Origin of the sequence: Winogradskyella eximia (assembly GCF_003386165.1) — a bacterium.
In the GTDB taxonomy this organism is placed as follows: Bacteria; Bacteroidota; Bacteroidia; order Flavobacteriales; family Flavobacteriaceae; genus Winogradskyella; species Winogradskyella eximia.
On sequence record NZ_QRDV01000001.1, the window covers coordinates 671,756 to 1,010,757 of the forward strand.

General features: G+C 33.2%; 255 protein-coding genes, 2 tRNA genes, 1 pseudogene and 1 riboswitch (1 of these 259 cut by a window edge). Of the genes and pseudogenes, 153 read left to right on the forward strand and 105 right to left on the reverse strand.

Annotated elements, in window-relative coordinates; all coding sequences use genetic code 11:
- From DFQ10_RS02875 to DFQ10_RS02890, 4 genes are all read left to right on the forward strand, one after another.
- A protein-coding gene (locus DFQ10_RS02875) for a mevalonate kinase family protein (RefSeq protein WP_115815911.1) crosses the window boundary here: on the forward strand, window positions 1–450 show its end. 480 nt of this gene lie to the left of the window's left edge; 450 of the gene's 930 nt are visible here — the last part of the coding sequence; the start codon falls outside the window, past its left edge; it ends in the stop codon at window positions 448–450.
- 60 nt (window positions 451–510) lie between these two features.
- The gene (locus DFQ10_RS02880; RefSeq protein WP_115815912.1) at window positions 511–1,413 is read left to right on the forward strand and encodes a geranylgeranylglycerol-phosphate geranylgeranyltransferase; all 903 of its coding nucleotides are present in this window, start codon (window positions 511–513) and stop codon (window positions 1,411–1,413) included.
- Window positions 1,414–1,520: 107 nt separating this feature from the next.
- Window positions 1,521–2,363: a pseudouridine synthase gene (locus tag DFQ10_RS02885; RefSeq protein ID WP_115815913.1), complete on the forward strand. Its 843-nt coding sequence runs from the start codon at window positions 1,521–1,523 to the stop codon at window positions 2,361–2,363.
- Window positions 2,364–2,492: 129 nt separating this feature from the next.
- Window positions 2,493–2,873: a hypothetical protein gene (locus tag DFQ10_RS02890; RefSeq protein WP_147299166.1), complete on the forward strand. Its 381-nt coding sequence runs from the start codon at window positions 2,493–2,495 to the stop codon at window positions 2,871–2,873.
- Between the two features lie 149 nt (window positions 2,874–3,022).
- Here DFQ10_RS02890 and DFQ10_RS02895 read toward each other — a convergent pair whose 3' ends face one another.
- The 9 genes from DFQ10_RS02895 to DFQ10_RS02935 all read right to left on the reverse strand — a co-directional run bounded on the left by DFQ10_RS02895 (window position 3,023) and on the right by DFQ10_RS02935 (window position 12,715).
- The gene (locus tag DFQ10_RS02895) at window positions 3,023–3,919 is read right to left on the reverse strand and encodes a hypothetical protein (RefSeq protein WP_115815915.1); all 897 of its coding nucleotides are present in this window, start codon (window positions 3,917–3,919) and stop codon (window positions 3,023–3,025) included.
- Window positions 3,920–3,936: 17 nt separating this feature from the next.
- Window positions 3,937–4,458: a hypothetical protein gene (locus tag DFQ10_RS02900; RefSeq protein ID WP_115815916.1), complete on the reverse strand. Its 522-nt coding sequence runs from the start codon at window positions 4,456–4,458 to the stop codon at window positions 3,937–3,939.
- 48 nt (window positions 4,459–4,506) lie between these two features.
- Entirely contained in the window at window positions 4,507–5,949 is a 1,443-nt protein-coding gene (locus DFQ10_RS02905) for a hypothetical protein (protein ID WP_115815917.1), read from the reverse strand.
- 7 nt (window positions 5,950–5,956) lie between these two features.
- Complete coding sequence (locus DFQ10_RS02910; protein ID WP_115815918.1) at window positions 5,957–7,141, reverse strand: hypothetical protein; 1,185 nt, start codon at window positions 7,139–7,141, stop codon at window positions 5,957–5,959.
- 161 nt (window positions 7,142–7,302) lie between these two features.
- On the reverse strand, window positions 7,303–7,776 hold the full coding sequence (locus DFQ10_RS02915) for a hypothetical protein (protein ID WP_115815919.1): 474 nt from the start codon (window positions 7,774–7,776) through the stop codon (window positions 7,303–7,305).
- A 126-nt stretch (window positions 7,777–7,902) separates the two neighbouring features.
- Window positions 7,903–8,361, reverse strand: a complete 459-nt coding sequence (locus DFQ10_RS02920; protein ID WP_115815920.1) for a lipocalin family protein — start codon at window positions 8,359–8,361, stop codon at window positions 7,903–7,905.
- A gap of 21 nt (window positions 8,362–8,382) precedes the next feature.
- Window positions 8,383–9,687, reverse strand: a complete 1,305-nt coding sequence (locus DFQ10_RS02925) for an OmpA family protein (RefSeq protein ID WP_115815921.1) — start codon at window positions 9,685–9,687, stop codon at window positions 8,383–8,385.
- A gap of 279 nt (window positions 9,688–9,966) precedes the next feature.
- Window positions 9,967–10,716 carry a LytR/AlgR family response regulator transcription factor gene (locus DFQ10_RS02930; protein WP_115815922.1) on the reverse strand — a complete coding sequence of 250 codons (750 nt, stop codon included), beginning with the start codon at window positions 10,714–10,716 and terminating at the stop codon, window positions 9,967–9,969.
- Window positions 10,709–12,715: a tetratricopeptide repeat-containing sensor histidine kinase gene (locus DFQ10_RS02935; RefSeq protein WP_147299167.1), complete on the reverse strand. Its 2,007-nt coding sequence runs from the start codon at window positions 12,713–12,715 to the stop codon at window positions 10,709–10,711. Before DFQ10_RS02935 ends, DFQ10_RS02930 begins: the two co-directional genes overlap by 8 nt.
- Before the next feature lie 508 nt (window positions 12,716–13,223).
- Between DFQ10_RS02935 and DFQ10_RS02940 the strand changes: the two genes are divergently transcribed.
- The 9 genes and pseudogenes from DFQ10_RS02940 (at window position 13,224) to DFQ10_RS02980 (ending at window position 21,554) form a co-directional block, all read left to right on the forward strand.
- Window positions 13,224–14,627, forward strand: coding sequence for a type III PLP-dependent enzyme domain-containing protein (locus tag DFQ10_RS02940; RefSeq protein ID WP_115815924.1), 1,404 nt, complete (start codon window positions 13,224–13,226; stop codon window positions 14,625–14,627).
- Window positions 14,628–14,705: 78 nt separating this feature from the next.
- On the forward strand, window positions 14,706–15,647 hold the full coding sequence (gene speB, locus DFQ10_RS02945; RefSeq protein WP_115815925.1) for an agmatinase: 942 nt from the start codon (window positions 14,706–14,708) through the stop codon (window positions 15,645–15,647).
- A pseudogene (locus DFQ10_RS02950) lies at window positions 15,637–16,615 on the forward strand (deoxyhypusine synthase family protein). The gene speB and the pseudogene DFQ10_RS02950 overlap by 11 nt, the downstream one beginning before the upstream one ends.
- Window positions 16,615–18,144 (forward strand): bifunctional GNAT family N-acetyltransferase/carbon-nitrogen hydrolase family protein, encoded by a 1,530-nt coding sequence (locus tag DFQ10_RS02955; RefSeq protein ID WP_115815926.1) that lies wholly within the window; start codon window positions 16,615–16,617, stop codon window positions 18,142–18,144. Before DFQ10_RS02950 ends, DFQ10_RS02955 begins: the two are co-directional and overlap by 1 nt.
- 135 nt (window positions 18,145–18,279) lie before the next feature.
- Window positions 18,280–18,618, forward strand: coding sequence for a hypothetical protein (locus tag DFQ10_RS02960; RefSeq protein ID WP_115815927.1), 339 nt, complete (start codon window positions 18,280–18,282; stop codon window positions 18,616–18,618).
- Window positions 18,619–18,726: 108 nt separating this feature from the next.
- Window positions 18,727–19,140, forward strand: a complete 414-nt coding sequence (locus tag DFQ10_RS02965) for a VOC family protein (RefSeq protein ID WP_115815928.1) — start codon at window positions 18,727–18,729, stop codon at window positions 19,138–19,140.
- Between the two features lies 1 nt (window position 19,141).
- Window positions 19,142–19,918 carry an RMD1 family protein gene (locus DFQ10_RS02970; protein WP_115815929.1) on the forward strand — a complete coding sequence of 259 codons (777 nt, stop codon included), beginning with the start codon at window positions 19,142–19,144 and terminating at the stop codon, window positions 19,916–19,918.
- 139 nt (window positions 19,919–20,057) lie between these two features.
- Window positions 20,058–20,432 (forward strand): hypothetical protein, encoded by a 375-nt coding sequence (locus tag DFQ10_RS02975; protein WP_115815930.1) that lies wholly within the window; start codon window positions 20,058–20,060, stop codon window positions 20,430–20,432.
- 291 nt (window positions 20,433–20,723) lie between these two features.
- Window positions 20,724–21,554 carry a GIN domain-containing protein gene (locus DFQ10_RS02980; RefSeq protein WP_115815931.1) on the forward strand — a complete coding sequence of 277 codons (831 nt, stop codon included), beginning with the start codon at window positions 20,724–20,726 and terminating at the stop codon, window positions 21,552–21,554.
- A 47-nt stretch (window positions 21,555–21,601) separates the two neighbouring features.
- Here the strand turns inward: DFQ10_RS02980 and DFQ10_RS02985 are convergent, their stop codons facing one another.
- From DFQ10_RS02985 to DFQ10_RS03005, 5 genes are all read right to left on the reverse strand, one after another.
- Window positions 21,602–22,783: a mannosyltransferase gene (locus DFQ10_RS02985; RefSeq protein WP_317124888.1), complete on the reverse strand. Its 1,182-nt coding sequence runs from the start codon at window positions 22,781–22,783 to the stop codon at window positions 21,602–21,604.
- A 233-nt stretch (window positions 22,784–23,016) separates the two neighbouring features.
- Window positions 23,017–24,507 carry a cellulose synthase family protein gene (locus DFQ10_RS02990; protein ID WP_115815932.1) on the reverse strand — a complete coding sequence of 497 codons (1,491 nt, stop codon included), beginning with the start codon at window positions 24,505–24,507 and terminating at the stop codon, window positions 23,017–23,019.
- A complete protein-coding gene (locus DFQ10_RS02995; RefSeq protein ID WP_115815933.1) occupies window positions 24,504–25,196 on the reverse strand; it encodes a glycosyltransferase family 2 protein in 693 nt (230 codons plus the stop codon). The genes DFQ10_RS02990 and DFQ10_RS02995 overlap by 4 nt, the downstream gene beginning before the upstream one ends.
- 32 nt (window positions 25,197–25,228) lie before the next feature.
- On the reverse strand, window positions 25,229–26,818 hold the full coding sequence (locus DFQ10_RS03000; RefSeq protein WP_115815934.1) for a 4Fe-4S binding protein: 1,590 nt from the start codon (window positions 26,816–26,818) through the stop codon (window positions 25,229–25,231).
- 2 nt (window positions 26,819–26,820) lie between these two features.
- Entirely contained in the window at window positions 26,821–28,125 is a 1,305-nt protein-coding gene (locus tag DFQ10_RS03005; protein WP_115815935.1) for an NAD(P)/FAD-dependent oxidoreductase, read from the reverse strand.
- Between the two features lie 97 nt (window positions 28,126–28,222).
- On the opposite strand from DFQ10_RS03005, the gene DFQ10_RS03010 reads away from it, so the two are divergent.
- Together DFQ10_RS03010 and DFQ10_RS03015 are read left to right on the forward strand one after the other, a co-directional pair.
- Window positions 28,223–29,230 carry a glycoside hydrolase family 113 gene (locus DFQ10_RS03010; RefSeq protein ID WP_115815936.1) on the forward strand — a complete coding sequence of 336 codons (1,008 nt, stop codon included), beginning with the start codon at window positions 28,223–28,225 and terminating at the stop codon, window positions 29,228–29,230.
- A gap of 81 nt (window positions 29,231–29,311) precedes the next feature.
- Window positions 29,312–30,589, forward strand: a complete 1,278-nt coding sequence (locus DFQ10_RS03015; protein ID WP_115815937.1) for a POTRA domain-containing protein — start codon at window positions 29,312–29,314, stop codon at window positions 30,587–30,589.
- 6 nt (window positions 30,590–30,595) lie between these two features.
- Here DFQ10_RS03015 and DFQ10_RS03020 read toward each other — a convergent pair whose 3' ends face one another.
- Window positions 30,596–32,119, reverse strand: coding sequence for a carboxypeptidase-like regulatory domain-containing protein (locus DFQ10_RS03020; protein WP_115815938.1), 1,524 nt, complete (start codon window positions 32,117–32,119; stop codon window positions 30,596–30,598).
- A gap of 173 nt (window positions 32,120–32,292) precedes the next feature.
- Here DFQ10_RS03020 and DFQ10_RS03025 point away from each other — a divergent pair, with 173 nt between their 5' ends.
- Window positions 32,293–33,024, forward strand: a complete 732-nt coding sequence (locus DFQ10_RS03025) for a metallophosphoesterase family protein (RefSeq protein ID WP_115815939.1) — start codon at window positions 32,293–32,295, stop codon at window positions 33,022–33,024.
- Here the strand turns inward: DFQ10_RS03025 and DFQ10_RS03030 are convergent, their stop codons facing one another.
- The 13 genes from DFQ10_RS03030 to DFQ10_RS03090 all read right to left on the reverse strand — a co-directional run bounded on the left by DFQ10_RS03030 (window position 33,025) and on the right by DFQ10_RS03090 (window position 46,899).
- Window positions 33,025–33,777 (reverse strand): TIGR04283 family arsenosugar biosynthesis glycosyltransferase, encoded by a 753-nt coding sequence (locus DFQ10_RS03030; RefSeq protein ID WP_115815940.1) that lies wholly within the window; start codon window positions 33,775–33,777, stop codon window positions 33,025–33,027.
- 32 nt (window positions 33,778–33,809) lie between these two features.
- Complete coding sequence (locus tag DFQ10_RS03035) at window positions 33,810–34,670, reverse strand: DUF547 domain-containing protein (RefSeq protein ID WP_115815941.1); 861 nt, start codon at window positions 34,668–34,670, stop codon at window positions 33,810–33,812.
- A 27-nt stretch (window positions 34,671–34,697) separates the two neighbouring features.
- Window positions 34,698–35,606 carry a sterol desaturase family protein gene (locus DFQ10_RS03040; protein ID WP_115815942.1) on the reverse strand — a complete coding sequence of 303 codons (909 nt, stop codon included), beginning with the start codon at window positions 35,604–35,606 and terminating at the stop codon, window positions 34,698–34,700.
- Window positions 35,607–35,726: 120 nt separating this feature from the next.
- Window positions 35,727–36,539 (reverse strand): purine-nucleoside phosphorylase, encoded by an 813-nt coding sequence (locus tag DFQ10_RS03045; protein ID WP_115815943.1) that lies wholly within the window; start codon window positions 36,537–36,539, stop codon window positions 35,727–35,729.
- Complete coding sequence (locus tag DFQ10_RS03050; RefSeq protein ID WP_115815944.1) at window positions 36,532–37,161, reverse strand: TIGR04282 family arsenosugar biosynthesis glycosyltransferase; 630 nt, start codon at window positions 37,159–37,161, stop codon at window positions 36,532–36,534. The genes DFQ10_RS03045 and DFQ10_RS03050 overlap by 8 nt, the downstream gene beginning before the upstream one ends.
- On the reverse strand, window positions 37,154–37,648 hold the full coding sequence (locus tag DFQ10_RS03055; protein WP_115815945.1) for a rhodanese-like domain-containing protein: 495 nt from the start codon (window positions 37,646–37,648) through the stop codon (window positions 37,154–37,156). Before DFQ10_RS03055 ends, DFQ10_RS03050 begins: the two co-directional genes overlap by 8 nt.
- Window positions 37,649–37,678: 30 nt before the next feature.
- A complete protein-coding gene (locus DFQ10_RS03060; protein ID WP_115816426.1) occupies window positions 37,679–38,506 on the reverse strand; it encodes a metallophosphoesterase family protein in 828 nt (275 codons plus the stop codon).
- Between the two features lie 25 nt (window positions 38,507–38,531).
- A complete protein-coding gene (locus DFQ10_RS03065) occupies window positions 38,532–39,872 on the reverse strand; it encodes a sodium:solute symporter family transporter (protein WP_115815946.1) in 1,341 nt (446 codons plus the stop codon).
- Window positions 39,873–39,878: 6 nt separating this feature from the next.
- Window positions 39,879–41,321 (reverse strand): SusD/RagB family nutrient-binding outer membrane lipoprotein, encoded by a 1,443-nt coding sequence (locus DFQ10_RS03070; RefSeq protein ID WP_115816427.1) that lies wholly within the window; start codon window positions 41,319–41,321, stop codon window positions 39,879–39,881.
- Between the two features lie 82 nt (window positions 41,322–41,403).
- On the reverse strand, window positions 41,404–44,598 hold the full coding sequence (locus DFQ10_RS03075; RefSeq protein WP_115815947.1) for a SusC/RagA family TonB-linked outer membrane protein: 3,195 nt from the start codon (window positions 44,596–44,598) through the stop codon (window positions 41,404–41,406).
- Window positions 44,599–44,687: 89 nt separating this feature from the next.
- Window positions 44,688–45,368 (reverse strand): DUF2064 domain-containing protein, encoded by a 681-nt coding sequence (locus DFQ10_RS03080; protein WP_115815948.1) that lies wholly within the window; start codon window positions 45,366–45,368, stop codon window positions 44,688–44,690.
- Window positions 45,369–45,438: 70 nt separating this feature from the next.
- Window positions 45,439–46,494: an arsenosugar biosynthesis radical SAM (seleno)protein ArsS gene (gene arsS / locus DFQ10_RS03085; protein WP_115815949.1), complete on the reverse strand. Its 1,056-nt coding sequence runs from the start codon at window positions 46,492–46,494 to the stop codon at window positions 45,439–45,441.
- Window positions 46,495–46,563: 69 nt separating this feature from the next.
- Window positions 46,564–46,899 (reverse strand): arsenosugar biosynthesis-associated peroxidase-like protein, encoded by a 336-nt coding sequence (locus DFQ10_RS03090; RefSeq protein ID WP_020895861.1) that lies wholly within the window; start codon window positions 46,897–46,899, stop codon window positions 46,564–46,566.
- A gap of 176 nt (window positions 46,900–47,075) precedes the next feature.
- Here DFQ10_RS03090 and xdhC point away from each other — a divergent pair, with 176 nt between their 5' ends.
- The 6 genes from xdhC (at window position 47,076) to DFQ10_RS03120 (ending at window position 51,135) form a co-directional block, all read left to right on the forward strand.
- Entirely contained in the window at window positions 47,076–47,858 is a 783-nt protein-coding gene (gene xdhC, locus DFQ10_RS03095; RefSeq protein WP_147299168.1) for a xanthine dehydrogenase accessory protein XdhC, read from the forward strand.
- A gap of 96 nt (window positions 47,859–47,954) precedes the next feature.
- Window positions 47,955–48,962 (forward strand): hypothetical protein, encoded by a 1,008-nt coding sequence (locus DFQ10_RS03100; RefSeq protein ID WP_115815951.1) that lies wholly within the window; start codon window positions 47,955–47,957, stop codon window positions 48,960–48,962.
- Window positions 48,959–49,441, forward strand: coding sequence for a nucleoside-triphosphatase (locus DFQ10_RS03105; RefSeq protein WP_115815952.1), 483 nt, complete (start codon window positions 48,959–48,961; stop codon window positions 49,439–49,441). Before DFQ10_RS03100 ends, DFQ10_RS03105 begins: the two co-directional genes overlap by 4 nt.
- A 287-nt stretch (window positions 49,442–49,728) precedes the next feature.
- Entirely contained in the window at window positions 49,729–50,526 is a 798-nt protein-coding gene (locus tag DFQ10_RS03110) for a hypothetical protein (protein WP_115815953.1), read from the forward strand.
- Between the two features lie 59 nt (window positions 50,527–50,585).
- A complete protein-coding gene (locus DFQ10_RS03115) occupies window positions 50,586–50,786 on the forward strand; it encodes a hypothetical protein (protein WP_147299169.1) in 201 nt (66 codons plus the stop codon).
- Window positions 50,787–50,808: 22 nt separating this feature from the next.
- Window positions 50,809–51,135: a helix-turn-helix domain-containing protein gene (locus DFQ10_RS03120; RefSeq protein WP_115815955.1), complete on the forward strand. Its 327-nt coding sequence runs from the start codon at window positions 50,809–50,811 to the stop codon at window positions 51,133–51,135.
- A 373-nt stretch (window positions 51,136–51,508) separates the two neighbouring features.
- Here the strand turns inward: DFQ10_RS03120 and DFQ10_RS03125 are convergent, their stop codons facing one another.
- From DFQ10_RS03125 to DFQ10_RS03175, 11 genes are all read right to left on the reverse strand, one after another.
- The gene (locus DFQ10_RS03125) at window positions 51,509–51,883 is read right to left on the reverse strand and encodes a hypothetical protein (RefSeq protein ID WP_220352396.1); all 375 of its coding nucleotides are present in this window, start codon (window positions 51,881–51,883) and stop codon (window positions 51,509–51,511) included.
- Window positions 51,884–52,112: 229 nt separating this feature from the next.
- Window positions 52,113–54,443, reverse strand: coding sequence for a xanthine dehydrogenase molybdopterin binding subunit (locus DFQ10_RS03130; protein WP_115815957.1), 2,331 nt, complete (start codon window positions 54,441–54,443; stop codon window positions 52,113–52,115).
- Window positions 54,436–55,845 carry an FAD binding domain-containing protein gene (locus DFQ10_RS03135; RefSeq protein ID WP_115815958.1) on the reverse strand — a complete coding sequence of 470 codons (1,410 nt, stop codon included), beginning with the start codon at window positions 55,843–55,845 and terminating at the stop codon, window positions 54,436–54,438. The genes DFQ10_RS03130 and DFQ10_RS03135 overlap by 8 nt, the downstream gene beginning before the upstream one ends.
- 164 nt (window positions 55,846–56,009) lie before the next feature.
- The gene (locus DFQ10_RS03140; RefSeq protein ID WP_115815959.1) at window positions 56,010–56,483 is read right to left on the reverse strand and encodes a nucleoside deaminase; all 474 of its coding nucleotides are present in this window, start codon (window positions 56,481–56,483) and stop codon (window positions 56,010–56,012) included.
- A 106-nt stretch (window positions 56,484–56,589) separates the two neighbouring features.
- On the reverse strand, window positions 56,590–58,872 hold the full coding sequence (tamL, locus tag DFQ10_RS03145) for a translocation and assembly module lipoprotein TamL (RefSeq protein ID WP_394347237.1): 2,283 nt from the start codon (window positions 58,870–58,872) through the stop codon (window positions 56,590–56,592).
- Between the two features lie 2 nt (window positions 58,873–58,874).
- Complete coding sequence (locus tag DFQ10_RS03150) at window positions 58,875–63,851, reverse strand: translocation/assembly module TamB domain-containing protein (protein WP_245940602.1); 4,977 nt, start codon at window positions 63,849–63,851, stop codon at window positions 58,875–58,877.
- A gap of 300 nt (window positions 63,852–64,151) precedes the next feature.
- Window positions 64,152–67,106, reverse strand: coding sequence for a DUF6493 family protein (locus tag DFQ10_RS03155; protein ID WP_115815961.1), 2,955 nt, complete (start codon window positions 67,104–67,106; stop codon window positions 64,152–64,154).
- A gap of 1 nt (window position 67,107) precedes the next feature.
- Window positions 67,108–68,454, reverse strand: coding sequence for an SWIM zinc finger family protein (locus DFQ10_RS03160; protein WP_115815962.1), 1,347 nt, complete (start codon window positions 68,452–68,454; stop codon window positions 67,108–67,110).
- Between the two features lie 95 nt (window positions 68,455–68,549).
- Window positions 68,550–69,557 carry an alpha/beta fold hydrolase gene (locus DFQ10_RS03165; RefSeq protein WP_115815963.1) on the reverse strand — a complete coding sequence of 336 codons (1,008 nt, stop codon included), beginning with the start codon at window positions 69,555–69,557 and terminating at the stop codon, window positions 68,550–68,552.
- Window positions 69,558–69,628: 71 nt separating this feature from the next.
- Complete coding sequence (locus DFQ10_RS03170) at window positions 69,629–70,927, reverse strand: O-acetylhomoserine aminocarboxypropyltransferase/cysteine synthase family protein (RefSeq protein ID WP_115815964.1); 1,299 nt, start codon at window positions 70,925–70,927, stop codon at window positions 69,629–69,631.
- Between the two features lie 120 nt (window positions 70,928–71,047).
- Window positions 71,048–71,171, reverse strand: a riboswitch (SAM riboswitch).
- A 102-nt stretch (window positions 71,172–71,273) separates the two neighbouring features.
- Window positions 71,274–72,821, reverse strand: coding sequence for a hypothetical protein (locus DFQ10_RS03175; protein ID WP_181897586.1), 1,548 nt, complete (start codon window positions 72,819–72,821; stop codon window positions 71,274–71,276).
- Between the two features lie 147 nt (window positions 72,822–72,968).
- On the opposite strand from DFQ10_RS03175, the gene DFQ10_RS03180 reads away from it, so the two are divergent.
- From DFQ10_RS03180 to DFQ10_RS03200, 5 genes are all read left to right on the forward strand, one after another.
- The gene (locus DFQ10_RS03180) at window positions 72,969–74,144 is read left to right on the forward strand and encodes a 2-isopropylmalate synthase (protein ID WP_115815966.1); all 1,176 of its coding nucleotides are present in this window, start codon (window positions 72,969–72,971) and stop codon (window positions 74,142–74,144) included.
- 5 nt (window positions 74,145–74,149) lie between these two features.
- Window positions 74,150–75,532 (forward strand): 3-isopropylmalate dehydratase large subunit, encoded by a 1,383-nt coding sequence (gene leuC, locus DFQ10_RS03185; protein ID WP_115815967.1) that lies wholly within the window; start codon window positions 74,150–74,152, stop codon window positions 75,530–75,532.
- A gap of 80 nt (window positions 75,533–75,612) precedes the next feature.
- Window positions 75,613–76,203, forward strand: coding sequence for a 3-isopropylmalate dehydratase small subunit (gene leuD / locus DFQ10_RS03190; protein ID WP_115815968.1), 591 nt, complete (start codon window positions 75,613–75,615; stop codon window positions 76,201–76,203).
- A 47-nt stretch (window positions 76,204–76,250) separates the two neighbouring features.
- Complete coding sequence (leuB, locus tag DFQ10_RS03195; protein ID WP_115815969.1) at window positions 76,251–77,369, forward strand: 3-isopropylmalate dehydrogenase; 1,119 nt, start codon at window positions 76,251–76,253, stop codon at window positions 77,367–77,369.
- A gap of 11 nt (window positions 77,370–77,380) precedes the next feature.
- Complete coding sequence (locus tag DFQ10_RS03200) at window positions 77,381–79,960, forward strand: phosphoenolpyruvate carboxylase (RefSeq protein ID WP_115815970.1); 2,580 nt, start codon at window positions 77,381–77,383, stop codon at window positions 79,958–79,960.
- A gap of 153 nt (window positions 79,961–80,113) precedes the next feature.
- Here the strand turns inward: DFQ10_RS03200 and DFQ10_RS03205 are convergent, their stop codons facing one another.
- From DFQ10_RS03205 to DFQ10_RS03220, 4 genes are all read right to left on the reverse strand, one after another.
- Window positions 80,114–81,355 carry an ammonium transporter gene (locus DFQ10_RS03205; protein WP_115815971.1) on the reverse strand — a complete coding sequence of 414 codons (1,242 nt, stop codon included), beginning with the start codon at window positions 81,353–81,355 and terminating at the stop codon, window positions 80,114–80,116.
- Between the two features lie 5 nt (window positions 81,356–81,360).
- Window positions 81,361–81,699: a P-II family nitrogen regulator gene (locus tag DFQ10_RS03210; RefSeq protein ID WP_115815972.1), complete on the reverse strand. Its 339-nt coding sequence runs from the start codon at window positions 81,697–81,699 to the stop codon at window positions 81,361–81,363.
- Between the two features lie 308 nt (window positions 81,700–82,007).
- Window positions 82,008–83,207: an ammonium transporter gene (locus DFQ10_RS03215; RefSeq protein ID WP_115816429.1), complete on the reverse strand. Its 1,200-nt coding sequence runs from the start codon at window positions 83,205–83,207 to the stop codon at window positions 82,008–82,010.
- A gap of 130 nt (window positions 83,208–83,337) precedes the next feature.
- Complete coding sequence (locus tag DFQ10_RS03220; protein ID WP_115816430.1) at window positions 83,338–84,399, reverse strand: outer membrane beta-barrel protein; 1,062 nt, start codon at window positions 84,397–84,399, stop codon at window positions 83,338–83,340.
- Between the two features lie 443 nt (window positions 84,400–84,842).
- Here DFQ10_RS03220 and gltB point away from each other — a divergent pair, with 443 nt between their 5' ends.
- Window positions 84,843–89,357, forward strand: coding sequence for a glutamate synthase large subunit (gene gltB / locus DFQ10_RS03225; RefSeq protein WP_115815973.1), 4,515 nt, complete (start codon window positions 84,843–84,845; stop codon window positions 89,355–89,357).
- A 4-nt stretch (window positions 89,358–89,361) separates the two neighbouring features.
- Complete coding sequence (locus DFQ10_RS03230; protein WP_115815974.1) at window positions 89,362–90,825, forward strand: glutamate synthase subunit beta; 1,464 nt, start codon at window positions 89,362–89,364, stop codon at window positions 90,823–90,825.
- Between the two features lie 145 nt (window positions 90,826–90,970).
- Here DFQ10_RS03230 and hisIE read toward each other — a convergent pair whose 3' ends face one another.
- The 23 genes from hisIE to ilvD all read right to left on the reverse strand — a co-directional run bounded on the left by hisIE (window position 90,971) and on the right by ilvD (window position 116,220).
- Window positions 90,971–91,558 carry a bifunctional phosphoribosyl-AMP cyclohydrolase/phosphoribosyl-ATP diphosphatase HisIE gene (gene hisIE / locus DFQ10_RS03235; RefSeq protein WP_115815975.1) on the reverse strand — a complete coding sequence of 196 codons (588 nt, stop codon included), beginning with the start codon at window positions 91,556–91,558 and terminating at the stop codon, window positions 90,971–90,973.
- Window positions 91,549–92,307, reverse strand: coding sequence for an imidazole glycerol phosphate synthase subunit HisF (gene hisF, locus DFQ10_RS03240; protein WP_115815976.1), 759 nt, complete (start codon window positions 92,305–92,307; stop codon window positions 91,549–91,551). Before hisF ends, hisIE begins: the two co-directional genes overlap by 10 nt.
- Entirely contained in the window at window positions 92,301–93,014 is a 714-nt protein-coding gene (gene hisA / locus DFQ10_RS03245; RefSeq protein ID WP_115815977.1) for a 1-(5-phosphoribosyl)-5-[(5-phosphoribosylamino)methylideneamino]imidazole-4-carboxamide isomerase, read from the reverse strand. The genes hisF and hisA overlap by 7 nt, the downstream gene beginning before the upstream one ends.
- A gap of 79 nt (window positions 93,015–93,093) precedes the next feature.
- Entirely contained in the window at window positions 93,094–93,672 is a 579-nt protein-coding gene (hisH, locus tag DFQ10_RS03250; protein ID WP_115815978.1) for an imidazole glycerol phosphate synthase subunit HisH, read from the reverse strand.
- Complete coding sequence (hisB, locus tag DFQ10_RS03255) at window positions 93,669–94,760, reverse strand: bifunctional histidinol-phosphatase/imidazoleglycerol-phosphate dehydratase HisB (RefSeq protein WP_115815979.1); 1,092 nt, start codon at window positions 94,758–94,760, stop codon at window positions 93,669–93,671. The genes hisH and hisB overlap by 4 nt, the downstream gene beginning before the upstream one ends.
- Window positions 94,760–95,824, reverse strand: coding sequence for a histidinol-phosphate transaminase (hisC, locus tag DFQ10_RS03260; protein ID WP_115815980.1), 1,065 nt, complete (start codon window positions 95,822–95,824; stop codon window positions 94,760–94,762). The genes hisB and hisC overlap by 1 nt, the downstream gene beginning before the upstream one ends.
- A complete protein-coding gene (gene hisD, locus DFQ10_RS03265; protein ID WP_115815981.1) occupies window positions 95,817–97,106 on the reverse strand; it encodes a histidinol dehydrogenase in 1,290 nt (429 codons plus the stop codon). The genes hisC and hisD overlap by 8 nt, the downstream gene beginning before the upstream one ends.
- Entirely contained in the window at window positions 97,106–97,963 is an 858-nt protein-coding gene (gene hisG, locus DFQ10_RS03270) for an ATP phosphoribosyltransferase (protein ID WP_115815982.1), read from the reverse strand. The genes hisD and hisG overlap by 1 nt, the downstream gene beginning before the upstream one ends.
- A 242-nt stretch (window positions 97,964–98,205) precedes the next feature.
- Window positions 98,206–99,480 carry an argininosuccinate lyase gene (argH, locus tag DFQ10_RS03275; protein WP_115816431.1) on the reverse strand — a complete coding sequence of 425 codons (1,275 nt, stop codon included), beginning with the start codon at window positions 99,478–99,480 and terminating at the stop codon, window positions 98,206–98,208.
- Window positions 99,481–99,576: 96 nt separating this feature from the next.
- The gene (locus tag DFQ10_RS03280; protein ID WP_115815983.1) at window positions 99,577–100,638 is read right to left on the reverse strand and encodes a M20 family metallo-hydrolase; all 1,062 of its coding nucleotides are present in this window, start codon (window positions 100,636–100,638) and stop codon (window positions 99,577–99,579) included.
- Window positions 100,635–101,411, reverse strand: a complete 777-nt coding sequence (argB, locus tag DFQ10_RS03285) for an acetylglutamate kinase (protein ID WP_115815984.1) — start codon at window positions 101,409–101,411, stop codon at window positions 100,635–100,637. Before argB ends, DFQ10_RS03280 begins: the two co-directional genes overlap by 4 nt.
- Window positions 101,412–101,481: 70 nt before the next feature.
- A complete protein-coding gene (locus DFQ10_RS03290) occupies window positions 101,482–102,417 on the reverse strand; it encodes a Rossmann-fold NAD(P)-binding domain-containing protein (RefSeq protein WP_115815985.1) in 936 nt (311 codons plus the stop codon).
- 67 nt (window positions 102,418–102,484) lie between these two features.
- Window positions 102,485–103,624 carry an aspartate aminotransferase family protein gene (locus tag DFQ10_RS03295; protein ID WP_115815986.1) on the reverse strand — a complete coding sequence of 380 codons (1,140 nt, stop codon included), beginning with the start codon at window positions 103,622–103,624 and terminating at the stop codon, window positions 102,485–102,487.
- The gene (gene proC, locus DFQ10_RS03300) at window positions 103,621–104,421 is read right to left on the reverse strand and encodes a pyrroline-5-carboxylate reductase (protein ID WP_115815987.1); all 801 of its coding nucleotides are present in this window, start codon (window positions 104,419–104,421) and stop codon (window positions 103,621–103,623) included. Before proC ends, DFQ10_RS03295 begins: the two co-directional genes overlap by 4 nt.
- A 58-nt stretch (window positions 104,422–104,479) precedes the next feature.
- Window positions 104,480–105,463 carry an N-acetyl-gamma-glutamyl-phosphate reductase gene (gene argC, locus DFQ10_RS03305; RefSeq protein ID WP_115815988.1) on the reverse strand — a complete coding sequence of 328 codons (984 nt, stop codon included), beginning with the start codon at window positions 105,461–105,463 and terminating at the stop codon, window positions 104,480–104,482.
- Window positions 105,464–105,514: 51 nt separating this feature from the next.
- A complete protein-coding gene (locus DFQ10_RS03310; RefSeq protein WP_115815989.1) occupies window positions 105,515–106,696 on the reverse strand; it encodes an argininosuccinate synthase in 1,182 nt (393 codons plus the stop codon).
- Window positions 106,689–107,318: a GNAT family N-acetyltransferase gene (locus tag DFQ10_RS03315; protein WP_115815990.1), complete on the reverse strand. Its 630-nt coding sequence runs from the start codon at window positions 107,316–107,318 to the stop codon at window positions 106,689–106,691. The genes DFQ10_RS03310 and DFQ10_RS03315 overlap by 8 nt, the downstream gene beginning before the upstream one ends.
- 412 nt (window positions 107,319–107,730) lie before the next feature.
- Window positions 107,731–109,323: an NADP-dependent glyceraldehyde-3-phosphate dehydrogenase gene (locus DFQ10_RS03320; protein WP_115815991.1), complete on the reverse strand. Its 1,593-nt coding sequence runs from the start codon at window positions 109,321–109,323 to the stop codon at window positions 107,731–107,733.
- 80 nt (window positions 109,324–109,403) lie between these two features.
- Complete coding sequence (gene ilvA / locus DFQ10_RS03325; protein ID WP_115815992.1) at window positions 109,404–110,672, reverse strand: threonine ammonia-lyase IlvA; 1,269 nt, start codon at window positions 110,670–110,672, stop codon at window positions 109,404–109,406.
- Window positions 110,673–110,748: 76 nt separating this feature from the next.
- On the reverse strand, window positions 110,749–112,248 hold the full coding sequence (gene ilvC, locus DFQ10_RS03330; RefSeq protein ID WP_115815993.1) for a ketol-acid reductoisomerase: 1,500 nt from the start codon (window positions 112,246–112,248) through the stop codon (window positions 110,749–110,751).
- Window positions 112,249–112,259: 11 nt separating this feature from the next.
- On the reverse strand, window positions 112,260–112,790 hold the full coding sequence (ilvN, locus tag DFQ10_RS03335; protein ID WP_115815994.1) for an acetolactate synthase small subunit: 531 nt from the start codon (window positions 112,788–112,790) through the stop codon (window positions 112,260–112,262).
- A 2-nt stretch (window positions 112,791–112,792) separates the two neighbouring features.
- On the reverse strand, window positions 112,793–114,529 hold the full coding sequence (gene ilvB, locus DFQ10_RS03340) for a biosynthetic-type acetolactate synthase large subunit (protein WP_115815995.1): 1,737 nt from the start codon (window positions 114,527–114,529) through the stop codon (window positions 112,793–112,795).
- An 11-nt stretch (window positions 114,530–114,540) separates the two neighbouring features.
- The gene (gene ilvD / locus DFQ10_RS03345; RefSeq protein ID WP_115815996.1) at window positions 114,541–116,220 is read right to left on the reverse strand and encodes a dihydroxy-acid dehydratase; all 1,680 of its coding nucleotides are present in this window, start codon (window positions 116,218–116,220) and stop codon (window positions 114,541–114,543) included.
- Between the two features lie 713 nt (window positions 116,221–116,933).
- On the opposite strand from ilvD, the gene DFQ10_RS03350 reads away from it, so the two are divergent.
- Together DFQ10_RS03350 and DFQ10_RS03355 are read left to right on the forward strand one after the other, a co-directional pair.
- Window positions 116,934–119,582: a T9SS type A sorting domain-containing protein gene (locus DFQ10_RS03350; protein ID WP_115815997.1), complete on the forward strand. Its 2,649-nt coding sequence runs from the start codon at window positions 116,934–116,936 to the stop codon at window positions 119,580–119,582.
- 324 nt (window positions 119,583–119,906) lie between these two features.
- The gene (locus DFQ10_RS03355; RefSeq protein WP_115815998.1) at window positions 119,907–121,004 is read left to right on the forward strand and encodes a formylglycine-generating enzyme family protein; all 1,098 of its coding nucleotides are present in this window, start codon (window positions 119,907–119,909) and stop codon (window positions 121,002–121,004) included.
- A 109-nt stretch (window positions 121,005–121,113) separates the two neighbouring features.
- Here DFQ10_RS03355 and DFQ10_RS03360 read toward each other — a convergent pair whose 3' ends face one another.
- From DFQ10_RS03360 to DFQ10_RS03385, 6 genes are all read right to left on the reverse strand, one after another.
- Window positions 121,114–122,952 (reverse strand): arylsulfatase, encoded by a 1,839-nt coding sequence (locus tag DFQ10_RS03360; protein WP_181897563.1) that lies wholly within the window; start codon window positions 122,950–122,952, stop codon window positions 121,114–121,116.
- A 39-nt stretch (window positions 122,953–122,991) separates the two neighbouring features.
- Entirely contained in the window at window positions 122,992–124,392 is a 1,401-nt protein-coding gene (locus tag DFQ10_RS03365) for a sulfatase family protein (RefSeq protein WP_181897564.1), read from the reverse strand.
- 13 nt (window positions 124,393–124,405) lie between these two features.
- The gene (locus DFQ10_RS03370; RefSeq protein ID WP_115816432.1) at window positions 124,406–125,956 is read right to left on the reverse strand and encodes a sulfatase family protein; all 1,551 of its coding nucleotides are present in this window, start codon (window positions 125,954–125,956) and stop codon (window positions 124,406–124,408) included.
- 4 nt (window positions 125,957–125,960) lie between these two features.
- Window positions 125,961–127,115 carry a putative glycoside hydrolase gene (locus DFQ10_RS03375; RefSeq protein WP_115816001.1) on the reverse strand — a complete coding sequence of 385 codons (1,155 nt, stop codon included), beginning with the start codon at window positions 127,113–127,115 and terminating at the stop codon, window positions 125,961–125,963.
- 10 nt (window positions 127,116–127,125) lie between these two features.
- Window positions 127,126–128,916: an alpha-L-fucosidase gene (locus DFQ10_RS03380; protein ID WP_220352399.1), complete on the reverse strand. Its 1,791-nt coding sequence runs from the start codon at window positions 128,914–128,916 to the stop codon at window positions 127,126–127,128.
- 134 nt (window positions 128,917–129,050) lie between these two features.
- Entirely contained in the window at window positions 129,051–132,173 is a 3,123-nt protein-coding gene (locus DFQ10_RS03385) for a TonB-dependent receptor (protein WP_115816002.1), read from the reverse strand.
- Between the two features lie 216 nt (window positions 132,174–132,389).
- On the opposite strand from DFQ10_RS03385, the gene DFQ10_RS03390 reads away from it, so the two are divergent.
- From DFQ10_RS03390 to DFQ10_RS03485, 20 genes are all read left to right on the forward strand, one after another.
- Window positions 132,390–133,913 carry an alpha-L-fucosidase gene (locus tag DFQ10_RS03390; protein WP_220352401.1) on the forward strand — a complete coding sequence of 508 codons (1,524 nt, stop codon included), beginning with the start codon at window positions 132,390–132,392 and terminating at the stop codon, window positions 133,911–133,913.
- A 29-nt stretch (window positions 133,914–133,942) separates the two neighbouring features.
- Window positions 133,943–135,127 (forward strand): putative glycoside hydrolase, encoded by a 1,185-nt coding sequence (locus DFQ10_RS03395; RefSeq protein ID WP_115816004.1) that lies wholly within the window; start codon window positions 133,943–133,945, stop codon window positions 135,125–135,127.
- A gap of 29 nt (window positions 135,128–135,156) precedes the next feature.
- Entirely contained in the window at window positions 135,157–137,049 is a 1,893-nt protein-coding gene (locus tag DFQ10_RS03400) for a sulfatase (protein ID WP_115816005.1), read from the forward strand.
- Between the two features lie 71 nt (window positions 137,050–137,120).
- Window positions 137,121–139,004, forward strand: coding sequence for a sulfatase (locus tag DFQ10_RS03405; protein ID WP_115816006.1), 1,884 nt, complete (start codon window positions 137,121–137,123; stop codon window positions 139,002–139,004).
- 191 nt (window positions 139,005–139,195) lie between these two features.
- On the forward strand, window positions 139,196–140,368 hold the full coding sequence (locus tag DFQ10_RS03410; RefSeq protein WP_115816007.1) for a DUF6786 family protein: 1,173 nt from the start codon (window positions 139,196–139,198) through the stop codon (window positions 140,366–140,368).
- Window positions 140,369–140,370: 2 nt separating this feature from the next.
- Window positions 140,371–142,248 (forward strand): alpha-L-fucosidase, encoded by a 1,878-nt coding sequence (locus tag DFQ10_RS03415; RefSeq protein ID WP_115816008.1) that lies wholly within the window; start codon window positions 140,371–140,373, stop codon window positions 142,246–142,248.
- Complete coding sequence (locus DFQ10_RS03420) at window positions 142,238–143,845, forward strand: sulfatase family protein (protein WP_115816009.1); 1,608 nt, start codon at window positions 142,238–142,240, stop codon at window positions 143,843–143,845. Before DFQ10_RS03415 ends, DFQ10_RS03420 begins: the two co-directional genes overlap by 11 nt.
- A 7-nt stretch (window positions 143,846–143,852) precedes the next feature.
- Window positions 143,853–145,286, forward strand: a complete 1,434-nt coding sequence (locus tag DFQ10_RS03425; protein WP_115816010.1) for a sulfatase-like hydrolase/transferase — start codon at window positions 143,853–143,855, stop codon at window positions 145,284–145,286.
- A 9-nt stretch (window positions 145,287–145,295) separates the two neighbouring features.
- On the forward strand, window positions 145,296–146,426 hold the full coding sequence (locus tag DFQ10_RS03430; RefSeq protein WP_220352403.1) for an alpha/beta hydrolase: 1,131 nt from the start codon (window positions 145,296–145,298) through the stop codon (window positions 146,424–146,426).
- A 58-nt stretch (window positions 146,427–146,484) separates the two neighbouring features.
- The gene (locus DFQ10_RS03435; protein WP_220352405.1) at window positions 146,485–147,999 is read left to right on the forward strand and encodes a sulfatase family protein; all 1,515 of its coding nucleotides are present in this window, start codon (window positions 146,485–146,487) and stop codon (window positions 147,997–147,999) included.
- A gap of 197 nt (window positions 148,000–148,196) precedes the next feature.
- A complete protein-coding gene (locus tag DFQ10_RS03440; protein ID WP_115816012.1) occupies window positions 148,197–150,695 on the forward strand; it encodes a T9SS type A sorting domain-containing protein in 2,499 nt (832 codons plus the stop codon).
- 121 nt (window positions 150,696–150,816) lie between these two features.
- Window positions 150,817–151,680, forward strand: a complete 864-nt coding sequence (locus DFQ10_RS03445; protein WP_220352407.1) for an alpha/beta hydrolase — start codon at window positions 150,817–150,819, stop codon at window positions 151,678–151,680.
- Between the two features lie 163 nt (window positions 151,681–151,843).
- Window positions 151,844–154,162, forward strand: coding sequence for a glycosyl hydrolase family 95 catalytic domain-containing protein (locus tag DFQ10_RS03450; protein WP_115816013.1), 2,319 nt, complete (start codon window positions 151,844–151,846; stop codon window positions 154,160–154,162).
- Between the two features lie 8 nt (window positions 154,163–154,170).
- The gene (locus tag DFQ10_RS03455; RefSeq protein ID WP_115816014.1) at window positions 154,171–155,691 is read left to right on the forward strand and encodes a sulfatase-like hydrolase/transferase; all 1,521 of its coding nucleotides are present in this window, start codon (window positions 154,171–154,173) and stop codon (window positions 155,689–155,691) included.
- Between the two features lie 22 nt (window positions 155,692–155,713).
- Entirely contained in the window at window positions 155,714–156,562 is an 849-nt protein-coding gene (locus tag DFQ10_RS03460; protein WP_181897565.1) for a histidine phosphatase family protein, read from the forward strand.
- Window positions 156,563–156,880: 318 nt separating this feature from the next.
- Window positions 156,881–158,554 (forward strand): hypothetical protein, encoded by a 1,674-nt coding sequence (locus tag DFQ10_RS03465; protein WP_115816016.1) that lies wholly within the window; start codon window positions 156,881–156,883, stop codon window positions 158,552–158,554.
- Between the two features lie 313 nt (window positions 158,555–158,867).
- The gene (locus DFQ10_RS03470) at window positions 158,868–160,853 is read left to right on the forward strand and encodes a T9SS type A sorting domain-containing protein (RefSeq protein ID WP_115816017.1); all 1,986 of its coding nucleotides are present in this window, start codon (window positions 158,868–158,870) and stop codon (window positions 160,851–160,853) included.
- Between the two features lie 43 nt (window positions 160,854–160,896).
- Window positions 160,897–162,480, forward strand: coding sequence for a sulfatase family protein (locus tag DFQ10_RS03475; RefSeq protein ID WP_115816018.1), 1,584 nt, complete (start codon window positions 160,897–160,899; stop codon window positions 162,478–162,480).
- A 78-nt stretch (window positions 162,481–162,558) separates the two neighbouring features.
- Window positions 162,559–164,424 carry a sulfatase gene (locus DFQ10_RS03480; RefSeq protein ID WP_115816019.1) on the forward strand — a complete coding sequence of 622 codons (1,866 nt, stop codon included), beginning with the start codon at window positions 162,559–162,561 and terminating at the stop codon, window positions 164,422–164,424.
- 248 nt (window positions 164,425–164,672) lie between these two features.
- Window positions 164,673–167,246 (forward strand): sulfatase-like hydrolase/transferase, encoded by a 2,574-nt coding sequence (locus tag DFQ10_RS03485; RefSeq protein WP_115816020.1) that lies wholly within the window; start codon window positions 164,673–164,675, stop codon window positions 167,244–167,246.
- Between the two features lie 28 nt (window positions 167,247–167,274).
- On the opposite strand, the gene DFQ10_RS03490 is transcribed toward DFQ10_RS03485, so the two are convergent.
- The 4 genes from DFQ10_RS03490 to DFQ10_RS03505 all read right to left on the reverse strand — a co-directional run bounded on the left by DFQ10_RS03490 (window position 167,275) and on the right by DFQ10_RS03505 (window position 174,121).
- Window positions 167,275–169,989 (reverse strand): outer membrane beta-barrel protein, encoded by a 2,715-nt coding sequence (locus DFQ10_RS03490; RefSeq protein ID WP_115816021.1) that lies wholly within the window; start codon window positions 169,987–169,989, stop codon window positions 167,275–167,277.
- Window positions 169,990–170,129: 140 nt separating this feature from the next.
- Window positions 170,130–170,900, reverse strand: a complete 771-nt coding sequence (locus tag DFQ10_RS03495) for a T9SS type A sorting domain-containing protein (RefSeq protein WP_115816022.1) — start codon at window positions 170,898–170,900, stop codon at window positions 170,130–170,132.
- 318 nt (window positions 170,901–171,218) lie between these two features.
- Window positions 171,219–172,028 (reverse strand): T9SS type A sorting domain-containing protein, encoded by an 810-nt coding sequence (locus DFQ10_RS03500; RefSeq protein WP_115816023.1) that lies wholly within the window; start codon window positions 172,026–172,028, stop codon window positions 171,219–171,221.
- Between the two features lie 179 nt (window positions 172,029–172,207).
- Window positions 172,208–174,121 (reverse strand): sulfatase, encoded by a 1,914-nt coding sequence (locus DFQ10_RS03505; RefSeq protein WP_115816024.1) that lies wholly within the window; start codon window positions 174,119–174,121, stop codon window positions 172,208–172,210.
- Window positions 174,122–174,461: 340 nt separating this feature from the next.
- On the opposite strand from DFQ10_RS03505, the gene DFQ10_RS03510 reads away from it, so the two are divergent.
- Entirely contained in the window at window positions 174,462–176,387 is a 1,926-nt protein-coding gene (locus DFQ10_RS03510; protein ID WP_115816025.1) for a T9SS type A sorting domain-containing protein, read from the forward strand.
- Between the two features lie 71 nt (window positions 176,388–176,458).
- A complete protein-coding gene (locus DFQ10_RS03515; protein WP_115816026.1) occupies window positions 176,459–178,069 on the forward strand; it encodes a hypothetical protein in 1,611 nt (536 codons plus the stop codon).
- A gap of 581 nt (window positions 178,070–178,650) precedes the next feature.
- Here DFQ10_RS03515 and DFQ10_RS03520 read toward each other — a convergent pair.
- The 5 genes from DFQ10_RS03520 to rhaD all read right to left on the reverse strand — a co-directional run bounded on the left by DFQ10_RS03520 (window position 178,651) and on the right by rhaD (window position 187,558).
- Complete coding sequence (locus DFQ10_RS03520; RefSeq protein ID WP_115816027.1) at window positions 178,651–179,037, reverse strand: hypothetical protein; 387 nt, start codon at window positions 179,035–179,037, stop codon at window positions 178,651–178,653.
- Window positions 179,038–179,137: 100 nt separating this feature from the next.
- Window positions 179,138–183,262, reverse strand: coding sequence for a hybrid sensor histidine kinase/response regulator transcription factor (locus DFQ10_RS03525; protein WP_115816028.1), 4,125 nt, complete (start codon window positions 183,260–183,262; stop codon window positions 179,138–179,140).
- Between the two features lie 318 nt (window positions 183,263–183,580).
- Window positions 183,581–184,894, reverse strand: a complete 1,314-nt coding sequence (locus tag DFQ10_RS03530) for an FGGY family carbohydrate kinase (RefSeq protein WP_115816029.1) — start codon at window positions 184,892–184,894, stop codon at window positions 183,581–183,583.
- A 66-nt stretch (window positions 184,895–184,960) separates the two neighbouring features.
- Window positions 184,961–186,748 carry an L-fucose isomerase gene (locus DFQ10_RS03535; RefSeq protein ID WP_115816030.1) on the reverse strand — a complete coding sequence of 596 codons (1,788 nt, stop codon included), beginning with the start codon at window positions 186,746–186,748 and terminating at the stop codon, window positions 184,961–184,963.
- A gap of 15 nt (window positions 186,749–186,763) precedes the next feature.
- Window positions 186,764–187,558 (reverse strand): rhamnulose-1-phosphate aldolase, encoded by a 795-nt coding sequence (gene rhaD, locus DFQ10_RS03540; protein WP_181897566.1) that lies wholly within the window; start codon window positions 187,556–187,558, stop codon window positions 186,764–186,766.
- 192 nt (window positions 187,559–187,750) lie between these two features.
- Here rhaD and DFQ10_RS03545 point away from each other — a divergent pair, with 192 nt between their 5' ends.
- The 6 genes from DFQ10_RS03545 to DFQ10_RS03570 all read left to right on the forward strand — a co-directional run bounded on the left by DFQ10_RS03545 (window position 187,751) and on the right by DFQ10_RS03570 (window position 194,757).
- The gene (locus DFQ10_RS03545; protein ID WP_115816032.1) at window positions 187,751–188,650 is read left to right on the forward strand and encodes an AraC family transcriptional regulator; all 900 of its coding nucleotides are present in this window, start codon (window positions 187,751–187,753) and stop codon (window positions 188,648–188,650) included.
- A 393-nt stretch (window positions 188,651–189,043) separates the two neighbouring features.
- Window positions 189,044–190,483: an aldehyde dehydrogenase gene (aldA, locus tag DFQ10_RS03550; protein WP_115816033.1), complete on the forward strand. Its 1,440-nt coding sequence runs from the start codon at window positions 189,044–189,046 to the stop codon at window positions 190,481–190,483.
- Window positions 190,484–190,578: 95 nt separating this feature from the next.
- Complete coding sequence (gene fucP, locus DFQ10_RS03555) at window positions 190,579–191,883, forward strand: L-fucose:H+ symporter permease (RefSeq protein WP_115816034.1); 1,305 nt, start codon at window positions 190,579–190,581, stop codon at window positions 191,881–191,883.
- 176 nt (window positions 191,884–192,059) lie between these two features.
- Window positions 192,060–192,797 carry a (Fe-S)-binding protein gene (locus DFQ10_RS03560; protein WP_115816035.1) on the forward strand — a complete coding sequence of 246 codons (738 nt, stop codon included), beginning with the start codon at window positions 192,060–192,062 and terminating at the stop codon, window positions 192,795–192,797.
- Between the two features lie 12 nt (window positions 192,798–192,809).
- A complete protein-coding gene (locus tag DFQ10_RS03565; protein ID WP_115816036.1) occupies window positions 192,810–194,180 on the forward strand; it encodes a lactate utilization protein B in 1,371 nt (456 codons plus the stop codon).
- Entirely contained in the window at window positions 194,170–194,757 is a 588-nt protein-coding gene (locus tag DFQ10_RS03570) for a LutC/YkgG family protein (protein ID WP_181897567.1), read from the forward strand. Before DFQ10_RS03565 ends, DFQ10_RS03570 begins: the two co-directional genes overlap by 11 nt.
- Window positions 194,758–195,219: 462 nt before the next feature.
- On the opposite strand, the gene DFQ10_RS03575 is transcribed toward DFQ10_RS03570, so the two are convergent.
- Window positions 195,220–195,295: transfer RNA gene (locus DFQ10_RS03575), tRNA-Phe, on the reverse strand.
- 102 nt (window positions 195,296–195,397) lie between these two features.
- Here DFQ10_RS03575 and DFQ10_RS03580 point away from each other — a divergent pair.
- From DFQ10_RS03580 to DFQ10_RS03610, 7 genes are all read left to right on the forward strand, one after another.
- A complete protein-coding gene (locus DFQ10_RS03580) occupies window positions 195,398–196,126 on the forward strand; it encodes a type III pantothenate kinase (protein ID WP_115816038.1) in 729 nt (242 codons plus the stop codon).
- The gene (locus DFQ10_RS03585) at window positions 196,126–197,433 is read left to right on the forward strand and encodes a hypothetical protein (protein ID WP_115816039.1); all 1,308 of its coding nucleotides are present in this window, start codon (window positions 196,126–196,128) and stop codon (window positions 197,431–197,433) included. The genes DFQ10_RS03580 and DFQ10_RS03585 overlap by 1 nt, the downstream gene beginning before the upstream one ends.
- A 16-nt stretch (window positions 197,434–197,449) precedes the next feature.
- Window positions 197,450–198,847 carry a hypothetical protein gene (locus tag DFQ10_RS03590; RefSeq protein WP_115816040.1) on the forward strand — a complete coding sequence of 466 codons (1,398 nt, stop codon included), beginning with the start codon at window positions 197,450–197,452 and terminating at the stop codon, window positions 198,845–198,847.
- The gene (lptC, locus tag DFQ10_RS03595) at window positions 198,847–199,413 is read left to right on the forward strand and encodes an LPS export ABC transporter periplasmic protein LptC (RefSeq protein ID WP_115816041.1); all 567 of its coding nucleotides are present in this window, start codon (window positions 198,847–198,849) and stop codon (window positions 199,411–199,413) included. The genes DFQ10_RS03590 and lptC overlap by 1 nt, the downstream gene beginning before the upstream one ends.
- A 33-nt stretch (window positions 199,414–199,446) precedes the next feature.
- Window positions 199,447–199,638: a hypothetical protein gene (locus DFQ10_RS03600; RefSeq protein ID WP_115816042.1), complete on the forward strand. Its 192-nt coding sequence runs from the start codon at window positions 199,447–199,449 to the stop codon at window positions 199,636–199,638.
- A gap of 3 nt (window positions 199,639–199,641) precedes the next feature.
- Entirely contained in the window at window positions 199,642–200,931 is a 1,290-nt protein-coding gene (locus tag DFQ10_RS03605; RefSeq protein WP_115816043.1) for a hemolysin family protein, read from the forward strand.
- Between the two features lie 262 nt (window positions 200,932–201,193).
- Window positions 201,194–203,341 (forward strand): peptidylprolyl isomerase, encoded by a 2,148-nt coding sequence (locus DFQ10_RS03610; RefSeq protein ID WP_115816044.1) that lies wholly within the window; start codon window positions 201,194–201,196, stop codon window positions 203,339–203,341.
- Window positions 203,342–203,448: 107 nt separating this feature from the next.
- On the opposite strand, the gene DFQ10_RS03615 is transcribed toward DFQ10_RS03610, so the two are convergent.
- A complete protein-coding gene (locus DFQ10_RS03615; protein WP_115816045.1) occupies window positions 203,449–204,381 on the reverse strand; it encodes a GYDIA family GHMP kinase in 933 nt (310 codons plus the stop codon).
- A gap of 95 nt (window positions 204,382–204,476) precedes the next feature.
- Window positions 204,477–205,793, reverse strand: coding sequence for a hydroxymethylglutaryl-CoA reductase, degradative (locus tag DFQ10_RS03620; RefSeq protein ID WP_115816046.1), 1,317 nt, complete (start codon window positions 205,791–205,793; stop codon window positions 204,477–204,479).
- A gap of 238 nt (window positions 205,794–206,031) precedes the next feature.
- Between DFQ10_RS03620 and DFQ10_RS03625 the strand changes: the two genes are divergently transcribed.
- The 4 genes from DFQ10_RS03625 to DFQ10_RS03640 all read left to right on the forward strand — a co-directional run bounded on the left by DFQ10_RS03625 (window position 206,032) and on the right by DFQ10_RS03640 (window position 212,667).
- Window positions 206,032–208,233, forward strand: coding sequence for a S9 family peptidase (locus DFQ10_RS03625; RefSeq protein WP_115816436.1), 2,202 nt, complete (start codon window positions 206,032–206,034; stop codon window positions 208,231–208,233).
- Window positions 208,234–208,283: 50 nt separating this feature from the next.
- Window positions 208,284–209,846 (forward strand): peptide MFS transporter, encoded by a 1,563-nt coding sequence (locus DFQ10_RS03630; protein ID WP_115816047.1) that lies wholly within the window; start codon window positions 208,284–208,286, stop codon window positions 209,844–209,846.
- 65 nt (window positions 209,847–209,911) lie between these two features.
- Window positions 209,912–212,032 (forward strand): peptide MFS transporter, encoded by a 2,121-nt coding sequence (locus DFQ10_RS03635; protein WP_115816048.1) that lies wholly within the window; start codon window positions 209,912–209,914, stop codon window positions 212,030–212,032.
- Between the two features lie 86 nt (window positions 212,033–212,118).
- Window positions 212,119–212,667: a thioredoxin family protein gene (locus DFQ10_RS03640; RefSeq protein ID WP_115816049.1), complete on the forward strand. Its 549-nt coding sequence runs from the start codon at window positions 212,119–212,121 to the stop codon at window positions 212,665–212,667.
- 5 nt (window positions 212,668–212,672) lie between these two features.
- Here DFQ10_RS03640 and DFQ10_RS03645 read toward each other — a convergent pair whose 3' ends face one another.
- The 4 genes from DFQ10_RS03645 to surE are packed head-to-tail and all read right to left on the reverse strand — an operon-like array spanning window position 212,673 to window position 217,174.
- The gene (locus DFQ10_RS03645; RefSeq protein WP_115816050.1) at window positions 212,673–214,703 is read right to left on the reverse strand and encodes a ComEC/Rec2 family competence protein; all 2,031 of its coding nucleotides are present in this window, start codon (window positions 214,701–214,703) and stop codon (window positions 212,673–212,675) included.
- Window positions 214,704–214,735: 32 nt separating this feature from the next.
- Window positions 214,736–215,245: a C40 family peptidase gene (locus DFQ10_RS03650; protein ID WP_115816051.1), complete on the reverse strand. Its 510-nt coding sequence runs from the start codon at window positions 215,243–215,245 to the stop codon at window positions 214,736–214,738.
- Between the two features lie 15 nt (window positions 215,246–215,260).
- Complete coding sequence (gene lpxB / locus DFQ10_RS03655) at window positions 215,261–216,382, reverse strand: lipid-A-disaccharide synthase (protein WP_115816052.1); 1,122 nt, start codon at window positions 216,380–216,382, stop codon at window positions 215,261–215,263.
- An 18-nt stretch (window positions 216,383–216,400) separates the two neighbouring features.
- The gene (gene surE, locus DFQ10_RS03660) at window positions 216,401–217,174 is read right to left on the reverse strand and encodes a 5'/3'-nucleotidase SurE (RefSeq protein ID WP_115816053.1); all 774 of its coding nucleotides are present in this window, start codon (window positions 217,172–217,174) and stop codon (window positions 216,401–216,403) included.
- Between the two features lie 255 nt (window positions 217,175–217,429).
- Here surE and DFQ10_RS03665 point away from each other — a divergent pair, with 255 nt between their 5' ends.
- Window positions 217,430–219,574 (forward strand): carboxy terminal-processing peptidase, encoded by a 2,145-nt coding sequence (locus DFQ10_RS03665; protein ID WP_115816054.1) that lies wholly within the window; start codon window positions 217,430–217,432, stop codon window positions 219,572–219,574.
- A gap of 8 nt (window positions 219,575–219,582) precedes the next feature.
- Entirely contained in the window at window positions 219,583–220,680 is a 1,098-nt protein-coding gene (locus DFQ10_RS03670; protein WP_115816055.1) for an ABC transporter permease, read from the forward strand.
- Between the two features lie 3 nt (window positions 220,681–220,683).
- On the opposite strand, the gene yihA is transcribed toward DFQ10_RS03670, so the two are convergent.
- Together yihA and DFQ10_RS03680 are read right to left on the reverse strand one after the other, a co-directional pair.
- Complete coding sequence (gene yihA, locus DFQ10_RS03675; RefSeq protein WP_115816056.1) at window positions 220,684–221,298, reverse strand: ribosome biogenesis GTP-binding protein YihA/YsxC; 615 nt, start codon at window positions 221,296–221,298, stop codon at window positions 220,684–220,686.
- A 100-nt stretch (window positions 221,299–221,398) separates the two neighbouring features.
- The gene (locus DFQ10_RS03680) at window positions 221,399–222,163 is read right to left on the reverse strand and encodes an alpha/beta fold hydrolase (RefSeq protein WP_115816057.1); all 765 of its coding nucleotides are present in this window, start codon (window positions 222,161–222,163) and stop codon (window positions 221,399–221,401) included.
- Between the two features lie 285 nt (window positions 222,164–222,448).
- Here DFQ10_RS03680 and mraZ point away from each other — a divergent pair, with 285 nt between their 5' ends.
- From mraZ to DFQ10_RS03755, 15 genes are all read left to right on the forward strand, one after another.
- Complete coding sequence (gene mraZ, locus DFQ10_RS03685; protein ID WP_115816058.1) at window positions 222,449–222,919, forward strand: division/cell wall cluster transcriptional repressor MraZ; 471 nt, start codon at window positions 222,449–222,451, stop codon at window positions 222,917–222,919.
- Complete coding sequence (gene rsmH, locus DFQ10_RS03690) at window positions 222,906–223,802, forward strand: 16S rRNA (cytosine(1402)-N(4))-methyltransferase RsmH (RefSeq protein WP_115816059.1); 897 nt, start codon at window positions 222,906–222,908, stop codon at window positions 223,800–223,802. The genes mraZ and rsmH overlap by 14 nt, the downstream gene beginning before the upstream one ends.
- Complete coding sequence (locus tag DFQ10_RS03695; protein ID WP_115816060.1) at window positions 223,799–224,125, forward strand: FtsL-like putative cell division protein; 327 nt, start codon at window positions 223,799–223,801, stop codon at window positions 224,123–224,125. Before rsmH ends, DFQ10_RS03695 begins: the two co-directional genes overlap by 4 nt.
- Window positions 224,126–224,182: 57 nt before the next feature.
- The gene (locus DFQ10_RS03700; protein WP_115816061.1) at window positions 224,183–226,141 is read left to right on the forward strand and encodes a penicillin-binding protein; all 1,959 of its coding nucleotides are present in this window, start codon (window positions 224,183–224,185) and stop codon (window positions 226,139–226,141) included.
- Window positions 226,138–227,601 (forward strand): UDP-N-acetylmuramoyl-L-alanyl-D-glutamate--2,6-diaminopimelate ligase, encoded by a 1,464-nt coding sequence (locus tag DFQ10_RS03705; RefSeq protein ID WP_115816062.1) that lies wholly within the window; start codon window positions 226,138–226,140, stop codon window positions 227,599–227,601. The genes DFQ10_RS03700 and DFQ10_RS03705 overlap by 4 nt, the downstream gene beginning before the upstream one ends.
- A 13-nt stretch (window positions 227,602–227,614) precedes the next feature.
- Complete coding sequence (mraY, locus tag DFQ10_RS03710; protein WP_115816063.1) at window positions 227,615–228,856, forward strand: phospho-N-acetylmuramoyl-pentapeptide-transferase; 1,242 nt, start codon at window positions 227,615–227,617, stop codon at window positions 228,854–228,856.
- Window positions 228,856–230,187 (forward strand): UDP-N-acetylmuramoyl-L-alanine--D-glutamate ligase, encoded by a 1,332-nt coding sequence (gene murD, locus DFQ10_RS03715; protein WP_115816064.1) that lies wholly within the window; start codon window positions 228,856–228,858, stop codon window positions 230,185–230,187. The genes mraY and murD overlap by 1 nt, the downstream gene beginning before the upstream one ends.
- Before the next feature lie 45 nt (window positions 230,188–230,232).
- Window positions 230,233–231,420, forward strand: coding sequence for an FtsW/RodA/SpoVE family cell cycle protein (locus tag DFQ10_RS03720; RefSeq protein WP_115816065.1), 1,188 nt, complete (start codon window positions 230,233–230,235; stop codon window positions 231,418–231,420).
- The gene (gene murG / locus DFQ10_RS03725; protein WP_115816066.1) at window positions 231,420–232,514 is read left to right on the forward strand and encodes an undecaprenyldiphospho-muramoylpentapeptide beta-N-acetylglucosaminyltransferase; all 1,095 of its coding nucleotides are present in this window, start codon (window positions 231,420–231,422) and stop codon (window positions 232,512–232,514) included. Before DFQ10_RS03720 ends, murG begins: the two co-directional genes overlap by 1 nt.
- Window positions 232,515–233,867 carry a UDP-N-acetylmuramate--L-alanine ligase gene (murC, locus tag DFQ10_RS03730; RefSeq protein WP_115816067.1) on the forward strand — a complete coding sequence of 451 codons (1,353 nt, stop codon included), beginning with the start codon at window positions 232,515–232,517 and terminating at the stop codon, window positions 233,865–233,867.
- Window positions 233,857–234,576: a cell division protein FtsQ/DivIB gene (locus DFQ10_RS03735; RefSeq protein ID WP_115816068.1), complete on the forward strand. Its 720-nt coding sequence runs from the start codon at window positions 233,857–233,859 to the stop codon at window positions 234,574–234,576. The genes murC and DFQ10_RS03735 overlap by 11 nt, the downstream gene beginning before the upstream one ends.
- Before the next feature lie 3 nt (window positions 234,577–234,579).
- Window positions 234,580–235,911, forward strand: a complete 1,332-nt coding sequence (gene ftsA / locus DFQ10_RS03740) for a cell division protein FtsA (RefSeq protein ID WP_115816069.1) — start codon at window positions 234,580–234,582, stop codon at window positions 235,909–235,911.
- Window positions 235,912–235,976: 65 nt separating this feature from the next.
- A complete protein-coding gene (gene ftsZ / locus DFQ10_RS03745) occupies window positions 235,977–237,908 on the forward strand; it encodes a cell division protein FtsZ (RefSeq protein ID WP_115816070.1) in 1,932 nt (643 codons plus the stop codon).
- Window positions 237,909–238,069: 161 nt separating this feature from the next.
- The gene (locus tag DFQ10_RS03750; protein ID WP_115816071.1) at window positions 238,070–238,519 is read left to right on the forward strand and encodes a GatB/YqeY domain-containing protein; all 450 of its coding nucleotides are present in this window, start codon (window positions 238,070–238,072) and stop codon (window positions 238,517–238,519) included.
- Between the two features lie 29 nt (window positions 238,520–238,548).
- Window positions 238,549–238,622 (forward strand) — tRNA-Arg (locus tag DFQ10_RS03755).
- A gap of 100 nt (window positions 238,623–238,722) precedes the next feature.
- Here the strand turns inward: DFQ10_RS03755 and DFQ10_RS03760 are convergent.
- On the reverse strand, window positions 238,723–240,837 hold the full coding sequence (locus DFQ10_RS03760) for a helix-turn-helix domain-containing protein (RefSeq protein WP_044633950.1): 2,115 nt from the start codon (window positions 240,835–240,837) through the stop codon (window positions 238,723–238,725).
- Between the two features lie 236 nt (window positions 240,838–241,073).
- On the opposite strand from DFQ10_RS03760, the gene DFQ10_RS03765 reads away from it, so the two are divergent.
- The 24 genes from DFQ10_RS03765 (at window position 241,074) to DFQ10_RS03870 (ending at window position 261,635) form a co-directional block, all read left to right on the forward strand.
- Entirely contained in the window at window positions 241,074–241,667 is a 594-nt protein-coding gene (locus DFQ10_RS03765; protein WP_044633949.1) for an ankyrin repeat domain-containing protein, read from the forward strand.
- 12 nt (window positions 241,668–241,679) lie between these two features.
- Window positions 241,680–242,765, forward strand: a complete 1,086-nt coding sequence (locus DFQ10_RS03770) for an acyltransferase family protein (RefSeq protein WP_044633948.1) — start codon at window positions 241,680–241,682, stop codon at window positions 242,763–242,765.
- Window positions 242,766–242,986: 221 nt separating this feature from the next.
- Window positions 242,987–243,310 (forward strand): hypothetical protein, encoded by a 324-nt coding sequence (locus DFQ10_RS03775; RefSeq protein WP_044633947.1) that lies wholly within the window; start codon window positions 242,987–242,989, stop codon window positions 243,308–243,310.
- A 100-nt stretch (window positions 243,311–243,410) separates the two neighbouring features.
- Window positions 243,411–244,172 carry an NAD(P)-dependent oxidoreductase gene (locus DFQ10_RS03780; protein ID WP_044633982.1) on the forward strand — a complete coding sequence of 254 codons (762 nt, stop codon included), beginning with the start codon at window positions 243,411–243,413 and terminating at the stop codon, window positions 244,170–244,172.
- Window positions 244,173–244,224: 52 nt separating this feature from the next.
- On the forward strand, window positions 244,225–244,602 hold the full coding sequence (locus DFQ10_RS18650; protein ID WP_220352410.1) for a hypothetical protein: 378 nt from the start codon (window positions 244,225–244,227) through the stop codon (window positions 244,600–244,602).
- Window positions 244,524–245,090, forward strand: a complete 567-nt coding sequence (locus DFQ10_RS03785; protein WP_205618145.1) for a CPBP family intramembrane glutamic endopeptidase — start codon at window positions 244,524–244,526, stop codon at window positions 245,088–245,090. Before DFQ10_RS18650 ends, DFQ10_RS03785 begins: the two co-directional genes overlap by 79 nt.
- A gap of 67 nt (window positions 245,091–245,157) precedes the next feature.
- Complete coding sequence (locus DFQ10_RS03790) at window positions 245,158–245,634, forward strand: thioredoxin family protein (RefSeq protein ID WP_044633946.1); 477 nt, start codon at window positions 245,158–245,160, stop codon at window positions 245,632–245,634.
- A 301-nt stretch (window positions 245,635–245,935) separates the two neighbouring features.
- Entirely contained in the window at window positions 245,936–247,669 is a 1,734-nt protein-coding gene (locus DFQ10_RS03795; protein WP_044633945.1) for a helix-turn-helix domain-containing protein, read from the forward strand.
- 255 nt (window positions 247,670–247,924) lie between these two features.
- Window positions 247,925–248,398, forward strand: a complete 474-nt coding sequence (locus DFQ10_RS03800; RefSeq protein ID WP_240475202.1) for a hypothetical protein — start codon at window positions 247,925–247,927, stop codon at window positions 248,396–248,398.
- Between the two features lie 169 nt (window positions 248,399–248,567).
- On the forward strand, window positions 248,568–249,134 hold the full coding sequence (locus tag DFQ10_RS03805; protein ID WP_044633944.1) for a hypothetical protein: 567 nt from the start codon (window positions 248,568–248,570) through the stop codon (window positions 249,132–249,134).
- A 642-nt stretch (window positions 249,135–249,776) separates the two neighbouring features.
- Window positions 249,777–249,926, forward strand: a complete 150-nt coding sequence (locus DFQ10_RS18505; protein WP_165586786.1) for a hypothetical protein — start codon at window positions 249,777–249,779, stop codon at window positions 249,924–249,926.
- Between the two features lie 65 nt (window positions 249,927–249,991).
- Window positions 249,992–250,594, forward strand: a complete 603-nt coding sequence (locus DFQ10_RS03810; RefSeq protein WP_044633981.1) for a hypothetical protein — start codon at window positions 249,992–249,994, stop codon at window positions 250,592–250,594.
- A gap of 178 nt (window positions 250,595–250,772) precedes the next feature.
- Window positions 250,773–251,339, forward strand: a complete 567-nt coding sequence (locus DFQ10_RS03815; protein WP_115816072.1) for a hypothetical protein — start codon at window positions 250,773–250,775, stop codon at window positions 251,337–251,339.
- 46 nt (window positions 251,340–251,385) lie between these two features.
- On the forward strand, window positions 251,386–252,246 hold the full coding sequence (locus DFQ10_RS03820) for an alpha/beta hydrolase (RefSeq protein WP_044633942.1): 861 nt from the start codon (window positions 251,386–251,388) through the stop codon (window positions 252,244–252,246).
- Between the two features lies 1 nt (window position 252,247).
- A complete protein-coding gene (locus DFQ10_RS03825; RefSeq protein ID WP_044633980.1) occupies window positions 252,248–253,198 on the forward strand; it encodes an alpha/beta fold hydrolase in 951 nt (316 codons plus the stop codon).
- A gap of 148 nt (window positions 253,199–253,346) precedes the next feature.
- Window positions 253,347–253,703: a cupin domain-containing protein gene (locus tag DFQ10_RS03830; protein ID WP_044633979.1), complete on the forward strand. Its 357-nt coding sequence runs from the start codon at window positions 253,347–253,349 to the stop codon at window positions 253,701–253,703.
- Window positions 253,704–253,835: 132 nt separating this feature from the next.
- The gene (locus DFQ10_RS03835) at window positions 253,836–255,089 is read left to right on the forward strand and encodes an alpha/beta hydrolase-fold protein (RefSeq protein ID WP_044633941.1); all 1,254 of its coding nucleotides are present in this window, start codon (window positions 253,836–253,838) and stop codon (window positions 255,087–255,089) included.
- 281 nt (window positions 255,090–255,370) lie between these two features.
- Entirely contained in the window at window positions 255,371–255,946 is a 576-nt protein-coding gene (locus DFQ10_RS03840) for a hypothetical protein (protein ID WP_044633940.1), read from the forward strand.
- Window positions 255,947–256,037: 91 nt separating this feature from the next.
- Entirely contained in the window at window positions 256,038–256,910 is an 873-nt protein-coding gene (locus tag DFQ10_RS03845) for an alpha/beta hydrolase (protein ID WP_245940605.1), read from the forward strand.
- Between the two features lie 229 nt (window positions 256,911–257,139).
- Window positions 257,140–257,826, forward strand: a complete 687-nt coding sequence (locus tag DFQ10_RS03850; RefSeq protein ID WP_044634117.1) for a DUF4386 domain-containing protein — start codon at window positions 257,140–257,142, stop codon at window positions 257,824–257,826.
- A gap of 13 nt (window positions 257,827–257,839) precedes the next feature.
- Complete coding sequence (gene trpS / locus DFQ10_RS03855; protein WP_044634116.1) at window positions 257,840–258,901, forward strand: tryptophan--tRNA ligase; 1,062 nt, start codon at window positions 257,840–257,842, stop codon at window positions 258,899–258,901.
- A gap of 41 nt (window positions 258,902–258,942) precedes the next feature.
- Entirely contained in the window at window positions 258,943–259,764 is an 822-nt protein-coding gene (locus DFQ10_RS03860) for a GNAT family N-acetyltransferase (protein ID WP_044634115.1), read from the forward strand.
- 233 nt (window positions 259,765–259,997) lie between these two features.
- Window positions 259,998–260,456, forward strand: a complete 459-nt coding sequence (locus DFQ10_RS03865; RefSeq protein WP_044634122.1) for an abortive infection protein — start codon at window positions 259,998–260,000, stop codon at window positions 260,454–260,456.
- A 279-nt stretch (window positions 260,457–260,735) separates the two neighbouring features.
- Window positions 260,736–261,635, forward strand: coding sequence for an MBL fold metallo-hydrolase (locus tag DFQ10_RS03870; protein ID WP_044634114.1), 900 nt, complete (start codon window positions 260,736–260,738; stop codon window positions 261,633–261,635).
- Window positions 261,636–261,869: 234 nt separating this feature from the next.
- On the opposite strand, the gene DFQ10_RS03875 is transcribed toward DFQ10_RS03870, so the two are convergent.
- Window positions 261,870–262,499 carry a TetR/AcrR family transcriptional regulator gene (locus DFQ10_RS03875; RefSeq protein WP_044634113.1) on the reverse strand — a complete coding sequence of 210 codons (630 nt, stop codon included), beginning with the start codon at window positions 262,497–262,499 and terminating at the stop codon, window positions 261,870–261,872.
- 76 nt (window positions 262,500–262,575) lie between these two features.
- On the opposite strand from DFQ10_RS03875, the gene DFQ10_RS03880 reads away from it, so the two are divergent.
- From DFQ10_RS03880 to DFQ10_RS18510, 9 genes are all read left to right on the forward strand, one after another.
- Window positions 262,576–263,283: a CPBP family intramembrane glutamic endopeptidase gene (locus DFQ10_RS03880; RefSeq protein WP_220352412.1), complete on the forward strand. Its 708-nt coding sequence runs from the start codon at window positions 262,576–262,578 to the stop codon at window positions 263,281–263,283.
- A 448-nt stretch (window positions 263,284–263,731) separates the two neighbouring features.
- Complete coding sequence (locus DFQ10_RS03885) at window positions 263,732–264,634, forward strand: sensor histidine kinase (RefSeq protein WP_240475210.1); 903 nt, start codon at window positions 263,732–263,734, stop codon at window positions 264,632–264,634.
- A complete protein-coding gene (locus DFQ10_RS03890) occupies window positions 264,621–265,343 on the forward strand; it encodes a LytR/AlgR family response regulator transcription factor (RefSeq protein ID WP_044634111.1) in 723 nt (240 codons plus the stop codon). The genes DFQ10_RS03885 and DFQ10_RS03890 overlap by 14 nt, the downstream gene beginning before the upstream one ends.
- Before the next feature lie 119 nt (window positions 265,344–265,462).
- On the forward strand, window positions 265,463–266,083 hold the full coding sequence (locus DFQ10_RS03895; protein ID WP_044634110.1) for a hypothetical protein: 621 nt from the start codon (window positions 265,463–265,465) through the stop codon (window positions 266,081–266,083).
- Between the two features lie 32 nt (window positions 266,084–266,115).
- Window positions 266,116–268,329, forward strand: coding sequence for a CocE/NonD family hydrolase (locus DFQ10_RS03900; protein WP_205618148.1), 2,214 nt, complete (start codon window positions 266,116–266,118; stop codon window positions 268,327–268,329).
- A 161-nt stretch (window positions 268,330–268,490) separates the two neighbouring features.
- Window positions 268,491–269,870, forward strand: a complete 1,380-nt coding sequence (locus DFQ10_RS03905; protein WP_165586789.1) for a serine hydrolase — start codon at window positions 268,491–268,493, stop codon at window positions 269,868–269,870.
- 1 nt (window position 269,871) lies between these two features.
- Window positions 269,872–270,342, forward strand: coding sequence for a hypothetical protein (locus DFQ10_RS03910; protein WP_044634109.1), 471 nt, complete (start codon window positions 269,872–269,874; stop codon window positions 270,340–270,342).
- Window positions 270,335–270,910, forward strand: coding sequence for a helix-turn-helix domain-containing protein (locus tag DFQ10_RS03915; protein WP_044634108.1), 576 nt, complete (start codon window positions 270,335–270,337; stop codon window positions 270,908–270,910). Before DFQ10_RS03910 ends, DFQ10_RS03915 begins: the two co-directional genes overlap by 8 nt.
- A gap of 65 nt (window positions 270,911–270,975) precedes the next feature.
- Complete coding sequence (locus tag DFQ10_RS18510) at window positions 270,976–271,455, forward strand: zinc ribbon domain-containing protein (RefSeq protein ID WP_181897568.1); 480 nt, start codon at window positions 270,976–270,978, stop codon at window positions 271,453–271,455.
- Here DFQ10_RS18510 and DFQ10_RS03925 read toward each other — a convergent pair.
- The gene (locus DFQ10_RS03925) at window positions 271,452–272,540 is read right to left on the reverse strand and encodes a serine hydrolase domain-containing protein (RefSeq protein WP_052823526.1); all 1,089 of its coding nucleotides are present in this window, start codon (window positions 272,538–272,540) and stop codon (window positions 271,452–271,454) included. The genes DFQ10_RS18510 and DFQ10_RS03925 overlap by 4 nt on opposite strands.
- Window positions 272,541–272,770: 230 nt before the next feature.
- On the opposite strand from DFQ10_RS03925, the gene DFQ10_RS03930 reads away from it, so the two are divergent.
- The 6 genes from DFQ10_RS03930 (at window position 272,771) to DFQ10_RS03955 (ending at window position 277,691) form a co-directional block, all read left to right on the forward strand.
- Window positions 272,771–273,724 carry a sensor histidine kinase gene (locus tag DFQ10_RS03930; RefSeq protein WP_052823525.1) on the forward strand — a complete coding sequence of 318 codons (954 nt, stop codon included), beginning with the start codon at window positions 272,771–272,773 and terminating at the stop codon, window positions 273,722–273,724.
- A complete protein-coding gene (locus DFQ10_RS03935; protein ID WP_044633815.1) occupies window positions 273,721–274,419 on the forward strand; it encodes a LytR/AlgR family response regulator transcription factor in 699 nt (232 codons plus the stop codon). Before DFQ10_RS03930 ends, DFQ10_RS03935 begins: the two co-directional genes overlap by 4 nt.
- 66 nt (window positions 274,420–274,485) lie before the next feature.
- Entirely contained in the window at window positions 274,486–274,977 is a 492-nt protein-coding gene (locus DFQ10_RS03940; RefSeq protein WP_044633814.1) for an RNA polymerase sigma factor, read from the forward strand.
- On the forward strand, window positions 274,961–275,617 hold the full coding sequence (locus DFQ10_RS03945; protein WP_044633813.1) for a hypothetical protein: 657 nt from the start codon (window positions 274,961–274,963) through the stop codon (window positions 275,615–275,617). Before DFQ10_RS03940 ends, DFQ10_RS03945 begins: the two co-directional genes overlap by 17 nt.
- Window positions 275,618–275,719: 102 nt before the next feature.
- Window positions 275,720–276,172: a hypothetical protein gene (locus DFQ10_RS03950; RefSeq protein WP_044633812.1), complete on the forward strand. Its 453-nt coding sequence runs from the start codon at window positions 275,720–275,722 to the stop codon at window positions 276,170–276,172.
- Between the two features lie 121 nt (window positions 276,173–276,293).
- A complete protein-coding gene (locus DFQ10_RS03955; protein ID WP_044633811.1) occupies window positions 276,294–277,691 on the forward strand; it encodes an alpha/beta hydrolase family protein in 1,398 nt (465 codons plus the stop codon).
- Between the two features lie 114 nt (window positions 277,692–277,805).
- On the opposite strand, the gene DFQ10_RS03960 is transcribed toward DFQ10_RS03955, so the two are convergent.
- A complete protein-coding gene (locus DFQ10_RS03960; protein ID WP_044633810.1) occupies window positions 277,806–278,507 on the reverse strand; it encodes a LytR/AlgR family response regulator transcription factor in 702 nt (233 codons plus the stop codon).
- Window positions 278,504–279,298, reverse strand: coding sequence for a sensor histidine kinase (locus tag DFQ10_RS03965; RefSeq protein ID WP_044633809.1), 795 nt, complete (start codon window positions 279,296–279,298; stop codon window positions 278,504–278,506). Before DFQ10_RS03965 ends, DFQ10_RS03960 begins: the two co-directional genes overlap by 4 nt.
- 208 nt (window positions 279,299–279,506) lie before the next feature.
- On the opposite strand from DFQ10_RS03965, the gene DFQ10_RS03970 reads away from it, so the two are divergent.
- The 4 genes from DFQ10_RS03970 to DFQ10_RS03985 all read left to right on the forward strand — a co-directional run bounded on the left by DFQ10_RS03970 (window position 279,507) and on the right by DFQ10_RS03985 (window position 286,443).
- Window positions 279,507–280,394, forward strand: coding sequence for an ABC transporter ATP-binding protein (locus DFQ10_RS03970; RefSeq protein WP_044633823.1), 888 nt, complete (start codon window positions 279,507–279,509; stop codon window positions 280,392–280,394).
- A 2-nt stretch (window positions 280,395–280,396) separates the two neighbouring features.
- Window positions 280,397–283,690, forward strand: coding sequence for an ABC transporter permease/M1 family aminopeptidase (locus DFQ10_RS03975; RefSeq protein ID WP_044633808.1), 3,294 nt, complete (start codon window positions 280,397–280,399; stop codon window positions 283,688–283,690).
- 318 nt (window positions 283,691–284,008) lie between these two features.
- Window positions 284,009–285,241, forward strand: a complete 1,233-nt coding sequence (locus DFQ10_RS03980; protein WP_044633807.1) for an adenylate/guanylate cyclase domain-containing protein — start codon at window positions 284,009–284,011, stop codon at window positions 285,239–285,241.
- A 155-nt stretch (window positions 285,242–285,396) separates the two neighbouring features.
- A complete protein-coding gene (locus DFQ10_RS03985) occupies window positions 285,397–286,443 on the forward strand; it encodes a serine hydrolase domain-containing protein (RefSeq protein ID WP_115816073.1) in 1,047 nt (348 codons plus the stop codon).
- Window positions 286,444–287,186: 743 nt separating this feature from the next.
- Here the strand turns inward: DFQ10_RS03985 and DFQ10_RS03990 are convergent.
- On the reverse strand, window positions 287,187–288,065 hold the full coding sequence (locus tag DFQ10_RS03990) for an SdiA-regulated domain-containing protein (RefSeq protein WP_115816074.1): 879 nt from the start codon (window positions 288,063–288,065) through the stop codon (window positions 287,187–287,189).
- A 179-nt stretch (window positions 288,066–288,244) separates the two neighbouring features.
- Between DFQ10_RS03990 and DFQ10_RS03995 the strand changes: the two genes are divergently transcribed.
- Together DFQ10_RS03995 and DFQ10_RS04000 are read left to right on the forward strand one after the other, a co-directional pair.
- Window positions 288,245–288,616: a hypothetical protein gene (locus DFQ10_RS03995; protein ID WP_115816075.1), complete on the forward strand. Its 372-nt coding sequence runs from the start codon at window positions 288,245–288,247 to the stop codon at window positions 288,614–288,616.
- 100 nt (window positions 288,617–288,716) lie between these two features.
- Window positions 288,717–289,256 carry a hypothetical protein gene (locus tag DFQ10_RS04000; RefSeq protein WP_115816076.1) on the forward strand — a complete coding sequence of 180 codons (540 nt, stop codon included), beginning with the start codon at window positions 288,717–288,719 and terminating at the stop codon, window positions 289,254–289,256.
- Between the two features lie 116 nt (window positions 289,257–289,372).
- Here DFQ10_RS04000 and DFQ10_RS04005 read toward each other — a convergent pair whose 3' ends face one another.
- Window positions 289,373–291,625: an FUSC family protein gene (locus DFQ10_RS04005; RefSeq protein WP_245940609.1), complete on the reverse strand. Its 2,253-nt coding sequence runs from the start codon at window positions 291,623–291,625 to the stop codon at window positions 289,373–289,375.
- A 116-nt stretch (window positions 291,626–291,741) separates the two neighbouring features.
- Window positions 291,742–293,331: an FMN-binding glutamate synthase family protein gene (locus tag DFQ10_RS04010; RefSeq protein ID WP_115816077.1), complete on the reverse strand. Its 1,590-nt coding sequence runs from the start codon at window positions 293,329–293,331 to the stop codon at window positions 291,742–291,744.
- A 318-nt stretch (window positions 293,332–293,649) separates the two neighbouring features.
- On the opposite strand from DFQ10_RS04010, the gene nhaA reads away from it, so the two are divergent.
- From nhaA to DFQ10_RS04050, 9 genes are all read left to right on the forward strand, one after another.
- A complete protein-coding gene (gene nhaA, locus DFQ10_RS04015) occupies window positions 293,650–294,966 on the forward strand; it encodes a Na+/H+ antiporter NhaA (RefSeq protein WP_115816078.1) in 1,317 nt (438 codons plus the stop codon).
- 166 nt (window positions 294,967–295,132) lie between these two features.
- Window positions 295,133–296,233 (forward strand): sensor histidine kinase, encoded by a 1,101-nt coding sequence (locus DFQ10_RS04020; RefSeq protein WP_115816079.1) that lies wholly within the window; start codon window positions 295,133–295,135, stop codon window positions 296,231–296,233.
- A gap of 9 nt (window positions 296,234–296,242) precedes the next feature.
- Window positions 296,243–297,571 carry a sigma-54-dependent transcriptional regulator gene (locus DFQ10_RS04025; protein ID WP_115816080.1) on the forward strand — a complete coding sequence of 443 codons (1,329 nt, stop codon included), beginning with the start codon at window positions 296,243–296,245 and terminating at the stop codon, window positions 297,569–297,571.
- A gap of 185 nt (window positions 297,572–297,756) precedes the next feature.
- On the forward strand, window positions 297,757–297,921 hold the full coding sequence (locus DFQ10_RS18515; protein WP_181897569.1) for a hypothetical protein: 165 nt from the start codon (window positions 297,757–297,759) through the stop codon (window positions 297,919–297,921).
- Window positions 297,922–298,098: 177 nt separating this feature from the next.
- Window positions 298,099–299,403 (forward strand): Glu/Leu/Phe/Val family dehydrogenase, encoded by a 1,305-nt coding sequence (locus tag DFQ10_RS04030; protein ID WP_115816081.1) that lies wholly within the window; start codon window positions 298,099–298,101, stop codon window positions 299,401–299,403.
- 19 nt (window positions 299,404–299,422) lie between these two features.
- Window positions 299,423–299,836: a GreA/GreB family elongation factor gene (locus DFQ10_RS04035; protein ID WP_115816439.1), complete on the forward strand. Its 414-nt coding sequence runs from the start codon at window positions 299,423–299,425 to the stop codon at window positions 299,834–299,836.
- 19 nt (window positions 299,837–299,855) lie between these two features.
- Window positions 299,856–300,269, forward strand: coding sequence for a hypothetical protein (locus DFQ10_RS04040; protein WP_115816082.1), 414 nt, complete (start codon window positions 299,856–299,858; stop codon window positions 300,267–300,269).
- Between the two features lie 392 nt (window positions 300,270–300,661).
- Window positions 300,662–301,411 carry a zinc-dependent peptidase gene (locus DFQ10_RS04045; RefSeq protein ID WP_394347240.1) on the forward strand — a complete coding sequence of 250 codons (750 nt, stop codon included), beginning with the start codon at window positions 300,662–300,664 and terminating at the stop codon, window positions 301,409–301,411.
- Window positions 301,412–301,454: 43 nt separating this feature from the next.
- Window positions 301,455–302,399 (forward strand): UDP-glucuronic acid decarboxylase family protein, encoded by a 945-nt coding sequence (locus DFQ10_RS04050; protein WP_115816084.1) that lies wholly within the window; start codon window positions 301,455–301,457, stop codon window positions 302,397–302,399.
- Window positions 302,400–302,478: 79 nt separating this feature from the next.
- Here DFQ10_RS04050 and DFQ10_RS04055 read toward each other — a convergent pair whose 3' ends face one another.
- From DFQ10_RS04055 to DFQ10_RS04080, 7 genes are all read right to left on the reverse strand, one after another.
- Entirely contained in the window at window positions 302,479–303,054 is a 576-nt protein-coding gene (locus tag DFQ10_RS04055) for an outer membrane beta-barrel protein (RefSeq protein WP_115816085.1), read from the reverse strand.
- An 85-nt stretch (window positions 303,055–303,139) separates the two neighbouring features.
- Window positions 303,140–304,213 carry a nucleotidyltransferase family protein gene (locus DFQ10_RS04060; protein WP_115816086.1) on the reverse strand — a complete coding sequence of 358 codons (1,074 nt, stop codon included), beginning with the start codon at window positions 304,211–304,213 and terminating at the stop codon, window positions 303,140–303,142.
- Between the two features lie 30 nt (window positions 304,214–304,243).
- Window positions 304,244–305,380: a hypothetical protein gene (locus DFQ10_RS04065; protein WP_115816087.1), complete on the reverse strand. Its 1,137-nt coding sequence runs from the start codon at window positions 305,378–305,380 to the stop codon at window positions 304,244–304,246.
- A 15-nt stretch (window positions 305,381–305,395) separates the two neighbouring features.
- Window positions 305,396–305,557, reverse strand: a complete 162-nt coding sequence (locus tag DFQ10_RS18520; RefSeq protein ID WP_181897570.1) for a hypothetical protein — start codon at window positions 305,555–305,557, stop codon at window positions 305,396–305,398.
- 259 nt (window positions 305,558–305,816) lie between these two features.
- The gene (locus tag DFQ10_RS04070) at window positions 305,817–309,248 is read right to left on the reverse strand and encodes a beta strand repeat-containing protein (RefSeq protein WP_115816088.1); all 3,432 of its coding nucleotides are present in this window, start codon (window positions 309,246–309,248) and stop codon (window positions 305,817–305,819) included.
- 242 nt (window positions 309,249–309,490) lie between these two features.
- Window positions 309,491–321,949, reverse strand: a complete 12,459-nt coding sequence (locus DFQ10_RS04075; RefSeq protein WP_115816089.1) for a T9SS type A sorting domain-containing protein — start codon at window positions 321,947–321,949, stop codon at window positions 309,491–309,493.
- 526 nt (window positions 321,950–322,475) lie between these two features.
- Window positions 322,476–326,039 (reverse strand): T9SS type A sorting domain-containing protein, encoded by a 3,564-nt coding sequence (locus tag DFQ10_RS04080; protein ID WP_115816090.1) that lies wholly within the window; start codon window positions 326,037–326,039, stop codon window positions 322,476–322,478.
- A 544-nt stretch (window positions 326,040–326,583) separates the two neighbouring features.
- On the opposite strand from DFQ10_RS04080, the gene DFQ10_RS04085 reads away from it, so the two are divergent.
- The 12 genes from DFQ10_RS04085 to DFQ10_RS04140 all read left to right on the forward strand — a co-directional run.
- Complete coding sequence (locus tag DFQ10_RS04085; RefSeq protein WP_115816091.1) at window positions 326,584–327,015, forward strand: DUF2061 domain-containing protein; 432 nt, start codon at window positions 326,584–326,586, stop codon at window positions 327,013–327,015.
- The gene (gene cysC, locus DFQ10_RS04090; RefSeq protein WP_115816092.1) at window positions 327,012–327,602 is read left to right on the forward strand and encodes an adenylyl-sulfate kinase; all 591 of its coding nucleotides are present in this window, start codon (window positions 327,012–327,014) and stop codon (window positions 327,600–327,602) included. The genes DFQ10_RS04085 and cysC overlap by 4 nt, the downstream gene beginning before the upstream one ends.
- Window positions 327,603–327,607: 5 nt before the next feature.
- Complete coding sequence (gene cysD, locus DFQ10_RS04095; RefSeq protein ID WP_115816093.1) at window positions 327,608–328,513, forward strand: sulfate adenylyltransferase subunit CysD; 906 nt, start codon at window positions 327,608–327,610, stop codon at window positions 328,511–328,513.
- An 89-nt stretch (window positions 328,514–328,602) separates the two neighbouring features.
- Window positions 328,603–329,859: a sulfate adenylyltransferase subunit 1 gene (locus tag DFQ10_RS04100; RefSeq protein WP_115816094.1), complete on the forward strand. Its 1,257-nt coding sequence runs from the start codon at window positions 328,603–328,605 to the stop codon at window positions 329,857–329,859.
- A 9-nt stretch (window positions 329,860–329,868) separates the two neighbouring features.
- Entirely contained in the window at window positions 329,869–330,660 is a 792-nt protein-coding gene (gene cysQ / locus DFQ10_RS04105; protein ID WP_115816095.1) for a 3'(2'),5'-bisphosphate nucleotidase CysQ, read from the forward strand.
- A 131-nt stretch (window positions 330,661–330,791) separates the two neighbouring features.
- Window positions 330,792–332,231 carry a lipopolysaccharide biosynthesis protein gene (locus DFQ10_RS04110; protein WP_115816096.1) on the forward strand — a complete coding sequence of 480 codons (1,440 nt, stop codon included), beginning with the start codon at window positions 330,792–330,794 and terminating at the stop codon, window positions 332,229–332,231.
- A 19-nt stretch (window positions 332,232–332,250) separates the two neighbouring features.
- A complete protein-coding gene (locus tag DFQ10_RS04115) occupies window positions 332,251–333,240 on the forward strand; it encodes a GNAT family N-acetyltransferase (RefSeq protein WP_115816097.1) in 990 nt (329 codons plus the stop codon).
- Between the two features lie 4 nt (window positions 333,241–333,244).
- Window positions 333,245–334,228, forward strand: coding sequence for a polysaccharide deacetylase family protein (locus DFQ10_RS04120; protein ID WP_115816098.1), 984 nt, complete (start codon window positions 333,245–333,247; stop codon window positions 334,226–334,228).
- A 2-nt stretch (window positions 334,229–334,230) separates the two neighbouring features.
- Window positions 334,231–335,382, forward strand: coding sequence for a glycosyltransferase family 4 protein (locus DFQ10_RS04125; RefSeq protein ID WP_115816099.1), 1,152 nt, complete (start codon window positions 334,231–334,233; stop codon window positions 335,380–335,382).
- Window positions 335,383–335,384: 2 nt separating this feature from the next.
- Window positions 335,385–336,815 carry an MBOAT family O-acyltransferase gene (locus DFQ10_RS04130; protein WP_115816100.1) on the forward strand — a complete coding sequence of 477 codons (1,431 nt, stop codon included), beginning with the start codon at window positions 335,385–335,387 and terminating at the stop codon, window positions 336,813–336,815.
- Window positions 336,816–337,727: a hypothetical protein gene (locus tag DFQ10_RS04135; protein ID WP_115816101.1), complete on the forward strand. Its 912-nt coding sequence runs from the start codon at window positions 336,816–336,818 to the stop codon at window positions 337,725–337,727.
- Between the two features lie 105 nt (window positions 337,728–337,832).
- Window positions 337,833–339,002, forward strand: a 1,170-nt coding sequence (locus DFQ10_RS04140) for an MBOAT family O-acyltransferase (protein WP_147299180.1), incomplete at its 3' end; no start/stop codon positions are given.

Below are 339,002 nucleotides of genomic sequence, written 5' to 3' on the forward strand. Positions count from 1 at the left end.
TCTAAAGATAATATTGAGGCTACAGGTATTCCGTCTCAACAAACAGATGGAAAAGGTGCTGTGTTTTTATTAGATAGTGGTATTGTTGGCGAAACTGCACCAATGGTGAGTATTTTTATGGAAAACATGAAGAATGAAGGTTTCCGTAGCATGCTAAAAGACCAATTTATAAAACATACAGATGCTTGTGTAGATGATTTTTTAAAAGGCGATATAAAGTCCTTATTTAAAAACACAAAGCAATTATCTAAGGTGGTGCTAAATAACTTTAAACCAATGATTCCTTCTCAGTTTCATGAGCTTTGGAAAAATGGACTTGAAACTAATGATTATTATTTAAAACTTTGTGGTTCTGGAGGAGGAGGCTATATCCTAGGCTTTACTGAAAATATAGATAAAGCAAAGGAAGCTTTAAAAGGTCAGAAGTTAGAGGTTGTATATAATTTCTAAATCAATTTAGTTATACTGAACGTTTTTTAAGTGTTCTTTCAAGATTTACCTAATTAACTCATGTTATCTAGACGGCAGAAACACATTCTTCTTAAATTTTTCAGCCTATTTTCTGTTGTGAGAGGTTACAATATTCTTGTGATTGTAATTGCTCAATATTTAGCTTCGGTTTATATTTTTGCACATCACAGACCTTTAAAATCCGTTTTATTAGATGTTAATTTGTTAATGCTTGTACTAGCATCTTCAGCGACTATTGCATCGGGTTATATTATTAATAATTTTTACGATTCAGAAAAAGACTTAATCAATAAGCCAAGAAAAACGATGTTAGATCGTTTGGTGAGTCAAAACACAAAACTATCCTTTTATTTTGTACTTAATTTTGTAGCAGTTGTTTTTGCAAGTTATGTCTCATTTAAAGCGGTTAGCTTTTTTGCCGTTTATATTTTTGCGATTTGGTTTTATTCACATCGATTAAAAAAACTACCCATTATTGGAAATATGGTTTCTGCCATATTAACCGTAACCCCATTTTTTGTCATCTTTATTTATTACCAAAATTTCGAAAAAGTGGTTTTTGCACATGGTATATTTTTGTTTTTATTAATCTCTATGCGAGAACTCACCAAGGATTTAGAAAATATAAAAGGGGATTTGGCTCTAAATTATAGGACTGTTCCTGTGGTTTATGGTGAAAAAACATCTAAACGTATGCTTACTGTTGTGGCAGTTTTAACTATGATTTCGGCTGTCTTATTGATTTCATTTTTTAAAATTGGGCATATGTATTATTACTTTTATCTCAGTATAGTCTTATTGCTGGTTTATCTTATTATTTTACTAAAATCGAGTAATAAAACCCATTACCTTACGCTTCATAATATCTTAAAGTTTATAATTGTAGCAGGTGTGTTTTCTATCTTATTAATAGATGTTTCAGTTGTTTTAAACCGAATATAAATAAGGCTAAGGTTATTTTAACTGTATTGTAAGTGTCTACAACAAACAACTTTAATATTTAAGTTGAAGATGTGAACTATTGTTATACCTTTGCGAAAAATTACAATATGAGCAGAAATCAAGACAGCAAAGGAAAAGGAAAGATTACAGGAAGAGGAAATGCAAATAGCAAGACTAAAAGTTATGCTAGAGGAAACGCTCCTATAAAGAAGAAAAGTCAAGCTGTAAAAAAATCATCTAATCCAGATGAGATGCGTTTAAATAAATACATAGGTAATTCTGGTATTTGTTCGCGTCGTGAAGCCGATGAGAATATTGCTATAGGTTTAGTAACCGTTAATGGCAAGGTGGTAACCGAAATGGGCTATAAGGTAAAGCGCACTGATGAAGTGAGGTTTGATGGGCAACGTATTATGCCAGAGCCAAGCGTTTATGTCTTACTAAATAAGCCAAAAGGTTTTGCTACAACTACAGCAGAAAGCAAGGGTAAAACGGTTATGGATTTAGTAGCTAATGCAACTAGTGCTAATATAAAACCCATAGGTCGTCTTGGTAGAAACTCAGTAGGTTTATTGTTGTTTACAAATGACGACAAAGTGGTACAAAAATTCACCAATTCAAAAAATGGTGTAGCACGTTTGTTTCAAGTTGAATTGGATAAGAATTTAAAATTTGAAGATCTTAAAAAGATACAAGAAGGTTTTAAAGTCGATGGTAAATTAATTGCTGTTGAGGAGATTAGTTATATTAAAGACGAATCTAAAAACCAAGTTGGAATTAAGATTAAAAACACAGGAAATACTATTTTACATACCATCTTTGATAACCTTAACTATGATATTGTAAGAATTGATTGCGTAGCTATTGGTCATTTAACTAAGAAGGATATACCTCGTGGTCACTGGAAACACTTAACTGAGCAAGAAATAAATACTTTAAAGATGCTTTAATAGCAAAATTGAGAAGCTAATTCGATTACATATATCTTACCGTTCATCGAATAAATGATTCATTTTGACGACTAGGTGTTAATTTTTTTCTATATTGCAGCCCCAAATAGAATTGAAAATTACCTACTTATGAAAAATGTAAGACTACTCTTAGTACTTTTGCTTATAGTAAATTGTACAACAGATTTAACTGATGATAATAGTATCTCAGAAATTCCCACACCAGAAACACAAAGTTGTGTGGATGATTTACCCCAAATTAGGATAACTAATAATGGAGTGCACAGTTTCGATTTTCTAATCTACGATCTAGACGATGATTACAATACACTGTATGACCAGAGTATTTCTGTTACTTTAGATAGTGATTGGATTGAAATAACGAGCAGTAATATTGTAATTGTAGCGTCTAATGAGTACGATTACGGACAGAAAATTGAATTAAACCTACAGAATTGCGATGCTATTGAAGTTGTAATTGATGCTAACGACGATTTAACTTCATTGTAGTAAATCGGTTTAAGCAATAGTTAGCTTTTTACTACTATAATAAAAGTTAATTCGTGGAAGTTAAAAAGAATAATAAAACCTCAGATCGATAATTTGATCTGAGGCTTTATAACTAACACAGTTTATGAAAGACTGTTTTTAATTGATGTTTATCCTCTCATTTTAATCATTTTTTGAATCATGTCGTAAGTTTCGCGTAACTCAGTTTCACTCATTTCTCCCATTTCCTCATCATTTAGTGTCGCCTGTTTTTTCCATTCTTCAAAAGACATATTTTTAATTTTGTTTAAATCTTTATCTATGTCTTCAAGGTTGGCATCGAAATCAGAATCAATTTCTACATCACCAAATAAATTTTCTTGTTCTACAATAGTGTAATCTGGAAGTTTAAAATGGCTTTTGTCTACTTCAACATTTAATTCAATATTTGTAGCTTCTTTTGTTGTTTTAATTCCCATTAAAGTACCAGCCGATTTTAAAGTAACACCTTTATATATCCATTGTTTAATTCCCATTATTTCCCATATCTCACAGTCGAAATCTTTATAGGTTTCATTACTTAATTTTTTTCCTCCAAGGGCTTTTAGCATTTCTTCTCCTGCTTCTCCTACATCTGCGTTAGGTTGAAATTTTCTGGTTAATTGCATGGTAGGATCTTGTGTTTTATAGATTTTTTTCTGCTTAAAATCTACACTATAACTATCTCCATTGTCAAGTTTTTTTATGGTGTGTGTTTTCGTTGTATTTGTTGATGTATTACCAAATACATTCGTTTCCGTAGTTTGAGTAGATTGTTCTTCAACTAATTCTAACGCACCAAAATCTTTAAAATAAATATGTTCCGTACCACTGCCTGTAATTTTACTTCCCATTACGTCTCCTGTAATAGTTATTTCATATTCTATGATACCAGATTTTACTTTGTAGCGTTTTAGTTTGTTGTCTTGCTGTTCTGTATTTTCTGAAGCATCTGTAAGCGTATTGCTTTTAGTGTCATTGCAACCTAAAATAAGGAAGGCAAGAATAAATAGACTAAACTTTTTCATTTGTTTAAGTTTAAAGATTATAATGGATTAGCCGTTACTTCTAATTCTGCGGTAACCTCAATATTGAAATTCATACCAATTTCATTTGAAACAGTATTTCCAGTAATACCAACCGTTGCACTTTTGTTGCTTTTAAGCAAATCTGCCATAGCGTTTAGTTTACTAACATCTGTGACTTCGAAAATGGTGCCTGCATCATAAGCGTCTTTTACAGTAAATGATGCTACGTCTTTTAAAGTGATGTTGTCTGCATAAAAATCAACATCAACAGTCCCTTCTTCGTTTCCTGTAAAACTGATAATTCTGTAAGTTAGTTTTGTGATTTTAACACCTTTAATGTTATCTAAATAATCGTGTGTGTCATTGTTGTCTATGCTTAAAACAACATATTCATTTACTGTTTCTTGACCTTGATCAACGTTTGCAACTATGGTTGCTTTTACAGTAGTATCGAAATCTACATCTAGGAGGTCATCATCACAAGATGTAAATACGAAACAAATAAGTAATGCCGATAAAATTTTTGCTGTAGTTTTCATAATATTTTTATTTAATTGATAATTTCTGTTTTTCTAAATTCAGGTGCTTTATTTTATTTCAACTTCAACGGTTATTGTACTTAAAGCATCTTCTGCATTCATAGTTTCATTTTTTAGTAAAAAGTATTCAAAAACGTGATGGTTGCCTTCTAACGACATACCTGTTATGTCATATTTATAAGGAGAATGAAGATTATTACCAGCATAGGTTCCTGAGTCACTACCATCTCTTCGTGTTAGAATCCAACAACCTGAGGCGTTTACCACAGCTTCATCAAAACTAACTTCTATGTTTAGACCTTCACCTTTTTGTAGAGTAACTTTATTTGTAGTGGGTTGTGCAAGTTTAAATTTATAATCTACTTTAAAACTTGGATCTTTCATTTTTAATCGGATGATGCTTTCTTCAGAAATAGTAGTATATTCTATATGGTTAACCTTGTTCTTGCTATCTATTAAAACAATAAATCCCTTTAAATCGTCAAATCTTTTTTCTCTAACAAAAAACCACATATTGTCTTTTTTATAAAAGGTTTTTAGTTCTATATCAAATTTACTTACAGGTGAAAGATCATCTAATACGTATTGGAAAAGTCTGGCATCATCTTCCGTTTTTAGTGTGTATTTTTTTTGAAGACTATTTAAAAATATAGGCATTTCTAAAAGACCATCAATCGAAGTTTTTATATACTCACCATTGTTAGAAATCAACATAAATGGTATATTATTCGTAAAACTGTTACCTTCTTCTCCTTCTGTTACTTTTAAGTTGCATTTGTTGATTGAAAGCGTAGATATTGTGTTTAGCGAATAAAAATTTAAAGGTGTAATTTCAAATTCATAATTAACGTTATCTAACAAATACTGATGCATAAAGGCACTATCTTTTTTTGAAATCAGAGCTCCGGAACCTGTAAAGTCTATTGTTTCTCCAGATTGTAAAAGTGTTTCAGGCAACGTCTTTTTTAAGTCGTTTTCATAAACTATTGTAGAGATTTGTCCATTGTTAGCTGTTGTAACAACATAGGCCATAGTCTCCCCAAATCTTGTTTCTCTATTAAAATACCAGGTATTATCTTCTATAAAAAAACCTAAGCCACGTTCATTGTCTAATAATTTTAATAAGGATTGAAAAGCAACACCATCATCTTCAGTTTTTAATTTAAATTTTTTAGCATTTAAACTTTTAATAAATGCGCTCGAGGCTAGCAAATCGTTTCTGTCTTTAAAAGCGATTAGTTTATTTGCAGTTTTAATAAAATACCGTAATTGTAATATGTTATGTCCATCTTGATAACTTGTACTAAACAGTAATTCACTTTGATAGATGTCTGATGCGGTTACGTTTTGCAAAGCGTTACTAATTAGTAACGTATTCTTGTTTTGTAGAGTGCTATCTAAATAGTCTTTAATTTTTGTTTGTTCCGTTTGGTTTTGAGAAAAGACAGAAGCACTTATTACTAATGCTATGGATATAAATAAAGCTTTCATTTTGATACTATTTTTTAATTTCTTCTAATTCAATTATTGAATATTCTACCTTATCGAAAAGACCAATATCTTCACGGATTATTTTAGCATAGATGCCTGGTTTGTCTATTATCATCCAGTATTTAACTTTAGCATCACCATCGAATCCTTCAAAAATTTTGCATTTAAATTCGCCTGCTGGTACTTTTATGGTTTCGGTTGTGACTAGTTTAAAAGGGCCTAATTCTTCTTGAGGAAAAAAGTCGTTATATTGATTGTATAAATCTCCTTTAACACACTCTGAAAATTGCATGGTGTCTTTTTTAGTGATACTTAAATTGGCTAAACTGATTCTTCTTTCTTCCGAATTCACATCGATTTTAGATAGCAAAGTGTTGTAGGTAAAAGATGATGTATTTGGTATCAGTTTACTTTGCTTATATTTTAAATAGCTTACGTTTTTTAATTCGTTTAGTAAGGCATCAAAATCTTGCCAAGGTGATGTGTCGGTTGATTCTTCAGGGAAATCTTCAATATTAAAAGTTAAACGTTCTATTGGTTTTACAGTTGATTCTTTTTTACCAATAATTTCTTTGCCATTTTTTTCTAAGATGAATTTATTTTCTGTAATTGTTTTTACGGTACTAAAGCCTTTTAGTAAACTAGTTCCGCCAAGAAATAAAATGGATTTTTCTTCGGGATTATAAATCCACGTTCCTTTATAGGCTGCGGATCCTCCACCAGAATAAATTATGCTCATTAAGAAGGTGTCTGGACGTTCAATTTTTAGTAATTGCGTTTCATCTAATTCATTTTCTAAGGTCCATTCTCCTTCAATATTTAGTGAAGCATTATTTTTTTTAGAGTCTGCTAAATTAATCTTAGCATAATACAATTTAACATTACCTTGTTGTAGTTGAAGTTTTTTAGGGGTGATTAAAATGATTTTAAATTTACCATCAAACTCTTCAACCTCGGTTGATTGCATTGTGATGAGTTGATTATCTGGATGGTATTTCCAAGTGCCTAATACTTGTCCCATAACTTCCATTTTACCATCTTCTTTAAAGTTTTGAGTAAACAGTGGGTTATCAATTTTGTCTCCTTGTTCCACTTTTGTCAATAACCAATTGCCACTAATTTTTTCGTTTTGAGCATTAGTAAAACCTATAAATAAGATAAATATGGTAATTAATAGATGTGACTTTTTCATGATTTTCAAGCTTAATTTGTTGTTTTTGTTGATGCTGTATTACGTTAAAAAGCAGGAGCATATACCATTATTGATTAATAGCCCACTATAGTTTAAGCATATACTCCTGCTCGCCCTAAACAATAAACGTCATGTCTTATAATAATTAGAGCTCTAGTTTATTAATCTATTACTTCCCAAGCTGTAGATTCTACATAACCAGTTATGGTATAAACTTGTGCTTCCATTAATTTGGTACAAGTACCTTGAAATGATATTTTACTAGCAGATGTACGTGTTAATGTGCCTGAGACTGTGCCATAATAGTCTGTTCCAGAAGAGATGTTTACCCCTGGGTCACTATCGGAATCCATTGTAATGTCTTCACCAATTGCTGTTGGAAAACCTGAAACCATTATAGCTGTTTCGGTACCTACACCAATAGAAACAGTGTTTACATAGTTACCTTGTGCATCCTTAATAAGACCTACTTCTGCGTTGGTTGCTTGTTTGTAAAGGACGCCATCTAAATATATTTCAAAAGCTCCTGTGGCAAGTTGTGGTTCTGAGTTTGAGTCGTCATCACTGCTACATGAACTTAGTGTTAGACTTAAGCCACTTAATAAAATGACGAATAAAGTGATTGATTTTTTCATGATTTGTTGATAGGTTTATTAATTAAAATTTTCAGGTTTATTAATATATTTATGACTTTATCTTCAGTTTTTGGTAATCCTACTTTTGCATGATTTTATTAGTTTTAGTGTGTTAATAAATGCACGTTATTCAGTATTTAGTTCTAAAGTCCATACCCAATAACGAATATCATCGTCATCCAATCCGAGTAGTATTTGCAAAGGTTGTGTAAGAACTAGTTTATCACCACCTTGATTTAGTTGAGCTACAAAAGTCATTGCTCCTAAATTTGGGTGTATTGTTGTAATTACATTATCATCTACTACTGTATAACTGCCGTTTTCTTCATATGTACTTACACCATTCTCAGTTTGATACATAGAGTAATTGGTCTCAGTAAATGTTATGAAATAAGTGTCTTCCTCGTTGAGGTCTCTATTTGTATACATACCATTGTTATCTTCTTGGAGGTGTGTTACTATCCATTCACCAACACTTAATTGTTCTTGTAAAGTTGGTTCTGTCTGTTCATCGTCATTATTATCACATGCGTTGAATGATAATATTAAACTTGATACTATTATTAATCCTAAAAACTTTTTCATGATTTGTGGATTTAATGGTTACTAAAATTTTACAAATTCTACACGTCTGTTGTTTGCTTTACCTTCTGGTGTGCTATTGTTATCTAATGGCTTAGATTCTCCAAAACCAGTAGATTTAAGTCTACTTTCTTCAATACCCATGGTTATTAATTTATCCATAACAGCTTTTCCTCTAGCTATAGATAATTTCATGTTTGAATCGTCTCCACCATCGCTGTCGGTATGGCCTTCTACACTAAAGTTAAGGTCCTTTTGTTTTTGCATTAATTCAAAAATTTCATTAATAGGACCCATGCTTTCTGGTCGTAAGGTTGCCTTATTTACGTCGAATTTAATACCGTTTACAATTATTTTTCCTTCAGAAAGTACGCTGTCATAGTATTTTACGCCACCTTTAGCAATACGTACATTTTTAACATAAAATGGGACATTATCTTTTGCACTAGCAAAGTATGGATACATGGTAAAGCCAGTAGGATTGAATGAATAGTGAGGAATATTAACTAGTCTTGTGTCATCTAAATATACTTTTAATTTTCCTTTTGTATATGCTATAGATACATGTGTCCAGCATCCATTTTTGCAATAATCTGAATCTCTTCCTGAGTGCATTACTGCAGAGCCTTCAGGTGCATCAACTCTTATTGGTGTTACATCAAACTCTTGGGCATTATCATACACATTTTTGCCTCTTTGGTTTTTTTGATCTGTTAAATAAAAGGATAGTCGATTTCCTCCTGCAGGTTTGTAAAAATCAAATTCAATCGTAAATACTTCAGGTAAATAGTCCTCTGATGCATATTTTAAATAAGGAACTATTTCTCCACCATCTAAAAACATTAAAACTGTTTCTCCATCTACATTCGCGATTTCTACTTGGCCATTAATTAAATCCCAACGACTCGGAAACTCACCATTTTCTTCATTTAAACTCGGACTATCTTCAAAGATTACAGTATCGCCTGGGACAAAGTCAAATTTACTCCAAACTACAGTTGGGTTTTGAAGCTTTTCTTTAGGGTTAGCCGCCTTGTCGTTTTTTTTAGTAGTTGTTTTAGAATCGTTTTTCTTTGCAATACTGTCTGTGTTTTGTTTGTCTTTACCATCTATAGCATCCTCGGCTTTGTCAAATTCTTTATCAATTTTTTTATTGATACGATTTTCTGCTCTTTTCTCGGCTTCGCGTTCTATCTTATCCTCTGCTTTCTTTTTTAGGCGTTTTAAAATTTGTCCATTTGAGTATTGAGGTATTGCAATTAGCATACTTAATACTAACAGAAACTTAAATAGATGTTTAGAGCTTTTTTTTGAGTGTAAAGTTTTCATAATATCTGTTGTTAGTAACTTAAAGTTACGACAGTATTATGGTTGGTTTTTAGCTGAATTTGATTCTGCTACGGCTCAATTTGAATTCGCTAGTTCTGTAACTGTATTTGCAAATTTAATTTTGATTTTTTTGAGAATCATAGTAATTAATAACTCTAAAATTTAAGAAAAATAACAGATTGGTATAGGGTAATTAAAATTGTAAACAGTTAAGGTTTATTGGTGTAGTTGTATGTAATGCTAGTTTCGATTTCCTAATGAGAGATTAAAATTAATCTATTACAAGCGGTCTAATAAATCGATAAGATTTTTTTTTTGGCGTGTTGAAATTGGGATTTCTTTTTTGTTTTTCATAATAATAAAACCATGATCCGTTTTGTCTACTTTTTTAATGTGATTTAGGTTGACTAAATAGGACTGATGCGGTCTAAAAAATCCGTACTCTTTCAGTAAACTTTCATAATCTTTTAGGCTTTTTGAAACTAATATTTTTTCTCCATCTTTAAAATAAAACGTTGTATAACTATTATCGCTTTTACAAAAATGAATTTCACTTATATCCACTATGTGCATTGAGTTTTGAGTGCGTAAAACCAGCTTTTTGTTTTGTAATTCTTTTTTAAACGAATTCATTAAAATATTGAATTGCGATTCTGTATGCTCTTTACTTTCAATTAAATCTAGAGCACGTTGTATCGCTTCTTTAAATTCAATTTCGTTTACTGGTTTTAAAATATAGTCTATGGCACTGAATTTTATGGCTTTAATGGCATAAGAATCAAAGGCCGTTATAAAAACGACTTTAAAATCGTAAGAAGGCAATTTTTGTAACAATTGAAAACCAGACCCATCAGTTAATTCTATATCTAATAAAACCAAATCAGGATTTTCCTTTTGGATTAAGTCAATACCAGATTTAATACAGTTTGCCGTGCCAACCAGTTTAATGCTTGGGAAATACTCAGACAATAATTGGCTGTTTACTTCTTGCATAGCAGTTTCGTCGTCTATAATTATAGCTTTAATCATTGTTTAAAATTGGGATATTAATCGTTATTCTTACACCAGTTTGGTTGGGGTATTCATCATTTAAATTTAATATTTCGAACTTAAAATCTTTTTTATATTTCTGTCTTATTAGTTTTCTTCTATTTTCAAAAATGGACATTGCCATAGATTTATAACCTCCTTTTATTTTTCCTTCTGGAAATCCTTCTCCATTATCTTCAATAATAAATTCAACCCAATCTTTTTTATCTGTTATTGTAATCTCTAATATGCCTCCATTATCAATGTTTTTGAAACCATGCTTAATAGCATTTTCAATAAAGGGTTGATTAAGCATTGGCGGAATTCTTATAAAATCTAAGTCTAAATCATCATCATAATTAATTGAGTAAATAAATTTGTTCTGTTTTCGCATTTTCTCTAATGCCATATAGTTTTTTAACATACTGATTTCATCTGCTAATGATATGGTTTCGGCAGTAGAATTATTTAAAGTAGCTCGAGTTAAAGAGGCAAATTGAGATAAGTATTGCGAGGCTTTGCGAGCATCGTTTTTCAACATGAAATTTTGAATAGAACCCAAAGCATTGAATACAAAATGTGGGTTCATTTGCGTTCTTAGTACTTGCAAGCGTAAATTGTTTTGCTTTAATTCGGCCTGTTTATTTCTAATACTCACAATATATAGAATAAGAATTATTACAGTGACTAAAAAAGAAACAATGGCAATACCTGTGTTTATTCCTTGGTTTTTTAATTCGTTTTCAGCGGTAAGTAATTCTATTTGTTGCTCCTTTTTTGCAGTTTCATATTTAGTCTCTAATTCCTCAATGCCTTTACGCACTTTATCATCTCGTAGTTTGTTTTCAAGAATTCTTAAAGAATCGTTCCATTTTAAGGCGGCTTTGTAATTTAATAAATCTGCATTTAGATCAGATAGGAGGCTCAGTGTATTTTCATGCTCCATGGAGTAAAACCTAAGGTCGTTTAAGGAGGTGTTTTTCATAACCAAATCCAGCGCTTTTTGCTCTTGTCCTAACAAGCGGTAGAGTTCCGCTTTACTGTTATTGTTAGAAATGATTTCGTAAGGATCTCCAAAATATTTTTCGGACTCTAGTAATAGTTCTAAAGCTTTTTCGGGTTGGTTAAGTTCTTTATAGATGTTAGAACTATTGCCTAAAGCAGCGCTTATACCTTTATCGAAACCAGCTTGTTTGCTTAAAACTAAAAGCGAATCAAAATAGATGAGTGCTTTTTTGTGGTTTCCTTTTCGCACTGCGATAGAACCTAAATTATTATATATTTTAGCAATATCTCCAAACGAAGCACAATTTTCAACATCTTTTAATTTGTAGGCTTTTTGAATATAGTAATCCCATTTTTCAACATTATCTGTTTCTTTAAAAATTGTAGCCATAGCAACGTAATGGTAGCAGATTCGTTCCCAGTCTTTTGCCGTTTCTTTAATCTTTAGTGCATTAAGGGCATATTTTATAGCTTCGTTGTAATCACCTAAGTAATTGTAATTTGAAGCTAAATTCATGCTTATTTTTGCCATTTGGCTACTATCTTGGGTTATTGCTGCACTTTTGTAGGCTAAGATATAAGTGTCAATTGAAGATTGATAAATCCCAGCCTGCCAATAAACGTTGGCTAAATAATTGTCGAATTCTGCTATTTGTGCTTTATTACTTGTTTTATTAGCGATTTTTATGGCAAGTTTAAGGTAATCTATTGATGCTTCTTTTTCACCGCTGTTATTTAGATATTGTCCATACTCAAAATATGCTGAGGCTATTTTTAAACTGTCATTAGCCGCTTTGTCTATTTTATTTTTAAGCTCAATTTTAGCAGAGTCTTGTACAGTGCTAATGATTTTATTTTTATATAAATTAGTGCTAGCACATATTGTAAAATTGGCAACGTTGAGACTGTATGAACTTGTGAAAGCAAGAAGATAAAAGAAGAAAAGTGATATGTGTAATCTATACGTCATACTGCGTATGTCTTTCTCTCTCAAAGTTAAGATTTTTATGTCTTAAATTTTAATTTTTGTAGGAATATTATTGAATTAATAATGCTTTTTTTTAACGTGAAATAAGTAATAGTGATATGTTGGGTTTGGTCTGGTTAACTATTTGTTTATTAGTAGTTTATTTGTAAGAATATATTGGATTTAAATTTTTTTTAAAAAAATTAAAAAAAAGTTTTATGTATTAAAAAATAATTTACATTTGTAATGAAATTGGTGACTGTCTAACAAGATTTTAAAGCCAGTTTTAGCTGAACAATTGAAACATGTTTATATGTTCGGGCTTTTGAAAATTAGGAAGTCATATTCAAAAGCTGCTTACAGGTTAAGTAACCGAATTTTAGAGCTAACTTCCGCTTCTGCGATTGCTGCTAGCCAGCATATTTATGGTTTTGTACCTACTACACAAAGCCAGATTCAAGTATGATATAACGTAACCTTAACAGAGATTACGCATATATATTATTAATTTACACTTGAATATTTAATTAACAACATGAACAATAAATACATTGATCTTATCGATCAATCCTTTCACTTTCCACAAGAAGAATTTAAACTTGAGGACAAAGAGCTGCATTTCCATGATATAGACCTAATGAAATTGGTTGAAGACTATGGTGTGCCCTTAAAATTTACATATTTACCTCAAATATCTAATAATATTCAGCGCGCTAAAACTTGGTTTGCAGATGCGTTTAAAAAGCATAAATACAAAGGCAAATACAATTATTGCTACTGTACTAAAAGTTCACATTTTAAACATGTTTTAGATGAAGCTTTAACTAATGATATTCATATAGAAACGTCTTCTGCTTTTGATATTGATATTGTGAAAGCTCTTAAAAAAGAAGGTAAAATTACAGACAAGACCTTCGTTTTAAGTAATGGTTTTAAACGTGATCAGTACATTACTAATATTGCAGACCTTATTAATAGTGGTCATAAAAATTGTATTCCTATAATTGATAATTATGAGGAAATCGATTTGCTTTCTGAGGAGATTAAAGGCAAGTTTAAAGTTGGGATTAGAATTGCATCAGAAGAAGAACCAAAGTTTGAATTCTACACGTCTCGTTTAGGTATTGGTTACAAGAATATTGTTCCATTTTATAAAAATCAAATCCAAGATAATAAAAAAGTTGAACTTAAAATGTTACACTTCTTTATTAACACAGGTATTAGAGATAATGCTTATTATTGGAATGAATTACACAAATGTTTAAAGGTGTATACTGCTTTAAAAAGAATATGCCCAACTTTAGATAGTTTGAATATAGGAGGAGGATTTCCAATAAAAAACTCATTGGCATTTGATTTTGATTACGCCTATATGGTTGATGAAATTGTGAATCAGATTAAATTGGTTTGTGAAGAAGAAGAGGTAGCCGTACCAAATATTTTTACTGAATTTGGTAGCTTTACTGTAGGAGAAAGTGGTGGTGCGATTTATAAAATCTTATATCAAAAGCAACAGAACGATCGTGAAAAATGGAACATGATTAATTCATCTTTCATAACTACATTACCAGATACTTGGGCTATAAATAAGCGTTTTATTATGTTGCCAATTAACCGTTGGCAAGATAGTTACGAGCGTGTGCTTTTAGGTGGTTTAACTTGCGATAGTGATGATTATTACAATAGTGAGCAACATACCAATGCTATTTATTTACCAAAATACAACAAGGACAAACCTTTATATATTGGCTTTTTTAATACAGGAGCTTACCAAGAGACTATTGGTGGTTTTGGAGGTTTGCAACACTGTTTAATTCCAACGCCAAAGCATATTTTAATTCAACGAGATGCCGAAGGAAACCTAAATACAAAAGTGTTTTCTGAACAACAAAAGAGCGAAAATTTGTTAGGTATTTTAGGATATGAAACCGAAAAATAGTTGAGTGAACTTATAATAGTTCAATTAAAAATTTTAAAAAAATAATTAAATTTCTGATTACTTTAGAATCACTTAATAATGAAAACAAAAACTTACGCTGGTATTCCAGAAGAATTAGCAAAATTAGAAACTGCTAAAATCGTATTAATTCCTGTACCTTATGATGGTACAAGTACATGGCAAAAAGGAGCTGATAAAGGTCCTGATGCCTTTTTAGATGCTTCAGCAAATATGGAGCTTTATGATATTGAAACGGATTCTGAAGTGTATCAACAAGGAGTATTCCTAGCTGATGCTGTTACAGAAAACGCATCGCCAGAAGCGATGGTTGAAGCGGTTCATCAAGCTACAAAAAAGTATATAAAGAAGAATAAATTTGTTACCATTTTTGGTGGAGAACATTCAGTATCAATAGGAACGATTAGAGCTTTCAACGAAATGTTTGAAGATATAACAGTTTTACATATTGATGCACATGCTGATTTACGCGAAAGTTATGAAGGCACATCATGTAATCATGCTTGTGCGGTTTACGAAGCCAGCCAAACGACGAACTTAATACAAGTTGGAATTCGTTCTATGGATATCATTGAGAAGACTGTAATGGACGAAGACAAAACGTATTTCGCTCATGAAATGGCAGAAGATGATAGTTGGATGGATTCTGCAATTGACCAAATGACGGATAACGTGTTTATTACATTTGATCTAGACGTTTTTGATCCTTCAATTATGCCAAGCACAGGTACACCAGAACCAGGAGGATTATTGTACTACGAAACATTAGAATTCTTAAAGCAAGTATTTGAAGAGAAAAACGTTGTAGGTTTTGATATCGTAGAATTATGCCCTAATGAAAACGATAAATCATCAGATTTCTTAGCAGCAAAATTATATTATAAAATGTTGAGTTATAAATTTCAAGATCAAAATATAGAAGATGGTTTTGAAAGTAATTTCAACGATTCAGCAAACACAGGTAATAAAAAATCTAAATTCGATACAGAAGATGACTACTAATAAAGGCGAAATTTCAAAATTCATAGAAAAGTATTATTTACACTTTAATGCAGCAGCTTTGGTTGATGCAGCAAAGGGTTATGAAGATCAACTTAATTCTGGAGCAAAGATGTTAGTGTCTTTAGCTGGTGCAATGAGTACTGCGGAATTAGGAAAGATTTTTGCAGAAATGATTCGTAAAGATAAAGTGCAAATAGTGTCTTGTACAGGAGCAAATTTAGAAGAAGACATCATGAATTTGGTGGCACATAGTCATTATAAACGTGTGCCAAACTACAGAGATTTAACACCTCAAGACGAATGGAATTTGCTTGAAAAGGGATTAAATCGTGTAACTGATACATGTATACCTGAAGAGGAAGCGTTTAGACGTATTCAAGAGCATATTGTTAAAATATGGCAAGATGCTGAGGCTAAAAGGTGAACGTTACCTTCCGCATGAGTATATGTACAAATTATTATTATCTGGTGTTTTAGAAGAGCATTATGAAATAGATTTGAAAGATTCTTGGATGTATGCTGCAGCAGAAAAAAACCTTCCTATTGTTTGTCCTGGTTGGGAAGATAGTACAATGGGTAATATTTTTGCAAGCTACGTACTTAAAGGAGAATTGAAGGCAAGTACCATGAAATCTGGGATTGAGTATATGACATTTTTAGCAGATTGGTACACAGATAATTCTGAAAACGGTATTGGCTTTTTCCAAATTGGTGGTGGTATAGCTGGTGATTTTCCTATTTGTGTAGTGCCAATGTTATACCAAGATATGGAACGTACAGACACACCTTTCTGGAGTTATTTCTGCCAAATTAGTGACAGTACTACCAGTTATGGATCGTATTCTGGAGCTGTACCAAATGAAAAAATTACTTGGGGAAAACTAGATATTAACACACCAAAATTTATTATTGAAAGTGATGCGACCATTGTGGCGCCACTAATATTTGCTTATCTCTTAGATATGTAATGGAAGATCATAGGATTGAAAATATAGAATTAAAATACTTAACTGTTGATGATTTTGAGGAATTAAAATTAGCAACATTAGAGTCTTATGGAGGCGTTTTAGATTCCTATTGGAAAAAGCACCACATAGAACGGTTAACATCCATATTTCCGCAAGGACAAGTTGTAATTAAAATTGATGGTGTTATTGCAGGTTCTGCATTATCACTCATTGTAGATTATGATAAAATAGACGACAACCACACATATGCAGATATTATTGAAGGGGAGACGTTTAAAAATCACGATCCTTATGGAGATGTTTTGTATGGTATTGATGTTTTTATTAAGCCAGAATTTAGAGGTTTACGTTTAGGACGACGTTTATATGATTATAGAAAAGAAATCTGTGAAAACTTAAACCTAAAAGGGATTGTTTTTGGAGGTAGAATGCCAAATTTTCATAAGCATAAAAATCTAACACCTAAGGAATATATTGAAAAAGTAAAACGTAAAGAGATCCATGATCCTGTTTTAAATTTTCAGATTTCTAATGATTTTCATCCTGTTAGAGTTTTAAAAGGCTATTTAGAGGGAGATACAGCTTCAAATGAATATGCTGTGTTAATGGAGTGGGATAATATTTATTATACCAAGAAAAGGAAAAGAGCTAGCAGTGTAAAGTCTATTGTAAGGTTAGGTCTTATTCAGTGGCAAATGCGTCCGTATAATACTTTGGAGGATTTAATGCAGCAAGTAGAATTCTTTGTAGATAGTGTTTCTGCGTATCGTTCGGATTTTGCATTATTTCCAGAGTTTTTTAATGCACCTTTAATGGCTAAGTACAATCAATTACACGAGCCAGAAGCTATTAGAGAATTAGCAAAGTATACGAGTGCAATTGTAGAAAAAATGCAACAGCTGTCTATTTCTTATAATATCAATATTATTACGGGTAGTATGCCAGAACTTATTGATAATAAATTATATAATGTAGGCTATTTATGTCGAAGAGATGGGAGTTTAGAGCGTTATGAAAAACTTCATGTTACACCAGACGAAGCAAAAGTTTGGGGAATGCAACGTGGTAATAAACTGCAAACATTTCAGACTGATGCTGGTAAAATAGGGATTCTTATATGTTATGATTCTGAATTTCCTGAATTATCAAGATTATTGTCTGATGAAGGCATGGATATCTTGTTTATTCCATTTTTAACAGATACGCAAAATGGCTATTCTCGTGTGCGTTTATGCGCTCAGGCAAGAGCTGTAGAAAACGAATGTTATGTTGCAATTGCTGGTAGTGTAGGTAATTTACCTAATGTAAATAATATGGATATTCAGTATGCGCAATCAGCTGTTTTTACACCTTGCGATTTTTCATTTCCTAATAATGGCATAAAAGCAGAAGCAACAACCAATACCGAAATGATTTTAGTTGCTGATGTAGATTTGAGTCTTTTAAGAGAATTACATTCTTTTGGAGCTGTGAAAAATTTAAAAGATCGAAGAAAAGATTTTTATGATGTTATACGAGTAAACAAATAAGTATTATATTTAAAAAAAAATTAGCTTCAGAAATATTATTGAAAAATGAAATATCCATTGCTAAAAGTTTATCATGGAGAATCATTTTTAAAATGGATATAACATCTGACATATAGAAAAAATAGAATTTACCTGATGAAACCAAAAGACGCACATTTAAAACGAGTTATAGTTGATTTTAAAAAATTGACACCAGAAATTTTAGCACTTCTGGTAGAGAAATATCCTGATGGATATGACGATGATAATGTTATCTCGTTTAAAAATGCAAAAAATGAAACAGTCGAAGCAGTTGAAGTGACTACTGAAGATACCAAGTATTTGGTTAAAGTAAGTACCAAGCTAGAGCAAACGATGGAAAATTATGACGAAGAGGACTATGAAGATTTTGAAGATGATGATCCAGATGCTGTAGTTGATCCAGACTTAGAACCAGGAGCTGACGACGATGATTTTGAATTAGATACGGAATAATTATTCACGTTTTGTAATTTACTGTAAGAATTAAATTCGTCTGTTGTACAACGATATAGACGAATTGAATTCTGAATTAAAATAATATTAATTTTAAATGGTTGAATTATGGATACATCATTTCACATGTCTTTGCCATGTTTAAGTGTAAAAGAAACTAAAGACTTTTACATTAACAACATCGGAGCTTCTCTAGGAAGAACTAGCGAATATTGGTTAGATATAAATTTATTTGGTCATCAACTAACGTTTATTCAAGCCGAAAAATTTAATTTTAATAGCCCAAATTATGTTTTCGAAGGTAAAATGTTACCATCGTTTCATTTTGGAGTGATAGTAAGTGTTGCAAAATGGGAGGAACTCTATGCAAGACTTAATAGTGAAAACTTAGAAGTGGTAACTCAAACCACTTTTTTAAAAGATAAAACAGGCGAGCATTTGTCGTTTTTTATCAATGATCCTAATGATTATATGTTAGAATTTAAGAGTTTTAAAACCCCTAAGGACATGTTTAAATCTTAAAATGTTTCCCGTTGTTGCTTATCAAATAGCAAACACTATCAACATTAAAGCTAGCAAACAACAATTACAGTGGCAATTGTTGTTTCAAGATAGTGATGAACTTTTTTATTCGAGTTCAGATAATAAATACATTTACTTATTTCATTATGGAATTATTAGCTTTTTCAATATGTCTAATGTTGAAATTGACGATGCGTTAGCTTTAATTCAACCATTTTGTGATAATTACTTGTCTGAAAAAATTACTGAAGAGCTTAGTGTTGTCATTCAACCCAATACGCTCGAAGTTAATTTTGAAAGTACAGTACTGCCAGAATTAAATAGTGAAATGATTAGATTGGTTATGCTAAACACAACGCAATCAGTAGCTCTAGATAGATATTCTGAAATTACCCAAGCGTTAATAAGTGAGACCAACGAGCATACTAAGTATCTAGAAATTAATGGAAGACTAAATATTTCAGGAAATAAATTAAAGCGATTTATTGGGAAAATATTGAATATTAAAAACAAAATTTCTGAAAACTTATACATTTTTGACTCTCCAGATAGTACCTGGGAAGATGAACAGTTAAATAAATTGAATGTTGAGCTTAAAAAAACCTTCGATTTAAAAGATCGATACCACTTAATCCACAATAGAATTGAGATAATAAAAGAGAATTTAGAACTCTTTAAAGATATTTTGGATCATAGAGAAAGTAGTCGGTTAGAATGGATTATAATTATATTAATCTTAGTTGAAGTCGTAGATATGTTTATCCTAAAACTGTTCTAAAATTAGAAAAAAGAACTTAGACAATGTACCACGGAAGTTATAGCCAGGAAGGTTATAGACTAAAAGCATTTGGGCTTGAGGTGGCAAATTCCCAAAACTTAAATTAAGATTTTACTATTAATACTAATTTTTATTCAACATGAAAAATAAACAATTTATACTAGCATTTATATGTTCAGTTGTTGTGATGAGTGCAAATGCATTTTCACTTTTAAATAGCAATACTCAAAACAAGAAAAAAGTCACTACAATGGCTGTTTTTGATGGTTACGATGCAGACGATGGTTACGCTTTTGTAATTAGAGAAGATGAAAACGATGAAGATAGTGAAGAAACAATCTACTTTACAGAAATTACAGATGCAGCTTTAAAAGCCGGAAATCTAAAATCTGAAGATATGATTGGTAAGCGTTTTGAAATCACTTACGAGATTACTGAATACGAAGTAGAAGACGACAATGGTTACATAGAAACTTTTGAGAGTTTTAAAATACTCGAAGTAAAAAAAATGTAAAAATAATAGTGTCTCAAATAGGTTTTGAGATCAGAAATACAATACGATTTATATTGTTAAGAACAGGCTGCTATGTTTCTAGCAGCCTGTTTTTATGTTTTATTTCAACTAAACGATATCATCAATATGCATTAATAGTATTATTTTAGAAAATAACATCTATAAAAGAGTGACTTTTCTTTACAATTGGTGTTATATAAATATAAGTATAACCGAAAAAGGAAAAGTAGTTAGTCTAAAATATTAAGAACTGTTACTTTTGCTCGATTTTTACCCTAACACTAAGAGATTATGAAAACAATAAAATTACTTGTAGTTGCTATATTATGTTTAACAATACTTCCTGTTGCAGCACAGAAAAAGGCGAAAATTAAAGGGAGTAAAGTTGTTGTGGATGTGTTTGAAAATTTGGATGCTTTCAACGAAATTGAGATCAATGATGGTTTAGAGGTTTCTTTAATGCAAACCAATGCTAATGGCTATAGTTTAAAAATTGATTCTAACTTAGTAGATGTCGTTAAGTTTAAAGTTATGGATAGCGTACTTAAGATATATCAAACGCATAGAATTACATCTAGTAAAAAATTAGAGCTTGCCGTAACTTTTCAGAATTTAAATAAAATGACGTTAAGAAATGGTGCTAAAATTGAAGGTCAAAATAAGTTTATTCTCGATTCATTAGCCATGACGGTTTCTGATAATTCTAATTTTGAATTAGACGTAGAAACACAAGTCACAAACATCATTATAAACGGAAGCTCAAAAGGTAAAATTCAACTTAAAAGTAATGAAGCTAAGATTACTTTAAATGATAATGCATTTTTAAGGGGAAGTCTTTCTATTGAAGATTTAAATTTAACATTAAACGAACGCTCAGATATTAATGTTGAAGGTGATGTAATTAACATGAATTTAATTACTACAGGTTCTACAGATATAAAAGCGAAGAATTTAAAAACAACCAATGCTAGTTTACAGGCTTCAAATTCATCAGATATTTATTTGTATGTGAGTAAGGAATTAGGGATTTATGCAAAGGGTAAAAGTAATATTTATGTTTACGGAACACCACATATAACGGTTGATGGCTTAAATGATAAATCTCAAATTATTAAGAAATAAGTTTGTTTTCGATTTACTTATAGACCATAAACATTCTTACTATAAAATTAATTGGAAGCCAACTTACTGAGTTGGCTTTTTTTTGAGAATACTTCCCAAATAAAAACTGAAAAGACAATGGTGTATTCTAAAGCAATAATCCATAGATTTTCAGAATTTTCAGTATTAGAATACGCCAAATAACTCAGAACAATCACTATAGACCATACCAACGGATATTTGTAATTAGTAAAAACACTAAAAAATACTAAAGTTGCAATATACCATGGGTGAACAGTTGTACTTAAAAAGAGATACAACGTTAGTACTAATAACATCGAAGATATTAATTTGGCAATGCTGTCGTTTTGTTTGAAAAACGTAAACCCTAGAATAATAAGTATAGAGATTATAGGGAGAATTTTACCAATAATAGCAATTTCATTATAACCGGTTATAGCATAACCTATGGATCTAGTAAGGTAATAAATACTAGCATTAAATTCAAAATTGCCAAACCATAGGCCTACGGTTTTTGTGTAATTAGTTATAAATTCCATAGAAAAGAATGGAATAAAAAGTAGAATGGAAGTAAGGCCAGTAATAGCGTAAAATACTATTAGTTTTAATAGATTATTGACAGTTACTTTTGATTTAGAAAGCTCACCATTAATTGCATCAGGCTCCTTAAATTTGACATCTTTCTTAAAATAGCCAAAAAACAATGGTAATAACATCAACGGAATTAGTTTTACAGAAATAGAAAAAGCCATAATTACTGCTGCCCATTTCCATTTTCCAATATGCAATACATATAAAGACCAAACCAGAAAGAAAATCATTACACCTTCAAAATGAAGATTGCCAGTGAGCTCAATAATTATAAACGGGTTTAAAATGTACCAAAAGATTTTATTTGACGGTAATTTTAAACGTTCTAATAGCTTTTTTCCAAAGTAAAGCGTTCCAATGTCTGCAGCTATAATAATTAGTCTTAAACCTATTACAGAGCTCAAAATACTTGTGCCAGGAAATAGATTGGCCAAAACAAAACATAATTGGTTTATTGGAGGGTAATTGGTGAAATGCGATGCGCTTAAACTACCCATACCATTATGTAATTCAACTTGATTTGGGAAGTTGGTAAGTATCCCTTGTTCCATTTGAAAATCTGGAGTAGATAAGTAAGGATTTAAGCCAGATAAAATCATTTGACCATCCCAAATGAAGCGATAAAAATCTTGCGACAAATTAGGAATAGCAAAAAGAAATAAGAGTCTAAAAATAATTGAAAAAACGACTAGTAATCTAAAGTTGAATCCCGAAGACTTAATAATTTTATAGGCAAATACAAATAATGCAACATAGAGAATTAGCAGTTGCGCAGTTTGTAGTCGTGTTATACTATAGGCAAACCATAAATAAAGGATACAACTCGCAATAAAAAATAGAACTGGAATTTTGTGATATTTCCAAATCGCAATCACACTTTAGAACTAAGTGATTTAAAAAACACATAACCAAAGCCAATAAATAACATTAAGTGAAATGGAAACAATCCAAAGTCACCACCTTGGTCACCAACAACAAAAGCACTGTACATCCCAAAAGCGAAATAGAGCATTAAAACACCTTCAATAATCACGTGTGGAGAGACCTTTTTTATAAGGTACTTGTTGCCTTTCCATGAGTCTCTAATGGTACTTATATTAAATTTTGGAGTACGAACAAATTCACTTCGTTTACCAATATGCCCTTCTATTACAGCGATAGAATTATGGAGCGAAAAACCCATGGCTATTGAGAAGAAGGTGAAAAACATACCAACATAATTAAAGAATTTTTTAAAGCCACTGCCATAGATACTTTTGTACATAAACCAATAGCAAACAAAAAAGATGATGGTACTTGTTACAAAAAAGCTCATTACGTAAAAGTAATTTCTTAAATGAGCATATTCGTTCTTTATATATAACATCGGAATACTTAAAATAGCCACTGTAAAAATGCTTAAAAACATTGTGCTATTTAGTAAATGGAGTATACCATGTAATTTAGTTTTGTTAGAAATGTTTTCAGATTTTAAAACGCGCCAAAGCATTTTTCTAAAGTTCTCAGCTCCACCTTTATTCCAGCGAAATTGTTGAGATCGTGCTGCACTAATCACCACAGGTAATTCTGCAGGAGTTTCAACGTCTTCAAGATATTTAAATTCCCAGTTTTTCAACTGTGCTCTATAACTTAAATCTAAATCTTCAGTAAGTGTATCTCCTTCCCAATTACCAGCATCGATAATACAGGTTTTTCTCCAAACACCTGCTGTGCCATTAAAGTTGATAAAGTGGCCTTTACTATTTCTTCCAACTTGCTCTAAAGTAAAATGGGCATCTAAAGCAAACGCTTGAATTTTTGTTAATAAAGAATAATCTCTATTTATGTGTCCCCAACGTGTCTGAACAACTCCTATTTTTTCATTTTTAAAATATGGAATAGTACGTTTAAGCCAATTAGGTTGCGGTAAAAAGTCAGCATCAAAAATGGCGATAAATTCACCTTTTGCAATTTCTAAACCTTCTTTTAGTGCACCAGCTTTAAAACCACTTCGGTCTGTTCTAGTAATATGAGTAATGTCTAAACCCGTTTTTGCTAATCGATCTACATGCAACTTGGTTGACGCAACAGTTTCATCTGTAGAATCATCTAAAACTTGAATTTCTAACTTGTCTTTTGGGTATTCCAATAAAGCAATATTGTCCAATAAACGCTCCATTACATACATTTCGTTAAAAACAGGGAGCTGTATAGTAACTAAAGGGATTTCTTCAGGATTTGAAAAATCAAAGGTCTCACAATCTTGTCTTTTCTTTTTTGAAGATAAATAATTGTAGAGTAGATTTAATTGCGCCAAAGCGTACATAAATATAAGTACAATGGCGATGGTATATATAACAATAACGATTGATTCGAGAATCATTTTTTAAAACTGTATTTAAAAATCCAACCTAAGATTTTTATGCCTGCAAAGATAGCACCTTTTATCGTACCTGAAACTTTTGAGACACCAATTCTGTTTCTATAATTAACAGGAATTTCCCTATATCTTAATTTTTGTTTTAATGCTTTGAGTTGCATCTCTACCGTCCAACCATAAGTTTTGTCTTCCATATTTAAACCTAAAAGACTAGAGTATTTAATAGCTCTAAATGGACCTAAGTCTGTAAATGTAGATTTAAAAAATAGCTTCATTAGGTTTGTTGCTAGCCAGTTACCAAATATTTGAGGCGTAGTCATAGAACCTTCTTCTCTTAATTCTTTAACACGTGCACCAACAACAAAATCAATGTTTTCTTCTAATATAGGCTGTATGATTTTAGTTAACTCTTCAGGGTAATCACTATAATCTCCATCCAAAAAAACAATAATGTCTGGTGTTTTTACTTGTTTTGAAATATAATCCATGCCTTTTAAACAGGCATATCCATAACCTTTTCTGTTTTCAGTTAAAACTGTTGCTCCTGCATTTTTAGCGTTGATTTCAGTATTATCGGTTGAATTATTGCTAACTACAATAATTTCATTGACTATAGATGGTACGTCTTTTATAACAAGAGGAATTGATTCTTCTTCATTATAAGCAGGAATAATAACTTTTATATTGGGCATTGAGTGCGTTTGAAGGTGCAAAAGTAATCTTCTTATTTTTGATTTACTAAATCCATTAAGTCAACATCGTTTCCTAAAAGCACTTCTGTTGGATTGATACGTCCTTTCATAGAGTCATTTTCTAATTTTAAAACACCTCTTGGACAAACAGCAGAACAAATACCACAGCCAACACAACTAGAACGTACTATGTTTTCTCCCTTTTGAGCATAGTGTCTTACATCAATACCCATTTCACAACTGTTAGAACAGTTACCACAAGAAATACATTGACCACCATTGGTAGTAATTCTAAATTTTGAAAACAAACGCTGTTGGAATCCAAGAATCGCTGCCATAGGGCAACCAAAACGACACCAAGAACGGTTTCCTAAGATGGGATAAAACCCAGTGCCAATAACTCCAGAAAAAATGGATCCAATATAAATGCCATAAGCAGATCTTAAGGCTCCAGCTTTAATGTAGAATAAATGGTCTGTATTGCCAGTAAAATGCATAACGAGTAAAAGCGTAATCACAATAAAGTAACCAATAGCTCCATATTTAGCATCCTTTCCTAATTCTTGTCTTTTAAAAAACATAACCGCAGCAAAGACCAAGGTTAAAAATCCAATAACTAAACTGATGAACACATCTCTTGTAAGCCAAAAGTCATTTTTATCATAGCCTAAGTAGGTATACACCATGGCAACAGTCATTACAATAGAAAATACTAATACCGTATGGATTAACCAACGTTCTAATTTCCAAGCCGACATTTTTTTAGACGATAATTGTCTAAAAGAATCACCAGCAGTTTCTGCTAATCCGCCACATCCACAAACCCAAGAGCAATACCAACGTTTTCCATATTTATAGGTTAAGATTGGAGTTATAACAAAGATGGAAAGGATACCAAATATGAGTAACGCCAAGCCAATGTTTCCATTAGATAAAAATCCTTTTACAGACCATTCATCAAAAATGTAATAATTAAGAGGCCATATACTTTTAAGGTCGTAGTATGGTAAATCGTTGTTCATGACGTACATAAATTCAGGAATCAAAAAGGCAAAACCCAATTGAAAAAACATCACTGAAACGGTACGTAATTGTTGGTAACGATTATGTCTATATTTTAAAATAAATTTATATCCAAAGGCTAAAATAGCAACGGTATACAAGGTGCCGTAAACAAACCATTGGCTCGCATTTCTGCCACTTAAGAGTTGACTTAAAGGATCAAATAAACTAATTAAACCCGTATTTTCTGCTCCGTCAGTACCTAAACCTAGATATTTAGGAAAGAAATAAAGTACAATATAGAAGGTGGTTAAAATCACACCAACAATCCAACCCCAAACTCCACGAGAGGAAATAGATTTAAACCAAACACCATCATTCTTTATGCCTTCTAGTTTTGTAAGGTACGCTTCTCTAGAATACATGATAATACCACCAATTATAGATCCTAACGACAGTGTAAGAAATAAACCTTTATTGGGGAAATTAGTATTAAAAAGCGCTAAGGCTAAAATAAATAAGCCAATAACACCTATGGCAAGAGCTACTTTTTGTTTATTATTAATATCTAAAGCATCTGGTTTTGCTAAAGACATACTATGGTTTAATTTATTGCTCATTTTTATACTGGTTGTAACTGGTTAGTGTAGGCTTTTAAAATTTCGTTTTCAAATCTTGAATAAAATTCAGGATCAAAGTTGGCTTCAGAGAGGTGATTCATCACGTAATCTACATCGCGTTTTTCAGTAAGCCATTGATCAAAAACGTCATGGCGCATTCTAATTCCAAAGGTGTTAATACCTAAAAAATTATGGGTATTTTTATCGTAAGCAACAGTTATACATTTGGTGTCGTCTTCATGTTTCCAATGAAAATGTTGTTCGTATTCTGGTCGTCCGCGTTCTCCAAACACCCAACCATAGGTTTGATATTCGATATCTAAAAATTTAGCAGAATTAAACCAATGGCCTGGTTTGTATTCCATTTTATTTCCGCAAATGGTTTGTGCTAAGGTTTCACCCATCATACGACCAGTGTACCAAACGGCCTCAATTGGTCTTCGGTTTCCAATGGCTTCATGCTGTTCGGCACAATCACCAATAGCATAGACATCTGGAATGTTGGTTTCTAAAAAACGATTCACTTTAACACCACGTCCTATTTCAATATCAGAGTCTTTTAAAAAATCAATATTTGGTGTAACTCCTGCAGTTAAGCCAACCACATTACATTCTAGTTCTTCGCTGGTTTCTTCAATAATAACCGATTTTACATTGCCGTTGTCGTCTGAGTTAATAGCTTTCAGATTTGTAGAAAGTCGTAAATCGATATGATGATTTTTTATATGCCTATTAATCATTTCACTTTCTCCTTTAGGCAATACACCATTCCAAAAGCTGTCTTCCCTAACAAGAAATGTTACAGGAATACTTCGGCTATTCAACATTTCAGCCAATTCAATACCTATTAAACCACCACCAACAATAACAGCACGTTTGCATACCTCATTATTGGGTGCATGTACTTCTAGATTTTCTAAATCTTGTTTGTGGTACATGCCCATTACACCGTTTAAATCTTGTCCTGGCCAACCAAATTTATTGGGTTTACTTCCTGTTGCAATAATTAATTTATCGTAGTGAAGTGTATCTCCTTCTGCAAAATGAAGTGTTTTAGTTGCTGTTTCAACCTGTTTTACGTAACCTTTTTTGAGTTCAATTCTGTTTTTTTTCCAGAACCAATTTTCGTAAGGTTGGGTGTGCTCAAACTTCATATGTCCCATGTAAACGTACATTAATGCAGTACGAGAGAAGAAATAATCGGCTTCGGCTGAGACGATAGTTATTTTTTTGTCGGATAGTTTTCTGATGTGTCTGGCAAGTGTAACTCCAGAAATGCCGTTGCCAATAATAACGATGTGTTCCATGTAATTGTGGTTGTTGATATGGACTATAGGTCGAAGCTTTTGTTAAAACCTTAATCTATTAGTCGAATTTCTTTAAATTTAGGCATAATTTTATAGTATGCGATATCTTTTTTACTTCCTTTTAGGCGTCATTGTTATAAGTTGTGCTGCTGCAAAGTACCAACCAATTAAAATAAATGGTGTCAGTTTTGTAGCCTCTAGAGGCTTAGTGGATGCTTCACATGTAAAACCAATAGTGAACGTTAATGCTAATGCAGCTGCTGTTATGCCATTTGGTTTTATTAAGGATATGAGTCATCCTGAAATAATTCATAATACAGAGCGTCAATGGTTTGGTGAAACACGATCTGGAGCTGGCCAATATATTGAGGAGCTTCATAAGGAAGGTATTAATGTGATGGTGAAACCACAACTATGGATTTCGCATGGAGAATTTACTGGACTTTTAAAAGCGTCTTCGGAAGCCGATTGGAAATTGTTAGAAACGTCATATACAGATTTTATAATAGAATATGCTGAACTGGCTGAAGAATTAAATGTGGAAGTATTTTGTATTGGAACCGAGCTTGAAGAATTTATAAAAGGTAGACCAGAGTATTGGCATCAATTAATTAAAGAAATCAGAACGGTTTATAAAGGGAAGCTAACCTATGCTGCTAACTGGGATGAATTTTGGACCACACCTTTTTGGTCGGAATTAGATTATGTTGGGATTGATGCTTATTTTCCGGTGAGTAACATGCAAACACCAACTGTAGAAGATTGTATAAAAGGTTGGGAAAAACATAAAAAGGGATTAAAGAATTTTTCTGAAAAATTAGATCGACCAATTCTGTTTACAGAATTTGGTTATAGAAGTGTCGATTATTCAGGTAAAGAGCCTTGGCGTTACGATCGTTCTATGACCTCTGTAAATCTCACGGCACAGAATAATGCTACGCAAGCTTTGTTTGAAGCCGTATGGCAAGAAGATTGGTTTGCTGGAGGTTACTTATGGAAATGGTTTATAGATCACAATGAAGTTGGTGGTTTAGAAGACAATCAATTTACTCCGCAAAATAAGCCAGTTGAAGAAATTCTTAAAGTGCATTATGGAAAATATTAGCCATTCTAATTTATAGGTTTAGATTTTAATTTCTGTAATGATTCATAATGTTTAACGTCTAATTTTCCTAAATTAAAGCGTGTGAACCAAAAATCAGTAGTATTCATTCTTATATTTTGTTTAGGTTTTTGGGGTTATTCACAAGAAATAATTGTTTCAGAAATTATAATTAAAGGCAATAAGCGTACAAGAACTAGTTTTTTAAAACGATTAGCTTTTGTTAAAGAAGGCAGTATTCTAGATTCTGCAAGAATAGCGTCGGATGTTAGGCGTTTTAAATTATTACCGTCGGTTGCTAGTGCAAGTTCTAAATTAGAAAAAGTTGATGACGAAAACTATACTCTTATATATACGGTTGTTGAAAATTTTGCCATTATTCCGGGACTGAATGTGTCCCAAGATAATAATGATGATTTTGCTTTTAGGACATCTCTATTCGATTTTAATTTTCTTGGACAAAATCAAATATTAGGTGGGTTTTATGCTAGAAATGTCTTCGACTCCTACGGGTTTTATTGGGAAGCTCCAAATCTCTTTACGCGAAAGTTAGGTGTTGGAATAAACTATCAGAATAATGTGTTACAAGAGCCTATATTTTTTGAAGATGAACGCGATGTAAAATATAAATACACAAGTAGAGCTTTTGAGTTGCGATTGATGTACGAGCATAATTTTAAGAACAGATTAGAGTTTGGAATAAATATCGCTAACGAAGATTATAACTATTTAAGTGGTGAGCTACCTGAAGAGATTCCTGAAAATTTAGGGGTTGATAGAGTGTCTTTTATTGGTGAATATGAGTATAATAACATTACAAATGAATACCAATATGTAGATGGTTTTAGAAGTATTTTTGCCTATAGTTTTACATTGAATTCTAGTGGAGATAATGAGTTATTGCGTAACTTTTTTATTGGTAGAAATGATTTTGAATATTTTAAACGTATTGGCAACAAAGGAAATTGGGCTAATAGACTCCGTTTAGGTTATGCGACTAACGCTACTACACCATTTGCACCATTTGCATTAGATAATCAGCTTAATATAAGAGGTGTTGGTAATACCATTGATAGAGGTACTGCGTCTGTAGTTTTTAATACAGAATACAGACACACTGTTTTAGAAAAAGGATGGTTTGCAATGCAAGCTAATGCATTTGTAGATGCTGGGACATGGCAAGAGCCAGGTGGTAATCTTGGTGATTTAATAGAGGGTGAAAAAGCGACTTTATTTTCTGGTTTAGGCTTGCGTTTTATTCACAAACGAATATTTAATGCCGTTTTTCGAATAGATTACGGTATCAGTTTAGGCAAAAAAGCAAATAATGGGATCGTCTTTGGAATTGGTCAATATTTTTAGTGAGATTTACTCTAAGGATATGACTTTGAATTCTTTAATGGCTTTGTTAGGTTCAATGATATTATAACCTTTCCAAAATTCAGGGTCGTATTGATTGAGGTGTATTGGCTCAACAAGGGTTTTTTCTTTAAAATTATTATAAACAGATGCAGAAATAGTTTCTGTTTCAAAAACGATAAGTTCTGTTTTTTCAATGCTCCTTGCTATAAAGTGAATTTCGCCTTTAACTTCATTTTGTTTTCGCCTGCCTTTTACATTCTTGTTCTTTTCAACAATTTTAAGAGGTCTCTTAATGCCTATTTTTTCACCTAAAGTTTCATCTCTATATTTTAAGGTGTATTTTTTGTTATCACTCATCTGAAAAATAATAGTACCTTCTTTTAAGTATTTATTGTTTGAAATACCAAGTAATGAGAATTTGCTTAGTGGTTTTACATTTTTATAATCAACTCTTATTACAGCAAAATCTTCCGTATTTATATACATAGTACCAGAGTAATCTTCACCTCTTTTAGGTTTAAAAGTAATTACATACACAAACATATCGTTTATATAGGCGTAATCTGAGAGCTCAAATTCATAGCGTCTAGATTTATGTATAAAGTTGAGATCATTGTCTGAATCAATAAAATTATTGTTTTCAAATTGATGAATCATCATTTTTCTCCAATGTAAAAATCCAATTTTACGGATGGAGTCTTTTTTTCTTTGTTCGGCCAGTAATGTGTCTGTAACATCATTTTCCGTTGAGTCATCAAACAAAGAGGAATCTGTACCTTCTTTTACACTAAACCAACCCGATTTTATCTTAAAATAAGAATCGCGTTTCACATGTTTTTTTAAGATGCTGTTAAGTCGCTCTTCATAATTTTTTAAGTTAACCTCTGTTGATTTGTCAAATAATTTACAAGCTTTAAGAATTTCCATTTTTTGAAATTTTTCAGCTTCAATTTCACCATAAAGTTCACCTAGTATTTCAGTGTGATTGTCAATGTTTTTAGGAATGCTTTGAATTAAACTATCTATAAAATGCTGATTAATTTCTGGAATTGTTGACTTTTCTAAATCAACATATCGCTTATCCATTTTTATATAATTAGATGTTCTATAAAAGAGTTTTCTTTTAGTGTATCCAAAATCATAATTCACCAAAAGTCCTTCTTTTACTTTATCGAGAATCTCATCAATGGTGTAGTTTTTATTAGTAATTAATACTTCAGACAGATCTACAGTTTGTGGTGTTAGATAGATAGTGGAATTATTAAAGTTTAAAAGTGGAATTCGTTTTTCGTCATAACCTAAGCAGCTTATCATTAATGAATCTGTTGCTTTTACATCGCGTTTTATAGTAATGTTAAATTCGCCATTGTCATTACTAATTACACCAGTTTTTGAGTTGAATTGAATAGTAGCAAATACAACAGGCTTTTCTGTTTTAGAGTCTAGTAATATTGAAGTGAAAGTTTGCTGCCCATAAGACTGATAACAAACCAGTAATACTATTGAGAAAATGATTTTGTTGATTTGCATTATAGAGAAGGTTTTAAAGCAAAGTAAAAGTTTAAGATATGTCTAAATCTCAATTTAATGATTTATTAAGTTAGATTTATATAAAGTTTAACAACTTTAAGATTTTTTATGAATTTAGATGAAGTCGAGGCTTATTAATAATTAAACTTTAGCTTTGAAAAAATTGAATTAAAATGCGAACATTAGTAATTGGAGATATTCACGGAGGATTAAAAGGCTTAATTCAGGTGGTAGAAAGAGCCAAAGTTAATGCATCTGATGCTTTAATTTTTTTAGGTGATTATGTAGATGGTTGGAGTGAATCTGCACAGGTTATTCAATATTTAATAGAGTTATCTAAAACCAATAAATGTATTTTTATAAAAGGAAATCATGATGTATGGTGCGAACAATGGTTGGCTTCAGGTATAATAAACGATGTTTGGTATATGCATGGAGGTAAAGAAACTATTGAGAGTTATAGCGGCTTTTCAAAAGAAGAAAAATCAAACCATCTCGATTTTTTTGAAGGTATGCCTTTATATCATATAGATACTGAAAATCGATTGTTTGTACATGCAGGCTTTACGTCATTGCATGGTGTTGAAAAGGAAATTGATATAAGAAATTTCTATTTTGATAGAACGCTTTGGGAAATGGCATTAACCATGGATAAACGTATTAAGAAAGATTCAAAAATTTATCCAAATCGTTTAAAGCATTATTCTGAAATTTATATTGGTCATACACCAACCATTAATTTTGGTGAAGACCAACCAATGCATTGTGCTAATGTCTGGAATGTTGATACAGGAGCCACCTTTACAGGGAAATTATCTGCTATAGATATTGATACAAAAGCCATTTTTCAAAGTGATAAACTAATGGATTTGTATCCAAATGAAATAGGACGGAACAAGAAGTAGTTAGCAAACATACTTTTTATAATAAGCCAACAACTCATCAGCCGAGGCACCAAACCATTTCTTTACATAAATCGTCCAGAAGTGATATTGTAGTTTCCAAACTCCGTGCTTACGATAGAGTCGTGCTGAGGTTGTCAATTTTTTATTGATAACCGTAAATTCATTCCGAGCATACAATTCATTAATCAGAATATTGTCTTCGTAGATAATATAGTTCTCGTTATAACCACCAATATCGTTGAACAGTGTTTTTGTAATAAACTGACTTTGGTCGCCACCTCTACTAGCACGCCAAGAAAATTGGGTAAGCCAACTGGCTAAACGTAACCACCAATGGTTACTATCAAACTGCATTCTAAAACAACCTGCTTGATTACCTTTTTGAACTTCATTTACAATAAATTGATCAAAATCTTTAGGTGGAAAAGAATCGGCATGAAGAAAATATAAAATACTTCCAGTTGCATGCTTTGCACCCAAATTCATTTGTTTTGCTCTGCCTTTGTCTGAAGATAGTAACTTTATGTCTGGTCGAGCACAGTCGAGACCTTTTGATTGGTTTGAATTCACTTCAGACCTGTCAGGTTTTTGAAGCCTGACAGGTCTAAGTATGCCCAAAGTACCATCTGTACTACCTCCATCAACCACTATAATTTCAGAAATGTTCTTAGACGACGAATTCTCTATTAAATGTGTTAACAAACGGCTAATAGTATCAGCCTCATTTAAAACAGGAATAATAATACTAATCATACAGTACTTACGATAAATTAATGATCGTAGTTTTAATCATTTAAATTCCAATTGTAATCGGTATAGCTTTTTTTAGCAGATGCGGAAATGGTAATATTTGAGTATTGATTTAAGAAATCAATTAAGCTACCATCTTGCTCAAAATCCTTTTTAAACCACTTAAATATTTTTGAAATCTTGATGTTGTCTTTAGACAATTCGTTTTTAGACGTATCCGCTAAAAATTCTTTTGTAGCATTGGTTAATTGTGCATCTAAGTTTGAAGCTGTAAATGCTGTATTCTGAAGTTTTGGGCACGATACAGAAGCACAAACAATAGCAAAATGAATTCTAGGTTCATTCATTTTTCTTAGTATTTTATGCTCAATATCGTTTAGATTTTGCCAAGTATCACCCAATTTCCAAAGCCTTTGATCCCAAGGATCTTTAATATCTTTTATACTTTTTGTTGGGTAATTTCTGAGGATTAAATCTATGGTTAAAGCGTTGTATGCATTAATCCAGTAAGCGAGTTTGTCGTTCTTAGTCCAATCATCATTAGGTTGGTGTAATTTTAATAAATCAATATAACGCTGTAAAGTTTTTGATTCAGCTTTAAGACCTTTATAATTTACATTTCCATCTTCTGAAACATACTTTTTTAACAATGCATTAAAAATAGCATGATCAAAAGCTTCCGTATAAATAAGCTCTGTAGTTACTGAAATGCCATCATCACTTATGGTACCATCTTCCCCTAAGCTTATTTTAGTAGAATTATTGTCTTTTTTTTGTTCTGTAAAAACAAGCTCAGAAGCATTTGTTTCTATAGCTTTATCTTGAGTTGTTTGTTGCAATCCACTACACGATAACGTAAATATTAAGGTGACAATTAAGGCTGATAAATATTTCATGTATGGTGTTTTTAGGTGTTAGATTTACTATTCTGAACTCTTGATGTCCTGTTTTTTTGAAAACGCAGGATACAATTCTTGTTTTAAAAAATCTTTAGGAAAATTTTCATCACCTTCAAAACCGAGTTCAATATCTCTACCATCGTGTGGTATATAATCGGTTTTAAAAATGTAATCCCATAGACTTAACGTTAGTCCAAAGTTGACACCAAACCTTACATCTTCAGGTAATTCTTTTACATGATGCCAGATATGCATTTTAGGATTATTAAAAATGTATTTTAAAAAGCCATAATCCCAACCCAAATTAGCATGGTTAAGATGACCAATAGCAATGCTGAAGAAATAAACAATAGCCACATCTTGTGCGTCAAAACCACCAATGATAGCAATAGGAATATAAAGTATAGATTTATAAACCACAGGTTCCATCCAATGGTAACGTAAGTGTGCGGCAAAGCCCATTTCTTTTACAGAATGATGCACTTTATGGAAATTCCATAACCATTCAAAACGGTGCAAAAGCCGATGCGTATTCCATTGTACAAAGTCTGAAACAATAAAAAAGATAAATAAGCCTAACCATTTAGGAAGTTCATCAACATCAAAAAGTTGAAAGCTAGAAACAGATAGTCCAATAAGACCTAAAACATCATTAAATAGCTCTGAAACTGTATTAGATAAGGCAATGAAAACAATAAGATTCAATAAAAAGAAATTGAAAAACATGTAAAACGTATCTAGCCAAAAATCTTTTCGGAATAAGGCTTGCTCTTTTCTCCAAGGAAATGCAATTTCAAGAATCCAAACTAAAATTGAAATGAGGATAAGACCATAAAAAAAGTTGTCCCAATGATTGAGGTCAATAAGTTCGTATTTGAGGTAATTCCAATATCCTGAATAGGATTTTTTTATGAGGTCTAAGTATTTTTCCATAGTTGCTTCCTGAGTAGGCAGGAATCTTTTTTGTTATCCTGCAAGGTTTATAAAACCTAGTAGGTATTGTTTCTATATTTTTTTTGTCAATAAGGTTTTTTAAACCTAGCAGATCTTTTTTTATAAGGTCTTAATCAGCTCTTTAAATAGCGTAATCATATTTGGTTCTGCTTTTTCCGCCATAGCAATGATTTCAGAAATATCAACTGGTTTTAAATTTTCTGGATCACATTCGTCTGTTAACACAGAAACGGCTGCAACTTTTAAATTTAAGTGGTTTGCCACAATAATTTCTGGAACCGTACTCATGCCAACAGCATCAGATCCAATGATTTTTAACATGCGATATTCTGCACGTGTTTCAAGTTGAGGGCCAACCACACTAGTATAAACACCTTTGTGTAATGTTATATTGTGTGCTTTAGCAATGCTTTCAAATTTCGCATTAATTTCGGCATCATAAGGTGCACTCATATCTGCAAAACGTTCTCCTAATTCTGAAACGCCTTTAAACGCTAAAGGTGAACCTCCTTGAAGATTAATATGATCGTCAATAAGCATTAATTCTCCTTTTTTATAATTGAGATTAATGGCTCCGGAAGCATTTGAAACCAATAAAGTTTTAATACCTAATTTTTCCATAATCCGTACAGGGAAAGTCACATCTTGCAAGGTATACCCTTCATAAACATGAAAACGGCCTTGCATTACCACAACCTTTTTACCTTCAAGATTACCATAAATAAGTTTCCCTTTATGAAACTCTACGGTTGCTGTAGGAAAGTTGGGAATGTGATTATAACTTGCTTCGGCTATGATTTCAATTTCATTAACTAATTGTCCTAAACCGGTACCTAAAATGATGCCGATTTCGGGTTGATCAAAGCCTTTGCCTTGTAAATATGCTGTGCTTTCTGTTATTTGGTTAATCATTGAGTTGCTGTATTTTTTCTTGTAATTTGATGTTCGATTTATAAAAGTCTGAAGCAATTAAGTCTTCATAGGTGTCAATATCGTTTAAAGTGTCCAAGATACCAACTGAAATTTGATTACTCTGTAACTCTTGTAACGTTAACTGAAATAAATTGGGTTGACTCCATGGTTTGTTGGTGAAAATTTCGGTATTCAATTTAGACATGCCTACCAAATAATAGCCGCCATCTTCTGCTGGTCCAAAAACCACTTCACTCGTATTTAAGGCCTCTAATCCATTTTTTATATGTGTAGAATGAATGTCTGGTAAATCAGAACCAATCAATACGATGTTGTTATAGCCAGCATCAAATCCATCTTTAAAAGCGTTAAGCATGCGTTCTCCTAAATCAGCTCCATGTTGTACCGCTTTAAATTCACCTTTCCATTGGTCATCTACAATAGCATTAGAAAAATAAATGCGTTTATCTATGTCTAATTTTTGAGTTGCTTTTTCAGTAATTTTTACCAATTCGGTGTACACTTCAAACGCACCAAAATCGCCAATAGTTTTAGCGAGTCTTGTTTTTACAGTTCCTAATTTTATGTTTTTAACAAACACAATAACAAGTGATTTATTCATAGATTTTAATGCCTTTTAATAACCATTTACTCCAGTCTTTAGAGTAAGCGTGTACGTGATCTGTTTCCTTTTCTTCGGAATTATATACGGGAAAATTGTTGTTCTTCCATTCAAAAATACCACCAAATAAATTGTAAACATTGGTGTAGCCTTTCTTTTTAAGTTGTTCTGCAATGTCTTCAGATCGAATACCAACAGAACAATATACAACAATAGTTGATGTTGTATCAGGCAGTGTTTTTACAACAGTATCTAAATCGAAATTATCGTAGCCAACATGTATAGCATCCTCAAGATGACTTACATTGTATTCTTTAAGTTCTCTGGCATCCAATAAAATAGCATCCGTTTTTGGCATCGCTAATTCTTGAACAGAAATATAAGGAATACGCTCTTTATTATGAGTTTTTAATAACTCTTGAAGGGTTTCTTGGCTATTTCCAAAGCAACTTAAGAGTAAAAAAGATAAGATAAAGAGGTTTCGCATTTGTGATTAGTATAAATAATTTAATTAACCTTACAATTCTAGTGGTTTTCGTTGTTGCTGTTTTTCGGCTTCAGGTAAAATTTCCATGTTGTCCCAAATCCCTGAAACGATCGTTTTTGCATAAGATTCTGGAAGCAATCCGTTTAGCATTAATTTGTTAGTGAGCGTATGGTTATAGTCTAACTTATAAAAATTTACTTGCAAAGGTTTTGTCGAGTCATCCAAAATAGCAAACCAAACATTGGGTTTTCCATCATTAGCAGGCATACCAATCACACCAGGATTTATCCAAAGTTTATCGCTGTTTTTATGTTCGAAAGGTAGACCACAATGGCCAGCAATAATGATATCACTTTCGGTAGCTTCAAAATTAGAGTGCTTAGTCGCCCAAGCTGTCGATTTGAAAATAAATTCTGAAACATTAAAATACGAACCATGTACAACAGTCACCTTTTGATCTCCCATTGTGAATTGTATATGATCTGGAAGCGTGTCAAGATAGTCAAGTGAATCTTTTGAGAGTTTGCTCTTTGCATACGGATACCATTGTTGTGAAAAACCATCGCATCGTGAACCTTCTCTAAAATCGCAACCACAATCGTCTTCATCATCACGTAGTTGAATTTCTACATTACCAACGATGCTTCTGGCATTCCAGTTTTTAAAAGTTTGAATAGTTTCTTCGGGTTGTGCGCAATAACCAATAATATCGCCAGTGCAAATACAATTTTCTGGTGGAATGCCTTCAGATTCTGCCATAGCAATTAGTGCTTCAAGTGCTTGAAGGTTACTGTAAACACCACCAAAGAGTAATACTTTACCTGATAGTTCTCCTATGTCAACTATGTTTTTATTCATAACATTTTCCACGAAAGTGGACATCTTATTTATTTGATTTCAACCATTTTGGTATGAAATATAAAATATTACAACTTAAAATCCCCCAAATATTAACCCAAAGTAGATCTGCATACTTGCCTTCTGTAAAGATTAAGGCTTCCGGAAACACATTAAAAACCAATGTAAATCCAAATACTAACCCGGTAATAACACTCAAATAGAAACTTATTTTGGGTACTTTAATGTTCCAAAACAGAAAGATGGGGGTTAAACCAATAACCATGGTTCCTGATATGGTGGTTGCGGATAAAATTTCTGCTTCAAGAAAAACAGGTAGTGTTCCTAAAATCGCTATGGCAGCCATGGATGCTCTTCCAAAGGTTAAATCGTTAACCATACCTAAATCAATCGCTAATAATTTTGAAAAGGACGAAAACGTAGAGTCTAATGTTGAAGCGGCTGAGGTAATCATTATAAAATTAATGACTAATAAAATAACCACGCCAAAGGCTTTGCCGACTTCTACGGCTGCTTGACCTTTAAATCCTTGTGTTTGTGCATAGACGCCAATGACACTAAATAGTATAATACAAATAGCACCTAATAAACTTGCCCATAAAAAGCTTTTTCGGGTGACTTTAGGTGAACTGATAAAGGCTCTATCGGTTAAAACCGGATCGTGAAACGGATAACTAAAGGATTGGATAATGGCAGCGAAAAACAGATTTAAACCTAACTCAAAGCTCCAAGTACCTGAGGTAACTACATCAGTAACGCTAAAGGTTTCTATAGAAAAGATATTCCATAAAATTACCATGAGCAGAATACCAAACAATACCATTTGAATGACATCAGTAAAAATAGAACTGCTTAAGCCTCCTTTTATCGCATACGCTAGAGTCAAAATGGTGAAAACGATAATGGCCCAATAATAATTGGAACTGCCTGTTTCTCCAAAATAACTACCAATAACCATGGTGTTACTCCAAACTTCATTGAATAACCTGATGGCAATCAGAATCGAAAACAAAGCCATGGCTCCTTTTCCGAATTTGGTGGTCAAAAACTGATGAATACTTTTAAATCCACCAACAACGCGCATTTTGTAAATCAATAAACCAGCGACAGCAAATGATACATAATAACCAGCATACGCAACACCACCAACAATACCAAAGTCTAAACCTAAATTAGCAGCGTTGGTAATGCTCTTGGCAAAAATCCAAGAAATGATAAGACTTCCAGTAAGCACTAAACTATTAGGTGCTTTCTTTTTATGAACCGCCTTAAAAAATTCGTCTGTAGTTTTTGCTAATGGTGATAATAGAAAGAGTAGTAAACTCGATACGATTATCAATGTCCATTGCCAGTTAATTATATCCATCTCTGTTTATTCGTTCCACCAAACCGGTACGTTTATACTATTGCTGTCCGTTGCGGTTGCAGCAACACTGTAATTTTCAAAATTTAAAGCTGCTTCTTCGGCAGGATAAGGCATTCTAATCGGAATTAAATCATTGTTTAAACTTGCCGAAATGGTTTGCAGTTCGGGGAAACCTGTTCTTCGGTATTCTATCCAACCTTCATAACCATTAATGACATTAGCAATCCATTTCTGCGTTAAGATTTGTTCCATCGGATTTGCACCAATTGAATCATAAGCTGCAGGACCAGAGAGGTAATCTACAGGTAATGCTGTGTTCCAATATTCGAAAGCTAAAGTGACTCCAGAATTATAAAGGGTTTGTGCATCTGCGTTGATAATGCCTTTGGCAGCCGCTTCTGCTAAGGCAAAATGAACTTCCCAAGCGGTAATAAAATTAGCGTCTAAAGTTGAGGTGTCTTCTCTAAAAGTAGTGCTTGCTAAAGAATAATCAGACAAAGCAATAGACGTAGAGGACGCATCAATGCCGTTTAATAAACCATTAAATTCATTGGCAGTTGAATTAGAAAATGGTCGGAATAAACTTGAAAGTCGTGTATCATTTAAACCCACTAAAATCGTTTCCATTGTTTCGGATAAGACAAAATTGTTGAAATCACCAATGCGTAATTGGGCTAACCTAAAACTGTTTGGGTCTGTATTTGTAAAATTAAAAATGGCATTCTCACTGTTGGAAGTGATATAGTTGCCTTCATCAAAAAGGGATTGTAAATCATTAGAAACATCAATTTTATCAGAAATACGCACCAAATGTTTAATTTTTAAGGCATTCGCGAATTTTATCCAAGCGTCTAAATTACCATTAAATAAAATATCGCCTTCTAGCGGAATGGCATTAGCATACGCTTCAATGGCAGCAATACCTTTATCTAAGTTATCTAAAATGCCGTTTTCGTTGAGGTAAATCTCTTCTTGCAAATCATATGCTGGTGTTACTGTGCCGTTAACGCCATTAAAAGCTTCAAAATAAGGAACGTCTCCAAATAAATCGGTTAATCCAGCCGCCATATACGCTTTTAAAATTAATGCAGGACCTTCGTAAACGGCAAAGGTTTCTGTGGTTCTGGCTTGGTTGAGAATAATTTCGTTATCTCTTAAATTGGTATAAAAAATAGGCCAAGGATTGCCACCTAATTGTGGTGATTTTAGCGCATGTCTATCAAATAAATTAAAATCTAAAGCGGTTCTGTGTTGCGCTAATAAATCGCCCGCAACAAAACCTTCGTAGCTCATATTTTCGCCAAAATCATAAATAACTTGTCGCAGTAATAAACTAGGCTGAACAGAACTTGGTGCATTTGGATTGGTATTAATGTCTTCAAAATCTTTGGTACAGCTTGTGGTAAAAATCAAGCTTAAAACCGAGACGATATATATAATTTTTTTCATTGAAAATTTTATTTTCATTCCCTTAAAAAAGGGAAGTTTATTATTTTGTTCACTATTCTTGATATTCTCATTGTTGTGAGAACTAGAAATTAAATCCGGCTTTAAAACCAATACTTCGTGTGGTCGCATAACTCATATCTTCTACACCACTTACAAAACCATTCCCTTGAACCGCTAATTGTTCTGGGTCAAAATGCGGATTCTCAGTAATGGCAAATAGATTATTTCCAACTAACGAAAGGCTTAAATCAGCACCTTCTTTCAATCCTAAAAAGCCATCTTTTATATTGAACGTATAGCCAACGGAAAACTGACGTAGCTTTAAAAAGGAAGCGTCGTAAACGTTGTTTTCTTCGTGATTTCTATCGTAAAACTGTCGGTAATAACTTTCTGCCGAAACCGCTACGGTATTTGCCTGTCCTGTATTTACATTAACACCTTGCGCTACAATTCCAGCATCTGGCCTATAGCTGGTTTCGGCTAATTGACCACCAACATTTCCTAAAGCGCGTGTTCTAGAAACGACTTCGCCTCCTTGTCTCCAATCGAATAAAAAACTCATACTCCAATTTTTATAATTGAAATTGTTACTCCAGCCTAAAGTGAAATCAGGATTGTAATTTCCTAATTTTTTTAAATCATTATCTGCGATAAATCGACCTTCATCATCAATTAAAAATTCGCCATTGTCGTTTTTTTCATAACCTGTTCCATAGAAATCACCAACACGTCCTCCTTCTTCCACTTGAAACCAAACGGTTTGGTTGGCGCTATCATAAATTCTGCTGTAGGCTAGTGTTAATCTGCCATCGGCTTGCGGTAAATCTTTAATTACAGAACGATTCGTTGCGAAGTTAAAAGTGCTATTCCAATTAAAATGATCGGTTTGAATAGGTGTGATCCCTAAAATAATTTCCACACCTTGCGTATTTACGTTTCCACCATTAACCACTTGCTGATTGTAGCCCGAAGAAATAGCCACAGGTAAAGAAATAATTTGGTCTTCGGTATTGGCATTGTAATAGGTAACGTCTAATCGCAATTTATTTTCAAAAAAGCGTAGGTCTGTACCAAATTCATAAGAGGTGGTGCGTTCTGGTTTTAAGTTGGCATTTGGGATAAAATTTTGATCGCTAAATGTGGGTTGACTATTATAAGGGGTTTGCGATACAAAAGCACCTGAAGTTTGGTAAGCGCTAGTATCATTTCCAACTTGTGCCACACTTGCTCTAAGTTTTACAAACGAAAATACGTCTGGCAATTCCGTAATATTAGATAAAATAAAACTCGATGACACAGAAGGGTAGAAGAACGAAGTGCCATCCACGGAAAAAGGTGTAGCTAAAGCACTAGACCAATCATTTCTTCCCGTAATATCTAAGAATAGATAATCTTTATAACCCAGTTTTGCAATACCATAAAATGAATTAATTCGCTTTTCACTTTCAAACTGAAAAACTTCAATTGGTGATGCTGCATTGTTTAAATTGTAAATTCCGGGTTGTGCTAAATTAACCGTTTGCGATTGTTTAGTTGATGCGGTTTGGTTCAGTCTGTTTCCACCTAAAAAGACATCAAGTGAAAAGTGGTTAAACTGATTTTTATAGTTGATCAAAAAATCGGTATTCACTTCTCTAAACATTACATCATGCTCAGCATAAGCACCATTACTGAAACGATTACTACTGTATGCTCTACGTAATTGTCGAGTCTCTGTGCTATAATCCATTCCTGTTCTTAAGGATATGCTTAAGTTTTTAGTCAGTTCTTGTGTAATGGATAGATTTCCAAAAATACGATCGCGATTAAAGGAATTGGTGTTCTCATTTAAGATGAAATACGGATTGTCAAAAAACGTGTAGTTAAAAGAATATTGTTGAGTGCCTTCTAAACCAGGTTGCCAATAATTTTTAAGATTTTCAATATTTAAAGAACGTGGTCCCCAAGCTACTAAAGAGTAATTAGCATTTTCACTTCCATAACCATTAGACGGTCTATTGTCACTACTAGAATTTATGTAGCTAAAAGATGAATTGATTTCGGTATTGTCACTTGGTTGAAAGTTTAATTTAGCAGCAATGGTTTGGCGGTCTAAATTCACGCCAGGAATGATCGATTCACTTCTCAAGTCGGTGAATGATAATCTGTAGTTACCCGAATCAAATCCATTGGACACTGAAATATTATTAATGGTTGTAACACCAGTTTCATAAAAATCCTTCAAGTTATCTGGATTAGAAACAAAAGGTGTTGCTGTGATATCTAAACCATCATAAAGCGCAGTATCTCCACCTCTAACAAAAGTGCCATTTGGTAATTGCACAGGACTATCAAATTGCGGAATTAACAAACCAGTGTCTAATCTTGGTCCCCAAGAATAGGTGATATTATCATTGATGCCGCCTCCAAGTCCATCACTATATTCAAACTGACCAGAATTACCTTGACCATAAGAATTTTGAAAATCAGGTAATCTAAAAGCAGTGTCTACAAAAAGAGAGGAATTAAAACTGATGCCTAAACCTCTTTTGTTTTTGCCGTTTTTGGTTTCAATAACGATAACACCATTGGATGCTCTTGTGCCATATAATGCTGCGGCACTTGGACCTTTTAAAACAGTAACAGAGCCAATATCATCAGGATTGACTTCCATGGCGCCATTACCAAAATCAATTTCTTGAAATCCGGCTGCAGCTTCATTGGTGAAATTAAAAACCGTTTCATTATTTATAGGGACACCATCAACTACAAATAAAGGATTGTTGTTAGAAAAGGACGCTTCGCCTCTAATGGTAATTTTGGAAGAAGAACCAAGACCTGTGGCGCCTTGCGTTACGGTAACTCCGGCTAATTTACCTTGTAGGTTGTCTAGGAAGTTCACCGTTTTTACTTCCGTTAATTTTTTAGCAGAAATGGCTTGAACTGCGTAACCCAATTCTTTGGTGTCCCGTTCTAAACCTAAGGCAGTAATGACCACTTCGTCTAAAGCTGCGGAATCTTCTTCAAGTGCAATATTGATTATAGTTGTATTACCAACACTAATGGTTTGGGTTTTAAAACCTAAAAAGGAAAAAGTAAGTTGTTCGGTACTTGAGTTGACGACAATGCTATATGTGCCTTGCTCGTCTGTTGTTGTTCCATTGCCATTGTTAGATGAGATGTTTACAAACGGTAAAGGTGTGTTTGAAATGGCATCGGTGACGGTTCCAGTAATTGTAATTTGCGCATTGCCCAATAGACATAAGCATAGCAGTAAGCATGAGTAAATGTACTTCATATCACGACCACAAAACGTGGCAATTTTTTAAGATGTGAGAATCGTTAGTTGTAAAAATTCTTGGACTTTAATAGCTTTAAAATCCCTCTTTATAGATGAAGTGATATTGGTGAGCCTTTGTTGTATGGTGATTTAAAGACTGTAGCATATTGAAAAACGGAAGCAGACGTTACAATGGTCTTAATTGTTCTTCGAAGTATTAATAGCAATCGTTTTATCTTAAAATCTAAAGTTTTAAAACTTTCTAAAACGGAGTCGATATCGGAAATATCATCAATATCTGTGAGTATTTCTAAATAAGAAACACTTTCGTTTTGATGTTGTAATTCGGTATTTAAACGCTGTCTTAATTTAGCGGTTTGCCAAGGTAAATTCTGAAAACTAGTTTTATTAAAATGTGTTTTTTTGAAACCCATCAAATAAAAACCTCCATCGGTTGAAGGTCCTAAAACATAGTCTGAAGTTGCTAAGTTTTGAGTTGCTTTTAGAATATGATTGGCTCTAAGATGAGGTATGTCGTTTCCGAGAGAAATAACATGTTCAAAGCCTTTATTAAAAACGGCTTCAATGGCATTAGTAAAGCGCTCGCCAAATGAACTACCTATTTGCTCTTTTTCGGAAAAATGAAAATAAGGTAAATTCGTTTTCTTAACCGTTTTTACAGTATCAGAATCAAGCAAATTAAAGAAGTCAGAAGAAGAAATTGATTTTGAAGTCAATTCTTTTTCTGCAGAATTTGCAAAGATTAATATGGCGGTTTTGTTCTTCATTATGTATTCCTGCGAAGGCAGAAACCTTAATTGGTTTAAATCTGAGATTCCTGCCTTCGCAGGAATTTTGTTATGCTACAACACCCTGACAGCTACTTCCTGCGCCAGCAGTACAACCATAACAATGCTGCGAAATCACAATGTTTCGTCCTTCTAATAATTCTTCGTTAAATTCTGAAATATGTCTCGACTTACTATTTACGGGTAATTCTAGCATCTGATTAAAATCACAATCAAATAAATAACCATCCCAACTAATCGATAAGGTATTGGTACACATCACATTTTCTACAGCAGCCGGATTATAAGCTTCTACTAAAGAATACATATAATCTTCGTAGTTTTCTGAAGCGATTAAATAATCTAAGAATCGTGCGATAGGTAAATTTGTAATGGCAAATAGATTATGAAATTCAATTCCGAAATCGTCCATCAATGCCTTTTTGAAATCCTTTTCCATCGCAACTTGATCACCTGGTAAAAAGGCTCCAGATGGATTGTAAACCAAGTCTAATCTTAGGTCACTTCCTGGCATTCCGTAACCAACAGCATTTAATTCTTGTAAGGCTTTAATAGATTTATCAAAAACACCATCTCCACGTTGTTTATCCGTTTTTCCACGCGTCCAGTGTGGCATAGAACTTACCACGTGTACATTGTGCTTTTTAAAGAATTCTGGTAAATCGTAATATTTTTTATTGGCTCTAATAATAGTTAAATTAGAACGAACTATAAAATCTGTAATACCAACCTTTGAAGCTTCTTCTACAAACCATCTAAAATCAGGATTCATTTCTGGTGCTCCACCAGTTAAATCTAGTGTGTGTGCTCCAGAATTTTTAATCACCTCAAGACATTGTCTCATGGTGTCTCTCGTCATAATTTCTTTTCTGTCCGGACCAGCATCTACGTGGCAATGATCACAAACTTGGTTACACATGTAACCAACATTAATCTGTAGAATTTCTAGTTTTTTTGCTTTTATAGGAAATTGACTCGTTTCTGAAATCTTATCTTTAAAGGTTGGTAATTTACCACTTTTAAAGATGCCATTAGAAAGTATTTCTAATTGTTTATTGCTTTGTGCTAAGTTATTTCCGAGTTTCTTTAGGGACTTTGTTGCCATATATTATTTTAAAGTTGTCTTTTCGAGCGCAGTTGAGAGGTTTAGGTCTCAATTGTACTCGACCAGACATTATCCATCAAGTTTATTAACCTTATTCATCATTTGTACACCATGCACTAAAGTGGCACCGCTTTTTATCGCTGCTCCAACATGTATAGCTTCCATCATTTGCTCTTTGGTAATGCCACGTTGCAAGGTGTCTTTTGTATAAGCATCTATACAATACGGACACTGTTCCGTGTGCGCTACAGCTAAAGCTATGAGTGATTTTTCACGCGCTGTTAAAGCGCCTTCTTCAAATACTTTTCCGTAATAGTCAAAGAATTTAGTTCCTAATTCTTCACTCCATTCGGTAATTTTTCCAAACTTGCGTAAATCCGCAGCATCGTAATATGGTTTCGACATAAAATTATTTTTTGATTTAGAAAAATCAATATAACGATTAAGTCGAAGTTAAATCTTAAAGATTACAGAAAATTTTAAAAGATTGATTTCTATTAAAAGGTTTGGCGCTAGTTTTAAAAATAGAAGAGCATTTCAATCAAAAAACCTTACTTTTAAATTCTCTTTTTTTATTAGAAATGCAAAATTGGATTGAATTACTTTCTGAATTTAAACAAAAGCAAATACCTGTTGCCTTTATAACGGTAACGAAGTGTTTAGGGTCAACACCTTGTGTGGTGGGTTCGCGTATGCTTGTGACTGAGAACAAAGATATTCACGGAACCATAGGAGGAGGGAAGCTTGAATTTAAAGCCATAGACGAAGCTATTGTTGCTTTAAAAGCGAATAGAATTATTGAATCTACCTATACTTTAGGTCCGGAATTTGAACAATGTTGCGGCGGAAAAGTAGAATTTATCATAGAACCCATGAATCAATCACCAGAATTATTTTTATTTGGAGCAGGACATATTGGTGTTGAAATCTGCAAACTTTTAGTCGATACACCTTTTAAGGTGAACCTTATAGATTCACGTGACGATTGGTTTTCTAATTTAGAATTAGACAGCAGTGTAACGACGCATCAAGCCAATGAAACCGATTTTAAATCGTTTAAAGATGCTGTGAAATGGGGACCTAATTGTTATGTTTTAGTGCTGACACATAATCACGCCATCGATTTTGATTTGATAACCATGGCATTACAAAATGAAACTAAATTTTTAGGGTTAATAGGCAGTAAAACAAAAAAAGTACGATTTAATACTATGTTGATTAAAGAGATGGATATTCCTGAAGGGATGACAAATGTGGTTTGTCCAATAGGATTAGATATCGGAGGAGATACGCCAAAAGAAATCGCGATTAGTGTGGTCGCCCAATTACTTCAAGTGCATTATAAATGTACCATCGAAAAATAAATGTTATTTGAATAAGATTGTCCCCTTGAGGGGACTTTAGGGGTGTTTTTGAATAATGAAAAACTTAAAAAGATTCCCGTTTTCACGGGAAGTAGCATGAAAAACAACAAGTCCATCATAGAAAAACTAATAGCACTTTGGGCTTTAAACGAGTCGGGTTTAGGCGGTTTTTTGCATGTATTTAATTCGCCATTTACAGGATTGATTGTAGGTGGCGTGTCCATTTTACTTATAAGTTTAATTGCTTATTATGCCGAAAATAAATGGCAAGCCATCTTAAAGGCATTGGTCATTGTCTTAATTATAAAAATGGCAGTGAGTCCATATTCACCTTTTGGAGCTTATGTTGCTGTGAGTTTTCAAGCGGTTTTAGGAGCGATTTTATTTTCTAATTTCTCATGGAAAGGAGCTACGATAATGGTTTTAGGAATGGTGACCTTTTTAGAATCGGCCCTTCAAAAATTATTAATACTAACCATTGTTTATGGAACAAACCTCTGGGAAGCCATCGATATTTATGGCGCTTGGGTTCAGAAAAAATTAGATTTTGTTTCAGAAACCTCTACAACATCAGTTTTAGTCACCACCTATCTTTTGGTATATGGGATTTGCGGAATTTTAGCTGGGATTTTTATTAAAAACACGATTAAGATTATTTCGAATAAACCAGAAACTGATTTTTATCTTCATCTTGAAACGGATAAACTTGATAAGAAAACCAAAAAAGTAGCTTTTAGAACGAAAGTCATTTGGGTGTGGCTAGGCACAGTTGCGGTTATGGTTTTGGCCTTTTCAATATTTGGAGGTCCGCTTTTTGGGTGGCAAAAAGCCATTTATATTGTATTGAGAAGTTTCTTGATTTTAATGCTTTGGTATCTAGTAATTGGTCCTTTTTTGTTGAAATTGGTTCAGAAATATCTTCGAAAAAAAGAATCTAAATATCAAGAGGATATTGCGAATGCGATGGACTTGTTTCCGTATTTTCGTCAAATTATTGCATTCACATGGAAAGACACAAAACATTTAAAAGGCTACACGCGATTCCAGTATTTTATGGCGAATAGTATTTCTAATTGTATTCACTTTAAAGTGCCTTCAGAATGATATATATCCTCACAGGTGCTGTACGAACAGGAAAAACAACGGCTTTATTAGAGTGGTGTAAAAACCGTGATGATGTTGATGGAGTATTATGTCCGGATAATGCTGAAGGAAAGCGCTATTTTCTAGAAGTAAAGTCTAAGAATGAATTTGAACTTGAAACTGAACTTGACACTGAAGCCATCATTGAAATTGGAAACTTTAAATTTTTAAAATCGGGTTTTGAAAAGGCGAATGCTTATTTACTAGCTGTCGCTTTAGAAAACGAATCGCAATATCTTATTATTGATGAATTAGGGAAGTTAGAATTGAGGAAGGAAGGTTTGCATGATTCGGCTGAAAAATTGATTTCAAATTATGAAAGTAATGAAAACAAGCATCTCATACTTGTTGTTAGAGATTATTTATTGGATACTGTTTTGACGCATTATAGTATTTCTGAATATAAAATTCTTGAAAGGGAAGAATTAAAGAATTTATAAGGTAGTTTTTCTACGTAATTTTAACATGGTACATCAAAATGGAATTATTCAATTCCTAGCCAATACACTAACCTCAACAGTAGTACTTTATCTCAAACTTCAGATAAGTAAAAAAAATAGCTTTGTACCGATTTTAATGATGAATTAAGCCATCGTTACTTAAAAGCTATCTACTTATTAAAATTCTAAGAAACCGAGTTAAATCACTCTTAAAATTAATAATAAACACGTTTTATTAGATGAATATGTAAGTTTTACTTATATTTGTGGTATTAAATAATTGAAGGATGGAGTTTTTAAAGAAATCTACTAAAAAAATTAGCTGTAAAAAAAAGGAAGAATTACCTACGAGGCTAAAAAAATATAACTATGTCTTCAAGGGTAATGTTAGCAATCAATTGTGTGAACAAGATTTGATACAAGATCGTGTACAATATATTGATGCAACGTTAAAAGAAATAAATAAAGACCTGAATAACAGCTTTAATACTCTAGAAAGAAAAAAATTTAAAAAAGTAAATCTATCACAATATAATTATCGATTTAAATCTGATAAGAATTATTATGGAGAAAGAAAAGATGCAAGCACCTATGAATCTAAATCCATAGCACATAATATTTCTTTAAAAAATAGTATTGAAGATTCTTTAAAGAAAAGAGAAATAGTATTAAAAGAAAGGATTGAAGCACAAAAGTCTAAAACAATTATAACATCCACTGATGTTTTAAAAGAAAAGATAGACAAACTTTCTAACGTTATTTCAATTGACCATAAGCTATTTTTATTTATTGGTTCATTTATTATTTCTGTTTTTGATAAGTTATTTAAGAACATTTCTGAGCTTTTAACTGAAGATGAAATAGATGATGCTTATGAGTATAAATATATTATAGAGGAATATGAAGAGATTAAGAAAGCACGCAGACTTATTCGTTCATTGTTAAGACAGATAAGTTTCCATCTCAATTTAACAAAAAAGCTACTTCGGAACCTCAGGCATATATTTACCAAATTACACAGCTTCCACTTCAAAAATTTAGACGACTACGACTCAACAGCTTTAACCTCCGTTTTAGTAGGTTAAGGCTTGAATAAATAAATATTCAGCCTTAGCATTTTAATTTTAATTAAATGCCACAGGCGATGATAGAAAAACATAAATTATTAGAAAAAATTGATGATGCAATAAAAGATAAAAGTACATCACCAAAAAATAAAGACTTATTAAAGGAATTAAAGGGCGAGCTCGTTAGTGCTAAAAGTAAAAAAGAGTACTCCGATATTGTTCTTAAAATAATACAGATTATAGGAGCTATTGTAAAGATATTTTCAGGCTCTGGATAATCGTTGGCAACAATTATAAAATATGGAATTAGGTAAAGTTATCGGTAAACTGATTAAACAAAAAAAGTTAACTCAGGTTGAGGTAGCTGGTAAAATTGGTAAAAGTACTACTGCATTATCACAAATAATAAGGGGTACTTATAACCCAAATCCAGATACATTAGAAAAGTTATGTAAGGTATTAGAAATACCTCAACCAATACTTTATTTTTTAACCATATCAGAAGATGATATACCCGAAGATAAATTAGAACTCTATAGAATGTTAGCACCAGCATTAAGGGATTTTGTATATAGAATATTTGGTGATGAAGTAAACACTTTAGAAGAAAGTATTAATCCAAATTAAGAAGTGTAAAATCATCAAAGCCTACACGAACTTGAAAGTATCGTCCTAATTTAGAAACACTGAATTAGTCCTGTAAGGTTTTTAGAACCTGACAGGTCTGGTAAGTAGATGTTCCGCATCACACAATCTCATTTGTGTTTGTATGGTGAGGTCTTATTTGAAATAGTAGACCTTGCAGGTTTTTCAAACCTAGCAGGTCTGGTAAGCAAGAACATATAATCTATTTGTTCGGCTGTTATCTTGATATGATTTTAAAAAACTTTGCTGCTGTTAATTTGCTTTGATACCTGTCAGGTTTTAAAAACCTTACAGGATATGTACGATAGTAATTTTCTTCTCATTAATGAGATTCCTTTCTTCAAAGGAATTAGGATCAAGAAAAAATAGTCTCACTCAAAGCATAATAAATCGCCATTAAAGCAGAAAAAACGGCAGATCCAAGAAACCTCCATTTCAGTCGGAATCGATTTTGAATAATATAATTTGCCATAAAAGAAATAGGAATATTCACCAAAAACGACCAAAACGCAATCTCTAAAAGATTAAAACCAATAGCTTCAAACTGACCTGAAAATAATTTAATAAACAGTAAATGTCTGGCGACCCACAAGGGGTTAAAATAGGCTATTGCTAAAATAGTTTTGCTTAATGTGGCTTTAGCACCTTTTCTAAACTGTGTTGTTTTTACAATCCAATCAAAATAATTCGGGATTTCAAACGCATAAAAAGTAGCGCCAATACACATCATGCCTAGTAAGCGATGCCAGATGAATTCACCAAGTAAAAGAGCAGCAATAGTATCACCAGCACTGTAAATTAGTGCGCCTTTAAGGATGTTTTGTTTTTTGTAATGTAGAGCGATAAGGCGTTTATTTATTGTGATTGTTTACACCCCTAAAGTCCCCTCAAGGGGACAATAGTACCAATGTTTATTTTTTGGAATGTCCCCTTGAGGGGACTTGAGGGGTGTTCTTTGTTCATTTTTTATTTTCATACAACCCCATCAAAACCTTCTCAGGTGTCATCGGTGCATGAAATTCTAAATCATAATTAGAATTAAAAGCCTTTATCGCATTTTGAAGTGCAAAATAAGCGCCAATACCATACATTAATGGTGGCTCACCAACGGCTTTAGATTTTAAAATCGCCATGTCATTGCCTTCGGTTTCTACAGGAATCACTTCCACACGTTTTGGTACAGAAAATATATCAGGTACTTTATAAGTGGATAAAGCATTAGATAATAATCTACCGTCATCATTATAGGCGATTTCTTCCAAAGTCATCCAGCCGATACCTTGTATTAAAGCACCTTCTACCTGGCCTAAATCAATACCTTCACTCATGCTTTTTCCGTAATCGTGTACGATTTTAACGGAGTCAAATTCGTAAGTGCCACGCGTGCAATCTACAGTCACCGTTGTAATCGCTGTTCCGTATACGTGATAGGCAAAAGGATGTCCTTTTTCTTTGGTTTTATCAAAGTGAATTTCTGGTGTGGCGTAATGGGCATTTTCAGTTAAAGCGACACGTTTTAACATGGCACTATTAATAAGTTCTGTCCAGGATAATTCTGATGGTTTATCATTTATAAAGACAGATTCATCTTTTAAAGTAATATCCTTTTCTGATACATTTAAATCTTCTGAAGCTACTAGTTTTAAGCGTTCCACTAAAGCATTACAAGCCATTAAAGTTGCTTTTCCATTTAAATCTGCCGTAGAACTCGCAGCAGAAGGCGACGTATTAGCAACACGCGTCGTATTGGTGGTTTCTATTTTGATTTTATCAATAGGAATCGAAAATACATCTGCAGCAATCTGCATCATTTTAGTATTTACACCTTGACCCATTTCGACAGCCGCTGTGCTTATGCCAACACTGCCATCTAAATAAATATGAACCAAAGCACGTGCATGATTCATTGGTGTATTGGTAAACGAAATACCAAAAGTAATTGGCATAAACGAAAGCCCTTTTTTGAAGGCTGTATTATTCTTATTGAAATCAGCAACTTCTTGTTCTAAAGCGTCACTATTAAATATGTTTTTAGCAGAATGCCATGTGTTTTTGGCTTCTACTTTTTTTGCAATTTGTCCATAGGAGAACGTGTCATTTTCATCTAACAAATTCGCTTCCTGAATTTGTCTAGCTGAAACCCCAATTTCAGAAGCCGCTTTTGCAATCGCAGACTCAATTACAAACATACCTTGTGGTCCACCAAAACCTCTAAAGGCCGTATTTGGTGGTAAATTGGTTTTGCAACTCAACACTTTTGTGGTCACGTTTGGTACGTAATAACTATTGGTAGCATGAAACAAAGTACGTTCTGCAATCGCAGGTGATAAATCTGCTGCTGCTCCAGAATTTTGTAAAAATTCGGTTTGGTAAGCTAAGATTTTTAAGTCTTTAGATAATCCAATTTTATAAGTGCTTTCATAAGGATGACGCTTTCCTGTCATGCGTAAATCATCATGACGATTCAGTATCAATTTTACCGATTGATTTAAATGATAAGTCGCTAAAGCAGCCATCACAGCCCAAGGTGTGGCTTGATCTTCTTTTCCACCAAATCCTCCACCAAGACGTGTGACATCGACTTCAATTTTATGCATGGCAATGCCTAGAACTCTAGCTGTTGTGGCTTGTACAGCTGTTGGGCCTTGCGTAGATGAAGTGATTTTTATATTGCCATTTTCCATTGGTTCAGCGTAAGCTCCTTGTGCTTCAATATATAAATGTTCTTGTCCGTTGGAAAAGGTTTCCCCTTCAAAAACATAATCACATTCTGCAAATGCTTTTTCGGTATCACCTAAACTAAAAGAGCGTGGTGCGTTGATAAAACTACCTTTTGCTTTGGCTTCTTTTGCTGTGGTGATGACTGGTAAATCTTCAATTTCAATCTCGATTAAACCTCTTGCTTTTCGTGCAATAAATTCAGATTCGGCAACAATTAAGGCAATTGGCATGCCCCAAAAATGAACCTCGTCTTCCGCAAATAAAGGTTCGTCTGCGATGATGCCTCCAATTTCATTTTCACCTGGAACATCTTTGTAGGTAAAAATACGTTCGACACCTTCTAGAGCTTCAGCCTTAGAATAATCGATATGTTTTATTTTTCCGTGTGCTTTTGGTGAGTCAAAAACCACGGCATGAAAGGTACCTTGTCTAATATTAACATCATCAACATATAACGATTCACCACGAACATGCGTATAAGAATCTAAGTTTTTAATGCTTTGTTTTAATGACAGAGAAACGGCGTCTAACTTAGTGTTTAAGACTTTATTTGATTTGTTTTTATGCATGTTGAACAAAATCGTTTAAGGTGAAATTATTAGGGAACAACTCTGTAAAATGTGCGAAAAACAATTGTCTTGCAAGCAAACGTTTATAGTCGGTTGTTCCTCTAACATCGCTAATTGGACTAATTTCCTTTTGAAGTATCTCGTTAGCTTCTAATATCGTTTCTGAACTCAGTGGTTTTCCTGTTAAAAAAGCTGAGGTATTGTGTAAATACTTCGGAATTGCAGCAACACCACCAAGAGAGACATGAGCTTCTGAAATGGTGTCATTTTCAACTGATAAATGTATAGCTGAATTGACACTTGCAATATCTAAATGGGTGCGTTTACAGACTTTTTCAAAATTGAAAAAAAACTCTGCTGTAGGTAATTTAAAGCTGATTTCTTTTAGAAGTTCACCTTCCTTTAAATCGAATTTTTTATAACCTTGATAGAAGTTTTTTAGAGCAATATGTCTCTCTTTTTGATTTTGATTTGTAATAGTAATATCACTATTTAAAGCTAAAAAGAATATGGTCATATCACCAATTGGTGAGGCATTAACTAAATTTCCACCTAAGGAAGCCATGTTTCTAATTTGCTCTGAAGAGACTAGTTTTAAGTGTTTTCTTAAATTTGGTAAAATGCTGTTTAACTCTGTGTGATTCCATAAATCAGAAACGGTTGAGTTGGTTCCGATGGTACAAATTCCGTTTTCAATTGTAATTCCTTTTAAATAATCTTTCTCGGCAATTAGATGCACGTCGTTATCCGCTAAGTGATCTGCTTTTTGGACGTATAAGTCTGTTCCTCCAGAAACATATTTTCCTTTGGGTTGATTTATATATTTTCCTTCAATATCTTTTAAACGTTGTGGAATGCTTTCGAAATATTCTGGAATAAATCCATTTTCAATTAACCATTTAAAAGAATTTTTTTCTTGATGCTCTAGTTTTTCAACCACTTGATGTGCAGCTTTTTCAATGGCTTTATAACCTGTACATCTACAAATGTTTCCACTAATAGCGTCAATGGCATTGCTGTAATTGTTTTCTGAATTAGATAAGGCAAAGCCAGTTAGAGCAACGACAAAGCCTGGTGTGCAAAATCCGCATTGGGTAGCGTAATTTGCTTTCATGGCTTCTTGAGCTGTGGTGAGTTTGTGTTTTAGATTGGTGCCTTCAACCGTTACAATATGTTTGCCGTGCGCATTTCCTAAAGGTGAAATACATGAAGTAATACTTTGGTATTCCATCGTATCGTCGTTTAGTGTACCGACCAAAAGTGTGCAAGCACCACAATCGCCTTCACGACAACCAATTTTGGTTCCTGTTAAGCGTTGTTGGTAACGTACAAAATCCAGTAAAGTGGTTCCGGAATGTTCCGATGTTTTAATGGTTTTGTTATTTAGGATGAAGGTGATCATGTTAGTTATTTCAATTATAAATGAATTAAAAATGTAACGATAGCGTCACTTCGAGTGAAATTCCCTTTTCAGAATTTTCTAACGAGAAGCTTTTTTTAATGACAAAAGTTCTCGATACATTTCGACTCAAAAGTCGAAACACTCGAACTGACGTATTGGATTATTTAGTATTCCGTTTTATCTAGCTTTTTAGTCCATTCTTGAAATGGCTCTAAAGCAATCTCGCGAGCTAATTGCTCAAAAGGAATACTACGTTCTGAGTATGGTAATGGAATTTCCTTGTAAATAAATTCATCATCAAAACCAATATTTGCAGCGTCTACTTGGTTACTTCCATAATATACTTTGTCTGGTCTCGCCCAATAAATAGCGCCTAAACACATTGGACAAGGCTCGCAAGAGGTGTAAATTTCACAACCATCTAGTTGAAAAGAATCCAAGTTTTTACAAGCGTCTCTAATCGCTGTAACTTCAGCATGAGCCGTTGGGTCGTTAGTAGAGGTAACTTTGTTATTTCCGCGTCCTACAATTTTTCCGTCTTTAACAACGACACAACCAAATGGTCCTCCTTCGTTGTTGTTCATTCCTTTTAAAGCTGCGTTTACAGCTTCTTTCATGTATTGTTCTTTATCTGTCATATATAATTGTTGTCTGTTTTTGAAACCTATGTTTCAATAAAGATATTAAATTCAAATATAATAAGGTATTTGCAATTGTATAGGATTGCTTCGGTTTATCACATAATTAAAACGAATAGCCAATAGCGAAGTTAAGCACAGGTTCGTCATATTTAAAATCGAAGCGTTTTCCTGGTGCTAATGACGGATCGTGGAAAGGTGCTGCCAAATCGAAACGAATAACAAAACCTTGTACATCAATATGCAACCCAAATCCGGCACCCATACCTAATTCATTGATGAAGTTAGAGGTGAATTTATCTTCTCCGTCAAACACAGAATTGGATTTAGAGTTCCAGACATTTCCAGCATCGGCAAATACCGCTCCTTTAAAATATGAAACTATAGGAAAACGATATTCTACATTGGCTTCTAGTCTAATATTTCCGGTTTGATCCCAATAGGTTACATCGTCGTTATTGCTATCGTCATTGTAAGTTCCTGGTCCTAAAGAGCGCGTTTTAAAAGCTCTAACACTATAAGGACCACCTGAAAAATATTGCTTTACATACGGAATAACATCCGAGTTTCCATAAGGTAAGCCGTAGCCAGCAAATAATCGTGTTGCTAAGGTTTGTGCTCTATCTTTACCGAAGTTAAGATGGAATCTTAAATCCAAATCGGCTTTAGCATATTGCGCATATTGCAATCCTAAAAATTCTTTAGGTTCGCCAGAAGTGGTTTCTTTTCCTAGTAAACTAATCGAATTACCTGCAACATCTAAAGTTGTGTTTAGGTAAAACTGATTAGGATCGTTAGCATCTACCATTTCGTTATAGGTAAATGAAAAGGTCATACCTGAAATAAATTGCTGATCGAAACTTTGTTGTAAGTATGAATTTTCGTCTAAAATAGCTTCAAATTCAGCAGTGGTATTTGAAAGTCTAGTGTAGCTTACGGAAATAGGATTAAATTGATAGGTTATAAATCTATTAGCATTCCAAGAGTACCCAAACTGTCCAGTTCCTGAGAGTAAAGTGTACAATTCACTCCGATTCAAATAATTAAGTCCAATACTTGTTTTTGTTTTTGGGATGGAATATTTAAAGAAATCCGTATTAATTTTTACAGGAAATAAAACACGAGGGAAAATGAGTTCCGTTGTTAGACCTAACTCTACACTGCTAAGTCCTGTGTTGTCTCCACTGATAAATTGCGATTCGTAACCAACATTTGTACTAATGTTAAACGTTTCACCACCATTAAACACATTACGATTACTGTAGGTTAGTGCTAAATGAGGTCCTGTATAGTTATTGGATTTGGTGACGGCTTGCAATTCGGCACGGACGGCACGTTTAGTTAATGGTGATAAAAAAATATTGGTTTCAAGAATACCTAAACTGTCTGTGAGTAGCGAATCAACTTCTTTATATTGAATGTTAACATATTTATACGCACCAATTTTAGATAAACGTCTGGCGGTATTTTTAGAATTTTCAGGACTGTAGAGATCTCCTTCATTTAGTGTAATAAATTCATCGAGGAATTTAGGTTTTATAAACAGTGTATCCTGTATGTAATTCTTATTGTTGAACCGTTCTGTTTTGGCGTATGTGGAATCTTGTAAGTCGTAATTAGCAAATACATTTATCTTTGAAATACGGTAAGGAATAGTCGCTTTTTTAGGAACTTCAGCTTTCAATTTTAAAAATAAATCGAAGCGTTTATTGTCGTATTGATTTGTATCTGCTTCAAAAATGAAAAAATCGGGATTGAGGTTATAATAGCCTTTTTTCTTTAGTTGCTCATCAATACGTTGGCGTTCTAATTTCATATTAGACAAATCGAAACGCATGCTTTTTTGAAATGGGGATTTGTCGGTTTCCTTTTTTACATCTTCATAGAGTGGTGACGGCATAGAATCGATCTGAAAACGTTCCATTTTATATGGTTCCGTGATTTTTAGTTTATAATTGATGGACGCCTCAATCTCTTTTTCTTCAAAAGCGGAAGTTGCAGTGCTATAGAAAAATCCTTTATTTTCTAGGCGATTTCTTAATACGTCTTCAATCTCAAAGGGTTCTACACTAGATTGATAAACAGGTTTTTCTCCTATTTGTTTATATAGCCATCTGTTGAGAAACCCTGGGTTTTTCTTTTGCATTTTGTAATAATAATACAAGCCTAAATGCATTCCCAAGAACTTAGAATTTGGTTCAGGTCTTAAAACGGTTTCTAATTCTGTTTTTAGTTCGTCTTCATTTTTTATGATAGAATCCGATTCAATTTCAATTTTAGCACCAGTGTATAAACGTTCGCCTTCAGGAATGTGTTTTTTTATACTGCATGAGTATAAAATCATTCCTAAGAAAATAAAAGAGATACTATGTTTTAAGATTCTTTTCAAGTTTAATTCTTTTTCTGTTCCATGCTTTCGTCTGTTGCTTCTTGCTGTTTTTCTTGTGCCCTTTTCTCGGCTTCGGATTTTGCTTTCTTTTCTTTTTTAGAGCGTAAAATAGCATCCCAAAGTTCGCTAAATTGGTTGAATTCTTTTGTAAATATTAAACTAATACCACTCACTATGGTTTGGCCATCTATTACATTTTCAAATTCACTTTTTCTAAAACCTTTTAGTCGGTATCTGCCATCTTCTGTTAACGCATATTCTAAGCTTACATTACCAATTACAGGTGTTTCCTCATCAGTGCTACTGCTGCCTTGTATATCAACGTCACTACCAACACTAACCGTTAATCTGTCGTTAAACAATTTTTTCTTTGCTGCGATTTCTAACTCGGTACGGTCGGTTGGTGAATCGCCTTGATAATCGGTGTAGCTGTTAAGTCCAAAATCGAGTTCGATACCAGTACTACCTAATATTTTATCAGAAAATGTATTCAGCTGATCGGATACCGCATCATTTAAATTGTCTCTTGCAATTGTAGCAAAGCCTCCGTCACTACCATCACTACCAGAATCTGGATAAAAACGATTGAGCACTAAAAGTGAAAAGACTTGGCGATTCAATTCTCCTTCTTGCTGGTTGACTTGTTGTACTCTAGAATATACTTGTCCGCTAATGGCACCTTGGTCTTCTTCCGGCATATCTAAGCCAAATGAAATTTTAGGTTGTAATAATTCGCCATCAATATTGAGGTAGACATTAAAAGGTAAAACTTCTTGGTATTTAGTTTTTACGGATGAATCTGAACCAGAAATTTGCGAAGCCATTAGTCCGTAAGCTGAAGTATCTAAATTGTATATGGCGCGTATATCTAGTTTCGCATCAAACGGATCGCCAGACCAAGTGACACGACTGCCTTGAGCAATTAAGAATTTTCGATTCACTAAATTGTAGAGGTTGAGTTCGTAATGTCCTTCTGAAATTTCATAGGCACCAGTGAGTGTGATTCGCCCATTTGGTTTCATGGTGAACACAAAATCGCCTTCACCTGAAATTTTAAAATTATCTCCAGTTTCTTCATCTATAATTATAGTGACTGCTGCGTTTTTTCCAACGTTGAATAATGCCGAAATATCAAAACCTTTAATTGTTGCTGTTTGTTCTTCAGTTTGGGTGAGAATAGCATCTCGATTTTCACGATTAACAAATACAACAACTCCATCACGTTCCTCTACACTGGCTACTGATGAAGGTAGTACATAAGTGAGATCTGTATCGGAACCTAAAGTAAGTTTGGCGTCTAATTTTGGGATTTGTAAATCGCCAGTTAGTTTAGCATTGGCGTCAAAAGTAACTTTGCCGTAAAATTCTTCGTTATCTTCTTTAGTGGCATTTAAGACTTGAAAATTGGAGGTTTTTACACTTAAATCGAAGGTTGGATTAATAAAACTCTCGGTACCAGCCTTACCAGAAAGTACTAAGGCGTTATTGTTTTCATCACGAATGGTGAAATCTTTCATTGAAAGGCCATCATTATTTATACTTAATGTTTCCTTAGCCATACTAAATTTAGTGTTCAGTTTAGCGACATTGAAACCAGCATTATTAAATGTTATGGAGCCATCGTATTTTAAATCTGATGTTGAACCTGTAACTTTAAAAGCACCAGAAAAACTACCATCAGCATCTTTAATTTCACCCATAGATAAGGTGTTGAGTGCTTGTATTTTGAATTCGTTGATATTAAAATCGAGATCGAGATTTGCTATGTTGTTAGTGACAGTGTAATCACCGACGAGATCAAAATCAATATCACCACCTTTTAGTCCAGCATTAAAAGCATAACTATTGTCGTCCAATGAATTTCCATTCACGCTTAAAGTCCCTAAATCGGTTTTAAGCATGTTTAATTGTTCAATACTTAAATCGGCTAAAATACCAGCATTGGTAAACGGATCTTCAAGAATAAAATTACCATTCAGTTGTCCGGTTGCTAATTCGGCTTCTGGATTTAAATAATTAAAGACGGCATTGATGTCAAAATTCTCGAATTCAATGGCAATATGCTCTTTTGAAATGTCTTCTAGTTTATCTGTAATCGCAATGGATTGATTATTTTGGTTGATTTTAAAGTTATTAAATTCGAGATGCTTATCTGTTAGGATGATTTCATTGTCTTCAGGAATTAACCATTTCTCTTTATTGAGAATTAAGCTATCTGGATTTACTGTAAATCTTAAACGCTCTCTGCTGCCAGTTATTTTGGTGTTGACATTCATGAGCTGCTCTCCTTGATGATAGCCCAAAAAGTTAAGCGCTAATTCGTTGTTGGTTTGGTGACCAGTTATGATGGTTTTAGGCACATCTAACGGACCAGCAGTGATGTTTTTAAAACCTAGATTAAAATTGAAATTTTCTTTGTCTGTATCCATAGAAAAAGCAAGACTGTCCAATTTATTGCCACTATAGTTAATATGTGGCGCTGTAATATTTGCTTGTAGTTGTCGCGCTTTTTCGTTGAAATCCACAGCCACGTTAATGGTGTCTAAACCTTGAACATTAACTAAGAAGACGTCATTCAGTAAAGGGGATTGCGAAATTTTACCTTTAAGGTTTAGGTTTACAAAATCACTAATTGTGTCTGAGACATTTTCATCTCTATAAAAATAACTTAAAACGTGGCGTTTAATCGCTTTACTAAACGTTTGAGGATTGGTGTTTGACTTTAAATCAAGATCTAAAATGTTGTTTTTAACAGAAACCGAAGTCGTGTCTGTATCCACATGCGCCATGGCTTTAATATCACCTATTAAATAACTTCTATTGTCATACACAACAACACCGTTGTCAATGTTAGCGCTAGCATCGTAAGTTTCACCATTACCTTTAAAATCTACAGTGACATTCATAGCCGTTTTAATATTACGACTCATTACACCAAGGGCTTCTAGGTTGGCGCCAATAACGTTAATTTTGACTTTAGCTTCAGGTGAAATAGAATCTAAAACCACAAAAGCATCTAGGTTCGCATTGAGATTACTGTCTTTGTATTGCGACTGAATATTTCCTGTTCCGTTTTTAATATCACCATTAAGATGAAGATCTTTTATGGCATAATTATTAAGTTGAAATTCAGAAATAGTAGTATCCAAAATGGCATCGAGCGTGTTAATGGTGTTTCCACTTCCTTCAGATGTAAGAGTAAGACTTAGTGTCCCAAATTGCGGATTGTTAAGCAATTCATTTACTTTATAATCTTCAATAGCGACTGTAGCATTAAACGCAATTTTATCCGTGTTTTTATAACTACCACCAATAGTCGCAAGGCCTTGAGAGCTTGTTAGTTTTGCTTTTGCTGAAATATCTTGTGGGTTGCCTTTGAGTTGTGCTACAAATTTCACGTCATTTGGAAAGCTAATTCCTAAGTCTTCCTCATTTACAAACTGAATTAAATCAGAGCGTTTTGTAACTGCTAAAAACTGTGGAATATCAAATTGAAGTGTTTCAGGATTGGTGACGTTTTGAAGCGTTCCTTTAGTGGAGATTTTTGTTGAATTTCCCCAGTTAAGTTCTGCTTTATTCAAATTAATTGATGCTAAAGTTCCGGAAGCATTTAGTTTTCCTAAAACTAGTTTTTTGCTTAATTTATTGAGGTATTCGTTATTTTTTAAATCAGGTTGAAATTTGAAAATCTCTGTCAATGAGAGTTGAAAGGCTGGGAGGTTTAAGTTGACCTTAGTAGTTTCAGGAGCTTCTATTAATTTTGAAAGTGACTGATACTCTAAATGCGCATCACCTGAAATTGAATTGTTATTTAATTTGAATTTTAAATCCTCCAAACGCATATCTTGGTCTGTAGCGTTGAAATTAACAGCCAATTGATTAAGGTTTAATCCTGAATATTCGTTAAAATTTAGTTGTTCTAAATCTAGTGTCGCTTTTTTATCTTTTAAAGAAATATCTTTAGCTTGAAGCGTAAAATTTGAAAGTGCAATGGCATTCGGGTTGAAAATGTCTTTTGTAGGTTTTGCATTACCAACGCTATAATTAATGTGATTGTTTTCAAAATCAATGGATGAGATATTAATTGTTAGTTGTGGCCAATCAAAAGTTGTGATGTCTGTTTTGACTTCGTCTGTAACTTCCTCTATTTTTTGTGTTAAGCCATTAATTTCAGCGTCTGTGGTTAAGCTGATTTTAGAATTTTTAAGCGTGATTTTTTTAAGATTGAAATCACTAGCTGCTAAATTTATGAGTGGTGATTCTGTTGAGAATTCCGAAATGTCAACATCTGCAATAAGTCGATCTGGTTGCGATTCGTAATAAGCAACGACATTGTTTAGCGCAATAGTTTCAAAAGCTAATTTTGGTAAAGGTGTATTTGAGGTTGTGGTGTCAATTGCCACTGGTTTTTGAATAAACTTGATATTAGCATCATTAAGTTCAATAGTTGAAGCATCAAAAATCATGTCTTCAATATTGGTGGTTTTCATATTAGCTTTCAACTTGCCAATTTTAAACCTCGAATCAATGCCTGCAACCGCATCATCAAAAATAACATCAAAATTCTTGAAATTTAAGTTGCCTAAAACAAGGTTTAGTGGAGTAGAGGTGGTGTCTGTTGCAACGGTTGTAGTGTCGGTAGAAGCAAAAGCATCAATTAGAAATTGAAAGTTATAACCTTCAATGCTATCTTTTCTAATCACATTAGCACGCAAGCCATCCCAATCTAAAGCATCGACTCCGATACCATTACCACTTATAATTTTAATTAGAGGCATATTAGCTTCCAATGATTTTGAATAGACTAAGGTGTCTCCTTTTTTGTCTTCGAGATATAAACCATCGAGTTGTATATCACCGTCAAACGTTATAAAGAGTTTTTCAATGGCAACTTTTGTTCCTGTTTTATTTGAAACGAAGCTAACGACTTTGTCCACAATGATACCTTGTCCCCAAGGACTACGAACAAAAAAAATCACCAAAAATAAAAACAAAAGCAGACCTAACAGTACGCGAAGCGTTCTGCGAAACCAACGAAATTTTCGTTTTTTTTGTATATGAGGTTCTGTGTTTTCGATTTTATTCAAGACTCAAAGATATACGAGTAAAAGTATTATAATGGTCTTTAATACTAATAATATTAACGCTTTCAGATAAATTTTTAACAATAGATCAAACTTTATTCGTTGAGATTTTGTTTTAAAAAGTCATGAGCTTTAATGAAAAAAGTATGATCAATAATTTTTATAGTTAAAGTGTGACTCATTTTTAATACGTCATTAAATATCCAATAGCTTTTTAATGACGGGTTTTACTGAATTTACAGTATGCCATTTATTAAGCTTGTCTTTAGTTAGCTTGTCAATGTCACTGACGTTAGAACTGCGTTTTAGTTCTAGGAAAATTTCTAATAATTTTTTGCTTCCACGTATTGGAGTGTCTCCCATTTCCTTTATTGCTGCGTTTAAAAGTTGAAATAAAAACGCATTATGTGTTTTAGAAATGTTGAATAAATTGGAGGTTAATAAATCCGTAAATCTTTTTAATGGAGCATATTCTCCAGCTTCTAATCTACCGATGAAACTACCTAAAAAATTATTATCTAATGTGCCTTCGTAATTTGCTTTAATCCAAATTTCGGCCGCCAACTCTCGGGATATTTTATCACTACACAAAAGTCCTGTAGCTAAAAACAGATAAGCACCTTCACTATAATCTGGTCGATTCCAAATGTTATATAAACCTTTTAGCAAATTAATCATGTTCTTTTTGCTCGATTCATCCCAAAACGTTGATTCTTTTAAATTATAATGCACCACCTGACTTAACAACATACTTGGATTATTTGGTGATAAATACAAGAATTTAATATCGTCGTGAGGCTGAATTGTAGTATAGTATTTTTGTTTTTTGAAATACATAAAACTGTAAATACTTTTTATTTTGACGGTATTTTTATTGAATTTAAATATGCCTTTCAGATTATCAATAAGTGAGTCTGAATCCTTTTTTTTAGTGTCGAAATCATGAAGCTTCAACTCTTTTTTTACGATTTTCTTTTTAATTTGTTTTTTGGAAGGGTAATCGTATTCTAAATAAAAATGATCTCTTAGTTTGCAATCCCACGTATAAGTTCCTATTTCCTTTTTTAAATTGGTAGATAGCTTATTTTGAAAATAATCAAGTTCATTAGTCTTGTTTTTTATGAGCACAGATTGTATCCATAACTCAGGTTGTTTGAGTTTAACGTCTTTTAATTCTGTTAAATTAAAATGGTATTTAAAGATTTGTTTTAATTCAAAATCAGAAATTAATTCAATTTGATCTGCAATCTCTTTTGGTATGAAATTAAAAGGCAATCGGCTAATCGCAATTTGAAAATCATAAAGCATTATCGTTTCATTTTGCTTTTCAAAAGCCACAATTCTATTAATTAAAGTGGTTGGATGAATCCAGCAAGGCGCATGTGTTGGCTTTGAAAGTAAATCTAAAGTTGAATTTTTCTGAATAAACGATTTTGACTGTATAAACAACGCATGATGGATTTGATAAATATAATCTGGAATGCTTTGTTGTTCTATTACTTTTAAATTTTCTTTATGGTGTTTAGAGTAAAATTTATCTTCTTTAAGTTTCTGGATTTTAGATTGCTTTTTCTTTTTAAAACTAGCAAGTTCAACCGGAAAACGCTTCATCAAAATTTCTGCAAAATCATTGATGTAATATGCGGCTTCATGTTCTAAATTTCCGATTTGGCTATTCCAATCGTAACTCAATGCTAAATCTAGAGACCGTTTAAAAATAGGTTCTAATTTTGCAACATTAGATTGGTCTAATAGTACATTTAATTTTGGTACATAATTAAGTAGTAAATCAATGTGGTAAACCTCATTATTATCAATGGCCTGACTTACAAAAAAGATGAGTTCATCTAAGGTTTTGTAGCTTTCTATTGCATTGCTCTCATCTAAAACATCTGTTGGTTCTATAATTTCAGGTTCTTCTATCTCTGCTTCATGTTCTGTTTTAGAAATCAAGAAATCTTTCAGTATTTCCTTAGAATTATGAAATAAATTATCAGCATACATACCGATGTCATTTGTTAATTCATCATCCTTTGGTTTACCATATTTTTCAATAAGCTTCGCAGCTCTTACTTGTATTTTTTCATCTACATTTATTAAGCCTTCAGCGGCTTTTTTACAAACTTCATTTTGAGAAGATTTGTGTATTTTTGCAATTTTATCTAAAATCATTAATGTGGATGTGACCACAGATTTTGTTTCAGAATTTAATAGTATCGATGCGTTTTCTATAAAGACAGTATGCTTAAATTTCTTTTGCGAAGCTGCAACTTTAAAATATTTTAAAACGGTATTAACTACTTTGGAATGTGGTGAATTTAATGCTGAGAAAAATGCGTCTTGAAGACTTAAAACTTCGTCAATGCTAGGATTTAATTTTAATAGTAAATCAAAAAACCAACCACTAAGTGTTTTGTTAAAACCTTTAGTTGAGGTGTGAAGTGTTGCAATTAAAACTCTATTTCTATCAAGTTTTTGGGTTTCTGTTAAATTTATAAATGTGTCAATCCAAATATCATTTCCACCTTTGTAATTGTCTAAATGCAAATAATTGTAATAGTTGTTTATTCCAGAGACTTCTTCAAATAAAAGCCAAATGTGCTGCTCTAAAGTGTCTTTGTGTTTTAATAATACTTCTGGCTTATAAATACTTTTGTTGACGTTGTTTTTCCATGAACTTTCTACGATGGCATTAGGTAATCTAGCTAGTATTAAGGCTTGTGATGGTTCAAATAAATCTTTTTGGTATAAGTCCATGAGTTTCTCATAAGTTAAATCCCAAGACATTTCGTCATTTATAAAATCACCAAACCATTTGGGTTTATACCAAGGAATTATATTTTCGAGATAATCGTCACTAACAGAAAGTTTGCTCACCTGAAAAAATGCTTTTTTAGTATCTGTTTTGTTAAAACACACATAGCAAGCTTTGTCTACAATATCCATTTTAGCCTGTGAATGCAAAGGCTTTGATGAATAAGAAACTCCCCATTTTGTCTTTTCATGAATATCATAACGCTCAAAAATTCTTGTTCGCAATGTTTTGAGAAAAGGAACGAGCTCTCGTTTTTGAGTTGGTGTTAAACTTTTTAAAAGAGGAATAATATCCTCTTCTCTTTCTACAATAGCTTCAATTTGTTGGGTTAGCATATTAGTTGTCTTTTGCTTTTTTCTTTACGGCTAAAATATGTTTGCAATCACCACGTTCCCCTTGGTTTTTACTAAACCAAGTACAGGTGCATTTTTGAGTATCACCTTTAATTATAACGTAATGTTGTACGCCAGAACCTTCCACTTTGGCTTCAATGTCGTTATCGTTTTTTAAGGTGATGACGACTTTATTCTCTAATAATAATTTTTCTGCTCCTTTCAGTCTTGGATTTAAGGCCATAATTCGATCGAGTTTAAACGGTAGGCGTCTGTAAAAAAATCCATTATTTTCAAGGTCAAAGCCCAATAATCCCATAGCAGATAATTTAGTTGCCAGTTTATCTATTTTGGAAACATCAATACCTTCTTCAAGAGACATTAAGGTTGGATTAAAAGTTTGGTTGGTGTAAGAATAATTATCAAAAGCTTTAATTAAATTTTCAGGAAGATCTTCGATTAAAGATTCTAAAGCAGCTCCTTCACCAGAAAAACCGCGCCAAAAATCTCTTGAAATGGAAAAGACAAAATTTAAGTCATTAAAACATAAAATGAAAGTTACGGATTGCATATCCTTTTGAGGATAGATTTTCATTTCATTGATTAAAGGAATTAAAGGTTGTAATAATTTAAGACGATGGATACCACCAATACATACAGCAGTATTAGATTTTAAAGGACTGAATAAATATTTATTACCACGTTTAATTAGAAAATAATCGGTTTTTACTTTGCCTGAAGGAATTGTTTTAAATAATTGTAGTGCTTGAATTCTATTTAAAGTTTGAGCATAATCTGATTCCGAAAAGTAGTGCTGAACTGTTGTTAAGCCTTTTATCCATTTACTTGGTAAAGGGACTTTACGTTCAATAAAACTGTCTCCTTCTTTATGAAAACCAACTTCTTTTTCTCCAACAGAAAGAATGAGATCGTCATTTTTCTTAATTTTTCCTAATTCGGAAATTAATGGAGTATTGAAGTCGACATTGGTGGTGCCATTTTCTATAAACTCACCATCTTGTCCATTTTCTAAAACATCGACTCTGGCATATACACCAGCACAATGTGAAAACCCTTCAAATCTAATTTGATTATTTCCAGCAGTAACAATAGGATCTTTCAATAATGCCAATTGAAAAGGTGAAAGATTAAAACTTGATTGTACTGTATTTGAAAGTGTAATTAAACAGCGTGATAATTCATATGGGTTATTTAATTTTCCCCAGAAAAAACAAGGAGAATTACCTTTTTCGACTTCGTTGAACTTTGAAAGTAATAAATTTTCTTTTCCTTTTGAAGATGTAATACTAGATTGGGAATTGTATTTATAACTTAAAGTTTCTGAAGCCATGTTTTTGTTCTAAATATACTAAAAATACATGGCCTAATAAGTAAAAAAAGCCGAACTAATCGTTCGGCTTTTTTAAATGTAATATCATATATTGTTTAAGCAACGTGCTGTACTAATTTTTCCTTTGATTTCAATGCCGTCGAAAAAATAGGTTTCAAAAAACGTGCTAATTGATCAAATTCTATTAAAAAAGCATCGTGGCCGTGTACGGATTTAATTTCATGAATATGTACGTTGTCTTTCACTCCTTTTAAATCCACATAAGTATTCCAGTTTTCATCCGCTTTAAAAAACAAATCAGAGTTAATAGTAATGATATGAATGTCTCCTTCAATTTTTGAAGCGACTTCTAAAAAATCAGTTCTGTTTCTCGTAATATCAATAGTGCGCAAAATTTGATTCATCAGTTTATAAGCCGCAACCTGAAAACGATTTTCTAGTGCGTTACCATGATAACTCAGCCAAGATTCAATATTGTAAAGGGCATCGTTTTTCTTAGTACGTTCAAATTTTTGTGTTAACGATTCTGGTGTGCGATATAAGGTCATGGCGTGCATTCTAGCATCCACTAGAGGTTGTGACGAGTTATTCAATATCGCATCTTGAATATGGCAATTCGCAATGACCCAATCCGTCGATTTCCAGTCGGTCGCAATAGGAATTAAATGTTGAATTAATTGGGGTTTTAATGCAGCTAATTCCCATGCGATTCCGCCACCAACAGAACCACCTATAACGGCAAATAAATTTTTAATTTCTAATTGCTCTATCGCTAAAGCAAATAGTTTTGCGATATCTCTTGCTGTAAAATCTTTATAGTTTTCTATGATATTTTCTGCATTATCGTCATATCCATTTCCAGGAATATTAAATGCTAGAATAGTATATAAATTAGTGTCGATACATTTATTTGTTCCAATTAAATCATTCCACCAACCGTGCTCACCAATAACATTAGAATTTCCAGTAAGTGCATGATTAACCAAGACAATGGGAGCGTCATGTAACGGTTTACCAAAAGTTTGGTAAGATAGATTTACAGTTGCGTGCTTGTCTGTATCAGAGGTGTAATTAGAAATATTTATGTAACGTAAATTTTCCATTTTAAGAATTAAATATTAAATAGATGCCTTTATAAAAAAGGCATCTATTACTAAACAAAACATGTTAAAGGCTAATTTTGAAGGGTTCTTTTTTGTTTTACAACTGCAAAGGCTTCCTTTAAATCGGCTTTTAAGTCTTCAATATTTTCTATACCTACAGATAAACGAATTAGATCTTTAGTAACACCTGTGGTTTCTTGCGCTTCGTCACTTAATTGTTGATGCGTTGTACTTGCAGGATGTATTATAAGTGATTTTGTGTCTCCAATATTGGCTAATAATGAGAATAGTTTGGTTGTGTCAGCAATGGTTTTTGCGGCTTCGTAACCTCCATCCACTCCAAAAGTGACAACACCACTTTGGCCTTTTGGTAAATACTTTTTAGCGAGTTCCTTGTATTTGCTGCTTTCAAGTCCAGGGTAATTCACCCATTTGACTTCTGGTTGAGATTCTAACCATTTTGCTAATTCAAGGGCGTTTTCACTATGCTTTAAAATACGTAATTCTAAAGTCTCTAAACCTTGAATAATTTGAAAGGCATTAAACGGACTCAAGGCTCCGCCATAATCACGTAAACCCTCAATTCTAATTTTTGCTATAAATGCGGCTGCTCCAATGGCTTCGCTATACACTAACCCATGATAGCCTGCAGATGGTTCTGTGAACTCTGGAAATTTTCCGTTGGTCCAATCAAAAGTACCAGCATCAATAATAATACCTCCAAGTGATGTTCCGTTTCCAGTAATATATTTGGTTAACGAATGAATAACAATGTTAGCGCCATATTCTATTGGGTTTAATAAATAAGGTGTAGCCACTGTATTATCTACAATTAGTGGTACTTTATATGCTTTTGCTTCTTTCGAAATCGCTTCAAGATCTAAAACATCTAATTTCGGATTTCCTAAAGATTCTACAAAAAAGGCTCTTGTGTTTTCTTGTGCTGCTTTTTCAAATTCTTCCGGATTTGAAGCATCAACAAACGTTGTGGTAATACCGTGTCTTGGTAAGGTAACACTCAATAAATTGTATGTGCCTCCATACAAGCTGCTAGATGCAACGATGTGGTCTCCAGCTCTTAAAAGTGTTAAAAGTGTAGTGGAAATTGCTGCAGTACCTGATGCTGTCGCAACCGCTGCAATTCCGCCTTCTAAAGCGGCTAAACGTTGCTCTAAAATGTCGTTTGTTGGATTGTTTAGACGAGTGTAAATAAAGCCAGGAACGGAAAGGTTGAATCGTCCGGCTGCATCATCTGAATCATTAAAGACATATGATGATGTTTGGTAAATAGGAACAGCTCTTGTTCCTGAAGTTTGATTAGTGTCGTGACCTGCGTGCAACGCTTGTGTTGCGAATTTTTGTGTACTCATTTTTCTAAGTTTTTGAGTTAATAAATGATTAAACCAAAAGCCAAATAAGCCTCGTTAGAAGCATACTTAATAGAAAAATATTATAAAGAAAATGCTAATTACAGATGGGTAATTAGTCTTGAGTTATCTATCCAATTTTCCGATTAATGAATCGAATAATTAAGTAGAATTTAGCACCTTCTTAGTAAATCTAAGGGTTGCTAAGGCTTCATAGGGTCATTCCCTCCGCCTTTCTTGATAACATTTCAGTAAGTGTTTGAACTTTGTGAGCACAAATATTGCAACACAAAATCTAGAAATCCTAATAATTTGTCAATTTTGTGAGTTTTTTATGAAATTGATAAATTTAAGAGCTTTTCTTTGCTAAATACTTAGTTTGGATTATTACGCCAACAGGTTTGTTTTCAATTTTACTCTCTAACCAAGAAATAATATCGAGATATAAAAATGCGCGTCGCTCATACGGATGATCTTCAAAAGTCTTTAAAGTTTTGTGTAATTCTTTAAATGCATTTTTAAGATCATGCGGATAAATATCTTGAAGTCCTCTAATGAATTTTATCATTTCTTTTTGGACCTCATGGAGATCATTCATTTTAATTAAAAATTTATAAGTGCTTCGTAAAAGCGTCTCTAAATGATAATCTAAACCAGCTTCATAGTGTGCAACAAGATTTAAAACTCTAGAGAAACAGAGTAAATCTTCACGCATAGAAAGCGTTTTGTTTGAGATGATTTTATCTAAATATTTAATACACTCTTTGTTGTTTCCAGCACCAAAATGTAAACTCGCAAATTTGTAATAAAATATCATTTTGTGATGAGGGTCAATTCTATTACTAAATGGAATTAAGGTTTTTTCAATTTTAGGAATAAGGTGAAGTCCTTCTTCAAAACTACCATCAATAAAGTGTTTGTTTATACTATGAAAATTAGAGTAAAGGAAAACTAAAGAGGCCACATTTTCATCTGTTGGGAAATTGTTTTTTTGAACCGTAGCTTCAAATTCAGAGAATTTCTCTAAGAATTTTGGCTTGTTGCCAATAAAGAATAAGGCTTCTAAAAGATAGTTGTTACCTTTAAGAAAGAAAACAGGATTGAGGTTAATCATGCTTGGGTTTTCGTAAAATAAATTCACCCATTTTGAAGCATATTTATAACAATTCAAAAAATCTTGAAGTAAAAAACTTTGCCATAAATTTGCTTTATATAGCCACAATTTTTCTCTAAATCCTAATTTTTCGATTTTAACTTTTGGTAGACTTTTGTTGAAATAATTAATAACCATATTGGCTTCTTCTTCATTTCTAATGTAGCCTGTTTTTAGAATTGTACTATAAAGTTGAAGTGATAAATTACTTAGTTTACTAGCAATAACATTAAGTGAACTTAATTCTTTGGCTTGTATAGCTAATTCATCGGCACGTGTGCTTATGCTTCGTGTTATGTATTGTGATTCAATTACTTTTTCAAGTTCAACAATTTCAAATGCTGAATTTTTTTCTTCGTTTACAATAGCCAATTCTTTGGCTTTGTCTAAAATTTTTAAGCTTTGTTTGTATAGACCTTTGTGGTATAAAATAGATGCAAAATCGAGTTGCTCTCTAATTTGTAAACGTACATTTTGATGTGATGGATTTAGCTTTAAACTAATTAAAATTTGTTTGTATAAATGTGCTTTTACGTTGGCAAGTTGTTGCTTTTTTACGATGCCACTTTTTAAAATAAAAGCTTCATTATACGTTTTAGCTTTGTCCAAAAGATTGAATAAATTCAAGAATTTAGAATCTGAATTGACACCAAGTCTCCCTACATAAAGTTTAAATTGCCGTTTTTCAGACTTTGTAAGTGACTTTATGAGTGAAAATAAATTATCTTTTTGGTCTTTAGTTATCAATATAAAATGTTGTTACTTGTCTGTAGGTCAGTGTTTTGGTTTTTGATTTTAGTTTTGAACATCGTAAAGTTAATTGAATTGTAAACAGTTTAATCAAATTCAAAATATAAATTCGTAAGACAATACTAAACTATATTTTGATATATGTCAAATAACAATATACAAATCTTTGATACAACACTACGCGATGGAGAGCAAGTTCCAGGCTGTAAACTCAACTCAGAACAAAAAGTTGTTATTGCAGAACAGTTAGATACGCTTGGTGTTGATGTTATAGAAGCAGGGTTTCCCGTCTCGAGTCCAGGTGATTTCAAATCTGTAGAAGCAATATCAAAAATTGTTAAAAACGCTACAGTTTGTGGTTTAACAAGAGCTGTAGAAAACGATATAAAAGTAGCTGCAGAATCTTTAAGGTTTGCTAATAAACCTAGGATTCATACAGGAATAGGAACTTCTGAATCTCATATTTTGCATAAATTTAAATCGAACAGAGATGCTATTATCGAACGTGCTTTTGAAGCTGTAAAATATGCAAAGTCATTTGTTGAAGATGTTGAATTCTATGCTGAAGATGCAGGACGAACAGATAATGAATATTTAGCAAGAGTATGCGAAGCAGCAATTAAAGCTGGTGCAACAGTATTGAATATTCCTGATACAACAGGGTATTGTTTGCCAAGCGAATATGGTGCAAAAATAAAATACTTAAAAGAAAATGTAAAAGGTATTGAAAAGGCTATTCTGTCTTGTCATTGCCATAATGATTTAGGTTTAGCAACAGCTAATTCTATTGAAGGTGTAATTAACGGAGCGCGTCAAATAGAATGTACAATCAACGGTATTGGTGAGCGTGCAGGAAATACGGCTTTGGAAGAAGTGGTGATGGTCTTAAAGCAACATCCATATCTTAATTTAGATACCAATATTAATACGTCTATGCTATATGGTATGAGTCAATTGGTCAGTGATAGTATGGGTATTTATACACAACCAAACAAAGCAATTGTTGGTGCAAATGCTTTTGCGCACAGTTCAGGAATTCACCAAGATGGTGTGATAAAAAATAGAGCAACTTATGAAATTATTGATCCTAAGGATGTTGGTGTCACTGAGTCGGCTATTGTGTTAACAGCAAGAAGTGGAAGAGCAGCCTTGGCTTATAGAGCAAAAAATGTAGGTTATGAACTTACCAAATTACAGTTAGATGATGTATATGCTAATTTTTTGAGTTTTGCAGATAGAAAAAAGGAAATCAATGATAATGATATTCATCAAATTATAGAAACGAGTAATGTGTATCAACAAATAATTTCAGCATAAAATAGATGGGTAAAACATTATTTGACAAAGTTTGGGATTCGCATGTGGTCAGTACTATAGAAAATGGACCGCAAATATTATATATAGATAAACATTTAATACATGAAGTAACAAGTCCACAGGCTTTTAATGAATTAGAAGATCGTGGAATTCCTGTTTTTAGACCCAATCAAATTGTGGCCACTGCAGATCATAATACTCCAACATTACATCAAGATCAACCCATAAAAGATGAGTTGTCTAGAAAGCAATTGGAGCAATTATCTGAAAATTGTAAAAAGAATAGTATAACATTATACGAATTAGGACATAAATATAACGGTATTGTGCATGTAATGGCTCCAGAGTTAGGGGTGACACAACCAGGGATTACCATGGTCTGTGGTGATAGTCATACGTCTACACATGGTGCATTCGGAGCCATTGCATTTGGTATCGGAACCAGTCAGGTGGCTCAAGTATTTGCAAGCCAATGCTTGTTGCTTACAAAACCAAAAAGCTTAAGAGTTACAGTTAATGGTAAGTTGAGAAATGGTGTTTTACCCAAAGATGTGATTCTGTATATTATTTCAAAATTAGGAACCAATTCTGGTACAGGCTATTTCTGTGAGTATGCTGGTAATGTGTTTGAAGACATGAGTATGGAAGGTCGTATGACGGTCTGTAACATGAGTATAGAAATGGGAGCAAGAGGAGGAATGATTGCTCCGGATGAAACGACTTTTGAATACGTAAAAGGTAGAGAATTTGCACCAAAAGGGGAGGAATTTGATAAGAAAGTGGCCTATTGGAAAACATTGCCAACAGACAGCGATGCAAAATTTGATAAAGAATACAGCTTCGATGCAGAAGATATTGAGCCAATGATTACCTATGGAACGAATCCGGGAATGGGAATTAAAATTTCGGAGACGATTCCTGTAGATGAAAATCCATCGTTTAAAAAATCTTTAGCTTATATGAATTTTGAAGTTGGAGAAAGCTTGATTAATAAACCTATCAATTTTGTGTTTATAGGAAGTTGTACCAATTCTAGAATTGAAGATTTTAGAGTCGCAGCCAACTATATAAAAGGCAAGAAAAAAGCAGCTAATGTTACGGCTTGGTTAGTACCAGGAAGTAAGCAAGTAGAAACTCAAATAATTGAAGAAGGTTTAAAATCTATTTTCGATGAAGCCGGATTTGAATTGCGTCAACCTGGTTGTTCAGCGTGTTTAGCAATGAATGATGATAAAATTCCTCAAGGAGAATATTGTGTCTCAACCTCTAATAGAAACTTCGAAGGTCGCCAAGGGCAAGGTTCAAGAACGATTTTAGCAAGTCCTTTAGTCGCTGCAGCAACAGCTGTAGAAGGTAAAATTATTGATATTTCAAAGCAATTGAATTGATATTATCCTGCAATGTTTCAAAAACTTTGTAGGTAATTAAAATGAATTAAAAGAAGATACCCACTTTTGTGGGCATTACTATGGAAAAGTTTACAACATTACAATCGAGAGCCATTCCATTACATATTGAGAATGTAGATACCGATCAAATTATACCTGCTCGTTTTTTAAAAGCAACGGATAGAAAAGGATTTGGTGACAATGTATTTAGAGATTGGAGATATCACAAAGACGGAACAATTAATACGGATTTTGTATTAAATGATTCAAAATACTCAGGAAGTATTTTAGTTGCTGGAGATAATTTTGGCTGCGGATCGAGCAGAGAACATGCAGCTTGGGCCATAACAGATTTTGGATTTAAAGTTGTGGTGTCTAGTTTTTTTGCTGATATATTTAAAGGAAACGCCTTAAATAATGGTTTGTTACCAGTACAGGTTTCGCTAGCCTTTTTGAGTGACTTAATGCAGCGAGTTGTGTCCAATCCAGAGACAGAATTAGTGGTTGATCTCGAAAAACAGATCATTTCAGTAAAAGATTCAGAATTATCGGAAAATTTTGAAATCGATGCCTACAAAAAAACATGTATGATCAATGGTTATGATGATATTGATTATTTGATAAATAATAAAGAACAAATTGAAGCTTTTGAAGCTCAAAAAATATACTAATAATTAAAAGTAAGATTTTCGTTAATTCGGGAATTAATTTTTCTTCGATGAAATTAAATATAGCAATTTTACCAGGTGATGGTATTGGTCCAGAAGTAACGAATCAAGCTGTGAAAGCTTTGAAGGCGATTGCTTCAGAATTTAATCACAATTTTAAATTTACAACAGCAGATGTTGGTGCTGTTGCCATTGATAAGCATAATGATGCTTTGCCAGATGAAACATTACAACTTTGTAAAAAAAGTGATGCCATTTTATTTGGAGCTATTGGTGATCCTAAATATGATAACGATCCTTCTGCAAAAGTACGACCAGAGCAAGGTTTACTTAAATTGCGTAAAGAGTTGGGATTGTATGCTAATATTAGGCCTGTAAAAGCCTATAAAACATTATTAGATAAATCGCCATTAAAGAAACATATCATCCAGGGGACAGATATTTCTATTTATAGAGAATTGACTGGTGGTATTTATTTTGGTGAAAAACAGACGTCAGAAGATGGTGATTATGCATCAGATTTATGTAGCTATTCTCGAGAAGAGATAGAGCGTATTGCACATTTAGCATTTGTTGCTGCTGAGCATAGAAATCATAAAGTGACTTTAGTAGATAAGGCTAATGTTTTAGAAACCTCTCGACTTTGGAGACGTGTAGTTAAAGAAGTTGCAGAGCAATATCCAGATGTTACACTCGACTTTTTATTTGTAGATAATGCAGCAATGCAAATGATTTTAAATCCAAAACAGTTCGATGTGATTTTAACAGAGAATATGTTTGGTGATATTATAAGTGATGAAGCTAGTGTTATTGGAGGTTCTATTGGATTGTTAGCCTCAGCTTCAGTGGGTGATAAATATGCGATGTTTGAACCTATTCATGGTTCCTATCCTCAAGCTGCTGATAAAGGTATTGCAAATCCGATTGCGTCAATTTTATCTGCTGCTATGTTGTTGAGTCATTTTGAGTTACATAATGAAGCAGAATTAATTAGGTTAGCTGTAGAAAAATCATTAAAATTAAACATTACAACGCCAGATATAAATTCGGTGGTAAATACAGTAACAACCTCTAATGTTGGTGACTTTGTTGAAGATTTTATCTATAATCCAAAAGATACAAACCTCAACTTTAAGAATATCCATTTAGGGCAATCAACAATAATATAATTAAAAAAATAATGCCCACACAACCAAAATTAACACGCTTCAATCAAAATGTATTGTCAAAATATCAGATATACAATAGTATATTTATGACTTTGCCTTTTGACGCTGTTACAAAAACAGGAGCACTCTTACCGTTATTTCACGAGACATGTCAAAAAGGATTTGCAAATCAAGATAACCCTACGGCTATTGTTGATTCGTTCTTTAAAAAATATCAAGCCAGACGCTCTTCTGAAAGTCAGGTGAATTTGTTATTTCGATTTATTCAATATATAGAAAGGCAAGTAGTATTGTTTGATGCCATTGAAGATGCTGCATTTCCTGTGGTTAATAATATGGATGGTATTGGAACTTTAAGGAGTTTAAAAGAAACTGTTACTGCAGAGGGCAAACTAGATACGCTTAAGCAATATTTAGAAGAATTTAAAGTAAGAATTGTATTAACAGCGCATCCAACACAATTTTATCCAGGTTCGGTATTAGGTATAATAACTGATTTAACTGAGGCTATTCGTGAGAACGATTTATTAAGAATTAATGATTTATTAGCACAGCTAGGAAAAACACCATTTTTTAAGCACGAAAAACCATCACCTTTTGATGAAGCAGTGAGTTTAATCTGGTATTTAGAAAATGTATTCTATAAATCTTTTGGAGGTATATATGATTATATTCAACAGAATATATTCGATGGTGAACAAATAGAAAACAATATTATTAATATAGGTTTTTGGCCAGGAGGTGACAGAGATGGAAACCCTTTTGTAACGCCAGAAATTACGTTGAAGGTTGCTGGTAGATTACGACTTTCAATTATTAAGAATTATTATAGAAACGTAAGGCAATTAAAAAGAAAGTTAACGTTTCAAGGAGTCGAAGATCGTATGGGTAATTTGGAGCGTGAACTCTATAGTATCATAACAAATGAAGCTTCTGATTTAACGTTGGAGACTTTTGTTTCGGAACTAAAAGTGGTGAAGCAAATTATTATCGACAAGCATCAATCTTTGTATGCCGATGAGTTGAATAGTTTGATTAACAAAACACATTTATTCGGATTTCATTTTGCGAATTTAGATATCAGGCAAGACAGCCGTAAGCATGAGCAGTTTTTTAATGATATGGTGAATGCGTTACTTGAGAGTGGTAGCGATATATTTCCAAAAAATTATCATGACTTACCAGAAAGTGAACAAATTAAAATTTTATCTAAAGTTGAAGGGTCTGTAGATTTATCTCTAATAAAAGATGAAGAAACTTTAATGGCTTTAGAGACAATTAAGGCGATAAAAACCATTCAAGAAACAAATGGAGAGCAAGCTGCAAACCGTTATATAATTAGTAATAACCAATCGACTTTGCATGTAATGCAATTGTTTGCGATGTTAAAATTAGTGGCGTTTCAAGATGATTTAACTGTAGATATTGGACCATTATTTGAAACTATTACCGATTTGGAAAATGCTCCAAAAGTGATGCAGGACTTATATACGAATCCTGATTATGCGAAACATTTAAAAGCAAGAGGAAACAGGCAAACTATTATGCTTGGTTTTAGTGATGGTACTAAGGATGGTGGTTATTTAATGGCAAATTGGGCGATTTATCAAGCTAAGGAAAATTTAACTAGAGTATCTAGAGAGCATGGAATAAAAGTGATTTTCTTTGATGGACGTGGTGGGCCACCTGCGCGTGGTGGTGGAAAAACGCATAATTTTTATGCGTCTTTAGGGCCAACAATTGAAGATGAAGAGGTGCAATTGACTATACAGGGTCAGACCATAAGTTCTAATTTTGGAACTTTAGAATCTGCGCAATATAATTTAGAACAGTTGATTAGTTCTGGTATTGGTAACAGTTTAAGTGATGCCGATTTAAGTATGCAGCCAGAGAACAGGGAGGTTATGACTGACCTGGCAAATCGCAGTTATGAGGCGTATGCAAATTTCAAAGCGCATCCTAAGTTTATCTCATATTTAGAGCATATGAGTACGCTTAAATATTATGCGAAAACAAATATTGGTAGTCGTCCATCTAAAAGAGGTAAATCGGAAGGTTTGGTTTTTGAAGATCTAAGAGCGATTCCATTTGTTGGGTCTTGGAGTCAATTGAAGCAAAATGTACCAGGCTTTTTTGGAGTAGGTACAGCATTGAAACATTATGAAGATATTGGTGAGTTTGATAAAGCACAGCATTTGTTTAAAACTTCAGCTTTCTTTAAAACATTAATAGAGAATAGTATGATGTCTTTGTCTAAGTCTTTTTTCGACTTAACGAGATATATGGCAGAGGATGCAGAGTATGGAGAGTTCTGGAATGTTATTTATCAAGAATATGAAACTTCAAAACGTTTAATTTTAAAACTTACGGGTTATAAAGAATTGATGCAAGAAGAACCTTCTGGAAAAGCTTCGATTGCCGTAAGAGAATCTATTGTATTGCCATTGTTAACGATTCAGCAATATGCTTTAAAGAAAATTCAAGAGCTAGAAAAGGCCGAGGTACGAGATGAAGAGCAGATTAAAATCTTTGAGAAAATGGTGACTCGTTCTTTGTTTGGTAATATTAATGCTAGTCGTAATTCGGCATAAATTATCTATATATTAAAAAATAAAAGCGTGTTAAATTTTTAGATTTAGCACGCTTTTATTTTTTTAAATAATTAAAAACCCCTTAAGCTCTGTGCTTAAAGGGTTTTTCCTAACAAATTAATTATCTAAACAATTAATTAATCTTAAATATTATTAGTGTTCATTCAGTCTAAAATCTGGATATGCATCCATACCGTGTTCGTGAGCGTCTAATCCTTCTAGTTCTTCTCTTTCGGAAACTCTAATGCCAACCGTTTTCTTCATTATAAAAATAATTAAGAATGAAGAGACAATACAAATCGCGGCATAAGAAACAATACCTATAAGTTGACTTACAAATTGTGCTCCTCCTGCCAGATTTCCAAAGATGCCAATAGCAAGTGTTCCCCAAATACCGCAAACTAAATGTACAGCAATGGCTCCAACAGGATCATCTAATTTTAATTTGTCAACTAGTGATATTGCCAATACAATAATTGTACCTGCGACAGCTCCAATAATTATGGCGTCTGTAGGGCTCATTTGGTCTGCGCCAGCAGTAATACCAACAAGACCGCCTAAGATACCATTAAGAAACATTGTTAAATCTAAATTCTTATAGCGTAAGGTAGATACTAGGGCAGCAACTACACCACCAGATGCAGCGGCTAAACAAGTGGTTACTAGTGTTAGTGATGTTAATGCTGGATCTGCGGATAAAACAGAACCGCCATTAAAACCAAACCAGCCTAACCAAAGTATAATAACACCAGCAGTTGCAAGTGGGATATTGTGTCCAGGTATTGCTTGTGGCTTTCCGTCTTTAAATTTGCCGATTCTAGGTCCTAAAAGACAAACGGCTACAACTGCGGCCCAGCCACCTACGGAGTGTACTAGTGTAGAACCTGCAAAGTCATAAAATGGTGTTTCTAATGTTTGTAAAAATCCACCTCCCCATTTCCAAGAACCTGCAATTGGGTAAATTAGGCCAACATAGATGATTGTAAAAATCATAAATGGTCCAATCTTCATACGTTCTGCTACGGCTCCAGATACTATGGTTGCGGCTGTTGCGGCAAACATGCCTTGGAATAGGAAATCTGTCCAATAGGTATAGCCTTCGTTGTAAGCTAAATCTAAAGTTCCTGCGTCAGTAAGTGGAGAGTCTAGTCCAAATCCTGCAAATCCGAATATTCCTAAATCACCAGATTCAAAACCAGGATACATTAAATTAAAGCCTACTAGGCAATAGAGTAGTAAGCCTATTGTGATAATAAACATATTTTTAAATAGTATGTTTATGGTGTTCTTTTGACGTGTCAATCCAATTTCTAAAAATGCAAAGCCTAAGTGCATAAAGAAAACAAGTGCTGTACAGATCATCATCCATACATTATTTATAGTAAGTAATTCCATGTTTTTTATTTTAAAGTGTTTCCTCCTTTTTCGCCTGTTCTTATTCTGTATACTTCATCTATTTGGGAGACAAATATTTTGCCATCTCCAACATCTCCTGTAGATGCGGATTCTAGTATGGCTTTGATTGTGATAGCTTCAAAGTCGTCATTAACAACGATTGATAAGTAGCGTCTCTGAATATCGCTTGTGCTATATGAAACGCCTCTATAAACATGGCCTTCCTTTTCATTTCCAAGTCCAGTAACATCCCAGTAAGAGAAGAAATTAACGCCTACTTCATGTAATGCGTTTTTTACTGTAGAAAATTTTGATTTTCTAATGATAGCTTCAATCTTTTTCATTGTGTTATTTATTAGTTAGAATATTAATATGTTGCATTATATATTTAATTGTGATAATGTGAAAACATGCTAATTTCCGTTAAATCTATAGAATATTAACTTATGCCCTATAATAAAATGGGGTTTATGTGTAATTTTTGTGAATTTGTAAATTTTTACCCTATAAAATTTAGGTATAAATTGTAATTGAATAATTTTAGTGAAGTGCTTCTAAAAGTAAAACCCCTTGAAGCCATAGTTTCAAGGGGTTTATTTTAATAACTAGATTGTGTTATTGATTTGGTGTTTGGGTGGTATAAAATGTGTTGTTATCCTCTGTCTCGTTTTCCAGGGTAGGCAATTTCTCCATGTTCTGAGAGGTCAAGACCAACTTCTTCTTCTTCTCTTGTTACTCGGAGACCCATAGTGGACTTTAAGATTTTAAGTATAATGAACGATAATACAATAGACCATGTGGCGTAAGCTATAACTCCTATGGCTTGAGTGCCTAATTGTCCAAGTCCACCTCCATTAAATAAACCTATACCAGTTTCGCCGTCTATTCCCCAGAGGCCAATTACTAATGTTCCCCATGCTCCAGCAACGCCATGTACAGATGCGGCTCCAATTGCGTCATCAATTTTTAATTTCTTTTCAATAATTTCTATTGAAAATACAACAATGATACCTCCAATAAGTCCTGCGAATACTGCGCCTACAGCTGACATGTTTCCGCAACCAGCAGTGATGCTTACTAAGCCTGCAAGAGCGCCATTTAAAGTTTGTGGTAGATTTGGTTTACCGTACCATATCCAAGTTGTAATTAGTGCTCCTAGTCCACCAGCTGCTGCAGCTAAATTTGTGATTAAAACAACGTTTGAAGCTGCTATGGCGTCTGCGCCTCCCCAAGCTAATTGAGATCCTCCGTTAAAGCCAAACCAGCCTAGCCAAAGGATAAATACACCTAGAGTTGCTAATATTTGATTGTGGCCAGGAATTGCATGTACTTTTCCGTCAACATATTTGCCTATTCTTGGGCCAACCATGTATGCTGCGACTAATGCTGCCCATCCACCAACTGAGTGAACAATTGATGATCCTGCAAAGTCAATAAAACCTAGGTTGGTTAGCCAACCTGATCCTTGCCATTGCCATCCGCCTGCGATTGGGTAGATTAAAGCGGTCATTACGATAGAAAATATAATATAAGTTGAGTATTTTGTACGTCCTGCAATAGCTCCAGAGACTATGGTTGCTGCGGTTGCTGCAAACATGGTTTGGAATAATAGATCGGCTCCTTCTCCTTGCATTAATCCGCTCCAGAAAAACCATCCGTTAGAAGTATCTCCATACATTAAAGAATAACCTACAAGCCAGTATGTTAGTGATCCAACACAAATGTCTAGTAAATTCTTCATTGCAATATTGGCCGCGTTTTTAGAGCGTGTCATTCCTGTTTCAACAAGGGTGAAGCCGGCTTGCATAAAGAAAACTAGGATGGCTGAAATTAGCATCCAAAGCATTCCCATGTCACCATTAATGGCGGCAACAGCAGCTTCGATTTCTGTAGGTTCGGCAGTGCCTTGCACTGCTATAAGGTTTGGGATGAATGTTAAAATATTATTTATCATAATAAAGGGTGTTAGTTAGTGGCTTTGGTTAGAACGTGTAGATTGCGGCTAAGGTAAATGCAGCTAAGCTACTTGCGTCTTCTCCGTCCGCATCAAAATATCTGTCATCCCAATTGCTCCATGAGTCTAATCTGATTTCTGGCTTTATGATTAGGTTGCTTTCTACTGTGTAGCTACCTGTTAAAGTTGCTCCAAATACGCTTGGTAGGTCTTCGCCTTCTTCAGCATGGTAGCCAAATAGTTCTCCTCTTAAGCCAAGTGCGAAATCATCAGATAATGTGTATTGTGGGTATAAGGCAGCTCCGTAGAATCCGTTTTTGAAATCATCGCTTATCACCTCTCCATCATCATCAAAAACATAAGATGTAGTTTGGTATGCGGCATTTATTCCTAAGAAAAATGCTTCAGATATTTCAAAGCCACCAGTGTAGTCAACTTCAAAACCTAGGCCACTGTTAGCGCCACTGTCGTAGTATAAATTTAGGAATTGTCCTTTGTAACCTAATTGAGCTCCAAAAGAGTATTCTCCGGTTGTAGAGGTGTTGTTTGTGTCCCAAGGATTCATAACGGCTAGCATTAAACTAAAATCATCAGATAAAGCAAAATCTGCCTTTAAGCCCATGTGAGAGAAAGGTCCATTAGAAAATAAATAGGACGTACTGTAGTTGAAGTTTGCTGCAGGAGCAATTACTTCGTACCCTAAAAACGTATTAAAACGTCCAAATGTCAAAGTAGTAGATTCTGAAACATTCCAATATGCGTATGCTTGATTTACGATACCATCAACAATGTCGTTGCTAAAAGTTGCGCCAGCACCTCTTGGTCCAACAACCAAATCAAGAACTGCACCTACTTTACCGCTTTCGTAGCTTGCGATTACGTTACCCATGCCTAAAGCAAATCCGGTTTGGTCTGCAAAAGCAGTTCCAAAGGATTGTCCGGAATCATCAGATGCTGTTAAGTAGGTTTGGTAATATGCATCAACACTTCCGCTTATTGTAAAAGACTTTTCTTTTTTAGCCTCTTCTGTTTCTTGTGCTGTTAAAACTATTGAGATTAATAGTAGCGTTAGAGTAAAAATGTTCTTCATAATATTCATATTTAAAAATAGTTGGTTCGACTCAAAACTATATAATATTCATTTACACCCTATAAAAAAACAGGTTTAAAATGTTATTTTTATGAATTTGAGATATTATACCCCTAAAATTTTAGGGTTAAAATTTATTTTGGTGATTTTTTTGTTATATCGATAATTTGATTTTTAATAAAATGAAATAAAAATGTTATAATTATGAATTATTTATACCTTTTAAATGTTTTTGAAATCGTTTTCGCAATAAACATGGTTTTTTGTTGAATAATTTTTATTAGCTAATTAGTAGTATATTCTAATATTATTGCAATATTTTCAATAAGAATGCTCATTATTAGTGATATGGGAAAAGTGTTTCTACTTTTTTTTTAATCGAATTATAGCTTCTATATTAGAGATGTAATAAGGTGTAAAAACCTTTAAAATTTTTCTGAATTATGTTTAAGAAGCAAGGACTTTATTTACCAGAATTTGAACACGAAAATTGTGGTGCTGGATTCATCTGTAATCTAAAGGGAGAGAAGACAAATCAAATTATACATGACGCCTTAGAAATACTGGTAAAACTAGAGCATCGAGGAGGTGTAAGTGCTGATGGAAAAACAGGTGATGGAGCAGGCCTTTTAATAGATATTCCACATGCTTATTTTAAGCGTGTTTGTGGGTTTAAAGTGCCAGTAAAAGGTAAGTATGCCGTAGGTATGGTTTTCTTGCCAAAAAACAGAAATCAATATAAGTTTTGCAAGGATACTTTTGAGAAAGAAATTATAGCTCAAGGACTCTCTGTAATTGGATGGAGAGAAGTGCCTGTAGATTCTACACAATTAGGTGAAATCGCCTTAGCTTCAGAACCTAATATAGAACAACTTTTTGTTGGGAAATCTAATGAAGTTTCTGAGGCAGATTTTAAAGCAAAACTCTATGCAGCACGTAAGATAACAGAGCATACCGTTAGAAAATCTAAGATGTCGCAAAGCTCTTATTTTTATGTGTCTAGTTTATCAATGAATACACTTATATATAAAGGTATTATTATGCCAGAAGATATAGGTCCTTATTACAAAGATTTACAAGAAGACGATTTAGTAACACGTTTGGCTTTAGTGCATCAACGTTTTTCCACGAATACCATGCCTACTTGGGAGTTAGCGCAACCATTTAGATTTATGTGTCAGAATGGAGAAATAAATACCCTTCGAGGAAATATTAGTAGAATGCGTGTACGTGAGGAAATCATGAAAAGTGACGTTTTCGGTCCGCAAATAGAAAAATTATTTCCAATTATTTTACCAGGAAAATCAGATTCAGCTTCTATGGATATGGTGGTGGAATTGTTAACACACACAGGTCGTTCATTACCAGAAGTCATGATGATGATGATTCCCGAAGCTTGGGAAAAACACAAAACCATGTCGCCAGAGCGTAAAGCATTTTACGATTACAATGCTTGTATTATGGAACCTTGGGATGGACCAGCTTCTGTACCATTTACAGATGGAAATTATATAGGTGCATTATTAGATAGAAACGGTTTAAGGCCGTCGCGATATACAGTGACTAAAAGTGGTAAATTGATTATGTCTTCAGAAATTGGTGTTGTAGATATTGCACCAGAAGATGTTGAAAGTCACGGTCGTTTAGAGCCTGGTAAAATGTTTTTAGTAGACATGAACCAAGGTCGAATTATTAATGACGAAGAAATAAAAAGTAAAATTGTTAGAGAAAGACCATATCAAGAATGGTTAGATAAGACGAGGTTACACTTAAAAGATATTCCTTACACAGGTGAAACGTGTCCGATTGAAACTCTAGATATAAAAACAAGACAACGTTTATTTAATTATACGTTTGAGGATATTCAAGAAGTCATTACACCAATGGCACAGAAAGCTAAAGAAGCTTTAGGGTCTATGGGAATTGATACGCCTTTAGCAGTTTTATCTAATAAACCGCAATTAATTTCAAACTACTTTAAGCAATTATTTGCTCAGGTTACAAATCCGCCTTTAGACGGAATTAGAGAAGAGATTGTTACAGATATTAGTTTGTCTTTAGGAAAGGATAGAAACATTTTTAGTATTACCGAAAGGCAATGTAGAAAATTGAAAATTCAGAATCCAGTAATTTCAAATGACGATTTAGCTAAAATTAGAAATATTCAAGTTGAAGGATTTAAAGCTGAAACCATTGAGATGTTATATCAAAAAGATAAAGGTCTTAATGGTTTAGAGGATGCTTTAGATAGCATAATAGTTCAAATTGAAAAAGCTTTAGTTAGAAAAACAAACATTATAATCTTATCAGATAGAGGTGTTAGTAAAGAAATGGCGCCAATCCCACCATTATTAGCTTGTTCTTATGTAAGCCATCAGATGAATCGTTTACGTAAGCGTTCATATTTCGATATTATTATTGAATCTGCAGAGCCACGTGAGCCACATCATTTTGCAACATTATTTGGTTATGGAGCAAGTGCTGTAAATCCTTATATGGTAAATGAAATCATTAGAGCGCAAGTTAAAGAAGGCTTCATTACTGATATGGATGAGCAAAAGGCGGTTGATAATTTCAATAAAGCTATCGGAAAAGGAATACTGAAAGTAATGAATAAAATAGGAATCTCAACCTTACGTTCTTACAGAGGTTCTCAGATTTTTGAAATCGTAGGGTTTAATTCTCAATTTGTTGAAAAATACTTTCCTTATACAGCTTCAAGAATCGAAGGCATAGGATTATATGAAATTGAAAAAGAAATAGAAAAGCGCTATAAATTTGCCTATCCAAATACCGAAGTTGATAAGCGTTTAGGATTAAATATAGGTGGAGATTATAGATGGAGACGTAATGGAGAAAAGCATTTGTTTAATCCAACAACAGTTGCAAAATTACAACAAGCTGTGAGATTGAGTGACCAAGCGAGTTACGATGTGTATGCAAAAGCCATTAATGAACAGTCAGAAAATTTAATGACCATTCGTGGGTTGTTTGAATTTAATAATATTGACCCAATTCCTATTGAAGAAGTCGAACCTTGGACAGATATCGTAAAACGATTTAAAACAGGTGCGATGTCATACGGTTCAATTTCGCGTGAAGCGCACGAAAATTTAGCCATCGCTATGAATAGAATTGGAGGAAAATCTAATTCAGGTGAAGGAGGAGAAGATAGAAGACGTTTTCAACCAGATGTCAATGGAGATAGTAGAAATTCTGCGATAAAGCAAGTTGCTTCTGGTCGTTTTGGAGTAACATCTCACTATTTAACTAACGCTAAAGAGATTCAAATAAAAATGGCTCAAGGTGCAAAACCTGGAGAGGGTGGTCAGTTACCTGGTGAAAAAGTATTACCATGGATTGCTGCAGCTCGAAATTCTACACCATTTGTAGGTTTAATTTCACCACCACCACATCACGATATTTATTCAATTGAAGATTTAGCACAATTAATTTACGATTTAAAAAATGCAAATCGTGAGGCTAGAATTAATGTAAAATTAGTGTCAGAAGTTGGAGTAGGTACCATTGCTGCAGGTGTAGCGAAAGCAAAAGCAGATGTGGTGCTTATTTCAGGGTACGATGGAGGAACAGGAGCATCACCGTTAACATCTTTAAAACATGCAGGCTTGCCTTGGGAATTAGGTTTAGCAGAAGCACAACAAACCTTAGTACTTAATAATTTAAGAAGTCGAATCGTAGTTGAATGTGATGGTCAATTAAAAACAGGTCGTGATGTCGCTATTGCAGCATTATTAGGTGCAGAAGAATTCGGATTTGCAACAGCACCTTTAGTCGCTTCAGGTTGTATTATGATGCGTAAATGTCATTTAAATACCTGTCCTGTTGGTATCGCAACCCAAGATAAAGAGTTGCGTAAAAACTTTAAAGGGACACCGGAGCATGTTATTAATTTCTTCTACTATATCGCAGAGGAATTAAGAAGTATCATGGCTGAACTAGGCTTTAGGTCTATGGCAGAAATGATTGGTCAAACACATAAAATTAATGCAAATAAAGCCATCAAGCATTATAAAGCTAAGGGCTTAGATTTATCTTCTATTTTATACCGACCAGAAGCTTATAGTAAGATGACGGTTAAGAATACTGAGAAGCAAGAACATAATTTAGATAATGTTTTAGATTTCAAAATTCTAAAAGATTCGCATCGCGCTTTATATCGAAAAGAGCAGATGTCGTTAGCTTATCCAATAAAGAATACAAATAGAACGGTTGGTGCGATTGTAAGTAATGAAATTTCAAAAATCTATGGACATTTAGGATTACCTGAAGATACCTTAAATATAAATTTTGAAGGTTCTGCAGGACAAAGTTTTGGAGCGTTTGGAGCACATGGATTGACTTTTAAACTTGAAGGAAATACAAATGATTATTTAGGGAAAGGATTATCTGGAGCTAAGTTAATTGTTAAGAAACCAACTAAAGCAGATTTCAAGGCAGAAGACAATATCATTATTGGTAATGTTTGCTTATTTGGTGCGGTCGAAGGACAAGCGTATATCAATGGAATAGCAGGAGAACGTTTCGCAGTTAGAAACTCGGGTGCAACAGCAGTTGTAGAAGGTGTAGGTGACCATTGTTGTGAATATATGACAGGAGGAAAAGTGGTTGTTCTTGGTAAAACAGGACGAAATTTTGCTGCAGGTATGAGTGGAGGAATAGCATATGTATATGACCCAGAGAACAAATTTGTTAATGGATTATGTAATACCGAAACCATAGAATTTGAAAAGATTTTGAAGAAAGATGCTAACGATTTAAAAGCGGTAATTGAGAAGCATGTAAAATATACAGATAGTCAATTAGGTAAATCTCTTTTGGAAAATTGGGAAGTTAGCTTGAAGAATTTTGTACGTGTAATGCCAACGGAATACAAACGTGCTTTAAAACGTTTAGAGACAGAAGAACAAATGGTTGAAGAATTAGAAACAGTATAGGACAATGGGAAAAGTAACAGGTTTTAAAGAATTCGAAAGAAAAGATGAGTCATACAAGCCAGTAAAGGATCGTGTAAAGCATTATAATGAATTTACTGTGCCTTTAAAGGATAAAGACATGACCGAACAAGGGTCGCGTTGTATGGATTGCGGCATTCCATTTTGTCATAGTGGTTGTCCGCTTGGGAATCTAATTCCAGATTTTAATCATATGGTACACCAAGGCGAATGGCAAAAAGCCTCTTGGATATTACACTCAACAAATAACTTCCCAGAGTTTACAGGTCGTTTGTGTCCTGCACCTTGCGAGCAAGCATGTGTTTTGGGTATTATTGAAGATCCAGTTTCTATAGAAAATATCGAAAAAAATATTGTTGAACGTGCCTTTAAAGAGGGGTGGATTAAACCGCAGCCACCTAAAACGAGAACAGGAAAAACAATTGCAATTGTTGGTTCTGGTCCGGCAGGTTTAGCTGCTGCGCAACAATTAAACAGAGCTGGTCATACAGTGACGGTTTTTGAACGTGATGATGCTATTGGTGGATTATTACGCTACGGAATTCCAAATTTTAAAATGGAAAAAGGCATTATAGATCGTCGTTTAGCCATTTTGGAAGCTGAAGGTATTGTGTTTAAAACCAATGTTAATGTTGGTGTAAATTATGATGTTGAAGATTTAAAAAAGTTTGATGCTGTCGTACTTTGTGGTGGTGCAACTGAAAGAAGAAGTTTGCCAACACCAGGTATCGATGCTGATGGAGTAGTACAAGCGATGGACTTCCTAACGCAACAAACTAAAGTTGTTTTCGGTCAGAAAGTAAAAGATCAAGTTTTAGCAACTGGGAAGAATGTTATAGTAATTGGAGGTGGAGATACAGGATCAGATTGTATAGGTACATCGAATCGTCAAGGTGCAAAATCGGTAGTTAATTTTGAAATTATGCCAAAACCACCAGGACATCGTTCACCAGCAACACCTTGGCCATATTGGCCGTTGCAATTAAAAACGTCAACATCTCATAAAGAAGGTGTGGAGCGTAATTGGTTAATCAACACTAAAGAGTTTGTAACAAATGCTAAAGGTAAATTAACAGCTTTAAAAACGGTAAATGTAGAGTGGGAAATGGTGCCAGGAGAACGTCCTAAACTGATTGAAGTTGCAGGTACAGAAAAAACATGGAAATGTGATCTAGCATTATTAGCTCTTGGTTTTACAGGTCCAGAATCTACTATTGCAGATAAACTAGGTTTAGAAAGAGATGTGCGTTCTAATTACAAAGCAACCTACGGAAAATACCAAACCAATATTCCAAATGTATTCACAGCAGGAGATATGCGAAGAGGACAATCATTAATTGTTTGGGCAATTTCAGAAGGTAGAGAAGCTGCTCGTCAAGTTGATATCTATTTAATGGGTAAATCAGATTTAGCCACTAAAAATGAAGAAGGTGATTTGGTTGGACTGTAATTAATTAAGTCGACTATTGGAATTTTACTAGTAGGAGTAGCATATTAAAGTATAAAAAAAGCATCTGGAAATAGATGCTTTTTTTATGTTTAGTCATGTATTTATTGTCAAATAAGTGTAGAATAAAAAAGTGTATTACAACTACTTACCGTTGTCTGCTTTCCAACACATCCTCAATATCTTCAAGCGTAAAACCTTTAGCTTTCAGCAAAATTAAATAGTGATACATTAAATCTGCTGCTTCATTTTTAAATAAATCCGCATCATTATCTTTGGCTTCAATAACCAGTTCAACAGCTTCTTCACCTACTTTTTGAGCAACTTTATTTATTCCGCTTTTGTATAATTTGTTGGTGTATGAATTCTCATCGTTAGTATCAATTCGGTCACTGATAGTTTGCTGCAAATCATACAAAAACCCTTTAGCCGTTTCTTCTTTAAAACAAGAGGTGCTTCCTGTATGGCAAGTTGGTCCTTTCGGTTCTGCTTTAATTAAAATGGTATCGTTGTCACAGTCAATTTGAATGTCTTTAACTATTAAGAAATTACCAGATGCTTCCCCTTTGGTCCAAAGTCTGTTTTTGCTTCTGCTAAAAAAAGTGACTTTGTTTTCGGCTTTAGTTTTATTGAAGGCTTCCAAATTCATGTAACCTAACATTAATACTTGTAAGGTGTTGTTATTTTGAATAATGACAGGAACAAGTCCGTTGTCTTTTGAAAAATCTATGTCCATCGTATAGCTATGTTTTCGTTTTTTAAATACTGTTTTAATTCTGGAATTGGAATTTCCCCATAATGAAAAATGCTTGCTGCCAATCCTGCACTTGCTTGCGTGTTTTCAAACAAGGTTTTAAAATGTTTTTTAGTTCCTGCTCCTCCTGAAGCAATTACCGGAATATTAACAGAGGCGCTCACTTTTTCAGTGATATCAAGAGCAAAACCTGCTTTTGTACCATCGTTATTCATAGAAGTAAGTAGTATTTCACCAGCTCCTATAGCTTCAACTTGTTGTACCCAATCTAATGTTTTTAATGGTGTTGCTGTGCGTCCTCCATGAACAAATACGAACCATTCTCCATCTACAAATTTGGTATCAATAGCAACTACAACGCATTGACTTCCAAATTCATTTGCGATTTGAGTAATTAACTCAGGATTCTTAACGGCTGAAGAATTCACACTCACTTTATCTGCGCCAGCTTTTATAATTGCAGAAACATCTTCAATAGAATTGATGCCACCTCCAACGGTAAACGGAATATTAATTTCTTCAGCAATATGAGTCACCAATTCTACTAATGTTTTTCGCTTTTCAATTGTAGCTGTAATATCTAAAAACACCAATTCATCAGCACCTTGAGCCACGTAGCTTTTCGCCAATTCAATTGGGTCGCCAGCATCGATAATATCCACAAAGTTGATACCTTTTACGGTTCTTCCATCTTGAATATCAAGACAAGGTATAATTCGTTTTTTTAGCATAATTTTTGTAATTCTTTTAGTGATATGTTGCCTTCGTAAATGGCTTTTCCTAGAATTACTCCTTCGCAACCTATGGCATTTACCAATTCTAAATCTTGCATAGAAGACACACCTCCGCTTGCAATTAGTTTTACATTCGATTTTGAAATAATTTCGGTGTATAATTCGTTTGAAGTGCCTTGTAACATGCCATCTTTTGCAATATCTGTACAAATAACATATTGAATGCCTTTTGATTCATAATCGTTTATAAAATCAACAACATCTAATTCTGAAGCTTCCAACCAACCATTGGTAGCGATTTTTCGGTCTTTGCAATCGGCTCCTAAAATTATTTTTCCAGAGCCATATTTTTCTAGCCATGCTAAAAATACATCTGGATTGTTGGCTGCAATGCTTCCTCCTGTAATTTGATGCGCTCCGCATTCAAATGCAATTCTTAAATCGTCATCAGATTTTAAGCCGCCTCCAAAATCAACCTTTAAATTGGTTTTTGTGGCAATATTTTCTAATATGTTATGATTGACAATATGTTTAGATTTGGCTCCATCTAAATCTACTAAATGTAAATATTGAATGCCATTAGCTTCAAATTCTTTGGCCACTTCCAAAGGGTTTTCGTTATATACTTTTTTCGTGTTATAATCTCCCTTTGTGAGTCTAACACATTTGCCATCGATGATGTCTATTGCTGGTATGATTCTCATTATTTAATAGTATATAGTTTTTTTATTTGAGATGTTTCGACTGCGCTCAACATGACATTCGGTTTACAATTGTCCTTAATCATAATTCTAAAAAGTTTTTAAGTAATTGTGTGCCAACATCAGCCGATTTTTCTGGGTGAAATTGTGTAGCGTAAAAATTATTGTGCTGTATTGCTGTTGCAAATGGTTCTATATAATTGCAAGTTGCAATAGTTTGTTCATTTTTTTCAGCATAATAACTGTGTACATAATACATGTCGCTTTCGGGTTTTATATGTTGAAAAAGTTCGCCTTTTACTTCAGCAAAACTATTCCAACCGATATGAGGTACTTTCTCTTTTGGTGGAAATTTTTTCACTTGTGTATTAAAAATTCCTAAACATTTGGTGTCACCTTCTTCACTATAATCACACATTAATTGTAAGCCTAAGCAAATACCAAGCATAGGTTTTTCGATGGATTTAATGACGTCGTCAAGTCCTTTGTCTTTTAAATATTTCATAGCTGAACTCGCTTCTCCTACACCTGGAAAAATAACTTTATCAGCATTTAATATCTCGGTTTTATCATCTGTAATCATACTCTCATAACCTAAACGATTGAGAGCATTTTGGACAGAACGAATATTACCTGCATTGTATTTAATAATTGCAATCATAAACTTCCTTTTGTGCTTGGTATTGAAAAATTATTGGTCTTTGAAACTGCCATTTTTATAGCTTTAGCAAAGGCTTTAAAAATGGATTCAATCTTATGGTGTTCATTGTCGCCTTCAGCCTTAATATTTAAATTGCATTTAGAGGCATCGCTAAAAGATTTAAAAAAGTGCATAAACATTTCTGTTGGCATTTCTCCAATCATTTCACGTTTAAATTCTGGTTCCCAAACCAACCAAGGTCTGCCTCCAAAATCGATGGCAACCTGTGCTAGGCAATCGTCCATTGGTAATAAAAAACCATAGCGTTCAATACCGCGTTTGCTTCCTAAAGCTTCAATAAAAGCTTCACCAAAGGTTATGGCAACATCTTCTATGGTGTGGTGTTCGTCTATTTCTAAATCTCCATCCACTTTTACAAATAAATCGATATTTCCATGTTTTGAAATTTGTTCTAACATGTGGTCAAAGAATCCTAATCCTGTAGAAATATTACTTTTTCCAGAACCATCTAAATTAATGTCAACCTGAATATCAGTTTCATTGGTTTTTCTAACAACGGTTGCTGTTCTTGGAATTGCTTTGAGATAGTTATAGATGTCTTCCCATGAGGTGGTATTCAAAATGGCATAATCGCTACCTTCCGAATTCATGTAAATGCCTTTACTTCCTAGGTTTTTAGCCAATTCAATATCTGTAGCTCTGTCGCCAATGACAAAAGAATTTTTTAAATCGTAATTGCCGTGAATGTATTTGTTAAGTAAGCCTGTTCTTGGTTTTCGAGTTGGTGCATTGTCTTCAGGAAAACTTTTATCAATTAGTATTTTTGAGAATTCTACACCTTCATTTTTAAAGGCTTGAATGATTTTGTTTTGTGCTGGCCAAAAGGTGTCTTCAGGAAATGAATCCGTTCCTAAACCATCTTGGTTGGTTACCATAACGAGCTCGTAATCGAACTCTTTTGCGATTCTTGATAGCCATTGAAAAACACCAGGATAAAATTCTAATTTTTCTAAACTATCGAGTTGAAAATCGATTGGTGGTTCTATGACTAATGTGCCGTCTCTGTCTATGAATAAAACTTTTTTCATTATTTGGTTGTATTGAGACTTGACAGGTTTTTAAAACCTATCAGGTCTGTTAGTGCTTTTATTAATTTCTTATTCTCTTCAGGTCTTCCTACCGTTATTCGAATAGAATTTTTAACTAGGCTGTTTCTATTTCTAGTAATTACTTTTTGATCCACTAAGTTTTGGTATAATTGATTAGCGTCTTCAACTTCAACCAATAAAAAATTTGCATCAGATGGATATATTTTTTTTATAATGTCTAAGGTTTTCAATTCTTGAATCAATAGCGCTTTCTCATCAAGAATGATTTGCTTATTGGCTTCAAAATCTTTTCGATTTTCTAAGGCTTCAATAGCAGCAGTTTCATTTAACTTACTAATATTGTATGGCATCTTAACATTATTGAGTAATTGAATAATCTCGTCGTTAGCATATGCAATTCCTATTCTTGCAGCTGCTAAAGCCCAAGCTTTACTAAATGTTTGGATAACGATAAGGTTAGGATAGGCTTCAAAAGAATTTTGCCAAGATTGCTGATCACTAAAATCTGCATAAGCTTCATCAATAATTACAATACCCTTGAAATTTTTTAAGATGAATTCAATGTCTGATTTATTAAAACAATTCCCTGTAGGATTGTTTGGTGAGCAGATGAATATGAGTTTTAGATTTTCATCTTCGAAATATGATGTTAAATCATTTCTGTTAATCTGAAATTCATCATTTAGCGGAAGTGTTATTAATTCAATATCATTGATGTCTGCAGCGACTTGATACATGCCAAATGTTGGTGTAAACGTGAGTGCTTTATCTTTTCCTGGATTGCAAAAAATGCGATAAATAAGGTCTATAATTTCGTCACTACCATTTCCAGCAAATGTATTGTTGTTTGCTATGCCATTATATGCTGTTAGCTTTTGTTTTAGGTTTTTTTGATCCGAATTAGGGTAGCGATTCAAAGTGCCAAACGGATTTTCGTTGGCATCTAAAAATACACCTTCATCACCTTTAAATTCATCGCGAGCGCTAGAGTATGGCTTAAGCGCCAATATATTTGGTCTAACTAAGGTCTTTAAATCAAACATTGTTTATCTGTTTTAATCTTAATGTTACGGCGTTTTTGTGTGCATCTAATCCTTCGGCTTTAGCCATTAATTCTATTGCAGGACCAATATTTTTTATGCCTTCTTTATTTAAATTTTGAAACGTAATTTTCTTTACAAAACTATCTAAGGATACTCCACTGTAATTTCTAGCATATCCATTTGTTGGTAAGGTATGATTAGTGCCACTTGCATAATCTCCAGCACTTTCGCAACTGTATTTTCCTAAAAATACAGAACCTGCATTTGTAATGTGTTCTATATAATCTGAAGCATTATCTGTAGCAATGATTAAATGTTCTGGTGCATACAAATTACTGAATTCGATGCATTCGTTTATTGAATTTAATTGAATAGCACGACTTATTTTTAAGGCTTTTGAAGCAATGGCTTTTCGAGGTAATTGGCTAAGTTGTTTGTCTAATTCTGCGATGGTTTGATTGATAATATTTTCATCATCTGATACTATTATCACCTGACTATCTGCTCCATGTTCTGCTTGTGACAATAAATCTGCTGCGACAAATTCTGGATTACTCGTTTTATCTGCGATGACCAAAACCTCACTAGGACCAGCAGGCATATCTATAGACACTCCTTGTTGTTGAATCAATTCTTTTGCCTTAGTCACAAATTGATTTCCTGGGCCGAATATTTTATATACTTGTGGAATGGTTTGTGTCCCATAAGCCATTGCGGCAATAGCTTGTGCACCACCAACTTTGTATATTTTTGAAATACCAACAAGATTTGCGGTATATAAAATGGCAGGATTTATATGGCCTTCCTTATTTGGTGGAGAACATAATATAATTTCTTTACAACCTGCTAATTGAGCCGGAATACCAAGCATTAAGATTGTTGAAAATAGAGGAGCAGAACCTCCAGGAATGTATAAGCCTACTTTTTCAATTCCAACAGATCGTCTCCAGCATTTAACGCCTTTTGTGGTTTCAATGATTTGTTCTTTTTCTTTTTGACTTTTATGAAATGTTTCAATATTCTGCTTCGCTAAATTGATGGCATTTTTCAAATCTTGAGGTATTTGATTTTTTGCAGTTTCAATTTCGTTAGCATCAATTTGAATAGTATCTAATTTCGTTTTGTCAAATTTCTCAGCATATTTAAATAAGGCCTGATCCTTATTGTTTTTAACATCTTTTAGAATGTCAATTACAATATCATCAAGATCTTGTTGTTCTAAAATGGGACGCTTTACTAGCGTATTCCAGTCTGATTTGTTTGGATTTTTATATACTCTCATTATAGCACCATTTTATCAATAGGAACGACTAAAATACCTTCTGCTCCTGCGTTTTTAAGGGCGTCAATATTATTCCAAAATTTTTCTTCTTCAATTACAGAGTGTAATGAACTCCAGCCTTCTTGTGCTAGAGGTAGTATTGTTGGACTTCTTAAAACCGGAAGAATTGCAGTGACTTCATCAATCTTAGAAGTTGGTACGTTCATTAAGACGTAGCGCGAATTTTTTGCTCTTAAAACCGCTTGGATTCTGAATATGAGCTTTTCTAGAATAGCTTCTTTTTCCGCATTAAGATTGCGATTTTTTGCTAAAACGGCTTCGGATTTTAGTATCACTTGAGTTTCCCTTAAACCATTTTTAAAAAGTGTGCTTCCAGAACTTACGATATCACAAACACCATCTGCTAAGCCAATATTTGGAGCAATTTCTACCGAACCAGAAATGACATGAATGTCGGCTTCTATATTGTTTTTCTTTAAATACGTCTGAAGTGTGTTAGGGTAAGAGGTTGCAATTTTTTTTCCATTGAAGTAAGCGGCTTCATCGATTTCAATCCGCTTAGGAACAGCTAGTGAAACTCTACATTTGGCGAAGCCTAGTTTTTCAACGACTTCCGCTTGTTTCTGTTTTTCAATTAGAATATTTTCACCAATAATAGCGATATCTACAACACCATCTTCAATATATTGTGGGATATCTGAATTTCGCAAATACAAGACTTCTAAAGGGAAATTACGTGCTGAAACTTTCAGTTGATCTTTTCCGTTGTCTATTTTTATACCACAATCTTTTAAGAGTTCTAGAGAGTCTTGGTTTAATCTTCCGCTTTTCTGAATAGCAATTTTTAATTTATTCATTTTTAGTTTTTTAAATCTGAATAAACCAAACGTGTAGAACTAAAAAACCCGTCTGAATTTATTCAGACGGGTTTTGAAATATTTTTAAATTACATATATCAATTCCTGCTCGCCTGAATGCAAGTATGAAAATGATGATGATGTAATTGACTTAATGTCATTTGTTTCTTATTTGAGAATCAAAGGTAACATTAATTTTTAATTGAAGATACTATTCAAAAATCATTTTCAAAATTTTAACATCATTTAGGAAACTTAGCTCTAATGTTATCCAAACACAGATTATGAATACTACCTATATGCGAATGTTCTTTTCCTAAATCTGGTTTATAAGTTCCTGCTTGTACTTCGCTTCCAATTTTTTGATAAGCCTCTCTAAAGCTCATACCTTCTACGACTAAATTATTAATGCTGTCTACGGTGAATAGGTATTGGTATTTCTCATCAGTGAGGTCAATATCCTTGACGATGATTTGCTGAATGGAATAATTAAAGATGTCCAAAATATCTTTTACATCTTCAAACGCATTGATGATGTTTTCTTTCAACAATTGAAAATCTCTGTGGTAACCACTTGGTAGATTATTGGTGATTAATAGCATTTCAGAATGTAAGGCTTGAATTTTATTACACTTACCTCGAATCAATTCGAATACATCAGGATTTTTTTTGTGTGGCATGATGCTACTTCCTGTGGTTAATTCATCTGGAAATGTGATAAACCCAAAATTCTGACTCATATACAAGCAAATATCCATGGCAAAACGTGCCATTGTATTACATAAGCCTCCTAAAGCACTGGCGATAGCACGTTCGCTTTTTCCTCTACTTAATTGTGCAGCAACCACGTTATATTTTAGTGTAGAAAACCCTAATTCTTTGGTGGTAATATTCCTATCTATAGGAAACGAACTGCCGTAACCTGCAGCCGAACCTAATGGATTTTGGTCTGCAATTTTTGAAACTGCATTCAGTACATACACATCATCAATCAACAATTCAGCATAAGCAGAAAACCATAAACCAAAAGAGGAAGGCATGGCTACTTGTAAATGTGTATAGCCTGGTAATAATTGTGTTTTATGTGTTTCGGCTAAATTTAAAAGCGTATCGAAAAACGTTTTTGTTTTACTGTTTATGATTTCAAGATTCTCTTTGTAGTAGAGTTGAAGGGCTACTAAAACTTGGTCGTTTCTAGAACGTGCGGTGTGGATTTTCTTTCCGACGTCGCCTAAAGTTTTGGTGAGTTCATGTTCAATTTTAGAATGTACATCTTCAAATGAATCTTCAATGATAAACGTACCATCTTCAATAGATTTTGCTAAAATATTTAATCCTGATTTTAATTGTTCTAACTCTTCTGAAGTTATGATTCCGATGGATTCTAACATCACAGCATGCGCTCGTGAAGCTTCTACATCATATTTTGCAATATGCATATCGATTTCTCTATCGTTGCCGACGGTAAATAATTCTATTTTTTTATCTATTGAATAGCCTTTGTCCCACAATTTCATACTTATTCCTGCGAAGGCAGTAATCTCTGCCTTCATTATTTAGTTAATAAATTTAGACCTGCTAGGTTGAAAAAACCTGCTAGGTCTATTATCTTTTTATAATACTTTCTCTAACAATTTAATATACAAATCAACACCTTCTTCAATTTCGGCTAGATAAATAAATTCATCAGCCGTGTGCGAACGTGTGCTATCTCCAGGTCCTAACTTTAACGACGGACAAGTTAAAACCGATTGGTCAGAAAGCGTTGGCGAACCATAAGTTTCTCTGCCTAATTCAATTCCGGCTTTTACTAAGTCGTGATTAATAGGAATAGAAGACGAATTTAATCGTAAGCTACGTGGTGTAATGCTTGAGCAAGGTGATTTCTGAGTTAAAATATCCGCAATTTCCTGATTTGAGTATTTGTCATTCACGCGTACATCGATGACCAAATCAACTTCTGCAGGAACCGCATTGTGTTGCTTACCAGCATTGATTTGGGTGACCGTCATTTTTACATCACCTAAAACTGGTGATTTACGTTCAAACTTATAATCTTTAAACCAATTTAAAACTGCAATAGTGTTGTAAATTGAATTGTCATTATTAGGGTGTGCTGCATGGCTAGCGGTTCCTTTTACTTTCGCATCAAAAACAACTAAACCTTTTTCAGCAACGGCAAGATTCATTAAAGTTGGTTCGCCAACAATAGCGACATCAACTTTAGGAATAATAGATAACATGCTATTTAATCCGTTTGGTCCACTGCTTTCTTCTTCTGCAGAAGCCACAATGACTAAATTGTAGTTGAGGTCTTTCTTATTATAAAAATACGTGAAGGTGGCTATTAAAGAGACCAAGCATCCACCAGCATCATTACTTCCTAAACCATATAATTTACCATCTTCAACAATCGCCTTAAAAGGGTCTTTTGTGTAACCGTTGTTTGGTTTTACGGTATCGTGATGTGAGTTCAATAATAAGGTGGGTTTACTCTCATCAAAATATTTGTTGGTTGCCCAAATGTTATGATTGTTTCTTTTAAATGGTATGTTATGCGATGTAAACCAATTTTCAATAAGCAAAGCGGTGTGGTCTTCCTCTGACGAGAATGACTGTGTTTCTATGAGTTGTTTTAACAAGTCAATGGCTTCTGTAGTAAGGCTTTCTATCATTTTGTGATGGTTGTATGTTTGTTGTTGGTATTGAAAAGCATGTCTGATTTTCCGATACAAACTTTTTGAACGTTTTGATTTATAGCATGAAAACAGTTGTCTAATTTCGGTAACATGCCTTCGAATATGATATGGTTATCTTTTAATGCTTTATAACTTTCTGTGTTGATGTTTTCAATGACAGAATCATCATCTTCTACACTTTCTAGAACACCATTTTTTTCAAAACAATAATATAATTCGGTGTTGAAAATAGACGACAAGCCAATGGCTAATTCAGAAGCAATCGTGTCTGCATTTGTATTTAGTAATTGTCCGTTTTCATTATGAGTTATAGCGCAAAAAACAGGTGTGACATTGTTACTTAGTAATATATTTAATACCACCGTATTTACTTTTTTCACATCACCAACAAAGCCATAATCAATGGTTTTAACAGGTCTTTTTTCTGAAACAATAGTATTGCCATCTGCACCAGAAAGTCCAATGGCATTGCATTGATTAGCTTGTAATTGCGCTACTATATTTTTATTGATTTTTCCAGCGTAAACCATAGTGATAATATCTAAAGTTTCAGTATCAGTAATGCGTCTACCTTCAGTCATCTTTACAGGAATATTCATTTGTGTTGCTAACTTTGTGGCTAATTTTCCGCCTCCATGAACTAAGACTTTAGGACCTGCAATAGTTGAAAAATCTTTAATGAAGGTGGCTAGTGCGTCTTCATTATCGATAATATTTCCTCCTATTTTTATGATTTTTATTGTTTTCATCTCGTGCTCGCGAAAGCGAGTATTTTTTGTTTTAGACCTGTCAGGTTTTAAAAACCTGACAGGTCTAGAATTACAATGCTTCCAAAATCTGCTTCAATACAATTTGTGCAGCATACGTTCTATTATTCGCTTGCTTGATTACCACAGATTGTTGACTATCTAAAACGGTATCTTCCACCACAACATTTCGTCTTACAGGTAAACAATGCATGAATTTGGCGTGACCTAATTTGGCTTTTGTCATCATCCAATTTTTATCTTGATTATTAACTTTTCCATAGTCTTTGTAGCTACTCCAGTTTTTTACATAGACAAAATCAGCATCTTTTAAGGCTTCATCTTGGTTGTAATTTATTGATGTGTCTTTAGTGATTATTTCATTTAATTCGTAGCCTTCAGGATGCGTAATGGTTAAATCTACTTCTAAATCTTGCATCATTTCTATAAACGAATTTGCAACTGCTTGCGGTAAAGCTTTTGGATGTGGTGCCCAAGACAACACGACTTTTGGTTTTACTTTTTCTGCAAGTTCGGTAATGGTAATAGCATCAGCCAATGCTTGTAAAGGATGCGCAGTAGCACTTTCCATATTTACAATGGGTACTGTTGCATATTTTTTAAAGTTATTGAGAATGTATTCCGATTCGTCCTTAGCTTTATCTTGTAACGTTGGGAATGCTCTTACAGCAATGATATCTGCATATTGAGAAATAACACGCGCTGCTTCTTTAATGTGTTCAGATTTGTCAACGTTCATAATGGTGCCATCCTCAAATTCTAAATTCCAAGCGTCATTCACGTTTAAAATCATCACTTCCATACCTAGGTTTTTTGCTGCTTTTTCAGTGCTTAATCGTGTTCTTAAACTCGAATTGAAAAATAGCATGACTAAGGTTTTGTGTTTTCCTAAGTCTTCAAATTCAAAAGGATTCATTTTTAATAAAATGGCATCCTTAATGATTTCAGAAAGGTTAGAAATATCTTTTATTTTGGTGTAGTTTTTCATCTTTAATAGGTCTCGACTGCGCTCGACCAGACAGTGAATTTGTCTCCTCGAGCGCAGTCGAGGGGTTTTAATAATCTAATATTTTTAATTCTTTTTCTAAAGCGTCAAAAAATACATCGATGTGTTTTTTCTGAATGGTTAATGGCGGAAGTATTCTAATTAAATTAGGGTTCTTTGCACTTCCTGTAAATATATGATGGTTAAAAATTAATTTTTTTCTTAGTTCTGAAATTGGAAAATCGAACTCTAACCCCAACATTAAACCACGTCCTTTAATCGATTTTAAATGTGGTAATGACTTCGCTTTTTCTTGAAAATATTTTGAAATATTTTTAGCATTTTCCATTAATTGTTCTTCTTCCAAAACTTCTAAAACCGAAAGTGTTGCTGCACAAGCCAAATGATTACCGCCAAATGTGGTACCTAATAACCCAAAAGATGCTTTAATTGAAGGATGGATTAAAATACCACCTACCGGAAAACCATTTCCCATGCCTTTAGCTATAGAGATAATATCTGGTGTGATATTATGTTTTTGAAAAGCAAAAAAGTCGCCAGTTCTGCCAAATCCAGATTGTACCTCGTCTGCAATAAATGCTGTGTTGTATAGTTTGCAAAGTTGTTCTAGTCCTTGATAAAATTCCGTTGTACTTTGGTCCAAGCCACCAACACCTTGGATAAATTCTACGATGACTGCGCAAGTTTCGTTTTGTTTTAAAATGGTTTCAACCGTGTCTAAGTCACCTAATTCTACAAAATCAACTTTTTGTTGCGCATTAATTGGTGCAACAATTTTAGGATTGTCAGTTGCTGCAACAGCAGCTGACGTTCTACCATGAAATGAATTTTTAAAGGCTAAAACTTTCTTTTTACCATTATGGAATGATGCTAATTTTAAAGCGTTTTCATTAGCCTCAGCGCCAGAATTACATAAAAATAATTGGTAATCTTTGCAGCCAGATACAGCTTCAAGCTTATCTGCTAATTCAACTTGTAATGGGTTTTGAATTGCGTTACTATAGAAGCCTAATTTTTCAACTTGATTAGAAATTGCTGAAACATATTTTGGATGGGAATGACCAATAGAAATTACTGCATGTCCACCATAAAGGTCTAAGTATTCTACATTTTTATCATCATAAACGTAAATATCTTTTGCGCTTACTGGTGTGATATCAAACAGTGGGTAAACATTAAATAAACTCATATTTGTTCTTCTTTAATGGTATTGATTTTATTAAAAGAAGCGACCATGCCTTGGATTAAAGATGAACTCAATCCTTTGTGTTCCATTTCATTTAAACCTTGAATTGTACAACCTTTAGGTGTGGTTACTCTATCAATTTCTTCTTCCGGATGATTGCCGTTTGTAATTAATAAATTGGCAGCTCCTTCACTGGTGTACATGGCTAATTCTTGTGCTTCTTTAGCGTCAAAACCTAATTGTATTGCAGCTTGTGTTGTTGCTCTAATTAGTCGCATCCAAAAGGCAATGCCACTCGCGCAAATCACCGTTGCTGCTTGCATTTGAGATTCTGGTATTGCTAAGGTATGACCTAATCTATCGAAAATAGCTTCGGCAATTTTAATACGTTTAGCACCTTTTTCATTACTACACATACAAGTCATAGATTTACCAACCGCAATAGCTGTATTTGGCATGGCTCTGATGATAAATTGGTCAGTCCCAACGATACCTTCGATTTTAGGAATTAGAAAACCTGTAATCGTTGAAATTAAAACGTGTTTTTCTGTTAAATACGGTTTAACATCGTTTAATATGTTTTCGAAATGTCTAGGCTGAATAGCAAATATTAAAATATCAGATTGCTTTACTGCTTCAATATTGTCGGTTGTTAATATGACGTTTTTATAGCCATCCAAATCTTGAATATCATCCAAGTTTCTTTTGGTTAAATAAAGAGTCGTTATGGCGTTGTTAGTGATGAGCCCTTTTGCGATGGACTTTCCTAAGTTTCCTGTTCCTATGATTGCTATTTTCATGTGTTTAATGTTTTAAGACCTGTCAGGTTTCAAAAACCTTACAGGTCTATAGTGTTTATTAAAAATAATTTGCCTTTAATTGTAATCCTTCAGTTTCTTCAAAGCCATACATTAAATTCATGTTTTGAATTGCTTGTCCAGAGGCACCTTTTAATAGGTTGTCAATAATACTTGTAACCAGTAATTTATCGTTGTGTTTATGTAAATGAAGGATGCATTTATTCGTGTTTACCACTTGTTTTAAATGAATGTCTTCATCAGAAATAAAGGTAAATGCAGCATCTTTATAAAACTCCGTATACAATTGTTTTGCTTCTTCTAAACTGCCTTCATATTTCGTATAAAGTGTTGCAAAAATGCCTCTTGAAAAATCACCACGATTCGGCATAAAAATGATTTCAGAATTAAAATCTGATTGTAGCGCATTTACGGTTTGATTAATTTCTCCTAAATGCTGATGTGTAAATGCTTTGTAGTGTGAAAAATTATTATCTCGCCAAGTGAAATGTGTTGTCGCAGATAATGAAGTTCCTGCACCAGTGGCACCAGTTACAGCATTTATGTGTACATCGTTTTGTAAAATTTCGGTTTTAGCTAAAGGTAATAATGCTAATTGAATGGCCGTAGCAAAACAACCTGGATTAGCAATATAATCGGCTTTTTTAATCGCCTTTTTATTTAATTCTGGTAAACCATAAATAAAAGTTTTTGCATTGAAAACTTCATCTTTAGTTAATCTGAAATCATTACTTAAATCAATGATTTTAGTGCCTTCAGAAAATGTATTTTGTTCTAAAAATGCTTTTGAATTGCCATGACCTAAACACAAGAAAAGCACATCAACATCTGGATTGATTTCATTTGAAAACACCAAATCAGTTGAGCCTAACAAATCTTGATGCACCTTACTAACTTTGTTTCCTGCGTTAGAAGTACTGTAAATAAAATCGATTTCTACTTTAGAGTGATGAATCAATAATCTAATTAATTCTCCTGCTGTGTAACCAGCGCCTCCAATGATTCCTATATTTAATTTTTTCATTGTGCTAACATTTTGAGACCTACGAGGTTTTGAAAACCTGTGAGGTCTTATTTAGTTGTTTACTTGCTGATAAATCTTGTTTTGATTGCCAAATATTTTAATAAATCCTTTGGCTTCATCTGCTGTCCAACCTTTATTTTCCTCACCATAACTTCCAAACTTCGCACTCATTAAATCGTGTTTAGATTTTATGCCATCTAGCGTGAAGTGGTAAGGTTTTAACGTTACAGTTACATCACCAGAAACTTTGTCTTGACTACTTTGTAAAAAGGCTTCCATGTCTCGCATTACTGGGTCTAAATATTGCCCTTCGTGTAAATGCATGCCATAGAAATTAGATAAATAATCTTTATGTTGCAGTTGCCATTTCGTTAAGGTGTGTTTCTCTAATAGGTGATGGGCTTTTATAATAATTAAAGCAGCTGCAGCTTCAAAACCAACACGACCTTTGATACCTACAATAGTATCGCCAACATGAATATCTCTGCCAATAGCATAAGCAGATGCTAAGTTGTTCAGCACTTCGATATTGACTTCGGGATTATTTTCTACACCATTTAAAGCTACTAATTCACCTTCAGAAAATGTAAGTACTACTTTCTCTGGGTCTGTATGTTTTAATTGTGATGGGTAAGCGGATTCTGGTAATGGTTTTTCAGACGTTAACGTTTCTTCTCCACCAACACTCGTTCCCCAAAGGCCTTTGTTTACTGAGTATTTTGCTTTGTTCCAAGACATGTCGATGCCATTTTCTATGAGGTAGTCAATTTCTTGCTGTCTGGTTAATTTGCCATCTCTAATTGGTGTAATGATTTCAATTTCTGGTGCTAAGGTTTGAAAAATCATATCAAAACGCACTTGGTCATTTCCTGCGCCTGTACTACCGTGTGCAATATATTTAGCATCTATACTTTTGGCGTATTGTACAATTTCAATGGCCTGAATAATACGTTCGGCGCTCACAGATAAAGGGTAAGTGTTATTTTTTAAAACATTTCCGAAGATTAAATACTTAATCACTTTATCGTAATAGGATGCAACCGCATCAATATTCTTGTATGTTGAAACACCCATTTTATAGGCATTGCTTTCAATAGTTTTAATTTCTTCTTGAGTAAATCCACCAGTATTCACACTTACGGCATGAATATCATATCCTGCTTTACTTAAACTTACTGCGCAGTAAGAGGTATCTAAGCCTCCACTATATGCTATAACTAATTTTTTACTCATCTTTTTTGTCTTTTATTAAAAACATATTCTGTTTTATCAATTTTAATCGTGTCCATACTTTTTTGTCATAAGGACGTGTTTTAGGTTTTGATGCTTCAGCTTTAGAAGGATCATATAACATTCCTGTGCATAAGCACATTTTTTGTTCTGTTCTCGTTAATACATCGAAATTTTTACATGTTTGACAGCCTTTCCAAAAGGATTGATCGTCTGTTAATTCTGAAAACGTCACAGGTTTGTAACCCAATTCGCTATTCATTTTCATAACTGCCAAACCTGTGGTAATACTAAAAACTTTTGCATCTGGAAATTTGGTTCTAGAATGTTCAAAAATGACTTTCTTAATTTGTTTAGCAAGACCTATATTTCTAAAATCTGGATGAACAATTAAGCCGGAATTAGCGACGAATTTCCCGTGGCTCCATGCTTCGATATAGCAAAAGCCAGCGAATTTATCACCTTCTAATGCAATGACAGCATTACCATTTTCCATTTTGGTAATGATGTATGCTGGTTGACGTTTTGCGATGCCAGTACCTCTAACTTTAGCAGCTTCAGCAATAGTTTCGCAAATAATATCTGCGTATATGCTATGTGATTTATCAGCAATAACAATTTTCATTGTAATTGATTTTTTAATTATAAATTGACTTAATTTTTGTTTCTGAAAGGAGAACCGGACTCACCTAAGTTCTGTAAATAGAAGTGTACCCTTACGGGCGACGATTATGGGTACAACGTAAAGTATTTCGATTTGAAAAGGAAAGTACTAAAGCGGAAAATATATATGATAGATTGTTCAATGTAAAAAAATAAAAGATTAACTAAATGGTTTTAAGTAGTGCCATTAGCGACGTCGCATGTTTAACAACAAGCGTGTGGGTCTTTCGATTCTATTTTTTTGACTTAACATAGTGTAAATTTATAATTAATATTTAATATTCGTCGCAACGCGTGCACTTTTGCTGTTTTTTTATGAAATTCATAATATAAGCGACTAAAATTTTAAATAATTCATTCTAATCGGCTATTTGTCAGAGGATATAATCTGTGCTTACAAAATTTGAGGCTCTAGAATCTAGTAAATCTTTTAAAATAGCATTGTTATAATCATTGTCTTTTGACGCTACAAAGGTTCTAATTGAAAATGAACGTAAGGCATCATGTACACTTAATGTAGCAACGGCTGAATCTTTTCTGCCTGTAAATGGGTAAACATCTGGTCCACGTTGACAAGAACTATTTAAATTTACTCTACAAACTAAGTTGACAAGTGTATCTATTAAAGGAGCTAATGTTTTTACGTCTTTACCAAATAGACTTACTTGTTGCCCATAATTCGATTCTGCCATATCATCCAATGGTTCTTCGATGTCATTAAATGGAACTATTGGAATAACTGGTCCGAATTGTTCTTCTTGAAATACACGCATATCCTTAGTTACTGGATATAGAACTGCAGGGAAAATGTAGTTTTCCGTGGTGTCTCCACCTTTTTTATTAATAGTTTTAGCTCCCTTTTCTGTGGCATCATCTATTAATTCTTGAATGTAAGCAGGTTTATCTGGTTCTGGTAATGGTGTTAATTTGGCGCCATCTTCCCATGGGTTTCCGAATTTTAAGGCATCTACTTTGGAAGAAAAACGTTTATTGAATTCTTCCACAATATCTTCATGTACATATAAAACTTTTAAAGCCGTACAACGTTGTCCATTAAATGAAGTGGTGCCAGCGATACATTCGTCTATGGCTAAATCTAAATCGGCATCAGGTAAAACTATTGCCGGATTTTTAGCTTCTAATCCTAAGACTAATCGAAGTCTATTACTTTTAGGGTGTTGGTTTTGTAATGCATTTGCAGATTTACTGTTTCCTATTAAAGCTAAAACATCAACTTTTCCAGATTGCATAATTGGTGCAGCAACAGTTCGACCTCGTCCATAAATGATATTCACAACTCCTTTTGGGAAACTATCTCTAAAAGCTTCTAATAATGGTGTAATTAATAAAACGCCATGTTTTGCAGGTTTAAAAATGGCTGTATTTCCCATGATTAAGGCCGGAATCAACAACGCAAAAGTTTCATTTAACGGGTAATTATAAGGACCTAGACATAAAACAACGCCTAATGGTCCTCTTCTAATATGTGCATTGACGCCAGAACTTTTTACAAATTTTGCGCTATCGCGATCCATTTGTTTGTAATCTTCAATAGTATCGTAAATATATTCAACGGTTCTATCAAATTCTTTTTCAGAATCTGGTAGGTTTTTGCCAATTTCCCACATTAATAATTTTACAACCTCCTCACGTTTGGTTTTCATTTGTTCAACAAACTTTTCCATGCAAGCAATACGGTCTACAACTTTCATTGTTGGCCATAAACCTTGTCCTTTATTGTAAGCAGAAACAGCAGCATCTAATGCTTTTATGGCTTCTTTTTTTCCTAAAGTAGGAATAGTTCCAAGTAGTGTAGGTTTATAATCTTCTGTTGAAGAAATTGTTGAATATATTTTAGAAGTTTCTCCTCTCCAAGGTATTAGCGCTCCGTCTATTAAATATGTGTTTTGCTCTACTAAATTTTTAATTTGAAACTGTTCTGGAATATTCACAAATGTTGAAGTCATAATAACTTGTTTTGCACTATTAATTGTAAGTAATAAAGATACAAAATCGCATCTTTTAAGCGGGTTAAGTTTATGTTAAGCTATACTAAAAATTGAAACAAATCGGGTTTGTCATTTAAATAATCCCCAAAGAAATTATTAAGCTTCATTTTGGAAATTAAAGGTTCTAAATCATCAGGTGATTTTAATTGTATACCAACTACAGCCACATCGTTTTCACGATTGGCTTTTTTGGTGTATTCAAAATGAGTGATATCATCATTTGGACCTAAAATATCAACTACAAAATCTCTTAAGGCTCCTGTTCGTTGTGGAAACTTAACGATAAAGTAGTGTTTTAGATTCGCATAGAGTAGGGCACGTTCTTTAATTTCTGCCATTCTAGTGATATCATTATTACTTCCGCTAATAACACACACTACATTTTTACCTTTTATTTCTTCGGAAAATTGCTCTAATGCGCAAAGACTTAATGCTCCTGCTGGTTCTACAACAATGGCATCTTTATTATAAAGGTCTAAGATAGTTTGACAAATTTTACCCTCATCTACTGTAACCACACGATGTAAGGTCTCTTTGCAAATAGCAAAACTTAAATCGCCAACGCGTTTAACAGCTGCTCCATCTACAAAACTATCTATGGTTTTTAACTCCGTATTTTTATTAGCCCTAATAGAGGTTAACATCGCTGGAGCACCTTTTGGTTCTACGCTAATAATTTTTGTTTGAGGTGATAAGATTTTAAAAACAGAGGATAATCCTGCTGCAAGTCCACCACCACCAACAGGTACAAATACATAATGAATGGGATGCGCTTCTGCTTGGTCAATAATTTCTAAACCTACCGTTGCTTGTCCTTCTATAACTTTTTCGTCATTAAAAGGATGTACAAAGGTTTTATTGAGTTCTTCACTTTGTTGCATTGCTGCATGGTAAGCATCGTCAAAAGTATCACCAACTAAAACAACCTCAACAAAATCTTCTCCAAACATTTTTACCTGTTCAATCTTTTGATTTGGAGTAGGGGAAGGCATAAAAATAGTACCTTTTATTTTTAAAAGCTTACATGAAATGGCAACACCTTGAGCATGGTTTCCTGCGCTTGCGCACACAATTTCATTTTCAATTTGAGAAGGAGATAAGGATGAGATTTTATTATAAGCTCCACGTATTTTATAAGAACGCACAACTTGTAAATCTTCTCTTTTAAAATAAATATTGGCGCCAAAATGCTTAGAATACCTAGCGTTTTTAATTAAAGGTGTTACTGATGCAATACCTTTTAATTTTTCTGCTGCAGATTCAATGGCTTTTAGTGTTGGTCTGTATATGGTTTTGGTTTCTTCCATGTTCACTTCTCTTTATAAAGAGAATCTCTTATTTTTTAGACCTTTCAGGTTTAAAAACCTGAAAGGATAATCTTTGTTATGCTAAAACAGATTCTTTTACATCTTCAGTTTTAATCACTTTCATCGCTGTCATTGCGGCACGTAAACGTTGACCTACAGATTCGATAGGATGATTTCTAATCGCATCATTAACAGCTATTAATTCTATGTTATCAACTCCTGTAGTGTTAGAGAATGATTTTCCGATGATAGAGGTATCTACTGTTTTCATGAAATCCGCTAATAAGGGTTTACAAGCATGATCAAACAAATAACAACCATATTCCGCTGTGTCAGAAATTACTCGGTTCATTTCAAATAATTTTTTTCTTGCAATTGTATTGGCAATTAAAGGTAACTCGTGTAATGATTCATAATAAGCAGAATCTTCAATAATACCTGCGCTTACCATAGTTTCAAAAGCTAATTCTACACCAGATTTCACAAAAGCAACTAATAATACTCCATGATCAAAATACTCTTGTTCTGTAATATGATCTGAAGTCAATTTTGTTTTTTCAAAAGCAGTTTCACCAGTTTCAGCTCTCCAAGTCAATAAATTAATATCGTCATTTGCCCAATCTTCCATCATGGTTTGAGAGAAGTGACCTGAAATAATGTCGTCCATGTGTTTTTCAAAAAGTGGACGCATAATACCTTTTAACTCTTCAGATAATTCGTAAGCCTTTATTTTTGCAGGATTGGATAAACGATCCATCATGTTGGTAATTCCACCATGCTTCAGTGCTTCGGTAATGGTTTCCCAACCAAACTGAATTAATTTAGCAGCATAACCAGGTTCGATGCCTTCTTCAACCATTTTGTCAAAAGATAGAATAGCACCTGTTTGTAATAAACCACATAATATAGTTTGCTCACCCATTAAATCACTTTTTACTTCAGCAATAAAAGACGATTCTAAAACACCAGCTTTATGTCCGCCAGTTGCAGCAGCATAAGCTTTTGCTTGAGCCCAACCCTTACCTTCTGGGTCATTCTCGGGATGTACAGCAATTAATGTTGGTACACCAAATCCACGTTTATATTCTTCTCTTACTTCTGTGCCTGGACACTTTGGCGCTACCATGATGACGGTAATATCTTCACGAACTTTAGTGCCTTCTTCAACAATATTAAACCCATGAGAATAACTTAATGTAGCTCCTTTTTTCATTAAAGGCATTATTGCTTTTACAACGTTTGTGTGTTGTTTATCTGGAGTTAGGTTTAATACTAAATCTGCTGTAGGTATAAGCTCTTGGTAGGTTCCAACATTAAAACCATTTGATGTTGCGTTTTTGTATGAATCACGTTTTTCATCAATAGCAACTTGTCTTAGTGTATACGAAATGTCTAAACCAGAATCGCGCATATTTAAACCTTGGTTAAGTCCTTGAGCACCACAACCAACAATAACTATTTTCTTTCCTTTTAAAGCGTCTACGCCATCTTCAAATTCTGAAGCGTCCATAAAACGACATTTTCCTAATTGACCTAATTGTTCTCTTAATGGTAATGTGTTAAAGTAATTTGACATTGTATTTATTTTTAATGTTGAAATGCTTGAAGCATTGTTGATATTTTCATTTCCTCTTTGGTTACAGCAACACGCCCTGAGCGTGTAAATTGCATAATGCCAAAGACACTTAATTCTCTATATAGTAATTCTATTTCTTCTTTTCTTCCCGATTTTTCTAAGACGAAAAATTCCTTGTTTACAGTAACGATTTTTGCATTACTTTCTTTGATGATATTTTGAATTTGACGCTCCTCAAATAATAATTCTGACTTTATTTTGAACATGCAAGATTCTTGATAAATGATTTCATCTTCAGTATGATAATAAGCTTTTATGACTTCAACTTGCTTTTCAATCTGACCTTGAATCTTTTTCATTTGAGATTCGGTAATATTGATGACAATTGTAAATCTTGAAACTCCTTCAATTTCTGAAGGAGACGTATTTAAGCTTTCAATGTTAATATGTCTTCTTTGAAAAATAGCTGAAATTCTATTTAACAAGCCGATATTATTTTCTGTGTAAACCGAAACGGTAAATTGTTTTATTTCGTTTTCCATAATTATTCTAATCTTATATCTGAAACACTTGCTCCTGTTGGTATCATTGGGAATACATTACCTTCTTTTTCTACTCTAACTTCTAAGAAATATGGACCTTCACAATCTATCATTTCTTTTACAGCGGCTTTTAAATCCTTTCTTTCGGAGACTTTTTTAGCTTCAATAGAATAGCCTTTTGCAATGGCTACAAAATCAGGGTTAGTCATCTCAGTAGAGGCATAGCGCTTGTCAAAAAACAATTGTTGCCACTGACGTACCATGCCTAAGAACTCATTATTTAGAACTACGATTTTTACAGGTACTTTTTGCTGAAAAATGGTTCCTAATTCTTGAATCGTCATTTGGTAACCACCATCACCAGCTATCATTACCACTTCTCTATCTGGTGCAGCCATTTTTGCGCCTATTGCTGCTGGTAAAGCAAAGCCCATTGTGCCTAAACCACCTGATGTAATATTGCTTTTTGTTTTATTGAAATCAGCATAACGACACGCAATCATTTGGTGTTGACCAACATCACTAACAATAGCAGCTTCTCCTTTGGTTTGTATGTTGATTTCTTTCAACACTTCTGCCATAGTTAAGCCTTCTTTGGTTGGATGTAAGTCATTTTTAATGACTTTTTCGTATTCAATTTTATATAAATCTTTAAATTTTTGATGCCAATCGGTATGAGAATTTGCATTCAATAAGGGTAACAACGCTTTTAAGCTTGCTTTTGCATCTCCAAGAACTGCTATATCTGTTTTTACATTTTTATCAATTTCTGCAGGATCAATTTCAAAATGAATCACTTTAGCCTGCTTTGCGTAAGATTCTAAATTGCCTGTAACACGATCATCGAATCGCATACCAATAGCAATTAATACATCGCATTGATTGGTTAATACATTTGGAGCATAGTTGCCATGCATACCAACCATACCAACATTTAATGGATGTGTTGATGGAATTGCTGAAGCTCCTAAAATGGTCCAAGCCGAAGGAATTCCTGATTTTTCAATAACCGCTTTAAATTCTTCTTCAGCTTCACTTAAAATAACACCTTGTCCCCAAACTACTAATGGCTGTTTTGCATTATTTATAAGTTCTGCAGCCGCTTTAAGTGAATTTTCATCCGTGTCTGGAACTGGTTTATAGCTTCTTACTCCTTTGCATTTTTCGTATTTAAAATCGAATTCTTCAAACTGAGCATCTTTAGTAATATCTATTAAAACAGGTCCTGGTCTTCCACTTTTAGCTATGTAAAATGCTTTTGCAAATACCTCAGGGATTTGTGATGCTTTTGTAATCTGGCAATTCCATTTGGTTACAGGTGTTGAAATACCAACAATATCAGTTTCCTGAAAGGCATCACTTCCTAATAAATGTGAACCGACTTGACCAGTGATACAAACCATTGGTGTAGAGTCTATTTGTGCATCTGCAATACCTGTAATTAGGTTGGTTGCACCAGGGCCAGATGTTGCCATACAGACACCAACTTTGCCAGAAATACGTGCATAACCTTGCGCTGAGTGTGTTGCTCCTTGCTCATGACGTGTAAGGACATGATGGATTTTATCTTGATACTTATACAACTCGTCGTAAACAGGCATAATGGCTCCTCCAGGATATCCGTATAATATATCTACACCTTCAGCAAGTAAGCATTTTATAACTGCTTCACTTCCAGAAATACGTTCTGTAATTGCTGTGCTTTTGGTTTTGTTTTGTATGGTTTGAGTTTCTTTCATTTACTCTTTTTTTAAAATTCATCAGTTACACATCCTTTAGATGCTGATGACACTGTTTTTGCATATTTATAGAGCACACCACGTTCAAATTTTAAATCTGGTGCTTGCCATTTTTCACGTCTTTTCTGAAGTTCTTCTTCAGAGACTTCTAATGAAATTGAATTAGTTTCAGCGTCAATAGTAATTATGTCTCCATCTTTAACGACGGCTATTGTGCCTCCTTCTTGAGCTTCAGGTGTTATATGTCCTACAACAAAACCATGTGTTCCTCCAGAGAAACGTCCATCAGTAATTAAAGCAACATCTTTACCTAAGCCAGCTCCCATAATCGCAGCTGTTGGTTTTAACATTTCTGGCATTCCTGGTCCACCTTTAGGACCTTCATACCTAATGACAACGACATCTCCTTTTTCCACTTTTCCATCTCTAATTCCGTCGTTTGCTGCATATTCTCCTTCAAAAACTTTAGCTTTTCCTCTAAAGCATAAACCTTCTTTTCCTGTTATTTTAGCCACACTACCTTCGGTTGCTAAATTGCCGTAGAGCATTCTTAAGTGTCCTGAAATTTTTATAGGTTCTTCAATAGGTTTAATAACATCTTGACCTTCTTTTAAGTCTGGTACATCTAATAAGTTTTCAGCAATTGTTTTTCCTGTTACGGTTAAACAATCTCCGTGAATCATACCTTTCTTTAAAAGATATTTTAATACTGCAGGAATACCTCCAACAGCATGAACATCTTCCATTAGATATTTTCCACTAGGTTTTAAATCTGCTAAAAATGGTGTGTTGTCACTAATATCTTGAAAATCTTTGAGCGTAAAATCTATTTGAGCAGCTCTTGCAATGGCTAAAAAGTGTAAGACTGCATTTGTAGAACCTCCTAATATTGTTACTAGTCTTACTGCATTTTCAAGTGATTTTCTTGTAATTATATCCGAAGGTTTAATATCTTTTTCTAATAATAATCGTAAAGCTTCACCAGCTCTTACAGATTCGTTTTTCTTAGCGTCGCTTAACGCCGGATTTGAAGAGTTGAAAGGTAAAGTCATTCCCAAAGCTTCAATTGCAGAAGCCATGGTGTTTGCGGTATACATTCCACCACAGGCACCAGCACCAGGACATGCTTTTTCAACGATGTTTTGATACTCAGTTTCGTCCATGGTTCCAGCAACTTTGCTTCCCCAAGCTTCAAAAGCAGAAACAACATCTAGTTTCTTTCCGTTGTGACAACCGGAATCTATTGTGCCTCCATAGACCAAAATACTTGGTCTATCTAAACGAATCATAGCCATTAAAGCGCCTGGCATATTCTTATCGCAACCTACCACAGTTACTAATCCGTCGTAGCTCATGGCTTGGACTACAGTTTCCATAGAATCTGCAATAATGTCGCGAGAAGGTAGTGAGTAACGCATTCCTGGAGTACCCATTGAAATACCATCACTAACACCAATAGTGTTGAAAATTAAGCCTATAACATCTTCGTTTTTTGTGCCTTCTTTAACCAATTTGGCTAAGTCGTTGAGGTGCATGTTACAAGGATTGCCCTCGTAACCTGTGCTTGCAATACCAACAATAGGTTTAAAAAAATCTTCTTTTGTTAGTCCAATAGCATGCAGCATGGCTTGCGCAGCAGGTTGCGTTGGGTCTTGGGTAACTGTTTTACTGTATTTGTTTAATTCACTCATAGTTTATTCTGGCAAAAATGATTTGCTAAATCTAAATTACTTGTTATGCTAAGTTTATATAGCAATATTCTGTTTCTTAATCTAAATTCAATACGACTGGAGTTGGGTTAACTTGTTGTTTATTAGTTTTTTAGGATGATATAAATATGATGTCCAAGTGTGTTATTTTTTTGTATAAAAAAAGCCTTCCTGATTACGGAAGGCTTAAAATAAATCTATGTTTTAAATTATTATAGTATTCCTCGGTTTTGTAAAATAATCACGAAGCGAATAATAGAAATGATTATGATAATTTGTGCGTTAATATGTTAACTCAAGGGATATATACTATGTTTTAGAATCTTAATGCCTTTATTACAAAAAGAAATAAAATAATCACAAGAATTAGGTTTGTGAAGGTGGTGACATAGAGACAAAAAGCTAACCATTTATATCGGTTAAAGATATTTGTATTTAAGATGATTTTAGAATCTTAAGTTTGGTAAGTTATATGTTTGATGTAATTAATTTGCACATTAAGGATATCTGTTTAGGTATATTTTCTTATTTCTAATAATGTTGTCTAGATTGTTGGTTATTAGTGATATATTGTTAAAAGCCTTGTAAATAAAGGATTTTACAAGAAATGAGAATGTTTTTGGGTGAATTAAGCAAGTAGTTTTTACGATTAAACGCGTATATTTGCGGTTATAATACATTACAATCCTAAATCTATGAAAAAACAATTACAATTTTTAATACTTCTAGCTTTCCTAGCTTTTAGTAGTTCTCAACTAAACGCACAAGTTGATGGAACTTTTACAAATAATGCTGGAGCTGGAGATGGCTTATGGTCTACACCAACAAACTGGACAGGTGGAATAATCGCAGATGCAACTGGTACTGCAACTCTAGAGGCCAATGTAGATATTGATGCTGATACAACTGTTGGAAATTTGTTAATAAATGCTGCTATAACAATTAGTAGTCCTTCAAATTCTACTTTAACCCTTACTACTGCAGTTGCAAATGATCTTATAGTAAATAATTTTGCAGGAATAACTACCGTTGATTGTAACCTAACTTTAGGTATTAATGGAAGATTCGAAAATATAGCAGGTGCTACAACTATTTTTGCAAATGGTAATACTATTGATTCAGATACTTTTGGTCTTACGTTACAAAATGAATCATCAAATGCTTTTGAGTTTAATGGAGAAGTAATCGGAAGTGGACTTTTTAATACTATAAATAGTACTGGGAATGGAGGAGCTACTTTTGGGGCTACTTCAGATTTTTCAACTTTTTCTGGGGATTTTAAAAATAGAAATCATCCTTTTATTTTTAATAGTACTAGTAAAATTAGTACGGGAACTACAATAGAATTAGAAGGTTCTGCTTCTATTACTTTTAACGTAGCAGATCAATTTGAGGGTGATATTTACAAAGATGTTCAAGCAAATAATACATCTGTAGTTACATTTAATCAAAACCAAAGTAATTTGGGTTACTTAAGAGTAAATACTAGACCTTTAAGTTTAGTCTTTGCTGATGGTGTCAATCTTGTACAATTTTCTTCATATACTACATCTACTACTGAAGGTGTAGTGGATTTACAAAACTACGCGCCTGGAGTGCTTAGAATAGGAACAACAGCAACAACGGTACCTCAAGCCATATTAGACACTTGGCTTTTAGATGGAGTAGAACCTGCAGATGGTACTCTTACTCAAGATGTAGATGGTTATATTATACATAATACTTATACTACAACACCAGGTCAAGATATTAATTGGGAAGATAGTTCTACTTGGATAGGTGGAAAAATCCCTTCTTTACCGACTGATAATGTAGTAATACATGGTAAAGTAGATTTAAACTCTAACCTAACAATAAATAATATAACAATAGAACATACTACTGGAGTTCAAGAAATTTTAGATATTCAGCCTGGGTATTCGCTTATTGTAAATGGAGATGCAATAACAAAAGATGCACTTAGAGCAAGCTCTTCTAGTACAAGTTCAGGAAGTTTAATTTTAAAAGGAAATATTACTGGTAATATTAGATATAATAAATGGGTAAATTCAAGGCCAGGTAATGATTTGATAGCTTCTCCTGTTTCTCAAACCTTTAGTACTTTTGAAGCATCAAGTGTTAATCTTTATGAAAACCCTTCTACGACTACACAAAAATTATTTGGTCCTTTTAATAATGTTGATGGTGTATACGAAAATTGGGATACTGTAAATGATGCTACTAAGGATATTGTTCTTGGTAAAGGGTATAGAGCCGCAACTAATAGTGGAGGTACAGTTGTATTTCAAGCACAACCAGACTCGCCAACAACAGATGTATTTATTGGGCTTACAGATGGAGGTGATCCAACTTATGGTAAATGGAACTTAATAGGAAATCCTTACCCTTCGTATTTAGACTTTGATGCCTTTTGGACTGAAAACTCGGGTGAGATAAATGGAGGTAGTGGAGCTTACCAAGCAGTTTATGGTTATGATGCAGATGATTCGGATGGTAGTAATTTTACAGTTTGGAATTCATTTAACACGTCAGATTTTGTGCCAGGTCAAGGTTTCTTTGTCAGAACGATATCTGGCGGAACAATAACCTTTAAACCAGCAATGAGAACTATTGGAACTTCCGATGATTTTATTGCAGGTAGAACAGCGACACCTAATTTTGTGTTATCAGAATTATTCTTATCCAACGAATCATCTACTCAAACGACTAAAATATACTTTGCAGACAATCAAACAAGAGGTTTAGATCCAGGTTATGATGCTGCTGCTTTTACAGGTTCTACTAATGGTATTTATACTAATCTAGTTGAAGATAATGAAGGTTTAGAGTTTGCGATTCAAGCCTTACCTTATAATGATTTAAACGATGTGGTTGTGCCACTTGGTGTTAATGGTGATGCAGGTACACAGTTAACTATTGGTTTAGATGCTGAAACGGTTTCTATTCCTTCTCATATTAATGTATACTTAGAAGATAATGTAGCTAATACTTGGACGTTATTAAACAATAGCGATTATATATTTACACCATCTGCTGAATTAAGTGGAACAGGGCGATTCTACGTACATTTCACACCAACAACATTATCTACAAAGGATAATCTATTAAACGGTTTAAATATTTATTCAGAGCAAGTATCAAAAACAGTCGTTGTTAAAGGTCAATTAAACACTGATACTACAGCGGTAATTTACGATATGCAAGGTAGATTAGTATTACAACAAGCTTTAGATACTTCAAATAACACCAACACTATTGATGTCAATGCTCTAAAAACAGGAGTTTATATTGTAGAATTAAAAAGTAAAACACAAAGTAAGACTCAAAAAATAATTGTTAATTAAAATGTGTAATTGAGGTTATAATTTATTGAGAATAGTCATAACCTTGAATTGATTAATAGTAGAAAAAAAACGTGATATTTTTTAAAATATTGCGTTTTTTTTATCATCAATAATTTCTTCTAAGTTCAGTCTAATTAGTGAAGATGTTTTGTAAGCGAAATATTTCAAACTATTAAAATTAGTGGGAAATACTTGTAACAGTAAGGCTCAAAATTCGTTTATTTATAACGTGAATAATGGAGTATTTGCAAAACAACTATACAATTCGTCCGTTAATACAGGAAGAATACATTTCTAAATAATTACATTTAAAATAAAACCAACATGTATCATCAAAATATAAAAAAGCAATTCGTCTATTATTCTATTATTATGTTACAGTTCTTAACACTTTCTAGCTGTAAAAACGAAAAAGAGAATATATCTTCTGAATCAAAACCAATTTCGAAAATTGAAGCTCCTGACGGTATGATTTGGGTTGATAAAAACACTTTTTTACAAGGAGCTAAAGATTCTGATAATTATGCCATGCCAAGAGAAAAGCCTGCTCATATGGTTACTGTTGATGGTTTTTATATAGATGTTACAGAGGTTACAAACAAGCAGTTTAAAGCGTTTGTGGATGCTACAAATTATATGACAATTGCGGAACGAGAGATTGATTGGGAAGAGATGAAAAAAGAATTGCCTCCGAACACACCAAAACCTCATGATTCTATCTTGCAACCTGGTAGTTTAATTTTTAACAAAGATGTAAATGCTGTTGTAAACATGGAAAATTATGGACAGTGGTGGACATGGAAGACAGGCGCTGATTGGAAACATCCTTATGGTCCAGAATCTACTATAGAAGGTAAAGACGATTATCCTGTAGTGCATGTGGCTTATCAAGATGCTATAGCATATTGTAAATGGGCTAATAGACGTTTGCCAACAGAAGCAGAGTGGGAATCTGCTGCTCAAGGTAAAAATCCAAACACCATTTTTACTTGGGGAAATGATGCTGCAAAATTAGATGCTAATGCTAATACTTGGCAAGGTATATTTCCTACAAATAATGAGTCTCAGGATGGATTTGAGTTTATTTCACCTGTAAAATCGTATCCTCCAAATAGTATTGGGTTATATGATATGGCTGGGAATGTATGGGAAATTACGAGTGACTTTTTTAGTGTAAAATATTATAATGAATTAGATACGTCTAAACCTATTGTAAATCCTAAAGGACCTAATAAACATTTCAACCCTAATAATCCGTATCAAGTTGAACACGTTATGAAAGGTGGTTCATTTTTGTGCCATGCCTCTTACTGTGCAAGTTATAGAATTTCTGCTAAAATGGGTGTTTCAGTAGATTCTGGGTCTGATCATATGGGCTTTAGAACAGTTGCTACACCAGATATGTTAGCTACTAAAGAATAACGTATATCTTTCACATATATCACTAAAAAAAGGGAAATCTAACTTTCCCTTTTTTTATTTCATAAAATCATTTGCAATACGTGTTTCTAAAGCGTAATCTCTAAAACGGTTAGTCTAGTAAAGAAAATTCTTTTGATACTCTAGTTACTCTAATATAAAACGCTCCCCAATCTTCACCTTCATTGGTTGTAAACCAAGCGCTCATATCTGTTTCTCCTTTAGTAAAATTACCTGTAAATCTTATAATTTTAGCATCGTTTTCTACTGTCTTAGTTTGTTCCCAAGCTCCAATTTTTACTCCACCAGATTTAAAGTTCATTGTTCTGCCATCGCTAATAGATTCCGTAGAAATGGTGCCTTTTTTTCCTGCTACAGCTGCATTTATTGCTAAATTAGATTCAAAAGGCCATCTGCTTAATTCAATAGTGTAAGTTCCTGATTGTTCAAACGCAACCGTAAATTCACCTCCTATTGGATTTTTTTTCGCTTCTCTAATATAATTCTGATTCCATGGAATTTTAGAATCGTGTACATGTGTATCATGACACGTTAGTTCTATAGGATTTTGTTGATCTGATCCTAAAACAATAATCGGAAACTGATTAAACTCTGTAGATACAGAACTCCACCATTCATTATAATAGCCTCGCATTTGCTCTACTTTTTCAGGAAACTGTGCTGCTAAGTCATTTTCTTGACCTGGATCTTTAGAAACATCATATAATTCTGTACCATTAACTAATCTCATTTTGTCTGACATCACGGCACTTTTTCTCCATTTTATAGGGCTTTGTACACGTTGCGAATCTGTAATAAGATAGTCTCTACCAATTGTTTCTTTAGTTCCTGATAGAAGTGATGAAATATCTGAACCATCCATTTCTTTTTGTCTTTCAGGTAATTCTAAATTACATAAGGTCGCTAAGGTTGGTAAAATATCTAAATGAGCCGTTAAGTCATTCACATCTCTACCGCCTTTAATATTCTTATCTGGATATGATATAAAAAACGGTACTCTGTGTCCACCTTCATACTCACTGTTTTTTGTGCCTTTCATGCCACCATTGAAACCGTATAATTTACCTCCAACTGTTTTATATCCTGAAGCAGTTCCGTTATCTGTCATGAAAATAAGAATCGTATTATCTGCAATATTTAATTCTTTAAGTTTCTTTTGAAGTTTCGCAAAGTTGTCATCGACATTGGTAATCATTCCATAAAATATTTTTTGAAACTCAGGAATGTCTAAATCTTTGTATTTGTTATAATAGTCTTCTGGAACATTATAGGGTAGGTGAGGTGCGTTTGTAGAAATATAAGCGAAAAATGGTTCGTCTTTCTTTTCTTCAATATATTTAATAGCCTCATCAAACCAAACATCTGTACAATAGCCTTCGTACTTAGTAGGTACACCGTTTTTAAAATAAGTATCATCAAAATAATCATTATCCCAATAATCTGGAGTCTGACCAACTCCACCACCACCATGTGTAATGGTGTATTTAAAACCTTTGTCTTGTGGTCTAGAAGGGTAGGTATCTCCTAAATGCCATTTACCAAACATCGCTGTTTCGTAACCATTTTCTTGAAACACATCAGCCATAGTCACTTCATCTTCTCGTAAAATAGAAACGCCACCTATCGTATGCCAAACACCAACTCTATCTGCATATCTTCCGGTCATTAAACCAGATCTTGAAGGAGCACATGTTGGACCAACATGAAAGTCTGTTAAACGAACAGAGTCATCATGAAATTTGTCTAAAGCAGGCGTTTTAACTAAGGTGTTACCATGAGCACCTAAATCACCATAACCTTGGTCGTCTGTGATGATTACAATGACGTTAGGCTGCTTTGCTTTTTTGGTTGTTGCTATTTTTTTTGATTGAGACGTACATGACAATGTAAATCCCATAAGCGCCATTAATACTATTATTTTTTTATTCATTTTGATTCTGTTTTTGAACATAGATACTATTTGTTTATCCTATTTAGGCAAGTCTTTTTTCCAATCTTTCCACAGACTTTTAAGTTCGCTCACCACTTGTTTATTGTTTTCTGCTACATTATTTTTTTCAAACGGATCTTTAGAAATATTGTAGAGTTCTTCTTTACTAATGTCTTCATTAAGTAAAAGTTTCCAGTCTCCATGTCTAACCGCTCCCTTTGCCCAATGATTTGAATTCTCTTTTGGGAAACGCCATTCCCAAAATAATGGTTTTGTTCTTTTAAAGCTATTATTTTCTAAAATAGAGCTGATATTTTCTCCATCAATAGCATAATCGTTTGGCAATTCTATTTCTGCTAAACTTGCAAACGTTGGCAGTAAATCTACTGTAGATAGTACACTTGTAGAATCTACCTTATTTTTTTCAACATGATTTTTCCATTTTACAATTAAAGGCACCACAACTCCTCCTTCATAAATATCTACTTTTCTTCCTTTTAAACCTGCTGTCGATGCTGCTTCTAATGATGGTCCGTAAGCTGCTGGTCCATTATCACTTGAAAAAATAATTAGTGTGTTGTCATCTAATCCCATTTCAGATATGGAGTCTAATAAGCGTCCAACATGAAAATCAGCATCTTTTAAAACGGCATAATAGGTTTCTTTGCTTGGTGATAAGCCTTTAAAAGATTCACGTTGTGCTTCTGAAGGCCATAAAGGTGTATGTGGATCTTTTAACCAAAGGTTGACAAACATGGGCTGTTTGTCTTTATTTTCCTTAATAAAATCAATTGTTTCATCTACAGCAATTCTACTAGAGCTTTGTACCCATAAGGTATCCGTATCCATAAATCGTGTGGTTTCCCATTTTTGATCTCCTTTCCAAGTTGGTCCATTGCCGTTCCAAACTCTAGCTTCATCGTAGCCGTAAACTTTAGGCTCTGGAGCTGAAGGATCTCCATGAGGTTTGCCACCACCTCCTAAATGCCATTTCCCAAAATGTGCCGTTTTATAGCCTGCTTGTTGCATGGTTTGAGGCAGGTATACTGGTAAGGAATCATTTAAATAATTGGGCATATTGCGTCTTTCATTCACTTCATTTCCGGCAAAATGACCATGGACGCGATGTCTTGCGGGAAAATGCCCTGTTATAACTGACGATCTACTCGGAGAACACACACCACTAGTTACATGGAACTGTGTAAATCGCGTACCTTCTGAAGCCATTTTATCTAGATTAGGAGTAACAACTTCTGTATTTCCATAAACACCCAAATCTCCATAACCCCAATCATCTGCGAAAATAAAAATGATGTTTGGCCGTGAATCTCCTGATTTAACTACAGTTTCTTTATCAATTACAGTGGTCTTCTTAGTATCATTACAAGAATACATCACAATTGCAATACATAAAAGTGTGATATATTTTAATGGACTCATTATCATTTCAGTGTTAATTTTTAAACGTTTCTGTTTTCTGTTCGTTGATTAATGCTGCAGCCAATTCATTGACTTTCTCAGGAAATTGACTTGCTAAATTAGTGTTTTGCCCTATATCGTCTTTAAGATTGAAGAGTTGTACAGTATCCTTAGCGGTTTCAAAACGCTGCCCTTCTACAAACCATTTTGGTATTCTAGTGTGGTAACCATCTTTATTATTAATGTATAACCAATCTCCTTTTCTAATCGCATATTTTGAAGCCCAAGTATTATGAACAATGGTTTCTCTTACAGGTTCATTTGTATTTGTTAGCCATACATCAGAAAAATTAAAACTATCATGCTGAAACCCTTTTGGTAAATCGCTATTTGTAATAGACGCTAAAGTATTTAGAATATCTATTTGGCTAAATAACTGAGTGCTCTTAGTCCCTGGTTTTATTTTATTAGGCCATTTTACAATAAATGGAACATGGTGTCCACCTTCGTAAATGTCTCTTTTAACGCCTCTAAATGGATTAGAACTATTATGATCGTAATTTTTAATGCGGTTGTAAGCATAGTGCTCTGATCCATTGTCTGAAGTAAAAATAACAATGGTATTTTCGTCAGCATCTATCGCTTTTAAAGCGTCTAAAATTTGTCCAACAGCATCATCTGTTTGATACATATAATCACCATAAGGCCCAGCATTGCTTTTTCCTCTAAATTCTTCATTCGGAATTATTGGTGCATGAGGAGAAGGAAAGGCCATATATAAAAAGAAAGGTTGCTCTGCTTTGTCTTGATTTTTTATAAAGGTGACTGCAGAACTAGTAACCGTTGGTAAAATCTTGTAAAAATCCCAATCTTTAACTGCTGGTCCTGGTCTTAATTCCCAATTACCTTCTAATGCAAAATCTTTTTTGGGATGTTGTAAGGTTATTGTCGGAACTTCTTTTACTTTATCATTCTCTATCCAAGTATAAGGTGGAAAATTAATAGTGCCATCACCAAAGTAAGAATCAAATCCAATGGACAACGGTCCTTTAGGGATGGATTTTTCCCAATCATAAGCTTGTGCTGGCCAAATTTCAATTTCTTTTTTTCCATGCTTCGCTTTTTCTTTTTGAGTAAAGTCTTTTTTTCTGATAGCTTCCCAATTCCACCCTAAATGCCATTTGCCTATTGCAGCTGTCTTGTAACCGTTATTGTTAAGGATTTTGGGCAACGTCACCTGATTTTCTTTAAAAACAGATTCGCCCATAGAGTGCACAATATCGTTGAAATCTCTCCAATGGTATCGACCAGATAACAAGGCATATCGACTTGGTGTACAAATGCCAGAAGAACTATGAGCCTCTGTCATTAAAAGCCCTTCTTTAGCTAATTGATCTAAATTTGGAGTTGGTATTTTAGATTGAGGATTTTGAATTGCCAAATCACCATAACCCATATCATCTGCATAAAAAATGATTATATTGGGTTTATCAACCGTAGCAGTTGGTTTAGTTGGTTTTGTTTGTTGTTGACAAGCGGTTAAGCACACCAACATTAAAATATAAAAGTAGGCGCCTATTTTCATAGTGTTAGCTTTGTTTTTTCCAGTCAATGGAGGCTTTCTTATTTTCTAAATCGACCCAAATACTGGCATGCTCGTAATTTCTGGTTAAAATCCAATCGTTAACTTGCATGTCATCTAAAGGTTTACCTAGAGGTTTGTCAAATTCTGGATACCATAAAAGTGATCCCATATTTAAGCGATAGCCCCAATTATAAATAATATAAGAATGTTTTTGTGCTCCAGCTAAAAAAGAAGCTAGTGCAAAAGTTAAATGCTCTTTAGAAATTTTCTCTTTTTCTTTTTCAGATTTAGACATAAACTTTTTGTTCAACCATGTATTTTCTGGCCAAGTTTTAAACACTACAATTTTACCTGTTTTACCTGCTTTTTCCATTTCTTGAATATCCTTAAGCATACTTTCTTTCGTTTTGCTATTAAAATATCCAAAATGCTCAATCATTATGGCATCTGTGAAATCTGGAAAATCATTGCCTGTATTTCTTTGGGGTGTAGAACGAATTCCGTTATACACAATTAATTTTTCGTCACCAATTTTAGCTCTAGTTTCTTTAATTAAATCTTTTAAGCCTTGCTGAATTGAATCATACTTTTCAATTCCCCACAATTTTTTATTTCCAGGACTAGTGACCTGATTTAATGCATCAAAGAAAACACCATCGATATTTTTATTATTCAAATTATCTTTCGCAACATCAGACCACCAATCTCTAACTTCTGGATTAGATAAATCGTAGCGCTTTGTTTTCTCACTTTTTAAATCTAAGTCTCCTTTTTTTGTTTTGAGCCACCAATCTGATTTTGTTTGATAGTCTTCATGAGCTTTGTACATGCTGTAATCTAAAAAGGCATTCCAATAAAATACCACTTTCATGTCTGGGTTTAGAGCTTTTAAAACTTCAGCATCAGCAGCAATAGATTCTTCCGAATGTTTGTATTTTGGATAGCCGTGTGCTTTTTCTAATACCGTAAAGTTGGAATGTGAAGCAATGAATTTTGCCTCCGCTTTAGTTAGAAGATCTCCTTTTTTTCCGAAGTGGAATGCTACAGGAACCTTATCCCAACTAAATTCTGGATAATGTGTATCGTTTTGAGAAAACGCAGCTTGAGATATGACCAAACCAATTAAAAAGAGACTTTTATGTAAAAACGTTAACTTCATTATGCTTACATTATTTTATTGGTAAAATTTTAATAGATTTTAAACTAGATGTTTGTGGATCACCTTCAACCAAAGACGTTTTTATAATATGATTACCAGCTGTCTTAAACTCTAAAATTCCCATTCTACGATACGCATATTTGTCAGTGGCTGCTTGTTGGTTTTGAACTTTTATACCTTCATCTGTTGTTGTTTTCCAAACCAATCGTCCTTCTCCTTTATATTCTAAATCTAAATAGTAGTAACCAGGTTCTTTAACGTTTACTTCCCAACATACCATGCCATCTTCTTCCCAATTACTTACTTGGTTGGCGTGTTTCCATTCACCAAATTTCTCCATCCAGCGAACGTTTTTTTGTTCTGCACCTTCGGCTTTTCCGAATTCAGTTAATAATCTGGTAGATACATTTGGATAGATGCCTAAGTGTGTTTCTACAATAGGTTCTGCATCTTCAAGTTCTACTTCAATTACAGAAATTAATTTTTCAGGAGCTTTGTAAGGTACATCAATAACTAACCAATCATTGTCTTTAGAAAATTTTAGAGAACTACTTTTTGATCCGTCTAAAAGCGAGATTTTTTTCACTTTAGATTTTAAACCAGGCAGGTATAGTTTACCATCTGTTGGCCATTTACCTACAGATAAATAAAGCGATTTGTCGTTTGTAGTTACATCTCCCCAAGGTAATGCATAGCCCCAAGGAGAACTACCTGCATCATAAACGACTTGTGGATATTTTTGAATCCAACGACCAGACTCTTGTAAAAATTCTATACCAATACTTGGAATGGCACCATTGCTATCTGGACCTACGTTAAATAAATACGTACCACCTCTAGCTACTGTTTCAATAACACGACCTAAAATCTTTTTAGGACTTTTAAAATTATTATCATACCAAGCATAAGACCAAGAATCGTTGTTTGTATCACAAGTTTCCCAAAGACCTTCGACATTTCGAGTTGGTACTTCCATATCACCTATACTAGCATAATCTCCCATGCCATAGCCTACTCTACTGCACATCATAGCATTTGGTTGTAGCTCTCTTACCATATCTGCTAATTCTACCACGTACTCTTTTGGCATATCTCCTGGTGTATCAAACCACACAAAGTCTATTTGGCCATAATTAGTACATATTTCTCTAACTTGAGGTTTACACTTATTGTAGAAATAATCTTTAAAATCTACTTTATTTCCGTCTTCATCAACTTCTGGACCTCTAGTACCTCCTGGAGCTGTCCAATCTTGATTATGCGAATAATAGAATCCGAACCCAAGTCCTAGTTCTTTACAAGCTGCAGATAACTCGTGCATTGGATCTCTACCAAATGGAGTAGCATCTACAATATTGAAATCACTTGCTTCAGAATCGAACATAGCGAAACCTTCATGATGTTTACTGGTAATGATAATGTATTTCATTCCAGCATCTTTGGCTAATTGAGCAATTTGTTTGGCATCGAATTGAGTAGGATTAAATGTTTTCGCGGTTTCCATATAGTCTTTTGGAGAAATATTTGCAACACGCTTGCTCATTAACCATTCTCCAATACCATAATACGTCTTATCTTCCCATACGCCACCTAAGTTTGAAAACAAACCCCAATGAATAAACATGCCGTAATTTCCTTCATCGAATAACTTCGCTTTTCCACTTTTTAAGGCATCTCCAGAAACGGTGGTTTCTCCCCACATTTCTTCCATTCCCTTTTTGTTCTTATCTTGAGAATGTATGGCCATAACACCAACAAGCATTACTAAAACGGAAAATATAAAACATCTATTATTAAACATATTCGAACTGTTATTAATTTTAAACTTTTTGACAAGCAGATGTAAACCATCAACTTTTTTTTATCATTTACAATATTCTTGAGTCGTCAATAATGGTGAATACATTAACGACGCTCAAGATTTTTTTTTTTAGATTATAATCTGTATCTCAACCCAATTTTCCAAGTCGGAGTTCTTTGGTAATAAGACGTTAAATTTTGAGTGTCATCTCCAATATAACGACGTGTATCTTCTCCTGTAAGATTACTTACACCTGCACTTGCTTGTAACTTTTTTGTAATTTTATATTTTAAATTGATGCCTAAAAGCGTCGTTCCTTCTGTATAATGTGCTTCATCTGCACGTGTAGATCCAATACCACCCAAATTACTTAAGTAATTACTTCTGTAGGCTGCAGTAAATCTAAAAGAGAACCCGTACTTTTCATAGTACATCACTGTATTGAAGTTGTGTTTAGATGTTCCAGGGAAACCATTAGTGGCATCTCCAACAGCTCCATCAAAATTACTTTCAACAAAAGAATAATTTGCTCGTAAACCAAACCCACTTGCAAAGCCAGGTAAAAATGTAAAGTGATGATTAAAGCCTATTTCAAATCCATAAAGTTGTGCATTTGTAATATTTATAGGTGTAGAAATATCGAACAATAAATCTTCTTGTCCTGCAGGTAGTGCTACACCTAATGCTTCTATTCCAGGATATGCTTGATCATTTAATGTTTGACGTCCGATATAATTTTTAATATCCTTATAGAAAACACTACCAATAATAGCACCTCCATTTTTGCTGTATAGTTCAAGTGTCATATCATACATCCAAGCAGAATAAGGCTTTAACTTTGGATTTCCAGACGTAATTGTTCCTCTATATAAACTTGTTCCTAAATTTGGCTCATAGTCTGCTGAGCTAGGATCGAATATTGCAGAAGTAGGATCTAAATACACCACCTCATTACTTGGCATCATATCTCTGTATTTTGGTCTAGATGTTCCTTTTGCGGCGCTAAATCTCCAGTTGAAATTTCTTTTTATTTTAAAATTGGCATTAAAACTTGGTAACACATCCCATCTAGAATTGTCTACTTCATGATATATAGCATCATTTACTACACCACTAGTCTCTGCTATAGGATCAACTATTTCTACTCCGGTAAATCCCCTTGATTCATTTATGGTATTAATTGCTCTTACTCCAAAATTTAAAACCACTGGTATATCAAATATTCTTGTTCTTGCATCAACTTGTGCATAGGTAGAAAAGGTTTTTTCTATCGCTCCATAAGATTTTGCAGGATTAAATTGTAAATCACCTTCCTCAGAAACCAATTGATCTATAGGTCTGTCAAAATCAAAAACACTTCCACCATTTAAACTATTAAATCCTGGAGTTAAATCTAACACGGCATTTCCAGGGATATTAATCCATTGGTCTAAACCTGTTCCACCGCCTAAAAAATCACCTGGAATATAATAATTGTCATAAGAAATAAGATCTACAAATTGCTGTAATTGCTCATCTGTATAATCACCATATATATCTTCAGCATCTGCTTGCGCTTCTCTAGCTTCAAAATCTGTCATTGCTGATCTTGCACCCAATGAGAATTTTACCTTTTTATTAAGTTCATACTCTACATCTAATCTTGAAGCATAATTATAGCCCTTAGTTCTAATATGTCTTTTTGCTGCAGATCTAAGACCAAACGCTGTAGGATCTAAAATTTCATCTGGAAGTCCAAACAGAGGAAGTTCACCTCTCAAATCTAAACTAATAGCACTATTGTCATAATCTCTTCCATCCAATCTTGCAGTTATTTGCGTTAAATCTTGGAAAAAATCTAAATCCGAATACGATAAATCAAAACTAAAAGTCAATTTATCTGATTCCTTATATATGGTATTCAACCCTATTATATTATTTGTGGTATTATTTGTATAAAACTGATTTTTATTTTGAATATTCACTCGTGACAGGTCTGCACCAGCTGCATTGATGTACGCTAAATTATTTCCATTAAAAACAAGGCTTTCTGGTGTAAAGAAGTTATTAACTCCTAATAAACCATTATCACCACCTGTAGACATTGATATTTGAAATTGTTGTCTGTCTGAAAAAGCTTCTAATTTAGTTAGGGTGTAATCTAGTAAAAACTCTAATTTATCTGTTGGCTTATATTGAATTGCCGCTGATAATGCAAATTGTTTTCTGTTATCTTTTCTTACAGCATTATTAATAGTTGCTGGCACTAAGATACCTTCATAAACATTCTCTCCATCTTCAAAAGCACCATTACTATTGGTATCTTCATAAAAATCCACATTTCTATAACCTCGCATTCCCGATTCATCACGGTATCTATTATCATCAGTGTGAACTACTGAGACAGCGGCTCCTAATTTGTCATTTATTTTACCTCCAAACACACCTGATAATCTCGTATCAAAATCTATATCTTCGAACTCTGAATCACTATCTCCTCTTACATTAACACTAGCAAAATAATTCTTCCCTCTTTTATATCTGTTATCTAAAGGTCTTAAGGTTTGAAAATCTACTGTACCACCAATATCTGTAGCAATTTCTTTAGCCTGCGTTGTTTTGTGAATTCTGGCTCCATTAATAATTTCTGTAGGAATAACATTTAAGTTAAATTTTCTAAAATCCGATTTTCCTTCATTTCCAGCAGAAATTGGTGCTCGACCATTCATCGTAATTTTCACAAACTGAGGCCCTATACCTCTAATAGATACTCTATCTCCAGAAACACCATCATCATTTCGCTCAATTTGCACACCTGCAACTCTTTGTAAAGCATCAGTTACGTTACCATCTGAAAAACTTCCGATATCCTCTGGCGTAATTGCTTCAATAACGCTAGTGGCTTCTCGTTTTTCTCTAGTGGCTTTTAATTCTGAGCTTCTAATACCTACAGTAATAACTACTTCATCTAAAGCTTCAGAGTCTGCTTTCATCTGGACATTGATAACATTCTTTCCTGTTGTAGGATATTCTACAGTCTTAAAACCAATATAATAAAACACTAATACAGCATCTGCATTCTTTAATTGTATGGTGTATTCACCTTCCATATTAGTCGTTGCGCCATTTTTAGTGCCTTTTTCTACAATACTTGCTCCTGGTAACGGGAGGTTGTTTTCGTCCGTAATTTTACCTGTTACAAATTGCTCTTGTGCTAAACCAATAAAGCATTGCAGTAGTAACAAAAGCAATAAACATTTAGAATTATTTTTTTTCATGACTTGATGAGTTAGTTCGTATGACTACAAATATGTATCAAATAAGATAAATCAGCTTGCTCTGTTCGTTTTAAAATTTTCTCAAATCAACCAAAACATTTAAGCGCTAGGCAGTCTAGGTGCTTTTGAATTTTTACAGCAACAAAATGACGGAATTGAGAAGCGTTTATAAATAAGTAAATGGTTACTTTGTATATAGGTGATAAAAGGCTACAGATGTCGATAAAAATAAATAGAACCATCCTTTTTTTTATATTAACTTCTTGTTTTGTATTTGGTCAAACTAAGCAGACTAAAAAAACAATTGAAGCTAATTGGAAATCCATGGCTGAGAACTATCAAGTACCAGAATGGTTCCAGAATGGTAAAATAGGAGTTTGGATGCATTGGGGAATTCCATCTTCAATTGATGAGAATAGACCAGACGATGGTTCCCACTACGGAAGACGAATGTATGGTGATAAAGATTATGATGCTAGAAATGAGCCAGACAGAAAAAGAACGGTAAAATTATCAGAATGGCATGTTCAACGTTATGGACCACCTTCTGAATTTGGTTACGAAAAATTTATATCAGATTTTAAAGCCGAAAACTTTAATGCTGATAATATAGTAGAGTTCGTTAAAGCGTGTGGAGCTCGTTTTATTATGCCAGTGGCAACACATCATGATAATTTTGACATGTACGATTCGTTCTTCCCGTGGAATGCTGTAAAAATGGGTCCAAAAAAAGACATTCTAAGAGAATGGAAAGATGCAGCATATAAACACGATTTAAAATTTGGAGTATCTACACACTTATATTGGTCTCCACGCTTTTTTAGAACGGCTCGGAAATTTCAAAAAAAAGGCACTCCAGAATGGGACTTCTTTAATATGGATTATGATACATATAATTTTGCGAGTCAAGATAGTTGGAATGAACATTGGTACAAACGTTCATGGGATTTAATAGAAAAATACGATCCAGACATGTTTAATAACGATTCACCTTATCCATCTATTAAAACTGGAAAAGGTTTAGGTGTTAAACTATTTTCAGATTATTTAAATAGAGATTTAAAAGAGAACAACGGCAAACAAACTACCGTTTTGTCCTTTAAAAACGCTAAAGAAAACAAAGCTGCATTTACCTATAACTTAGAACGTGGGATGTTTGGAGAGCTACAAGAGTATCCATGGATTTGGGCAACCGATTTATCAGGAAGTTGGTTTTACCGAAAGAACGCTTTTACAAAAATGTCTTTAGAGGTTTTAATTGGTAATGCTATTGATGCTATTAGTAAAAATGGTATTGTGATGATTAACATTGCTTTAAAAGGAGATGGCACAATTCCTGAAAATCAAATAAAAATGCTTAGCGACTTTGGAGCCTTTGTAAAGATTAATCAAGATGGTATTTACAATACTCGACCATGGAAAACCTTTGGAGAAGGGCCTTTGGAAATCGTAACCAAAAGAGCAGGTGAGAACTTAAAACAATTCTCAGAAAAAGACATTCGTTTTACAACCAAGGACGGCAATCTTTATGCTTTTCTTTTAGCACCACCAACAGAGGATATTTTGATTGAAGTCCTAAAAACAAAAGGACTTTTAAAAAAGAACATAAAAGACATACAACTCTTAGGTAGTGAGGAAAAAATAAATTGGAAGAGAAATAAAGGTGGTTTGGCTATTGCGTATGATTTTAAGGCCATACCAAATCAATCTGCTATTTGCTTTAAAATAATTACAGAATAGAATAACGCTTGAGTTAAAAAGAAATATTGATGCATTTTAAAACAACATTTTTATTGGTTTTATTAGCCGTTTCGTTAAGTGCCTGTTCAGTACAGAAACAAGAAACGACTGTAGTAAAACATAAATTGCCAGAGTTTTCTTGGGATAAAATGCCCTTGTATATGCATCTACGTAAATCTACTGCATTTACAAAAAAAGAGATTATATATCTTTCAAAATTTCCTTTAATAACATTTGAAAAAACAACAGGAAGTAAAGCTTATGGATCTACAGAAAAAGGGACTATTAAAGCTGCTGAAGCTGTAAAAAAAATAAATCCTGATGCCAAGATACTTTACTATAAAAATGTGGTCATCAATTGGAAAGGTTATTCTGAAGATGAAGATTTTTTATACAAACATCCTGAAGCAATATTAGTTAACGCCAAAGGGGAAAAAGCCTTAATGTCTAATGGTAAAACTGGATTCTTTGATATTTCAAAAGATTATGTTCGTGAGTATTGGTTAAACCATGTAAGTAAGGTGACCGAAAGTCCTTTTATTGATGGTGTGTTTTTAGATGCTAACATTAAAGTTTTAGTGCCTTTCTTTTTTAATAGTCGTGTTGGTAAAGAAAAACGAGAGGCTATTAAAACAGGCTATTTGTCTATGATGGCAGATTTAGATACTCAAATAGGAAATGATAATTTACTTATTGCCAATATCATTCGTGTACGTCCAGAATTTGAAGATTCAGGTAGAGAGTATTTAAAATTCTTTGATGGTTCATACTTAGAAGGCTTTGAGCGTGGAAATTCTGGCATGACTTATGAAGATTATCTTGCAAAAGGTATCGAGGCTGTTCAAAAATCGGCTAGAGAAGGCAATGTGATTGCTATGTCTCTCGGAATTGGTAAAGGATTAAAAAATGCAGTAGCTGGTATTGATGATGCTAGGGAAAAAGTAAACATAAATGAAGATTTTACAAAACGCTTAGATTATCTATTAGCTATTTTTCTGGTTTGTGCTGAAAAATACAGCTATGTCTATCCTCATGATGGTTATGCTGTTGGGAGTTCTGCGGTTTGGCTTAAAACATTTCCTCAGTACGAGAAAAAACTGGGAGCACCAAAAGGAGATGCGAAACGTGAAGGCTACATTTACACAAGATCTTTTGAACATTTAGATGTTACTTTAGATATACAAAACAAAACAGCCCAATTAGATTGGAAATAAACGAACTATAAATATTTATACATAAAAAAATGAAATCACTTTTAACAACATTGACAATTTTATTGTTCTTCTCTAATTATGCAATTAGTCAAGAAAAGAAAGATTTAGTAAAACCTAATATTGTTATCTTTTATGTAGATGATTTAGGTTGGCAAGATTCACAACTCAATGATTTGGATGAGCCTACGCCTTGGGAAACACCTAATATGTTGGCGCTAGCAAAAGAAGGTATCAATTTTACCAATGCATATTCGCCAGCACCAACTTGTGCGCCTTCTAGAGCGGCAACACTTTCTGGTTTACACCCAACTAAAACAGGTGTAACACATGTAAGTGGAGGCACTTTACCTAAAGCCTCTAAAAGATCTAATTATCTAACTCCTTTTTATCCAATAGGATTAATGCCTGAAAATTTCACAATAGCAGAAGCATTAAAAATGAATGGTTACAAGACAGGTCATGTTGGAAAATGGCACGTTGGAGGTCTTGATATCCAAAAGTCAACAAATCAAGGTTTCGATTTTGCTTATGAATCAAGAGGAGCACATCAAGGTCCAAAAGGAGAAAAAAACCGTCTGAATAATTTTGCAACCCATGATAAAGGTGATGCTTACCGTTTAAGCGATGAAAAGTACCCTCCATTTACTAAGGATTCCCCAAATGGAATTTCGTATCCAAAAGATATGGTTACTGAAAAAGCCCTTGAGTTTATTAAAACTAGTAAAGAAGAGCCGTTCTTTTTATACTTAGCACATTGGTTAGTACATTCTCCAATTCACACTAAAAACAAGGAGTTATTACAATATTACAGCGATAAATTAGGTATAGATTTTCCAACTAAAAACATTCCTATTACCACGGAAGGCCAAACCAATCCGTTCTACGGTTCTATGGTTACTACTTTAGATTGGAGTTTAGGACGCGTTGTAGATTTATTAAAGACAACAGACGACCCTAGAAATCCAGGTAAAAAGTTAATTGAAACGACATATATTATATTTTCTTCAGATAATGGTGGTGCAGAAAAAGCCAATGGAGATATTGTTACAGATAATTACCCTTTAGATGAAGGTAAAAAACATGCACAAGAAGGTGGTATTAGAGTTCCTATGGTGATTTCGGGTCCAAATATTCCTAAAGGAAAAACTTATGATGGTTTAGTAAATCAGTTAGATTTTTACCCAACCATTTTAAGTCTTACACATAGTGAGATTTCAAAAAAATATACTTCAGAATTAGATGGTCTAGACATTTCTGGTGTATTATTAAATAACGAAAATGTTATTCATAATGCAGATGGAAGTCCTAGAGAAGATTTATGGTGGCACTTTCCTCATAATGATGATGCATCTATGCAATCTGCTATTAGAAAAGGAGATTACAAATTATACAAAAATTTGATTCCTGGTACTTATGAATTATACCGTTTATATAAGGATGGTAAAAGAGAAGACTTAGAAGAAAAGTTTGACATAGCTGCACAAAATCCTAAAGTCGTTAAAGACTTATCTACAAGATTAGAAAAATATCTAAAAGATTACAATGCGCAAATGCCTTATAAAAATCCTTCAAAATTTAAAAGTGAAGGAGCTAAAAGTAATGTAGCGTCTATTCCTGTTATAGTTAGTGATTCATTTGATGCTGATTCTCGTAAAGTGTCAATTACATTAGAAAAAGGAAAAACGAATGTTATAGAAGCTTATGCTTTAATACGAATTGCAAATAAGGCTAAAGCAAAAAAGAAGGGGAAGAAAGCGAAATATGGAAAACATGATACAACCTTTATAAAAGTACCATTAGATGCTAGCAAAAACAATTTAGAATACACGTTTGTTGTTCCTGAAGGGGTTATAGAATATGGTGTTATCTTAATTGATGAAAATCGATTTATGGTAAAAGGTGAGTTTCATAAAATCAACTAAAAAAGAAGCGTTGAATGTGATATTGTATAGATTTAAATAACAGTATCACATTTGCTTTAATTATATATAAAATGAAAAATAACAGAACATTCTTAGCCTTAGTACTATTGGCGTTTTTAGCCTCTAACTATGGTAATAGTCAAGAAAAAGCTGATTTAATAAAACCTAATATCATTATATTTTACGCTGATGATTTAGGCTGGCAAGACGTAGAATTAAACGATTTAGACGAACCTTGTGCTTGGGATACTCCAAACATTAAAGCATTAGCAAAAGATGCTATCAATTTTACAAATGCCTATTCTCCTGCACCAACTTGTGCCCCTTCTCGATCTGCACTTTTAAGTGGATTGCATCCTGCTAAAACAGGGATAACAAATGTGAGTGGAGGAAAAATTCCTAAGGCAGATAAATCGTCAAAATATACTAGCCCTTTTTTTCCAGAAGGATTAATGCCTGAAAACTTCACGATTGCTGAAGCTTTAAAAATGAATGGCTATAAAACGGGTCATGTAGGGAAATGGCACGCTGGACATCTTAAGATTCAAAGCTCAAAAAATCAAGGTTTTGATTTTGCTCACGAATCTCGTGGTGCACATCAAGGACCAAAAGGTAAAAATAATAGGGTGAATGATTTCGCAACGCATAATAAAGGTGACAAGTACCGTTTAAGCGAAGAAAAATACTTTCCTTTCACAAAGGCATCTCCTAATGGTATTTCATATCCAAAGGATGAGGTGACTGAAAATGCCCTTGAATTCATTAAAAACAGCAAGGAAGAACCTTTCTTTTTATACTTAGCACATTGGATGGTGCATTACCCAATTCACACAAAGAATCGTGAATTATTACAATATTATTGTGATAAATTAGGAATGGAATTTCCGAAGGAAGATATCCCAATGACTGCTGGAGGCCAAAACAATCCTTATTTTGGTGCTATGGTGACTACCTTAGATTGGAGTTTAGGCCGTGTTGTAGATTTATTAAAGAAAACAGACGACCCTAGAAATCCAGGCAAGAAATTATATGAGACCACTTATATCATTTTTTCATCAGATAATGGTGGTGCAGAACAACGCAGAACAGAAATAATGTCTGATAATGCACCTTTAGATAAGGGTAAAAAATATACAGAAGAAGGCGGAATTAGGATTCCAATGCTTATTTCGGGACCAAACATTCCTAAAGAAAAAACAAAAGATGTTTTGATTAATCAGTTAGATTTCTATCCAACTATTTTAAACCTTACCAATAGTCAAATACCTTCTAAATATAGTTCTGATTTAGATGGATTAGATATTTCAAATGTCTTATTAAAGAATGAAAAGGAAGTCTTAAATAAAGATGGAAAACCTAGAGAAGATTTATGGTGGCACTATCCTTATGGTGACGAGACTAAAAACCAATCTGCTATAAGATCTGGAGATTATAAATTATATAAAAATTTTATATCAGGTAATTATGTATTACATCGTTTGTATAAAAACGGAAAACGACACGATTTAGAAGAAAAGTTCGATATCGCTAAACAAGAACCAGAAATCACGAAAGCCTTATCTGTAAAATTAGAAAAATATCTTAAAGATTACGATGCTAAATTGCCTTATAAAGATCCTTCAAAATTTAAAAATGAAGAAGATTTAGCAACAATTCCTGTTATTGCTAAAGATGTTTTTGATGCTGCATCTCGTAAAGTTTCTATTCAATTAGAAAAAGGAAAATCTAATGTGATTGAAAGTTATGCACTTGTAAAAATATCAGATAAGGCTAAAGCAAGAAAAAAAGGCAAGAAAAGTAAAGTGAAATCTACGTATATCAGAATACCTGTAGACGCTGGAAAAAATAATTTAGAATACACGTTTACGGTTCCTAAAGAAGCCATAGAATATGGTATCATCCTAATTGATGAAAATCGTTTCATGGTAAAAGGTGAGTTTCATAAAGTTAAATAAAATAAGTGTTGAAGATAACAATGGGAATCATGAAAAATAGTGTTAAGCTGTGGCTTGTGCTTCCTGTTTTCTTTTATAATCAATGCCTATAACAGTAGGCAAACATCTTATTTATAAAGTATCAAAGAAAAGCACCTAATAATTAAAACGTTTTCCAATCCTACATACCTATTCTAGCGACGACTAACACTATGAAAAAAGCAAACGAATTTTCTAAAGATCTTAACTTTCTAAAAGCGCATACCAACATCATTGTGTTACAAGAAGGCAAAAGTGCATTAGCTATTGCACCACAATTTCAAGGTCGTATAATGACCAGTACAACCAACGTATCAGAAGGCGCTAGCTTTGGGTGGATTAACAAAAAGGTCATTGAAGCTGGTTTTCTTACGGAAGAAGAACGTAAAGGGCGCTTAGAAAATCAGATTTATGTATTTGGAGGCGAAGAACGCTTTTGGTTAGGTCCTGAAGGTGGACAGTTTTCACTCTTCTTTAAGCCAAAAGACGATTTTGAATTCTCAAATTGGAAAACTCCAGCTGTTATAGATACAGAGACTTTTACGTTGGTTTCTCATACAGATCATTCGGCGACGTTTGAACACCATTGCGAACTTATAAATAAAAGTGGAACCATTTTTAAAATGGGTATTGGACGTTCCATTTCTATTTTAAATAAAGCATCCATTGAAAACAGCCTTAGAATACAGTTTTCCGAAAATATTGAGTTTGTAGGCTATCAAACCCATAATCAAATTACAAATATTGGTGATCAACCATGGCTACCTGAGACGGGTTTGCCTTCTATATGGATTTTAGGAATGTATAAGCCATCACCTGAAACCACTATGGTTATTCCTTTTAAAGATGGTGAAGAAACCGCTTTAGGACAAAAAGTAAATGACACCTATTTTGGTAAGGTGCCTAAAGATTATTTAGAAGTTAAAAACGATGTTTTATTCTTTAAGGGTGATGGCACAAAACGCAGTAAAATTGGAGTTAACTCAAAACGCGCAAAAGGTATTGCAGGAAGTTATGATGCCGTAGGAAAAGTTTTGACTTTAGTGACTTATAATGCACAAGAAGCACCACATGGTTATGTAAATTCGGCATGGGAATACCAAGAAGAACCTTATGCAGGCGATCTTATAAATGCCTATAATGACGGATCACCAGAACCAGGCGTTCCGCCAATGGGACCATTTTATGAGTTAGAAACCTCATCACCAGCGGCAGCCTTAAAACCGAATGAAACCATGGTACATATTCAAACTACTATGCATTTAAAAGGCGATGAACACGAATTAAATACCATTGCAAAAGCCACTTTAGGTGTAAGCTTAAACGATATTATAGAATCGTTATAATCATGAAGCGATTAAAAATCCATACCGCAATGATTTATTCACTATTTACAGCCTTAATAGTGCTATATAACTGTACAACAAAAGAAAAAGCTAATACATCTCAAAATGAGAGTTTCAACCAAACCGATCATTGGGTGGTTTTAGACAAAACAGATGCAGACCAAGCCGGAACTACGTTTTCTTGGGATTTTAATGTGAAACAGCCGTCTGATTATGTCCTTCAAATGGTTTCAACTGAAGCATCCTTTAAAAATAAAGAAGCTGTAAAAATAAAAATAGGTGAACAAGCATTTGAAACATCCTTATTGAAAAAATATAGTATCAATTCAAACGACATAGTTTCAGAATTCAAACATAAAATTCCATTAAAAAATACAGATGAACTAAAAATTTCTATAACGACTGAGGCCGATTTTAAAAGTTTAAGAGTCATTCCGCATTATAAAAAACCTATTGGTTCTGGTAAATATCATCAAGAATGGTTAACCATGCATCAATCTCCTGAGAAACAAGAAGCGCTAAAACGGTTTAAAGAAGCCAAACTCGGCATGTTTATTCATTGGGGATTATACTCACAAGCTGGAGGCCTATGGAAAGGCACTAAAATTAATAATGCACCACATCCTGGACCCAAAGTAGCGGAATGGTTAATGCATGCCTTTCAAATTCCTAGAGCGGAATATATAGCATTAGCCAAAACCTTTAATCCAGATAAATCCTTTGCGCAAAATGTGGTAAAATTGGCCAAGGATGTTGGTATGAAATACATCGTTATCACTTCAAAACATCATGATGGTTTTGCCTTGTTTGATTCAAAAAGTTCTGAATTTGATATGGTTGACGCCACGCCTTACAAAGCAGACATCATAAAAGAGCTTTACAATGCCTGTTTAGAAGAAGGTATAGATTTTGGTGTGTACTATTCTCATGGTAATGATTGGATGGATGGCACTGATGGGAATTACAAGAACATCAAAAAAGTAAACGATTCTTTAGGGATTTATACACACCCAACAGGTAAGAATTTATGGGATCCAAGTGAAAACACACATGAATCATATCTAGAAAACAAAGCCTATCCACAAATAAAAGAACTATTAACCATGTTACCTGAACTACGTTTAATCTGGTTTGATGGCACAGGTTTTACTACGGAAGCACAAGCCTTTCAGTTTTATAAACTCGTTTATGATAGCAATCCAAACGTATTAGTCAACCGAAGGGTTGGTTATGCTTTTGGAGATTATTTAGATGCAGGAGATAATAAGATCCCTTCGGCTTCAGAAAAATTAGAAAAATATTGGGAAACCTGTGGGACAACTAACAATTCTTGGGGTTATAAATCCTATGACAACGATTGGAAAAGTCCAAAAGAACTACTGTACTACTTTGTCGATATTTTATCGAAAGGTGGAAACTATCTATTGAATATAGGTCCTGATGGAAAAGGACACGTACCCGAAACTAGTGCAGAAAACCTACGTAAGATGGGAAAATGGATTCATAAAAATGCAGATGCAGTCTATGGAACATCGCGTTGGAAAACACCAAACGAAGGTCAAGAGGAGACCTTATTAGATGGTACAGGTCATAGAGCGGCTAAAGGTTTCAAAAGAGATTTCACGTCTAAAGATTTTTGGTTTACGACTAAAGAAAATAAAGTTTACGCTATTTCACTAGCCAATACAGAAGGAGATATTCTAATAAAATCGCTAAAAAAAGATGAAGGAGAAATTGAAGAGGTAAAACTATTAGGAAGCGATAAAGCTCTTAGTTGGGATCAAAATGAAAACGGCTTACAAACTACAGTAACAGGTATATCTAAAGATGCCTTAGGCTATGTTATTGAAGTGACTTTAAAACACAATTATGAAAACTAAAACCATTCAAATTCTTGTAATCAGTGGCCTGTTATTGGCATCATTATTTGTACTCACAAGTTTTGACCATAACAAGCCAACAGAACAACCTAAACCTAAAAAACCAAACATCATCTACATTCTCGCTGATGATTTAGGTATTGGTGATTTAAGCATCTATAATGAAAACAGTAAAATACAAACACCGCATTTAGATCAAATGGCTAAAGAAGGCATGCGATTTACCGATGCGCATACCTCTTCTGCAGTATGTACTCCAACACGATACGGCATTTTAACCGGACGCTATAATTGGCGAACCCCTTTAAAAGAATTTGTGACTTGGGGAAACTCGCCGAGTTTAATTCAGAAAGGCAGGTTAACAGTTGCACAAATGCTAAAAGATAAGGGCTATAAAACAGCAAATATTGGTAAATGGCATTTAGGTTTAAACTGGACCATGAAAAACAACAGCCCAGAGTTTGATCATTTTTCAGACAAATCCAATCGTTTAAATTTCAAGGATATTGATTACAGTCAGCCTTTAAAGTTTGGACCTAATGACATGGGATTTGATTACTCTTATATGATTTCAGCATCCTTAAATATGCCACCTTTTGTCTATGTCGAAAATAATAAGGCAACGATGGTACCAACTGGCATTTCCTCTCAAACAAAAAAACAATCGCCATATGCCACTTGGATAAGAGGAGACATTGCAGACGATTTTAAACACGAAGACGTCCTACCAAACGTCGTAAATAAATCGATTTCATTTATTAAGGAAAACGCCAATAAAGACCAACCGTTTTTTATGTACATTCCCTTACCTTCCCCGCACAATCCAGTATTACCAATTGCACCATGGAAAGGGCAAAGTGAAATTAAAAGTCCTTATGCCGATTTTGTAATCATGATTGATGATTTAATGGGAACTATTTTTGAAACGCTAAAAGCACAAGGCATCGATGAAAATACCATGGTGATTTTTGCAAGTGATAATGGTTTTGCAACTACCAACGATTTAAAAACCTTAAGACAAAAAAAACACAGTCCAAGTTATGTCTATAGCGGCTACAAAGGAAGTTATTTAGAAGGTGGTCATCGCGTTCCATTTTTCGTAAAGTGGCCAGAGAAAATTAAACCAAATTCAGTTTCTGATGTCACAATATGTACAACAGACTTTATCGCAACTTGTGCAGATATTATAGGTTATGATTTTAAGGATAATGAAGCTGAAGATAGTTTCAGCATGATGCCTTTATTAACCAATGAAGGAGATTATTTAAGAGATGCCACTATTCATCATGACAAGTATGGTGTTTTCGCTATCAGAAAAGGAGACTGGAAATTAATTGTATCGCCAAACTCAGGGATTATGGCGTCTGGAGAAACAAAAAAACACAAAGGTGTTTCAGCTGAAGAAATTCTATACAATTTAAAAAAGGACGTTAAAGAGAAGAATAATGTTGCACAGCAATTCCCAGAAAAGGTTAAAGAATTAAAGGGTATATTAATTCAACAAATAAAGAACGGCAGAAGTACTCCTGGAAAAGTTCAAGAAAACGATGCTATTTCTGGTGAATGGCCTCAAGCAAATTTTGCGTTTAAAGACTAATTTAAAGATGAAAAATAGCTTAACATTTTTTGTATTACTCTTTGGTCTCAATATATATGCTCAGACTGAAAAGCCGAATATTTTATTCATTTTTTCAGACGATCAAACTTTTGAAACCATAGGCGCAAACGGACAAACCATTGTAGAAACGCCTAACTTAGATAAGTTAACAAAAAGCGGGACAACATTTACGCATGCTTACAATCAAGGTTCTTGGGCAGGAGCTGTATGTATTGCGAGTAGATCTATGATCATTAGTGGTGCTAGTGTTTGGAATGCGCAAAACATCATTAAAGATATTAAAGCTAAAAAGAAACGTTCTTGGCCAGAATTGATGCAAGAAGCCGGTTACATCACCTATATGAGCGGAAAATGGCATGTGCCGATTCCCGTAAACTCGGTGTTTAATGTCGTTAAAAATGTTAGAGCTGGAATGCCTAAAAGTGTTAAAACAGCGTATAACAGACCCATTGAAGGCGAAGATTTAGACACAGCTTGGTTACCATGGGATACAAAAAATGGTGGTTTTTGGCAAGGTGGAACGCATTGGAGTGAAGTCTTAGCCGATGATGGTGTTGCATTTTTCGAAAATGCCAAACAAGACGACAAGCCTTTTTTTATGTACTTGGCTTTTAATGCGCCACACGATCCAAGACAAGCACCAAAAGAATATATAGATAAGTATGCTTTAGATAGCATCAAACTTCCTGAAAATTATCAAGATTTATATCCAGATATGGGAGACAATGCGGTGCCGAAAATTAGAGATGAACGATTAGCGCCATTCCCTAGAACGCCTTATGCTATAAAAGTACACCGACAAGAATATTATGCGAGTATTACACACATGGATGCACAAATCGGTCGCATTTTAGAGGCGCTTGAAGCATCAGGAAAAGCTGACAATACTATTATTATTTTTACATCAGATCATGGTTTGGCTGTTGGGCATCATGGATTGGTTGGTAAACAAAATATGTATGAGCATTCTGTTCGTGCTCCGTTTATTATTTCCGGACCAGGTATAAAAGCAGATCATAAAATAGAGACGCTTATTTATCTTCAAGATGCAATGGCAACGTCTTTAGAGCTAGCGAAAATTTCAAAACCCGAGTATGTCACCTTTCAAAGTGTACTTCCATTACTGCAAAATGAAAAGAACAATCCTTATGAAAGTATTTATAGTGCTTATATGGGAACACAACGCATGCTCATTAAAGACTATTGGAAATTAATTGTTTACCCAAAAATTAAAAAGAAAAAACTGTTCAACCTTTTAGAGGATGAATTTGAAATGAATGATTTAGCAAACAGTGCTGAATATAACGATAAAGTAATTGAAATGACGCATTTACTTGAAGCTGAAATGGATAAAAACAATGATCCAATGACCTCTTTAGAAGCTGCAGATTATTCGGTATCTAAAAAAACAAAACACTAACAAAGAACGATGAAAGTAAGATTGAAGATTGTATTAGCAGTATCATTTGTGATTTTATTTTATATAATTGGAAATTCCCAAACCGATGATCAATCAAACGGAGCATATCGTGAGATGTACATCAAAAAAAATTGGGATAAATTAGATACAAACAAGGATGGTCAATTTTCAGAACATGAAAACAAACGTAGATGGAAACCATTAAAACGATTGGATAAGAATGCCGACAATCAAGTGAGTTATGAAGAATTCTCAGCACTTCAAATCCCCTATTTAAACACAGGAGGTGAAAGAAAATTGAACGTTTTATACAAAGAAACCAAAGAAGAAAATTTATATCTTGATATTTACTATCCAAAAGACAGAAAAGTAGATCAAAAGTTACCTGTAGTCATTTACACACATGGTGGCGGTTGGACTGCAGGAAGCAGACATGGTGCGGCCAATGCGTCTTTTAATACGGTGCATACAGCGCTTTTAGAAAAAGGCTTTTGTGTGGTATCTGTAAGTTATAGACTATGGGAAAACGGAGGAGGAACATCTATGAGAGATTGTGTAATAGATAGTAAAGATGCCATGCGTTATCTATCTAAACATAATGAAACATTAGGAATAGATCCCAATCGGTTTTTCTCTTTTGGGGATTCTGCTGGAGGTCAAATCTCACAGATGCTCTTATTAAGTGCGCCAGAAACGCTAATTGGCGATCCTAGTTTAGCGTCATACACCTATAAAATGGTCGCTGGAGTATCTTGGTACGGTCCTTGCGATTTCGAAGATATAAGTTTGTTTAATCATGATGATAGTCTGGTTTCAAAAGATAGATTTGGCCCTAGAATAACAAAACCAAATACCAAACCAAAGGAAAAACTAGCGCTTTATAGAGAAATGAGTCCTATTAATTATTTACATAAGAATAGTGCACCTTTATTAATGATTCAAGGGGATAAAGACATAACGATTCCAGTAAATCATGCCTACTACATGAAAGAAAAAGCAACTCAAATTGGTGCTCCTGTAACAACAGTAATTGTTAAAAACGCAGGTCATAATTGGAGAAGAGTAGGAGCTGATATAAATCCTACGCGAGAAGAAATAATTAAAACGACAGTCGATTATTTAGTATCTCATATAGAATAAACGGAGTACTATTATAAAATGATTAATAAAAAAAGAACACAAATAAATTAATATAAACATGAATACTTTAAAAATTAATACAGCCAGACTAATCTTAATGTTTTTAGGTGTCTTTACATGGTCTTCTCACGCCCAAAACAGTTCAAAGAAAACAAATATCGTGTTTATTGTATGTGATGATTTAGGCTATGGTGATGTGCAAAGTTTAGCACCAGAAACCAGTAAAATAAAAACACCTCACATCGATCAACTGACTAAGGAAGGCATGACATTTACAGATGCGCATTCTGGCTCGTCAGTTTGTACACCAACACGCTATGGTATTATGACAGGGCGTTATAGCTGGCGAACAAAACTGCAAAGTGGTGTTGTTCAAGGCTTTGCTCCAAACCTAATTGCAGAAGATCGTCCAACAATTGCAAACTTCCTTAGAGATCAAGGCTATCATACAGCAATTATTGGAAAATGGCATCTTAATTTTCAGTATTTGGATTCGGTTTCAAATACTCCAATCGCTAAAAAATCTAAAAACCATTTGCCACCTGTTGGCTCTACAATACCTGATGGACCAATACATCGTGGGTTTGATTATTATCATGGATTCCACCATGCTAAAGATATGAAAGCGGTTATTGTTAATGACAAAGTTGTGCTTTATGATGATGAAATTAACATGTTACCAAGATTAACACATGAATCTGTAGAATACATAAATCAACAGGCCAAAAATAAAGATGGAAAACCGTTTTTCTTATATGTGCCTTTAGGGTCGCCACATACACCAATTGTACCTTCAAAAGAATGGCAAGGTAAAAGTGGTCTTGGTGATTATGCCGATTTTGTAATGCAAACGGATGCTACTGTCGGAGCTATAACTGAGGCACTTAAAACGAATGGATTATCAGAAAACACATTGGTTATATTCACCAGTGATAATGGTACATCTAAAGCGGCAAATATACCAGATTTAGAGAAAAAAGGTCACATCGTAAGCGCAGGATATCGTGGTTCAAAATCAGATTTATGGGATGGAGGGCATCGTATTCCTTTTATTGTAAAATGGCCGAATAAAGTAAAACCCAACACAACGAGTGATCAGCTCATTTGTTTAACCGATATTTTCGCTACGTTTTCTGAAATTTCTGATGTTGCTGTTCCTAGTAAAAGTGGAGAAGACAGTGTCAGTTTTTTACCCGCTTTACATGGAGAAGATATCAATAGTACTCGAGCAGGAGTTATACATCATTCTATAAGTGGTCATTTTGCTTATCGCTTAGGAAAATGGAAATTGTTACTCGCTAAAGGTTCTGGAGGTTGGTCTTCACCAAGAGAAAGAGAAGCATCAGATATGCCTATTGCGCAGTTATATGATATGGAAAATGATCCTGCGGAAACTGAAAATTTATATGAAAAACGTCCTGAAATTGCAGAACAACTTTTAAAGCAATTAGAATTAGATATCAAAACAGGAAGAAGCACCAAGGGCGAATTTGCTGAAAATGATGTGGATAAAATCATTTTATGGAAAACTAGAGCTAATAAAAATAAGAAAAAGTCTAAAAAGAAGAACTAAATAGACCGTAGATTATAAATGGTAGTTATAGTGACTAAATATGAATGTCTAAATAATTTTGGATTATACGCTACTAATTTTCATATTATTTTTAACAAATGGGTAAAAAAAGCAAATAAAAGACCGAAATGAACATGGACTGTATAGATATAAATTGAAGCTTTGTTAGCAACACTAATCAACTAAATATTTATACTATGCTAAAATTAAAACACATTTTTTTCGTCCTGACGCTTTTTTTATTTTTTAACAAAACTCAAGCACAGTATTTATGGTATGAAAACATAACAGAAACTGAGGATATTTTACTCACTAACAGCAGTTATGGTGTTTTTACTACAAATGAAACTAATCCAGACATTAACGGTGAAAATACAAATACAATATGTTCTAAATTTGTTAGACAAGCATATGCAACTGAAGGTTATACTAATTTTGAACTAGAGAACCCAATAGAAACAGCTTTAACATATACAGTAAGTCTTAAAGGCTATATAAATGTTAGACAAAATAAATTATCATCTAGTCCTAAACGATTGCGTCTGTATTTAAAAAACACAACGACTGGAGATCAGATATACAAACAAATAGATTTTACAGTTGCGAGTGATTGGGAGAATTTTACTTTTGTTTTTAATGCTAGTGATTTCACAACAAGTGGATTAGAAAGTGGAGGTTATAATCAAATGTACATTGGCTATGGAAATGGAATATTTTCAAGAAAAAAAACAACCTATTTTATAGATCAAATTTATGGTACAACAGATCAAACATTTGTAAATACGGTTCCAGTATCTCTTCAAGGGTCTTGGGGAGCTCGTTTGTATGTTAGAGCAGGTGAAACTTTGGATGATTATGTTAATGATGGTTATGATTATGTAGCAGGAGCTCAAGAAATAATAAGCAGTTATCCTTCTATGGGACATGTTATAACAAATGCGACTAACAATGCAAAATCATTTTTATGGACATTAAGAACAAATGAAAATGTAGATGCTGTAATGGGAGTTCCGAATTCTATTATTGATGAAGAATTTGTACCAAGCATAGCGAATGAACAAGTTATTATTGATGTAATCAATGCGTTTAAAAGTGCAAATAAAAAAGTGATTTTGTATTTAAACGGAATGAGTCCTGCAAATAGAGCGTCAGCAACAGGAGCTCAATCATGGAATGACTATGTGGCTCAGTATTTCTATAATGACGAACATGCGGCATGGATGAATTTCTGTGAAGGTTATATAAAACGTTTTGAAGAACTTGGAGTAGATGGCTATTGGATAGATGCTTTTAATAGTTATCCGGGTAATGATACAGACAGAGCCGAATTTGTACAAATGATTCGTAATGTAGATCCGGATGCACTGATTTCTGCCAACTATGATAAAGATTATTTTACAGATAGTAATGGTGATTTTTTAATGGTTGATACTGATGAAGTTGAGGACATAGATGAAACTGATTATAAAATTATAAAGTTGACAGTTAAAGATCCTTGGTCAGATATGACAGCTGGACACATTACACCTTTAGGACAAGGTGCGCCACCAAACTCTTGGGCCTATGAAGAATTTACTGTTCCAGATATTCAAGCATCACCTACAACATCATATGATGGTTCTAAGCTAGCAGTAAAACATTTATTCTTACCTATAAGATCAACTTGGTCTAGTGAAAGATCTGATTTAATGTATGAAGGTGAACAAGCATACCGATTTGTAAAAAATATTACAGATGCTGGAGGAGCCGTTACATTTTCAACCACAACAGATACAGATGGAACCACCATGGAAGATGAAGAAACGGTATTGAAATTTGTAGATCAACAATTAGTAGCCAATGCAGCTGCATCACAATATGTGCGTCCTGTAGGTGCTTTTCTTGTTGGAGAAGAACAAATATATCCTTGGTATGAAAATAACGACAACACTATAACAGATTATATTTCAGTTGAAAGCACATTACATGGTACAACCATAGAAGATTTTTCTAACCCTTTTCAAACAGGAAACAACACTAGTAATACCGTTGCTAAATTCGTAAGAGATGGCGGTAAAACGGGTAGAATCTACTTTGATTTACCCAACCCAATTACAGACCTCACTTCCCTTAAAATATCTTTAGATGCTTTTGTTGATATAGCCAATCCAGTAAGTGTAGATACTAGGATTCGAGTTTTTCTTTTTAATACCACTTTAAATACAAGAATCTACGAACAACTAACCCTATCCACTGGGCAAACTTGGGAGAATCTAGAGTTTGATTTTAGTGCTCAAGGCACATATCCTGACGGATATAATCAAATGGCAATCGGATTTGCTAATGGAGATTCTTCTGGAGCAACTACAACATATTATGTTGATAATGTAAAAGGAGCAATCAATCAACATATCACAACATCAGCAAGAGCTAGCAATAACTCTGAAAACTCGTCTACTAAACTCATTTTTATTGATGAATCTCAATTGGAACAGGACGCACCACTTAAGATATATCCAAACCCTGTAACAAGTTCTTTTAAACTATCTAAAGCGTTTCAATCTATATCTATTTACAACATAGCAGGTAAAAAATTATTAGAATTTTCTGATAGTCAAAGTAGCTTCGATGTTTCTAATCTTAAAGCTGGATTTTATATACTTTTAACCAATTATAGCGATGGGAATAAAGAAGTACTTAGGTTCGTTAAAAAATAAATCAGTTTTATACTAATACCAAAAATTCATTTTAATAGCCTTAACCTGAGTTATAAATAAGCATATTTGTCTTATTTATAACTCAGGTTATTTGTTTGATTTTAAATAAATTAATAACTATATGAAGTTTTTTCAATCACTTATTATACTATTAATGTTTCAATTGACATTATTCGTTCAAGGACAGGTAACTTTTGAACCAGACTCAACGTTTAATTATAAAATGACAAAGGAAGGCGACTTAAAAATGAAAGTTTTTAAGCCTTCTGGTCATAGCATTTCAGACAAACGTCCCGTAATCGTATTCTTTTTTGGAGGCGGTTGGGTTGGAGGTCATCCAAGGCAATTCTATCAACAAGCGCGATTTTTTGCTGATAATGGTTATTTAGCAGTTTCGGCAGAATATAGAGTTCGTGGTAAGCATAAAACAACCCCTTTTGAATCTGTAACGGATGGTAAATCTGCCATACGTTGGCTAAGAGCACATGCGGATGCACTAGGAATTGATCCCAATAAAATTATAGCTTCAGGTGGCTCTGCAGGTGGACATGTAGCAGCGTGCACAGGTGTTATAAAAGGTTTTGACGAAGTAGATGAAGATTTAAAAATTAGTTCTATTCCAAATGCCATGATTCTTTTCAACCCAGTCATTGATACAACAGAAAAAGGTTATGGTATAGCGAAAGTAGGAAAAAACAGAAAAACAGAAATTTCACCAAGTCATCATGTTGTAGAAGGCATTCCACTAATATTAATATTCCATGGAACTGCAGACCAAACCGTTCCTTTTGAAAATGTAGAACGGTTTACCAAATTAATGAATGAAGTCGGAAACACATGCGAATTAGTTCCTTTTGAAGGTAAAGGCCATGGCTTTTTTAACGGCTCTTATTTTCGCAAAAGAAAAACGGATGAAATTTTCAATAAAACCATGAATTTATCCCTAGAATTTCTTAAAAAACACAATTTCAAAGTTGTAGAATAAACAATGCTTATATTCAGCAATCATTTGAACGAATAGAGAAAACACCTTATAAGGTAGTGTTCTATCTTTATATTTAATATTATATACCTTAATAATGAACTTATATAGACTAATTAAATCGCCGTTATCGTATTTGTTATTTATGTTTTGCTTCGCGCAGATAATGCAAGGGCAAAATGTCGATTTTAAAGTCGATTACGAGTCCTTTTTATCAAAACATGATATGCTTTGGGATATCGTTCCAGATAAATGGCAAACCGCCCCTTATTCAGGAAATGGCAATGTTGGATTTTTATTGTATCAAAGCCCAGAAGAAAAAGACAATGTGATTTCGTTACATATTGGTCGACATGATTATTACGATCACAGAGAAGCAGAAACAAAAGCTGATGAAATGCTTTGGATAAAACGCAGCAGATTACCACTAGGCCATTTTAAGTTGAAATCTAAAGGAAAGATTACAGGTGTTGACATGCGTTTAGATTTATGGAATGCCGAATTAATAGGCACTATAAAAACGTCTAAAGGAAGTTATAAAATAAAAGGTCTTACCCATAGCGCCAATGATATCATCTATTTTGAAACCGATACAAAAGATGAAGCCATAGAAATTACTTGGCATGCCGAAGAACCTATTCCTCCAGTTTATGAAGTGTTGAAAAGCGGAGGCGGTCCAAAAGGCGGCACTTGGGATAAAATGAGAGCTGTAAATTTAGAAATGGCACCCAAACCAACATTTAGTGAGAAAAATGGTTTCAATTTTTGTTACCAACCATTGTACGACAATAGAGGAGAAACTACTACAGGTTATAAAATAACAGGTAATCCTTCCGGAAAACAACAATTAGTAGCAAGTGTACACCATTGTTATCCAGATCACAATTCATTAGAAATTGTGACTAAAAATTTAGAAACAGCTGAAGTTCTTATTAAGGACGACAACTTTATATCTACCCATCAAAAATGGTGGCATGAGTATTATCCTTTAAGTTTTTTAACCATCAATGATGCAGAAAAAGAATCATTCTATTGGATACAAATGTATAAACTAGGCTCTGCGTCTAGAGGAAACGGACCGATTTTAGATTTAATGGGACCTTGGTATAATAGAACCTTTTGGCCAATGGTTTGGGGAGATTTAAATGTGCAACTCATCTATTGGACACATTTAACCGCAAATAGAATGTCTATTGGAGAATCCTTACCAAATAACATTGATAAATATTCGAAAAACCTTGAAGACAATGTCCCTAAACATTGGAAAAACAGTGCCGCTGTTGCCGCTTTAATGCCTCAAGATCTAATCGCTTTTAATGGTGCAAAAGTACCAGATATGTTAGCTTGGATTTTAAATGATTATTGGTTGCATTGCCAGTTTGAAGGCGATGATATTCGTATGCGAGATAAATTATTTCCTATCTTAAAAAAGACAGTGAATAGTTACCTAAATTATATCAAAGAGAATCCTGTAGACGCCAAAGACGGCAAAATTCATATTAAATACAGTTGGTCACCAGAATACAAACCTGGTCGTGGTCAAGATATTAATTTCACGTTAGCCTTAATTCGTTGGAGTTGCCAAACATTAATCGATATTGATGAAAAGCATCAGATAAATGATCCTCTTAAAAAAGAATGGAGACACTTATTAGATAATTTAGTGGATTTTCAAATTGATGACAATGGTCTTATGGTAGGAAAAGATAGACCTTTTGCCAATCCACATAGACATTATTCGCATCTACTCGCTTTTTATCCTTTAATGGTGATTACACCTGAAAAAGAAGAAGACAAAAAACTACTACGCACGTCTTTAGACCATTGGTTAGATGTTACGTTTAATAGTGGCAAAAAAATTAAAGCCATGCCAGTAACGGGTTACACGGCAACTGGAGCGTCTTCCATGTATGCTAATTTAGGCGATGCCGAAAAAGCCTATTATTATCTCGATTTCTTAATTAAGCATAAAAATATTTCATCAACTACCATGTATTCCGAAGGAAAAATTAATCCAGTTATTGAAAGTCCGTTGTCTTTTGCAACAAGCGTACACGATATGATGTTGCAAAGTTGGGGCGGAAAAATTCGTGTGTTTCCTGCGAGTCCTAAAAAATGGAAAGACGTTGCTTTTCATGATTTAAGAACACAAGGTGCTTTTTTAGTGAGTGCTAAAAAAATAGATGGAAACACAGAATTTGTATCTGTAAAAAGTTTAAAAGGCAATGCATGTATTGTTCAAGTTGATTTTGAAAACCCTCAATTTTATATCAATGGAAAATCTATTTCTGTAAAAAAGTTAGACGATGGTTCTTATAACATCAATTTAAAGAAAGATGAGTCGGTTATTATTACGTCAAAGTCTTTAAAGAAAACAGATTTAAGCATAAAAGAATTACCAAAATCGGAAGCAGAGCAAAATCTATTCGGTTATGGAGAGAAAACAAAACGTCTACCAGGTCATGACTATTACAGTTCTTATTAAAAAAACATATGAAAATATTATTCTACTGCCTATTTATACTTGCTTCTTTTGCATCATGCACTGCACAAAAGCAATCAAAGAAACCGAATATCATTTTCGTGTTTTCGGATGATCAAAGGTTCAATTCTTTAAGTATGACGGGTGATCCTGTAACTGAAACACCGCATATAGATCAGTTGGCTAAAGAGGGTGTCTTTTTTAACAACGCTTATATTACTAGTCCTATTTGCGGACCAAGTAGAGCGAACATCTTTACAGCACAATGGGAACGCAGAAACAAAATTGGCTTCACTAATGTTTCTAAGCATGTAATTTCCGAAGAAACCTTCCAAAACAGTTGGCAAGCACAATTAAGAAAAGCAGGATATTCTACTGCTTTTATTGGAAAACATCACACTAAAATTGGAGACAAAAAGGATACACCTTTGGTCGAAAATACCGATTTTAGTTATTATGGTAATGGGCATTTAGGCTTTTATCCAGCCAAAAAGCACAAGCAGTTTGATAATCTAAAAAACAAAACTCAGGTTGAAGGTTTATTAGAAGCGACAAAAGCTTATTTATCACAAGGTGATGACTACAAGTACTTCTATGAAAATGCGGATGAATCTATTAAAAATCAACTTAAGAAAAGAGATCCTAGCAAGCCTTTTTCAGCATGGATTAATTTTAATCTTCCGCATGCCTCTAGCATTGGAGGTATGGGTTCTAAGCCAGAAGATCCAGACTATTACAAAACAAAATATGACGATGTAAAACATAACATCGAGTTACCTGATGGCTATCCGCAAGCTATTACTTTGCCTGAGGATGTGTACGCGACATCAGATTTGATGAAATATTATGTCACGTCTAATAAAGGAAAATTATTAAATGAAAAACTAAAAATGGATCGTGCAGTGTATGCCATCGATCTCATGCTAGGAGATCTACGTGCCTATTTAAAAGAAATTGGCGAAGCAGACAATACCATTATCGTCTTTTGTTCTGACAACGGATTGTTTTTAGGTGAACACGGCTTAGGAGGTAAAACTATTTTATATGATGAATCTGTACATGTACCAATGATTGTGTATTCGCCATTTTTCAAGGATAAAACCAAAGGTAAAGTTGTTGATGAATTGGTAGTCGGACAAGATATTCCTGCCACTATTTTAGAAATGTGCGGAGTAAAAGTACCAGAATCCTATCAAGGAAAAAGTATGCTACCACTAATTGATGGTAAAAATGAAAACTGGAGAGAAGACATCTTTTTAGAAAACTTATTTACAGATCAAGGTTATCCTAGACAAGAAGGAGTACGAAGTAAACAGTTTAAATACATTCGTTCGTTTAGTAAAGCGAACGACCGAAATAAATACATTCCGGAACAAACCATTGAAACGGATGAACAACCGATTTACGAAGAGTTGTTTGACATTATAAACGACCCAAAGGAACAGAATAACTTAGTTGGGAATAAAGATTACATCGACATTTTAAATGCATACAGAGAACGATGTAAAATCTTGGTATCAGAACTTAACTAGTTTAACACTTATATCACAACCCATGAAAAAGCTATTACTATCATTTCCTATCATCATGGGAATCTTGTTTTTGGGAATTCTAATTTCAGAGAACAATGTGAATTCCGTGCATCATTCTTCTAGTAATTCAGAAATAATTCAGAGTAAAGATTCTACTAAATCAAAGCTTAGGATTTACTATATAAGACATGCTGAAGGCGGACACAATGTTAAAAAAGAATGGGGAATATATCCTGAAAGCGAATGGCCTGCTTATGTTGGTGATCATAGTGCTTTTACGCCAAAAGGAATTATGCAACAATCTAGAGTATCTAAAAAATTAATGCGGTTTAATTTCGATTTTGTAGCAACCAGTCCTGCGTGGCGTTGTAAAAATACAGTATTGCCCTATTTAGAAGAATCAAAAATAAAGGCAGAGATTTGGCCAGAACTTGCAGAAATCTATGCCACAAAACTTATTATCGCACCAGATTTACCAGAACATACAGCAACTGATAAAATATTAGGCGCTGGAGACGCTATCACTTTACTTCCGGAAGAAGAACCATATTTTACGTTGCGTAAAGATGGCTTGAATGAATTTAAGAAAATGCGTTTCCCTAGAGATCATTCCGAGAGTGCAAAAGAAAATGCGATGGCGAAGGTAATTATCGATCATGTTTTAGAATTAATTGAGAATCGCAGTACATCTCATAAAACGATACTTTTATCCGGACATGGAAGCAGCGGAGCAGCTATTTTAAGAATGCTAACAAAAAATCCTTTAAATCATTTTCCTCAAATAACAAATACAGGTGTTTGGATGGTAGAACAACAAGATGATGGTACCTTTAAATTAAAGATGTTTAACGATGTTCCTTTTCCAGAATAATAGGGTTTGAAGTTGAACTTAAAATTAAGAATACTTCAGAAAATGAATCAAAACCTATTATTGATAAAATAGTTGTTAAGTTGGTAGACTCAGTTTAAGTACTTAGTGTGTCTGATTTTTTTATTAAAAACTCGAGAAGTCCAAATCAAACCTTCTAAATATTGGATCAGCTAAAGACTATAAACTATGATTTAACATGCTATTTAACGACTAGATCTTACTTATGCATAAAAAGAGCAAGCATTTGATAGAATAAAGAATCGTTTTTTTGCATAAGTATAAGATATTTGTTAAAATATTAATTCTAATTTAAACGTTATGAAAACTATCAAGTATATTTCAGCTATTCTCTTATTGTTTAGCATATCCTGTTCAAATGATCCTGACTATGACCCAGTAGTGATACCAGAATCAAATACATTTGGTATGAATGAATTTGGTACAGTAGATTTCAAAACCGTAGAAGGTATAGAAATAGGTGTAGATACTTCAGTAGAATTAGAAGCTTTTCACGGAGAACCAGAAGAGATAACTGCAGAAGCAGATGGTATAGTAAGATGGCAATATTTATCTGAGGGAATAGGGTTTGGCGTAAACACAACAACAGACATTATAGACAAAGTATATTTATATTCTGACGCATACGAAGATTATACAACGAATTATCCACGTGTCCTTGAGGAAAATTTACAATATGCATTTGGAGTATTAAAAACGAAACATCCTACCCTTAATATTAAAGACGCTGACGGAAATAACTGGCCTTACACAGCGGAGACGCTTATAGAAGCAACTAATGGGGAAGAAAACGGTGTGTATTCTTTCAATTTCGAAAACATTGGAAAGTTCATCTTTATTTCTGACAGTATAGATAATATGGAAGGATTTGTAGTACAAATCATATTAGAATCTGAAACTTATACTGGTGGAGGTGGTATTGATGATGGTAACCCAGCAATATTATTTGATGACGCAGGAGATGATAGTCAAACATTTAATGTAGGAAAAGAAGATGAAGATGATCTTAATCAAGATATCATCACCGTAGGTGGTACTGGTATACTCGTTGAAAACAATAGCTTTATAGGTGTTGGTACTGAAGATGCTAGTGATGATGGTGCCACTGCAGTTTTTACTTTTGATTTAACTACAAATGCAACTACTGCATTTGATGCTACTTTAAATTTAGAGTTAGCAAAAAGAGCAAAAGGTAGCGTTACTGGAACAGTTTCTGTAACAGGTTATCCAGATACACCTTTTTCTTATGCGGCTACTTCAACAGAGAATGGTGGTAGTGCTCCAGCTATCGATTTTGAATTTGCATCAACGATTTCACTTGTTTCAGGCACACCGCTTACTGTGACTATTACATTGGATGAGATGTTAACTGAAGGTAATACAACAAACCCAATTTTTAGGTTAGCGAAAGTAACTATAGAGAAAGATGGTAATACTAATACGCCTACACAAAACACTTGGCTCGATGTAGACAATTCAATTACGAATATACAATTATCAACGACTTGTACTGACTGTTCTGTAACAACAGTAGCAAACCCTGATGCTGCGGATGCAGAAGCTACGAATGTAACAAAATGGACTATAGGTTCAACTTCTGGTAGTGGAAATAAAAGCCTTGGTTTTAATTTCAACGAAGGAGAAGGTGTTACACTTGCTGATTATGCTAATTTAATAGTAACCGTACGTCTGTACTGGCCTAGTTTCAATGATATTAGTAATTTTGATAGTAGTGAGCGTATTAGATTCTATTTAAGTGATGGAAATGCTTCACAACAAATACAAGGTAATTTTGTTGAATCTAACGAAGCTGATTGGCATACTATGGTATTTGATTTTACAGGAACACCAGCAGGTGCTGCCCTAACCTCAGATATCATTAGTGGAGAAATTAGATTGATAGGTAATAACTTTACAAATTTAGATAATGGTCTTGAATTTTATATCGATACAATCACTTATGATATAAATTAAGAATCCTTAGAACAATTAGATGACATGACAATAAAAAGTCCTTGGTTAAATTTTTAACTAAGGACTTTTTTATTGGTTTAAAACAAATATCCTCATACGTTACAATTACAAACTTTATAGTATTGTTGAAAAAGACACACTTAAGAATTAAATGATTTCAGGTAACACTATAAAGTATCCGTAAAAGAAAGCTAAGTTCTTTTGGTTAAATACAAATGGTGTTTTAGAGCAAGTATTTGACTATTTTAAGAAACGAGATATCCCTATTCACGATATATCTTTGGTTTAATAATGAAACGTTAACTTATAAATAATGAATAAATCTCTACCAGTTTTCTTTTTTTTTATGTTTTTCGTTCAATTAGCTAATGCACAATTTTTATGGTACGAAAATGAAACAAATACCTATCAAATTGAATTTGAAAGTACAGACTCAGGCACATTTTCTACAGATGTTACAAATCCTGATGATACAGGAATAAATATAAATCCTATTGTTTCAAAATTTGATAGAGAGGAAGGCTTAAGTGCTTTTCTAAAGTTCGATTTGTACCAGCCAGTAACAGATTTTTCAGGATATGCTGTAACATTTAAGGCTTATATAGATATTCCAACAGCATCACTAACACCTAATAACTCAAAAATAAGTGTGCATTTATCTCATCCTACGGTAAGTTCGGAAAGTGAAATAGAGCTCAATTTCACAGTTGGACAAGAATGGGAAACATTCACCTTTAACTTTAACGGTACTTCAATTTCAAATGAAGTTATAAACGCCAATGGTTATCATTTTATTAAAATAGGTTTTGCTAATGGTACAACATCCATTCCTGCAACAACATATTACATCGATTCTATAAGTGGTACAACAGATCAATTTGTAGATGTCGCTTCACAACCAGCGTCATGGCTATCAGGTTCATGGGGAATTACATTTCCAGTTTATGGAGGAGAGCGTTTAGATTCTGAGGTTGCTGGTGGTTATGATTATAGTGCAGGCGCACAAGAAATTGTTGATGAATTACCTGCAACAGGGCATGTAATTACTAACCTCACCAATTTTGCAAAGTCCTATTATTTTACATTAAGAGATAATCCAAATGTTGATATCGCTACAGAAATAGACGAGCTTTTAGTTCCATCTCTAGAAAATGAAGCCATAATTTTTGATGTTCTTCAAAAATTTCAAGATGCAGGAAAGAAAAATATTTTATACATCTCTACTAATTATTTTGATAGACTAGGACCTGACGAATCAGATAATGCAGACTTTAACACAGCACATGCTGCATGGGTAACTTATTATACAAATAACTTTGCAGGAAATGAATACCTTGCTTACAGAGATTTAATTCAGGGATTTATATTAAGAATTAAAGATTATGCCGATGGCTATTGGTTGGATACCACTTCAGAACTTAATGATGATGGACATTTAGAAGATTTTGTTCAAATGATTAGAGATGCGGATCCAAGTGCAATAATGGGAGCACAACCTGAAGGACTATATTTTACAGATGAAAACGGAGTAAACATTAGAGTGGATTCCGATGGTCTTAATGATGATGACGACACAGATTATAAAGTAATAAAGTTTGAAGCAAATTGCACTTACCAAGATTTCACCAAAGGCCATGTTACACCATTAGGTCAAGGAGCGCCTCCTAACTCATGGGCTTATGAAGAATTCACTATACCTGCTATGGTAGACAATCCATGGTCAATGTTTGAGGGAAATACGGTATTAAAACACGCTTGGTTTCCTGTAAGAGAGCGATGGCATGTCTCTTCGCAACCTATCGTATTTGGAATTGAAGATGGGTATCGATTTGCCAAAAAACTTGTAACAGCCAATGCTGGCGTAACTTTTGCAACAACCATAGATGATGTTAATGACAAAGGTTACATGATGCCTGACGAAATGCTTATTATGAAAGCCATCAATGATAGACTTTTATCTATTCCTATAACAGATTGTGTGCCTTATGTAAGACCTGATGGAGCTTTCTTAGTTGGAGAAACACTAAGCACTAATTCAGATGATTTTATTAATAAATCCGATGTTAAATTTTATCCAAATCCTGTAACTGACCGGTTAACAATTACAAGAACAGCAATGGAAGAAAATTACATAACCGTTGTGAATGTTTTAGGAACTAAAGTAATAACCAAGACATGGGATAACGGAACCACAACGACACAATTAGATTTGTCTGCTTTAAATTCAGGTATTTATTTTGTAAAGCTGTCCAATGGTAATAATTATAGCATCACTCGAAAAATAATAGTATCTAAATAGAAAAAGAACTCAAACTACTCATATAAAATAATCGTAAAAGTTTATGAAAAAAATATTTCTATCATTAATCATCTGCACAATTACAGCTAGTAGTTTTGCACAAGACAGACCTAACATCATATTTCTTTTGTCAGATGATCAAACCAATATTGCGACGGGTTGTTATGGGAATGACCAAGTAGTCACACCCAATATGGATACATTAGCAAAAGAAGGTGTTTTGTTTGAAAATCATTATAACACAACCGCTATTTGTATGGCAAGTAGAGCTGTTATTTTAACAGGCATGTACGAATATAAAGCGGGTTGTAATTTTGATCACGGTCCTTTAAGAAAAGAGAAGTTTGCTAAATCTTATCCTGTTTTACTAAGAGAGCAAGGCTATTATACAGGGTTTGCAGGTAAATTTGGCTTGGCTGTTTCTGATGAAGGCAATAGTACAAGACATAACAGTTGGGATGCCTTACCAATAGATGATTTTGATAATTGGGCAGGAGGCTTAGGGCAAACAAGCTACCAAACATCAAAGAACAAGTATATGGCGAAATATGCTGAAAAATATCCGCATAGCACAAGAGCTTATGCTGCTTGGGCTGAAGATTTTGTTATTGAGGCGAAACAAACTGGCAAACCCTTTGCTATGTCTATCAGTTTTAAAGCACCTCATATGCCATTTTCTCCAGACCAATATTTTGATTATGTCTACGAAGGAAAAACCTATAAAAAGCCAGGGAATTATGGTGCAGGAAACGCAACACATATAGCACCTCAAGCAAAAACAGGAAGACAGTATAAAGGCTACACGTTTTGGAGAGATTCTGAAGAAAGCTACCAAGAAACGATTAAAAATTACAATCAATTAATCCATGGTGTTGATTATGCATTAGGAATGATTAGAAAAATGTTAGAAGAACAAGGAGTTGCTGATAATACCATTATCATATTTACAAGTGATAACGGTTATAGTTGTGGTGCACATAATATGGGAGGAAAAGTTCTACCATATGAAGAGGCTTCAAAATCACCTTTAATTATTTATGATCCAAGAACACCTATCAAAGAAAGAGGAGTGAGGCGTGAAGAAATTACGGCAAATATTGATATGGCTCCAACCATTTTAAGATATGCAGGCATCGAACCTCCGGCTAATATGGATGGTGAAGATTTACGTTTGTTGATAGAAAAGCCAAGGAAATTTAAACGTGAAACTGTTGCGCTTACCAATATGTGGGGCAATGACGAAATACAAGCCATGGGAGTGGTGTCTAAAGATTGGAAATATATTTTCTGGAATTATGAAGATGATAACATGGATACAACCGAAGAGCTTTATCATATAGGAAAAGATCGTCTAGAGATGACGAACAAAGTCAACGACCCTTCTGCGGTAAAACAGCTTCAAATAATGCGTTCGATCTACGATGAACAACTCGATAAATTAAAGAAAGAAGCAACCAAGGATAATTTATATCAGAAATACGCCGTGTTATTTGATAGAAATGCAACGGCTGAAGATAAGAAGCCCTATTTAATTGGAAAGCCTGATCAATCACCAAAAAAGGAAAAAAAGAACAAGAAGAACAAAACGAAGAAAAATAAGAACAAAAAAAAGAATAAGAAAAACTAAATTCGTCCATCAAAAAAAAGCCCTATTGAACTAATACGTTCAACATAAACTATTCTAATAATTTTTTACATAAACACAATGTCTAAACTAATTCTATTTTCACTACTTTTTTCTCTTAATTTGCCTGCTACATGTAGCAATAATGGGCCAATTGAGCTAGATAAAGAACGACCTAAAAAACCAAATGTAGTATTAATCTTAACTGACGATTTAGGTTGGCAAGATGTAAAATGTTACGATATTGACGAGCCTTCTCCATTTGAAACTCCAAACATAGACCGATTAGCTAAAGAAGGAGTTTTATTCTGGCAAGCGTATTCTCCAGCAACAACTTGCTCACCTTCTAGAGGTGCTATCTTATCTGGTCAACACCCAGTGCGTTTAGAACGAACTAGCGTAAGAGGTGGTCATCCACCATTACCTTTTAATCACGGATCTACGTTGATTAGTCCTTGGATGAGAGGTGCATTAGATATTTCTAAAGTAACGATTGCCGAATCGCTTAAATCAAATGGCTACAAAACAGGACACTCAGGAAAATGGCATGTTGGTATTGCTGTAACAGACTATCCTGAACCTAAAGATCAAGGATTCGATTTTTCAAAGCATGGTTTTGGTGCTCATAAAAGAATGACCGATCGTACAAAGGGATTTGCAACAACAGATGCTTCAGATCCATTTACTTTAGATGAGGACGGTTTTCCTTTTGATGATATCACTCAAGATGGTATTGATTTTATGGACCAAAATAAAAAAGATCCATTTTTTCTTTACTATTGCTCTCGATTAGTACACACGCCTATTCAGACCCGAAGTGAAGCTTTATTGCGTAAATACTATGAGAAATTAGGTTTAGAGTACCCGAAAAAGAATGATATGTGGGACGAAAAGGGTCAAAAAAATGCCTATTATGCTGCGATGGTAGAAATGATAGATCATTATACTGGTCAACTAATCAAATACCTTGAAGAAACAGAAGATCCAAGATGGCCAGGACATATGTTAATTGAAAATACTTATGTGATTTTTACCTCTGATAATGGAGGTATGGAACAACATACAAAAGAAATTATTACAGACAACTATCCTTTAGACAAAGGAAAGATAAATGCAAAAGAAGGTGGTGTAAGAGTACCACTAATCATAACAGGACCAAATATTGCTGCAAATACAGAATCTAATGTTATGGTAAATGGTGTGGATTTCTACCCTACGATACTAAGTTGGACAAACACTCCAAAAGATGCAAATCAAATATTCGATGGTGCTGATTTATCTACATTACTAGATAAAGACCCAACAGATGCCAAATTAGTTTTAGATCCTGAAACTGGAGAACCAAGAAATACCATGATGTGGCACTTTCCAAACAGCGCCATGCAATCTACATTACGAATTGGAGACTTTAAGCTTGTACGCGAATATACAGCGACTGAAGAAAAGACCGATTTGGCCTTATATCAATTGTATGAAAACGGTTCTAAACGTGTTGATATTGAAGAATCTCAAAATCTAGCCACTAAAATGCCAGAGAAAACAAAAGAGATGGATCGTTTGTTAACAGAACGACTAGAAAAATTAGATGCGAGATATCCTTATTTAAATCCAACTAGTAAATCTGCGTTACCTAATAAATCTAAAGTGCCTACTATTGTTGAGCATGGCATTGATGGAAAAAATGTATGGTTAAAATTTAAGAATAATGGTGCTAAGGTGGTAAAAGCAGAGCTGATATACACTACAAATGGTGGTGTACCTGGCGAAATTTGGTTTCCTGTTCCTATGAATCTTAGAGATGATAATGTTTCTGTAACTTTACCAAAAGGCACAACGCACTATGTTTTTAATTTAATTGATGAAAACAATTATTTAATCGGTTATCCAGATGGAGGCTACCAAAAAACAACTAAAATATTTGCAACTAAAGCCATTGCTGTTAAGTAATTAAAATTTTGTTGAATAAAAAAGCACTAAAGCATATTATGTTTTGGTGCTTTTTTATTTTTTAGCAAGTCTAAGCTATAAATTTTCTTTCAGCAATACACAGAAAACGTTTACATATAAAAAATAGTTGTAGGTTAATCACATTAACTTAGCTTTAAACTAAAAAGGTTGAAATGAGTAAAGTCTTGATTGAAATTAGAAACTCATAACTTATTAGAAGACTTATTTTTACCTAAAATAAATTTACTATGAAAAACACTACATTGCTTTTTTTGTTCAGCTTACTTTTATTTCCAAGAGTATATGGTCAAGTTATAGACAAGCCTAATATTGTTATTTTTTACGTAGATGATTTAGGTTGGCAAGATACTAACCTTAATAACCTAGGTGACCCTGTTCCTTGGGAAACTCCTAAGATGGAAGCTTTAGCTGCTGCTGGAGCTAAGTTTTCGCAAGCCTATTCTCCTGCACCTACTTGTGCTCCATCTAGAGCAGCAATGTTAAGTGGCAGGCACCCTATTAAAACTAAAGTAACTCAAGTATCTGGTGGAGGCTTACCTATATTAAGGAATTCACAAGCTGATCGTAAAATGATAGGTCCTTATTTTCCAAAAAGATTAGATGTTAATGAGTATACTATAGCAGAAGCTTTAAGTGCAAATGGATATCATACAGGCCATGTTGGTAAATGGCATGTAGATGGAGCCAATGGTTTTCCTGTAGCTGTAGACCAAGGTTTTAACACTGAATTTACTAGTAGAGGTGTGCACCAAAATATGGGTGATAGATATGATATTTCAAATTTTGGTGGGAATGATCCAAATTACCCTTTAGATGCTGATGGAATACCATATGATTCTGTTACAGATGAAGCTGTAGCGTATATGGAGAATAGAGTAGCTGCTAATGGTGGATCTGGTGAACCATTTTTCTTATATATGGCTACATGGTTGGTGCATACTCCTATTCAAACTAGAGATCTACCAATGTTACAGGCTATAACACAAACATTAGTTAATTCTGGTCAAATAGATCCAGCTGATGTGGGTCCAAATGGTATACCAACTGAAACGACACCTTTAACTGCGGATGGAGAATATAATCCATTTTATGGAGCTATGGTTCAAACAGTAGATTGGAGTTTAGGTAAGCTAGTAGATTATTTACAAGCAACTAACGATCCTAGACATCCAGGTAAAACGTTATTCGAAACAACATATATTATATTTTCTTCAGATAATGGAGCTTCAGAACAAAATAATGCGGCTAATGGTTTTGAAGTTGTAGCAGATAATTTCCCTTTAGATTTAGGGAAAACAAGCTCTAGAGAAGGTGGTATTCGTGTGCCTATGATAGTAACTGGGCCAGAGATTCCAGTAGCTGAATATAGCAATGTTGTTAATGGTTTAGATTTTTTTCCAACCATTTTATCTTTAACAGGAACAACTATAGCTAGCAATCTTTCTGACGATTTTGATGGTGCAGATTTAAGTGATTTACTAAAAGGAAATAGTACTATAGTAGAACATACAATAAATGGTGTAACAACAGAAAGAACAGATCTTTTTTGGCACTATCCAAATGCTTCTGATGAGAGGTCTAAATCATCTATTAGGAGAGGTAATTACAAAATATATAAAAGGTATGTTGACAATACTTACGAAGCCTATCAATTGTATAATGGAGGAGATAATCTTGTAGATGTAGAGGAAACTATAAATGTTATAACTACGATGGATCAGACATTAAAACAAGATATGATCAATACACTGGAAGCCTATTTAGTAGATAATGATGCAAGATTTCCAGCATGGAACCCTGATTATTCAGAACCTGATGCACCTTTACCTAATCAACTTCTAGTACCTGCAATTAATGCAGTAACTTATGATGAAAATTCAGGTGTAGCAACTGCAATCATAGCCAATAGTTCAGGTGAAGCAGCAATTAGTTATGGTCATTTATTGTATAGAAAAAACGAACCAAATGAAGAATGGTTTGAAGCTGAAGCTGTCGCTATAAACGATAATATAATAACAGCAAACGTGCCTGATGATGCTTCTGGAATTGTGTTTAATTTAAGAGATGAAAATAATTTCTTAGTATTATCTGAAGAACTTGCTATAACTTCTGTAAATCGTATTACGCTTAATGATACAGACCTTGTACAGGCTTTTAATCCGGCTTCAGAGTTTTCTGAACTTATCGGTGGAACAACAATAAACGGTAATGGTAGCTATCTTCAAATGCGAACAGAAGGCGGAGGAGATGGTGCTAAATATATGGTAAGATCTACAACTGGCACATCTGTGGTGTGTAGTAGTATTACATTTGGAATAAGATCACAAGAAAATGATGTTGTTAGTTTTGATGTTACCATTGGTGGTGATACTCAAAGTTTTAATTATACTAGTGCATCAACTACAGCTGATATAGAATTTGACTTTAATACTCCAATAACATTTACAAATGTGAGTCAAGAAATGGAAATTATAACCACAGCACTTACTAATTCTGATGGATCAACACCAAGATTTAGGCTTTATGATCTTACCTTCCATATTGACGAATTCTTAGGAGTTGATGAGGTGGATCTAAACGTTCAAAAACTTTTGTTATATCCTAATCCTGTAAAAGGCACATTTAGTCTTTCAAAGGAAGTAGAATCGGGTGTGTTGTATAACTTACAAGGAGCAAAAACATTCGAATTTAAGAATCAGTATCAAGATATAGATATATCAAGTCTCAAAACAGGCTTATACTTTTTGCAAGTGATTAATACCGATGGTAGTAAAACAACTTTAAAATTAGTTAAGGAATAAGTAACACGTACTACAACTTTTTAGAGCTCTAACTTTTCTGTTTATTTCGGCTACCTAATCGGTATGTATAACTCAAAATGATATAGCGTCCTAAACTTTCTGAAGTGGTCTCTTCAAAATAGTTGGTAGTACTTCGTCTTTCAAAATCTACATTTTTATCCAAAAGGTCTATTAAAACGAGTTTAAGAATATTATTGTTATTGGCAATATTGTATGAAATAGCCATATTCCATATAGGAAGTTTAAGATTAGTGGCAAATTGATTATCTGAAAAAACGAAATAATCAAATTGTGTATTAAAATTCAGTTTTTCTGTAAAATCGTAATCTATAGCCGAATAGTAGTGTTGCTTTTTGTAAATTCGATTAAGATCTTGTTCTATGGAAAATGACGTGTTATTAACGCTGTAATTAGTACCTAGCTTTAAGTCTATAACATTCTTGTTAGCGTTCTCTAATGACAAACCAAATAAGATATCTTTTGAAACCACATCGTTAAGTTGAAGATTAATCAATGAGGTAGAGGAATTGTAGAAATTACTGTTTTTTAAGGCATAGCGTATTCCTATCCCTTTTATTTTTTTACTGAAATTAAAAGAAGCGGTGAGTCGTTGTCGCTCTCCACTATTAATATAACTTCTTGTTCTAACAAATTCATCGTCAATATCAATATTTGGAATGATGGCATCTTTAGAAAACTGATATTTAATTCTGCTCGTAAAGCTTAGTGAAGATTTGTAGTTGTAGATGTTAGCGATTAAAGAAAAATCGTCTATCTTTTCTGTTTTCAGATAGGGATTTCCTTTTCTTATAAAAAATGGATTTAGGTCATTGATAACCGTAGAGCTTTCCGAAGTACGAGGGCTGCGTATTTTTCTGTTATAGACCAATCGGTATTTTACACCATTTTTAGGTTTGTATTGCAACGTAGAAAATGGATTTAAGTAAAACTGATTGCTATTAAAAGGATCTTCAGTAATGACTCCAAAAGACCTATCGAGTTCTTGTAGTTCAATACCAGCATAAATATTCAGTTTTTTAGTACTGTAATTATACGCCAATCGGTTTTGGTAACTGCCCTCTCTGTTATTGTATTTAAATGTTAGGAGTTCTTCGGCATTATCATTAGTTAATGTCGTTTTAAGCTGGTAGATGTCTTCATTTTGATTTAAAACCTTTAAAGACGATTCAAGTTTAAAATAATGATTATGACCTAAAGGTTCTGTGTATTTAAAATTGAAATTGTACAAACCGTTATTAAACGTTTCATCTCTTAGAGCAAAAATCTCTGTATCCGTTGGATTATCACTATCTATATTTCTAGTAATTAAGGTTGTTTGTTCATTATCCTTGGCTTGTTCGCTTATATTGGTTTTAAATCCAACACTAAAACTACGACCTGTTTTAGCTAATTTTTGATAGAAATTAATGTTTAAATTCAATGATTTTTTGGTGTTTTTATTACTGTAATCTTGACTATTAGAAGTTTCTAAATCACCTTCTTCCGTATAATAAAACCCATCTCTCGTTGAGTTTTGCATAATTTCATCTGAATTTAGTCGTCCTTTAATAGTGAGGCTATTAGTGCTATTCGATTTGTTTTTATAGTTAAAATTGAAATTATGATTATTAGACACCTTGTTAAAACGATTATCAGCTTCGTAATCAAAGTTATTAGAATTTGAAAATGAAATTCTTTTAGAAAATGACGTTCCTCGATTATCTGAAAGGTTGTAGAAATAGTCTGCATTAAAAGCTTCTTTCTCTTTAAACTCGTGACTAATATTTATGCCACTGACTCCAGTTTTTAAATAACCACTCAGGCTTTTTGTTTTAGAAGCATTAGTGTTATCATCATCAGACTCGTCTGCAATGCCATTAGCATTTTCTAGAAAGCCTTGTATATTAGATCCTGTGATATTGATATTGTTGTATTTGCCAATAACAGCCAATTGCGTTTTGGGCGAAAATTTGTTGTAGTTGAGGTTACCAAAGTACCGACTGTCTAATCCTATGCCAGCGGACGCTTTTCCGAAACCTTGATTTTTTTTAGACTTTTTCAAAGTGAAATTAATCACAATCTGTTTATTGCCATCATCTACTCCTGTCAATTCTGCTTCATCACTTTTTTTATCTATGATTTCAACTTTTGAAATGGCATCTGCAGATAAATTTTTTAATACAATCGCTGGGTCGCCACCAAAAAACTCTTTCCCATCGACATATATTTTTGTGACTTGGTTACCTTGGGCTATTACTTTTCCATTAGATTCTATCTCTAAACCAGGCAACTTTTTTAAAAGTGTTTCTAGATTATCACTTGAGTTTACTTTAAAAGAATTAGCATTAAAAGCAATCGTATCTTCTTTTATTTGAATAGGTATTACTGCAGATAATGTCACTGCATCTAATTCATAAGCCTCTTCTTTAAGAATAACCTCACCAATATCAATGGGTTTATTAAGGTAGTTGATGCTTTCAAAATGCGTGACATAGCCTAAGTAAGAAAACTGTAATAAAAGAGAGTCCTTAGGCGCGTTAAGAATTACAAATTCACCTTTGGCATCCGTAATGGTGTAGTTAATAAATGTGGAATCCTTTTGTTTTAAAAGTGCTACGGAAACGTATTCAATTGGAGTTTTATTTTCGCTTACAACAATACCTTTAATTGGTGGTGCAGATTGACCAAATAGAATATTAGATAGGAAAAGAAGGACTAATACTAAAATTTTTGATAGATCCATGTACGAGTAAAATAACTTATTTTTTTCATTTATATAAATGAAGAAAAGGTAGCAATTTAAGTTGCTACCTTTCTTTTTTTTACATGATAATGTAAGCGATGATTAAGATTGCGTTACAAAAAAAATGAGGATATAAATCTTTATTCTTTTACAATTCTTAATGTTTTAGAACCTAATTGTGTCTTAATATTTGCAATATAAATACCTGTTGCTAAATCACTAATATCATAATTAGCTTCTTCGCTAAATGTTTTTAATAGTTGACCGGTAATATTATACAACTCTACACTCTCAATAGTTTTATTAGAATCTATTCGAAAACTGTTTTTCGTAGGGTTAGGATAAACTTTAACACTTGTATCTTGTGTTTCAAAATCATCTACACTTAAAGCTACATTTGTAAAGGTAACATTATAGTACCTAAAACTAACGTCACTAGCAAGATCTGTTATAACATTATTAACATCCAATGTTATCGTTGTAGGAACCGATGAAATAGTTACATTTTGAGAAAATGTTAAAGGATTAAATATCTCATAAGCATCAAGATTGGTTGCAGTAGCATCACTAGCTAAAGGAAACGTTTCAGTTGTGCCATCTACAGTAAAATCTACACTACCAGAATTACCAAATCTTTTTCTTACGTGTAATGCAATTGACGCGTTGAAATCTGCTCCAGAGGAAACTACATCAAAACTAATAGTTCCATTAACAACTGTTGCATCACTCCAATTAACATGAGCTCCAGATCCAGCCGTTCCAATAGTTCCACTTGTAAAGCTTTCAGTAAAATTTGTATCTGCTACTCTTGCTCTTGGAGCGGCAGTAGTTGCATCAAGTACATATGCTTGCCCAAATGTTAGAAGTGAAGCAAAAAGTAATACTGCTGTAAAAAGTAATTGTTTTTTCATAATATGTGGTTTAAAATTAGTTAATCAAATTTAGTTATACCAGGAGAATCCACTTTGCTGAGTTCACCCAAAAGCATACTCATATCTTGTAATAGCATTTAGATGTATTTGGAAAACAGTTGTTTGTGGTTTGTTTTGTGGTTGTTCAATGATTTTGAACTTTACAAAAGGAATAGTTAGGTGATACTTAAACCTAGTAATTAAGAGCTTAATAATGGTTAAATAATTATTGATTGGTATGGTGAAAAAGCAAAAAAGTTCCTTAGTAAATTTACTAAGGAACTTTTTATTATCTATTTGCTTTAAAGCAAATTTAAATTAGTCTTTTACAATTTTTATGGTTTGAGAACCTAATTGTGTTTTGATATTTGCAATGTAAATTCCTGCAGATAAATCGCTAATATTATAATTAGCTTCTTCGTTAAATGTTTTTATCAAACGACCAGTAATATTATATAATTCTACACGCTCAATACGCTTATTAGAATGTATTTGAAAACTGTTTGTTACAGGGTTTGGAGAAATGTTAGCTACAGTGTTGTTAGTTGAAACTTCTTCAACACTTAAAGAGCCATTTCTTTCAAGTGTAACATTTTCTAATCTAAAAATTGAAGTAGCCGTATTATCTATATTTAGCATTTCGTTAAGTGTAATAGTAACTGTTAAAGGCGAACCATTTACAAGTGATATAATTGATCCAAATTGAATAGGAGTATCCATTACTGCAGAAACATCAGTTCCGTCAGAACTAAAAGAAAATGGAGTAGCTGTGTATCCAGATACAGAAACAGTTCCACTTACACTACATCCTGGTCTTTTTGCCATATCTAAATCAAGTGTTGCATTTATTGCAGTAGTTGAAGTTGTGCTAATAGTGAAAATCCATGTACCAGTAGCTCCATCGTCAGTAGGAGTATCAGATCTAATACCCATAAAACTATTATTAGATACAGCTACACCTGTACCTCCTGCAGTAAGAATGCCCTCGTCAAGGTCATCTGAACTTTGTTGTCCAACAGTAAAAGATTGAATATCCGTTCCTGTTTCATCAAATGAAATTTCTGTTTGTGCTGAAGCAAACGTTATAGCTCCTAAAAAAGCTAAAGTAAAGAGTAATTGTTTTTTCATAATATGTGGTTTTAAAATTAGTTACTCAAATTTATTCATATAAAATGATTTTGCTTTGCTGATTTCGCCCAAAAACATACTCATTTCTGATATAATTGGTCAGAGACACTATGAAATAGTGGGTTTTATGTATTATTTCGAATATTTACATAACTTTTTTGGATTCTTTATTAAACTAATTATTTGTTCCTTAAAGCATAGTCAGAATATTTCTTTTTCTCATTTTTAAGCGTTTTATTAGAAGGCATTTCTGGGTAACTTACTAAGAACTTATGCGCATCAATTAAGTTAATAATATAATGGGTTGTTCCTTTAGGTAAATTAGTTGTTATAGTGCCATCAGCATTTATTTTAGCATCAGTTTTAAACCACTCTTCGTAACGGTGACCACCATTGGTTGTGTAAATTAAATTAGCTTTAACCACCTTAGCACCATTTTCTTTGTATTTAAAAGTAACTTGGTCATTAGTTATTGATGTAGATAATACAGTAGGAACCGTTTCTTTATGGTCTAGGTCACTTTTATAATAAGGATTATAAGAAGGATAACTCGCATTCATTTCTGTTAAGATAGCGGTGAGTTGCGAGTTCATTTCCTTTGTTTTTTCAGGATAAGTGGTTGCTAAATTATTAGCTTCTTCAATATCTACGCGTTCTGCTATGCCATTGCCAGTAGTGTACAATTTGTATAATTCAAACTCTGGAGTTTTTGGGTTATTCTTAAAATCATAATTTCTAATGAATTTATAATCACCTACACGCAGTGTGCTTTGGAATGAAGAATGGGGAAAGTGCCACATCATGGTTGTTCTTTCTTTGCCGTTTTCGGCTAGAACTAATTTAGAATCGGTAGGGTCTTTTAACAACAACGTAGATAAATCTGCACCATCTAAATGTTTATCTTTAGGTTTGTCAATACCTAATAAAGACAAAATTGTAGGGTAAAAATCGAGTCCGTTTACTACAACATCAGATTCTATTCCTTTTTTAATGCCAGGCCCTGAAATTAATAATGGTACCCTTGTTCCTCCTTCTTTTGCATTTATCTTTCCTTTGTCTAATGGATAATTATCTGTTATGACGTCACCATGAGCATTTTCCATGCCTCCATTATCTGAAGTAAAAATAATATAGGTGTTTTCACTTAGTTTATGACCTGGCCAACGCGGATCATCTGTGGTTTCTAAATAATCAAAAACTTGACCTACATAGTAATCTAACATTTCTACCATTGCTGCATAATAAGGATTGTTCTGTCCTTTTACATCCCAATGATTAGGGTCTGTTGGGTAGGGAACACCTAATTTTTGGCAATATTTTTCTAATAGTGCTTTGCTTCTTGTATGAATAGGCGCATGTACTAGAAATGTTGCATAGTATAAGAAGAACGGATCTTGTTTATTTTCTTTTAAGAAATTTAAAGCATCTTGACTATTTTGATGATAAGGAAAGCCGTTTTCGTCTAAACGGTACGGGTCCGAAGCTTTAGTCGTTGCAAAATCGGTTAAACGATGTGGTTTTTGAGGACTTGTTGCTCCTCGGTTTGCTGTTGTAACATCAAAACCTTGATCTTCTGGCTGTGGAAAAGCATGATGATTAATTGCCATATGCCATTTTCCGGCATGACCTGTAGTATAGCCTTTTTGTTGCAATACTCTTGCTAGAGTCATTTCGTTTTCCGGCATACGACCACTATACCAAGGATCTAGAATACGTTGTGTATTTTTATTACCATTAACCGTTGGAGGTGCTCCGCCTACAACATGTGTCTTTTGCGCTCTTGCAGGATGGTTTCCACTCATAATAGCACATCTACTAGGTGCGCAGGTTGGAGCAGGAGAGTAGGCCTGCCAGAATTGAACTCCTTTTTTCGCCAATGCATCAATGTTTGGAGTTTCGTAAGGAGAGGGTTCGTCTATATCGTAGACCTTTACATCTTGCCATCCTAAATCGTCGGTAAGTAAAAGCACTACATTAGGTTCTGGTCTATCTGTACTTTGCGATGTATGGTTGGTTACTTTTGGGTTTTGTGTATTACAACTAAAACATAAAATTAATGCAATAATTCCTGTAATATAATCTCTATACTTCATTTCAGTTTTATTAAATTATTTTTTTAATCTCTAAAGCTTAATTACTATGCTCATTAAAATGTTTAGTAAGCTTCTGCTAAGTAACAAAAGGATATACTTATACTATATCTGATATTGCTTTAAATTTTGCTTTAATCAATCAATTCGCCTACGCGTTTATGATTAAGCGTGTCTACTTCTAATGTTATAATTATAGAAATAGAGTTAAGTAATTACTTCTTTTGAATCTTATTACTAGCGATTTAACTATGAAATCTTTAGATGGATTACAGTAAGAAATGGGTGGATTAGAGAAAACGTAATAATAGCTTACGGATTATCTTTATAAAAAATTAAAAGTATGATTAACAAAATTAATTTTATAGTTCTATTTTCATTTTTCTGCTTAAGTCCAATTGTAGCACAACAAATTTGGTACGAGAATTCAAGTAGCACTAATAACATTAATTTTAACAGCGTAACGGCAGGTACTTTTACCACAGATGAATCAAATCCAGAAACAAGCGGTATAAATTCAAACACTACAGTTTCACAATTTGTAAGAAATGGGGACACTAATCCAACCATTCTATTTGATTTAACAAATCCAATAACAGATTTATCCTCATATTCTATTTCATTAAAAGCATATACATCCATACAAACGACCAACCTTAATTCAACAAACAATAGAATTCGATTGTATTTAAGAAGCTCAGGTATTGGCGATTCTGGTGATATTTTTGAACAATTAATATTTTCTCAAGGGGAAACTTGGGAATCTTTTTCTTTCAATTTTAACGGGTTAACAATTCCTTCTGATGTGCTTCTAGCAGGAGGTTACAATCAAATACTGATTGAGCTAGCTTCTGAAGAAGAAACAGGACTAACATCAACCTATTATATCGATACTATTTCTGGATATTCAGAACAAACCATACCACGAGCTACATTTTTATCTGGTTCTTGGGGAGTGAGATTCAATGTCAACGGTGGGATTAGATTAGACAATACGGAAGACTATGAATGGGCAGCTGGTGTACAACAAATTGTAGATAATTTGCCTGCAGTAGGACATGTAATTACAAACTTTACACATCCAGCTCATGGTTATTTTTATACCTTAAGAGATAATACTCAGGTAGATGTTGCCAATGAAATTCATCCAGCAATGGTACCGTCTATAGAAAATGAACAAATAATACTTAATGTCATTAGTACTTTAAAGAATTCTGGAAAAAAAGTAATTCTGTATGTTAATGGTGCTGGACCTTCAGTTATTCAAGGCAATGTTGATGCTACCGAAGCAGAAATTTCATTGGCATGGGAAAATTATTGTGATCTAAACTTTGCGGGAGATCAAGGTTTAGCGTGGCAAAACTTAGCTAGAGGTTATTTTGAACGATTTAATAGCTTGGTTGATGGCTATTGGATTGATAATCTATCTAATTTACCAGGAGATTTAGATGCTTTTATCGCTATGATTAGAGAGGTACATCCAGATGCGGCTATTGCTACCAATTTAACCAAGTCGTATATAAAAGATGAGAATGGGAATAATATATATGTAGATTCTGATGCTACAGTGGATGAAGATCCTACAGATTACAAAGTTTTCTTTTTAGAAGCTAATGACCCTCATATGGATTTTACAGCTGGTCACCCTACACCTTTGGGACAAGGAGCACCACCTAATTCATGGGCATATGAAGAGTTTTCCTTTCCGTTAATAAGTGAAAATCCTTGGTCTTCTTATGATGGTAGTAAGCAAGCCTTGAAGCATTATTTCACACCTATTAGAGAAAAGTGGAGTGTTGCTAGTGCAGATTTAGTTTTTGAAGTTGAGCAAGCCTATCGTTTTGTGAGAACTTTTACAGATGCAGGTGCAACAATCACATGGAGCACAACAATTACCGATGGTTATATTACTGCTGATGAAATGGCCATAATGCAAGAGGTAAACGACAGAATGATGCAAATGCCTAAGCCAGATTACGAACCTTATGTAAGGCCAGAAGGTGCTTTCTTGGTAGGTGAAACATTAAGTGTTGATTCTGACGATTACTTTAATAAACTTGTTTTATTTCCAAATCCTGTAAAGCAAAACTTTAGCTTATCTAAAGAAATTTCTTCTGCAATTATTTACAATTCTAATGGACAAGAACTATTAGAATTTAAAAGCAACCAAGCCTCTTTTGATGTTTCAACACTTATTGAAGGAGTTTATTTTATAAAAGCGTATACAGCTAATAGTGAAATTCAGGTTTTTAAATTTATAAAACAATAAAAATTACAATTATTGATATCAATCTAAACACAACATTAAATTTTAAGAAAAATATAAATTACCCTACTAATATGAAAAATAAATCAAATAAAGAAAGAGAAGTACGTCAAAGGAATATTGTATTTTATGTTATATTATTTATGTTCTCTTTTTCTTACGGGCAAGTTGGTGTTGGAAATACAAATCCACAAGCCACTTTAGATATTACAGCATCTAACCAAGCCACACCTTCAAATGAAGATGGCATATTAATTCCTAGAATTGATGCATTTCCATTAACTGCACCTACAGCTGCACAAGACGGAATGCTAGTTTATCTTACTACAGCAGTTGGTTTAAACTCTAAAGGCTTTTATTATTGGGATCAAGCAACTACAAGTTGGGTTAGGTTTTCAAGTATAGAAAAACTAAACGACCTTACTGATGCAAAATCAGATGTAGATGGCTCAGAAGATGGTTCTTCTATTTTTATAGGTATAGATGCAGGACAAAATGATGATGCTACTGACAATAATAATGTTGGAGTAGGCTATAGAGCATTACAAGTGAATACAAATGGTACTCATAATTCTGCTTTTGGTTATACAGCTTTAGCAAACAATGAGGGTAATAATAACTCGGCTTTTGGATTTACAGCATTACAACTTAATACTTCTGGAGTAGGAAATTCTGCTTTTGGTAAAAGAGCTTTAGAAGATAATACTACAGGAAATCATAATACAGCCATAGGTGCAGATGCATTAAGAAATAATTATACTAGTATAGCGGATCCTCTAACTACTGGCGCTAGAAACACAGCAGTGGGTAATGGTACAATGTTTAGCAATACTTTTGGAGCAGAAAATGTTGCGATAGGTAATCAAGCTTTATATGCTAATATAACTGGAGTTGGCAATACAGCAATTGGTGCAGAAGCTTTATTTAATGATACGACAGCGCCAGATGCTAGCCGTATTACTGCTAACACTGCTGTTGGTTATCATGCTTCACATCAAAATGTAGACGGAGAACGTAATACAAGTGTAGGATACGAGGCACTAAGTAGTAATGTTGCTCAAAATAACAATTCTGCATTTGGTCATGGTGCACTTAGTTTAAATAGTTCTGGTAACAATACTGCTATGGGTTCATTTGCTGGAAATGAGAGTTCTGGGAACTCCAATGTATTTGTTGGCGTCCAAGCAGGTAACAACAGATTAAGTGGCAATGAGAATGTATTTGTTGGTATACATGCTGGTCGTGGTGAGAATGTGTCACCAGCAACCACAGCAGGAGCTGAAAATGTGTATCTTGGAAAAAATGCTGGTCGTGGTGTAACAGGAAGTTCTAACGTTTTTATTGGTTATCATTCAGGTTATGATAATACTTTTGATACGACTTCAAATACGTTGTTAATTCAAAATGAAAGTGATTCTATACCATTGATTTATGGTGATTTTGCGAATGACAGAGTTGGTATTGGTAAAATAGCAACGACAAATGCTTTAGAAGTAGAAGGTACAACTGAAGCTACGCAATTTAAAGTGTCCGCATTAAATACAGCACCTGCTAATTCTAACTCTGCAGGTGAAGAGGGCGAAATACGGGTGACAGCAGATTATATTTACATTTGTTTCTTAACAGGGACAGACGGCGGAGCAGACAAATGGAAAAGAGTTGCTTTAGATGCTACTGCTTGGTAATATTCTTTAAATTTTCAATAACACAATTAGCTAATAAGTAATAAAAAATCTCAGATTAATTTTTAATCTGAGATTTTTTATTTACAGCTTTTTTGAGCTACTTCTAAGAAATATTTATCTAGTTAGAAATTGACTTAATTACTTTTGTTAGCATATTCAAACAGGGTCTCGATATCTATACCTTGAATGGCTTCTAATTCCTTAATACTTTTTTTGTAATACTCAGTAGGAGGTGGCATATTAAAGTTTTCCCAGAACATCGAGTTTTATTTATCCTTAAATTCTTCCATCTTCGATCTATATTCATCTGTATGGCTCACGTCTATTTACTATTTATCAGTTTCTATCTCTAAAACAACAACCTCATAACGTTAAGATTATTTAATTTGTTCATTTTAAATTGTTTAGCATTGATGCTATCCAAATTTGCTCTAAGGTTTATATAAACATAAAAAAATGTCCTTAAAAAGTATTTGTTAATACTCTTTAAGGACATAAATTTAATATATGGGTTTACTTCTTCGTAAACCAAAAACTGGTTTACATTCTATAATTTTAGAACTATCTAAATATTGAAGAATTTAATTTTTCTTCTTCTTTTTACCTTTTCCTTTTCCCTTACCTTTACCCTTATTCTTTTTAGCGGCATTTATTATTTCTTTAGCGCGATCTTTTCCAAAAGCTATGGCAAGCAATTTCGAAAATTCCTTATTGTTTTCTTTTCTATTCTTTTTTAGCTCTTCAGAACCCTTTTCATACTTTTCATTAAGTTCATAAAAAGCTATCGCATGTCCTTTCCTTAATGTAACTATAGTTTCCTTTTCTTCGTCTGTTAACGTTAGGTTGTTTTCTACAGCTTCTACGTATGCATTAACTTTTTTGTCTATTTTTTTATCTGAAGTATTTTGAGCAAATAATGAACTACACATTGCGATACTAAATACGAGTAATAATATTGTTTTTTTCATAATTTTAAAATTGTTTAGATTATTTGAACAACAAACATAATCTATATCTGCATTAATGCCGTTCTATTATTCATCATTTAGTTGCTGAGAACAGTCATTTTTATCGTTTTGAGTATTCTGAAGGTGATACTCCATGTAGCTTTTTAAACGACGTAGAAAAGTAAGAATTAGATTCTATACCTATTTGATACATCACTTCTGCAACATTATAGCCACTATTGCTATCTAATAACTCTGCAGCCCTTTGCAATCTAAAATTACGTAAATAGGCATTTGGGACTTGCCCAGTAAGCTGCTTCAGTTTTCTATAGAAATGAGAAGAGCTTAAACCTGCTTCTATGGACAGCTCTTCTACGCCAAAATTTGAGTTAGATAAGTTCTTCTCTATAATTTCAGTGATATTCTCTAAAAACTCGAGATCTCTTTTAGAAAATCCTAATTCCTTTTTGTCTTTTGGAGGTAAACTATTCTTTGAAAAATAATCTTTTATCTTAACGTTATTTTCAATTAATTTTTTCAGTCGAAGTTCTAAGTGTTTTAAGGAGAATGGTTTGCTAATGTATTCATCGGCTCCAAATTCTAAACCTTTAATTAAATCTACACTATCACCTAAAGCCGTTAACAGTAAAACCGGAAGTTGGCAGGTTTCTGGGTTGGCCTTTATACGCTTACACAATTCAAAGCCATCCATTTCTGGCATCATAACATCACTTATAATAGTGCTAAACTCAGTCTTTTTAATCTCTTCTAGCGCTTCAATACCATTATTTGCTATGGTGATATTATATTTATCGGATAATGCATTATTTAGAAAATCTTGAATATCTATTTCATTTTCAACAACTAAAACATTATGCTGTTTCTTGCTTTTTTTATTGTTATCAGATTCCTGAATCGAATTACCTTGTAAGGGAACCCAATTTTTTATAAACGATTTTTTTATATGACTGTCTTCAATGTTAACTTCCTCAATTTTTGAAGAAGGAATTACAATTGTAAAACGCGTTTCTTTATTTGGTTTACTTTTTACAGAAATACGACCACCAAATAAATCTACTAAAGATTTACAAAAGGATAACCCAATGCCACCACCACTAACATTACCATCTTGATTTCCTAATTGATAGAATCGCTCAAAGATGCTATTTAAGCTTTCTTTTGGTATGCCTTTACCAGTGTCTATTACATCAATTTTTATCTTTTTAACATCATCTTCAAATATAATAGACGCATCAATACTAATAGTTCCTTGTACAGGTGTGTTTTTAAAAGAGTTTGAAAGTAAATTAAAAAGTATTCTTTCCAGCTTTTCTACGTCTATAACAATCTCTTCATTTGGTGAACTGATTTTATAATAAAAATTAATGTTCTTTTCTAATGAATAATTTTCAAATGCCTCTGTGGTTGGATATAAGAAATCGCCTAATGTAGACTTCGTAAAGTTTAGGTTTAGATAGCCTTGTTCTGCTTGTCTAAACGTTATTAATTGATCAATTAAACTTAAAAGACGATGTGTGTTTCTCTTAATGATGGCTAAAAACTTTTCACTTTCTGGATTATTGTTGTTTTCAATAACTCTATCTAAAGGTCCGGAGATTAAGGTGAGAGGTGTTCTAAATTCATGAGATAAATTGGTGAAATATTTAAATTTACCTTGATTGATCACTTCCATTTTATCCTTGTCCAATTGCTCATAGATCAATCTTTGTTTTAATTTTTCATGTTGAACAAAATAGAAAACTATACCAACACCAATACTAAAAAATAGAAGAGCCATTAGCGTGTAGCTCCACCAAGTTTGGTACCAAAGTGGCAGAACAACTAACGTTAATGTTTTAGTTGATTCACTCCAGATACCATCTCCATTAGCAGATTTTACTTTTAAGGTGTAGGTACCTGCTGATAAATTGGTGTACGTTATTGCCGATTTTCCTTCATCTGTTTCTACCCAATCTTTATTAAAACCGTCCAATTTATAGGCTATTTTATTTTTTGCAGGTGCTGAGGTATGTTCGGCAACTAAATTAAAGGAAATAATGCGTTGACTTTTAGAGATTGTAATGGTGTCTGTTTCTGAAATCGCTTTTTTAAGAATTGTAATATCATTTAATTTTTCACCAATTTTAATAGGCTTATTATTAATTAAGAGCGATGTAATTAAAACTCTTGGAGATTGCTTATTTAAGGCTATTTTTTGTGGGTCGAAAATAGTTAGACCATTCAGTCCTCCAAAATATATATACCCAGAATTACCCAAGGTGTAAGCAGATTGTCTAAAATTATTTTGAATTAAACCATCACTTACATCAAAGACATTTACTTTATTGGTTTCAGTGTTAAACCTTACCAATCCCATATCTGTACTAATCCATAAGTTAGTACTGTTTTCTTGCGGTAAAATGCCATAAATAACATCGTCTGGTAGGATGTCATTTTTTCGGAAATATTCTATTTTTTGCGGATTACCATCATGGTCTAAAGTCAATTTATTTAAACCACCACCAAAAGTACCAATCCAAATATTCTTTTTATCATCTTCATGAAGTGTGAAAATACTATTGTAACTCAGTTTACTACTTCCTGTTTGAAGGTTGTTATATGATCTTATAATTTCAATTTTGCCATCAATATATTTACATTGTAATAAACCATTATCTGTACCAAACCACAATTGATTATTGCTGTCTTGTAAGAAGCATTGTACTCTACTAGCTGTTATTTTTAAGCTAGACTTAATAGTGATTTTTGGTTGGTTTGAATTATCAATTTCTGTCCAAGGATTTTCTATCACTAAAATTCTATTTCCAGATAATACAATATCTGTATCATTGATTTGTACAATTTTCCTGGTTAAGAATAAAGATGCTTTACCATTTTTAGATAACAGTTGAATCTCTTTGAAATCTTTTCGTTTTGGGTTGTAAACAAATACTTTTTTGTCTGTACCAAACCAAATGTAATTTCTTTGATCTTGATAAATACACCTTATAACATCATTGGCTTCAATAGGTAGTTGGCTTTGTAAATCTTCAAATTTAATTTTATCTATATTGCTTTCACTAATAGGATCTATACTTCTAAATAATTTTTTATTGTATCCAGAAATCCAAATTTTACCATTGTTATCTTCTAAAATTGAGGTGATTAAATTATCGCCAATAGAAAACTTATCGTAAGGGTTGTTTGTGTAAGAATAAAAGGGTTTTTGAAAAAGGTCTAGTTTATTAATGCCACCTTGTGCAGTACCAACCCATAGCACATTAAAACTATCTTGGTATACTGCGTTAATTTGATGACTGCTGATGCTGTTTTTATTCTTTGAATCATAATTATAATGCTTAAAAGAATTTAGAATTGGGTTGAATTTATAAAGTCCATCTCCTGTAGTTCCAATCCAAATAGCGTTATCATTATCCTTAAAAAGGTTGTTAACATAGAAATTAGAATCTTGATTTGGAACCTCTATTTTTTTTACTAAATAATCAGTGTTTGAATCTAAATTTGAACTGTACAAACCTTTTGTTGTGCCAATCCAAAATATATTATCCACTTTTATGATTTCGGTAATCTCCTTATCTTTAAAGAAACTAAAATCATCTGAATCTGGAATTGCTGATTTTAATATTGGATTTTCCGATTGATACTTAATTTTTTTCAATCCTTCATTTGTGCCTAAAATAATTGAAGAATTAAGTCCAAAAGTAAACGTGTTAATTTCTAAAGATTTTTCTTTTAAATCAATAACGTTTTCGGAGACTTCAAAAACACCATTATTTATATCTTTTAACTTACAGCGTATTAATTTCGTTGAAGATGTTATCCAAATATAACCATCGTTTTTGGTGGCAATCTTATTAACATCTATATTATAGTTAAGCGGAACAGTAAAAAAACGCTCTAACCACGGAACATATATATTAACGCCAACATTGGTTCCTATCCAAAGAATACCATCGTTGTCATTAAACAAATAAGTGACATTATTACTCGAAATGGCTTGTTCACCTTTAGTCTGTGTGCTAAATGTTTTAAATTCATAACCATCATAACGAATTAACCCATTTGGAGTTGCGTACCATAAAAATCCATATTTATCTTGCTCTATGGCATTAACAGTATTTTGATTGAACCCTTCTTTATTAGAAATTCTTTCAAAATTTTGAGAATAAGCTTGTAGAGTAAATAGTGTAATTACAACACTAATAAAGCATATAATTCTACGCATGTTATATATTTAGTTTGGCTTAAGAATATACATATTTTAATTTATTGTCTAATAAATTCAAGAAATTTTTTTATCAAGGAACGGCTTTTACTATAAACATGAGCACACTCAATAATACAAGTTGGAGTAATATCTATGATACTTTGCTTGCTATCAGTGGTTATACCATATGCTTGCTCTGTTAGAAATGTTATTGAATTACATTAGAAAAGCAAATGTAACTTTTCGTGGGAATTGAACATACTAATTGCATGTAGATTTATTTTAAATAATTTTTTTCTCTAAAGAGTTTTTAATGGCTCTGTATAGTAATATTAATTATTTTATATAAGATTTCATCATCAATGCAGCACCTAAAGCACTTTCATTTTTACAATCAGAAATTTTTATTTCAATGTCATTTTTTAATAGCTTTAAAAATCTAATAAAGATTTCGTTTTTATTAAATCCGCCAGAAATGTAAATGTCTTTAATTGCTGAATTTTTATCAGAAATTAAATTAATACCATGAATTACTTTTTTACTGATTTCAAACACCAATTGGTAATAAGCGCTTTCATAATTGGTATAATTAGCCAATAATTCCGGGTGTGCTTCAAAATCACTATCAATGCCTTCCGATAAAAATACACGTGCATTTGCATTAATGAGTTCATTACACAACGCTGCATTTAGCTCTAACTGTAAATGGGTATCAATATCAACTTTAAAATACGTACTTAAAGCAGATATATATACTTCATGGATTTTTCCTAGAAACTGCATAGACGATTTTATCTGCTGTTTCTGTGGAGTCATAAAACACAAACAGTTATTTTTTAACTGATGTTGTGTTAAGGTTTCTTTACTAAATGGATTCATGGCTATAATCCACGTGCCTGTAGATAGTAAAATAAATTCGTTGTCTTTTTCGGATTCTAACAACGGAATAATAGATGCAGAACTATCATGCAATCCTGTGCCAATAGCAATTTCTTTACCATTGAAAGAGGTTACTATAGCTTCTTTTCCATTTTGTGGTGTAGGTAAATTTAATTTGTAATCAGAAATCCATTTATGATACTGCATGGTATCAAAATCCCAAGTTGCTGTATGTGCACCAACAGAAGTGAAATCTGCAGTGATTTGTTTGGTAAAAAGATAGCTTAGGTATTGTGGGTAATGTAAAATCGTATCTACCTTATTCCAAAATTCTGGTTTTTCTTTTTGTAATTTTAATATTTGAAGCCCTGTGTTTAGCATGCCATAAGCCGGTGATGCTGTTTTTCTAGAAAATTCTTCCTGACCTCCATTAGCTTCATAAAACTCTTGATGCTCTTCTAAGTTTAATGGCTTTAAATAATTATATAAAGGTGTAATTCTATTGCCTTGAGCATCTAAATAGATAAGACTAGCTCCGTGCGTAGAAAAGTTAATAGCTTTTATATTATACTCACCTTCGGCTTGTATTCTTTTGATCTCATTTTGAATCCAATTCTCAATAGATTCTATATCATCACAAGGGTAACCATCTTCATCTGAAATCTCATCAAATCGCGTTGCGTTTCTGTATACAACGTCAAACTCTTCATTAAACAAGAGTATTTTTTTATTTGTTTTCCCTATATCAATTACAGCAATTACATTCACCATCACAGTTCAAAATTAAAAAAAGGGTGTTTGGTTTTTAAAGCCAATCACCCTTTTGAGTTATTTTAATTAATCTTTAAATCCGTATAACGGACCATAATTTTTACAAGCTCTATAATCAGCTCCTTCTAAGCCTTCTCCAAAAGCAGACCATGCACTTGGTCTAAATACGTCGTCTTCACTAACATTATGCATGTTAACAGGAATACGTAACATCGCTGCTAAAGAAATTAAATCGGCACCAATATGTCCATGAGAAATAGCTCCATGGTTTGCTCCCCATTTAGCCATTACAGTATACACATCTTTAAAGAAACCTGTTCCTGTTGTTCTTGGTACAAACCAAGTTGTTGGCCAAGTTGGGTTCGTTCTTTCGTCTAATACTTCGTGAACATCCTCAGGTAATTCAACACTCCAGCCTTCCACAAGTTGTAAAACTGGTCCAATCCCTTTTACAAGATTAATTCTACACATTGTTAATGGAATAGTGCCTTTTGTTTTAAATTGAGAAGAGAATCCTCCACCTCTAAAATATTCAGCAATTGCAGCTGGCCATTTTGTATTATCTAAACATTTTTGAACTTCTTCTTCTGTAATATCCCAGAATGGTTTCATTGTAGGATTTCCTTCTGCATCCGTTTGCTGTGCTGTAGCATCTAATGTTGTAGAACCAGAATTGATTAAGTGAATAATTCCATCCTTAGCAATTCCTGTTAATTTTTTACCTGTCACTCGTTCTACAGACTCAGGACTCCAGTACGTACGTACATCAGAGAACAATTGCGCTTTATTCGTTAACAAGTGTCCAAACAACATAGAAATTGCGTTTAAACAATCGTTTTCTGTTGCAAATGTGTAAGCTTGACGAATACCATTCCAATCAAAAGAAGAGTTTAAAATAGATTCTGTAAAATCGGCGTTTGGTTGGTAATCGGTCCACTGACGTTGACCTTGAAAACCTCCCATAATAGCATTTCTACCTTTAGATTCTTCACCGAATCCCATGTCTTTCAACTTAGGGTTTCCGTTCATTAAATCTTTACAGATTAAAGTCATTTTCACAACCTTTTCCCATTCAGCATCTTTTACTTCTGCTGATTTTTGTGTTTCTGGCGTATTATAATCTTTACCTTCTTTACAGTTTTCTTTGGTCCAAGCTAAAGCTTTTTCGTATTCGTCATGGTCATATATACCTTCATCAATACGTCTTAAGAGCTCAACAGACTCCACAAACTCAGCTCTTACGCCTAAGTAATCTTGTAAGAAGTTGACATCTACCATAGATCCTGCAATACCCATAGAACTATAGCCTATTGATAAATAAGATTTACCTTTCATTTGAGCAACAGCTAAAGCACCTTTTACAAAACGCAATATTTTTTCTGAAACATCTTGAGGAATGGTTTGGTCACCACCATCTTGCACTTCTTTACCATAAATTCCAAAAGCTGGTAATCCCTTTTGAGAATAACCTGCCAATGCTGCTGCTAAATACACTGCACCTGGTCTTTCTGTTCCATTAAATCCCCAAACTGCTTTAGGTGTTAAAGGATCGGTATCCATAACTTCTGTTCCGTAGCACCAGCATGGTGTTACTGTTAAAGACACTTCAACTCCTTCTCTTTTAAATTTATCTGCACAAGCTGCTGCATCTGCAACACCTCCAATAGTGGTGTCTGCAATTACAACCTCTACTTTTTCACCACTTGGAAAACGTAAGGTGTCTTGTATTAATTTTGCGGCCGCTTTAGCCATGTCCATTGTTTGAACTTCTAATGACTCTCTCACACCTAATTCACGTCCATCAATCACCGGACGAATGCCTACTTTTGGTAGTCTACCTATTAATCTACTCATGATTATATTTTTTTATTATGTGAATTGCTCTAATTCTGTTAATTGCTCGTTAGAAAGTCCAGCGGGTTGAAAACCTGCTGCCCAACACATCATTAACATCTTAGCTCCTTTATTTGCTACATCTAAAAAGTCCCAAGCTTGCATTACATCTGGTGCTGTTGCTGTCGCTCCATGCTTTTCCCATAAAGAAACGTTTCTTGTTTTAAATGCTTCCATAGTTACATCTGCTAAAGCTGCCGTACTAGATAAAGCATAAGGTGTACAGTGAATACCTTTTGGTACAAATACTTTAACCTCAGGACACATCATCCAGATTTGTCTATTTAATTCTTCTTCATTATCAAATAACTCGTGATGACTCATACAGATTAACTCTAATGGATGTGTGTGCACAACTGCTAAATTTTCTGGGTGATGAATAGAGTTAAATAAATGGATACTGGCATGAGAAATTAACTCACACGTTGGTCCAAAGTTTTCGCGCTTACCTCCCCAAATAATTGAATAGGCTGTTGCGTCTTCATTGATATATAAGATACAAGACGCTTCTTCAAGCTTATCTACTAAATCTCTCAAATAACAACCTGTACCTGTAATGTATATTACAAATCCTGCAGCTCCTTTTGGAAATTCAAACGGGATTTCTGTTCCTATACCTTGCACTTCTTCTTTTGTAAAGTAAGAGGTTAAGTTCATTGAAATGTTTCCTGCATTTCGCTCTGCCCATTCACGTTGCCATAAATAACCTGCGACTTCGGATACTTTTTTTAATTCTGCTTCTACCTGTACTGGGAGTTTTATCGTTTTCATTTGTTTATGTTTATTATTTTTATTTGTCAAATAGTGCATCCATATTAATCATAACATTTAGTATTACGTGTTTAGTTATGGATAGTTCATATCGTTTTAAATAAAATTATTGTAACAAAAATAGACACACATTACTCCTTATTAAATATTCAAAATCTGTATTTTTGTATCTAATTCAAACATTAGTGCTTCATGAAGTTTGTAAAAGAAATTGAATTAGGCGATCCTTCAGCAAATCATCAAAATTTTATTGACCTGAAATTAAAGATGTTATGTTGTAGGTATTGGTTATTAGATTTATGGGACTGTCATGAAATGGTATTTCCGTTTTGGAGACTATATTGGAATAAAAACACAGGTGGTCAGTTAATTCATCAAGACACTGTTTTTGAAATGGATCCGAATCATATTTATATCATTCCTCCGTTTACCTCATTTTCGTCACGCTATACAAAGAATCATATCTATAATGAAGGTATTCATGTTTCAGGGAAACAATTGAATGCTAAACACAATGAAGCCGATTTAGAAAATATGTTTTTAATTCACTTCTTTGCTCATTTTAATTTAGGAGTACCTTTTGATAGTGTTTTTCCAGGTATTTTAAAAATTGAATTAACCGATTATTTAAAGGATCGATTGAATTATTTAACCAATCGCCTAAAAGTGGAAAACAAAGATTTTAAACTTACCTTTAATTTAAAGTTGCAAGCCTTTATTAAAGAAGCCCTCACTAATATTGGTCCGGAATTATGGAAAACCATTAATATAGACGAGCGTGTTTTAAAAGTGATCCGTTATATTGAAGTCAATCTTGACAAAAAATTAAGCAACACAAGAATGTCATCGCTCGTTAGTATGGCTCCAAATTCGTTTGCCCGATTATTTAAAGATGAAATGAACGTGACATTGCATCAGTTTGTTCAAAATAGAAAAATCGCAAAATCTTGTGAGTTATTTGAGCATACTAATAAGTCGATTGAAAATGTTGCGTTTAATTTAGGTTTTTCAGATCGCTACCATTTTTCACGTGTGTTTAAATCGGTTACAGGATTAACTCCTGCATCATACAAATCGGGTAAATACACCTAGCCTTACCATTCAAAATATTTAGACCGAAGCCTAAACATGGGGTGTTTTAGCTGCTATGAAGATTTTGAGCAAGCAATTGACGGATTTGAGAAACGTACTCTACCTTATTATATCATTCTTTGTAGAGGCCAATACCATTCGGTTGTAGGTCAACAAATTTCTATTAAAATATACGGGTTTTTCAATATCAAATACTATTGAAAATTAAAACAATGAAACCCTTCAATGTTTAAATTATACATATTATTGATTAATATGGATAAATGCTAAAACTACAATAGGATATAAGTTTGTTGGCTACATTGGTAAAGAATGATTCGATTTTTTGTTTATTTATAATAAAAACTTCGAATTTATTAAACATATCACAACATAAACTAAACGTAAACACTCATGAAAGAATTTAATCAATTTATAAACGGAAAGTTTGTAAAATCTACTTCTTCAGAAGTAACAAAAGTACTTAACCCTTGTACAGAAGAAGTATTGTCAGAGATACCACATGGTTCTGTTGAAGATGCAAATAAAGCATTAGAGGCTGCAAAAGGATCACAACACGCTTGGAAATCTCTAACTGCAATTGAACGTGCTGGCTATTTAAATAAAATGGCAAACGTGATTCGTGAAAATCGTGTGTTTTTAGCCGAAACTTTAGCGTCAGAACAAGCTAAAGTAATTGGATTAGCACAAGTAGAAATTGATGTTACTGCTGATTATTTTGATTATAACGCAGGTTGGGCAAGACGAATTGAAGGAGAAATTATTCAGAGCGATAGAGCTAAAGAGCATATCTTTTTGCATAAAGCTCCTATTGGTGTATCTGTAGGTATATTACCATGGAACTTTCCATTCTTTGTAATGGCAAGAAAAGTAGCACCATCTTTAGTAACTGGTAATACATGTGTTATTAAGCCAAGTTGTGTTGCACCAAATACCGTTATGGAATTTGTAAAACTTATTGAAAACATAGGCTTACCTGCTGGTGTCTTAAACTTTGTTTGTGGTTCTGGACCACTTGTTGGAAATGCCTTATCTAAGAGTCCTATTACTGGTATTGTAAGTTTAACAGGAAGTGTATATGCTGGTCAGAAAATTATGGAAGCTGCAGCGCCAAACATTACTAAGGTCTCTTTAGAATTGGGAGGAAAAGCTCCTGCTATTGTATGTGCAGATGCTAATTTAGAATTAGCTGTTAATGCTATCGTAAACTCTAAAGTTATCTTTAGCGGACAAGTTTGTAACTGTGCAGAACGTGTTTATGTAGAAGATTCTATATACGATGAGTTTATTGATAGAGTAACAAAGAAATTAAACGAAGTTAAAGTTGAAGATGCGTTTTCTACTAACAATCCAGATATGAGTAGTATGGTATCTCAAGCGCAAATAGAAAAAGTTGAAGAGATGGTCAACTTCGCTAAAAAAGAAGGTGCTGAAGTGGTATTAGGTGGACAGAGATCTAGCCAGTTTGATAGAGGTTATTTTTATCAACCAACCTTATTGACTAACGTTAAACAGAACATGCAAATTATTCAAGAAGAAGTATTTGGTCCTGTTTTACCTGTAATGAAATTTAGCACGCTTGATGAAGCAATTGCTTTATCAAATGATAGTGACTTCGGGTTAACATCATCTATTTTCTCTGAGAACTTTAATAAAGTGATGCATGCAAGTCAAGAATTAGAATTTGGTGAAACTTACATTAATAGAGAGCATTTTGAAGCTATTCAAGGTTTCCACGCAGGATGGAAAAAATCTGGAGTTGGTGGAGCTGATGGGAAACATGGAATGGAAGAATACCTTCAAACGAAGGTGATTTATGCACAATACAGATAGAAATTAATATTAGATTACCAAAGCACTATTCATTTTTAGATATTAATTTGAATGGTGCTTTTTTTTCATTGACACTAAAAAAAAACCAAGATTAAATGACGAATTCAACAAAAATACCAGTAGTATCAAAAGAGGTTATCGTACCATTTGTACTTATCACATCTTTGTTTGCGCTTTGGGGTTTTGCTAACGACATTACCAATCCTATGGTAGCTGCATTTGGAACCGTAATGGAGATTTCAACAGCTAAAGCTGCTTTGGTACAATTAGCTTTTTATGGAGGTTATGCAACTATGGCTATTCCTGCGGCACTTTTTGTTAGAAAATACAGTTATAAAAAAGGAATACTTTTAGGCTTAACGCTTTACGCTATTGGAGCTTTATTGTTTTTTCCAGCTGCAAAATTCGAGGTTTTTGGATTCTTTTTAGGGTCTTTATATATCTTAACTTTTGGGTTAGCCTTTTTAGAAACTACAGCAAATCCTTTTATATTATCAATGGGAGATGAGCGTACGGCAACACAGCGATTAAACTTAGCACAAGCTTTTAATCCTATTGGTTCACTGTTTGGTATGTTTGTGGCTTCAAAATTTATACTTACAGCTTTAGATTCTGATAAACGTAATGAGGCTGGAGAACTTATTTTCAATACGTTAAGCGAAGCTCAAAAAGCGGTTATTAGAACGCATGATTTAGAGATTATTAGAAACCCTTATGTTATTCTTGGTTTTGTTGTTATAGCCATGTTAGTGGTCATTTCTGTCACTAAAATGCCTAAAAGAACGGTTAGCGATAATCCAACCAGTGCGGCATCTTCATTTAAAAGATTATTCAAAAATGGAAAATATAAAGAAGGTGTTTTAGCACAACTATTCTATGTTGCCGCTCAAATTATGTGTTGGACATTTATTATTCAATACGCAGGAAACTTAGGTATACCAAAAGCAGAAGCACAAAATTATAATATTGTAGCCATGGCTATTTTTTTATGTAGCAGATTTATTAGCACATTTTTAATGAAATATGTCAACTCTAGAAAACTGTTGATGATTTTTGCGCTTTGCGCCATGGTAACGATGTCTGGTGTTATATTAATTGAAGGTATTGCCGGACTCTATTTGTTAGTGGCTACTTCAGCATTTATGTCTTTAATGTTCCCAACCATTTATGGTATTGCATTAGATGGTTTAAGAGCAGACGATACCGCTATTGGAGCAGCCGGTTTGGTAATGGCTATTGTTGGTGGTGCTTTAATGCCAATTTTGCAAGGATTAATGATAGATACTGAAAAGATAGGACCATTTTCTGGTGTTAACTTCTCTTTTATTCTTCCTTTTATTTGTTTCTGTTTTATAGCCTTATATGGTTATAGGACTTTAAAAGTTTATAAGGACCAATAATAAATTGATATCGTTTTGGTATAGGTCTGTCTCATTAGTATTGCTTATCTAATTATAGAATACAAAAGCTATTATGAAAAAAAGTAAGATAGAAGTGTTAACAAAACGAACCTTGGGCTAAAACCGATTAGAAATGGATGTTAATGGATAAAATACATGAATTATAAAAGTACATTATGAAAGTAGGATTATTTATTCCTTGTTATATCAATCAATTATATCCACAGGTTGGAATAGCAACATTAGAGCTGTTGGAGAAACTAAATGTAAACGTTACATATCCTTCTGGTCAGACGTGTTGCGGACAACCAATGGCTAATTCAGGTTATGAATCTGAATCTGTAGGAGCTTGCAACAATTTTGTGGATAATTTTAAGGATTTTGATTATGTAGTCACACCTTCTGGTAGCTGTGCTTACCATGTTAAAAAGCATTATGACATTATTCCACAAACAGAAGATGTTACTAATGTTCGTAATAACGTTTACGAACTATGCGATTTTATTGTGAATATCCTCAAAATTAAAAATGTAAATGCAAAATTCCCCTATAAAATTGGGGTTCACAAAAGTTGTCATGGTCTACGTGGATTGCGATTAGGATCTTGTTCGGAACTTGTTGGACCGTCTTTTTCATCGATAGAAGATCTTTTAAACGAAGTTGAAGGTGCTGAATTGACGTCATTAGCAAGAAAAGACGAGTGCTGTGGTTTCGGAGGTACTTTTGCTGTAACAGAAGAAGCTATTTCCGTAAAGATGGGTAAAGATAAAATCAAAGACCATTTAGATAGCGGAGCAGAAGTAATCACTGCAACAGATACATCTTGCCTGATGCATTTAGAAGGGTTGATCAATAGAAACAAGCAACCATTAAAAGTATTGCACATCGCCGAAATTTTGAATAGTAGTATTTAAATTTAAAGTAAAATGAATCATTCAAAAGCAGCATCTATATTTAACAAAGACGAGAAAAAGGTCGATTGGCACGATAAAGCCTTATGGTTTGTAAGACACAAGCGAGATAAAGCAGTACACGCTGTAGAAGGCTGGGAATCGTTACGAAATTATGGACATGGTATTAAAGCACATACACTTTCAAATTTAGATAACTATTTAATTCAATTTGAAGAAAATGCTTTAAAAAATGGAGTACAAGTCCATTGGGCAGCTGATGGAGACGAACATAACAAAATTGTTCATAGCATACTCAAAGCGCACAATGCAAAGAAAGTTGTAAAAAGCAAATCTATGCTTACTGAAGAATGTCATCTAAACCCCTTTTTGGAAGCTGATGGCATTGAGGTTATTGACACCGATTTAGGAGAACGCATAGTGCAGTTGGCTAAAGAGCCGCCAAGTCATATTGTATTGCCAGCAATCCATAAAACAAAAGAAGAGGTTGATGAGCTTTTTCAAGAACATTTAGGAACAAAACCTTCTGGTGGAGATCCTCAATATTTAACAGGAGAAGCAAGAAAACATCTTCGTAAAAAATTTATAAGTGCAGATGCCGCCATTACAGGTGTTAATTTTGCTATTGCAGACACAGGTGGTTTCGTGGTGTGCACGAATGAAGGGAATGCCGATATGGGAGCACATTTAGCTCCTGTTCACATTGCCTGTATGGGAATTGAGAAACTGATTCCAAAACAAGAACATTTAGGAGTCTTTTTGAGATTGCTAGCAAGAAGTGCTACAGGACAACCCATTACAACCTATTCATCTCATTTTAAAAAGCCAATTAATGGTAATAAAATGCACATTGTAATTGTAGATAATGGCAGAACAGAGCAATTAAGTAGACCAGATTTTAGAGCGTCGTTACATTGTATTCGTTGTGGAGCTTGTATGAATACTTGTCCTATTTACAGACGAAGTGGAGGGCATAGCTATGATGCAACAATTCCTGGTCCTATAGGTTCTATTTTATCTCCTGGTAAAGATTTAACAAAACATAGCAGTTTGCCATTTGCATCTACCTTATGTGGCTCATGCTCAGATGTATGTCCTGTAAAAATTGATATTCATAGTCAGTTGTACAAATGGAGGCAGATTATTACTAAGGAAACGCCTCAACCATTTGTTAAGAAAGCATCCATGAAAATGATGGGTAAAGTGTTTGCAAAACCCATGCAGTTTGAACGTGTTGGAAAGGTGGCACGATGGTCTTTAAGAAATTTACCAAAAGGAGTGATTAACTCAAAACCAAATGTTTGGGGAAAAGAAAGAGATTTACCATCAGGACCAACCGAAAGTTTTGATGATTGGTATAAAAAAAGAACAGAGAATGAGCAGTAGAGAACATATTTTATCAAGAGCAAAAGCAAATAAGCCTGACTTATTAGAATTACCAAACCTAGACTTAAATGTGTTTACAGATGGAAGAGATCTAATTAAAGAATTTAAGACTAAAATTGAAGTTGTTGGTGGCAATGTTGTTGATGTTGTAACAAAGGAAAACGTTATTTCACAAGTGTCATCTCTTTTTCCAAATACAAAAGTTAATTTTTCAACACTTGAAGGAACCCAAGATTTTAATACAGTTTCTTTAGAGGCCCTTAATAAACCTCATGAACTTGAAGATTTAGATATAATGATACTAGAAAGTAATATAGGTGTCGCAGAGAACGGAGCACTTTGGTTGTCGGATAACCAAATTCCAATACGCGTATTGCCATTTATTACAAAACATTTGGTCTTGGTGTTGAATAAAGAAAATATAGTTCCTTTTATGCATCAAGCCTATCAAAAGCTCTCTTCTAATGCAACCGATTTTGGAGTTTTTATTTCTGGACCATCAAAAACTGCAGATATAGAACAATCCTTAGTGATTGGTGCACAGGGAGCCTTAAGTTTAACTGTTTTTATTTATTAGATAAAAAATGTTGTTAAAAGTATAATAAAGTTAAAAGGATATAGCCATTTAGTTCCAAAATTGGTGTTTGGTAATATTTATACTTAATCAATAATAAAATAGTAATTGTTTTAAAACAATTATTTATAGAAGAAAAAGTCGCTGTAGGGAGCGGCTTTTTTTTGTTATAAGTATTTTGAGACGTTATCAATTTAAAATTAATAGCCATGTTTCTTGTAGTGTGATAATTTAATTGTCAGTTTTCAATAGTATTGATAAATCGTTATTTTTTAGTTTTTTTAGTCTAAAAGCGACATTTTTAATCTGTCTATTTATTTTTAAAAGTCTTTTAAACTTGAAGCTTAGACGTTGCTAATCCCTTAATTAAGAACTGTTCTTGCGGATTTCGTCTCTAGTATTGGGAGTTTCTAAAAACCAAAAAAGCCTTAAATCATTTGAAATCAAATGTTTAAGGCTTGTTAGTGGTGGTGCCTCCAGGAATCGAACCAGGGACACAAGGATTTTCAGTCCTTTGCTCTACCAACTGAGCTAAGGCACCAATTGCTTAATTAAGCGGATGCAAATATAGAAGCATTTTTAATATTCACAAAAAGAATTTGCTAAAATTTGATTTTATAAATTTGCAATATAGAATTTGCTTATGAATCTTATTGTAGATGTGGGGAATACGTATGTTAAGTTTGCTATTTATAATAGTTATAATTTAATATTTAAACTAAGTTTTGAGCTTTCGGAGTTTAAAAAGCAGTATAAAACCCTAAAAAAAGACTTTCCAAAGTTGGAGAAAGCTATTATTTCGTCTGTTGGTCACTTGTCACAAGACCAAGTAGAGTTAATAAAGAAAGATTTGCCTATTATTGAACTTAGTTCAATGACAAAATTGCCATTTAATAATCTTTATAAAACTCCAAAAACATTAGGTGTAGATAGAATGGCCTTAGTTGGAGCTTCCGTACAACAGTTTTCTAATAAAAATGTACTGATTATAGATGCCGGAACTTGCATTACCTACGATTTTATTACTAAAGAAAATAATTATCTAGGAGGAGCAATATCACCAGGTATTAGATTGCGCTACAAAACTTTAAATAATTTAACAGCAAATCTTCCGTTATTAGGAACAGAAGAGCCTAAAAGTATTATTGGGAACTCTACAGAAACATCAATTCATTCTGGTGTTGTAAATGGTGTTGTTAAGGAAATTGATGGAATTATAGACCAATATATTGAAGATTACTTAGATTTAACAGTTATTTTAACAGGAGGAGATGCCATTTTTTTGTCAAACCAATTAAAAAATACCATATTTGCGAATTCAAATTTTCTATTGGAGGGTTTGAATTTTATTCTAGAATATAATTCAAAATAATGATAAAACGATTCATTGTAATTTGTATTACAATTATAAGTTCTGCTGCCTATGCGCAACAAGGAACCGGTTCTCCATATTCATTTTATGGTATAGGAAGCCTAAAGTCTAAAGGTACTGTAGAAAACCGCAGTATGGGAGGAATTGGTGTTTACTTAGATAGTATTCATATCAATTTAAGGAATCCGGCGGCTTATGCTGGTAAAAATGTAGAGTCTTTTCCTTTTGATGGGGAAAGTAGACCAATAAAGTTCTCCGTTGCAGGCTCTATGTCTGATGTAACTTTAAAAAGTAACTCTGGTGATGCAAAAACAAATAGCACCATCTTTGATTACATTGCTATGTCAGTGCCTGTTGGGAAATTTGGCTTTGGTTTTGGTTTAATGCCATATACTTCTGTAGGTTACGGACTAGATGATGTTAATGACGACGATGTTATAGTAAATCGTTACAGTGGCGAAGGAGGAGTAAATAAAGTTTTTGCAGGTTTAGGTTATCAAATAAACGATAAACTAAGTGTTGGAGTAGACTTTAATTATAATTTTGGAAATATTCAAAATACAGCTATCGAAGTAAAGTATACGCCAGAAGGTGAAGTTGTTGAGTATCAGACTAGAGAATTTAATAGATCTGATTTAGGTGGTTTAAATCTTAATTTTGGTTTGGCTTATAAAACCATGATTACTGAGAAGTTAGAGCTGTCTACAACTTTTACTTATACTCCAGGAAGTAGTCTAAAATCTGAGAATTCAAGAACGATTTCTACGGTTTCCCTAGATGCATCAAGTTTAGAAGTTTCTGCAGTGTCTAATACTATTGATATTGATGTCGATCAGACAGATTTAAAATTACCATCTAAATTTTCTATTGGTGCTGGTATTGGTCAGCCTAATTCATGGTTTGTTGGTTCTGAATATACTTTTCAGAAGTCAAGTGATTTTTCTAATCCTGTTTTTCCTAATAATGATTCAACTTTTGAAAACGCATCACAGATTTCTGTAGGTGGATTCTATATTCCAAATTATAAGGCCTTTTCAGGTTATTTAAAAAGAGTAGTATATAGAGCTGGTTTTAACTTCGCAAATACAGGTTTAGTTATAAAAGATGAGTCAATTAATGAGTTTGGCATATCTTTTGGTCTAGGTTTACCAGTTGGAAGCCGAAGTTTGTTCTCTAATGCTAATTTAGGTTTAGAATTTGGAAAACGCGGTACAACAAACAAAAACTTAATTCAAGAGAATTTTGTAAACTTAAATGTAAGTTTATCATTAAACTCAAGATGGTTCAAACAAAAAAAGTATAACTAACAAAATTAAATTAAAGATGAAGACGAGAATTACTATACTGCTTTTAGCGCTTTTTGTAAGTGTTAACATAGGATTTGCTCAAGATGACAATCAAGAAGAATGCATGAATAACTTATCTATTTTTAATAGTTACTATAAAAGCAAAAAATATGATGAGGCTTATGGTCCTTGGAAAATAGTACGTGAAAAATGTCCTGAATTTAATCAAGCCATATATGCTTATGGAGATAATATTTTAGAGCATAAGATTAAAAACTCTACAGGAGCTGAGCAATTAGCACATATCAATGATTTAATGTTATTGTTTGATCAAAGTCATCAGTATTTTGCGTCAAAGTATTCATTAGGTGATATGTTAGTAGAGAAAGCACAGCTAGCATATAAATACAGAAAAGAATTAAACAAGTCAGATGTGCAATTGTATAACATGTATGATGACGCTTATAAAAAAGACCCAGAAAACTTTACTAGTGCTCAAGGACTATATACTTATTTCTCTTTAGCCGTTGATTTGTACGATGCAGGACAAAAAACACCAGAAGATGCTCAAAAATTATTTGACAAATATGATGATGTTGTTGTAATGATTGAGAATGTAGAGGAAAGCTACATAGAGAAGCTTAACAAGTTAGTTGAAAAAGAAGAAGCAGGTACTGAGTTAAGTAAAAAGGAATTAAAGTATAAAGATAATTACGAAGCTAATTTAGAAGCTTTTGAAACTGTAGCATCTAGTATGGACAAAAAGCTTGGTGATAGAGCTAATTGTGAAGTGCTTATACCTTTATATCAAAAAGATTTCGAAGAATACAAGAATGATGCGGTATGGTTGCAACGTGCAATGAACAAAATGGGACAGAAGGATTGTACTGATGATCCTATGTTTGAGAAACTAGTTGCGCAAAAAAATACAATAGAACCAGATGCTAATACTTCATTTTACTTAGGTGTATTAAAAGAAAAGCAAGGGAAAATGTCTGAGGCAGATAAGTATTACAGTCAATCATTTGATTTAGAAACTGATCCGCTTAAAAAATGGAAGCTTGTAATGAGAGTTGCTGAGAAAAATTATAAAAGAGGTAACTATGGTAAAGCAAGACAACAATATATGGAAGCTTTAAAATTAAATCCATCAAATGGTGGTCCTTATTTAAGAATAGCAGCTATGTATGCAAAAAGTGCTAATAACTGTGGAGATACTAACTTTAATAAAAGAGCGGTATTTTGGTTAGCAGCATTAGAAGCAGAAAAAGCAGGAAGAGTAGATGGTAGATTAAGATCTGCAGCAGCACAATCAGCAACGAGTTATAGAGCTAGTGCTCCTTCTAAAGCAGATATTTTTCAAGCAGGTAACAAAGGTGAGGTTATTAAAATTGGATGTTGGATCCAACGTTCAGTAACAGTTCCAAATCTTTAATGATAAAAGGTAATTTACATATTATAAAAAACGTAGTCACAGCAATTGTTGTGACTTTGTTTTTTTCATGTAGTAATGACTTCGATGATGTACAAAAGGTAGGTATTTTGCAAAATCAACCTATTGGAGAGGCAGAAGATATCGATTTAAAATACACAGAGTATAAAGACTCTACAGTAAGGCTTTTGGCAAATCTTTTAAGCCCTAAAATGTTAGATTATTCTAATAGAAGTTTTGCGTTTTCAGAATTCCCTGATGGTATTGAACTTATAATATATGATGAAAACAACAACAAAACGACCATAACCTCTGATTATGCAATTGTGTATTCTGAAACCGATATTATTGATTTGCGAGGTAATGTAAAAATTGCAACACACGAAAAAGATACTTTATTTACAGAGCAATTATTTTATAATCAGAAGCTAGAATGGGCATTTACTAATGAAGCATGGTTATTTAAGCGTTCTGGTAGTCCTTCATATGGAATTGGTTTCGATTCTGATAAAGAATTCAAGAACTTTCAATTGTTAGAAATGGGAGGTGATTTTGAATTCGATAATTAGCTATCTTTGCATTTTAATCATTATAACTAATACATGAGAATCCAGAAAATTTTTCATTACGCATATCTTGTTTTTGCAGTACTCTTTTTGTACGATGCTATTTCAAAATGGTCAGTAGATCGAAATGGTTCTTATATGATGTTCTTCTTTACTGCATTAGCACTTTTTATGTTTTTCTTTAGACAACGCTTTAGCAAAAAGTTTAGAGACCATAACAATAATTAATATATGACTGCTGATATAGTCATTATTATAAGTACTCTTATTCTTTCAGCCTTTTTTTCTGGGATGGAAATCGCTTTTGTTTCGGCAAATAAAATTCATATTGAATTAGAAAAAAAACAAGGTGATTTTTTAGGAAACATATTAAGTAAGTTAACGGCCAAGCCTTCCAAATACATCGCAACGATGCTTATTGGTAATAATATTGCCTTAGTAATCTATGGCTTTAAGATGGGTGAGGTTTTAGTGCGATGGTTTCAATCGATATTACCATCAGATAGTGCCACTTTAACTTATTTGTTTAGTGATCTGCAATTATTAACTCAGACTATAATTTCTACTTTAATCATTTTATTTACTGCAGAGTTTTTACCTAAAGTGTTTTTTCAGATTTATGCCAATACCTTATTAAAGGTGTTAGCTTTTCCGACCTATATTTTTTATTTGTTATTTTCTTGGATTTCAGATTTTATCCTTTGGATTTCAGATGCGGTCTTAAAATATATCTTTAAAGCCGAAGGTGAAGATGTTGTTTTAGCCATGACCAAAGTGGAGCTAGGAAATTATATTACGGAACAAATGGAATCCGTTGATGATCATGATGTTGTAGATAGTGAGATCCAAATTTTTCAGAATGCTTTAGAGTTTTCAGATGTTAAAGCACGCGAAGTTATGGTGCCACGTACTGAGATTACAGCTGTAGATATTTCGGAGAGTATTGAGAACTTAAGGCAGCTTTTTATTGATTCTGGTAGAACAAAAATCATTGTTTATAAAGATAGCATTGATGATATTCTGGGTTATGTACATTCTTTTGAGCTGTTTAAAAAACCAAAAACTATTAAATCTATAATAATTAAAGTAGGGTTTGTACCTGAAACAATTTTAATAAAAGATGTACTCAATATTTTAACTAAAAAAAGGCGTAGTATGGCTGTAGTTATCGACGAGTATGGTGGTACATCCGGAATCATGACTGTTGAAGATATTATAGAAGAGTTGGTTGGTGAGATAGAAGATGAACACGATACAATAGAATTAGTTGAAGAACAACTTAATGAAAACACCTATAGATTATCAGCGAGATTAGAAGTTGATTATATTAATGAAACCTACAAATTAGATTTACCCGAAGGTGAAAATTATGAAACCTTGGGAGGTTTAATTGTTAATGCAACTCAAGAAATTCCGCAGGAAAATGATGATGTTCAAATAGATCATTTTAAATTCACAATTACTGAGGTGTCATCAACCAAAATAGATGAGGTGGTTTTAAAAATTTTAGAAGTGGATTAATATTTAGCTTATTTGGTGTCTTTTTTTAGTGCCAAAAAAACTTTGTATTTAGTCTGCAATAGTCCTGATTTCTTTAAGACTAGCATTATTACCATTGTAAAAAAGAGTAATATTAGACTTCAAAATTGAAATATTAAAAAGAGAAAAGAAAATGTGCAGGTAAGTTCACTTATAAAAACTACTGTTCTCCTTTTATTATTTAGTAGAAAATACTATTTTCGCAGACTTATTTACACCAAAAATATACTATACAACAAAGACTATGGCAGTTTTAAATAAAATTAGACAACGTTCGCTGATATTAATATTGGTTATCGCGTTAGCGTTATTCTCATTTGTAATTGGAGATTTATTCAAAAATTCTACCGCATTTTCGGGTGGTCCACAAGACGTGGTTGCTACTATTAACGGTACTGATATTAATCGTAACGATTTTCAACAAAAGGTTAAAAATTATCAAGATAGAGCAGGAGGAAGACAAACGTCTACTCAAGCAATGAATGCAATTTACAATCAAGAATTACGTAGCATTGTTTTAAAATCTGAGTTTGATGAATTGGGATTGTCTGTTGAAAAAGACGAAATGAGAGATTTATTGAAAAATAGTTTTTCTTCATATCCTGAATTTCAAGATGAAAATGGAAATTTTGATGTAAATCGTTTAAACGCTTTTATATCTAACTTAAAAGATTTAAACGGCGAAGCAGCACCTTTAGGTAACTTTATGGTTAACTACGAAAGTTGGACAAACAATGAGCAGACAATTGCGGCAAATGCAATTCAGCAAACATATTACAATATGATTAAAGCTGGTGTTAGTACAACTATTGCAGAAGCTGAAGATGATTATTTTGGTGATGCTAAAACAGTAGATATCCGTTACGTGCAAATACCTTATACAACTATAGCAGATAGTTTAGTTGTTGCATCTAAAACTGAAATTCAAGCCTATATGAATGCTCATAAAGATACTTACGAAACAGAAGCAAGTAGAGAAGTTGTTTATGTAGAGTTTAAAGAAGAAGCTTCTAAGGCTGATGAAGATAAAATTAAAGCCGATTTATTAGCTTTAAAGTCAGATAAATCAGAATACAATGAGAGTAGCAAGAATACTGAAGTTATTCCAGGATTTGATTCTGCTACCGATATTGAGGAATTTATCAACTCAAATTCAGATATTAAGTATAGCGATTCATTTTTAAGAGCTGCAGAATTGCCAGCAGTAGCAAAAGATACTTTACTAAAATTAAGTGTTGGTGATTACTACGGACCTTATAAAGATGGGGAGTACTATAAATTATCTAGAGTAATTGCAACTAAGCAAATGCCAGATTCAGTAAAAGTACGTCACATCTTAATTCCACATGTTGGTGGTCAGAGAGCAGATGCTTCAGTTACTAAAACAGTTGAAGAAGCTAAGACTACAGCAGATAGTATTTTTGCTCAAATACAAGCAGGTACTAAGTTTATGGATTTATTAGAATTATCTTCTGATAAAGTAAGTAACGAAAAAGACGGAGAGATTGAATTTGACTACAGAGCAGGAATGGCTCCTGAGTTTAAAGCGTATGCTTTTGATAATAAAAAAGGTGATATAGGTGTTGTACAAACATCTTTTGGATACCATATTATTGAAGTATTAGAGCAAAAGAGTTTTAATAAAACAGTTAAAATTGCAACTCTTGCAGATAAAATTGAGCCATCTGAACAAACGCTTCAAGATGTATTTAATAAAATGTCTAAGTTTGAAATTGCTGCAAAAGACGGAGATTTTAATGCCTTAGCAAAAGAACGTGATTTAGTAATAAAGCCAATTACTTTTAAAGAATTAGATGAAAATATTCCAGGTCTTGGAAGTCAAAGAGAAGTTGTACGTTGGGCATTTGAAGATGATACTGAAACAGGTGATTTTAAGAATTTCGCAATATCTAACTTTGGGTTTATCGTCGCTAAGGTGGTAGAGAAAAAGGAAAAAGGCTTAATGAGTATTGAAGATGCTTCAATTACAGCTTTACCAGAAATAAGAAAAGAAAAGAAAGCACAAATGATTCGCAAAGAGTTAACAGGTACAACTGTTGCAGATATTGCTAAGAATCAAGGTCAGAGTCAAAAAACGGCTGCTGCTGTCACAATTAAGAATACTACCTTATCTGGTGCAGGTGTAGAGCCTAAAGTTGTAGGTGCGGCATTTGGTTTAGCTCAAGGCGTAACTTCTAAGCCAATTGATGGTGAAAAAGGTGTTTACGTTATAGAAGTAACTAAAATTAACGAAGCTACTAAGTTAGATAACTATTCTGCAATAATGAATAGATTAAATACAGAACGTAGAAACACTGTGCAAACTAAAGTGATTACAGCTTTAGAAGATGCTGCAGAAATAGAAGATAATAGAGCTAAAACGGTATATTAACCGATTAGAAATATAATTAATAAATAAAGGCTTTACAGAAATGTGAAGCCTTTATTTATACCTTAAGGTTTTGTTACTTGATATCGCATTTAATAGGTGCTAGCCATTTACAAAATCATATCTTCATATGGGATAACGGTATCATATCCTTTAGCGTTAAAGTAGGCTTTAGGGTTGTTCTTAGAAGTCACTAAGACAAAATCGCCTCCCCAAGCTCCTAAGCTTTTTATAGTGCCATTGAAATCTGAAAAGAATTGGTTTTTAATTGGGTCTTGCTGAGTGAGCTTCGAAATAATATCTTCATGTTTTTCAACCAAACTTTCAAATTCCGAAAGTGATTTGCAAACAATCATTGCTTCTGTTATAGCATTAATCTGTGAAATGTTATCTGAATTGATTTCCGCATTTTTTTTATAAGTTGAAATCCCGTCTCTGCTATTTTGTTTTTGATTGAGATATACAAAATAGAGTTGATGTTTAAAATTAGGATGAAAATTTACAGCTTCAACTTTAGGCTTGTGTTTAGAGTTTAACTGATACGTTATTGGATAATTATGTTGAGCACAAGCAATATCGTAACCACTACCTCCAAAAGTTTTAGCGAGCAATTGGTAAGCATCAACATTTGCCCAATTTGCAATGTTATTAATTAAGGTTGAAGATGTGCCCAAGCCCCAAAGTCGATTAAAATCTTGATGCGTAGTAATATTATATCCTAGATTCGAAGTTAAAAATTCAGGATTCAAACTTAGAACAGCTTTTAATATTTCAATAAGACGCTCAGAGATATCATTCTTTAAGGCTGATGTCACGCTGAGCGCAGTTGGAGCGTTTTCGATAGAAAACACATCTTCAAACCAAACTTCACCTAATTCATTATAACTCTTCCAATTTATTTTATTAGAGTTATTAGCAATAACACTTAAACTCTGTCCATATTTAGTAGGTATTGCTAAAGCCTTTGCTCCATCTAGTACAGCGTATTCTGCTGTAAGTAGTAGTTTTCCGTTACTTCTATATATTTTAGAATTAGTATTCAAAGTTTAAATTTTTATTAATGCTGTGCTTCAATAATCACAGAGTGTAATCTATGTTCTATAAAACCAATTTCAAAGAGTGTATTAGCCGTTTTAATTTAGTTTCGTATGCTTTTAATGGCTTCTACAACAGAGCTATGTGTTACCACATTTGTTTTAAAGTGTTCAACAAGTTTTACTTTTTCATCTTCTGTTGCTTCAAACTGATTCAATATATTCATTAAATGCATTTTCATGTGGCCTTCTTGAATACCTGTAGTCGTTAAGGATTTTACGGCACCAAAATTTTGAGCTAATCCTGCAACTGCAACTATTTTCATTAAATCTTTAGCTGTAGGTTTTTGTAACATTTCTAATGAAAACTTAACCAATGGATGTAAGCTGGTTAAGCCTCCAACGGTTCCTAGTGCTAATGGAATTTCAATCCAAAATTTAAAAATACCATTGATAATTGAACAATGTGTTAAACTTGTATATGAGCCATCTTTTGCGGCATAAGCGTGTACGCCTGCTTCAACAGCTCTAAAATCATTTCCTGTGGCTAAAACAACAGCATCAATGCCATTCATAATGCCTTTATTATGTGTTACAGCTCTATAAGGTTCTATTTCTGCAATACTAATAGCTTGTTTAAATTTTTGGGCAAACTCTTCAGGATTTGGAATATCCTTACTTTTTAAATCTTCAATCTTACAAGATACTTCTGCGCGTACCAAACATTGTGGTACGTAGTTAGAAAGTATACTCATTACAATGGTAATGTTTTGCTCCAATTCATTGAAGTCTTCGTATTGTAAGGCTTCATTTTTAAAGGTTGTTGCAAATTGCTCCAAACACGTATTGATGAAATTCGCTCCCATAGCGTCTAAAGTTTCAAACGTGGCGTGAAGTTGATAGTAATTGGGTAAATCATTCGATTTATTTCGCAATTCAATATCTAAAATGCCACCACCTCTACGTTCCATACTTTGGGTCATTGAGGCAGTATCACTAATTAATTTGGGCTTTACGTGCTTAAAAAAAGTTTTAAGTTTATTAAAATCTCCTTTAAATATAAAATGTACTTGGCCAATTTTTTCAGTGGATATGACTTCGGCTTTAAAACCACCGCGTTCTAACCAAAACTTAGCCGCTTTACTTGCTGCAGCAACTACTGAACTTTCTTCAATAGCCATTGGAATGGTGTAAAAAGTGTCATTAATTAAAAAGTTAGGCGCAACACCTAATGGCAAATAATAATTGGTAATGGTGTTTTCTATAAATTCATCGTGAAGTTTTTGAAGTTTTTCGTCCGAGTTCCAGTAACGCTGTACTAGTGCTCTTGCGCTATCTTTATCTACGAAATATGAATTTAAAAGCCACTCAATTTTTTCGGATTTAGAAAGCTTAGAAAAGCCTGAAATGATGTTTGGCATGTTGTTTTAATTTTTGAAAAAACAAAGATACTAGGATTGGTATGAAATGTTTGCATAATCGATTGTAAATGCCGATTTACTGTTAATAATAGCTATTTTTTGCATAATTTTTAGTAAACTTGGCATTGCTTTATTGAAACTTGAAATTTATGAAACAAGCATGTTAAAACTAGCTATTGATAAAAGTATGATTAATAGCGAACAGCATGTGACTTTTGTAAATATTAAATATAAATACATGAAATTTAGACATCTTGTAGCTGTTTTCGGCTTTTTAATGACTTCTTTGGTTTTTTGTCAGGAAAAACAAATTACACTTCAAGAGATTTGGAGTGGTGAATTTAGAACAGAAGGTATGCAATCGTTGCATTCTATGGCTAACGGAAATGAGTATTCGGTTTTAAATTTTAATAGAGAATCAAGAACGACATCAATTGATATTTACGATTATAAAACTTTAGAGAAAACAAAAACGATAGTGTCTTCAGCTGATATTGCTGAGATTCAATATTTTTCGGATTATTCTTTTAATAAAGATGAATCTAAAATTATTCTGACGACAAAATCAGAACCTGTATTTAGACATTCTACGCTGGGTGAATATTACATTTATGATATTGCTTCAAAAAAAGTAACTAAAGTGTCTGATGATTTAGTGCAAGAACCAACTTTGTCTCCAGACGGTTCTAAAATCGCTTATGGATTTGAAAATAATTTGTACGTTAAAGATCTAAAATCAGGTAAGGTTGAACAATTCACTACGGATGGTGAAAAGAACAAAATTATCAACGGCATTACAGATTGGGTTTATGAAGAAGAATTTGCTTTTGTAAGAGCGTTTGACTGGAATGCAAATAGTGATCAAATTGCATTTATAAGATTTGATGAAACTAATGTGCCAGAATTTTCAATGGATGTTTATGGTTCAGATTTATACCCAACGCAACATGTGTTTAAATACCCTAAAGCGGGAGAGGAAAATTCTAAAGTATCTCTACATTTATATGATATTAATTCAAAAAACGTATCGCAATTAAAAGTAGATAAAGCTTATGATGATTTCTACATTCCCAGATTAAAGTGGACAAATGAGGCTAATGTTTTAAGTGTTCAGTTAATGAATCGTCATCAAAACGAATTAGATCTTTGGATGATTGACACCAAAGCAATGACTTCAAAAAATGTTTTGGCAGAAAAAGACAAAGCGTATATCGATGTCACTTTCAATTTAACATTTTTAAAAGATAATAGTTTTATTTGGACGAGTGAATTAGATGGCTTTAATCATATTTATCACTATTCTAAAACTGGTAAGCTTATTAATCAAGTTACAAAAGGTGATTGGGAAGTCACAAATTATTACGGCTTTAATGAAAAAAAGAATACCATTTATTTTCAATCTACAGAGAATGGTTCTGTTAATAGAGATGTTTTTTCTATAGGCTTAAACGGTAAAAATAAAAAACGTCTCACCCAAAAAGACGGAACAAACAGTGCGTCTTTTAGTGCAGATTTTACTTATTTTATTAATACATTTTCTAGCGCAACTACACCACAAGAGTACACGTTGTATGATACAAAATCTGGTAAAATTGTAAAGCAGATTAAAGACAACAAAGTTTTAGCAAAGCAATTAGAAGGCTACGCAATGTCTAAAAAAGAATTTAGTACCATTTCTATAAATGGTAACGATTTGAATATGTGGACAATTAAACCGAAGGATTTTGATGCAAATAAGGTTTATCCATTGTTTATGTACCAATATTCTGGACCAGGTTCTCAACAAGTCGCTAACCGTTGGAATAGTGCAAATGATTATTGGTATCAAATGTTAGCGCAACAAGGCTACATTGTGGTTTGTATTGATGGTAGAGGAACAGGATTTAAAGGTGCTGATTTTAAGAAAGTCACGCAAAATAAATTAGGGAAATATGAAATTGAAGACCAAATTGAAGCAGCAAAGCAACTTGGAAAACTAGATTATATTGACGCAGAAAGAATTGGAATTTGGGGTTGGAGCTATGGTGGCTTTATGAGTAGTAATGCACTTTTTAAAGGGAATGATGTCTTTAAGATGGCTATTGCAGTTGCGCCTGTTACCAGCTGGAGATTCTATGATTCTATTTACACAGAACGTTATATGACGACTCCTCAAGAAAATCCAAGCGGTTATGATGAAAACTCACCAATAAATCACGTGGATAAATTGAAAGGAGATTTTCTTTTAATTCATGGCACAGGTGATGATAATGTGCATGTTCAAAATACCATGCGAATGGTTGAGGCATTAATTCAGGCAGATAAGCAATTTGAATGGATGATTTATCCAGATAAAAATCATGGCATTTACGGAGGAAATACAAGATTACATTTATATAAGAAGATGACTAATTTTATTCATAAGACTTTAGGAGATAAACTAGAGATGTCTAAGGATTAGAAATCTTAAGATTGTAAAAGCAAAACTAACTACTAACTAAACTAATAATCATGTCAACAGCTATTAAACAACCGCATCAAAAAGAACTATTTGGGCATCCAGTGGGTCTTTATGTTTTATTCTTTACAGAAATGTGGGAGCGTTTTTCATATTACGGTATGCGAGCACTACTTGTAATATATATGATTGCTCAAGCAAATCATAAAGATGGTCCAGGATTAGGATGGACTGAATTAGAAGCTTATCAATTATATGGCTGGTATGTAATGTTAGTGTATGTGGTTTCAATACCAGGAGGTATTTTGGCAGATAAAGTGCTTGGTCAGAAAAAAACGGTCATGTTGGGTGCCTTTATTTTAGTTTTAGGGCATGGTACTCTAGCAATAGATGCACCTTGGGCATTTTTTGTTGGGTTAGGTTTAATTATTTTAGGAGTTGGTTGTTTAAAGCCAAACATTTCTACAATGGTTGGTGGTTTGTATAAGAAAGGAGATATTAGGAGAGATAAAGGCTTTTCTATTTTTTACATTGGAATAAATTTAGGATCATTACTAGCAACATCTATTATAGGTATTGTTGTTGCAAAATGGGGTTGGCATGCAGGTTTTGGATTAGCAGGTATAGCGATGTTATTTGGATTGTTAGTTTACATATTTGGACAAAAATTCATTTCACATGTTGGAAATAAACCAACAGTTGAAGAGAAAAAGGAAGATGTTTCTATAATGAAAATCTTTTCTAATATTATTAAATCACCAATGCAATTAGCCATTTTTGCAGTTTTATTAGCGTTTTCAATTTATGTAGGCTTTACAAAAGAAGGCGTAGATCATTGGGGTTATGGAGCTTTGTTTATCTTTCTTTCTTTTGTTGTAGGATTAATGATGATGATTTTTAAGAGCTTAGAGACTCAAATACTGAAGGATCGTTTCTTAGTATTATTATTGTCCTTTTTATTAGTTATTGTTTTTTGGGGAGCTTTTGAACAAGCAGGTGGTTTGATGAGTGTTTATACAGAACAAAAAACAGATAGAATGCTATTTGGATGGCTAGTGCCAACACCAATGTTTCAAGGTTTAAATGCTGGATTTATCATTTTACTTGCTGTTTGGGTCGCAAACATATGGGCAAAACGCAAACTAAAAAACAAAGAAGCTTCGTCATTGTTTAAAATGGCAACTGGAACAATTATAATGGGATTAGGATTTGTGTTTATGATTTTTGCTGTAAGAGAGTACGAAGCAAATGGAAGCTCAGGAATGCAATGGTTAGTTTTAGCATATTTATTTCACACTATTGGTGAGTTGTGTTCTTCACCAGTATCATTATCATTTGTTACAAAATTAGCACCAGTAAAATATGCTTCTTTAATGATGGGATTGTATTTTGCTGCAACTGGACTTGGTGGAAAAGTGGCAGGGATTTTAGGTGAAAAATCTGAAAGCTTTGGTGAATATGCTATATTCACAGGTATTGTAATCTTTACTGTTGCTTTTGGTTTGCTAGTGATTGCGCTATTAAAACCATTAAAAAGATTAACTCATGGAGCTGAAGATAATGAAGTTGAAATGAACACTGAAGAAGCTGAAGGTTTTGAATTAGCTGAAAACTAGAATATAATTAAAATAACCCTTATAGAATTCTACCTTAAGAATTCATCCTAACTAAATTATTTTTTATGAATACAGACATCGAAAATCTATTTAAAGACAAAGTTCTTGGTCATCCTGCAGGACTTTTTGTTTTGTTTTTTACTGAAATGTGGGAGCGCTTTTCATTCTACGGAATGCGTGTACTACTTGTTAATTTTCTTACTATGGCAGCTATAGGCTACAATCCAGGTTGGGAATGGACAGTAGAGAATGCAGGTGCACTTTTTGGAACTTATGCGATGTTACTATATATCACACCAATAATAGGTGGTTGGCTAGCAGATAAATATACAGGGTATAGAGCTGCAGTTATTATTGGATCGTTAATAATGACGGCTGGACACGCTTCTATGGCTTTAGAAACTGAGTTCTCATTGTACTTTGGATTGTTTCTTTTAGTCGTAGGAACTGGTTTCTTTAAACCAACAATGACGTCTATTATTTCAGATATGTACAAAAAGAACCCAGAAAAGAAAGATGGTGCTTATACCATTTATTATATGGGTGTAAATGCAGGTGCATTTTTCGGAATGATGCTTTGTGGTTACTTAGCTGAGAAAGTAGGTTGGGCTTATGGATTTGGATTGGCAGGAATTTTTATGCTATTAGGAACGATTCAGTTTTGGTTAGCAGGTCCATTATTTGGAAAAATTGGTGCTAAACCATCTAAAGTACATGAAGTAGAATTACCTCAAAATATTAATGAAGAAAGTGTTGAGATCTCTGAAGAGGATCAAGAAGAACGTCCTAATCCTTTTACTACTTTAGATAAAGTCTTAATTGTTATAGCATCAATAATAGGTTTAGGTTATGCAATTAACGATCCTATGTCTAAAATTGCAGGTGTAGATATGTTCTCCTTTTTACAAATAGGTGATTTTGAAGGGCAATATACAGCCGTTTTATTTGCTTTAGCGCTATTCTTAGTGTTAGTAATTGGTCGTATTTTAAGATATACAGCTATCGTAAGAGATAGAATGATTGCTTTTATAGTATTTGCATTCTTTACGGTATTCTTTTGGATGTCTTTTGAGCAAGGTGCCTCATCATTAGTGATTTTTGCTAGAGATAATGTAGATAGATTATTGAGCGGAAGTGCTGCGACAATATTCAATATTGTAAATACATTATTAACTGTTATTCCTTTGATTATTATTTCTTATGTTCTTTATATTTTATGGAAGAAAACATTTAAGAAAATACCAGGTTCTAATATTGTACTAGTGATTTGTTTCTTATTAATGTGGGGAATTGTTGGATGGATGTTAAATAGAGATTATAATACTACGGCTTACGATGTGAGTTATAGTGCTATTGAGCAACCAGAATTAGATGATAAAGGAGAGCAAGTTAAAAATGACAAAGGTGTGTTACAATTTAAATATATACCTGTTACTCAAAGTACAGTTACTAATCCGTCACAAAAAGTTGTAACAAAAACAATTACTGTTGGAGAACCTTATGCAGATTATAAAGTTGGTGATAGCAAAATTCTTATTAATAAGAATAAGGAATTAACTGAATTCTCATTTGTGTCTTCCGATGACAAAAAAGCTGAGTTAGTTGCTAATGCGAAGAGTTTAGGTAGAGATACCGGATTTGTAGATGCAACAGTGACTAAAGTTAGAGATAACGAGGTTGAAATTACAGTATCTTGGTTTAGTATTTTAAACTCATTCTTTATTATTGTATTTGCTTCATTCTTTTCCAAATGGTGGGAAAGTAAATACAACCCAAGTGCGGCAACAAAATATGCTTTGGGATTATGTACTATGGGACTTGGTTTTGGTTTATTAGCCTTTGGTGCTTTTGGTCTTGTAGATGGTGTAAAAGTAAGTATGGTTTGGCTGATATTAGCTTATCTATTCCATACACTCGGTGAGCTCTGTTTATCTCCGGTAGGTTTATCTTATGTAAGTAAATTGGTGCCAGGCAGAATGATTGCACTTATGTTTGGTATGTGGTATTTAGCCATTGCTATTGGTAATAAGTTAGCAGCTGTGGTTGGTGGACAAATTGAAAATATTACTAAGGAATATAGCTTATCTACATTCTTCTTAATATTTACTATTGTACCAATCATCGCAGGACTTATAATATTCGTATTAAATCCAGTATTGAAAAAATTAATGCACGGTGTGCGTTAAGCAAAACCGTTAAAAATATCTAAAATGCTCCTGTTTAGGAGCATTTTTTGTAAGTTCGGCTCATTATTTGCAACAAATCGAATATGATGAAAAAAATAACATTAGGATTAATAGCTGTTTTTGTGTTTTCATTGACAGCAATGGCACAAGAGATTAATTGGGTAACTATGGATGAAGCTTTAGAACTTCAGAAAAAGGAACCTAAAAAGATATTTATGGATGTTTATACCAATTGGTGTGGGCCATGTAAAATGTTAGATAAAAATACATTTCATAATCCTGATGTTGCAGCTTATGTGAATAAGCATTATTACGCTGTGAAGTTTAATGCCGAAGGCAACTCTACGGTAACTTATAAGGATAATACATTCGGAAATCCAAATTATGATGCATCAAAAGCAAACAGAAGAAATAGTGCACACGAATTTTCGAGATACTTACAAGTTAAAGCATATCCTACTATGGTATTTTTTGATGAAGAAGGCAATGTGATTTCTCCTGTTCAAGGATATTTAAAACCGCAACAGTTAGAGTTGTATTTAAAGATTTTTGAAAGTGATAAGTATAAGGAAATGACAACACAAGAGCAGTTTAATGAGTATTACAAATCATTCAAACCAGAATTTAAGGAATAAAAAATCTATTCTATAATAAAGGCTCCCTTTTCGTTAGTTTGATGGAAAGGGATTTTTTTATGCTCACAACTGGCTTTCCAACGTTTTAAATAAGATTTATAGTTACTTGCATCTGCAATAATTTGTTGTGGTTGTAAGCTGTCGATTACTCTATTCAGATTGATTTTTGGGGAATTTCGTAAAATGATGTAATTGGGTTTAAAGGTTAATCCTTTGTAAATACCTAAGCTATCAATGGAGAGAAAAGTCTTGTTATTGTATTGATAAACGGATTGTAAACTATCGCTGGCAACATTCGTTATAGATTCACCAACTTTGTAGTTTTTTATGGCATAATTTGATTTCAGCATAGTAGAATCTAAATTATGATACAACGCTAAGTTATCATTCTTTTTGATACCAATCATAGAATAACGACTCTTATTAAACACAACAAAAGCATCATTTTGAGTCTCAAATGTATTGTAAATGAAAACACTTTGTAATCCAATTAAAGCAATCAAACTTATGGCTGTCCATTTAAAATTTCGGAATTTATAAAGTTGAACCAAGGCCACAATAATCAAATAGCACGTAATAACTTGAAGTAAGGTAAACGGAATATCTCTAAACAGAAAATCTTCAAATTGAGCTATCCAAGCGATAAAATGATTTAAACTTTCAATAATAAAACTATAAGTTATTACAATTGGCTTTGGTAGAAAACCTATTAAAGCAAATGCAATAACTAGTAATCCAAGGCCAAGAATCAAGCCTAAAAAAGGAATAACAACAATATTAGAAATAAAAAATAAACCCGGAAACTGATGAAAATAGAATAAGCTAATCGGCACAACTCCCACTTGTGCAGCTAAAGTTACAGTGAGTATTTGCCATAATTTATCGGTTAGATAATATTTAGTTTTCCAAAGTTTATATATCGTTGGTTGCACGCTAACAATACCTAAAACGGCTAAATAACTCATTTGAAAGCCTACAGAAAATAGAAATGAGGGTTCAAAGAGTAAGATTACAAATGCAGATATTACTAATGTATTATAAATGTTTGTGGGCCTTTTGAGGTGCATAGCAATACTAATGATACTAAACATTGTCACGGCTCTAGTAACAGAAGGAGATAGGCCAGCAACTACAGCAAAACTCCAAAGTATACTAACTAAAATAAAGGGTCTAATAAAATGGCCATATTTTAGATACAGTAAAGGACTAAATACGAAATTTAGAATCCATAATAGTATACCAACATGTAATCCTGAAACGGCTAGGATATGTATAGTACCAGAGTTGACATAATTATTATAGATTGTTTTGTCAATCGTTTGTCTTTGGCCAAGTAATAATGCATTCATTATGCTAAGAACTTCGTCTTTAAATCCTGCTTCTATAAGTTTTGTGTTGATGGTTTGTCTCAATTGATCGGCATAACCATAAATAGTAGATTTAGAATCTGAAAGCTGTAAAATATTATCAGAATTTAAGTAGAGTTGATGGTAAACTTGTTTCAATTCTAAATACTTGCTATAATCAAATTGGTATGGATTTAATGGTTTTTGAATTACTTTTAATTCAGTACTAGTAAATAATACATCATCAACATTAAAGAGGTTTGCGACACTATCGCGTCTCACATTAATAAGTAAATGACCTGTAGCTTCTTTGTTATTAAACGATTTTATTCCAACAATATATTTATCATTATAAGCATCAGGCTTTAACCGCTTTTCAATTTGAAAAATAATAACATTTTGGTTTTCAAGATGGTTCTGATTTGAATAATGCTGAGGTCTTAATGTTTCGTTTTGAATATTGTAGGAAGTCATTCCAATTCCAATCATACAGAAGCATGCTAGAATTCCGAAAAGTGGTGATTTATTGATTTTAGATCTTAATATTAGCCAATAGATTCCAGCCGATATTACTAAACCGATAGTGATGTATAAAATGGATTGGAAACTAAGCTTTGCGAAATGAGCTGAAAGGATTCCAATAACCAAACAAATGGTCAGTTTTATAATGGTAAAATTTAGTAACTTCATGATTGTGAGTTACTAATATAATAAAAATGTATTTACAAGACGCGTCTAGCTTGTACAAAAGAGAAATACCAATATTTTTCAGCTAACGAAGAAATCATTACACCTCTGCTACTAGACGCATGTATAAATTCTACATTGCCAGTCCTTACATTAGTAACAATACCAACATGATTCACTTTTCGGCTATTTTTCTTAGTCGCAAAAAACACCAAATCGCCAACATTTACTTCTTTAACGTCTATCCAATCTCCTGTACCTTGCAGTCCTGATGTTGTTCTAGGTAAATTGACATTATGCTTTTTGTAGCTGGTGTAGATTAAACCAGAACAGTCCATACCTTTTTTTGTTGTACCACCATATTTATATCGTGTACCATCAAAAGTTTTGGCATATTTTACAATAGTTTCAGCTTCAGCAGTTGGTTTTGCAGTAGTATTGACTTTTACAGAAGGTGTTGAGCTTTTTCTGCTTGAATACGATTTTTTGGATTTACAGCTGGTCGCTAGAAAAATTATAAGTAGAATTGGTAAAATTTGTTTCATTGGGTATATAAATGTTTATTGTATGGGATTCTTAACGGCATTGTAAATCAATTTAGCAGTATTTTCACTAGCTCCTCGACCTCCCAGAATTTGCTCTAATTCGTAATAATCTAAAAATAGTTGTTCTCGTTTTTCGGTGTTTAAAATAGCTGTTAATTCTTTTTTAAGCCTTTTTTTGTTTAAATCTCCTTGTATTAATTCAGTAACCACTTCACGATCCATAATTAAATTTACCAATGAAATATATTTCAAGGTAATAATACGTTTTGCAATTTGATAAGAAATTGCATTTGCTTTGTAGCAAACCACCTGAGGGACTTTAAATAAAGCAGTTTCAAGTGTTGCTGTACCAGAAGTGACAAGTGCTGCAGAAGAAATACTTAGTAAGTCGTATGTTTTATTAGAAATAAATTTAATGTTTTTCTTCTGAATGAAGCTTTGGTAAAACTCAAAATCTTGACTAGGTGCGCCAGCAATAACAAATTGATAGTCTTTAAAATCATCCACCAAACTAAGCATAACACCAAGCATTTTTGTGATTTCTTGTTTTCTACTTCCTGGTAATAAGGCAATAATGGGTTGATCACTTAGATTATTTTCTTTTCTGAAAATATCCTCTTCAACTTGAGGTCTATCTGCAATAGCATCAATTAATGGATGTCCAACAAAATTAACCTCATAATTGTACTTTTTATAAAAGGCTTTTTCAAAAGGAAGGATGCAGTACATCGCATCAATATCGTGCTTTATTTTTTCAACTCTACTAGCTCTAGATGCCCAAACTTGTGGAGAAATATAATAATGCGTTTTGTAGTTAAGTGCTTTTGCCCATTTAGCAATTCTAAGATTAAAGCCAGAATTGTCAATAAAAATAATAACATCTGGCTGAAATTTTTGAATATCATTCTTGCAAAATTTTATATGACCTAACACTTTTCGGAGATTAAGAATGACCTCTGCAAAACCCATAAATTGGCGTTCCTTGTAATGCATTACCAATTCACCGCCTACTTGTTGCATAAGGTCTCCACCCCAAAATCTAATATCTGCTTCTTTATCTTGTTTAAACAGAGCTTTCATTAGATTTGAGCCGTGTAAATCGCCCGAAGCTTCTCCTGAAATGATATAATATTTCAACGTTATGTAATTTTTAAATTAGTCATTCAAATTCCAAGTATTCAGTTTTTGGATAGTGTGGTGAGCTGTTAAATCAAAATGGACAGGCACCACAGAAACATAACCATGCTCTAAAGCCCATTCGTCGGTATCCTCACCTTTGTCCATATTTACAAATTTACCTGTTAACCAATAATATTCACGTCCCATTGGGTTGGTACGTTTATCAAATTCTTCTTTCCAATTGGCTTTTGCTTGTCTACAAACTTTTATACCCTTAATGGCTTCTTTTTCAAGATTTGGGAGATTTACGTTTAAAACAACACCTTCTGGTAATCCATTTTCTAAAACTTGTCTAGTGATGGTTTCTATAAAAGATTTGCAATGTTCAAAATTAGCATTCCAGTTATAATCTAAAAGTGAAAACCCAATAGCAGGTATTCCTTCAATACCAGCTTCTAAAGCAGCACTCATGGTACCAGAATAAATAACGTTGATAGAAGAATTTGATCCATGGTTAATACCAGAAACACAAATATCTGGTCGCCTTCCTAAGATTTCATTTACAGCTATTTTTACACAATCGGCAGGTGTCCCAGAACAACTGTATTCTGATTGTTTTCCATCGATTGTCACTTTTTCTATATGCAAGGTAGAGTTAATTGTTATGGCGTGTCCCATTGCACTTTGAGGACTATCTGGCGCAACAACAACCACATCTCCAATGGTGTTCATAACTGAAATTAAAGTTCTTATTCCAGGTGCAGTTATCCCATCATCGTTGGTAACTAATATTAAAGGTCGTTGAGACATTTCGTACAAAGATTTATTGAATTGTAAAAATACTAAAAAGCTAACGTTTAATAACTAATAACTGCTTTAACAAAAATTTAGTGCCTCTATTTTTTATGGCACGGTTTTTTCTCCTATTTTAGTGAAAAATTGAAAAGCCTACTTAAAAAGTAAATAAATAGAATATGAACCGAGCCATAGATTCGGGTTCAATTAGAGAATTCTGTTTAAGGGTGAGCACATTTTTACCAAATTATAAAATAAAAAATTAGAAAAATGAAAGGGAATTATAAGTTTTTACTACTCGCCTTATTGATTGCATTTGCATCGTGTAGTTTTACAAGCAAAAAATTTGAAGATCCAGATAAAGATAAATTACTGATTCAACTTATTACTTACTTATTAGATCAAGGCCATTTTGAGCCAAAGGATATTAATGATGATTTTTCAACTAATGTTTTTACATCTTATTTAGATAATCTCGATCCATTTAAACGTTATTTCTATGATTCAGATATTAAAGAATTTGAAGCTTATAAAGATAAAATTGACGATCAAATAAAAGCATATGACGTATCGTTTTTTAACCTTACACACGAGCGTTTGTTGCAACGTATTGCTGAATCTAAAACAATTTACACTGATATTTTAGAAAAGCCTTTCGATTTTTCTAAAGAGGAAGATTATAATGCGGATTATACAAAACTTACGTATGTAGCGAACAAACGTGAAATGAAAGAGCGTTGGAGACAGCAACTTAAGTTTTCTACTATTGCTAATTATGATGATGCGGTTTCTCAGCAAGATTCAGATATTGAAAATGCCGAAAAATCAAAATCAAAAGCGAAAAAATCAATTAAGGAGCACGAATCTCAGGCTAGACTAGAAACTAAAAAATCTTTAGACGAATTATATGAATATATAGAAGATCGAAGACGTGAAGATTGGTTCTCTGTTTATATAAATGCTATTGTAGAAGAATTTGATCCTCATACATTTTATTTTGCACCAGAAGACAAAGAGCGTTTTGATAGAGATATTTCTGGTAAGTTTGAAGGTATAGGAGCGCGTTTACAAAAGAAAGTTGATGGGATTGTGGTTAATGAAATTATAAGTGGTGGACCAGCATGGAGAGCTAACGAACTAGAAGTTGGTGATCAAATTCTTAAGGTAAAACAAGAGGATGAGAAAGAAGCTGTGAATGTTGTAGGTATGCGTTTAGACGATGCTATTAAATTTATAAAAGGACCAAAAGGTACTGTGGTTACATTGTCATTAAAGAAAGTTGATGGTACTATTCAAGATATTTCTATTACTAGAGATGTTGTAGAGTTAGAAGAAACTTACGCAAAATCTTCTATTGTAGAAAAGGACGGAAAAACCTTCGGTATTATTAATTTGCCAAAGTTTTATATCAGTTTTGAAGATTACAATGAAAGAAATGCAGCTTCAGATATTAAACAAGAAATTTTAAGATTAAAGGAAGAAGGTGTTGAAGGTTTGGTGATGGATTTAAGAAATAATGGAGGTGGATCTTTACAGACTGTTGTAGATATTGCTGGTTTATTTATTGAAGAAGGACCTGTTGTACAAGTTAAAACTACAGGAGAAGCAAAAGAAGTGCTTAATGATAAAGACAAATCAATAGTTTGGGACGGTCCTTTAGTGATTTTGGTTAATGAGTTATCTGCATCGGCTTCAGAAATTTTAGCTGCTGCGATGCAAGACTACAAGAGAGGTATTGTTATTGGTAGTAAGCAGACTTATGGAAAAGGGACAGTTCAAACTGTTATGGATTTAAACCGTATGGTTAGAAATAACACCAAAGGTGATATGGGAGCTTTAAAGTTTACAACTCAGAAGTTTTATAGAATTAATGGTGGTTCTACACAGTTAGAAGGAGTGAAGAGTGATGTTGTTGTTCCGGACCGTTATAGCTATATTGATATAGGAGAAAAAGATCAAGAAAACCCATTACCTTGGGATAAAATTGATGCTGCTGATTATAATGTGTGGGAGAATTATTACGATTACGATACTACAATTAGTAAGAGTAAAGAGCGTATGGCAGCTAACGAGCAGTTAAAATTGATTGATGCTAATGCGCAATGGGTGAAAAAAATAAGAGACCGTGAAAACTACTCATTAAATTATGAGACTTATAAAAAGGAAATGCAAATTAATGAAGAGGAGGCTAAGCGCTTCTCTAAGTTGTCTGAATACCAAACGGACCTAACATTTAACTCTTTGCCTTACGAAATGAAATTAATGGATAAAGATTCTATTTTAATGGAAAAGCGTAACCGTTGGCACAAGGCTTTAGCAAAAGATGTTTATGTTGAAGAAGCTATAAATGTTTTAAATGATTTAAAGATGACGTATGCGATTAAAAATAAAGTTGCGAATTCTGTGAAGAATTAGAGTCGTCAATGAGCAACAAGAATAATTCATTATCAAGTTTAGCGCTTCAAAAGTTTAAAAAGAACTTTTGGGGCGTTTTTAGTTTGGGTATTATTATTTGTATTGGATTGATTTCTGTTTTTGCATATGTATTTGCTCCAGATGCTTCACAAAATGCCAATCAGATGCATTTATCTATTCATTCTAAATCTCCTGGTTTTGAAGTGCAAATGATAACCATTCCTTCCGGTATTGAATCTGATCAAAACTTTTTTTCAAAACTGTTCTTCGGAAAAAATAACACAGACACTGAAATTCCTATTCAATCTTACGAAGTAAAAGGAGATGTAATATATTATACGGAATATGCTTCAGATGGATTGCAAGGGTTAGAAAAACAAATTGATATAGCACGTTTTCCAAATTCGAATTATAAAGAATATATTAAAAAAAGAAGTTTTGCTTTCGGAACAGATAAATATGGAAGGGATTATTTAAGCCGAATTTTAATTGGTTCGCGTATCTCGTTTTTTATTGGTTTTGTAGCTGTTTTTATTTCTTTAATTGTTGGGCTATTAATGGGAAGTCTAGCTGGTTATTATGGAGGTAAAGTAGATGCCTTTATTATGTGGATTATTAACATTACTTGGTCCATCCCAACATTGCTATTAGTTATAGCTATTACGTTAGCCTTAGAGAAAGGGGTATGGCAGGTTTTTATAGCTGTAGGACTAACCATGTGGGTGGAAGTGGCTAGAGTTGTTAGAGGACAAATAATAAGCGCAAAGGAAATGCAATATGTCACTGCCGCAAGGGCTTTGGGTTATAATGATTTTAGAATCATAACTAAACATATATTACCAAACATTTTTGGTCCTTTAATAGTTATTTCTGCCGCTAACTTTGCAGCTGCAATTTTAATAGAAAGCGGATTAAGCTTTTTAGGTATTGGAGCACAACCACCGATGGCAAGTTGGGGAGCGATGATAAAAGGTCATTATAATTATATAATTCTCGGAAAACCTTATTTAGCATTGATACCTGGATTTTGTATCATGCTTTTGGTTATGGCTTTTATGCTGGTGGGTAATGCTTTAAGAGATGCATTAGATGTTAAAAGTCAATAAGAATTATTCAGATTTTAATTGTTCAATCTCTTCATTTGTTTCTGCAATAAATGCTAACACCTCGTCTTTGCCAATACTTTTAGAAGAAGAAGTTACAAAATAAGGAGGTAATTCTTCCCAAGACTTAAGTAGTTCTTGGCAGTAGTCCTCTACATGTCGTTCAATAGCTTTAGGCTTAAGTTTGTCTGCTTTGGTGAAAATAATACCAAAAGGGATTCCGCTTTCACCCATATATTGTATAAATTCTAAATCGATAGGCTGAGGTTTATGTCTTATATCAACTAATACAAATGCAGAAACGAGTTGTTGACGTTGTTCAAAGTAATTAGTTATAAACTTCTGAAATTTCTGTTTAGAAGATTTAGAAACACGAGCATAACCATAACCTGGTAAATCAACTAAATACCAGTTTTTATTAATTATAAAATGATTTATTAACTGTGTCTTTCCTGGTCTTCCAGATGTTTTTGCTAAGCTTTTTCTATCTGTTAGCATATTAATTAAAGACGATTTTCCAACATTACTTCGTCCGATAAAAGCATATTCGGGTAAGTTGTCTTTAGGACATTTAGTAACTTCAGAATTACTAACTACAAATTCGGCTGATTTTATTTTCATCTTTAGTTTCCGCGAAATCGGAAATCATTTTAATTAAACGCTTATGGTAATTTTAAGTAGAGTCTTAGAAACTTTGTGATTAAGTTTTAAGTTAATAATTTTAAAAATCACGTTTCTCAAGCCAAGAACTCAAAATCGTATTAAATTCTTCAGGATGTTCCATCATAGCTGCATGCCCACATTTATCGATCCAATACAATTCAGAATCTGGCAATAACTCATGGAATTCCTCGGCAACTTCAGGTGGTGTTACACTATCGTTTTTTCCCCATATAATACAAACCGGAGTATTCATTTTAGGTAAATCTTTACCCATATTGTGCCTAATAGCACTTTTTGCAATTGCTAAAGTTTTTATCAGTTTATTTCTGTCGTTTACCGTTTCGTAAACTTCATCTACAATTTCTTTAGTTGCAACTGCTGGATCGTAAAATACGTCTTGTGCTTTCTTTTTTATAACCTCGTAATCGCTGCGTTTGGTATAGCCACCTCCCATAGCGCTTTCGTAAAGTCCCGAGCTTCCTGTAATGATGAGGGCTTTAACTTTTTCTGGATTCAGTTTTGTGTAGTATAGACCAATATGTCCACCAAGAGAATTACCCAATAAAATTACGTTGTCTAAACCTTTATATTCAATAAAAGCTTTTAAGTAATTAGCAAAGCTTTTTACGTTGGTTTTTAACAACGACATGGTGTAGATTGGTAATTCAGGAATGATAACCTTGTAGCCTTTAGTGCTAAAATGTCTAGTAACAGCATCAAAATTACTGAGTCCTCCCATCAATCCATGCAACACAATAATTGGTGTGCCTTCTCCTACTTCAATATATCTATAATCCTTTTCTTTTTTTAAAAGGTGTGCCATTTGCAAGTCAGTGCTTATGTGTTAAAAACAAATATAACTAAATCCTTTAGAATATAAATATTATCAATAAAATATCAATTTTTTTATTTGATAATTTTTAAAGTTGGTCATGTTAATAATTCCCACTTAGAGAATGAAAGCTTACAAGTGATATTTGTTGATGTGAAAATTACTTGAGTGTGTTTTAAACGAAAACTTATCAACAAATGTGGTAGAATGTGGTAAAAAGTGGTGATTTTTTCAATATATTTGAATCTTAATCGTTAAAGTGGTAAACGAAACCTTTTGAATTCATTTATAGGAACATACGAATGTAAAGCTGATGCCAAAGGAAGGCTAATGATACCTGCTGTGCTTAAAAAGCAGTTGTCATCAGCTTTGCAAGATGGTTTTGTTTTGAAGCGTGCTGTTTTTCAGCCGTGTTTGGAATTGTATCCTATGTCTGAATGGAATAAAATGATGGAGAAAATTAATAAGCTCAATCGTTTTAAGAAAAAGAATAATGACTTTATCAGGCGGTTTACTGCTGGAGTTAAAATTGTTGAAGTAGATAGTACTGGGCGATTATTAATTCCAAAAGATTTAATTAGTTTTTCAGGTATTTCAAAAGAAGTGGTTTTAGCTTCTGCTGTTAATATTCTTGAAATTTGGGATAAAGATAAGTACGAACAAGCTATTGATGATGCGGCTTCAGATTTTGCTGATTTGGCCGAAGAGGTAATGGGACAAGACGACGAAGAAAATGGATTATCATAATGCAGTTTTACTAAAAGAAGCGGTTGATGGTTTAGCAATTAAGCCAGATGGTGTTTATGTAGATGTCACTTTTGGAGGAGGTGGACATAGTCGTGAAATCTTATCGAGATTAGGTCCAAACGGAAAACTATATGCATTCGACCAAGATAAAGATGCATTAGCAAATACTATTGATGATGATCGTTTTGTGTTGATTAACGAGAATTTCAGATTTGTAAAACGATTTTTAAGGTTTTATGGTGTGAAAGAAGTTGACGGTGTCTTAGCAGATTTCGGAGTGTCATCACATCAGTTTGATGTTGCTGAGCGAGGTTTTTCTACGCGTTTTGAAGCAGATCTCGATATGAGAATGAATCAAGATAGTAAGTTGTCTGCTTTCGAAGTTATTAATAATTATGATGAGGAGCAGTTAAAATCTGTGCTATTTCAATATGGTGAATTGCGAAATGCACCAGCAATGGCAAGGATGATTGTTTCTGAGCGAAAGCATGCTGAAATTAAAACTAGTGAGCAATTAAAAGCTGTTTTAAAGTCATTCTTAAATCATCAAAAGGAAAATAAGGTCTTAGCGCAAATCTATCAAGCGATTAGAATTGAAGTGAATCAGGAGATTGAAGTGTTGAAAGAATTGCTATTGCAAACGCCTGAGATTTTAAAGAAAGACGGAAGGTTGAGTTTTATATCGTACCATTCTTTAGAGGATAGATTGGTAAAGCGATTTATTAGAAATGGATTGTTTGAAGGTGAGCCTGAGCGCGATGTTTTTGGGAATTTTGAAGTGCCTTTAAAGAAAGTAGGTGGGCTGATTGTTCCTTCAAAAGAAGAAATAAAAGTAAATAATAGAGCACGAAGTGCGAAGCTTAGGATTGCTAAAAAAATATGAAAAAAAACATCTACGGCATATTAAGAGGGAAGTTTTTAATTAGTGATGATTCCTTTAAAAATTGGCGCATCATTATTTTTATTTCGTTTTTGGCAATTATAATGATAGCAAGTTCACACAGTGCAGATCAGAAAGTTTATGAAATAGCAAAGCTGACCAATGAGGTTAAGGAGTTGCGCTCGGCATTTGTAGATAAAAGAGGAAAGCTGATGCAGCTTAAAAAAGAATCTTTTGTGGAGGCTGAGGTGATGGCAAAGGGTATTGGGATTTCCTTAAATCCACCAACAAAAATAATAGTAAAATCAAAAAAGCAACAACAATAAGCTTTGGCAATAACAGAGAAAAACATATTGAACAGATTGTACTTCGTAGCAGGCTGCATGTTTGTGTTCGCCTTGGCTGTGGTGTTCAAGCTTATTAGTATTCAGTTTATACAAGGTGATGAATATAGAGCGCTTGCAGAAAAGAGTACAACTAGAGATTTTCCTATTCCTGCAAATCGTGGAAATGTGTATTCTGCTGATGGTAGTTTGTTAGCGACATCTATACCTAAATATGATATTAGAATTGATGCTATTCAGGCAAAAGATGCCACATTTGAAAAGTATATTAATGCTTTGGCAGATTCGCTTCATGTGTATAAAGGAAAGCCAGCGTCTTATTATAAGAATATTATTCGTAAAGCTCGAAAAAACAAAAACAGATATTTTCTTTTAGCTAGAAATATAAGTTATTCTGATTATGTACGTGTACGTAATTTTCCGTTGTTGAATCTTGGAGCAATTAAAGGTGGATTGATTATAGAGCAAACGACCAGAAGAGAGCATCCAATGGGTGGTATTGCTGAGCGTACTATTGGTTATGAACGCGAAGATGAAGATGGGAATTTTACAAGACCAGGTATTGATGGTGCATTTGGTGTAAAATATTTACAAGGCACAAACGGAAAACGTTTAAAGCAAAGAATTGGTAATGGGCAATGGAAGCCAATTGCAGATTACGATCAGGTAGAGCCAAAAGATGGATATGATGTGTATACTACTATTGATGTAAATATTCAAGATATAGCGCATCATTCTTTATTAAAGCAATTGGAGCTTTATGAAGCTGATCATGGTTGTGTGGTGGTGATGGATGTGAAGACTGGAGAGATTAAAGCAATTTCTAACCTTGGAAGAAATAGTAAAGGTCAGTACTATGAGCGTTTAAATTATGCGGTAGGTGAAAGTCATGAGCCTGGTTCTACTTTTAAAGTTATGGCAATGATGGCGGCTTTAGAAGATAAGGTTATTGATACATCTACGGTTGTAGATACCAAAAAAGGTAGAAAGAAATTTTATGGTCGTGTCATAACGGACTCAGGTAATGGTTTTGGAGAAATATCTGCAGCAAGGGCTTTAGAGGTGTCTTCAAATATAGGTATGGCAACTATTGTAGACGACCATTATTCAAAACAGCCAGAGAAGTTTTTAAATAGATTGCGTTCTTGGAAGCTAGATAAGCCTTTGGGTGTTGCAATTATAGGAGAGGGTGTACCAGATATTCCAAAGCCTGGAGCTTCTAACTGGAGTAGAAATGCTTTGCCTTCTATGGCTTATGGTTATAATTTAAGAATGACACCGCTTCAAACATTAGCCTTTTATAATGCTATTGCTAATAATGGGGAATTAATTAAACCTCGTTTTTTAAAGTCTGTAAAATCTTTCGATAAGAATATTGAAGTGTTTAAAAAGCAAGTGCTTGTAGAAAAAATATGTTCAAATAAAACTTTGAATGAAATTCAAGATATATTAAAGAATGTGGTTGTTCGTGGTACGGGTCAACGTATGTATTCTAAAACGTTTTCCATGGCAGGTAAAACAGGAACCGCAAGAACTGATTATGCAGATCTAGAGAAGTGGTATAAAGACAAGAAGTATGTATCGTCTTTTGCTGGTTATTTTCCGGCAGACAATCCTAAGTATTCTTGCATTGTTGTTGTCCATGAGCCAAGTACAAAAGTGGGTTATTATGGAGCTGATGTTTCTGGCCCAGTATTTAAAAGAATTGCTCAGAAAATTTATACGGATACGCCAATAATAGATGAGGTTAAGACTCTTGATTTTAAAGATAACTTGGTAAACGAAGAGTTTGAAAATTATTTTGAAAACGCTCGCAAATATAGAGAGTTAATGCCAAGCGTAGTGGGTATGCCAGCAATGGATGCTATTGCTCTATTGGAAAACTTGCATGTAGATGTAAAAGTAAAATTATCTGGAAGCGGAATAATAAAAAAGCAATCTGTAGAGAAGCATCAGAAATTACAAACTAATCAAACCATTGTTTTAGAAGCATCATGATGGTATTAAAAGACATATTATATAAGGTTACAATTAATGCTGTCGTTGGTAGTACAAGCATTACTGTGGGTAAAATTGAATTCGATTCACGTCAAATACAAACCAACGATGTTTTTGTGGCTATTTCTGGAACCATTACAGATGGTCATAATTATATAGAGAAAGCGATAACAGATGGTGCAACCGCTATTATTTGTGAAGTGCTTCCTGAGAATCTTCATGACGATATCACTTATATAGAAGTTGCAAATTCTAATCAAGCCATGGCATATATGGCTAATAATTTTTATGGGCAGCCATCAGAAAATTTAAAATTGGTTGGTGTTACCGGAACGAATGGTAAAACAACAGTTTCAAGTTTATTATACCAACTATTTAAAAAAGCAGGTTATAAAGTTGGGTTGTTGTCTACAGTTAAAATTATGGTAGATAATACCACTTATAAAGCCACGCATACCACACCAGATTCTTTAACTATTAATAGATATTTAAAGATGATGAATGATAAAGGTGTTGAATTTTGTTTTATGGAAGTGAGTTCGCATGGAATTCATCAAAGTAGAACTGAAGGTTTAAAGTTTGAAGGCGGCATTTTTACAAATCTGTCTCATGATCATTTAGATTATCACGATACGTTTGCGGAATATAGAGACGTTAAGAAAAAGTTTTTTGACCAGTTGCCAAAAGAAGCCTTTGCATTATCTAACATAGATGATAAAAATGGCTTAGTAATGTTTCAAAATACACAAGCTAAGAAATATACTTATGCGTTAAAAAATTATGCGGATTATAGAGCGCAGATTTTAGAAAATCAGTTCAGTGGTTTATTACTGAAGTTGAATGATAGTGAATTATGGACGCGTTTAATAGGAAGTTTTAATGCTTACAATATTCTTGCTATTTATGGTACTGCTGAATTATTAGGCTTAGAAAAAGATGAAATTTTAAGATTGATTAGTGAGCTTGAAAATGTAGCAGGACGCTTTCAGTATTTTATTTCAGAAGAGAAAATTACGGCTATTGTAGATTATGCACACACACCAGATGCATTAAAAAATGTGCTAGAAACTATAAATGATATCAGAACTAAAAACGAAGAACTGATTACTGTAGTGGGTTGTGGTGGTAATAGAGATAAGACAAAACGACCGAAAATGGCGCATATCGCTTCGGCTTTAAGTACTAAAGTGATTTTAACAAGCGATAATCCAAGAAACGAAGTGCCTGAGGTTATTATTGAAGAGATGGAAAAAGGGGTTGAGCCTCAAAATTTCAAAAAAACATTATCTGTAACGGATAGAAAACAAGCTATTAAAGCGGCTTGCCAAATGGCAGGACCAAATGATATTATTCTAATAGCCGGAAAAGGGCATGAGAATTACCAGGAAATTAAAGGTGAGCGCTTTGATTTTGATGATTATAAAATTGTTCAAGAGTATTTAAAACAATTACAGAAATAAATAACAACCGAGAATGCTGTATTACTTATTCGAATATTTAGAGCAACAGTTCCAATTGCCAGGAGCGTCACTTTTTGGGTTTATAACCTTTAGAGCAGCTGTGGCTATTATATTGTCGCTGTTAATTTCTACAATTTTTGGTAAACGCATTATTCGTTTTTTACAAAGACAACAAGTAGGAGAGACGATTCGTGATTTAGGATTAGAAGGACAAGTTGAAAAAGCAGGAACGCCAACAATGGGTGGAATTATCATTATTCTAGCGACTTTGATTCCTGTGCTCTTATTAGCAAAGCTTGAAAATATTTACATCATCCTTTTAATAGTGACTACACTATGGATGGGAACCATTGGTTTTATTGATGATTATATCAAGAAATTCAAAAATGACAAAGACGGCTTAAAAGGGAAATTTAAAGTATTAGGTCAAGTAGGATTGGGTATCATAGTTGGTGCAACATTGTTTTTTCATCAAGACGTAACGCTGAAAGAAAAGTTACCTATCCAGCAACAAAATGAAATTCGTGCTGAAAACCCAAATGTGCAAGCGTCAAAATTATTTAAGGCAGAAGAGAAGTCAACCAAAACAACGATTCCTTTCTTAAAAGATAATGAGTTTGATTATTCAGATTTAATAACATGGATAAGTCCAGGTATAGAAAAATACACATGGATCATATTTATTCTGGTTAGTATTTTCATCATTACAGCAGTATCAAATGGAGCAAATCTTACAGATGGCATAGATGGTCTTGCAGCAGGAACATCAGCCATAATTGTATTGACCTTAGGGATTTTTGCTTGGGTTTCTAGTAATATCGTTTTTTCAGGTTATTTAGATATTATGTATATCCCAAGAGCTGAAGAAATCACCATCTACATCGCAGCATTTGTAGGAGCGTTAATTGGGTTTTTGTGGTACAATACTTATCCAGCGCAAGTGTTTATGGGAGATACTGGAAGTTTAACCATTGGAGGAATCATTGCTGTAATCGCTATTGCTGTTAGAAAGGAGTGGTTAATTCCAATTCTATGTGGCATATTCTTAGCAGAGAATTTATCAGTGGTATTGCAAGTGAGCTATTTCAAATACACAAGAAAGAAGTTTGGAGAAGGACGACGCATTTTTAAAATGTCGCCTTTGCATCATCACTATCAGAAATCAGGATATCATGAAAGTAAGATTGTAACCCGTTTTTGGATTGTTGGAATTTTACTAGCTATTATAACAATAGTAACCTTGAAAATTAGATAATGAAAAGGCTGGTAATTCTTGGTGGTGGCGAAAGTGGAGTAGGAACAGCGCTTTTAGGAAAAGCAAAAGGATACGATGTATTTGTATCAGATAAAGGAAAGATTAAAGAAAAGTATAAAGACGTTCTTTTAAATAATGAGATTGAATTTGAAGATGAACAGCATACGGAATCAAAAATTCTAAATGCAGACATCGTCATGAAAAGTCCTGGTATTCCAGATAAAGTAGCTTTAGTGAAACAAATTCGTGAAACAGGAATTAAAGTGGTTTCTGAAATTGAATTTGCTTCCAAATTTACGGATGCAACGTTGGTGGCAATTACAGGAAGTAATGGTAAAACTACAACGGCAACGTTAACACATCATTTGTTAAATCAAGATTTAGATGTGGGTTTAGCTGGAAATATTGGAGATAGTTTCGCGAAGCAGATTTTAGAAAAGAATCATGATAACTACGTGTTGGAGATTAGTAGTTTTCAATTGGATGATATCGTTGATTTTAAACCAAAAATTGCGATTTTAACGAATGTAACACCAGACCACTTAGATAGATATGATTATAAGTTTGAGAACTATATCGCTTCAAAATTTAGAGTTATAGAGAATCAAACAGAAGATGATTATTTTATATATGATGCAGATGATGAAGTCATTTTAGACTATATGAAAACGCATCAAATTCGATCAAAAAAATTGCCTTTTTCATTAACAAAAGTTATTGAGCAAGGCGCATATTTAGACAATAATAATATTACAATAACAATAGATAACAATAAAATCATTATGCCAACAAAAAATTTAGCATTAGAAGGAAAACATAACGTGAAGAATGCAATGGCGGCTTCTACTGTTGCGCATTTACTTAAAATTAGAAAACAAACTATACGTGAGAGTTTAGAGAACTTTCAAGGTGTTGAGCATCGATTAGAGCACGTGTTAAAAATTAATAAGGTGCAGTATATTAATGACTCAAAAGCAACAAATGTTAATGCAACGTATTTCGCTTTAGAAAGTATGGATGCACCTACGGTTTGGATTGTTGGTGGTGTTGATAAAGGTAATGAGTACAGGGAATTATTTCCATTTGTAAACGAAAAAGTAAAGGCGATAATCTGCTTAGGAGTAGATAATGCAAAGCTTATGGAGTCGTTTGGGAAGATGGTTGATGTGATTATTGAAACACAATATATGAGCGAAGCTGTAAAGATCGCTTACAAACTTGCTGATGCTGGAGACAATGTATTATTGTCACCTGCTTGCGCGAGTTTTGATTTATTTGAAAACTATGAAGATAGAGGTCGTCAATTTAAAAATGCCGTAAGAAATTTGTAATATAAAGTTAAGATGAATTAGGGACTAATCTATAAAAGGTTAAGCATGCAAAATTTATTCAAACAAATAAAAGGAGATAAAGCCATTTGGGCTATAGTCACACTGTTGGCTATATTTTCGTTTATGCCTGTTTATAGTGCTGCAAGTAACTTGGCTAATAGCGGCAATACAAATACATTTTCTTTTTTTATTAAGCATTTTATGCACCTATTTTTAGGCTTTGCAATTATGTTTGGTATTCATAAAGTACCTTATAAATATTTTCGAGGTTTATCTATGGTGATGATTCCAATAGTGTTTGTGCTATTGTTAGTTACAATGCTTCAAGGTACTACCATAGATGGTGCAAATGCTAGTCGATGGATACAAATTCCTATTGTGAATATGTCTTTTCAAACATCCACTTTGGCAGCAGTTGTATTGATGGTGTATGTGGCGCGCTATTTATCGAAAATTAAAGATAAAGATGTTAGTTTTAAAGAGTCTTTGTTGCCGCTTTGGGGACCGGTTTTTTTAATTCTAATTTTAATCTTACCAGCTAATTTTTCTACTACAGCAATCATTTTTACCATGATTATGATGTTGGCATTTATTGGTGGTTATCCAATAAAATACCTTTTGATTATAATTGGTACAGGCTTGTTGGCGCTCACAATGTTTGTTTTAGTGGCAAAAGCGTTTCCAGATGCTATGCCGAATAGGGTGGACACATGGATAAGTAGAATTGAAAATTTTGCGAATGGAGAAGATACTGAGGCAGATTATCAAATTGAAAAAGCAAAAATTGCTATAGCTACAGGTATTACACCTTTAGGTCCTGGTAAAAGCATTCAGAAGAATTTTCTTCCACAATCCTCATCCGATTTTATTTTTGCAATAATTATTGAGGAATACGGATTATATGGAGGTGTATTCTTGTTGGTGTTATATATGTGGTTGTTATTTAGAATTGTGATTGTAAGTCATAAATCAGATACTATATTCGGGAAATTATTAGTCTTAGGTGTTGGTTTACCTATTGTTTTTCAGGCATTAATTAATATGGCAGTTGCTGTGGAGTTATTTCCTGTAACGGGTCAAACCTTGCCATTAATCAGTAGTGGAGGAACATCTATTTGGATGACTTGTTTAGCTATAGGAATTATATTAAGTGTAAGCGCTAAGCGCGAAGAATTAAAGGAACAAGAGGATGCGGAAGATGATCCATTAGCTATTTTAAGTGAAGCAATATAATGAGTAACTATAAATTTATATTATCAGGAGGTGGAACAGGAGGACATATTTATCCTGCGGTTGCGATTGCGGACGAGTTAAAGTCGCGCTATCCTGATGCTGAATTTTTGTTTGTTGGTGCTTCTGATCGCATGGAAATGGATAAAGTGCCACAAGCTGGTTATAAAATTGAAGGGTTGTGGATTTCAGGAATTCAACGCAAAATGACATTAAAGAATTTAGCGTTTCCGTTTAAGCTAATTAGTAGTTTGTTACGTTCTAGGAAAATTGTAAACAGTTTTAAGCCAGATGCTGTTATTGGAACTGGTGGTTTTGCGAGTGGACCATTACTGCATGTGGCTTCTTCAAAAGGAATTCCGAGTTTAATTCAAGAACAAAATTCATTTCCAGGAATTACAAATAAGTTGTTGGCTAAAAAAGTAAATACTATTTGTGTGGCTTATGATGGTTTGGAGAAGTTCTTTCCAAAAGAAAAAATAAAACTAACAGGAAATCCAATACGTAAGGATTTATTAGAGGTAAAAAACAAACATATTGAAGGTAAGGATGCTTTCAAATTAAAGCATAATAAAAAAACACTTTTGGTTTTAGGAGGGAGTTTAGGTGCTAGACGAATCAACCAATTAATAGAAGCAAATATTGCCTTTTTTGAAGCTCAAGATATTCAAGTGATTTGGCAATGTGGAAAATTGTATTACGAGCAGTATAAGCAATATAATGAATTGAAAGGAGTGCAAGTGCATGCGTTTTTAAATCAAATGGATTTGGCTTATGCAGCTGCGGATGTTATAATCTCGAGAGCAGGAGCAATTTCGGTTTCAGAACTATGTATCGTTGGGAAACCTGTTGTTTTTATTCCATCGCCAAATGTCGCAGAAGACCATCAAACTAAAAATGCAAAATCGGTTGCAGATAAAAATGCAGCAATTTTAATACGAGAAAAAGATTTGGATTTTAATTTTCAAAACCAATTTTCAGAATTGATTTCAAACGAAAATAAACAAAAAGAATTAAGCAAAAATATTGAAGCCTTAGCATTAGTAAATGCAACAAATGATATTGTTGATGAGGTTGAAAAATTGTTAAAAAAGTAAATGAATTTCAGTATTGTACATAACGTCTATTTTATTGGTGTGGGTGGCATCGGAATGAGTGCTATCGCGCGCTATTTTGTGGCTAATGGCAAACAGGTGGCAGGTTATGACAAAACACCAACTGAAATCACTAAATCACTTGAAGATTTGGGTGTTGAAATTCATTTTGAAGATGATATCAAATACATAGCACATTCATTTTTAAATCCTGAAAATACACTAGTTGTTTATACACCTGCAGTACCTAAAAATCATTCGGAATTAAATTATTTTAAAGATAATAATTTTAATGTTTTAAAACGCTCTGCGGTTTTAGGTGAAATTACGAAGCAAACGGTTTGTTTAGCAGTTGCAGGAACTCATGGTAAAACAACCACAACTAGTATTTTAGGGCATTTATTGAATGTATGTAATGTACCTGTTACGGCATTTTTAGGTGGAATAGGGGAAAACTATAATTCAAACTTAATACTCAACGGAACAGATGTCACTGTTGTAGAGGCAGATGAGTTTGATCGTTCGTTTTTAACATTGTCTCCAGACTTGGCTTGCATTACTTCGATGGATGCAGATCATTTAGATATTTACGGAAATGCTGAAGAACTGGTAAAGAGCTTTAAGGATTTTTCAGAATGTATAAAGCCAGAAGGAAAGTTATTTGTTAGAAATGGTTTGCCTTTAAAAGGTATTACTTACGGCATTGAAGATGATTCAGATTATAGCGCGCAGAATATCTCTATTGAAAACGGTAGTTACATATTTGATGTAAAAACACCTAAAGGCATTCAGAAAGGTTTTAAATTCAGTTTACCAGGAAGACATAACCTGTCTAATGCAATTATTGCATTGGCAATGGCTCTAGAATATGGTTGCTCGTATAATGATTTGGCAATTGGGTTAGAAACATACAAAGGGGTAAAACGAAGATTTACATATCAAATAAAAACGGACGATTTTGTTTTTATAGATGATTATGCGCATCATCCTGAAGAAATTAAAGCTGTATACCAAGCCGTTAGAGAAATGTATCCTGGTAAGAAGGTATTGGCTATTTTTCAACCACATTTATTTAGCAGAACAAAGGATTTTGTGGATGGATTTGCAGAGAGTCTTTCAAAATTTGATGAATTATTGCTCTTAGATATTTACCCAGCAAGAGAATTACCAATGGAAGGAATAACTTCTGAATGGTTATTAAAAAAGATTAACAATCCGAATAAAAAATTAATTCAAAAATCAGAAATAATTAATGAAATTCAGAAATCTGATGCTCAAATTGTATTGACAATTGGAGCTGGAGATATTGGAGCAGAGGTAAAAAAAATTAAAGAAGCGTTCCATCATGAAGATTAATTACAACTATATAAAAGTCATAGGTTTATTGCTGTTGGTAGGCTTTTTGTTTGCATTTTCTAATCATAGAAATAAGACAAGAAAAGTAAGCGAACCAAACATAACTTTCTTGGGCGAAAACAAATTATTCATTACAGATGCGAATGTTAGTAAATTGTTAATACAAAACCGAGAACCTGTTTCGCAGCAACCTAAAGAAATTATAGATTTGAACAAATTAGAATCTGCCCTGAAATCTAATCCAATGATAAAGCGTGCGGAAGTGTTCATGTCAGTAAACGGTGCGCTTTCAGCTGAAATTGAACAAAAAAGACCTATTGCAAGAGTGAACACAAATGCGTCGTATTATATCGATGACGAAGGTGGATTTATGCCTTTGTCTCATAATTATACAGCAAGAGTTCCTCTAGTTACTGGAAATATTGATAAAAATAAGCTCGAAACAGTCTTTCAATTTGCAAAAACTGTAGATGAAGATGATTTTTTGAAGAAGCATATCATTGAGATTCGTCAGAATGACGATAATACAATCGATTTTAAAATTCGAAGAAATAGTTTTAGAGTTCATTTAGGAACTTTAAAACAACTCGAAAAAAAAATAAACAATTATAAGGCTTTTTACCAAAAGGCTTTAAAAGACCAAGTTTTAGATAACTATGCTGTAGTAAATCTAAAATTTGATAAACAAGTTATTTGCACCAAAAAGTAAACTATGGACAAGCAAAACATTTCGGTAGGCCTAGATATAGGTACCACAAAAATTGTGGCCATGATTGGTCGCAAAAACGATTATGGTAAAGTAGAGATTTTGGGCTTAGGTAAGGCCAAAAGTATGGGAGTGCATCGTGGTGTGGTTAATAATATCACGCAGACCATTCAATCTATTCAACAAGCAGTACAAGAAGCTGAGGCTGCTGCATCAGAAAAAATTGAAGACGTAACAGTTGGTATTGCAGGTCAGCATATTCGTAGTTTACAACATAGTGATTATATCACAAGACCAAATTCTGACATCGTAATTGATGAAGATGACATTGATCGTTTAATTAATCAAGTGCATAAATTGGTTATGCTTCCTGGTGAAGAAATTATTCATGTGTTACCTCAAGAATTTAAAATTGATGGTCAGGCTGAAATCAAGGAGCCTATCGGAATGTATGGAGGACGATTAGAAGCTAATTTTCATGTTGTAGTTGGTCAGGTATCATCAATTAGAAATGTTGGTCGTTGTATAAAAAGTGCAGGTTTAACATTAGAAGGAATTACGTTAGAACCACTTGCTTCTGCAAATGCAGTTTTAAGTAGAGAAGAAAAGGAAGCTGGTGTTGCACTGATTGATATAGGAGGTGGAACAACAGATTTAGCTGTTTTTAAAGACGGTATTATTCGTCATACAGCTGTAATCCCTTTTGGTGGAAATGTAATTACTGAAGATATAAAAGAAGGCTGTTCAATTATTGAAAAACAAGCAGAGCTTTTAAAAGTGAAGTTTGGTTCTGCATGGCCAGGTGAAAATAAGGATAACGAAATTGTGTCTATTCCAGGATTAAGAGGAAGAGAGCCAAAAGAAATTACGTTAAAGAATTTGTCTAAAATTATTCATGCAAGAGTTGTGGAAATTATAGAGCAAGTTTATGTTGAAATTAAAAATTACGGTCACGAGGAGCAAAAGAAAAAACTCATTGGTGGTATTGTTTTAACAGGTGGTGGAAGCCAATTAAAGCATTTAAAACAACTTGTAGAATATATTACAGGTATGGATACCAGAATAGGCTATCCAAATGAGCATTTAGCAGGAGATAGTGATGAGGATATAGCGAGTCCATTATTTGCCACAGCAGTTGGTTTAGTAATGGATGGTTTAAAACGTCAAGAGCGTAAAAAAGTAGAAGCAATCGAAGAAGAAATGATTGCGGCTGTAGAAGAAGAACAAATACAAGAGCCAGAAATGGATGTTGTAATAGAAGAACCGAAAAAAGAGCGTCGTTCATTTTTAGATAAATTAACGGAGCGTGTAAAGGATTTTTTAGATAATGCGGAATAATGCGCAAGTAAAAATTATCTGAATAGAATTAAAAATAAAATTGAAAACCCATAATCATAATTAAAATGAGTAGTAGCAACGAATTTGGAAACATTTCATTTGATTTGCCAAAGCACCAATCAAACGTCATCAAGGTAATTGGTGTTGGTGGTGGTGGAAGCAATGCCATTAATCACATGTTTCAACAAGGTATAAAAGGAGTCGATTTTGTAATCTGTAATACAGATTCTCAAGCATTACAAAGTAGTGGTGTTCCTAATAAGATTCAGTTAGGAGTTAATTTAACTGAAGGATTAGGTGCAGGTGCAAATCCAGATGTTGGAGAAGAAGCAGCAGTAGAGAGTTTAGAAGACATCCGTAGAATGTTAGATACCAATACAAAAATGGTATTTATCACTGCAGGTATGGGTGGAGGAACAGGTACAGGTGCTGCACCAGTTATCGCTAAAATGGCTAAAGAACTCGATATACTTACTGTAGGAATTGTAACGATGCCGTTTCAGTTTGAAGGTAAAATGCGAAATGCGCAAGCACAACGTGGTATAGAAAAATTACGTGCACATGTAGACTCGTTAGTTGTTATAAATAATAATAAGCTTCGTGAAGTTTACGGAAACCTTGGGTTTAAAGCAGGTTTCTCTAAAGCAGATGAAGTATTATCTACAGCGTCTCGCGGTATAGCTGAAGTAATTACACATCACTATACACAAAACATCGATTTACGTGATGCTAAAACTGTATTGAGTAATAGTGGAACTGCGATTATGGGTTCTGCTACAGCTTCAGGTCAAACAAGAGCGCAAGAAGCGATCATGAGTGCTTTAGATTCGCCATTACTTAACGATAATAAAATCACAGGAGCTAAAAACGTATTGTTGCTAATCGTTTCTGGTTCTCAAGAAATTACTATTGATGAAATCGGTGAAATAAATGATCATATTCAAACTGAAGCAGGATTTGGAGCCAATATAATTATGGGTGTTGGTGAAGATGAAGATTTACAAGAGTCTATTTCTGTAACTATTATTGCTACAGGATTTGATCTTGATCAGCAGAATGAAATTTCTAATACTGAAACAAAAAAAGTAATTCACGCTTTAGGAGAAACTACTGAAACGACTACTCAAGAAAAGGAGCCTGCGATTATAACGCCAGATATCGTTTTAGAAAAAGAAAAGGAAAATCCAATTGTTAGACATACTTTGCTTGAAGAAGAAGAGGTTATTACTGAAACTAAAGCAGAAGATACTAATGAAACTAACTTAATCGCAACTACAGATTTCTTAAAAAACATGAATGTAGTTTACGATGAGGTTTTAGATTCTAAACAGGAAGCTGTAGTTGAGCCTGAGGATTTTGTTATTACACCTATAGTAAATAAAGCAGAGAGAATTGAAGAAGTACAAGAAGAGCAAATTACATTTTCTTTCGATTTACCATTAGCCAAAAAGGAGCCTCAACAAGTTGAAGAGCCTAAAGCTAAAGAAGAAAAAATGTTCTTTAGTTTAGAGGAAGAAGTTAAGGATATTGATGTTAACCAACCTATTGAAATTATTTCAGTAACAGAGGTTAATGAGCAAGGTGAAAAGCGTTATGCCTTAGATGATTTTGAAACATTTGAATCTTCTATAAATACTAAAAATGAAAGAACAGAAGTAAAAGAAGAAATTGTTTTTGAAAAGAAAACACTTCCTTTAGATGAAACTGTAGAAATGACTGAGGAAGAAATTGACCCTATTAACAGTCCGCTTTCAGATTTATTAATCGCTCGTGCAGATGAGCGCAGAAGAAAAATGAAAGATTTCAATTATAAGTTTAATAATGCTAAAATAGACGAAATAGAAAAGGTGCCTGCTTACAAAAGACATGGTGTTAATTTAGAAGATGCTCAGCATTCTTCTGAAACAAAAGCTTCAAGAATGTCTGTCGGAACAGATGAAAACGACGATATTCAATTAAGAAGTAATAATTCATTTTTACACGATAATGTAGATTAATAGCAAATTTTGTTATGGTGTAAAAACACTGAAGTCAAGCCCAAAAAGTCACTCAAGCTTTTTGGGCTTTTTGTTTATAATAGGTTGCGATATAGCCTAAATCTTATGTGTCTTGAGCAAAACTTTTTACTATCTTCGCACTTCTTAAAAAGAACATAATTATGAGTTTACAAGTTGATATAATGACTGCTATGAAGGCGGCAATGAAAGAAAAGAATCAAACGGCTTTAGCTGCTTTGAGAGCTGTAAAATCAGAAATATTATTAGCACAAACAGCTACTGGATCTAAAGAAGAGATTTCTGAAGATGAGGAAATAAAAATCTTATCTAAAATGGTAAAGCAACGTAAAGATAGTGCTGCAATATTTTTAGAACAAGATCGTAATGATTTAGCTGAGCCAGAATTAGCGCAAGCTGAAATAATTAGTCAGTTTTTACCTGCTCAACTCTCTGAAGAGGAAATTACTGTTGAGGTAATGAAAACAATCGCAGCAATAGGAGCAGAAGGTATGAAAGATATGGGTAAAGTTATGGGAATTGTAAGTCAGAAATTGGCTGGTAAAGCTGATGGAAAAACAATTTCAAATATTGTTAAGGCAAAACTTTCCTAAAGGATATGCCTGCATTTGCAGGTGGTAATGGCCTCGTAGTTCAACTGGATAGAATATCAGATTTCGGCTCTGAGGGTTGGAGGTTCGAATCCTCTCGAGGTCACTCTTAAGTTATATGAAATTGAGTTGATTGCGCTAAAATTTAACTATTACTCAACCTCAACCAATATTTTGAATAGTATGGATAATTAAATTCCAACGATCTATAATAGTTTTTCCTTTTTTAAAGTTTCTTTAAGTATTTTATGTTTTTCCCAAAATTGCACTTCTATTTTCTCAATAGTTTCGTCGTATCTTGGATGATTCTGCAACTGGTTCAATAGAGGGTCTTCCTTCATAAATAAAAGCACCCAATATTGGAAACCATCTTGTGAACTAAATTTATCGTAGGCTTCTATAGCTTTATCTGGCATATTTTCATAAAGATACAGCATAGCTAAACTTGCCTCTCTGTAAATTGACTCATCTTCTTCCAAATAATCTTTATATTTCTGAATATATTTTTCTGCTTTATTAGGAAGACCCAATTTTTTATAGGTGTAGGCTATTTTTATGTTCTCTGCTGGATACAAGTCAATTTTATCAGTAGTAAGTATACTAATATATTTCTCGTAATAAACCAATGATTTTTCGTAATCTTCCTGAAAATAATATGTTTTGGCTAATTCTTGAGTGATATCAGCGCGAGTAGTATCTTTACGCCACTCTATGAGCATTTTTTTTCTTAAGGATTCTAAATCTTTATTATTCGCATAATCTATAAAATTTTTTAAGTAGGTACTATATTGATTTTTAGGATTATACTTCAGAGATTCTTCAATGTATTTTGAAGCCTCTTTAGCAAACCCGTTTTGGACTAATGCATTACTCAAGTTTAGATAGATAAAGCTTTTAGAAATACTATCGTTAGCTTCAATATTTAATTTTATTCCTTTTAATGCATAAGTGAGATACTTATTTGTATCTGGAACAACTCTAGCATATATATCAGATAAAATTAGTACTACAGAAGAAGCATTTGGGTTATAATCTAGTGCTTTTTCCAAGTAAGGTATCGCTAACCTAAATTCGTTTGCGTTTATATAATACAGTGCTTTTGCAATCAGAGACAATTCAGAAGTAGAATCAAACAACAGGGAATTATCTGCATATTCATTTAATTCGGCTAAATATTTCTTTTCAATTTTATTTACATCTAAGTAATAGTAACAAATTGCAATCTGAGCATAGGCGAGTGCAAATTCCGAGTCTTGTTCTATCGCTTTTTCAAATAAATTAATAGCAGCTTGCAACCCCTCTTTTGTCTTTGTTTGTAAGGCTTCAAGTCCTTTTAAATAATAATCATAAGCTAATACGTTTTCCGTTGGTTTTTTATCTATTTGTTGTAGCTCCGCTGGTGTTACTTTTGCTTCAATGGCTTCTGCAATTTTTTTTGCAACTTCATTTTGTACAGAAAAAATGTCCTCCGTTTTATGGTTGTACTGTTCTGCCCATATAGGTGAATCCTTTGACGCATCAATCAATTGAATATTCAACAAAACCTGACCATCAATGCGTTGTCCACTACCCTCAATCAAGTAATTGACACCTAGTTCTTCACCGATTTCTGTTATTGTCTTATCTGTATCTCTATATTTTTCTACAGAGGTCCTACTAATTACTCGAATATCTTCAATTTTCTGTAAATTGTTTAACGTTGACTCCATAAGTCCGTTTACAAAATAAAGGTTATCAGAGTCATTACTCATATTTATAAACGGCAATACTGCAATCGATTTCTTAAGGTTGACGACATTTTTTTCAGAATTGATTGTTTCTTTTGGGAGAAACAAAAATAGTGCTAGTACTATAACCAAGACCGTTCCTACTATTATCTGAATACGGTTTGGCTTAAAAAAAGTTTTTTCAGCAACTTCAATAATCTCTGTGTTTTGGTGATCTCCTTCGACTTTAAATTCATCTTCAAATTCTGTTTGTTTACCTATTTTTTTTCTGGCCTCGCCTGGGGAATACCCATAATAGTCTCTAAAGCATTTAATAAAATAAGAATTATTACTAAAGCCAACCTCATAAGAAATTTCAGAAATAGTAAGCTCCGTTTCTTTTAACATCGTCATCCCTTTTTGAAGTCGGACTTCACGAATAAATTGACTTGCACTACCTTGTGTTTGTTTCTTAATCTTCCGCAACAAATTTGATCGGCTCATATTCATGAGGTCTGCCAATTCTGAAACTCCAAATTGCTCATTAGAGATATTCTCTAAAATAAGCGACTGAGCTTGCTCAATAAATTTTTCTTGATGTGAGATGTTAGACATGTTGCTTTGTACTGTTCCAAAAGTAGAAATTTTTATTTAAACACTATGTCGCTTATAGTTGAAAGTTCTTTATCAAAAAATGAGTTTTTGCGTCATAATTTATACTCCTGCGTCATAATTTTCAATCTCTCACCAAACTTGACACAATAGGCTTCATGCGGATTATCAACCAACTAAGTTAGTATCGCATCTTTGTAGAAACAAAAATCAAGTTCTTAATCAATATAAATTAAATTATGAAAACATTTAAAATTACTTCAATTAGAATGACAATTCAGATGTTAATCTTTGCACTTTTATTAACAAGTTCATGCGCACAATCTAACAAAGAAACAAGTTCAAATGATTCCGCTAAAGCAACAAAAACAGTAAACGCACCTGATATAGATATTCACGGAGCTGTATTAACGGGAAATTTGGATGCAGTTAAGCAACATATTGAAGCTGGGACTGATATTAATCAAAAAGAGGCCATGTCTGGATCTACACCTTTAATGTCAGCAGCCACTTTTAATAAACCTGAAATAGCGAAAGCATTGATCAATGGAAATGCAGATTTGTCTATAAAAAATAATGATGGTGGAACAGCTTTACACACTGCAGCATTCTTCGGGCGAATCGAAATTGTACAATTACTTATGGATGCAAAAGCTGATAAAACGGTTCGTAATAATTATGGAGCTACACCAAGGGAAACAGTAATGGTAGATTTTGCTCAAATGAAACCTATCTATGAAATGTTAATTCAGCAATTAAAACCAATGGGATTTACATTAGATCTTGATGAATTACAAAAGGCACGTCCTGTTGTTGCAATGATGCTACAATAAACATAAAACAAGATGACAACAGAAAGAAGATACGATATTGATTGGCTTAGAGTCATTGCTATAGGTTTATTACTGATTTACCATATAGCGATTATATTTCAACCTTGGGCCATGTTTATAGGGTTTATAAGAAGTGAAGACGCTTTAGAAGGACTTTGGAAACCAATGACCATGCTCAATGTTTGGAGGATACCCTTACTGTTTTTTGTATCGGGAATGGGCTTATATTTTGCAATGAAAAAAAGAAATTGGAAGCAATTATTCATAGAGCGCAGTAAACGAATTCTTTTACCCTTTGTTTTCGGTATTTTAGCTATCACTCCGTTACACTTTTTAGTCTTTCAAAACTACTATAATATGCCATTGAGTTATTTTCCGCATATGGGACATCTATGGTTTTTAGGAAACATTTTTGTCTATGTCGTAGTGTTGTCACCTGTTTTTTACTATTTGAAAAAAAATGGAAATGGAAAATTTAAAAAAGCCATTTCAAAAGTGATGACCTATGCTTTAGGACCATTATCTATATCCGTATTTTTTATGATAGAAATAGGTATTGTTAAACCACAGCTATTTGAACTATACGCTAAAACCTGGCATGGATTTTTTATCGGGTTGCTTGGGTTCTTTTTTGGATTTCTGTTTGTATATAGCGGTAAAGTATTCTGGCAAACCGTTTCAAAGTGGAAATGGTTATATATCGGTTTGGCAGCCATCCTCTTCGTGATTCGTTTCACAGGGTTTGAGTCATTATCAAATATGTATATCACCACCATAGAATCAAATTCTTGGATATTGGGTTTATTTGGAATAGGCTATAGTTACCTTAATAAACCAAGTGCCTTACTAAGCTATTTGAGTGCAGCTGTTTATCCAGTTTATATTATTCACATGTTTGTCTTATATGCAGGTGCATTACTCATTCTGCCATTAGATCTTCATCCTATGCTAGAGTTTGTAGGAATTACAGTATTTACGTTTATAGTCTGTTTTCTCATTTATGAATTCACCTTAAAAAGAATTACAATCTTGAGACCTTTATTTGGTTTGAAATGGAAATTTAAAAGGGTCGTACAGAAAGAATTAAAAAGGATTTAGAATCTAACTCAAACTTATCTTTTCACTTTATAATAGTTATCAGTACATCAAAACAATAAAATATAATTCATCAATCAATCATCAATCAATCATCAATCAAAAAACGAACAATTATGAAATTTTCTAACGTACAATTAGATTTATTTACGCTCATGTACTTTTCCTTTTGTGATAGAGACATAAGCTTTACATTGTGCTATAATTATTTTAAAAGTCTTATTATGAGTTATTTAAAAGTAGTATTTCAATTAATAAAAAGCCTATATCCAGTGCTAATCTTATTGTTAATATCTTGTAATGAAAACTCCGTTTCATTAGCAGATCAACCAACCCTTGCAGATTATCACGAGAATTCTTTGATGCCAAACGTTAAATTTAGGGAAATGGATACGTCTTCAGACACTTACGGAAAAGACATTTATTTTGAGAATATGGTTTTAACGAGAATGACAACGCTTGCGCAAAATCGTGAGGCTTACAGTAAGGTTATTGAATCATTAAAAAACCTAAAATATACTTATGCTGAATTACGAAATACAAATTAAAAAATGCTTGACTATAAGTTAACCCATTCTTTAACTTTTGATTTCTTTTTTAAAAATTATTGAAAACTGAGTATTGCAAATTATAAAAAATAAAAACAAAATGACAGTATTAGTCGTCGGTGCCAGTGGAGCCACAGGTAGCAAGTTAGTAGAACAACTTTTAATTAAAGAATACGAAGTTAAAGTGATTGTAAGATCGCCAGAAAAATTACCAGAATCGTGGAAAGCTAATGAAAACTTACAAATTATCTCTGCAAGTATATTAGAATTAAGCGATACGGAAATGAGTGTTATTACAAGTGGTTGCAATGCTGTGGCATCTTGTCTTGGTCACAATTTAACATGGAAAGGTGTATATGGGGAACCAAGAAGATTAGTAACAGATGCTACGAAACGCTTATGTGATGCCATAAAATCAAACAATGCTCAAAGTCCAACAAAGTTTGTTTTAATGAACACTACAGGAAATCGTAATCGTGACTTAAACGAAACCATTTCATTTGCTGAAAAATGTGTCGTGGGTTTACTTCGCATAGTATTACCACCTCATGTAGACAATGAAAAAGCAGCCGATTATTTACGAACCCAAATAGGGCAAAATAATAAACAAATTGAATGGGTAATAGTGAGACCAGATGGCTTAATTAATGATGATAAAGTTTCAGACTACGAAATTTATCCTTCTCCAATAAGAAGCGCAATTTTTAATGCAGGAAAAACAAGTAGAATAAATGTTGGGCATTTTATGATGAAGCTCATTAGTAATGCCAGTTTATGGATTACTTGGAAAGGACAAATGCCTGTAATTTATAATAAATCATCACTGATTGAAAAAAATATAGAGGTAAGTAAGAAAAACTAGACCTTAATAGAAATCAAGCAGACTTAATAATCATTTACCAAAAAATAATAACATGAAAACTCAAATGCCAGAAAGATTTACAGAAGGAAAAAGCACTTGGAATACAATCTTTATATTTCTCGGTTTGGTAATTGCTCTTACGTCACCATTTCATTATGCAATAGTTAATTTATACCCATCCAGAATCTGTGTTGGAGCTATCATGTGGTGTCCTGCAATAGCTGCATTTTTAACCTTAAAAATCAAAGGACGTAAAATATCATCCCTAAACTGGAATTGGGGAAATTGGAAATATATCCGATGGTCTTATGTTGTTCCTGCCTTATATGGTATTATCACTTATGTGCTTATTTGGATTTTAGGTTTTGGAAATTTAGCCAAAGCGAAGCCATTACAGAATGGGGAAAAGAACTTGGCTTATTTGGCATAGGCACTTTAAACCCAACAGCGATAACAATCATAGCTGTTTTTTTATTAGGCACTGTTGAAGTGATAAGAGCTTCTGCAACCACCTTGGGAGAAGAAATTGGATGGCGAGGATTTTTTATTTACGAATTGAGAAAAGTACTGTCTTTTACTGGAGTAGCAATTTTTAGTGGATTGATTTGGTCTTTTTGGCATTGGCCATTGCTAGTTTACTATAGTAACAATGTCCTATTAGAATTTGCAACCTTCACTATCGTAATTGTCTCCATGTCATTTATTATGACTTACTACACGTTTAAATCTAAAAGTCTATGGCCAGCAGTCATTTTTCATGCAGTCAGTAATGTGTATATTCAAAAAATAATGCCGCCTCTAACCATAAAAGATGAAGGAACAGAACATTGGCTTGGTGAAAACGGAATTATGTTTGCAATTGTGACCTGTGTTTTTGGAATTTACTTTTGGCACAAAGGATTGAAGGAACATATATAAATTAACTTATCTCTTAGATTTTGCAGAGTAATTATAATTTTTCAATCTGTAAATAAATCAAATACAAATGAATAACTCAGAAAACACATCAAACAATTCTCCAAAGCATATAAAAAGAAAATCCCATCCTTTTTGGCGATTTTTTTGGCTAACATTTCTTGTCGTATCGCTTTGGTATGCTTGGTACTCATTTTATGCACCTTCAAATAATATTACATGGAAAGATAACTTGGAATCTGCTCAAAAGCTAGCTTTTAATTCTGATAAAAATATTATGGTATTCTTTACCACGGAATGGTGCTCACCTTGTCGCATTATGAAGCGTGAAGTCTTTGCTGATAATGAGGTTACAAAAGCTATGGATGCTAAAGTTGTCTCACTAGAAATTAATATTGATGACCCAAATTCTAAAGCACTAGTAAAACAATATAATATTGGTGCTACACCAACAACAATTTTCATTGATCCTAAGGGAGAGGTAATTGATTACGCTGTTGGAAAAGTGGAGAAATCAAAATTCCTTGAAATGCTTCTTAACATTTAATTAAAAACAGAAATCATCAATCAATCACAAAAACGAACAATTCATGCAATTTAATGGAAAAACACAAGTCCTAAAGTTTTAAAACTACAATACCTCAACATCCCCTATCAAGAAGAACGAGTAAATGTCCTAATTATCGATTTGTTTTTAGTCTTATTTTCTTTTATTTCTAAACTTAGTTAATATACTGCGCAACAATCGTTGGCTCTCATAAATTTAAAGTTTTAATTTTATACATTTGTGTGATTAATTCATCACTTTGATCAACGAGAAATCTATTGCTGTCTTACCTTTTGTCAATATGAGTAATGATATTGATAACGAATCTTTCTGTGATGGTATTGCAGAAGAAATAATTAATGCCTTATCAAAAATAAAAGGCTTAAAGGTGATTGCAAGACGGTCTTCGTTTGCATTTAAAAATAAAAACATTGATGTTCGACATATTGGTAATCAATTAGGTGTGGCTACTGTTTTAGAAGGAAGCGTTAGAAAATCAAACAATAGCATTCGCATAACAGGGCAATTGATAGATACAAAATACGGTACGCAATATTGGTCTAAAAAATTCGATAGAGAATTAATAGATATCTTCGAATTGGAAGATGTAGTGAGTCTTGCCATAGCTGATGAAGTCCGAAACAATTTTGGGCATTTTGAAGTGCAGGACCATTTAATTAAACAACCTACAAATAATGTCGAGGCTTATCAATTATTTTTACAAGGGCGTTCATTGCAATTAAAATGGACACCAGAAAGTCTAAATCAAGCCATATCATACTATAATCAAGCTATTAACTTAGATAAAAATTACGCTAAAGCATATTATGCCAATTTACAATGCTATGGGTTATTGGCCGTTTGGGGTTATATGCCTTACCAAGAAGCTATGGATTTAGCTGTTGGCAATCTATTAATAGCCAAAGAAATAGAAACAGCATTACCCGAATATCCACTCTCTTTTGTAGGAAAGTTTCTTTGGGGTGAATGGGATTTTAAAAATGCATTTATACATATAGAAAAAGCTTTAGATATGAATCCTAATTATATTGATGGATTAGAAGCTATGACAGAGCTTTTTATAGCACTTGGCTTTTTTGATAAGGCTTTAACGTATGCAAATAGATTATTAGAGGTAGATCCGCTATCCGCAAATAACCATTACACATTAGCTAGCATTTACTACTACCAACGTAAGTTTAAAAAAGCATTAGAAAATGTAAACTACGCTCTAACACTTAATACTGATTTAGCATTAGCGCATCATTTGAAATGTTTCTGTTTAATATGGCTAAACAGAAGCCAACAGTTTCAATATTGTATTCAGGATACTACCTTGAAAGAGGAGAAAAATCTATTATTTCAACTTATCAACAATAAGGATATTGAAGTTCCGGAACAAATGATGACAAAATGGTCACAATCTCAAAACGAAGAAACGATGCCAGTTCCCTATGATGTGTTTATTTTAAGCAATTCAAGTTATACAGACCAAGGGTTTACACGCTTAAAAGAAATGATTGAGCAAAGACGTGGGCAGGTTATAAACTATAGGCTAGAACCTTTTTTACAACCGTTACATAATATCAAAGAATTTTCAGAGCTACACAAGTCTAATTTGTCCATTGAAGACGTTGATTGCCATCAAACAGACGAAGAAAAATCATCACCAATCATTTTAGATGCTCAACAAGTAGAAACGCTAAAAGAGGAATTAGGTTCTTATTTTAAAGAGGATGAACCTTTCTTAAATCCACAATTAAGTTTAAAATTCGTGGCTGATGTGTTTGAATTAAATACCAATAAAATATCCTACGTAATCAATAAAGCTTTTCATCTTAATTTTAATGACTTTGTGAATTCGTATCGCTTAAATCATTTTAAATCAATAGCCATAGATCCAAAAAACTCACATTTAACTATTCTTGGCTTAGCTTATGACAGTGGTTTTAATTCTAAAAGCGTATTTAACACGTACTTCAAAAAAACAGAGGGCACTACACCTAGTAAATGGGTAAAATCTAATACTAAATAACGTAAAGTTACAAGTCCTTTATCTCAGTTAATAGAATTTAAATTAATTTTTAGATGCCTTATCCTTTCTTAATATTTAGATTTTAAAATTATTTTACTCTTGTACACCACTAGAGTTAACCGAACAAATTTAAAATTCAAACAGTTTTCATTTTAATACTTGAATTCGTCCGAAATTATAATCTCGGACGTTTACAGTTTTCTTATACCTCAAATTTGCACCATCAAAAAACGAACAATAATGAAATCAATTATAATGAAAACTATCAAAAAACAAATCTTATTAAGAATGGCTTGCGTAGCCTTTGCATTAGTATCAAGTATAACATACGCTCAAAACACAAATCCAGAAACCTCAACACAGCGAGATGGCTTTATTATTGAATTTTCAGTAGGTGGAGGTCTAATCAGTTTAGAAGATAGTGAAGGTATTCAAACGTTCGACAAATCTCAAGGAACGTTTGTTTTTCCAGATCTAAAGTTGGGCTATATGTTGAATGAAAATCTTGCCATTACTGCCGCTATGCCAGGAAATATATATGAATTTCAAGATAACGACAGGAATTTTGGAGGTTTTATTCCATCGCTACAATATTGGGTAAAAAATCGTTGGTGGATTCATGGTGGAATTGGTTTAGCAATAGATTCGCCAGCACTATATGATATTAAAGACGATGTAAATGACGATTGGAACTTTGGTTTCGCTGTTATGGCAAGTACAGGTTATTAGATTTACAAAAAGAAAAACTTTGCGCTTAATGTGCAGTCAAAACTAGTTCTTGGCAGTGTGTCTTTAGATGGAAATGCAGATAGAGATGCAGTAATCTTTAATGTAGGCTTAGGATTTAGCTGGTTATAAGGTTGAATTTACAAATTCAAATAATTCTAAAAATATTATCATGAAAAAAACTTTAATAACCTTGATTTTTTGCGGACTAACATTAATCTCTAAATCTCAAAACACAAGTGTAGAAAAATCAACATTCGGATTACAAACTGGAGTTCTAGGAATCTGGGCTTATAATGAAGCAAAACTATCAAATACCATAGCACTGAGAACAGAGCTCGGTTTTGATTTTGGTATTTGGGAATCTACGTTTTACGATGATTATGACTCCCCATTTCTACTTACACCTGTAATAGTTGTGGAGCCAAGATTCTATTACAACCTCAAAAAACGCTCAGAGCACTCAAAACCAATTGATGGAAATAGTGGCAATTTTATTGCTTTAAAGATGGGTTATCATCCAGAATTGGCGCTGTTCAATACTGACGATGCGCCTGTAGTTAGTGACTTTTCCATTATACCCACTTGGGGAATTAGGCGAAATTTAGGTAAACACTTTGATTTTGAAGCAGGTCTTGGCGCAGGATTTAGTTACACATTTGCTAAACGCGCTGGCTACTTAAAGAACAAAAGTGAAATGGAATTAAATATGCACTTGCGAATAGGATATAGGTTTTAGCAAAAACAACACTCAATTTGACGAAACCTATCCAAGCTTAACTCCAAATAGTAAATATTTCTTTTTTCATGGGAGCTACGGATTTAATAAAGTTGATAGCAATTAGGTTGACGGCAGTGCGATTAAAAGGACGAAAACTAGACAGAGAGACCTTGGATTCTTTTAATGAAAATGCAATAAATCGAAAGAATTTGGTAGCTACTGCGCTAAGGTATTTGGAAAACTTAGTCATTGAAAAATAAATTACTGCCAAAAATGGATATAAGTCAGAAAAATTAATAAAAGATGCGATAGAAAGCCTTATATGCATCATAATTTATATAACTGCGTCATAGTTTTCAATCTATCCTCAAACTTTATACATAAGGCTTCATAAGGGGTAGGAAGCATATTGCTTCTGGATCGATCTTTGTAGAAACGAAAATCAAGTTTTTAATTATTATGGATTTAATCACTTATGTATTAGATGAACTAAGGAAAAATAAGTACTAACAAATGATTATAAGGTACAAATTCTGTTTGTAACTAGTAAGAGGTAGTTTATCATTAACAAACATTCGAATATCATATAAAGTTTAATTGATTAAAGACCTTTTTTAAGTTTATCCTAATCAAAAAAAAACAATCAAAAAGTGAACAATTATGAATTCAATTAAAAGTAAAAAAGGAATTAGACTTGCAATAGGCATATTTTCAGGAGTATTAGTAGGCTTATTAACCTCAAACATAGCTTTATGGCTTCCAATTGGAATTGCCATTGGTGCCGCGTTAGAATACTCAAAAAAATCTTAATGTAACAACTCAAATTACAAAATAAATCATCAATCAAAAAACGAACAATTATGAAATTAATTAAAATGAAAACAATCAAAAAACAAATCTTATCAAGAATGGCTTGCGTAGCCTTTGCATTAGTATCAAGTATAACATACGCTCAAAACACAAATCCAGAAACCTCAACACAGCGAGATGGCTTTATTATTGAATTTTCAGTAGGTGGAGGTCTAATCAGTTTAGAAGATAGTGAAGGTATTCAAACCTTTGATAAAGCTCAAGGAACGTTTGTTTTTCCAGATCTAAAGTTGGGCTATATGTTGAATGAAAATCTTGCCATTACTGCCGCTATGCCAGGAAACATATACGAATTTCAAGGTAATGACAGGAATTTTGGAGGTTTTATACCATCTGTACAATATTGGGTAAAAGACAACTGGTGGATTCATGGCGGAATTGGTTTAGCCATAGATTCGCCCGCACTATATGATATTAAAGATGATGTAAATGATGATTGGAACTTTGGTTGCGCCGTTATGGCAAGTACAGGTTATGAAATTTACAAAAAGAAAAACTTTGCGCTTAATGTTCAGTCTAAATTAGTGCTTGGTCGTGCGTCTTTAGATGGAGATGCACACAGAGATGCAGTAATCTTTAATGTAGGATTAGGGTTTAGCTGGTTATAAACTTTAATATATAGTGAATTTATCTATTGACAAAATATAAAAATTTAGCTCTGAACTAAAGTGAAATATAGTGTGTATTTATACGCTACGTTTCATAAACAGTAAGTTCTGAGTAATGAGAAAAAATTGAACATAAATCATATTTACAAGTTCAATTGTATCTAAAATAAATATTATCATGAAAAAAACTTTAATTACCTTGACTTTGTGCGGACTAACATTAATCGCCAAAGCTCAAAGCACAAGTGTAGAAAAATCAATATTCGGATTACAAACTGGAGTTCTAGGAATCTGGGCATATAATGAAGCAAAACTATCAAATACCATAGCACTGAGAACAGAGCTCGGTTTTGATTTTGGTATTTGGGAATCTACGTTTTACGATGATTATGACTCTCCATTTCTACTCACACCTGTGATAGTTGTGGAGCCAAGATTCTATTACAACCTCAAAAAACGCTCAGAGAACTCAAAACCAATTGATGGAAATAGTGGCAATTTTATTGCTTTAAAGATGGGTTATCATCCAGAATTGGCACTGTTCAATACTGACGATGCGCCTATAGTAAGTGACTTTTCCATTATACCCACTTGGGGAATTAGGCGAAATTTAGGTAAACACTTTGATTTTGAAGCAGGTCTTGGTGCAGGATTTAGTTACACATTTGCTAAACGCGCTGGTTATGTAAAGAACAAAAGTGAAATGGAATTAAATATGCACTTGCGAATAGGGTATAAATTTTAGCATAGATAAAACCAATCACAATCATCAATCAAAAAACGAACAGTATATGTTTTTCAAATCAAAAGAAGGAAAAGACAAAATCTTATCCCTGTATAGCCAGAAGTTAAATGAGCTAAATATTGAATATTCCGAAGAATCGGTAGAAACAAAGTTTGGCGTTACAAATGTTATTATTACTGGAAACGTAAAAAACCCTCCATTACTCCTTATTCATGGCACAGGCGGTTGTGCACCATTAATATTAGAATCATTTCCTAATTTATCTTCAACATATTGTGTCTATGCAATAGACGTACTTGCCCAACCTAATAAAAGTGCTGAAAACAGGTTAGACATGAAGACTTTAGATTATGGAGAATGGTTAACGGAAGTTATTATTTTACTAGGATTGAAAGCCGTTACTTTAGTAGGATTTTCTTTTGGAGGCCTTATTTCACTAAAGACTTTAGAATTTAACGAACGACTCATAAAAAACGTTTTTTTAATAGCGCCAGTTTACATCGTAAATGGAAATCCTTTTATAGGATTATTTAAGATGTTTATTCCTTTAAAGAAATTTATAAAAACGGGTAATGATAACTATCTAAAAAAAGTCATTAAAGCTCTTTTTAGTGATGCTGATAATTTTGCCATCCAGTTTATGGGAACCACTTTTCAAAATTGTAATATGGACTTTTCACCATTACCTGTAATAGCTAAAAAATCTGCTCAACAAATTGAAACACCTATTACCATTTTCGCCTGTGAAAACGATATTATGTTTCCTGGTAGAAAATTGATTAAAAGAGCCAAACGAATATTTTCTTCTATAGAAGACGTTGTTTTGATTGAAGATACTAAACACGTACCAAATTCAAAAGGTTTTAAAAAAATAGAGGATTTAATTATTGATAAAAACAGATACTAAAATGATAGCAGAAATAAAATCTTTAGAATTCCCTAGTCCAAATATAATTTCAATAAATGGAATTGAGTTAGAAGTATTTGAAGCAGGTAAAGAAAATATTGGCAATCCAATTGTACTTTGTCATGGTTTTCCCGAACATGCTTTTTCATGGCGTTATCAAATCTCAGCACTTGCTAAAGCTGGTTATCATGTCATTGTTCCAAATCAAAGAGGATATGGTTATTCATCTTGCCCTAAAGACGTAACAGCATATGATATCACCCATTTAACAGGTGATATGGTAGCTTTACTTGATTATTACAACTACAAAGATGCTGTTTTTGTGGGTCATGATTGGGGTGCAAATGTAGTTTGGAACCTTGCACTCTTACATCCAGAGCGGGTAAATAAAGTCATAAATCTTGCACTACCTTATCAAGAACGCGGCAAAAAACCATGGATTGAGTTGATGGAAGCGTTTTTTGGAGACGATTTCTATTTTGTTCATTTTAATAAACACCCAGGAGTTGCAGATGCTGTATTAGAGAACCATACAGAAAATTTTCTTCGTAATTTATTTCGTAAGAATGTACCTCTTGCACCACCAGAACCAGGAATGTTAATGATGAACCTTGCAAAAGCAGAAAAGCCTTTTGGTGAGTCTATTATGAACGACGATGATTTGTCTGTTTTTGTAAAGGCCTTTAACAATTCCGGATTTAATGGCGCTATTAATTGGTATAGAAACCTCGACCGGAACTGGCACTTATTAGCAGATATTAACCCAATCATCAAACAGCCTACTCTTATGATCTATGGCAATCTAGATATGATACCAAAATTTGAAAGGCTACAGGATTTCGTTCCGAATTTAGATGTTATTAGTTTAGATTGTGGCCATCACATTCAACAGGAATTACCACAAGAAACTAATCAATCAATTTTAAAATGGTTGGCAGAATTTAATGGCTAAAAAAGAGAAATGGAAACAAGAATGGTAATTTATAGAGAGGAAGCAGAATTTGTTAGAGACTATAAACAAGCATTAATTTTTGAATCTATTTTATAAGCGTAAACTCATTAATAAATATCCTTTTCACATAACTTCATTATTTTATATTATGAATATAAACGAGCAACTTAAAACCATAAAAGACTACTATTCTCCTAAAATAATTGGTGAAGTAAATGATGTTTTTATAAAACTTGTAAAAATACAGGGAAACAAAGTGCCTTGGCATCACCATAAAAATGAAGATGAATTATTTTATGTGCTTAAAGGAAGTCTTGTTTTTGAAATAGAAAACCAAGAACCATTTACAATGAAAAAGGGGGATTTGTTCATTGTAAAAAAAGGAATTAATCATAAAGTCAGTTCTAAAAAGGAATGCCATTTAATGCTTATTGAAAATAAATCAGCTTTGCATACAGGAAATGTGATTTCTGAGATTACAAAATCAATCAATAATCAAAAATAATGAAACACTAGTGCCATCAGAATTTCAATTTAGGATTAAAATAATATTAGGTCTGAAGCATGCTATTTTAAAATAGATAGCTGTAGAACTTTATCCACCAACAAAAAAACAACAATTAATAAAAACAACAAAATGAGCAAAGGATTAAAAATAGTATTGACAATAGGACTCATTATTGTCTTTCAAGGTATATCGGCACAATCGAAGTTGAATCAATCGAGTGAATTTCAAACAGAAATTATTGATTCTGTTTATTCAGAGGTATTCAAAGAATATCGAAAGTTTTGGGTTAAACTCCCTGATAATTATAACCCAAATAGTAGTGTAAAATATCCTGTTGTTTATTTGTTAGATGGATTTTCTCTGAGAGAAAATTTAGAAGAAATTTATGATAATTATTGGGGACATTATTTGCCTCATATGATTCTAATTGGAATTTCTAACAAAACTAACAGGATACGGGACTTAACTACTTCTCAGATTAAAATGAGGCGTGGGCAAGCAATGAATAAAGAAACTGGTGGTGCGGAAAACTTCACCCAAAGTATTGAAAAAGAACTAATCCCATACATTGACAATAAATATCCAACCACGGCCTATCGTACCTTAATTGGGCATTCTTATGCCGGTTTGTTTACGGTAAATATGTTGGTTAATCATAAACATCTCTTTCAAAACTATATAGCCATAGATCCAAGTTTGGATTGGGACGACCAAAAATTATTGAAGGAGGCAAAAGAAAAGCTGAGTTCAGAAAGTTATAAAGGTAAATCTCTTTATGTGTCTTTAGCAGCAGAACAGCTACACATGTGGGATGAAGAAATAACCATGGAGAATATTATGGACGACGCTTCAGAATTCACTTTGTTTGCACGTTCAATCGTTGACTTTTCAACTTTTGCGACCTCTCAAAAACAGAGTGGATTAAATTTCTCATGGAAGGTGTACAATGAAGATTTACATGGTACTGTTCCGCTCCCAACGATGAGAGATGGATTGATTTTTCTTTTTAAATGGTACCAGTTTAAATCTCCGCAAAAATATAATAATCCTGAAACGACAGTAGAAGAATTGGTTAAGCTATTGGAAAAACAAGAAGAAATCTATTCAACGCATTTTGGTTATCCCTTCCCTCCAATGATTGAGGAAATGTTTAGTGGCTATGGCTATATGAATTTAGAAATGGGGCAACCTGAAAAAGCATTTATGTTTTTCAAATCGAATATTGATTATTACCCCAACAGCGCAAGTGCCTATAATTCAATGGCAGACTATTATGAAGCTCAAAATGATATTACTAATGCACTAAGGTTTGTGCAAAAAGCTGCTGAATTAAGTAATGACGAATACTATAAAAACAGAATTCAAGAACTAAAAAACAAATAACAAAGGCTAACATTTTGTATAACCCGCAATATGCATTAGAACTTTGTTATGAGAATCAAAAACACAATAAATCAGGATGTTAAATTTGAAAAGCATAGCATCGCTATGGTTAGAGAAGATAACGAAACGAAGTAGCTGATTTGCAGTGTTTTTGGTTCGTAATAGATTTTCTAATTCATAATGCGGATTTAAGTAATGCTAAAGTAGAAGTCTTATAAGAAACTACTAAGCAATCTGACACTAACTATCCAATTTATCGTTAGCACTTATTTGAGAAAAAAATGAAACGATTATTAAAATTCATAGATAAGAATATTTCGGGCAAAAAGGTTTTAAGTCTTTTTATTTTGACCAATCTTGTTTACACTTTTATGCTGACAGTCACCATTCCCAAAACAATGGAATTCTCTAACGGAATTAAATTATTGGATATGATGCCCACAGGATATGACTTGAATTATGTTAGTGAATTATTCAATTCGCTTGGAGAAAATGGACGTTTGACGTATCTAACCAATCAAATACCTGTTGATATGTTTTACCCACTGCTATTCGGACTTTCTTACTGTCTGCTTTTGGGTTATTTCTTAAAAAAATTGAACAAATTAAATTCCCCATATATTTATCTCTGCGTAATACCGATAATTGCTGGAATTGCAGATTATTTGGAAAATATCGGAATTATCACAATGCTTAAAAACTATCCCGAATTGAATGAGACTGCAGTTTATACAACTAATATATTTTCAGTTATAAAAAGCATTTCAACAAGTATATTTTTTATTGCATTAATAGTCATCTTAGTAACACTTGGAATTAAAATATTAAACAGAAAAAAAACGGCTGACACTGTATAAAATTAATTGCTTGTTTTAGCCAATTTATGAAAGTTCTCGCGGACTTTCTACCCGTAATTTATCTGCTAAATTAGTTGCTTAAACCACGCAAATGATCTTATACATAACCGTTACCAAACATATAAAGCAAACTATGAAAAATTTGACATTTGTAATTTTATATATTCTTCTTTCAGGAGTACAAACCACATTTGGACAGAATGAAACAGATGATATTATAGTAGGAAGTAAGTTCGTTATTAAATCTAATATTTTAGATGAAGAAAGAACCTGTTTAATAAGTCTTCCTGATTCATACAATAATTCATCTGAAGTTGATAAAAAATATCCAGTTATCATATTATTGGATGGATATACTCATTTTAAAACAGCATCTGGAATAGTACATTTTATGAGTTCTAATAGGAATCGAAACAATTTAATGCCTGAAAGTATTATTATAGCCATAGAGAATGTTGACCGAGAACGAGATTTTACAGTTACAAAAATTAAGACCAAACGACCGAATAATATGGGAGGTGGAAGGATTTTTTTGAATTTCATTGAGAAAGAACTAGTACCTTATATTGATAAAAAGTATAAGACAGAACCGTTTAGAACTCTTGTTGGGCACTCTTTAGGAGGACTACTTACACTAAATTCCTATATGGATGAAAATAGCGTATTTAATGCTTACATTTCTATAGACCCAAGTATTTGGTGGAATGAGGAGATGATGAAAAACAAAGTTGATTCTATTTCCTCAATATCATTAGATAAAAAACTTTATATCGCTACTGCCAATCAAGGAGAGGCTAATTACGAAAGGAATAAACAAAGACACGACTCTCTCTATACTTTAATAACAAAGAAATCGGATAAACCTCTAAATATCGAAATAGAATATTTTGAAAAAGAAAACCATCGCTCTGTACCATTAGTAGCTTTATACGAAGGGTTAAAATATATTAATCAAGAGGAATGATTTCGAAGCTAGTAATATCAACAAATACGTTTGGTAACACCGTATATAATTTATTGCTGGCTTTTTGCCTACTTGCGAAAGTTCTTGCGGACTTTCTTGGTCGGTAATTAGTTGCTTAAAACACGCTACAAACCATATACAATCACGTTGTGTGCCATTAGGGCAAAACTGTAACAATTACTCTTTTACAGAGTCAGAATTAGTATTAAATAATAAAAATAAATAAACTATGATTGCAAATACAGAACAGAAAAATTTGATTAAGACCGCTAGAATAACTGGCTTATGGTATTTAATGATGGCTATTACAGGAATTCTAGGGTTTATGGTCTTTCATTCTCAAATATTTGTGTCTGGTAATCCTGAACAAACGCTAACAAATTTAATAGAATTAGAATCTACAGCAAGAATTAGGTTGCTATTAGAATTTGGTATCGTAATTTCTCAGGCACTTACCGCAGTTTGGTTTTTTAAATTATTTAAAGATAATTATGAATGGGAAGCCTGGACTCTAGGTATATGGGGTATGGTAAATGCTTTAGTCATTATGATAAGTGCAATTTCAATCGCCTCAGCAATAGGCATTGCAAATTCTGATATAAGTGCTATGGAAGATAAAGTTTTACTAATTCAGGTTTTTCAACATATAATTTCTAATGCCTGGGGTATTGGTGGTCTTTTCTTTGGACTTTGGCTGTTTCCTATGGGATACATAGTTATCAAATCTAAAAGAATGCCCATCTGGTTGGGAAGAGTTATTGTTTTAGGTGGTATTGGCTATGTATTAAGTACCTTAATCCACTATGCAGGCATTGATTTTAGCTTCAATGAATATCTTACGCTACCGGCAACTATTGGTGAATTTTGGATGATTGGTTATTTATTAATTTTTGGCATAAGACCTAGCTATAAGTAAAATTAAACAAAAAATGTTAAATAAAAGTTTTGAAAAAGCAAAAGAGCAAAGCAAATTATTAGAAAATGATTTGTATAAGAATCCTCATAAGTATCGCGTATTAACGGGAGATAGACCTACAGGTAATTTGCATCTTGGACACTATTTTGGCTCAATTATAAACCGATTAAAATTACAAAGTTTGGGAATTGAGACTTATATTTTAATTGCTGATTATCAAGTGTTGACAGATAGAAATGTTTTTAATGAAATTTCAAAATTCACATATGAACTAACTTTGGACTATTTAGCCTGTGGTTTAGACCCTGAAAATTATAAAACTCATATTTTTCCTCATAGTCATATTCCTGAATTAAATCAACTAACTATTCCATTTCTGACATTAGTTTCTAGTTCAGAATTAAACAAAAATCCAACTGTTAAAGAAGAAATTACTGCTTCAGGACTGAGTAATATTAATGCAGGAATGTATATCTATCCAGTTCACCAAGCTGCTGACATTTTGTTTTGTAAGAGTAATGTGGTTCCTGTTGGAAAAGACCAATTACCTCACATAGAATTAACTCGGAAAATTGCAAAGCGCTTTAATACCAAATTCAATAAAAATATTTTTACAGAACCAGTTGCACTTTTTACTGATACCCCTACTATTCTTGGGTTAGACGGTATTCAAAAAATGAGTAAAAGTCGCAACAATTCAATTATGATAAAGTCAACCGCTGATGAAACAATAAAACTAATAAAATCTGCCAAAACTGATTCAAGTCGTTATATATCTTACGACCCCCAAAACAGACCGGAGGTTTCCAACTTACTTAAGCTAGCTTCCTTATGTTCAGACATATGCCCAAAAGATATTGCTGATAAAATTGGCGACCAAGGGTCAGGAAAACTTAAAGAGCTAACAGCAGAAGCTATAAACACATATTTTGAGCCTATTAGAAAAAAAAGAATAAAGCTTGAAAAAAATAAAGACTATGTCAGAGATATTTTGCTTAAAGGTATAAGCAAAGCGAGAGAAACAGCTATTGAAACTTTAAGTGAAGTCACTGAAGCAATGAATATGAAAATATAATAGCACTACCCACAATTTAATAATAAATAACTTATAAAATTTTGATAGTAAAAAAATTAGAGAATACAACATTTGATATAATCGCTGATTGTTTTTTAAGGTCTTTCGAGAATTACTATGTTAAAGTTCCTACTGACAAAAATTATTATAAAGAGAGATGGAAAATATCAAAAGTTGATTATGCTCTTTCTTATGGAATGTTTGATGGAGATAAATTAGTTGGATTTATAATTAACGCCATAGATAAACGTAATGGAGAAAAAATAGCCTTTAATACCGGAACAGGTGTACTTCCAGAATATAGAGGAAGAAGAATAGTTAAATCGATTTACGATTTTGCTATACCAGATTTAAAAATAAATGGAGTTACAAAATGTTCTTTAGAGGTAATCATTGAAAATACTAAAGCAATAAAATCTTATCAAAGAATTGGATTCGAAATTTGTAAAACATTTAATTGCTTCAGTGGAGAAATTAAATTAATCTCAAATGCTAAAATTGAGATGAATAAAGTTGACTATAATGCTTTTGATTGGGGAAAATTACCTAATCAAAATTTATATTCTTGGGATTTTAACTTAGAAGTAATTAAAAACGGAGATTACGAATACTATCAAATTACAAAGGATAATTTTCTTGAGTCATTTTTTGTTGTAAACCCCAAAAATGAATATTTAGCACAATTTGAGATTTTAAAAGAAAGTGATGGCTGTTGGAATAGATTATTTAAAGGGATAAAAGAAGTATCAAACTCAATAAAAATAATAAATGTCGATACAAGATTAAACGAGAAAATAAATTTCATCAATTCAATTGGATTATCGAATACTGTTAATCAATATGAAATGGAAATGAATATATAAACTGTAGCCAAAAATGGCTATAATTCATTGTGGAATTGAACAAAATTTTAAAGTAATATCATAAATTCAGGCTTGATTTCACGCTTGAAAATCCATGCTGTATTTTCCACAACGAAATCATAGCTGAGACCTTTGGGCGCGCCTCACTGCGCCATACACAGTAGGCGTTAAGCGCAATGTAACTAAACTACCAACTCATCGTCTTCCATTAACAAACCAATCAGTAAATTAAAATGCAAAAAAAATTAACAGAACGAAAAGAAACTTGGAAAACAATCTTTCTATTTCTTGCAATCGTTATTCTTCTTACTTCACCTTTTCATTATGCCATAGTTAATTTATATCCATCACGAATAAATGTTGGGGCTATAATGTGGTGTCCTGCAATTGCAGCCTTCATTACCTTAAAAATAAAAGGTCGTAAGATTTCATCTCTAAATTGGAATTGGGGAAATTGGAAATATATTCGACTTTCTTATTTTATTCCTGCTTTATATGGCTTAATCACTTATATACTCATTTGGGTTTTAGGTTTTGGAAGTTTAACAAATGAAGAAGCAATTACAGATTGGGGAAAAGAACTTGGTTTGATTGGAATAGGAACTTTAAATCCTACATCAATTGCAATCATAGCTATTATCTTATTAGGAACTATCGAAGTAATTAGAGCAGCAGCAACAACTTTAGGGTAAGAGATTGGATGGCGAGGATTTTTTATTTATGAATTAAGAAAAGCAATTAAAGAAAAATTATAACTAAAAAACACAGCGGCTAATACCGTGTATAATTGCTTCGCCAGTTCGCTAAACTCTTGTCATTGCTAGTTATAGCCTACTTACGAAAGTCCTCGCTGACTTTTGCTGCGCACAGTTCGCAAAGCTCGTGTCTATCTGCGATTTATTTGTTAAATCAGTTGCTTAAATACGTAACGAATCTTACTCAATCACATTAAAACCAATATAGATCAACATATGAAAACAAAAATCACAATCTTACTATCAGCACTAATTCTGATGTCGTCATGCCAGCCATCAATCGAAGACACTGTTGATTTAAATGTTCAAAATTGGATTCATGGTTCTCAAAACTGTGAAAATAATATTGACCCACCAATTCAGGTCGTTAAGTATAATAGCAATACTTATATTTTACGTCAAAACAAGTGTATAAATTACGAAGCGCCTTTTATGTTTCTATTTTTTGGTGAGAACAAAGCGCTATTAATGGATACTGGAGCTACTCAAGAAGATGATATTTTTCCGCTTTATGAAACTGTAAATAAAATTATTAACGATTGGTCTAAAAAGAATGGAGAAGTTGAATTAATTGTTGCTCATACTCATAAGCATGGAGACCACTATGCTGGCGATGGACAATTCAAAGGAAAACCAAACACTTCTGTAATCGGTCTTGAAGTTAACGATGTACAAGATTTTTTTAAGATAGCAAACTGGCCCGAAGAAGTTGTAGATTATGATTTAGGAAATCGCATGATGAAAATAATACCAATTCCTGGACACCAAGCGTCTTCAATTGCGGTTTATGATACTTCGACGAAAATTCTCTTGACTGGAGACACTTTTTATCCTGGTAGACTATACATAAATGATTGGATTGCTTTTAAAATGAGTATTGAAAGACTTGTAAAATTCACCGACATTAATGAGGTTTCAACCATACTTGGAAATCACATTGAAATGACTCAAACAGCTGGAGTTGATTATCCCATGGGAAGTATCTACCAACCTAAAGAGCATCAACTTCCATTAAGTGTGCTCACATTAAAAGAACTGTCAAGCACTCTCACAAAATTGGGAGATACACCGACAAAACAAATTCATGATAGCTTCATAATATATCCAGTCGATTAAAAATACTGACACTAACAAAGTGTGCAGTTTGCGTAAGTATAACACCAGACGGTAAATACCTTTTCTTTAGTAGAAATGTAGGATCAGACGATTTTGAAAATGTGGATATACTTTGGGTAAGCGCGGAGGTAATAAAAAAACTAAGGAAATAAAACAACAACTTCTGCCAACAAAGATGTATACATCTCACAACTAACTAGTTACATAGTTAAAGCATATTTGGAAAAAACAGATTTATCTTTCATTAGAATCTATAATTTCATAAAATTCTTTCTTTCCTTTTACAGTAAGATAAGGATAAAGTATACTTAATAAAGTATTTGCTTTTTTTTCTATTACACTCTCATTAATTTTCCCTCCATATAATACGGTAGAATACAACCAAGTATTACTATAAAGAATCATTTGTTCGGCAAGATTTTGGCATTCCCAATCCAGTATAGATACTTTCATTAATTTATTCTTTTTTAATTGAGTAAATAAAAAGATATAACTCTCATATCGTGAATCATATATTTTATGAAAATGAGTTTTAATATTATCATTTAAATTTAATATATTGTATAAGTCTGTCCAGAAAAATTGATAATCAATCATTCGCTTCATGGTTAACTTAATTTCAATTTTTATTTGATTTATAGAAACTTCCATCTCAGAGAAACTTGAGAGTCTATAGTCAAATTCTTTTGTCATTTCAAAATATAAAGCCTCCAAAATTTCTTCACGTTTTTTAAAATGATAATTTAAATTCCCTGAACTCATCTTTAATGTTTTTGCAATCATTCTAATAGTTACTGAACTATAAGATTGCTCATTAAATAAGTGCCTTGAATTATCCAATATTTTTTCTTTTGTCGATTTCATTAGTAAACTTGTCCTAATTTAAATTATTATTAGTAAATTTGTCCTAAAATTACATAAAAACAATTAGATGAATGATATGGAACCACAAAAGAAATCCTTTAATATTAAAATACTTGTAGAAATAACAATTGTATTCCTAACTATATTGAGCATAAAACACCTTGCGGATTATTTCGACGTAATTGGTGCTGGCTCAATAGCAATTTGGTGTGGTATTATAGTTAGTACGATTTTCATGAAACAAAAAAAAATAAACTGGAAAGAGCTTGGGCCTAAGATTCCAAAAGGCACAAAAAATTGGATGATTAATATATTGATAACACTTGGCACTGTAATACTAGTTTTTTCAATTATGGGACTAATTGTAAAACCAATATTGGAAAGTTTTGGCCTAACGAACCCAGCAGGTGTAGCTGATAGATTTGCCTTTTTTATGGGAAAACCTCTTGTGTTTATAGGTTACCTAATTACAGTTGTTTGGTTTGGTGCAGCCTTAGGTGAAGAATTGTTATTTCGCGGATATTTACTAAATAGATTGGTTGATTGTACTGGAAATAATACATTGGGAATAATTATAGCATTAATTATACATGCTGTAATATTTGGAATGTTACACATTTACCAAGGATTAGCAGGTGTTATTGCCACTGGTTGTATTGCCCTTATATTTGGTTCAGTCTATTTTATAATTAAGCGAAAACTTTTTCCTATAATAATTGCACATGGAATTATTAACTCTCTTAGTCTTATTGGATTATATTTTAATAATGGCGTTATAAGTTAGAGATAAAGAATTGTATAAAACCTACAACCAACAAAGATGTATATAAAAAAAAGCAATCCTCTGCTGAGACTATCATGATGAAAGACAATATTTAAGTCATAAATTCTCTTGTCTTCAATTAGTATTTTTTTAGCAATTAATCCAAGCCTTAAATATTTCATAGCCTAAATTCCTAAAATTAATAACAAACGCTTATCTCTTCTTATTCGCGCTCATGTATTTCTTTTTTCTATTTTTAAAGAAAATACGTTGCTTTGTTATTCATATGAGTTTAAGTTATACCAAGAAAATATCAAAAACCCGTTTGTATTGGCTTTGCCAATTGATGGGCTGGTGCTTGGTGTCAACTTATTGGGCATACACCGTATATACTAGAGATAATTATGGGATTTTTTATACATTTTTAAATTATGTTTTAGATGTGGCAATTGGAATTATCTTGACGCATATGTATAGAATATATGCATTAAAAGCTAACTGGAGTCAATTGCCAATTAAAAAGTTAATTATTAGTGTAATACCAAGTATACTTTTGTTAGCGCTTCTATACGTGTTAATAAACAACTTAAAATGGTATGCGTATTGGACTTTTCTTGCAGGCGAGGATAAAAATTTCTTTGAAGCCATTATGTATTGGGATCCAATTTTACTTACAGGACTTCGATTAATGTCTATTTGGATATTGGCGTATCACTTGTATCATTACTATCAAAAAGAAGTGGTTACGGCAAGAGAGAATGCGCAACTTTCCTTAATCGCAAAACAAGCCCAGTTAGATAATTTATCAGCGCAATTGAATCCACATTTCTTATTCAACTCTTTAAATTCTATTAAATCATTAGTCATCGAAAACCCAAACGTTGCAAGAAGAGCTATTGATTTATTATCAGATTTGCTGCGGTCATCCTTATATGAAAAAGACAAAGATTTAACACCTATTAAAAATGAATTGGCTTTAGTTTATGATTACATTGAATTAGAAAAGTTGCGTTTTGAGGAACGACTGCAACTCAAAACGAATATTGAAGAAGACCTTGGTCAATATAAGATTCCCACCTTAAGTATTCAGTTGTTAATCGAAAACGCCATTAAACATGGCATCGATTTAAAAGTTGATGGTGGCGTTATTAACTTAAAAATTAAAAAGAAGGATAGTCATATTCATATTACGGTTGAAAATCCTGGAATAATTAATCAAAATAAAAGTGTTGGATTAGGTCTCGAAAATTTAAAAAAACGCTTAGAAATTCAATATAAAGGTAAGGCTGGTTTTAGTTTAACAGCGACTGAAAATAACCATGTTTGCGCAGAACTAATAATTCCAATGCATATAAACGATGAAAAGATTTAAAACCATAATCATTGATGATGAACGTTTAGCAAGAGAAGAAGTAAAACGTGCATTAGAAAAACATACAGAGTTTGAAATTATTGGTGAAGCTAGTCATGTAGATGATGCCATAACTTTAATTGAAGACTTACAACCAGACCTATTGTTTTTAGATATTCATATGCCTGGGAAATCTGGGTTTGATTTACTGGAAGAACTAACAAATGTGCCTGACGTCGTTTTTACAACGGCCTATGATCAATATGCTGTAAAAGCGTTTGAGATGAATGCTTTAGACTATTTGGTAAAACCTTTAAGAGATGAACGTTTTTCTAAAACTATTGAAAAGGTAAAGGAAGAACTTTCTAATAGGGTAAAATTAGAGCCTACAACATTACCGATGCATCAAAAGATATTTATAAAAGATGGTGAAAATTGTCATTTTATTCCACTCATAGATATTTATTTTATTGAATCTTTAGAAAATTACGCACGTCTTTATTTTGGTTCGGATAAAGCAATGATAAAGCGTTCTTTAAATTTATTAGCAGAAAAATTAGACCCTAAAGTCTTTTTCCGTGTGAATCGAAGTCAAATGATTAACATACATTACATCAAAAAGATTCACCCCTACTTCAATAATAAATTACAAATTATATTAACCACTGGTGAAAAAGTAGAAGTATCTAGCAGGCAGTCCGTTAAGTTTAAAAACTGGAATAGTTTATAAAGAGAAAATCGCTGAGTTTTCTAACGTTCATTGACTTTTATTTACGCTCATGTACTTTTCCTTTTTTGAAAGAAACAGACGCCTTTACTTTGTACTATAATTAATTTAAAATCCTTATTATGAAGTATTTAAAAGTAGTATTTAATATAGAAAGAATCGTATATCTAGTGCTAATTTCATTGTTGATATCTTGTAATGAAAACACTGTTTCATTAGCAGAACAACCAACCTTAGCTGATTATACAGTTGGAGAACAATGGACTTGGAAATATAAAGGCATAACCACTGAAGGCGAAGTGCGTTCAGAAGGCAAAGATACAAGAGAAATAGTACATATAGCTGATGGTTTAGGTATGGTCATTGGAAAAGACACGATTCCAGTTTCGGACATTGTAAAGCCAGAAGAAAGCGAAACACCAAGATACAAATGGCCTTTAGAAGTGGGAAAGAAGTGGAAATATGAGAAAAATTGGACAAGTCAAGATGGTACCACAGGAACACAAAGTCAAAAGGCAAAAGTATTATCATATAAAGAAGAAACTGTAGACGCTGGAACCTTTATGGCGTACACCATAGAATACAAGGGGAGCGTTTCTAATTCTAGAGGCTACAACGCACAAACAGATGAAGTTTGGTTGTATGCACCAGAACTAAAAAACTTTATTAAGATGACGCAAACTCAAGATGGCTTTTTGTACAATGAAGAGTTAATCCAGTACATAGACCCAAATAGGAAATAGTTAGTTTTTTATCAATTTTCAAACGTAAAACAATGAAAAAGTCAGTCCTTTTATTATTTCTAATTGCAATTAGTAGCACTTCTTTTGCACAAGAATTGCCATTTAAAAAGGTGAAACTATCAGATTCAATAGCGCTTGAAAACCAAATGCAGCAATTAGCCGCAATCTGTGATACTCAAAATTTATCAGAATTAGACCTGTTTAAGTTCCAGTTAATAAGAGGTGAATATGAAGACGCATTAGCTTCAATAAAAAAAAGAGTAGCAGAAACACCAATAGATCAAAGGCAGTATTTAGATGTATACATCCATTATGTAGAGGCAAAGCTATCTACGAACTTCAAAGACGCGTTTAAAAAATCTTACAACAAATACGTAAAGAATTCTGATGACATACAAGTTCTTAATTTAGATAAAGCCTTGATAGTTAGAGACCCAACTGATTATTACGTTAGTAATTTTAATACCACGTATACTAGTATTAATTCTGAAAAGATATCACAGCCTATAGCTATAGATTTAGTAAAAAAGTACTTTTTAAAATCGGTGTTTTCATCAACTAGAGCTATTTATTTTGAAGAAATAAAACAAGATCATAAACGCAGATATGTCGTAAATGATAGTATTGTCATTCCTATGAAAGATGGTGCCGAAGTTTCAATGGTAGTAGTTAAACGCAAGGGAAATTCAACAGCTAAAAAATCTGCCATATTGGTATCTTCTATTTATGCAGGCACCAATGAAGCTTCTGCTATGTTATCAGCATCTAAAGGCTATATAGGCGTTATTGCCAATACAAGAGGAAAACGGTTGAGTAAAAGCGACATAAAACCACTTGAATATGAACATACTGATGTGTATGAAGTCATTGATTGGATTAGTAAACAATCTTGGTCTAATCAAAAAGTAGCCATGTTTGGAGGGAGTTACAATGGTTTTACACAATGGGCTTCTATGAAACATAAGGTGCATCCTGCATTAAAAACCATTGTTCCTATGGTTGCTATTGCACCAGGTATTGATTACCCAATGGAAAACAATATCCTCCACAATTATTCATATTCTTGGAATTTTTATGTAACCAATAACAAGTTTTTAGATTTTGAAGCTTCAAATGATTTTAAGCGTTGGAATTCTTTAAAAAACACCTGGTACAAAACAGGAGTAGCGTTTAACAAATTAGATAGTTTAGATGGTCGGGTAAATACATTATGGAATACTTATATGCAACATCCTAGTTATGACGACTTCTGGAAAAAAATGATACCATACCAACAAGAATTTGCTAAAATTGACATTCCGATTTTAACCATAACAGGGTATTATGATGACTCACAAAGAGGAGCCATATATTATTACAATGAACATCATAAATATGCAAAAAATCCAAATCATTATTTGTTAGTTGGGCCTTATGATCATTGGGCTGCACAAACGAAACCAGAAGAAAGTCTAAGAAATTACAAATTAGATAAAGCTGCTTTGATAAACATCGAAGAAGAACTAATTTACCAATGGTTTGATTACATTTTGAACGGAAAAGCAAAACCGAGTATTTTAAAAGATAAAGTCAACTTCCAAGTCATGGGTACGAATACCTGGATGCACAAACCAAGTTTAAGCGCCATGACCAATGATACTTTAACATTTCATTTAAGTGCTGATAAAACCAACGATTTTTATGCCTTAAAATCAAAAGCAAATAATTTAGAGATTCAAATGTCTGTTGATTTTAAGGATCGAAAGAGTATGACTAACACAGAGTATTATCCTTGGCCTTTGGAACGTGACCAAATCAATTTAAAAGATGGTTTAATTTTTAAATCTGAAGCGCTAAAGGAAGATGTAATTATAAATGGCTCTTTTTTAGGGAATCTTGAATTTTCAATAAATAAAAAAGATGTTGATTATTCTGTAATCGTATATGAATTGACTCCAGAAGGGAACTATTTTCATTTAAGCTATTATATTGGTAGAGCGAGCTATGCTAAAGATAGAGAACAAAGAAATTTATTGATACCGAATCAAAAGACGAAAGTGTCTTTCGACAATTCGAAACTAATCAGTAAAAAATTAGAAAAAGGGAGTCGCATTGTAGTGGTGGTTAATGTCAATAAAAACAATAATGCTCAAATTAATTATGGTACTGGAAAGGATGTTAATAAAGAAAGTATTAAAGATGCTGAAATTCCATTAGAGATAATTTTTACAGGAAACAGCAGTATTTCTTTGCCAATTTGGAACTGATTTCAATAACTGTTAGAATCTCATCTCTTAAGTAAAATAAAGTTTAAATGTGCCTTTATTTAAAGGAATAAGCGCAGATGTCATAAAGATGTCATAAGCTTGGCGCAAGTGCCAGTAAGGTTTGTATTTAATTTTGTCCCATGAACATTAAATACAAATCAATGAATAATTTTTTTACAACACTCACTTTTCTTTTCATTACATATTTTAGCGTTAGTCAGAGCTATGAATCAAAAATAGATTCCATAGTTGCTATAAGTTACAATCAAAACGAGCCTGGTATTTCAATTCTGGTAGCAAAAGAAGGAGAATCTATTTATAGTAAAGCTTTTGGAAAATCTAATTTAGAATTAAACACTCCTTTAGAAACTAATAGTGTCTTTCAAATTGGCTCTATAACAAAACAATTTACTGCGATTTCTATTTTAATGCTAGAAGAACAAGGTAAGTTAAGTGTTGAGGATAAAATTGGAAAATACATTCCTGAATATGCTGAAATTGGAAAAGACATTACCATTCATCATCTATTAAACCATACTTCGGGAATAAAAAACAGAACACCTGTTGGTGACAAGGGTTTTATTTCTAAAACTAATATGTCACCTACAGAACTTATTGCATATTTTAAAGATGAACCTTTAGAATTCAAACCAGGAGAGCGTTTTAAATACAGTAATGCAGGCTATATTTTACTAGGGCGAATTATTGAAATCGTTTCTGGACAACCTTACAGTGATTTTATAGAACAAAATATTTTTGACAAAATAGGAATGAAGAATTCATCCTGTGGAGATCCGAAACAAGGTATTCCAAACCCTACTACGGGTTATATCATTGAACAAAATGATTTTGTAAAATCAGATGATATGAATTTGTCTTTAGCATATTCCGCGGGAGCTATTTTATCTACCACAGAGGATCTTTTAAAATGGCAAAATGCATTACTTTCAAACACACTTTTAAAAGCTTCTAGTATAAAACAAGCTATGACACCAACCTTATTAAACAGTGGGAAAAGAGTACCTTATGGATATGGTTTTCGATTTTCGAAATTGGGGAATTCTCCTGTAATTGCCCACACAGGAAGTACGAAGGGGTTTACCAGTATTGCGCTGTTTTTACCTAAAGAGAAACTGTATATAACTGCATTAACCAACTGTAATTGTAAGAATGTAAATAACGTGGCGAAACAAGTTGCTGAATTATTTGTAAGTATACCAGATGATAAAATAACAGAGGCTAAGCATAATCAACCTGAGAGAAAATCAATTAATGTACCTTCAGAAATATTAAGTGACTATACAGGTACTTATGAGGTTAAACCAAATGTAAACCTTACTATAGGATTGGATAACACAAATCAATTATACTTATTAGCTCCAGGTCAAACTAAAAAGGTTGAATTATTTGCTGAAACTCAAAATCATTTTTTTGTAAAAATTGTAGATGCAGAAATCACGTTTAATAAAAATGAAGCGAATAATGTTATTAGCTTAACGATGAATCAATCTGGTCGTAAAATTATCGCAAAAAAGAATTAGGATGAAAAACAAGGAAAAAACATCTTTACAGCAAGCCATTTATTATGCTAAAGCACCCATCATAATTGCATTAATTTTAACTCCAGTTAGATATGGTTTAGAATTATTGGGATTGCCTGAAAATGCTATTTTTATTATCGGGCTACTTTGGCTTACCTTAGGGATTGCTATATATCTAGGTATTAAATTAGGTAATCAAAAACAAGCTTACAAGATTCTTTTATTAAGCTTACTTATTTACTCACCTATTTCAAGGATTCCAGTTGCTATACTTTGGTGGGTAGATACAAAATGGGAAATTGGCACTCATTATGGATTATATTATGATAATTTTGGGCAAGCGCTATTAAATCATGTGATTTATGGGTCGTTAGTTCAATTGGTTCCTGGATTTTTATTAGGAATAGTAACCATAACAATAATGAGGTACAGAAAAACTTTAACTAAAAACAAACCTTTAGAAAATGGATAATAACTATTTAGCTTTAAGAGTAAAAGAATTGAGAAACCAGAAAGGGATGTCACAAGAATTTCTAGCAGAAGAATCTGGTTTAAGTTTACGAACTATTCAACGCATCGAAAAAGGGGAATCAAACCCTACAGGTGAGTCATTGAAGCGATTAGCCAATGCCTTAAATGTAAGTCCAGATGAGTTGATAGATTGGTCCGTAAAAGAAGATAAAAAGTATTTAACGTATCTCAATCTCTCTGCACTGTTATTTCTGGTCTTTCCATTGCTAGGGGTTTTAATTCCATTTATACTTTGGACATCAAAAAAAGGTAAGATAAAAAATAGTAATAAGTTGGGTAAAGATTTAATCAATTTCGAAATCACGTGGACCATACTGTTATTTTTTATCCCTCTAGTATTTTTCATCATATCAAAAATTGGACTCACAGACCAAATAACGTTAAGTACATTTTTTATAGTTATTGGCTTTTTGTATGTCGCCAATTTAATTTTAATATTGATCAACACACTTAGAATAAACAATGAAAAAGAGGTGATATATAGACCTCGATTTAAGTTTTTAAAATAAAAGGCAATGAATAATAGCGTTAATATTTTACAGCCATATAGTATCAACTCAAAAAATATAAAACTATGAAATACAAATGTCCGAAGTGTGATAATGCCACTTATGAAATTGGAGAAATGAAAGCCACAGGTGGTACGTTGTCGAAAATATTTGTTACCAAACATATAAAGCAAACTATGAGAACTTTTACATTTGTGATTTTATGTATTCTTCTTTTTGGAGCACAAACGACGTTCGGACAGAATAAAACGGATATTATAATTGGAAGTCAGTTCATTATTAAATCTAGTATTTTAAATGAAGAAAGAACTTGTTTAATAAGTATTCCTGATTCATATAATGATTCAACTGAAGTGGCGAAAAAATATCCAATTATCATATTATTGGATGGATATACTCATTTTAAAACAGCATCTGGAATAGTACATTTTATGAGTTCCAATAGAAACCGAAACAATTTAATTCCAGAAAGTATTATTATAGCCATAAAAAATGTTGACCGTGAACGAGATTTTACCGTTACAAAAATTAAGACATTAAATTAATTACTTCCATGCCATTTTGCCCAATCTTGCAGGTTTCCAAATAAAACGTTTTTTCCATTAGAGCCGTTGGTAAGGATAATAATACCTGATTTTGATTCAAAATCGAGCATAAAACCAGATTGCCATCCTTCATTAGAACCACCATGACCAGATAATGTAAAATCCCCAAAACGATTCATAATCATATAACCCATTCCGTAATTCCCTTTGGATAGTTCGGTAGGTTTTATCAAAAGAGCAATGCTTTCTTCTGACAAAACAGGATTTTTTGAAAATGATGCTTTTGCAAAAAGAATAAGATCATCTATTGTTGTATGAAAACCTGCTGCTGCTTGCGTATTAAAAAGGCGTAATGGGATTTCATTTCCTTCTTCATCATAGGCCTTTGCAGAATTTTTTAAAACCTTTTTACTAATATTAAAACTTGTTTGTTTCATTTTTAAAGGCTTAAAAATATGTTCTTTCATGTAATCCGCAAAAGATTTCCCACTAACGTCTTCAATAACTAATTGCAATATAGAATAACCACCACCTGAATATTTCCATTTGCTTTCTGGTTCCATAACGAGTTCTACTTTCTCATCTAGATTAGTAGTTCCGGATAACGATGCATCAATTGAAGTTAATTCATCTTTAGTTTCATAACCGTTGTAACCATGAACAGACAAACCTGCAGTATGTTGCAATAGATTCCTGATAGTTACTTTATCTGAATCAAATTCACTAGATGGTAATTTCCAATTCAAAAGATATTTTGAAGCTGGAGCATCTAAATTAAGTTTTTGGTCTTCTACCAATTTCATAATTCCCCAAGCTGTAAACATTTTTGATATAGAACCAATATTAAAGCCTGTTTTACTATTTACAATCTCGTTTTCTGATACATCAGAAAACCCATATTCTTTTTTAATAATAACGTCGCCATTTTTAATAATAGCCAATGCCAATCCAGGTACTTTATTGTCTTGCAATGCCTTTGGTGTAGTTTCATTTAAAGTTTTTAATAGTTCTTTCTCAGAACTCGTTTGAGCATTTACAAATAAGGTTGATAATGCGATTGTAATAATTGTAATTAAAGTTTTCATATGTATTTAGTTTTAAATTCGATGTAAACCTAGAGCTGAATATTCGTTAATTAGAACTATTTTGATGAAGCTAGCGTATCAAATGGCAATCAACTCATTATGATATTTAAAGTACCTTTATCATTAAATTTGATACGTTTACAATATGAAAAGAGACGTTTATAAAATAAAAGCTGTAACCTTGAATATGCAATATAGATTTGTGTCAAAATCATAAATAAATTAAAATCATGACACATAAAAAACTTTATAAAGCAGCAGCAGTTCTATCTGTAATCATTATTATTTTGATGCTAATCTTAAGAAACGCTCAAAGCGAAATATTCGCAGTGCTTTCAAGTTCATTGGGTTTAGTAGTCTTTTACACCCTTTTGAATTATCTCTTTCAAACTGAAAAAATAAAATTTGGGACTTCTAACCTTCGATTAAAATATCTCTTTTTAGGAATAAGTATTCCGCTTTTAATATTTGCTATTGATGCTACTACAGATTTAGATGGAGGCTTTCTAAAGAATAGCGTAAGAATTCTTTTAGCAATTGCAGTTGCTTATTTAATTTTCTATTGGACCTACGAATACCGAAAAAGTATTCAAAAACTTAAAAAGGATAAATTAGAAGCCGAATTGATGCTATTAAAAAATCAAATAAATCCTCATTTTTTCTTTAACACACTTAACAATTTGTATGCCTTAATAAAAAAGGATGCTGATGCAGCTCAAGACTATGTCCTAAAATTATCAGATTTAATGCGATTCACTATTTACGATAGCGGAAAGGAAAACGTGCAGTTAAAAGATGAAATAGATTATTTAATAAATTTTATTGATTTACAAACTGCCAGATACCATAAAGACATTGATGTGAATTTTGAAAAATCAATTAAAAATCCAGAAACAAAAGTGGCACCTTTGTTATTCATTATTTTGCTAGAAAATGCTTTTAAACATGGCATTGAAAAAGCAACAGATAATGCATTTGTTCATTTACAACTTATTGAAGATGAAAATAAAATAAGTTTCACAGTTAAAAACAATTATGATGCTGAAGAATCATCAGAAGACAAAGGTATTGGGCTCAAAAATTTAAAAGATCGCTTAAATTTATTATATCCAAACACACATCAATTGTATAATAAAATTGAAGAAAACACCTATTCAACAACATTAGATATATATAAGAAATGATAAAATATATAATTGTAGACGACGAAACTGCCTCTCATGATAATATTAAAGATTATGCGAGTAATTTGTCTTATCTATCATTCCAAAAAAGTTGTTATAATGCTTTTGAAGCCCTAGACTATTTAAATAAGCATTCTATTGATCTAATTTTTTTAGATATAAATATGCCAAAGCTTTCTGGTTTAGAGTTTTTAAAAACACTTTCTAATCCGCCAAAAATTATCATTACTACAGCCTACAAGGAATTTGCCTTAGAAGGTTATGAATTGAATATTGACGATTATTTATTAAAACCATTTAATTTCAGTCGTTTTGTAAAATCTGTTAGTAAAGTTTCCGATGCATTATCAATTAAAGCCAGCCCAATACAAAATACGGAAACCATAGAAGACACTAAGATTTTTATAAAGGAAGATAAAAAATACTACCAGATAAAGTTAAAGGACATTCTGTTTTTAGAAGCCTATGGAAACTATGTAAAAATTAATATGGTTGATAAAGTGATTGTTTCTCATCAAACGCTAACATCCTTTACACATAATTTACCAGAGACACAATTTATAAGGATTCACAAATCTTTTATTATCTCAATAGATAAAATAGAATTAATTGAAGGTAATAGAATACATCTAAGGAATCACAAAATTCCAATAGGGAAAATGTATAAGCTTAATGTAAATCGATTAATAAAATAAAATCAATTTTGACATTAACCTGTAATAATTCTTAATTTAAGACACTAAACAATAAAAACAACACTATTGAGTAGCGATTTTTATAAATCATCCATTTTACCATTTGCAGGAATAATTATCAAATTATGTCGAGCGTATACTAACTCGCAAGAAGATTTTGAAGATTATTACCAAGAAGTGTGTTTACAAATTTGGAGAAGTAAAGACAATTTCCGTGAAGAATCGCAATGGAGTACTTGGGTATATCGTATTTCATTAAACGTCTGTTTAACCTTACTTAAGAAAAAGAAAAACAATGTTCAGCATTTTGTGTCTGATTCTATAACTGCTGAAGAAACCGAAAACAACTACGCGTTTTCAGACGAATCTCTAAATTTATTATATGATGCCATAAGAAAACTATCGGAAATAGATAGAGCCGTTATCATGCTTTATTTGGAAGAAAAATCGCAAAAGGAAATTGCTGAAATTATAGGAACGAACCCAAATAATATTGGTGTACGTGTTAAAAGAATTAAAACTAGATTAAAAAAATTATTAGATGGAAAAATCAATTGAAAACATTTGGAAAGAAGGTTTTCTCAAGAGCGACGCACTAGTAGTCCCAAAAATAAACAATCTTTACAACCAAAAATCAATTCATATTATTGATAAATTTAAAAGAATGTTTAAAATAAATTTGATTGCAATTATAGCATTCTCATTTATCTTTTTAATTGTCTCATTTTTTGTTGGCATACCAATAACAGGTGTTATATTTTTTATTACTCTTTCAGTTCTTGTGTTTATTAATAAGATGTTATTAAATGGATTAGAAAAAATTGACAAAGGTGCAAGTAGTTATCAATATTTAAAGTCATTTAATGAGTGGATACAAAAGCAGGTCGCAATCAATAAAAAAATGTCAAGATTTTTGTACCCAATTATATTTATGTCATTGGTTTTAGGCTTTTGGTTTAAAGATGCCGAAGGCATGCCTTTGGGTGAACGGCTTGTAGATGAAATACTTGTTGGTTTTCCAGATACCTATTTAATATTTGGAATCCCACTCATCGGAATTGTTATCGTGGCAGTCATCTTGGTTTTGCTATTCCTTGTTGGAGGTCGAATTTATAAATGGGATTTAAACATCGTTTATGGAAGAATATTCAAAAAACTAGAAGAATTGATGACAGATATAGAAAGCTTAAGAAGTTAAGCGTTTGATAATAAGGTGTTTTGTTGTGGTTTTTTAAAATAAATAAATTTTAGGTGTAATATTTTTTGATTTGGGCCACTAACCAAGAAAACAGTAAAAATTATGACACTATTAAATGCAATTAACTTTTTTGAAAGTTTAAAAACTGAATCCTCTAATAAATCTGAAATCAAGGTTTATACGCAATTTATTGAGATTCTTAAAAAATTAGAAAATAGAGCATTCACCACTGATGACATTCAATCCATAGAAACAGAACTAGATAGCTTAAAACTAAACTCAAATCCAGACAATAGAAAAAAATTCTTTAAAAACGCACTGAGTAAATTTGAGACCTATTTAAAGGACACCTTTTCTTTGACTTCTCAAGGATACTATACAAACCTGAGTGTAACTTTAGGAATGTTATTCGGAGTTATAGCTGGAATTCTAATAGGTGAGCGTTTTGAAAGGTCTTTAGGGATTTCCGTTGGCATTTGTATGGGACTATTTATTGGCGCATTAATAGGTCGCCGTAAGGATGCTCAAGCTAAAGAAGCTGGAAACGTGCTCTAATGTAAATCTAACTAAATCTCTCTTCAAATAGCTTCGATTACTAAATTAGTAATACTATTTTTTAATACCACAAGGCTAACGAAAATTTGGCCTAGACATCACCAATCAAAATTTAACGAACATGAAAACATTAACAATTATCATACTTTTAAATTTACTCGCCATTACTAGTGCACGTTCTCAAGATATTTCAGGACATTGGAACGGAACAACCAAAAGAGGCGATAAAGAAATCACTTTTGTTTTTAATATAAAACAAGAAAACGCTACGTATTCAACTACTATGGATGTTCCAACGTTTAGAATTGCTGGCATCAAACCATCAGCTACAACTTTTACAAATGGAAAGCTAATTATTGATGGCTCTAATGTTGGAATGAACTATACAGGAGTTTTTAATACTGAAGCACAACAATTTGAAGGTATTTACAAGGAAGGTGGCATAGAAATGGTCCTAAACTTAAAAAAAGGAACTATAAAAATAGAAGATTCGAAACGGCCGCAGGAACCTGTAAAACCCTACCCTTATTATGAAGAAGAAGTCATTTTTAAAAATAATGAAGCCAACATAACATTAGCAGGTACTTTAACCTTACCCAATAAAAACGGAAAATTTCCAGTAGTAATTTTAATTAGCGGAAGTGGTCCACAAGACAGAGATGAAAGTTTTATGGGACACAAACCTTTTTTAGTATTATCAGATTATTTAACAAGACAAGGCATTGGCGTATTGCGTTTTGATGATCGTGGAGTTGGAGAATCTACAGGAAATTTTGGTAAAGCAACCACAGAAGATTTTTCCAAAGACGTTTTGAGTGCCATCGCATACTTAAAAACTAGAAACGATGTAGATATTAAAAATATAGGTTTGATTGGTCATAGTGAAGGTGGTATTATCGCACCTCTAGCGGCTAACAACTCTAAAGATGTCGCTTTTATGGTGTTATTAGCTTCTACCGGAATTTCGGGAACAGAACTATCTGTAATGCAATCTAAAACATTGAGAGAATTTCCTGTTAAAGATGAGGTGGCTTATGAAAAAAACACCAGAAAAGCGATTGCAATTGTAATCTCTAATAAGAGTAAAACAGAAATTAAAATCGAATTGACAACTCATTATAATGAGTTTTTAAGACCCATTTTAACATCATTAAACGTACCAGAAAAGAATATCAATGCATTTATAGAAAACCAACTTAAAACAAGTTTACAACCTTGGTCACGCTATTTTTTACAATACAATCCTGCTGATGAAATTGAAAAATTACAAATTCCAGTGTTGTCATTAAATGGCAGTAAAGACACGCAAGTAAATGCAAAAATTAATCAAGAAGCTATAAGACAAGCACTAATCAAAGGCCAGAATAAAAATTATAAAATAGTGGAATTAGAAAACTTAAACCACTTCTTTCAAGAGTGTGAAACTGGAAAGATGGATGAATATAGAAAAATAGAACAAACATTTTCCCCAATAGCATTGAACGAAATAAAAAATTGGGTAATAGAACATCTGAAATAAGATATAAAATACTTGTAGTAACCTCTTGAATAATTCTTTACTAGTACTCACCTACTCATGAAAATCCTCACTCTATTTTCAGTCTAGATTATATATTGACATGGCAATAGCAAATTACTTCAATAATTGATTAACATTTGCTTTATAGAGCTTACCAATAGGTACCATATAATCGCCAATAAAAATCCGATTTCCTTCTATACTAACGATGTGCTTTTTTGCAACAGCAAATGACTTATGAACTTGAAGAAAATCATTCTCAGAAAGCAATTGGATGGTATCCGATATTTTTTCTCGAATGCTTATGGTTTCATTGCTTGTAACAACTTTGGTATAATTACCAGAAGCTTCAATAAATAGAATATCATCTACATCTACCTGAATATGACTATTATTTTGCTTTAAAAAAATATGTTGTCCTTCAGGTTTTATAGTCTCTTTATTGTCTTTTCTTATTGTACTGGTGTTAAGAGAGGTCACTTTATTCACAGCACTCAAAAAGCGTTCAAAACTAAACGGTTTTAACAAGTAATCAACAACGTTTAATTCGTAGCCTTCAATCGCAAATTCACTATACGCAGTGGTTACAATAACTTTTGGTGGAGATGATAAGGTTTTTAAAAATTGAAATCCTTTTAATTTAGGCATATTCAAATCTAAAAAAATGAGATCTATATCATGTTTGCTTAAGTAGTCAATAGCTTCTATAGCATCATAACAATCTGCTTTGAATTCTAAATTTGGTAGCATATCACAATAGCCTTTTATAATATCGTGTGCAATATGTTCGTCGTCTATAATGATATATGTAATCATAAGCCCTTAATATTCAATGTAGCGTTATAGATGGTATCTGTTTTGGAAATTGTTAAGGTATGCTTTTTTGGATATACCAATTCTAATCGTCGTTTTAGGTTTTTTAATCCAATTCCTGTTTCAGGGTTATCTTGTGTTTCATCAAAATTGTTTTCTATTTCAAAGGTCAATTCACTATTATGCGCTGTTAATGTGATATGAACATAAGCATTTTCTCTTAAATTTTCCACACCATGCTTAAAGGCATTTTCTAAAAGAATAATGAAAAGAAGTGGCATAATCTCATAATTAGTGTCGTTTGTTTCAATATTGAATTGTATATCAATCGCTTTATGATAACGCATTTTATGAAGTTCAATATAATTCTCGAGATAAGCTATTTCTTCAGACAGTAAAACCCTGTCTTTTTCGCCATCATAAATACTATAGCGCATCATATCAGAAAGTTTTAGAATGAGCTCTTGAGCTTTCTTAGAATCCTTATCCACTAATCCATAAAGGTTATTAAGCATATTAAAAAAGAAATGTGGATTCACTTGACTCTTTAAATGCATTAATTCTGTTTTTGCTTTTTCATTCTTCAATCTTATTAGTGATTTGATTTGTTTAAATAGCCAATGTGCAATGGTAATAAACACAAGGATAAAGTACAATGCAATAAATTCTACAAACCCTTCTAGTTTTCCAAAAGTGTCATTAAAAATGACGATGACTAAGCCTATAATAACCAGCGCTATTTTATATAACCGCTTGATAGTTTTCCTTTTTCTTTCTGGTATTTTAAAATTCATAATTCAATATTAATTAAATAAAACACCTCAGACAAATAAGTTGACAAACAGTATCTCATCAGTGACAAACAATCCTAAATGTGTTTTGAGGTGTCTTTATACCTTAAAAAAATGTGTTTGTCACTAATGCATGTGTTTGTGTCACTAACACTTTTTAAAGGCTAAAAACGCTTATATGTTTGTCTCAATCAATCAAAAAATGAACAGTATGGAACTCAGAATTGACAATCTATCAAAAACGTATTCAAACGGGATTAAAGCTTTACAAAACATTTCACTTGATATACCAAAAGGGATGTTTGGTCTATTAGGCCCAAATGGTGCAGGCAAGTCTACGTTAATGCGAACTATTGCAACACTGCAAGAAGCCGATTCTGGTTCCATTGTTCTTGGAGACATCGATGTCTTACAACAAAAAAATGAATTGCGACAGGTATTAGGGTATTTGCCGCAACAATTTGGCTTGTATCCAAAAATATCGGCAGAAGTATTACTCAATCATTTCGCAGTGCTTAAAGGCATCACCAATAAAAACGAACGTAAAGAATTAGTGAAAGCACTTTTGTATAAAACCAATTTATATGACGTGCGACAACAAAATCTGAAAGGGTTTTCTGGTGGGATGAAGCAACGATTTGGCATTGCACAAGCCTTACTTAACAATCCGAAGTTACTTATTGTAGATGAACCAACAGCAGGATTGGATCCTGTAGAACGCAATCGCTTTTACAATGTTTTAAGCGAGCTCGGAGAACATACTGTGGTTATTTTATCTACGCATATTGTTGACGATGTCAAAGAACTCTGCACAAATATGGCCATTATTAATCAAGGTCAAGTATGCTTAAAAGGGCAGCCGTTGCAGATACTAGAAGGCCTAAAAGATAAAGTCTATAAAAAAACAATCGAGAAATCAGAATTGAACCTATATAAAGAAAATTATCAGGTCATCAGTGAACGATTATTTCTTGGTAAACCAACTATTCATATAATAAGTGAGACTAATCCTGGAGATGGATTTACAGCTATTAATGCGGAACTAGAAGATGTGTATTTCTCAGAAATTTTCAATGGAACTAAAACTAAATCTATTTAATTATGTGGTATGAAATTTTTAAGTTCGAAATCCAATATCGAATTAAACGACCAGACACCTATGTGTTCTTCTTATTTATATTTCTGTTTTCAATTGTTGGTGTAGATTTTATTTTTCAAGGTTCAGAAATGGGGCTAATGAAAAGAAATTCACCCATAGTAATAGCGAAAACTATGGGAGCTATAACTGGTTTCTTTATGATTTTAGCCTCAATGATTATGGGAGTTTCTGTACTTAGAGATTTTGAGTACGAGATAGAGTCATTACTATTTTCTACACCTATCAAAAAAAGAGATTATTTAATGGGTCGGTTTTTAGGCGCATTTACTGTTCTGCTGTTTGTATTTACAGGAATTATATTGGGTATGATGTTGGGTGAATTTATGCCCTGGAATAGTCCAGATGAGCTATTAGCTTTTAATGCATTTATTTATATAAAGACCTTTGTAATGGTAACGTTACCAACGTTATTTTTTGGAGCAGCGTTGTTTTTTGTAACTGGTGCCTTAACTAGAAATTTAGTAGTTGTATATACACAAGGCGTGATCTTGTTTGTCGTATTTTTATTAACAAAAGCAATTACCAATGCGTTCTGGCAAGCTATTTTTGATCCATTTTCATTAACAACAGTAACCTATATTACAAAATCCTGGACGGTCTTAGAAAAGAGCACTCAAGAGCTTCCATTTATTAGTGCTTTGTTATATAACAAATTATTTTGGTTTTTTTTAGGAGTAATCGCATTAATGTATGGTTATAAAAAATTCAACTTTAATCTGGTTAAAGAAAAGAAATCAAAGAGAAAGCATGTTCAAAAATTAGTAGCTAAAAGTGCCAATAAAAATACTGATATAGAAATCCCTAAAGCTAAAAAACACTATGGTTTATCATCTAAATGGACACAATTAAAAGAGTTTTCGTGGTTTTATTTTATAAGTATTTTTAAACAACCATCATTTTGGGGAATTGTTATTTGCGGAATGATTATCATCTTAATCAATTCTGTAAATCTTGGAACTGTATATGGCGTTGATAGTTATCCTGCAACCTATTTTATAGTTGAGGAACTTCAGGAAACATCTTATTTTTTCTTTATCATCATCCTTGTTTTTTATTCAGGAGAATTGGTGTGGAAAGAAAGAGGTGCGAAGTTGAATTTAATTTATGATGCTACACCCATGTCAAGTTTTGTAAGGTTAGCTGGAAAGTTTATTGGATTAAACTTAATTTATGTCGTATTAATACTTGCTTTAATTAGTTCAGGGATAGTATTCCAAACGCTAAGTGGCTATTATAACTATGAATTGCAAGTGTATTTTAATGGATTCTTTTTAGAAATTCTACCCCTATTATCCATTTTTACCTGCTTAGCATTTTTCATACAATCTTTAGTGAATAATAAGTTTGTAGGTATCATTTTGGTGATTGTATTTAGTATTGTTAATGTAGCCATTGCTGTATTGGGATTTGATCATGATTTACACTTTTTTGGAGGAAGTTCCTTAGGTGCTTATTCAGATATGAATGGTTATGGGCATTTTTTACAACCCTATTTACTCATTAAATTGTATTGGTTTCTTTTCGGAATACTTTTATTAATCATAGGATCTTTAGTCGCTGTTAGAGGAAATGAAACAAATTTAATAAAACGAATAAGAGTTGCTAAATATAAGTTCAGCAAACCACTCATAAAATTTACTGACATCATTCTTTTTGCTTTTATCATTATTGGAGGGTTTATATTTTACAATACGAATATTTTAAATGAATATTGGAGCAATTCTGAAGCTACTGAATTCAGAGTAGCGTATGAAAAAGAATTGAAACAATTTGAATATATACCACAGCCCAAAATAATAGACGTTAACTTACAATTAGAGCTGTATCCTTCTAAACGAGATTACACAGTAGAAGGGTATTATATGTTAAAAAACACATCAATTGAAAACATAAAAGCCATCCATATTCAAAAACTTTTGGAAGAAAATGTTACTATAGACAGTATCTCTTTTGAAGGTGGTTTTACAACTAATAATCAATACAAAAAATTTGATTATTCAATTTTTAACTTAGAGAAAGCTTTACAACCTGGTGATTCTGTAAAAATGTATTTTAAGCAACGTTTTACAACCAAAGGCTTTGAGCAAGGTCGTTCTAATACCAATATTGTTTACAATGGTACATTTTTCAATAACGAACAGTTTCCAACATTGGGTTACAATAAAAAATATGAACTTCAAGATGAAGATAAACGAAGAGATCATAACTTATCAAAAAGATCTAAAAAAGTTAACATAGATGACCCTAAAGAATTAGTTAATGCGAGATCTGGTGGTGATTCTGATGGTATTAATTTTGAAATGATTATTGGTACATCCAAAGATCAAACAGCTTTGGTTCCTGGAGATTTATTGAGAAAATGGACAGATAATAATCGTAATTATTTTCACTATAAAACAAATACACCTATTATTAATTTTTATGCCATAGTTTCTGCTGACTATGAAATTAAAAAAGACAAATGGATGACAAGTAATGAGGCGATCACTGAGCCTGTTGACCTTGAAATTTATTATCAAAAAGGACATGAGTATAACATCGATAGAATGATGAAGTCTATGAAAGCATCCTTAGCCTATTATAGTAACAACTTCAGTCCTTATCAATACCAGCAACTGCGTATTATGGAGTTTCCACGTTATGCGCAATTTGCGCAATCTTTTCCTGGAACTATTCCATTCTCAGAATCTATTGGATTTGTGTTAGATATAGATGACGAAAAAGATGTAGATATGGCTTTTTATGTGACTGCACATGAAGTAGCTCACCAATGGTTTGGAATGCAAGTGGAAGCTGCGAATGTGCAAGGTCAATTGATGGTTTTAGAAACCTTATCTCAATATGCAGCAATAATGGTTTTAAAAGAGCAGTATTCCGAAGAAAAAGTGCAACAGTTTTTAGCACTTCAATTGGATAAATATAAAGAAGGAAAACAACAAGAAAGTAAGGAAGAACCATCTCTTGCTCTTGTAGAAAATCAAGATTATGTCTATTATGCTAAAGGAGCGATCAATATGTATGAACTTCAAAAAGCAATAGGAGAAAAGAATGTGAATTTAGCATTAAAATATTTTCTTGAAGATTGGAATACAAAAAACGGCAAACTAAAAATGCAGACTGATAGATATGCGACAACTCAAGACTTACTAGAGTATTTCAGAGCAGTTACACCAAGCAATCTCCAGCATATCATCGAGGAGCTTTTTGAATCTGTGGGTGTATTAAAAAATCACTAAGGTTAAATAAATCAACTTCTCATAAAAGCATAAAACCTGTGCTTATTGTGGCAAACCATTAAAAATCTTACGTTAGCTAAGAAGATGATCAAACAAGCGGAACACATTTATAATAAAGAAAGAACATATCTAAGCTTAAAATAAAACGAACCACCATATGTTTAGATCAATAAGGAGAGGTATGCTACCATTTTCACAAAAGAATAAAGAAAATCTGCAATTTTTGACCTTCTAAAAATCCAGAAATTAACGCTAAAAAGGTTAACTTACTTGCGTATAATAAAGACATTAACAATTCATAAAACTTGAAAAGCATTTATGTCAATTTATGATAAAAACAAGTCTAGATTCTTTCAAAGAATAGTCGATATTGGCGCTGAGTACAATTTTTCTATAACTGAACTCAGATATTTACGTGTTACGAATATTGCATCTCTTTTAGGTGTAGTTTATAATGTAACTTGGATGCTAATTGCATTATTCTTGACAGACGCATTAATAATTTACGGAAGTAATACTTTTTTGGGATTAATGTTTCTAATGGCGTTAATTTTCAATTGGAAAGGGTTACGAGTCCTGGCTTCCGTTTGGCTTATTCTAGCATCTTATATGTCTGTTCTCTTATTTCTTTACTTGCTAGGGTTTTCCTCAGGAGTTGCAGTTGTTTGTTTCCTAATTATTATTCTGCCATATATGACTTTTCCTCGTAAGGCTAGGAATATAGCCCATGTCTTTAGTATTCTAGCTTGCCTAACGTTGATTGCTACAGTAATATTTCAATCAAATATAAAATCCCATTTTGGAGGATTAGATCCCTATATATCACAAATAGTTAATATCAGTATTACTGCATTGATTTGCTTCATACTAATAGCAAGTATGTCTATTTTAATAGATCAATCTGAGGAATCTTTAATGGTTGAACAGAAAAAATCAGATGATCTTCTGCACAATATATTACCCGCAAACATAATAAGAGACTTAAAAGAAAGCGGTAAAACAATTCCAAAAAGACACAAAAATATCACTGTCCTGTTTACTGATTTTGAAGGATTTACAAATCTTGTGGCGTCCATGTCAGCAATCACTTTAGTCAATGAACTCAATGATATTTTTGGTCGATTCGATGAAATTATGGAAGAAACGAAAGTAGAAAAAATTGAAACGATTGGTGATGCGTATATGGCAGCGTGTGGCCTTGAAAAAGAAACGATAAATCATGCTACTAACTGCATCAAAGCCGCACAAAAGATGCTATCCTATCTTGAGGAGAGAAATCAAAGCCATGTCATAAAATGGAGAATGAGGGTTGGTATACATTCTGGATCTGTAGTAGCAGGGGTTGTGGGCAAGAAGAAGTTCGCATACGACCTTTTTGGAGACACGATAAATACCGCCAGCAGGATGGAATCTGCAGGTGAAGTAGGTAAAATCAATATATCTTCATCCACCTATGAACTGATTAAAAATGAATTTTCGTGTATTTCTCGTGGAAAGATCCATGCAAAGGGAAAAGGGAAATTGGACATGTACTTTCTGAATCAAACTTAAAACGCATAAAATTAATCAAGAAAACAAATAGTATTTTTATGTTGTATATAATAGGATCATATTTCCAAACATAAACTTTGAAACCCTGAACTTTTCTGAACTGTGTTACGAATAATACTTCCTAAAAATGAGCAATAATTATAACTTTACTATCTATGCTTAATTCTAAAAAACGAAATAAAAAAATTATAATCAGGATAGCCTTGTTCACAGGTACTGCAATTTCCTTGTGGTTTGTGCCTTGGATTTTAGTGAAAGCTTGGATATTACCATTGCCAGATACTGTTCAAGAACAAGTTGACCAAGCAATAAGTCACGGTTTGGATGGTATGATTGTTTATGTAGATGAGGCAGGGAAACAACCAGAATTTTATACAGGTGGTTGGCACAATCGAGAACATAAAATACCTGCTAAACCCAATGCACTATTTAAAATAGCTAGTATTAGCAAGTTATATGTAGCGGTTTCCATTTCTAAGTTGGTTAATGATAACAGATTGTCACTAGATAAAACCCTTGCTGATTATTTCCCTGAATTGCTAGGTAGGATTGAAAATGCAGATAGAATAACTCTAAAAATGATGGTACAACATCGAAGCGGGATTCCAAATTTTACAGACAGTGGAGGTTACTGGGAAAACCCACCTGATAGTGCTGAGGAATCGTTAGCATTAGTATTGGATACACCCGCGCTGTTTGAACCAGGAGAAGACTATAGCTATTCAAATACAAATTATTTACTCCTTGGTTTACTTATTGACAATACGGTGGGGTATAATCATCATCAATATATCAAAGAGCAAATTTTAGTACCACTCGAACTGAATAATACATTCTTCTCGTTAAGCGAGGTAGATATAGAGGATGTGATGAGTGGTTACTACGTTGGCTATGAACCTGATTTAAAAGAGAAAGAATTCGGTATGCTGGCTACTGCGGAAGATGTTGGTATATTTTTGAGAGCATTAAACGATGGTTCTATATTCAAAGAACGAGAACGGAAAATCTATTCTGAAATTTATGAATATGAACATTCTGGATGGGTTCCAGGATATCAGAGCTTTACAGAATATCATAACAATATAGACACTGTAGTAATTCTTTTTAATAATACAACTGATGAGGATTTATTACTGTGGAATTTGTCAGAAATAATGATAAATAGAGTGGTTAGAATTGTTGAGGAAAATAGAGCAAAATAATACAGGCTTTAACGAATATCAATTTATAACGAGAACCACTTTATCCCTTGAGCATTATCAATTTCAACAACCATATATTTGATTTTTTTAGAAATTACTGTACGACAATGTGATTACAAAAATAAAATCAAAATTAACAATTCTAATAAACTCTTGGGTTCGAAGTAATAAGGGTGAGTTTTGATTTATATTGATTTTGAGATAATTAAGTCAATATCTTCCTTCAAAAAGTTTGAACTCTGTCCCTTCGAGGTCACGAATAAATAGTTTCATAAGAAAAAACGCCAAGCTTGCTTGAGCGTTTTTTTGTTGAAACTATTTTCAAGGCTGAGCATTAAAGGATGCGCAGCAATCCTCTAATGCTTAGGATTGCTTTTTAAGGGTAATTATAAAACGCCAAGCTTGCTTGAGTGTTTTTTTGTTGAAACTATTTTCAAGGCTGAGCATTAAAGGATGCGCAGCAATCCTCTAATGCTTAGGATTGCTTTTTAAGGGTAATTATAAAACGCCAAGCTTGCTTGAGTGTTTTTTTGTTGAAACTATTTTCAAGGCTGAGCATTAAAGGATGCGCAGCAATCCTCTAATGCTTAGGATTGCTTTTTAAGGGTAATTATAAAACGCCAAGCTTGCTTGAGCGTTTTTTTGTTGAAACTATTTTTAAGGCTGAATATTAAGGATAATCAGCAATCCTTAAGAGATCTATTCTATTATTTCCAACCTGAGTTCATTTTATTTTAAGAAGATTATTTCAATTCTACCTCTAAAATATTAGCATTATTTTTATTGGCTTCGTTAGCGATAAATAAGTGTCCTTTAGTGCTAAACGTTATACCTTCTGGTTGGGCAAAATCGTGTTTGTTTAAATTATACAATTTTAAAATTTCACCATTTGAATGTAATATGAGAAGTTGTAAATTTTTACTATCTAACACATAAATATCTTGTGTTTGTGGATGCACAGCAATTGCAGAAGGTCTTAAAGTCTTTTCAACCTTTTTAGATTTAGAAGATTCTAATTTTTTCGATTTTAAATCAATATCAATTATAGGAACAGTATCAAAGCTTTTAGTTTGTAGAGGGATTTGATAAATGTTTTTAATACGTTTTTTACCTAAATCCTTATCTTTTGGTGTTAGTAGTAATCTTTTGTTTTGCTTATCAAAAGTTAAACTTTCCATGTTATTCTTTTCAGTAAACGGAGTTTTAATTTTTGAAATTTTTCTGTCTTTAGAATTGTAGTCTAATATTTCATAAATAAGTCCATCACTGCGTAAAATATAGGCATCGTAGTTGTTTATGGTTATGTCTTCATAATCGCCAGCACCATCAAATTTTATATCATTTATTATTGTGTTTAGCTGGGTGTCATAAATGAAAATGTGACCCATTTCATCTTGTACACATGCAAAGGTGTTTTCACTTAACCAAGCAATACCACTAACTTCTTCTAATATGTCTGGTAGTATTGACGTGTTTTTTATATTGTAGTTTTTAGACGTGTCTGTTTTAGGACTATCAGTATTTTGTTTGAATGTGTTGTGTGTTGAGCTTTTAAGAAATAATGTAATACAGATAAATAGAATCAAAACAATGACAATATTTAATGTTTTAGAAGTCTTCATTTAGTTTTATTTTGGAGTAAATAATCCAATTAATTACAATATAAATAATATTTATTGGCTCAAATGAGTTACTCAATTTAGAAAAGAAAAATGTGCGTTATTTTAACAATCATTTAGCACTTCTATCTTAATTTGTGTCAGAATTATAGATTTACTTTGTATAATAATTACGAATAGAAATGTTAAAAACGCTTTTTAATATAGTATTGATTTTTGTAGGCTTGGCAAATTCTGCCCATGCTTATGATTTTCAAGTATTAAATAGTGATTTAGAGCATTCTATAAGTACAGAAGCTTTAGGCGAAGTATACGAGAACGTTAATTCTCATCACTATTTTTTCGACCTACAAATTGAAAGTTTTAGTACCGTTTCTAATGCAGATACTGAGCCACCTCAACTTGAGGAAATTACTGTAAATAGTTATGGACTTAGTTGTCTTAGTAATTGTTTTTCTGCCTTACATCACTCTCAATTTGTTAGAGCAGAGCACAGCAGCATAATTAATTTTCATTTAAGGGAAATCCTTTTTCCATTTCATTGTTTTTGGTAAAATAGGTGTAAAACATCATGCATTATATATGATGTCTTAATTATGGTATAAAATACCATATCAATTTTTACACTTTAAATTTTATTAAAAAACAAATATCATGGGAACAGGATTAATTATTATCGATGTTATTATCATCGCTATTGTTATTTTACCTTTTGCTTTATTTATAAACGGAAGCAAAAAAAGATCAAGACAACTTCGTAACACGCTTAAGACAGAAGCAACAGAACATAATTGTAAATTAGATAAACTTGAAATACATGGTAACTACGCCATTGGTGTAGATACTTCTCAGCAAAAATTATTCTTTCATAGAAAAACGGAGACTGCTGTTTATTCTAAAGTTATCGATTTATCATCCGTTATGTCTTGTAAAACAACAAAAGAGACTAAACGTGTTAAGGATAAAACAAAACATTATGATGTCGTTGAAAAAATAGGTTTGTCGTTTTATCATCGTAATCAAAACAATGACGCCTACGTTGAGTTTTATAACAATGACCTAATGATTTTAAGTGACCAATTAGAAGTAGCTCAAAATTGGCAAGATTATTTAAATCAACTTTTATCATCAAAGGATCATACAATCGGTATACAAAACCAGAAACATAGAGTTATAGCAGTAAATGCATCATAATATAGGAAAACACGTTTTGTGATTCAGGAATAAGAAAAACTTCTTTTAAATTTATTTTGAAAGAAGTTTTCTTTTATAAAAATAATTCAAAGTCTAAAAAGTGGTTTTATAAGGTGTTAATTTATTTTGAATTTAGATGTTAAGGTGATCATCTTTTCACTTAAACTAAACAGCCAATACAGTTGTTCCCAAATTAAATGAGCTTCCTTATGCGTGTTTTCACTATCTGATTGCGAAATAACATTCTTAGTAATTCTATGAATAGGAAAATTAAACGGTTCAGGTTTAAAGATTGAATCGTTAGTTTTAGAATTTTCAAAATTAATAACCTTCAATTGAGAACAGATGATATCTAAATTGGCATTAATTTTTTCTGAAATTTTTTTAAAATCCTCTGATGCTTCAGAGGTTGAGTTATTTTGAATATAAATACTCAAGGATGCCAAAGACGCTAAGAAGCTATGATTAATGACTACAAGCTCGTAAATGTCGTCAATATGGTTTTGTTTAGATTCTGGCTCTTGAGCCATACGCTGAAAAGCAGAACTTAAATTAGACATTTGTAAAAATGCCTCTTTTCTATTCACTTTTAAACTCGTTGGTACAAGACCTTTCTTTTGGTAATAATTGCTAATAGATTTAAAAAATGCAGTATTTGCTTTTAAAGCCGCTTTAATATTATCTCCAATTTCCATAAACGACCAAGCAGGTAAAAGCCAACGCATGGCCATATAAGATAATGCAGCACCAATTAATGTATCTAAAACTCGAAATTGAATAACTGTTAAAATATTGGGCTCTAAAATGGCATAAATAAAAATGACACTTAAGGTTATAAAAGTCGCAGAGGCTTTGTAGTTTTTCTGCACCATAGAAAAGGCAACGACTAAAGAAAGTACGCCTAGCGCACCATAAATGTATGGATCGTTAACTATAAATACTAACCCACTCGCTAAAGCAGCACCAATTAGAGTTCCAATCATTCGGTCTTGTGATCGGGTTTTGGTAAGACCGTAACTAGGTCGCATTATTACGATTATTGTTAAAATAATCCAATATGGATTCTGAAAGTCGAAAAATAAACCAATACCATAACCCAACATTACTACAATTGACAACCGTAATGAGTGTTTAAAAATTGTAGATCTAAAACTGAGGTTTCTAAGTAATAATTTAGGGCTATAATCTTGAGAGTCAATAAAACGCTTTAGCTTATCATTTTTTATATAATCATCTGAGGTTAATTGCGGATTACCCAACAACCATTTAATCTTTTTTAATTTTTCGAATTGCTTTTTCTGGTAGTCTAACAGATTCTGAAGCATTAAGTAACGCTCGTAATCTTCTAGGTGATTTTCATTTTTAAATTTTAAAAGATCACTTTCAAGTGCTTTAAAAGCATCAGAAAGGGCATTGTTTGACCTAAACAGCTTCGGCTTGTTAATATTTTTAGCAATAGACCGTAATTGAAGAGATAATTCGGAAATTAACTTCTGAAAATCAATTTTAAATTCAGGATGTTGAGCAAAAAGCACATCCATCTTGTCATAATTTACAGGATTGGCAATAGCAGCTTCTAAAATTTCAACCAATTGAATAAACACCAATAAACGTCTACTTTGATAGTTAGATTTTCCTGAGCTTTTTCGAGATAGTATTAATATTTCACGCAAGGTTTGGTGATGTTCCGTCAACTCACTTTGCAAGGTCATAAGTTGGGTTTGCAAAACATCTCTATCTGGTTGCTCACCTATGAGCTGCCTTCTGGTGTCTAAAAAATCTGCGGTTAATATAAAAGTTTGATTGAGAGTTTCTTCAGTTTGAGCCTTTGGATTGATGTAATACCATAACGTGGAGAGAAATAAATACCATAATCCACCAACACCAATCAATATGGCATATTGATAGACTTCTAAAGAATCTGAGGTGTGTGCAAAGCTTAAAACTAATGCCAATAATCCAGAAAAGCTTATTAATGATGCTCTAAATCCATAAATTGAAATAAAGGCAATACAAAAGGTTAAAAAGCCCAAAATAGGGAATAGTAAAAAATTTGAAATATTGAGATAGCCACCAATAAAACTGATAACAACCACTAGTATCGCCGAAAAAAGAATTCCAACCTGTTTGTGTTTTAATCGACCACTAACATCACTAGGAGAACACCAAAACGCACCAAAACAAAGTGCAAGTCCAACTTCAAATTGATTGGTTACGATACCTAAAATAATAGGAGTTGTTACTGCAACACCAATTAATACAGCTTTTGAAAAACTTGTACTTTTAAAGAATTCAAATAACTCTTTAGCGTGTTTAGAGATGAAAGTTAAAATGAGGTTTATAATTTTGAGTTTAAAACAAAGATACAACTTGAGTAGAGAAGCGTGTTTTATTTATAACTAACAATTATAAGAAAAAAAATAGCTGTTAAATTTCACTAAAGCAATGAAATTTAACAGCTAAAAGAATATAATAGGTAGGTGTATTATTTCATAATACGAGTTAATTGAAAAAACTTTTTGTAATCTTCAGGTATTGTATCAATGTTTAATAAAGAACCTTCTTTCATAGGAGGATAAATATCATGGTACGTTTGTACATTATAAAGACCTACACGTTTACTTATATGGTCTCTTGTTAATTCTGCTGGACTATTTAGTCCTGCAGCAGCAACAAGTTCTAAGAAACTATGAATTGTAGCTTCGTGGTAACGATTAGCTCTAGGTGCTTTATCATCTACCACCAAACCTTTAACTAAAGAGGCATTTTGTGTGGCCACACCAACAGGGCAAGTATTGGTATTACATTGTAAAGCTTGGATACAACCAATGGCTAACATCATAGCACGTGCACTATTACAGCCATCTGCGCCTAAGGCTAAAGCTCTTGCCATGTGGAAACCTGTAATTATTTTTCCGGCAACAATGACTTTTATATCTTTTCTAAGTCCAAAGCCAACTAAAGTATCGTGTACAAATATTAAACCTTCTCTTAATGGCATTCCCATGGAATTAGAAAACTCAACAGGTGCAGCACCAGTTCCTCCTTCACCACCATCTACAGTAATGAAATCGGGTTGAATACCTGTAAAAATCATAGCTTCACAAAAATCCATAAATTCTTGTTTCCTTCCTAAGCAGAGTTTAAAACCAATAGGTTTTCCATCAGAAAGATCTCTTAATTTTTTTATAAAATGCATAAACTGAATAGGATCAGAAAACGCGGAATGCGAAGGTGGTGAATGCACTGCAATACCAGGTTGTACGTGCCTGATTTTAGCAATCTCTTCAGTGTTTTTTGAAGCAGGTAAAATACCACCATGCCCAGGTTTTGCACCTTGAGATAGTTTTATTTCTATCATCTTTACTTCTGGTCTTAAGGCATTTTGTTTAAATGTAGTTTCGTTAAAAGTACCATCATCATGTCTGCAACCAAAATAACCGGTTCCAACTTGCCAAATTAAATCTCCACCATTTTTTAAATGATATTCACTAATTCCACCTTCACCTGTATTATGGGCAAAATTCCCCATCTTAGCACCTTTATTTAAAGCCAATACAGCGTTGTTACTTAAAGATCCAAAACTCATAGCCGAAATATTCAATAAGCTAGAAGAATAAGGTTGCTTACAATCCTTACCACCAATTAATAAACGTGGAAACTCACCAATATCCTTTGGGTTGGTTTTAGCATACATGGAGTGTTCTAGCCACTCATAGCCAGAATGGTAAAGATCCATTTGCGTACCAAAAGGTTCTGTGTCGTTTTCCCCTTTAGCTCTTCTGTATACTAGAGATCTAAGGATTCTATTTAGAGGTCTTCCTTGGGTATCTGTTTCAACAAAATATTGCATTATTTCTGGTCGAATAGATTCTAGTATATATCTAAATCTTCCTAGTAATGGAAAGTTTCGTCTAATGGTATGTGATGTTTGCATAATGTCAAAAACACCCATTATTACAAGTGGTCCAACTATTAAAAAAGCCCATAGAATAGGCTTCCAAATAAAAGCTATTCCGATAATTACTGAAACAAGAACGACTGAAATAATAATAAAATACTCACGGACTTTCATAGTGTCTACTTTAAATAAAGCGGTAAATATAAGATTACGTATTTTAATACTAAACTAAAAATGTATAGTTTATCTTTTTTTGCTGAATATATTTCGAAATCAGTAATTCTTGTCACATATATTGTAATTCTGATAAAAATCGCTATCAGCAAAAAGTATGGCCTATAAAATGTTGTTTTTATTTTTTTGAAATATTGATAATTCTATTTCTAGAGATAGATAACATTTAAAACTTCTTAAAGTCATCTTAATTATTTATTGTTATCACATTGAAATTTTATATTTGAAGTTAATTTTTTTCGAAATAAAACCTTTCATATGATAAAAAAAGTATTTCTCACACCATTCCAAAAATTCGTAAAAATTGAGAGCTTTAGTGGCATCTTATTAATGTTGGCTACAGTTTTAGCCTTAATTTGGGCAAATTCGCCCTATGGTGATGTGTACAGAGAAATATGGCAATATGAAATTGGTATTGTAACTGAATCTTTTGAGTTTAAAAAGCCCTTAATCTTATGGATAAACGATGGATTAATGGCGATATTCTTTTTTCTTATTGGTTTAGAAATAAAGAGAGAATTGTTAATCGGTGAACTCAATTCTCCAAAAAAGATTGCTTTTCCGTTGGTAGGTGCCATAGGAGGAATGTTGGTTCCGGTTGTTTTCTTTCTTTTGCTAAATCAAAATCCAGATACTTTTAAAGGTTGGGGAATCCCAATGGCAACTGACATTGCATTTTCATTGGCAATTTTAAATGTTTTAGGAAAACGTGTTCCATTAAGTCTTAAGGTTTTTTTAACTGCATTTGCGATTGTTGATGATATTGGAGCCGTTTTAGTAATCGCCTTATTTTATAGTGGTACAATTAATACAACATTGCTGTTAATAGCGTTAGTGATGTTGTCGGTTTTGTATTTTCTTTCATACAGAGGTTATTATTCTAAATTCGTTATGTTTTTCTTCGGTATCATTATTTGGTTTTTATTTTTAAAATCCGGAATTCATCCAACAGTTGCAGGAATCTTGTTAGCATTTTCGGTTCCAATTAGACAAAAAATTGATACCAGTACATTTTTAGAACAGTTAGAGAAAGTTTACAACGATATTAAAAATGCGAGTGTATTACAAAAACCGATTCTTTCTACTGAACAAATACAGCATATAGATGATTTGGAAGATTGGTCATCTAAATTTCAATCTCCATTACAGCATTTAGAACATAACTTGCATGGTTGGGTGGCATATTTTATAATTCCAATTTTTGCACTTGCTAATGCTGGTGTGCTTATAGGTGGTTCCGATAATTTAGATACGGCATTAGTGACCAATATAGTTATTTGTTTAATTTTAGGAAAAGGGATTGGTATAACGTCTATAGTAATGCTTGCAAAAAAAATTAAGCTTATAGAAATACCAAATGATATTAGTTTTAAACAGATTTTAGGCGTTGCGTTTTTGGCTGGTATTGGGTTTACTATGGCTATCTTTATTGCGAGTTTAGCGTTTGCATCCACACCAGAATATGTAGATTCTGCTAAAATTGGTATTCTCTTAGGCTCTTTTATATCTGCCATTATTGGATATGTGATTTTACGCTTAGATTCAAAACCAAGTATTAGCCAGACAAGAGATTAAGAATCTCTTTAAAACAAACGAAGAGTTCGTTTAAATGCTTGGAATTTATTTATCTTAATGGGCAATGTTTTATTGATTTTGTAAACTAAGTTTGATGATTAGGTTTCCAAATTATAGTCATTTCCGTAGTTAACGAAGATGTGATGAAAAATTATAAAGTAAAATAATGAGCACAACTGAACAAGCGTTAAAAGAACGGATTAAAGAACTGACTTGTCTTTATGAAGTATCTTCAATTATTGGAAATTCTAATGCCAAACTTTTAGAAGACACTTTAAGAGCTATTGCTTTTAGCTTAAAAAACGCATTTCAATATCCGGAAAAGACTGAGATTGTTATTAGCATAGAACAGCTTTTAATTAGCACTCACGCATCATGCACATCACCTGATGAAAATTTGATGATAGAATCAAAAATCAGTATTTTCAATGAAAACAAAGGTCAATTAATTGCATACTCTGAAGCTTCAAACTTTGAACAAATTAATTTTTTAAACGAAGAACAATTACTCTTAGATAATGTAGCAATCAAAATAGGTAGCTTGTTAGAACGTATTGAAATTCAGAAAAATGAAACATCCTTAAAACGGCAAATGGAACGTGCAGACCGTTTGGGAATATTGGGAGAAATTACTGCTGGTATTGCACACGAACTTAATACACCTTTAGCTAATATTTTGGGTTTTGCCGAATTGCTGAAAGATGATTTAAGTGCAAAAAGTGAGTCTACTGAAGATATTGATAAAATTATTCAGAATGCTATTTTCTCTAGGGAAGTGGTAAAGAAATTGATGTTTTTTGCTTGCGAAATGCCTCAAGAAAAGAAGCGCGTTAACATTGTACCTAATATTAAGAACGCGATTAATTTATTAGATGCTACTTTTAGAAAAGAGCAAGTAAAATATATTGTAAAAATTGAAGAAGAGGAATTGTGGCTAAGAGCCGATCCTATTCAACTTACACAGATTATTTTTAATTTATTAATTAATGCAATATACTTTTCGCCTAAAAATGGATTAGTAACTATAGAAGCTAAATCAACAAAAAAAGATATTGTTTTAATGATTTCTGATGAAGGAAAAGGTTTTGTAACTGAAGATTTAGATAAAATATTTCAACCATTTTTTACCACAAAACCAACAGGTGATGGCTCAGGCTTGGGGTTAAGTGTTGTGCATGGTATTGTGGCTTCCCATAAAGGAAGTATTGTTGCAGAAAACAATAAAAATAAAGGTGCTATATTTACAATAACACTTCCAAAAGATTGATTTTAAGCTATGCAGTTACGTAAAGAAAATATACTAATTGTTGATGATGATGTAAATATTATTGAACTTTTACAGCGCCATTTACAATCTTGGAACTATCATACTTTTAAGGCAGTTTCCGTAAAGGAGGCAGTGACAATTTTAAGAGATACAAATATCGATTTATTGATAACTGATTTAAAAATGCCAGAAATTGATGGTTTTGAACTCATTAAATTTGTCTCTGAGCATTATCCTAAACTCCCTAAATTAGTTGTTACAGGTTATCCTTCCGTTCAAGATTCTCTATCTGCAATTAAATCTGGTGTGGTAGATTATTTAACAAAGCCTTTTACAAAAGACGAGTTAAAAACGGCAATATCAAAATCCTTAATTAGTCTAGAAAATAATACAATTAAGACCAATACATCTGCAGTTAATAAAGGTAAAGCTTATGGTGAACTTATAGGGAATTCAGAAAAGATAAATAAGGTTATTCAAATTATTGAGCGTGTAAAGGATAATAAAGCTACCGTTTTTATAAAAGGGGAGAGTGGTACAGGAAAAGAACTAGTGGCAAGAGCTATTCATTATCAAGGTAAGTTTGCTAAAGCACCGTTTATTGCAGTTAATTGTGGTGCTATACCAGAAAACTTATTAGAATCGGAATTGTTTGGGTATGTAAAAGGAGCTTTTACAGGAGCAGATTCAAATAGAAATGGTTTTTTTCAAGCTGCCAATGGTGGTACTATTTTTTTAGATGAAATAGGAAATGCTTCGCTAGCAGTACAATCGCGATTACTACGTGTGCTTCAAGAAAAAGAAGTGGTAAAAGTGGGAGCAACAAAAGCCGAAAAAGTTGATATCAGAATTATTGCTGCTACTAATAGTGATTTGCGAGAAATGATTAAGAATAACACTTTTAGGGATGACTTATTTTATAGGTTAACTGTTGTTGAAATTGATGTTGCACCATTACGAGAGCGTAAAGATGATATAGATCTTTTAGTGAATAAATTCCTTTTTAAATATGGAGAAGAGTACAAGGATCGTTTTTTAAAAATAACACCAGAAGCATTAGGTGTTTTAAAACGTTACAATTGGCCAGGTAATATTAGAGAATTAGAAAATTGCATTCAACATGCTGTTATTATGTGTGATAAAATTGTTGATATAGAACATTTACCAGAACACATGAAATACAATATTAACTTTTCTACAGAAGAACTACAGCCATTAAAAATTATAGAAAAAAAATATATTGAAAAGGTGTTAAGAGCCACTGGTAATAACAAAACAAAGGCAGCCGAAATTCTACAAATAGACCGTAAAACAATTCGCCAAAAACTTTCAGAATAACTACTATTATTGGTGCATTTTTACGCAGTTGAGTAATTTTGTCTCAGTCTCTTCACGTTTAAGATTTTTATTATATTCCATTTAGCCCTTTGTTTTAAAGGGTTTTTGTGATTTCAAATTGGTTTTTAAATACAACGGCACATGGATTGCCTTTAGTGTGTGTATAACACTAATATGTATTAATCATGAATCATTTTAATATTTGTCCAAGTTGTATGCACCGTAATTCTTGTGTGTTAACAACTCAAAAAGATAAAGTCTGGTCTTGTAGTGAATTCGATCAACAAAACCCAAAAGATGTTGTTTTAGATAAAGTAAAGCAACCTAAACGCAAACTAGAATTAGTTTAATCCCTTATTTATAAATCATGAATTTTAACGCTTTAATGTCTATGATAGCTAATATAGCTTCGGTAGAAAAAAAACCAAAATTTAGATCGTCTAGAGCTAAATATATAACAGAAAAATATCACGAGAGATCTATATCTAATCGTTATTTCAAATAATAGAAAAATATAAAACACAAATATGACAGTATTAAAAGCAAGTGTAAAAAAGGCTACAAAAAAACAACCCTTAAGAGGGATGATGGATAATGTAATGGAGCAATTTAATAGTGCTGCAGATCATATTAATCTACATCCTAATATTAGAAAAATTTTAAGTATTACCAACAATGAGATTTTGGTGAATTTTCCTGTAAAAATGGATAATGGTGATGTAGAAATATTTACGGGTTATCGTGTGCAACATAATTCGGCATTAGGCCCTTATAAAGGTGGGTTGCGTTATCACCCAACAGTAGATTTAGATGCGGCTAGAGCATTAGCAATGTGGATGACATGGAAAACCTCGTTAGCTGGTTTGCCTTATGGAGGTGGAAAAGGAGGAATTAAGATAGATCCTTCTAAGTATTCAGAATCTGAATTAGAGCGTATAACAAGACGTTTTACGTATGCCTTAGCGGACAATATTGGTCCTGAACATGATATACCAGCTCCAGATGTTAATACAAATAGCCAAACAATGGCATGGATTGCAGATACTTATATGAGTACCAGACCACCTGCACAACGTACAGCAAATCAACATGTAGTAACAGGAAAACCAGATGGTAGTGGTGGATTAGAAGGAAGAGATAGAGCTACAGGCTTTGGTGTGTATTTAACTATTAAGTTTTGGGCTGAGAAGAATAATATAGATTTAAAGGGTAAGAAATACATTGTTCAAGGTTTTGGTAATGTAGGCTATTGGGCTTCACTTTTTTTAGAAAAAGATGGTGCTAAGTTAGTAGCCGTTCAAGATGCATATGGAAGCATTCAAAATCAAAATGGGTTAAATGTTAAAAACCTATTTGATTATGCAAAACTTAATAAAGGAAGTATTGTAGATTTTCCCAATTCTGAGTCTTTGGATAAGGATGACTTCTTTGCTGTGGACTGTGATATATGTATTCCTGCAGCATTAGGAAATCAGATTACTAAGGAAAATGCACCAAAAATAAAAGCCAATTTAATTGCAGAAGGTGCTAATGGTCCAACAAATGTTGATGGAGAAAGAATATTACTAGAAAGAGGTATAGCAATTATACCAGATATTTTGTGTAATTCTGGAGGTGTAATTGGTAGTTATTTTGAATGGCTACAAAACAGAAATGGTGAGATATGGCATTTAGAAGAAGTTATGGATAAACTAAGTAAAAAGCTAAGAGGTTCATTTAATAAAGTCTTCGATTATTCTGAGCGAGAAGATATCGATACGCGGACTGCTGCATTCTGTATCGCTATAGAACGCATTGAAAAGGCCTATGTACAAAGAGGTATTTTTCCTTAATTTTTTAGAATTAATTAAAATGAAATACGGAAGTATAATATTAGAAAAGAAGGAATTTGTTTATTTAAAACGCATTCTTAATATATCTGGTTACGCAGAAGATCACGAAACGCAAAAGTGTTTAATAACATTGGCTAACGAGTTAAAGTCTGCACACATCGTTGATGATAGTGAAATGCCTAAGGATGTAATAAGGTTTAATAGTAGAGTCACCTTAGTTTTAGAAAATGGAATAGAGAAGGAATTACAACTCGTAATTCCTTCGGAAAGAGATATACAATTAAATAAAATTTCAATACTTACACCAATGGGATCTGCATTAATAGGTTATTCAACAGATGACACAATTATTTGGGATTTTCCATCGGGAAAACAGAAAATTAAAATAATTGATGTAGAACAAGAGGGAAAATTTAGAACTATAGAAATTTAACAATCTTAAATTTAAAAGTATGACAACTGAAAATAATGAAATATTTCATCATGATACTGATATAGATGTTACACACAAAATTAATTCTGTTGAGTTAAATAACTGGATGAGTCATTTAAAGTATATTAAGAAAGAGTTAGTTAATCTAATAGGTCTATGTACTAATGAACTTAATGGAAAGTTAGACGATGCGGAAGTTATAGAGCGTTTTAATAAGAAAAAGAGTGAAAATGAAATATTATTAGATGCTTTAGTTAAATATTCTAACTCTAGAATTGATATCGCTGAGTGCGAAGACACTCAATGCGATATGGTTTATATTAAAGAGCACGAAAGCTATCGAAGAAGCTATTTGTATCATTTAGACAAGTATAGAAGGCTTAAAGATGAGTTTTTTAATAAGGCTCAAGGGAAGTTTTCATTGTTAAGTTAGACGCTGTTTCTTTATAATTAATTTTTTTAACCCTTTTACAGTTTACACTCAAAACTTTTAAGTAATCCCTAAGTTTTAATAACCATGAAAAGAAATTTTTATGGTTATTTTTTTTGACTTTAGTTATAGATGAGATTGATACTTTGTTTTTATGAGGTATCATTAAGTATAATGAGACTTTAAGAATAAAATAATAGTTATGAAAAAGAAATATAGATATTAGCACTTAAATTAGTGAGATAACTTTTATTTTAACCAATAAATTTATTTCAGAGTCTTATTTTATGCTGCTAAAAACTGAACAAGAAAAACTAGAGTGGGAATTAATATATACTTATATTATACCTATAGGAATGGGGATTATAGCTCTTTTTATACTGTTTAGATTGGTTATGATTTTTCAGTACTTTTATGCTAGGCATTTCAAAAAACCAATAGTTACTCACTTTTATTTTAAGCTTAAAAAACTTACTCCCATTCAGTTGTCAATTTTAAAAAACGAATATCCTTTATTTGGTAAGTTATCAGACAAGCATCAATCTTATTTTGAACATAGAGTAGCGACGTTTATAGATAAAACTCAATTTATAGGGAGGCAAGACCTAGTTGTTACAGAGCAGATGAGAGTCTTAGTTGCAGCAACATCGATAATGCTAACATTCGGTTTTAGAAAATATCTTTTAGACTTGTTAAATACTGTTATCTTATATCCAAATGAATATTATTCTGAAATTAATGAAGCAAATCATAAGGGAGAAACAAATCCACAGTTGAAGGCCATAGTATTTTCTTGGAAAGATTTTAAGCATGGGTATAACATAGGAGATGATAACTTAAATCTTGGTATCCATGAGTTTGGCCATGCAATTCATTTAAACGCTTCTATGAATAATGATGTGAGTAGTTTAGTGTTTAGTCAAGGTTTTCAGAATCTAACTTCCTATTTACAGAAGAATCCAACGCTTAGAGAAAATTTAATCGCTTCAAAATATTTTAGGGCTTATGCTTATACTAATCAGTTTGAGTTTTTTGCTGTGTTGCTTGAGAATTTTGTTGAAACACCAAAAGAATTCAAATCACAATTTCCACATCTATATGGCTATATAAAGCAAATGTTAAATTTTAAGTTTGCAGGTTATTAGAGACTATTTAAAATAAACCTTATTTTTAACCTAAAAATAAAACATGAAGAGAATATTGGTAACTGGAGGAGCTGGGTTTGTTGGTTCGCATCTATGTGATCGTTTGTTAAGCGAAGGAAATGAGGTCATTTGCTTAGATAATTATTTTACAGGTTCTAAAAAAAATATTGAGCACTTAATGGATCATCATTATTTTGAATTAGTGCGTCATGATATTATCAATCCTTACATGGTTGAAGTCGATGAGATCTATAATTTAGCCTGTCCTGCGTCGCCAATACATTACCAATATAATCCTATAAAAACGGTTAAGACCTCAGTTATGGGTGCCATCAATATGCTAGGATTGGCAAAACGCGTTGGAGCAAAAATATTACAAGCATCTACTAGTGAGGTTTATGGTGATCCATCCGTTCATCCACAACCAGAGAGTTATTGGGGAAATGTTAACCCAATTGGGTTGCGTTCTTGTTATGATGAAGGAAAACGTTGCGCTGAGACGTTGTTTATGGATTATCATAACCAAAATCAAGTAAAGATAAAAATCATTCGTATTTTTAATACTTATGGGCCAAAAATGCACCCTCAAGATGGTCGTGTAGTTTCTAACTTTATTATGCAAGCGTTACAAGGGGACGACATTACAATTTTTGGTGATGGAACTCAAACAAGAAGTTTTCAATACGTTGATGATTTAGTTGAGGGAATGCACCGTATGATGAACAGTAGAGATGGTTTTATTGGTCCTGTAAATATAGGCAACCCAATAGAGTTTACTATGTTAGATTTAGCTAAAGAAGTAATAGATTTAATAGGTTCAAAATCTAAAATTTCATTTCTTCCTTTACCACAAGATGATCCATTGCAAAGACAACCAGATATTAGTTTAGCTAAGAAAGAATTAGGAGGTTGGGAACCTCAGATTCAATTAAAAGAGGGGCTTAAACAGACTATTAATTATTTTGATAATCTACTAAAAGAAGTATAAGATTTAGAAGTCTAAAACATAAAAAAAGGTTCGCAATTTAAATTGTGAACCTTTTTTTATGTTTTATTGTAAAGTCGTATTACAATTTAAATACGGCTTGTAAATGATATTGGTAGTGATTGTCATCGTAACCGCTATCAGGATGATTAAATGCAAATTTACCTATAGTCTGAGCTCTCAAACCAAACGTTCTACTATTATTTAGCCAAACTAAAACTCCTCCACCAAGGTTGGCAGACATATTTGTTTCATCTATATGAAAAAAGCCAATACCAGCATTAACATATAATTCTAGCCAATCGATACGGTCACCTAATATATGTTCTCCAAAATAATATTTTACATGTGTATCTAATGATAAGTAATTGTAATCTTCTTTAAGATTATTGTAATCACTATCTATTCTATTCTCAGTTGTAAAACCATTAAAGGTTATAGATTGTTCTATTGCGAATTTTTCAGTCCAATTTAACTCAACTGCTGCAGCAATAGGATTTTGAAAGCTCCAGTCTTCTGGGTGATAAATAGGTGATTGTGAACCTAAACTATTGATGGCGTTGACACCAACGCTTAAATACCAATCTTTATCACTTCTTTGTGCAAAAGCAGATAAACTAAAAGATACTAATAATGCAATTAAAATTAATTTTTTCATTCTGAAATAATTTTGTTCAAAGGTAAACTTTATGGATTATAAAACAAATATTGATTAAAAATTTTATAATATTAATCAAAAAAAACTAAAAGTGGTTCAAAATAGACTTAAAATGATTGAAAATTCTGTTTCTATCTGTTATTATGGCTTTTCTATACGTTTTATTGGATATAAAAAGCCATAATCTGTACAATAAAATAGGTGTAAATCTCATTACTCCTATTAGTTTATTCCAATTTTTATAAAACTTAAGGTGCTTTAACTTAAATAAATAGAAATTGGTAAAAATATTGATTTTTACATTTGTCGAAACTCTTATATCTTCAAAAAATAGGCTCGTATATTTAAAGTAGTTTTTATAAACCTTCTTTTTATACCATTCTTTCGCACCAGAGTAACCGCGTTGTATAATAATAGTATCATAAGTAGATCTAAAACTGATACTATTATATAGTGCACCATAATCATTAATCTGAAAATTGAGAATATTATGCATTAAAAGGTGCTTTTTTGATGGAATATACACCGTGTTAATTTGTTTTCTATCATTAAAGATGGCTTCAAAGTTTAGTGTATCATCATTATGAGTTGTAAATAGTTTTCTATGGACTTCTACTGCTGCAATACGGTTATCTGTAAGTTTTGTTTTTAGTCTAGGTAGGTGTTTATGTTCAAAAAAGTCATGTCCTAATGTTTGGTCAGATGGGTAATAGCCATTATCACATAGTAATTGATATGCTTCTTTTAATTGTTCTGGTGATACCAATATGTCAATATCACCTAACATGCGCTCAGCATTATCCTCAAAACAGCCCGAAGCTAATAAAGCGGAGCCTTTTAAAAACACATGGTCTATATGGTTTAAATTAAATAATTGTGAGATAGAACGAATTTGTATAAGTATAATAGAATTTCTTTGTCTATTTTTACTTGTAATTAGTTCAAGATAATTTAATAGGTCTTCGGGTAATTTATGTAAAAGTTTTTTTGCTTTAAGTCTACAATAAATGGCTGGTATAACATAGTGTTTACTGCCTTCTCTTACGATGTCTTCCCAGTCAAAGGCGGTATTACTGATCGTTTTCTCTAATTGAGAATCGTTAGTTTTGAAACTGAGAATATCTGCAATATGTTGATATGTAATGGCTAAATTATTCATAGGTTTCTCAATGTGCTACTAATATAAGCATTAAACCTTTTTGTTGAGTTGTTTAAATAATTTAGATATTTCATTGGTGACACTTTGTGTATCACTATATGTGAGTTGATAGATTTCTAATGTTGCTAACCAATCTAAAAATTGTCTTGCATGCAAAGGATTGGGTGATAACCAAGAATCAGGTATAATAGTTTCTAGTATCGTTTTAACTGATATGGGTTCTAATTTAGTTTCAGACTTTGCTTTGTAGTTCACTAAAATAATAGAACGACAAGGGTAGTGGTCTTTTTTAGGTTTGGTACAAGGAATATATTTTAAATTTCCCTTAGTTTTATTGAATTTTACAATTGGTAAATCTTTAAAATTTGAGACTAAAGGTTCGAGTAAATTAAATGCTCCTTGTTTTATTGATATGGCAGAAGGGTTATAATAAATCTCATTGTCTTCTGACAACATTGGAGAAACATCATCAGCGAGTAAATCAAAACCGTTGGCAGTTAATAAAGCACAAAGCGTACTTTTTCCTTTTCCCGAGTTTCCTACAAATAGAATAGACGAATTGCTATCCGTAATGGTTGAACCATGAAAGGTACCAATCCAATCGTTCTCGTCTTTATTGTGCAATGTGCAAAGTAATTGCATAATAAATTTTCCTTGCATCAAATGGTACTTGTGCTTTGAAACTTGAGATATTAATTGCTGATCTTTGAATAAAAATAAGTCGTCATTTTTTAAATAAATGTCGAATGTCGCTGAAACTTCATTTTTCGTCTCAGTACAATAATATGAAAGCGCTGGGTGAACAGTTTTTAAAACTAATTCTGTATCGTAATATATTTGAATTGTTTGTCCTTTAAAATCATATTGTTTAGAAATATGTCTTTTAGAAGTATCTAAAACAATCGAATCTATCTCTGGTGAAATATAAGGTTTATTACAGTCCTTTAAATAATTAAATAACGTCTCAGAAATGCTTTCGCTTTCTAAGACGTTAATATCATTTGAAATCATTGTAGAAAAATCAGCGTTGGAGCTAGATTTTAAATAAGATTCTAAAAGCAAATTAAATTCTGGTTCAATGATACTATAACTGTTGGATAATGCAAACCACAATATCCAGTTTTCACCAAACAATTTTTTATATGTAGGTGCTAAGTTAGTATTCAAAATAAAAACCGAAAATTAATCGAATGGGTCTCCACCTGGATCTGGTGGTGATGACGATTGTGCTTTAAGTGGATTTAAAATCACAAATGTTCCTACCGCAGTTAATGCAGCATACTTACCCATTTTTTGAATGGCTTCCTTACGAGTGATTTTATCTATGTTGTTGTCTTTCTTCATGGCTTTTGCCCTAAATTTGTGTTCAAAAATAATAAAATATTTTATTTATTAAAGTAAAATACGAAAAGGTTTACAATAAAAGTTAAAATTCTTTGATAAACCAATCTGATTCTTACTAATTTACATCTAAAGTTAGTGCTTTAATTGCACTAAAACTAGATTTCTGTATATATCTACGTAATAATTTTTAATTTGGTTTTATTCAAAAACAAAATGAATCACAATATATACAATATTTTCAGAAATCAGGTATAAGAATTTAATGTATAATTACTTTTTGTGTTTTGTTTTGCGTTCCGTTTGTTAATTGTATTACATAAATTCCTGCAGTTAAATGGCTCGTATCTAAGCTTTGTAAACTGCTTGTACTGTTTAGGGTTGTGGTGCTTACAACTCTACCTTGTATATCATAAATATAAGCTGTAGTGTTTTCTAATAATTGTCCAGCAATTATTGCAGTCTTATCATTAGCATTAGTATAGATAGATATATTGTTTAAACTATGATTTGATGTTGAAAGCGTACTTTCTGAAAAACGTAAGTAAAAGCGACCTACACCACTAAGGTTAGTAATAGGTGTCATTACATAGTCACTTGTATTTAATAGTGTTGATGTGTTTTCAACAGTATCATCTAAGTAAATGTCTATTGTACTTGGTAAATTGGTTTCATTTATGCTAAATGTAATTTGCTCACCTTGGTTTGCATTTACACCTAAAGGAATTGTAACGTCTAAATAATCTGTTTTTCCAAGAGCTTGAACAGCAAATGGAACTCCTGTATTGTCTTCAATTAATTCTGAATATAAGGCAAATGAAGGTGCCGATCCACCTAATAAGCTTGCATCATATCCAGGATCTAAACCGAGAGTTGAGAATTCTGTAAAGAAAATGTCAGTAATAAAATTAGCATTAGCGTTACTCAAGTTTAATTTTAAGTTAGATATTACTGAAGAATCTCTTCCAGCAATAAAATCATCGCCTCCAGCAGCTAAACGCATATCTGAGCTAGTTGTTGTAAATTCAATATTTCCACCTGTTGCACCTGAAGCTACAAAAAAGCCTTGTCCTGGTGCAATATTCATACTAGTGTTTAATAAAGCACTTATTATAGTGTAATCGCCAGCAGATGTACCGTCTGTACTATCGTTATATCCATAGATTACAAGAGCACTAGGATCCAATAGGCTAGCATTATGGGATAAAAACTGTTGAGCATCTAAGTATGAAGGAAAAGGGTTTCCTATTAAATTTAGTTTACTAACAGTACCTTGATTAATTACAGTTTGAACTAATCCAGTACTTACAGTACCTTCAAAGGTTACAAGATTACTTGCTTCTCCTTCTGTAATACCAGAACGATAACCTTTACCCGCAGTTAATGGAGTAGTGTCAGTGTCATTCCAAAGTTCAAAAGGATTAGTACTACTGTCATTATCAAAACCACCAAATAGTACTTCTGGTCCAGAAGGGTTCGCTCTAATATTAGGGTTGTTTGCTATAAAAGTATTAAAAGCTTGACCAGATAGAGGTGCACTTATTAAATCGTTACCATTTACAGAATTGTTACTGTTAACATAACGATTGTATGTTACTGTGCCTGCAATAGTTCCATCTAAGATTAAACTTGAGTAACTAGTAGAAATAGATTCTAAAACTAAATCATTAGTTATTGTAAGTATTATGCCAGTATCAACAGTAAGGGCAGCACCAGGGTTTACAGTTACTAAATTAGCAGTAGTGTTTGTGTCAATTGTAGCAGTACCAGATGCGATTACTATATTATCAGCAGCAGTAGCAGTGCCATTAGGATTACTAGGTGACCATGAGCCAGCGTAAGTATAAGTTAAAATATATCCTGTTCCAGGTGTTCCACCATCGATATCTGAAGCATCCCAACTGGCAGCTAAAGAGTTATCACTAGTAACATCTACCAATTCTAAAGATGGACCATTACCATCTGGTGTTGTAGGCCACGGAGATCCGTCATCATAGGTAACAGTGTCAATGGTTACGTTAGAACCACTTGGCTCAAGTATAATTGCTATAGTTGTTGAACTATTTACAAGATTATTGGAGTCATCTGTTGAAGCCGTCGTTGCAGGCGTACTAATGACACTAACATCAGGTGTAAAAGGATTATCATTATTAAACGTGCCATCTCCATTACTTCCTAAAGCGATGGTTAAATAACTACCTGATGTAATTGTGATTCCGGTAAAATCATAAGTACTACCACCGTAAACTAATCTCCAATCGCTATCTAAGTTGATGTCAGTTAAAGAGGCATTATAGATTTCAATCCATTCATCATCAGTTCCTGAAGAGTTGTACATAATTTCTGAGATAACTATATCTCCTGCTACAGGAGCAGTGCTAGGTGCAATATTATTTGTTACTCCAGTGCTCCAAGTAGTATTTTTTCTAGTAAAAATGGTAAAATGATAAGTTGTACCGTTAGTTAAACCTGTTACGGTAACAGTTGTACCAGTACCTTTATAAACTGTAAATTCACCAGATCCTAAATCTGTTCCTGAACCAAAGTTTGCATCGGCAGTATAAGCAGAACCATCTCCTGTTGGTGTTACTGTTACTGCAGAAGTTGCTTTAGCTACTATCAATACTTCGTCAAAACAAGCCTCATTAGTCCAACTCAAATCTATAGTTGTATTTCCTGATATTACGGTAAAAGCCGTTACATCTGTTGGAGTAGAACAATCTGTTGTGAAGATCCCTGTTAACTCTGTCAACTCGTAACATGTATCAGTAGTGTTATATTCATATATGGCAACATAATAAGAGGTAGCTGGGTTTAAGCCTGTTACATTAACAGAACTTGTTGCAGATCCAGATTGGACTACATAATTCCCAGTGCCTATTTGGTCACCTGAAGTAAAAACAGTATTACCTGTGTAAGTTGTACCATTTGAAGGGTCGGTGTCTACAGCAGATCCCTCTTTAATTAACACCAATACCTCATCTCCATTTCCTGAAGTCCAGTTTAAAGTTGCAGATGCAGTGCCTATTGCAGTTGTGTTATAAGCAGTTGCTTGAGTTGTAGGAGGTGTACAAGCTCCAGTGAATGTGAAGTTTGTTAAATCAAAGGTTTGAGATGATCCAGAGGTAGCCCAATTGGCTGAGTCATATATTAAAGATAAATAAGTAGCCTTATCTTGACCAATTCTAGTACCTATGTAGATACCATTGTCTCCACCATAATATATGGCATTTGTTCCTATTGTTAATCCAGTACCCGTTAAAGTGCCAGCATCACCACCATCTTCTCCAGCAAAACCAAGTATAGTATAAGTTCCAGAATTGTAGATATTAGTAGATGTTTGATATAAATAGAAACCATCACCACTATTACCAAGTGCGAAGCTACCAGCTTTTTGGCTAACGGTTCCTCCTACACTTGTGCCACTTGTATCTATTGTAAATACAGTGCCAGCAGTTATGGCTGGTGTAATCCATTCGTAGAATCCTTCGCCTGAATTGAAAGAAGTGCCTCCCCATTCCTCATCTGTAAAAAAGACAGATTCACCTGAAGGGATATCTTCTAGTGCAACAATTAGTACCTCTTCGTCATCAACACTTAGGCCAATAATAGCTAAATCACCAGGCGACAATGTTTGAGAAAATCCGAAACTGGTAATCATTAAAGTAAATAAAAGTGTGTAAAAATTTTTCATAGGTTAATTTTTTCTATTCGAATTTTTCTATTCGAATTATTTATTCATAAAATTAAAGATGTCAAAAATACTAAAACTTTAATTTATAGAATATTTTAAATATTAATAAACTGTTAATTGGACACCATTTTTATTTTTAGGTCACTATTCTTGAGTTTAATAAAAATGTTCTTCCAATTTATTAATACCAAAAGCGCATCCTATAAGGATGCGCTTTAAAATTTATTTTAATAAAATTTGACTTATCTAATAATCACTTTTTGTGATTTTTGTTGAGATCCATCTATTAAAGTTACTACGTAAACACCATCTTGGAAATCAGAAGCATCTATTTCGTTCACTAAGTTATTACTTTCTAAATCTGTACTATAAACCAATCGTCCTTGAATATCATGGATTGTTGCAGTAGTACCTTCATTAATAATACCTTGAATAAATATTGATCTTGGAGACTTCTTAGTATAGATTTTAATACTATTAAATTCTTCATCATTTAAAGATAATGTATTATCTGTAACACGTAAGTAGAAACGACCAGTACTACTTATGTTCGTGTTTGGCGTTATAACATAATCAGATGACGTTAATAATGTTGATGTATTATTCAACGTATCATCTAAATACACTTCTACTGTACTAGGCAATGTAGATTCTGATATAGTAAATGTTAATTGTTCACCAGAATTGGCATTTACACCTAATGGTATTACTACATCCATCATATCTGAAGGGTGTAGTGCTTGTAATGCTAAACGCATATCAGGATTACCCTCAACTAATTGAGAATATAATGCAAAACTAGGTGCAAAGTTATCTAGTAGTTTCCCATCATAACCATGATCCGCATCTCTTGTTGCTTCTTCGTTAAAATAGAATTGCGTAGTATAATCATTTGCAGTTGTAGTTGTATTCAGCTTAAAGTATGTTAATACATCTGCATTACGACCAGCAATAAAGTCATCTGAGTTGCCAATAACTCTCATGCTAGGAGTAAAAGTAAGGTCGTAAGTCGCAACTTGTGTATCATTTGCTGCAACTAAGAAACCTTGTCCTGGCGCCATTATTCTTCCAAATGAATTTGCTAAAGTAACAATATCCCAACCGTTTGAACCATCTCCATCGTAACCATAGATACCAGATTCATCTTCTAAAAGTTGATAATTGTAAACTCCTGAAGAAGGAACGACTTCATAGAATAAGAATTGGAACATATCTATATAGGAAGGATATGGATTACCAACAAGATTCCAATCTGGATGATTAGGACCTTCATCAGTAATATTTATTGGAACGGTAGTGGTTCGTACAGTACCTGTAAAGGTTAATGTAGTACCAGCATCTGTAGCTGCTCTATAACCAGTTCCACTAGTTAATGTTGCAGCAGTTGCATCTGTATAATTAACATATGCACCAACAGATTTATCAAAAGGAGCCCAAGCATAAGTTGTAGGACTTGTTTGTCCGTTGTCTAATAAATCGTCTGCATTGGTGTCAGAGAGTAAAAAGTTAGCCCAAGTTTCACCTTCAAGTGGTGGTGAAATAAGATCATTACCTCCACTATTAGCATTAACATAACGCTCGTATTTAATGGTTCCGACAATAGTACCATCGTACATTAAACTAGAGTAACTGTTTGAAACAGACTCTAAAGTAACATCTCCATCTACCGTCAATGTCACACCGGTATTAATTGTAAGACTTGCTCCAGGATTAACAGTAACATTGTCTGCTGAAGTAGTAGCTGAAATAACTGCATCTCCTGACATAATAATAATATCATCATTTGTTGTAGCCGTACCATTAGGATCACTTGGTGACCAAGTACCGGTATAAGTATAAGTAACCGCAATGACTTCTTCAACTTTTACATCATCTAATATTACTCCACGACCATAGTCACCAGTTCCTTCAAATGCGATATAGTATTCTGCACTTGGATTTGGTAACTCGATAGTTTCTTCTGTCCATGTAGTTATACTACTAGTAAATGTTTGACCAGGTATTAGAGTCCATGCTCCTGCTTCTGAAGTCTTATAATAAACTCTTAATTCATCTTGATCAGAACCCCAAGCTTCTTGAGCATGCCAGAACGTTAGAGTAGGAGAGATGATACCTGTAATATCTAATTTTGGTGACACTAATTTTACAACTCCAGTTCTAGAGGTGTCATAAAACATAGCATTAAACGCTCCTGTATGAGCAGATATTATTGTACCACCTTGACTACCGTTATTGTAGGTCCAGTTAGCACTTCCAGCTTCAACTTCTTGAGACCAACATGCTGGTAGTATTCCAGATTCGAATCCTTCATCATATGGGAAAGTATTTATTGCTACTAAACAAGGGTCAGCACCAGTTGTTGCACTTGCAGATGGAATTGTTCCGTCTGTTTTAAAGTCGATTAACGTTCCTGCATTGGTATATGGATAAATTTCAAATTCGTATAGTGTACTAGCGTTTAAGTTTACTACGGTATATGATTGTAAACCAGAAGCTCGTTTAAATTCAAATTCATCATCAGACCAATCTATATCATTTGCTGGGTCGGTACCATCTACAATTGTAGTGAATACGCCTGTACCAGTTTTACCAACTATAACAAATCCATCTGCTGGTTGAGCACCATCATTATCATTCCACGTTAAAGTGATTTGAGAATCTGAATCTGCTACAGCAGTAAATGCTAATGCATGATTTGTTGGCTCTGGTATTGGGTTTACTGTTAAAACACCAGAAACAAAGTTTGTACCATCCCAGAAGTTACCATTAGTACTTCCTGGGTTTATACCACCATATGCAAAGTCTCCACTATCTACAGAGAAACGACTTACATAGTAATATGTTCCAACGGCTAAGCTAGATCCAATTTCGGCTTGGTATTCGTCATTATTAGCATTTCCATCGACACCGTCAGTATTATAAGTAGCTGGTAGCCATGTCCAACCACTTGCAAAATCTGCAGAAGTTGTTGCGTCAGTAGTGTTATAACCAATCCATGCTTCGATGTTTGCACCTTGTCCTGCTGGTTCAGTTACGCCAGGTTCATAGATTTGAGCATATACATCAAAGTTACTTCCTACAACTATACTACCACTACTTGGAGACTGTAAATTACAGAAGTCAACAAAATTAGGTGTACTTGCGTTAATGAATAGTGTCCCTGAATCAGAGGTGTCAGATGTTGAAGCACCAAAATTGCTGCCAAAAGTTACTTCGTAAGCACCAGCAACGATGTAATAGGTTCCAGCAGGTAAACTTGCTTCAGTTAACAAACTCAAAGTACCAGTTCCGCCATCATCATTCATACTAATGAAGTTACCAAATTCATCATAGAGACCTATTTGTGTATCTATACCAGTTGAAGATTCAGTATCTACTGTTATTTCTGTACAGTTACCATCATATATCAATTCTACCCATACAACATCGTCTGTAGCGGATGCGTAAGCACCATTATAACTATCAGAATCACCGCAGCCAGCTATATTAAATGTAGCAACTGTTGTTGGTATTGATGCAGAATTTACCGTCAATTGACCGGAAACAGCAGTTGTGCCATTCCAGAAATTTCCACCTGTACTACCAGGGTTAATACCTCCATAAGCGTAAGCTCCATTGTTATAAGAAAAACGACTAGCATAATAATAAACACCTGGCGTTAATGTAGATCCAAACGTAGCTTGATATTCATCATCATTACCATAACTAGTATTATAAGTCGCAGGTACCCAAGTCCAACCTGTAGCAAAATCTGCTGTAGTTGTGGCATCTGTTGTGCTATAACCAATCCAAGATTGAATGTTTGCACCTTGTGTACCACCATCTGTTATACCAGCTTGATAGATTCTAGAATATACATCGAATGTACCTCCTTCAGTAATAATACCACTGTTTGGTGATTGTATGTTACAAAAATCAACAGTGTCGTTAGATTGTGTACTTACGTTAATATAAAGTGTACCTGTTTGAGTTGTGTTTGTAGAAGTTACAACAAAGTCAGGTCCAAAAGTTGTGCTTGATGCACCTGCAGCTATATAATAAGTACCGTTAGCAAGTCCAAGTTCGGTAAATAAACTTTGTGGGTCTATTCCAGTTCCTCCTTCATCGTTAGTACCTACTAAGTTACCATCAGTATCGTAGATACCAATTTCTGTATCAAAGTCAGATGTGATAGTATCAACTGTAAGTGAAGGGCAACTACCAGTGTAATTAAGTTGTGCCCAAACGATATTTGATGTACTAGCATCAAAAGCTCCATTGTAGCTGTCTTCATTTCCTATTCCACATGCTGTAATGTCTAATGTTACTGTGATGGTTGGTAAAGGATTTGAAGTTGTAAATGTAAATGGACCTTCCCATACACTTAACCCGTCAGTTACTCCGCAGTCAGATCTAATATATGCTTCATAGTTAGTAGCTGCCGTTAAACCTGTTTCTGTATATGGATTAGCTGATGTTGCTGTTCCGGCACCACTAGGAATACCTGTTCCTTCTGCTTGAACTACAACTTCCCAGTCTGTTTCTGTTGTACCAGGAGTCCAACTTAATGTTGCTGAATCTCGAGTAACACTATCAAGAGTTATATCTGAAGGCTCAAAACATGATGGAATGGCTTCCCAAACAATATCATCTAAATATACATAGGTATATGTTGATGTTGATAACCTTCTAATTGCAATGTAAGTATCAGTTCCTGCATATGCTGCAAAAGAAACTTCATATTCTGTAAAGGTACCGTCAATATCTATTGAAGATAATGCTGTGAACGTTGAACCGTCTGTAGGGTCCGTTACTGTACCTACTTCAATATCTTGAGTAGCAGTTGTATTACGTGCATAAAAACGTAATCTATGTGTCCCATCACTTAAATTTGATAAATTAGGTGAGACAAGCATTATATTTGATGTAGCAGCAGAACCTGAATTGTAAAGGCTAATCCCATTCGGTAGAGAATTATCTGCACTTGTACTTGATGTTACGCTGGCAAAACTCGATGCACCGTTATCAATAATACTAGACCAACAACTCGGTAAATCTGGTGTTGTAACAGCATCAAAATTCTCATTGAAATCAGTAATAGCTAGACAACCTGTGGTAAAATCTACTGGGCCAACCCATCCACTGAAACCATCAGCTACACAATTCGCTCTTACATAAACTTCGTAAGCTGTTTGCTCTGTTAAGCCTGTCTCTGTATGCGGATTAGTTGTTGTTGCTGTACCAGCACCACTAGGAATACCTGTTCCGTCTGCTTGCACTACAATTTCCCAATTTGTTTCTGTATCTCCAACTGTCCAACTAAGAGTTACGTCAGTAGCTGTAAAGCTATCTATCGTTAAAGCCGTAATATCTGGACAAGCAGGTGCTGTTGTGAAATCTACTGGACCTACCCATTCGCTAAATCCATTAACATCACAATCTGCTCTAACATAAACTTCGTATGCTGTTTGCTCTGTTAAACCTGTCTCAGTATGTGGATTAGTGGTTGTTGCTGTACCTGCTCCTGTTGGTGTGCCTGTACCATCTGCTTGTACTACAATTTCCCAAGCTGTTTCTGTATCTCCAGCTGTCCAACTAACGGTTACATCAGTAGCTGTAGTTGTATCAATAGTTAAACCTGTGATGTCTATACATGTAGGAGGAGTTCTTACGATAAACTGCCCTACATGGAAATCATAATCTGTACCACTAGCAGTACCATTTGAAGCCCAGATCGCAAATTGTACATTGCCTGTAATTGCTGTTAAATCTTCTATATATTCTGTACCTGTAAAATCAGGTTCGTTTCCTATATTCCATGTTGTAAGGTTTACCCACGTTGTACCGCCATCTGTACTACTTAATAGTTGTACTTCATCATCAGTACCCATGGTGTCATCTGTATCGCCATCATCATAGTTGGTAACAGCAACATTAAGTTCTAATTGATAAGGACCTCCTGTAGACAAATCAAATACTGGTGATATTAACCAATCTCTTATAGCAGTAGTACCATAAATATTAATTCTATTACTATAAATGCCCGCGCCATAATTATTGTCGTCACCAGAACCTGTACTAGACCAAGAAGAAGAACCTAGACCAGTAGGTCCTACAGCAACTTCTCCATTAGTAGCTTCATCCCAACATGAATCAGGAACATTTACAGACATATCTGCAAAATAATTAGGAATTGTATAATCACAAGGAGTTGTAAAATCTACAGGGCCAATCCAGGCACTAAATCCATTAGCGGCACAATCTGCTCTTACATAAACTTCATAAGCAGTCTCTCCAGATAAACCACTTTCAGTATGTGGGTTAGTTGTTGTTGCTGTACCAGCTGCTGCAGGAACTCCTGTTCCATCTGCTTGTACTGCAATTTCCCATGCCGTTTCTGTATCTCCATTAGTCCAACTAACAGTAACATCAGAAGGTGTAAAGCTGTTAATCGTTAAACCTGAAATATCTAAACATGTAGGAGGTGTTCTTACTATAAATTGTCCGATATGGAAATTATAATTTTCAGTATCATCTACAGTTCCGTCAGAAGCCCAAATTGCGAACTGAACATTGCCCGTATAAGCTGTTAAATCTGCGATATATTCTGTACCAGTAAAATCTGGTTCGTTAGCAGCATTCCATGTGGTGATATTTACCCATGTTGTACCACCATCTGTACTACTTAATAGTTGTACTTCATCATCAGAACCCATAGTGTCATCTGCAGTACCTGCAAAATCAGTAACGGCTACATTCATTTCTAATTGATAAGGTCCACCTGTTGATAAATCGAACGTTGGTGATAATAACCATTCTCTATCTACATTAGAAAAAAGATTTATTCTATTAGAAGAACCAACGCTATATGAACCTGTTGTCCAATCCGAAGTGCTAGAACCACTAGGACCAGCAGCTATTTCTCCATCATTAGATTCATCCCAACAAGCGTCGGGAACATTCGTTGACATATCAGCAATGTATTCAGGAACAATATCACTACAAAGTGTAGTGAAATCTATTGGGCCTACCCATTCGCTAAAGCCATCAACTAAACAATTTGCTCTTACATAAACTTCGTAAGCTGTTTGTTCTGTTAAGCTTAATGCCGTGTGAGGGTTAGTTGTAGTTGCTGTACCAGCGGCTCCAGGTGTACCTGTTCCATCAGCTTGCACTACTATTTCCCAATCTGTTTCTGTATTACCAGCAGTCCAACTAATTACTGCTTCTGTATCTGTAAAACTATCAATAGCTAAAGTTGTAATATCTGGACATGCTGGTTGAGATATTGTTACCGTATCAAAAGCGACACCTTCATCTTGGGCGCTTCCGTCTGAACCAAAGGCAACGCGCAGTATAACATTGCTTTGTCCTTCAAGACCTGTTAAAGCATGTTTAGCGACAACCCATCCTCCAGATGAATTAGCTCCTGTACCTGACCAACCATCTTGTGGTGTTGCTAATCCACTAACAGTACCATCGTTGTACCAATTGTTTGGATCACCTAACGCACCGACTACTTGCCATGATGCACCATTGTCTATAGATGATTCTAATGCCATACCATCATAACTGAACTCTGAATTCCACCAAATACTAAATTCAATTTCAGGGGCAACTAAAGTTGAGAAATCAAATGGAGGGCTAATTACGTATGAATCTTCATTACTATTATAACTACCATCTAAGTTAGTAACCCATGCATTGGCACCAGAATCTGCACTATTAATAATAGTATTTGCAGGTGCCCCAAGTTCCCATGTTCCACTAGTGGTATTATCTGCTGTCCAATCTCCAGGGCCTGATTCGAAATCTTCATTATAAGGAAATGAGTTAATTACGGTTGCTGTTGTTGTAAAATCAACAGGACCTACCCAACTACTAAAGCCGTTAGCGCCACAATCTGCTCTTACATAAACTTCGTAAGCTGTTAATGGTGTTAAACCTGATTCTGTGTGAGGGTTAGTTGTAGTTGCTACACCAGCACCAGTTGGTACACCTGTACCATCTGCCTGCACAATTATTTCCCAATCGGTTTCAACATCACCTGCTGTCCAGCTTAGTGTAGCTGCAGTATCATTGAAACTATCTATAGTTAAGCCTGTAATATCATCACAAGAAGGTATAGCTCTAACTCTGAATTTACCGACATGGAAATCATAATCTTCAGAATCATCTGTGGCTCCATCTGAAGCCCATATTGCAAATTGTACATTACCAGTAATTGCAGTTAAATCGGCTGTATATTCTGTGCCTGTAACGTCAGGTTCATTAGCGGCATTCCATGTGGTAATATTTACCCATGTTGTGCCACCATCGGTACTACTTAATAGTTGTACTTCATCATCAGAACCCATAGTGCCATCTATAGTTGAGCTGGCATAATCTGTTACAGCAACATTAACTTCTAGCTGAAATGGTCCGCCAGTAGATAAATCGAAAGTTGGTGATAACAACCATTCTCTATCAATGGATTGGTATAGATTTATTGCATTACTAGAACCAATAGCATAAGAAGTGCCTTGTCTCCAATCTGAAGAACCTATTCCACCAGGACCAGCAGCAACTTCGCCACTACCAGCTTCTTCCCAGCATGAATCTGGGACATTAACTGACATATCAGCAATGTATTCAGGAACAATAGGGCTACAAGGAGTTGTAAAAGTTACGGGACCAACCCAGTTACTAAAGCCATCGGTATCGCAATCTGCTCTTACGTAAACTTCGTAAGCAGTTTCTGCTGTTAAACCAGTTTCCGTATGAGGGTTAGTTGTTGTTGCGGTACCTGCACCAGTTGGCTCACCTGTTCCGTCTGCTTGAACTACAATTTCCCATTCTGTTTCAGTATTACCGGCTGTCCAGCTAATGTTAGCCGTAGTGTCTGTTAAACTATCTATAGCTAAAGTCGTAACATCAGGACAAGCAGGTGCTGTTGTGAAATCAATTGGTCCAACCCATGTGCTAAATCCATTACCAAGACAATTTGCTCTTACATAAACTTCGTAGTCTGTTTCAGCTGTTAAGCCTGTTTCTGTATGTGGGTTAGTTGTTGTTGCAGTACCTGCGCCAGTTGGCACACCTGTACCATCCGCTTGTACAATAATTTCCCAATCTATTTCTGTATCACCAGCTGTCCAACTCACAACAGCCTCAGTATCTGTAAAACTATCAATAGCTAATATTGTAGGTTCTATACATGTTGGTGTTTCTAAGAAGGATACATCGTCAATTGCTATATCATCATAGAAACTTCCAGAATCAGCAATTAGAAACCTTGCTTGTGCCGGCCCAGTAAAGGTAAGACCGCTTAAATCGATAGTTTTTTCTTCCCAACCAGTTGTATTTGTGTTATAAGTACCTACAAGATTCCAAGTTGTACCATCCCAAACTTCTACTGTAAGGGTTGCATTTGCATTACCTTCATTATTACTAATTTCAAAAAAGGTTAAGATTGGTGCAGTTAAAGGTGTTAGGTCTACTAGTGGTGATATTAATTCTGCATTTGTTGCAGTTGGATCAGAATCATCTAGAAAAGCAAAGTAGCCACCGGAGTCTGTTGTACCAGATAAAGTACCATTATTACCTATATGTTCGCCACTTCCTGTAGTGCTGAATTCCCAGTTATCATCACCTGCTAATGTCCAGCAATCTGGAACTGTTCCACTATTTTCAAAATTTTCAGTGTAAGGTGCTGTAAATATTCCACAATCAGTTGTGAAATCTACAGGACCTACCCAATTACTAAAACCATCACTAGCATTAGTACAATCTGCCCTTACATATACCTCGTAAGCAGTATTGCTATTTAAACCAGTTTCAGTATGAGGATTATTTGTTATAGCAGTACCTGCTAAAGTTGGTACACCTGTACCATCTGCTTGTACAACAATTTCCCAATCTGTTTCTACTCCGTTTACGGTCCAACTAATTGTCGCCGTTGTATCTGTTGTGCTATCAATAGTTACACCAGAAATATCTGGACAAGCCGCTTGTGTTGTAAAATCTATTGGACCAACCCAAGCACTAATACCATTAGCACCACAATCTGCTCTTACATAAACTTCGTAAGCTGTTTCAGCTGTTAAGCCTGATGTTGAATAAGGATTAGTTGTAGTTGCTGTTCCAGCACCTGCAGGAACACCTGTTCCATCAGCCTGTACTACAATTTCCCAATCTGTTTCTGTATTACCAGCAGTCCAGCTAATTATTGCGTCTGTGTCTGTAAAGCTATCTATTGTTAATGCTGTAATATCTGGACAAGATGGTTGATATATATTAACGGAATCAAAAGCAAAACCTTCACCATTTGTAGAGCCATCAGCAGCAAATGCTACACGTAAGAATACACTGCTCTGTCCGCCAAGACCAGTTAAGTCATTTTTAGCGACAACCCATCCGCCAGATGCATTAGCTCCTGTACCTGTCCAACCAATTTGTTGTCCACCTGGACCTGCACCAATACTACTATCGTTAAACCAATTATCTGGATCATTTAAAGCACCAACGTTCTGCCATGTGTTACCATTATTTATAGATGATTGTAATACAGCACCATCCCAGCTAAATTCTGAACTCCACCAAACACTCAGTTCAATTACCGGAGCCGCTAAAGTTGAAAAATTAAGTGGAGGGCTAATTACAAAGGAGTCTTCATTACTATTATAATCTCCTGTTAAGTTAGTTACCCATGCGATTGCACCAGAATCTGCGGTATTAATTATTGTATTTGCTGGCGTACCGAGCTGCCAAGAACCATTATTTGTGTTATTTATAGACCAACCTGCTGCTCCTCCTTCAAAGTTTTCATTATAAGGGTAAGCTGTTATAGGTGCTGCAGTTGTTTTGAAATCTATAGGACCAACCCAACCACTGTAACCATTACTATTTGTAGTACAATCTGCTCTAACATATACTTCATAGTCTGTAGATGATGTTAAACCAGTCTCTGTGTGCGGATTCGATGTTGTTACTGTTCCGGCACCACCTGGAATACCTGTTCCATCAGCTTGTACTGCAATTTCCCAAGCGGTTTCTGTTCCACCAGCAGTCCAGCTTATTGTTCCTGTGGTATCTGTAGCACTGTCTAGTGTTAATCCTGTAATATCAGGACAAGATGGAGCTGTAGTAAAATCTATTGGGCCAACCCAAATACCAAAACCGTTAGTGTCACAATCTGATCTTACATAAACTTCGTAATCTGTTAATTCTGTTAATCCAGATTCAGTATGTGGATTAGCAGTTGTTGCTGTACCAGCACCAGTAGGAGCACCTGTTCCATCTGCTTGTACTACAATTTCCCAATCTGTTTCAGAGTCACCTGCTGTCCAACTAACCGTTACTGTTTCATCTGTAAAACTATCAATGGTTATTGCTGTAACATCAGGACAAGAAGGAGCCGTAGTAAAAGTTACTGGACCAACCCAATTGCTAAAACCATCAGTAACTCCACAATTTGCTCTTACATAGACTTCGTAATCAGTTCTTTCTGTTAATATTACAGATGTTGTATGAGGATTTGTTGTTGTTGCTGTGCCAGAACCAGTTGGTTCGCCAATTCCATCAGCCTGTACTACAATTTCCCAATCTGTTTCAGTGTCACCTGCAGTCCAACTAATAGTAGCTGCAGTATCTGTAAAACTATCTATAGTTAAGCCTGAAATTTCTTGACATGTAACATCAACTATACTTATTGTATCAAAGGCGAAGCCTTCATATTGGAGACTTCCGTCAGATCCGAAGGCAATACGAAGTAATACATTGCTTTGACCTCCTAAGCCTGTAAGATTATTGCTTGCAACAACCCAAGCTCCAGAATCACCAGCCCAACCTGAAGATTGCCCTCCAGGATTACTTGAAAGTCCACTGTTATTAAACCAATTATTAGGATCAGCATTAGCGCCAACATTTTGCCATGATGTACCTCCATCTATTGAAGATTGTAAAACAGCACCATCGTAACCGCTTTCAGAATCTCTATATATACTTAATTGAATAGCAGGTGCAGTTAAACTAGAAAAATCAAAAATAGGGCTTGTTACTGCAGAATTTTCATTACTACTATAATTACCAGTTAAATTTGTTACCCATGCATTAGTACCTGAATCAGCATTGCTAATTCCTGTATTTGAAGGAGCACCAAGTGCCCAACTACTATTAGTGCCAGAAGAAGTCCATCCTCCTGCTCCAGATTCAAAATCTTGGTTGTATGGATATGATGTTATGGTTATAGCTGGTGGTGCTGTAACATCAAAATCATCTATAATAAGATGACCAAGTTGGTTATCGTTTAAGATTCTAATGGTTAGATTAGAACTTGTATCATTTAAGGTGTACGTAAATTGTGTGTACGTAGTACCTGAAAAGGCTTGTGTTGTTTGTGTGGTGTAATTTGTGCCATCAGTAGAAGTTTGCAATGCAAATGTACCTCCTCCGGAAGTCAATTCTCTATACCAAAATGTGACGACACCAGCTCCTGAGAGTGTAGGTGTGGTTATACTTGCTCCAGCTTCATCATCATTGATTCTGGCTGCAGAGCCTGTTCCACCACGAGAGTCTCCTACTGCTTCAGTAATAACTTGAACGGTTTCCCAAGTGCCGCTAGTTAATGTTTGACTCCCTGTAGTGTATGACCCAGATAATCCGGTATCAAAGTTTTCGGTGATTTGCCCAAAACTAAAGTGTCCTACTAAAAGGAGCACTAAAAATGCGTAAAAGTTTTTCATAGAAAGAATTAATTATAGTTAAAGCACAACTTTTGTGTTATTTGTGATTATTAGTTAAAACTAAATAACCTACAAATATTAACACATCATCGTTAAAAAAATGGTGTTCGTCGTTAATTTGTAAAAAATTGGGCTAAGTGTGTAAGAATGAGGGGACTCAAATATACTAAAAGTTAATATTCATTTGGTAATTTTATTTTAACAAATAGTTAACGATAGTTTGTGTCTTAGTTATGTTAGTTAAATAGTTGTAGGTTTAACTCCTTCATTATAAGTTGTTTGGCGTTTCGTTTTTGTGAAGTAATTATTATTTAAATGTTATATTGAGAATAGTTTTAATAAGTGATTAAAATTTAAGAGAATTGATGGTTTTTTAGCAAAAAAAATATTTTGTCGATTAGTGGTGTTTATTTTCTTTAAGTTCAGGTGAATAGGTGTGTTTAATTGTCAGTTTCTATTTCAAATTTAGGGCATAAAAAAAGCGCATCCTGTAAAGATGCGCTTTGTTGTAGATAAACTTTTTTTATTATTTGATAATCACTTTTTGGGTTTTTAAAACACCTGAAGTATTTTGTAATTCAACAATATATATTCCAGTAGTAAGATCAGAAACATCCATACTATTTTCAGTTTGCTTAGAATCTAATATGTTCGATTTTATTAATCGACCTTGTATATCATATAAACGAAGCGTTGTTAAATTATTTAATTGGCCTTTTACCTCAATTGATCTTGAAGTTGCGTTACTGTATATTTCTAAACCATTTACAATGTTTTCATTGATTCCTAATGTACTTCTTGAAAAGTGGACATAGAAACGACCTGTATCATTTAAGGTAGTTGAAGATGTAAATGTATAGTCACTCTCAAGTAAGTTTGTGAATGTGTTAGAGATGTTATCTTCTAATATTACAGAAGTGTCTTCTGGGAAGTCGCTTTCAGAAATACTTATAACGGCTTGTTCTCCTTGTGCGATGTTGATTCCTAATGGGATAGTTACATTTTCTAAATCTGTAAAACTCACCGATTGTGCAGCCAAATCGTTTCCTAAATTGTCTTCTACCAGATGTGAGTAGATAGCAAAACTTGGTGCTGTATTGTTAATCATTTCGGCATCATAACCAGCATCCATGCTTAAAGTTGCATTGTCATTAAAATAGATGTCAGTTTGGTATAGGTCTTGACCTTTAGAAATTTGAAGATTCGCATACGCTAAATTAAGGTTAGCAGATCTGCCAGCAATAAAATCATCTGTAGTACCAATAGTTCGCATGGCAGGAGTGAAATTAATGGTGCCACCACCAGTTTTAGAATTCACAAAGAATCCTTGACCGGGAGTTATTTTAGCAGTTGGATGAGCGTCAGAGTACGCTTGGTTCCATACTTTAAAGCCAGTTGTTATATTGCCAATATAACCATAAATACCAGAGCTTGTTGGGTTAAATTGAGTATTATTAGCAGCTAAAAATGATGATAATGTAATATAAGATGGGTAAGGGTTTCCTATTAGATTAGATCTACTACTTGCTCCTACTGCAATTGGTACGGCAAGAGTGCCTGTTTCAACGTTACCAACAAATTCAAATGTGGTACCAGTAGGGTAAAGATTAGAATCTGAGGCTGTTCTATAACCTGTACCAGCGGTTAATACTGTAGTCACGTCTGCCGTTGGGTAATTGATATAATTATTAATGCCATTATCGAAAGGGCCAAATAAAACTGAAGGTACTCCTCCTATTGTACCAGTTGGGATAGGGTTATTAGCTGTGAGTACTGCAACTGTTTGATTGGCGTTGGTAACAGGTGCAGAAACTAAATCGTTATTTCCTGTTGCAGAATCACTATCATTATTGTTTACATGACGATTGTAAATAACGTCTCCATATACTTTATCTGTAATTAAGCTTGAGTAAGATGTTGAAACTGAGTTTAATTCTAATGTTCCGTTATTACGTATGCCAGCATTTGCTGTAATGGATTGACCAGCAGACACCGTTGTTGTGGCTCCATTTCTAATAAAGAAATCATTAATTTGAATATTAGTACCTACATTGTAAGTTCCGCTATATACATAAGCATTTTGGCTTCCGGTTGTATTGTCTGGCGCGCTTGGCTCCCATCCTACAGATGTGCCATCATCAACGTATATTAGTCCGTCAAATACACTCGATAATCTAAAGTTGTCGAAACCAGAATAACCGTTTTCTCCATCGTTTCTTACTCTGATTTCTAGAGCAATGGTATTTACGGTATTTGGTATGTCTATAGTTACAGTGCCTTGGTCTGTTTCAATGCCGTCATTTCCGTTTAATAGAAATACTAGTGGTTGATTAACGCCATCATAAATTAATCTATATTGTGCATCATCGCTATTATTATCATAGCCATGGATGTCCCAGTCAAATGTTAGTCTGGCATTGTCAAATGCGCTTATATCAATTGGGTGGAATGCTAAGGTTGCATAGCCACTTGCTCCATTGCCCTCATCGTCTAAATCATTTTCTCCAAATATGTTATTTGAAAAGTCAACATTGTCTAAAGGAGATGCAATAGCGCTATCTATTACTCCGTAATAACCATCAACTCCCCATCCATTATCAAATGTTGTGGTGTTTGTTGTATATGTCCATTCTGGAGTGAAGCCATCAAAATCTTGTTTTGCTATATTTATTAATGGTCCATTTACGTTAAATGAAGCACTTGTAGCACTAGCTAAAGGATTACCAATAGCAACAAGAAATGCAACAACTTCACGCTTTGTAAAAACAAGTGTATTTAGTGTAGCAATACCATTGATTATTGGGTAGATGATGAAAGAAGGTTCTAAGTCACCATCAGTACTAAGAATTGTAACACTATTATTGTAATCTAAGTCTTGGTTACCATTTGAGTCTACAGCTAAAATTGTAGGGAAAGGTTTCATGGTTTCAAACTGATTAACATCAATAGGTTGTTGTCCAAATATATTAGCACTTGCGGTAACTTCTATTCTGTTGTCATCTCCATTAATTGGTGTCTGTGCACCTCCTGCATCAAAAGCGTCAAATGACGATCCATTTGTTACATCAGCAGATGCTGTAGCGATTGATAATTGAAATTGTGTGTTGTCAATCACAAATGATTTAAAAGTTGCGTAAACATCAAAAGTTTTTGAACTATTGTCTAGTGCGCTTAAACTTGGAATCCCAGAAAATGTTGCAGTGTCTGAGGTAACGGAAGTTTCGGTAACATTTAGAGCTCCGTCAAAAATTGCTAATGTTGCAATAAGATCACTGTTAGTAATATTGAACTCTAGATCATTTAAAATAGTTGGTAACGCATCTGTGTCTGATAGCGTAGATCCTCCATCTCGTATGGTAAATTCACCTACTTTAATAGAGTTAGATATTGTGAGTCCAGAAGTTGTACTGTAAGTTGAATAATCAATATTGTCAGAAGGATTAAAGCTAGTAGCTATAATGTCTGAATCAGTGCTATTAACAGAAGTCGTTGTAATGTTTCCTATTAACCGAAGTCCAGGACTCGAAATTCCATAGGCAGACCATGCTCCTCTACCGGGAATTCTAAACCAATGATTAGCGTTGGCAGCATTCCATGCGTATAAGCGGAACGTAATTGTTCCTGCTGTGCCAGAATTAACACTTAGCCCATTGAAGTTTTCAGCCGTCGCTGTTGTAGGATTTGCTTGTACTGGGATCAGTGCAATACCAGCAGTGCTAAAATTATCTAAACTATAAAACACTTGCCAGCTAGCTGGTCCATCAGTGTTTCTTCTTGTAATAATATCAAATTCAGTAATTTCAATACTGTTGTCTGCACTTGCAGTTACTGACCATTCAATATATTCATTATTAGTTACAGCATCAGCTTGTGTAGTTGCATCCCAATGGTTTGATGTGTGGTTTGCTGCGCCTGGATTAGACAGGTCTATGCCTGAGCCTCTAGTGAAGCCAGTGGATGATATGGAAGGGTCATTCCCTGTGGTTGTCGGACCAGTAATGTTGGCGCGATCTATTGTGACAATCGGTGTTTGGCTAAATCCTAAAGAAAATAAGGTAACCAATAAATAAAAAACGTAAGTCTTTTTCATGATTTTTTTTAATTAATCATATACTACTTGTTTTAAGGTTTTTACAAGTAAGTTTTTATGATAGTTTTGAATGCGCAAAGATAAGTGAAATTCTTAATAAAAAAAACAAAAACGCATATTTCTTCGGCGAAAGGCAATATTTAGAAGCTTTATTCCTACAATAATTACGTTATTCTTATTTTGATAAATGAAGTGTAATATCATTTGTACATATATATTAACTATTTTTAATTGGTAAGTTTTAAACTGTTATTTCAATTCTTTTAGATTCGTAACATTATTAAATAACTATGATTGATATTATAATAAAATGTATTGTTTTTTATGAAAGCTTCAATTATGGTGATAGTTGTTACAATTATATCAATCTTTTATGTGGTTAAGAGTTGGTATTTAAGTACTTTTGCTCACTTTATTAATGATTGGTATAATATTGAGGTTTTTTTAAGACGTTATATCGTAAATTATTTGTTGAATTTATATTTTAGCTATACGGATTAATTTAATGAGATGGATTATTGTGAAATTTTAAGAATATTGAAGGGTGAAATTTAGTAAACGTCATTTTGCAAAAACCATTACTTGGCGTATTGTAGGTACTTTAGATACACTTCTTTTGTCTTGGTTTATATCAAACGATATGTCTGTTGGTCTTAAAATGGGGCTTTTTGAATTGGTGACTAAAATGTTGTTGTATTATGTGCATGAAAGAGTCTGGTTTAAATCCACTATAAAAGAATCAAATAAGCGTCATATTTTAAAAACATTTTCTTGGCGAGGAGTAGGTACGTTAGATACAATAGTCTTAGGCTGGATAATCACTGGAAATCCTTTAACGGGTCTTAAAATAGGTGGTGCTGAGGTGATTACAAAAATGTTATTGTATTTTGGGCACGAGAAATTATGGTACCGAATTAATTATGGTCTGGACAGAAGAAAAGAAAGAAGACAGTTAAAAAACGCTAGTGAATTATGAGCTTAAATACAGTTAGACATGATTATAAAATCACAAAAAAAGATCGTGAGAAGCTAAATGGACATCGCTCTTTTTTACTTTGGTTTACAGGATTATCAGGTTCTGGTAAATCTACATTGGCTAATTTGGTTGAGATGGAGCTTCATAAAAAGGGCATTTCAACATTTAGTTTGGATGGTGATAATATTAGACAAGGCATTAATAAGGATTTAAGCTTTGCTCCAGAAGATCGTACTGAGAATATTAGACGAATAGCAGAAATTGGTCATTTAATGGTGGATGCTGGTGTGGTAACTTTAGCTGCTTTTGTATCACCTTATATTGAGGACCGAGAGAATATAAAAAACATTGTAGGAGTAGATAATTTTATTGAAATATATATTAATACCTCATTAGCGGAATGTGAGCGAAGAGATGTTAAGGGCTTATATAAAAAAGCACGAGCAGGAGAAATTAAAAATATGACAGGGATTTCGGCTCCTTACGAGGCACCTGTTAACCCAGATATAGAAATTGTAACAGACCATCAAGATGTGGACACATCTGTTCAAACCATTTTAGACTTTATTATTCAAAAATTAAAATAAAAAACATGAGTAATTACGTAATTAATCATTTAAAAGAATTAGAATCAGAAGCTATTTTTGTGATTAGAGAAATTGCAGCGCAATTTGAAAATCCAGTATTATTATTTTCTGGAGGTAAAGATTCTATTTTGCTAACGCATTTAGCTAAAAAAGCCTTTTTTCCTGCAAAAATACCTTTTCCTTTAATACATATTGATACAGGTCATAATTTTCCTGAAACAATAGCTTTTCGTGATGCTTTGGTCGAAAAATTAGGTGTAAAACTCATTGTAGGGTCGGTACAAGAAGCGATAGATAATGGTAGGGCAAAAGAAGAAACAGGTGCAGATGCCTCTCGTAATTCACTGCAAATTGTGTCTCTGTTAGATACACTTGAAGCTTATAAAGTAGATGCAGCAATGGGTGGTGCAAGACGTGATGAAGAAAAAGCTCGTGCTAAAGAACGTTTCTTTTCTCATAGAGATGAATTTGGGCAATGGGATCCTAAAAATCAAAGACCAGAATTGTGGAATCTGTTTAATGGACGTAAAAATTACGGAGAGCATTTTAGAGTGTTTCCTATTTCTAACTGGACAGAAATGGATGTATGGGAATACATTAAATTAGAAAACATTGATTTACCATCACTTTATTTTTCTCACCAACGAGATTGTGTGGTTAGAGATGGTGTGATATTAGCAAATTCAGAATTTATTAAGTTAAAGGAAAACGAGGAAGTTGTAAATATGACCATTCGTTACCGTACTTGTGGTGATATGCCTATTACTGGAGCGGTAGAATCTGAAGCTGATAATTTAGATAAGATTATCGAGGAAATTGCAACAACTAGAACAACAGAGCGTGGTGGACGTGCAGATGATAAACGTGCAGAAACAGCCATGGAAGATCGTAAAAAACAAGGTTACTTTTAAAATATAAATAGAAATTAGGTTGAGACTTTAGAGATCAGATTAATTAAATGTACTAAAGCCTAGCAACTAACAACTAACAAGGATTAAAAATGGATTATCAAGATATAGAATTATTGCGTTTTACAACGGCAGGTAGTGTAGATGATGGAAAAAGTACATTAATTGGACGTTTGTTGTATGATAGTAAATCAATTTTTCAAGACCAATTAGATGCCGTTGAGGAATCTAGTAAATCTAAGGGGTTCGATTATGTAGATTTATCCCTACTTACAGATGGTTTAAAATCAGAACGTGAGCAAGGTATTACAATCGATGTGGCATATCGCTATTTTGCAACACCAAAGCGTAAATTTATCATTGCAGACACACCTGGTCATATACAGTATACCAGAAATATGGTGACAGGTGCATCTACGGCAAACCTTGCTATTATATTGATTGATGCGCGTAAAGGGATGTTGGAGCAAACGCATAGACATGCATTTATTGCGTCTTTATTACGTATTCCTCATGCTATCGTATGTGTTAACAAAATGGATCTGGTAGATTATAGTGAAGAAATTTATAATAATATCGTTTCAGATTTTAAGGCGTTTTCGTCTAAATTAGGGATTAACGATATTCAGTTTATTCCAATTTCAGCCTTAAATGGTGATAATGTGGTTAACCGTTCAGAGAAAATGGATTGGTATGGCGGAAGTACGTTGATGTACCATTTAGAAACCGTTCATATTTCAAGTGATCATAACTTGGTAGATTGTCGTTTTCCTATCCAGTCTGTAATTCGTCCTCATACTTTAGAAAATCAAGATTATAGAGGTTTTGCTGGTCGTATTGATGGTGGTGTTTTTAAGCCAGGTGACAAAGTAAAGTCATTACCTTCAGGTTTTGTGTCTACCATAAAAACTATTGAGCTTAATGGAGAACAAATTTCGGAAGCATTTGCACCGATGTCTGTAACCATGACACTAGAAGACGAAATAGACAACAGTCGTGGAGATATGATTGTGCGCGAAAATAATGTGCCAGAAATAGGGCAAGATTTAGAGGTGTTAGTGACTTGGATGAGTACAACTCCTATACATGCACGCACCAAAGTTGTAATTAAACATACCACTAACGAATCTATTGGTATGGTAAAAGAGTTAAAATATAAAATCGATATCAATACCTTACACCGCATTGAAAATATAGATAAAGTGGAGATGAACGAGATTGCTCGATTGTCTATCCGAACCGCTAAACCAATGTTTTACGATGCGTATAAAAAGAATCGTCAAACAGGTAGTGTTATTATTATTGATGAGCAAACCAATGAAACCATTGGTGCTGGGATGATTATTTAATTATTTGACATGAATAAAAATTTAAAAACAGCAATAATTGCTGCTTTAGAGGCTGGAAAAGCAATTCTAGATATCTATCATTCCGATGATTTTCAGGTGGAAATTAAAGGCGATAATTCACCATTAACCAAAGCAGACGTAGCATCGCACAATGTAATTATGTCGCACTTAAGTGCTACAGGCATTCCGGTGTTGTCAGAAGAAGGTAAATCTATTCCTTACAATGAAAGAAAGGATTGGGGTCAATTATGGATTGTAGATCCTATTGATGGTACCAAAGAGTTTATTAAACGCAACGGTGAGTTTACGGTAAACATTGCACTCATAGAAAACCAAAAAACAGTAATTGGTGTTATTTATGTACCTGTTTTAGGGGATCTTTATTTTTCAACTAGTGACAGCGGTGCATATAAAGTATCGGTGAATCTCGAAGATTATAATGTAGACACTTTAGTAAGTCAAGCTAGTAAATTACCTCTAGAAAGAGAAAATAAAACGTTTACTGTTGTAGCAAGCCGTTCTCACATGTCGCCTGAAACGGAAACTTATGTTTCTGAGATGCGAGAAAAGCATGGTGATGTCAACTTAATTTCTAAAGGAAGCTCATTAAAATTGTGTATGGTTGCAGAAGGGCAAGCAGATTGTTACCCAAGGTTTGCACCAACCATGGAATGGGATACGGCTGCAGGTCAGGCCATTTGCGAACATGCAGGTTTTGAGGTGATAGACTGGAGTACAAAAGAGTGTATGTTGTATAATAGAAAGGAATTATTGAACAATTGGTTTTTGGTGAGAAAATAGACTCATTTTTGTTACTAAAATGTTAGTTTTAGAACATTAAATTTTTGATATAACACATTGATAGTCTATATGATTAGATATATTTACACCGCAAAACTTTTTAGATTTCTAAATTTAATTTCAACCCAATCGTGCAGCAAAAGACATTAAAAAAACAAGTTATAGGTGGTATTGCTTGGCGTGGATCTGCGGATGTTATTCAGCAAGTCTTACAAATTGTGTTCACCATTGTTTTGGCAAGACTATTAACCCGTGGTGATTTTGGATTAGTAGCTATGGCACTTATTGTAAATCGCTTTGTTAAAGCGATGACGAGTATTGGTTTTGGATCAGCTATTATACAAAGTCAGGAGATTACAAAAGAGCAAATATCCGGCATTTTTTACATTCAATTGGCTCTCAATATAGTTCTAACTGCAGTCGTTTATTTTGGATCAGGTTTAGCTGCATCGTTCTTCGAAGAGCCTGATTTAGTGCCAATTATTCAAGTAATAGCATTTGTTATTTTTATACAAACGTTTCAGTTTCCAAATATTATATTGCGCAAGCGTATGGAGTTTAAAAGCTTTTCGATTGCAGAAATTGTTTCTATGGTGACATCTAATATAGCTGCTATTATAATGGCGCTTTATGGTTTTGGTGTTTGGTCCTTAGTGTGGAGATTAATTTTGCAACGATTAATTTATGGTGCTCTATCGTTTTACTATGGAAAATGGTTACCTGGAAAACCAGAATTTAGAGGTATAAAACCTTTATTTAATTTTGGTATAAATATGATGGGTGCACAAATGGTGTATTTTTTTGCGGAGAACATGATCGGTATGCTTACAGGAAGATTTCTCGGAAAGGAAGTTATGGGACTCTTTAATATAGCTTTTAATTTGGCTATTGTGCCAGCGAGTAAAATTCAATCCGTTTTAACATCAGTTTTAACACCAGGTTTTTCTAAAATACAATATCATGCAGAAAAATTTAGAGCGAACTATACGCTTGCTTTGGGCTATACATCATTAGTTTTTATACCCTTTATGGTGATGCTTATGGCGATAAGTCAGAATTTGATTTTTACATTTTATGGTGAAAAATGGCAAGAGGCAGGGAGCTACTTAATGGTACTCTCTGTAGTTGGGTTATTGAGAGGGTTGTCTCATATTTTAAGAAGTGCTATAATATCTAAAGGAAAATCTAAAGTTATATTTGTGTCAACGATAGTAGAGGTAGTGTTCTCATTGCCAATCATGTATATTTTAATGCAAGATTTAGGTATTTATGGTTTAATGATTGGCTATCTATTAGGTGCTTTATTTGGGTGGATTTATACGTCTATCTATTATAACAAAGCACTAGAGCAAAAGAATGCAGCATTATCTACGATTAAGGACGCAGTATTAATTGCTATAATAGTATTTATTCCAGTGTATAGTATTAATTTCTTGGATATAAAGCCAGTAATTGGGTTAATAATACAACTGATCATAGGGTCTATTATTTTTGTAATTATATTGAGAAGTTTAAAAAGAGAACTGTTTGATAATATACTTATTAAATTAAAGATCAAAAAAAACAAATAATTTTATAAGTTAATACTATATGCATCAAGTAACACTACTAGATAAAACATCCAAAACTGAAGTTAATCAATGTCTAGATTTATTAGAAGGTAGTTTTGGTAAGGGCTTGGATTATTACCAATGGAAACACAATGTAACTCAAGAATATGGTATTGAGGAATATACATTTTGTGTTTTTAATGATAACTTATGTATTGCTACATTGCAAATTATTGTAAATGAAATGATTATTATGGGAAAGCCTTGTCGCTTTGCACTGCTGTCAGATGGTGCTACTCATAATGATTATAGGCGGTTAGGCTTGTTTGAAAAGTTACTCAGTCATGTAAATGAATTTTGTACTAGTAGAGATGTTTCATTTATTTACGGAACAGGAAATGATAAGTCTAGGAAAGCCTTTTATAAATTAGGTTTTGAGGATTTTTTTTCGTCTACTAAAGCTTCTAAAAGAATACGGTATAATCACCCATTAATGAAAGGTTATAACTTGTTTTTAAATGTATTTGGTAAACTTGCCATAAAACAAAAAGATAACATCAAGGAAATAGCTATTGAAGATTATGCTAAGTTTTATACGAATCAAAAAAATAAATATGCAATAACTTGCGAGAAATCTCAAGCATATTTAAAATGGAGATTAGATGATACCACTGGGAGTTATAAGATATATGGAGCTTTCGATGCACATAAAAAAATACAGGCAGTAATGGTTGTTAAAAGGTCTAATAACATGCTTTATATTGTTGATGCGATCTACAATCAGGAAATGAAGTACCTTAATCAATTACTAAAATACACCTCTGACTTAGCTACTCTAAATAAAAACATTATAAAGATAAATAGCATTCATAATAACTTTAAAGGTATTAAAAAAATGCTTGAAGATAACAATTACAAAATATCTAAAGCGGGCTCAAGTACATTGTTGTATATCATAAATACAGATTTTAAAATACCTTATTCAGAATTAGAAAATATGCATTACATGCGAATAGATAAAAACGAATAGTAGCATGAATTCAAATATATATTTAAGTATAACAATTGATACCGAATGCGACAAAGGCGCAAAATGGAAAGTGAAGCAACCCATGTCATTTCATAACATGTACAATGGCGTGGTTAATCGATTACAGCCGTTATTTGATAAATATAATGTAAAAGCAACCTACCTTTTAAGTCCCGAAATTATAAGGGATGAAAGATCTGTAGAAATATTAAAAAAATTTGACAGCAAAGTGGAACTCGGAACTCATTTGCATGCAGAGTTTATAGAGCCACAAGCCAATTTTACGTCTGACACTACTAAAGAATTTCAAAGTAATTTTGACCCAGAAATTGAAAAGGCTAAGCTTGTAAATTTAACCAATTTGTTTATTGAAACATTTGGTTATCGGCCACTTTCTTTTAGAGCTGGTCGTTTTGGAATTAGTAAGTACTCTTTAAAATTTTTGCAAGACTTAGGATATTTAGTAGATAGCTCTGTAACTCCAGATTTTACAATAAAAAATAAAGAAAGTAAACAGGTGATTAATTTCTTTGGAGCACCTTACCAACCTTATTTTCCGTCTGAAAAAGATTTTCGACGTCACGGTAAATTAAGTATTTTACAAGTTCCTGTCACGGTAGTTCATAAGAGAGTATTGAATGTTCCTTTGTGGATTAAAAGAGGTATAATGGTAGATAAATCTTACCAACATATTATCTTTAATTATTTAACGCAATTTTCTAAACCAAGATGGTTAAGACCTACGTATGCAGACATAGATCAAATGAAAAGCATTACAAATGATATGGTAAAACAAGCAAAAGGAAGTGATGTCTTTTTATGTATGATGTTCCATAGTAATGAATTTGAAGTGGGTATGAGTCCTTATAGTTTAAATGAAGCAGCTGTAGATAAAATCTTAGATAGGTTAGATGCTTATTTAAGTTGGGTAACCTCTAAAGATAACTTTTCGTCATTAGGTCTTTCAGAAATTAAAACCAAGTTTTAAGAATGGTTAATGTAGGTGTTCTAACAAGTAATCATTACCCTCGTTTAGGTGGTATGGAAATAGCTGTGCATAATCTTGTGAAAAATATGCAATCAATGGAAGGAGTTTCGGCAGCGGTTGCCTGCAGTACAATGCCAGAAGTGCCTAAAACGTTTCAGTATCCTTATCCGTGTTATAGATCAAAAAGTTTTTCTGTTTTTACTCCGTTTCTTTTTGAGCGAAATCAGTTAAAAATGATAAAAGAAAATAATATTAATGTTTTGCATGGACCAATGCTTCATGGAGGGGGTTTTGAAGCTGTAAAACTTTCCAAGAAGCTAAATATTCCTGCAGTTGTACATTCCAGAGGTTCAGATGTTCAATTGGTGAAAGAAATTGGTTATGGAGCGCAGTTAGAAGCAGGCAGCCTTGCTAAGCTCAAACAGGCAATTAAATACTCTAATCAAATAATTGCAGTAAGTGAAATTAATAAAGAAAACTTGTTAGAGTTAGGAGCAGATATAGGTAAAATATCTGTGATACCTAATGGTATTCTAATTAATGAGATTAATAATATACCTTATCAAGATTTTAGGACTAAATATGGTCTGTCTCAAGACGATTTTGTAATTATTACAGTAGGTAGAAATAGACCAGTGAAACGAATGGAATTGTTGTTTGAGGCGTTAGAAAAGCTCAAAGATTACAAAAACATAAAATGTCTGTGTGTAGGGCCAAAAGAGAACTTGACTACATTAGCCTCAAAATACAATGTTTTAGATAAGTTAGTTTTAACAGGCAAAATACCAAAAGAATCTAACTTTAATATAATGCAGCCTTATGCAGAACTAATAAATACATTTAGAAGTGCAAATCTATATATATCCACATCTTATGTGGAATCTTTTGGCAATGCAGCTGCAGAAGCTTTAGCATGTGGTATTCCAATTGTTGTAGGACAAAAGCATGGAGTCAGAGATGTGGTACTAGAAGGAGAAACGGGTTGGGTTATGCCAAAAGAAACTCCAGCGTCCTTAGCAGAACTTATTATTGGTTTGTATGAGAAACGTCAATCACTTTCAGAAAAAACAGAAATAATTAAAGCTTCAGTATCACATTTAACATGGCGAAATGTGGCGCAACAAACAGTTGAGGTTTATAAAAAGATGTTTTAATTATGCTATTTAACTCATTTGAATATTTAATATTTCTTCCAACGGTTTTTCTGTTGTACTGGTTTGTTTTCAATAAACATTTAAAACTTCAAAATTTATTTTTGCTGGTTATAAGTTATGTTTTTTATGGCTGGTGGGATTGGCGATTTCTTGCACTTATAGCGTTTAGTTCATTTGTAGATTATAATATTGGTTTGCGATTAGATAGAACCCAAGAGCAAAGAAAACGGAAGCTATTATTGTATATAAGTATGCTCGTTAACTTAGGTTTTTTAGGATATTTTAAATACTATAATTTCTTTATCGATAATTTTAAGCTGGCTTTTGAGTCAATTGGTATTAACATGCATTTGTCTTCGCTTCAGATTATTCTACCAGTAGGAATCAGTTTTTACACGTTTCAAACCATGAGTTACACTATTGATGTGTATCGAAAAAAATTAGAGCCTACAAAGAATGTTATTGAGTTTTTTGCTTATGTAAGCTTTTTTCCACAATTAGTAGCAGGTCCAATTGAGCGCGCAAAAAATTTATTACCACAATTTAAGGTTAAAAGAAAGTTCTCCTATGATTTAGCTTCAGACGGAATGCGCCAAATTCTTTGGGGATTATTTAAAAAGATGGTTATAGCAGATAATTGTGCGGTTTATGTCAATCAAATTTTTGATGCACCTCAAGATTATAATAGTCCTACTTTAATATTAGGAGCTGTGTTATTTGCATTTCAAATTTATGGTGATTTTTCTGGATATTCCGATATCGCTATAGGAACTGCTAAATTATTTGGTTTTAATTTAATGCAAAACTTTGCGACTCCATATTTTTCTAGAGATATTGCTGAGTTTTGGAGACGTTGGCATATTTCTTTATCTACTTGGTTTAGAGATTACGTTTATATTCCCTTAGGAGGAAGCAAAGGAGGTAAATGGATGAAAGTCCGCAATACATTTATAATATTCTTGGTGAGTGGATTTTGGCATGGTGCCAATTGGACATTCATTGTTTGGGGATTTTTAAATGCATTATTTTTTCTGCCATTACTATTAACTAATAATAATAGAAATCATATTGATGTTGTTGCTTCAAATAAAATGTTGCCAAGTATAAAAGAGATTTTTCAAATAGGTGTCACTTTTGTATTAACATGTTTTGCATGGATATTTTTTAGGGCTAAAAATATGTCGAGTGCATTAAATTATTTACAAGAGATTGGTACATTTCAATCTTCAGAGGCAATCTTGCCAGTTAAAGTACTATTAGTTATAGCGCTAATGGTTTTATTAGAATGGGGACATAGAGAAAGAAGCTTTGCATTGCAGTATTCTCCATCAGATTCTGTTATTAAAATGAGAATGATATATGCTATAGTCGCTTTTTTAATACTAACTTTTGGTAATTTTGAATTAACCGAATTTATTTATTTTGACTTCTAAATGAGAAAATTTCTAAAAAAAATAAGTCTTTATGGTTTTGTATTGGTTTTCGGATTTTATTTAGGGGCCTATTTACTATCTATATATGTTTCATCTAGAGATTTTGATAATTCAAATACAAAAAATAGTGTAAATATATTTCCTAAAAAAGAGAGCTATGACTTTGCATTTATGGGAATTTCTCATGCCAGGATTTACTCAAGAGGAAGTAATTATAAAATACTTCAGAATCTACTAGATAGTTCAATTCTAAATTTAGCAAAAGGAGGTGGTAAGTGTGGTTTAAATGATCAAGTCTTTTATCTTAAATATTACATAGACAAGGATGTTGATATTACAAATGTGATTCTAGTACTATCACCAACCTTATTTCTAACTAGTCACTTAGATTCTGCCACGAATACTTTTAATGATGAACCTTTAGATTTTGATTTTTATATGAGATACCTCACTTACGAGGCTCCTAATAAGTATAAGCGACTTTTTAATTTTGTTAAAACTAAATATAATACTAAAACTTGGATAACTCTGAAGCCAATTTCTGATTCTAGAAAGACGAAGATAATAGACTCAATAGATCATCTTAAATTAAAAAAAATGTTTAAGTTATATTATCCAAACGGATTTGATGGTATAAATCAAAATGAAAAAACTTTAATGCGTTTAAAAAATCTCTGTGATCAAAATAAAATAAACTTAAAAATTATAATTCCACCTGCTTTATTTGGTGAATGGCCAGGACATGATTTGTTAAAAAATAGCCTATTAAAAAATCGGTTTGTAGAAGAAGTAGATTTTTACGATTTTTCTAATATGATAAAGGAAAAAAAATATTATTATGATGAACATCATCTAAATTCAGACGGAATAGAGTATTTTTTTAAAAATATTTCAGAAAAAATAAATAACTAGTTATTTATGAAATTAGACATATTTGATAAACCCACTTTTGCAAAAGATACCGCAATACAATTGTAATGTTGAGTGCTTGGTTTCATTCCAAAAAAATAATTAGTTATGCTATTTAACTCATTTGAATATTTAATATTTCTTCCAACGGTTTTTCTGTTGTACTGGTTTGTTTTCAATAAACATTTAAAACTTCAAAATTTATTTTTGCTGGTTATAAGTTATGTTTTTTATGGCTGGTGGGATTGGCGATTTCTTGCACTTATAGCGTTTAGTTCATTTGTAGATTATAATATTGGTTTGCGATTAGATAGAACCCAAGAGCAAAGAAAACGGAAGCTATTATTGTATATAAGTATGCTCGTTAACTTAGGTTTTTTAGGATATTTTAAATACTATAATTTCTTTATCGATAATTTTAAGCTGGCTTTTGAGTCAATTGGTATTAACATGCATTTGTCTTCGCTTCAGATCATTCTACCAGTAGGAATCAGTTTTTACACGTTTCAAACCATGAGTTACACTATTGATGTGTATCGAAAAAAATTAGAGCCTACAAAGAATGTTATTGAGTTTTTTGCTTATGTAAGCTTTTTTCCACAATTAGTAGCAGGTCCAATTGAGCGCGCAAAAAATTTATTACCACAATTTAAGGTTAAAAGAAAGTTCTCCTATGATTTAGCTTCAGACGGAATGCGCCAAATTCTTTGGGGATTATTTAAAAAGATGGTTATAGCAGATAATTGTGCGGTTTATGTCAATCAAATTTTTGATGCACCTCAAGATTATAATAGTCCTACTTTAATATTAGGAGCTGTGTTATTTGCATTTCAAATTTATGGTGATTTTTCTGGATATTCCGATATCGCTATAGGAACTGCTAAATTATTTGGTTTTAATTTAATGCAAAACTTTGCGACTCCATATTTTTCTAGAGATATTGCTGAGTTTTGGAGACGTTGGCATATTTCTTTATCTACTTGGTTTAGAGATTACGTTTATATTCCCTTAGGAGGAAGCAAAGGAGGTAAATGGATGAAAGTCCGCAATACATTTATAATATTCTTGGTGAGTGGATTTTGGCATGGTGCCAATTGGACATTCATTGTTTGGGGATTTTTAAATGCATTATTTTTTCTGCCATTACTATTAACTAATAATAATAGAAATCATATTGATGTTGTTGCTTCAAATAAAATGTTGCCAAGTATAAAAGAGATTTTTCAAATAGGTGTCACTTTTGTATTAACATGTTTTGCATGGATATTTTTTAGGGCA

What these genes read in the sequence shown, in the direction of transcription:
- DFQ10_RS03850 (WP_044634117.1), top strand. Translation starts at nt 257,140, where the DNA reads ATGATTGCAAATACAGAACAGAAAAATTTGATTAAGACCGCTAGAATA.
- DFQ10_RS03495 (WP_115816022.1), bottom strand. Translation starts at nt 170,900, where the DNA reads ATGAAAAAACAATTACTTTTTACAGCAGTATTACTTTTTGCTTCACTT.
- trpS (WP_044634116.1), top strand. Translation starts at nt 257,840, where the DNA reads ATGTTAAATAAAAGTTTTGAAAAAGCAAAAGAGCAAAGCAAATTATTA.
- DFQ10_RS03280 (WP_115815983.1), bottom strand. Translation starts at nt 100,638, where the DNA reads ATGATAGAAAGCCTTACTACAGAAGCCATTGACTTGTTAAAACAACTC.
- DFQ10_RS03210 (WP_115815972.1), bottom strand. Translation starts at nt 81,699, where the DNA reads ATGAAAAAGATTGAAGCTATCATTAGAAAATCAAAATTTTCTACAGTA.
- DFQ10_RS04000 (WP_115816076.1), top strand. Translation starts at nt 288,717, where the DNA reads ATGGGAACAGGATTAATTATTATCGATGTTATTATCATCGCTATTGTT.
- yihA (WP_115816056.1), bottom strand. Translation starts at nt 221,298, where the DNA reads ATGAAAATAAAATCAGCCGAATTTGTAGTTAGTAATTCTGAAGTTACT.
- hisF (WP_115815976.1), bottom strand. Translation starts at nt 92,307, where the DNA reads ATGCTAAAAAAACGAATTATACCTTGTCTTGATATTCAAGATGGAAGA.
- DFQ10_RS03915 (WP_044634108.1), top strand. Translation starts at nt 270,335, where the DNA reads ATGGATAATAACTATTTAGCTTTAAGAGTAAAAGAATTGAGAAACCAG.
- DFQ10_RS03830 (WP_044633979.1), top strand. Translation starts at nt 253,347, where the DNA reads ATGAATATAAACGAGCAACTTAAAACCATAAAAGACTACTATTCTCCT.
- DFQ10_RS02965 (WP_115815928.1), top strand. Translation starts at nt 18,727, where the DNA reads ATGGATACATCATTTCACATGTCTTTGCCATGTTTAAGTGTAAAAGAA.
- DFQ10_RS03070 (WP_115816427.1), bottom strand. Translation starts at nt 41,321, where the DNA reads ATGAAAAAAATTATATATATCGTCTCGGTTTTAAGCTTGATTTTTACC.
- hisIE (WP_115815975.1), bottom strand. Translation starts at nt 91,558, where the DNA reads ATGGACATAGATTTTTCAAAAGACAACGGACTTGTTCCTGTCATTATT.
- DFQ10_RS03075 (WP_115815947.1), bottom strand. Translation starts at nt 44,598, where the DNA reads ATGAAGTACATTTACTCATGCTTACTGCTATGCTTATGTCTATTGGGC.
- DFQ10_RS03035 (WP_115815941.1), bottom strand. Translation starts at nt 34,670, where the DNA reads ATGAAATATTTATCAGCCTTAATTGTCACCTTAATATTTACGTTATCG.
- DFQ10_RS03320 (WP_115815991.1), bottom strand. Translation starts at nt 109,323, where the DNA reads ATGACTTCAACATTTGTGAATATTCCAGAACAGTTTCAAATTAAAAAT.
- DFQ10_RS02905 (WP_115815917.1), bottom strand. Translation starts at nt 5,949, where the DNA reads ATGAAAGCTTTATTTATATCCATAGCATTAGTAATAAGTGCTTCTGTC.
- DFQ10_RS03810 (WP_044633981.1), top strand. Translation starts at nt 249,992, where the DNA reads ATGAAAACAATCAAAAAACAAATCTTATCAAGAATGGCTTGCGTAGCC.
- DFQ10_RS03970 (WP_044633823.1), top strand. Translation starts at nt 279,507, where the DNA reads ATGGAACTCAGAATTGACAATCTATCAAAAACGTATTCAAACGGGATT.
- DFQ10_RS02990 (WP_115815932.1), bottom strand. Translation starts at nt 24,507, where the DNA reads ATGATTCTCGAATCAATCGTTATTGTTATATATACCATCGCCATTGTA.
- DFQ10_RS03945 (WP_044633813.1), top strand. Translation starts at nt 274,961, where the DNA reads ATGGAAAAATCAATTGAAAACATTTGGAAAGAAGGTTTTCTCAAGAGC.
- DFQ10_RS03135 (WP_115815958.1), bottom strand. Translation starts at nt 55,845, where the DNA reads ATGATCACCTTCATCCTAAATAACAAAACCATTAAAACATCGGAACAT.
- DFQ10_RS04020 (WP_115816079.1), top strand. Translation starts at nt 295,133, where the DNA reads ATGAGCACAACTGAACAAGCGTTAAAAGAACGGATTAAAGAACTGACT.
- DFQ10_RS03820 (WP_044633942.1), top strand. Translation starts at nt 251,386, where the DNA reads ATGTTTTTCAAATCAAAAGAAGGAAAAGACAAAATCTTATCCCTGTAT.
- DFQ10_RS02975 (WP_115815930.1), top strand. Translation starts at nt 20,058, where the DNA reads ATGAAAAATAAACAATTTATACTAGCATTTATATGTTCAGTTGTTGTG.
- DFQ10_RS03420 (WP_115816009.1), top strand. Translation starts at nt 142,238, where the DNA reads ATGAAAACTAAAACCATTCAAATTCTTGTAATCAGTGGCCTGTTATTG.
- DFQ10_RS03355 (WP_115815998.1), top strand. Translation starts at nt 119,907, where the DNA reads ATGTATCATCAAAATATAAAAAAGCAATTCGTCTATTATTCTATTATT.
- DFQ10_RS03605 (WP_115816043.1), top strand. Translation starts at nt 199,642, where the DNA reads ATGACTGCTGATATAGTCATTATTATAAGTACTCTTATTCTTTCAGCC.
- DFQ10_RS03705 (WP_115816062.1), top strand. Translation starts at nt 226,138, where the DNA reads ATGATGGTATTAAAAGACATATTATATAAGGTTACAATTAATGCTGTC.
- DFQ10_RS03570 (WP_181897567.1), top strand. Translation starts at nt 194,170, where the DNA reads ATGAGCAGTAGAGAACATATTTTATCAAGAGCAAAAGCAAATAAGCCT.
- DFQ10_RS03965 (WP_044633809.1), bottom strand. Translation starts at nt 279,298, where the DNA reads ATGAATTTTAAAATACCAGAAAGAAAAAGGAAAACTATCAAGCGGTTA.
- DFQ10_RS04010 (WP_115816077.1), bottom strand. Translation starts at nt 293,331, where the DNA reads ATGAAAGTCCGTGAGTATTTTATTATTATTTCAGTCGTTCTTGTTTCA.
- DFQ10_RS03720 (WP_115816065.1), top strand. Translation starts at nt 230,233, where the DNA reads ATGCAAAATTTATTCAAACAAATAAAAGGAGATAAAGCCATTTGGGCT.
- DFQ10_RS03735 (WP_115816068.1), top strand. Translation starts at nt 233,857, where the DNA reads ATGAAGATTAATTACAACTATATAAAAGTCATAGGTTTATTGCTGTTG.
- DFQ10_RS03900 (WP_205618148.1), top strand. Translation starts at nt 266,116, where the DNA reads ATGAAAAAGTCAGTCCTTTTATTATTTCTAATTGCAATTAGTAGCACT.
- DFQ10_RS03765 (WP_044633949.1), top strand. Translation starts at nt 241,074, where the DNA reads ATGAAAACATTTAAAATTACTTCAATTAGAATGACAATTCAGATGTTA.
- DFQ10_RS03825 (WP_044633980.1), top strand. Translation starts at nt 252,248, where the DNA reads ATGATAGCAGAAATAAAATCTTTAGAATTCCCTAGTCCAAATATAATT.
- DFQ10_RS03840 (WP_044633940.1), top strand. Translation starts at nt 255,371, where the DNA reads ATGAAACGATTATTAAAATTCATAGATAAGAATATTTCGGGCAAAAAG.
- DFQ10_RS03000 (WP_115815934.1), bottom strand. Translation starts at nt 26,818, where the DNA reads ATGAGCAATAAATTAAACCATAGTATGTCTTTAGCAAAACCAGATGCT.
- murC (WP_115816067.1), top strand. Translation starts at nt 232,515, where the DNA reads ATGAATTTCAGTATTGTACATAACGTCTATTTTATTGGTGTGGGTGGC.
- DFQ10_RS03475 (WP_115816018.1), top strand. Translation starts at nt 160,897, where the DNA reads ATGAAAAAAATATTTCTATCATTAATCATCTGCACAATTACAGCTAGT.
- DFQ10_RS03465 (WP_115816016.1), top strand. Translation starts at nt 156,881, where the DNA reads ATGAAAACTATCAAGTATATTTCAGCTATTCTCTTATTGTTTAGCATA.
- DFQ10_RS03290 (WP_115815985.1), bottom strand. Translation starts at nt 102,417, where the DNA reads ATGAAAAACTACACCAAAATAAAAGATATTTCTAACCTTTCTGAAATC.
- DFQ10_RS04075 (WP_115816089.1), bottom strand. Translation starts at nt 321,949, where the DNA reads ATGAAAAACTTTTACGCATTTTTAGTGCTCCTTTTAGTAGGACACTTT.
- DFQ10_RS03815 (WP_115816072.1), top strand. Translation starts at nt 250,773, where the DNA reads ATGAAAAAAACTTTAATTACCTTGACTTTGTGCGGACTAACATTAATC.
- DFQ10_RS03790 (WP_044633946.1), top strand. Translation starts at nt 245,158, where the DNA reads ATGAATAACTCAGAAAACACATCAAACAATTCTCCAAAGCATATAAAA.
- DFQ10_RS18520 (WP_181897570.1), bottom strand. Translation starts at nt 305,557, where the DNA reads ATGAAGAAAGACAACAACATAGATAAAATCACTCGTAAGGAAGCCATT.
- DFQ10_RS03490 (WP_115816021.1), bottom strand. Translation starts at nt 169,989, where the DNA reads ATGGATCTATCAAAAATTTTAGTATTAGTCCTTCTTTTCCTATCTAAT.
- DFQ10_RS03635 (WP_115816048.1), top strand. Translation starts at nt 209,912, where the DNA reads ATGAATACAGACATCGAAAATCTATTTAAAGACAAAGTTCTTGGTCAT.
- DFQ10_RS04080 (WP_115816090.1), bottom strand. Translation starts at nt 326,039, where the DNA reads ATGAAAAAGACTTACGTTTTTTATTTATTGGTTACCTTATTTTCTTTA.
- DFQ10_RS02930 (WP_115815922.1), bottom strand. Translation starts at nt 10,716, where the DNA reads ATGATTAAAGCTATAATTATAGACGACGAAACTGCTATGCAAGAAGTA.
- DFQ10_RS02940 (WP_115815924.1), top strand. Translation starts at nt 13,224, where the DNA reads ATGAACAATAAATACATTGATCTTATCGATCAATCCTTTCACTTTCCA.
- DFQ10_RS03220 (WP_115816430.1), bottom strand. Translation starts at nt 84,399, where the DNA reads ATGAAGAACATTTTTACTCTAACGCTACTATTAATCTCAATAGTTTTA.
- DFQ10_RS03165 (WP_115815963.1), bottom strand. Translation starts at nt 69,557, where the DNA reads ATGGAAAATTTACGTTACATAAATATTTCTAATTACACCTCTGATACA.
- DFQ10_RS03500 (WP_115816023.1), bottom strand. Translation starts at nt 172,028, where the DNA reads ATGAAAAAACAATTACTCTTTACTTTAGCTTTTTTAGGAGCTATAACG.
- DFQ10_RS03525 (WP_115816028.1), bottom strand. Translation starts at nt 183,262, where the DNA reads ATGCGTAGAATTATATGCTTTATTAGTGTTGTAATTACACTATTTACT.
- DFQ10_RS03350 (WP_115815997.1), top strand. Translation starts at nt 116,934, where the DNA reads ATGAAAAAACAATTACAATTTTTAATACTTCTAGCTTTCCTAGCTTTT.
- DFQ10_RS03885 (WP_240475210.1), top strand. Translation starts at nt 263,732, where the DNA reads ATGTATAGAATATATGCATTAAAAGCTAACTGGAGTCAATTGCCAATT.
- leuD (WP_115815968.1), top strand. Translation starts at nt 75,613, where the DNA reads ATGGAAAAGTTTACAACATTACAATCGAGAGCCATTCCATTACATATT.
- DFQ10_RS03155 (WP_115815961.1), bottom strand. Translation starts at nt 67,106, where the DNA reads ATGCTAACCCAACAAATTGAAGCTATTGTAGAAAGAGAAGAGGATATT.
- DFQ10_RS03610 (WP_115816044.1), top strand. Translation starts at nt 201,194, where the DNA reads ATGGCAGTTTTAAATAAAATTAGACAACGTTCGCTGATATTAATATTG.
- DFQ10_RS18510 (WP_181897568.1), top strand. Translation starts at nt 270,976, where the DNA reads ATGAAATACAAATGTCCGAAGTGTGATAATGCCACTTATGAAATTGGA.
- DFQ10_RS03750 (WP_115816071.1), top strand. Translation starts at nt 238,070, where the DNA reads ATGAGTTTACAAGTTGATATAATGACTGCTATGAAGGCGGCAATGAAA.
- DFQ10_RS02880 (WP_115815912.1), top strand. Translation starts at nt 511, where the DNA reads ATGTTATCTAGACGGCAGAAACACATTCTTCTTAAATTTTTCAGCCTA.
- DFQ10_RS03640 (WP_115816049.1), top strand. Translation starts at nt 212,119, where the DNA reads ATGAAAAAAATAACATTAGGATTAATAGCTGTTTTTGTGTTTTCATTG.
- DFQ10_RS04040 (WP_115816082.1), top strand. Translation starts at nt 299,856, where the DNA reads ATGACAACTGAAAATAATGAAATATTTCATCATGATACTGATATAGAT.
- DFQ10_RS03080 (WP_115815948.1), bottom strand. Translation starts at nt 45,368, where the DNA reads ATGAAGAACAAAACCGCCATATTAATCTTTGCAAATTCTGCAGAAAAA.
- DFQ10_RS02955 (WP_115815926.1), top strand. Translation starts at nt 16,615, where the DNA reads ATGGAAGATCATAGGATTGAAAATATAGAATTAAAATACTTAACTGTT.
- DFQ10_RS03115 (WP_147299169.1), top strand. Translation starts at nt 50,586, where the DNA reads ATGATAGAAAAACATAAATTATTAGAAAAAATTGATGATGCAATAAAA.
- DFQ10_RS03030 (WP_115815940.1), bottom strand. Translation starts at nt 33,777, where the DNA reads ATGATTAGTATTATTATTCCTGTTTTAAATGAGGCTGATACTATTAGC.
- DFQ10_RS03590 (WP_115816040.1), top strand. Translation starts at nt 197,450, where the DNA reads ATGAAGACGAGAATTACTATACTGCTTTTAGCGCTTTTTGTAAGTGTT.
- DFQ10_RS03545 (WP_115816032.1), top strand. Translation starts at nt 187,751, where the DNA reads ATGAAGTTTGTAAAAGAAATTGAATTAGGCGATCCTTCAGCAAATCAT.
- DFQ10_RS03875 (WP_044634113.1), bottom strand. Translation starts at nt 262,499, where the DNA reads ATGAAATCGACAAAAGAAAAAATATTGGATAATTCAAGGCACTTATTT.
- murG (WP_115816066.1), top strand. Translation starts at nt 231,420, where the DNA reads ATGAGTAACTATAAATTTATATTATCAGGAGGTGGAACAGGAGGACAT.
- DFQ10_RS03935 (WP_044633815.1), top strand. Translation starts at nt 273,721, where the DNA reads ATGATAAAATATATAATTGTAGACGACGAAACTGCCTCTCATGATAAT.
- DFQ10_RS03090 (WP_020895861.1), bottom strand. Translation starts at nt 46,899, where the DNA reads ATGTCGAAACCATATTACGATGCTGCGGATTTACGCAAGTTTGGAAAA.
- DFQ10_RS02920 (WP_115815920.1), bottom strand. Translation starts at nt 8,361, where the DNA reads ATGAAAAAGTTTTTAGGATTAATAATAGTATCAAGTTTAATATTATCA.
- DFQ10_RS03295 (WP_115815986.1), bottom strand. Translation starts at nt 103,624, where the DNA reads ATGAGTTTATTTAATGTTTACCCACTGTTTGATATCACACCAGTAAGC.
- DFQ10_RS03065 (WP_115815946.1), bottom strand. Translation starts at nt 39,872, where the DNA reads ATGGATATAATTAACTGGCAATGGACATTGATAATCGTATCGAGTTTA.
- ilvA (WP_115815992.1), bottom strand. Translation starts at nt 110,672, where the DNA reads ATGGAAGAAACCAAAACCATATACAGACCAACACTAAAAGCCATTGAA.
- DFQ10_RS03360 (WP_181897563.1), bottom strand. Translation starts at nt 122,952, where the DNA reads ATGAATAAAAAAATAATAGTATTAATGGCGCTTATGGGATTTACATTG.
- DFQ10_RS03520 (WP_115816027.1), bottom strand. Translation starts at nt 179,037, where the DNA reads ATGAAAAAAACAATATTATTACTCGTATTTAGTATCGCAATGTGTAGT.
- ilvB (WP_115815995.1), bottom strand. Translation starts at nt 114,529, where the DNA reads ATGAAAGAAACTCAAACCATACAAAACAAAACCAAAAGCACAGCAATT.
- DFQ10_RS02890 (WP_147299166.1), top strand. Translation starts at nt 2,493, where the DNA reads ATGAAAAATGTAAGACTACTCTTAGTACTTTTGCTTATAGTAAATTGT.
- surE (WP_115816053.1), bottom strand. Translation starts at nt 217,174, where the DNA reads ATGTCTCAACGACCTTTAATATTAGTTACCAACGATGATGGGATAACT.
- DFQ10_RS03805 (WP_044633944.1), top strand. Translation starts at nt 248,568, where the DNA reads ATGAAAAAAACTTTAATAACCTTGATTTTTTGCGGACTAACATTAATC.
- DFQ10_RS18515 (WP_181897569.1), top strand. Translation starts at nt 297,757, where the DNA reads ATGAATCATTTTAATATTTGTCCAAGTTGTATGCACCGTAATTCTTGT.
- rhaD (WP_181897566.1), bottom strand. Translation starts at nt 187,558, where the DNA reads ATGAAAACGATAAAACTCCCAGTACAGGTAGAAGCAGAATTAAAAAAA.
- DFQ10_RS03950 (WP_044633812.1), top strand. Translation starts at nt 275,720, where the DNA reads ATGACACTATTAAATGCAATTAACTTTTTTGAAAGTTTAAAAACTGAA.
- DFQ10_RS04115 (WP_115816097.1), top strand. Translation starts at nt 332,251, where the DNA reads ATGCATCAAGTAACACTACTAGATAAAACATCCAAAACTGAAGTTAAT.
- DFQ10_RS03515 (WP_115816026.1), top strand. Translation starts at nt 176,459, where the DNA reads ATGAAAAATAAATCAAATAAAGAAAGAGAAGTACGTCAAAGGAATATT.
- murD (WP_115816064.1), top strand. Translation starts at nt 228,856, where the DNA reads ATGAAAAGGCTGGTAATTCTTGGTGGTGGCGAAAGTGGAGTAGGAACA.
- DFQ10_RS04100 (WP_115816094.1), top strand. Translation starts at nt 328,603, where the DNA reads ATGGATTATCAAGATATAGAATTATTGCGTTTTACAACGGCAGGTAGT.
- ilvD (WP_115815996.1), bottom strand. Translation starts at nt 116,220, where the DNA reads ATGAGTGAATTAAACAAATACAGTAAAACAGTTACCCAAGACCCAACG.
- DFQ10_RS02885 (WP_115815913.1), top strand. Translation starts at nt 1,521, where the DNA reads ATGAGCAGAAATCAAGACAGCAAAGGAAAAGGAAAGATTACAGGAAGA.
- DFQ10_RS03450 (WP_115816013.1), top strand. Translation starts at nt 151,844, where the DNA reads ATGCAAGGGCAAAATGTCGATTTTAAAGTCGATTACGAGTCCTTTTTA.
- DFQ10_RS03845 (WP_245940605.1), top strand. Translation starts at nt 256,038, where the DNA reads ATGATCTTATACATAACCGTTACCAAACATATAAAGCAAACTATGAAA.
- DFQ10_RS03060 (WP_115816426.1), bottom strand. Translation starts at nt 38,506, where the DNA reads ATGAATAAAAACATAGTTGACATAGGAGAACTATCAGGTAAAGTATTA.
- DFQ10_RS03870 (WP_044634114.1), top strand. Translation starts at nt 260,736, where the DNA reads ATGAAAACAAAAATCACAATCTTACTATCAGCACTAATTCTGATGTCG.
- DFQ10_RS04030 (WP_115816081.1), top strand. Translation starts at nt 298,099, where the DNA reads ATGACAGTATTAAAAGCAAGTGTAAAAAAGGCTACAAAAAAACAACCC.
- leuC (WP_115815967.1), top strand. Translation starts at nt 74,150, where the DNA reads ATGGGTAAAACATTATTTGACAAAGTTTGGGATTCGCATGTGGTCAGT.
- ftsA (WP_115816069.1), top strand. Translation starts at nt 234,580, where the DNA reads ATGGACAAGCAAAACATTTCGGTAGGCCTAGATATAGGTACCACAAAA.
- DFQ10_RS03760 (WP_044633950.1), bottom strand. Translation starts at nt 240,837, where the DNA reads ATGTCTAACATCTCACATCAAGAAAAATTTATTGAGCAAGCTCAGTCG.
- DFQ10_RS03445 (WP_220352407.1), top strand. Translation starts at nt 150,817, where the DNA reads ATGAAGTTTTTTCAATCACTTATTATACTATTAATGTTTCAATTGACA.
- DFQ10_RS03880 (WP_220352412.1), top strand. Translation starts at nt 262,576, where the DNA reads ATGGAACCACAAAAGAAATCCTTTAATATTAAAATACTTGTAGAAATA.
- DFQ10_RS03645 (WP_115816050.1), bottom strand. Translation starts at nt 214,703, where the DNA reads ATGAAGTTACTAAATTTTACCATTATAAAACTGACCATTTGTTTGGTT.
- DFQ10_RS03530 (WP_115816029.1), bottom strand. Translation starts at nt 184,894, where the DNA reads ATGGTGAATGTAATTGCTGTAATTGATATAGGGAAAACAAATAAAAAA.
- hisG (WP_115815982.1), bottom strand. Translation starts at nt 97,963, where the DNA reads ATGAATAAATTAAAAATTGCTATTCAGAAAAGCGGAAGATTAAACCAA.
- DFQ10_RS03440 (WP_115816012.1), top strand. Translation starts at nt 148,197, where the DNA reads ATGCTAAAATTAAAACACATTTTTTTCGTCCTGACGCTTTTTTTATTT.
- DFQ10_RS03975 (WP_044633808.1), top strand. Translation starts at nt 280,397, where the DNA reads ATGTGGTATGAAATTTTTAAGTTCGAAATCCAATATCGAATTAAACGA.
- DFQ10_RS03695 (WP_115816060.1), top strand. Translation starts at nt 223,799, where the DNA reads ATGAAAAAAAACATCTACGGCATATTAAGAGGGAAGTTTTTAATTAGT.
- DFQ10_RS03140 (WP_115815959.1), bottom strand. Translation starts at nt 56,483, where the DNA reads ATGACAGATAAAGAACAATACATGAAAGAAGCTGTAAACGCAGCTTTA.
- hisB (WP_115815979.1), bottom strand. Translation starts at nt 94,760, where the DNA reads ATGAAAAAAGTTTTATTCATAGACAGAGACGGCACATTAGTCATAGAA.
- DFQ10_RS03480 (WP_115816019.1), top strand. Translation starts at nt 162,559, where the DNA reads ATGTCTAAACTAATTCTATTTTCACTACTTTTTTCTCTTAATTTGCCT.
- nhaA (WP_115816078.1), top strand. Translation starts at nt 293,650, where the DNA reads ATGATAAAAAAAGTATTTCTCACACCATTCCAAAAATTCGTAAAAATT.
- DFQ10_RS03055 (WP_115815945.1), bottom strand. Translation starts at nt 37,648, where the DNA reads ATGCGAAACCTCTTTATCTTATCTTTTTTACTCTTAAGTTGCTTTGGA.
- speB (WP_115815925.1), top strand. Translation starts at nt 14,706, where the DNA reads ATGAAAACAAAAACTTACGCTGGTATTCCAGAAGAATTAGCAAAATTA.
- DFQ10_RS02910 (WP_115815918.1), bottom strand. Translation starts at nt 7,141, where the DNA reads ATGAAAAAGTCACATCTATTAATTACCATATTTATCTTATTTATAGGT.
- DFQ10_RS03215 (WP_115816429.1), bottom strand. Translation starts at nt 83,207, where the DNA reads ATGGGAATGCTTTGGATGCTAATTTCAGCCATCCTAGTTTTCTTTATG.
- DFQ10_RS03510 (WP_115816025.1), top strand. Translation starts at nt 174,462, where the DNA reads ATGATTAACAAAATTAATTTTATAGTTCTATTTTCATTTTTCTGCTTA.
- DFQ10_RS03395 (WP_115816004.1), top strand. Translation starts at nt 133,943, where the DNA reads ATGCATTTTAAAACAACATTTTTATTGGTTTTATTAGCCGTTTCGTTA.
- argH (WP_115816431.1), bottom strand. Translation starts at nt 99,480, where the DNA reads ATGAAATTGTGGGACAAAGGCTATTCAATAGATAAAAAAATAGAATTA.
- DFQ10_RS03910 (WP_044634109.1), top strand. Translation starts at nt 269,872, where the DNA reads ATGAAAAACAAGGAAAAAACATCTTTACAGCAAGCCATTTATTATGCT.
- DFQ10_RS03800 (WP_240475202.1), top strand. Translation starts at nt 247,925, where the DNA reads ATGAAAACTATCAAAAAACAAATCTTATTAAGAATGGCTTGCGTAGCC.
- DFQ10_RS02895 (WP_115815915.1), bottom strand. Translation starts at nt 3,919, where the DNA reads ATGAAAAAGTTTAGTCTATTTATTCTTGCCTTCCTTATTTTAGGTTGC.
- DFQ10_RS02925 (WP_115815921.1), bottom strand. Translation starts at nt 9,687, where the DNA reads ATGAAAACTTTACACTCAAAAAAAAGCTCTAAACATCTATTTAAGTTT.
- ftsZ (WP_115816070.1), top strand. Translation starts at nt 235,977, where the DNA reads ATGAGTAGTAGCAACGAATTTGGAAACATTTCATTTGATTTGCCAAAG.
- DFQ10_RS04130 (WP_115816100.1), top strand. Translation starts at nt 335,385, where the DNA reads ATGCTATTTAACTCATTTGAATATTTAATATTTCTTCCAACGGTTTTT.
- DFQ10_RS03865 (WP_044634122.1), top strand. Translation starts at nt 259,998, where the DNA reads ATGCAAAAAAAATTAACAGAACGAAAAGAAACTTGGAAAACAATCTTT.
- DFQ10_RS03050 (WP_115815944.1), bottom strand. Translation starts at nt 37,161, where the DNA reads ATGAATAAATCACTTGTTATTGTGTTTGTTAAAAACATAAAATTAGGA.
- DFQ10_RS03905 (WP_165586789.1), top strand. Translation starts at nt 268,491, where the DNA reads ATGAATAATTTTTTTACAACACTCACTTTTCTTTTCATTACATATTTT.
- DFQ10_RS04120 (WP_115816098.1), top strand. Translation starts at nt 333,245, where the DNA reads ATGAATTCAAATATATATTTAAGTATAACAATTGATACCGAATGCGAC.
- hisD (WP_115815981.1), bottom strand. Translation starts at nt 97,106, where the DNA reads ATGAGAGTATATAAAAATCCAAACAAATCAGACTGGAATACGCTAGTA.
- DFQ10_RS03200 (WP_115815970.1), top strand. Translation starts at nt 77,381, where the DNA reads ATGCCCACACAACCAAAATTAACACGCTTCAATCAAAATGTATTGTCA.
- DFQ10_RS04070 (WP_115816088.1), bottom strand. Translation starts at nt 309,248, where the DNA reads ATGAAAAATTTTTACACACTTTTATTTACTTTAATGATTACCAGTTTC.
- DFQ10_RS03835 (WP_044633941.1), top strand. Translation starts at nt 253,836, where the DNA reads ATGAGCAAAGGATTAAAAATAGTATTGACAATAGGACTCATTATTGTC.
- DFQ10_RS04025 (WP_115816080.1), top strand. Translation starts at nt 296,243, where the DNA reads ATGCAGTTACGTAAAGAAAATATACTAATTGTTGATGATGATGTAAAT.
- DFQ10_RS03600 (WP_115816042.1), top strand. Translation starts at nt 199,447, where the DNA reads ATGAGAATCCAGAAAATTTTTCATTACGCATATCTTGTTTTTGCAGTA.
- DFQ10_RS03100 (WP_115815951.1), top strand. Translation starts at nt 47,955, where the DNA reads ATGAAAAACAACAAGTCCATCATAGAAAAACTAATAGCACTTTGGGCT.
- DFQ10_RS04055 (WP_115816085.1), bottom strand. Translation starts at nt 303,054, where the DNA reads ATGAAAAAATTAATTTTAATTGCATTATTAGTATCTTTTAGTTTATCT.
- lptC (WP_115816041.1), top strand. Translation starts at nt 198,847, where the DNA reads ATGATAAAAGGTAATTTACATATTATAAAAAACGTAGTCACAGCAATT.
- DFQ10_RS03670 (WP_115816055.1), top strand. Translation starts at nt 219,583, where the DNA reads ATGAGCAACAAGAATAATTCATTATCAAGTTTAGCGCTTCAAAAGTTT.
- DFQ10_RS03775 (WP_044633947.1), top strand. Translation starts at nt 242,987, where the DNA reads ATGAGTTATTTAAAAGTAGTATTTCAATTAATAAAAAGCCTATATCCA.
- DFQ10_RS03120 (WP_115815955.1), top strand. Translation starts at nt 50,809, where the DNA reads ATGGAATTAGGTAAAGTTATCGGTAAACTGATTAAACAAAAAAAGTTA.
- ilvC (WP_115815993.1), bottom strand. Translation starts at nt 112,248, where the DNA reads ATGTCAAATTACTTTAACACATTACCATTAAGAGAACAATTAGGTCAA.
- DFQ10_RS03565 (WP_115816036.1), top strand. Translation starts at nt 192,810, where the DNA reads ATGAATCATTCAAAAGCAGCATCTATATTTAACAAAGACGAGAAAAAG.
- DFQ10_RS03620 (WP_115816046.1), bottom strand. Translation starts at nt 205,793, where the DNA reads ATGCCAAACATCATTTCAGGCTTTTCTAAGCTTTCTAAATCCGAAAAA.
- DFQ10_RS03310 (WP_115815989.1), bottom strand. Translation starts at nt 106,696, where the DNA reads ATGAGTAAAAAATTAGTTATAGCATATAGTGGAGGCTTAGATACCTCT.
- DFQ10_RS03955 (WP_044633811.1), top strand. Translation starts at nt 276,294, where the DNA reads ATGAAAACATTAACAATTATCATACTTTTAAATTTACTCGCCATTACT.
- hisH (WP_115815978.1), bottom strand. Translation starts at nt 93,672, where the DNA reads ATGATTGCAATTATTAAATACAATGCAGGTAATATTCGTTCTGTCCAA.
- mraY (WP_115816063.1), top strand. Translation starts at nt 227,615, where the DNA reads ATGCTGTATTACTTATTCGAATATTTAGAGCAACAGTTCCAATTGCCA.
- cysD (WP_115816093.1), top strand. Translation starts at nt 327,608, where the DNA reads ATGAGTAATTACGTAATTAATCATTTAAAAGAATTAGAATCAGAAGCT.
- DFQ10_RS03895 (WP_044634110.1), top strand. Translation starts at nt 265,463, where the DNA reads ATGAAGTATTTAAAAGTAGTATTTAATATAGAAAGAATCGTATATCTA.
- DFQ10_RS03580 (WP_115816038.1), top strand. Translation starts at nt 195,398, where the DNA reads ATGAATCTTATTGTAGATGTGGGGAATACGTATGTTAAGTTTGCTATT.
- fucP (WP_115816034.1), top strand. Translation starts at nt 190,579, where the DNA reads ATGACGAATTCAACAAAAATACCAGTAGTATCAAAAGAGGTTATCGTA.
- ilvN (WP_115815994.1), bottom strand. Translation starts at nt 112,790, where the DNA reads ATGGAAAACGAAATAAAACAATTTACCGTTTCGGTTTACACAGAAAAT.
- DFQ10_RS03700 (WP_115816061.1), top strand. Translation starts at nt 224,183, where the DNA reads ATGTTTGTGTTCGCCTTGGCTGTGGTGTTCAAGCTTATTAGTATTCAG.
- DFQ10_RS03780 (WP_044633982.1), top strand. Translation starts at nt 243,411, where the DNA reads ATGACAGTATTAGTCGTCGGTGCCAGTGGAGCCACAGGTAGCAAGTTA.
- DFQ10_RS02960 (WP_115815927.1), top strand. Translation starts at nt 18,280, where the DNA reads ATGAAACCAAAAGACGCACATTTAAAACGAGTTATAGTTGATTTTAAA.
- cysC (WP_115816092.1), top strand. Translation starts at nt 327,012, where the DNA reads ATGAGCTTAAATACAGTTAGACATGATTATAAAATCACAAAAAAAGAT.
- DFQ10_RS03045 (WP_115815943.1), bottom strand. Translation starts at nt 36,539, where the DNA reads ATGATTAACCAAATAACAGAAAGCACAGCATATTTACAAGGCAAAGGC.
- DFQ10_RS03425 (WP_115816010.1), top strand. Translation starts at nt 143,853, where the DNA reads ATGAAAAATAGCTTAACATTTTTTGTATTACTCTTTGGTCTCAATATA.
- DFQ10_RS03380 (WP_220352399.1), bottom strand. Translation starts at nt 128,916, where the DNA reads ATGTTTAATAATAGATGTTTTATATTTTCCGTTTTAGTAATGCTTGTT.
- DFQ10_RS03125 (WP_220352396.1), bottom strand. Translation starts at nt 51,883, where the DNA reads ATGATGTGTATTGGCGCTACTTTTTATGCGTTTGAAATCCCGAATTAT.
- DFQ10_RS03460 (WP_181897565.1), top strand. Translation starts at nt 155,714, where the DNA reads ATGAAAAAGCTATTACTATCATTTCCTATCATCATGGGAATCTTGTTT.
- DFQ10_RS03110 (WP_115815953.1), top strand. Translation starts at nt 49,729, where the DNA reads ATGGAGTTTTTAAAGAAATCTACTAAAAAAATTAGCTGTAAAAAAAAG.
- DFQ10_RS03005 (WP_115815935.1), bottom strand. Translation starts at nt 28,125, where the DNA reads ATGGAACACATCGTTATTATTGGCAACGGCATTTCTGGAGTTACACTT.
- DFQ10_RS04050 (WP_115816084.1), top strand. Translation starts at nt 301,455, where the DNA reads ATGAAGAGAATATTGGTAACTGGAGGAGCTGGGTTTGTTGGTTCGCAT.
- DFQ10_RS03130 (WP_115815957.1), bottom strand. Translation starts at nt 54,443, where the DNA reads ATGCATAAAAACAAATCAAATAAAGTCTTAAACACTAAGTTAGACGCC.
- DFQ10_RS03040 (WP_115815942.1), bottom strand. Translation starts at nt 35,606, where the DNA reads ATGGAAAAATACTTAGACCTCATAAAAAAATCCTATTCAGGATATTGG.
- DFQ10_RS03315 (WP_115815990.1), bottom strand. Translation starts at nt 107,318, where the DNA reads ATGAAAATTGTTATTGCTGATAAATCACATAGCATATACGCAGATATT.
- DFQ10_RS03585 (WP_115816039.1), top strand. Translation starts at nt 196,126, where the DNA reads ATGATAAAACGATTCATTGTAATTTGTATTACAATTATAAGTTCTGCT.
- gltB (WP_115815973.1), top strand. Translation starts at nt 84,843, where the DNA reads ATGTTTAAGAAGCAAGGACTTTATTTACCAGAATTTGAACACGAAAAT.
- DFQ10_RS03925 (WP_052823526.1), bottom strand. Translation starts at nt 272,540, where the DNA reads ATGAAAACTTTAATTACAATTATTACAATCGCATTATCAACCTTATTT.
- DFQ10_RS04135 (WP_115816101.1), top strand. Translation starts at nt 336,816, where the DNA reads ATGAGAAAATTTCTAAAAAAAATAAGTCTTTATGGTTTTGTATTGGTT.
- DFQ10_RS03470 (WP_115816017.1), top strand. Translation starts at nt 158,868, where the DNA reads ATGAATAAATCTCTACCAGTTTTCTTTTTTTTTATGTTTTTCGTTCAA.
- DFQ10_RS04035 (WP_115816439.1), top strand. Translation starts at nt 299,423, where the DNA reads ATGAAATACGGAAGTATAATATTAGAAAAGAAGGAATTTGTTTATTTA.
- DFQ10_RS03415 (WP_115816008.1), top strand. Translation starts at nt 140,371, where the DNA reads ATGAAGCGATTAAAAATCCATACCGCAATGATTTATTCACTATTTACA.
- DFQ10_RS03370 (WP_115816432.1), bottom strand. Translation starts at nt 125,956, where the DNA reads ATGAAAATAGGCGCCTACTTTTATATTTTAATGTTGGTGTGCTTAACC.
- DFQ10_RS03485 (WP_115816020.1), top strand. Translation starts at nt 164,673, where the DNA reads ATGAAAAACACTACATTGCTTTTTTTGTTCAGCTTACTTTTATTTCCA.
- cysQ (WP_115816095.1), top strand. Translation starts at nt 329,869, where the DNA reads ATGAATAAAAATTTAAAAACAGCAATAATTGCTGCTTTAGAGGCTGGA.
- DFQ10_RS03890 (WP_044634111.1), top strand. Translation starts at nt 264,621, where the DNA reads ATGAAAAGATTTAAAACCATAATCATTGATGATGAACGTTTAGCAAGA.
- leuB (WP_115815969.1), top strand. Translation starts at nt 76,251, where the DNA reads ATGAAATTAAATATAGCAATTTTACCAGGTGATGGTATTGGTCCAGAA.
- DFQ10_RS03025 (WP_115815939.1), top strand. Translation starts at nt 32,293, where the DNA reads ATGCGAACATTAGTAATTGGAGATATTCACGGAGGATTAAAAGGCTTA.
- DFQ10_RS03180 (WP_115815966.1), top strand. Translation starts at nt 72,969, where the DNA reads ATGTCAAATAACAATATACAAATCTTTGATACAACACTACGCGATGGA.
- proC (WP_115815987.1), bottom strand. Translation starts at nt 104,421, where the DNA reads ATGAAAATAGCAATCATAGGAACAGGAAACTTAGGAAAGTCCATCGCA.
- DFQ10_RS03990 (WP_115816074.1), bottom strand. Translation starts at nt 288,065, where the DNA reads ATGAAGACTTCTAAAACATTAAATATTGTCATTGTTTTGATTCTATTT.
- DFQ10_RS04045 (WP_394347240.1), top strand. Translation starts at nt 300,662, where the DNA reads ATGATTTTTCAGTACTTTTATGCTAGGCATTTCAAAAAACCAATAGTT.
- DFQ10_RS03985 (WP_115816073.1), top strand. Translation starts at nt 285,397, where the DNA reads ATGCTTAATTCTAAAAAACGAAATAAAAAAATTATAATCAGGATAGCC.
- DFQ10_RS03680 (WP_115816057.1), bottom strand. Translation starts at nt 222,163, where the DNA reads ATGGCACACCTTTTAAAAAAAGAAAAGGATTATAGATATATTGAAGTA.
- DFQ10_RS02980 (WP_115815931.1), top strand. Translation starts at nt 20,724, where the DNA reads ATGAAAACAATAAAATTACTTGTAGTTGCTATATTATGTTTAACAATA.
- DFQ10_RS03650 (WP_115816051.1), bottom strand. Translation starts at nt 215,245, where the DNA reads ATGAAACAAATTTTACCAATTCTACTTATAATTTTTCTAGCGACCAGC.
- DFQ10_RS03405 (WP_115816006.1), top strand. Translation starts at nt 137,121, where the DNA reads ATGAAAAATAACAGAACATTCTTAGCCTTAGTACTATTGGCGTTTTTA.
- DFQ10_RS03930 (WP_052823525.1), top strand. Translation starts at nt 272,771, where the DNA reads ATGACACATAAAAAACTTTATAAAGCAGCAGCAGTTCTATCTGTAATC.
- DFQ10_RS03795 (WP_044633945.1), top strand. Translation starts at nt 245,936, where the DNA reads ATGAGTAATGATATTGATAACGAATCTTTCTGTGATGGTATTGCAGAA.
- DFQ10_RS03770 (WP_044633948.1), top strand. Translation starts at nt 241,680, where the DNA reads ATGACAACAGAAAGAAGATACGATATTGATTGGCTTAGAGTCATTGCT.
- DFQ10_RS03020 (WP_115815938.1), bottom strand. Translation starts at nt 32,119, where the DNA reads ATGCAAATCAACAAAATCATTTTCTCAATAGTATTACTGGTTTGTTAT.
- DFQ10_RS03160 (WP_115815962.1), bottom strand. Translation starts at nt 68,454, where the DNA reads ATGGCTTCAGAAACTTTAAGTTATAAATACAATTCCCAATCTAGTATT.
- DFQ10_RS02915 (WP_115815919.1), bottom strand. Translation starts at nt 7,776, where the DNA reads ATGAAAAAATCAATCACTTTATTCGTCATTTTATTAAGTGGCTTAAGT.
- DFQ10_RS03230 (WP_115815974.1), top strand. Translation starts at nt 89,362, where the DNA reads ATGGGAAAAGTAACAGGTTTTAAAGAATTCGAAAGAAAAGATGAGTCA.
- DFQ10_RS03205 (WP_115815971.1), bottom strand. Translation starts at nt 81,355, where the DNA reads ATGGAATTACTTACTATAAATAATGTATGGATGATGATCTGTACAGCA.
- hisC (WP_115815980.1), bottom strand. Translation starts at nt 95,824, where the DNA reads ATGTTTGATTTAAAGACCTTAGTTAGACCAAATATATTGGCGCTTAAG.
- DFQ10_RS03625 (WP_115816436.1), top strand. Translation starts at nt 206,032, where the DNA reads ATGAAATTTAGACATCTTGTAGCTGTTTTCGGCTTTTTAATGACTTCT.
- DFQ10_RS03665 (WP_115816054.1), top strand. Translation starts at nt 217,430, where the DNA reads ATGAAAGGGAATTATAAGTTTTTACTACTCGCCTTATTGATTGCATTT.
- DFQ10_RS03455 (WP_115816014.1), top strand. Translation starts at nt 154,171, where the DNA reads ATGAAAATATTATTCTACTGCCTATTTATACTTGCTTCTTTTGCATCA.
- DFQ10_RS03535 (WP_115816030.1), bottom strand. Translation starts at nt 186,748, where the DNA reads ATGAGTAGATTAATAGGTAGACTACCAAAAGTAGGCATTCGTCCGGTG.
- aldA (WP_115816033.1), top strand. Translation starts at nt 189,044, where the DNA reads ATGAAAGAATTTAATCAATTTATAAACGGAAAGTTTGTAAAATCTACT.
- DFQ10_RS03385 (WP_115816002.1), bottom strand. Translation starts at nt 132,173, where the DNA reads ATGAAAAAAAATAATTCTAAATGTTTATTGCTTTTGTTACTACTGCAA.
- argC (WP_115815988.1), bottom strand. Translation starts at nt 105,463, where the DNA reads ATGAAAAAATTAAATATAGGAATCATTGGAGGCGCTGGTTACACAGCA.
- DFQ10_RS03410 (WP_115816007.1), top strand. Translation starts at nt 139,196, where the DNA reads ATGAAAAAAGCAAACGAATTTTCTAAAGATCTTAACTTTCTAAAAGCG.
- DFQ10_RS03010 (WP_115815936.1), top strand. Translation starts at nt 28,223, where the DNA reads ATGCGATATCTTTTTTACTTCCTTTTAGGCGTCATTGTTATAAGTTGT.
- DFQ10_RS03400 (WP_115816005.1), top strand. Translation starts at nt 135,157, where the DNA reads ATGAAATCACTTTTAACAACATTGACAATTTTATTGTTCTTCTCTAAT.
- DFQ10_RS03630 (WP_115816047.1), top strand. Translation starts at nt 208,284, where the DNA reads ATGTCAACAGCTATTAAACAACCGCATCAAAAAGAACTATTTGGGCAT.
- DFQ10_RS03505 (WP_115816024.1), bottom strand. Translation starts at nt 174,121, where the DNA reads ATGAAGTATAGAGATTATATTACAGGAATTATTGCATTAATTTTATGT.
- DFQ10_RS03560 (WP_115816035.1), top strand. Translation starts at nt 192,060, where the DNA reads ATGAAAGTAGGATTATTTATTCCTTGTTATATCAATCAATTATATCCA.
- DFQ10_RS04060 (WP_115816086.1), bottom strand. Translation starts at nt 304,213, where the DNA reads ATGAATAATTTAGCCATTACATATCAACATATTGCAGATATTCTCAGT.
- DFQ10_RS04125 (WP_115816099.1), top strand. Translation starts at nt 334,231, where the DNA reads ATGGTTAATGTAGGTGTTCTAACAAGTAATCATTACCCTCGTTTAGGT.
- DFQ10_RS03390 (WP_220352401.1), top strand. Translation starts at nt 132,390, where the DNA reads ATGTCGATAAAAATAAATAGAACCATCCTTTTTTTTATATTAACTTCT.
- argB (WP_115815984.1), bottom strand. Translation starts at nt 101,411, where the DNA reads ATGAAAACAATAAAAATCATAAAAATAGGAGGAAATATTATCGATAAT.
- DFQ10_RS03960 (WP_044633810.1), bottom strand. Translation starts at nt 278,507, where the DNA reads ATGATTACATATATCATTATAGACGACGAACATATTGCACACGATATT.
- DFQ10_RS03170 (WP_115815964.1), bottom strand. Translation starts at nt 70,927, where the DNA reads ATGAGTACACAAAAATTCGCAACACAAGCGTTGCACGCAGGTCACGAC.
- DFQ10_RS03365 (WP_181897564.1), bottom strand. Translation starts at nt 124,392, where the DNA reads ATGAGTCCATTAAAATATATCACACTTTTATGTATTGCAATTGTGATG.
- DFQ10_RS03435 (WP_220352405.1), top strand. Translation starts at nt 146,485, where the DNA reads ATGAATACTTTAAAAATTAATACAGCCAGACTAATCTTAATGTTTTTA.
- DFQ10_RS03980 (WP_044633807.1), top strand. Translation starts at nt 284,009, where the DNA reads ATGTCAATTTATGATAAAAACAAGTCTAGATTCTTTCAAAGAATAGTC.
- DFQ10_RS02970 (WP_115815929.1), top strand. Translation starts at nt 19,142, where the DNA reads ATGTTTCCCGTTGTTGCTTATCAAATAGCAAACACTATCAACATTAAA.
- DFQ10_RS03105 (WP_115815952.1), top strand. Translation starts at nt 48,959, where the DNA reads ATGATATATATCCTCACAGGTGCTGTACGAACAGGAAAAACAACGGCT.
- xdhC (WP_147299168.1), top strand. Translation starts at nt 47,076, where the DNA reads ATGCAAAATTGGATTGAATTACTTTCTGAATTTAAACAAAAGCAAATA.
- hisA (WP_115815977.1), bottom strand. Translation starts at nt 93,014, where the DNA reads ATGAGAATCATACCAGCAATAGACATCATCGATGGCAAATGTGTTAGA.
- DFQ10_RS18505 (WP_165586786.1), top strand. Translation starts at nt 249,777, where the DNA reads ATGAATTCAATTAAAAGTAAAAAAGGAATTAGACTTGCAATAGGCATA.
- rsmH (WP_115816059.1), top strand. Translation starts at nt 222,906, where the DNA reads ATGGATTATCATAATGCAGTTTTACTAAAAGAAGCGGTTGATGGTTTA.
- DFQ10_RS02995 (WP_115815933.1), bottom strand. Translation starts at nt 25,196, where the DNA reads ATGCCCAATATAAAAGTTATTATTCCTGCTTATAATGAAGAAGAATCA.
- DFQ10_RS03375 (WP_115816001.1), bottom strand. Translation starts at nt 127,115, where the DNA reads ATGAAGTTAACGTTTTTACATAAAAGTCTCTTTTTAATTGGTTTGGTC.
- DFQ10_RS18650 (WP_220352410.1), top strand. Translation starts at nt 244,225, where the DNA reads ATGAAAACTCAAATGCCAGAAAGATTTACAGAAGGAAAAAGCACTTGG.
- arsS (WP_115815949.1), bottom strand. Translation starts at nt 46,494, where the DNA reads ATGGCAACAAAGTCCCTAAAGAAACTCGGAAATAACTTAGCACAAAGC.
- DFQ10_RS02900 (WP_115815916.1), bottom strand. Translation starts at nt 4,458, where the DNA reads ATGAAAACTACAGCAAAAATTTTATCGGCATTACTTATTTGTTTCGTA.
- DFQ10_RS03430 (WP_220352403.1), top strand. Translation starts at nt 145,296, where the DNA reads ATGAAAGTAAGATTGAAGATTGTATTAGCAGTATCATTTGTGATTTTA.
- DFQ10_RS03995 (WP_115816075.1), top strand. Translation starts at nt 288,245, where the DNA reads ATGTTAAAAACGCTTTTTAATATAGTATTGATTTTTGTAGGCTTGGCA.